The sequence below is a fragment of the Chromobacterium rhizoryzae genome (assembly GCF_020544465.1).
Taxonomy (GTDB): domain Bacteria; phylum Pseudomonadota; class Gammaproteobacteria; order Burkholderiales; family Chromobacteriaceae; genus Chromobacterium.
Genome location: NZ_CP066126.1, coordinates 4314092 through 4764245, shown reverse-complemented (window position 1 = coordinate 4764245; position 450154 = coordinate 4314092). Strand labels below are relative to the sequence as shown.

The window sequence follows — 450154 nt, the reverse complement described above, 5'->3', positions numbered from 1 at the left end:
CAAAGCGCATGAGAATCTCGGCTAGCGGCGCGGCCATGCCGCCGCCGCGACCGGAAGCGACGCCGACGGCGGCGCCCAGCCGGCTGGCGCAGGCCTTCAAGGGCGTCGACAGCGTGGGCGAGCCCGCGCCGCGGCCCTTGGAGCGTTTCCGCGACATCGCCCGTTTCGTCGCCGCGCTGATGCCCAAAGAAGGCGAAACCGGACTGGTGGACGAAGAGTTGCGCGAGGCGCGCGACCCTCGCCATCGCTACCGGGAGTACGCACAGCCGGCGCACCGGCAATGGGTGGCCAGCGGGGACAGCGCCAGGGAAAACTTCTTCGCCTGGATGGACGCCCGCCCGCAGCTGGAAATCAACCTGGCCAAGCCGGGCCAGCCGCCGCGGATGGCGCGCTTGGGCGACGCGCCGCAAGTCAGCTATCTGAGCGACGCCGCCGCGCTCCAGCCCTATCTGGCGGAGGTGGCCGACGGCGTATGGCGGCGGCCGGACGGCACGGCTATCGACACCGCCGGCTCCAAGGGCAAGCTGGGCATGCCCGGCTACGCCATCTTGGTGCTGGACCGGGACGACAGGCTGTTTGTCCACGACGCGGTGCTGGGGCGGCTGCACCATACCAGCGCCAGCGCCGGCAAGCCGGTGCGGGCGGCGGCGATGATAGAGCTGAGCGAGGGCAAGGCCAGGTCGCTGATGCTGTCTTCCGGCCACTATATGAGCGATCTGGACGATCTGGAGCGGCTGCTGGATTTTCTGAACGGCAAGATGGATCTGTCGAAACTGGCGGTGCTGGCTCCGCATGAGGACCGGGCGGAACTGGCCGAGGTGCTGGCGCCCTATCGCCAGGCCCGGCGCTGAAGCCGGGACGGTTTCAGACGCAAGCGGCGCGCCAATTTGGCGCGCCGTTTTTTTATGTCAGCTGGGCGCCCGCGGCTTAGGTGAGCGCTTTTTGGAAGTGCTTGATCTTGGCTTGGATTTAAATACTTCCGACTGTTTTATTTTCTTAATTTTCAGGAGTCGCAGACATGATGCTGAATTCAGTCGGAGTTCGTCTGCTTCAAACCTCGTCCTCCAATACCGGCGTGGAATCGGTGCAGGCCAGCAAGCGTTTTGCTCAGATTTACGATAAGAGCGATTTCAAGGCAGTGTCGTCGGAAATCCATATGGTTTGGCTTGGCTCCAAGCCTGGCGACAGCCAGCAGAAATATCTGCGCGGAGGGTTGGAGAAAAACCCGAACAGCACGGTGAATTTGTGGGTGGATTCGAAACCATTCGGCGCTTACGCGGTGAATAAGGAAGTCCACGAACAAGTGAATACGCTATTCCCGGATGCCAAGCAATATCAGCAGGAAAAACAACTACGCGGCTTGTTCAGTCAATTGAAGGCCGGCTTGCAGTCCGAGGACAAACCACTGGGCCGTGCGGCGCAGAAAAAGGAAATGCCATGAGCGAAAAAATGGATGATCAAACCCACTCCTTGGGCAGGTCGTTGAATTCTGTGACCTACAGTTCATTATCATTCTCTCAAAATATTCATCATGAACTTAGTTCCTTGGTTCGCGATGCACTGACCGAGCTGGGCGTTTCAGACCAATTGTTGCATGGCTTTGACTCACACTCAACCATAGCCATTGATCTAAATGAAGGGCTGTCTATTAATATTTCGCTGGTCGACGATCGCCTCTTCATTTGGTCATTTGTCCCGATTGGTGAGGAGCTGTTGATAGACAATGCCAGGCACATCATGCCTGTTCTCACAACTGTAATGGAATATGTTGAAACGGGTCACTTGACATTGGGTAAGTGCAATGATGGTTTCGAATTAAAAGCATTGATTAGCCCGAGCGCATTGCTTGAGAATAAATTCAGTGAAGTTATTTATGGTTTTTATGGCGCGCTAAAGATTGTGTCTAGCCACCGATGAGGAGGGATGTTTGATGCTGGAAATTAAAGTCAATCACATCGCCCAGGTCGGCAGATGCCAAGCAGAACAGCAGGGTGGACCTCAGTTACTGCCGGTTAAAACAATAAAAAACTCCCCAAGCATGATGCGTTTCAAAGAAGCCGCGCAATTCATTATGGAAATGATGCCAAGAAAAAGCCGTGGGGAAGCAGGTGCTAATCCAAAATACTGGCTGGAAATTAAAGATCCGAAGCATCGCGATAGGGTTTCGTTGAATGGTTTTGATGCCCAGTCTGGTGCATTAAGCGCATGGCAGGAAGACGCTAATAGCAAGGTCGGGCTATTCCAGTGGATTGATCAGCATCCCGATGTTGAAATCAATACGCTCAAGAATAAACCTAAGCATCCTCTGTCGCAGGATGTCGGCTATATCAATTATCTATCCTCAGATCAAGCCGCTAATTATCGGGTAACGCTTTCACAGGGTGAATGGAAAGTAGGGGGTAAATTATTAGATACGACACATCTGCCAGGTAAGGCCGGGATGGAGGGCCACGCTGCCATTGTTGTCCATCGAGATGGAAATATCTTTGTTCATCCATATGAAAAAGGCAAATGGCAGCATACTTCGACGACAGAAGGTAAGCCGGTTTTATCAGCGGGCATGATACTCATTGCACAGGGAAAAGCGAAATCATTTCATCTGGATTCCGGCCACTATATGCCGCAGCGGCCTCAGCTAGAGCATCTTTTAGCTCGATTGGCGGCGCAAGGCGTCAATATTGACGAGCTCGATATCCACGCCAAGTCAATCGCGCAGGCTGATATAAAGGCGCTGGTGAGGAAGTATTCTGGTTGACGGTGTTGTTTGCCAGGTGGGAGTTTAATAATACAAACGCATTCTATTAGGATATAGATAATGATCCAAGTCCAAACGTTGCATCGTTCTACCTCTATTACGCCGACTGAGCAAAGTCATCAGCGCAATCAGTCCCTAAATGTGCGGGCAGTGCACAATACTCAAAACTCGCCGATGCACAGAACGCTGGACATCTACGGTATAGATGATAATCGGAAAGCGTTAAGTCAGCTAAATCAGGATAAATACCATGTGTTGATTAAAAAAGACCAATCAGGTAACTCTGATTTAACCCACGGTGCCTATGTGTCCAAACAGGGTGAGGATGGCTATGGCAATTTTAACTGGTTAAATCCAAAGGGGCTGATGAAATATCAAACCCCAGATGTCGCTGTTATTAGCTTTACGAATAAAGATCAGTTAACACAGCTTGGCGAGACCTATTCGAAGACTCCCTTGCCGGATTTTCTCACCAAGGTACTTAATGCAGAGGCCTGCCTAGATACTGATCTTTATCGCCGGAATGAGAGTCTGGCGCAGTTTGTTTCGCCAATTGACAGCACGCAACATGGATATCTCATTAGTCCCAATACACCGTACTGCGATGCAAAAGTGTTGGATGCCTATGTCAACGCTCCCGAAACACTCAAAAATAGCAAACATGGCATCATCTTGTGCACCTACGCGATTCATCCGGGTATACAGTCCTCATTTCTGGAATCGAGAAATCATCAATCAGGCCCTGAGAGGCTTGAGGCAAGCCAGAAGATGCCACAAAAGATGATTGATGAAAAAACACAGATTGACTCCTTGACCAGCATTCTGAGTTTAAAACAAGAGCATCTTCCGCAGCTCGAAAAATTGCGACAAGAGACAGTGCAACATCTTCGAAATGTATATGCTGTAAATGAACATGACAATACCAGAATGTTTTTCCATTTTCCCGTTGCAGAGAAAACCGCCACGCTTCACTTGCACACCTGGGTAAACAAAGGCGATCACCCGCTGAATGAACCGAGGTCTTTCGATCTCGACGCGATTATTGCGCATCTTAAGTCCGGGAAAGAGATTGGCGATCTTGTTCTTGACCGAAACGGGGGGAATTATTTTTTGCCGACCTCAGATTCCATTAAGGATATTAACGGTATTCCATTTAAAGGCGTGCACGACAATGTTCTAAATCTGCCTTTGTAATATTTATACTTGGCCTTTTGTTCGTTGGAGTGCGATCAGTACGCCTGAGTGACTAAGTGCAGCCAACGCACCTGCAACGTGCAATATGACAATTACAGGAGATAACTCATGATTTCAATTCAAGCGTTGCGGCCTTCTGCTGCGACTTTGCCCGCTGACTCGAGTCGCTTATGCCATGAGACCCTAGATGTACAGGCAGTACGTAACTCTCAGGCCAGCCTGACACAACACGAAAGCTCTGCGATCCGCAGAACATTGGATGCTTACGGCATTGATGACAACCGGAAAATCCTGAGCCAGCTAAATCAAGACAGGTATCAGGTGTTGATTAAGCAAGACAAATCCGGCGCCGCCGATTTAACCCATGGTGTCTATATATCCAAACAATCTGAAGACGACTATGGTAGTTTCAGATGGCTAAACCCAAGAGGTTTGCAAAAGTATCAAACTAAGGACCTGGCTCAGGTAAGGCTGACAACAACAAACCTGGCGCAGCTCCAGGAAACGTACAAAAACGAAAATACTACCCAGTTCCTGGTTGAGCTGCTACGCGGTAACAGCCGGGAACCTGGCGATAAGGTATACAATGAGGTATATAAAAAAAATCCAGATATCTTCCATTACTCTGCCCCGTTGGGGACGGGCAATGGGTTTCTGATTTATCCGAATATTCCCTACATGTCGCAAACCTACACCGCTGGACAAGTCACGGATTTGGCCGCTAGGCCAGAAGGCATCCAGCTGACGGCCTGGGCCGTTCATCCTGCTTTACCCCATGACTTGATTCAGGAAATGAAGGGTGACCCTTCAATAGAAAAAGTAGCGGTGAATCAGAGTGAGGAATTAAATCAATATAACGCCGAGTTAAAATCAGGTGTGAAGTCATTGACTTCTATATTGGATTTGGAGCAAAGCGATGTTGGAATGCTGGAAAAACTAAAGCGGGATAGCCTTCAGTGTTTAGTTGATACCTATGGGGTGTCTGCTGAAAAAGATAAGGTGAAGTTGTTTTTCCATTTTCCGGTGGCGCCTTCAACCGCTACCTTGCATATGCATATTTGGGTGAATAAAGGGGATCATCCTTTAAATGAGTCGCGCGCATTTGGTGTTGATGAGGTCATTCAGCATTTAAAGAGTGGTGGAAATATCAATGAGTTGATATTGTCCCGAAACGATGGGCAATTTATATTGCCGAGCAAAGATATGCTACATAAGATTAAAGGCATGCCTGAAAGTAAAGCACCAATGCCTGCCGACTATAGCGAACTTAGGCTTCCTATCGATGTGGCGCATCAATAAGAACATGGCCTAAGACCCGCTAACAAAACCCCTGATCCTGCGTTGCGCCTCCTTGCCGTACGACTTGTACTGTAGCTTCGCAGAAACTTCGTTTTCTGCGTCGGCGCGCCTTGGCTCAGGTTCTCTGCGAGCTTTTGTTAGCGGCTCTAAGCGCCTGCTCATGATCCAATACGCATAGCGAGACGCCGGACGGCGGACCGGAAACGTTCAGCCTGTTCCCGCTCAGGCGCCGCCGCCGTCCGCCGCCAGCCAACCCGCGCCGTTGCGGTCCAGTTCCCTCACCGCCTGTTCGCCTATGCACAGCCCCAGTTTGCGGTAGCTCTCGAACTGGGATTCGTCGAACCACTGATTGAGCGTGGACTGGTGCGGGAAGGCCGGATGTTCGGCCCGGTATTGCAGCACGTCCACCGGCTCCATGCCCTGGCCTTGCAGGCAGGGCTTCAGGTAGAGCAGGTGGCCGTTGGCGCCGGAGGCGTAGCGGATGTAGCCGACGGCGAAGGCGGACCGGCTGAGGCCGGTGGCCGGATCGCGGCGGATGGCGTCCACGTCGATGTGGATTTCCGCGCCCAGGTCTATCCGGCATTTGCGGATGGCGTTGCCCAGGTCCTCGAAAGTCATTTGTTCGTCCTGACCGGCATCGCTGATCACGATCAGCCGGCATTCCCGCCGCAGCAGTTCATACAGGCCCAGGTTTTCGAAGTGGCCGCCGTCGCTGAGATAGACGAAGTCCGAACGGGCGTTGGTCCGGCCCAGCAATTCATTCAATAGATAGACCCAGCCCTGCGGCGGGGACATCGCCTGCAGCGCGGCGCCGGGCTTGCCCGGATTGGGGCACCAGCGTCCCAGCCGCACATTGAACACCGTCAGCAGAAAAGTCACCGCCGGAGAGCTGTGATAACCCTGGTTGGGGCTGACCGCGGCGCCGGACACCGCCATCAGCGAGCCTAGCATCGGTCCCTGCTCGGCCCCGGTGGCGTCGTCGTGCATATAGGCGCGGGTGGGCACGAAGGCGTCGATGACTTCCGGCGCGCTGTCGGGAAATTTGTAGCCGCAGTACAGCGGGGTGAAGGTGAAGGAGGCGGCCTTGCGCTGCTGCCAGGCCAGGTCGTCGCCGGCCACCAGATTGAGGGCGGTGTTGATCAGGTGGTAGGGCCGCTGCGGCGGGCCGGAAGGCGAGCCGGCCAGCTCGGCCAGCGGCAGGTCGTCGCCGGCGTTGAAGCCGGTGAAGCGGTTGACCGTGTCCGCCCGTTGCGGCGCGCTGGCGCCCAGATAGCCGCGCGTCAGCCGGTTGCGGTAGAAGTTGTGCAGCGAGAACAGATTGATGTCGAAGCGGGAGGAGGCGAACACGGCCAGTCCGACGAAGGCCAGGATCAGCGCCGCGTACAGCCCGCCGCCCATGCCCTGTTGTTCCGAGGCGGCGAAATGCAGCGCGGTCCAATCGCTGAGGCCGCAGCGCTGAAAGCCGCACAACTGCTGGCGCAGCTGCCAGCCGTCGGCGTGGATCTCCAGCGCCGCCAGCAGCCAGCTGAGGCCGGCGCTGAGCAGGATCAGCAAGCCGGCGACGAAGATGTAAGGCCCGATGCGGGCGACCAGGTCGCGCCAGTCGGCGGACTGGCCGCAGCCGGTTTTGGCGGACTGGCCTTGCCAGACCGCGGCCAAGGTGGTCAGCAGCCAGGCCGGCAGGGTCAGCGCGCGCAGCCAGTCGGCGGTCACCGCCAGCAGCGGCAGCGACAGCGCCACCACGAGGAACAGCAGCACCAGCGCCAGATCCAGTGCCAGCAGCAGGCCGCCCAGGCGCGACCACCATTCGCGCTGCAGATCGGAGAAGCTGCGTTTGACCAGGCCGATGTGCAGCGCGGCGCTGAGGGCGAACACCGGCGGCAGCACGGCGAAGGCGCCGGCCACCACATACCAGGCCTGGGCCAGCGGCGCGCGGATGCCCAGGCCGTAATCCAGCGCCTGCAGCAAGAGCCACAGCTTGCCGCCGCCGGCCAGGCCGGCCAGCAGCGCCCACAGCACGCTGCGCAGATAGCCGTTGCCGCGCAGCTGGCTGAAGCCGCGCGCGAGCAAGGCCCAGTAGCCGGCGTAGGCCAGACTGGAGACCAGGGCCACCCGCCACAGCGGCAGCTGGTGCCAGAAATCGGCGCGGTTTTCCAGTTGCTGGAGGGTGAACACCGCCATCGCGTAACAGAAGAGCAGCAATAGCCCTATGCTGCAGGCCGGGGCATTGGGCGAGGCGGCGGTTTTGCCGTCGCGGGTGGTGGCGCGCGCCAGCAGGGCGGACAGCACGGCGGAGGCGGCGGCCACGGCCAGCGCGGCGGAGCCCGCGTAGGGCCAGGCGGCGAGGCTGCGCGCCAGGCCCACCAGGAAATGGGGGCCCAGCAGCAGCGCCAGCAGCAGGCTTTGCAGCACGATCTGGTTGAGGATGAAGTTGCGCCAGTAGGTGATGACGGCGGACAGAGTGTCCAGGCTGAACAGGCCGGTCTTGGGCGTCAGGTAGTTGCTGTAGTCGCGCAGGAACTGGATGGCCGGCTGGCGGCCCTGATGGTCGCGCAGCGTCTGTTCCATGCCGGCGTTGCCGGCGCGGCGCTTGAGCGCGGACAGCCAGCCGCCGAGGTAGCCGCCGCCGGACACGGTGGACAGGTAGTCGAACTCACGCAGCCAGCGGCTGCTGGCCAGCGCCTGCAGCACGCCCAGGTTGAAGGTGGCGCTGCGGATGCCGCCGCCGGAGAAGGCGAGGCCGGTTTGCGGCGCTTCGCCGCCGCCTGGACGTTCCACGCCTTCTTCCGCCCGCGCGGCGGCGAGGCCGGCGCGTTCGTCGGCGTGGACTTGGGAGAAGGGCTGGGTCGGGGTGCTCATCGGGTCCTTTCCGACGGAATGGGTCGAGGTGGCGGCGCGGATGGGGCGGGGAGATGATATGGGTTTGCTTCCCTATCCTCTCCACGCCTAAAGGCCACTCGGCAAGGCCGGTTCGCGCCTGGACGCCATCCCGCAGCGCTTATGAGCGCTTGGCGTCTTCCAAAATCGCCTCCGCCGCCTTCTCCGCGATCATGTAGACCGCGGAGACGATGAAGAAGCCGGGAATGCGCGGAAACACCGAGGCGTCCACCACGCGCAGGCCGCTGACGCCGTGGACGCGGAAACGGCTGTCCAGCACGCCGCCGGTTTCGCGCGCGCCGATCGCGCAGCTGCAGGAGGCATGGTGGCCCCAGGCGTTGTCGCGGACGAACTGACGCAGTTCGTCATCGCTTTGCAGCGCCTCGCCGGGCAGTTCCTCCTCCGCGATCAGGTTCTGCTTTTTCAGATCGGCGGTCAGGCTGCGCACGAACTTGATGCCTTCCACCACCGAGTCCAGATCCTGATCGCCGCCGGCGCTGCCTTCCTCGAAGTAGTGGAAGTTGATGTCCGGCGGGTCGCGCGGGTCGGCGGAGCGCAGCTTCACCGTGCCGGCGCGGTTATTGGTGTGCGCCTTGAGAATGGCCCAGGTCAGGTAGTTCAGGTGTTCGGGGAACAGGCGCGAGTAGCCGGGGAAATAGCCTTTGAACAGGCCCAGCAGCGCGAAGCAGAACAGGTCCGGCAGCGGCCGTTCCTGCGCCGAGCGGCGGATCACCGCCAGCACCGCGCCATTGGTGGTGTAAACGCCCTTGCGGCCTTCCGCCCATTGCTTGTATTGCGGGTCGCCGGGCGCGAATTCCGCGTCTTTCAGCACTTCCCAGTGCTTGAAGTTCATCCGGTTGACCACGCCCACTTCGTAGCGGTCCTGCAGGTTCTGGCCGACGCCGGGCAGGTCCACCCGCGGCGCGATGCCGTGCTCTTGCAAATGGGCGGCCGGACCGATGCCGGACAGCATCAGCAGCTGAGGGCTGTTGAAGGCGCCGCCGGCCAGGATGACTTCGCGGCTGCAGCGGACTTCGCGGCGCTCGCCGGCGGCGTCGCTGACCCGGCCGCTGGCGCGGTAAAGGCCGGCGCCCTTCAGGTATTCCACGCCGACCGCGCGCTGCCCTTCGTCGAACAGCACCCGGGTGGCCAGCGCGTCCAGCTCGACGCGCAGCCGGTCCGGGTGGCGGGCCGCCGCGTCCAGCACCCGTTCGCGGCTGCCGTTGCGTTGATGGTTGCGGGTGGCCAGCGGCGGGTAGCAGACGCCGACGGCGTTGTCGCGCACCAGCCGCCAGTCGTTGGGATCGGCCTGGCCTTGCAGCAGCCAGCGCCAGCTGCGGTGCGGCACGTCCACCTCCTGGAAGACCTTGTCCACCGATACCAGCAGGGTGTCCACCAGGCCGGCGTCGCCCAGCGCGGATTCCGGGATCGCCTTCTCGGTTTGCAGCCAGCCGCGCCAGCCGTGGCGGGTGGGGTTGACGCCGAGCAGGCCCAGCCAGCGGTAGAGCGGGCGGTGGTGGCAGTTCTCCAGCCGTTCGAAATAGCCGCGCATGTGGTCCGCGCGCCAGCTGGGGTCGCCGGTGAGCTGGGCGATGCCGTCCCAGTCCGCGTTGTGCGGGTAGACGGTGATCATGGCGTTGTGGGCGGTGCAGCCGCCCAGCGTGCCGGCGCGCGGATAGAGCACGCCGTCCACGTTCTGGCCGTTCCATTGCGCGCGGTATTTGGGGTCGCGCTTTTGCTGGGCGTCGTCGGCGTAGTGGCGGACGAAGTAGTCCAGTTTCATCGCCTCGTTTTCCGAGGCCAGCGCGTGGAACACCGGCACATCGTAATCGTCGGGCAGCCGTTCCGCCTGGGGCTGCCAGGCGTCGCCGCCCTTGAGCGCGCGCGGGTCGCCGCCGGCCTCCAGCAGCATGACCCGGTGCCCGGCCTCGGCCAGCCGCGCCGCCAGCGTGCCGCCGCCGGCGCCGGAACCCACCACGATGTATTCGTATTCGTCCATGGAGCGCCTTTAGAAGGTTTTCAGGAATTCGATCAGCGCGTACTTGTCGCTGTCGCTGAGGCCGGGTTCCTTGCTTTGGTAGCCGGTGCCGAAGTAATGGCCGCGGTTGACCTCGAAGTCCGGGCAGGTGCTCAGCTCAAGCATCGGCTGCGCCAGGTTGGCGAACACCTTGCGCGCCTCTTCGTCGCTGGCGCCCGGCGGCAGCGCCTTGAGGTCGTGCTTGATCTTGAGCAGCAGGTCCAGCAGCTTCTTGTCGTGCTTGAGCCGTTCGCCCAGCGAGGGGTTGTCCAGCGTCACCTGCAGGTTGGAGATCAGATTGACCGGGGTGCCGGCCGGAATCGGGCCCAGTTCCACGCCGTCCTTGCCGAACAGCCAGGGCAGATAGCGTTGCAGCGGGCCTTGCAGTTCTTGCAGCGCGTCCGGCAGGTAGCCGGTGGGCACGCGCAGATAGCTGCGGGCGGTGGTGCGGTCTATCAGGCCGGGGATTTTGGCGCCCAGCATCGTGTCCTTCTCACGTTTTTCCGGCCACAGCAGTTTCTGGATGGAGTCGTTGAAGGACTCCATGCGCGCGGCCACCGACGGGCTGGGGTTGAATTTGCCCAGGCTGTTGTTGAGCAGGAAGGGCGCGGTGGACCAGACGCTGATCAAGGAGGCGGGACGGGTGTAGCCGCGGCCGCCGGCCGGCATCTTGTATTGCGAGGGCGCGCCGGTGAAGGGGTTGTGCACGGTGATCTCGCCGACCGAGGGCAGGTCTTTATAGGTTTTGGACGAGAAGTTGTCCCAGATATTGCCCTTGAGCGCATTGGTGGCCAGCGGGCTGCAGGCATTGGTCTGCAGCAGGGTTACCGGCACCCGCAGCTCGGTGGACAGGTAGTTGTCCTTCAGGAAGTCGTCGGCCTGGACGATCTGGCGCATTTGCGATTTGAAGTCCTCGGTCTTGGTCCAGTCCCAGTATTTGTTGAAGCAGCCCAGGTAGTCCGGGCCGGCGCAGCCGGCGGTGGGGTCCAGCGGCGGCACTTTGGGCGGCAGCTTGCTGGAGTGGCAGCGCGCGCAGTTTTCCGCGAACACCACCTTGCCGCGGCTGAGCTGGGCGGCGTCGCGGCTCAGGTATTGCTCGCCGCCGGGGGCGTCCTTCAGCTTGTGCGGGTCCGTGCTCTTCAGGAAGAACAGCGCCATGTTCACGGTCTGCTGCTCGGTGGATTGCCAGTACACCGAGTTCTTGCGCGCGTCGGCGATCTGGATCGGGGTGATGGTCTTGCCGCCCACCAGCGGGTTGAAATGCAGCAGCCATTCCTCGCTGAACAGGCCGATGTTCAGATACACGCGGTTCAGCGCGCCCAGCGCGCCCACCGAGTCCGAGCCGTCTTTCAGCACCCGCGGCGTCCATACGGTCTTGGGCGGCTGGAAGAACTGGGTCAGCGGGCCGTCTTTGACGAAGTCGTTGAACTGCTTGTTGTTGAGCCCGCCGCCGGCCAAGGTTTCCTTGCCCCAGCGCTTGGCGATGTCCAGCCGCGGCCCCAGGCCGTACACCGCGTTCATGGTGCGCGGGTTGTTGATGGAGTCGGTGGAGATCAGCGAGGTGTCCAGCGCGCCGGGGCGCGAGGTGTGGAACAGCTGGAAGGGGAAGCTGCTGGGGTCCGCCTGCCAGGAGAAGATGCGGTCCACCCAGAAATACTGGGCGCCGACGTTGGAGCTCAGGTTTTCCCACTTCGGATGTTCCGGGTCCGCCGGCGGTTTCACCGGATTGGGGCCGACGTGGCAGAACGCACAGGACATGCCCACGCGGTAGGGGCGGATCAGGTCCTTGTCGTTGTAATACGTCGGGTCTTCGTAATAGCGCTTGGCGTCCCATTTCTTGGCCGCGGCTTCGTCGAAGGCCGGGTTGGGGAACAGGCGCAGGCCCACCACGCCGGTGGCGTAGCCGTAGAAGGAGCCGGCGGGCAGGTTCTTGCCGCGCGCGCCTATGGCCACGCCCGGATATTTCTGCTCGTTCTCGAACGGGTCTTTCGGGCAATCGGCGCGGCGTTGGTCCAGCCACAGGCCGAAGCGCTTGTCGTCCGGGCCGCCCGCCTTGTCGAAACAGGGCTCGTTGACCAGGCCCAGATAGTTCCAGCGGTTGTCGCGGCTGAACTTGAGGCCGGGATGGGAGGACAGGGTTTTGAGCAGGTCCAGATTGCCCACGCTGACGGTGGCGAGCTTATCCCACAGCCTGTCGTTGCCGCCGGTCCACACCAGCCAGGTGTTGCGGCCTTTGACTTCGGCGGCGTCCAGCGCCACCGCGCTGTCCATGTCCTTGAAGTAGTCCTCGTCGGCGGCGGGGAAGGATTCCACCGTGCGTTGGGCCTGCTTGGCTTCGTCCAGCACGGTGCCGGGCTTGGGCTCGCCGTCCCGGCAGCCGGCCAGGCTCAACAGCAAGAGCAACGCCGCTCCCCGGCGCAGGGTAGGGGTCAACTGGGCCATCGCATTCTCTCCATCGGCAGCACGGCGGTTTTTGATTTTGGTTCGATCATTTATTTGGCATGTCGGGCCTATCTCTGCCTATAGCACGGCGGCGGCGCGGCCGCGCCCGCGTAGTTTTGCTGAGCGTTCTTACGGATGGCGAAAAGCCGGCGCCATGGTCGATAGTTGAAAGTTGCCCGCGGCGGGGAAAGGGATAATCGCGGCGCTGATCCCGGCTCAAGCGGGGCGCGCCTGCGCGCTCGCTGCGGCCTGCGCCGCGCGAGGGCCGTCGCGGCGGGCCTGTTCTTTCTATCTGGCGGGCGCTGGAGCGAAAACTCGGGATCCCATCAGATTTGCATCAGGATTCGCCCGCGGCGCTGGGGGACACTTTCCCGGTCCAAGCACGAGCCCCGCAGGGCGTTTGACCGATGACCGATAACGATGTGTTGCTCCCGCTGGAGACTTTGGAGGCCGCCGCCAAGCGCTGCGCGCCGGCCCAGGACGTCTGGCTGCTGCCGCCGCGCCGGGAAGAGGCGCGGCTGGAATTGAGCTGGGAAGAGGGCGCGGAAACGCTGACCCTGGCGGCGGATTGGCAGGGCCTGCTGCTGCTGGACCGCGTGGATGTGAGCGTGGCCGCCGGCGCGCTGGCCTTCCAGCCGGTCCGGCTGGAGCCCTTGAGCAAGCTGCTGGCTTTTGTCGACGAAGCCAAGACCGACGAGGCCCGCGACGCGGACGCGCCGGCTGGCGAGGCGCGTTGCGCGCAGTTGCCGCTGGCCGATCTGAGCGCCTGGCAGGACCGCAAGCGCTGCGAATACTGGTTCTTGCTGCAGGTGTTGACGCCGTCGCCGGCCTTCGCCGCGCTGCTGTCGCTATTGCGCCGCAGCGAGAGCTATTGGCTGGTGCGCTTCCTGCTGGCCCAGTCCACCTGCGGCGACAAGCTGCAGGCGCTGGGCGAACGCTACGGCGTGTCCTACTCCCACTTCCGCCGCTTGTGCCGCCACGCCTTGGGCAACGCGGCCAAGACCGAGCTGCGCGACTGGCGCATGGCCCGCTCGCTGCTGGACGTGGCGGAGGGACGGGAAAACCTGACCCAGGTGGCGCTCAAGCACGGCTACGCCTCGTCGTCGCATTTTTCCAACGAAATCAAGGGACTGATCGGCGTGTCGCCGCGCGGTCTGTCCAATATCATTCAACTGGCCACCAAATGAATCGAAGCTTTTTATCCGCCGCGCTGCTGGCCGCGACGCTGCTCGCGGCCCTGCCGGCCGCCGCCGCGCCGGAACCGGCGCGCGCCGCCGACTCCGCCGGCTACGTCGCCAAGAAGGAGGGCCTGCGTTCTTTCTTCGACGCGATTTCCTCGCGGCTGAAAAAGCCGGTGATCGTCAGCAAGCAGGCGGCGCGCAAGCAGATCAGCGGCGATTTCGACCTGGCCAATCCGCAGGCGCTGCTGGACAAGATGACCCAGCAGCTGGGCCTGATCTGGTATCACGACGGCCAGGCCATCTACGTCTACGACGCCAGCGAAACCCGCAACGCGGTGGTGTCGCTGCGCAATGTCTCGCTCTCCGCCTTCAACGACTTCCTGCGCAAGTCCGGCCTCTACGACAAGCGCTATCCGCTGCGCGGAGACAACCGCAGCGGCACTTTCTACGTGTCCGGGCCGCCGGTCTTCGTGGATCTGGTGGTCAACGCCGCCGGCTTCATGGACAAGCAGAGCGACGGCATCGAGCTGGGTCGGCAGAAGATAGGCGTGGTGCGGCTCAACAACACCTTCGTCAGCGACCGCAGCTATGAGTTGCGCGACCAGAAAATCGTCATCCCCGGCATGGCCACGGTGATAGAGAAGCTGCTGCAGGGCGAGGACAAGCCCTTGCAGACCGCCGCCAATCCGGCGCGGCCGCCGGCGCGGGGCAGCGACATCCCGGCGATGCCGGACTTTCCCGCCGGCGGGGAGCTCAAGGCGCCGGCCTACCAGGCCGGCCTCAGCCTGCCCGACGCGCTGAAGCAGGACACGGCGGCCGGTGACATCAAGGTGATCGCCTATCCGGACACCAACAGCCTGCTGATCAAGGGCACCACCGAACAGGTGCGCTTCATCGAAAACCTGGCGCTGGCGCTGGACGTGGCCAAGCGCCATGTGGAGCTGTCGCTGTGGATCATCGATCTGGACAAGGGCGATCTGGATCAATTGGGCGTCAACTGGAGCGGCAGCGTCACCGTGGGCAACAAGCTGGGCGTGGCGCTGAACCCCAGCAATTCGATCAGCACGCTGGACGGCACCCGCTTCATCGCCTCGGTGATGGCGCTGTCGCAGAAGAACAAGGCCAATGTGGTGTCGCGCCCGGTGGTGCTGACCCAGGAAAACGTGCCGGCCATCTTCGACAATAACCGCACCTTCTACGCCAAGCTGGTGGGCGAGCGCAATGCCAGCCTGCAGCACGTGACCTACGGCACCCTGGTCAGCGTGCTGCCGCGCTTCTCCGCCGACGGCCAGATCGAGATGTCGCTGAATATCGAGGACGGCCGCGAGGCCAAGAGCCCGGATTACGACAAGGACCCGCAGGACGCCTTGCCCGAGGTGGGCCGCACCCGCATCAGCACCGTGGCCCGGGTGCCGCAGGGCAAGAGCCTGTTGATAGGCGGTTACACCCGCGACGCCAATATCGAGCAGAACAACAAGGTGCCGTTCTTGGGCAGCTTGCCGCTGGTGGGCGGCCTGTTCCGCTACCGCAGCCAGAACCAGAGCAATACCGTGCGCGTGTTCCTGATTCAGCCGCGCGAGATCGACGACCCGCTGACGCCGGACGCCAGCGATCTGTCGGCGGCGGTGGCCAAGGAGGGCGGCATCTCCAGCGATCCGCTGCAGCAATGGGTGCGGGATTATCTGGACCGCGAACAGCGCGCCGAGGGCGCGGCCAAGGGCGCGACGCGTGGACATTAGCGGCCGTCCGCCGCCGGTCTTCGGCGTCCGCTCGCCCAAGCATCAGGGCAAGCTGGACGCCCAGCGCGACGCCCAGCGCCAGGGCGAGGCCCGGCAGGCGGACGCGCAGCAGGTGGAGGACGCCAGCCCGGCGGCCGAGGTGCAGCGCTTCGTCCAGTCCACCGATGAAATGTCGGCGGCGTTGACCCAGTTCCGCAACCGCCGCGATTACGACAAGAAGCTGGGCCATCTGGCCGACAGTTTCGAACGGGTGCTGGACGAGGAAGCCCAGCCCAAGGCGCAGCAGATCGTGAACGTGGCCAAGTCCCACGGGATCAGCGCCGAGGACTTGCTGCGCCAGGCGCGTTCCTTGTTCCCGGACGACAGCGATCTGGTGCTGGTGCTGCGCGAACTGCTGCGCCGCCGTCAGCTGGACGAGGTGGTACGCAAACGCCTGCAGGCCCTGCTCAAGCAGGTGGAGGAGCAAGCCGAGGCCAAGCCTTTGAAAGCCGGCATCAATTGCGCGCTGAAGGCGAGGCTGTTCGGCAAGGCTTTGTCCCTGAGTCCCGGCCTGCTGCGCGCCAGCTACCGCCAGTTTCTGGAGAGCGAGGCGGCGGAAGTGGAGATTTACGCCGACTGGGTGGGCAGCTACGGCTACCAGCGCCGGGCGGTGGTGCTGGATTTCATCGAAGGCGCGCTGCTGGCCGACATCGATTCGCTGGACGCCAGCTGTTCGCGGCTGGAGTTCGGCAATCTGCTGGGCCGGCTGAGCCAGCTCAAGCTGCTGCGTTCGGCCGACGCGCTCTTTGTCGGCCGCATGCTGGCCAACCCGCAGGTATGCGCCTTCAACCCCAGCGAGGCGGACTGGCTGTTGTTCCTGCTGTCGCTGTTGCAACAGCCGCAGCAGCTGGACGGCCTGCTGGCGGAGACGGTGGGCGACACCGCCTTGCTCAGCCGCCACAGCGAGCATTCCACCTTGCTGCAGGCGCTGTACCAGGCCTGCAAGGCGCTGCCGCCGCAGCTCTTCGTCGACGAACGCTGGCTGGACGCCTTGCAGGAGGAATTCCGCCGCCTGGCCGCCATCGCTTACCGCCACGAGCTGGCCGAGCGCCGGCGCGAGGCCGAGGGCGGCGGCGCGGAGTAAACGAGAGCCGCCAGGCAAGGCGGGGGGACACGTCCCGTCTTGCCTGGCTGTTTTTCCCGGCGGGCCGCGGCCCGTCGCCAATATCGAATCGCTTTGGATGACTAACGGTGTTTAATTCCCTGCTCAACGGCGCGCGCTCGCGGCCGGAATTGCTGATCCTGCTGTTGATGGTGATGATCATCGCGATGCTGATCATCCCGCTGCCCACCTATCTGGTGGACTTCCTGATCGGCCTCAACATCGTGATCGCCGTGCTGGTGTTCATGGGCTCCTTCTACATCGACCGCATCCTCAGCTTTTCCACCTTTCCCTCGGTGCTGCTGATCACCACCCTGTTCCGGCTGGCGCTGTCCATCAGCACCAGCCGCCTGATCCTGATCGAGGCGGACGCGGGCGAGATCATCAACACCTTCGGCCAGTTCGTCATCGGCGACAGCCTGGCGGTGGGCTTCGTGGTGTTCTCCATCGTCACCGTGGTGCAGTTCATCGTCATCACCAAGGGCTCGGAGCGGGTGGCCGAGGTGGCGGCGCGCTTCTCGCTGGACGGCATGCCCGGCAAGCAGATGAGCATCGACGCCGACCTCAAGGCCGGCATCGTGGACGCCGACGGCGCGCGCGAACGCCGCAGCGTGCTGGAGCGCGAAAGCCAGCTTTACGGCTCCTTCGACGGCGCGATGAAGTTCATCAAGGGCGACGCCATCGCCGGCATCATCATCATCTTCGTCAACTTCATCGGCGGCATCGCCGTGGGCATGACCCAGCACGGCATGGACCTGTCCACCGCGCTGTCCACCTACACCATGCTCACCATCGGCGACGGCCTGGTGGCGCAGATCCCCGCGCTGCTGATCGCCATCAGCGCCGGCTTCATCGTCACCCGCGTCAACGGCGACAGCGACAATATGGGCCGCAACATCATGAGCCAGTTGCTGGGCAACCCGTTCGTGCTGGTGGTGACCGCGGTGCTGGCTTTGGCGGTGGGCATGCTGCCCGGCTTCCCGCTGATCGTGTTCCTGATCCTGGCCGCGGCGCTGGGCGGCCTGTTCTATTACAAGCGCCGCATGGCCGGCAAAGGCGCGCCGGGCGCGGCCCAGTCTCCGGCGGCGGCCGCGGCCGGCGGGGCGCCGGCGAGCGGCAAGGACAGCTCCCTGGGCCTGATCGGCAATCTGGACAAGGTGGCGGCGGAAACCGTGCCGCTGATCCTGCTGGTGCCCAAGGCGCGCCGCGCCGCGCTGGAGCAGGCGCAACTGGCCGAGCGCCTGCGCAGCCAGTTCTTCATCGATTACGGGGTGAGGCTGCCGGACATGCTGCTGCGCGACGGCGAAGGCCTGCCGGACAACCGGGTGGCGGTGCTGATCAACGAAATCCGCGCCGACGAGTTCGAACTGCATTTCGATCTGCTGCGGGTGATCAATTATTCGGACGAGGCCGCCGCGCTGGTGCAGCCGGTCTTCAGTGCCCAGGGCGCCAGCCAGTGCGCCTGGGTGCGCCCGGCCGACGGCGACAAGCTGGCCAAGCTGGGCTACCAGCTGCGCCCGGCGCTGGACGAGCTCTATCACTGCCTGGCCGCGCTGCTGGCGCGCCACGTCAACGAATACTTCGGCGTCCAGGAAACCAAGCACATGCTGGATCAGTTGGAGGCCAAATACCCTGACCTGCTCAAGGAAGTGCTGCGCCACGCCACGGTGCAGCGCATCGCCGAAGTGCTGCAACGGCTGCTGGCCGAGCGCATCTCGGTGCGCAATATGAAGCTGATCATGGAGGCGCTGGCGCTGTGGGCGCCGCGCGAGAAAGACGTGATCAATCTGGTCGAGCATGTGCGCGGCGCGCTGGCGCGCTACATCTGCCACAAGTTCGCCAGCGGCGGCGAACTGCGCGCGGTGATGATGTCCGCCGAGGTGGAGGACATGGTGCGCAAGGGCATACGCCAGACCTCGGCCGGCGCCTTCCTCAACCTGGAGCCGGCGGCTTCGGACGAGCTGATGGACCTGTTCGCGCTCGGCCTGGACGGCATGGGTATCGCGCACAAGGACCTGGTGCTGCTGGCCTCGGTGGACGTGCGGCGCTTCATCAAGAAACTGGTCGAAACCCGCTTCCGCGACCTGGAAGTGGTGTCCTTCGGCGAAATCGCCGACAGCGTGTCGGTGAACGTGATCAAAACCATTTAAAAAAGGATTCCGCCTATGTTCGCCATGGATATCGCCCAACTGGTCCGCTCCGCCTTGGAAGAGAGCGGCTGCGACCCCGCCCTGCTGGGCGAGCTGGACAGCCATTCCACCATCGCGCTGGATCTGCACGATCTGCCCAGCATCCACGTCAGCGCCCAGGACGGCGAGGTGTGGCTGTGGTCGCGGCTGGGCGAGCACAACGAGGCGGTGCTGGCCCAGCGCGCCGGCCAATTGCTGCAGGACCTGATGCAGGGCTGCCACTTCGCCCGCGGCGGCCAGCTGCAACTGGCCGCCAACGACGGCTATCTGGAGCTGAAGGCGATGGCCCACCCGGATTATCTGGCCGACGGCAAGCGCTTCTCCGAGGCGCTGAACGGCTTCTTCGACGCGCTGGAACGCTTCAGCGAGTCGCTGCTGCGATGAAAGCGCCGCGCCTGCTGCGCCGGCTGGCGTATCCGCAACGCCTGTCCGGCCCCATTCTGGAAGCCGCGCTGCCCGAGGTGGCGATAGGCGAGCTGTGCGACATCCGCCGCAGCTGGCAGGACCGCGAGGTGGTGGCCCGCGCCCAGGTGGTGGGCTTTCAAGGCCCGCGCGCCGTGCTCAGCCTGATCGGCAACGCGCGCGGCCTGTCGCGCGAGGCGGTGCTGCAGCCCACCGGCCGCGCCTTGGCGGCCTGGATAGGCGAGTCGGCGCTGGGCGCGGTGCTGGACCCCACCGGCCGCATCGTCGAGCGCTTCGCGCCCGAGGCCGGCGTCGGCGGCGAGGAGCGCGGCATCGACGCCGATCCGCCGCCGTACTCGCGGCGCGTGGGCATACGCGAGCCGCTGGCCACCGGCGTGCGCGCCATCGACGGCCTGCTGACCTGCGGCGTCGGTCAGCGCGTCGGCATCTTCGCCTCCGCCGGCTGCGGCAAGACCGTGCTGATGCACATGCTGATCGAGCAGAGCGACGCCGACGTTTTCGTCATCGGCCTGATCGGCGAGCGCGGCCGCGAAGTGACCGAATTCGCCGAATCGCTGCGCGCCTCGCCCAAGCGCGAGCGCTGCGCGCTGGTGTTCGCCACCTCGGACTTCTCCTCGGTGGACCGCTGCAACGCGGCGCTGCTGGCCACCACGGTGGCCGAGTACTTCCGCGACCAGGGCAAGAAAGTGGTGCTCTTCGTCGACTCCATGACCCGCTACGCCCGCGCGCTGCGCGACGTGGCGCTGGCCGCCGGCGAACCGCCGGCGCGGCGCGGCTATCCGGCCTCGGTGTTCGACAGCCTGCCGCGGCTGCTGGAGCGCCCCGGCGCCACCCGAGGCGGCAGCATTACCGCCTTCTACACCGTGCTGCTGGAGAGCGACGACGAGCCGGACCCGATGGCGGACGAAATCCGCTCCATCCTGGACGGCCACATCTATCTGAGCCGCAAGCTGGCCGGTCAGGGCCATTACCCGGCCATCGACGTGCTCAAGAGCGCCAGCCGCGTGGCGGGGCAGGTCTGCGACGGCGGCCATCTGCAGGCGGCCTCGGCGCTGCGCGCCTTGATGGCGCGGCTGGAAGAGTTGCAAGTCTTCATCGACCTGGGCGAATACCGCCCCGGCGAGAACCCCGACAACGACCGGGCGATGAATGCGCGCGAGGCGCTGCGCCGCTGGCTGCGCCAACCGGTGGACGAGGGCGCGGGTTTCGCCGACACCCTGCGCAGCCTGCATGAGCTTGTTGCCTAAGCTGGGCGCGCTGCTGCGCCGTTGTCAGGCGGCGCAATCGCGTTGCGAGGCCGAGCTGGCTCAGCTGGCGCGCCAGGACGGCGCGCTGGCGGCGGAGCAAGAGGCGCTGGCCTCGCAGGGCCAGGGCCTGCGCCAATTGCTGCTGGCGCAACGGCCGGCCGGGGCGATGAGCCGCGGCCAGCTGTTCGCCTTGCAGCGCAAGCAGGCGGTACTGCGACGCCAGTTGCAGAACCTGGACCTGCAAAGCGGACAGCTGGAAGAACAGCGCCAGGGCCTGGCCGGCCGGCGCGAGGAACAACAGGTCTTGCGTCGGCAATGGCTGCGCAAGGAAGACAAGTATCAACGCTGGGCCAAGCTGCAGCGCCGCCAGGAACGCATGCGGCGTTTGCGGCTGGACGAGGCCGAGCAGGAAGAGAGGACGATATGGAAGCGATGACGCCTATTCCCGCGCCGAGCATGGACGCCCGGCCGGCGGCCGAAGCCGACGGCGCCGCTGAAGCCTTTGCCCGCGAAGCCCAAAGGCAGCGGCAAGACGCCGCCGATCCGGAACGCGACGGCGAGGACGAGGCCGGCGGACGCGAGCAAGACCGCTCCCGCCTGCCGGCCGGGGCGCTGTGGCAGCCGCCGCTGCCGCCGCACTGGAACGCGGCGCGGCTGAGCGCCGGCGGCCGCCATGCGGCGGAAGCCGCGCTGTCCGCGCCGGGCAAGCGCGGCCGGACGCTGCTGGGCGAGGGCGAAGGACCGGACGCCGGCGCGCGCGGCAAGACCGCGGCCCGGCCGCAAGGCGCGCAGGCCGCCGCCGCGGCGCTGGCGGCCCAGCATGCGGCCAGCCTGGCGCCGACGGCCGACGTGCCGGCCAAGGCCGGCCCCGCCGCGCTGGCGACGATGCCGGCCGCGCCCCGCAAAACCGAGCACGCCTCGGCCAAGGGCGAAGCCTCGCTTCCCGTTGCCGCGTCGCAGACGGCAGCCGCCGCGCCGACGCCCGGACGGACCGTGTCGAAAGCCGAAGCCGCCGCGCCGGTCCCGACGCCGACGCCGGCCGCCGCGCGCGAAGGCGGAGAGACGCGCAAGACCGAATCCGCTCCGGCGGCCGCGGCGGCGCTGACGCCTCCGCCGGCCCAACCGTCCGCGCCGGCGACGCCGCCGCCGCGCGAAGCCGCTCCGCAGGCGCGGCCGCGGCAGGACCCTGCCTTGAGCCAGACGACGCCGTCCGCGCCCAGCGCGCCGGAGCCGGCCCAGCCGGGCCTGACCTACCGCTTTCAGCGCTGGGGCGGCGAACACGCGGTGAACGTGCAAAGCCAGCCCGGCGGCGTGCTCAGCCTGCAGCCCTCGGACAGCCTGGTGCAACAGCGGCTGGGCGAGCAATGGCAGTCCGGCAATCCGCAGCAATGGCAGATGGCCCGCGACGACGGCCGCGAGCAGGGCCGGCAGCAGCCGCAGCGGGATGAGGAGGAGGACGCCTGATGCTGGCGCTCAGACAAATCGACGCGCGTGAACGCGCCTTGAGCCTTGCCGCCGCCGCCTGGCGGCGCCAGGGCTGGGACGCGACGCTGGAAACGCCGCCGCGCGGCGGCTTGTGGCTGTCTGTGGCCGACGCGGACCAGCGTTGGCAGGGCTGGCTGCAAGCGCGCGCCTGGCTGGAGAACGCCGCGCCGGAACTGGCGCGGTTGGCCTTGTCCGCCGGGGTGGAGGCGCAGGCGGCGCAATGGCTGGCGGCGGCGGAACGGCCGCTGACGCCGCCGATGCCGGAGCTGGCCTACCAGCGCTTGAGCCTGGGCGAGGCGGGGCCGGGCGACGCCTTGCCGCGCCAGCCGCTGCTGCGGGTGATGTGCGCCGAGGGGCCGCTGTGGCTGGAGCGCGCGCCGGCGTTCGAGGCCGGAGACGCGCCGGACCCGGCGCCCTTGTTGAGCTGGCCGCTGCGCTTCGTCATCGGCGACAGCCGCATCAGCCTGGGCTTGCTGCGCGGCGTGACGCGCGGCGACGTGCTGCTGATCCGCGAGCCGGCGGCGGCGGTGCGCTGCCACGACCGCGCGCTAGGCACTTATCAAACGTATGAGGAAGGAATCGTCATGGAATGGGATGAATCGCAACAGGCGGCGGAGCAGGAAGCGCCGGCGCGCGACATGGGACAGCTGCCGGTGGAGCTGGAGTTCGTGCTGCATCGCGGGCGGGTGACGCTGGCGGAGTTGCAGGACTTGTGCCGGGGCCAGTTGTTGAACCTGCCGGCGGACGTGGAGCGGCGGGTGGAAGTGCGCGCCAACGGCGCGCTGCTGGGACGCGGCGAACTGGTGCAGCTGGCCGGCCATCTGGGGGTGGAAGTGACGGAGTGGCTGGGCGGAGCCGCCGATGTCGAATGATATTTCGCTGATCGCGCTGCTGGCCTTCGCCACGCTGCTGCCTTTCCTGATCGCTTCCGGCACTTGCTTCATCAAGTTCTCCATCGTGTTCGTGATGGTGCGCAACGCGCTGGGCTTGCAGCAGGTGCCGTCCAATATGACGCTCAACGGCATCGCGCTGATGCTGTCGATGTTCGTGATGCTGCCGATCGCGCAGCAGGCCTACAGTCACTACCAGGAAGAACAGGTCAGCTTCAACAGCGTGGAATCGGTGAGCAACTTCGTCGAAAACGGCCTGGATGGTTATCGCGGCTATTTGCAGAAGTATTCCGATCCGGAACTGGTGAGTTTCTTTGAAAAAGCCCAGGCGCAGCGCACCGAGCGCGAAACCGGCAACGCGGCCGAGGATGAACAGCCGTCCCTCTTCGCCTTGCTGCCGGCCTATGCGCTCAGCGAGATCAAGAGCGCGTTCAAGATCGGCTTTTATCTCTACCTGCCCTTCGTGGTGGTGGATTTGGTGATCTCCAGCATCTTGCTGGCGCTGGGGATGATGATGATGAGCCCGGTGACGATTTCGGTGCCGATCAAGCTGGTGCTGTTCGTGGCGCTGGACGGCTGGACTTTGTTGTCGAAGGGCTTGGTGTTGCAGTACCTGGATTTGGCGACCTAGCCGGGCGGAGCAAACTGTCCCGCCACGGCATGGCGCTGCGCTCGGTTTTGCTGCCCGCGTCCCGGAGCGAATGGCTTTCATGGAGCGGGCGGAGTGCCGCGCTGCCCATGCCGTCCGCCTCAATTTTGGAGTTTTGCTATGAATGATCTGGTGTTCGCCGGCAACAAGGCGCTGTACCTGGTGCTGCTGATGTCGGCCTGGCCCATCATCGTGGCCACCGCCATCGGCCTGCTGGTGGGCCTGTTCCAGACCGTGACCCAGTTGCAGGAACAGACGCTGCCCTTCGGCATCAAGCTGTTCGGCGTCAGCCTGTGCCTGTTCCTGCTGTCCGGCTGGTACGGCGAAACCCTGCTCGGCTTTGGCCGGGAGGTGATGCGCATGGCACTGGCCCGAGGCTGAGACGGATGCAGTTCGGCCTGTTCTTCGAGATCCACGGCTGGGTGGCCTCGGCCGCGCTCGGCTTCGCCCGCGTGGCGCCGGTGTTCTTCATCCTGCCCTTCCTGAACAGCAATGTGCTCAGCGGCGTGGTGCGCACCTCGGCCACCATGCTGGTGGCGCTGGGGCTGTGGCCGCATCCGGTGGAGGCGCTGCCGGCCTTTCAGGCGCTGCCCTTTATCGCGCTGATCGCGCGCGAGGCCGCGGTGGGCCTGCTGCTGGGCTGCCTGCTGGCCTGGCCGTTCTGGGTGTTCCACGCGCTGGGCAGCATCATAGACAACCAGCGCGGCGCGACGCTGAGCAGCAGCATAGACCCGGCCAACGGCGTGGACACTTCGGAATTGGCCAATATGTTCAATCTGTTCGCCGCCGCGGTCTATCTGCAAGGCGGCGGCATGAGCCTGATGCTGGACCTGTTCCGTCAGAGCTATCAGCTGTGCGACCCGCTGGGCGCGTGCGCGCCGGCCTTGCAGCCGACGCTGAGCTTGCTCAATCAGGTGATCAGCAAGGCGGTGGTGCTGGCCAGTCCGGTGGTGGCGGCCTTGCTGCTGTCCGAGGTGGTGCTGGGCCTGCTGTCGCGTTTCGCGCCGCAGATGAACGCCTTCGCGGTGTCGCTGACGGTGAAGAGCGCGGCGGCCTTGCTGATCATGTTGATGTATTTCGGCCCGGTGTTGCCCGACACGGTGATGCGGCTGGCCTTCCCGCCGACGGCGCTGCCCGGCTGGCTGAGCGCGCCGGTGCGCTGAGATGTCGAACAAGACCGAACAACCCACGCGCAAGCGCTTGCAGGACGCGGCCAAGAAAGGCCAGTCCTTCAAGAGCCGCGACCTGGTGGTGGCCTGCCTGACCCTGTGCGGCGTCGCCTATCTGGTGTCCTTCGGCTCGCTGGTGGAGCTGATGGGCGCTTTCCGCCAGGTGATCGCCGGCGGCTTCCAGCAGGACATGCAGGGCTACGCCCAGGCGGTGGTCTGGCTGGGCATCAAGCTCTTGCTGCCCATCTTTCTGCTGTGCATCGTCGCCTCCGCCTTGCCCTCCCTGCTGCAAAGCGGCTTCGTGCTGGCCAGCGAGGCCTTGAAGCTCAATCTGGAGGCCTTGAACCCGGTCAACGGCTTCAAGAAGCTGTTCAGCCTGCGCACGGTGAAGGAGGCGGTGAAGGCCTTGCTTTACCTGGCCAGTTTCGTGGTGGCGGTGCTGGTGCTGTGGCACAAGCACAAGGCCCTGCTGTTCGCCCAGCTCAACGGCGACCCCATAGGCATGGCGGCGATCTGGCGCGAACTGCTGCTGGCGCTGGTGTTGACCTGCCTGGGCTGCATCGTGGCGGTGCTGGTGCTGGACGCCATCGCCGAGTACTTCCTGTTCATGAAGGATATGAAGATGGACAAGCAGGAGGTCAAACGCGAGATGAAGGAGCAGGAGGGCAATCCGGAGATCAAGTCTCGCCGCCGCGAGGCGCATATGGAAATCCTGTCCGAGCAGGTGAAGTCCGACATCGAAAACTCGCGCCTGATCGTGGCCAACCCCACCCATATCGCCGTCGGCATCTATTTCAAGCCCGAGCTGCTGCCCATCCCCTTCATCTCGGTGATGGAGACTAATCAGCGCGCGCTGGCGGTGCGGGCCTATGCGGAAAAAGTGGGCGTGCCGGTGGTGCGCGACATCCCGCTGGCGCGGCGCATTTTCGCCAGCCACCGCCGTTATTCCCTGGTCAGCCTGGACGAGGTGGAGGAAGTGCTGCGCTTGCTGATGTGGCTGGAGCAGGTGGAAAACGCCGGAGCGCAGGCGTCGGAGCCGGAGCCATCGAGGCTAGCGGCGGAGCAACAGGGGAAGGACGCGAACGCCGCCGGGCCGGTTGTGGATAAATCCGCCGCCAAGCCCGCCTCTGTGGATAAACAAAACGACCAGGAAGGCTGAGCGCATAGACGCGGCCCAAGAGCCTTCCCGCCCGCCGGGAAGGTCTGGCAACGCCAATCTTCCCCCGCGCGGCGGCGGCCTCAAAACCCGCAAGGCCATATTGAACACGCCCGGATAGCCGATGCGCCGTCGCCATGAGCGATTCCTGAATGTTTCCCCCCGCCGACCGCTGTTAAATGACAGCGACGACGGTCATTTCACACCCAAGACAACCGTCGTCTCTAGCCAGCTCTGCCGGGTTGGTGACAGCGACTAGGAGAAGTTTGATGAACCCTGAAGACAGTGTCAGCGACGACCGCCTGGCAGAGATGGTCTGGGAAGCGGTAAGCGCGGGCGCCACCCTGAAAGACGTGCACGGCATTCCGCCGGACATGATGGAAGGCCTGTACGCCCACGCTTACGATTTTTACAACAAGGGAAGGCTCGACGAGGCGGAAACCTTCTTCCGCTTTCTGTGCATCTACGACTTCTACAACCCCGACTACATCATGGGGCTGGCCGCCGTGTGCCAGCTCAAGAAACAGTTCCAGAAGGCCGCTGATCTGTACGCGGTGGCCTTCGCCCTGAGCAAGAACGACTACCGGCCGGTGTTCTTCACCGGGCAGTGCCAGCTGTTCATGCGCAAGGCGGCCAAGGCCAGGCAGTGTTTCGAGCTGGTGTGCGAACAAAGCGACGACGAGTCGCTGCGCGCCAAGGCCCAAGTGTATCTGGACAGTTTGCAGGAGACGGAGGCCGAGCAATCCCGTCAGCAGGAAAAGGAGCAAGCATGAGCGGTAACACTATCGGTCAAAGCTTCAATCTTGACAGTGCCAAGCTGGCGAAAGCGCTATCGGGTAACACCCAGGCGAGCGAGAAATTCGTCGACGCCGCGCAGAAGTCGGCGCAAGCGCTGTTCACGATGCGCGTCAGCGACGACGCCGGCGCCGCCAAGCCGCGCAGCGACTTGAACACGCCGCCGCTGACCCAGCCCACGGCCAAGGCCAAGGAAGAGCTGGACGGCGCGGGCAAGCTGACGCTGCTGCTGGGACAGTTGATGTCCTTGCTGGGCAATGTCTCGCTGTCGCAGCTGGAAAGCCGCATCGCCACCTGGCGCGCGATGATGGAAGCGCAAGTGGCGATGGGCGAGAAACTGTCCAAAGAGTTCCAGGACGCGTTCAAGGCGGCGAGCGAAGCCACCGAGGCGTTGAAAGACGCGGTGGGCAACTACGACAGCGCCAAACAGGCCGCGGACGCCGCCCAGAAGAAAGCCGACGCGGCCCTGGCCAAGCTGAACGGCATGTCGCCGGACGATCCGGGTTACGCCGACGCCCAGGCCGCCAGCCAGCAAGCCTCCGGCGAAGCCGCGCAAGCCAAGCAGAAAGCCGACAAGGCGTTCGAGGTGGCGGAAAAGGCCCGCGTGGTGGCGGTGGAAAAGGGCAAGATCGCCGATGATCTGGCCGGCAAGGTGCAAGGCGCCAATGTGGGCGGCGATGTCGCGCGCAAAACCGGCGAGGACAACCTGTCCAATGTGGCCAAGCTGACCATGTTGATGGCGATGTTCGTCGAACTGGTGGGCAAGAACAGCGAAGAAAGTCTGAAAAACGATCTGGCATTGTTCCAGGCCTTGCAGGAAGGCCGCCAGAAGGAAATGGACAAAAAATCCGCCGAGTACCAGGAAGAAGTGCGCAAGGCGGAAGAACTCAATCGCACCATGGGGTGCATTGGCAAGATTCTAGGCGCGTTGCTGACCGTGGTCAGCGTCGTGGCCGCAGCATTCACCGGCGGCGCCAGCCTGGCGCTGGCCGCAGTGGGCGTCGCGCTGATGGTGGCGGACGAGGTGGTCAAGGCCACCACCGGGGTGTCTTTCATGGAAGAGGCGTTGAAGCCCTTGATGGACAAGGTGCTCAAACCCTTGATGGACCTGATAGGCAAAGCCATTACCAAGGCGCTGGAAAGCATGGGGGTGGACAAGAAGACCGCCGAGCTGGCCGGCTCCATCATCGGCGCGGTGCTGGCCGCGGTGGCCATGGTCGCGGTGATGGTGGTGGTGGCCGTGGTGGGCAAGGGCGCCGCCAGCAAGCTGGGCGGCGCGCTCAGCAAGCTGATGGGCGACGCCATCAAGAAGATGGTGCCCAATGTGCTGAAGGAACTGGCCAAGAACGGCAGCAAGATGTTGACCCAGGGCTTCCAGCGCCTGGCCAACAGCCTGGGTCTGCGCACCGATGCCGCCTCCAAACAGCTGATGGCCAACACCCTCAACCGCGTGGTGGTGGGCGGGGAAGTGGCGCAAGCCACCTCTCAGGCCGGCGGCAATGTGGCGCAGGGCGTGTTCATGAAGAACGCCAGCGACGCGCTGGCCGACTTCACCCTGGCGCGCGCCGCGATGGATCAGATCGAGCAATGGCTGAAGCAGGCGGTGGAAGCCTTCGCCAACACTCAGAAAATTACTCAGGAACTGACCACGATGATGTCTTCCGCGCTGCAGCAGAACGCTGAAGCCGGCCGCTTCGTACTGCGTCAGAGCCACGCTTGAGTCAGGAGAAAATAGCATGCTGAACACTATCAACACCACGTCCGTCCATACTCTTTTCCCCGCTACGGCGGAATCCGGCGCGACCGATAAATCGCTGGCGGCCAAGTCGCTGGTGGACATCAAGGACATCCTGCCCATCCTGAACAGCGCCGGCCGCGACGGCAAGGCGCTGGCCGAGGTGATGAGCGGGCCGGAACTGCGTCCGCCGTCCGCCGAAGTGAGCAAGCAGGTGACCGACGGCCTGAAGGCCTATCTGAGCGAAAAAGCCAAGGACCCGGAGTTTGTTCAGGATCTGGGCGCCTTGTACCAGAAGGTCGAATCCGGCGTGAACAAGCTGATGAACGACAAGGTCAAGGAACAGGCAGAACAGGGTAAATCCTTTGACATCAGCGGCATGGCGCCCAGCGGGGTGGCGCTGCTGGTGGCCGCCATCGTCTTGATGTCGGCGCTGCGCACCGCCGACAACGCTTTAAGCACCAAGTTGTCGCTGGTCAGCTTCGACGCCACCAAGGCCACCGCCGCCTCCATGGTGCGCGAAGGCATCGCCAACCTGTCCAGCAGTATTGCTCAGGGTGTGGGCCAGATGGCCATTACCGGCGTCGGAGCCAAGAAGAGCTTGAACGGCCTCAACGCCGAACGCGGCGCATTGAAGAACAACGCGCCCAAGCTGGCCAAGGCCGGCGACGAGAGTCGCAATATCCAAACCACGCTGAACCGTCAGAACACGGTCAAGCTGGGCACGGAGCCCGACAGCCTGAAGCATGTGGGCCTGAAGTCGCAGCCGGGCGCGGCCAAGTTGGGCGCAGGCGAGCCGGGCACGCAGTCCAACGCCGCAGGCAGCGTGGCGGACGGCATGGCCGGTGACAAGATCGGTTTGAAGTCCAGCAACCAGAACCTGGGCAAGCCGCATGAAACCGCCTTGGGCAGCGCCAGCGAGGACTTGTCGGTGAAGAGCTCGATCGAGCAGCAAACGATGGACGACACCAAGCTCAAGGCTCAGGCCAAGCAAACCACCGGCCGGGCCATCATGGACAGCTCGTCCGCGGCCAGCAATATCGCCGGCGGCTCTGGCCGCTACGCCTCCACGCTGGAGCAGTCCGAGCAGCAGATCAGCCAGGCTTCCAGCCGCGTGGCCAATACCGCCTCCGAGGAAACCCGCGAGAGCAGCCGCAAATCCGACAGCTTCATCCAGGAGCTGCTGCGCACCTTGGACAGCATCAGCCAATCCAAGAGCGCGGCCATGGGCGCGGTAGCCGGCAACATCCGCGCCTGATCCGCTAGCCCGGAACCGGGCGGCGCCGTCCCTGGCGCCGCCCGCCGGCCCAGCCATCCCGGTCGGGCCGGCCTTCCACACCATTCATTCCGCCAGCGCCTTGGCGCCTGCCTCGGCGCTGGCCATGCAGGGGAATTCCCATGAACGGCATTCAAACCACATCCTCCTTGCCGCTGACGCTGCCGCAAACGACGGAAACCCCGGCCGCCGCGCCGCGAGCCGATACCGGCGGCGTCGCCGTTGAAACCCGCGCCGCCGCGCCGCAAGGGCCGGAGCTGTCCGCGCTCAATACCGCTCAGAACAAGGCCGACGCGTTGCGCCAGGCCAACGAGGCCGCCCGCCGCACCGTCGAAGGGCAGACCACCTATGAAAGCAAGCTGGCGGACCAGCGCTGGCAGGCGGCGATTGCCGGCGGCGAGCAGCCGGCGGCCGAGCGGCTTAATTTCCAGCGCGGCGCGTTGACGCGGGCGCAGGACCAGGCCCGCGACATGCAGACGCTGAATACTCAGCAACTCAAAAGCAGTCTGGGCGCTTTGGCGCAAAGCGGCTATGTGATGTCCGCCGAGCAAAAGTCGACGCTGCAGGCGGATATCGCCGACGTGTTCGCCGACGCTCCGCCCACAGCGCGGGAATTTGCCGCGCCGATGTTGTACACGGCGCCGGGCGCGGCCAAGGACATGATTTCCGACCGCGAACTGTGGGAAATGATCAGCAAGGCCATCGGCGACATCAAGGACGGCTATCTGGGCGTGTACGAAAACGTGGTGGCCCAGTACACCGAGTTCTACAAGGCGTTCAGCGACATCCTGTCGCAGATGGCGAACTGGATCAAACCCGGCGGCGACGGCAACAAGGTCAAGCTGGACGTCGATGCGCTCAAGGCCGCGCTGCAGAAGCTGAAATCGGATTTCTCCCTGCCCAAGAAAGCGGCGGTGCTTTTCCCCTCGCAGGATAAATCGGCGGATCCGATCAAGGGCGGCAGCGAAGAGGACGCCAGGAAGTGGGCCAAGGAGATGGGTTTGCCGGATTCCTGCGTCCAGAAGTCGGCGGACGGCAAATGGGTGGTGGTGATCGACATGACGCCGGTCGACACCATGATCCGCGACGTTGGCGCCTTGGGCAGTGGCTCGGCGGTGGAAATGGACAACGCCAAATTCCAGGCCTGGCAGTCCGGTTTCAAGGCGCAGGAAGAAAACCTGAAAAACACCCTGCAGACGCTGACCCAGAAATACAGCAACGCCAATTCGCTGTACGACAACCTGGTCAAGGTGCTCAGCAGTACCATCAGCAGCTGCACGGAAACCGCCAAGTCCTTCCTGCAAGGCTAAGCAGCGGTTTGACGCTTGAGGCCGGGCGCGCCGACGCCCCTGTCCTCAGCTTGTCGTTAACCGTCATCAACATTTTAGAACCTGTTCATGAACTGCTGCGCTGTGGCGATACGGCGTTAAAAACAAGCTCAAAATGCTCATGTACACGAGTACATTCCGCTTTTCGCTCGTTTTCGCCTTGTCTCGCTCTTGCTCGCAAGATCGTGAACAGGCTCTTAGGAGAGCAACATGCCGGGACTTTCCGGATTATCACGCGCCCATTCCTGCCCGGACCTGTCCGCGCTGCTGAATGGACCGGCGCGGCCGGCCAGCGCCTTGGCGCGACGGCTGAGCGAGGCGCGCAGCAGCGACGCCGCGCCGCCGCGTCGCCACTCGCTGGCGGATCTGGCCAGCTACAAGGCGGACTACAGCCGCGACAGCGTGGCGGCCTTGTTCGCCGCCTCGTCGCAGTCTCAGCGTCTGGGCGAGCTGTATCAGGAGTCGCCCAACCGCTACGCCAAGCTGGAAATCGCCGAATTCGCCAAGGTCTACAGCCAGTTGAGCCGGCAGGAGGGCCTGAGCGAACAGGCGCGCCAAGCGCTGGACGGGCTGGCGCAGCAGTACACCGACAAGGTATTGAAGGACGGCCTGGGCGAAAAATCCGCTTTTGGCCCGTGGACGCCGAGAACCGACAAGCACTATCAGCAGCGCAGCAAGCTGGAGCACAAGCTGGCCGCCATGATGGAGCGGCAATGTCCGGGCGGCGTGTTGCAGCTGGGCAATGACTTCATGCGTCGCGAGGTGGTGCCTTTCATCCTGTCCCGCGTCGAGTCCCACTTGGGGCGTCAGCTGGACGAGAGCACCTGCCAGCGTTTGACCGAACTGGTGGACAGCGCGGCGATGAAGGCTTTTGAAGAACTGCGGCAGCGGCGCGGCGAGTTGATAGAGCAGCGCGGCGTCAGCGTGGGCACGCTGGCGCGCGACCTCGACACCGTCGCCATCCTGCCGCAATTGTTGCGCAGCCTGCTGGAGGGCTTGGGCCAGGGTCCGAAAGACCCGGAACGGCCGGAGCCGGTCCGCGCCGATCAGCCCGATCCCGGCCCGGGCCCTCAGCCGAACCCGGGCCCGGCGGAGCCGGGTGAAACGCCGCGGCCGCAAGAGGTGCATTACCACTTCAACTTTAACGACAACAGCCAGGACAACCGTCAGGACAACCGGCGTTGGGACAAGCGCGGCGACACCTATCTGGGCGATGTGAACAAGGGCAACCGCCATCATGGCGGAGCGCCCTCGCGCCTGGTGACGTCTTTGCGCATGCCGGCGCCGCAAGTCGCCCGCAGCCAGGACTTGCCCAAGCCGCAGCAGGCTACCTTGTCGGAAACGCGTCATCCCTTGCTGGACGCGGCCAGCCAGGTAACGGGCGCCTTGTCCGAGCTGATGAACACGGCGCTGGGCGAGGAAACGCTGACGGCGCCCACGCCCGGCGCGGCGCAAGCCGGCAAGCTGGAAGCGACCGCGCGTCAGGCGCGGATCAGCCAGCCGGCCGCATCGCAATCCGCAATCCTGGGAGGCGCGCCGTCCGGCGTGGAGCAGGGCACGCAGACCGATGGCGGCCAGACTTTGCATCACGCGGCCAGCCAGGTGATGGAGGCGATGTCCGAGCTGATGGGTACGGCGCTGGGCGAGGAAACGCTGACGGCGCCCACGCCCGGCGCGGCGCAGGCGGGCAAGCTGGAGGCGACGGCGCGTCAGGCGTGGCTCAGCCAGCCGGCCACGCCGCAGTCCGCGACTCTCGGCGGCGTGCCGTCCGGCGTGGAACAGGGCACGCAGACCGATGCCGGCCAAGCTTTGCGCGACGCGGCCAGCCAGGTGTCGACGGCTATGTCCGAGCTGATGAACACGGCGCTGGACGAGGAAACGCTGGCGACCCCCATTCCCGGCGCGGCGCAAGCGGGCAAGCTGGAGGCGACGGCGCGTCAGGCGCGGCTCGACGCGGCAGCCCAGCCGCAAACCGCCAGCCTAGGCGGGGAGTTCGCCGAGCTGGCCTTCCGTGGCGGCCCGCTGCGCAATCTGCCCAGCCAGGCCTATCTGCGCAGCCAGATCTTCCATTCGACCTTGGACGGCCATGCCGCCGGCCGGGAGCTGATCAAGGCGCTGCGCGACGCGCTGGAGCCCGACGCGGCGCAGCCCTTCGCGCAACGGCGCGAGTTCGAAGCCTTGCGCAACCGGATGTTGCCCAGCGGCCGCATGCAGCAAGACGATTTGCTGCGGCAATTCGCCGACGGCGCGCCGGAAACGCTGGCCGCCGACGCGCGCCGGCTGGGCGGGGTGCTGGCCGAGCACCCCGGCCTGGAGCGTCAGCGCCAGGCGCTGGGCGGTTTTGCGCAAACCCTGATCCGGGAAACCAATTTGCTGCCGCCGGGCGGACGCGCCAATCCCTTGTTGGGCGAGTTTCTGAGCGGCTTGGGTCTTCAGCCGCGCAACACGCCGGCGGCGGATGCCGGCTCTCGCCTGCATCAGGCCGCGCGCGAGGTAGCCGACGGCTTGTCCCAGGTGCTGGACACCGCGGCCGGCCGGCGCGTGGAAGGCGAGTTGCGGGCCGAACGCGTCGATATCCGGCAAGCGGCCAGCACGCCGTTGGACCAGGCGGTTCGCTTGTCGGCCGGAGACGCGCCGGCCGCCGATGCCGGCTCGAGTCTGCATCAGGCCGCGCGACAGGTGGCGGATGGCTTATCCCAAGTCTTGAACGCCGCCGCCGGCCAGAGCGCGGCCGGCGAACCGGAGGCCAATGGACCAGCGTCTCAGCTTGGCCGCGCGCCGACGGCGGACGCGGCTCAGGCGGCTGAAGGGGTCGGAGGCGGCTTCGGCGGGCTCAAGTTCCGCGACGGCAATCTGTACACGCTGCCGACCCAGGCTTATCTGCGTAGCCGCGCTTTCGCGCTCGACGCCGGCAGCGAGCTGATCCGCGCGGTGCGCGGCGCCTTGGAGCCCGACGCGACGCAGCCCTTCGCGCAACGACGCGAGTTCGAAGCGCTGCGCAACCGCGTGTTGCCGGGCAACAGCACCCAGCAGAGCGGCGTGTTGAAGGACTTCGCCGACGGCAAGGCGGGCACGCTGGGCGACGATGCCGCGCAGTTGCGGCAAGTGCTGGCCGAGCATCCGGGTTTGGAGCGACAGCGCCAGGCGCTGAGCAGCTTCGCGCGCACCTTGATCCGCGAGGCCAATCTATTGCCGCGCGGTAAGCCGGCCAACCCGCTGGTGACGGCGTTGCTCAGCGGGCTGAGCATAGACGCGGCCGCGGAGGCGCGGCGCGGCGAAGCCTTGAGCTCGTCTTCGGGCGTCACCCTGACCACCGACGGCCTGCATCTCGATCCCAACCGCATCCGGGAGCGCAACCGTGGCAATCAGTCTTGAGCAACAAGTGGTGGCGGTGATGGCTTGCTGTTTATCGGTGGAGGAGTCCAAGCTGCAGCCGCAGGCGCGGCTGGTGGACGAGTTGTACGCGGACTCGATGGAGCTGCTGGACATGGTGCTCTTGCTGAACGATGAGTTCGGCATCGAGATCGGCGTCGACGACATCGTCGACATCAAGACCGTGGCCCATGTCTGCCAGGTGGTGGAGCGGCAGCTGGCGGGTCGCCTCGCTCAGTCGCCGCTCGGCTCCGCTTGCGGCAGCGCCGCCTCCAGCGCCTGAAGCAGGTCTTGCAGCCGGGCGGCGTCCGGCTGCGGCTGGCGCAGCGCGGTCTGCATGTCCGCCGCCAGCGCCGGCAGGCGCGGCAGGCCGGCGCTGAGCGCCACGCCGTGCAGGCGGTGCGCGTAGTGTTCCGCCTGCGGCCAGTCCCGCGCCTGCAAGGCCTGGCGCAAGGCGGCGGCGTCGGCGTCGCAGCTGTGGCTTAGCAACTGCGTCAGCTCGCCGTTGGGCGGGACCGGCGCGGCCGGCGCCGGGCCGGGGCGGTGATCCAGCCACAGCGTCATGATCTGTTCCAGCTGGGCCAGCCGCAAGGGCTTGGTCAGGCAGCTGTCGATGCCGCTGTCCAGGCAACGCTGCTGGTGTTCTATGCCGGTGGTGGCCGAGATGGCGATGATGGGCAGATAGGGCTGCCACTGCAAGGCCGGGTGGCGGCGTAGCCGCAGCGCCAGTTGATAGCCGCTGATGCCGGGCAGATTGCAGTCCAGCAGCGCCATGGCGAAGCGCTGGCCCTGATCCAGCAAGCCCAGCGCGGCGGCGCCGTTGTCCGCCGTCACCGCGCGGTAGCCCAGTTGCAGCAACTGCTGGGCGATGATGAAGCGATTGGCCGGCTGGTCCTCCACCACCAGGATGGGGTCGCAGGCTTCCTTGAGGGCGGCCGGCGGGCTGGCGACGTCCGGCTCGGCGGCCGCTGCCGGCTCGGCCGGCGCATGGCGCACCGGCAGCCACAAGGTCACCGTGGTGCCTTGTTCCGGCTGGCTGTCCAGCGCGATGCGGCCGGACATCAGCTCCACCAGTTGCCGGCAGATCAACAAGCCCAGCCCGGTGCCGCCGTAGCGTTGCTGGGTATGGTCCGCCTGCGCGTATTCGTGAAACAAGCGGGCCTGCTGTTCCGGCGCGATGCCGATGCCGGTGTCGCTGACCTGGACGCAGAGCAGCGCCCGCTCTTCCTCTATTTCCTGTAGTTCCAATCGCAGACACACCTCGCCCTGGCGGGTGAACTTGACCGCGTTGCTGAGCAGATTGCTCAGGATCTGGCGCAGGCGCACCGGGTCCAGCACCAGCAGGCGGCCGCACAGGCCAAGCAGCTCCAGCCGCAGTTCCAGCCCTTTCTTTTCCGCGCAGGCGCGGTAGATCGCCGCCACGCCGCTGGACAGCGCCGCCGCGTCGGTGGCCAGCGGCTCCAGCCGCAGCCGCCTGGCGTTGAGCTTGGACACGTCCAGCACATTGTCCAGCAGCTCCAGCAAATTCACCGCCGAGGCGTTGGCCAGCGCCGCCAGCTCGCGTTCGCGCGGCGGCAGCTCGGCCTGGCGCAGCAGCTCCACCGAGGCCAGCACCGCGTTCATCGGCGTGCGGATTTCATGGCTCATCACCGCCAGAAAGGTGGATTTCTCCGCCTCGCTGCGCTGGGCGGCGCGGCGCGCGGCGTGGGCGCGCTGGGCGAACAGCAGCAGCAAGAGCAGGACCAGGCCGACGCCGGACAGCTCCAGCGCGTAATAACGGGCGATGGAGCGCCAGGACGGCGCGCCGTAGTCGGTGGTCTGCAACCAGTCTTCCAGCATGTGCTGGGTGTCGTCCGCGGTCAGCCGCGCCAGCGAGCCGTTGATGATGGACAGCAGTTGCGGCTGGTCCTTGTTCACCGCCATCGACACCAGTCTGGGCATTTCGCTGACGCTGCCGGCGATGCGCAGCGAGCCGTAATAACGGCGGCGGATCACGGACTGCATCACCGCGTCCAGCCCCACCGCGGCGTAGGCCTTGCCGTCCGCCACCGCGTCCAGCGCCGCCAGCGGCGTGGGCGTGGCCACGATGTCCACCGCGGGAAAGTTTTCGCGCAGGAAGTATTCGTAAGGGTCGCCGCTTTCCACCGCGATGGTCTTGTTGGCCAGCTTGGAGGTGTTGAACACGATGGGCTTGTCCGGCTGGGTGACCAGCACGGTGCTGCCGGAAAAATAGGGGTCGCTGAAGCGGATGCGCCGGCCCACCTCCGGCGGAATCAGGCCGGAGGACAGCGCGGTGAGCAGATCGATGCGGCCGCTCAGCATCATGTCCACCGCCTGTTGGCGGTTGGCCACCGGCACCAGCTCGAAGCGCAGGCCGCTGATCTCGGAAATGCGGTTCAGATAAGCCTGGGTCAGGCCGCGGTGCTCGCCGTCCTCCATGTATTCGATAGGCCAGCCGTGGGGGTCTATCGCGTAGCGCACCACCGGGTGCTTGGCCAGCCAGGCGCGTTCCGCCGGCTTGAAGCCGGCGTGGCTCAGACCGGACAGGCAGAAGGCCGGCAGTAGACAGGAGAGCAGAAAGGAGCGCGCGCGCATGGCTTCAGTGGCTGGCCAGCCGGCTTTGCAGCTGGAACAGCTCGTTGTCGCTGCGCAGGCCCAGCTTTTTCAGCGCGGACTGCTTCTGATTGCTGATGGTCTTGATGCTGCGCGAGAACTTGACGGCGATGTCGCTGACCGTCATGCCGTCCAGGCAGCAGCGCAGCACCTCGCGTTCGCGCGGGGACAGTTCCGGATGGTCCAGCAAGCTGCGCAACATGGCTTTTTGCGGTGCCGGCAGGTTGGCGCAGCTTTCGTTCAGCGCGGCGCTCATGTCCGGGCTCAGATAGCTGTGGCCGTCGGCCAGCAGGCGGATGGCGGCCACCAGTTCGTCCAGGCTCTGCTCCTTGCCGATGAAGCCGTGAGCGCCGCAGCGCAGCGCCAGCGCCACCGTGGCCGGGGTGTAATAGGCCGACATCACCAGGATGCGCACGCGGGCGAAGCGCCGGCGCAGGCCGCGGATCAGGCTGAAGCCGTCGATGTCGCCGGGGCTGAGCGCGTAGTCGGTGACCACGACGTCGACGCCGTCGTGCTGCTTCAGATGCTGAATCAGCGGCGCGCTGCTGGTGAACTGTCCGGTTACGTTCAAGTCGGTTTCATCGGCCAGGAGGCCGGCCAGGCTGTTCAGCACCATCAGGTGATCGTCCAGCAAGGTGATCTGTATCGGCTGGCTCCGCAATGATTTGGCATCAGGCATATGAGTATCCCAACAGATGGCGGCGCGGCTGCGCCTTGCGCCATGGTTATGTCTCTGAACCTGTGTATTCTGTTGCGCGGGCGGCGGCTCCGGTTTCGCTTCGGCCTCAGGCTTGGTATAGGCCATTACGCAAAGGTTTGGCGGCAGGGAGCGCTTGCGCCGCCGGTCTGGCCGGCTGAGGGAACGGAGGGTGGAATGGCGGGACGGGCCAGGCACTGCGGCGCGGCCGGCGTCGCCTGCGGCGGGGCCGGAGGCGAAAGCGTGCGCATTCGTGATCTCGTTCCCCGGATTGTTAAAGACAGCCAGCAGGCCATTATTCCGCGCTGGCTGCGCCTTGTGAAGCGATTTCGGCGACGGACGGCGACGCTTAGCGCGCTGGCATGAGGCCGGCGGCGAGGCGCCGCCGCCGGCGCGATGGCGTGTATCGGTTCTTAGAAGGCGTTTACGCTCTCGCGAGCGAGAGCGGGGCAAGGCGAAAACGAGCGAAAAAGCGGAATGTACTTGTGGTACATGGGCATTTTGAGCTCGTCCTCACCGTGCAACGCTTCACGACGCGCAGCGGATCGCAAACCGGTTCTTAGAAACCCGAGAGCACGATCTTGCCCTTGGCCCGGTTGCTCTCCAGCAAGGCGTGGGCGCGTTTCAGATTGGCGGCGTCGACGCGGCCGAAGCGCTCGGCCACCGTGCTGCGGATCAGGCCGGCGTCCACCAGCTCGGCCAGCCGGTTCAGCAGGCGGTGCTGCTCAATCTGATCATCGGTGCCGAACAGCGAACGGGTGTACATGAACTCCCAGTGCAGCGACACGCTCTTGCGCTTCAGCTCGCGCACGTCCAGGGCCGCCGGATCGTCGATCAGCGCCAGCTTGCCCTGCGGCGCGATGGCGGCGGCGATCTCCTTGAAGTGGGCGTCGGTCTGGTTCAGGCTGGCCACGTAATCGACGCTGGGGTAGCCGATGCGCTTGAGCTCCTCGCTCAGCGGGAGGCGGTGGTCGATCACATGATGAGCGCCCAGCTCCTTGACCCAGGCCTGGGTTTCCGGCCGCGAGGCGGTGGCGATCACGGTCAGGCCGGTCAGCTGGCGCGCTAGCTGCACCAGGATGGAGCCGACGCCGCCGGCCGCGCCCACCACCAGCAGGCTCCGGCCGCTGGGCGCGCGGTTGTCCAGCACTTGCAGCCGGTCGAACAACAGTTCCCAGGCGGTGATGGCGGTCAGCGGCAGGGCGGCGGCCTGTTCGAAGTCCAGGCTGCGCGGCATGCGGCCGACGATGCGCTCGTCCACCGCGTGCAATTCGCTATTGGCGCCGGGGCGGTGCAGCGCGCCGGCGTACCACACCTTGTCGCCGGGTTGGAACAGGCTGACCTTGTCGCCCACCGCGCGCACCACGCCGGCGGCGTCCCAGCCCAGCACCTTGGGCTGGCCGGCTTCCGGCGCCGCGCCGGCGCGCACCTTGGTGTCCACCGGGTTCACTGAAACGGCTTTGACCTCCACCAACAGGTCGTGCTCGCCGATGGCGGGCTCGGGCAGCTGCACGTCCTGCAGCGATTCCGGGTGGTCGATCGGCAGATTCTGGTAATAGGCGACGGCTTTCATTTTGGCATGCTCCATAGCGTGTGGGCCGATAAGAGTCTGTTCAAAGTCTCGCGAGCAAGAGCGAGACAAGGCGAAAACGAGCGAAAAAGCGGAATGTACACGTGGTACATGAGCATTTTGAGCTTGTTTTCAACGCCGTATCGCCGAAGCGCAGCAGACTTTGAACAGGTTCTAAGGCCCGGTCTTGATGGTGCTTATGCTATTCCTATTCGACCCAACGAAAAGCCGGCTAAAATTCGATTCAGTTTCAAAAAAATTTTGACGATCATGGTCCGTTTCGAAGATTTGCAGGTATTCGTCCGCGCCGCCGACAACGGCAGCCTGTCCGCCGCCGCGCGCCAGCTGGATCTGAGCCCGGCGGTGGCCAGCGCGGCGCTGAAGCGGCTGGAAAAAACCGTGGGCGCGCAATTGCTGGCGCGCTCCACCCGCAGCCTGCGGCTGACCCTGGCCGGAGAGCGCTACCTGGCCCATGCGCGCGCCGCGCTGGAGGCGGTGGAGGCCGGCGGCCAGGCGCTGGCCTTGCAGCGTCAGGCTTTGAGCGGGGAGCTGTCGCTGTCCATGCCGTCGGACCTGGGGCGCAGCCGGCTGCGCGGCTGGCTGGACGCCTTTCTGGAGCGGCACGCCGGCCTGCGCCTGCAATTGCGGATCAGCGACCGGGTGGCGGATCTGTACCGGCAGCCGGTGGACGTGGCTCTGCGCTACGGCGTGCCGGAAGACTCCAGCCTGGTGGCCCTGCCGCTGGCGCCGGACAACCGGCGGGTGCTGTGCGCGTCGCCGGACTATCTGGCGCGCCACGGCCGGCCGCAATCGCCGCAGGAACTGCGCCGCCATCAATGCCTGCGGCTGGTGTTGGGCGCGGCCTTGCACGAGCGCTGGAGTTTCAGCCAGGGTCCGCTGCGGGAGCAGGTGACGGTGGACGGCCGCCGCCAGAGCGACGACGGCGAGGTGGTGCGGCGCTGGGCGTTGGAGGGTTTGGGCATCGCCTATAAATCGCGTTTGGACGCGCTGGACGATCTGCGCGCCGGCCGTTTGCTGCCGCTGTTGGAAGATTGGCAGACCGAGGCCACGCCGCTGTGTCTGGTGATCCCGCATCGTCTGATGCTGTCGCCGGCGGTGGCGGCGCTGCGCGAGCATTTGCAGGCATGCCTGCAGGATTACCTGGCCGCGCCTTGAGTGTTGGTTTTCGGTGGGGGAGTGTGGTGGGTATCGCCTGCGGCTCCACCCACCCTACAAGACCATCCGCCGTAGGGTGGGTGGAGCGCAGCGATACCCACGCGGAAACGAGATGGGATTGATGCTTGGGTCTTGGCGGCGGGCTTTGGTGGGTACCGCCTATCGGCTCCTCCCACCCTACAAATACCCCCGACCAAACCTCCTGCCGTAGGGTGGGTGGAGCGCAGCGATACCCACGCGGAAACGTGATGGGATTGATGCTTGGGTCTTGGCGGCGGGTTTTGGTGGGTATCGCCTATCGGCTCCACCCACCCTACAAATACCCCCGACCAAACCATCCGCCGTAGGGTGGGTGGAGCGCAGCGATATCCACCGCAAGGCGCTTAGCGGTTTCGCAGGCGGATGCGGCGGAAGCGCGCTTCCAGGCTGAAGCGCCGTCCCAGCGCCAGGTAGATCTGGTGCTGGCTGTCCACATGGCGGTAGACCCGGACCCGGTCGGCGCCCAGCAGCATCATGATTTCCAGATAGTTGAAGAAACCCATCCACTGGCCGCGTCCGGCGCGGTCGTCAAAATCGATGTCGCGCGCCACGCGGCTGAGCAGGCCTTTGCCGACGTATTCCCGGTTGTCCTTCAGCCATTGCAACAGGTGAGCCGCGCATTCGCGGCCATAGGCGTGGTCGGCGAGGAGATCCTTGCCGGGCGTAGGCATTTGCCAGTAATGCGGGTAGGTGCGGCCGGGGCAGAAGCGGACGAAGGGCAGCAGTGCGCTCTGTTGTTCCAGAGCGTTCAGTTTGTAGCGACGGCGCGGGGGAAAGTTTTGAGGCTGTTGCATGGTGTTTCTCCTGGTGAATAACACAAGATGAAGCACCTGAGCCCAAAAGAGGGAACAGGATTGGCGTCTAATAAATTACGTCGGCTCATGGGCCACCATGCGCCTGCCGAATGGCACTGCCATGGCAAAGCAGCCCACGCAGCACGCTGCGTAGGCCTGGGGGTAATGCTAGCGACGGGACGCCAATCCCGTGTGCCGCTTGTTTTGGCGGCAACGTGGGGATTGTTCCTGAGGGGGCGGGCGGGGTCAAGGTGGGGTGGTTGCTTTGCTTGAGCGTGGCTTACTTGTTGAGTGATCTGGTTTTGAATCCGCTTCGCGGATATTGATTTAGGTGCCGCTTTCCGCGCTGACCGAGCGAGGCAAGCGCAGCGTCGCGAGGGAATAAGACGGGGAGGGGGCGGGCCGCCGCCTCCTTTCATCCCCCCTCGTCCCCCAGGGCGCGAAACCCGGAGCGCGCCCCGAGGGGACACTTGGGCGCTACACGAGGTGGTCTTTTTTGAATTAAGAGGGGTGGTTTAGCGAAGTGGGCCATTCTTGTGGGTAACTTGGCCTATTGCTCTTATCTGTGGATAAGTCTTGTTTCCTAAAAGAAAGCATGTATCCGACGCGCCCCTGGTCCCTTCAAGCCTGCCGTCGGGTGGCAGGCCCGAGGTTTTAAGCGGCTGCTTGTTCGAGCACCGCGACGGTAGCGCGCCATCACTGAGCGAATCAGAGATTCGCACGTAGAGAGTTCAGCCGCGCCTCGGGCCTGGGGGGAACCGGCGGGAAGCCGCAGGCCAGGCTTGCAGGGCGGCCTTTGGGGTGTCTACGTGCGAATCTTTGATTCGCTCAGTGATAGGGAATTTGGCCGAGTTGTTCCCCTTCCTGCCTGCCGGGCAGCCCCGGCAATGAAAATCATCATCCGCGTAGCGGATTCAAATCCCTTACCTAGCCGAAGCAAGCACCCCTCCCGACCTCAGCCGCCAGCGGTACGCGCCTGCCAGGCCGGATCGCTGGCGAAACGCTCCACCAGAAAATCCAGCATCGCCCGCAAGGTGGCCGGCATCTGCCGGCGCGAAGCGTAAATACCGTAAATGCCCAACTCCTGCGGCTGATACTCCGGCAACAAAGCCACCAACTGACCGCTGGCGATCAGCGGCGCGGCGGAATACAAGGGCTGCAAGGCGATGCCCGCGCCGGCCGCGGTGGCGGACAACAAGACCATGGACTCATTGGCGCTCAGATTGCCGCTGACCGGCACCGCCAACTGCTCGCCGTGACGCTGGAAACGCCACAAGCTCTTGCCGAAATAGGAATAGGTCAGACAGTTGTGTAGAGACAAATCCTCCAGCCGCTTGGGCGCGCCGTGGGCGGCCAGATAGGCGGGAGAGGCGCAGATCACCGACGCGCAACTGGCCAGCGGCCGCGCGATCAGACTGGGGTCCAGCGCATTGGTGATGCGGATGGCCAGATCGATTCTTTCTTCCACCAGATTGACCGCGCGGTTGCTGATCTGCAGATCGATGGCGGTTTGCGGATAGCGGCGCAGAAACTCGGTCACCGCCGCCGCCAGCGCGTCCTGAGCCAGAGACTGCGCGCAGCTGATGCGCAGCAGGCCCTGCGGCTGACCGGGGTCCGCGCTGTTGGCCGCCGGCATCTGCCCGGCGATTTCCAACATCTGCCGGCAACGCGCCAGCGTCTCCTCACCGGCCGGAGTCAGGCTCAGCCGCCGGGTGGTGCGGTGCAGCAGCCGGGTGCCGGCCCATTCCTCCATTTCCGCCAGATAGCGGGTGATCATCGCCCGCGACATGTCCAGCGTATCCGCCGCGGCCACCAGGCTGCCGCGTTCGGTAATGGTCACAAACACTTGCGCCGCGGTGATCCTATCCATGATTCGCTCGATTCATGCAACTAACCATTGCTTATTATCCGGTTTTTGATTCGAAAATAGCAATCTATGATTCACATCAGGCTTGCTACCAAGCCGACCGATCTCAAATTCACCAAATGGAAACCATCATGATCCAACACCGCATTTCCGGCAGCTTTGTAGCAGGCGCCCTGTTGATGTCCGCCGCCTTCGCCCAAGCCGACGCTTTGAAAGTCGATGTCTACAACCCCGGCGCCAAGAGCCTGTTCCCGGTGTCCTCGGAATTGGTCACCGGCAAGAGCGAGGCCGTGCTGATCGACGCCCAGTTCCAGCGCAACGACGCCGAGGCCCTGGTGGCCAAGGTCAAGGCCAGCGGCAAGAAGCTGACCACGGTGTTCATCTCCCATCCGGACCCGGACTTCTACTTTGGCCTGGATGTGATCAAGGCCGCTTTCCCGGACGCCAAGGTGCTGGCCACCGCCGCCACCATTGAAGCGATCAAGGCTTCCAAGGACGGCAAGATGGCCTACTGGGGCCCGATCCTGAAGGACAACGCGCCCAAGACCGTGATCGTGCCGGAACCCATCCAGGGCGACACCCTGAAAGTGGACGGCCAGAAACTGCAGGTCATGGGTCTGAAAGGCCCGACTCCGGACCGCACCTATATCTGGGCGCCGTCGATCAAGACCGCGATGGGCGGCGTGCTGACCTACGGCAATATGCATGTCTGGACCGCGGACACCCAAACCCCGAAAGACCGCGCCGACTGGCAGAAGTCGCTGAAAAACCTGCAGGCGCTGAAGCCCAAGGTCGTGGTGCCCGGTCATTTCCTGAACAACGCGCCGCATACCCTGGCTTCGGTGAAGTTCACCAGCGACTACCTGAAAACGCTGGAAGCGGAACTGCCCAAGGCCAAGAACTCGGCCGAGCTGGTGACGGCGATGAAGCAGCGTTATCCGAAGCTGGACGGCGTGGCGGATCTGGAACTGAGCGCCAAGGTGCTCAAGGGCGAGATGAAGTGGCCGCAATAAGGCTCTGAGGGCAGCCAGCGAAAGTCCTGATGCTGCGCGGCGCCGACTTGCCGTACTCCATGTACTGCCGGCGTCGGCGCGCCTTGCCTCAGGATTCGTTTGCCGCCCTTGATGCTTTCTACGTCTGATGATTTGAATGTATGGCCGCCCGCGTTGCGGGCGGCGCAAGAAAGGAAACCGCCATGTCCGGCATTATTTTGCACACTATTTTCGATCCGCTCTGCGGCTGGTGCTACGGCGCCGCGCCCTTGCTGGAAGCCGCGCGCGGCGTGCCGGGCCTGACGGTGGCGCTGCACGGCGGCGGCATGATGGTGGGCGCCAATCGCCGCCGGGTCAGCCCTGAGTGGCGTCAATTCGTGCTGCCGCACGACCGCCGCATCGCGGAAGTCTCCGGCCAGCCTTTCGGCGAAGCGTATTTCGACGGCCTGCTCAAGGACCACGGCGCGGTGATGGATTCCGCGCCGCCCACCACCGCCGTGCTGGCGGCGGAGGAAGCGGCCGGCGGCGGGCTGGAACTGCTGCATCGCATCCAGCGCGCCCACTTCGTGGAAGGCCGCCGTATCGCGGAATTCCCGGTGCTGGCCGAACTGGCCGCCGACATCGGCCTGGACGCGGAGGCTTTCGCCGCGGCTTACCATCGCCTGGAAGGCCCGGCCACCGACGCCCACTTTGAGGAAAGCCGCCGGCTGTTGGCCCAAGTGGGCGGCCAGGGCTTCCCCACGCTGGCGCTGGAGGAAAACGGCCGGCTGACGGTGCTGGACCTGGGCGCTTATCTGGGCCGGCCGGACGCTTGGCGCGCCCGCCTGAGCCAGGCCGCGTCCAGCGCGGCGCCGGCCGCGGCGGAGACGCTGGCTTGCGGGCCGGACAGCTGTGTGTTGCCGCAATGAAGGAAGGGCATGAGCAAACCGATTTTTGGATGGAACACCATGAACGCTAATCAAACCCCGGGCCAGGGCCACCTGAGCAATGTGGACATCGTCCGCGCCACCTATGAAGGCGATTCCGAGGCCAACGGCCGCAATCTCTTGGCCGCGCTGGCGCCGGACGCGGAATGGACCGAAGCCGCCGGCTTCCCTTACGCCGGTACTTATGTCGGCGCGGAGTCCATCGTCAAGAACGTGCACGAGCGGCTGGGCCGCGAGTGGGAAGGCTACCGCGCGGCGGTGGACAGCTTCTACGACGCCGGCGAGCATGTGATCGCCCAGGGCTTCTACCACGGCGTTTACCGCGCCACCGGCAAGGGCTTCGTCGCCTCTTTCGCCCACATCTACACGCTGCGGGACGGCAAGATCGTCAAGTTCGTGCAGATTGTGGACAGCGCCAAGGTGCTGGAAGCGATGTCGGTCTGAGAACCGGTTTACGATCTGCTGCGCGTCGTGAGGCGTCACACGGTGAGTACCGGCTTCGAAATGCTCATGTACCGTGTGTACACTCCGCTTTCTCAGCCGTTTTCGCCTTGTCTCGCCTTAGCTCGCGAGATCATGAACCGGTTCTGAGAACCAGGTCCGCCAATGAAAAAACCGCCAGCCGGCAACGGTTGGCGGTTTTGTTTTGCGTACAGCAGGCGCTCAGGGGCTGATGGCGAAGAACACGAAGGACGCGAAGATCACCAGGTGGACGATGCCCTGCAAAATGGTGGTGCGGCCCACCGCCAGCGACATCGAGCTGACCAGCAGGGTCAGCACCAGGAAGATGGTTTCCTTGTTTTCCAGGCCCAGGATCAGCGGCTCGCCCATCGCCACGAAGATCATCGCCACGGTGGGAATGGTCAGGCCGATGGAGGCCAGCGCCGAGCCCAGCGCCAGGTTGAGGCTGGTCTGCACCCGGTCCGCGCGCGCGGCGTTGGCGGCGGCCAGGCCTTCCGGCAGCAGCACCAGGGCGGCGATGATGATGCCCACCACGGCGGCCGGCGCGCCGGCGGCGGCCACGAAGCCTTCGATCGACGGCGACAGCAGCTTGGCCAGGCTGACCACGCCCACCAGGCAGACCAGCAGCAGCGCCAGGCTGGTCAGCGTGACTTTGACGGACGGCGGCGGCGCGTGCTCGTCCTCGCTGCGGCTGCCTTCCAGCAGGAAGTAGTCGCGGTGGCGTATGGTCTGCACAAAGACGAAGGCGCCGTACAGCACCAGCGACACCACGCCGGTGAAGGCCAGTTGCGAGGAGGACAGCAGCGGGCCGGGCTCGCTGGTGCCGTAATTGGGCAAGACCAGCGCCAGCACGGAGATGGCGGCCAGCACGGTCAGAGCCACCTTGGCGCCGCTGAGCTGGAAGTTCTGTTCGCGATGGCGCAGGCCGCCCAGCAGCAGGCAGATGCCGACGATGCCGTTGCAGGTGATCATGATGGCGGAAAAAATGGTGTCGCGCGCCAGCGCCAGCTTGCTTTCGCCGCCGGCCAGCATGAAGGAGACGATCAGCGCCACTTCGATCACCGTCACCGCCAGCGCCAGGATCAGCGTGCCGAACGGTTCGCCCACCTTGTGCGCCACCACTTCTGCGTGATGGACGGCGGCGAAGACGGTGCCGGCCAGCAAGACGGCCAGCAAGGCGGTGAACAGCGCGGAGGCGGCAAAGGTGGGCGCTGCCACGATTGCGGCCCAGGCGACAAGCGGGGCGGCGACGGTCCAGCGGGGAATGGTGGTCAGAGACATTGTTTTCCTTGTTATTGACGGGTTGGAGTCAAGCCGCGGCGCGGGCGCCGACAGACGGGTGCTATCACTATACGAATCGGCCCGGGATCCCGCGACCCCTAAGAACCTGTTTACGATCTGCTGAGCGTCGTGAGACGTCACACGGCGAGTGCGCCTTCGAAATGCTCGTGTACCCCCTGTACATTCCGCTTTCTCAGCCGCAAGGTCTGGTCTCGCCTTAGCTCGCGAGATCGTAAACACGCCTTAAGACGCTGTTCAACGCCTTGTCTGAGACGTGGAACAGGCTTTAAGCGCGGCGGGGCGCGGCCGGGGGCCGAAGCGGGGGGCAAGAGCAAGGAGGCGCGACGTGCGCGCGAAGGATATAGACAATGGCAATTGGAACCGGTTCGCCAATGTCTAAAAAAAATGGCCGGAAATCCGGCCATTGGTTGAGAACGGAAGCGATCAGGCCGCGGTCGCCGGCTTCTCTTCGCGTTTCAGCCGGCGCAAGGCGCTCCACAAGGCCAGCGCGGCGGCCGTGCCCAGCAGCAGATTGACCAGCGGCATCGCCAGCCAGACGCCGTCCAGCGCCAGCCACAGCGGCAACAGCCACAAGGCCGGCAGCAGCAACAGGGTCTTGCCTATGGTCAGCAGCAGCGCCGCCCGCGTCATCGCCATCGCCTGCAGCGCGAGAATGCCGATGATCACCAGGCCGTCGAAGGGCATGGCCAGCAAGTGCAGGCGCAGCGCGTGGCTGCCGGCGGCGATCAGCGCCAGGTCTTCGCTGTTGTACATCCGCACGATCAAGGTGGGGAACAGCTGCACCGCCGCCAGAGCGGTGAACCCCAGCAGCAGGGTGACGCGCAGGCCGTAGCGCAGCGCTTCGCGGGTGCGTTCCGGCCGGCCGGCGCCGGTGGAGTGGCTGAGCAGCGGCTGCAGGCCCACCGCCAGCCCGTGCACCACCAGGGTGAACAAGGCCTCGCTGTAGCCGGCGGTGGCGTAGGCGGCCACGCTCAGGTCCGTGCCCCAGCGCAGCAGCTGGAAGTTGTGGGCGAACATCAGCAAGGCCAGATTGAACTCCATCAGCAGGCTGGACAGGCCCAGCGCCAGGACGGGGCCGCAGCAGCGCCAGTCCAGCCGCAGGTGCGTCAAGCGCAGGCGCAGCCGCGCGTGGCGGGTGAAGAAATAGCCGAGGCCGCCCAGCATCACCACCGATTCGGACAGCAAGGTGGCCTGGGCCGAGCCGGCCAGGCCCAGCTTGAACACGCCGACGAACAGGTAATTGAACACCACGTTCAACAGCGAGCCTATCACCATCAGCAGCGTGGCCAGCCGCGGGCGGCCGTCGTTGCGCAGCAGATAAGTGGCCACCATCTGGCCCATGGTGAACAGCGCGCCGCCCAGCATCCATTGCAGGTAGTTGCGCGCTTCCGCCATCACGATAGGCTGCTTGTCGGCTTGCAGCCATTGCAGCAGGGTGTCCAAATAAGTAAGGCCCAGCAGCGGGATGGCCAGGCTGATCAGGGCCAGCAGCGCCAGCGCTGCCAGCAGGGTGGAGCGCGCGCGATCATAGTCGCCGCCGCCTTGCAAAATGGCGATGCGGGTGGCCGCGCCCATGCTCAGCATGGCGCCCAGGCCCACTTGCATCATCACCAGCGGGTAGGCCAGCGAGATGGCCGCCAGGCCGTGGCTGCCGACGAAGTGGCCGACGAAGATGCCGTCTATGACCACGTAAAGGCCGGTGGCCAGCATACCGGCGAGGGAGGGAATGGTGTATTGCCAGAACAGTTTGGACACCGGCAACGTGTCCAGATCGCGGTGGTTTGTCGTTGTGTGTGACATGGGTAGTGCCTAAGAAGAGTTTCAAAAGATCGAGGGACGCCAGGCCGGCGCGCCTTGCCTTGAGCGCATCGTGTGTCGTCCGTTTAATTAATCAATCACGCTTGATTAATTAATCCTTTGAGGTAGCATTCGGGGAAAAGTTCAGAGGCGGATATGGCCAGGAAAACCAAGGAAGAATCGCAAAAAACCCGGGACGCGATCCTGGACGGCGCGGAGCGGGTGTTTCTGCGGCAGGGCGTGGCCAACGCCACCATGGCGCAAATCGCCGACGAGGCGGGGGTGTCGCGCGGCGCGGTCTACGGGCATTACGACAACAAGATGGAAGTGTGCCGGGCCATGGTGGACCGTGTGTTCGAACTGGACGCGCTGCGTTTCCCGGCGGAGCGGGCGTCGGCGGGCGAGACCCTGGTGGCGGTGGGCATGTATTACCTGCGCCAGTTCCACGAACCGGGGCCGGCGCAGCGGGTGACGGAGTTTCTGTACCACAAGTGCGAGCGCAACCGGGAGAACCGCGGCATCCTGCGCCGCCGCGAACTGATGGACCGCGCCACCATGCACTATGTGCGCCGCCAGCTGCGGCGCGCCATCGCCCAGGGCGAGCTGCCGCGGGATATCGAGGTGGGCATCGCCGCGGAGTTCCTGGTGCGCTTGTTCGAGGGCATGTACGGGATGCTGGACGGCGGCAAGGCGCCGTTTGCGGCCTGCGAGCGCATTCTGCGCGCGGCCTGGCAGAGCGTGGCGACGGTGGCGGCCTGGCGGGGCGGGGCCTGAGAAGCCGTTCGATGTCTGCTGCGCGTTGGCGGGATGAATAGATAAAGGGCGTTGAAACCGGCCACGAAATGCTCATGCGCCGTATGCGCACTCCGCTCCTTCAGCGGTTTTCGCCTTGTATCGCCTTAGCTCGCGAGACCGTGAACACGTTCCGGGAACCCGTGCGAGGTCCGTCGCGCTACGGCCTGGTCAGGGGCTGGAGGCCCAGGCGGCCGCGCCCATGGTCGCCGCGGCGGGCGGCGTCCGCAGCCGCAATTGGCGCGGACTGAGGCCGAACATTTGCCGGCACAGCCGGTTCAGCGCGCTTTGATCGGAAAAGCCGCAGCTGGCGGCGATGTCGGCCAGCGGCCGGCCGCTGTGCTGGATGGCGTGGCAGGCGGCTTCCATCCGGGTGCGGCGGATGAATTCGCCGACGCTGGCCTGGAACACCCGCTTCATGCGGCGGTCCATCTGGCCGATGCTGAGGCCGGACAGATCGCACAGCTCCTCCAGGTGCAAGGGGCGGTCGAAATGGGTCTGGATGTGATCGACGCAGGCGGCGAAGCGCTCGTCCAGCAGTTTTTCGCGGGTCAGTTCGGTCAGGTCTTTGGAGATGCAGACGAGTCCGAGCAGGCGGCCGTCCGGGTCGTGCAGAGATTGCTTGTTGGTCAGGCACCAGCCGGGCGCGCGGTCGTGGTAGACGGTGAGGTCCAGCCGGTTGCGCACCGGCCGCCGTTCAGAGAACACCTGCAAATCCTGGCTGCGGTAGCGGTTGGCCATGGCGCTGGGAAACAATTCGTGCGCGGTCTTGCCTTCCGCCTGCCATTTGTTGCGCAGCGCGCAACGGCCGACGCAGCCCTCGCTCAAGGCCAGGTAGCGGCTGTCCAGGTCCTTGACCGCGAACACCACGTCGGGCAACTGATCGAACAAGGCCGCCATCGCCTGCATGGCGTTCAGATCGCTGACGATGTAGGGGCGTTGCGGCGGCATGGACATGGCGGGCGGCCTTTTAAGCGGTTTACGGTGTGTTGCGCTCCAAGGAAACAGCCGGCCGCCTGAGGCGGACCGGGCTATCCAATCTTGATGTCATTCATTAAGCATTGTTTGAAAACAAAATGCATTAATTCAACCCATTTTGCAAGTCCGCCGCGGACGGGCCGCGGCGGCTTGGTTTGGCGAGGCGGGCGCCGGGCTTTGAACCGGCCTGGGAGCCTGCTCACGGTCTCGCGAGCGAGGGCGGGGCAAGGCGAGAACCGCCGAGAAAGCGGGATGTGCAAACGGCACATGAGCATTTCAAAGCCGTACTCACCGCGTAAGGCCCCGCGCCGCAGATCGTAAACGGACTCTTAGTCGTAGCTGGCGCTGACCGTGACGTTGGCGAAGGGCTGACGCGCCTGCAGCGTCAGGTAGTACCAGCGGCCGGTTTGCGGCGCGGCGATGGCCACGCTTTCCTCGTTGCCGGCGACGGCGGACGCGTAGTCGTAATTGCCGGGCGTCGGGTAGCGGTCCAGCGCCACGTAGAGATCGACGTCGCCGCTGCCGCCGCTGGTCCACAGCTTGAGGTTGCGCGCGCCGGCCGGCAGCAGGATGGTGGCGTAAGCCGCGCCGGACGCGGAGGCGGAAAGGCCGCCGATGGAGCAGTTCTTGCCCAGATAGCTGGGCGAAGCCTCCTTGCACGGCGGCAGGCCGGGCTCGGACGGCAAGGGCGGCTGGCCGGCGGTGGAGGCGCTTTGCGCCCAGCTGGCGAACTCGGCGTCGTAGCGGCTGCCTATCAGCTGGATCTGACTGCGGTAGCCGTTGTAATCGCCACTGCGGAAGCGGGCGAGGAAGCCGTCCACGTCGCCGCGGTGGCGCTCCATCATGAAGCGGGTGGCCATATAACCCCAGCGATAGGCGCGGGTCACGTAGTCCGTCATGTCGTAGGTGTTGCCGAAGATCTGGCTCAAGGTGTAGTTGCCGCTGCGGGCGGCGTCGATGGCCGGCTGGTTGCCGTTGCCCAGCGACAGGTATTCGGCCAGCCCTTCAATCCACCAGACCGTGGGCAGACGGGTGCTGGCGCCGAAGTCGCCGTACATGTCGAAGCGGCCGTCCAGGTAGTGGATGTATTCGTGTTCCAGGTTCCAGACTTTGAAGGCGGGGCGCAGCCAGGAGGCTTCGTGGGCGATGAAGCGCGCCTGGTTGCCGGCCGCGGCCGGGTCGCCTTCCAGATACATGCCGCCGTTGTCGGTGCTGATGCCGTAGATGATGGAGGCGTATTTGGCGTAGTTGTTGTAGTCGTCGAACACCACCACTTCCAGCGAGCTGTTGTTGTCGTTGGCCACCGGCTGCTTGCGGGTCTGCAGCATCTGATGGAAATAGGACTCTTCTTTTTGCAGCAGCGCGCAGGAGGACTGCAGTTGCTCGGCGCTCATTTCCTGGGCGCGGATGCGGATGCTGGCGCTGCAGGTGTAGCGGTTGACCAGGATGGCGTCGGCGAGCCGGGTTTCGAAATTGCAGGTGCCGTAGTCGGCGCAGTTGGCGGCGTCGTAATACTTGACCGCTTCGGCGGCGGCCAGCCACAGCTCATTGTCGTTGCCGCTCATGCTGCTGCCGGACAGTATGGCCTGGGCTTGCGGCTTGATCGCCGGCTTCAGCGCCGGGTATTGCATGAAGCGCAGCCCTTCGCGGGTGGCGTCGCCCAGCTGGAAGGCGCTTTCGGTGCCGAGCAGGCTGCTCTTGTTGGCCAGGGCGAAGCGGGTCAGCGCCGCCGAATAGCTGCCGTCGTTCTGCAGCAGCGGCGCGGCGTTGGCGCGGCCGTGGGCGTAGAAAAACACGGTCAGCGCGCCGGTGAAGCCCTGGTTGGCGGTGGTTTCGCGCAGGGACTGGGCGGCGTTGGGCTGGCTGGCGCTATTGGTGTAGCGCTGCACGATGGCGCGCATGCTGGGCAGGTAATAGGCCTCGTCCGCCATATTGGTGATCAGCTTCATCACCTCGCCGGCGGTGGTGGAGGCCTGGGCGTTGGCGGAGAACAGCGCGTTGCCGTCGGCCAGTTGCTTGATGCCGGGACGCAGCACGGCGAGCAGATTGGGGTCCAGCGCCGGCAAGGCGCCGCCGCTGGCCAGGTAGTAGCCGGCGCGCAGGTAGAGGGTGAGGTTGACCAGGGCCATGGAGCCGGCGTTGTAGGCGGCGGCCTCCTGAGCGAAGCGGCCGGCGACGGCGTTGAGATTGGCCGCGCTGTAAAGCGTGGCGGCCAGCTTGCTGTCCAGCGAGAACAGGCCGTAGGTGCAGGTGTAGTCGGGCAGGCCGGCCAGGTAGTTGGCCAAGGCCGCGCCGCTGTAGCCGGCCATGGCGCCGACATCCGGGCATTGCGCGACGGCGGCGCGTCGGATCAGCTTGCTTTTGGGCTTGCCGATCACCGTGCGGTCGTCCGGCAACTGGTAGCGGGATTGCGCGTCGCTTGGCGGACGCTGTTGCCATTGCCGCGGCGGCGGCGCTTGTTTCGGCCGGGCTTGCGCCTGGTGCGGTGCTTTTTGCAGCTTGGGCGCGGCCAGCGCCGGCTGCGCCAGCAAGGCGGCGGCCAGGCTCAGGCACAGGGCGGCGAGAGAAAGGGTCTGCATGGCTTGTCTCCGTATGTCGGGGCGTGTCCCCGATGGCGAGATCATGCCAATGGCACGGCGCGCTTTCTTGGCGCGCTTGAGCGTCCGCGCGCGCAGATTTGCCAAATCCGCGGCTGGAGACGGCGCGTCGGCGGAGGGGATTGCGCGCAGGTGATTGACGCCGTCGCCGCGGAGCTATATTATCCGCCTCTCTCTGGAGGGGTTCCCGAGCGGTCAAAGGGATCAGACTGTAAATCTGACGGCTCTGCCTTCGAAGGTTCGAATCCTTCTCCCTCCACCAGATTCAACAAAAAAGCCAGGCTATGCCTGGCTTTTTTGCGTTCCGCCGTCTCACAAGCCGAGGTGGCGCGCGTGGAAGCGCAACTGCTCCTCGATCAGGCTGGCGACGAAGTAATAGCTGTGGTCGTACTCGGCGTGGCGGTGCAGTTCCAGCGGGTAGCCGCAGTCCCGCGCCGCCTTCTCCAGCGCCTCCGGCTGCAATTGCACGTCCAGAAAGCTGTCGGCCAGACCAATGTCCACGCGCAGGGGCAGTTGCCGCGGCGCGTGCTTGAGCAGCAGGCTGGCGTCCCAGGCTTCCCAGGCGGCGCGGTCTTCGCCCAGATAGGCGGCGAAAGCCTTCTGCCCCCAGGGCGCGTTGACCGGGTGGCAGATGGGGCTGAACGCCGATGCCGAGACATAGTCCTGCGGCCGCTTCAGCGCGCAGATCAGCGCGCCGTGGCCGCCCATGGAGTGGCCGGACACCGCGCGCAGTCCGGTGACGGGGAAGTTGGCCTCGATCAGCGCCGGCAGTTCCCGGCTGACGTAGTCGTACATCCGGTAGTGACGGTCCCACGGCGCCTGAGTGGCGTTCAGGTAAAAGCCGGCGCCCTGGCCCAGATCGAACGCTTCGTCGTCCGCCGCCTCCGCGCCGCGCGGGCTGGTGTCCGGCGCGACGATGGCCATTCCCAGTTCCGCGGCCACGCGTTGCGCGCCGGCCTTTTGCATGAAGTTCTCGTCGGTGCAGGTCAGGCCGGACAGCCAGTACAGCACCGGCACGCGCCGGTTGGCGCTGGCCTGCGGCGGCAGGTAGACGGCGAAGCGCATCCGGCAGCCCAGCGTCGTCGAATCATGCAGATACTGCCGATGCCAGCCGCCAAACGATTTGTTGGCGCTGATGTTTTCCAGGTTCACGCGGCTCTCCGGCTCAGTAATGGATCACGGAACGGATGCTCTTGCCCTCGTGCATCAGATCGAAGGCTTCGTTGACGCGCTCCAGCGGCATGGTGTGGGTGATGAAGTCGTCCAGGCGGAATTCGCCCTTCAGATAACGCTCCACGTAGTCCGGCAGCTCGCTGCGGCCGCGCACGCCGCCAAAGGCGGAGCCGCGCCATACCCGGCCGGTGACCAGCTGGAACGGGCGGGTGGAGATTTCCTGCCCGGCGCCGGCCACGCCTATGATCACCGATTCGCCCCAGCCCTTGTGGCAGCACTCCAGCGCCGCGCGCATCACCTTGACGTTGCCTATGCATTCGAAGGAGAAGTCGACGCCGCCGTCGGTCATGTCCACGATCACGTCCTGGATGGGCTTGTCGAAATCGTTGGGGGTGACGCAATCGCTGGCGCCCAGCTTTTTGGCCAGTTCGAACTTGCTCTCGTTGATGTCGATGCCGATGATGCGGCCGGCGCCGGCCATGCGCGCGCCGATGATGGCGGACAGGCCGATGCCGCCCAGGCCGAAGATGGCCACGCTGTCGCCGGCCTTGACCTTGGCGGTGTTGATCACCGCGCCCATGCCGGTGGTGACGCCGCAGCCCAGCAGGCAGACCTCTTCCAGCGGCGCGGCCGGATTGACCTTGGCCAGCGAGATTTCCGGCAGCACCGTGTATTCGGCGAAGGTGGACGTGCCCATATAGTGATAGATGGGTTTGCCGTCCTTGGAGAAGCGGGTGCTGCCGTCCGGCATCAGGCCCTTGCCCTGGGTGGCGCGGATCTTCTGGCACAGATTGGTCTTGCCGGACAGACAGAATTTGCACTCGCGGCATTCCGGGGTGTACAGCGGGATCACGTGATCGCCCACCGCCACGCTGCTGACGCCGGGGCCGACGGATTCGACGATGCCGCCGCCTTCATGGCCCAGGATGCAGGGGAACACGCCTTCCGGGTCTTCGCCGGACAGGGTGAAGGCGTCGGTGTGGCAGACGCCGGTGGCCACCATCTTCACCCGCACCTCGCCGGCGCGCGGCGGCTGCACTTCCACTTCTTCTATGCTCAGCGGCTGGCCGGCGGCCCAGGCCACGGCGGCCTTGCACTTGATGATGTCCTGGCTCATGAGCCCTCCTTGGTATTGGATCGCCGCCGCGGGCCATAGGCCGGGCGACGGCAAAACTTTGATTGTATTTCTCGGGTTTGAATAGATAATCGTGGCAATTGGTAAATGATTTTTTCCGAGGTGGAATAATGCTGGGTTGGGAAGGCATCTGCGAGTTCGTCAGCGTGGCGGAACAGGGCAGTTTCACCAAGGCGGCCCTGGCGCTGGGCATTTCCGTCGCCCAGGTCAGCCGCCAGGTCACGCAGCTGGAGCAGCGCTTGGGCGCCAAATTGCTGTACCGGACCACCCGTCATCAGGCGCTGACCGAGATCGGCGCGTTGTATCTGCGCCACTGCCGGCAGCTGCTGGATTCGCTGGAGGAGGCGGAACAGGCGATCTCGCGCCATCAGGCGCAGCCGCAGGGCAAGCTCAAGCTGACCGCGCCGCTGGCTTACGGCCAAAGCCATATCGCGCCGCTGTTGACCCGTTTCCTGCAACGCCATCCGCAGCTGGAGGCGAGCTTGAACCTGTCCAACCAGGTGCTGGACCTGGTGCAGGACGGTTACGATCTGGCGATCCGCATCGGCCATCTGAGCGACTCCACGCTGATGGCGCGGCGGCTGGCCTCGCGCCGGCACCATGTCTGCGCCGCGCCGGCCTATCTGGAGCGCTGCGGCGCGCCTTTGGAACCGGCGGACCTGGAGCGCCACAACTGCCTGTCTTTGAGCGGCGAACACTGGCATCTGCTGGACGGCGGCCGCAGGCGGCAGGTGCGGATCAAGGGCAGCCTGCGCTGCAACAGCGGCCACGCGCTGGCGCACGCGGCGCGGCTGGGCCTGGGGCTGGCGCAATTGCCGGATTACTACGTCGCCGCCTATTTGAGCAGCGGCGAGCTGATCGAGGTGCTGGCCGATTACCGCGAGCCGGAAGAGGGTATCTGGGCCTTGACGCCGCATAACCGCCAGCTGTCGCCCAAGGTTCGGCTGCTGATGGACTTTCTGGCGGACTCCCTGACCGACGATCCGCTGGCCTTGCCGGAATAGCCGGCCGCTTTCGCGGTTGCCAAGCCCGGGCGCAGTGGCAATAATCGCGCATTCGATTTTTAGGCGGGAGCGCGGAAATGTTGGCGATTGGCGAATGCAGGGTGGAGCGGCTGGTGGTGCACCGGGTGGGCAATGCCGCGCGCGGCGAGGGCGCGCGCCTGTCCGAGCGGGCCAGCTCCGTGGACGAGGAAGTGTCCTCGCTGTTGCTGGGCGGTTATCTGAAGAACATTGTGTCGGACAAGCGCCAGCATCAGTTTTTCCATGAGTCCGACCTGAATCTGAACGAAATCTACCATTACACCCGGCAGTTCTTCCGCGGCGAGCTGGATTTCCTGGCGGTGTCCCAGCGCATCGCCAAGCATTTGTACGCGCGTTCGCAGCACCCCAACATCAACGCCGGCGATTTGCTGGTGATCCTGTTTTCCGGTCTCAACGACGGCGATCGCGAACTGCGCGCGCTGGGGGTGTTCAAGTCCGAAATCCGCGACGACTTCCTCACCGTGGTGGAGTCCGGCGATGTGTTCGACATCAGCCACGCCTCGGGCATCAATCCGCGCTTGATCGACAAGGGCGCGCTGATCCTGGAGCACGGCCCCACGGTCTACGCGGTGGACCGGCTCAGCCGCGAGGCCAAGTTCTGGCTGGACGATTTCCTGAAAGCGATGCGGGTGCCGGACAAGGCGTCCAGCAGCAAGATGATGGCCAGCGTGGTGGAGCAGCTGTCGGAGGAGATAGAGGACCCGCTGCAACAGGCGCGCTTCAAGGATGAATTCCTCAATCTGGTGAGCAGCGAGGAAGACGTGTCGGCCCGCCAACTGGCCAGCGCCGCCGAGAAGTTCGTGCCGCGCGAGCAGGTGGACCAGGCCATGGGCTCCGCCGCCGAATCCTACGGCTTCGCGCTGGACGAGGAGGCGAAGCTGCCGGCCAAGGGCATGGCGCGGCAGCTGGAAAAAACCCTGTCCAAGTACGGCGTCGGCCACGGCATCAGCGTGCTGCTGCCCACGGGCATCACGTTGAAGAATATCCAGTCGCAGAACGACGGCGAGGGCGAGTTGACCCTGACCCTGCGCCTGAACAAGCGCGGCTGACCGCCCGCGGAGTCTTGCCGCGCCGGCTTAGAGGCCCGGCGCGAAACCGTCCGCCAGATTTCAGGCCAGGGGGCGTTGCCGCCTGGTCCTGCTCTAAGCTGTTCAAAGTCCGCTGCGCGGATAAAGCCTTGTACGGCGAGTTCAGCTTAGCCATGCCCATTCTCTCTTTGCGATTCCGCTTGCTGCGCCATAAGGCCTGGTCTCGCGCTCGCTCCCCGGCGCTTATTGTTTCCCTTTCCCAATCCATTGCCGGCCGCGTTTGTCCATGCCGCTTGGAGTCCGCGTGTGTGTTTGACGCTTTCCATTCGTGATGATGCCGGTTTTTAATGTTTAATTGATTCCTGTTTTTATATTGTAAATATATTTAAAAAACAAAAATGACAATTGGATTTGTTTTTAAGATAAATCCTATATTTGATTTCAGCGGATTTTCTTATCATGGCGTCTACAAGCCCTAAATAGAACGGCGTGATTCAGTTTGATTCCACACCCGAGCAGGCGTCTCCGGAACGATGACCATAGGACGCGCGGGTGTGCTGCGCGCTGTGAATTGAACCGATATGGCCGGCTCATTGAATGACGGCTCTTGCTTGGCGATGTCAATTAAGCGGGCAGCGGCAGCGTGGTTTCCCGCCGCTGCCGGGCGAGGGCGGAGAAGCTTGCCGGACCGGATTTTCGGCCTTGAATGATTTTTTTAGATTCATTGACCTTGGCCGCGTCCTTCCGGCAATGTGCCGCCACATTGTCATTATCGAATTAGCTAAAGCAAGTCCGGAAATTAAGCTGATCAATCGTATGCTTTTTGGGATGTTGAAACGTGACAGCGCGCCAACGCGGGCGTGGCGGATATTCAGCTGTCGGTATTCCAAATGGTAGGGAATCCATGGAAAATCTTAATGTCATGGTGGTGTCCGGATCATCGCGGGACAATGAGCGCCTTCAGCGCATGCTGTCGCAGGCCGGCATTCGCAATATTCGCCATTGCGGCCATATTCGTGAGGCGGAACAGCAATTGCTGCGCGAGCCGGTGGATTTGCTGGTGTGCGATATTCAGATGCCGGACGGCGGCGGCGCCGAATTGATCGCCAAGGTGCATGCTGGCGTGCGTCGCGGCGAACTGGCCGACGCGCCCATGCTGTTGTGGCACAGCGCCGCGGGCAAGCTGTTGCAGGAGTCGCACGTCAGGCTGGCGCGCGAGGCCGGCTTCAACTACGTCTGGGCGGCGCATCCGACCATGGACGACGGCGAATGCGCGCAGTTTTTGCGCCAGGTTGAACTGGCGCGCGCGGCCATGGCCGAGGCGGCCAGAGTCAACGGCGTGCCGGGGCGCTTGGGAACCCGGCCTTTCAGCGAGCAGGAGGTGATCGAGGCCTTGTGCTCCAAAGGCAATATCTCGATAGACCTGCAACCGCAGGTGCGCTTGAGCGACGGGGTAGTGGTCGGCGCCGAGGCGCTGGCGCGCTGCATGCACCCGACGCGGGGCAATATCCGGCCATCGGTGTTTCTGCCGGTGGTGAGCAAGCTGGGCCTGGATCTGCTGCTGTTCTTCCATGTGCTCAGCGGGGTGATCTCCACCCAGCAGGCGCTGAACGCGAAGGGCGTGCGCTTGCCGATTTCCATCAACGCGTCGGCGGCCACCCTGGCGTCGCCCAATCTCGTGCGCGAGATCACCATGCGCTGGGACAAGACCAAGCTGGAACGCTCGCTGCTGGTGATCGAGCTGACGGAAAACCTGGAGCCGGAAATCGGACTCGATTTGATGGTGGCGCTGAACCAGCTGCGCGCCAATGGTTTCGACATTGCCTGCGACGATTACGGCATAGGCATCTCCTCGCTGAAGATGTTGTCCGCCATGCCGTTTTCGTCCTTGAAGCTTGATCAATTATTCGTCGCCTCGATGCTGGAGAGCTCGCGGCATTATGAAATCGTCCGCTCCTCCATCCTGCTGGGCAAGGAGTTGAATCTGCAGGTGGTGGCCGAGGGCGTGGAGAGCACGCGCCACGTCAAGGCCTTGCGGGAGATGGGCTGCGAGACCGGCCAGGGCTTCGGCCTGTACCGCCCGATGGCGCCGTCGCGCTATATAGAGCTGGCGCGGCAGGCGCCGGAGGAGTGGAGCGCGCGCGGCGCGGGCGATTAGGCGCGGCCCCAAGGCGTTCCGCCGGGACAGGGGATGCGGCGGGAAGCGAATTGGTCAACTTTAACGAGAACGGCATGAGAAAAAGAATATCGCTGATGATTCTGGATGACCATGACGTGGTCAGGGTGGGGCTGGAGGCCAAGCTCAAGCAATACCCGGAGTTCGAGATTGTCGGCAGTTTCGCGCAGAGCACCCAGTTGCTGGCGGTTTTCCGCAAGCGGCTGCCGGATGTCTTGTTGATGGATTTCTCCCTGGGCAGCAACGAGGTGGACGGACTGAACCTGATTCAGTCCATCAATGTCCGTTATCCGGAGTGCAAAGTCCTGGTGCTGTCGTCGGTGGACCTGGTAGGAACGGTCAATCTGATGCTGCGCGCGGGCGCCAGGGGTTTTTTCAGCAAGTCGCAGCCGGTGGACGCGCTGGCGGGCGCCATCCACAGCGTTTATGCCGGGCGGGTGTATCTGACCGTCAAGATGATGAGCGAGATGAATCTCTTGCTGTCGGGCGACATCAAGCTGGAGGAGGGGCGGACGCTGGACCCGTATGCGCGTTTGTCGCCGCGGGAGCGCGAGGTGGTGCGCTGCTGTCTGGACGGCATGAGCACCAGCCAGATCGCGGAGAAGTTCTCGCGCAGCATCAAGACGGTCAGCACTCAGAAAAAAGCGGCTTTCCAGAAACTGGGCATCAATACGGACAGGGAGTTGTTTTTATTGAACTCCAAATTGGAGTAGCGGTGCGATTTCAACATTTGAGCGGCCTGCTCGTCCTGTGCGGCGTTTTGTCCGCTTGCGCCGACCAGGGCAGCAAGATCCCGCTGAGCCGGGAGGAAGAGGCCTGGGTCAGCCGGAATCCGGTGGTGGACGTGTACGTGCTCAGGTCCAAACCGGCGGCCAAGCGCAAGAACAGCAACGTCCATTACAAGGGGGTCGAGGCTTTTTTCCTGCAGTACGTCAGCGAGAAAAGCGGTTTGCGCTTCAATATCGTGCAAGTGCATTCGGCGCAGGCCCTGATCGAGGCCAGCGGCAATGGGCGGGCGATGATGCTGGCCAGCATCAATCAGGACGCGATCGGCGAACTGAACCTGAACAAGAATTACTACTTCACCCAGCCGTATTCCTCGCAGCCCTTGATGGCGATCACGCGCCGCGACTACCCGGTGGTGTTCGACCACGACAATCTGCACGGGCGCAAGCTCGCCTTCATCTTCAACGACAACTCGCGCTCCTGGCTGTTGGGCGATCACGCCAACCCGGACCTGGTGGCGGCGGAGACGCCCACTCAGGCCTTGCTGGCGATCCAGGACCGGAGGGCGGACATCGGCCTGGTGCCGGAAAGCTATGCGCGCTTCCTGCTGAATTACCGTTTCCCCGATCTGAGCAGCTCCGGCGCGCTGCCCGGCTATTACGCCATTTACCGGATGGGGGTCAGCAAGCACCAGCCCTTGCTCTACGCCATCCTGCGGCGCAGCCTGGACACGATGTCGGCCGACGACGTCGACGCCGCCCGCTCCGCCTGGGAGGAGCAAGTGGCGCCGCGGCCGTCCGTCTCCAGCGTGTTCAGGAGTTACGCCGGCGAAGGCACCCTGCTGGTGCTGCTGTTCTTCGTCCTGCTGCTGGTGATACGCACCACCACCTTGCTGCTGCGCAAGGCGAGGACGGGCGAAGCGGCCAAGAGCGAGTTTCTGGCGGTGGTCAGTCATGAAATCCGCACGCCGATGAACGCCATCATCGCCGCCGGCGAACTGCTGCAGACCATGTCCTTGGGCGAGAAACAGCGGGAGCTGGTGCTGCAATCCAATCTGGCGGCCAGCAGCCTGCTGCAACTGCTCAACAATATTCTCAACGCCTCGCGGCTGGACGCGGGCCAGGAAAGCCTGGACCCGTCCTTCGTCAACGTCGGCTCCATTCTGGAAGACCAGGTCAGGCTGTACGCCTTGGCGGCCAAGATGAAGGGGCTGGAGCTGCGCTACGTCCATGCACTGCCGGAGCGCGCCTTCTGGCTGGACGCTTCGCATTTGCAGCGGGTGCTGCACAATCTGATGTCCAACGCGATCAAGTTCACCGACAAGGGCACGGTCACGTTGAAGGCGGACTTGCGCCGCGGAAAATCAAGCCGCAAGCGCGGCGTGCTGGTGTGCCAGGTGATAGACACCGGCATAGGCGTGCCGCTGGCGGCGCAGAAGAATATTTTCGACGCTTTCGTGCAGGCGGACTCCGTCGCCACCCGCAAGTTCGGCGGTTCGGGGCTGGGGCTGAGCATCTGCAAGCGTTTGGTGGAGTTGATGCAGGGGCGCATCACGCTGGACAGCGACGGCGCGTCCGGGACCATTCTCACCATCAAGCTGCCGGTGCGTTTGGGGCCGGCGCTGGTCAAGGAGGCGGCGGAGGAAGAAGCCTCCGGCCCGCCGCAGGCGGTGGGGCAGGGGCAGCTGGTGCTGGTGGTGGAAGACCATCCGGCCAATCAGCTGATGATTTGCGAGCAGCTGCGCCAATTGGGCTGCCGCGCCACGGTGGCCAGCACCGGCATGAGCAGCTTGTCCATCCTGAAGGAACACCCGGAGGTGCGCTTGATCCTGATGGACTGCAGCCTGCCGGACATCAGCGGTTACGAGGCGACGCGGCGCATCCGCGCATGGGAGCGCGAGGAGGGCGGCGCTTTGCTGCCCATCGTGGCGATTTCCGCGGCCAATGACGATCTGCACCGGGAACGGTGCATGGACAGCGGCATGAACGGCGTGCTGGTCAAGCCCCTGCGGCTCAGGGATTTGCAGCATATCTTGCTCATGTGGCTGCCGGACGCGGCGCCGGTCTCCGAGGCCGTCGAATCTCCGCCCCAGGTCAGCGGTCTATGGCAGATGTTCATCGAGCATAACGAGCGCGATTACCGCCAGGCGGTGCGGGCGGTCCAGCACGCTCACTGGTCCACGGCCAGCCAGCATCTGCACCGGATCTCCGGCGCGGCCTTGACCATGGAGCAGCGCGAGCTGGCGGAATTGGCGCGGGAACTGGAGGGCATGCTGTTGCAGGGCGGCGCGGAAGGCTTGGAGGAGCACATGGACGCTTTGCGCGCGATGCTGGACCAACTGGCCGCGCAGACGCCGCCGGCCGGGAAATGAAACCGGGCGGCGGCTGGGTGGGCTGTCGTTTCAGTCCTAAAAGATAGAACACTGGTTCTTAGAACGTGTTTACGATCTCGCGAGCTAAGGCGAGACAAGGCGTTGCGGCTGAGAAAGCGGAATGTACGCGTGGTACATGAGCATTTCGAAGCCGTACTCACCGTGCCACGTCTCACGACGCGCAGCAGATCGTAACAGGTTCTTAGGCTTGCAGCGCCAGCGTGCCGCTGCGGCCGGGAATCTCTCCCATCACCACGCGGCCGGCGGGCAGCGCGGCCGCGTCCAGGCTGCTGAACAGCTCGATGCAGCTGCACAGCTGATAGCCCTGGGCTTGCCAGCCCACCAGCAGATGCTCGAAGGTATAGCCCAGACGCAGGCCTTCCAGCTCGGCGTGCAGGGTGTACACATGGCCGGTGGCCGGCGCTTCTTCGGTCAGCGCCAGGATATGGTGATGGACGTTGTCGGCGGTGAGGCCGTCCAGGCCTATCAATTCGTCCAGCGTCGGCAGCGTGGTGGGCAGCTGCGGCACGCCCAGGGGCTGGCCGGCGTCGTCCATCGGCTGGAAGGGGTGGCTGCCGCGGCCGTCGGACGCGTAAAGCATGCCCAGTTCGCGCTCATAGGCCAGCGCCGCGTCGTTGATCTGCCAGCCGGCCGCGCCGTGGGTGCGCGCCGGCTCGCCGAAGATCTGTTCGAAGCGCTCGGCCGCCTTGCGCATTTCGGCGCGGGTCCAGGCGGCGTCCTTGCCGGCGACGTAATCCTGCCACTTGATGTGGTCCCAGGTGTGAATGCCGACCTCGAAGCCCTGCGCGCGCACTTCGCGCATCAGTTCCGCCTCGCGCTTGCCGATGTCCGGGCCGGGCAGCACGGTGCCGTAGAGCAGGGTGCGGATGCCGTAGTGCTCCACCACCGAAGTGCGGGACACCTTGGACAGGAAGCCGGGACGGAACACCCGCTTGATCGCGCGGCCGGTATGGTCCGGGCCCAGGCTGAACAAAAACGTGGCCTTGGCATGATGCTGCTGCAGCATGTGCATCAGCCGCGGCACGCCGTCGCGAGTGCCGCGCCAGGTGTCGACGTCGATTTTAAGGGCGAGTTTTTTCATGGGGTATCTCTGAAACCGGCGCCGGGCATTCTATCTCGCCTGGCGCCGGGAGCCGCTTACTCGGACAGGTCGCGGCTGGCGGCTACTTGGTCGCGGTAGTAGTCGTAGATGCCGCGCAGCGCGTCGGCCATAGTCACGCTCGGTTTCCAGTCCAGGTCCGCCATGGTGTTGGCGATCTTGGGCACGCGGTTCTGCACGTCCTGATAGCCTTTGCCGTAGTAAGCGCCGGAGGTGGTTTCCTCGATCTTCACCTTGTCGGCGTTCAGCTGGTATTCCGGGTAGACGCGGGCCAGGTCCAGCATCATCGCGGACAGTTCGCGGATGGAGTAGTTGTTGGCCGGGTTGCCGATATTGTAGATCTGACCGGAAGCCTTGCCGTCCTGGTTTTCGATGATCTTCATCAGCGCGCTGATGCCGTCGTCCACATAGGTGAAGGCGCGCTTTTGATGGCCGCCGTCCACCAGCTTGATGGTCTCGCCGCGCACGATGTGGCCCAGGAACTGGGTGATCACGCGGCTGGAGCCTTCCTTCGGCGTGTTGATGTTGTCCAGGCCGCCGCCGATCCAGTTGAACGGACGGAACAGGGTGTAGTTCAGGCCTTCCTGCATGCCGTAGGCGTGGATCACGCGGTCCATCAGCTGTTTGGAGCAGGAGTAAATCCAGCGCGGCTTGTTGATCGGGCCGCAGATCAGCTCGGAGTTTTCCGGGTCGAACTCTTCGTCATGGCACATGCCGTAGACTTCCGAGGTGGACGGGAACACCAGGTGTTTCTTGTACTGCACGCACTGGCGCACGATGGGCAGGTTGGCTTCGAAGTCCAGCTCGAACACGCGCAGCGGATTGTTCACATAGGTGGACGGGGTGGCGATGGCCACCAGCGGCAGCACCACGTCGCACTTCTTCACGTGGTACTCGATCCACTCCTTGTTGATGGTGATGTCGCCTTCGAAGAAGTGGAAGCGCGGATGGTCTTTCCACTCGGCCACGCGGTCATCGTGCATGTCCATGCCGTAGATGTGCCAGTCGGTGGTTTCGATGATGCGCTTGGTCAGGTGGTGGCCGATGAAGCCGTTGACGCCGAGGATCAGTACTTTTTTCATTGAGATTTCCTTCATCGCCCCCCGGAAGGGAGCTGTGATTTGCATGTGTATTCCGTGAGTCCGCCGCCTCAGGCCAGCGTCAGCGCCACCGCCGTCGCCGGATCCAGCGCCGCGCCGTCCAGCGTGGCGGACAGAACCTTCAGGCGGCCGCCGTCCACGGCGTCCAGCCACAGCGCGCCGTGTTCTGAGTGTAGCCGGGCCGCTTGCAATTGCTGGCCGTGGCCGCCGGCGCGCAGGGTTTTCCAGATCACCAGCCGTCCGCCTTCGGTGTCGGCGAAGGCGCCCGGGAACGGGTGGGTCAGCGCGCGCACGAAGTTGTGCAGCTGGGCGGCGCCGGCCCGCGGATCGATGCGGCCGTCTTCCGGCTTGCGGCCGCCGAAATAGCCGCCCTGGCTCAAGTCCTGCCGGCGGAACTCGGTCTGACCGGCGAGCAGGGCCGGCAGGCTGCGGGCCAGCACCATTTCCGCGGCTACGGTGACCTTGGCGAACACTTCGTCGGCGTTGTCGTCCGGCAGAATGGGCACCGCCATCTGGTCGACGACGGGGCCGTTGTCCGGTTTGACGTTCATCACGTGCAAGCTGGCGCCGGTTTCGGTTTCGCCGTGGATGATGGCCCAGTTGATCGGCACCCGGCCGCGGTATTTGGGCAGCAGCGAGCCGTGCATATTGAAGGCGCCGCGCGCCGCGGATTCCAGCAGCGGGGCCTTCAGCATGTGGCGGTAATAAAAAGAGAACAGGAAGTCCGGCCGCGCGGCCTGCACTTGGGCCAGCGTTTCCGGCGTGTTCGGGTCGTCCGGGGTGATCACCGGAATGCCGTAGTCGCGGGCGACTTGCTCCACGCTGGCGAACCAGATGTTTTCCTTGGGATTGTCGCGGTGGGTGACCACCAGCGCCACTTCCACGCCGCCGCCGATCAGCGCCTTCAGGCAGCGCACGCCGACATTGTGATAAGCGAAGACCACGGCTTTCATGGCTTGTCCTTTTGCTCCAGCACCGCGCCGATCACATAGCGCGGTCTGTCCCGCACTTCTTGGTAGATGCGGCCGATGTATTCGCCAAGCAGGCCGATGCCGAACAGCGCGATGCCGATCAGCAAGAAGGCGATGGCGAACAGGGTGAACAGGCCGCCCACTTCCGGTCCAACGATGAGGCGGCGCAGCACCAGATAGACCACCAGCACGCCGGAGCCGGCGGAAACCAGCATGCCCAGCAGCGAGAACAGCTGCAGCGGCACGATGGAGAAGCCGGTCATCAGGTCGAAGTTCAGGCGGATCAGGCTGTACAGCGAATACTTGGATTCGCCGGCGAAGCGCTCTTCATGGCCGACGGTGACTTCGGTCGGGTTCTGCGCGAACTGATAGGCCAGCGCCGGGATGAAGGTGTGCAGTTCGTTGCACTGATTGATGGTGTCGATGATGCGGCGGCTGTAGGCGCGCATCATGCAGCCCTGGTCGGTCATCTTGATGCGGGTCAGCTTCTCGCGCAGGCGGTTCATCGCGCGGCTGGCCAGATGGCGCCACAGGCTGTCGTTGCGCTGGCGGCGGATGGAGCCGACGTAGTCGTGTCCCTTGTCCATTTCCGCCAGCAGCAGCTTGATGTCCTCCGGCGGGTTCTGCAGGTCGGCGTCCAGCGTCACCACCCGCTCGCCGCGGCTGTATTCGAAGCCGGCCAGGATGGCGCGATGCTGGCCGAAATTGCCGTTGAACAGCACCACCCGGGTCACGTCCGGGCGCAGGTCGAACTGCGCGGCGAGCATGGCCGGACTCTTGTCGCGGCTGCCGTCGTTGACGAAGACGACTTCATAACGCACGCCCAGCGCGTCCAGCGCCGGGTAGAGGCGGTCGAACAGCGCCGGCAGCACGTCCTGCTCGTTGTATACCGGGATGACGACGGAAAGATCGATTACGCTTTTCATAATGTTTTATACGCTCAGCACGGGCTTCAGCACGCCGCTCACGGCGGCGCACACGCGTTCCACGTCCTCGTCGGCCATAGCCGGGAACAGCGGCAGGGTGACGGTGCGGCGGCCGATGTCTTCCGCCACCGGGAAGTCGCCCGGCTGGAAGCCCATCTCGCGGAACAGGGTGAACAAATGCATGGCGGGGTAGTGCACGCCCACGCCTATGCCCAGGTCTTTCATCCGGGCGATGAATTCGCCGCGGTCCATGCTCATCCGGTCCAGCGGCAGCAGCGGCTGGAACATATGCCAGTTGCTCTGGGCCATGTCCTCCAGCGGCAGCTCGCAGCCCAGCTCGCGGTCGAAATGGCGGAAATACAGCGCGGCCAGTTCGCGGCGGCGGGCGTTGAAGCCTTCCAGCCGCGGCAGTTGGCCCAGGCCGATGGCGGCGGCGATGTCGGTCATATTGGACTTGCCGCCCAGCACGTCCACGTCCATGCCGCCGTCGGCGTGGCGGGTCACGCCCTGCAGCCGCAGCTTCTCGAACAGGCGCGCCTCGTTCTCGTCGTTCAGCACCAGGCAGCCGCCTTCGCCGCTGGTCATGTTCTTGTTGGCGTGGAAGCTGAAGGACACCAGATCGCCGTCGCTGCCGATGCGGCGGCCGCGCCAGTTGGCGCCCATGGACTGGGCGGCGTCCTCCACCACGCGCAGACGGTGGCGCTTGGCGATGTCGTACAGGCGGTCGCGATCCACCGGCAGGCCGGCCAGGTCCACCGGGATGATGGCGCGGGTGCGCGGCGTGATCGCCCGTTCCGCCAGGTCCAGATCGATATTGCGGCTGGCGCGGTCGGCGTCGACGAACACCGGCTTGGCGCCCACCTTGAGAATGACGTTGGCGGTGGCCACCCAGCTCAGCGGGCAGGTGATCACCTCGTCGCCGGGGCCGACGCCGGCCACCTGCAAGGCCATTTCCAGCGCGGCGGTGGCGGAGGCCACCACCCGCACCGGGCGGCCGCCGACGTGGGCGGACAACTCGGCTTCCAGTTGGCGGGACTTGGGACCGGTGGTGATCCAGCCGGAGCGCAGCACCTCGCCGACGGCGGCGATGGTGGCTTCGTCGATGTCCGGGCGGGTAAACGGTAGAAAATCCATATTCAAACCCTGAAAATTAGCCACGGAAGCACACGGAGGCACGGACAAAAACAGTCATTCAAATTCGTTTTGCGCCATTGAATCTTGTCGGCTGCTGAGCGGGCGTTTTATTTTCCGTGTCATTCCGTGTGTTTCCGTGGCAAAAATAAGCCTTAACTACGCGCCACCAGCACCACGCCGATGATGATGACGCCGATGCCGATCAGTTTCTGCGCGCTCAAGGCCTCGCCGAACAGCCAATAGGCCAGCAGCGCGTTGACCACGTAGCCGATGGACAGCATGGGATAAGCGATGCTGACCTCTACCCGCGACAGCGCCATGATCCAGACCACCACGCTGACCACGTAGCAGGACAGGCCGCCGACGATGGGCAGATTGGTGGCGAGCGACCAGCCTATCGGCAACACGTTGGCGGCGGAAAAGTCAAAGTGGCCGATTTGGCGCACGCCGGCCTTCAAGCATAGCTGGGCGGCGGCGTTGAGCAGCACGCCGAGCAGAATCAGGCCGAATTCGATCAACTTCATATTAGAAGGGGTCCAAAGGTTGGCGGTTTCACGGCTTGGCCACGACGAGGCGGCGCGGATCTTGGTAGACCACCCGCATCGGCAGGCCCTGGGCTTGCAGTTCCTGATAGGTGGCGGGGTCGGTCATCGCCAGCGCGCGCGGCGCGGCCTTCCAGGCGGCGACGAATTGTTCCAGCCGCGGCATCCAGCGCTGCGGCTCCTGACCCTCGCCGAACTCGAACTCGTCGACGAACTGCACCAGGGTGACCGGGCGGCCCAGGTAGAAGGGGAAGGTCTGATCGTAGTAGCGCACCGAGAACACCGGCGTGTCCGCGCGCAGATAAGGCTGAATCTGGGCCACGATGTCCTTGCTGCCCTTCAGCTTGCCGTAGCTGTCATGGCCGGCGGCGGCGACGCTGACGGCGAGCAGGCTGCCGAAGGCCAGCCAGCACAGCGCGGCCAGTTTGCGCTCGCGGCCCAGCAAACGCCAGGCGACGACGGCGCAGACCAGGAACAGCAGCGCGGCGGCGACGACGAAATGGGCGAAGCCGTGCAGCACGTCGAGCGGGATGTCCTCGGACGCGAAATGGTCGACGAAGGGGTAAAGACCAAGCGCTGCCAGCCACAGCAGCAGCGCCGGCAGCAGGTGCTTCTTCAGCGCGGCGGCCGGCATGCGCTGCAAGGTGGGCGCCAGCAGCAGCGCCAGCGCCGGGAACAGCGGCAGGATGTAGGACGGCAGCTTGGAACTGGACTTGCTGAAAAAGGCGAAGATGAAGACCGACCAGATCAGCAGCAGGCGGCCGGCGCGCAGCCGCGCGCCCGGCTCGCGCCAGCCGTCGCGGCACAGCGCCGGCAGCAGGCTGGTCCAGGGCAGCAGGCCCAGCAGCAGATAGGGCACGAAATACCACGGCGCGCCGGTGCGCTTGTGCTCGGTGGTGAGGAAGCGCTCCAGGTGCTCGCGGATGAAGAAGAAATGCGCGAAGTCGGGATTGCGCTGGGACACCAGGATGAACCAGGGCGCGGTCAGCAGCAGGAACAGCGCCAGGCCGCTCAGCCAGTGCATGCGTTTCCAGAAGCCCCATTGCCAGTTGAGCAGGCTGTACAAGACCAGGGTGGCGCCGGGGATCAGCAGACCTATCAAGCCCTTGCTCAGCGTGGCGGCGGCCATCGCCGCCCAGGTCAGCCACATCCAGTGGCGCGTTTCGCGCGGGCCGGCGTCGTCGCGCTGGGCCAGCAGGAAGCTGCACAGCGCCACGGTCAGGAAAAAGCTGACGCCCATGTCCAGAGACAGGAAATGACTGTTGGCCACGATCCAGGCGCAGCTGCCGGCGGCCAGCGCCGCGTAGCGGCCGGCGTCGACGCCCCACAGCCGGCGCGCGGTGAAGCCGCACATCGCCACCGTCAAGAAGCCGGTCAGGCCGGGCCAGAAGCGGGCGGCGAACTCGTTGACGCCGAAGGCGGCGAAACTCAGCGCGCCCATCCAATATTGCAGCGCCGGTTTTTCGAAATACAGCAGGCCGTTCAGCCGCGGCGTGATCCAGTCGCCGCTGTGCAACATGAACAGCGACAGCGTGGCGTAGCGGCCCTCGTCGGCGTGAATCAGCCCGCGGTAGCCGAGGGAGCCGAACCAGACGACGGCGAACAGCAGCCACAGCGCCGGCTCCAGCCAGGGACGGGCGGCGGGGCCGGAGCGCCCGGCCGAAAAATGGGGTTGATTCATGCGGAACGGATAGTCATTGGATTATTATGGACAGCTGCGCAAGGATACCCGATTTCGCCGTCCTTGTGATTGGCTAAACTCATGTGCGGGCTGGAGAAAGCGGCGGCATCCGGCTTGGCCGCGGCGCTTAGGCCAGCCAGTCGCGCGGGGCCAGAAAGTGCTCGGTCAGCGCCGCTTCCGGGCTGCCCGGCTCCGGCTGATAATCGTACTCCCAGCGCGCCAGCGGCGGCATCGACATCAGGATGGATTCGGTGCGTCCCCCGGACTGCAGACCGAACAGGGTGCCGCGGTCCCAAACCAGATTGAATTCAACATAGCGGCCGCGGCGATAAAGCTGGAACTGACGTTCGCGGTGGCCCCAGCTATCGCCTTTGCGGCGCTCGACGATGGGCAGGTAGGCGTCGGTGAAGCCCTTGCCCACCGCCTGCATGAAGCGGAAACAGGAATCGAAGCCCCAGGCGTTCAGATCGTCGAAGAACAGGCCGCCGATGCCGCGCGCCTCGTTGCGGTGCTTCAGGAAGAAGTACTCGTCGCACCAGCGCTTGTAGTCCGGGTAGACCTGTTCGCCGAAAGGCAGGCACACATCGCGGGCCACGCGGTGCCAGTGCACCACGTCGGCCTCCACCGGGTAGAACGGGGTCAGGTCGAAACCGCCGCCGAACCACCATACCGGCGTTTCCCCTTCTTTTTCCGCGATGAAGAAGCGGACATTGGCGTGGCTGGTGGGAATGTGCGGGTTTTCCGGATGGATCACCAGCGACACGCCCATGGCCTGGAAGCCGCGGCCGGCCAGCTCCGGCCGGTGGGCGGTGGCGGAGGCGGGCAGCGCGTCACCGTGGACATGGGAGAAGTTGACGCCGGCCTGCTCGAACAGCGCGCCCTTGGTCAGGACCCGGCTGCGTCCGCCGCCTCCGCCCGGACGCTGCCAGGCGTCTTCGACGAATTGAGCGCCGCCGTCGGCCTGCTCCAGCGCCGCGCAAATGCGGTCTTGCAGGTCCAAGAGAAAGGCTTTGACATCATTGACGCGCGGCTGGCTCATCGCAGTATCCTGAAGGCTTGAAATGGGCTGCATTGTAGCAGACGGGGCGGCGCGCGCAGGCGCGCCGCCCGGGCTTTGAACATGGGAGACGCGCATCGTGATTGATCTGTATACCTGGGGCACGCCCAATGGGCGCAAGATTTCCATCATGCTGGAAGAACTGGAGCTGCCATACGCCGTGCACTCCGTGGATATCGGCAAAGGGGAGCAGTTCGCCGAGTCCTTTCTGGCCATCAGTCCCAACAACAAGATTCCGGCCATCGTCGACAGCGAGGGGCCGGATGGTCGGCCGCTGGCGATGTTCGAGTCCGGCGCCATTCTGCAATACCTGGCGGAAAAGCACGGCCGCCTGCTGCCGGCGGCGGGCGCGGCGCGCTACGAGGCGCTGCAATGGCTGATGTTCCAGATGGGCGGCTTCGGACCGATGTTGGGGCAGGCCCACCATTTCCTGCGCTATGCGCCGGAAAGCCTTCCCTATGCGCAGAAGCGCTACCACGACGAAGCCTTGCGTCTGTACGGCGTGCTGGACCGGCAGTTGGCCGGGCGGGATTACGTCGCCGGCGAGTACGGCGTCGCCGATATCGCGCTCTATCCGTGGGCGGCGCGCCATGATTGGCATCAGGTGGATCTGGCGGCGTTTCCGCGGGTAAGCGATTGGTTCCAACGCGTCGGCGAGCGGCCGGCGGTGCGGCGCGGCATGGCGGTGCCGGCGGCCTGAAACGCAAAACCAGCCGCGGACACAGGGGCCGCGGCTGGCGATGGAAGGGCGTGGCAAGGCTGAGATTAGAAGTGGTAGCTGATGCCGGCCTTCAGCACGCTGGTGCCGGACGTCTTGACCACGCTTTGGCCCGCCATCTGGAAGTCAGTGCCGGCGATGTATTCGTATTCGCCACGCAAGGACAGGTTTTTGTGCAGCTGATACTGCGCGCCGAAACCAAGACCCAAGCGGGTGTCGTTGAAAGTTTTGTTGGCAACTCGGTCGATCTTGAGCTTGGTGTGCACGTTGTTCAGGCTGGCCTTGCCGAAAACTTCCAAATCCTGGGTCACCGGCAGGATGCCCAGCACGGCGATGCGCTCGGCCTTGGTGGCGACGGAGCCGTTGCCGGTGCGGCCGCTGAAGGAGCCGTTGGCCGTGGATTTGCCGAAGTCAGCGTAAGACAGCTCGGTGGCCAGGTATTGGTTGAAGCGGTAACCGGCGCCCAGTTCCCATACCGTGCCGGCGGCCTTGGCGTCTTTCAGGACGATGTTGCGGTTGCCGGACTCCGGCTTGGAGAAGTTGTAACCGGTGTTGCCGAAGACGTAGAAGCCCGGGTCGGCGGCGTGTGCGGTCAGAGCTGCCAGGCTCAGCACGGAAGCGGTAATCAGTTTTTTCATTTTTGCGACTGTTTGCTTTGTTGATAACTGCAATATTGTGCGAACAGGAACCAAGTCAGTCTGTTGAGCTTGTAAACGCTCTTTGTGTTATCGATGGAGGGCTTGTGTAACGATCTGTAACAAAGCGGGACGGGCAGGGCAAAGAAAAGATGCCCGCCGGAGCCGGCGGGCACGCAAAGTCACACAAAGGGAAAAGAGAACGGAACCGTTGCAAGACCGGCGGGGGGCCGATCCGGCTCGTGCAAACAGTTTGCTTCAGCCGGTCCTCGTCTTCCATTGTCGCTGTGTTCTGGCTTGATGACGGTTGATGACGGGGCGGCCGGGAAGTTTGCGCAGCTGTTAAATTCAATGTTTAGTTGTGATTGCTTGCAACTTTAGTTGAAGAAGGGGCGGGCGCGGCTGGCGCAGGCAAGAAAAAAGGCAAGCCTGAGGCTTGCCCTGATGGCGGCGACGCGGCGCTCAGGCGGCGGCGAAGACGGCCCAGTCGGCGTGTTCAGCGGCGGCGGCCCGGGCTTGGGCGCGCTGGTTGAAAAACTTCAGGCTGCGCTTGAGCACCTCGCCGCGTTCATTGTCCACCATCACCATGTGGTAGCTATTGGACAAGGGCATGAAGTCGACCTTGCCGCCCAGATAGCGCTGCAAGTAGCGGGCCGAGCGCGGGCTGGTGATGTCGTCCTCGTCGGCATGCACGATCAGCGTCGGGCAGGTGATCTCTTCCAGCCGCGACATCAGCTGGCGGCGCAGCCCATCCACCTGGCGGATGCAGGCCAGCGGGATGTAGGCGTAGTGGAAGCGTTCGCCGCGTTCGAAGCGCTGCTGGATGGCCTTGCGGATGCGGGCGTTCTTGATGCCGAAGGGTTCGACTTCCGGCACGCGCATCTTCTTGGCCAGGCCGGGAATGCGGTAGACGATGTGGCGCGCCCAGGTCAGCTTGGGCAGGCTCCAGCCGTCCAGGAACAGCGGCGGCGCGTACAAGGCGAGGCCGTCCTGATGGTTTTCCAGCCGCGCCACTTCCAGCGCCACCAGGCCGCCCAGGCAAACGCCGGCCAGATGCACCACCTTGTGGCGCGTCTTCAGTTCCAGGTATTCCTTGCGTATGGTTTCCACCCAGTCCTGCCAGCGGACGGACAGCAGATCTTCCGGCTCGCCGCCATGTCCCGGCAACAGCGGGGTGTGCGTGACGATGTCCGCCTCCTCCAGCGTGCGTCCAAGCGCGCCAAGGTCGTATGCGCTGCCGCCCAGACCGTGTACCAGCAGGGCGGCCGGTCGTGAAGAAACCATGGGAAATACCCGAATCCAAGTTGAGATGCTGGCATTATCCCGACGCGGCGGCTTGGGGTCTGTTGGCTTCCTGTCCCCGCTTTGTGACGGCGCGTGACCCCATTCAGATTGCTTAACAAACTGCGGCTTTACTTTTCGCCGGCGCCGGCGTTCTTGGCCGCCTCTTCAAAGTCTCGCGGGCAAGAGCGAGACAAGGAAGAAGCGGAGAAGCGGTCGATGCGTATTCTGAAGCCGTGTTCGCCGCGTGAGGCTCCACGGGTCGCAAGCGGGCGCTGAGCCGCTCATAGAGCCGCTAACTAAACCGCGCAGCGCAGGATCAGGGGTTGGTTTAGCGGGTCTTATTGCTGTGGTTGCATGATGCGCAGAGTAAAGCGCGCGCCGCCCAGTTCGCTGGCGCTCACGCTGGCCTGGCCGCCGTGGTGTTCGGTGATCAGCTTGACGAAGGACAGCCCCAGGCCATAGCCGCCGGTGGCGCGGTCGCGGCTGCGGTCCAGCCGCAGGAAGGGTTCGAACACCTTGTCGCGTTCAGCCTCGGGAATGCCGCAGCCGTCGTCGTCGACATGAATCAGCAGCTGGCCGGAAGCGTTGTGACACACGGTCAGCCGGACCTGAGCGTTGGCGTATTTGAAGGCGTTGAGCAGCAGGTTGCGGCTGGCCACATACATCAGCTTGCGGTCGAACGCGCCGTTGCCCAGCGCGCAGTCCAGCTCCAGCGCGATGCCCGGCGGTTTCAGCGGCGTGACCAGATCGACCAGATCGTCGAACCAGTCGTAGAGGTCCACGGTTTCCCAGTGCAGCGGCACTTCGTTGCGGTTGAGCTTGGCGAACTCCATGCTGGTGTTGAACAGCTCCTCCAGCTCCTGCATATCGCGCTCCATGCCTTCGCGGTAGCGCCGCCATTCCTGTTCGTCCTCTTCTTCCTCCAGCATGGTCAGACCGAAGCGCAGCCGCGCGATCGGGGTGCGGATCTCGTGGGCGATGGCGTGGGACAAGGCCTGGCGGGTTTCCATCTGCCGCTCCAGCCGCGCGGCCATGCTGTTGAAGGCCAGGGACAGGGGGGCCAGCAGCCGGCTTTTGGACGGTTGGGCGCGGGCGCTGAAGTCGCCGTCGGCGAACACCTCCGCCTTGCGGCGCACTTCCAGCAAGTCCTTCCACAGCGGGCGCAGGCTGAAGTAGATCAGGGTGCCCAGCGTGGTGCCGGTCAGCAGAATCCACAACAGCAGGATTTCTATGTCTTCGCTGATCCAGCTGCTGTTGCTGGCCGGGGCTTCCAGCGGGCCCAGCAGCAAGAGACGCGGATCATGGGGCAGCGGCATGTAGAGCAACTGGTTGTCGAAATCCAAATAGGGGCGGCCGCCTTGCAGCGCGGCGTGGCCTTCCGGCTCGAAATCGTCGGGAGGATGGGCGATCAGTTTGACCGGATAGCTGAAGGCGCGGGCGATGTCGGCGAGCTTGCGGTCCCAGTCCCGATGCGGCGTCTGAGCCAGCTGCTCGCGGATCAGGCTCACGGTGCCGTTCATGAATTGCAGCTTGCCGTTGCGGTCGCTGTTCTCGTACAGCTTGGTGACCAGGAAGCCGAAGCCGATGATGATGATCAGCTCCACCAGCATGGTGGCGAAGAAATAACGGGCGAACAGAGTGCCCAGCGACGGCTTGAGCCAGCCGCGCAAACGACGAGTGCTCATGCCTTATTCCCAGTCGCTGCGCGAGAACAGATAGCCTTTGCCGCGCACGGTCTTGATTCGGGCCGGCGCGTCGGGATTATCGCCCAGCTTGCGGCGCAGCCGCGAAATGCGCGCGTCGATGGAGCGGTCCAAGCCGTCGAAGCCGATGCCGCGCAGCTCGCTCATGATGTCGTCGCGGGACAGCACCTGGCCGGCGTGGGAGGACAACAGCCACAGCAGGTCGAATTCGGCGGTGGTCAGATCGATCAGCTCCCCGTTCAGCGTGGCTTCGCGCGTGGCCTGGCTGATGCAGAACTGGCCAAAGGTGAAGCTGTCTTCGTCGCCGGCCTCTCCGTCGGCCTGCGCCCCCGGCCCGCCGCGGCGCAGCAGCGCGCGCACCCGCGCCAGCAAGCGGCGCGGCTCCACTGGCTTGGCCAGGTAGTCGTCGGCGCCCAGTTCCAGCCCCAGGATTTCGTCCACGTCCTCGTCGCGCGCCGTCATGATCAGCACCCGGCCGTTATAGCGCGGGCGGATTTCACGGCAGACGTCGAAGCCTTCCTTGCCCGGCAGCATGATGTCCAGGATCACCAGGTCCGGCTTTTCTTCCAGGATGATGGCCGGCGCGGTGTCGCCGCGGCCGTGCTGGGAGATGCGATAGCCGTGCTTGCTCAGATAAGCGCCTATCAATTCGGCTAGTCTCACGTCGTCTTCGACGATGAGAATATGGGGGGTATCGCTGTTCATGTCCGTCGACGGGATTTCGGTGGTTCAAATCAAAATATTAGCACGCGAGGTTTGCCGGCGACTTTAGCATTATCGTGACTGCTATTCGTCATAAACTATCGATAGTTTTTGCAAATGATTTGGCCTGCTTGATTTTCCGGCGCTATCAATCCAGAATCGGTCAGGCACAAAAAGCCGGCCGTGGCCGCCGTTGCCGCCAGGGACCGATGAATTAAAACGGGATAAAGAGAATAGGAACTTGCCATATGCAACAGATAAGAGAATGGGCCGTGTGGCTGGCCGTCGCCCTGGCGGGCGCGGCGGCCTTCGCCGTGGTGGCCCTCAATCGCGGCGAGCCGGTCAACGCGGTCTGGCTGATCGTGGCGGCGGTGTCTGTCTACTCCATCGCCTATCGCTTTTACGGCCGCTTCATCGCCCACAAAGTGCTGGAACTGGACGCTCGCCGGCTGACCCCGGCGGAAAAATACAATGACGGCCTGGACTACGTGCCCACCAATAAATGGGTGTTGTTCGGCCACCACTTCGCCGCCATCGCCGGCGCCGGGCCGCTGGTGGGACCGGTGCTGGCCGCGCAGATGGGTTATCTGCCGGGCACGCTGTGGATTCTGGTCGGCGTGATGCTGGCCGGCGCGGTGCAGGATTTCCTGATCCTGTTCCTGTCGGTGCGCCGCGACGGCAAATCGCTGGGCGAGATCATCCGCACCGAACTGGGCGCCATCCCCGGCGTCATCGCCTCCATCGGCATCCTGATGATCATGGTCATCCTGCTGGCGGTACTGGCGCTGGTAGTGGTCAAGGCGCTGACCGGCAGCCCGTGGGGCACCTTCACCATTGCCGCCACGATACCGATCGCGCTGTTCATGGGCGTTTACACCCGCTACATCCGGCCGGGCAAGATCGGCGAGATCTCCGTCATCGGCTTCATCCTGCTGATGCTGGCCATTGTTTACGGCGGCGACATCGCCAAGAACGAAACCCTGGCGCCCTTGTTCACCCTGAGCGGCACCACGCTGGCCTGGACGCTGATCGGCTACGGCTTCGTCGCCTCGGTGCTGCCGGTATGGCTGTTGCTGGCGCCGAGGGACTACCTGTCCACCTTCCTGAAAATCGGCACCATTGTCGGCCTGGCCATCGGCATCATGATCGTGGCGCCCAATATGCACATGCCTGCGGTGACCAAATTCATCGACGGCAGCGGCCCGGTGTTCGCCGGCAATCTGTTCCCCTTCCTGTTCATCACCATCGCCTGCGGCGCGGTGTCCGGTTTCCACGCGCTGGTGGCTTCGGGCACCACGCCCAAGATGCTGGAGAACGAAACCCACACCCGCATGATAGGCTACGGCTCCATGCTGATGGAAAGCTTCGTCGCCATCATGGCGTTGATCGCCGCCTGCGTGCTGGATCCGGGCGTGTACTTCGCGATGAACAGCCCGGCGGCGGTGATAGGCAAGACCGCGGAAGAAGCCGCCCAGGTGATTTCCAGCTGGGGCTTCCTCATCACGCCGGACATGTTGACCCAGATGGCCAAGGACGTGGGCGAGAGCACCATCCTGTCCCGCGCCGGCGGCGCGCCGACCTTGGCGGTGGGCATGGCGCACATTCTGTCCAATGTGATAGGCGGGCCGGCGATGATGGCCTTCTGGTATCACTTCGCCATTCTGTTCGAAGCCCTGTTCATCCTCACCACCATCGACGCCGGCACCCGCGTGCTGCGCTTCATGATCCAGGATCTGCTGGGCCTGGTGGTCAAGCCTATGGCCAACACGGAGTCCTGGGCGGCCAACTTGATCGCCACCGGCCTGGCGGTGACCGGCTGGGGCTACTTCCTCTACCAGGGCGTGGTGGATCCGCTGGGCGGCATCAACACCTTGTGGCCGCTGTTCGGCATCGCCAACCAGATGCTGGCCGGCATCGCGCTGATTCTGGCCACCGCGGTGCTGATCAAAATGCAGAAAACCCGCTACATCTGGGTCACCGCCGTGCCCACCTTGTGGCTGCTGGTGGTGACGTTGACCGCCGGCTGGCAGAAGCTGTTCCACGCCAGTCCCAAGATCAGCTTCCTGGCCCACGCGGACAAATTCTCCGCCGCCGCGGCCAAGGGCGAGGTGCTGGCGCCGGCCAAGAATATGGCGCAAATGCATCAGATCATCTTCAATGACTATGTGGACGCCACTTTGACGGCGCTGTTCATGGCGGTGGTGATCGCCATGCTGGCGTTTGCGCTGAACGTGATGCGCAAGTCCCTGGCGGTGAAATGGTCCACCGCCAAGGAGGTGCCGGCCATGTTCCGGGAGGAGGGCGCGTGATGGGCAAGCTATGGCAACAATGGGCGAAAACCGCCCGGCTGATGGTGGGGGTCAAGGATTACGACGCTTACGTCGCCAGCCGCCGCCGCTTCGATCCCAAGGCGGAGGTGATGAGCCGCGAGGCTTTCTTCCGCCGTTGTCAGGATGAACGCTATGGCGGCAAGAGCATGAAGAAGTGTCCGTGCTGAGTTCTAACGGTTAGTCATACTTGATAGCGCCCGGCTTGGCCGGGCGTTTTTCATTGCATGCGCGGGCGCGCTCCGTGGAAATTGTGTTTCTATTTTTTTGGCATTTTTTTGTGGATTTTAAATCCAAATTGGCTTGAGTTTTAGGCGTGGGTTATGCTGAGCGCCCTTTCCACTAGCCCGGCTGCGTATGCGAAATGCGCGCCGTTGATGGACGATATGAGCGATTCCACGTTTGCAAGCCCGATTCTTGACCATCTGCTGGCGGGCGGAGTGATTGACCAGGCGATTTACGAAGCCGCGCGCGACAAACTGCGCGAGCAGGACGCGGAGCCCTTCTCCACCTTGGGCGGAGGCCTGGACTGGTTGGAAGAGGAGGAAGTGCTGAGCTTTGAGCAAATGATTGAAATCGAAGCCAAGGCGGATGCGGACGAAGGTTTCACGTCCAATGCGGTGCGCAGGCAGGCGGTGGATGAATACAACCAGGATCTGGAGCTGGAATTGGCGCTGCTCCAGCGACAAAAGGCGACGACATGGCGCGGGAAGCTGGCTTGGGGCTTGGGGAGCGCGGCCTTGCTCGGCGCGGCCGGCTGGTACTTTCTGACACCGCCGCTGGTGCCGAGATGCGAAGCGTCCGTGGTGAAGAAAAGCATACGGGCCTCTTTGATGTCTGAGAAGTTGCACCAGATATCGTCAAAGCTCAGCGCGAGTGCGCCGGAAACCATCAATCTGCGGAATCTCAAGTTGGAGCAGGTCAAGGAGCTGGGATACATCAAGATGGAGCGCGCCCGTGGCTGCGTGGCGGTTCTGGTGGCGGATGAGCAGCAGCGCGCGCCCATCGCCTACGAGGTACAGGGAAAAGACGACGCTATCCATGTAAAGGGAAGCGATGAACGTGTGCTGCGCACACGTTATGCTCAGTTGGACGCGGATGGTATGTTGCCGGAGTTGGGCAAGCCTTTGGGCCGGCTGGGCGTGAGGCAGGCGCTGCAACAAGGCGTGCTCGATTTTCGCAAGCTGGGTGGGCCAGGTGTCGACCCTTTGACCCGTGCGCTGGGGGCGCTGGGGAAGCCGGAATTTGCGCTCGGTGAAGTACTGCCCTTGAGCGACTGCGTGCAAGGCGCAGGCGGCGTCTGGAACTGCAAGTTGATGGTTCAGTATCGCGACCCATTCATGACGATGATCGGCAAGAAGGGCCGTTTGTTATTGGAAGGCGAGTTCAGCTTTGTCCGGGACGGCAAAGGCTGGCGCCCGGCGGACAACTTCAAGAGACAGTTCACGACGGCCTTGGTGAAAAGCCAGCAGAAGGTTATGCAGGGGCAGTCACGCGAGCAGGCATGGGAGTGATAGGGAGTACGTTGGAAGGAGGCTGAACAGGAGCGGAGTTGAGGCCTGGTCGTAATGTAAGCCACTGCCACTGCCACTGCCACCGCCCGCGCGCAAGCCGGGCGGTTTTGTTTTGGCTTGGGACTGGTCCTGACCGCGATTTCATTGTCCTATCCTTTGGCATGCCGCAAAATAATGTCATTATTAACCACATGTGGAAAAGTCATGTCAGAACCTTCCGCTTACACCGCTTACAGCGACAAATGGCAGATGCGCTTTGCCTTCTTCGATCAGCACGGCGCGCCGAATAGTGCCAGTTACAAGGAGGCGTTCAAAGCCTTGTCGTTTGGCGACCGCCTTAAGGTGCAGATGAATTTCATCGCTTTTTTTTTCTGGCCAATCTATTACCTGGTGCTGGGCTTGTGGAAGAACATGCTGTCCTTGTTGGGCGTGGCGCTGCTGATCAATCTGGTCCTCGTCTTGCTGGATGTGCCTGAGTCGATCACCCGCGGGCTTGGTTTCGGCTTTAGCGCGCTGGCCGGCATGTCGGTGAATTATCTGTATTACCAAAAGAAGGTCAAAGGCTATAAGGGGTGGAACCCTTTCCGTGGCTTGTTCTAAACCATGATGGCCGCTCAGTGAAAAAAAACCGCCCGGCGCAAACCGGGCGGTTTTGATTTTGCGCGAGCGGCGTTTAGTGCAGCAGATGGCTGACGCCGAAGTTGATCAGGCCGCCGCCGACGATCAGCCAGCCAAACAGGATGGACGCCAGCAACATCGGTTTGGCGCCGGCCTGGCGGATGGCGGAGAAATGGGTGGTGATGCCCAACGCGCCCATCGCGGCGGCCAGCAGCAGATTGTCCAGGGAGACGATGGCGTTGACCCATGCGGCCGGCAGCAGATTGAAGGAGTTGAAGGCGGCCACGCCCAGGAAGGCGACGGCGAACCAGGGGATGGCGATGCGGCCCTTCTGCTGACGGCTGCCGTGCGGCTTGGCGGCCAGCCAGCTGGACAGGGCGATCAGGAAGGGCGCCAACATCATCACCCGTATCATCTTGGTGATCACCGCGGTGGTCATCGCGGCCTCGCTGACCGATTTGCCGGCGGCAACCGCCTGCGCCACTTCATGGATGGTGGAGCCGGCGAACACGCCGTAGCTGAACTCGGAAATGCCCAGATGGCTGGTCCACTGATACAGCATCGGCCACAGGAACATCGCCACGGTGCCGAACACCACCACGGTGGCGACGGCCACCGCCACTTTTTCCGCGTGGGCCTTGAGCACCGGCTCGGTGGCCAGGATCGCGGCCGCGCCGCAGATGGAGCTGCCGGCGCCGATCAGGATCACGCTTTGCTCGTCCATGCCCAAATACTTGCGGCCGATGCGGAAGGCCAGCAGGAAGGTGGTGCACAGCACCAGGGTGTCGATCAGCACGCCGGCGAAGCCGACGGCGGCGATGTCCTGGAAGGTCAGCTTGAAGCCGAACAGGATGATGCCCAGGCGCAGCAGCTTCTGTTTGGAGAACTGGATGCCGTGGTGGCTGGCGCCGGCGAAGTAGCGGTAGACGGTGTTGCCTATCAGCATGCCGCCCAGAATGGCGAGGGTGAGGGCGGAGAAGCCCAGATGTTTCATCGCCGGCAAATCCGCGGCGTAGAGCGCGGCGACGGCGAGGGCGATGGCCAACGCCAGGCCCGGCATGATTTGGCGAAGGTTTGTCATAAGTAAATGCCTGTTTGGTCTATGGCGGATGAGGCTAACGATACGCCCCTCGTTTTCAGTAGAGAAACGGATAAAATGGATATATGTCAGTAGCAAAATCAATATAAGGAGGGGGTATGGCCTTGAAGCTGACCCTGCGCGAGCTGGAGGTCTTCGTCGCGGTGGCCGAATACGGCACCGTCACTCAGGCGGCCCAACAGGTGGCGCTGACCCAGTCCGCCGCCAGTCAGGCGCTGGACAAGCTGGAAACGGGCCTAGACGTGCGCTTGTTCGACCGCATCGGCAAACGGCTGAGCCTGAACGAGCACGGCCGGCTGCTGTGGCCCAAGGCGCGGGCCATGCTGGACGCGGCCCAGGACATGCAGAGCCTGTTCAACGCCGGGGCGATGTCCTTGAAGATAGGCGCCAGCAGCACGGTGGCCAACTATCTGCTGCCGCAGCAGCTGGCGGCCTTCCGCGCCGCCTGGCCGCTGGCGCGCTTGGAGCTGGACGTGGCCAATACCCGCGACATCGTCGACGCGGTGGCGGCCCTGCGGGTGGACTTCGGTTTCATCGAAGGGCCTTGCCATCACCCGGATCTGGTCGCCCAGCCCTGGAGACAGGATGAGCTGGTGGTGTTCGCCGCCGCGGATCACCCGCTGGCGCGAGGGGCGGCGGCGCGCCAGGACCTGGCGCAAGCGGAATGGATTCTGCGCGAAGCCGGCTCCGGCACGCGCGAGGAGGTGGATCGGCTATTGCTGCCGCACCTGGCCATGCTCAACGTCAGCATGGAGCTGGGCCATTCCGAAGCGATCAAGCACGCGGTGGCCGCCGGCCTGGGGGTCAGCTGCCTGTCGCGGCGGGTGGTGGCCGATCTGTTGCAGACCGGCGCGGTGGTGGAGCTGAACGCCGGCCTGCCGGTGCTGACGCGCACCTTGTACCAGGTGCAGCACCGCGACAAGACGCTGACCCGCGGCATGGCCGCGTTCCAGAACATGACGATGGCGGCGCTGCTGGCCTGAACCCCATCAGGGCTTGGCGCCGGTCCCCAGTCCGGTCAGCGCGCGGATGTATTGCGCCGGGAAGCGGCTGCGTTCCAATTGGCCCTGTGACGAACGATCGCAGATCGACAACAACCAGGCGCAGGCGAAGGCCGCGCTCATGGAGAACAGCGCCGGGTTGGCGTAGGGGAAGATCGGCCGCGGATGGCCCAGGATATCCACCCACACCATGGGCCCCAGCGCCAAGAGCGCGATGGCGGACGCCAGGCCGGCCAGGCTGCCGGCCACCGCGCCGCGGGTGGTGAGCCGGGGCCAGAACATCGCCAGGAACAGCACCGGAAAATTCACCGAGGCGGCAATCGCCAGCACCAGGCCGGACAGGAAGGCGATGTTCTGCTTCTCGAACAACAAGCCCAGCAGAATGGCCAGCAGTCCGATGACCAGCGTGGCCAGCCGCGACACTCGCATTTCCTCGGCGCTGCTCACCTTGCCTTTGCGCAGCGCCACCGCGTACAGATCGTGGGACACCGCCGACGCGGCCGACAGGGCCAGGCCGGCCACCACGGCGAGAATGGTGGCGAAGGCCACCGCCGACACCAGGCCGAGGAACAGATTGCCGCCCACCGCCTGGGCCAGGTGCACCGCCACCATATTGGCGCCGCCGACAATGCCGCCGTCTGCGTCGCGAAAGCCGGCGTCGCCGCCGACGATGAGGATGGCACCAAAGCCCACCAGGATCAGCAGCAGATAGAAATAGCCGATGAAGCCGGTGGCGTAGAACACCGATTGGCGCGCGGCGCGGGCGTCGGCCACGGTGAAGAAGCGCATCAGCACATGCGGCAGGCCGGCGGTGCCGAACATCATGCCCAGCCCCAGGGAGACGGCGTCCACCGGATTGGACACCAGGCCGCCCGGCGCCAGGATGGCCTGGCCGCGGAGCTCGGCGGCGGCGGCGAACACGGCCTCGCTGCTATAGCCGAAGCGTCGCCAGACCATGAAGGCCATGAAGCTGGTGGCGGACAGCAGCAGCACCGCCTTGACGATCTGCACCCAGGTGGTGGCCAGCATGCCGCCGAACATCACGTACAAGACCATCAGCGCGCCGACGATGATCACGGCGCTCAGGTAGCTGGCGCCGAACAGCAGTTCGATCAGCTTGCCGGCGCCCACCATCTGCGCCACCAGATAGAGCAGCGCCACCGTCAGCGTGCCGCAGGCGGCGGTGATGCGCACCGGGGTCTGGCTCAGCCGGTAGGACACCACGTCGGCGAAGGTGAAGCGGCCCAGATTGCGCAAGCGCTCGGCGATCAGGAACATGATGATGGGCCAGCCGGCCAACACCCCCAACGCATAGATCAGGCCGTCGTAGCCCTTGCTGAACATCATCGCGGAGATGCCGAGGAAGGAGGCGGCGGAGATCATGTCGCCGGCGATGGCCAGGCCGTTTTGCAGGGGAGTGACGCCGCCGCCGGCGGTATAGAAGTCCGAGGCGGAACGGGTGCGACGGGCGGCCCAAGCGGTGATGAACAGGGTCAGCGCCACAAACAGCAGGAACATCAGGATGGCGTTCCAGTTCAAGGGCCGTTGCGCGCCGGACTGGGCCCAGGCGGGGCCGGCCAGCGTCAGCGCCAGCATGGCGACAGGGATTCTCATGGCCGGCACTCCTTCAGCACTTGTTCGTTCAGCGGGTCCAGCCGCTTGTTGGCCTGGCGCACATAGATCCCGGTCAGCGCAAACGCGGCCAGGATGATGGCGACGCCCACCGGCATGCCCACGGTGGTGACGCCGGCACCTATGGGCCGGGCCAGCCACTGCGGCGCGAAGGCCAGCACCAGGATGAAGCCGTAATAGAGCAGCAGCATGACGGCGGTCAGGCTCCAGCCCAGCCGCGCTTTGCCGCGGGCCAGTTGTTGAAAGGCGGGATGATTCAGAATCGCTTGCTGTTGTTGCGGGCTCATGGCGCGGCTCCTTAACAAGCGGCTTACGATCAGCTGCGCGGCGTGGAGCGATAGCCGGCGAGCGCCGCGCAAGAACGCCGGCGCATCGCCGGCACATTCCTGTTCTTTCGCGGCAAGGCCTTGTCTCGCTCCGGCTTGCCGGATCGTAAACGCGCTTTTGACGATGGCGGGTGGCGCCCCGGCCGAGACCGGGGCCGGGGCTCAGACGAAGCTGCGGGTTTGCGCCACGCGGAAGCGGTTGGCGACGAAGGCGCTGTCGGACAAGCTGGCGTTGGCCGCCGGATTGCCGCCGCTGCCGTGGAAGTCGCTGAAGGCGGCGGACTGATTGACCATCACCGCGCCGGTGAAATTGAGCGCCAGCGACACGCAGGCGTTTTCCGCCGCCTGCCGGGCCAGCGCCTGCACCTGCTGGTCCGTGCTGTAGATCGAGAAGCTCAGGGCGCCGTGGCGGCGCATGCTGTCTTCCGCCTGGCGCAGCGCGGCGGCGCTGTCCGGCGTCTGAATCAGGAAGCTGATCGGCCCGAAGTGTTCCTGCTCGTAAACGGCGCGGTCCTCCATCGTCAATTGGCGCAACAGCGGGGTGCGCACCTCGGCTTCCGGGTATTGCGGGTGGCTCAGCCTCCGGCTGTCCAGCGCCGGCCGGCCCAGCGCGCGCGCCGCCTCCAGCCTTTGGACCACGCCGGGGTTCTGAAGCGCGCCCAGCAGTTCCACCGCCTTGGCCGGCTCCGCGCACAGTGCTTCCAGCGCCGCGCACAGGCCTTCCACCGTTTGCTGGTAGGACAGCTTGCCTTCGGGCGTGTGGATGCCGTCGGCCGGGATGAAAATATTCTGCGGCGCGGTGCACATCTGGCCGCTGTACAGCGCCAGCGACAGCGCGAGGTTGCGGCACAGGCCGGGGAAATCGGCGGTGGAGTCCAGCACCACGCAGTTGACGCCGGCCTTCTCGGTGTAGACCTGAGCGTGGCGGCACTGGCTTTCCAGCCACTCGCCGTGAGCGCTGCTGCCGGTGAAGTCGATCAGCTTCACCTCCGACCGCTGCGCCAACAGGCTGGCCAGCGGCTCGCCGTGCTGGTTCGCCGCCAGCAGCACGGTATTGGGATCGAAACCGGCCTCGGCCAGCACTTCGCGGGCGATGCGCACCGTCAGGGCCAGCGGCAGCACCGCGCCGGGATGCGGCTTGACGATGACGCTGTTGCCGGTGGCCAGGCTGGCGAACAGCCCCGGATAGCCGTTCCAGGTGGGAAAGGTGCTGCAGCCTATCACCAGGCCGACGCCGCGCGGGATCACCTTCCAGCTTTTCTCCAGCACCAGCGGCTCATGTTTGCCCTGCGGCTTGCTCCAGCGGCAGTGTCCGGGAATGGCCGACATCTCGCGCCAGGCGTAGGTCACGGCCTCCAAGGCGCGGTCCTGCGCATGCGGGCCGCCGGCCTGGAAGGCCATCATGAAGGCCTGGCCGGTGGTGTGCATCACCGCGTGGGCGATCTCGAAGCTGCGGCGGTTCAGCCGCTGAATGATTTCCAGGCAGACGCCCACCCAGGCCTGCGGGCCGGCTTGCCGCCACGATTGCAGCGCCGCGGTGGAGGCGCTCAGCAAGGCGTCGGCGTCATGGCGCGGATAGCGGATGCGCAAAGCGCCGCGATAGGGAGAGCGTTCGCTGCCCACCCAGCCCTGGCCGGCTGGTAGGCCGTCCAGCTGGAAGTCTTGTTGCAATAAAGCCTCAAACGCCGCCTGGCCGTCCGCGGCGGCGGTTTCGCCATAAGTTCTGGGGCTGGGCATTTCCGGGTGCGGGGACCAGTACTGGCGCGCGTTCAAGGCCTGCAGGGCCTGGTCCAAGGTGGCTTGATGCTGCTGGAACAGAGGGTGAGACATGGACGTTCTCCTCGGGCGGAGGGATGAGAGGCCGGCCTGCGCCATGTCAGCGGCAAGCCGGGCACGGTAACAACAGTTTCAGCGCACTGTCATTGATGTGGGTCAGCTTATAATTGATTTTCCGGTCGGTCAATGATAGCGTTTGCCGAAGTGGCGGTTTGGCCAGTGAGCCAAGGCCGCGCCCAAAGGGGAGGCGAGCATGCAGGCAGCGGAAACGAGTATTGAGGTGAATCTGGAGGCCGGAGTGGCGACCGTGACGCTGAATCGGCCGCAAAGGCTGAACAGCTTCAACCCCGCCATGCACCAGGCCTTGGCGGCGGCCTTGGACCGCCTGCGCGACGACGCCGAGGTCCGGGCGCTGGTGCTGACCGGCGCCGGCCGCGCCTTCTGCGCCGGCCAGGATCTGAGCGACCGAGCGCCGGAGCCGGGGCAGCCGCCGGCGGATCTGGGCTTGTCCATCGAGGCTTACTACGCGCCGCTGGTGCGGCGGCTGCGCGATATGCCCAAGCCGGTGATCGCCGCGGTCAACGGCGTAGCGGCCGGGGCCGGAGCGAATATCGCCCTGGCTTGCGATCTGGTGATCGCCGCCCGCTCGGCGAGTTTCATCCAGGCCTTCAGCAAGATCGGTCTACTGCCGGACGCCGGCGGCAGCTACTGGCTGCCGCGTTTGCTGGGCCAGGCGCGGGCGATGGGGCTGGCGCTGCTGGCCGAGCCCTTGCCGGCCGAGCGTGCCGAGCAATGGGGCTTGATCTGGCGCTGCGTAGACGACGAGGATTTTCCCGCCGCGGTGCGGCAGCTTGCCGAGCAACTGGCCAGCGGGCCGACGCTGGCCTACGCGCGGATCAAGCAGGCGCTGCAGGCGGCCGAGGGCAACAGCCTGGAGCGGCAACTGCAATTGGAGCGCGACACGCAGCGGGAGCTGGGCTTCAGCGCCGATTACCGCGAAGGCGTGGCGGCTTTTCTGGGCAAGCGGCCGCCGCGCTTTGGAGGACGATGACCATGAAACCGGACAAGGAACAGCGCGTGGCGGTGATAGGCGCCGGCGCGATGGGGCGCGGCATCGCCGCGGTGGCCGCTGCGGCGGGGCATGAGGTCTATCTCTACGATCAGGACGCGGCCGCGGCGGCGGCGGCGCCGGATGCGATCGCCGCGGACTGGGCCGGCCTGGTCCGGCGCGGCAAATGGAGCCAGTCGCAACTGGACGCCGCGCGCCGCCGGCTGCGGCCGGCCTCCTGTCTGGAGGAGCTGGCCGACGCCGCCTTGGCGATAGAGGCCATCGTCGAACGTCTGGACGCCAAGCAGGCGCTGCTGCGTCAGTTGGACGCCCTGTTGCCGGCCGCCGCCATCCTGGCCAGCAACACCTCCTCTCTGTCCATCACCGCGCTGGCGGCGGGTCTGCGTCATCCCGAGCGGGTGATCGGTCTGCATTTCTTCAATCCGGCCACGCGGATGAAGCTGGTGGAAGTGGTGAGCGGGCTGGAGACCGCGCCGGCTTTGTCGGAGCGTCTGTGCCAGTGGATGCGCGCTTGGGGCAAGACGCCGGCGCCGGCCGCGTCCACTCCCGGCTTTATCGTCAACCGGGTGGCGCGGCCTTTCTACGCCGAGGCCTTGCGGCTGCTGCAAGAAGGCGCTTGCGCGCCATCCACATTGGACGCCTTGCTGCGCGAAGCCGGCGGCTTCGCGATGGGGCCCTTGGAGTTGATGGACCTGATCGGCCATGACGTGAATTTCGCGGTGACGCAGTCGGTGTATCAGGCGATGCAGCAGGACCCGCGTTTCCGGCCGTCGCCGCTGCAGCAGGAGTTGGTCACGGCCGGCCGCCTGGGCCGCAAGAGCGGTCGCGGCTTTTACGATTACGGCCAGGCCTTGCCGGCGCCGGACACCGCGCCGCCGCAAGCGGCGCCCGCGGCGCTGCGCGTGCATGGCGGCTTGGGCGCGGCCGAACCCTTGCTGGCGCGCTTGCGGGCCGGCGGCGTGCGTGTGGAGCGCGAGCCGGGACCGGAGCAGGGCTGGCTGAGTTGGGATGATTTGCGGCTGGCCCTGTCCGACGGCCGCAGCGCCACCCGCCGCGCCGCGGACAGCGGCCACGCCGGCTGGGCGGTGTTCGATCTGGCTCTGGATTACGCCGGCGCGCCGCGGCTGGCGCTGGCCGTGGCGGACCAGGCCGCGCCGGAGGCGGCGGTGCGGGCGGAGGGCGTGTTGCAGGCGGCAGGCCTGCTGGTGTCGCGGATGGACGACGCCGCCGGCATGGCGGTGCTGCGCACCGTGGCGATGCTGGCCAACGAGGCGGCCGACGCGGTGGGGCAGGGCGTGGCCGCGGCGGACAGCGTGGATCAGGCGATGTGCCTGGGCGCCGCCTATCCCCGCGGTCCGCTGGCCTGGGCCGATAAGCTCGGCACGGACTATCTGGCGCAGACATTGGACGCTTTGCACGCGCACTACGGCGACGATCGTTATCGCGTCTCGCCGCTGCTGCGGCGGCTGGCCTTGTCCGGAGGACGCTTCCATGACTGAGACAGAAGCCGCTCGGCAACTTGCCGAGAACAGCGCGCTGGCGATGCTGAGCCAGGATCGGGCGTCGGCCAGCCTGGGCATGGAGCTGCTGGACGTGGCGCCGGGCCGGGCCCGGCTACGCATGCGCGTACGCGACGACATGCTCAACGGCTTCCAGCTATGTCACGGCGGCCTGCTGTGCGCGCTGGCGGACACCGCTTTCGCCGTCGCCTGCAATAGCTGGGGGCCGAGGACGGTCGGCGCGGCCGTCAGCGTGGAGTATCTGCTGCCGGCCCGCGGCGGGGACTGTCTGCTGGCGGAGGCCGAGTGCCTGCATCAGGGGGCTCGGCAAGGTCTTTACGATGTGCGGATCAGCAATCAGCGCGGCGAAACCCTGGCCCTGTTGCGCGGCCGCTCGCACCGGAGCGGAGAGCGGGCCGAGTAAAAGGCCGCATGCTGTTTTTTGTTTCTCAACGCCCGTCCAAGGAGCGCAAGCCCGCCGTCTTGTCCAGCCAGCAGCAATTGGCCGCAGAGCCAGCCCCGAACCCACACAGGAGAAGCACCATGCCCGTCACCCGCCCTATGTCCAGCGAGCTGGACGCGATGGAAACCGCCAGCCGCGACGAACTGTCCGCCTTGCAGCTGCAGCGTCTGCAATGGACGCTGCAACACACTTACGACAATGTCGCGCCCTTTCGCGCCAAGTGCGAGCAAGCCGACGTCCATCCCCGGCAATTGCGGCGGCTGGAGGATCTGAGCCGCTTCCCGTTCACCAGCAAGGCGGATTTGCGCGACAACTACCCGTTTGGCCTGTTCGCGGTGCCGCGAGACCAGGTGTCGCGCATCCACGCCAGCAGCGGCACCACCGGCCAGCCCACGGTGGTGGGATACACCCGCAACGATATCGAGGCCTGGGCCACGGTGGTGGCGCGCTCCATCCGCGCCGCCGGCGGCCGGCGCGGCAGCATGGTGCACATCGCTTACGGTTACGGCCTGTTCACCGGCGGACTGGGCGCGCACTACGGCGCGGAACGCCTGGGGTGCACCGTGGTGCCGATGTCCGGCGGTCAGACCGAGCGCCAGGTGCAGCTGATCCAGGATTTCCGCCCGGACATCATCATGGTCACGCCGTCCTATATGTTGAACATCCTCGATGAAATGGAGCGCCGGGGCATGGATGCGGCGGCCTGCTCCTTGCAGGTGGGCATCTTCGGCGCCGAGCCGTGGACCGGGCAGATGCGGCAGGAGATCGAGCGCCGAGCCGGCATAGACGCGGTGGACATTTACGGCCTGTCCGAGGTGATGGGGCCGGGCGTGGCCAGCGAGTGCGTGGAAAGCAAGGACGGCCCGGTGATCTGGGAGGATTTCTTCTACCCGGAAATCATCGATCCGCACAGCGGCGAAGTGCTGCCGGACGGGGAGGAGGGCGAATTGGTGCTGACCTCGCTGACCAAGGAAGCGATGCCGGTGATCCGCTACCGCACCCGCGACCTGACCCGGCTGCTGCCGCCCAGCAGCCGTTCGATGCGGCGCATCGGCAAGATCGTCGGCCGGTCCGACGATATGCTGATCATCCGCGGCGTCAATGTGTTTCCCACCCAGATCGAGGAAGTGATTCTGCGGCAAACGGGGCTGGCGCCGCATTTCTATCTGGAGGTCGACAAGGACGGTCACCTGGACAGCCTGGCGGTCTTCGTCGAGCGCGAGCCCAGCGGGCCGGCGCGCGACGACGCCAAACAGCTGGCGGCGCGGCAGTTGCAGCACAGCATCAAGAGCCATGTCGGCGTGACGACCACAGTGCAGGTGGTGGAGCCGATGACCATAGAACGCTCGGTGGGCAAGGCGCGGCGGGTGGTGGACAAGCGGCCGCGCGACTAGGCGACGAGGGGCAGGTTGCGTTAATGCTTGTATTTTAATTGAACGACCGGTAAATTAATTAATATGCTGTTTCAGCGCGCCGGACATCCGCTTCCGGCGATGCTCACCTAGGAGGATGCGCCATGTACACCCAAGCTCTGGATCAGCCGGACATCGCCGCGGCGGCGGCCGAGCCGTCGCTTCAGCAGCAGGCCTTCGACGCCAAGCTGCAGGCGGAGGACAAGATAGAAGCGCGCGACTGGATGCCGCTCGCCTACCGCAAAACCTTGTTGCGGCAGATCTCCCAGCATGCGCATTCCGAAGTGGTGGGCATGCTGCCGGAAGGCAACTGGATCGGCCGCGCGCCCACGCTCAAGCGCAAGGCCATTCTGCTGGCCAAGGTGCAGGACGAGGGCGGGCACGGCCTTTATCTGTACGCGGCGGCGGAAACCCTGGGCAGCCCGCGCGACGAAATGGTGGCGACCTTGCTATCCGGCCGCGCCAAGTACTCCAGCATCTTCAATTACCCCACTTTGTCCTGGGCCGACATCGGCACCATAGGCTGGCTGGTGGACGGCGCGGCGATCATGAACCAGATTCCGCTGTGCCGCTGTTCCTACGGCCCGTACGCCCGCGCCATGGTGCGCATCTGCAAGGAAGAAAGCTTTCACCAGCGCCAGGGCTACGATCTGCTGCTGACGATGATGGGCGGCAGCGCGGAGCAGCGGGCCATGGTGCAGGAGTCGGTGAACCGCTGGTGGTGGCCGGTGCTGATGATGTTCGGCCCGCCGGACCGGGATTCGGTGCACAGCGCCAGCAGCATGCAATGGGGCATCAAGCGCATTTCCAACGACGATTTGCGGCAGAAATTCGTCGACGCCATCGTGCCCCAGGCCGAAGTGCTGGGCATCACGCTGCCGGACCCGGCGCTGGTCTGGAACGAGGCGCGCGGTCATTACGACTTCGGCGAGCCGGATTGGACGGAGTTCAAGCGGGTGCTGGCGGGCGACGGCCCCTGCAACCGCGAACGCATGGCCGCGCGCGTCCGCGCGCATGAAGAGGGGGCCTGGGTGCGCGCCGCGGCCCGAGCCTATGCCGACAAACAGGCGGCGCGTGCCGCCGCCTGATCAGGAGCCATCATGTCCGAGCCTAACGCCTGGCCGCGTTTCGAGGTTTTTGTCCTTGGCCGCAACGCCTTGCAATACAAGCACTCCAGCAGCCTGCATGCCGCCGATGCGCGCCATGCGCTGCTGCTGGCCAGAGACATCTATTTCCGCCGCCAAGAGGGCATCAGCCTGTGGGTGGCGCCCAGCGCCCGCCTAAGCGAGAACGGCGAGCCGCCGTCTGCGACAGCGGCCGAGGCGCCGCAACAGTACGAAGTGTTTTTGCAGCTCAAGCCGGGCCTGGATCATCTGCACGTCGCCAGCCTGCTGGCAGCGTCGGCATCGCAGGCCTTGGAGCGGGCGGAGCGGGCCTTCGGCGAGTTCCCGCCCGGCGCGGTCTGGGCGCTGCCCAGCGCGGCGCTGAGCTGCAGCGAGCCGGACGAACGCGAGATGCTGTTCGAACCGATGGCCAGCAAGACTTATCGCTTGCCCACCTTCTTCCAGTTGCCGGAAGCCGTGAACCATATGTGAGGAGTGCGCGATGTCTGTGCAGATAGCTGTGCAAACGCAGCCGCCGGCGACGGCGGACCTGATCGAATACGCGCTGCGGCTGGGCGACAACACCTTGTTGTTGGGCCAGCGCCTGGGTGAATGGTGCGGCCACGCGCCGGAGTTGGAAGACGATATCGCGCTGAGCAATATCGCGCTGGATCTGATAGGCCAGTCGCGCTTGCTGCTGAGCCTGGCAGGCGAATGGGAGGGACGGGGCCGGGACGAGGACGCGCTGGCCTATCTGCGCGACGCGCCGGCGTTCCGCAACCTGACCTTGCTGGAGCTGCCCAACGGCGACTTCGGCCAGACCGTGTTGCGCATCGCCCTGTTCAGCGCCTACCAAGTGGCTGTGTGGCGGGCCTTGCGCGGCGGCGGCGAAGCGCGGCTGGCGGCGATCGCCGGCAAGGCGCTGGCGGAAAGCCGCTACCACCTGCGCTACGCGGCGGAATGGGTGGTGCGGCTGGGCGACGGCACCGACGAATCGCGGCGGCGCATGCAGCGGGCGCTGACGCATTGGTGGCCGTATCTGGCCGAGATGTTCGACGACGACGCGCTGGAGCGGCGCCTGGACGGCGTCGCGCCGCAAGCGGCTCTTCTGCGGAAGGAATGGGAGGCGCTGATGCTGCCGGTGCTGGCAGAGGCCACGCTGCGGCCCCCGGCGGACACCGAATATCGCTCCGGCGGCAAGCGCGGCGAACACAGCGAATCCTTGGGCCATGTGCTGGCGGAGATGCAGTTCCTGCAGCGCGCCTATCCCGGAGGGCGCTGGTGATGCGCGCCGCGCGGCTGAGCGTGGCGCAAGCCTGGCGGGTGCTGGACCAGGTGCCGGACCCCGAGGTGCCGGCGGTGTCGCTGTGCGATCTGGGCATCGTGCGCAAAGTGGCGCGGGTGGGGGAGGATCTGGAGGTGACGCTGACCCCCACTTATTCCGGCTGCCCGGCGACCGAGGCCATCGCCGCCTCGGTGCGGCAGGCCTTGGGTCAGGCGGGCGAAGAGCGGGTGGTGTTGCGCACCCAGCTGAGTCCGGCCTGGAGCAGCGACTGGATCAGCGCCGACGGCCGCGAAAAGCTGCGCCGTTACGGCATTGCGCCGCCGGCCTGCGCAAGGGCGGCCGAGGACGACTGGCAGCCGCTGCGCTTCCAAACGGCGGCGCCGGCCTGCCCGCAATGCGGCTCCGTCCGCAGCCGGCGGCTGAGCCAGTTCGGCTCCACCGCCTGCAAGGCGCTCTACCGCTGCGAGGCCTGTCTGGAGCCATTCGAGTATTTCAAGCCGATCTGAGTCCACTGAGGGACCGGAGTAAGGAGACCGGGATGAGACTAGCTTTCCATCGCCTGCGCGTCGTCGAACGTCGCCAGGAAACCGACGACGCCATTTCGCTGACCTTGGAGCCGCCGGCGGAGTTTAAGGAGCGCTTCCGCTTCACCCAGGGCCAGCACCTGGTGTTTCGCGAACATATCGACGGCGTGGAGCAGCGGCGCACTTATTCGCTGTGCTGCGGCGCGGACGAAGGCATTTTACGGGTGGCGGTGAAGCGGGTGGAGGGCGGCGTATTCTCCAGCCACGTTCATCGGCATTGGCAGCTTGGGCAGGAGGTGGAAGCGATGCCGCCGGAGGGGCGCTTTTTCACGCCGCTGGCGGCGGAGCAGCGCAAGCATTATCTGGGCATCGTCGCCGGCAGCGGCATCACCCCCTTGCTGTCCACCTTGAAAACCACCTTGCGGCGAGAGCCGCACAGCCGTTTCACCTTGCTGTACGGCAATCGGCGGCGCGGCGGCATTCTGTTCGCCGATGAGCTGGCGGCGCTGAAGTCGCGCTATCCGGCGCGCCTGGCGGTGTATCACTTCCTCAGCCGCGAAGCGCAGCAGCCGGAGCTGTTTCACGGCCGTCTCGACGGCGAACGGCTGCACAGGGCGCTGGCCGCGCTGCTGCCGGACGGCGCGGTGGACGAAGCCTTCGTTTGCGGCCCCAACGATATGATTGATCAGGCCTGCGCCTGCCTGGAGCGCGTGGGGCTGGCCGCCGGACGCATCCATTACGAACGTTTCGGCGTACCGGGGCGCGGCGCGGCCAAACCGGCAGCGGCGGCCGAGGACAATCCGGCGGCCAGCGTCACCCTCATCATCGACGGACAGCAGCGCCAACTGGAACTGAGCGCCGGCGAGCGCATCCTGGAAGCGGCCACCGTGGCCGGGGTCGACCTACCTTACTCTTGCCAAGGTGGGGTATGCTGCACCTGCCGAGCCAAGGTGCTGTCCGGCCGCGTGTCCATGGACAAGAATTTCGCCCTGGAAGCGGCCGAGGTGGAACAAGGCTTCGTGCTCGCCTGTCAGGCGCGTCCACGGACCCAGCAAGTGGTGCTCAGTTTTGATGAGCGTTGACGGTTGCTTGTCTAGAACCGCTGGCAAGCCCCGGTTTGACCGGGGTCTGCCTGGCGGCTCGTAGTCATCGGGGAGGTTCGCTGGTGCCGCGTCTGGTCTTTTCATTCAACCGATATGCGGATATGGCCAGAACAAAATCTCCCAATTACGAGGCGCAGCAACAAAACATACTGGAGAACGCTGCCCGCCTGTTTGCCGAGCAGAGTTTTCCCAGTGCTTCGATAGCCCAACTGGCTGAGCTGTGCGGCATGTCCAAGCCGCTGCTGTATCACTACTACCGCGACAAATCGCATCTGCTGTTCGACATCGCCGACACCTATGTGGATAGGTTGGTGGGCATCGTCGATGAGGCGGCGCGGCAAGCGCTGCCGGCGGACGCGCATCTGCGGCTGCTGATCGAGCGCTTCATGGAGGAGTACGCGTTCTCGCGCCATTACCACATGGTCTTGGTGCAGGACGTCAAATTCCTGGGCGAGGCGGACCGGCTGAAGGTGAAGGCCAAGCAGGCCGGCGTGGTGTCCGCCTTTGCCGAACTGATCGCCCGCTTGCGGCCGGAGCTGCCGGCGACGGAGGTCAAACCGGTGACGATGACCTTGTTCGGCATGATGAACTGGACCTTCACCTGGTTCCGCGCGGACGGCGCGGTGGACCGGCAGGGCATGGCGCGGATAGTCAGCCAGTTGTTTCTTCACGGGGTGTACGGATGTGGAGAGGGAACTGACCATGAGCGAGCATCTGAGGGAGCGCCGCGCTGAGCGGATCTGCCACCTGGAAATTCACCGGCCGGCGCAGCTCAATGCGCTGAGCCCCGAGCTGATGCGGGAGCTGGAGTCCGCGCTGGACGCGGCGGACGGCGATCCCGACATCAGCGTCATTCTGCTGTCCGGCACCGAGCAGGCCTTCGCCGCCGGCGCCGACATCGGCCGCATGGCCGAATGGGATTATCAGCAAGTCTTTCTCGACGATTACGTAAGCCGGCACTGGGAGCGCGCGCGCGGCGTGCGCAAGCCGCTGATCGCCGCGGTGCGCGGCCTGGCGATAGGCGGCGGCTGCGAGCTGGCGATGATGTGCGACGTGATCATTGCCGGCGAGTCCGCCCGCTTCGGCCAGCCGGAAGTCAAGCTGGGCACCCTGCCCGGCATGGGCGGTACCCAGCGGCTGCCGCGCGCCATCGGCAAGGCCAAGGCGATGGAATGGTGCTTGAGCGGCCAGCTCTATAGCGCCGACGAAGCCGAGCGCGCCGGCCTGGTGTCGCGGGTGGTGGCGGACGTCGACGTGCTGGCGACGGCGCAGGCGCTGGCCGCGCGGATGGCGGGCTACTCGCTGCCGGCGCTGATGCTGATCAAGGAGTCCTTGAACCGCGCTTTCGAATCCAGCCTGGCCGAAGGCCTGCTGTTCGAACGGCGCGCCTTTCACGCCAGTTTCTCGCTGGCCGACCAGAAGGAAGGCATGCAGGCCTTTCTCGACAAGCGGCCGCCGCAGTTCCAACACCGTTGATCCAGGAGGTTTCCCATGCCCCATGCCTATATCTGTGACGGCATTCGCACCCCGTTCGGCCGTTACGGCGGCGCGCTTTCCGGCGTGCGCGCCGACGATCTGGCGGCGCTGCCGCTCGCCGCGCTGATGCGGCGCCATCCGCTGGACTGGTCCTGCCTGGACGAGGTGATTCTGGGCTGCGCCAATCAGGCCGGCGAGGACAACCGCAATGTGGCACGGATGGCGGCCTTGCTGGCCGGCCTGCCGCAGTCCGCGCCGGCGATCACGGTCAACCGCCTGTGCGCGTCCGGACTGGACGCGGTGGGTCTGGCCGCGCGGGCGATCGCCGCAGGCGAAGCCGAACTGGTGCTGGCCGGCGGCGTGGAGAGCATGTCGCGCGCGCCCTTCGTGCTGGGCAAGGCCGAGAGCCCGTTCGCGCGCAATGCGCGGATAGAGGACAGCACCATAGGCTGGCGCTTCGTCAACCCGGCGTTTCAGCGTCAGTTCGGCATCGACTCCATGCCGGAAACCGCGGAAAACGTCGCGCGCCAGTTCAAGATTTCCCGCGCCGATCAGGACGCCTTCGCGCTGCGCAGCCAGCAGCGTTACGCCGCGGCGCGCGAGCGCGGTTTCTTCGACGCGGAGATCCTGGCCTTGGAGCTGCCGCAGCGCAAGGGCGAGCCGCTGCGGGTGATCCGGGACGAGCACCCGCGGCCGGCCACCACGCTGGCGGAGCTGGCGCGGCTCAAGGGCGTGGTGGCGGACGGCTCGGTCACCGCCGGCAACGCCTCCGGCGTCAACGACGGCGCGGCGGCGCTGCTGCTGGCCAGCGGCGCCGGGCTCAAGCGCCACGGCCTGCGTCCGCGGGCGCGGATTCTGGGCATGTGCTCGGTGGGGCTGGAGCCGCGCATCATGGGCATGGGGCCGGCGCCGGCGGCGGAAAAGCTGTTGCGGCGGCTGGGCCTGAGCGTGGCGGATATGGACGTGATCGAGCTGAACGAGGCATTCGCCTCGCAATCGCTGGCGGTGCTGCGCCAACTGGGCTTGGCCGACGACGACGCCCGGGTCAACCCCAACGGCGGCGCGATCGCGCTGGGCCATCCCCTGGGAGCTTCCGGCGCCAGGCTGGCGCTGACCGCGCTGCGTCAGCTGGAGGCCAGCGGAGATAGGCTGGCGCTGTGCGCGATGTGCGTCGGTGTCGGCCAGGGCGTGGCCCTGGTGCTGGAGCGGGTGGAGGAGGCGTGATGGACGAACTGATCTTGCTGGATTATCCGGCCGACGGCGTGGCGCGGCTGCGTTTGAACCGCCCGCAGGCGCTCAATGCCTTGAATACGGCGCTGCGGCGGGAGTTGGCGCGGCGTTTCCAGGAGCTGGCCGCCGCGGCCGACGTCAGGGCGATTCTGCTGTGCGGCGACCATCGCGCTTTCGCCGCCGGCGCGGACCTGACCGAGCTGGCAGACTGCGGCAGCATAGAACTGATGCAGCGCCAACTGCACAAGCTATGGCAGGCGATTGCCGACTGTCCCAAGCCGGTGATCGCGGCGGTGGCCGGCTATGCCTTGGGCGGCGGCTGCGAGCTGGCGATGCACGCCGACATCGTCGTCGCCGCCGAATCCGCCCAGTTCGGTCAGCCGGAAGTCAAGGTGGGGGTGATGCCGGGCGCCGGCGGCACCCAGCGGCTGCTGCGGGCGGTGGGCAAGTTCCGCGCGATGAAGCTGCTGTTGACCGGCGAGCGCATCGGCGCGGCGGAGGCGCTGGCGATGGGCCTGGTCAGCGAGGTGACGGCGGACGAGGCGCTGGAAACGCGCGCGCTGGAGCTGGCGGCGCAGATCGCCGCGCTGCCGCCGCTGGCGGTGGAGCAGATCAAGGAAGTGGTGCTGGCCGGCGCCGACGCGCCGTTGGCGACGGCGCTGATGCTGGAGCGCAAGGCGTATCAGCTCTTGTTCGCGTCGCGGGATCAGAAGGAGGGCATGCGGGCTTTCCTGGACAAGCGCGCGGCGGTGTTTCGGGGAGAATAGAAAAACCGGGCGACGATACCATCGCCGCCCGGTCCACTGGACTTGTTTAGACCCTGTTTACGATGCGGATCGTAAGCAGGTTCTCAATGCGCGCCGCTGTCGCCGCCAGCAGCGGTGAACGGCGGCTTGGCGAACCACACCAGGCCGATCAGCAGCACGAACAGCACGCCGGACAGCCAGAAAATCTCATTGGCCGCCATGATGTAGCCCTGCTTGGTGATTTGCAGCGAGGTCAGCGCCGCCTGCTGTCCGGAGGACAGGCCAGCCATGTCCAGCAGCCGGAACCAGGCGTTGGACGCCTGATCGTAGAGGCTGACATGCTCGGTCAGGCGCGCGTGGTGCATCGCCTCGCGACGGTCCCACATCGTGGTGGTGATCGAGGTGCCGATGCTGCCGGCCAGAATCCGCAGGAAGTTGGACAGGCTGGACGCGCTGGCGATCTGGCTGGGATGCAGGCCGGACAGGGTGATCGTGGTCAGCGGCATGAAGAAGCAGGCCACGCCTATGCCCTGCACCACCTGCGGCCACACCACGTAGGCGAAGTCCATCTGCGGGTTGAAGGTGCTGCGCCAGAAGAAGCAGATCGCGTACACGCTGAAGCTCACCGTCACCACCCAGCGCATGTCCAGCCGCTGCGCGTACTTGCCGATGATGGGCGACAGCACCACCGGGATCAGCCCGATGGGGGCTGCGGCCAGGCCGGCCCAGGTGGCGGTGTAGCCCATCTGGGTCTGCAGCATCAGGGGCAGCAGCACCACGGTGCCGAAGTAGAGCATGAAGCCCAGGCTGATGGCGACGGTGCCGACGGTGAAGTTGCGCTGCTTGAACAGGCTCAGATCGACGATGGGATGTTTCTCGCCCAGCTCCCAGATCACCAGATAGACCAGCGCCAGCACCGCGATCACCGCCAGGGTGACCACCTCGGTGGAGTTGAACCAGTCCAGCTCTTTGCCGCGGTCCAGCACCATTTGCAGCGCGCCGACGCCGATCACCAACAAGGCGAGGCCGATGCGGTCGATAGGCAGATCGACGGTTTCGGTTTCACGCGGCTTGAGGATGCGCCAGGAAATGAAGGCCGCCGCCAGTCCCACCGGCACGTTGATGAAGAAGATCCAGCCCCAGTGCCAGTTGTCGCTGATCACGCCGCCCAGAATCGGGCCGAACACCGGCGCGACGATCACCGTCATCGCCCATAGCGCCAGCGCCATGCCTTTCTTCTCCGGCGGGTAGCAGGACAAGAGCAGGCTCTGCGACAGCGGAATCATCGGGCCGGCCACCGCGCCTTGCAGCACGCGGAAGAAAATCAGCATTTCCAGGCTGCTGGACATGCCGCACAGCCAGGAGGTGAGCACGAAGAGCAGGGTGGAGGCGGTGAACAGCTTCACTTCGCCCAGGCGCTTGGCCAGCCAGCCGGTCAGCGGCACCGCGATGGCGTTGGCCACCCCGAAGGAGGTGATCACCCAGGTGCCCTGGCTGGTGGCCGCGCCGAGGTTGCCCGAGATGGTGGGCAAGGCCACGTTGGCGATGGTAGTGTCCAGCACTTGCATGAACACCGACATCGACAGCGCCAGCGTGATCCAGACCAGCTTGGAGCCGGTCAGTGGTGGATGATTCATGGTCCGGACCCCTTATTCGGCCTTGCCTTCACCCGCGTTGGCCGCCAGCAGCGTCCGCACCAGTTCGTCGGCCTGTTTCAGGTCCGGCAGCTGGCCGGAGACGTCCTGGTGGGCGACGAAGGGCTGGGCTTCGGCCACGGCCTTGCCGTCCGTGCTGGAGGTGTCCACCACGGCGTCCATGGACAGGCCGACGCGCAGCGGGTGCGATTGCAGGTCTTTCGGGTCCAGCTGGATGCGCACCGGCACACGTTGAACCACCTTGATCCAGTTGCCGGTGGCGTTCTGCGCCGGCAGCAGCGAGAAGGCGCTGCCGGTGCCGGCGGACAGGCCCACCACTTTGCCGTGGTAGACGATCTTGCCGCCGTAGAGATCGGACTTCAGTTCCACCGGCTGGCCGATGCGGATCTTGGCCAGCTGGCCTTCCTTGAAGTTGGCGTCCACCCACAGGTTTTGCAGCGGGATCACCGACATCAGCGGGGTGCCGGCGGCCAGGCGCTGGCCAACCTGCACATTGCGGCGGGCGACGGCGCCGTCCAGCGGGGCCTTGATCTCGGTGCGCTGCAGCGCGAGCCAGGCTTCCTTCAGCCGGCTGGCGGCGGCTTTGACCGCAGGCTGCTGCGCCAGCGCGTCCTTGCCCAGCAGCGCGGCGCTGGCTTTTTGCTGTTCGCGCGCGGCGTCCAGCGCTGCCTTGGCGGCGGCGGCGGCGTCGTTGGCGTGGCCCAGTTCTTCCGCCGACAGCGCGTCGGTGCCGGCCAACTGTTTGCGGCGTTTCAGGTCGGCGTCGGCGCGGGCCAGCTCGGTTTCGCGCAGGGTGACCTGGGCCGCCAGCTGCTGGGTGTTGCTCATCAATTGGCGGGTCTGACGCACGGCTTGGGCGAACTCATTGCGGGCGCGGTCGAAGTTCAGCTGCGCGTCGTTCTTGTCCAGGCTGACCAGCAATTGGCCGGCCTTGACGTGCTGGGTGTCGTCCACCAGCACCTTGGCGACGGTGCCGCCCACTTCCGGGGTGACTTGCACCAGGTGGCCGCTGACATAGGCGTCGTCGGTGCTTTCCTGATGGCTGAGCACCAGCGCCCAGTAGGCGCCGTAGCCGATGGCGATGGCGGCGAACAGGGTGGTGGCGACGATCAGATTGCGTTTGCGCCCTTGCGCGGTTTTGGTTTTCTTGTCCATGGATGCGTTCTCAGTGGGTGGCGGGCGCAGCGTTGAAGCCGCCGCCCAATGCGGTGTTCAGGGAGACCCAAGCCAGTTTGCGGCCGGCTTCGGCGTCGATGCGCGCTGACTGTTGCGCCAGCGCGCTGTCCTGGGCGTCCAGCAGGTTCAGCTTGTTGATGATGCCGGCCTTGAAGCGGGCGGCGGCGGAGTCGGCGGCGCGGCCGCTGCTGTCCTGCGCCTGGCGCGCCTGTTCCAGTTGCTTGCCGCTTTGCTGCCAGCCGCTGACGGCGTCGGCGGCGTCGCGCATCGCGTCCAACACGGTCTGGTTGTAGCTGTGCACAGCCAGGTCGTAGCCGGCCTTTTGCTTGCCCAGATTGGCCTGGATCGCGCCGGAGTGGAAAATGGGCAGGCTGATCGCCGGCATGAAGCCCCAGAAGGTGGAGTTGCCGTTCATCAGCTTGTTCAGTTCCAGCGAGGTTTGGCCGGCGAAGGCGGTCAGCTTGATATTGGGGTAGAACTCGGCGCGCGCGGCTTTGACCGCGCCGGCCATGGCTTCCACCCGCGCGCGTTGGGCGGCGATGTCAGGGCGTTTGCCCAGCAGTTCCGCGTGCAGGCTGTCCGCGTCCAGCGGCGGCAGCGCCGCGCTCTTGGCGGCTTGCAGCGCGTTCAAGGCGTCCGGTCCCTGGCCGGTCAGCGCCGCCAGCGCGTGGCGGGCGCGGTCGCTGTCCTGGGCCAAGGCGCTTTGCTGTTGGCGCAGACGGTGCAGCGAGACTTCGTTGCCCCGCTGGTTGTCGCCCGGCAGCAGGCCGGCGTTGATGCGGGCCTGGGTCAGCGTTTGACGGCTCTCCGCCAGCTGGATGCGCTTGGCCAGCACCGCGCTTTGCGCCTGCAGCCGCTGCAACTGGGTGTATTGGGCGATGACGGCCTGAGTCAGCGTCAGCCGGGTCTGAGCGCCTTCGAAGGCGATGGCTTGCTGTTGGCCGACGGCTTCGTCGATCTGGCCGCGGTGCTTGCCCCAGAAGTCGAACTCCCAGCTGCCCATCAGCATGGCGGTGTAGGCGTTGACGTAGTCGCGCGAGATCGGCGCCGGAAACTCGTAATTCAGCTGGGTCATATTGGCGCTGAAATCGAGTTTGGGGCCGCTATTGCCTTCGACGATGCCGACGGCGGCGCGCGCCTGGCGCAGCCGGGCTTCGGCCAGCTTCAAGGACGGCGCTTCTTGCAGGGCGCGCGCCACCAACTGGTTCAGCGTCGCGTCGTTCAGCTGGGTCCACCAGTCGCTGGCGATCTGCCCGCCTTGGCCGTCGCTCAGCCGCAATTGCCCGGCATCGAGCTGCGTGGCCGGCGCGCTGTCCGGGCCGAAGCTCGCGCAGCCGCCCAACAGGGCGCTGAGCAGCAGGGCGCTGACGCCGTGCTGCCATTGAGTCTTTTTCACCTTGTGGGACTCCCCGTGTTCACTTGCTGTATTAGCAATTGATGAAGTGATTGATGATGTGATAGTCACGCAAGTTATTATAAGGACGAAAAAAAGCCGGTTCCCCAGCTTCAGCCGCCCAGGCTGCAGAGCAGTTTGCGCAATAAGCGTTCGAACTCCTGCTTTTCCGCGGCGTCGAAATCCGACCACAGCTCCCGGTGACATTCGCGGGAGACGGGCAGCAGCGATTCGACGAGTTGCACGCCCCCCGGCGTCAACTCCAGCAGGATCTTGCGTCGGTCTTCCGCGCTGGGCGAGCGGGCCGCCCAGCCGTTTTTGACCAGTTCGTCGGCGATGCGCGTGGCGTTGGTGCGCGATGAATCCAGCGTATCGCTGATTTCAGACGGGTAGAGCGCCTGTTGCGGACAGGCGTACAGCGCCAGCAGGGCCATCCACACCGTCTCGTTGAGGCCGTGATGCTTCAGCTTGTCGCACAGGTGGGCGGACAGCCGCGGCAGGATGTGGTACAGCAAGCGCGCCAGAATGACTTCCTGGCGCGGCACGCCGGGAAAACGCGCTTCGATCCGATTGACGGCCTGCTCAAGCGTTTGAAATGACTTGGTTGGATTCATAGCCGTTATTTTAGTAACGGAAGTTACTATTCCGCAAGTGATAATTTTGAAGGCAATGGGCTGGGCAGGGGCGGCCGCATGCAAAAACGCCCAAGGCCAAAGCCCTGGGCGCTGATGGGCGATGCCGGCTAAGGCTAGCCCAGCAGCTGCAGCACCCGCTCCGGCGGACGTCCCACCACGGCGCGATCGCCGCAAACGGCGATAGGGCGTTCAATCAACTTGGGATTGTCTATCATGGCGGTAATCAGGTGTCTGGGTTCCAGCGTGATGTCGTCCAGATAGAGTTCTGCGTACTCCTCCTCTTTCTGGCGGATCAGATCGCGCGGCTCCATATTCAGCAGCGTCAACAGGCGCTCCAGCTCTTCATAGCTGGGCGGGTGCTTCAAATACTCGACGATTTCGATTTCCGCGCCGGCGTTCTCCAGCAGGCTCAGCGCCTCCCTGGATTTGGAACAGCGCGGGTTGTGGTACAGGCGAATCATGCTGGTCTCTCCTTGTTATGGCCGGCGTGGAGTGGATTGATCGTGGCACGAAATTGAAGCCGGCGCCAGCGGCGCGCGCCTGAGCGCAGCGATATCCGGCTATGACGTTTTATTTACATCAGTCCGGTTTGGCAAGTTCCGGCCCAACCGTTACCATGCATTGACTCTCATTGTTATTTATCCGCCATGCATCCCACCACACGCAGCCACTTCGGGCTGGCAATCCTGTTGGCGGCCCTGTCCACGCTGGGGCCGTTTTCGATCGACACCTTCTTGCCGGCGATGAGCGCGATCGGGCAAAGCCTGGCGGTCTCGCCCTTGCAGATGCAGCAGGCGTTGACGGTATATCTATTGTCTTACGCGGTGATGATGTTGTGGCACGGCTCCATCTCGGACGCGGTGGGCCGCCGTCCGGTGGTGCTGGTCACCACCTTGCTGTTCAGCCTGGCGTCGATAGGCTGCGCGTTGTCGGACAGCCTGGGGCAATTGCTGTTGTTCCGCGCGCTGCAGGGCTTTTGCGGCGGCGCCGGCCTGGTGGTGGGGCGGGCCATCATCCGCGACAAGCTGGACGGCGCCGACGCTCAGCGGCTGATGTCGCAGGTGACCATGTTGTTCTCGCTGTCGCCGGCGATTGCGCCGGTGGTGGGCGGCTGGCTGTTCGGCGCCTTCGGCTGGCATTCCATCTTCGTCTTCATGGCGCTGATCGGCCTGGCGCTGTTCCTGATGAGCTGGTTCGCCTTGCCGGAAACCCATCACGAGTCCGCGCGCCAGCCCTTGAAGGTTAAATACCTGTTGGCCAATTACTGGCAGGTGGGACGCAAGCGCGAGTTCCAGTTGCTGACCGCGGCGGTGTCCTTTAATTTCGCCGGCTTCTTCCTTTACATACCGTCGGCGCCGGTGTTTCTGATGCAGCATCTGCACCTGGGGCCGGAACAGTTTCTATGGATGTTCGGCCCGGCCGTGTCCGGCATCATGCTGGGCGCCTATCTGTCCGGCAAGATGGCCGGACGGGTGGCGCAGAAGGACATCGTGTCGCGCGGCTACGCGGTGATGTTCGTCGCCGCCGGCTGGAATCTGCTGTACAACCTGCTGGCGCCGGAGGCCGCGATGCCGTGGGCGGTATTGCCGTTGGCGCTGTACACCACCGGCATGTCGATCGCCGCGCCGTCCATCACCCTAAACCTGATGGACCAGTTTCCATCGCTGCGCGGCACCGCTTCCTCGCTGCAGGGCTTCTTCCAGACCATGATGTCTAGCGTGGTGGCCGGCCTGATCGCGCCGCTGGTCTGGTCCAGCCCGCTGAGCCTGGCGGCCAGCATGATGGTGATGCTGGTCCTGGGCTTCGTGTTCCGGATGGGGTATAGGCGGCGGGTGACGCGCTAGCGCTCTTTCAGCGCCCAGTTCAATTCATGCAAGCGGCCGGACTGTTGCGCGATCTGGAAACGTTCGCGCAGTAGGGCCAGCGCGATGCCGAGCACCAAGCCGCTGAGTAGCCCCGCGGCGGTGATCAAAGAGCGGATGGGTTTGCTCTTGAGTTCGGGTATTGCCGCGCTGTCCAGTATCTGGATTTGGGACGAATCCTTGGCTTCGTCGATTCTGGCCAGTTCATATTGTTTGGCCAGCAGCTCGAAAATCGTCTCCTGGTACTTTACCTCGCGCAGCCGTCTCAGGTATTCCAAGCCGGATTGCGGCATTTTGCCAGTGGGCACCATGACGTCGCCGGCGATTGCAGCGCCGTTTTCCAGTTTGGCCAATTGCGTTTTCAAACCGGCCAGTTCTTGCCGGCTGCGTTGATAGAGCGGGTTCTGTTCGGTGGCGTAGCTGCGCAGGGACTCTAATTGCACTTCCTTGGCGGCAATGCTGGCTTTCAGTTGGGTAACGGTGTTCATAATGGCCTGAACCTGGCCATCCGGCTGAATCATGCCGGTGCGCTCCTGGGTCTGGCGCAGCGCGGTTTCCGCGGCGGTCAATTGCTCCTTAGTCTGCTTTAGCTGGGTCTCGAAAAACAGCCGGCGTTTGGCTGCGTCGGTGACCGCTAGGGATTGATTGAGCCGGATCAATTGGGTGATATAGCCGTTGGCCAGAGCAGCGGCGAATTGGGGGTCCTTGTCTTCCACGTTGATGCTGATCAAGCCGTCCTTGCCGCTGTTGAAGGTGCTGGCGCTTTGCAATGCCTTTCTGGTTTCGTCCATCGTTTCCGTGGCGTAGCGCTGTTTCAATTTGAACTGTTGAATTAAATTGTCCGCTACCGTGCGGCTTTGCAACAGGCCGATATAGAGTTCGCCCGGGTTTTTCAGGCCGGCAATGCCACCGGCCGCGCCGGCCAGTCCACCCAGTTGGCCCAGCAGCAAATTCATGCTCGAACTTTGTTGCTGGGGCGGCAGGATCTTGGCTGTGGAGGTATATAGCGGCGGCAGCGTCAGGCTCAGGATCAAGGCGCCGCTGCCCAGTGCGATAACGCTGCCGATGATCCAGCGCCGGTGTTTCAGCAAGGTTTTTAATATGGTGAAGAGGTCGATGTCATCCGCCGTGGCGAGCTGAATTTCTGTCTTGTCATGGGTGGACATGTCTGAATCCCGAGTTAAGTGATGGAGCTTCGCCTTATTTCAAGACTTTCAAGCCGGCGGCGCCCAGCCCGAACTGATAGAGAATTGAGGTCCATTCCTTCAGCGACTGGGTCCAGCTGCTGACAACGAGCTCGTCGGGAACGACGATGGTGTCGCCCGGATTGATGCGTTTGCCGCCCAGGCTGTTGAACCAGCCCGCATTATTATTGCTGGCCACGGTGCCATCGGCGCGGATCACGTAGGTCGCGGACTTGTCGCCGGTCTGGCTGATGCCGCCGGCCAGGTCCAGATAGTCTTTCACCGAGCGTTGCGGCCTGTAGATGAAGGCATTACTTTGGTAAACCGATCCCAGGACATTGACGGTGCCGGGCCGGCGCGGGATGGTGATGGAGTCGCCGTTCTGCAGGGGCAGATCGGGCAGGTCCTTGACTTGGGCGCCGCTGCCGCTCAGTTCCAGTACGACGCGCCCTTCCGCTTTGATGGCGCGCATTTTTTCCGCCAGTTTGCGCTGACGCTCGACTTCCGCTGTAATGGCCGTGACATTGTCTTTATCGGTCTGTTTGGACAGGCGCGCGGCGGAGGCCTGCTCCAATTCCTTTTCAAAGCGATTGGCCACCTCATCCAGCTTGGCCTGTTGTTCTTTCTTGATGTTCTCGCGCTGTAAATTGGTGGCGAAGACATAGCCGTTTTCCGTGGCGCCGCCTAGGCGCATGACCAGATCGCGCAAGGTCTCGCCTTTTTGCAGCAGGAAGGTGCCGGTTTGCCTCACTTCTCCGTTGACGCGGACGTATTCGGTGTCTTGCTGGATGTTTACCGGCAACGCATTGGGCGCGAACACTCGGAAAATATCGCTGGCCGCCAGCTTGAGTTGTCTTAGGGCGACGTTATCAAGACCGCTTTTCCCATTGGGCGTCTGCCATTGCGATTCGAAGCGATTGTCTACGCTTTTCTCCAATTGCCAGGCCTTGCCTTCCGCTGCCGACTCCAGTCCGCCGGCCCAATGTAATAGGTCGGCGACGCTGTCGCCGTCGGCAAACTCATAGATGGCGGGGTGTTTGACGTCGCCCTGCAAGGCAACTCGTTTGCCCGTCGGCCGGATTTGAATCACGTCGCCGTCGCGCAGGGTTAGATCGCTGGACTTGTCCCCATCCACCAGAATCTTGTAAAGATCCAGCTGACCGACGGCCTTGCCGTCGCGCATCAATTGGATATGACGCATCGATCCATTGTCGCTGGGGCCGCCGGCGGCGAACAGCGCGTTCAGCAAGGTGCTCATCCCGCCCAGGGTATAGCTGCCGGGCGCGCGCGCATTGCCGACGACGTATACCTGCACGGCGCGGGTTTGCAGCAGGCTGGCGCTCAGATCGAAGTTGTGGAATACGCGCGAGACGCTTTTTTTCAGCGTGTCTTGCAAATCTCTGAATTTCACGCCGGCCACCGCGATGGCGCCGACTCTGGGCAGATAGACTGTACCATTGCGTTCCACGGTCAGGGTCAGGTCGATATCGACCATGCCCCAACCCTTGACCTGGATCTGGTCGCCGGCACCGATCACATAGTCCGGGTTGACCTGGGTGGCGCCGCTGGGGGCAAAGGTTGACGGAGGGTTGTCGAACAGGTCCGCGCCAAAGACCGGCAGGATGTTGCCGGTGGCGACTTTCACGTATTCGACGAAGGGTGGCAGTTTCTCTTCTTGCTGCCCAGTTTGCAGCGGGTCGCGTTTGTCTTGTTTTGTGCTAGAGGACGGAGACAATCTGCGTTGCTGCTGCCATTGCGGTTGCGGCGTTTGCTGTGGCCACGCTTGCGGTTGAGCAAGCGGGGCCTGATTGTTGATGCTGGGTTGACCGTACATCATCACGTCCGGCTCATAGCTGGGCATCATGGTGCTGGAGAAATTGCCGGCGGCGTTTGCGGCTGTGGAGATGGGGCTGACGACGCACAAGGCGATAAGCAGCGGGATCATCTGGCGGCGGAGGCTTGGATAAGCAGTCATGGTCGCGAGCGGATGGGTCATGGGTGGTCGTTTCAATCCAGTGATTTCGAAACTTGGATGCCGGCCTGCTTGGGCCCTAGCATCAGCGAGGTGCGGTAACGGGACTCGTCCCGCTGGGCATGCCAGAGCCAGGAGCCGGAGGCGTAGCCGAGCAGGCTGCCGGCGGCGATGTCGGACAACCAGTGATCCTTGCCGGCGACGCGGCCGAGCGCGCCGACGGCGGCCAGACCATACAGCCAGGGCTGGTCGTACTCCTTGGCAAACGGCGTCAGCGCGCCGAACAGCACTGCGGCGTGATTGGAGGTGAAGCTGCTTTGGAAGCGGGAGCTGCCCGCCGGCTGCTGTTGCCAAGGGTTATCGCTGGCGTTTGGCCGTGCTCGGTTGCCCAAGCCTTTCAGCGCGATGCTGCCGGCGGCGGACAGCGCCGAGGATTCCAGCGCGATCAAGCCGGTGTTGCTCAGCCTGTCGTCGCCCAGCGCGAAAGCGCCGCCCGCCAGACCTAGTGCGGCAACTGGGAGGGTCTTGCCAATTTGCTTCCAGCCCTTGAGCAGGCGGTTGTCCTGATGCCGGCCCACCGCCTGGTTCACCGGCTTGTCCAGGGCTATCGCCGCCAGGGTCATGCCGGCGGCAATGGCCACGGCGCCTGGCTTGTCCTCCGTGGATGCGAATTGCTTGGAGGAGTCGCTCAGCCGCAGCCGCACCGATGGCCAGGGATGGAAAGACGGAGCGGGCGGGTTGACTTGAGGCAGGTCTTGCTCATCCGGCCGTTCGGCGAAATTGCCTAGGCCGTCGTAGGCGTTCACATCGCTGCGCGGGTCGTTGAGCTGGTCGTAGAGGTCTCCGGGTGACAACACCATTTGGCCGACATCTCGCGTCCATGGGGACAGGGCGAAATTGCCCACCGCCTGGGTGTCCAGCGTCAACATGCTGTTCAGCGGGATGGAAATGAACAGACCCTTGTCCTTATAGGGCGAGCTGGGCGTGCCGGGCGAGGTGATGTCGTTGCCGTTGGTGCTGGTGTACCAGGCGCCGATCTCGATGCCGGAACGAAAGCGGCGTTTCAGCTCCAGACGGGCGCCGCTGTCTTTGGCGAGAAAGCGGCCCGCCCGCACCGTGGCGGTGACGTTCATCGGCAATTTATAGTGCAGCGAGGCCAGCGCGGTGACGGTCTGGTAATCGCGCTTGCCGAGCCAGCCCTTGAAGTCGCGCTGTTGCAAGGCGTCCACGGCGAGGTCTATCGCCCAGTGGCGGGTTTCGGGGTAATAGATGACCTGGCCGCCGGCGCCGCGGAACATTTCCTCGTAAATGCCGGCGGAGGCGCGGGCATAGGTATTCGGCCCCAGGGTCAGATACTGGTTCAGCAGCAGGCGGTCCAGCTTGGGAGAATTGGTTTTCTTGTATTCGGCCACGTCGGAGCGAACATGAGGCAGCAGGCTGTTGGACGTCTGTTTGACACCGGAGACCGTGTTGTAGAGATTGGCGCTGAGCGCGCTATTCAGAAACAAGCCGGTTCCCATACGCCGCGTATAGGTGGCGGCGGCGGCGATTTCATAGCGGAAGGCGCCGCTGGGGTCATTGAAGTAAACCCCGGTCTTGGGCACCAGCCGGAAGCGATTGGCCTCGTTGTCCTCGGCGTTAAGCTGGACGATGTCGCCGTCCTTGCCCGCCAAAATCTCCAGGTTGACGCTGTCTTTGATGCTGGCGCTAAGCTGCTGTGCGTCGACTTCCTCCAACTCCAAATTCTTGCCCGGCGTGATGCTGACGCTTTCCAGAAAGCGTTGGCGATCGATCTTGCCCAGCAGGTAGTCGTTCAAGGTGGGTAGCTTGAAAAAGCTATAGGTCGCGATCGGCTGTTCCAGCTTGGTGTAGACCACGCGGATGCTGCGCGTTTCAATCGGGGTAAAGTACAGCGCGGTGCGAACCGCGCGGCCCACCGCGCGGCCCACATTGGAAATTCGGCTATTGCTCAGTTCCAGCACGAACTCGTCGCCACGCATGCTGATGCGGATGTTTTTGAAATCCTGTTTGCTCAGCGCGCTGACCAGGCCGTGGCCATAGGCGCTATCGGCATGCCATTGTCGCAAGGTGGGACGGAGCGGTACTTCGGGGCCGCCGCTGAAATAAGCGGGCTCGCTGATTTTGGGAACGAATTCGCGCTCATTCAAGGGGATTTCGATAGAGGCGTTCAGGCTGGCATGGTTTTTTTGCTTGGCCAATTGCAGGCCCAGCCAGCCCCATCGATATTCAAGGCCGGCCGCAGGCCCTTTTTCCCTTTGCGCGGCGGAAGTGTCTTTGGCGCGGAAATCCGATGCGTAGTGATTGGTGTCGTATTCCGCGACCAGCGACCAGCGGGGGAAGCGTTCCGGCGTCCAGCGCAGGCCGCCGAAAGGGCCCTCGATCCGGCCGGAGCCGACGCCCGCGGAAACTTCCAGATTCGGCCGGAGCTGTTTGCTGGCTACCAGATAATTGCCGCGCCACAGGGCGGTGCCGAAAATATCCGTTCGGCCATAGGAGAGCGCGGGCCAAAAGTCGGACTCTTCGAGCAGACGCCATTTGGTGTCGATGGCTTTGTCTTTATAACTGCCGTAGCCGCCGCCGTATTGCTGATCGTCAAAGCCGGCAATGCCGGAAATAGAGATATAACGCCCCGAAATCTGCAGAAAGGGAAGCGCCGTCGCCGAGACCCATAAGGTGTTGTATGGCTTGTCGAAGCTGAATCCAAAGCTTAAGGAGCCATCGCGGCCAGGATACGCCGAAGGCATATTGATGTAGCCGGATTGGCCATTGAGCGACGGTTGCGCGTAAACCGGCAACAGCAGGCCGCAACTACCCCCGAAAAAGATCCCTTTTATCAGAATGCCACGCATGGATTGCTTTATTTAGAGTTATTGATTTGGTCTTGCAAACAACAAATGAATATCAATAAAGAACGCTAAGGTTACGCAGCGCCTGTGTCAGACGCAGACAGGAACACAGGCAGCCTGTTGCGGGTGCAGGCAGGCTGCCTGTTCGGGACGAACGCCAGTTGTCCAGTCAAGCCGCAGTGCATAGGCACGGCGGTTTAATGGTGGGTGGTGGCGGAGTGGGAGGTAGAGGAGTCGCTGTTGCTGGAAACTGCAACCGCTGCGGCAACCGCTGCGCCGATGGCGGCGATGGTGCCTACGCTCAGGCCGGCAATGCCGGCGGTGGTGCCGGCGGCGCCAGCGGCTGCCGCGGAGGTGGTGCCGGCGGCGCTGCTGCCCGCCGCCGAGGTCGCTGCGGCTTCCTCTGCGGCAAACACCGGAGCAGAGAGCAGGCCAGCCAAGGCAAGAATAAAGACTTTCTTCAACATGATAGTGTGCCCTTGTGTATTTGTGCTTCGAAGTTAATCTAAGTGCAACATTTAAAACAGGAAAACTATCAACTTCATAAAATCAATACTACTTGCCATCAGCATAGTGCAAGACTGTAAGTCTGCAAAGTGACAACTGGGGATTTGTCAACGCGACGGGAATGAGTGTGCCATTAATGTCGCAGCCAGCAGTCGCTGCGCGAGCGATGCGCTTCCAGCACGGTTTGGAAGACTTTGGGATCCTTGGTGTAGGTCATCTCGCCCGCCGTCGGGAAATGCAGATCCTGCAACCGCGACACCCAGAAGCGCAGCGCGGCGGCGCGCAGCATCAGCGGCCAGGCTTTTTTCTCTTCCGCGGTGAGTTCGCGTTCCGACTGATAACCGGAGAGCAGCGCGGCGGCGCGCTCGTCGTCTATGCCGTGGTCCGCCTTGCGGGCCCAGTCGTTGACCGCGATGGCCAGGTCGTAGAGCAGCACGTCGTTGCAGGCGTAGTAAAAGTCGATGAAGCCGGCGATGCGGTCGCCGTCCAGCAGCACATTGTCGCGGAATAGATCCGCGTGGATCACGCCGGAGGGCAGGTGATCGAAGCGGTGGCTGTCCTGGAGTTGCACCTCTTCGCGCAGCAAGGCGGCGGCGTCTTCGTCCATGCGGGGGTAGACCTGGCGCGCGGTTTCGCTCCACCAGCGCGGACCCCGCGGATTGGCCATTTTGCCGGGGAAGGTGGCGCCGGCGATATGCATTTGCGCCAGCATTTCTCCTACGGCGCGACATTGCGCCGGGGTGGGCTGCGCGACGTCGGCGCCGTCCAGGCAACTGACCAGGCAGGCCGGCTTGCCGGCCAGCATCGAGGCGAACTGGTCGGTGTTGTCGGCCACCGGCGCCGGGCAGGCCACGCCGTGGCGCGCCAGGTGGCTCATCAGCGTCAGGTAATAAGGCAGTTCCTGCAGCTTCAGCGCTTCGAACAGCGTCAGCACATAGCGGCCGTGCGTGGTGGTGAGGAAGTAATTGGTATTGGTGATGCCGGAGGCAATGCCCTTCAAGTCCAGCAACTGGCCCAAGGTGTAGCGCTTGAGCCATTCCTGCATCTGGTCATGGCTGACCGTGGTGTAAACCGACATAGTGGCCCTCTCAGAACCGGATCAGCACCCAGCGCGGGATGATGATGCGGTTGGCGGGGTCGATCTGCTTCATGGTGCCGGAGCCGTTGTCGTCCATCAGGTAATAGGGCACGCCGTGCGACGGCGTCACCTTGACCATATAGAGGTGGCCGTTGAGCCGGTATTCTTCGATCTTCTCCTCGCCCTTCTGGATGATGCGTACCTCCGGTTCCGCGGTGGCGGCGTTTTGTTCGCTGATCGTCGGCGGCGGCGGCACCGGGGTCTTGGCGGGAGGGGGCGTATCGGCCCAGGCGGCTGTCAATGGCAGCAGGGCGAGGGCGGAGAGCAGGCGGCGCATGGCGTGGTCCTTGATTGTCATCAGTTTTAAAGGTGTAGCAGTTGTTCGCGCTCTTCCGGCAGCGCTTCAAAACCGCGGGTTTCGTAATGTTTGAAGATAGTTTCGACGATTTGCCGCGGATCGTCGATCAGTTGGATCAGATTCATGTCTTCGGGATTGATCATGCCTTCGCTGATCAGCCTGTCCTTGACCCAGTCCAGCAGGCCCTCCCAGAACTCGCGGCAGCACAGGATGATGGGGATCTTGCGGCTTTTGCCGGTCTGTATCAGCGTCAGGGCCTCGAACATTTCGTCCAGGGTGCCGAAGCCGCCCGGCATCACCACGTAGGCGATAGCGTGCTTGACGAACATGACCTTGCGGCTGAAGAAGTGGTTGAACTTGATGCTCAGGTCTTGGTATTCATTGGGTTTTTGTTCGTGCGGCAGCACGATATTCAGCGCCACCGACGGGCTTCTGCCGTAGAATGCCCCTTTATTGGCGGCCTCCATGATGCCGGGGCCGCCCCCGGAAACAACGGAGAAGCCGGAGTCCGACAGCAGACGCGCGACTTCTTCGGTCAATTTGTAATACTTGTGGTCGCGCGGCGTGCGCGCGCTGCCAAAGATGCTCACCGCCGGCATGATGCCTTGCAAGGCTTCCGCCGAATCGACAAACTCCGACATGATCTTCATCACATGCCAGGCTTCGCGGGAACGGAAACGCTGCATCATCGCGTGACGATCGCTGGTTTGCGGTAATTTATCGGACAAGCTCATATTCTGCCTCTTTTTATGAAAACACTGTTATTGATCGACGGCTCTTCTTATTTGTACCGCGCCTTTCACGCGATGCCCGATTTGCGTTCTCCGGATGGCCGCCCGGTGGGGGCTGTCTATGGCATGGTGAACATGCTCAGGCGGCTGGAGAAGGAAGTGCAGTTCGATTATAGCGCCTGCGTTTTCGACGCCAAAGGCAAGACATTTCGCGACGACCTTTACCCCGAGTACAAGGCCAATCGCCCGTCGATGCCGGAGGAACTCGCCTCCCAGATTACGGCGGTCCATGAGGTGGTGCAAGCCTCGGGCTGGCCGATGCTGGTGGTGCCGGGCGTGGAGGCTGACGATGTGATCGGCACGCTGGCGCGCGCCGGCGCGGCCGCCGGCATGCGGGTGGTTATCTCCACCGGCGACAAGGATATGGCGCAGTTGGTGGACGGACAGGTGTCCATCGTCAACACCATGACCAATGAAACCTTCGACCGCGACGGGGTCAAGGACAAGTTCGGCGTGCCGCCGGAATTGATCGTCGACTATCTGACCCTGATCGGCGACAAGGTGGACAATGTGCCGGGCGTGGACAAGTGCGGGCCCAAGACCGCGGTCAAGTGGCTGGAGCAGTACGGCAATCTGGACGCCGTCATCGCCCAGGCGGCGGAAGTGGGCGGCAAGGTGGGCGAGAACCTGCGCGCGGCGCTGGATTGGCTGCCCAAGGGCCGCGAGCTGATCACCATCAAGTGCGATGTGGATCTGAACGCGGACATGCCCTATGGCCTGGACAGTCTGCAGCATGGCCTCAAGGACAAGCCGCGTCTGGCCGAGCTGTATCAGGGCTTGGGTTTCCGCACCTTTTACCGCGAGGTGACCGAGGGCGAGGAGATGCCGGCGGTGGCGCAGACCGCGGCCGGAGCCCAGGGCGACGATCTGTTCGCCATCGAGGCCGCGCAGGACAGCCCGGCCTTGCCGGAAACGGCGGCGGAGCGGCGCTATGAAACCATTCTGGAGGCCGCGCAGTTGGACGCCTGGCTGGCCAAGCTGGCCGCGGCGGATGTGGTGTCGCTGGACACGGAAACCACCAGCCTGGACCAGATGCAGGCGCGCATCATCGGCGTCAGCTTCTCGGTGCGCTCCGGCGAAGCCGCCTATCTGCCGCTGGGCCATCATTACGCCGGCGCGCCCGAGCAGTTGGACCTGGAGCGGAGCCTGGCCAAACTCAAGCCTTGGCTGGAAGACGCCGGCAAGAAAAAGTGCGGCCAGAACCTGAAGTACGACCGCCATGTGTTCGCCAACCACGGCATCCGCTTGGCCGGCGTGGTCGACGATTCCCTGCTGGCGTCCTATGTGGTGGAAAGCCATGAACGCCACAATATGGACGATCTGGCGCGCCGCCATCTGGGCGAATCCACGGTCAGCTACGAGGAGATCTGCGGCAAGGGCGCCAAGCAGATCGGCTTCGGCGAGGTGGACATCGACACTGCCGCCAATTACGCGGCGGAGGACGCCGACATCACGCTGCGCTTGAATCAATATTTCTCCGGCCTGCTGAACGGCCGCTTGCGCGAGGTCTACCGGGATATCGAGCTGCCGGTGGCCGAGGTGCTGTTCGCGATGGAGCGCCATGGGGTGCTGATAGACCGCGAACGTCTGGCGACGCAGAGCCATCAGTTGGGCACCGAAATGCTGAAGCTGGAAAACCAGGCTTACGATCTGGCCCGCCAGCCTTTCAATCTGAATTCGCCCAAGCAGTTGCAGGAAATCCTGTTCGGCAAGCTGGGCATTCCCACCAAGGGCGTGAAGAAGACCCCGTCCGGCGGCTACTCCACCGATGAATCGGTGCTGGAGACGCTGGCGCTGGAGCACCCGCTGCCCAAATGCATTCTGGCGTACCGCGGCCTGGCCAAGCTCAAGTCCACCTACACCGACAAATTGCCGCAGCTGATCAATGCGGCCACCGGTCGCGTGCACACCAATTACGCGCAGGCGGTGGCGATCACCGGGCGCTTGGCCAGCTCGGATCCCAACCTGCAGAACATTCCGGTGCGCACCTCGGAAGGGCGTCGCGTGCGCGAGGCCTTCATCGCGCCACCGGGGCATGTGATCGTCAGCGCCGATTATTCGCAGATTGAGCTGCGCATCATGGCGCATCTGTCCGACGACGCCGGCATGCTGCGGGCTTTCGCCAGCGGCGAGGATATCCATCGCGCCACCGCCGCCGAGGTGTTCGGCGTCGAGCTGTCCCAGGTCAGCGCCGATCAGCGCCGCGCCGCCAAGGCGATCAACTTCGGCCTGATCTACGGCATGAGCGCCTTCGGTCTGGCCGCGCAGCTGGACATCGAGCGCAGCGCCGCCCAGCAATACATCGACCGTTATTTCATGCGCTACCCGGGCGTGGCCGAGTATATGCAGACCACGCGCGAGACCGCGCGCGAGCAAGGCTATGTCGAAACCGTGTTCGGCCGTCGCCTGTATCTGCCGGAAATCAAGCTGTCCAATCCGGCGCGCCGCGCCGGCGCCGAGCGCGCGGCGATCAACGCGCCGATGCAGGGCACGGCGGCGGATCTGATCAAGCTGGCGATGATTGCGACGCAGGACTGGCTGCAGGGCGAGGGCCTGGGCAGCAAGCTGATCATGCAGGTGCATGACGAACTGGTGCTGGAAGTGCCGGACGCCGAGCTGGAGCTGGTCAAACGCCGCTTGCCCGAGATTATGGCCGGCGTGGCCAAGCTCAAGGTGCCCTTGCTGGCGGAAGTGGGCGCGGGGGAAAGCTGGGAAAGCGCGCACTGAGCCAGCTTTGCGTCGCCATCTGAAAGCCAGCCGCTCAGGCTGGCTTTTTTCATGCCTGTGTCGTTTTCCTGGTCCTGGTCTAAATGCTTGGCCAGACGGGCGTCGGCGGGAACAAGATCGGTTCCGTCCGCCTCGCTTTGCTTAATATATTAGCCAGGTACCCAATGAGACGGGGAGCCTGCGATGCGAACTCAGACCGGTTTCACCCTGATTGAGGCCATGACGGTTCTGGCGATCATGCTGCTCTGTTTGGCGATCGCCGCGCCGGGACTGGGCCGTTTATTGTCGACGCAGCAATTGCGCAGCCATGCCCAGGCAATGGCCAATCTATTGCACTTCGCCCGTAGCGAGGCGCTGAGGAGCAAGCGGCCGGTATACGTGTGCGCGGCCAATCTGAAGCGCAATCTGCAATTGCAAGGCTGCGCCAAGCAGCGGCAGGTGTGGGACCGCGGCGCGTTGGTGTATGCGGATAAAGGGGGCGGCGCCCAGGCCGGCTACGACAGCCAGGAGCGTTTGCATCTGCTGGTGTTCGCCGTGGGCAAGGTCAGGATGCGCGCGGAACGGGATCAGCTGCAATTCATGCCGAACGGACGGCTGGCCCGCGGCCAGAGCGCGCGCCTGTTGTTGGAAAGCCCGCGCGCCGGCGTGTGCTTGACGCTGACGGTCAGCGTTCATGGCCGAGCGGAAGTCGGAAGGGCGGATCATGACTGCCCGGCCTGAGCCCGCCGTGTGCGGTGGCGCCTTGCTGGAAACCATGCTGGCCTTGTTCTTGGTCATGGTATCGATGCTGGCGCTGTCCTCGGTGCAATTGCGCGCTCTGCTGCATGGCCGCGACGCCTTGTTGCGGGCGGAGGCGATCGCGGCGGCGCTCGAACTGGGGGAGGCGGCGTTGCTGTGGCCGGAGACGGCGGCGGAGCAAGCGTCGGCGCAAGCTCAGGCGGATTGGGCGCGTTTGCGGCAGCGGCTGGAAGGCTTGGAAGGGGCGATTGAGGCGAGCTCATGCCGCGGCGCGCTGGACGCGATGACGGCGCTTTGCGAGCAGCAGGGCGCCGTTGCCTATGTGAGGCTGACTTGGACCGGCATGTCGGCCGGAGACGGCGCCGGTCGTTTTGAGCGTCGTTACGCGCTGGCCTTGGACGAGCCTTGACCGTGGCGGCCCGCGCGCGCGTCCAGGGCTTCTCCCTGGTGGAAATGATGGTGGCGATGAGCATGGGGCTGCTGGTGTTGGCGCTGGCCTTGCAGGGGGCGTTGACGATGCAGGGCAGCTTGCGCGTGTTGGAGAACGGTTTGCGTCAACATCAGGATGGACAGTTCGCGCTTGCGCAATTGGCGGAAAGCTGGCGCAAGCATGGACGTTTCGCTTGCGCGCAGGCAATGGAGTCGCCGGGGCGAGGGTTCGAGGCGCCGGAAGGCATGCGCTTTCGCTACGGGGTTGGCGCGGCGGCGGCCTTGCTGGCGGAGGACGCGACGCGGACCACGCTGAGTTGGCAAGGCGAGGCGGATTGGGAAGAGGCGGCGCTGGCCAGTTGTTCCAGCCTGAGGCTGTTGAAGCGGGGCGAGCCGGGGCTGGAATGGCGACGGGAGGCCGGCGCGCATGTGCTGACCTGGCCGGGGGCGGCGAAGGCCGGGCTCTTGAGCGGCGCGGATATCGCCTCCTTGGAGGTCTTGGCCATCGCCTCGCAGCGTTACATTCTGCGTCGCGAGGATGACGATGGCGACGCGCTGTGGTTGGAGGAAAGCCTGCCCGGCAGAGCGGCGGAGCCGCCGCAATTGCTGGCGACGGGCGTGGCGGCGTTGAGGCAGCGCCTTGGCGTTCGCAGCGGGTGTCGACCATTGGCGCTGGCCTGGAGGGAGGGGCCGGAGCAATTGGCCGCGGAGGATTGGAAGCGGCTGTCGCGGGTGGAACTGGCGCTTGAGTTGCAAGCGGGCGGTCGCCGGCGGAGCTGGACCACGGTGGTGGCGCTGACGCCGGCCCTGCCGTGCGCGCTGGAGCCGGGTGGATGAGGGCCCGGCGGCGCGGAGCGGTGTTGTGGCTGATTCTGCCGCTGCTCAGTCTGCTGACGGTGTTGGCCATGGGCAGCGCGCGCTCGGTGGCGGTGGAGCAGCGCGCTACGCGCAATCTGGCGGAGGAGCGCGCATTGAGGCTGGCGGCCTTGCAGGCTTTGCGGGCGGCGGAACAGCGGACCTTGGATTTGAACCTCCGTTTCGAGGACGCTCTGACGAGCGAAGCCGGCATTCCCTGGCAAGGAGACGCCCGCGGCCTGGGCTGGTTCATGCCGGATTGCCTGTCCGCCGTCGCCGGCATCGGATACGGCTTGTGCGCGACCGAGCCCGATGTATGGAGGCGCAGCGTCCAGATCAACGGGGCGAGATGGCCGCTCTTGCATCCTTGCGGCCCCAGCCGCGGCTTGGAGGCGACGCCCGGCCGTCCGCCGGCGTCCTGCTTGCCGGCGCGGCCGCGCGCAGGGCAGCGCTGGAGTTCGCCGCGTTATGTGCTGGAATTGCTCAATCCGGCGTTCCGTATCGCCGGCGTGGACGGCCGCTTGTATCGAGTCAGCGTGAGGGTCTGGGGCGAGAGCGAGCGCGACATGCTGACCGTGCAGAGTTGGTTCTGGGCCGGGGCGGGCGCGCAGGCCGGCCGCGGCGGGCGTTTGAATTGGCGTTTGCCGGAGGAGGCGCAATGAGGACGCAAGCGGGCATGAGCTTGCTGGAATTGCTGACGGCGATGGCGGTGGCGGCCATTCTGGCCGCGATGGCCTGGCCGGCCTATCAGCAGCAGATATTGCGCGGGCAGTTGGCGGAGGCGCGCGCGGCGCTATTGGAGAATCTGCATTTCATCCAGCGCTGGCACCTGGAAAACCGCTCGGGATCCACGGCATGGCCGCCTCTGCCGCGACCCGCCACCCGCGATTTCGACATTCGGCTGGGCAGCGTCAGCCTGGGCTCGGACAGCGCCGGACAAGCCAGTTTCCGTCTGCTGGCCAAGCCCAGGGCCGGCCACCGTTTGGCCGGCCGCTTGCAGCTGAGCCTGGATCAGGACGGCAATCTGGCGCAATGCGGGCCGGAGGAGTCCGGCCCGCAGTCGTGCCGGGCCTGGGGAGATTAAGCGCCGTCGGCCGTTGCCGGCAGCTGGATCTTGCGGCAGCCTTGCGCCAGCACGCGGCCGCCGCGAGTGGTCAGGCGCGCTTGCTCGTCCAGCAGCGACCAGATCAGTTGTTGGCTGACGTAACGCTCGCCCTGGGCGACCTTGGCCGGCGTCAGCCGGTAGCGGTGATGGTTCCAGTTCAGCTGGATGGCGGCGTCGCTTTGCTGCTGCGGATACTCCACCACCACCATTTTGCTGCCGTTGCAGCGGTATTTGACGGTTTGCATGGCCGTGTCGGCGGAGGCCGACGCGGCGCAGGACGCGCTCAGCAGCGTTGCGCAGAGCAACGCTGGTTTCCATGCCTTCATGCTCCCTCCTTTTCCCTCCATGGGGCGACTTTCAGCAACAACACCATGCCGGGCAGCGCCAGCGCGGTGCACAACAGGAAAAAACTGGTCCAGCCTATGGCGTCGATAATGTAGCCGGTGGAGGCGTTGGCCAGGGTGCGCGGCACGGCCGCCAAACTGGTGAACAAGGCGAACTGGGTGGCGGTGTAGGCCGGGTGGGTACTCTTGGCGATGAAGGCGACGAAGGCCGCGGTGCCAAGACCCACGCCCAGCGCCTCGAAGCCGATGACCACGGCCAGCATGCTCAGTTCATGCGCGCCGATGGAGGCGAAGCGGCCGTAGCTGGCCAGCCAGGCGAAGCCCAGGATGGACAGCACCTGCACCACGCCGAAGGCCCACAGCGCCCGGTTGATGCCCAGCTTGATCATCCACAGGCCGCCGAGCAGGCCGCCTATTACCGCCGGCCACAGCGCCGCGTGCTTGGCCACCAGGCCGATCTGGGATTTGGCGTAACCCATGTCCATGTAGAAGGGGGTGGCCAGCGAGGTGGCCATGCTGTCGCCCAGCTTGTACAGGAAGATGAAGCCCAGAATCCAGGCCGCGCCCTGCCAGCCCTGGCGGGTGATGAATTCATGGAAGGGTTCGACCACGGCTTCGCGCAGGGTCTTGGGCGCTTGGCCGGCGAGCTTGGGCTCGCTGACTCGCAGCGTCATCAGCAGGCCGGGGATCATGAACAGCGCGGTGATTAGGAAGACCTGATCCCAGGAGATGTGATCGGCCAGGATCAGCGACAGCGAACCTGGAACCAGGCCGGCCAAGCGGTAGGCGTTGATGTGCACGGTATTGCCGAGGCCCAGTTCGTTGTCGCTGAGGATCTCGCGGCGATAGGCGTCCAGCACGATGTCCTGGCTGGCGGAGAAGAAGGCCACGCCCACCGCCAGCGCGGCGATGCTCCAGATGTGCTGGGTCGGGTTGAACAGGCCGAAGCCGGCCATAGTGACGATCAGCGCCAGCTGGGTCAGCAGCATCCAGCCGCGACGGCGGCCCAGCAGCGGCGGCACGTAGCGGTCCATCAAGGGGGACCACAGGAATTTCCAGGTATAGGGCAGGCCGATCAGCGCGAACAGACCGATGGCCTTGAGGTCGACGCCTTCGCTGCGCAGCCAGGCGGGAAGCAGATTGATCAGGGTGTACAGCGGAAGACCGGAGGCGAAGCCGGTGAAGACGCAGATCAGCATCGTGCGCGAAAAGACGTCGCGCCGCCAGTCTATGGTTGTGTTGCTCATGGGCAGGCCAGTTTCTACGGATCGCGCGGCGAGACGAGCCCGCCGCTTGTTGTTATTGGCGCGCCACCCGGTAGAAGGCCAGGCTGCCGCGCAGATTGGGCATGAAAGTCACCCGTTTGACCCCGTTCATCACCACGCGTTCCACCACGCGCAGCCGATTCTTGGCGCACAGCGCTTCGAAGTCGCCGAGCATGCACCAGTGAATGTTGGGCGTATCGTACCACTGGTAGGGAATGGTGTCGGAGACCGGCATGTGGCCTTGCAGGATCTGCCAGCGGTTTTCCCAGTAGCCGAAGTTGGGAAACGTGACGATGGCTTCGCGGCCGACGCGCAGCATCTCGTTCAGGATCTGCTCGGTCTCGCGCATCGCCTGTATGGTTTGCGACAGCACCACGTGGTCGAAGGCGTCGCTGTCGAATTCGGCCAGGCCGGTTTCCAGATCGCCTTGCAGCGCGTTTACGCCGGCGTTTACGCATTTGACGACATTGCCGACATCCAGGTCCACGCCGTAGCCGACCACCTGTTTGTTGCGGCCCAGCCAGGACAGCAGCGCGCCGTCGCCGCAGCCCAGGTCCAGCACGCGGCTGTCGGGCGCGATCCAGTCGGCGATCAGGCGCAGGTCGGCGCGCAAGGGCGCCGTGGTTTGCGGAGCGTTCATGCTTGCACCTCCCGCGCCACGCGGTCGAGGTAGGCGCGCATCAATTGGACATAGGGCTCGTCGGTCATCAAGAAGGCGTCGTGGCCGTGGACGGATTCGATCTCGGCGTAGGACACAGGCCGGTTGGCGGCCACCAGCGCCTTGACGGTTTCGCGCGAGCGCTCAGGGGAGAAGCGCCAGTCGCTGGTGAAGCTGGCCACCAGAAAGCGGGCGCTGGCCTTTTTCAGCGCGGCGACGAGATCGCCGCCGAAGTCCTTGGCCGGATCGAAGTAGTCCAGCGCCTTGGTCATCAGCAGATAGGTGTTGGCGTCGAAGGCGTCGGAGAACTTGTCGCCCTGATAGCGCAGATAGGATTCGATCTCGAACTCCACGTCGTAGCCGAAGCGGTACTCGCCGGAGCGCAGCATGCGGCCGAATTTCTCGCCCATGCCGTCGTCGGACAGATAGGTGATGTGGCCGAGCATGCGCGCCAGCCGCAGGCCGCGCCGCGGCAGCGCGTCGTGGGCGTAGAAATCGCCGCCGTGGAATTCGGGGTCGGTGAGGATGGCCTGGCGCGCCACATCATTGAAGGCGATGTTCTGCGCCGACAATTTGGGCGCGGAGGCGATCAGCAACGCGTGGGCGATGCGCTCCGGGTAGTCGATGCTCCACTGCATGGCCTGCATGCCGCCCAGGCTGCCGCCTATCACTGCCGCCCAGCGTTCCACGCCCAGCCGGTCCGCCAGCCGCGCCTGGCTGGTGACCCAGTCTGACACGGTGACGACGGGAAAGCCGGAACCCCAGGGCCGGCCGGTGGCCGGATTGACGCTGGACGGGCCGGTGCTGCCGTGGCAGCCACCCAGATTGTTGACGCCCACCACGAAGAAGCGGCGGGTGTCTATGGGCTTGCCGGGGCCCACCATATTGTCCCACCAGCCGGCGGCCTTGTCGTCCGCCTGGTGCCGGCCGGCCACGTGATGATGGCCGGACAAGGCGTGACAGATCAGGATGGCGTTGCTTTTGGCGGCGTTGAGTTCGCCGTAGGTTTCGAAGCGCAGCTGATAGCCGGGCAGGACGGCGCCGCTGTTCAGCGGCAAGGGGGTATCGAACACGGCGGTTTGGGCCGTGACGATGCCGACGGAGTCGTGGAGGTCGGACATGGTGACTTGAGTGCCTCTTTTGCTATTTTCGGCATGCGCGGCGAGCCGGAGCCGGCTGCGCGCATGCTGTCGCTCCGCCGGCGGGCGGTCTATGCCGGCCATTCTCTGTCGCGGAGCCTCCTGTAGGCTACAGCCAGGACTTTAGCATGTCTTTCGCCGCCGGCGACAGCCGTCTTGCCAGCCGGGGCGGCGCGCCGGATAATCGGGCGACTTTCTTCCGCTGGCCCGCCATGTTCGGTCGTCTCTTCAAGTTTTTCGTATTGTGCGGCGTTTTGCTGATGCTGGCGCGCTGGCTGCTCAACCGGCGCCAGCGGCAGAGCCTGCACGAGCTGTTCAGCACCTTGGCGCTGGCGCTGCTGCTCAGCGCCGGGCTGTTTTCGCTGCTGTATCTATTGGGCTGGCATCGTCTTTAAGAGCGGTGCCGCCGCGTCCATCCTTGATCCCGCTCAGCGCTTCCGGGCGGCCTGCTTGCTAGACTGCCCGGCTTTGGGCTTTGTTTGGCGATGGATCTGACCCGGCATCTGCATACCTTTGGCTATTATCTGAAACGCCGCTTCGGCGAGCCGGTGCACAAATTGTCGCTGGCCGGCGATTTCACCTGTCCCAACCGCGACGGCACGCTGGGGCGCGGCGGCTGCACCTTTTGCAATGTGCGCAGTTTCGGCCGCGACCCGGCCGCCTTGTCTATCAGCGAGCAGTTGGCGCGGGAGAAGGAGAAGACCGACCGCGCGCGGCGCTACCTCGCCTATTTCCAGGCTTATACCAGCACTTATGCCGAAACCGAGCAGCTGCGCCGGCTGTACGACGAGGCGCTGGCAGGCGCCGATGTGGTGGGGCTGTGCGTCGGCACCCGGCCGGATTGCGTGCCGGACGCCGCGCTGGCCCTGCTGGCGGAATATCAGGACCAAGGCGGCGAGGTGTGGCTGGAACTGGGCTTGCAGACCGCGCATGACCAGACCCAGGCCTTGATCCGGCGCGGCCACGGCCTGGCCGAATATCGCGACGCGGTGCGACGCGCACGCCGGCACGGGCTCAAGATTTGCACCCATCTGATCGCCGGACTGCCCGGCGAGGACGCCGCCGCCGTCCACGCCTCGCTGGACACGGTATTGGATATCGGCGTGGAAGGGCTGAAGCTGCATCCGCTGATGGTGGTGCGCGGCTCGCGGATGGCGGCGCAATACCGGCGCGGCGAAGTGACGCCGTGGAGTCTGAACGACTACGCCGAGCTGGCGGCCAGCCTGATCCGCCGCACGCCGCCGCAGGTGGTCTACCATCGGGTGTCGGCCACCGCGCAAGCGCCCACCTTGATCGCGCCGGACTGGTGCGGGCCGCGCTGGACCGCCTTGCAGGCCATAGGCCGGCGCCTGGCGCGCGACGGCGGCCAGGGCAGCGCCTTGGGTCAGGCTTGGCGGGCGGGTGCGGAGCCGCTTGCGTAAATTATCGGCGTGGTCGATTGTCAGATTCAGGAGCCGCTCCCGACTCATGGGGGTAAAGACTGGAGACACCGCCATGCTGATCAAGAAACCCGCCGATATTCCCTCGTCGGACATCACGCCGGAAGGCGTGTACCTGAACCGCCGCCACTTCATGTTGGGCAGCGCCGGCCTGCTGTTGTCCGCCGAGACGCTGGCGGCGCTGGCCGCCAAGAAAAGCCCCTTGTCGACGCTGGCCGGCAACGACAAGGCCAATAGCCTGAAAGAGATTGCCGGCTACAATAATTTCTACGAGTTCGGCACCGACAAGTCGGACCCGGCGGCGAATGCCGGCAGCCTGAAAACCCGTCCCTGGAACGTGCTGGTGGACGGCGAGGTAGCCAAGCCGCGCAGCTTCGGCATCGAGCAATTGCTGAAAATGCCGCTGGAGGAGCGCGTTTACCGGCTGCGCTGCGTTGAGGGCTGGAGCATGGTGATTCCATGGGTGGGTTTTCCGCTGGCCAGTCTGCTCAAGCAGATGAACCCGACCTCGCGCGCCAAGTACGTGGCCTTCGAAACCCTGCAGCGGCCGGCGGAAATGCCCGGCCAGCGCGGCCGGGTGCTGGACTGGCCCTACCGCGAGGGCCTGCGCATGGACGAAGCGATGCACCCGCTGACCATTTTGGCCGTCGGCCTGTACAACGATGTGCTGCCCAATCAGAACGGCGCGCCGATCCGCCTGGTGGTGCCGTGGAAATACGGCTTCAAGAGCATCAAGTCCATCGTGCGCATCCATCTGCAGGAAACCATGCCGGCCACCAGTTGGAATAGGGCCAATGCGCGCGAGTACGGCTTCTATTCCAATGTGAATCCGGAAGTGGACCATCCGCGCTGGAGCCAGGCCAGCGAGCGCCGCATCGGCGAATTCTTCAAGCGCAAGACGCTGATGTTCAACGGCTATGCCGATCAGGTGGCGGGTTTGTACCGCGGCCTGGATCTGCGCAAGAATTATTGATGGAGCGGGGATGACGACATTGCGCCTTAAATCTGTTACCGCTCGTCCGGCAGACCGCGCCTTGGCCTGGTTCAAATGCCTGCTGTTTGCGGTCTGTCTGTTGCCGCTGGCGCGCGCCGCCTGGATTGTGCTGTCCGGCGAGGCGGTGAACCCGGTGGAATTCATCACCCGTTCCACCGGCACCTGGACCCTGGTGTGGCTGCTGGCGACGCTGGCGATGACGCCCTTGCGGCGTTTGGGGGTTAGCGGCTGGCCGCTCAAGTGCCGGCGCATGCTGGGCTTGTTCGCCTTTTTCTACCTGAGCCTGCATTTCCTCACTTATTTGTGGCTGGACCAGTTCTTCGATTGGGCCGGCATCGTCAGGGACATCTACAAGCGGCCCTTCATCACCGTCGGTTTCGCCGCGCTCTTGCTGATGACGCCGTTGGCGCTGACCTCCACCCAGGCCTGGATGCGCCGGCTCAAGCGCAACTGGGGCCGGCTGCATCGGCTGGTCTATCCGACGGCCTTGCTGGCGGTCATCCATTACTGGTGGCTGGTGAAGAAGGACCTGAGCCAGCCCTTGATCTACGCGGCGGTGTTGGCTGTGCTGCTGGGGCTGCGGCTGTGGTGGCGGCTGCGCCGGCCCGGCGGCGCTTGAGCTGGGACAAATCCCCCCGCACTGGAGCGGCTAAGCGGCGGCTTGGGGTTTGCCAGCCGGCGCTCAAACTTCTACAGTGGCGTTTTGTTTTTCACCGTGAAGATCATGTCCAAGGAGAAAGCCCCGGTCACTCAGGCGATCCGGGTATTGCGCGAGCATCAGGTCGCTTATAGCGAGCATCTGTACAAGTACGAGGAAAAGGGCGGCACCACGGTGTCGGCGCGGGAGTTGGGCGTGGACGAGCACTGCGTGATCAAGACCTTGATCATGGAGGACGAGAACAAGCGGCCCTTGATCGTGCTGATGCACGGGGACCGCGAAGTGGGCACCGGCATGCTGGCCAAGCAGATCGGCGTCAAGAAGGTCCATCCCTGCGATCCCAAGACCGCGGACAAGCACAGCGGCTACCAGGTGGGCGGCACCAGTCCTTTCGGCGCCCGCCATCCGATGCCGGTGTATATGGAGGCCAGCATCGTCGAACTGGAGCGCATCTACATCAACGGCGGCAAGCGCGGTTTTCTGATCGGGATGTCGCCCAAGGACGCGCAGCGGGTGCTGCAGCCGGTTCTGGTCAGCGCCGCGGCTTGAGTTCGGGAAAATTACGCTGGTATATGGCTTGCAGGCTGCCGTCGGCCTGCATCGCTTGCAGGGTCTGATCGATTGCTCGCCGTAGTTTGACGATGTTCGGATAAGTGCGCGAGTACATCAGCGACAGCGAAGTGGCCTTGTCCAGCGGCGTGGGAATGTAGGCGAAGTCGCGCTCCTGACCGGCGGCCTGGGTGCGGATCAGGAACAGGCCGCGTTCCAGCGTCAGCGGCGCCAGGTCCAGGTGGCCGGCGCGCAGCAGCCTGATCGCGTTTTCCTCGTCGTTGGTGTTCAGCGTGTTCAGGCGGTATTGCTTGAACAACGGCTGGTACCAATAGCCCAGCTGCACGCCGATGCGGTAGGCGCGCAAGTCGGCCAGGCTGTGAAAGTCGTAGGGGGGATTGGCGAGCCGGGGCTTGTAGTAGAAGAAGTAGCTGCTGCTGTGGATCAGCGGCGGGGAGAAATCGAAACTGAGCGCGCGTTCCGGCGTTGGCCGGTAGGGAAAGGCCGCCGCGGCGCGGCCCGCTTTGACTTCGGCTTCCGCGCGGGGCCAGCTCATATAGTGAAAACGCGCGGTATAGCCGGCGCGTCGGCAGATTTGTCGCACCATGTCGGCGAACACGCCGTCGGCGGTGAAGCTGCGCGACACATAGGGCGGCCACTCGCCGGTGGCGAAGTCTATCGCCGGCGTTTCGGCGCGCGCGGTCGCGGCCAGGCAATAGAGGGCAAGCAGCAGCGGACGCCACATGGCGCGACTCCAGGATCAGGGTGGGAGCATGCTTTGTTATCGCACAGCGCCCACCCCGTCGCCAGCGGGACGGCTACCACCACCAGAACATGAAGCCCCAGGCGGCGTCCACCAGGGCCAGCGCCGCCAGCAAGGGAAGCAAGGCCAGCGCCTGACGCCAGCCGGAACTCCAACGCGCGAGGATGGCGCGTCCCAGCCACAGCGACCACAGATTGGCGCCGGCCAGCAAGGCCAGCCGCGCGTCGTTGGCCCAGAACATCGGCACCCCTTCGGCTTTTAACAGCGTCACCGTCAGCGCGGACAGACCCAGGAATACGCCGCAGCCGGCCAGCGGGATCAGGCTCTGCGCCAGGTGGTGCAGGCGTTGCAGCCGCCAGGGGCCGGCGATGCGCACGCCGGCCGCCAGGCAGAGCAGCAGGCCGCTGCCCAGCGCCAGCGCGGTGATCAGCACATAGCTGATCAGCGCAGCGCCGTCCAGCCAGGAAAATACGTCGTTATGCTGCGGGTAGTGGGTCAGCAGCCACCACGGCGCCTCGGTGTCCAGCGGCCACAGGATGTCGCGGTCCACCAGCCATTCCGCCGCCGCCTGCTTCATGGCCACGAACCAGGGGCTCATGGTCCAGTGGAAGGCGCCCATCGCCACGCCCAGAAGGCCGTAGACGATCAGCGCGGTTTGCCAGCCGTCGGCTTCCTTGGCGGCGATTTTGACCACTTCTTCAGTGGGCGAGCGCAGGCTCAGTTCGATGGCGTCGCGATGGCCGCTGCAGCGGCCGCACATATGGCAGCCGCTGCCGCCTTGCATATGGCGCAGCGGTTGCAGCGGCGCGCAATCCACCGCCTGTATCGGGATGGTTTTGCCTTGCTGCGAGGCTTTCCAGGCTGCCTCGTCCACCCGGTAATACATCGGCGCCAGTTTGGACAGCAGGCCGAACACGCCGTTGACCGGGCACAGGTGGCGGCACCAGGCGCGTTTGCCGCGGGTGTAGATGAAGCCGACGATCACCGCGGCCACGGTGGAGCCGCCCAGCACCAGCAGCGCGGCCTTGGGGTATTGGTAAACGCTGACCAGTTGGCCGTAGATGGTGGTCAGCGCGAAGGCGACGAAGGGCCAGCCGCCCCAGCGCATCCAGCGCGGGATGGGCAGGCCCAGGCCTTTCTTGGCCGCCCATTCGGACAGCGCGCCTTCCGGGCACAACACGCCGCACCACAGCCGGCCGAAGAGCACCATGGACAAGAGCACGAAGGGCCACCAGATGCCCCAGAACACAAATTGGGCGAAGATGGTCAGATTGTTCCAGATCCGGGCGGTGTCTCCGGGCAGGTCCAGGCAGGCCGGCACGATCAGCAGCGCGGCGTAGACCAGCACCACTCCCCATTGCAGCGCGCGCAGCAGGCCGGCGTGATCGCGCAGCCACAAGCCGACGGCGGCCATGAAACCGGGGGCCGTCGGCTGACTACAGGAAGCGCCGGCGCAAGCGTCGGCGGAATGGGGAAGGGGCGGGCGGGCGGATTTCATACGGCCAGCGCGTGTTTGCGGTTGCGCCACTGAAACAGCGCCCAGATCGTCGCCCAGAACAGCGCGTAGGCGATCAGGCTCATCAGGGCGGGGTGGGCGCGATAGCCGGTGAGCGAGGCGACGACGCCGCCGGCAGGGCTCATATCGTCAAGCAGCGCGGAGCTGTCCCACAGCGGGTCGATCAGCGCCGGCAGAATGTCCATCGAGATCAGCTTTTCCACACCGCTGAGGAAGAGCGAGGCGCCGAGCAGCAGCAGCATGATTTCGGTGATGCGGAAGAACAAGCGCCAGGACAGGTATTTGCCGCCCAGCTGCAAGAGATAGAAGGTCAGGAAGGCCAGGCCCAGGCCGATCAAGGCGGCGAAGCTCATGCTGGCCAGCGTGGAGCCGTCGGCCTCGGCCAGCATGCCGTAGAGGAAGACCACGGTTTCGCTGCCTTCTCGGGCGATGGCGATGGCGGCCAGCAAGGTGACGCCCCACCAGTTGGCGCTGCTGGCGTTCTCGCGGAGGCCGGCCTCCAGTTCTTTCTTCAGCGTGCGGCCATGCTCGCGCATCCACAGCACCATATGCACGATCAGCGCGGCGGCGGTGAACACCATCACCGTTTGGAACACGTCTTGCGCGCCGGCCATCAGGCTGCTGGCGGCGAACAGGGCCACGGCCAGGCCGACGGCGGCGAACAGGCCCAGCGCCACGCCGGCCCACAGATAACGTTTGCCGGCGGCGCCGGCCGGGTTCTGGTTCATCCAGGCATTCAGGATGCCGACGACCAGCAAGGCTTCGACGCTTTCACGCCAAACAATGAATAGGACTTGTCCCATGAGGTGCACTCCTGAATACGGCCTTAAACGGCGGACGGGCCGCGTTTACTTGGCGACGATGACGCCTTGGCCGGTCTTCATGTGAAATTCGTCAAAAAACTTGTACTCGCCGGGGGACAGCGGCTGGAACACCAGGAAGGATTCCGCGCCGGGGCCCAGCACCTTTTCCTTGCGCAGCGGCGTGCTTTCGAATTCGGCCGGCGTTTTGCCGGCGTTGATCACTTCAACCTTGAACTTCTTGCCGGCCGGCACCACCAGGCGGGCGGGCGTGAACACGCCGTCCTTCATCACCAGCTTGAACACCGGCATCTCGTCGGCGAGGACGGACATTGACACTAGGCAGGCCGCGAGGGCGGCCAGGAGCATGCGCGCGAACTTCATCGGAAAGGGTCTCCGGATTGAAAACAGCGCAGGCGAGGGCATGCGCTGTCTTATTTTAACGCATTGAGAATGACTGGCGTTTACATTCTCATTCGCATTAATCCTGTTTTTACAAGAACAACGGGATTAATAGCCGCCTTTTTTGCCGATGCCGGCATAAGTGAACTCATAGTTCAGTTCGAAAGGCTTGAACCACGGGCCCACGCCGGTTTCCTTGTCGATGTGACGGCCGAAGTGGGCGTGTTGATTGGCCGACGGCGGCAGGATGGTGTATTTCAGCTTGTATTTGCCCGGGCCTTGCAGCTTGATGTTGTCGCCGTAGTGCGGGCCGTCGTTGGCCACCATCGGCATCAGGTCGCCCTTGAGCACTTCCTTGCCGCCGACTTTGCTCAACTCGTACTTGACCACCAGATAGGGCATCCATGCGCCTTCTTCGAAGCCGTTCGGATTGTTCTTGGTGGCGTGGATGTCGGCCTCCAGGTGGATGTCGGACTCCTCGGCCTTGCGCATCATGCCTTCCGGTTCCATCTTGGTCGGCTGCAGGTAGACCGCGCCGATCTCCATGCCGTTTTTCAGGGCCGGCTTGCCGATCGGGTATTCCTTGGCCATGGCGGCGGCGGAAGCGGTCAGTGCTGCGGTGGCGATAGCCAGTTGAACAAAGCGACGCATAGTGTTTCCTTTTGGTTTCAATTGAGTAGGGCACTGCTTGGCCCGAGCGGGCCGCTTGGCGCTTGAAGGCGCCAGCCTGGCGGGTAAGCGCTTTATTTTTGTTTGCTTGGCTTGCCTAAAAATACTAATGCTAATCATTATCGTTTTCAAACGAAAATGTGTTGTCGAATGTAGCAGATGCGACGCCGGGCGGCGCTGGCCATAGGTATGGCATGCGTCGCGGCGTCGCTCAGCGCCAGCCCGTAGTGCTAGCGCGCGTTGGCGAGGCGGCCTTGAAAGCGTCGTCAACTCCTTGAGCATTCGGCTTTCTCCGCGGGCTTGGATTCCGGGCGACTCTCAGTCCTGCGCCGCCAGCCGGCTGAGCTGCGCCAGGCTTTCGTCCAGGATCAGCAATTGCAGCATCTGCTCGGCCAGGTGCTCCGCGCCGTCGCGGTAGGCGGCGGCGAAGGCGTCCACTGCGGCGGCGTCCAGCTGGCCGCCGCTCAAGCGGGCCAGGCGCTCGCCCAGGCCGTCCATGCGCGGGGCCAGGCTGGTTTTCAGCCAGCCGGACAGCGGCGGATTGAAGCCGCGCTTCTTGCGCAGGAAGAAGTCCGCCGGCAGCGCCGGGTGGATGGCGCGGCGGAAGATCAGCTTGGCCGGCTGGGTGAAGCGCTGCTTGCCGTCCACCGCCAGCAAAGCCTGGTAGAAGCGGTGATCCACCAGAGGGGCGCGGCCTTCCAGGCCATGGGCCATGGTGCACAGGTCGGACTTTTGCAGGATGTAGTCCGGCAGATAGTTGGCGAAGTCTATCGCCAGCAAATGGTGCAGGCCGGCCGACGCGTTGGCCGGCGGCGGGCCGATGTCGTCCGGCGCGCGCCAGTGGCAGAGCCGCGACAGCGGCCGCTGGCCTTGCAGGAACAGGCGCTGGCCGGGGGTGAAACCGGAGAAGCGCAGCGAATAGGCGTCCTGCCAGCTCATCGCCAGCTCGGTGGCGAGCTTGCCGGCGCCCTTGCCGTCCAGCGACGGTTTGATCGCCAGCGGCAGCTTGATCAGGCTGCGCCAGCGGGTGCGCAAATGCTTGTTGATCCGCTTGTAGCCGGCCAGCAGTTCATCGCCGCCGTCGCCCACCAGCACCACTTTGACGTGGCGGCTGACTTCGCGCGACAGATACCAGGTGGGGAAGCTGGACGGATCGGCGAAGGGTTGGTCGAGGTCGGCGACGATGCGTTCGAAATCCGCCGCCAGATTGTCCGGCATCTGCACCGCCAGGTTGGCGAGGCCCATTCTGCGCGCGGAGTCGGCGGCGTCGGCGGCCTCGTCCAGCTTGGAGCCGGGGAAGGCGGCGGTGAAGCTGCTGAATTGCGTCAGTTGCTGCGTGGCCAGCCGGCTGGCGATCACGGTGGAGTCTATGCCGCCGGACAAGAGCACGCCCAGCGGGCGGTCGGCGACGGTGCGCATCGCCACCGCGCGGTCCAGTTCCTGAAGCCAGTCGCCACCGTCCTTGGCCGGCTGCCAGTAGCGCAGCTTGCGCAAGGAACGGGTGTCCAGATCGAACTCCAGCCGGTGGCCGTTCTCCAGACGCTGGATATGGCTGAACAGGGTGGCGGGCGACGGAATGTAGCGGTGAGCCAGATAGGCGTCGATGGCGTCGGCGGAGAAGCCTCGCCGCTGCGGCGGCAAGAAGGGCAGCACCGAGCGCACCAGCGAGCCGAAGGCGAAATCGCCGTCCAGCAGCGAATAGACCAGCGGCTTCTCGCCCATGCGGTCGCGCGCCAGGTGCACCTTGCGCTGCTTCAGATCCAGGATGGCGAAGGCGAACATGCCGCGCAGCCGTTGCAGCAGGGCCTCAATGCCCCAGGCCTGGTAGCCGCGCAGGATGAGTTCGGTATCGGAGTGGGTGGCGAAGCGCGCGCCGCCGGCTTCCAGTTCGGCCTTGTCGGCGGCCCAGTCGTAGACTTCGCCGTTGTAGCAGATCCAGACCTGGCCGTCGTCGCTGGCCATGGGCTGATTGGCGATGGGCCGCGGGTCGATGATGGACAGCCGCGCGTGCAGCAGCGCGTTGTGGATGTCGCCGTCCGCCGCAGGCTGCCAGTCCGCGTTCAGCAATAATTGATTGGCGGCGTCGGGTCCGCGCCGGCCCAGCTCCGTCAACATGGCCTGGGCGGTGGCCGCGGCGGCGGGGCGTTGAGAGAAGAAGCCGGCGATTCCACACATGATTTTCTGTCCGAATGGGCAACGCGCCCGGTAAGCCGCCGAGCGCTCGGACGGCGCCGCAGGCGCGTTGGAAAAATTGAATGGCGGAAGTATCCGGGCAGGGCGGCGCCAGTGTCAAACCTTGTCGCCGCGCAGATCCGGCAACAGGGCGGCCACCAGGCCCAGCAGCGGCAAGAAGGCGCACAAGCGATAGACGAATTCGATGCCGTGGCTGTCGGCCAGCTGGCCCAGCACCGCGGCCCCTATGCCGCCAATGCCGAAGGCGAAGCCGTAGAACATGCCGGACACCATGCCCACCCGGCCCGGCAACAATTCCTGCGCGTAAATGATGATGGCGGGAAAGGCGGAGGCCAGCACAAAGCCTATGCCCAGCGACAGCACGCTGGTCCAGAACAGATTGACGTAGGGCAGTATCAGGGTCAGCGGCGCGATGCCGAGGATGGAGAACCAGATCACCCGCTTGCGGCCGATGGCGTCGCCTATCGGCCCGCCGAAGATGGTGCCCAGCGCGACCGCGAGCAGGAACAGGAATAAATGCAGCTGCGCGGCTTGCACGCCCAGGCCGAAATGCTGAATCAGATAGAAGGTGAAGTAGCTGGTGATGCTGGCGGTGTAGAAGTATTTGGAGAACAGCAGCACCAGCAAGGCGAACAGCGTCAGCTTCACGCGCGCCGGCGACAGCGGCGGCGGCGTAACGGCGGCGGCGGCTTTGGCCTTGCGCTGTTGATGGCTGTACCACTGGCCGATCTTGAACAAGACCGCCATCGCCAGCAAGGCGGCGAGACCGAACCAGGCGATGCTGCCCTGGCCCAGGGGAATGACGATCAAGGCCGCCAGCAGCGGCCCGCTGGCGCTGCCGGCGTTGCCGCCCACCTGAAAGATGGATTGCGCCAGACCGGGACGGCCGCCGGAGGCCATGCGCGCCACCCGCGACGATTCCGGATGGAACACCGAGGAGCCGGTGCCCACCAGCGCCGCGGCCAGCAGCAATAGCGGGAAGCTGCCGGCGCTGGACAGCAGCAGCAGGCCGCACAGGGTGGCGCCCATGCCCAGCACCAGCGAATACGGCATCGGCTTCTTGTCGGTATAGAGCCCGACCAGCGGCTGCAGCAGCGAGGCGGTGCACTGATAGGTCAAGGTCATCAGGCCGATCTCGGCGAAGCTGAGCTGGTAATTGCCCTTGAGCAGCGGGTAGGTCGCCAACAACAGCGATTGCAGCATGTCGTTGAGAAAATGGGAGAAACTGATGGCGCCCAGCACGCGGAAACGGGTGCGGTCTTGATCTGGCGCGGAGGCGGCGGCGGTAGTCATGGGCTTGAGAATCATTCAGCTAGTGGGTGAAGTCATACTAGCGAGCAAAGCAACGCCCGTCCTGCGAAAATAGGGCAGGCATCTTTGCAAAAGAGGCGTTATGACGGATTTTGATCATTTGCATGACTACGACGGCGGCGCGGCGCCGGTGGTGGGCAAGGCGCGCGATTACGCGGCCGGCGGCGTATCGCCGCGGCACGCCCATCCCACCGCCCAACTGTTGTACGCGGTGGAGGGCGTGATGATGGTCACCACCGATCAGGGGCGCTGGATCGTGCCGCCGACGCGCGGCATCTGGCTGCCCATCGCCACCTGGCATCAGGTGAACATGCTGAGCCGGGTGCGGATGCGCACGGTGTACGTGCGCGGCGACGCCTTGAACGGCTTGCCTGAGACGTGCTGCGTGCTGGCGGTGTCGCCCTTGTTGCGCGAGCTGATCCAGGCGGCGACCGGCATTGCCGTGCCTTATCCGCCGGATAGCCGCGCGGAGCGGGTGATGGGCTTGATTCTGGATGAGATCCGCAGCCTGCCCAGCCTGGCTTTGTCCTTGCCGCAGCCGGCGTCGCCGGCGCTGGACCAGCTGTGCCGGCAACTGCTCGGTCAGCCCGGCGACGCGCGCGGCGTCGCCGAGTGGGCGGCGCAGGCGGCGATGGACCCGCGCACTTTGCAGCGCCGTTTTCAGCGCGAGACCGGGCTCAGCTTCGGACAGTGGCGGCGGCAGGCGCGGCTGATCGCGGCCTTGGAACGTCTGGCGCGCGGCGCCAGCGTGCTGGAGGTGGCGCTGGATCTGGGCTACGCCAGTCCCAGCGCCTTCGCGACAATGTTCAAGCGCGAGCTGGGCGCGTCGCCCAGCGCTTTCTTCGATGCGCCGGAGGTTTAAATCGGAGCGGCCAGCTTCAGCGCAATCTCCGCCAGCCGGCGGCCCTGGGCCAGCGCCAGTTGTTTTTCATCGTCGCTGATCGGCTGCTCATTGCGCACGCCGGCGACATGGCTGACGCCGTAGGGGGTGCCGCCGGTGCGGGTCTGGCTCAGCGCGGTTTCGGTATAGGGCAGACCCACCATCACCATGCCGTGGTGCAGCAAGGGCACCATCATGGTCAGCAGCGTGGATTCCTGGCCGCCGTGCAGCGAGGCGCTGCTGGTGAACACGCAGGCGGGCTTGCCGGCCAGCGCGCCCTGCATCCATTCCGGGCTGGTGCCGTCCAGGAAATATTTCACCGCCGCCGCCATATTGCCGAAGCGGGTGGGGCTGCCCAGCGCCAGACCGATGCACTCGGCGAGGTCCGCGGCTTCGACATAGGGCGCGCCGGACTCGGGGACGGCGGCCTCGGTGGCCTCGCAGACCGCGGACACCTTGGGCACGGTGCGCAGCCGGGCCTGGCAGCCGGGCACGCTCTCTATGCCGCGGGCGATCAGGCGGGCCAGTTCGCGGGTGGCGCCGTGCTGGCTGTAATAGAGCACCAGGAGGTCTTGCATGGGTTTGGAATCTTCCGTCTGAGGTCAAAAAAACGATAAGGCGCGCGCCGTTGCGCGAGCCGGTGCATGATAAAGCAAGTCTTCGCGGCTTGCCTGATCCGCGCTTTGCCATTATTTTGCCGGGATGCAAATGAGTCGAATCGAACCGTATCTGGGCTTCGCCCGCTTTCTGGCCCGGCGCATGGGCAGCCATCGCGTCGCGCAAGTGTCCGGCAGCCTGACCTTCACCACGCTGCTGGCGCTGGTGCCCTTGTTCACCATCGCTTTGACGGTGATTTCCGCGTTTCCGGTGTTCTCCGATCTGAGCACCCGTTTCAAGATCATGCTGCTGTCCACGCTGGTGCCGGAGTTCGCCGGCAAGGTGATCACCGTCTACATGCGCCAGTTCGCCGACAATGCGGAAAAGCTGACCGCCGCCGGCATCGTGATGCTGGGCGTGACCGCGTTAATGCTGATGTCCACCATAGACCGGACTTTCAACGCCATTTGGGGCGTGCGCCGCGGGCGGCCGCTGTTGCAGCAGAGCATGGTGTACTGGACGGTGCTGACCCTGGGGCCGCTGGTGCTGGGCGGCAGCCTGCTGGCCTGGCGCAGCCTGTTCAAGATCAGCAAGTTCGACCACGCGCTGCCGGTGCTGGCCAATGTGGTCGAGGCCGGCGGCTCCATCCTGCTGACCGCTTTGGTGCTGTCGCTGTTGTACCGCATCGTGCCCAATCGCTTCGTGCCGATCAAGCACGCCAGCGTCGGCGCCTTGCTGACCGCGATCCTGCTGGAGGCCACCCGCGCCTTGTTCGGCTTTTACATTGGTCAGGTGGCCAATTATCAGCTGGTCTACGGCGCTTTCGCCAGCATCCCCATCTTTCTGCTGTGGGTGTATTGCTTGTGGATGGTGGTGCTCAGCGGCGCGGTGTTCACCGCCTCGCTGTCCTATTGGGAAGGCGACGCCTGGCGGCGGCGCTTCGAGCCCAGGCGGCGCTTTCTCGATGCGGTGGAAGTGCTGCTGTTGCTGGACGAGGCGCAGAACCGCGGCGAATTGTTGAGCCCGGTGAAATTGCGCAGCCAGGTGAAGGTGGGCTACGACGAGCTGGGCTGGGTGCTGGACATGTTGAGCTCCCGCGGCTTTGTGCAGAAAAGCCAGCGCGACGGCTGGGTGCTGGGCAAGAAGTTGTCGGCCATCTGCATGGTGGAGCTGTTCGAACTATTCGTCTATCGCAGCGACAACTACCGCGACGACGATGTCGGCGCCGGGGTGGAAAGCCTGCTGGGGCCGATGACGGCCGAGCTTCAGTCGGTGACGTTGGAGGACTTCGCCCGCCGCGTCGGCCGGAAATAATCGCGATTATCGTAAAAGGCTGGGTCTTCGTTGTCCGGCCACCAGCCGGGAATGCCCAACAGCGGCAGCGGCCACAGCGCGCGCGGCGCCGGCATGAAGGCGTCGTCGTCCAGCCGGCGCGCCAGCGCCTCGTCCAAGTGCGCCAGACGGCGCGCCTCTTCCCAAGCAAAGAATTCCGCCGGCACCTGCAGTGGCAAGGCCTTGCCGCACCAGCCGATATGCGGCCGCAGGCCGACTTCGAACAGCGCGTGGCCGATGGCGTGGACGCCGATGCGCCGGCCCCAGTCCTGGCGGTGTTTCAGAAACAGGCGCTGCCACTCCATATCGTCCAGCATCCGGCTGAAGTCGGGATCGGAGACGGCGACGACGATGCCGCATTCGTCCAATAGCGTGGCGGCGTCGCGCAGCGGTCCGCGCTTGGTTTCGCCGCGGGCGATGGCGCGCAGGTGGCGGCGGTTCAGCGCCAGCTTGCTCAGCGGCCAGGCCAGCCAGGCCAGCGCGTTGAACCAGTCGTGCCAATTGCCGGTGCGCGTGGGAATCTCGCCGGTATGGCCGATATGCATCTCGTAATAGGCTTCCGGCTCCAGATCGCAGGCGAAGCGCAGCTCGGGCGGCAGCGCGTCCGGGCGCTGCCGGCGATAGCGCCGCAGCAACTGGTCGTAATCCGCCTGCTCCGGCCAGGAAGCGGGGGCGATCAGCGCGGCGGCGTCGCGGACGGGCAGATACAGCGGATGGGAGAGGTAATCGGTTTGCCAGGCGCTCACGGTGGACATCTTGGGAGAGAGATTCAAGCCGGCATTTTAGCGCAATAGCAGCAATTCCTCGCCGCTGATGCAGTTGCGGCCGTTGTGTTTGGCCTGGTACAGCTGTTTGTCCGCGCGGCCCAATACTTCGTCGATGTCGGTCTCGTCGGCGCGCAGCACGGCGACGCCGATGCTGACCGTGTATTGCAGAGGGCCGGCCTCGCCGCCCGGCAGGCGGGCCTCCGCCACGACGCGGCGCAGGCGTTCCGCCGCCAGCAGCGCGTCTTCCATCCGCGTGTCAGGCAGCACCGCGGCGAACTCCTCGCCGCCCAGGCGGCCGCAGATGTCGGTGCTGCGCAACACATTGCGGCAGCTTTGGGCAAAGTGGACGATCACCTCGTCGCCCTTGGCGTGGCCGTAACGGTCGTTGATGTTCTTAAAGTGGTCCAGGTCCATCATCAACACGGTCAAGGACAATTGATAACGCCGGTTGCGCTCGATCTCGCGGCTGGACAGCGCGATGAACTGGCGGCGGTTGCACAGGCCGGTCAGCTCGTCCAGGGTGGCGAGCTGATAGAGCTTTTTCTCATGGGCGTCGCGTTGCAGAGCGATGGCGATCAGGTGGGTGCTGCGCTGCGCCAGCTGCAGTTCTTCCGGCTCGGGCTGGCGCGGCTCAGGATGGTAGATGGCGAAGGCGCCGAGCAGGCGGCGGTCGCTGGAGAAGATGGGGGTGGACCAGCAGGCGCTGAGGCCGAAGGGCGCCACCTGCTCGCGGTAGCCGGCCCACAGCGGGCTGCTGGCGATGTCTTCGACGATGACCAGGCTTTTACGGTGGACGGCGGTGCCGCAGGAGCCGGCCTCCGGGCCCACCGGCACCTGTTCCAGCAGCTTGCGATAACCGGCCGGCAGGCTTTGGCCGGCGGCCAGCCTCAGCGTTTCCCCCGCGGGGTCCAGCAGCATGATGGAGCAGACGCCGCGATTCAGCTGCGACTCCATCATCCGACAGATCTGATTCAAGGTGTCTTGCAGCGGCGCATTGCCGGCGATCATCTCCATCACCGCGTTTTCCTCCGCCAGCAAACGTTCGCTCTGGCGGCTGTGAGTGATTTCCCGCTCCACCGCCAAAATGCTGCGGAGTTCGCCGCCCAGCCCGAATTCGGGAAACAGCCTCACTTCGAAAATGCAGCGCCGAGGGCCAAGGCTCAGCTCCAGCTCGAAGCGGCGCGCCTCGCCGCCGGCGATCAGTTGTTCGCACTCCTCGGCGAAGCGCGCGCGCGCGGCTTCTGGCCAAGCTTTGTCGTGGACGCTGCGGCCGAGGTGTTCCTCGCGTGTCAGCGTCGAATAGCGGCTGACGCTGCGGTTGATGAATTGGCAGCGCAGCTCCAGGTCGTAGCGGGCGATGACGTCTTCCGAGTTCTCCACCAAGGTGCGGAATTCCTGTTCGCGCCGCAGCATCGCGGACTCGGCCAGCTTGCGCGCGGTGACGATCTGGCACAGCGCGTGGATATGGCTGATACGGCCCGTCTCGTCCTTGTGGAACTGGGTGCGCTGCTCCAGCCATTCCCAGTGGCCGTGGGCGTGACGCACGCGGAACTCCATGCCGCTGGCGCTTTCCTGCCTTTGTTCCGGATGGCTGAGCAGGGCGGTGAACAGCGAGCGGTCCTCCGGGTGCAGCAGTTCCAGCCAGCGCGAGAACGCCAGGCGTTCGGCGTCGGCCGGCAGGCCCAGCAGGGCGTGCAGGGTTTGCGGCGCGCCGCGCACCGCTTGGCCGGCCAGGTCGAATTCCAGCAAGCCCAGCCGCGCGTCCTGCAGCGCCAGCCGCCAGCCGCCCCAATCGCCGCCGGGGCCGTGAATGGCGGGCGGCGGCTGCAGGCGCAGCAAGAGATGGCCGGGGAGCGGGCAGGGCAGCGGAAAAGCGAGCAAATCGGCGTGGGCGGCCAGCAGGCCGTCGCGATGGCCGGGATGAGCCGGGTCCAGCAGCAAAGCGAGATCGTGCGGGCTGAAGCCGTAGCCGCTCAGGCCGCCGTCCTGGCGCGTGGGCGCGGGCGCATGGCCGGAGACGGCGAGCAGGCGGCCGGCGGCGTCGCACAGCGCCAGCGCTTGCCGGCTGTCCCTGACCTGGCGGCGGAGCGCGGCCAGCTGCCGCCGGCGCCGCCAGAGCGGCAGACCCAGCAACGCCAGCATGGGGACGAGCAAGGGCCAGCCGGCGAGCCAGTCCGAGGCCGCGGCGTACGCGTAGTCGGCCTCGAACAGGCATAGCGAAGCCGCAGCGGCGAACAGGCGGCGACGCGGGCTGGCCCGGCGGCGTAAGGCTGGGTTCAAACAGATCTCCGGAGGCGCGATGGCGCGCAAAGCTGCCATGATGGCACCAGGCGCAAAACAGGGCGCTTTTCGTAATATTGATAGCATTCGCCAGCGTCGTTTTTATGCAACAAATGCAGTATGCTGCAAACATTGTTGCGGAGCTGGCCATATGGATTACTTCCCGATCTTCCTTAAATTGCAAGGCGCTTCCTGTTTGCTGGTGGGCGGCGGCGAGGTGGCGCTGCGCAAGGCGAGGCTTTTGCTGTCCGCCGGCGCGGAGCTGACGGTGGCGGCGCCGGAGTTGACGCCGGAGCTGGCCGAGATGGCGCGGCAGGGGCAGTTGACGCATTTGAGCGCCTGTTTCGAGCCGGCCCAAGTACGGGGCCGGCGCCTGGTGGTGGCCGCCACCAACGACCGCGAGATCAACCGCCAAGTGTCGATGTCCTGCCAGGCCTTGAATATCCCGGTCAATGTGGTGGACGACCCGGAATTGTCCAGCTACATCACCCCGGCCATCGTGGATCGTTCCCCCCTGCTGATCGCCGTCTCCTCCGGCGGCGGCGTGCCAGTGTTGGCGCGCTTGATTCGCGGCCGGCTGGAAAGCCTGATTCCCAGCGGCTTCGGCCGTCTGGCGCGCTTTGCCGCCGGGTTTCGCGACCGGGTCAAGGCCGGCATTCCCGACGTCGAGCGGCGGCGGGTGTTTTGGGAGTCGGTGCTGGAGGGGCCGCTGGCCGAGGCGGTGATCAACGGCGACGAAGCCGCCGCCGAGCAGGCGATGGAGCGCCGCTTGGAGAACGCCGACGCGCAGACGGCGCAGGGCGCGGTCTATCTGGTGGGCGCGGGACCGGGCAATCCGGACTTGCTGACCTTCCGCGCGTTGCGCTTGATGCAGCAGGCCGACGTGGTCTTGCACGACAATCTGGTGGCGCCGGAACTGCTGGAACTGGTGCGGCGCGACGCCGAGCGCATTTACGTGGGCAAGGCCAGGGCCAACCATGCGTTGCCGCAAGGCGACATCAATCTTTTAATGGTAGAACTGGCGCAACAAGGCAAGCGGGTGCTGCGGCTCAAGGGCGGCGATCCGTTCACCTTCGGCCGCGGCGGCGAGGAGATCGAGACGCTGGCGGCGCACGGCGTCGCCTTCGAAGTGGTGCCCGGCATCACCTCCGCCAGCGGGGCGGCGGCGTACGCCGGCATCCCGCTGACTCATCGCGACTACGCGCAGTCGGTGACCTTCGTCACCGGCCACAAGCAGGATGGCAGCATTCACCTTGACTGGCCGGCGTTGACTCGGCCGGCCCAGACCGTAGTAGTCTACATGGGGGTTTCCACCGCCCAGGAGTTGTGCCGGGCCTTCATCGAACACGGCAAGCCGGCGACGACGCCGGCCGCCGCGGTGGAGTGGGCCACCACCGAGCGTCAGCGCACGGTGGCGGGCACGCTGGAAGACCTGCCGGAACTGATGTCCAAACATCATATCGCGTCGCCCGCCCTGATCATCGTCGGCGAGGTGGTGGGCTTGGCGGATAAGCTGGGCTGGTACCGGAGCCGGGTGTGCTGACGTTTTTTTGCCGTTGCGCTGGCCGAGAAAAGCGCGCTATACAAGGCGGAGGGCCGCGGTTTAAAGCTGACGCCGGCCGCCTCTGGCGGAATACTGCTGATACAATGGCGGACTGACGTGTTGATCAACCTTTTTGCTTCAGCGTCCCGGCTCTGCGCCGACGACGCTGCCAACATGAAGAATCAGGCATGGTAGGTGTATTGATAATCGCGCATGGCGACCTGGGGCGCAGTCTGGCGGATTGCGCCAGGCATATCCTGGGCCGAGAGCCGGAAAATCTGGCGGTGATGGCGGTCGACAAGACCGATGACCCGGAAAGCAAGCAAGCCGAAGCCCAGTTGTTGGTGGACAGGCTGGACGCGGGCGACGGGGTGGTGATCCTGACCGATATGTATGGCGGCACGCCGTCCAATATCGCCAGCCGGCTGATCCGGCCGGGGCGGGTGGAGGCGGTGGCCGGGGCGAGCTTGCCCATGGTGGTCCGAGCCTTGTGCTATAGCAGCCAGCCGTTGGAGATCGTCGTCAGCAAGGCGATCACCGGCGGCCTGGAGGGCGTGCTTTATATTATTCCGGGGGAAGGCAATGCTGCGAATTGAAGTCGAAATCATCAACAAGCTCGGCCTGCATGCACGCGCTTCCAGCAAGTTCACCCAATTGGCCAGCCGCTATAAAAGCGATATCTTCATCGCGCGCAACAATCGCCGGGTCAACGGCAAGAGCATCATGGGCGTGATGATGCTGGCGGCGGCCAAGGGCGCGACCGTGGAACTGGAAGTGAGCGGGGAGGATGAGCAAGTGGCGTTGGACGCCCTGGTGGCCCTGATCAACAACCGGTTCGACGAGGCCGAATAAGCCGGAGTCTGAGGATGGGACGATGAGCATCATCCTGCACGGGGTGGCCATAGGCGGCGGCATTGCCATTGGCCGCGCCCATTTGATTTCGCGCAGCATGGACGATGTCGCGCATTATCTGCTGGACGACGAGGAAGTCCCGGCGGAATTGGCGCGTTTCGACGAAGCGATTCGCGACACCCGCAAAGAGCTGGAAATGCTGTGGGGCAGCATTCCTGAGAACGCGCCGGCGGAGTTGGGCGCCTTCCTGTCTTTGCACATCATGCTGTTGGGCGACGTCACCATCTCGCGCGAGCCGCGCGAAATCATAGAGAAACAGCGCTGCAACGCCGAGTGGGCGTTGAAGCTGCAATGCGAGTCCTTGGTCGAGCAATTCGACGCGATCGAGGAAGACTATCTGCGCGAACGCAAGAACGATGTGCTGCAAGTGGTGGAGCGCATCTTCAAGAACCTGGACGGCGACGTGCCGCAGCTGCCGGCGCCGGAGGATCTGGTCGACGACCACATTCTGGTGGCGCACGATCTGTCGCCGGCCGACATGGTTTATTTCAAGGATTCCAACTTCGCCGCCTTCATCACCGACGTGGGCGGCGCCACTTCGCATACCGCGATTCTGGGGCGCAGCCTGGACCTGCCGTCGGTGATCGCCCTGCATCATTCGCGCGAACTGATCCGCGAAGACGAACTGATCGTCGTCGACGGTTTGCAAGGCGTGGTGATCATCAATCCGGACGATTTGGTGCTGGCGGAGTATCGACGCCGGCTGCGCGCCTGGCGCGACGCAAGGCGCAAGCTGTCGTCCATCCGCAAATCCAACGCCAAGACCCAGGACGGCACCGCGATCGAACTGCTGGCCAATATCGAGCTGCCGCAGGACGTGGAAGACGTGCGCAAGTCCGGCGCGGTGGGCGTGGGCCTGTTCCGCAGCGAATTCCTGTTTCTGGGGCGCGACACCTTGCCGGACGAGGACGAGCAGTACGAGGCCTACCGGCACGTGGCGGAAACCCTGAAGGGTTTGCCGGTGACCATACGCACCATGGATCTGGGCGCGGACAAGAATCCGAAATGGCTGAACCACGCGGTGGCGGACAATCCGGCGCTGGGCCTGACCGGCATCCGTCTATGCCTGGCCGAGCCGCTGATGTTCCGCGCGCAGCTGCGGGCGCTGCTGCGCGCCTCGGTGCACGGCAAGATCAAGGTTCTGTTCCCCATGGTCAATTCCTTGCCGGAGCTGAAGCAGGCGCTGGCGCAGTTCGAATACGCGAAGCAGGAGCTGCGCGAGGAAAACATCGCCTACGCCGAGGACATCGAAGTGGGCGCGATGATTGAAATCCCGTCGGCGGCGCTGGTGGTGGGCAGCTTTCTCAAGCACATCGATTTTCTCTCGGTGGGCACCAACGATTTGATCCAGTACACGCTGGCGATCGACCGCAACGACGACTCGGTCAGCCATTTGTACGACCCCATCCATCCGGCGGTGCTGAAACTGATCCTGCACACCATCAAGGCCGGCATCAAGGGCGGGGTGCCGGTGTCGGTGTGCGGCGAGATGGCCGGCGACGCCCGGCTGACGCGTTTGCTGCTGGGCATGGGCCTGCGCAAGTTCTCCATGCATCCGGCCAACCTGCTGGCGGTCAAGCAACAGGTGCTCAATACCCACCTGGATCAGATCGCGCCGATTACGGCGCGCATGCTTAGAAGCGAAGACCCTGATAAAATCGCCGATCTTTTGCAACAATTGAATGCCGAGCCGGGTGTCTGATCCGGCTTTTTCCTTTCTTATGCTGAACGATCCCATCGACCTGAACGCCGTGCGGCGGGTGCTGGTCATCAAGCTGCGCCACCACGGCGACGTGCTGCTGACTTCTCCGCTGTTTTCCGCGCTGCAACAGCAGGCGCCGCATCTGGAGATCGACGCGCTGGTTTACCACGACACCCGGGAAATGCTGAGTCTGCATCCGGCTATCGCGCAACTGCACACCATAGATCGCGGCTGGAAAAAACGGGGGCCGCTGGGCCAGGCCCGGGCCGAACTGGCCCTGCTGAGCCAGTTGCGCGCCCGCGGCTACGATCTGGTGATCACGCTGACCGAGCATAATCGCGGCGCCTGGCTGGCGCGCCTGCTTGCGCCGCGCTGGTCTGTGGGCCCGCAGGGCCCTTACGGCCGCTTCTTCAAAAAGAGCTTCACCCACCGTTATTTGCAGGTGCCGGGCAATCGCCGCCACACGATTGAAATTCATCTGGACGCCTTGCGGCGCATCGGCGTGTATCCGGACGCAAGCCAGCGCGAGCTGGTTCTGGTGCCGGGGCACAATGCCGAGGCCACGCTGGCGGCCAAGCTGGCCGAGCGCGGTCTGCGGCCAGGCGCTTACATCCTGGTGCATCCGACCTCGCGCTGGTCGTTCAAGAGCTGGCCGGCGGAGAAAATGAGCGCCTTGATCGACGCCTTGAGCGCGCGCGGCGAACAACTGGTCTTGTCGGCCGCGCCGGGCGCGGAAGAAATGGCGATGATCGCCGACATCGAAGCGCGGCTGGAACGGCCGGTGGCCAGCCTGGCCGGCGCGCTGAGCTTGAAGGAGTTGGCGGCGGCGATAGACCAGGCGCGTTTGTACATCGGCGTGGATTCGGTGCCCATGCATATCGCCTCGGCGATGAAAACGCCGTGCGTGGCCTTGTTCGGCCCGTCGGGGGATGTCGAATGGGGGCCGTGGCAGGTGCCGCACCGCGTGGTGTCCGAGCCCATGCCCTGTCGCCCCTGCGGCAACGCCGGTTGCGGCGGAGGCTGGCAAAGCGAATGTCTGCAGCGCATCGATGTGGACACGGTGCTGGCGGCGGTGGACGCGGTCTTGAAGGAAAGCGCATGAAGCGGCTGGCGATTATCCGGCAGAAGTACAATCCGGCGGGCGGCGCGGAACGCATCGTCAGCGCCATCGTCAAGCAATTGCAGACCGGCGGGGAGTTCCGTCCGCTATTGATCAGCCGCAATTGGGAGAGCCTGCCGGGCGTGGAAACGCTGCGGGTCAAGCCGTTTTATCTGGGCAGCGTCTGGCGCGACTGGAGCTTCGCCCGCGCCGCGCGCGCCGCATGGACGCAGGCCGGCGCCGATCTGGTTCAGTCGCACGAGCGCATTCCCGGCTGCCATGTGTTCCGCGCCGGCGACGGCGTGCACGCGGCCTGGCTGGACGCGCGGCTGGAAGGCCGGCCCTGGTGGCGGCGGCTGAGCACCTTTTGCAATCCTTACCACCATTTCATGCTGCGCACCGAGCGCGCGATGTTCCGGCATCCGGCTTTGCGCGCGGTGATTTGCAATTCGGCCTTGGTGCGCGACGATGTGGTTGGCCGTTTCGGCGTGGATCCGAAGCGCTGCGCGGTGATCCACAACGGCGTGGACAGCGGGTTTTTCAATCCGGCGGCGGCGCGCGAGCAGAGGGCGGCGCTGCGCGAGCGTTACGGCATTCCGCCGGAGGCGCCGACGCTGGTCTACGTGGGGTCCGGTTTCGAGCGCAAAGGCGTGGCGCAGGCGCTGCGCGCCGTCGCGCCGCACGCCGCCGTTCATCTGGTGGTGGTGGGCGGAGACAAGAAACTGGCGCGCTATCAGCGGCTGGCGGCCCGGCTGGGCCTGTCCGAGCGCGTACACTTCACCGGTCCGCAGCGCGATGTGCGCAGCCATTACGGGCTGGCGGACGGCTTCATCCTGCCGACGCTGTACGAGCCGTTTGGGTCGGTGGTGATCGAGGCGATGGCCTGCGGTTTGCCGGTGCTGACCAGCACGCGTTGCGGCGGCGCGGAGCTGCTGGAGCCGGGCGTCACCGGCTGGTTGGCTGCGGCGGGAGACGTCGCCGCCTGGCAAGACAATGTGGCGGCCTGGCTGGCCGCGCGCGCGGACTGGCCGCGCAGCGGCGAGCTTGCGCGCGCGCGGGTGGCGGGTTTGAGCGAGGGCACGATGGTGGCGCAGATGCTGGCTTTGTACCGGGAGCTGTCGCTTGGCGACGGCGAAGGCGGGGCCGGAGAATGAGGCCGGGACGCTTTCCCGGGCGCTTGCTGATTTTCACGGCGCTGTTGCTGAGGCTGCCCTGGCAATGGCTGCGCCGCAAGCCGGATCCCGAGCGCACGCGCCGGGTATTGATCCTGCATCAGTTTCTGCTGGGCGACGCCTTGATGGCGACCAGTCTGTTGGCCAAGGCGCGCGAGCGCTTTCCCAAGGCGGAGATCGTGCTGGCCTGTCCGCCGGGACAAGCGCCGTTGTATGCGTCGCGGCCGTACGGCATTCGGGCGCTGCCCTGGCAGCCGCGCGATTTTGCCTCGATTCGGCGCTTGTTCGCCGAGGCGCGTTTCGATATCGCCTACCTGATGGGCGAAAACCGGCTCAGCTTTCTCGCCCGCGCGATAGGCGCCCGCTGGATCGTGGGCTTTGCCGGCGAAACGCCACGCTATAAAAACTGGCTGCTGGACGAGGCGGTGGCGTACGCCGGGCAGCCGGAAGCCTGGACCGATACCGCCGCGCGCTTGATCGACGGACCCGAGCCCCAGCCGTTTCGTTTGCGGGATTGGCCGGTAGCGGCTGAAGGGCTGCCGCCCTTGCCGCCGCGTTTCGTCGTACTGCACGTGGGCGCGAGTTCGGCGACCCGCTTCTGGCCCGCGGCCAGTTGGAATCAGGTCGCGGCCACGGCTCGGGCTTGCCGTTGCGTGGTGTTGTGGTCGTGCGGGCCGGGGGAGCAGCATCTGCTATCGGCCGTCGAGCTGGGGCCGGACGATATCGTCATGGCCGGCACGCTGAGCCTGGCGCAATTGCGCGCCGTCTTGAGCCGCGCCCGCGCCTGCGTGTGTCCGGACACCGGCATCGCACATCTGGCCAAAGTGGCGGGCGCGCCCTTGCTGATGTTGTTCGGGCCGGGCAGCGAGACCTTGTTCGGCGCGAGCCGGTTTTTCTCCGGCTTCACCTGCGTCGGCGTCGGCCCGGCATGGTTTCCCTGCCGCAATCAGCGCAGCGTGCATTATCGCGATGTCGATTGGGCCTTGCGTTGTTTCAGAAAATTTGGCGATCAGGCCGGCGAATGCCGCCAGGCGCAGTGTATGGCGGCGCTGCCTGCCGGGCAGGTGGCCGAAACTTTGGAAAAACTTCTGCATGAATGATCATCTGAGCATAGAGCCGCGCTGGCATAGCCGTTTGGCTATTGGCCTGTCCTTGTTGTTTCTGACCTTGGCCAGCGTGTCTCATACGATTGCGCTGCGTTATGTGATCCTGTTGTTGATGCTGGTTCTGGTGGCGAAAGACTATCCCGAACTCAAACGCCACTGGCGCGAGCAGCGCGGGCCTGTCGCGACCCTAGGCGCGTTCCTGTTGTTCGCCTTGTTGCATAGCGTATCGCTCTCGATGTGGCCGGAGGCCTCCGCAGGCGAGTTCCGCAGTCAGCTATTGATGGGAGGCTTGTGGTTTGTGGCGGGCCTGGCTTTGTTCCGCCCCCCTCGGCGCTGGACGATTTCGGACTTGGTCATCCTCGCCGGTTGCGTCTTGGCCTTGACCGAGTTTAGCCATGGCGCTTATGTCTATCTGACTACGGGCTTGTGGCCGTATAACGAGGTGTACACCACCGCCACCAAGCTGGAATTCACCTTCTTCATGAACTTTGTGCTGGCCTTCGTCGTGGCCGCGTTTTGCTTTGGACAACGCGGGACCCATCCGCTCACGCGCTTTCCCCGCTGGGCGCTATGCTTGGCTGCGGCTTTGATTCTGTTTGTCAGCCTCAAGGCGGGCGCGCGCAACGGCATGATCGGTCTTGTCTATCTGATGTTGTCCATGCTGCTGGTGTACTCCGTGTTTGAAGGGCTGAAGATAGGCTGGGGCAAGACTTTGCTTATCGCCGGCGTGGTCCTGGCCGCGGCGGGCAGCATCGCCGCGTATACGATCAAGCAGGATAGCCGGAATCAAGTATTTGTAGAGTCGGCGGCTGCCGGATGGCACTATGCCGACACCAAGGCCTGGCTGCGGATGGAGCCCTATCCTAAGTTGTCAAATGGCATGCCGGTAGATGATTCTGCTTATGAGCGAGTGGCCTGGATTCACAGTGGCCTGGACCTCATCGCGGCCAAGCCCATGGGTTATGGCTATAGCCGCAACGCCTTCACCAATGCGTTGACGGCGACGGGGCACCCCAATCAGGTGGGCCACAGCCACAGCGGCTTCATCGACCTTGGCGTGGGCCTGGGCGTGATCGGCGTCGCGCTGTGGCTGGCGTTTTGCGGCGTGCTGATCTGGACCGGCTATCGGGCCTTCCGTCTGCGCCGCGACACCTTGGGTCTGGTCTTGATGTTGGTGACCTGCGGCTTTCTCGGACGCATGTTGCTGGAAAGCGTGAACAAGGATCATATGCTGCATCTCTTCTTGTTCACCGCCGCCGCCTTGCTGGCGGAGTTGAGACAGCGGGAGAAAGGCGCTGCGCATGCGTGATTGGGTGCTGTTCACCGAGTCTTCCCCCAATGTCGGCGGGCAGGAGTTGCAGTTGATGCAGCAGATGCGCCTGCTGGGAGAGCGCGGTTTTCGTACGGTGCTGGCCTGCCGGCCGCAGACGCGAGTGATGGAGGTGGCTTGTCAACGCGGGCTGGAGGTGCTGCCGCTGCGCTTTCGCAACAGCCTCCACATGCCGTCCATCTTGGCCTTGAGCGCTTGGATGCGCCGTCATCGTCCGCGGCTGGCCATTTGCCACAGCGGCCACGACAGCAATAATCTGGCCATTGCCGCGCGGCTAATGGGGCGCGGCCGGCCCTTTCTGCTGCGCTCGCGCACTTATCAGCCGGGTCAGGCGTCGGCCTGGAGCTATAACCAGCTGATGGACGCGACCATGTTGCCCAGCGCTTATCTGAAGCGTTGTTTGCTGGAGAATCCGGCCATCCGCCCTGAAAAGCTGCATGTGGTCTATCCCGGCATCGATTTCTCCGCCTTGGATCAGGCCGCCGCGCAGCCCTTGCCGGCGGAGCTGGAGCAATGGCTGTCCCGTTCCTCCGGCCCTCTGCTGGTGCAGGCGGCGATGTTGCGCGGAGAGAAGGGGCACAGGACGGTGTTGGCGGCCTTGGACTTGCTGAGAGACAAGTGGTCGGACGCGCGTTATCTGATTGCCGGAGAAGGGCCGGAGCAGCAGGCGATCGCCGGGCTGGCGCGGCAGTTGGGTTTGCAGGATAGAGTGTTGTTGGCCGGGGTGGTGAGCCCGGTGGCCGCCTTGTTGGCGCGCGCCGACCTGGTGTTGATGCCGTCCAGCTACGAGCCGCTGGGCATGTCGCAGATCGAGGCGCTGGGCCTGGGCGTGCCGGTGATCGCCAGCGACACCGGCGGCATTCCCGAGACCATGCGCAATGGCGAAACCGGCGTGTTGGCGCCGCCGGAGGACAGCGCCGCCTGGGCCGCGGCGATCGACCAGGCGCTGAGCCGGCCGGAGATGATGAAAGCCTGGGCGCAAGCCGGGCGCGTCGATGTGCGCGCCCGCTTCGCGCCGGAGCGGAACGTGCGGCGGATCCTGGAACTCAGCGGCCTGGACGCGCCGGGGATTTGACGCTCGGATTGATGACCGCCCGCGGACGCGGGCGTTGGATGATAGGAACGAATGAAGAATTCTTTGCAAAGCAACTGGGCGATTTATCGCCGTTTGCTGGGATATTTGGGCCGTTACTGGAAGGTCTTCCTGATCTCGCTGGTGTCGATGACGGTGGCGGCCTTGACCGAGCCGGCCTTCGCCCGCCTGATGAAGCCCTTGATCGACAGCGGTTTCGTCAACCGCGATCCGCATGCGATCGCCTGGGTGCCCTTGGCCATCATTGGCGTGTTCGCGGTGCGCGGCGTCACCAGCTTTATCAATGAATACACCTCCAGCTGGCTGACCGGCCACTTGGTGCAGACGCTGCGCGAACAGATGTTCGCCAAGATGCTGCGTCTGCCGGTGCAATACTATGCCGACAACCAGTCCGGCCGTCTGGTGTCGCGGATTTCCTACGACGTCAACCAGGTGACCGAAGCCGGCTTCAGCGTGATCACGGTCACGGTCAAGGACGGCGTCACCGCGGTCAGCCTGCTGGCCTGGCTGCTGTATATAGACTGGCAGCTGACCTTGATCTGCTTGCTGGTGCTGCCGATTGTGTCCCTGTGCATGCGGGTGGTGGGCAAGCGCCTGCGCAATCTATCGCGTGAGAACCAGCAGAATATGGCCATGTTGACCCAGGTGCTGGGCGAGGGCATCAGCTGTCAGCGCGTGATCAAGGTCTATGGCGGCGAAGCGCGCGAGAGCGAGCGTTTTCAGCAGGCGGCGGCGGCCATCCGCCGCAACGCGGTCAAGCAGAGCGCGGCCACGTCCGCCAACACCGGCATCACGCAGTTGATGATTGCCTGCGCGCTGGCCGCCATCCTGTATTTCGCCACGCTGCGCGCCCAGAGCGGCGCTTTCACCGCCGGCGATTTCATGTCTTTTCTGACCGCGATGATGTTGTTGTTCGCGCCGGTCAAGCGCATCACCGGCATTGCCCAGGCGATGCAACGCGGCTTGGCGGCGGCGGAATCGGTCTTCGATTTTCTCGATCTGCCGGAAGAGCCCGATCACGGCCGCACCGCCTTGCCGCGCACGCGCGGCAAGCTGCAGCTCTCGGGAGTGAACTTCCGCTATCCGACGGCGGAGCGGCAGGTGCTGCGCGACATCAATTTGCAGGTCCATCCCGGCGAGACCGTCGCCCTGGTGGGCTCGTCCGGCAGCGGCAAAACCACCTTGGTCAGCTTGATTCCGCGGTTTTACGATCCGGACGGCGGCGAGATCCGTCTGGACGATGTGCGCCTGCAGGACATGCCCTTGAGCGATCTACGCCGGCATATCGCCATGGTCAGCCAGGACGTGGTGCTGTTCAACGACAGCGTGGCGGCCAATATCGCTTACGGCGAAGCCTCGTTCAGTCGCGAGGCGGTGGAGGAGGCCGCGCGCGCGGCCAATGCGCTGGAGTTCATCGAGGCGATGCCGGAAGGTTTCGACACCCTGATCGGTGAAAACGGCGTGCGTCTGTCCGGCGGACAGCGTCAGCGGCTGGCGATTGCCCGCGCTTTGTTGAAGAACGCGCCCTTGCTGATTCTGGACGAGGCGACTTCGGCGCTGGACACCCAGTCCGAACGGTTGGTGCAGAGCGCGCTGGAAAACCTGATGAAGAACCGCACCACCATTGTGATCGCCCATCGGCTGTCGACGATAGAGAACGCCGACCGCATCGTGGTGATGCATCAGGGGGAGATCGCCGAAGAGGGCTCGCACGCGCAGTTGCTCGCGCGCGACGGGCTCTACGCCAAGCTGCACAGCCTGCAGTTCAAGGACGAGGACGCCGCCGCGGATTGAGCGGGCGCTGCGACGAAATCAAGCCGGCCAGGGCGGAAGCCATGGTCGGCTTGACTGCATCGAGGACTCAGAACGCGTTTACGACTCGCAAGCTAAGACGTCAGAGTTTGATTTCGAACAGCGGATCTTGCGGCGCCAGCCGACGACCGTTTTCCTGAATGGTGTGCCAGACCGGCTGGCCTTGCACTTGGGATTGAACGTCGCGCGCCAGCGAGCAATAGGCTTCGCGATTACATTCGCTGGAATAGGCCCGCAACAAGGTGACCTTGGCCGGCAGATCATCCGGATTGTCTCGCAGCGAATCTTTCAGCACCCGCACCGCGTCGCGGGTGCGGCCGTAGGCGAGAAAAACCTCCGCCTCGCCCACCGGATCGATGCCGCGTTGGCACGGCTTGGTGTAACGTACTTTCTTCCATAAGAATCGCAGGGCGTAATATCCCGCCATCAGTCCAAAACTGGCGGCAAACGCGCTCAACGCTACCATGTGGCTTCTCCCCTTCCGCTTTGCAACGACTTGGCCTCGCCGGCGGCTCCCCGACATTGTGCGCTCTGGCTTCAAGCTTTGCGCGGGGTGTCCCTGCCGGCCTTCTCCATCTCCAGTAGATTCATTATTCTGATGAAGCGGCGCAAGCGGCAATCCGTAGAAATCCTTATTGAATCTGTACCGATGCCGTTTGAGCGCTAACTATTATTGTTCAGTATTTTCTCGAGTATCGCAGAGGGCAGGCCGGCCTGAATAGTGGCTTGGCCCAGTTGTTGCAATAGCACGAACCGGATGGTGCCGGCTTCCACCTTCTTGTCGTGGCTCATCAGCTCCAGCCAGCGCGCCAGCGGCATCTGTGGGCTCTTGACCGGCAGGCCGGCGGCGGCCACCAGGCTGCGCACGCGTTCGACGTCGGCGGCGGACAGCCAGCCTAATTCGGCGGACGCGGCGGCGGCCAGCACCATGCCGGCGCCTATGGCTTCGCCATGCAGCCAGACGCCGTAGCCCAGGCCGGCCTCGATGGCGTGGCCGAAGGTGTGGCCCAGGTTGAGTAGCGCGCGCACGCCGTGCTCTTTTTCATCCTGGCCGACGATGTCCGCCTTCATCTCGCAGCTGCGCTTGACCGCGTGTTGCAGCGCGTCGGGATCGCGCGCGCGCAGGCGCGGCATATTGTCCTCCAGCCAGCCGAGGAAGGCGGCGTCGCCCAGCAGGCCGTACTTGATCACCTCGGCGAGGCCGGCGGACAGCTCGCGTTCCGGCAGCGTATCCAGCAGCGACATATCGGCGATCACCGCCTTGGGCTGGTAGAACGCGCCTACCATGTTCTTGCCCTGCGGATGGTTGATCGCGGTCTTGCCGCCGACCGAGGAGTCGACCTGCGCCAGCAAGGTGGTGGGGATCTGGATGAAGGGCGCGCCGCGTTGATAGCAGGCGGCAGCGAAGCCGGTCATGTCGCCGATGACGCCGCCGCCCAGCGCGATCAGGGTGGTCTTGCGTTCGGCGTTGCGCGACAGCAGCGCGTCGAAAATCAGGTTGAGCGTGTTCCAGTCCTTGTGCCGCTCGCCATCCGGCAAGACGACGCTGAAGGAGTCAATCCGGTGTTTGGCCAGCGCCTGTTGCAGCCGGGCCAGGTACAGCGGCGCCACCGTCTCGTTGCTGACGATGGCGACCTTGGGCAGGGGCAGATGGGGAAGCAGCAACTCGACCTGTTCCAGCAAGTCCCGGCCAATGTGAATCGGGTAACGGGTGTCGGGCAGGATCAGGTCGAGGGTAATCACAATCAGCTTCCTTGTTCGGGGCGGTGTTTGGGGGGGAGGCCGGCCAATTGCTCCATCAGGCGGGCAACCAGCAGGCTGACATTCTGCTGCGTGGTATCGACGACGATGTCGGCCACCTCGCGATATAAGGGGTCTCGCTCCTGGAACAGGCTTTCCAGCTTGGCCCTGGGGTCGGCGATCTGCAGCAGGGGACGGTTCTTGTCGTGCAGAGTGCGGGCCAGCAAATCGTCTATCGTGGCGCGCAGATAGATGACGGTGCCGTGCGCCGCCAGGCAGGCGCGGTTTTGCGGACGGATGATGGCGCCGCCGCCGGTGGCCAGCACGATGTTGTCCAGGCGGGCGAGGTCGGCGATGACCGAGGTTTCCCGGTCGCGGAAGCGCAACTCGCCTTCGATATCGAAGATGGTCGCGACGCGTACGCCGGTCCTGGCCTCGATCTCGTGGTCAGAGTCGTAAAAGGTTTTGTCGGTGCGCCGCGCCAAAGCTCGGCCTACCGTGGTCTTGCCCGCGCCCATCAAGCCGACCAGAAAAAAATTGCCTGCCGGTTTCTCCATGGCAGGCATTGTAGCCGAGCTTGGCCGCGCTGTCTTTCGGCGTTGCAGCAGCGCCGGGGGCGCTGCGCAGCCGGGGTTTTATTGATTATTGCCGCTCAGGTCTTCCACCACGCGCGGCGTGATGAAGACCAGCAATTCAGTGCGGTTATCGTACTTTTGCGAGCTGCGGAACAGCGCGCCCAAGATGGGAATGTCGCCGAGCAGCGGTACTTTGTTGACGACATCGCTGATTTGCTGCTGGTAGATGCCGCCTATCACCACCGTGCCGCCGTTCTCCACCAGTACCTGGGTGTTGACCTTCTTGGTGTCTAAGGCCGGGGTGCCGCCCACGCTTAAGGTGGGGCTGACGCTGTCCTTGTTCACCTTGATGTCCAGCATCACGTGATTGTCCGGCGTGATCTGCGGCTTGACGTTCAGGCTGAGCACCGCCTTCTTGAACGAGGTGGCGGTGGCGCCGCTGGACGAGGCTTCTTGGTAGGGAATCTCGGTACCCTGCTCGATGGTGGCTTCCTGCCGGTCCGCGGTCATGATGCGCGGGCTGGAAATCACCCGGCCTTTGTTCTCGGTCTGCAGCGCCTGCAATTCCAGGCCGATGATGGCGGATTTGCCCACGCTATAGAGCGCGGTCAGTGAGCCTGCCGGATTTGGGATAGGCAAGTTGACGCCGGGGGAAATGACATAGGGTGCTTGAGTGGCATTACCCACGATGCCTAGGCGGCCATTGGCGTTGGTGATGGCGTTGGTCAAGCCGCCGCCGGAAATGATGCCGGTGCTACCGACGCGGTCGAAAGACAGCTTAACGCCTAGGTTGCGGCTCCAGTTGTCGGTGGCCTCGACGATGCGCGCCTCGATCAGCACCTGTTTCACCGGCACATCGGTCTTGCCGATGATGTCGCGGATCTTGTCTATGGTGCTGCCGGTGTCGTTGATGATCAGGGTATTGGTCTTGGGATCGATCAGCGCGCTGCCGCGCTCGGTCAGGATGCTTTCCTTCTTGCCGGTGGTGTTCGTGCCGTCCAGCACCTTCTTGAAGTCCTCCGCCGAGCGGTAGCGCAGCACGAAGGTTTCCGAGCGCACCGGCTCCAGCGTGGCCAGTTGCTGCCTGGCCTCCTGCACCTGCTTGTCGCGTGCCAGCAGTTCTTCGCGCGGCGCGATCTGGATGATGTTGCCGGCGCGGCGCTGGTCCAGGCCCTTGGTCTGCAGGATCAGGTCCAGCGCCTGGTCCCAGGGCACGTCTTTCAGCCGCAGCGTGATATTGCCGTTGACGGAATCGCTGGTGACGATATTGAGGCCGGTGAATTCGGCGATCACCTGCAGGACGGTGCGCACTTCGATGTTTTGGAAGTTCAGCGACAGCTTGTCGCCCTTGTACTGCGGTTTCTGGTTGGCGTCGGCGCTGGCCGCCGACTCCGGCGCCGGCCGGCGGATTTCAACGACCAGCTGCCCGTCGGTCTGGTAGGAGGAGAAGTCCCAGTCTCCCTGCGGCTGAATCTGGATGCGGCTGTTGCCGCCCTGGTTGCGGGCGTCGATCTTGGATACCGGGGTGCCGAAGTCGGCAACGTCCAGCCGGCGCTGGTTCTGCCTGTCCAGCTGAGTGCCCAGCACGTCCACCAGCAATTGCTTGCCTTCGCGGCGGATGTCGACCGGGGTGTTGGCGGACGGCAGTTTGATCTCCACCCGGCCTTCGCCGTTCTTGCCGCGGCGGAAGTCCAGCGCCAGCGGCTGGGCGCCGGCGATCTGGGCCGGGCTTGGGCGCGCGGCGCTTTGCGCGCTGGCGGCGGGGCGCTCCACCGGCGTGGCGGCCTGAGCGGCGCTGCCGAGATTCGGGTTCAGCGTGACCCGCAGCGTGTTGCCGGACACGCTGCTGCTGTACAGCGCGTTGCGGCTCAGGCTCAGCACCAGCCGGGAGCGGCCGTTGGCCTCCACCGCCACCGCGGATTTGACCAGCGGGCCGCCGAAGTCCTGCTGCGGCTTGGCCAGCTTGACGCTGGCGCCGGCGAAGTCGAAGGCGATGCGCGGCGGGTTGGCGATGGCGAAGCTGTTGGGCTGGACGGCGGGGCCGTCAAAGCTGACCTGCAGCACCTGCTGGTCGCCGTCGCCGTTGGCCAGCTGGATCGCGGTGATCGCCGGACCGGCGTAGGCGAAACCGAACAGCAGGGACAGGCCCAGTCCCGACAACAGTTTGATGGAGTGCTTGCTCATTTGTTTTGCCCTTGTTCGTCCAGGTACATGCTGGTGTTGCGCTGCACCCATTCTCCGTTCAAATCTTCCACGGTCTCAGTCAACTGGATGTCCGTGTCGCCGACTTTCTTGATCTGGCCGAAATTGGGGCCGACGAAATTGCCGGCCTGAACGCGGTAAATCGAGCCTTCGGGCGTGCGCACCAGGCCGTAGTTGGCACCGCCGCGGCGGATGACGCCGACAATCTTCAACTTGTCCAGATCGTAGTTTTCCAGCGCCTCGCGCGGCCGTTTCATATCCGGCGCGTTCGCCAGGTTCTGATTCTTGGCCGCGGCGAGCTTCTGCGCGTTGAAGGGGTCGAGCAGGTCGAAGGCCTGGTAGGCGAACGGCTGGTAGGACTGCGCCTGGGGCAGCGGTTCGATCTGGCCGCGCAGGCCCTGGGTGCTGGTTTGCATCCACTGGCGCAGATCGTCGGTGTCGCCGCTGCCGCAGGCGGCAAGCAGCAAGGGCAGTAAGCAAGCGAGAGTTCTTGTCATGGGCTGTGCGGCTCACTTGTTGGGAGGGGCCGGCTGCGCGGTCCGCTCCTCGGGCTCCAGCGCGCGGAAAGTCTTGGCGGTGGCGTCCATGGTCAGGCGCGCGCCCTTGGGATCCGGCGTCAGGCTGATGTCGGCTATGGTGACGATGCGGGACAACTGCGCCACATCGCTGACGAAGGCGGCCAGGTCGTTATAGCTGCCGGTCAGGCGAATGGTGATCGGCACTTCCGCCATCTCGGCCGTCTTGATTTCCGGGTTGGGCCGGAACAGCTCGAACTGTAGCCCGCGGCCGATGCCGGCCTGGTTGATCTCGGTCAACAGCGTGTCCATGTTCGACTTGGTCGGCAGCTGCTTGAGCAGGGCGCCGAAGGAGGCGTCGATTTCCTTCAACTGTTGTTGCAGCGCGTCCAGGTTGACCGCCTGGCGCTTCTTGTCGACATAAGTCTGCTTGAGCTGCTCTTCCTGTTGCTTGGCGGCGTTGAGGCGGTCCAGTTCCTCGCTGAGCACGAAGAAATAACCGAGGCCGACGAAACAGGCGACCAGCAGCGCCAGCGCGATGGCCTGGCCTTGCAACGGCCAGTTGGTGATGTCCTTGGGGTCCAGCGTGCGCAATTCGTCCAGCGTCATGGCTTGGCTCCGGGTGAGGCGGGCTTGCCGGCTTTGGGCGGGGCGGCTTCGCGCAGGCTGCAGTTCAGGGTGAATTCGTTGGCGCGCTGGCCGTTGATGTTGGAGGCCTTCACTTCGACCAGCACCGGCGCGTCAAAGACGTTGGATTGGGCCAGGCTGCGCATATAGTTGGAGACCCGCGCGCCGGACAAGGCGTAGCCGGACAGCGTGAACTGGTTGCCGGCCTGCTTGAAGCTTCTCAGATAGACGCCGTCCGGGGTTTGGCGCACCAGTTGGTCGAAGACGTGGACGCCTTCGTTGCGGCCCTGTTCCAGCCGTTCCACCAGCTGTTTGCGCGACAGCAGATCGTCGCGCTGCTTCTTCAAGGTGCCGATATTCTTGATCTGGTTGTCCAGCTTGGCGATTTCGCCCTGCAGAAAATCATTGCGCTGCTGCTGATGGGACAGGCGGCCGCCGATGATCAGATAGCTGAGCACCACCAGGGCCAGCGAGGCCACCAGCGTCAGGCCCAACATCACCTGGAAGCGCAGCCGGTGCGCGGCTTTTTTCTGTTCGCGGTGGGGGAGGAGGTTGATGCGTATCATCAGTCGAACCTCCGCATGGCCAGGCCGCAGGCCACCAGCAAGGCCGGCGCGTCCATCAGCAATTCCTTGAGGCGGATGTGGCTGGACTGCACCATGGTGCTGAACGGGTTGGCGATCATGGTGCTGATCTGGGTGCGGCCGGCCACCGCGTCGTCCAGGCCCGGCAGCATGCTGCAGCCGCCGGCCAGCAGGATGTAGTCGACGCGCAGGTATTGCGACACGCTGACCGTGGTGTAGAAGAACTGCAGCGCGCGCTGTATCTCCTGGGCCAGAGAATCGACGAAGGGATGCATCAGTTCGGATTCATAGCCGTCCGGCAGGCTCATCCCGCGTTTGCCGCTTTCCGCCTCTTCATAGCTGATGCCGTAGCGGCGCTGGATATCGCGCGTTAGTTGCTGGCCGCCGAACACTTGTTCGCGATAATAGACTTGCTGGTTGTTGCGGATGACGTTGCAGTGGATGCGGGTGGCGCCGATGTCGAACAGGGCGAAGGTCTGGTTCATGCCCTGTTCCGGCAATTGCTGTTCGACCTGCTCGAAGGCCGTCATCATGGCGAAGGATTCGACGTCCACCACCTGGGCGCGCAGGCCGGCCATCTCCACCACCGCCACGCGCTCCTCCACCTTCTCTTTGCGGGCGGCGCAGAGCAGCACTTCCAGATCGTCGATGCTGGACGGCGCCGGGCCCAGCACCTGATGGTCCAGATTCACCTCTTCCAGCGGGAAGGGAATGCTCTGATTGGCTTCGGATTCGATCAATTCCGCCAGGTTGTCGGTCTGGCTGACCGGCACCAGCAGCTTCTTGTAAATCGCCATCGCCGTGGGGATGGCGATGGCGACGTGGCGGGTGGGGCTGCCCAGCCGTTTCCAGGCGCGGCGCAGGGTTTCCGCGATGCCCTCGATATCCACCAGATTGCCGTCGCTGATCGCGTCCTTGGGCAAGGCTTCGATCACATAGCGTTCGACCTGGCAGTTTTTCCCCGAGCGTGAAAGCTCCACCAGTTTGACGGCGGTGCTGCTGATATCCAGTCCCAACATTGGAACATTTTTAGCCTTAGCCAATCCAAGTTGTTCTAGCCAGGGAGGGGCGGCTTTGAGTTTGTCGATGAGCATCAGGTGCCTCGATTGGTCCTATGCGACAGTTTTTTGGCCTGTCGCTGCCATTGTTTGTCTTGCGTGCTTTCACAAGACGTTATAATCCGGTTTCCAGTGAAAGCCCATTGTAAATATGCTAAGACGAATCCTTGCAATACTTGCAGGTCTGTTTCTAGGTGGAGCCGTATTGGTTGCTGGCGCAGGCGCCATTGCAATCATCATAACCTACCCGCGCTTGCCGAGTCTTGATGTACTGACGGACTATCGTCCGAAAATTCCCCTTCGCGTATATTCCGCCGACAATCAACTGATAGGCGAATTCGGCGAAGAGCGTCGTTCCTTCTCCCGCATCCACGAAGTGCCGCAGCTGATGAAACAGGCGGTGATGGCGGCCGAAGACGAACGTTTCTACCAGCACAGCGGCGTCGATTACGTCGGCGTGGTGCGCGCCGCGGTCGGCAATCTGGTGTCCGGACACGCCCGTTCCGGCGCCAGCACCATCACCATGCAGGTGGCCAAGAACTTCTTCCTGTCCAGCGAGAAAACCTTTACCCGCAAGTTCAACGAAGCGCTGCTGGCCTTCAAGATCGAACACACGCTGAGCAAGGACCAGATCCTGGAGCTGTACTTCAACCAGATCTATCTGGGCCAGCGCGCCTACGGCTTCTCCGCCGCGGCCCAGGCCTATTACGGCAAGCCGCTGGCGGATCTGTCCGTGGCGGAAATGGCGATGCTGGCCGGCCTGCCCAAGGCCCCGTCCGCCTACAACCCCATCGTCAATCCGGACCGCGCCCGTCTGCGTCAGCAATACGTGTTGCGCCGGATGCGCGAGCTTAATTTCATCACCCAGGAGCAATACGACGCCGCCTTGGCCGAGCCGATGAAGCTGGCCAGCCAGAGCGCCGACAGCAGCAGCCAGCCGGCGCAGTATGTGGCGGAAATGGTGCGCCAGGCGATGTACGAGCGCTACCGCGAATCGGCGTATACCGAAGGCTTCAAGGTCTACACCACCCTGGACAGCCGCCATCAGAAATGGGCGTACGACGCCCTGCGCGCCGGCCTGGTGGATTACGACCGCAAAATGGGCTATCGCGGCCCGGAAAGCACGGTGGAACTGTCCGGCGTCGAAGGCGAGCAGCAGACCGAAGCGCTGGACGACGCCATCAGCGAACTGCGCGACAGCGGCGACATGCTGCCGGCCATCGTGCTGTCCGCCAGTCCGTCGGAAGTGCGTGCCTATATGCGCGGCGGCAAGGTGGCGGTGATCAAGGGCAACGGGCTGGACTTCGCGCGCCGCGCGCTGGGCGGCAAGGTCAGCGCCGCGCAGCAGATCCGCCGCGGTTCGGTGATCCGCATCCGCGCGCATGAAAAAGGCTATTGGGAAATCGTGCAGATGCCGGAAGTGGAAGGCGCCTTCGTGTCCATGGACACCCGCAGCGGCGCGATCCGCGCGCTGGTGGGCGGCTTCGACTTCAACCGCCGCAGCTTCAACCATGTGACCCAGGCCTGGCGTCAGCCCGGTTCCACCTTCAAGCCCTTCATCTACTCAGCCGGCATCGAGCGCGGCCTGACGCCGTCTACGATGATCAACGACGCGCCGCTGTCGGTGGTGGGCGCGGACGGTCAGCGCTGGGAGCCCAAGAACGACAACGGCAAATTCGCCGGCATGATCACCATGCGCACCGGCCTGACCCAGTCCAAAAACCTGGTGTCGGTGCGGGTGCTGATGGCCACCGGCACCGATTACGCCCAGCAGTACATCCAGCGTTTCGGCTTCGCCGCCAAGCAGCATCCGGCCTATCTGACCATGGCGCTGGGCGCCGGCGCGGTGACGCCGCTGCAAATGGTGGAGGGCTACTCGGTGTTCGCCAACGGCGGTTACCGCAGCAAAGGCTATTTCATCGACCGCATCGAAGATCAGTCCGGCCGCGTGCTGGCCAAGACCGTGCCCACCGTCGCCGGTCAGAACGCGCCGCAGGCGATAGACCCGCGCAACGCCTTCATCATGAGCTCCATGCTCAAGGACGTGGTGCGCTACGGCACCGGCTACCGCGCGATGAGCCTGGGCCGCACCGATCTGGCCGGCAAGACCGGCACCACCTCGGATTGGAAGGATGCCTGGTTCGTCGGCTACAACCCCAATCTGGTGGCCGCGGCCTGGGTGGGCTTCGATCAGCCGCGCTCGCTGGGCCGTTACGGCTACGGCGGCACCGCGGCGCTGCCGGTATGGATCAACTACATGGCCAACGCGCTCAAGGGCCAGCCGGAAGTGGACATGCCGGTGCCGGAAGGCCTCGTGGTCAAGGCCGGCGCCGGCCAGCGCGGCGGCGACGAGTACTACTACGAAGAGTTCCAGAAGACCAATCCGGAGCTGAAAGTGGACAACCACGGCGCGGTGCCGGGCGCAGGCGGCGACGCCAGCGGCGGCGCCAGCGAGACGCCGGACAAGCCGGCTGCTCAGGATGCGGTGGAGAACGTCAAAGACCAGCTGTTCTAAGAACGTATTTACGATCTCGCGAGCTAAGGCGAGACAAGGCGAAAACGGCTGAGAAAGCGGAATGTACAGGTGGTACATGAGCATTTCGAAGATGGTTTCAACGCCGTATCGCCGACGCGCAGCAGATCGTAAACAGGTTCTAAAAACGTGTTCCATTCAACGCTGCATAGCCCCGCCTTCCGGCGGGGCTTTTTCTTGGCGTCGGCTCAGATCACGCCTTGCGCCAGCATCGCCGCGGCCACCTTGCCGAAGGCCGCCACATTGGCGCCGCGGGCGTAGTCGACCGCGCCGTCCGGCTGGCCGCCATGCCGCACGCAGGCCTCGTGAATCTCCTCCATGATCCGGCGCAGCCGGGCGTCCACCTCCTGAGCGCTCCAGGGCAGGTGGGTGGCGTTCTGGCTCATTTCCAGGCCGGACACCGCCACGCCGCCGGCGTTGGACGCCTTGCCGGGCGCGTACAGCGCGCCGGCCCGCTGGAAGCGCTGCGCCGCCTGGGCGGTGCAAGGCATATTGGCCCCTTCCGCCACGCAGCAGCAGCCATTGGCCAGCAAGGCCTCCGCGTCGTCGGCGTCCAGCTCGTTTTGCGTGGCGCAGGGCAGGGCGATGTCGCAGCGCAGACCCCATGGCCGCTGCCCAACGAGAAAGTCCAGGCCGTGGTCGGCGGCGAAGGCGGCCAGCCGGCCGCGGCGCTGATGCTTATGCTCGATCAAGGCCGCCAGCAAGTCCGGGCTCAGGCCGTCCGGCAGGCTGAGCGCGCCTTCCGAATCCGACAAGCTGACCACCCGGACGCCCAGCGCCAGCAGTTTTTCCGCCGCGTACAGCGCGACGTTGCCGGAGCCGGACAAGGCCGCGCGTTTGCCGGCCAGCGCCTGCCCGCGCGTGGCCAGCATGCGTTCGACGAAATACGCCAAGCCGTAGCCGGTGGCCTCCGGCCGCATCAGGCTGCCGCCGTAGCTGGGGCCTTTGCCGGTGAAGACGCCGGAAAACTGATTGCTCAGCCGCTTGTGCTGCCCGAACAGATAGCCGATCTCGCGCGCGCCGACGCCGATGTCGCCGGCCGGCACATCAGTCTCGGCGCCGATGTGGCGGAACAGCTCGCTGGCGAAAGCCTGGCAAAACCGCATCACCTCGCCCTCGCTCTTGCCCTTGGGGTCGAAGTCCGCGCCGCCCTTGGCTCCGCCCAGCGGCAGGCCGGTCAAGGCGTTCTTGAAGGTTTGTTCGAAAGCCAGGAATTTCAGCGTGCCCAGCGTCACCGAGGGATGAAAGCGCAGACCGCCCTTGTACGGCCCCAGCGCGCTGTTCATCTGCACCCGGTAGCCGCGGTTGACCTGGACGCGGCCGTGATCGTCCACCCAGGACACGCGGAACAGAATGACGCGCTCCGGCTCCAGCAGCCGTTCCAGCAGGCCATGGTCGAAGTGGTGCGGATGACGGCTGAGGAAATCGTCCAGGCTGTGCAGCACTTCCGCCGCGGCCTGATGGAATTCGAACTGTTCCGGGTCGCGCAGGCGGACCCGGTCCAATAAAGTTTGCAGAGCATGATGCATGGACAAGACCTTTGGTCTGGCGGGCCGCGCAGGCGTCGGCGGCCCTGTGTTGTCATGGGTCGGGTAAAGAGCGGTCCGCAGCGCCGAAGCTTGATATGAGTTGTGAGCGAGGTGTCCGGCGAAGCGGCGGTATGTTTGCCTGGCCGCGGGTAGCGGGCAGGTTGCCGCATGGCGGCGAAGGCGGGAGCGTCCGATCGGAGGCGGGGCCGGGAGCCGCGCCGTTCGGGGTGGCCGGGCGGGCGGGAAAGGCCAGTGTAACCGATATCCGCGCAAGCGCCTCCCGCGCCTGGTCGTCATGACAGCCCGCTTTCCAACGGTATATTTCCCTCAAGGTGCAAACTTGGCGCTTGGCGGAGGTCTATCTCATTTTCCAAACCATCCGGAGGAGTAGGCCCCATGCTGCAGAATTACTTTCCCATCCTGTTATTCATCGTCGTCGGACTGCTGGTGGGCGTGGTGCCGCTGCTGATGGGCAAGTTGCTGGGGCCAAACCGGCCGGATCCGGAAAAGCTGTCGCCGTACGAGTGCGGCTTCGAGGCCTTCGAAGACGCGCGCATGCGCTTCGACGTCCGCTACTACCTGGTGGCCATCCTGTTCATCCTCTTCGATCTGGAAGTCGCTTTCATGATTCCCTGGGCGGTGACGCTGAAGGAGCTGGGTGGCTTCGGCCTGGGCGCGATGGCGGTGTTCCTGGGCGTGCTGGTCGTCGGCTTCATCTATGAATGGAAGAAGGGCGCTTTGCAGTGGGACTGACGATAGGCTGAGCCATCGCCCTCACCCGCGCCCGCTTTGCCGGCGCGGGTTTGTTTTTGGGGCGCGGCTCCGGAACCTGTTCAACGCCGTATCGCCGAAGCGCGGCAGACTTTGAACAGGCTCTCAGAGCTTGTTTACGATCTCGCGAGCTAAGGCGAGACAAGGCGAAAACGGCTGAGAAAGCGGAATGTACGCGTGGTACATGAGCATTTCGAAACTGTTTTCAACGCCGTATCGCCGACGCGCAGCAGATCGTAAACAGGTTCTCAGGCCAAGGCGCGCCGGCCGGCGAGATAGCGACGCAACAAGGCCGCCGCCAGCCAGGCCCAGTAAAGCCCCAGTCCCAGCGCGGCGGCGAACAGCGGCAGGCGATAGCCGCCGACGATCCAGGCCAGGCCGCAGCCGACCCAGACGCCGTGCAGGCCCAGCAGCCGGCGGTGGGAGGCCTCGCCCAGCAATTCATGGGTGGCCGGCAATTGCCGCCTGGGCAGGCCGCGCTGTTTCAGGTCCAGCCAGGCGAGGAAGGGCAGGATCTTGCCCTGCATGGAAAGCACCGCGCCCAGGCCGAAGCCGCCCAGCCAGAGCCAGCCGGCCAGCATGGGCGGCGCTTCCGACAGCGGCAGCAGGCGCGCGGCGAGCGCGCAGGGCGCGGCCGCCGTCATCCAGATCAGGCTGGCCCGCCAGCCGCGGCGCAGGGGGTCGGCGCGGCGCTGGCTGCGCCGCAGCGCGTCCAATTGCCGCAGGCCCTGCCACAGCACGAACAGCGCCAAGGCGGCCAGCAGGCTGGAGACGACGGCGGGCGCGTCCCAGATCAGCGCGACGCCGCTCAGACACAGCAGGCCGAACAACAAGGTCTCCCGCGGCAGCCGCCCCGTCGCCGGCGGCGGCGTGACCAGAAACATTGGGATCACCGTGCGCGCCACCGACAGCACCAGCAGCCACAACCAACCCAGCGCCGCCCACAGCACATGGTTGTCCAGCAAGGGACCCAAGGGCAGCGCGACGCGGCCGCCCAGCAACAAGACCAGGGCCGCGCCAAGACAGGCGGCGACGGCCAGCGCGCACAGCGCCAGCCGCAGGCCCCGGCTGCCGGCGTCCCGCGCCGGGCTGCGCAGCAAGCCGCGCAGGCCGAACAGCGCCGGCGTCAGCAAGGCCGGCGTCAGCAGCGCGGCGCCTGCCTGCAGCCACAGCGGCGACAGACCCAGCTGGAAACCGGCCACCAGAAGCGCGCAGCCGGCCTGCAAGGGCAGAAAACAAGCCAGCAGCAGCCGGCGCGGATGCGGAATCGGCACCCCCGCCGTCACCGCCAACAACTGCCACAGGGACCCCAGCATCGCATTGCCCAGCACGCCCAGCGCCAGCGCGTGGGTCAGCGCCAGCACCTCGGGCAGAAAGCGCGAGGGCGCGCCGTCCGGCAGCGCCGCCAACAAGGTCGCCGTCGCCAGCAGCCAGCAGGGCGCGGCCAGCATATGGGCCAGCGGCAGCCACAGCGGCGGCGCCTGTTGGTAGTCCAGCCAGGCCTGGCTCATGGCCGGCTCAGAATCAGCACGACGCCGCCGTCCCCCGACAGTTCAAAGCGATACAGCAGGCCGGCTTTTTCCAGCATGGGCAGCAGCGGAGTGGGATGGTGGGGCAGCACCCAGGCGCGGCTGTCGCCGGGCCGCATTTGTTCGGCGGCGTCCAGAATGATCTCCATCGGCTCGGGCGGCGCCAGGTGGCGCAGGTCTTGCGGGGTCATGGCTGCGCGCCCTCCGCAATCAACTCCGCCATTTCCGGCAGCGCTTGCGCGCACATGGGGTAGAGCACGTTTTCTTCCTTCATATTGTGTTGCTGCATCAGGATGAGCAGGGTGTCGTTCAGGCCCAGGAAAGCTTGCAGATGCTGCGCGGCCAGCGCCTCGTCCATGTCCTCCAGCAAATCCCGCATGTCCTGATGCTCCATGCGCATGATGCGGGTCGGCCCCATGCTGCTGCCGCTGGCGGCTTCGAAAGCCGGGAACAGCGCGTCTTCTTCAACGGCGAAATGCGCTTCCATCTCCCGGCGGAAAGCCTGGAAATGGCTCAGGGCCAAGGCCCAGTCCTGCGCGCGGGCCGCGGTTTCGCAATCGGCGAAGCGCGCGTCGCAGGCGCGGTGTTGCTCAACAAGGGTGTCGATGGCGCTCATGGCGTGTACTCGTGGGATGGAGCGCGCAGTATGGCCGCGGCGGCGGGGGCGGCAGAATGACCGGGATCAAGGAATCCCAAACCATGGCCCAGCGCCGCGCGCAGCGCGGCCAGCTCCTGATGCAGACGCACCACGCCGCCTATGATCAACAGCGCCGGCGCGCGCAGCCGGTATTGCTCCGCCAGCCGGCCCAGCTCGGACAAGCGGCCGCAGACGCAGCGCTCGCCCGGCATACAGGCCTGCTCGACGATGGCCACCGGCGTGTCCGGCGCGCGGCCGTGGCTCAGCAGCTGTTCGGCGATATGGGCGGCCTCGCCCAAGCCCATATAGACCACCACGGTTTCGTCCGGCCCGCTGTCCGCGGTCCAGGCCAGCGCCGACGCGCCTTCGCGGCGGTGGCCGGTGACGAAGCGGCAGCCCTGGGCGTAGTCGCGGTGGGTCAGCGGCAGCGCCAGGCTGGCCGCCGCGCCCAGCGCGGCGCTGACGCCCGGCACCGCCTCGCAGCGGATGCCGGCCGCCAGCAGCGCGCGCATCTCCTCGCCGCCGCGGCCGAACATGAAGGGATCGCCGCCCTTCAGCCGCGCCACGCGCAGGCCCTGGCGCGCCAGCGCGATCATCAACTGGTTGATTTCGGCCTGCGGCAAGGTGTGGCGGCTGGCGCGCTTGCCGACGCAGACGCGCCGGGCGGAGGGCGGCGCCAATTGCAGGATCTCGGCGTCTATCAGGTGGTCGTACAGCACCGCGTCGGCCTGGGCCAGGCGCTGCGCGGCGCGCACGGTGAGCAGATCGGCGCAGCCGGGGCCGGCGCCCAAGAGCGCGACGCTGCCGGGCGGAAAGGGCGGGGCGGCGGCGCTCAGTCCGGCGCGGGGAAGAGGGGTGACGGGGCGGATCATGGCGGCCTCCTTGCGGTTGGCGATGACGGATGGCGCCAGTGTAGGAAGGCGGACGGCCGGAAATCGTTGATTCGAATCAATGCTCCCGGGATGCCCGAATCCGTACAGTTCGGCCCGAGTACCGCGCCGGCGGTGCAAGCATTCGAGGAGGACATGATGAGCGCGAGCTTCACCAAATCGACCGCCCGCAATATTTTTTACGGCGGCTCGGTTTTCTTTTTCCTGTTGTTCCTGGGGCTGACCCTGGACACCACCCTGGCCCTGCCCAGCCATAACGCCAAGGCCCAGCTCACCGAGCAGGCGGTGCGCGGCAAGAAGATCTGGGAGACGCGCAGTTGCGGCGGCTGCCACACCTTGCTGGGCGAGGGCGCTTACTTCGGGCCGGAGCTGGGCAACGTCTACGTGCGCCGCGGCCCGGAATTCATCAAGGGCTGGATGCAGGCGATGCCGACCAACGCGCCGGGCCGCCGCCAGATGCCGCAGTTCCATCTGAACCCGGCCGAGCTGGACGACCTGGTGGCCTTCCTGAAGTACGCGTCGCAGATCAACACCAATAACTGGCCGCCCAATATCGAGGGCTGATCCCGTCCCATCCCTTTATCTTTGGAGAACACAATGAGCAACGCTACCGTGGCCACGCCGCCGCGCGGCGCGACCGCAGCCGTCGCGCAGGTGCGCTACCGCTCGCAGGCCGTGGCCAAACCCTATTTCATCGCCGCCATCGGCCTGTTCATCGGCCAGATCGTGTTTGGCCTGATCATCGGCCTGCAATACGTGATCGGCGATTTCCTGTTTCCCGCCGTGCCCTTCGGCACCGCCCGCATGGTGCACACCAACCTGCTGATCGTCTGGCTGCTGTTCGGCTTCATGGGCGCCGGCTACTACCTGATCCCGGAGGAGAGCGAGCGCGAACTGCACAGCCCGCGGCTGGCCATCATCACCTTCTGGGTGTTCCTTGTGGCCGGCGCGCTGACCATACTCGGCTACCTGGGCCTGCCCTACCATGAACTGGCCCGGCTCACCGGCAACGATCTGCTGCCCACCATGGGCCGCGGCTATCTGGAACAGCCGCTGATCACCAAGGTGGGCATCGTGCTGGTGGCGCTGTCCTTTCTCTACAACCTGTCCATGACCCTGCTGGCCGGCCGCAAGACCAGCATCAGCATCGTGATGATGCTGGGCCTGTGGGGCCTGGCCGTGTTCTTCCTGTTCTCCTTCGTCAACCCGGACAACCTGGTGCTGGACAAGTACTACTGGTGGTGGGTGGTGCACCTGTGGGTGGAAGGCGTGTGGGAACTGATCATGGGCGCGATGCTGGCCTTCGTGCTGGTGAAAGTGACCGGGGTGGACCGCGAGGTGATCGAAAAATGGCTGTACCTGATCATCGCCATGACCCTGATCACCGGCATCATCGGCACCGGCCACCATTATTTCTGGATAGGCGTGCCGGCCTACTGGCAGCTGTGGGGCTCCATCTTCTCCGCGCTGGAGCCGGTGCCCTTCTTCATGATGACCCTGTTCGCCTTCAATATGGTCAAACGCCGCCGCCGCGAACACCCCAACCAGGCCGCCACCTTGTGGGCGCTGGGCACCGGAGTGATGTCCTTCCTCGGCGCCGGGGTGTGGGGCTTCATCGGCACGCTGTCGGTGGTCAACTACTACACCCACGGCACCCAGGTGACCGCCTCCCACGGCCACATGGCCTTCTACGGCGCTTACGTGATGGTGGTGCTGACCATGATCTCCTACACCATGCCGCTGCTGCGCGGGCGCGAGGCCAATTGCGCGCAGGCGCAGAAGGTGGAAAAAACCGCGTTCTGGGTGATGACCCTGTCCATCGTGGCCATCACCTTGTGCCTGACCGCCGCCGGCGCGGTCCAGGTGTGGTTGCAGCGCATGTCCGCCACGCCGTTGTCCTTCATGGAGACGCAGGAACGGATCATGCCCATCTACTGGGGGCGCTGGGTGTTCGGCATCAGCTTCTTCTGCGGGCTGGTGTTGTACGTGATCAGCTTCTTCGTCACCGGCAAGCGCGAGGATTGAGGGTGGCTCAAGCAAGGACGGCGACGCGGGAGGCCTTGGCATGGAGCTGAGCGCGCCGCCGGAGCGCCGCGTGCCGGGCGATCTGGCGATGTGGTGTTTCATCCTGGCCGAGCTGGCGGTGTTCGGCGTGTTCTTCCTGGCCTACGCCTGGGCCCGCCGGCAACAGCCGGCGTTGTTCGCGGCAGGGCAGGGCGAACTGGAGCTGGGCCTGCCCACGCTCAACACCCTGCTGCTGCTGGCCGGCAGCGCCGCCATGCTGGCCGCGCTCAGCGCCTTTTCCGCCGACCGGCAGCGCGCCGGACGGCGCTGGCTGGCGCTGACCTTGCTGGCCGGCAGCGGCTTTCTTGGTTTGAAAGGCTATGAGCTGGTGGGCAAGGCCTTGCAAGGGATTACCATGTCCAGCAACGACTTCTGGATGTTCTACCTGTCGTTGACGGTGTTTCACTTCCTGCACGTGGTGTTGGGCATGGTAATCGTGGCGGCGGTGTGGCGGCTGGCCCGAGACGGCCGTTACAAGCCGGGATCGATGGACGAGGTGGAAACCGCCGCCGCCTACTGGCATATGGTGGACTTGGTGTGGTTGCTGTTGTTCGCCCTGGTCTACGTGGCGAGATAGAACGCCCGCGCAAAGCCTTATTTCGCATCAAGGCGGCCGCCGCGCCGCATCGGCATCATGCCCGCATGACTCATCCCACTCCTCTTGCGCAAACCGGCCTGTGGCTGTTGTTGTCCGGGCTGACCCTGCTGGCCGCCTGGCTGGCCGAAGGCGGCCGGCCGCCGCATCTGGCGCTGATCGCGCTGGGCCTGGCCTGGCTCAAGGGCGTGTTGCTGGTGGAGCGCTATATGGGCTTGCGCGACGCGCCTTGCTGGCTGCGCGCGCTGGTGCAGGGCTGGCTGGCGCTGGTGTCGGCCGCGCTGCTGCTCAGCTTTATCTGAAGGAACGCCGATGAACGCGCCTGAACTCCTGACTATCCCCGTCCCCTTCTATCAGCCGCAAGGCGCCGAGTGCGAGCTGTTCGAAGCCGCCTGGCGCCAGCAACTGCCGGTGCTGATCAAGGGGCCCACCGGCTGCGGCAAGACCCGCTTCGTCGCCCATATGGCGGCGCGGCTCGGCCTGCCGTTGATCACCGTCTCCTGCCACGACGACCTGAGCGCCGCCGATCTGGTGGGCCGCCACCTGATCGCCGACGGCGCCACCGTCTGGTGCGACGGCCCGCTGACCCGCGCGGTGCGGATAGGAGGCATCTGCTACCTGGACGAAGTGGTGGAAGCGCGCAAAGACACCACCGTGGTGTTGCACCCGCTGACCGACGACCGCCGCATCCTGCCGGTGGAACGCACCGGCGAAGTGCTGCAAGCGCCGCCGGGCTTCATGCTGGTGGTGTCCTACAACCCCGGCTACCAACACGTGTTGAAAACGCTGAAGCCCAGCACTCGCCAGCGTTTTGTCGCCATGAGCTTCGATTTTCCGCCGCCAGAAGTGGAAATCGGCGTGCTGATGCTGGAAAGCGGGATAGGCGAAGCGCTGGCGCGCCAACTGGTGACGCTGGCCGGCCAGCTGCGGCGCTTGTCCGGCTACGACCTGGAAGAAGCCGCCAGCACGCGGCTGTTGGTGTACGCCGCCAAGTTGATCCAGGCCGGCCTGCCGCCCTGGCAAGCCTGCCGCACCGCGCTGGCGGAACCGCTGAGTGACGACGCCGACACCGTGGCGGCGCTGCTGGCGGTGATCCAGACCCAATTCCCCGGCTGAGCGGCATGGAAGACATTGTCGGCGGCTGGTGGGACAAACTGGCGCGGCGCGCGGCGCGGCGCGGTTTTCCGGAATACGCGGCGGAGCTGGCGCAGGTGACGGCGCAAGCGCCGCTGTTCTTCCGCGCCATGGGCGGCGACCCGGCGCTGGCGCTGCGCACCACCGTGGGCACCGAACACGGCGCGCGCCGCGGCTGGCTGCAACGGCTGGCCGGCACCGGCGCGCGGATGGAGCTGGCCTGGCGGGACAGCCAGGCGCTCTATCTGCCCGAGCGCATCGATTGTTTTCCCAGCGCCGCCCTCAACCGCGACTGCTACTTCTGGCTGCTGGCCCAGGCCGCCTACGCGGCCGACAGCGACGGAGACTGGCTGAGCCGCAACCGCCTGGCCGCGGCGCGCGCCTTGGCGGACATGCCGGGCCTGGCCGCCGTTTACCGCCGGCTGGCGGCGGCCGCGCTGGCGCAGCGGCCGAAGCCCTCCGGCCTGCCACCTGCGGAAGCCGCGGTGGAGCGCGCGATCCAGGCGGCGCTGAGCCGGCCGGAGCAGGCGGTGACGCTGCCGCCGTTGAGCCGGCCGCCGCAGCCGGTGCCGCTGTGGTTGCACCCGGAACCGCCGCTGACGGAGGCCGAAGGGCAGGGCAGCCGCCACGCCGACGGCGAACGCGGCGGCGGCAAGGACGCCCAGCGCCAGCGCCGCCGCTACCGCGCGCGGCGCATGGAACAGGACCAGCGCAAGAACGGCATGCTGATGGTGTTCCGCGCGGAAAGCCTGTTCACCTGGGACGAATACGTCAAGGTCAACCGCCACAACGACGACGACGATGACGGCAACGGCGAAATCGCCGCCGAAGACATGAACCGGCTGACCCTGGGCCAGGACGCCCATACCCGCGGCAGCCGGCTGCGTTTCGATCTGGACCTGCCGGCCGCCGCCTACGACGACACCCCGCTGGGGCCGGGCATCAAGCTGCCGGAATGGCACTGGAAGCGGCAATGCCTGGTGGAGGACCACTGCCTGCTGCGGCCGATGCTGCCGCGCGACGCCGCGCCGGCGCCGCTGCCGGAGCGCTTGCAGCCGCTGGCGCGCCGGCTGCGACGGCAATTCCAGGCGCTGGCGCCGGAGCGCCGCCGGCGCAGCGGCGAAACCGCCGGGCCGGACATCGACCTGGACCGGCTGATCCGCTTCCTTGCGGAACGGCGCGGCGGCGCGGCGCTAAGCGAGCCGGCGCTGTACCAGGACTGGCCGCCGAGCGAACGCAGCCTGGCCTGCCTGACCCTGGCCGACCTGTCGCTGTCCACCGAAAGCTGGCTGGGCGAAACCGGCCGGGTGATCGACGTGATCCGCGACAGCCTGCTGCTGTTCGCCGAGGCGCTGGCCGCCAGCGGCGACGACTTCGGCCTGTACGGTTTTTCCTCGCTGCGGCGGCAGGAAGTGCGCTTGCAGATCCTCAAAGACTTTGCCGACCGTTACGACGACGCCGCCCGCGGCCGCATCCTCGCCATCCGGCCCGGCTACTACACCCGGATGGGCGCGGCCATCCGCCAGTGCACCCGCATCCTGAGCGAGCGGCCGGCGCAGCGCCGTTTGTTGTTGCTGATCTCGGACGGCAAGCCCAACGATCTGGACCACTACGAAGGCCGCTACGGCATAGAAGACACGCGCCAGGCGGTGCTGGAAGCCCGCCGCGCCGGCCTGACCCCGTTCTGCGTGACCATAGACCGCGAGGCGGGCGATTATCTGCCGCATTTGTTCGGCCGCAATGGTTATGCGCTGGTGAGGCAGGCGGAGAGGTTGCCGCAGGCGTTGACCAGGCTGTATGCCAGTCTGACGACGTGAGATTGGGGCGAATCAACTTTTTGTATCCGCTGCGCGGATGATGATTTTCATTGCCGGGGCTGCCCGGCGGGCAGGAAGGGGAATTTGCGCGGCCAAATTCCCCTATCACTGAGCGAATCAAAGATTCGCACGTAGTCCCCCAAAGGCCGCCCTGCAAGCCTGGCCTACGGCTTCCCGCCGGTTCCCGTCAGGCCCGAGGCGCGGCTGAACTCGCGATTTGCTAACGTCAAATCGCTCAAACAGGGCAGCCGCTTAAGACCTCGGGCCTGCCACCCGACGGCAGGCTTGAAGGGAGCGGGGGTAGCGTCGCATACCGGCTTGCTTCGTTGATGACACGCAAAGTCCTAAAAGTGGCGAACTGGCATAGTTGAACAAGTAATCAAGGAGTTCCATGGCCAAAAATTCCCGCTGCACCCCGCCCACCCCGAACGCATCTGCTGGGGCTGCGACCTCTATTGCCCCGCCCACTCCCTGCAATGCGGCAACGGCTCCAGCCGCACGCAACATCCGGCGGAAGTGCTGGGCGACGACTGGTATCAATACGGCGACTGGGGCCTGGAGGATTCCCCGGTCACGGGACAGGACGGCTCCGGCAAGCGTTGATTCGAATCAAGGCTGTCCATATGCGTCCGGGATGATCATGCCGTCAATAAGAGCCTGTTCAAAGTCTCGCGAGCTAGAGCGAGACAAGGCGAAAACGGCTGAGAAAGCGGAATGTACAGGCGGTACATGAGCATTTTGAAGACGGTTTCAACGCCCTTGTCTAACTATCCCGCCGACGCGCAGCAGACCTTGAACAGGTTCTGAGGGTTATTCCTAACGCTGGAGCGCTACCATGAAGTCTCCGAAGCAGTCCCTGTTCACCAAGAGCGTCTTGCTCGCCCTGTTGCCGCTGGCCGCGGCCCCCGTCTGGGCGGACACCGCCGCCCCGCCCGTCGGCGAGGCGATGCACCAGAACGCCAACGCCAAAGCCCCGCCGATGACCGAGGCGGAATTCACCCGCGGCAAGCAAATCTACTTCGAACGCTGCGCCGGCTGTCACGGCGTGCTGCGCAAAGGCGCCACCGGCAAGGCGCTGACGCCGGACATCACCCTGGCGCGCGGCACTGAATACCTGAAAACCTTCATCAAATACGGCTCCCCGGCCGGCATGCCCAACTGGGGCACCTCCGGCGAATTCAACGATCAGCAAGTGGACCTGATGGCGCGCTATGTGCAGCAAGAGCCGCCCACCCCGCCGGAATTCGGCATGCAGGACATGCTGGCCACCTGGAAAGTGCAAGTGCCGGTGGACAAGCGTCCGCGGCGCAAGGAAAACCAGCTGGACATCTCCAACCTGTTCTCCGTCACCCTGCGCGACGCCGGCGAAATCGCGCTGATCGACGGCCACAGCAAACAGATCGTCAGCGTGATCAAGACCGGCTACGCCGTGCACATCTCCCGGCTGTCCAAATCCGGCCGCTACCTGTACGTGATCGGCCGCGACGGCAAGATCAATCTGGTGGACCTGTGGATGGCCAAGCCGGACAGCGTGGCGGAAATCCGCATCGGCCTGGAAGCGCGTTCGGTGGAAACCTCCAAATACCGCGGCTACGACGACAAGCTGGCCGTGGCCGGCGCTTACTGGCCGCCGCAATACGTGATCATGGACGGCGCCAGCCTCAAGCCGCTGAAAATCGTCGGCACCCGCGGCATGACGGTGGACAACGAATACCACCCGGAGCCGCGCGTGGCCTCCATCGTGGCCAGCCATTACAAACCGGAGTTCGTGGTCAACGCCAAGGAAACCGGCAAGATCATGATGGTGGACTACTCGGACCTGGCCAACCTCAAGACCACCACCATAGACGCCGCCAAATTCCTGCACGACGGCGGCTTCGACGCCAGCGGCCGCTACTTCATGGTGGCCGCCAACGCCTCCAATAAAGTGGCGGTGGTGGACACCAAGCTGGACAAGCTGGCGGCGCTGGTGGACGTGGGCAAAACCCCGCACCCCGGCCGCGGCGCCAACTTCACCGATCCGCAATACGGGCCGGTCTGGGCCACCAGCCACCTGGGCGACGACAGCATCAGCCTGGTGGGCACCGATCCGGAAAAACACAAGACCCAGGCCTGGAAAGTGGTGCGCACGCTCAAAGGGCAGGGCGGCGGCTCGCTCTTCATCAAGACCCATCCGCAATCCGCCAATCTGTGGGTGGACACCGTGTTCAACCCGGACGCCAAGCTCAGCCAGAGCGTGGCGGTGTTCGACATCAAGCACCTGGACAAGGGCTTCTCCATGCTGCCGATAGGCGAATGGTCCGGCCTGAGCGACGGCGCCAAACGCGTGTTGCAGCCGGAATTCAACAAGGCCGGCGATGAAGTCTGGTTCTCGGTCTGGAGCGCCAAGGACAAGCAATCCGCCATCGTGGTGGTGGACGACAAAACCCGCAAGCTCAAGGCCGTGATCAAGGACCCGCGCCTGGTCACCCCCACCGGCAAATTCAACGTCTACAACACCCAGCACGACATCTACTGACCCCGCCAGCACGCCTGCCGGGCCAGCCCCGGCGGGCGGAGGAGAACGCAATGAAAACAAGCCTGATCCTGGCCTGCGCCGCCCTGGCGCTGCACGCGCTGCCGGCCGCGGCCGCCGCGCCGGAAGCGCTGCTCAAGCAGCACAACTGCCTGGCCTGCCACGCGCTGGACGCCAAGCTGGTGGGGCCGTCCTACCAGCAGGTGGCCGCCAAGTACAAGGGGCAGGACGCCGCCCTCAAGCTGATGGACAAGGTGAAAAAGGGCGGCTCCGGCAGCTTCGGCCCGGTGCCGATGTCGCCCAACCCGCAAGTGCCGGACGCCGAACTCAAGGCCATGGTGCAATGGATCCTGAACCGCTGATCCGCGGCGCGGCGGCGGCCTTGCTGCTGCTCTGCGGCGCCGCCGTCGCCGCGCCGGCGGCCCCCGCGCCGGAGCGGGCGGCCCAGCTGCGCCACCTGGCGCGTCAGGACTGCGGCGCCTGCCACGGCCTGAGCCTGCGCGGCGGCCTGGGCAGCCCGCTGACGCCGGAGGCGCTCAAGGACAAACCGGACGCCGGCCTGGCCGCCGTGATCCTGGCCGGCCGGCCCGGCACCCCGATGCCGCCTTGGCGGCCTTTTCTGACGGAAGAAGAAGCGATATGGCTGGTTTACTGGTTAAAGCAGGGCGCGCCGCCCTGATCCCGGCCTTGGCCGCGCTGCTGGGCGGCTGCGCCGCGCCGCGCGGCACCGGCGACCTGGGCGTGGTGATAGAGCGCGCCAGCGGCAGCGTGCAAGTGGTGGACAACACCCGCGCGGAAAGCCTGGGCCGGGTGGAAGGGCTGGGCGATCTGTCCCACGCCTCGGTGGTGTTCTCGCGCGACGCGCGCTACGCCTACGTGTTTGGCCGCGACGGCGCCATCAGCAAGGTGGACCTGCTGCGCCGGCGGCTGGAACGGCGGGTGGTGCAGGCCGGCAACAGCATAGGCGGCGCCATCTCCTCGGACGGCCGCGTGCTGGCCGCGCAAAACTACCAGCCGGGCGGCGTGCGCCTGTTCGACGCCGTCACGCTGGCGCCGCTGGCCTCGGTGCCCGCCGCGCCGGGCGCGGACGGCAAACCCTCGCGCGTGGTGGGCCTGGCGGACCTGCCGGGCCGGCGCTTCGTTTACGCGCTGTTCGACGCCGACGAAATCAATGTGCTGGACGCCGCGGACCCGGCCCAGCCGACACTGACCCGCTACCGCGACGCCGGCAAGCGCCCCTACGACGGCCTGGCCAGCATGGACGGCCGCTACTTTGTGGCCGGGCTGTACGGCGAAGACGGCCTGTCCCTGCTGGACACCTGGCGGCCGGAACAAGGCGTGCGCCGCATCCTGGCCGGCTACGGCCGCGGCCAGCAGCCGCTGCCGGTGTACAAGATGCCGCATCTGCGCGGCTGGGCGCTGGCCGGCGATTACGCCTTCCTGCCCGCCATCGGCCGCCACGAAGTGCTGCTGGCGGACAACCGCAGCTGGACGCAACAGGCCGCCATACCGGTGCTGGGCCAGCCGGTGTTCGTGATGGCGGAACCGTCCGGCCGGCGGGTCTGGGTCAATTTCGCCTTCCCGGACAACGATAAGGTGCAAGTCATCGACGTGCCCACGCGCAGCGTGATCGCCACCCTGAAGCCGGGCAAGGCCATCCTGCACATGGAGTTCACCCCGCGCGGCGACGCGGTGTGGTTGTCCAGCCGCGACGAGGACAAGCTGGTGGTGGTGGACACCGCCAGCCTCAAAGTGCTGCGCGAACTGCCGGCGCAGAGCCCGTCCGGCATCTTCTTCAGCTGGCGCGCCAGCCGCATTGGGATGTAGCCATGGTTATTTCAGACGCCGATCCGGCCCTGTTGCGGCTGATCAACGGCAGCCAGCGCGGCTTTCCGCTGCTGCCGCGCCCCTTCGCCGCGCTCGCCGCCGGCATGGAACCGGGCTGGAGCGAAGCCCGGCTGCTGGCCGCGCTGCAAGACGCCCAGGCGGCCGGCCTGCTGGCCCGCGTCGGCGCGGTGTTCGCGCCCAACACCGTGGGCAACAGCACCCTGGCCGCGATGGCAGCGCCGGCGGAGCGGCTGGAAGAAGTGGCCGCCTTCGTCAGCCGCCAGCGCGAGGTCAACCACAACTACCGGCGGAACCATCATTACAATCTGTGGTTCGTCGTGGCCGCCGCCTCATCAGCCGGCGTGGCCGCGGCGCTGAGCCGCATCCGCCTGGCCACCGGCATCCCGCCGCTGGACCTGCCGCTGCTGCGGGAATACCACATCGACCTGGGCTTTTCCTTCCTGGCGGAGTCCGCCGCGGCGGCGGAAGCGCCGGCGGCGGCGGACGACCCCGGCCTGTCCGCCGGCCAGCGCCAGCGGCTGCTGGCGGCGTTGTCGCCGGGCCTGCCGCTGACCCCGCGGCCTTATCAAGTGCTGGGCGCGCAATGCGCGCTGAGCGAGGCCCAGACCCTGGCGCAAATCGCCCACTGGCGGCAGCAAGGCGTCATCCGCCGCTTCGGCATGGTGGTGCGCCACCAGGAACTGGGCTACCGCGCCAACGCCATGTGGGTGTGGCGGATAGACGACGACGCCGAACGCGAGCGCGTGGCGCTGGCGCTGGCGGCGGAGCCGGCCGTCACCCTGTGCTACGAACGTCCGCCGCGTCCGCCGGACTGGCCCTACCAACTGTTCACCATGATCCACGCCCGCGACGCGCAGAGCCTGGACGCCGCGCTGGCGGACATCCGCCGCCGGCACGGGCTGGAACGGCTGCCGCAGGCGGTGCTGCGCTCCACCCGGCGCTACAAACAAACCGGAGCCTGTTATGGATACGCCTGAAGCGCTGGCAATGCTGGACACGCTGGACGCCTTGGACGCGCGGCTGATAGACCGGCTGCAAGGCGGTTTCCCGCTGGTGTCGCGCCCCTACGCGGCGGCCGGGCGCAGCCTGGGCCTGGGCGAAGACGGCCTGATCCGGCGCTTGCGCCAACTGCTGCACGCCGGCGTGCTCAGCCGTTTTGGGCCGATGTACCAGATAGAACGCCTGGGCGGCCGCTTTGTGCTGGCCGCCTTGGCCGCGCCGGAAGCGCGCTTCGACGAAGTGGCCGCCGCCGTCAACGCGCTGCCGGCGGTGGCGCACAACTACCGCCGCGAACACCGGCTCAATATGTGGTTTGTGCTGGCCGCGGACAGCGCCGCCGCCATCGACGCCGCCCGGCGCGGCATCGAACTGGTGACCGGCCTGGAAGTGAACCTGTTTCCCAAAGAGCGGGAATACTTCGTGGGCATGCGTTTTCAGGTGGGCGGCGCGGCCCCGGTGGGCGCGGCCGCCGGCGCGCGGCGTACGGGCGAGCCGGCCGCGTTGAGCGAAGACGACCGGCTGCTGATCCGCGCCACCCAGGCCGGCCTGCCGCTGTGCCGGCAGCCCTACCGCGACATTGCGCGGCGGCTGGGCTGGGCGGAGGCCGAAGTGACGGCGCGGCTGGCGCGCTGGCTGGAGCAGGGCGTGGTGCGCCGCATCGGCGCGGTGCCCAACCATTACGCCATCGGCTACCGGGCCAACGGCATGGCGGTGTTCGACGTGGCCGACGAGCAAGTGGACGCGCTGGGCGCGCAACTGGGCGGCCTGGACGCGGTCAGCCATTGCTACCGCCGTCCGCGCCGGCCGGGCTGGCCGTACAACCTGTTCGCCATGTTGCACGGCAGCGAGCGGCCGGCGGTGCTGGCCGCGGTGGACGACGCGCGCGCCTTGCTGGGCGAAGCCTGCCGCGGCCACGAGGTGCTGTTTTCCAGCCGGATTTTGAAGAAAACGGGCTTGAGGCTTTGAGAACGTATTTACGATCTCGCGAGCTAGGGCGAGACAAGGCGAAAACGGCTGAGAAAGCGGAATGTACGCGTGGTACATGAGCATTTCGAAGCCGGTTTCAACGCTGTATCGCCGACGCGTAGCAGATCGTAAACAGGTTCTGAGGCGCTGCGGATTCCATTGACCCGCATCAAGGAGCCGCCGCCGCCCCCGGCCGCACACTGAGCCATCTTCCCGCGACGGAGCCGGCCATGTTGCGACTGACCCAATACCTGCGCCTGCTGCGCGAACCGGCGGCGGTCCCGCCGCCAGGGCGCGCCATGCCCGCCGGACCGCAAGCCCCGGTGGTGATCTGGAACCTGATCCGCCGCTGCAACCTCACCTGCCAGCACTGCTACTCCACCTCCGCCAACCGCGACTTCGCCGGCGAACTGAGCACCGACGAAGCCTATGCGGTGCTGGACGATCTCCACGCCTACGGCGTGCGCGTGCTGATCCTGTCCGGCGGCGAACCGCTGCTGCGGCCGGACCTGCCGGCCATCGCCCGGCGCGCCAAGGCGCTGGGCTTCTATATCGGCCTGTCCAGCAACGGCACCCTGATGGACCCAGACCAGGTCGCCGTCTTGGCCGACATCGGCTTCGACTACGTGGGCGTCAGCCTGGACGGCATCGGCGCCACCCACGACCGCTTCCGGCGGCTGGACGGCGGCTTTGAACTGGCGCTGCGCGGCCTGCGGCTGGCGCGCGACGCCGGCCTGAAAGTGGGCATCCGCTACACCATGACCGAAGACAACGCCGCGGACCTGCCGGCGCTGCTGCAACTGATGGCGGACGAAGACATCGACAAGTTCTACTTCTCCCACCTCAACTACGCCGGACGCGGCAACAAGCACCGCGCGGACGACGCCCGCCACGCCCGCAGCCGCTGGGCGCTGGAGCTGCTGATCCAGCAAGCGCTGGCCCAGCTGGACGCCGGCCGGCCGCGGGACTTCGTCACCGGCAACAACGACGCGGACGGCGTCTACCTGCTGCACTGGGCGCGCCGGCATTACCCGGAGCGCGCCGACACCCTGCTGCGAGCGCTGCGGCGCTGGGGCGGCAACGCCAGCGGCGTCCATGTCGCCAATATCGACAACCTGGGCAACGTCCACCCGGACACCATGTGGTGGAAAGTGACGCTGGGCAATGTGCGGGAACGGCCGTTTTCCGCGATATGGCAACAGCCGCAACACCCGCTGATGAGCGGCCTGCGCCAATCCCCGCGCCCGGTGGCCGGCCGCTGCGGCGCTTGCGGCCACCTGGACATCTGCAACGGCAACACCCGGGTGCGCGCCTGGGAACTGAGCGGAGATTTTTGGGCGGCGGACCCGGCCTGTTATCTGAGCGATGCGGAAATCGGCGTGGAGCCGGGCCGCCACGCGCGGCCGGAGCTGACGCCGTGGAGCCGGGCGGCCCAACATTGAGGCGAGCGCCGTAGAGCCTGTTTACGATCTCTTTGAGAGGGGGGATGGTTCAAAACGTCGAATACGCGGTTTCCCACCTATCCATGCAACGCTTCAACATATTGAAGCTGCCGGCGAGATTTTTTCTAAGAACGTGTTTACGATCTCGCGAGCAAGAGCGAGACAAGGCGAAAACGATCGAAAAAGCGGAATGTACGAGTGGTACATGAGCATTTTGAGGGCGTACTCACCGTGTAACGCTCCACGACGCGCAGCAGATCGTAAACAGGTTCTAATCACATCGAACTAGGCCGCTGCTGCCAATGGCCCATGGCCCTTGGCGGAGCGCGCTTTTATAGTGTAAGCCTCCGCCATTATCGAGCCACACCGTCATGAGCCATCTGGACATCCCATCCTTCCTGCGCCACCAGCCGCTGTTCCAGCAATTGTCCCCGGAACAGATCCAGGCGCTGGTGCCGCACACCCAAGAACTGCGCGGCCTCAAGGGCCAGGTGATTTTCCAGAAGGGCGACCCCTGCGACGGCATGTTCCTGGTGGTGTACGGCCGGGTGAAGCTGGCGCTGTCCTCGGCGCAGGGCAGTGAAAAAGTGATGGAAATCATCCACCCCGGCCAAAGCTTTGCCGAGGCGGTGATGTTCCTGGGCCGGCCCTGCCCGGTGATGGCCCAGTTCCTGGAAGACGGCATGCTGCTCAAGGTGGAAGCGGCCGGCATCCTGCAAGCGATAGACCACGACCCGGCCTTCGCCCGGCGCTTGCTGGCCGGCCTGTCGCTGCGCCTGCACGGCCTGGTGCGGGACGTGGAGCGCTACTCCATAGAAAGCTCCTTGCAGCGGGTGATTGGCTATCTGCTGCAACATATCCCGGAAGACGGCGGCAGCCTTACGCCGCAGGTCTCGCTGCCGGTGAATAAAAGCCTGATCGCCTCCCGGCTGAACCTGACCCCGGAAACCTTCTCGCGCATGCTGCACCAGTTGATCGAGGCGGAACTGATCAAGGTGGACGGACGCGATATCACGCTGGTGGATGTGGACAAGCTGAAGGCCTTTGGCAGCTGCGCCTAAAACGCCCCATGCCCCCATCGTAGGGTGGGTGGAGCGTAGCGATACCCACGCGGCAACGGGTGCGACGCCACAGGCCGCCGGATAGCCGCCGATTTGGTGGGTATCGCCTGACGGCTCCACCCACCCTACCCAAGCGCGGCTCCAACGCGGCTCCAACCGTAGGGTGGGAGGAGCGCAGCGATACCCACGCGGAAACGGGTGCGATGCCACAGGCTGCCGGATAGCCGCCTGTTTGGTGGGTATCGCCTGACGGCTCCACCCACCCTACCCAGACGCGGCCCCAAACACGGCTCCAACCATAGGGTGGGAGGAGCGCAGCGATACCCACGCGGCAACAGGTGCAACGCCACGGGCCGCCGGACAGCCGCCTGTTTGGTGGGTATCGCCTGGCGGTCCCACCCACCCTACCCAAACGCGGCTCCAAACACGGCTCCAACCGTAGGGTGGGAGGAGCGCAGCGATACCCACGCGGAAACGGGTGCAACGCCACGGGCCGCCGGACAGCCGCCTGTTTGGTGGGTATCGCCTGGCGGTCCCACCCACCCTACCCAAACGCGGCTCCAAACACGGCTCCAACCGTAGGGTGGGAGGAGCGCAGCGATACCCACGCGGAAACGGGTGCAACGCCACAGGCCGCCGGACAGCCGCCTGTTTGGTGGGTATCGCCTGACGGCTCCACCCACCCTACCCAAACGCGGCTCCAAACACGGCTCCAACCGTAGGGTGGGAGGAGCGTAGCGATACCCGCGCGGAAACGGGTGCGACGCCACAGGCCGCCGGACAGCCGCCTGTTTGGTGGGTATCGCCTGACGGCTCCACCCACCCTACCCAAACGCGGCCCCAACGCGGCTCCAACCGTAGGGTGGGTGGAGCGCAGCGATACCCACGCGGAAACGGATTCAACGCCACAGGCCGCCGGACAGCCGCCTGTTTGGTGGGTATCGCCTAACGGCTCCACCCACCCTACCCAAACGGGACCCAAACGCGACCCAAACACGGCTCCAACCGTAGGGTGGGAGGAGCGCAGCGATACCCACACGGAAACGGTTTGACGCCACAGGCCGCCGGACAGCCGCCGATTTGGTGGGTATCGCCTGACGGCTCCACCCACCCTACCCAAACGCGACCCAAACACGGCTCCAACCGTAGGGTGGGTGGAGCGTAGCGATACCCACGCGGAAACGGGTGCAACGCCACAGGCCGCCGGACAGCCGGTTACGGCATCCCCCACATGGTGCGTTGCCTTTGGACGGCCAAAGGCTCCGGCATTGGCGCGCCTACCAAGGCCTGGCGGGCGGTGACCATATTGCTGAAGCCCGCCAGCCGATAACACTGCCGCACACAGGTGTCGCGGTTGGTCCACTTCCCGGACGCCCACATCCGCAACAAGGCGGTACGGGCTGGCTCGTGCTCGCCGCGCCATTGGTCCCAAAGCTCAAAACCCACCTGCGCCCGCCGGATCTCCAGATGAATGCTGGCGGTGTCGGCCGGATGGTCCGGGTGCTCGTCCGTCAACGCAATGGCCCCGATGCGCTCTTCATAGGCGGAGATCAAACTGGCGGCGCGTTTGAGGACGTCGTGGTGCTGGATCAGCAGCCTCATCATGACAATGCTCTCCTTGGCCGCCATCACAACACTCCGTTGACGTGCTCCAGACCGCGTTGCAAACGCTGCTGTATCGGCTCCAGCAAGGCCAGCGCTTCCTCGCTGCTGAACAGCAAGGGCTCGTCGCGGCGTTCCAGCAAGGTCAGCAGCGCCAACAGCCCGGTGTGGGCGGCGCGGATGTCCATCACCCCGCTCAACAGGGCGGAGTCCAGCTGGATATAGCAATCGTTCAATTGGCGGCCCAGATCGCCCAGCAGCAGCACATCGCCGACGGCGGCGGGCAAACGCTGGGAACAAAGGTGCAACTGCGCCATCACCGGCACAGCGGCGGGTGTGGGGTGTTGGCCTGCGCAATGAGGACAGGCGGGCGGCGGCATGGCGGGGGGAAAAGTAGAGAAGGTCATCACGGTCTCCATGTCATCTTTGGAAACCTGCCCAGGCGAGGCTGGGGCAGGCACATGACAAGGTTGCAAAACCGGCTGACTTTCCAGTGACCGGCAATCCTCTCGGATTCCCTGCCACGGCCCGCCCCGAATGGGTACGGCGTGGCAGCAGACGTAACAGTGCCAAAGCGGACTGTTGTGTCTGCGGGAAAGTCAGTTTTGGGTTTGCAAGCCCTGCGCCGTGTGATTGAGCACGACGCGGGATCAAGCCTAAACAGGCTGGGAGGGGGCGTCAAGGGTGGGGGAGGTGAGGCAGGGGATGGCTCTTCGGCTGAAGTGAGCCGCTTAGTTATAGTCAGGGTATATCCCAGAGCAGAAGCCCCCAATTCTGGTGTGCAAAGCTGGAGAGGATATTTGTCATAAATGGTATTGGAGAGCAGAGGGGTACATTTTCAATGCCCATGTGTTATAGCCTTGAAAGGCTATTTCCCTTGGTTAAGTTTTGCATTGCTCTCCATTAAGAGTTCTGATTGTTTAATGATAGCAGCAGCCTTCTCGAGAGAGTCCGAGTCGGTGTCGTCACCTTTTAATATTTTTTGTAATTCTACGAGTAAGTTATTTTCAAGTTCATCTAGTAAATGGTGGAATATGCTATGGCCGAATCTTTCGATTTTTTCTATTCGGTGTGGGAGTGCTATCTTTATGAGATTTTTGACATTGTTTGTGTTGATGATTTCTTTTAAATTTATGCCGTCCTTAAGCATGTGGAGTCGTATTAATGCATCGGCAATTATGGCCTGGTACGCAGTGTAGTAGGCCCATGCTAATGGTGATATAAATGGCCTAGCTTGTTGAGCTTGATTGATCGGAAGATTGTTTAAATCTATTTTGCTAAATGCTGAAAATATTTCACGAAATTTTGGGTTTTTTTCTGCTTCCTCTAGTGCCTCTTCAAATTTTATTGTTGCTATCCATGTTGATGCTGATTTTGCTGGTTCAAGTGAAATGATTGCGCCCCATACTTGTTCTATTGCTGCTAACTGTCGTTGAAAAATTGCTGTCTGGCGAGTTGTAATGCCAGATAGAGTTCCGTTCCGTAGAGCATCAATTTGAGAGGATTTGCTCTGGATGTCTGCCTTTAGGTTTTCTAATTTTTTATCGTACTCATGTTTTACGGAGTTAGTCAGTCTTGTGATGATTAGGCTGCGTGAAAGCCATAAAATAATGGCGAAAAATATGTTTGTTGATATGGCTGCTATCCATTCCATGTTGAATTTCCCATTTATTTAAAGTGTGTAAAATTTGCTTGATAGTGAATGTTGATATTTTATAATGAGTTGGTTTCTGCTTGTGGAGCGATGAGGGGAGTATAAACAACGTCTATGATAAGTGCTTCAGAAGATGGTTGTGCAAAATAGCTTGTTAGTGGCTGGTTGTGACCGAGATCTGTCATATGTCAATGATGAGTTTTTAACGCTGAAAATGACTGCATAATAGTTGATGGAATTATGCTTAAAAGACGAGGCTAATTGTTTTGAGCGGTAGACTCCCTGTGTCCTTGGTTCTCATGCATGACTATGTAGTGATATGTTTTATTTGAATGGGTGTTGTGTAAATATTAAGCTCTGTCAATGAAGTAGGCGTGAAATAGCTCCAGTCGCTCAGAGTCACATTCTATGTATGCGTGGTCCCATATTTTAATTTTTTCTATGCTTTTACCAAATATTTCTGCTACAGGAATTATGCCAGAGATGCCTTTGTCTAGCCAGGTTTTAAGGGCTGTAACATGCTCCTCGGTGTACTCAATAAATCCATTGTTATCAACCCAGAAGCAGCTATTTATTTTTATCCCACTTTTTTGAGAAATATTGTCAAATTGTTCTTTTGAAACATTGAAAAATCCGGCAGTTTTAGTGGCCCTTGCAAGTTCTACTCTATTGATGTCTGAGCGTCGGTGTAGCTGACTATGGTTTCTTAAGCACGCTAAGAAGTCGTCATTGGTTAAGCCAAAGTCGATAAGTGACCAGTACGTTAGTAATAAAGCAATTTTGCTAACGATGGTGTCAATTTTTTCATTGCCTGTTTCAATCAGCTCTGGAGGATTTCCATGGGCGATAGCATCTCTGATTTTTTTTATTCTTCTGAAATCATCATTAGATAGGTTTATGATCGAGAGAATGTTTGGTTCTATAGTTTTTAATACGTGATCATACTTTTCCTGAAAGGATAGTTTTTTGCTGCTCATAAAAAAATCTGTAATTACGGTAAAAACAGAATTTTCTTGCTCAGCAGTTAACGGTGGGGAAATAGCTTGCAGTGCGGTGTAAAATTTTGTGTTCTTGATGTCCTCAGATTTGGCTTTTTTCTTTTTTACCTCAGTTGTGCACTGGTGAACATATTTATCTAGTAGGCTGACATATCCGAGTGCTTTGTACTCCCAAAAACCCTCATAGTGCTGCATTCCTGCAAGGCGAACCCACAATATTTCTCTAAACTCTGATTTGTAATAATTCTCAATAATAGTTTGCCAGCGTCCATCGAGAAGTGACTTGGGGGTGAAGTATTCAAGCCGGGTTCTTTCTAGAGTGCTCTGTTCTTTTTTTTGGATTGATGGGAAAAAAACATGGCGCTTGTTGTTGTCGTTGTCGACCACTTGAATGCTAACCAAATATATTGGAATGGCTGCTAATATGGAGAGGAGTGTCGCTAGTTCATGAGATTTTTTTTTGATGTCTTTGATGGAAAAAAATTCATCAATTAGTTCAAAAGTAAAAACTATGTGCTCGTGTATGATGTGGTCTTCGCCAGACTTTTTAACTCGTACAACAGGTTCGCTGAATAAATTATAAGTATGTTCATCTGAAGTTATGGTTGCCGATATGTTTTGATTGCAGTCTATGTCCTGTAAGTTTGATTTGATTTTCTCTTCGATACTACGAAGTGGAGTAAACCATTCACTGATATCGTTAAATCTAATACCTATGCTCTTAAACTTCGCTTTCACATCACCCGCAATGACATAGTCAATGGACATGTGGTGCCCAACAACGGAGCAGTCAAAAAGAGTAAACTTTTCACCAATTTTTGAGATGGCTTGCAAGCGATCAAATTTCTTCCCGTCACCTAGCTGACTATAGGTCTGCCAATTTTCGAAACGAAGCTGTGGCCAATGATTCGCTCCAAACAGCAAGGTGGCCTCGCCTAGATCCCCCATGTCGCTACTGAAAACCTGCACCACGTAACTATATTGTTCTGAAAAAATTATTTCGAGAGCCATGGAATTAAATGTGAGTAAGAGTTTATTAATGTGGGGTTGGTTGGTGTTTTGGTGATTTTAGCGAGCCATAATAAACTTTATGTATCTAGCTCCTAAATATTACCTTTAATACGTGGCTCAGTTCCTTGATCTGATTACGTGCCCAAGCTGAAAGTAGCCTACATCCGTGATAACAAATATCAGGCCCCATTATTTTAGCGCAATGGCATTGCGTTTCTTTGTGGTCACTATGCGCTTGCGCTAAGAACTACTCCCCCTCACCCCGCCCCCTCCACCCGATTCCGCCCATTCGCCTTGGCCCGATACAAGGCCTCGTCCGCACGCTGGACGATGGTTTCGTGGGTGGCGTCGTCGTCGCGCGCGGTGGCCGCGCCTATGCTGACGGTGACGACGCCGGCCACGGTGTCGGAGGCGGCGGACACCGCGGCGCGCACCCGTTCGGCCAGCACCAGCGCGCCTTCGGCGTCGGTGTCCGGCAGCAGAAGCAGAAACTCCTCGCCGCCGTAGCGGGCGGTGAAGTCCGTGGCGCGGGCCGCGCCGTTCAGGGCGGCGGCGATCTGTTGCAGCACCTGGTCGCCCACCGCGTGGCCGTGGTTGTCGTTGACGCGTTTGAAGTGGTCGGCGTCCAGCAGCAGCACGGAGTAGGGCGCGCGGCTGCGGTGATAGCGCTGGTATTCCGCCGTCAGCCATTCCGTGGCGGCCATGCGGTTGCCCAGGCCGGTCAGCGCGTCGTGGCGCGCCATCTGCTCCAGTTGCGCCGCTCTTTCCTCCAATTGGCGTTTGGCTTGGCTCAGCGCTTCCGTGCGTTCCTCCACTTTTTGTTCCAGGCCGGCGTTGGCGGCGGCCAGCTCGCCGCGGCGCGCCAGCAGGGCGGCGGTCATCTGCCGCATGGCCTGGGCCAGTTGTTGCAGTTCGCGGGCGCCGCTGCGCAAGCTCCAGTCCGCTTCTTCGTCGCCGGCGCTGACGCGCTGGGCGGTGCGGGCCAGGGTTTCCAGCGGGCGGCTGAAGGCGGCGGCCAGCCGGTAGACCACGATCATCAGCAGCAGGGTGATGATCAAGCCGGGCAGGGTCAGCGCGGAGCGCAGCCGGCTGAGGGCGGCGAAGGCTTGCGGCGGCGGCTGGCGGACGATGACGCGCCAGCCGGGGCCGGGGGCGTCGTCTATCGCGGCGTCGGCGTAGAGGTAGGTTTCGCCATCCGCCCAGTCGCCTTGTTGGTAGCCGGGGCCGCTCAGCGGCGCGGGCATGTCCGCCTGGTCCGGCGCGCCGGGCGGGAACAGCGGGGCGTTGTTCTGGTTGACGATGAAGACTTGGGGCGCGTCCCCGGCGCTGCCGCGCGGCAGGCGGTCGGCGATCAGCGTCGCCACCCAGGCCCAGGCGCTTTGGGCGGCCAGCGCGCCGCGCAGCTTGCCGGCTTCGTCATGCAGCGGGGCGGCGAATTCAATGCGGGGAGACGGCGCCTTGCCGCTGGCGGAGACGATGCGGCCGTCCGGCGCGATCACGCCCAGCCAGGCGTAGTCCGGGTTGTGCAGCCTGATGTGTTCCAGGCCGCCGCGCAGCGCCGGGCTGTCCAGCGGGGCGCTGAGGAAGACCGGGGTTTGGGTGTGCAGGGCGAGTTCTCGACGCCTTTGGCTGAGGCCGGCGGCCAGGGATTTGGCGATGCCGCGCGCGGTGGCCTGCAAGGCTTCGCCCTTGTCTTGCAGCAGGCCCTGGTTCAGTTGCGGCTCCAGCGCGGTGTCCAGCAGGGAGGCGAGCAGGAACAGGCCGCCGAACAGCAGGCTGAGCCGCAGCCGGAAACTGCGCGGCGAGAGCTGGGAGAGAAGCTTCATCTTGGTGCGGCCAATGGGGTGGTACAGCTTTATGTTTGTATCCACGGGCGCGGGATTGCAAGGCGGGAGGCGGGGTAAAAAGAGCGCGGCCAGCGTGGGCCGCGCGAAAGGAGGGGATGGGGGTGTGCGGTAAGCGGCGCTGAGAACCTGTTTACGATCTGCTGCGCGTCGTGGAGCGTTACACGGTGAGTACAGCTTCGAAATGCTGATGTACCCCGCGTACATTCCGCTTTCTCAGCGGTTTTCGCCTAGCTCGCGAGATCGCAAACACGTTCTGAGAGCGGCCAACAAAATCCCTGAGGCAAGGCGCGCCGACGCAGCATCAGGGGTTTTTCGCCGTTCTTACTTTTCGGTGAGGCCGCCGCCCAGCGCCTTGTACAGCGCAATGGCGTTGCTCAGTTCGCCGCGGCGCAGGTCCAGCAGCCCTTGTTGGGCGGCGTAGAGTTGGCGTTGGGCGTCCAGCAGTTCCAGCCGGCCGTCCACGCCGGCGCGGTAGCGCTGGCCGGAGAGGTCGGCGCGGCGCTCGGCGCTGGCCACCGCGCGCGCCTGGGCGTCTATCTGGCGGCTGAAGGTTTCGCGGCCGGCCAGGCCGTCGGCCACTTCGCGGAAGGCGATCTGGATGGCGCGTTCGTATTCGGCCACGGCGCTGGATTTGCGCACTTCCGCCAGCCGCAGTTCGGCGCGCAGCCGGCCGCCCTGGAACAGCGGGATGTTGATTTGCGGCGCAAAGCTCCATACGTGTTGGCCGCCGTCGAACAGATTGCGCAGGCCGGGGCTGAGGAAGCCGGCGGAGGTGCTCAGCGACAGCCGCGGGAAGAAGGCGGCGCGCGCGGCGCCGATGTCGGCGTTGGCGGCTTCCAGTTGTTGTTCGGCTTGCAGGATGTCCGGGCGGCGGAACAGCAGTTCCGAGGGCAGGCCGGCGGCCAGCCGGGTCACCACCGGCTGGCGGTCCAGCGGCAGCGGCTCGGGCAGGTCTTCTGGCGGTTCCGCGCCCAGCAGCAGGCGCAGCGCGTTGCGCGCCTGGTCCGCGGCGCGGGCGCGGGCTTCCAGGTCGGCGTCGGCGCTGGCCACTTGGCCTTCGGCCTGGGCCACGTCCAGGCCGCCGGCCTGTTGCGCGTCCTTGAGCCGGCGCGCCAGCGCCAGCGATTGCCGCCAGTCTGCCTGGGTGCGTTCCGCCAGCGCCAGTTGTTCGCGCGCCAGCCGTTCCGCGAAGTAGGCGTCCGCCACCGCGCCCACCAGGGCGATCTGGGCGGCGCGGCGGCCGTGATCGGTGGCCAGGTAGCGGGCGAAGGCGGCGTCGGACAGCGCGCGCACGCGGCCGAACAGGTCAATCTCAAACGCGCTGACGCCCACGTTGACGCCGTACTGGTTTTGCACGGCGGCCGGGGTGAACGGATCGGTTTCGCGGTTGGCCGGGCTGCGCTGGCGGTTGAGGCCGGCGCCGGCGTCCACGGACGGCAGCCGCGCGGCGCGCTGGATGCCGTATTGGGCTTCGGCGGCTTCCACGTTGAGAGCGGCCAGGCGCAGGTCGCGGTTATTGCGCAGCGCCAGGTCTATCAGGCTTTGCAGCCGGCGGTCGCCGAACATGGCGCGCCAGCCCAGGTCGGCGGCGTTGGCGTTGGCATCGTCCGCGGCCGCCGTGGCGTAACGGGCCGGCACCGGCGGCTCCGGCTTGCGCAGCGGCTGGGTCAGCGAGCAGGCGGAGACGCTTAGGGCCAGGGCCAGAGGGAGGAGCGCTTTCATGATTCAACTTTCTGTTCCGCGGCCGGACGCGGCTTGCGCCAGTTGGCGATGCGCGCTTGCGCGCTCATCACGACCACGAAGAATACGGGTACGAAGAAGATGGCCAGCACGGTGGCGGTGACCATGCCGCCGAACACGCCGGTGCCGATGGCGTTCTGGGTTTCGGCGCTGGCGCCGGTGGCCAGCATCAGCGGCAGCACGCCCAGGCCGAAGGCCAGCGAGGTCATCAGGATGGGGCGCAGCCGCAGCCGGGAGGCTTGCACCGCGGCGTCCACCAGGCTCTTGCCTTCTTCATGCAGTTGTTTGGCGAACTCGATGATCAGGATGGCGTTCTTGGCGGACAGGCCAATCACGGTGATCAGGCCCACTTTGAAGAACACGTCGTTGGGCATGCCGCGCAGCATGACCGCGCCGATGGCGCCGATCAGGCCCAGCGGCACCACCAGCATCACGGACAGCGGGATGGCCCAGCTTTCGTACAGCGCGGCCAGCACCAGGAACACCACGATCATGGACAGCGCCATCAGCATGGGGGCCTGGGCCGCGGATTGGCGTTCCTGTAGCGATTGGCCGGTCCAGGCCAGGGCGAAGCCGGGCGGCAGTTGTGTGGCCAGCCGTTCCATCTCGGCCATGGCCGCGCCGCTGGAGTAGCCGGGCGCGGCGCCGCCGGAGAGGCGGGCGGACGGGTAGCCCTGGAAGCGCACCAGTTGCAGCGGGGTTTCGGACCAGGCCGGGCGCACCACTTCGGACAGCGGCACCATGCCGCCGCTGGCGTTGCGCACGTAGAGCTTGAGCACATTGTCCAGCTGCATGCGCGCCGGCGCGTCGGCCTGGATGATGACTTGCTGCATGCGGCCGGCGTGCGGGAAGTCGTTGACGTAGGTGGAGCCCATGGCGGTGGACAGGGTGTCGCTGACGCTGTTGAAGGACACGCCCAGCGCCTCGGCCTTTTGCCGGTCTATGTCCAGGCGCACGCTGGTGCCGGCCGGCAGGCTGTCCGGGTAGACGCCCTGGACGATCTTGCTGCGGGAGGCCAGTTCCAGCAATTGGGCTTCGGCCGCTTTGAGCGCGGCGTGGCCCTGGTTGGCGCGGTCTTGCAGCCGCAGGCTGAAGCCGGAGCTGGTGCCCAGTTCGTCGATGGCCGGCGGCAGCAGGCTCATCGCCGCGCCTTCCGTGGCGGCGGACAGGCGATGTTGGGCGCGCATGGCTTCTTCCACGGTGCTGCTGTCGCCGCGTTGTTTCCAGTCTTTGAGCACGGCGAAGTTCAGCGCCGCGTTGGGGCCGGAGCCGGAGAAGCCGTAGCCGATGATGGAGATGCTGGACTGGAGCGCAGGGCGCGTCGCCAGATGGTCATCGAGCGTTTTAACCACGTCGCGGGTGCGCTCGACGGTGGCGTCCGCGGGCAAGAGAAAGCTGGTCATGAAATAGCCCTGGTCTTCTTCCGGCAGGAAGGAGGAGGGCAGCGCCTTGAAGCCGGCGGCCAGCGCGCCGGAGATGGCCAGGAACAGCAGCATCACGCGGCCGGCGCGGCCTATCAGCCGGCCTACGCGGGTTTCATACCAGGCGGTGAGTTGGGCGAAGCGGCGGTTGAACCAGCCGAAGAAGCCGCGCTTTTCATGGTGTCCCTGCGGGATGGGCTTGAGCATGGTGGCGCACAGCGCCGGGGTCAGCGTCAGCGCCAGCAGCGCGGAGAACAGGATGGCCACGGCCATGGACAGGGAAAACTGTTGGTAGATCACGCCCACGGAGCCGCTGGACAGGGCCATGGGGATGAAGACGGCGGTGAGCACCAGGGTGATGCCGACGATGGCGCCGGTGATTTCCTTCATGGCTTTGGAGGTGGCGTCCCGCGGGGACAGGCCTTCTTCCGCCATCAGCCGTTCCACGTTTTCCACCACCACGATGGCGTCGTCCACGATGATGCCGATGGCCAGCACCATGCCGAACATGGTCAGCACATTGATGGAGAAGCCGGTGGCCAGCATCACGGCGAAGGTGCCCAGCATGGCCACCGGGGCGACGATGGCCGGAATCAGGGTGTAACGCGCGTTTTGCAGGAACAGATACATCACCAGGAAGACCAGCACCATGGCTTCCAGCAGGGTGTGGATCACTTTTTCGATGGAGATCTTGACGAAGGGCGCGGTGTCGAAGGGCACGGAGTAGCTGATGCCGGCCGGCATGGAGGTGCTCAGCTCGGCCAGCCGCGCCCGCACCGCTTCCGCGGTTTTGACCGCGTTGGCGCCCGGCGCCAGTTGCACGCCGGCGAAGGAGGCGGGCTTGCCGTTTTCGCGGCTGACGAAGCTATAGCCCTGGGAGCCTATCTCCACCCGCGCCACGTCGCCCAGCACCACTTTGGAGCCGTTGGCGTTGGCGCGCAGCACGATGGCGGCGAACTCTTCCGGCGCGGTCAGTTGGCCTTGCACGGTGAGCGGCACGGTGACGCGCTGGCCGGGCAGGGCGGGCGCGGCGCCCAGGCTGCCGGGGGCGATCTGGACGTTTTGCTGGGCGATGGCGGCGGTGAGCTCGCTCATGGACAGGCCGTAGGTGATCAGTTTGGCCGGGTCCACCCAGACGCGCATCGCTTGTTCCGTGCCGAACTGTTGGACGCGGCCCACGCCTTCGATGCGGCGCAGTTCTTCGGCGATATTGCGCGACAGGTAGTCGCTGAGCGCGCCTTCGTCGAAGCGGCCGCTGTCCGAGCGCAGGCCGATCAGCATCAGGAAGCCGGAGGAGGCGGATTCCACCATCACGCCGTTCTGGCGCACCGGGGCGGGCAGCCGCGGCTCCACCGCCTTGAGTTTGTTCTGCACGTCCACCTGGGCCAGCTCCGGGTCCGTGCCCGGCTTGAAGGTGACGGTGATCTGGGCGATGCCGGAGGTATCGGCCGAGGATTCGAAATACAGCAGGTTCTTGACGCCGGACAGCTCGCGCTCGATCAGGCTGAGCACGCCGTCGCTCATGGTCTGCGGCGTGGCGCCGGGGTAGCTGGCGGTGATGGTGACCGAGGGCGGCGCCACCGAGGGGTAACGCGCGATCGGCAGCTGTGGGATGGCGATCACCCCCAGCAGAATGATGAACAGGGCGATCACCCAGGCGAACACCGGGCGGCGGATGAAGAATTGAGACATGGCGGCTTCCTTCGATCAGCGCTTGGCCGCGGGCGCGGCTTCGCTGGCGGCCACCACGGCGCCGTCGGCGAGGCGTTCCATGCCCTCGACCACGACTTTCTGCCCGGCGCGCAGGCCGGAGCGGATGCGGTATTGGCGGTTGGCCAGTTCGCCCAGCTCCACCACGTTCAGCCGGGCCTGGTTCTTGGCGTCCACGGTCCACAGCTGGGTTTTGCCGCCGATGCGCACCACGGCCTGCTGCGGCACGGTCAGCGCCGCCGCGTAGCTGGCGCGCGGCACGCGGGCGCGGACGAACATGCCGGGCAGCAGCCGCCGCTCGGGGTTGTCCACCAGTACGCGCAAGAGCACGTCGCCGGTGCCGGCGTCCACGTTGACGCCGGAGAACAGGATGCGGCCGTTGAGGCCGTAGGGCGCGCCGTCGTCGCGCAGGATGGACACCGGCAGGCCGCCGCCGGCGCTGTCCGGCTGGGCGGCCAGGCTTTGGCGCACGGCTTCCAGCGCCGCCGCCGGCTGGCGCACGTCCACGTACACCTGGTCTATCTGTTGGATGCGGGCCATCGGGGCGCCGTCGGCGCCGCCCACCAGCGCGCCCTCGGTGACCAGGGCCTGGTCGATGCGGCCGGAGATGGGCGCTTCCACGCGGGAGAATTTCAGGTCCAGCTGGCGGCGGGCCAGCGCGGCGCGCGCCTGGGCCACGTCCGCGGCGGCCTGATCGCGCTGGGACGCGGCGTCGTCGTAAACCTGGCGGCTGACGGCGTCGGTTTCCACCAGCGGCTTGAGGCGGGCGGTTTGCACCCGCGCGCGCGCCAGCGCGGCCTCGGCGCGTTGCAGCGCGGCGGCGGCGGTGTCCACTTCCGCCTTGAACGGCGCCGGGTTGATCTGGAACAGCGGCTGGCCGGCGCGCACCTCGGTGCCTTGCTCAAATTGCCGGCGCAGCACAATGCCGCTGACCTGGGGGCGGATTTCCGCCACCCGCACCGCGGCCACGCGGCCGGGCAGGTCTTCGCTCAGCTTGAGCGGGGCCGGGGCCGCGCTGAGGGTGCGCACCGGGATCGCCGGCGGCGGCGCTTGGGTCTCGGCTTGTCCGCAGGCGCTCAGCAGCGCCGCCGCCAGCAGGCAGCAGCCGCCGTAGAGGCTGGCTCGTTTACTCTTCATTTCCACTCCAATCAGGCTTGGGCGGCGGGCCGCCCGTAAAAAATATGCGGCAGTATGCCGGGGCCGGATGGGGTTTTTCGTGTGGTAGCATGGAGATTCGATGGAGATGCAAACAGGATGCGAAATCGGCGCCATGACTCAGACAATGCGACCGTCCGGCGGGGCTCAAGACCGTCAGGCCTTGATCCTCGTCGCTGAAGACGAACCCGAGATCGCGGAGATTCTCACCGCCTATCTGACCCGCAGCGGCATGCGCTGCGCGCACGCGGCGGACGGCCGGCAGGCGCTGGAGCTGCATCTGTCGCTGAAGCCGGATCTGGTCTTGCTGGACGTGCAGATGCCGCGGGCCGACGGCTGGCAGGTGTTGGCGGAAATCCGCCACCGCGGCGACACGCCGGTGATCATGCTGACGGCGCTGGACCAGGACATCGACAAGCTGATGGGCTTGCGCATCGGCGCGGACGACTACGTGGTCAAACCCTTCAATCCCGCCGAGGTGGTGGCGCGCACGCAGGCGGTGCTGCGCCGCTCCATGTCCGGCGCGCGTCAGGCGGAGCCGCGCGTGCTGCGCGCGGAGCCGTTCGAGATCGATCTGGAAAACCACGAAGTGGCGGTGCAGGCCGGCAAGCAGCGCCATGTGCTGACGCTGACGCTGACCGAATTCAAACTGTTGGCGCAACTGGCGCGCGCGCCGCGGCGGGTGTTCAGCCGCGCGGAGCTGCTGGCCGCCTGCCTGCCGGAAGGCGACGCCTTGGAGCGCACCGTGGACAGCCACATCAGCAAGCTGCGCAAGAAGCTGGAGGAGTGCGGCGTGGACGGCGTGCCGGTGGGCGTGCGCGGCGTGGGTTACAAGCTGTGGGGCGCGGAATGAGGCTGGAGGGGCTGAGCCGGCAGATCGCGCTGTCGATGGCGACGATGGCCTTCTGCGTGACGGTGCTGGTGGTGGTGACCGGCTTCACTTTCTACTATGTGGCGATGACTTACTGGCCGGTGCATTTTGAGACGCCGGGCTGGAAGATGACGATGCCGGAGTGGGTGTGGCTGCTGTCCAGCACCGTGGCGGGCCTGGCGCTGTCGGTGGTGATGGGCCTGCGTCTGGCGCGCCGCATCCTGGTGCCGCTCAACTCGGTGGCGGAGGGCATACGCCGCGTGGCTCAGGGCGATCTGGACGCGCGCGCGGCGGCCGGGGACCGTTCGCTGCGCGAGGCGGCGGCGCTGGCCGACGATTTCAACGCGCTGGCGGACCAGTTGCAGCGCATGACCAAGGAGCAGGCGTTCTGGAACGCCGCCATCGCCCATGAGCTGCGCACCCCGGTCACGGTGCTGCGCGGACGGCTGCAAGGGCTGGCGGAAGGGGTGTTCACCCCGGACGAGAACCAGTTCCGCCGGCTGCTGGCCCAGGTGGAGAGCCTGGCGCATCTGATCGAGGATTTGCGCGTGATCAGTCTGGCGGAAAGCGGGCATCTGGACATAGAGATGCGAGACACCGATCTGGCCGCCGAAGTGCGCGCGGTGGTGGAGGTGTTCGAGGACGCCTTGTTGGCGGCCGGCTTGCAGGCTGTGCTGGATCTGGACGAGCGTCCGGCGCATTGCGATCCGGTGCGCATCCGCCAGGCGCTGCTGGCCTTGCTGGACAATGCGCGCCGCTACGCCCAACCCGGCCTGGTGCGGGTGCGGCTGCGCATGGAGGACGGCCTGTGCAGCTTGCGGGTGGAGGACGAGGGGCCGGGCATTCCAGACGATTTCGCGCCGCACGCCTTCGAGGCCTTCCGCCGCGCGGACGCGGCGCGGCAAAGCGGCAAGGGCGGCAGCGGCCTGGGGCTGGCGGTGGTGGCCGCCATCGCGCTGGCTCACGGCGGCGAGGCCCGTTGCAGCCGCGTGGGCGGCGGCAGCCGCTTTGAGCTGAGCTGGCCGCAGCCGGCGTCTTAACCGGCTGGGCGCGCAGCCCGCTTCATGAACACAAGCTCCGGGTCGCCGTCGTCCAGATTGTCGATGCGTCCGCTTTCCCGGAAGCCCAGCTTGTCCAGCAAGCGCCGCATCGGCAGATTGGATTCATTGGCGGAGGTGAACAGCTTGTCGCCCGCGCATCGCCGTTCAAACTCCGCCATCAAGGCGCTGGCCACGCCGCGGCCTCTGGCGGTTTCCGTCACCATCAGCAGCGGGATGAAGCGCTGCTGAAAGAAGGAGCGGTCCAGAATGCCGTAGCCCAGCGCCTCCTCGGCCTCGGCCAGCCAGCAGCTTTGCGCGGCGATGGCCTCGCCCAGCATCCTGCGTCGGGCGGGGTCCCGCTGCGCGATGGCGTCGACGCCGATCAGGGCCGGCAGGTCCGCCGCTTGCGCGGCTCGTATCTTGATATCCAGTTTGAGCATGGCTTGCATGTGGTCATCCCGCGCCCGCTTTCAAGGCCGCGTTGATGGTTTTCCACTGCCGGGCGGCGCCGGCGATGAAGAGCAGCAGCAGGACGCCGGTGGCGATCTGGAGGGCGGGCGCGTCGGGGCTGGACAAGAGGGGATGGCCCAAGGGCAGCCGGGTGGAGGTTTCCGTGACGGCCGGAATCCAATGGAACAGGAAGGTGGCGGACAAGCCGACGGCGGACGCATGGGCGGCCTTGCCGCCGAAAAGGCCCTTGAACTCCGCCAGCAGCGCCAGCAGCAGGACGACCAGCGTGATCAGGGCCAAGGCGTGCGGCTTGCCGAAGCCGCCGTGCTGAAAAATGCCCAGGGCGGTGACGCAGCTGATCACGGTGCCGATCACATAAGCCTGGCCCAGGCGATTGCGCGGGCTGATCCTGCCGTCGCGCCACAGCGCGATGGCGCCGAAAGCGACCGCCAGCAGGCTGACGGCGGTATGAAAGATCCCCAGCGGGGTGAGTCCATATAGCATTTGGATCTCCTTGCTCATAAAGGCTTGGATGCGGCCGGGCCGGAGTCTTGCCGGCCCAGGCTTTGCTGCCACAGCACTATCACTATAAGACCTATGGCCATCACGCATTCCAGCCGGAAGAAATCCAGGCAGGACAGCAATTGCGATTGCTGCGTCAGTTGCCCCGCCAGCACGGCCATTCTTTGTTTGGCGCTCAGCTCCGGCAAGGCTTGCTGCAATTGGTCCAGCGCGGCGTTGAACGCCGGGTTGAGCACGCTGAAGCCCTCGGACAGGCGCTGGTAGTGCAAGGCGTTGCGCGCTTGCAGAAACACTGTACTGGCGGCCACCCCCATGGACAGCGACAGCTGACGGACGATGTTCTTGGTCTGGTAGGCGCGGGCGAAGTCGGGTTGATCGATATGGCTGAAGGTGGCCTGCGCCACCGCCATGATGAACAGGGACATGAAGCCGCCGTTGCAGATCAGGATGCTTACGATCAGGCTGGCCGGCGCGTTTTGATTGAGGCCGGACATCAACACGCCGTAGAGCAGCAGCAGGCAGCAGGCCGCCGCCATCATGGCGCGCACGCCGCGCGCCCGGCGCTTGAGCAATAAAAAGGCGTAGAGCGTGGAAAACAGGATGCCGGCGACAAAGCTCACCGACAGCAAGCGCCCGGTCGTCGGCAGGTCAAAGCCCAGCGCCTGCTGCGCCATCACCGGCAGGATGTAGCTGTTGGCGGAAACCAGCAGATAGCAGCAGCTGTAAAAGCCCAGGCCGGCCAGGTAGCGCAGCTGGAGCAGGGCTTTCTTGCGCAGCGGGCGCCGCTGGCGGTGGTATTGCCAGCCCCAGCCGGCCAGCAAGGCCAGCGCGAGGATGGCCAGCAGCCATTCGGGCCGGGAGAAGAAATCGTAGGGCAGCTGTTGAATCAGCCATTGCAGCGCCAGCACGCCGACAATCATGCATAGGAAGGCGCGCGAGCCCTGGGTATGCGGATGGGCCGGTTCCGCCCGCTGGCTCAGCAGCCGGGTGGCCGGCCAGGCCAGCGCCAGCGCCGGCAGCACGGCGAAGAAAATCCAGCGCCAGTCCTGGCGGCTGATCAGTTCCGCGCCCAGCAGCGGGCCGCTGGCGGAGCCCAGCATCAGCGCATAGCCGAAACAGAGCAGGCCCAGCATCTTGCTCTTGTCCGTCAGCGCGTTCACCTCCACCCGCGCCGCGGTGAAGAAGGCTGCTCCGCCCAGGCCTTGCAGCGCCCGGCCCAGTATCAGCTGGCTGGGACCATTGGCGAAACCGCAGGTCAGCGCGCCAACGCCGAACACGATGATGGACAGGCGGATATAACGCCGCATGCCCAGACGGCGGCTCAGCCATTCGTGCTGCAACAGCACCAGAACGGCGGCGCTGGCGTAAGCCATGGCCGCATAGCTGAACTCCTCCGGCGCGGCGCCCACGCCGCCCATCACCTGGCTGGAGGCGAAGTTGAGCAGGCCGTTCTGGAAGAACTCCAGACAGGCGATCAGCATGATGGAAATCAGATACCAGGGCGTGGCTTGCGTGCGTTCGGCGTTCATGGGCTCGGGACTCGGGAGGGTGTCCCCATTATCGGAGCCGGCTATAATTCAATAAAATCGATTGTTTACATGGCATTTATCGAAATGACTGATATAGATGCGGTCTGGCTGCGCCGCCTGGATCTCAACAATATGGTGGCCTTGCACACGCTGCTGAGCACGCGCAGCGTCAGCCAGAGCGCGCGGCTGCTGTGCCTGGGGCAGCCGGCGGTCAGCCATCTGCTCAAGCAGCTGCGGGAGCAGTTGCAGGACGCCTTGCTGTACCGGCACGGCCAGCGCATGATGCCCACCCCGTTCGCCGAGGCCTTGCTGCCTGAATTGGAAGCCTGGCTGGGCGCCGGCGAGCGCCTGTTCCGGCAGCGGCCCGTGGACCTGGAAACAGTGGAAAGAACGGTGCGGCTGGCCTTGCCGGACGCGCTGGAAGCCGCCTTGCTGCCCGGTTTGCTCGGGGCTTGCCGCGAGCGGGCGCCGGGCCTGAGCGTGGATGTGGCGGCCTTGTCCGCCGCTCAGGCGCTGGCGGCGCTGGAGTCGGCGCAGATTGATTACGCCGTCGGCTACTTTCCCTTCCCCACGCCCCGGCTGGAACGCCAGACCCTGCTGCGCAGCGGCTTCGCCTGCCTCTATCACCGCGAACAGCTGCAATTGCCGGCCGTGGTGGGCGCGGAGGAAGTGGCGGCCTGGCCGCATGTCTACACCTCTTACATCGGCGAAGCGCTCAGCCTGATAGACCATTACCTGCAACTGCGCGGCTTGCAGCGCCGCGTCCTGGCGCGCGCCGCCAGCCTGCTGGCCATCCCGCCGATACTGGTGGCGGTGCCGGCGGTGGCGGTGCTGCCCTCCGTGGTCTGCGCCATCGTCGGCCGGCATCAGGCGGGCATGGCGCGCGCGCAGATAGACGAGCCGAGCTTGCGGATCGATGTGGAGTTGTTATGGCATCCCAGGGTGAACGACGATCCGGTGCACCAATTCGTGAGGACCGAACTGGCCGGGCTGTGCGCGGGCGGCCGGATCGCGCCGGACGGCGCTGAGGGGGAGGACATGGCGTAAAAAATGCCGCACCGTTGGCCGGTCGCGGCTTTTTTTGATCTGCGGCGCTTGCTGCTTTGCAAGCAGAGGTGGCGCCCCGACAGGGATTGAGTTTACATTTTAACAATCTGTTTTTATTTGATATTTATTGTTGGTTTTTTTAGTGGTGCCCCCGTATGTGCCCCCTGGAAAGAATTTTGCATGGTTGAGTGACGACTTCTGGCCCAAAGAGCCATTCGATACCAGTGTGGCTAGGGCTCCTTTTCGGCCGAAGCGGACACTGAGGGCACTTGGCTGGGCAGTCCGCTCCTGACCCTAAGCAGTCGGTGCCCTCATGAAAAAGCGGACACTAACGTTGGAGTTCAGCGGCTGGTGAAAAGCGCAGCTTTTTACCAGCCCGCTGGAACGACTTGTTATGCCATTTTCGCTGGCAAGGTGGGTGTTTTATATGAGCCCCTTTGCTGCTAAGCGTCGGTAGTGCTCTCCAAGCGCGGTTAGACGAATAGTCTTGCTTTCCATCGCAACGTGCCACATATGCGGCGCGTTTTCAGGAACCGCAAGCCCCACGCGGTTGTACCTCTGAAGGATTTTGAAAATCGCGTTGTGATCAGGGTTCGGAGCGGGAATACCTTGCGGATTTGTGGCCCAAGACTCATGCCTCTCAGGCTCATAGCTTGGGTCAAGTTGGAATTGAAAGCCGGAAGCCGGGAAAAACTCTGAAATCCGACGAAGCTCCGCGAGCTCTAATGGCGGCTGAACTTTCCTCAAGGAGACAAATCGTGTGACATTTGTTTTGAAGACTGGTCTTTGTGCCCACGGCCCAAGCGACTGATCAACATGCGCATAGACACCGCCAGGTGTTACGTCTCCTACAAGGTTTGCGGCAGCGCCGCCGAGCGCATCTACCAGTAAGCTGGTAAAGACGCCGGCACCATTTTCCTCTGTTGCATATTGTTCCGCGGTAGAGGCAGTAAGAATGGTCACCCCATCGCTGATCTCGGCAACCTTTTGCTGCAACGCGTTGCCTCCAGCTACACCGCTGTAACAGCTATCAAGAATGATCACCCGGTTTTGAATCTTCGATTGATTTGCCATGGTCATGATTTCGGCCAATGGCACGCCATCGTTTCCAGTCTTCACGTCCGAAGAGCAAAGGTAGCCTCCTGTTGTTTCGATGTGGCCATGGCCTGCGAAATACAGTAGTGAAACTTCACCATCCCCTGCAAAAAGGGTTTCGATGGCCTGTCGAAGTTCGTCACGTCCAACTGGGTCAGTTGGGCCTGTGGCAGTCAGATGCTTCACACCAAAATTCACCGAGCCATCCGCGTGCCGATCAAGCATGGCTTTGACAGCGAATGAATCATTTACGCAGCCATAGAGCGGCGAAACATTTGTGTAGTAGTCAATTCCGACAACGAGTGCTTTTCTCACTTTTTATTCTTCTCTTCCGTCATCATTTGATCGACAGCGGAAGCGATTTTTTCCCAGTCCCAGCTGATAGTTATAATGCGCTGAAGTCCATCAGGTAAGTTGCTAGAAGTATTTGCGCCATCAACATAAACACCAAAGACGGGAACATCTTGGTCTTTTGCCATTTTTATTTCCTTGGCAACGCCAGTAGCGCTCGCCATGGTTTTTCCGACCAAGACGATCAGCATGTTGCATTTGTTGATCTTGTCTTTAACTATAGATTCCCACTGTGACTGGGGCATTGCCGATTTTGCCGACCAGTCCTGAATTGAGAACGGGGTCTTTGAATTCTTTGCTTGGCCTACGAATAAATTTTTCTCGGTTTCATTGTGGTCAAAGTCGAAGCTAATGAATGCTCTTGGGTCTGCCATTTCTCTCTCCTTGCTCTATGTAGATGAATGTTGATTGCAGAAGGCATAACGTAGAGCTAACCGGCGCTGCTCGGCTTTATCGCGCAGCGTCCTGCGACCAAAGGGAACGGGGTTGAGCGCCATGTTAGATTTTAATAACGCTCGCGTTTTGGTAGTTTTAGAACCGCTGCCGCGAGATCCTCCACTGTGCATTCGCCCTTGAGAATTCCGTTCAGAATCTCTACTCGAACTCTATCAAAACGGTTGTTGTTTATTGGCGAATCGAACGGAGCAATTATAAGGTTGTAAGGAGTTAAGTACTTGACCACCAGCTCGGCCTCGCCGTTAAGGTCGACAACCTTTCCTTCAATAACTGCCGCATCGTCATCATATTCGGAACGAGTAATTGGTGTTCCATGAAACACGGCAAATTCCTCGCGTGCATACCCCCAATAATTAACCTGTTTTTCAATGATGGAATGATCATAAAGACCAGATGGCGCAGAGGGGGTTGTCTTGATGTATACAAACTGTTGGTAGTAGTCGCCTGCATTAACGGCTGCAATTTCTTCAATTACAAGCTCTTGGTAATCTAGCTGAACAGTATCTGAGGCGATAGCCGTAAACGAATCAATTTGTAAATCCCCTGTTCGCCACCACCATATCGGCTGACCATCTGAAAAAACAATGGGTTCTCGCATCAATAAACAAAGTCGCTCCACTGCCTCTTCCGGTTTTTTAAACCATTGGATTCCGCGAATTCCTGGGAACGCGCTACTGAAGCGACGACTAAAGAATACAGTGCTACTTTCGCCGCGCAGCGAAGGAGCCTTCACTTCCTCGGAGGATGGAATTAGTGGGTTTTTCCCTAGGGTGGGCTTCGGCTTTAAGGGTATGCCATAAAGCTCATGGAGCAAGTTTTTGAAATTTTCTTCAAATTTTTCTTCGTCCGAAAAATCTATATATGTTCGACCGCCTAAGCAAATTGGTGTTTTAACTTTCTCTGATACGTTCTTGATGCATGGAATAAATTTCGTGGTGTCTTGGTCGGCAAACAGCTCCGCGGTAAGAATGTTTTTTTCATAACCAACGCCGCCTAAACCTCCGTTGGACTTTTTGTTGTAGTTGTCGGTGCAAATAACTAGGACTCTGTCTGAGTTTGTTAGGCCAGCCTCCATGAATCGCATGAGGTTGGAACCTAGTTGCAAATCCCATTGATCAAGAAGTGTTTCAACACCACTTTCGATTAGTTTGCATGCGATTTTATATACCCATTCTTTATGCTCATCACTGTCATGGGAATACGAAATAAATACTTGCGGGCTTGTTGTCATGGCGGAGCAACCATAGAGATTCGAAAAATCTAACGTGGAGCTAACCGGCCTGCGCGGCTTTTTGCGCAGGTCCGGTTGAGCGCAGGGCTAAATGCCATATGTATTGAACTCTACCAGCGCACCAATTCTTCTTAGGTAGTCTTCACCGAGAAGCATTGGATGGTAGCGAAGCCCATGATTGAGTTCGTCCGCGTGGGCGGCTATTACTCCACCAAGCCCATCTTTCATCTTATTTACCACCGCAAAGCTGGTTGGCAAGGACAAATCAATAATCTCTGCGCTTGGCAGAGTAAGCCACGCATGTATGTTTAGCTGTGGCCCCTGGATTCCCGTTTGAAGAAGCCGCAAAAGATCGGATTCCGATTGCCTGAACATATAGCTTGGCGGGGTGTGCACATATCCGATGGTGTATAGGATTGGCACGCCAAAGAATTCTTCCAGTGGTTCCTTGAGACGCCAATGAAGGGATAAGCATTGGGCTACAACGGCTTCCAGGCCAAGATCTCCAACGGCATCACGAACCGCGTAGGGAAATTGTTCGTGGCGTTCCGGCGTGAGAAGGCGCTCGCACGTGGATGAGATTTCTGGGCATGTGAGGCCGAAACGGATGGTTCGCTGCTGGGCTTCTAGGATTTCGGCGGAGTATGATTTGGTCATGGAGTCTAGCGTGAAATATACACCTTTGCAGGTGTATATTTGGTTTGTCTATGTGTATAACTAGGTATGATATGTGCATTTCTCATTGTTTTACAAGCCACTGGGGTTGCCAATGCCTGAAAGTACACAGCCAGATGGGACCGCCTCGCCACGTTTGCTCGATGTGTTGCGCGAGACGCTGCGAGTCAGACATTACAGCCTGCGCACCGAGCAGCAATACGTCAATTGAGTACGGCGCTTTTTGCGCTTTCACCATCATCAGCACCCTCGCGAGATGGGGGGCTGCGGAGGTCAGTAGCTTTCTCACCCATCTGGCCGTTGAAGGTCAGGTGTCTGCATCCACGCAAAATTAGGCATTGGCTGCGCTTCTGTTTCTCGATCGTGATGTGCTGATGCTGAACTTGCCCTGACTAGATGAAGTTGTTTGGGCCTGGCCGTCCAGGCATCTGCCAGTCGTTCTGACGTGACAGGAGGTCGCGGCACTGTTGGCGCAGGTCGATGGGCTGTACGCGCTGCAGCTGCGTTTGCTATACGGCACCTGCATGCGGCTGATGGAGTGCATGCGCCTGCGGGTCAAAGACATCGACTTCGGGCGTGGCGAAATTCTGATCCGCGATGGCAAGGGGGCGAAAGACAGAGTGACAATGTTGTCCCAGAGCCTGGTGGCACCACTACAGACCTATCTGCAGCGGCGGCGCGCCATCCATGAGGCAGACTTGCAGGCCGGCATGGCTGATGTGTTTTTACCCGATGCGCTGGCATGAAAATACCCGCATGCCGGGCAGGAATGGGGTTGGCAATATGTGTTTGTCACCACTGGCTATGTGAGCGACCCGCGCGCTGGCGCACAACGGCGGCACCATCAGGATGAAAAGCTACTGCAGCGAGCGATGAAGCGGGCGGTAACTGCTGCCGGGATTGCCAAGCTGGCCACACCGCATACGCTACGCCACAGCTTTGCCTTCCATCTGCTTGAATCTGGCTACGATATTCGCACGGTGCAGGAGCTACTGGGCCACGCGGATGTCAGCACCACGATGATTTATACCCATGTATTGGACAAGGGAGGCCGGGGAGTAGGCGGTCCGCTGGATAGCCTGTGAGCGCATTATGTGTCGTGCCGGAAAGCACGCGACGATATTCTTTAATGTCGGCTTTGCTGCAACTAGCTGCCAATGATATCGATGCTATCGACAGGCAGCTTTGGCCGAATAGCAGTCACACATCATTCATCGACAATGATCACAGCCCGCAGCCGTTGGCCAAGTGATACCCCTATTTTTGCCGAGTCTCAGCCAGGCACACACACCTAAATTCCCCCCGAAACCGTGGATCAGCCCCTAAATCTTTGTCCTGTAACGGCTTTTCATCCACGGTGTTGTCCACGGTCTATCCCCCCGATTCCGTAGATGCCGCATAAACTTCAATAAAATCAATGCCATGAAGGGAAGGGCGAATCCACCATTTCCACGACTTCCGCTGGCAAACCCGTGGATTAATTTTTAAGCAGCGCTCCGAAACCGTGGATGGCCCCTGTCTTCCTTTTTCATGGCTTTTTATCTCTATCTCTTTGTTTTTTAAATAAGAAGAAGTACTTAGAGGCCGTAAAGGGGTAAAACCCCGATGTGGAAGAAATGGGGCAAACCGTGGAAGTGTGAGGGGAAACCGTAGATTTTGGAGGGTAAACAGTGGATGGGTTCTGCTAAACAATCAATGACTTAGCTCATGAATCGGGGGCAATCCACGGAATTTTTTTACCTACTCCCCTACCCAATGGCGCGGAAACCGGCGATTTCCGGCCGTTTTAGCTGGACTTGGTTTGTCGATGTTATGTCTGGTGTGTAAAAGGACTCTACTGTTTTGCAGTTTGAGCGGTGGAATGGGGGACCGCCCATACCAGGCAGGCTGTCGAGGGGAGGAACGGGTGGTTTAGGGCTGGATGTCCGGTGCGGCGTAGAGGCCGAGCTTTTCCAGTCGCGGCAGGATGATGGCGGTTAGGTGGCCCTGGCGGCGGCCGTGGATGGTCTTCTCGACGCCATCGGCCAGCACACCGTACTTTGCCGCAGCGGGTTCTTGAAGATGCGGCCGGTCTTCACCGGGTGAAGCCGGCGTGGCAATGACTAAGCCGGTTAGGGCGCTGAATAGGGCGCAAAAAAGCCGCGCCGTTTGCCGGTCGCGGCTTTTTTGATCTGCGGCGCTTGCTGCTTTGCAAGCAGAGGTGGCGCCCCCGACAGGAATCGAACCTGTAACTGCCCCTTAGGAGGGGGCCGTTATATCCATTTAACTATCGGGTTTCCGGGTTTCTTGCTAAGGCTTTATTTTGCTGGATTGCTTGGTTTTGTAAGGCTTTTTGAGGCTTCGGCAACTGCGATATTGCCGTGCTTTTTTGGGGTTTTCTGTGCGTTTTTGGCTGTCAGGTGATACGCTAGTGCTACGAAAAGCACTCAAGTGATACTCGGTGTAGCACCATGGCAACGATTATACCCGTCAACGGGAAGTGGCGCGCTACTGTTCGCAAGAAGGTAGACGGCAAGCTGATCCTCAATAAATCCCGGACATTCGCTTCCAAAAAGTTGGCTGAGGACTGGGCGAAAAGGCTGGAGGTCGACGTCCAGGACGACGCAGGTCTGTTGCGGTTCAAGGAACGCGATTCGTTGCGGGGGGTATTGGTAAGCGATCTGATCGAGCGATATTTCCAGTACGTTGAGCCGGTGAAACCGCTGGGGGCGACCAAGCGCAATGTGCTGGAAACTCTCCGCGACTCGAAGCTAGGCAAGCGCCCGGCCGGCGAGTTGTCGGCTCAAGACGTGTTGGAATACTGCCGCGAGCGCCAGCAGCTCTATGGCAACGGCCCTGCCACGCTCACTCAGTATGTGGGCTACCTGCGCCAAGTGCTGGAGCTGGCGCGCACGGCCTGGGGTGTGATGGTGTCGACGGTCGCCGTCGATGATGCTAAGCCGATGCTGCGCCATCTTGGCCTTGTTGGGCAGGGCGGTTCGCGCGATCGTCGTTTGGTTGGGGGCGAATATCAGCGGCTGCTCGCTTGGTTCCAGGCATATGATGCGAGCCGGGCTAAGGCGATCAGGATGGCGCCGGTGTTCCGGTTTGCCGTGGCCATTGCCATGCGCCGCGAGGAGATTTGCCGGATCCGCCGCGCCGATGTTGACCATGAGGCTAGGACCGTCATCGTTCGTGATCGGAAGGACCCGCGAAACAAGGCAGGTAATGACCAGGTGATCCCACTTCTGGGTGAGTCCTGGGCGATTGTCTTGGAGCAGCTCGAGTCTCATTCTGATGATCTTATTTTTCCGTATGATCCGATTACGGTGAGTGCGGTATTTCAGCGCGGGGCGGAAGCGCTCGGCCTCGGGGACTTGCGCTTCCATGACCTTCGCCACGAGGGCGCGTCGCTGCTTTTTGAGGCTGGGTACAGCATTGAAGAGGTGGCCTTGGTTACTGGGCACAAGAACTGGAACATGCTGCGCCGGTACACCCAACTTCGCCCGGCTTCACTTCATCACAAGCCGGCCGCCGCCAATCTGGCGGGGGCTGACGTTATGCCAAAGCAGGAGTCTCGGAAAGCGTCTACGGTTAAGCGAAAGCTCTGGGTCGTCAAAACGCCTGATGGCTACCTGCATCCTCTGGAGGATGGTATGGGGTATGTTGAGGCGGAGAGCGATGCATGGGGCTGGCCGACCGCGGCTGAGGCGCAAGACGCGCTGGAAGAGGAAGGTGGTGCCGGTCAGCTCTTACGGGTGCTGAGGCCGGTCAGCTGAATTCTGTGGTGAGTGTGCGGTAAGATCGACCATGAATTTTGCACTGCAATTTCGGCATCAAAAAAAACACATCCAATAAAAATGCTGCTTTACTAACCGCAAAAATTTGGTGTACAAAACAATCACTCCCTGCGGTGCAGGGAACTACAAGAACAATCATTGGTTCTCACTCTCATGACTTTTAGCTCCAGCCACTTGGCTGGATTTCTTGTCGCCCTATGATATGTAGAGTAGAATCGTTCGATTTTTCGTAACGGACAGGATCATGAAACCGTTTGTGAAACACAACTTCACCCGAGATCAGGTGTTGCGTGCGAACGAAGCCATGAACCGCGGTGACACAAGCACCCTCCAAAAAAGCGCGCCTGTTGTCAGCCGTGTCCTTGGTGATACCCGTTCGACTGCCGCAGAACTCAACCAGGCGTTCGATGCCGCTCAACGTAGTCTGGCTAAGGCCATCTAGATGCATTGTTCCATGCTGCATGCTATTCTCGCAGCATGGCCAGTCAATATAACCACATCTTCCGTCAGCTAGTCCCCCCGGATTCTTCGGACTTCGTGGGGATGGTTGCGTATGCTTTATACAAAAAGCAAAAAATCGAGTGGGTTGAGCATTTTCAGAAAGAAAATGACGGCCGCGAGCCCACGCCGGAAGAGCTGAAACAATTTCATTGTGTCAGTAATATGGCGTCACAGGTTGCGGCTTATCGCGAGCAGGCAATCGCACTGTTGGATGAGTTTCTGGACTACGCTCTCAGCGACAAAGTTGAGCAGCTCAGGCAGAACATGCAGCAGGATGCACTGGTTCAAGCGGTCTTGGCGTCGGAAGGAAAGGTTCTTCAAGGTCAGCAGAATCACCAGAGTGATGTCCTGCAGGCCATAAAGAAACCTTTCTATAAGGTTGTTTGGGAAAATGTCGCCGCAGGAATTGTCGCCTCGCTCGTAACCCTGGCTGGTACCGGTCTGATCTGGCTTGCTGCAAAGGGGCCGGAAAAGTTGATGCGTGAAGCAATTCAGAACATGACTCAAACACAGGCAGCCGATGCGAGTGCCCCCTTGGCACAGTCTAAGTCTGCTAAGCAGTGAAAAAGCCGGCCATGTGGCCGGCTTCTTACTTTAGGCGCCCTCGCCGTATTTCATCCACAGCCCCATACCAAACACCGCCCCGAACACTGCGCCGACCAGGCGGGTTTTCACAATCGAGGCCAGGAGCTCTTCCTTCGCGCCGCTGGCCAGCAGCGCGATCTGCTTTTCATCGCTGAGCGCAGCCCACAGCAGATCGCCGCCCTCCTTGAGTAGTAGCAAGCCGGCGAGCACAACGCCGGCAGCCAGGAAAGCGTAGAGGATGCTGCGCCCCATCATATCGGCCACCAGTGCCCCGAAGGCGATGATAAAGGCGATCAAGAAACCGGTGCCGAAGAAGGCCCAGATATAAGCCGAGAGCTGGTCAAAAAATCCCATCTTGTTCTCCTGTGGTGACAGATCAAAGCTGCGGAATCAGCGGCTGGTCAAGCCGGCGCACAGACTCGGCGCCGTCGAGCACGCGGAGCCGGCGTGCCATCTCATTCAGCAGGTCGGCCGCGGCCTGGGAGTCCCTGCAGACCAGCTCAACGACGTTCGCGTCCACCACATTGCAGCTTTCAATGTTCTGCGCGCCAATCAGCTTGCCGTCCCGGCCGACCACTACCAGGTAGCGCCCCTCGGGCAGGTTGGCCAGCCGCTCGGATTGGGTCGGCGTGGCCGGCAGGCAGTCCCCTTGCCGGGCTAACTGGGTTCGCTTGCTTTCGAGCCGGGCCTCCACGCGGCGCGAAAGTTCGTTGGTGCCGATGCGGCTGACCCACTCGAGCGCTCGCTTGCCCTGTCCTTCGGTCATTTCGTCCAGCGATGCCGCGCTGAACTCGCGGCATACTTCTTCCTCAAGCAGGGTCCAGAATTCGCTGCGATATTGACCGGCCAGCACGTCATGTACAAAGCCGAGGCGTTTGACGATAGCCTCGCGGGTGGCGGTGAACATCCGCGAGCTGTCGGCTGGCGCCGCCTGCGCCAAGTCGTGGCTGACTTGGTCGAGTACATCGAGCACCCAGCGCCGGAACGCTTTGGCGACCGGCGTGCGTGCAAACATGGCGATGAGGTGGGTGCCGCGCAGCGAGAAAATGCGGACCTCTTTCTCGGATTCGCCGTTGCCGAAACCCTTGACCGTCAAATTGACGGTCAAGGTCATGTTGTCGGTGAATTCGTCCTTGTTGCGTTCGTAGATACGGGCAACAGAGTCCTCGCGGGCATAGCCGAGGGCGCGTGCAATGTCGCCCGAGCGGAGCCACGGTTGGCCGCTTCGGCAGACAACATCAAACGGGGTGTCTTGGAAGGTAAGAGAGTTGGAAGTGGTCATGTGACCTCCATGGAATTTAGAGTCGGTGACCACCAAAAATGGTGGCCGGGGGCACTCTCGGATCCATGGGAACCGCGTCACGCCTTCCCCTTTCGGGTCTTCTATAGCGTGTCTCTGGCCCGGCCATTGAGGCGTAGGCGCCCGACGCGCAGGTGCGCGCAGGCACAAAAAAAGCGCCAAATTACGGGGGCGTGAGGACCGCCATGGATTTTGAGAGGTCTCCAGTATCCCGCGTCTGGCCAAGACAGTCAAATCGTAGCGCATTCGAGCTCGGGGTAAAGCTTTTCCGCCTCGCGGTTGAGCTGATGCACCCGCTCTTTCCAGATCGGGTCGGTGGGTGGGGTGAAGTTATATGTGCGCCCAACTCGATGTGAAAACTCAATCGCCTCCAGCATTATCAGGTCAGGATGGGCTGCGAGTTTGCCTGGCAGGACGACTGAGGCGTGCTGCCCAAGCTCTCCCACCAGATCCTCGTAGAAGATCGACTCCACGAAGCGCGCCAGCTTGCCGTCAAAGCTGGCGAACCACACCGTGTAGGCTCCGCCGCCGATGTCGAGCGTTTCGCTTCTGAGCACCATGTTGAGGAAGCTGATGTCGCAGGCGCCGTTGTGCGCCAGGCGCTGCAGCTCTCGTCCCGAAACGCTGATCTTGTCTCGGACGAACGGGGCAAAATTGTCGATCAGGCGGTTGCAGTAGGCTCGTTCCTGGGCGTTGAGTCGCCAGCCGCTTCTCTTTGCCCGGGCCTCCAGATCGCCGAGCACAATCCTGGCAATCAGCATTTCCTTGGCGCTGAAGCAGTCTACCCACTTGCGCATCAACGATAAAAACCGGTTGTACCGCTCCATGGGCGTGGTCAGCGCCTGGTCGTTGGCGGCGATCAACATGCATAGCAGCAGTAGGTAGGGCATGCGCCGGACCATGGCTTCGTCTTCTGGCATGCATTCGATGCAACCGATGGTAGGGGTGCGTTCGCGGCGCTCGCCATTTGGGTCGTGCGGATCGTCGATTAGGCCCGGGGCATACATGGTCCAGAATTCATGGTACTGCCTGACGATATTGTCGAATGCAGCCGGTTCCAGTTCTGGCAGCACAAAGCCTGGGCTGATCGAGATGGGGATATGGTTGGCGGTGGCCTGACTCACTAGTTTGACCAGTTCGCCGAGGCCACTCTTTGCCAGGAGTTGCTGATTTGGCGCGCCTTTAGTTACTTTGACGTGCCGTGCGATGTCGAGCACTACATTGGTGTCCAGCACAAGACTGGTTCCCTTGCGCCGCGATAAGTCCCGCTGCATCTGTTCGAGATTGCACTCGGGGGTCTCATTGCGGCGGCGGGCTATTTTGATGAAATTCAGTACGGACATCGGCTCTCTCGTCAGTTGATCAGCATATTGCATATGCCGTCACCCCGGAGCCGATTCAAGAGGTGGTTAGAGTTGGCTTCGTTCCCAGCTTTCTTTGGCCGACTGCCTCTGCTTGTCTATGAACTGGGCCAGATCGTCAATATGGACCATGACTGGTGCTTTCTGGCTTTCGGCCAGCCGCATGGTAGGCACCGGCAGGGTATTCAAGTTGGCGCGCCGGCGCGCTTCTGCCGGACTGAGCCCGAAATACTCCTCGCAGATATCATCCAGCTTCAGAACGGGCCGTTCGTATTGGGCCATGAGCAAGAATGCAGTTTTCATTGTTAATCCCTTATCTCACATGCGCCCAGCTTTCGCGGCGCAGCATCTTCTCGACAGTTCTCACGTGGAGCCCAAAACGGCGGGCCAGGCCGGCGGCGCTGTAGTCGCGGTTGAGCCGCTCTATCAGCCTCTGCTTGCGGGCGTGAAGACGGCGAATTCTGGCCACCACCGCTTCGTCCGCCTTCGCCTGCGGCAGCTCGGTGCCGTGCTTGGCATAGAGCCGGGCGCCGGTGGACTGCCATTCGCGCCGATCCATGTTGTGTTTGCTGCCTCTCATCAAAAGACCCTCTCTTTTTCTCCCCAGTCGCCCAGCTTCCATTCGTGCTGTCCGGGTATCCATTTCTGTCGAGTGCAAGTGGCGCCTGGGCTCTGTGCCGGCCGGCGCGGGCCGACGTAGACCTCTTTTCCATTGAGCCATAGTGAGTAGCGGTAGATTGGCTCCATTAGAACTGGCCAAGAATGAACTTGGACATGCAGTCCAGGCAAATCCTGTACTCTCCCCAGAAACTCCCGTCGATGCGTGCCCGCTCATGTCTGTAGCGCTGTCCAGCCGAGATGAAATGGTCCTGCTTTCCTGTCAGGCCGTAGCACAGATGCTGTTTCCGTGCTGTGCGGATCTTAACGTTTCGGCAGGCAATCTCTGCTTCGTCGCCTTGAAATGGATCGGCGTTAAGGTAGTCGGCGTCGGAGTGGTTCATGCCGCCGCCCTTTCCCTTTGTTTCAGCTCTGCCAGCGTCCACGCCGCCAGGTCCATGCAATTGGCAGCGATCAGCGCCTCGGCCGGGCCGGGGCTCACGCTGTTGCCCACCATGCGCACCTGCGCCGTCTTCGTGAACTTCCGTCCATCATGGCCGCGGTCGATGATGTAGTTCGGTGGGAAGCCTTGGCACAGATACAGCTCGCGCGGCGTGAGCATGCGCAGGCAGATATCCACGATCACATAAGGCTCGCCCTTCACCCACACGGTGACCAGCGCCAGCCGGTCGCGCGTGGTGGCTGTCGGCATGGGCTGATCCAGGCCGCTCACGTTGTCGGTGCCGTAGTAGCTGATCAGGAAACTGGCACAGCGCAGGGCAGCATCCTCGTGCTCCTTGCTCAGCAGGTATGACGCGACGGCGTGATGCTCGGCGCCGGCGGTGAGCGTGGACATCGGCACGTCGAACTCCCGGCCGAAGCAGTTGCGGCGCAGGGTTACTAGGTGCGCGGCCACCAGTTGCTGCTGGCTGCCGGTGGTTGTGATCGTGGTTGCCGGTTCGTCCAGGCCCCGTCCAGCCGTCTGATTGAATCCGCCGTTGGCTTGCATCATGTAAGCAGTGGCCAGGTGGCGGTGATTTTCAGTCAGCACGGTGCCGAGTGGCTGCTCTACGCTGGCCGGCTTGCCGCTGTAGCTCGGGCCACCGGCGCCAACCAACACGGCACTGGCGAGCGCCTGGCCGCCGCAGCCAGATGCGGTAATGGTGTTCACCGGGCCGGTAATGGGCTTGCTGCCGTCGCCCCAGCGCTGCGCCCGCCCGGGCTTGCCTTCTCCGTGGGCCGCCTGCACAAGCAAGGCGCTGGCTAGCGCGTGCTTGCGCCCGCCGGCAACGACCGTGCCCAGTGGCGCCTCAATATCCAGCGCACGGGGCGCCTGTCCTGGGCGTTCGCCATAGCCAGCCTGCACCAGCACTGGGGTAGCAACAGCGATTTCTCCACGATGGGCCGCAGTGATCGTGCGCATGGGTTCCATTGAGTCGTGCACGCGGTCGCCGCCCTGATGTGTCAGCGGCACCAGCGAGGGTTGCGCCACAGCGAAGCTGCCGCCCTTTGGATGGGCGGTGATGGTATTAAGCGGCTGCTCAATGTCGTGCACGCCGTTGCGGTTGCTCCAGTTGGCCAGCTCCACGATGAACGGTTTGGGGTTGTTCAGCACGAACTTGTGCATACCCTTGGCGATCCTGCGCAGCGTAGCATCGGCCAGCGGTTTCTTGCGGGTGAAGATGGATTCGCCCAGATTGCTGAAATCGATGTGCTCGGCGGTGGCGCGGTAGGCTTTCTGGCCGCGCAGAGGCTGCTTGAAGTGGGTGGCATCTGGCCAGACGATTGGCCGGCCGTCGCGACGGGCGAACATGAACAGGCGGTCGCGGGTCGTGGCCTTGCCGTAATTGGCCGCCACCATGCCGCTGGTTTCAAACTGGTAGCCCATCTGCTTGAAAATGCGCTCGAAGCGGCGCCACGTCCGGCCGATGTGCTTCGGGTCTGGCACCAGGAACTGCTCCTGCACCGGCACGCGCTCACCCGGGGCGGCGACGGTGCCATCCAGCCGCATCACGCGGCCGGTCTGCTTGCAGCGCTTAGCGATCAGCGGCCCCCACTGCTTCATCTGGTGCACGTTTTCCATGCTGATGCTGCGCGGCTTCACCTGTCCGGCCCAGCGCACCATCACCCAGCCGAGGCCGCGTATTTTCTTGCTGCGCGGCTGGCCGCCGATGGCCTGGCTGAAATGCGTGCAGTCCGGGCTGCCGTGCAGGTGGCCAACTGGTCGCCCGCGGGTGGCTTCGTGCGGGCAGACTTCAAACACGTCGGCGCAGTAGTGTTCTGTCTGAGGGTGGTTCGCCATGTGCATCGAGATGGCGTCTTCGTCGTGGTTGATGGCGATATCGACGTGCCGGCCGAGGGCTTGTTCGATGGCAGTGGACATGCCGCCGCCGCCGGCGAACAGGTCGACGATGATCTCGTTGTCCATGCCGAGCAGGAATTGGTCGCGGATCATGCGGCACCGCCTTCTTGCTTGGGGGCCTCGGCGAGCATGGCATTGAACATGGCGATCACAGCGCGGCGGTCGCCAGTGCTGATGCCTGGCCAGCGCAGCCACACGCGGATGCCGGCGTCGATGGCCTTTTCCCATTCCGGCGCACTGGCGAAGTTGGCCGTGACCGGGATAAACGGCAAGCCCTGTGCCGCCGGTTGCCGCTCCTGTCCAGCAATTGCCGCGCAGATATGTCCCCAATGCTCCGGCGAAATTCCGCTCGCTTCGCCTTCGCACTCGTAGCCGGTGGACGCCACCAGCTTGTAGGTAAGCATGGCGGTGTCGCCATCCTGCATGGTGGGTTGCTTGAGCTGGCTGGCGAGGGCGGCTTGCCAGATTGCACCGGCAATCGCCGGCGTGATGGCGTCGCCCCAGTTCACTCCATCGGGAAGTGCCTCGCATAGCTCCTCAAACGCTGACCGCTTTTGGTCGGCCGGTTCGCCTGTGGAAAGCCCTGCTGTATGAACAGTTTGCTTGTCGGTGTTCATACTTCACCCCCATCGCTTTCAACCAGGTCAGCCGGGTAGCGCGAATCGCAGCAACCCGGGCAGCCGCATTCCGCGCGCGGCAGGCGCATGGTTTCGCACTCGTCCGCCGGCGGTGCCGAGCGCAGGGTGACGTGGTGGCCGGTATAGGCTTGGTATTGGCTCATGCGACACCGCCTTTCGCGGCGATGATGGCGGCACGCGCCTTCTCCATTGCCTCAACCTGCTCTGCGGTGAATTCCTCGCCGTCAAACACGGTCCACAGATACGACAGCGCCGCCAGCAGGAGGTCGCGCTGTTGCACGGCCTTGAGGTGATCCTGCAGCCCGGCCTCTTCCAGCGCCTCGTCGATGCCGGCGCCGGTCTCGTAGTAACGCTCGAGGTCTTCGGTGGCAACCGATTTGCATGCATTCCACGCGGCGGCAACCCGCCGCGCTCTTGCGTAGTTTTCTTCCGGGGTGAATTGCTTTTCGTGGCCTCCGCCGAGTGTGGCTATGACAGGTCGGCCGTCATCCTGCAGGATGCGGTTTGGAAACTGGGTGCACACTCGCCATTTCCCTGATTTGGCATGGTCGGTTTGCTGTTCGCCCAGGACGAACTCATCGGCGGCTGCGGTCCAGATTTCCTTGATGGTGCTCCAGGAGACCATGACTTTCTGCTCGTACGTCACTTCCCCGTCGCAGATTTCGCAGTCGGCATCGGGATCATTGGCGCAGCAGTCCGGGCAGGTCTGGGTGATGGTTTCGTAGAACACACCCGACAGCAGAGCCTTGGCGCCGTTTTCTGCCGTGAGTCGGTACGGCAGGAGGACGAGGCGGTTGTTTTCGTTGCTCACGCTGCGGCCCTTTCCCCGGTCAGGTGCTCGAAGGTGGTCAGGAACATGTCCTTGGCGCGGTGGTTGCTAGCCGCTTCAATGGTGTTCGGCAGGGGACTCAAGCCGGCAAGGCATGGCCACGGTGCGTGGTGGGCCGGCATCAGGTCGCGCTTCTCGGTAGCCAAGGCAACCAGATCGGCTCGCTTGATTTCGGGGTGGCGGAACAGAGCCGGCTCAATGGCAAACGCCTTGGCGACGGCGAGCATGATGCGGTGCTCAATGCAGGCGTAGCCTTCCAGGTGCGGCTTGACCGGGCTTGCTACGTCGCAGATGAACGCCTCGCTCGCGTCGTGGAGCAGGGCGGCCAGCGCCAGCTCGGCGGGCACGATATTGCTGACGATGACGCAGTGCTGCGCCACGCTGTAGAAATCGCGGGTGTGCCCGTTGAAGCGGCAGATGTTCGAGAGCGCGTGCGCGATGTCGTTGATGTTGATGGCCGCTGGGGCCGGGTTGATCGGATCGAAGGCGATGCCGCTGTAGGTGAGAATCCAGCTCATGATTGTGCTCCTATGGGGATGAGTGTTCCGGCGCCAAACGGGGCCAGTGCCATCAGCTCTTCCACCTGGTCGGCGGTCAGGCTGAGTTCAATCAGTGGTGCGGGGATATGGATGTGGGTTTCGACGACCGGCGCGCGCGTTATTGCCTCAAGCAGCGCGGCCAGCAGATACGCTTCGTGCTCCGCGTCGTCGATCGCCACGTGCGGGGTCAGGTGCTCGGGGAATTCCGGCAGCTTCACGTCGGGCGCTAGCTGCTGCACTAGGCCCTTGGTGCTGCGCAGGCAGCGGTTGCGCCAGTACGGCCAGCGCAGGCCGCACTGCTTGAAAGCGTCCTGCAGGGTGGCGTTGTCGAAGTCGCTGCCGTTGCCCCAGATCGGATAGGGGTGGATTTCCAGCCAGGCAGCCAGCGAGTGCATGGCGAGCCAGAGCGACAGGCGCGGCCGTTGCTCAAATGCTTGCCAGATGGCCGGGTCTGATTGCTTGCCCCACCACTCCCAAGTGTTCTCGCTCTGGGTGCGGCCCGGCTGGTCTTGCTGGAAGAAAAATTCGAGGTGACGGTACCAGCGCGACAGCACTGTCACGCCGGCGTCGCTGATTTCTACCGCGATCAGGCCGGCTGTCAGGATGACGGCGGACGGCTGGGTGTCGAGCGTTTCCAGGTCGGCGACGATGTGACGGGTCGGCTTCATGCTGCGAACCCCCAGAAATGAAAAATAATGTTGTCCACGTAGATCAGTGCGGCACGGTCGGCTCTATCGACGTACCAGCCCCTGCCGTGCTGTTTGCAGATCAGACCCAGAGTGATTTCGCTGGGGGCGTTGTTGAGGTGGATGGAAAACGAGACGGTCACATCGCCGTTTGCGTGGGCGCTCAGGCGGCAGCAGGGTTCTTTTACCTTGAACTCAATGCCGGCGGCCTCTAGGTCCGCCAGCAGGTTGGTGGCCTTCTCGAGGTTATTTTTCAGGTCGGCCAGCTTGGTGGTGATGCTGGCCTCGATTTGCTCAAAAATGGGGGTGAGCGTTGCCATGGTTGTCTCCGGTGGTCACTTCCCGAAACCGCCGCACCGCAGCGGCTTGAGGAAGCCGGCCCTGGTGGGCTGGGCTGGGTTACGCCGCCTGATTCAGGCGCGGATTGCCCTGCAGGATGATCAGCCCGGTGGCCTCGGCGATCTTGCCGATCTCCTCCTCGGCCGCCGCCTGCAGCACCTTGTCCTCGCGGATCAACTCAAACCAGAACGACAGCTTGCCGTCGCGCACGCGGTAGCGCAGGCGGGCATCAATGCGGAAGCTGCTGCCATTGAAGAACGGCGGGATGCCGATGCTGAAGCGCTCGAACAATTTCATTCTTTCGAGGGTGGCATCGTCCTCTTTCTGGACGAAGGTCAGTTCGGCGCCGCCGGATTGCAGGCGGATATTCGATTTGAAGCGGCTGTCCTGGTTGGCTTCCAGATTCATCGCCATTTCCAGCATTTGGGTGCCGTTAGGCATGCCTTCCACGCTGGCGATGTCTTGCAGGTTGTCTTCGATGAACGTGGCGAATTCAACCTGGCTGAAGGGCTTGCGGTTCATGCCGATCCAGCGTTTCCATTCGACAGACTGCAGCGGGCTGTACGCCGCGGTGTGATCGCGCCAGCCGGTTCTGTCGGTGCCCTGGTCGTTGAAGATGGCAACCAGGTCCACCTTGCTGGCCTGGTAATCGGCGTCGCAGTAGATGCTGGTGACGCCCTCGGCCTTGTGCTGGTTGATGTAGTGGATGAAGCTGGCGGCGTCATGCAGCACAACGCGCCCGCGCTTGCGCAGCGGTGCATCCAGATGCTTTTCCAGATCCTGCAGTTTCAGGTCGGTCAGCACCTTGGCCTGATAGCCGTTCGGGATCATCAGCACCGGCAGCTCGCCGTCGGCCAGGGTTTTGATGGCCACCGATCCGAGGTGCGGCTTGGCAGCGGCATCGAGGATGGTCTGGATGTTGTCGAAGGCTTTCAGGGCTTCGCCTTGGATCATTTCGCTCATGGGTAGGTCCTTGCAGGGTTAGGGGTTGCTTCAAGCGGTTTTGAGGGCGCCGCGATCTTCCGCGACGGTTTTGAGGGTGGTGCTGGAATCGGCGGTGGCAGTCGGCACGGTGCGCAATTCGAGCTGCTGCTGGCGCGGGTCCTCCGTCACCAGGTTCCCTTCCGGGGTGGCAAACAGCATCGTTTCGCGCGAGTCCGGTTTCGGCAGCGAGAGCTTGATCTCGTCTTGCACGACCATGGCGCCGCTGCCGCGGGTAGCTTTCTTGAGGGACAGGGTCAGCGTCAGCTTGCCGGCACGGCCGGTTTCGTCGACGGCGGTGACCAGCTTGTTGAGGGCGTCGCTGGCGTCGTCGATGAAAGTGCCGTGCCCAAGGCTGCGCAGGGTGTCGGTAATGGGGCGAATCGACATCGTGGGTTCTCCGGGTTGGTGCTGGGTTAGCTGGCTGCCAGGCAGGCGTCGACCGCCTCGCGGATGGCAAAGGTGACTGCCTTGCCGCGTGGAAAGCGGGCAAAGCGATCGAGATTGATGACGCGGAAGGCGCGCACGTTCTGGTGCAGGCCCGACTTCTTCACCACCACCACCAGCTGCTTGCCGAGCCCCGGGGCCGGTGTCAGTAGGCCGGGAACGGCTGCGGCCGGATCGAGGCCGTGAACCTTGGTGGCGGCGTGGTGGTGCTGCTCGGCGATCTGCTTGGCGACATTCGCCACGCGGGCTTTGTCGCTCGCATGGCCGCCGGTGATCAGCAGGACTTTGGGCATGGACTTCTCCTTGTGAGGGTCGGGGTGGGGCGCCGAGCTAGGCGCTGGCCACGTAATCAGCGAGCTTGCACGCCGCGAAAAACAGCCCGGTCGCAATGGCGCCGCGAAGGATGCCGACGATGAGTGCGCAGGCCAGATTCCAGGTGGAGTGCAAGGTGCGGGTCACTGGAGCGCCTCGCGCTCGATCCGGCGGTCTTCGATCGCGCGGCGAGCTGCGGCACGGCGCTTGTCCGCTTGGGTGAGCGCAGGTGGCAGCGGGCCGCCAAGCTCTTTGCTGCGCTGAATGGCGCGGCGTTCCAGATAGTCGGGTTGGGGGTAGTGACGGGTCGCCATGGTTAGCCCTTCTTGATCGCAGGGAACACAGCGTTGCCATTTACGAAAAATGGGCTTTTGATGACCCAACCATCAGCGCGCAGTTGGCGCGCGCACTCGTCCGTTAGGAACTGAGAGGGGATATCCAAGGCTGCCATACCATCTCCTAAACATCACGATTTGTGATGTATGAATAATCACGCAATGTGATTTACGGGTCAACCGTTTTTGTGATGTGAATTCGTATTTGTGATTTTTGTGGCGGGCGGGCAACAAAAAACCGGCTGCGGGCCGGTTTTTTGTGATGTTGAGCTTGCTGGGCGTGAGGGGGTGGACGCAATTAGAGCGCGTCAATTAGGTGATGCCGCTGAGCGCGCGGCACTCGGCCTGCGCTTCGCATGGGTAGCTTATTGTGTGGAATTGTTGGGCGGGCTGACTTGAACGGGCGGTTTGGTGAGGAAGGGTGCTGCGGGCGCTTGCGCGCTAGATTAACCGCCGCGCCACACCACGCGCCCAAATATCCTAATGAACTCGGCCTGTTCGGCGGAAATTTCGATGTCGCGGTACCGTTCGTTGTCCGAGTGCAGGATTATGGTGCCGCCGGGCTGCTTGAAAATACGCTTGATGAACCACTCGTCATCGAAGCACACAGCGTACACCTCGCCGTCTTTCGGGGCGGTGTCGCCAGTGTCGATCATGACCGTGTCCCCATCCGCCAGGTAGGGCTGCATTGAGTCCCCGCGCACGTATAAAGCCTTGAGGCTCTTGGGGTCCAGGCGCCGGGCGTTAATGAATCTGCGGCGGAAGGCCAGGGGGTCTTTCTCGTGAACGACCCAGGCAAGATTGCCGCAGCCTGCCGACAGCCTAAGGTCATGCCGCTCGACAAAGATATAGTCCTCAGCATCCAGTTCATCCGTCGCTTCGTATGACACGATGAGGCCGGTTGCGGTGGGAGACTCTTCCTCGCCGAATAGGATTTCCTTGACGCTGACGCGCAGAGCCTGAGCGATCGCTTCCAGATCGCTCAGGCTGGGCTCGCGCTTATCGTTCTCGTACTGGCTGATGCGCGACTGGCTGCCCCACCCGCACAGCTCAGCAAGTTCCGGCTGTTTAAGCCCGGCTTTCTCGCGCAGTTCTTTCAGACGTTTGCCGATGTGTAGCACTTTGTTTTCCTCCTGCCTCGAAAGTTATCACATCCTGTGATTAATTGAAATCACATGTCGTGCTGCAAAATAATCTCAATTTGTGATTTTCGCGTTTACTGAATAACAAAACGTGATTATCATCGGCGCATGAATACAGAACTCATCAAGGACATCATCCAAGACGCCGGGGGTACCAAGGCGGTCGCGATCGACCGCGGCATCAATGAGTCTGCGGTCTACAACTGGATCGCCCGCGGCCAGATCCCCGCAGACCATTGCCCCAGCCTGGAGCGCCTTTCCGGTGGTAAGCGCCGCTGCGAACAAATGCGTTCTGATGTCGAGTGGTCTGTGCTCCGCGGCTCGTCTGCCGCGCCGATTTCCTCCTCTGCTGCTTCTTCTAACCCTTGAGCGGCAGTTTGCCGGTGTAGCCGGCTTTTTTTATTCATGGCTTCAGCCAGTCGGCTGGGGCGGGCGGTAAGCCGCCGCGCGCCGGAAGGTGCGGAATGCACAGCGGGGTATGCAAATGCAACACGCGACTGGTGCTCTGGCTGGACTGGAATACGGCCCCGCCATTTGGTTGATGGATGTGTGATGTTGACGCCCCGCCCTTTCCATCTGCGAAGGCTGAAAGTGCGAGCGTGGCAGATTCGAAAGTTGCCGCCTGATCAGCGGCAGCAAGCCGGCAAGAGCCTGCTGAGCGAGATCAAGAATTACCTGGACAAGTTGAGCGATGGCACAAACGTATCGCGATCCAACGTTTGATGAAGTAGCAGCCCGGGAGGCGAGCTCGCAGCGTGCCGAAGCGTTGGCTGCTGAGCGAGCTGCCCGAGCGGCTGAGCGGCGCGCCGATCCGGCTTATACAGCGATGCGGCGCCGCAAGATCGCCCGCATTTTGAAGCGGGTGAAGCTTGGGCTGTTGAAGTGACCTGGCGCACGGTGGGCCTGGCTGGTCAGGTGTTCGACGGGCCGTCTTGCTATGTGAATGCGTGGGACATCGGTTTTCAGAAGGAGCTGCGCCGGATCGCCGGCATTCGTAGCCTCACTGAGCGCCGCAGGGCATTGAAAGATATCGAGGCGCAGAGCGACGCGCCAGCGCGGAAACGGATGGAAGCAGCGCTGGCAAGGCTTTGGGCCGGAAGGGGTACTCAATGAAAAGCAAATTGGCAGAGCTGCTGGTGACCCAGTATGGCAAACCGGGCGAGAAGCACCGCAAGACGGTGGTGCGCGAAGAAACGCTGGCGCGGCCGTTTGGGCCGCATAAGGCTGCGTTCTATGGGGTGCTGGTGCCGGTTATAGCTCCTCGTCGCTGAGCAGCATGTCGAGCGTAGTAGTGCACCAATGATCGAGGTAGGCCAGTGTTTCATCCGACAGAACCGACTCCGCGTTCATCGTGGCGAGCATCCTGGCCGACTCCTCACGGAAGTGATTGGCGATTTCAGCGCGCCGAGCGCTGGTGGCAATGACTGATAGCAGCAGTGTTTGTACGCCCATCAGGTTGCCGGTGAGCTGGTTTAGACGGGATTCGAGTTCGTTATTGTCCATGGCGTCATTCCGTGTGATGCCAGTAGTGTAAAGCAGAAACAAATCGGAGGCGAAATGGCGGCTACGCTGGAGGGAGTGCTCAACCAGTTCCGCGACCGGGGTATGCCCGATATCGGGATTACTGACTTGCGGGCGGATGGCAAAAAGCATGTCTATGGGCCGAAGAAAAAGGCGTTCTATCGTCTATTCGAGTACGTGGCGCCCAGTACCGGAAAGGTGTGGGTGGCCGGTGCGTTCGGCTATAAGGACGAGCACTGGAAGGTCGAGAAAGAAGAATTCTCGGACACGTTGACGCCGGAAGAGCGTGCCCAGGCGCAGGCGGAATGGGAGCGAAAGCAGCGCGAGCAGCGTGAGCGCGAAAAGCGGGTGCACCAGTTGGCGGCCAACCGCGCGCGGGCGCAATGGGATCGGTCGGTCAAGGATGGCGAGTCTGCCTACTGCGTCCGGAAGCAAATTGCACGTGCCGAGAGCTCGCGCTATATGACCGACCATGGCTGGGAAAACTGGCTGATCATTCCGCTGGTCCGTTACGACGAGGCGCGGATGGTCGGCGTGCAGAAGATTGCGCCGGCAACGCCGGCTGACGGGATCGGCAAGCGATTCACCAGGGGATTCGACAAGATTGGCTCCGCCTGCAGGCTGGGTGATGAGCCGATGGACGGTGACCTGATCCTGGTGGCTGAGGGCTACGCTACGGCGGCCAGCGGGCGCGAGGCGGTCGAGTATGCGCACCCGGTGTTCATGGCGCTCGATAGCGGCAACCTGCCGCCGGTAGCACGTATCCTGCGTGCACGCTACCCGAATAGCCCGCTTCTGTTCCTGGCCGATGACGACTACCTGCCGAAGAAGAACGGCGACCCAAATCACGCCGGCCAGAAAAAAGCCGCGCAGGCGGTGCAGTCGGTAGGCCACGCTGCCTTGGTGCTGCCTCGTTTTACCGCGGCCAGGCGATCCGCTCGCGATGATGAATCCCTTCCTGAACTGACCGACTTCAACGACCTGCACGTGGCCGAAGGCATTGAACCGGCGCGCGAGCAGATCCGGGCAGCGATTGAAGCGCTACTCTCCCCGCCCCCACTTGAGGAGGTGCCGAACGGCGATTCGGCGGCGACTGTCGTCGACAACCCAGAGGGGGGTGAGGGGCCGGCGGCGGCTGATATTGAAGCCGAGCTCTATAAGCACTTCGCCCTGGTTGAGGGCAAGACGCGCGCGATCGACAAACGAAACGGGGTGGAATACAGCAAGGCGGCGCTCAAAGATCGCTATGGCAAAGATGCCGTGGAGGCGTGGTTGGCTCGTGACAATAAGCTGCTGATGACGCAGGCCGAAGTATCGGCCATGAAACGGATGCGCGAGCAAAAGGAGCGGCGCACGGATATCGAGCTGATTGAGAACCTGAAGCGATATATCTACCTCGATGGATCAAGCAACATCTGGGATGAGCAGCTGCGCAGGGTAATCGATCAGGCGTCGGCCAAGCTGGCGATGGGGAGCTATTTCAAGGTGTGGCTTGATGACCCGAATCGGAGAAAGCTGCCGTTTGACGCCATCCGCTTCGAGCCCGGTCGCGATCTCGGGCCGGACTACATCAACTTGTATCGTGGTCTTCCGCTCGTTCCGGAGCGGCCAGCTGGAGAGTTGCCGCGGGATTTGTGGGCGCTGGTGCCGCTGTTCCCCGCCTGCGAAAACATCATTGTGCTGCTGCATCACCTGTGCAACTGGCGCTCCGAAGTGGTCGAGTGGATGATCAACTGGATCGCCTACCCCCTCCAGAATATCGGCGCCAAGATGGACTCGGCGATTCTGATGCATGGAGATATCCATGGCTCTGGCAAGTCCATGTTCTGGGAGCTCTGCGTCAAGCCGTTGTACGGTGAATACGGCACCACGCTCGGTCAGCATCAGCTCGAAAGCCAGTACACCTCCAGCCGCAGCCGGCGCCTGTTCATTCTGTTCGAGGAGGTGTTTGCCTCGAACCAGAAGTACAGCCACACCGGGGTGCTCAAGCACATGATCACCGGCAAGACCCAGACGATCGAGAAGAAGTTCGTCGATTCCTGGGAGGAGGAGAACCACCTCAATGCGGTATTCCTATCCAATGCCATCCAGCCGTTCCATGTGGAAGCACACGACCGGCGCTATATGGTGCTGTGGCCAGGCGAGAAGTTGCCGGACGAGTTGAAAACAGCGGTGAGCTACGAACTTGGCAATGGTGGGCTCGAGGCGTTCTATGGCTTCCTGATGTCGGTGCCGCTGACGTTGGCGGCCGGGCGTGATCCGGACGGGATTGAGAAGTTTGATCCGCACACACAGCCGATGATGACGCCGGAGAAGTCGCGGTTGATCCGCTATGGGCTGTCTGGCTGGGAGCTGTTCTATAGTGAGTGGCTGCGTGGCGATCTTCCCGTGCCCTTCTTGAGTTGTATGGCCGACGACCTGGTGGCGGTTTATCACGTCTGGTGCGCAAGGTCTGGTGAGAAAGAAATGTCGCGCAACAAGTTCGTCAATGCCATGGCCACCAAGGTGTCGAAGGCGCGGCGGCGCTGGCGGTGGAAGGGCATGGCTGACTCTAAGCAGGATCAGATATTCAAAGTTGGTCGAGAGGGCATGGGGCTTGCCGAGATGGATTATCTGGGCGACCATATATCCCAGTTCCGCCATGCCATGCGCGATGCCGAAATCAGCCTGCCCGACGACCTCTAAATGTGCACGATGTGCAATTAATGGGCAGGTTGTTGTGCAGGTTTGAAACTCAATAACGACGCGGGTTTGTGCAGGATGTGCAGGGAAAATGGTCATGCGCGCAGGCGCGTGGCCTTTTTTGTTTTTCCCTCTCCCCATTTAAATGTTTTTGGCGGTGAAAATAATATCTCGTGTGCGCGTAAAAACAGCCTGCACAGGCTGCACAACCTGCACAAAGCCCCGTTGTTATTAGCTTTGCGGATTGGCGATATTTGCACATGGCCATGCACAGGGGGTGCACGGGTATTTTTGCAACCCTGCTGGCATTGAACTTGGCCTGTAGTAAAATACTGATTAATAAAAGAAAGCCTGGCTTGACTGGGCTAAGGAGTCTCCAAGGGTCTTCACGGAGGCGAACTGTGAACCGTAACCAAAATATCGACGTTGTATCTATCGTCCGGAAGGCGATTGAAGTTTTATCCGCAGCAGGTGGCGCCAAGGCCATCGATTACGGGCGTGGTCCTGGCGGCCGGGAGTTTGTCGGCGCGCTGGTGATGGATGTGGAGGCGGCTTCGGCCATCAACGAGGCCATGATTCTGCTGCCGCCCGAGCACAACCTGGCGCTGATGTGGAAGGTGCTCAACAATGACCCGCGTGATGGCTGGGCGGTTTGCCAGGATCTGGCATGCTTTGCCTCCCATCACCTCGGGCCAGCCGGTGATAAGTTCGGGCGGGAAGGTCTGCTGTACTGGGTTCGCCATTGGGCGCGCCGCGACGGAAGCTGCCGCGAGGCCGCCTGGCGATTTGGCTCCTCCTATGACACCCATAACCGTTACTACCGCGAGGTTGTCCAGCCGTTGCTCAACGGTTGGTTCGTTGCCGCCAGGGGCGCTCTTGAGCCTGTCATCGAAAATTATTACCTATCCGTTCGGGATGCTGCTTGACAGGGTAAAAATCTGACAATAATATGCAATCTGCAGCGACCCAAATTGCGTCTAAAGCCCGGAGAACCCCTCCGGGCTTTTTGCATTTCGGGCACCAGAAAGGCGGCGACCACGGCCAGCAACCGAGCAAAGGAAGCGGATGGGTGGAGTTGGCGAAAGGCGAGTTACCCAGCCAAGGATGGCGCACCAAGCGCATGGGGTACTGACCGGGTGGCGACCGGATAACGCATCAGCAGCCCTACTTACGACGACATCGCAACGCAATCAGCCGGACGAGTCATGCCAAACCGGACCCGGACGCTGTAACCGGGATCGAGTACCTCTAGATCGCCTCCGCTTGGGCTTCTTGCCTGGGCGCGCCACCCTTCGGGGTGGCACCCTTCCAGCCCCGCGCATCGTCGCGGGGCTTCTGCTTTCCAAGGAGCATCACATGTCGAAGCCGTCTCAGCCGTTTGCCCGCGCGCTCGCGTTCAGCCAGGCGCTGAGCGCCATCATCAACCTGCCGCTGGCGCTGCGGATTGCCAAGCTCGCCGAGCTGGGCAGCTACCAGTCGCAGGGCAAGGGTAAGGGGCGCTTCACGGGCAAGTTCAGTGCCAAACGCATGCGCAACTCCAACAAGGCGTTTGAGCATGCCAGCGGCTGCGGCCCGCGTGAGGTTGCCCGCCGGCGTCGCCAGATCGAGCGCGGCATGCTCCAAGCCTCTCCAGCTTAAGCCCTGCCAGATCGCAGGGTTTTTTGTTTCCGCGCGCGGTTGGCATAGGAGCCATAGAACCTACGGGTGATCCGCGCGCCCCCATTCGAAAGTCCGCCCATGGCTGCCAGCATTTCGGTATTGACCAATGCCCGGGAGCTTCAGCGCAAGCTGGGCGCCGTTGCCCGCAAGCAACTGCCATTTGCCACAGCCCAAGCGCTCACCGCGGTGGCGGGGCTCGTCCAAGAGGGCGAGACCAGGCTGCTGGTAGAAAAGCTCAAGAACCCGTCGCCCTTCACTCGGAAGTCGGTGGGGATGCGCGGAGCGCGCAAGAGCAACCTGGAGGCGCTGGTCTTCATCAAGGACAGGGCCGCCCGCTACCTGGAGCCGTTCGAGGATGGTGGTGTGCACCGGCTGGCCGGTCGTGCGCTGCTCAACCCGAAGGACATCAAGCTGAACGCTTACGGGCAGCTTTCGCGCGGCACGCTGGCCAAGCTTAAGGCGCGGCCCGACATCTTCATCGGCCCGGTGAAGACCAAGAGGGGCGTGATCAACGGCGTGTGGCAGCGGCCTACCGATACTCGCCGCGTCACGCTGCTGAACTCCAAGGGCAAGCGGCTGGGCAGGCTCAACAAGGCCGCCGAGCAGCGCGGCCATCTGAAACTGCTGATCCGCTTCGGCGATGCACTGCCGGTCAAGACTCACCTCGGCTACCGAGAGCGCGCGCAGCAGATCGTCGCCCGCAACTTCAATCCCGAATTCGACAAGGCGCTGGCCAAGGCGTTGGCCACCGCGAAATGACCCGGAGTCCATATGAAAGCCTTTGCTGCGCTGTTTGCACTGATTGGGCTGTTTGCCACGTCCTATTTCTCCATGGTGTATGCGTGGGGGCTTGAGGTAAAGAGCTGGCCAGCTTTGATAGCTGGGTACGTTGCCCTCTTTGGTTTCCAGGTCATCGCCAGCGCTTTGGGAAAAGGTGACTAGGTGATCGCCACGGGTCCTTCCTAGGGGGTCAAGTCCCGAGGGCATTGCGCGCCGCGTTTCCTTTCTAGTCACGAGGTTTTCCATAGGGGGTTATATGGTGCACGGCCTTGCCCGACCCGGCACTCAAGCCGAGTTCGGCCACCTGGTTGGCATCAGCCAGCCCGCCGTCAGCGACTTGGTCGCGCGCGGCGTGCTGCCCCCCGGTGCCAACCTGATCGACTGGCTGCAGGCGTACTGCGCGAACCTGCGCGAGCAAGCAGCGGGCCGGGCGGCCGAGGGCAATGGCCCGAGCCTTGTCCAGGAGCGTGCCCGGCTGGCCAAAGAACAGGCTGACTTGGTGGCGATGAAGAACGCCCGCGAGCGCCGCGAGCTGGCACCGGTCTGGATGCTCGAGGTGGTGCTGGCCGGCGTATCGCGCCAGATCGCCGGCATCCTCGAGGCGATCCCCATCAACTTGAAGCGGAACTCCGGTTCGATCACCACCAAGGACCTGGAGTACATCACCCGCGAAATCACGACTGCCCGAAATCTGGCCGCGTCGGTAGAGTTTGACTGGAGCGAACTGGATGGACAGGAGCGAGATCCAGAAGGCCATTCAGCGGGGCCTGACCCCGATGGGGGCACCTGATCCGCTGACGCTGTCTGAGTGGGCCGCCGAGCATTTCTACTTATCGGCCGAGTCCTCATACGTCGAGCAGAAATGGGAAGCCTACCCGCCCCAGGTGGCGGTGATGAACGCCATCAGCAACGACGACATCCGGGAGGTGGACTGGATCAAGTCCGCCCGGGTGGGGTACACCAAGATCATCCTGGCGGCCATGCTCTACATGGCCGAGCACAAGCGGCGCAACCAGGCCATATGGCAGCCGACCGACGACGACTCAGACGACTTCGTGAAAACCGAGCTGGAGCCGGCGTTGCGCGACGTGACCGCCATGCGCAAGGTGTTTCCGCAGTATCTGGCCCGGCACAAGAGCAACACGCTCAAGCAAAAGAAGTTCGTCGACTCAATCCTGTTCACCAAGGGCGGCAAGGCCGCCAAGAACTTCCGTCGAATCTCGATCGACACCGGCTTCCTCGATGAGGCCGATGCTTTCGACCGAGACGTAGAGAAAGAGGGCGACCCGTTCACCCTGGCCAAGAAGCGGACCGAAGGCGCCACTTTCCCCAAGATGGTGGTGGGCAGCACGCCCAAGCTCAAAGGCTTTTCGCTGATCGAAGACCGGGCGGCGCTGGCCGATGTCCTGCTGCGTTTCCACATCCGCTGCCCGCATTGCGGCGAGTGGATCACGCTGCAGTGGGGCGGCAAGGACAAGCCGTTCGGCTTCAAGTGGGTCAATGGCGACCCAGAGACGGTCGCCCACCTCTGCGGCGAATGCAGTGCCCTGTTCACCCAGGCCGATTATCTAACCGTCTGGGGTTCCGGGCGCTGGATCAGCGATTCCGGCATCTGGACCGCTGATGGTATCCGCTTCTACAACGCAGCGGATGAGGAGGTGCCGGTACCGGTCCACGTCGCATTCCACATCTGGACCGCCTACAGCCCGCAGGCCACATGGGCCGACATCGTGCGCGAGTTCCTGGCCGCCGCCGAAAAGGCCAAGGCCGGCGACATGTCGAAGATGAAAACCTTCGTCAACACCACGCGCGGCGAGGTATGGGAAGAGGATGTCGAGAAAACCGACTCTGACGCCCTGGCGGAACGAGCTGAGTCCTTCCCGCTGCGCGTGGTGCCGATGGGCGGCCTGGTATTGGTGGCCGGCGTCGACGTGCAGGCCGACCGCTTCGAAGTGATGGTCTGGGCACTCGGCCGCGGCGAGGAGTCCTGGACGGTCGATTATGTCCAGCTGCATGCCAACCCCGCCGACGAAACCGAGTGGGACAAGCTCGACGCCTACCTGCAGACGGCCTTTCCGCACGCTGCCGGCAGCATGCTGACCATCGAGGCGGCTGCAGTGGATACCGGCGGCCACTACACCCACCAGGCTTACAACTTCTGCCGCCAGCGCGCGCGCCGCAAGATTTTCGCGGTCAAGGGCGATAGCCAGCAGGGCAAGCCGATCAAGGGCCGCAGTTCGTCGCAAGACGTGAACTGGCGCGGCAAGGTGATCAAGCGCGGCGTCAAGCTGTGGCTGGTCGGTACCGACACGGCCAAGGACTTGCTGCACGGCCGGCTGCAGATCGTCGGAGCCGGCCCAGGTGCGGTGCATTTCAGCAAGGAGTTGCCGGAGACGTTCTACAAGCAGCTCACGTCGGAATACCGGGTGCTGGCGAAAACCCAATCGGGCGATCAATACCGCTGGGTGAAGCCGTCCGGCAAGCGCAACGAGGTGCTGGACTGCACGGTGTATTCGATGTTCTGCGCCCAGCAGCTGGACCTGCACCGCTTTACCGACAAGATGTGGGAGAAGCTCGAAGCCGCAGTGCAGCCGCCGAATCACGATCTGTTTGCCGCTGCCCCGGCCCCGGCCCCGCTTCCTGAAAAGCCGCTGGAACGACCGGTGGACGCGCCGGCGCCGCGCCATGATCCCGCCCCGCGCCGATCCCGGATTTCCCGGTTTGCATAGCCAGCCCGCTTCGGTGGGCTTTTTCTTTGGAGACAGTCTTGTTCAACCCGAACACGAGCCTATTGGCCGGCATGTCGACGGCGGCCCTGCAGCAGGCGCTGCAGGATGCCCAGCAAGCCTATATCGATCTGTCTACCGGAGCCAAAGGCGAATCCTTCTCCTACACGCAGGGGGATGGGGCTAAGTCGGTGACTTACACCCGCGCCAATATCGGCCAGCTGCAAATGCTGATCAGGCAGCTTCAGCAGCAGCTCGGCATCATCCCGCGCGCCCGGCGCGCTATCCGTCCCATCTTTTAAGAATGGTCGCTCCCATGATCCTTGACTCTACAGGTAATCCGATAGCGCCCGCTGCGCCGACGGGAGCGGCGTATGGCCGGGCTAGGGCCGATTTAGGCCCCGGTGCCGCCCAGGCGCCGTATTCCAGCGTGTTCCCTTACGAGGCTTCAAGCTGGCAGACGCAGGAAATGGGCGACTGGCTGCCGTGGATTCGCTCTCCCGATGCTGAAATCAACCAGTTCCGCGACCGCATGGTTGCCCGGAGCCGGGATCTCGCTCGAAACGATGGCTGGGCCGCCGGCGGCATCACCCGGATACTCGACAACACGGTGGGCGCCTCCATGCGCCTGGCGGCTAACCCTGACTACCGGGCCTTGGCCGCTTTGACCGGCAACAGCAAGTTCGATGCGGTCTGGGCCGAGGAATTCCGGCGCGCGGCCGAAGGGCTGTGGCGAGGGTATGCCGACGATATCGGCCGCTATAACGATGTGTCGCGCCAGTTGACTGTGTCGCAGCAGTTGCGCTTGGCGCTGCGGCACAAGCTGATCGACGGTGATTCGCTGGTGGTCGCCTACTGGCTGCCTGAGCGGATCGGGCGCGGTGGTGCGCGCTATGCAACCTCGTTCATGGTGGTCGATCCTGATCGCCTGTCTAATCCGTACCAGATGGTGGACACCAAATACCTGCGCGGCGGCGTCGAGATCGACGACTATGGCGTGCCGGTGGCCTACCACATCCGCAAGGCGCACCAGAACGACTGGTACAACTCGGTCGAAAGCATGCAGTGGGAGCGCGTCGAGCGCGAGGACGAGGACGGCTGGCTGCGTGTTATCCACGATTTCGAGCGTGACCGTGCCGGCCAGAATCGCGGCATTGGCGTGTTCATCCCGGTGCTGGCGCGCTTCAAGATGCTGGCGCGGTACTACGGGGTAGAGCTGCAAGCCGCCACGATCGCCGCGACGTTTGGCACCTACGTCACCAGCCCGTATGACCCTGAGCAGGTCGACGACGCGCTCAGCGATGGCGAGTTATCGAACTACCAGCAGTTGCGCTCCGACTGGGCGAGTGAGCGGCCGGCGATGCTTAACGGAGCGCGCATCCCGACGCTTGCACCGGGTGAGACGATCACCTCGGTGGGTGCCGCGCATCCGCACAACGGCTTCGGAGAGTTTGCGCACGAAATGCTGCGCACCTTCGCGGCGGCATCCGGCGTGTCAGCCGAGCAGATAACTCAGGATTGGTCGAAGACCAATTACTCGAGCGCGCGCGCCGCCTTGCTGGAAAGTTGGAAGACGCTGACCCGGCGCAATACGGAGTTCAAGATCGGCACGGCCACCCCGATGTATGCGTGCTGGCTACATGAGGCGATGGACCGGCGCGATCTCCCCTTGCCGAGCAATGCTCCGGACTTCCTCGATGCGCGCACCCAATATTCGCGCTGCGACTGGCTGGGGGTGGCCCGTGGTTGGGTCGATCCGGTCAAGGAAAAGCAAGGCGCCATCTTGGGCATGGATGGTTGTCTTTCCACCCTCAAGCGCGAGTGTGCCGAGCAGAGCCTCGATTACGAAGAGGTTATCCAGCAGCGTGGCGCCGAGAAAAGGCTGTTCGAAGAGGCCGGACTGCCTCCGCCCAAGTGGTTCGGTGATGGTGCCGCCGATGCCGCTCAACCCCCAGATGAGCCCCAACCGCAATGATCAACTATCCCCATCTTGCCCAGCGCCTGTTCAACGTACCGATCGCGATCACCCCGCAAAAGGCCGAGGTCGTGATGGCCGCGCTGGCCGACCGCTTCGGCATTGCCAGGCTGTTCCGCGCCAACGGCGATGCCGTCGCACTCGATGGCTTTGGCTACGACAGCGAGCCTGCCCAGGACCGCGCCTATGAGGTGGTCGCGGGAGTGGCCATCATCCCTGTGACGGGGACGCTGGTACAGAAGCTCGGCACCATGCGCCCGTACTCGGGCATGACCGGCTATGACGGCATTCGCGCCAACCTCAGCATGGCCTTGGAAGACAAGGATGTGCGCGCAATCGTGCTTGATATCGACAGCCCCGGCGGCGAAGTTGCCGGGTGCTTCGACCTGGCCGATGCGATCTTCAAGGCGCGCGGCACCAAGCCCATCTGGGCAATCCTGACCGAGTCGGCCTTTTCCGCGGCTTATGCCCTGGCCAGCGCCTGCGACCGCATCATTGTGCCGCGCACGGGCGGCACTGGCAGTGTCGGCGTGATCTGTATGCACGTCGACATGTCGAAGGCGCTCGGCGCCGCCGGCATCACGGTGACGCTGATCCACTACGGCGCTCGCAAGGCCGATGGCAGCGACATGCAGCCGCTTTCGAAAGAAGCGCTGGCACGCTTCCAGGCGGATGTCGACGCCATGGGGGAACTGTTCGTCAAAACGGTCGCCCGCAACCGCAAGCTGTCTGCTGCCGTCGTGCGCGGTACGCAGGCCACCACCTTCCTTGGCGCCGAGGGCGTCGAGATTGGCTTCGCCGATGCAGTAATGGCACCGGATGAAGCGTTCCGCTCCCTGCTCGCCGAGCTGGGTTGAAGTGCTCCTGTAACTCCTACCAAGAGGTTTCTATGACTAAGCTTTCCCGCGTGGCGAGCGCGCTCTCGTTCGCCCATCTCGCTGGCATCGGTTCGTTCAAGGGTAAGCGCGCCCGTGCCGACGATGACCAGGATGACCGCCGTCCGGACGATGAGGCCGACGACGAGAGCCTGGACGAGCGCGAGCAGGACCGCGACAACGGCGACAGCCGCAAGAGCAAGAAAGGCCGCCGTGCCGACGACGACCGCGACGACGAAGAGGCGGACGACGATCAACTCGATGATGGTGAAGACGACGACAACAAAGGCAAAGGTGCCAAGCGCGCCCGTGCCGACGATGACGACGAATCGGCGGAGGACGACGAGCGCGACGACGACGAAGACGAGCTGCGCGGCAAGAGTTCCGCCGCCTCTGCCCGTCGTCGTGAGCGTGCCCGCTGCGCCGCCATCATGGGGTCCAAGTACGCGGCCGGCAACCCGGTGCTGGCTGCCAATCTCGCCTTCAACACCTCGATGACGCGCAAGCAAGCCGTCGCCGTGCTGCGCGACACTCCGGCGGCCTCCAGCCCCGGTCAAGGTCGCTCGGCTCGTAATCCGGCCCTCGGTGCCGGCGGCGAGCGTTCGGGCAATTCCAGGGCGGCTGCTGCATCCAGCTGGGACACCTCGATGCAGCGCGCGCGGCCCGGCAAGTAACCCCTTTCACCATTAAGGACCCAACAGCATGACTTATGTTGCGCAAACCCCGCTGCAGGAGCAATGGCACGCTGGCGGCTTTCTCGTTTCCGAAGCCCATGGCCGCCGCTCGCGAGACCGCGGCACCTTTGCCAGCGGCACCAAGGCGCTGCCCGGCGCAGTCCTTGGCAAGCAAACGGTCGGCACTACCGCGGCGGCTGCCGCGCTCGGTACCAATACCGGCAATGGCACCTTCGGTGCGATTACCCTCTCGGCCGGCGCCATTGCCGGTGCGTATGCGGTCGAGTTTGACGACGCCACCCACTTTGTCGTTTCGGACCCGACCGGCAAACAAATCGGCCATGGCACGGTAGGTGTAGCCTTCGCCGCCGCCGGCATCGGTTTCACCATCACCGCTGGCGGCACGGCTTTCGTCGCTGCGGATAGCTTCGCGGTGACCGTGGCCGCCGGCTCCAGTAAGTGGGTGCCCTGCACGTCCACCGCGACCGATGGTTCTCAGATCGCTGCGGGCATCAGCTTCGGCTATGTTGATGCGACGCTGCTCGACACGCCGGGAACGGTTGTCACTCGCTCTTGCGAAGTCAACGCCTCCGAACTGGTCTGGGATGCCTCGATGAGCCAGGGCAACATCACCGCTGCTCTCGCGCAGCTCACGGCTCTCGGCATCATCGCCCGCTAAGCCCCTCCCTCCCTTTCGAATCCCATAAGCCGCCTTCGGGCGGCTTTTCTATTGTTGGAGCACATAGATGGCCAGTTTGGACATTTTCCACCAGGATGCCTTTTCGACGATTCAACTGACCACCGCAGTTGAACGTCACCCGTTCTTGCCCTCCGGTCTGGGCGAGTTGAACATTTTCGAGCCGGACCCGATCCGCACCACCGCGCTGGCAGTGGAAGAGCGCCAGGGCAAGCTGACGGTGATTCCGTTCTCGGAGCGTGGTCAGTCCGGCACCCAGCGCCAAACCGAGAAGCGTAAGGCGCGCTACTTCGATGTGCCGCGCCTTCGCCATGAGGACACCATTTACGCGAACGAGCTGCAAAACATCCGCGCGTTCGGTACCGAGTCCGAGCTGATGCAGGTGCAGGACGAAGTCGCCCGCCGCCTGAATGGCCCGACTGGCTTGACCAGCAACATCGAATACACCTGGGAATACCACCGTCTCGCCGCCGTTCAGGGCCTCTGCCTGGATGCCGATGGCTCGGTGCGCTACGACTGGTTCCAGGAGTTCGGTATCACGCCGGCGCAGGAGGTCGCTTTCAACCTTCCGGCTGCTGCACAGAATACGCTGCGCCCGCTCATCAACGGCATTGTCCGTAACATGGCGCGCAAGGCCCAGGGCGCGTTTACCCAAGCCACCAAGATAGTGGCGTTGTGCGGCGACGCGTTCTTCGACGAGTTCGTCAACCACCCGGACGTGATCCGCACCTTCCTGAACTGGAGCGCCGCCGCCGAGCTGCGCGACGGTAGCCAAGGCGCGGCCTTTAGCGCGTTTCCGTTTGCCGGGGTTCTGTGGGTGAACTACCGCGGTTCGGACGACAACACCACGCTCAAGATCCCGGATGACAAGGTGAAATTCTTCCCGGTCAATGCCCCCGGCATCTTCAAGGTGGCCTATGCACCGGGCGAATCGTTCGAATGGGTGAACACCCCGGGCAAGCCGATCTATGTGGTGCCGATCTTTGACCGCGACCGCAACGAGTGGTGGAAGATGGAAGTGTCCAGCTATCCGCTGCACATCTGCACCCGTCCGGAGGTGTTGCAGACCGGTCGAGCCGGTTCCTAATCGTGGCCATCGACTGGGAAAAGATGGTCATCGGCCCAGCGATGAGAGTGTTCGGCGAGCCGGTAACGTATACACCCGCAACCGGCCAGCCGCTCACAATCTACGGGGTGTTCGATGAGGCTTACCACTCCGTCGATGGTCTGGGCGATACCGTGCATACCTCTACCACAATGCCGGTGCTTGGCGTGCGCGCTGCCGACTTCCCGCAGCCGCCGCAGCAGATCGATCAGCTGACTATCCAGCGCACCGGCATCACCTATGCTGTGGCGGATGTCCATCCGGATGGACATGGGCACATCAAGCTGCTGCTCAACTACGTCTCAGGGGGCTGACCATGCTTTACCGCGCGCAACTGCGGCAGGCGGTGGTCAACGCCCTGCTGCAGGCAAACACCTTGGCGGGCCAGAAAGTCTATGCGCCGCGTGATCTACCAACGACGCCGGCATCAATGCCGCTGATCCTGGTGCAGACCCCGCTTGAACGCAAAGTCAGCCTGGGGCGTCATGCGCCGCTGTTCACCACCACGGCCACCGTAGCAGTGAATGCCCGGGTGCAAGGTGCGACCGTCCAGCAGGTGGAGGCCGACCTTGAAACGCTGTGCGAGCAGATCGAAGAGGCGGTGCTCACCGATTACACCGTGCTGAAAATGGTGCAGCAGGTGGCGGCGGTGGATACCGAGATCGATGTGACCTCGGAGTCGCGCAGCCACCTCGGCGAGGCATGGATTCGCTTTGACATGGAATTCCCGCAGGCGTACCGCCCGACCATCACGCAGCCTCTGACCGACATGGAATTGACCGCCACGGTCGCCAGCGAGGGAGGCCCCCCGTCGCCACCGACCACCATCGGCATCCCCCTTACATAGGAACGAACCATGTACGTGTATCCCGCCCCCGGGCTCGTGATTCGCGACCCGGACTTGCATGACCTGTTGCCTGCGGCTGGGCGCGAGGTTCCCGACACCGACTACTGGCATCGCCGTGTGCGCGATAAGGATGTCGTTCTGGAGCCGCCGGCGTTGACCGACCCTGGCGAGTAAGCCCCACACCCCTACAGAACCCCGCTTCGGCGGGGTTTTGTTTTTGGAGCGTCGTGAATGACCATTCCGTTCAAAAACATCCCGGCCAATATCCGGGTGCCGCTGTTCTATGCCGAGGTCGACAACTCGCGCGCGAACACGGCGCAGGCCAACCAGCGTGCGCTGATCATTGGCCAGATTACCGCCGCCGGCACTGGCGTGGCCAACGTGCCGGTGATCAGCCAGGGCGTCAGCGATGCGCAAACCGTTGGCGGGCAAAACTCGATGCTGGCCCTGATGACGGCGAAGTACCGCCAGAACGACCAGTTCGGCGAGGTGTGGTATCTGCCCTTGGCAGATAACGCCGGCGCCCTGGCTGCCACGGGCACCATCACCATCGGTGGTGCGCCGACCGCGAACGGCACACTGTACCTGTACGTTGGTGGCGTGCGCTACGCGATCCCGGTGCTGACCACCCAGACCGCAGCGCAGATCGCCACCAGCATCGCCAACATTATCGGCGCCGATGCGGCATGCCCGGTGACCGCTGCTGCTGCTGGCAGCGTGGTAACGCTGACTGCCGTCAACAAGGGGCCGTGCGGCAACGATATCGACCTGCGCATGAACTACCAGGGGCCGATCGGTGGCGAGCAATTGCCCGCTGGCGTGTCGGTGACCATCGCCCAGATGAGCGGCGGCGCCACGGCGCCAGACATGACCACGGCGCTCGCTAACCTGGGCGACATGCCGTTCGATTTCATCGTCTGCCCGTACAACGATGCAACCAGCCTGAATGCGCTGCAGTCGCTGCTCAACGACCAGACCGGTCGCTGGAGCTACTCCAAGCAGCTCTACGGCCATGTGTTCGCCGCCTATCGCGGCACGTTGGGCGCCCAGACCACGCTTGGCACCACGCGCAACAACCAGCACGAAACCATCATCGGTTTCAACGACAGCCCGACGCCGAACTGGCTCTGGGCCGCCGCGCTGGCCGGCGCTGCTGCGGTCAGTCTGCGCGCTGACCCGGCCACCCCGCTGCAGACAGTGGCGATTCAGGGTGTGCTGGCGCCGCCGCTGCAGAGCCGCTTCGTCCTGTCGGACCGCAACACCCTGCTGTTCGACGGCATCAGCACCTTTATGGTCGGCCAGGACGGCACGGTCTACATCGAGAACCTGATCACCTCCTACCAGAAAAACGCGTTCGGCAACCCGGACAACAGCTATCTGGAGGTGGAGACCCTGTTCACGCTGATGTACGTGCTGCGCTTCATGCGGACGATCGTGACCAGTAAGTACGCACGGATGAAGCTGGCCGCAAACGGCACCCGCTTTGCCGCCGGCTCGAACATCGTCACGCCGGACATCATCCGCGGCGACCTCATCGCAGCCTACCGCGAGCTGGAATACCAGGGGCTGGTACAGAACGGCGACGCGTTCAAGCAGGGGCTGATCGTCCAGCAGGACAGCAACAACCCCAACCGCGTCAACGTGCTGTGGCCGGGCATCCTGATCAACCAGCTGCGCATCTTCGCGCTGCTGGCCCAGTTCCGCCTGCAGTAACCAAACCAACCAAGCAGAGCCGCCTCCGGGCGGCTTTTGCTCTTTATGGGAGCCGTAAATGGCTGATACCACCAACCTGCTGGCCGGTACCGCAACGCTGACCGTCGACGGCACCGCGTACATGCTGGAAGGCGACCTGTCGTTCAGCGTGTCCAAGGTCTCGCGCGAGACCATGAAAGGCATGGACGGCGTGCACGGCTACAAAGAAACGCCGAACGCGCCGTTCATCGCCGGTACCTTCCGCGACTCCAGCGGCCTGACCGTGGCGGATTTCAACAAGATGACCAACGTGACCGTGACCGCCAAGCTGGCAAACGGGAAAACGATCATCGGTCGCAACATGTGGACGGTTGAAACCCAGGAAGTAGAAGCTGCCGAGGGTACTGTCAAGGTGCGCTGGGAAGGCATGAGCGTCGAGGAGGCGTGATGGCTGAAGAAAACAAAACCGAAGTGCCGGACGAGCTGACCATCGAGCTGCGCAAGCCGGTGGAGTTGGCCGGCGAGACGACTTTCGTGCTCGAGCTGCGCGAGCCGACCGTCGACGAATTGGACCGCTTCCTGAAAGCCATGGATAAGCACGGGCCGGTCGAGGCCACCAAGTTGCTGATCTCGGCGGTGTCCGGTGTCACCGTGGCGGTGCTGGGCAAGGTTGGCGCGCGCGACTTCAAGGCTGCTGAAAGCTACCTGTCCAATTTTTTCTGATCGCCCCGAACGGCATGCTGCCCCCGGACTGGAAGGACATCCTGGCCGAAGTAACCAAGTTCTACGGCTGGGGGCCGCATGATGCGTGGGGGCTTACTTGGTCGAAAGTGGAATGGTGGCGCGGCCATATGATGAGGATGAGCAATGGCGGCTGAAAATCAGTTTCGGTTGACGATCACGGCGGTGGACAAAGCCACGGCCGTTTTCAATCGCATTCAGGGCAAGCTCGGCTCATTTGGCAAGCGCCTGGACCTGAGCAAGCGCCTGGGGTCGCTAGACGGCAAGCTTGCCAGTCTGCGGTTCGATACCCTGTCCAAGAAGGCTGCCGGCTTCGGCAGCACCCTAGCCAAGGCCGCAGAGCCGATGAACGTGGTGGTCGGCGCCGCGACTATTGGCGGTCTGGCCGCTGCGGCATCCAATTGGGCCAGCCTGGGCAGCAACGTGCTGAAGACCTCGCAGATCATCGGGGTGTCCACGCAGGATCTGCAATCGCTGCGCGGCGCCGCCAAGTTGGCTGGCGTATCCGCCGAGCAGCTGGATGGTGGTCTGGCTCAGTTGGGCACCACGCTCAACGATGCGTTCTATGGCCGCAACATGCAGGCGCTGGCATTGCTCAACAAGCTCGGCATCGGCATCCACCGCACCAAAGACGGTGCCATCGACACCACGCGGGCGTTGAAGGACCTGGCCGATGCACTAGCCAATCCGAAGATGAACGCTCAGACCAAGTCAATGCTGGCCGGGCAGTTCGGCCTGCAGGGGCTGTTGCCGATGTTGCTGGGTGGCAGCAAGAACTTGGCCGCCAATCAGGGGCGCGCAACGCAGCTTGGGGCGGTGCAGTCCGATGCCGAGCTCCGGAAGGCAGCAGAGACCGAGCAGAAAAAACGCGAAGCGGCGCTGGCTGGCCAGCACGCTGAGAACTGGCTCGGCAGCACGATCAGCCCGCTATACAACAAGATCATGGAGACGGCCACTAAATGGTTGTCCGAATCCCCAGGCATGACCATCGCCGGCAGCGCGGCGATGGGCGTGGCGGGAACCTGGATGGCCAAGAAGGCGCTGCAGGCGGTGGGGTCCAAGCTGTTGAATGCTGCTGCCAAATCCGCCGCTGCTGCTGTGACCGAAACGGGGGGCGCAGCGGCTGCCGCTACCGGTGCCGAGGTAACCGGTGCGCTCGGCGGCCTGGGCTCGGCCATCATGGCGTGGGTTTCCCGGCTGTGCGCACCGGCCTACCTGCTGCTGCATTCCGATTCGCTCAACGCTGGTGAGAACGAATGGGTCAAAAAGCGCATGCAGGATGGCGGTCTTGGCTCCAAGACCTGGCACGGCCTGGATATCAACGGTCGCGAGTACGCCGCGCTGCGGGACAAGGCGCGCGGTGCCTATCAGCCGTGGTATGAGTTCGGCGACGAGAACGACCTCGGCTACATGAAGCGCTACGTCAAGGAACACCCGGGCGAGGCTCCAAAGGGCTGGATTGCGCAAGCCGCAACGCCGGCCGCGCCAGCGGCTAATGGTGGCTCCAGCCCGGGGACAAAGCGTTTGTTCGATCGCCTGGAGACCCAATACCAGCTGCCGAGCGGCCTACTGGATAGTGTCTGGGCTGCCGAGTCCGGCCGTGGCAAGAACATGCGCTCCCAGAAAGGCGCGCTGGGGCATTTCCAGTTCATGCCATCCACGGCGGCACAATATGGGCTTAAAAACCCAGATAACTTGGGCGAGTCGGCGGATGCTGCCGGGCGCTTGCTGCGCGATCTGCTGCGACAGAATCGCGGCGATTTGCCGCGCGCGCTGGCCGCTTACAACTGGGGCCAAGGCAATCTGAACAGCAAGGGGCTGGCCAACGCGCCGACGGAAACCCGCAACTATATCGCCAAGGTCTCCACCGGAATGGGGATGGCTCCTGCCGCGTTGCCGACAGCTCAGAGCACGCCGTCGCCGGCGGTGCAGGGCGATAGCAATCGACAGGTTGCCGCGCTGCTGGCCCAGCTGAACGATAGCGTCGCCAAGCTGGGGCAGCTCAAGGTCAACGTGCAAACGCATGTTACCGGGCTTCCGGCTGGTGCTGCCGCTCAATCCCGGGTGGTCGATGATTCGCTGCGATACAACTACCCGATGCCGCAGATGGTCACGCCGTGACGCTTAACGCATCTTGCACGTGACCTGGGTTTGACTATTCATCTCCTCGATTGAGGCTATGGAGTTTTTCAGGAACTGCTCGGCATTTGGAGAAGCATCAAGCATGCCGGCCTGAACTGATGCCAGTGCGGCCCTCGAGCTGTAGAGGTTGAAGCAGCGATCTTTGGCTGTCATGCCTTGGGCCACGCTTACCAACTGGTCATAGCTGGGCGTTTGTTCCTGGAAAGCGCTGGTCATGGCAATTGCTGCGTTTCGCAGTTCTGACGGCTTGACCTTTCTAGCCCCTACCAACTGACCATTCTTGAAAGTTGAGATGGTATAGACGGTGGGTGCTGCCATCGCCTGCACGACTAAAGCACTCAGTATGAGAGCTGCCGAAAGTGACAGTGCTCGAGGCATGTTTGCTCCTTGTTATTTGATTTTCGCTCATTTTAGCTCGATGGCATGACGGAAGTGCCATCAGATCAAGGAAAGTTATATGAGCTTTCAGGACGTTCTCAACGGCGTACAGCAGGCAGCTGGCACCGTCAGCGGCGTGATGTCGGCCGCTGGCCGGCTGCTCGATGCGCTCGGCTTGGGCGCGCCCAGCTACCAGGATCAGGTGCGGCCGGCATCGTTTCGCGGCATTCCATTCGCCGTGTTGGCTGGCGAGGGCAGCTTCGGCCGGCGTAACGCCATCCACGAATATCCCAACCGCGATACCGTCTGGGTCGAAGACATGGGCCGGGCGGCACGCAAAATCAGCCTGATCGGCTTCCTGGTTGGTGATGACGTGATCCAGCAGCGCGACCAGCTGATCGCCGCGGCTGAGACCGAGGATATGGGCGAGCTGGTGCACCCTACACTCGGCACCATGTTCGTCAGTCTGATCACGCTGCGCGTCACCGAGAAATGGGACTCCGGCCGGGTCTTCGAAATTGCATTGTCGTTCGTAGAGTCCGGACTGAAGGAATTCCCGTCCGATACTACCGACACCGCTTCCGATGTGCTGGGTGCTGTGGGTGATGCCAACCTGGCCACGGCCGCCGATTTCCTGCACCAGGTCGCGGATGCGGTCAAACAGGGCATCGCGATTGTGCAACAGGTGGTGAACACGGTGACGAAGTGGGTCGGCATCGTCAAAAACGTCATCAACGCAGCGCGCAACCTGTACAACGCGGTGCGCAGCATCCCGGGCACCTTTGGTCGTTTCCATGGCTTGCTCGACACGGGCTCCAGCTCCGTGGCGGCACCGCGCAATGCCACGGCGACTGCCGTTGCGGTGCGGCTGGCTATCGCGCAGGGCACCCAGGCACGGGCGACCGTGGCCAACAACCTAAGCAGCATGTCGTCGGCGGCTGGCGCACTGAGCAGCAGCTCGAGCACGATCAACGCTTTCTCTTCATCCGTACAGACGGTGGTTTCCAGCGTGCTATCCGCATGCACTAGCCCGCTGGACGGCATCAACGCGCTTACGCAACTGGCGCAGTTCACGCCGCCCGTGCTGGCGCAGGACAGCTCGCCGATCGGGCAGGCCATGACCACCGCCCAGAATGCCTCCGCCGCGCTGTTGAGGCGTAGCGCTGTCATCGGAGTTTGCCAAGCTTCGGCCAGCTATCAGCCGAGCAGCTATGAAGGTGCCGCCGCGATGCGATCTCGGGTCACTACGTTGTTGGACGTGGAAATTCAATCGGCTGCCGACCAGGGGCTTGATGCTACCTATCTGGCGTTGCGGCGGTTGCGGGCGGCGGTGGTGGCCGATTTGACCGCACGTGGCGGGAAGCTGTCGCGCATGGCCACGGTGAGCACGCCCGCACCGGTGCCGGCCCTGCTGCTGGCGCAGCGTCTTTACCGCGATTCAACCCGGGCCGACGAGCTGGTGCAACAAGCCGACCCGATCCATCCGGCGTTCATGCCGGTCAGCTTCAAGGCATTGGCGCAGTAGCTTACGGCGTCACGATCTCTGGCATCGGGTATCGCTTCATCAGTTCGGCCTGCTCGGCGCTGGAGATCGGCTTGACCGGGCCGCGCTTGGTTTTCTGGCAATAGAAGGTGGTCGGGTGGCCCTGCTGGTGGTAGCGGGTTGATATGACCGGCCCCTGCTGCTGGCACTCGGCCTTGGTCTTGTATTCGGCGTAAGCGATTTGGCCGCCCTGATGGCCATCGGCGAATACCAGGGTCAGAACGAAAACGGTGATCATCGCGGTCTCTCTTCTCGGACCTATTTATTTTGAATCAATCCACCGCCCTCGTGGCGGCTTTTTTATGGCCGACGCATGGACGATCTCACCATTCTCACCGGCAACAGCCGGATTTCCGGCTGGACTGGCATCCGCGTTACGCGCGGCATCGAGCGCTTTCCGTCCGGCTTCTCGGTGACTATGACCGAGCGCTTTGCCGACGATACGCGCGATGTGGTCGTCAAGCCTGGCGATCCGCTGCAGGTGCTGCTGGGCCAGGACGTGGTGGTCACGGGCTACGCCGACCGCTTTGCCCCCAGTATCACTGCCGGGCAGCACAGCATCTCCCTGTCCGGACGTGGCAAGTGCCAAGACCTGGTGGACTGCTCGCACGCGTGGAATGGTTGCCAGATGTCCAACGTGACCGTGTTGGCGATCGCCCAAGGGCTGTGTGCGCCATATGGGATCTCGGTGACAGCGCTGGCCGACGTGGGGGCGCCCATCCCGCAGGTCAACCTGCCATGGGGCGACACCCCTTACAGCGTGATCGAGCAGCACGCCCGCTATCGGCAACTGCTGGTCTACGAGGATGAAAAGGGAAACCTGGTGCTGGCGCGCGCCACCATGCCGGACAAGGGCGGCGGCAATTACCCGGTGATCGAGGAAGGAAAAATCATCGAGTCCGGTGACTCGATGTTCTCGATGGATCAGCGCTTCAGCGAGTACGTGGTGCGCCGGCTGGCGGTCGACATGATGTCGGATGTCGGCGGCGGCCCGGATGTGCTGGTCAGCTTCTCTGACCCTGGGGTGCCACGCTTCCGGCGCCGCAGCATCATCGCCGAGACCGGCGACGGTGCCGATTTCGCGGTGTCGAAGGCGCGCGGAGCATGGGAAGCCGCCAGGCGGGCCGGCCGCAGCCTGCAAGTCAATCTCACCGTGGACAGTTGGCGGGATGGCTTCGGGCGGCTGTGGACGCCCAACACGCTGGTCACCGTCAAGGCGCCGTCGCTGCGGCTGCAGAGCGTGACCTGGCTGGTGGCTGAGGTGACCTACCGCCGCGATGCGACCGGCACGCACGCCGACCTGGTGCTGATGCCCCCGCAAGCGTTTTTCCCGCAACCCATCCTGCTATTCCCCGGGATGCAGGATGTGGTGGCCGCCAATGGAGCTGCACCGAAATGATCCAGCAATTCGAGCGAATGATGCAGCGGCTTTGGATGTTGGTGGGCCGCGGCAAAACCACCACCGTCAACGACGCCGGCCCGATCCAGATGGTGCAGGTACAACTGGGGGCCAACGAGGTGCGCGACAACACACGCCGCGCCGCCGAGTATGGCTTCACCAGCAGCCCGCCAGCGGGCAGCGACGCAGTGCTGGTATTTGTCGGCGGGGACCGCTCCAACGGCGTGATCATCGCCACCAACCACCAGGCCTCGCGCCTGAAGAACCTGCAGCCGGGCGAGGTGGCGATCTTCGACAACCAGGGCCAGTCGGTCTATCTGACGCGCGTCGGCATCGTGGTCAATGGCGCCGGGCTGCCGCTGACGGTCAACAGCACGCCGGTGGTGACCGTTAACGCTGCCACCAAGATTTCCCTGAACACCCCGGAGCTCGACGTAACCGGCCAGATCAAGGCCGGCGGCGACATCACTGACAACAGCGCGAGCAGCGGCAAATCAATGGCGCAGATGCGCAGCATCTACAACGGCCACGGCCACCCGGTACCGGGCGTCCAGGCCGGCAGCTCGACTGTGAATACCAATCCGCCCACCCAGCAGGAATAACCATGGCAGACATCTCGACGGTCTGGTCGCCGCTGATCGGCGCCGCCGACTGGCAGCAGCAGGGGCCGCTGCTGGCCAGCGGCAACGATCTGGAGACGGCCATTCTCATCAGCCTGTTTACCGATCGCATTGCCGGCCAGGCCGATGCGATTCCGGACGGCACCGGCGATCCGCGCGGTTGGTGCTGTGACGATCCAGCTAGGCCGATCGGCTCCCGGCTGTGGCTATTGCGGCGCGCCAAGCAGACCACGGAAACCGCCAATCGCGCGCGCGACTACATCATCGAGGCGCTGCAATGGCTGATCGATGACGGTGCGGTGATCAAGTTCGACGTGCGCGTGCAATGGATCGGCGCCGGCCAGCTCGGTGCCTGGGTCGTGGTTCATCGAGCGGATGGAACAAAGGCCGCCCTGCAATACGACTGGGCATGGAAGGGGATGAACTGATATGCCGTATATCCGGCCAACACTATCCGACCTACAGAATCAGGTCGCTCAGGACATCGGCGAGGCGCTACCCGGCAGCGATGGTCTGCTGCGCTTCAGCAATCTTAGTGTGCTGGGCAAGGTGCAAGCCGCGCTGGCCTACCTGCATTACGGCTATTTGGACTGGGTCGCCAAACAGTCGGTGCCGTTCACCGCTACAGGTGAATACCTGCAGGGCTGGGGCGCGCTGAAAAAGACCACCATCAAGCCGGCCACCCAGGCCACCGGCCAAGTGACCTTTCCCGGCGTGGTTGGCACGCCGTTGCCCAATGGTTCCGCCATCAACCGCGGCGACGGCGTCGGTTATACCACCACGGCCGATGCCACGGTGGCCAGCAACGGCTATGTGACCGCGCCGGTCATTGCCAATGCCGATCCGCAGGGGTTGACCGGTGCATTCGGCAACACTGCCGCTGGCACCGCGATGACGCTGTCCACTGCAGTGGGTGGCATTACCTCGAGCGGCACGGCCACCACCGCGTTTACCGGTGGCGCCGACCTCGAGGCCGACGACGCGTTCCGCCAGCGTGTGCTGATGGCCTACCAGACCACCCCGCAGGGCGGGGCCAACAACGACTACGTGACCTGGTCGCTGCAGGTGCCCGGCGTTACCCGGGCCTGGGTCGCCAACAACGGTTTTGGCGTAGGCACCGTGGTGGTCTATGTGATGCTAGACAACGCAGAGGCCGCCACCGGCGGTTTCCCTGTTGGCACTAATGGCGTGTCGCAGTACGACCAGGGGCCGGGCGGCGTGCCACGCGGCACGGTCGCCGCCGGCGACCAGCTGACGGTGGCCAATTACATCTGCCCGCTGCAGCCAGTCACCGCGCTGGTCTACGTGGTGGCGCCGACCGCGAACCCGATCAATTTCACCATTAAGGGTATCTCCGCCGGCTCTCAAGCAGCGGCCAAGACGGCAATATCCAACGTCTTGCTGCGGCAGGGAGCGCCGGGTGGCCAGATCAACCTGGCCAACGTCTGGATAGCGATCGCGTCGGTGTCGGGCGTCAACGACTTCCTGATCCTATCGCCCTCCGGCGCGGACATCACCAACCCGACCGGCGCACTGCCGACCTTGGGTACGGTCACCTTCCAATAACGAGGTCACATGCCCGCCCCCAACTACTCCGCCGCCGACTACCTGGCCGCGATGCAGAACCTGTTGCCGCAAGGCAAGGCGTGGCCGCGTGAGCCCGGCGCGGCCCAGACGCAGGCACTCTCCGGGCTGGCGCCGGTTTACGCGCGCCAGCATGCCCGGGCCAACAACCTGCTGGCGGATGCCTTTCCGGCGACCGCTTACGAGTTGCTGCCGGAATGGGAGTCCACGCTCGGGCTGCCCGATCCTGTGCTCGGCATGGCTTCGACCGTGCAGGGGCGGCGGCAGCAGGTGGTGGCCAAGCTGACGGCGGTGGGTGGCCAGTCTGCCGCCTACTACCAGTCGCTGGCCGCTGCGCTGGGCTACAGCATCACCGTCACCAACTACGCGCCGTTTCGCTGCGGGCAAAGCAGCGCCGGGCAGCCGGTCGGTTCGCAAGACTGGTGCCACACCTGGTCGGTCAATTCTGCGCTCAACACCATTATCCGTTTCTCCGCTGGCCAGTCTGGCGCCGGCGAGCCGCTCGCAAGCTGGGGTAATGCGCCGCTGCAGAGCCAGATTCAGGCCGCGGCCCCGGCGCATACCGTGGTCCAGTTCCACTATTCATGAGGTAGCGCATGTTTCAAATCGATAACTCGACCGCTGCGACCGCGCAGCCAGCTTCGACAAGCCCGGGAACCCCGGGCTTTTTTACTGATGGCAACCCGGTCAACGGCACGGCGCCGACGGTGGTGCCGGCCGAGTGGCTGAATGCGGTGATGATGGAGTTGGTCAACGTTGTGACCGGCGCCGGTCTCACTCTCAACAAGGCGGCATTCAACCAGGTGCTGACCGCGGTTAAGCGGCTGGGGCAGAAAACGGTGGTGCTGACCGATACCGGTGCCGCCAACGCCTATACCGCGACCAATTCGCCGGCGCTGGCGGCTGGTGACTTGGTTGGCGGTCTGGTGCAACAGGTCAGTATCGCGCACGCGAATACTGGCGCATCGACCTATTCGCCGGATGGTCAGGCTGCGGCACCGATCTATGGCTTGGCCCTACAGCCGCTGCAGGGCGGCGAGTTGCCCGTGGGTGGTGTCGCGGTGCTGATGCGCGCGACTATTGCGGGTGTCAACAGCGGCAACCCGATCTGGATTCTGATGGAGTGCGCCGGTGGCGCGCAGCAGGTACCGAATGCCACCCAGAGCCAGCATGCGGTGGCGCTGGGGCAGATCGCTCAAGCCATCGGCACGACCGCGCCGCAGTTCGATAGCACCTTGAAGCTGGCGACTACTGCATTCGTGCAGCGGGCCATGGGCAACCACAACAGCGTGGTGGGCCTGACGGGTAGCGCCACGCTGACGCAGGCCCAGCTGGGCTCATTCGTTGAGGTGACGGCCGGTACCGGCGTGGTGATCACCCTTTGTAGTGCCACTGGCGCCGGTGGTGGGGCGTTCCGCCTCTATAACAACACTGCAAACAGTGTGACGGTATCGGCCGCCACCGGGCAAAACATCAACGTCAACCGCACCAACGTGTCCAGCTTCACGCTATTGGCTGGAGAGGCGTGCGACATCGTGACCGATGGGGTTAGCTGGTCGGTTATCAACGGCATCGGTGCTTCCTCGCTCGCGGCCAACGGTTACCAGAAGTTGCCGAGCGGGCTGATTATCCAGTGGGGCGCGTTCACGGCAAACAATGGCACGTCGAACACAATCACGTTGCCAATTACATTTCCTACCGCAATGGTGTCCGTTTCAGCAATGACTGGTGCCAATGCTGGCACTGACTTCAATGTTCGCAGCGTTACATTTGTTTCGAAGAGCAACTCTCAATTCGTTGTGAACGTTGTGCCGGCATCTATATATGCCGGCTACTGGATGGCAATTGGCTACTGATGAGGGCTATTTATGGGTAAGTATTTCGCTGAATCAACCGGCGGTTTCTACGACTCCTCCATTCACGGAGCTCTCGCGCTGACCGTGGTCGATCCATCCTGGGTGCGTCCGACCATCAAAGAAACAGACCCGAACTGGGTGCAGCCTGCAGATGATCCCAAGGCCACCGCGCCGATGATCGATGTGCCGGATATGTCGGTGGCTGCACCGACCATCACCACCTCCAACCCGGCATGCCAGATTCCAGCCGATGCTGTGGAAATCACCGCAGAGCAGCACGCTGAGTTAATGGCTGCTCAGTCCGCGGGCAAAATCATCACCTCAGGTGCGAACGGCAACCCCATTGCCATCGACCCGCCGCCGCCATCGGCAGACCAGCTTGCTGACCAGGTGCGGGCGCAACGTGACCAGCTGCTTGGTAATACTCAGTGGCTGGTGCAGCGCCACCGCGATCAGCTGGAAATCGGCGGTGCCACTACGCTGAGCGCAGACCAGCTCAAGGAGCTGCAGACCTACCGCCAGGCGCTGCGCGATGTTCCGGCGCAAAAAGGCTTCCCGGCATCTGTCACCTGGCCGACCGTGCCGGCATTCGCGCTGGAGGTTGAATAATGCGCTGGCTCATTCTTGCTGTAATCAGCCTGTTGCTGACCGTTGTAGCGGTGATCGCCGCGCCGGTACTGATCTTCCTCGCGGACTCCGGCGGCAACCTTCCGCGCTGGCTGTCCTGGCTGCAAACCTCCGACGCCACGCTCGACGGTGACCAGTATTGGCGCGACCCGGCGGCGCACCCGACCATCAACCGGCTGCCGCGATACCTGCGCCGGTTGATCTGGATCTGGCGCAACCCCGGTGGCGGCTTCGATGAGCGGGTCGCCGGCGTCACCGTCGACCGCACCATGGCGCGCCGAGTGCGGGGCAATCCGTTGATCAGCAACCAGCCCTATGCCCCCGGCTGGTGCTGGGCGCGCGTCGGCCCGGCCTGGATGCTGTATGTGGTCTGGCCGACCCTGCCTGGCCGCTGCCTGCGCCTGTATCTCGGCTGGAAGCTGATGGGTGCCGTCCAGCACCCCGGCGAGCCCGACCGGGTGCCGATCGTGCTCACATTCAACCCCATCATGCCTCGCAACTAGGGCCGCATCTCGCGGCCCTTCGCCTTTATATCGCCCGCCGCTCGCGGGCGATTTCATTTCTGGAGGTTCCCAAATGTTCAAACGCCTGCACGACTACCGCGTCTATCTGCTGATCCTGCCGTTCACCCTCGCGCTGTTCGCAATCGACCGCGTGATTGCCGAAACCTGGCTGCAGCTGGGCCTGGCCCTGCCGGTGCTGGTCGGCGTCGCCCTGGTGCTGCGCAAGTCGCTGTTCCACGTCGATGTTTCCCAAGCTGGCGACATCGCGCTGCATTCTCCGGTCGGTGCCGCGCTCGTGGTGCTGGCCGACCGGCTGTTCATGGCGGCGGTGCTGATCGGCGGTGTGCTGTGGCTGCGGGGCTGAGCGCCGGCGCGCTGGCCCTGCTGCCGCTGCTGGCGGCGTCCATCGGGCAATACTGGCCGGACATGCCGGCGCGCTCGGTGCTGGCGGCGCAGGTCGAGCAGGAAAGCGGCTGGCGCGTCAATGCCAAGCTGCACACCTCCCGCGAGCTAGGCGCCGGACTGGGGCAGTTCACCAAGGCATTCAACAAGGATGGCAGCGTTCGCTTCGATGCCATCGGCGAGATGACTGCCGCCCACCCGGAAGCGCTGCGCGGCTGGTCCTGGGCAAATGCCTACGCTCCGCACTACCAGCTGCCGGCCGTAGTGCTGAAAAACCGCGATGCCTACCGCCTGATCAAGTGGGCGTCTACCGACTACGACCGGCTGGCGATGATGGACGCCTCGCACAACTCGGGGCTGGGTTCCGTGATTAAGCGCCGGCGCAAGTGCGCCAATACGCGTGGCTGCGACCCGGGCCGCTGGTTCGGCCACCTCGAGCGCAGCAGCACGCAGTCGAAGGTGCGCCACGCCGGCTACGGTCAGTCGTTCGCCGACATCACCAACACCCACGTGCGCAACGTAATGATCGTGCGCCGACCGAAGTACCAAGCCTATTTCAGGGAAAAATAATGACTGCACCGAAATGCGCTGCAGACGACCGCGTCATCCTGCCGCTCGATGAGTTCAAAGAGCTTATGCGTTCGGCAGCCGAGGAAGGGGCAAACCAGGCGCTCGCCAAGCTCGGACTGGGAGACAAGGACGCCGCCGAAGAACTGCGCGAAGCGCGCAACCTGGTAAGAACGCTCGCCGGCGTGCGCAAGCAGATGCTGACCACGGCCACCATCGCAATCACGATGCTCGTGATTGGTATTTTTGGTGGCGGCCTGTTGGAGTGGGCCAAGAAGGCGCTGACGGGAGGGCATTGATGGCGACCAAAATTGAAACAGCAGATTTTGTGGCAGCCTGGGTTGAGCTCGGCAGCCCCTCTAAAGTGGCCAAGCGCCTCAGCATTACCGAGCGCGCCGTGCACGACCGTGCAGCCCGGCTGCGCGCCAAGGGCTACGAGCTGAATTGCGACGATCCGCGTTCGCCGAATCGGGGTGCCGCAGCTGCGGCCAAGCCGCCCAGTCACACAGTCGAGCAGTCCACCCAATTGCCTGACCCTGAGGTCAAGGCGCTTCGGGCGCAGTTGGCGGCCATGAAGGGCAACGAACTCGACGCCGAGTATGTGAAGCGCAAGATCATCGGGCTGTCGCGGGCGCCAGTTGAGCCGCCTGATTGGCTGGTGCGGCGTGGGTTCGATGGCAAGGTGCTCGGGGTTCCTACGCTGTTCGCCTCCGATTGGCACTGGGCCGAGGTAGTCGATCCGCAGCAGATCAACGGCGTGAACGAGTACAACCTCGCGATCGCGCACCGGCGCGCCCGTCGCATGATCGAGAAGACCGTGATGCTGTTGCGCGATTGTTTTGCTGGGGCCAAGTACCCGGGGATCGTGTTCGCGCTCGGCGGCGACATGGTATCGGGCGACATCCACGACGAACTCGCCGTCAGCAACGAGGTCGACATCATGCCCTGCGTGATTGACCTGATCGGCGTGCTCGCCTGGTGCATCCGCGCTCTGGCCGATGAGTTCGGGCAGGTATTCGTGCCGTGTGTGTCCGGCAACCACGGCCGCAACACGCAAAAAATCCGCGCCAAGGGCCGAAACCATACCTCGTTCGACTGGCTCGCCTACTGCATGCTGGCGCGCGAGTTCGACGGTGACCCGCGCGTTCACTTCTTGATCCCTGATGGCCCGGACGCCTACTACCGCGTTTACGGCACCCGCTATCTCCTGACGCACGGCGACCAGTTCCGCGGCGGCGACGGCATGATCGGTGCGCTCGGCCCGATCATCCGTGGCGACCACAAGAAGCGCTCTCGCGCTGGCCAGGTCGACATGGCCTACGACGTGCTGCTACTCGGCCACTGGCACCAGTTGATCCAGTTGCAGCGGTTGATCGTCAACGGCTCGCTCAAGGGCTACGACGAGTACGCCTACAGCAACAACTTCGGCTTTGAGCGCGCGCGCCAGGCGTTGTGGATCACCCATCCCGAGCATGGCATCACGTTTTCCATGGCAGTGAACGTCGACGACGACAGTGAGCGTGGCGGCGGTGCCGCTTCCGAATGGGTGAGCTTGCAGAAAGCCGCTTGATTGGATCGCGTTATAACCCAGCCCCGCTTCGGCGGGGCTTTTCTATGGAGCTGCGTATGCCGCAACTTCCCAATCTCCTGGCGCTCTGTGGTGCGGCCGGCGCCGGCAAGTCCACCATCGCCGCCGAACTGGTCGAGCGCCACGGTTACACCGTGATCAAGTTCGCCGGCCCGCTTAAATCCATGATGCGTGCCCTCGGCCTGTCTGAGGACGAGATCGAAGGGCGCCTCAAGGAGGTGCCGTGCGAGTTGCTGGGCGGCGCCACGCCGCGGCATGCGATGCAGACGCTCGGTACCGAATGGGGCCGCCAGCTGATCCACGCCGACTTGTGGGTGAGCGCGTGGCGGCGCGCCGTTCAGCGGGTGCTTGAATCCGGTGGGCGCGTGGTGGTCGATGACTGCCGGTTTATCAACGAGCTGGGCGCGGTTCTGGAAATGAATGGCGCGGTCGTGCGCTTGGAGCGTGCCGGCTCTGGCACGGCCAGCGTACACAGTTCCGAAACCGGCCTGTCTGGCATCGAGTTGCCGACCGTGACCAACGACGCCGTGCCGGCTCTGGTGGCGGCGCGCGTCCTATCGGTGAAGCGCTGGGGCGTGCCGGGAGGGGCGAAATGATCGATCTGCTCAAGCCGTACTTGGCGCTTATCCGTGCAACCTTGATCGTTGCGGCGCTGGTGGTGGCCTTCGCGGGTGGTTGGCATTTTTCTAGCCTGGAGAGCGAGGCCGGCCGGCTGAAACTGCAAAACGCGGCCGTCGCCGAAGCGCTGCAGCTCGAGCGGCGCGCAGCTTCCCTCGGTGCCGTGCTGGCGCAGGGAGAGCAGCACCGCGCCGTCGCGCGCGAGGTGAGAACCCAAACCGTTACCAAGGAGATCGTGCGATATGTTGAAAGGGAAAAAGCCCGCGCTGCTGCTGGCCAGCCTGTCGTTGTGCTCGATGCTGACTGGGTGCGCGGGCACGACCTCGCTGCCGCCCCGCCCGATCTTGTCGACGCCGGCGCCGTTCCTGCTGGAGGAGCCGGGACAGCTACTGCCGGTGAAGCGCTCGAAGCCGTCAGCGACAACTACGACCAGTGCTACCGCTGGCGCGACCAAGTGATCGGCTGGCAGAGCTGGTGGCGCGTGCAGCCGCATGATCAAGAGGTGCCGGTACTAACGAAGAACTGAGAGAAGGACGCGACCGGCCCGGGTGTTAGCGCACCTGGGCCGGTCATCTCCGCCCGCAGATGTGCCCTGCGAGCCTTGACCAAGGCTTCCCCACCTGTCGACAGGCATGGGGAGACTATCACAAAACGTGAAAGGCTCGACAGATGACCGAAATACGCTGCGGCTGTTGCCGCAAGAAACTGGCCGAGGGCGAATACATCGCCCTGTCCATTAAATGCCCGCGCTGCAGGACGCTGAACCATTACGGCCAGCGGCAGCCTGGGTAATCCCCTTGAAGGCCATGAGCCTCCGAACCTGAGCCCCGCGAGGGCCATCTGGAGAACCTCATGGCTTCGCCCATCATCCCCTGGATCGGCGGCAAGCGTCGACTTGCCGATCGCATCCTGCCCCTGTTCCCTCCCCATGACTGCTACGTCGAAGTGTTCGCCGGCGGCGCCGCGCTGTTTTTCTTGCGCCAAGTGCCCGCCAAGTGCGAGGTGATCAACGACATCAACGGCGAGCTCGTCAATCTCTATCGCGTTGTGCAGCACCACCTCGAAGAGTTCGTGAGGCAGTTCAAATGGGCGCTATCGAGCCGGCAGGTGTTCGAGTGGATGCAATGCACTCGCCCGGAAACCCTCACTGACATTCAGCGCGCAGCCAGATTTTTCTACCTGCAGCACCATGCGTTCGGCGGCAAAGTGGAGGGCCAGAGCTTCGGCACCGCCACCACCACGCCCACCGTCAACCTGCTGCGCCTGGAGGAGAATCTATCCGCGGCTCACCTGCGCCTTACCGGCGTCACGATCGAGCACGAAAGTTGGAGCGACTGCATTCAGCGTTATGACCGGCCGCACACGTTTTTCTATTGCGATCCACCGTACTGGCAGACCGAGGGTTACGGCGTTCCATTCCCGTTTGAGGAGTACGAGCGCATGGCCGCCATTATGCGTGCCAGCCAAGGCCGGATCATGGTCAGCATCAACGACCATCCGGACATCCGGCGTGCGTTCGATGGCCTGGACATGCTTGAGCTCGATATCAAGTACACGGTGGGCAACCAGCGCAATGGCGGCGCGGCTGCAGCTGGCGAGTTGGTGATTGCAAACTGGGAGATTGGCGCGTGTGGTGGTTTGTTCTGATCTTGTCGTGGTTGATCCGCTGGCGGCCATGAGTTTGGCTGCATCGGAAAAGGGCGTGCAAACGTATTGATCTCAAAAAGAAGTCCCCCGGCGCGATGCCGGGGGACTTTGCTGTCTTTCCATGAACTCTCGACCGGTTAGGTTATGCACCTGACTGGATGTGCCATGTCGGATTCAAACCGGATCGCCCCGCCGACTACTTGTAGGAAGTAGAGCGTTAATTCTCCGTTCAGAGTGGCGCCGGTAGTTCTGTCGGCGATCAGCGCACACTGCCCGTCGAGCACGCTAATGAGGTTCTGCATTGTTTCGCTGGTTGATCCGCCGATCAGCGGATTCAGGCTATTGGCGACGTTTCGGGGTAATTGAGATAGCGGCATTTTTGTTCGTCTTTTGCTGTATGACGGATACAGCTTAGCGCGCTGGACAAGATGCCGCACAAGTGCCGGCCTAAAGTTTTACTGGCCTTTTTTGGCGAATTCCTTGGCCGTCATTAGCAAAACAGTGAGCTGGTAGTTGGAAAGCTGTGGCACGAGTGTGCGCAGTTCTTGGACGATTTCGTCGCGAGTTTCGGAGCGATCACCGTGCACCAGGTGATCGACAGTCACATCTAAAAATGTCGCTAAGCTTGCCAAGTGATTGTTTCTAGGCATTGTAGTTTTGAGCCAACCGTAGACAGTCGGTTCCGTCACCGTGCAAGCAATTGCTATTTCTTCTACGGTGACGCCGCGCCTTTCTTTTAGGCGCCGTACCCGTTCTGCAAACGTCTCCACCGGTGAAGGGTAAGAAAGAATGTCGGTGCAGGCAAGGCGCAAACTATAGGTTCTACTAAAGTTTTCTTTATATGCCGATGTAACGTGGTTACAACACTAGCATTAATGACAATTGACAGTCATTTAGGATTTCTAAATGACAAAATCAAACGGAAAATCTCCGCGATCTCTTCGTCGCTTTTGTCAGCAAGCTGGCGTGCAAGGTCTTCCTTGGACTCTGCTGCTATGTAGGTGTTCTCAGGGGCCGGCACGGGCTCTCTGGGGCCTGTGCCGGTTTCGAGCCATTGGGGATTCACGGAGAGAGCTCTGGCGATATCGACGAGCTTCGTTGTAGCACGACTCCGGCCCGTTTCGATGTCGGTGATGGTGGTGGCTCCCACGCCGGCTTTGCGTGCCAGGACTTCTTGCGTCCAGCCGCGTTTTTCCCGCTCGGCCTTTATTCTGGTCCCTAAGGTGCGCATGGCCGGATTGTGCGGGATTGGTTGCTCGGAAGGGCGAGGCTTGAGCTGTGCATTCCGTGTGTTAGGCAACAAAAAACCGCCCGAAGGCGGTTGAAGGATTGCATATCAAGTGGCGCTCCCGACAGGAATCGAACCTGTATCTGCCGCTTAGGAGGCGGCCGTTCTATCCGTTGAACTACGGTAGCGGTGCTATAGAAGTGCTACTTGATTTTTTATGCCAATCATAACGGCATGTATTTACTACAAAATCTTATCCAGTCAATCCCTTTAACTACGGAGACGCTTAGAAAAACTGCTGGGTCAGGCGCTGCGGTCCACCGACAGGCGGGCCAATTCCACCAAGGCCTGACGGGTGTCCGATTCCGGAATCGGCGCCAGCGCGGCCACGGCCTGTTCGGCCACCTTGACCGCTTCCGCCCGGGCGTAGTCCAGCGCGCCGCAGGATTGTACCGCAGCCAGCACGTCCTGGAAACGATCGCGGCTGGCGTGTTCCAGCGCGTCGCGCACGGTGGCGGAGGCTTCCGGGCCGCCGTTGCGCATGGTGTAGATCAAGGGCAGGGTCGGCTTGCCTTCGGCCAGATCGTCGCCCAGGCTCTTGCCTATGGTGTCGGCGTCGCCGCTGTAATCCAGCACGTCGTCGATGATCTGGAAAGCGGTGCCCAGGTACATGCCGTATTCGGCCATCGCCTGCGCCTGTTCGGCGCTGGCGCCGGCGCTGAGCGCGCCCACGCGGGCGGAGGCTTCAAACAGCTTGGCGGTCTTGTACTTGATCACGCGCAGGTATTCGTCTTCGGTGACGTCGGTGTTGCCGATATTGAGCAGCTGCAGCACCTCGCCCTCGGCGATGATGTTGGTGGCTTCCGCCATCACCGCCAGGATGTCCATATTGCGGGTGGTCACCATCATCTGGAAGGCGCGGGTGTAGAGGAAGTCCCCCACCAGCACGCTGGCGGCGTTGCCGAACAGCGCATTGGCGGTTTCGCGGCCGCGGCGCAGGTCGGATTCGTCCACCACGTCGTCGTGCAGCAAGGTGGCGGTGTGGATGAATTCGATCATCGCCGCCAGCTCGTGCAATTGTTCGCCGTTGTGACCCAGCGCGCGGCCGGACAGCAGCGTCAACACCGGGCGCAGGCGTTTGCCGCCGGCGGAAATGATGTATTCCGCTACCTGGCGGATCAGGACGACGTCGGAGTGCAGCCGGGCGCGGATGACGCGGTCTACGGCCTGCATGTCGTCGGCTATCAGTGTACGGAAAAGCGGGGTGGACACGATTTCAACCAGTTATTTGAGATGGGTACGCCAAAGGCTGGAATGTTACCAGAAAAGCCCCTCCAGCCGCCACGGGGCGTACTCCTTAGGACTAAGTCGATGAAATCATTGACAAGTTGACGGGGTGTCCGTATAGTTTCGCGTTCTCCCGCAATAGGCGGCGAGATTTTTATATTCAGGAGCTCATGCGAATGTATGCGGTCATAAAAACCGGCGGCAAGCAGTACAAAGTTGTCGTTGGTGAAAAACTCAAAGTAGAACAGATACCTGCAGACGTCGACAGCCAGATCGTACTTGAAGAAGTGCTGATGATTGCTGACGGTGAACAGGTTGTTGTAGGCGCCCCGATGATTGCCGGCGCCACTGTTAAGGCCACCGTTGTTTCCCACGGTCGTGGCGACAAGATCCGCATCTTCAAGATGCGTCGTCGCAAGCACTACCAGAAACATCAGGGTCATCGTCAAAACTTCACCGAAATCCGCATCGACGCGATTTCGAAGTAAGGATAAACAGTCATGGCACACAAAAAAGCAGGCGGTAGCTCCCGCAACGGTCGTGACTCCGAAGCCAAACGCCTGGGCGTTAAGGTTTACGGCAGCGAACTGATTCCGGCAGGTTCCATTATCGTGCGTCAGCGCGGCACCCGCTTCCACGCAGGTGAAAACGTTGGTCAGGGCAAGGATCACACCTTGTTCGCCAAGGTTGACGGTTACGTTGAATTCACCATTAAAGGTGCAATGAAGCGCAAGATCGTTAATGTGGTTCCGTACACCGGCGTAGACGGCGAATAATTTTTCGCTTTCTAGTGACCGAGAAAGCCCTATCCTGCGATAGGGCTTTTTTCATACCCTGAGGGGCAAGGCGTGAGGGTGGCCGCGAGTCCATCCTGACCCCTGACTCCTCGCAAGACAGAGGTTGAAAACATGAAATTTATCGATGAAGCCCGCATTGAAGTATTCGCGGGACGCGGCGGCAACGGCGTGGCCAGTTTCCGTCGCGAGAAGTTCGTGCCCTTCGGCGGCCCGGACGGCGGCGACGGCGGCAAGGGCGGCAGCGTGTACGCGGTGGCGGACGAGAACGTCAACACCCTGGTGGAGTTCCGCTTCGTCAAGAAATACCTGGCCGAACACGGCGAGCGCGGCCGCGGCGCCGATTGCTACGGCAAGGGCGGCGACGACATCGACCTGAAAATGCCGGTGGGCACGGTGATCACCGACCACGACACCGGCGAGCTGGTGGCGGACCTGACCCATCACGGCCAGCGCATCATGATTGCGCGCGGCGGCAAGGGCGGCCTGGGCAACATCCATTTCAAATCCTCCACCAACCGCGCGCCGCGTCAATGCACGCCGGGCGAGCAGGGCGAGCAGCGCACGCTGAAGCTGGAGCTGAAAGTACTGGCCGACGTGGGCCTGCTGGGCATGCCCAACGCCGGCAAGTCCACCTTCATCCGCGCGGTGTCGGCGGCGCGTCCCAAGGTGGCGGATTATCCGTTCACCACGCTGCACCCCAATCTGGGCGTGGTGCGCATGGACGATACCCGCAGTTTCGTGATCGCCGATATTCCCGGCCTGATCGAAGGCGCGGCGGAAGGCGCCGGCCTGGGCCACCGCTTCCTCAAGCATTTGCAGCGCACCGGCTTGTTGCTGCACGTGGTGGACGTGGCGCCGTTCGATCCCGACGTGGATCCGGTGCGCGAGGCGCGCGCCATCGTCGAGGAACTGAAGAAGTACGACGACGAACTGCACGGCAAGCCGCGCTGGCTGGTGTTGAACAAGGTGGACATGCTGCCGCCGGACGAACGCGAGCTGACGGTGTCCGCCTTCCTCAAGGCCTACGGCTGGCCGGAAGAGCAGCCGGACGACCGTTTCGGCTTCGATCTCAAGGCGCCGCGCGTGTTCAGCATTTCCGCGCTGAACCATGAAGGCACCCGCGAGCTGACCTTCGCCATCATGTCCTATCTGGACGTGGTGCGCGCCGAACAGCGCAAGCAGGTGGAAGAGGCGCAGCAGCAAGCCGCCGCCGCGCGTCAGACCATGATTACTCCGGATGCGGCGATGCATCAGGACACGACGGAAGAATAAGCGCCTGTTTACGATCTGCTGGGCGTCGAGAGATGTGACGCGGTGAGTGCGTTTTCGCCTTGTCTCGTTCTAACCCGCTAGACTTTGGGTGGGTTCTTTCATCCAGGCGCCGGCATCCACGGCAAGCAAGAAGGCCAGTCTCGCGACTGGCCTTTTTCATTTCAGTCCGCCGCCGCGGGGGTGACGCCGCGCGTCGCCCACCAGAACAGCAGGGCCAGCAGGCTGACGGCGGCGCCCAGCAAACACACGGCTTGCCAGCCGGCATGGGCGTAGGCCGCCGTTGCGCCGATGGCGCCCAGCCCGCTGCCAACGGCGTAGAACAGCATGTAAAGGCCCACCAGCCGGCTATGGGCTGCTGGCCGGGCGCGGAAAATCAGGCTCTGGTTGGTGACGTGCAGCGCCTGGCCGCCCAGGTCCAGCAGCACGATGCCGATCAGCAGCGCGCCCAGCGACTGCCGCATCAGCGACAGCGGCCACCAGGCCAGCAGCAATAAAGCCAGCGCCGCCGCGCTGGTGCGCTGGCCATGCCCGCCGTCGGCCCAGCGTCCGGCGCGGGCGGCGGCCAGCGCGCCTATCGCGCCCGCCAGGCCGAAGGCGCCGATGGCGGTGCGGGAGTAGCCGTGGGGCGGCGCGCTCAAAGGCAGCGCCAGCGCGCTCCAGAAGACGTTGAAGGCGGCGAACATCAGCAGCGCCAGCATGCCGCGCGCTTGCAGCGTTTTTTCCCGCCGCAGCAAGTCCAGCATGGAGGCCAGCAGCGCCGGGTAGCGCATCGCGTTCGCGACGACGGGGAGAGGCGGCAAGCGCCGCCACAGCGGCAGCGCAATCGCCAGCATCAGCCCGGCGGCGGCGAGGTAGACGCCGCGCCAGCCGGCCAGGTCGCTGACGGCGCCGGAGAACGCCCGCGCCAGCAGCAGGCCGATGAAGACGCCGCTTTGCGCCGCGCCGACGACGCGCCCTTGCTCATGCGGCGCGGCGGCGCTGGCCGCGTAGGCGATCAGCCCCTGCGTCATCGCCGTGCCCAGCAGTCCGACCGCGAGCATGCCGGCCAGCAGCGCCGGGGTGGAGCGCGCCATGGCCACCGCCGTCAGCGCGGCGGCCAGCGCCAGCAGTTGCGCCGCCATCAGGCGGCGGCGCTCCAGCAGATCGCCCAGCGGCACCAGCAGCAGCAGGGCCAGCGCGCAGCCTATCTGGGTGGAGGTGATCACGCCGCCCACCGCCGCCTGGCGGATGGAAAAGTCCCGGGCCAGCGCGTCCAGCAGGGGTTGAGCGTAATAGACGTTGGCCACGCTCAGGCCGCTGGCGACGGCGAACAGCCATACCAGGCCGGCGGGCGTGTTCGCTGGCTTGTGTTTCATGAGGGGCGATGGGGCGTGCCTGGCGTTCATGGTTCCGAGTCCGTTCAATCTGGTTGCAAAATGAAACCGATTGAATGCTAGGGCAGGTAGTTTTAAAATGCAACTGATTGATCCCGCCGCCGCAGAACCCAAGGAGAGCCCATGACGCGCCACAACACCATGAATCAGGAGCCATGTCCGGTGGCGCGCAGCGTCGACGTGATCGGGGATCGCTGGTCCTTGTTGATCGTGCGCGACGCCTTCGACGGCGTGCGCCGCTTCGGCGATTTCCAGCGCGGCCTGGGCATGGCCCGCAACATCCTGTCCGACCGGCTGCGCAAGCTGGTGGACGCCGAGGTGCTCGCCACCCAGGCGGCCTCGGACGGCTCCGCTTACCAGGAGTATGTGTTGACGGCCAAGGGGGAAAGCCTGTTCGCGGTGGTGCTGGCCTTGCGCCAGTGGGGCGAAGGGCATTTGTTCGAGGCGGGCGAAGGCCATTCGCTGTTGATAGACAAGCGGACCGGCCAGCCCGTGCCCTTGATGTCGCCCAGGGACGCGGACGGCGTCGAACTGGCGCCCGAGGCCACCGAGGTGCGCAAGCTGGCCTGAGCCGATCAGCCGAGACAAAGACGGAGCCGCCGGGCAGCCATGCGCTGAGCCGGCGCTTGTTCCTTCCCGCATTCTTCAGGGCTGCGGCCCATTACCCTTCCCGCGTTCTTCCCGGTCCGCCTTGTCCTTGTCTGCCATTTGAACAGCCCCTTCGGCGAAGGGAAGTAGATTGTTCATATGAAGACTTTTTCATTTGCAGGTACACCCATTCCGATACCAAGCGTTACTTGAGTGGGTGTCTGGATGTTGTATTTTGTCCTCAACAAGCCGCAAATTCGCCCTGGCGCTGAAATACCAAGTCATTAATTTTCCATGACGGCATGACGTAAGCTTAGATAAGAGCGGCGTGGGCGGCGGGCGGCGGAGACGGTATAGACAAATTGCTCTATTTATATAACATGAAGCGCTCAGCCCCCACGGGGGCGATGCCGGATCAGAGGGCGAAAAGCCCCGTGCGCTTTAACTTGTGAAATGCATATGCCCGGCTGTCGGCTCGGGATTTTCACCGTTGGCTGTAGATGAAGTCTATGAGGAGAAGCAAATGAAGAAAGCATTGGCTGTGATGGCTTTGGGTCTGATGACCGCGTCTATCGGCGCATGGGCCAAGGATTGGAAGGAAGTCCGCTTCGGGGTGGACGCCAGTTACGCGCCGTTTGAATCCAAGGCGCCCAACGGCCAGCTGGTGGGCTTCGACATCGATCTGGGCAATGAAATCTGTAAACGCCTGAAAGCCAAGTGCGTGTGGGTGGAAAACGATTTCGACGGCATGATCCCGGCTTTGAAAGCCAAGAAGTTCGACGGCGTGCTGTCCTCGATGTCGGTGACCGAAGCCCGGATGAAGGAAATCAGCTTCTCCGCCAAATTGTTCAACACGCCTACCCGCATGGTGGCCAAGACCGGTTCCGGCCTGATGCCGACTCCGGCTTCGCTGAAGGGCAAGCGCGTGGGCGTGGAGCAAGGCACCATCCAGGAAGCCTACGCCAAGAAACACTGGGCGCCGGCCGGCGTGGAAGTGGTGCCTTATCAGAACCAGACCCAAGTGCTGTCCGACCTGGGGGCCGGCCGTCTGGACGCCTCGTTGCAAGACGCGGTGCAGGCGGACGAAGGCTTCCTGAAGAAGCCGGAAGGCAAGGGCTTCGCCTTTGCCGGCAAAGAGCTGGTTGACCCGCAGACCCTGGGCGAAGGCGCCGCCATCGGCTTGCGCAAGGAAGACAAGGAACTGAAGGCCGATATCGACAAGGCCATCGCCGGCATGCTCAAAGACGGCACCTACAAGAAGCTTGAAAAGAAATACTTCAACTTCGACGTTTACGGCAAGTAAACGGCAAGGGCCCGTTCAAGCATGCAAGGCCGTCGCGCGGCAGGCTTTGAACGGGCCCTAAGAGTGTGTTTACGATCTTGCGAGCCAGAGTCCTCATCGCCTAAGGCGTCCACGACGCGCCGCGGATCGTAAACATGTTCTAAGCCGCAAGCCGCCGACAAAACCGCTGCATTGGAACCCGCAGCGCCTCCGTGGCCGGAGTGGGCCATCCGTTTTGTCGGCGGCTCGTCTTTTGCGCAAGTCAGGGCCGGTTCGGCGCGCGCCGCCGCCCTGAAAGGGGAAGAGCATGTTTTTGCATGGATTCGGTTCCATTATCTGGGACGGCACGCTGGTGACGCTGGAGTTGGCGGTGTTGTCATTGTTGCTGGCCTTCCTCATCGGCCTTATCGGGGCCGGGGCCAAGCTGTCCAGCAATCCCTTGCTGAGCGGCGTGTCCACCTTGTACACCACGCTGATTCGCGGCGTGCCGGATCTGGTGCTGATGCTGCTGATTTTTTACAGCCTGCAGATCGGCATCAATCATCTGACCGAATGGCAGGGCATGGAACGGATTGACCTCAATCCCTTCGTGTCCGGCGTGGTGACCCTGGGCTTCATCTACGGCGCTTATTTCACCGAAACGCTGCGCGGCGCCTTCATCTCCGTGCCCAAGGGCCAGCTGGAAGCCGGCACCGCTTACGGCATGAGCCATTGGCAGGTGTTTTCCCGCGTCCAGTTCCCGCAGATGATGCGTTTCGCGCTGCCGGGCATTTCCAATAACTGGCAGGTGATGCTGAAAGCCACCGCCCTGGTGTCCATCATCGGCCTGACCGACGTGGTCAAAGTGTCGATAGACGCCGGCAAGAGCACTTACAAAGTGTTCTTCTTCACTCTGGTGGCCGGGACGATCTATCTGCTGCTCACCACGGTGTCCAACTTCGTGTTGATGTGGCTGGAACGCCGTTATTCCATGGGCGTGCGGGAGGCCGAGCTATGATAGACATCATTCAGCAATACTGGCGTCCCTTCCTGTGGTCGGACGGCTACCATTTGTCCGGCCTCGCCGTCACCATGTGGCTGCTGGTGCTGTCCATCGCCTTCGGCTTCATCGTGTCCATCCCGCTGGCGGTGGCGCGGGTGTCCAAGGTCAAATGGCTGGCGCGCAGCGTCTGGTTTTACACCTATGTGTTCCGCGGCACGCCGCTCTACGTGCAGCTGCTGTTCTTCTACACCGGCATGTACAGCCTGGACGTGGTGCGGGAAGTGGGCTTCCTCAACCACTTTTTCCGGGAAGGCTACAACTGCACCATCCTGGCGTTCGCGCTCAACACCTGCGCTTACACCACCGAGATCTTCGCCGGCGCGATCAAGGCCACCCCTTACGGCGAAATCGAGGCCGGGCGCGCCTACGGCATGAGCAAGTTCACTCTTTACCGAAGAGTGATCATCCCGTCTGCGCTGCGCCGCGCGCTGCCGGCGTACAGCAATGAAGTGATCCTGATGCTGCACGCCACCACCGTGGCCTTCACCGCCACCGTGCCGGACATTCTGAAAGTGGCGCGCGACGTCAACGCCGCCACCTATGACTCCTTCAACGCCTTCGGCCTGGCCGCCTTGATCTATCTGGGCGTCACCTTCATCCTGGTGGGCCTGTTCCGCAAGGCCGAGACCAGATGGCTGGCTTATTTGCAGCCGGCGAAAACCTGAGAAACGGACTAGAAGATGGACAAGCTGAATATCCAGAACATCTACAAGAGCTACGGCAGCCACGAAGTGCTCAAGGGCGTTTCGCTGACCGCCAAGGCCGGCGACGTGATCAGCATCATCGGCTCATCCGGCTCCGGCAAAAGCACCTTTCTGCGTTGCATCAACTTTCTGGAAAAACCGAACCAGGGCAGCATCAGCCTCAATGGCGAGCCCATCCGCCTGGCCGCCACCAAGAACGGCGAACTGACGCCGGCGGACCAGAAGCAATTGCAGGGCATGCGCACCAAGCTGGCCATGGTGTTCCAGCACTTCAATCTGTGGGCGCACATGACGGTGCTGGAAAACGTCATCGAGGCGCCGGTGCACGTGCTGGGGATTTCCAAGGAGGAGGCCACCCAGCGCGCGGTCAAATACCTGCGCAAAGTGGGCCTGGACGAACGCGCGCAGGACAAGTACCCGGCGCATTTGTCCGGCGGCCAGCAACAGCGGGTGGCGATTGCGCGCGCGCTGGCGATGGAGCCGGAAGTGATGCTGTTCGACGAACCCACCTCGGCGCTGGACCCGGAGCTGGTGGGCGAGGTGCTGAAAGTGATGCAGGCCTTGGCCGAGGAGGGCCGCACCATGATCGTGGTCACCCACGAGATGGGCTTTGCCCGCAATGTGTCCAATCACGTGATGTTCCTGCACCAGGGACGGGTGGAGGAGGAGGGCTGCCCGGACGAGGTGTTCGGCAACACCAAGAGCGAGCGCTTGAAGGCCTTCCTGTCGGGCAGCCTGAAGTAAGCCTAGCCCCGCCCCGCTGAAGAAAGAGCAAACCCGCCGGCGCGCGATGGCCGGCGGGTTTGATTTTTGTGGATAAGTTTGAGTTTGGCCGTTGGCTGTGGATAAGCGGGTTTATTGGGGATGATCGGCGCGGAACAGCGTCCATTCCTCCACCGTGCGGCCGTCCGGCAGCTGGCACAGCGCGTACTCATTGCCCTGGGCGTCTTTTTGCGGCAACAGCTTGCCGCCCTTTTCCCCGCAATACACGGAGGCCGGATTGGCCATGCCCACCGCGGGGCGCTCCGGCGGCTTGGTCTGGCTGCAGGCGCTCAGGCCCAAGAGCGCGGCGGCGCATATCAAGATTCTCATGCGGTTTTCCTTTCAGTATCAGGCCGACAACAGCTTGCCGGATTTGAAGGCCTCGCGGCTGGCCACCTTGGCCAGCGACAGGCCGGTGGTGGTGTAGGTGCGGGCGCTGGTGGCGTACAACATGCCGGGGCGGTTGGCGCGGATCTCGCTGCAGCGGTCGCCTATCGGGTCTATCACCTCGGCCAGCAGTTCGCCGCTGGCCACCTCGCTGCCCGGTTGGGCGTGGTAGACCACCACGCCGGCGTGCGGCGCGTACAGGTTTTCCGAACCGGCCAGCGGGGTGGCCGGGAAGGGCAGTTCCGGCTGCGGCGGTGCGGCTTCGGCGATCACGCCGCGGTGGCGCAGGAAGTTGAGGATGCCTTCCGCGTCCCGGCGTGCGTAATCGTGATGGACGTCGATTTCGCCGCGCAGTTCCACCGTCACCGCCAGGCAGGCCATGTCGATCTGGACGTCCAGGCCCTCGGCCGCCGCCAGGTCGCGCAGCTGCCACCACAGCTGGCCGCAGGCTTCGTCGAAGGGATGGTCGCCGGAATCGGTGGCCAGCAAGGTGGCGCAAGCGCCCAGATAGCGCGACAGCGGCTCGCACTGTTCCCACAGCGGGGTGCCGGTGTACAGGTGCAGGCCGGCGCGGCAGTCGCAATGCAGATCCAGCACCACGTCGGCGTCGAAAGCCAGCTTCATCAGCGTGTGGCGCAGCGATTGCAGCTCGCTGTCGGCGCGCAGCGCGCCCAATTGCTGGCGCGCCTCCGCGCGGATCAAGGCGGTGTTGGCCTTGCCGTCGCGGCCCAACTGCGCTTTCACCGCCTCGAAAATGGGCTCGGACAGCACCGGGTAATAGCGGTTGAAGTTCTGACCGCTTTGCAGGTCGAAACGCCCCAGCGGCTTCTCGCTCTGGTTCTGGTTCAGGCCTATGGGGTTGGCCACCGGCACCAGGATCACCTCGCCGCGCAGCAGGCCGGCGGCGTCCAGCCGCTGCAAGCCTTGCTTCAAATGCCAGGCGGTCAGCATGCCGGGCAGCTCGTCGGCGTGCAGGCTGGCCTGGATATAGATTTTCTGGCCGCTTTGCGGCACGCCGAAATGGAAGCTGGTCAGGTCGCGCTGGCTGCCCAGGCTGGGCGACAGCAAGGGCTGGCGGTGGGTGTACATGGATTCTCCTCTTGCGGTGTGCGGCTCTGTCGTCGAATCTTATGCCAAACCGGCCCGGGCAAGATAGGGCCGCCGAGCGGACATGCGTTGACGAACGAGCATGCCCCCCGGACAATCATGGCTTTTGCCATTCCACGCCCGCGCGCGTGGTGGAGTGCCTTTGGATTCTCTCTCCGACTTCTTCCAGCCCGGCATCGAGCCCGCCTCCTTGCAGGCGGTGTCGCGCCTGACCGGTGCCTGGCCTTATCTCGCCGTCTTCGTCACGCTGTTCCGCGGCGGCGACGAAGAAGTGCTGATGCGGCTGCTGGTGTTGCGGGAACTGGGCGGCCGCGCCGAAGCGCCGCTATGGACGCCGCAGGAAATCGCCCAGCGTTTCGCCTATCTGAACGACACCAAGCTGGCCACCATCCTGGGCCGGCTGCGCGAGGGCGGCCTGCTGGTCTACGACAGCGACGGCGGCGTCTACCAGCTGTCCGAAGGCGCGCGCGTCGCGTTGGCGGCGCTGGCCACCATGGTGGATTTCGCCGGCGACGACGTGGAGCTGGGCTATCTGACCAGCCAGGTGGCCGCCGGCCAGGCGGTGGGCCAGGTCTCCGACGAAGCGCTCAAACACCTGCTGGCGCGCCTGAACGAGCTGTACGCGGAATTTGAAGAAGCGCTGGAATCGCAGTCGGAATTCCGCATCCGCGCCGCCCAGCACCGCCTGGAAGCGGTATGGCGCTGGGTGGCCAAGTCCACCGAGGTGGTCAAGAGCCTGACCCAGGACGACACGCTGAGCCTGCTGGTGCTCAACCAGGCCCAGGCCATCGCGCTGGCGCAAAGCCGCATGCTGGCGCTGGCCGGCACGTTTGAGCGCCGGCTGGCGCAACTGGCCGCGCAGCGCGTGCATCTGGGCGGCTCCGGCCTGACCTCCACCGACATCGCCGACTGGCTGCGCCGCATGGCGGCCGGCCAGCTGGCGCACAAGCTGGACGCTTGTCTGTCCATCGCCCCCGAGCCCGCCTTCCTGTCCACGCCGGAGCTGGCCGACGTGGCCGAATTCGAACTGCTGGCGCGCGAGCGCGCCAAGGCCGGCTCCATGACGCTGCCGGGCGGAGAAGCCGCGCCGCTGGCCGACGCGCCGGAAATGGAGCGCCTGCTGGAGGCCGAGGCCATGTACGACGCCTTGCTGGAACTGGGCATGTCCGGCGCGGCCGACGCCCACATCAGCCAGGCGGTGCTGGCCGACAGCTACAACGAAACCGCCTATCGGCTGTCGCTGCTGTCCCTGATCGGGGATCCGGAAACCAGCAACGACCAAAGCATCGTCGCCGCGCTGGCCAAGCTGCCGTTCAGTCTGCAAGGCGGCGAGAGCGTGATCGAGCCGGACCACCCGGAAGTGGCGTCGCTGTCCGACGCGCGACTGGTGGCCGCGGCCCAAAAAGGTTCTTAATGGAAACAGAAATCAAAACCCTGACCGCCCGTCTGCTGGCGCACCGGGTGGTGCCGCGCGGCGACGCGCTGGCGAAGAAGGCGCTGCTGGACGACAGCTTCCGCCTGGAATTGGACAAGAGCCTGGCGGCCGTCGGCCTGCGCCTGGTGGAGAACCCCTACGCCGAACACCTCGCCGTGGCCTTGCTGCCGGAAATGACCGAACCGGTGTTCGGCTCCGGCGACGCCTGGCTCAACAATAATCTGGGCCTGCCGCGCGACGGCGTGGCGCTGCTGGTCATCCTGTGGTCCTTGATCATCCTGCCCAAGCGCGAACGCCAGATCGCCCGCGTGGAAGCCGGCAAGGAAAACCAGAGCGATATGTTCGGCGCGCAAAAGCCGCTGGAAACCGGCGAGGCCGTGTCCACCGGCGTGTCCGAGGACGCGCTCTACGCGGACTTCGGCAAGGCGCTGGGCGGCCGCACCCGCTTCAACGCCAATCTAGGCCGCCTGGTCAACCTGGGCTTCATCGTGCGCCGCAACCGCTGGCTGGACGAAGGGCCGATGCTGGACCTGATGATCGACTACGCCCAGCTGGCGCCGCGCATCATCGAAGGCGCGCTGGCCGACGTGCTGCTGCGCCGCGAAGGCCGCGACGCGCTGGCCGACAAGCGCGCGGAAGCGGCCGAGGACGGCCTGGACGCCGCCGCGGAGGCGGACGACTCCGCCGGCCCGTTGTTTGACCTGCCGCCGGACGAGGACGCGGCCCACGAGGAGACGCGCTGATGTTCCAGATGAAATCGGTGGAAATGGTGCACTGGGACTTTTGGCAGCGGCTGACCGTGCCGCTGGACGCGCAGATCGTCACCATCATCGGCCCCAACGGCTCCGGCAAGACCACCTTGCTGGACGCGATGCGCACCCTGCTGGCGATCAAATGCTCGGGCAAGCGCGATTACAAGCGCTACGTTCGCAACAATAAGGAACCCTTCGCCTACCTGCGCGGCGTGGTGGACAATCCGCGCCGCCCCAGCGGCGGCCTGTATCCGACGCCCTTCTTCCCCATCGTCGCGGACGCCGTCACCCTGCTGTGCCGGGTCAAGAAACAGGGCGGGGACTGGGTGCGCCACTACGCCATCCTGGACGGCGACGTGCCGCTGGAGCTGGCCGAAGGCCAGGCCCAATGGATGGGCGTGCAGGAATACCGCCGCCGGCTGGAAATGGCCGGCCTGACCCCGGCGGTGGCCGAAGTGCTGGCGTTGGAACAGGGCGATACCGACAAGCTCACCGAATACAGCCCGCGCCAGCTGCTGGACCTGGTGTTCCAGGTCTTCGGCGACAAGGACGTGTTGGACAACTACCAGCGCGCCCGCGACGAGCAGCGCGCCACCGAGCTGGAGCTGGAATCGCTGAGCCGTCAGGAAGAAGCGCTGCAGACGCGGGTGGAAACCATGAAGACCCGCGCCAACCGCTATCTGGAATGGCGGCAGTTGCAAACCGGCATCGCCCGGCTGCGCGACGAGGCGCTGCCGGTGCTGGCCTATCTGGACGCCAAGTCCGCGCTCGGCAATGTCTGGAAAAACTACCGCGGCAACTTCCACACGCTGAACCAGGCCCAGGGCGAGCACGCCGACACCCTGCAACTGGTGGCCAAACTCAAGGCGGCGGAAGTGGCCGCCGACGCCTCGCGCAAGGCGGCCGAAACCGCCCGCGTCGGCGCGCAGGAAGCCTTTATGGCGGCCAAGGGCGAACACGCCGGCGTGGCCGGCCAGCTCAAGGAACGCGACCGGCTGCAAGCCTTGGCCAGCAAGGAATACGGCGCCGACGCCGCCCAACTGGCCGACAAGCTCTCCGCCTTGCGCGGCGAAGCCGAGCAACTGAAAGACGGCCTGCGCGAACTGAAAAAGCAGCGCCAGGACAGCTCCCAGCACCTGGAGGCGCTGGAGATAGGCCGCGGCCGCGCGCCGGAAGACGTGCGCCAGTTCAAGGCCGCGCTGGACGAGGCCGGCATCGGCCACCTGATGTTGTCCGACATCGTGGAAGTGCTGGACCCCAACTGGCAGGCGGCGGTGGAAGCGCTGTTGCGCGGCTATCGCCACGTGGTGCTGCTGGAGCGCGAATCCGACCGGCGCGAAGCCTGGCGCATCGGCGAGAAACTGCGCTACCGCCACTTCGTGGTGCCGGAGCGCAGCAGCCCGCCGCGCGCCAACGCCGGCAGCCTGATGGAAGTGGTGCGCTTCTCCGCCGACGCGCCGGAATGGCTGTATCGGCAATTGAACAGCGTCAGCCGCGTCGACGACGCCGAGCAGGGCGCCGACGTCAGCGGCGACTGGATCACCCGCGACGGCTATTTCCGCGAACGCCGCGGCGCGCGCCACATCGGCGTGCCGGCGCATGAGTTCGCCTTCGGCGAAGCCGCCCGCCAATCGCGGCTGCTGGCGGTGCGCGAGGCATTGAAAGCGCTGAACACCCGCATCCTGGCCGATGAAGAACGCTTGGTGGCCGCCACGCGCGAAGCCGCCGGCCTGGCCGAATACCTGGGCGGCATGGACGCCATCCGCCAGCTGGACAGCCGCGCCGAAGAGTTCGCCGCGCTGGAAACGCGCAAGCAGGGGCTGGAAAGCGAAATCGCCCGCCTGGGCGCGGCGCTGGGTCTCGTCAGCGCGGAGAAGGAAGCCGCCGACCAACGCTACAGCGACGCAAGGCTGGCGCACGACCGCGTCTGCCAGCGCGAACAGGACAGCCTGGCCGCCTTCCGCCAAAAACAGCAGGAAGTGGAGCAGGCGCGCCGCCAGGTGCGCCGCCTGCTGTCCGAGCTGCGCGAATGGGCGGAGCGCTTGCCCGATGCGGCGCTGGCGGCGGATAACGTCGCGGCGCTCGAAAGCGAGTTCGACACCGCCGCCGACGCCAAGCACCAGCTCAATTACTTGGAAGAGCGGCTGCAAAGCGGAGACTGGGAGCAGGACGAAGCCGTGTTGGCCCTGAAGGACAAACTGGTGGAAGACCTGACCGGCCTGGACCGCGAGCGTCAGCGCCGCCAGAGCGAAGTGGACCGCTCGCGCGAACTCACCGACGAAGCGCGCGCCGCCTATATGGGCAAGCTGCGCGCCACCGTCCGCGTCTACGGTCAGAACGTCAAGCGCCTGGGCGAACTGGCCGGCATCCAGGTGGAAGTGGAACTGCCGCAGCTGTCCAACGACGACGCGGCGCTGGCCCAGGCCGGCCTGGTGCTCAAGTTCAACTTCGACCAGAAGGGCCTGATGGGCATGAACGACGGCGAAGCCTCCGGCGGCCAGCAGGTGATGAAGTCGCTGATCCTGCTGATCGGCCTGATGATGGACGAGTCCAACCCGTCCGGCTTCGTCTTCATCGACGAGCCGTTCGCCCACCTGGACATCTTCAACATCGACCGCGTCGCCGGCTTCCTCAAAGCCACCGAGGCGCAGTACCTGATCACCACGCCCAACACCCACAACATCAATATCTTCGCGCCGTCGGAGCTGACGCTGGCCACCCGCAAGAAGCGGCCGGGAGAGCAATGGGCGCCGCCCATTCTGCAAACCCGCCGCCGCGCGGACGGCGGCGAACCGGCTTGAGCAGACTGCGCAGCCGCCCCTAGGGGCGGCTGTTTTCTATTGGGCGGGCCGCTGTCGCTCACGGCTGGTTGTAGCTGTACTCGATGCCGTTGATCGTGGACTTGAAGCCGTAGCGCGGGAAGGCCGGGTTCGGCTTCTTGGCGAGGTAGGCGTCCGCCAGCGCCTCGGCCGCTTGCCGGTAGAACTTGATCTGGTTCTTGTTGTACCAGGGATCGTCGTGGGGATTGGGGCTGAACTTATAGCTCTGGTCGCGGCCGCCGGCGATGTAAATGCGAATGCCGCGCGCGCCGGGGCCGGAGCCGCCGCTTTTTTGCTCCACATAGTTGAAGGTGATGCCGCTGTCCTTGTAATTGGGCAGGCTGCCGCTGATATTGGCTGCCAGCGCTCCGCCGGCGGTCAGCGACAGCGCGCTGACGGCGAGCAAGGCCGCGACGCGGCGGAACAGGAAGTTGAGTGGGGGATGCATGGCGCTCCTTTGGGTGATGGTTGAGAACCGTCGGCAAGCGAGCGGCCTTGCCGGCGAGGCGTTAGCGTCGTGAAATGGCGCTTAAATGTCGCCTATTTATACAAATGGCAATTATCTTTCGTCTTTAAATGCCATTTGGATTGTGAAGATAGGCGAGCGCGAGGCTATCAGCAAGCGCCGCATGCCAGTCCTTAAGGCCGGGCGGCGAGAAAGCGCTGATGAGGCGTTTGCGCGGCGGGTCGCGCTTGGACGGCGGATGGCGTCCCGCCGCCTCTGGCCTATGCTGAGAGGGAGGCATGAGCGTTGTGGGAAAGCGGGTTTGAAATGGAAGAACGCGATTTGGTGAGCAGCGCCATCCCCATGGCGCAACTCAAGCTGGAACTGCGCCCGAACGGCGTTTTGCGGATTGCGGTGTACGAGCTTGACGATGAGGAGCCGTTTTTCGTTTACGAGGCCAGCGATGACTTCGATCCCGAGGCGGTGCTGGGCGTCGCGGAAAGGCGGCTGGACCCGGTGCGGCTGGCCGTCTTCAAGCATGTGTTCTTCCCGGCTCAGGACGATGTCGAGGATGGACGGGAAGAGGGCGACGGGTAAAGGACTCCCGCGCCCCTTCGTCCATTGCAGGCCAACACCCCGCCCAGGCGGGGTGTTATTTTTACGCTGATCGCCATGGCTTTGGCCCTGATGAACCGGCAAGTACAATCTTGGTCGTGTCGTTCAATTGGCGGAACCGGATTTGGCGCCCTAAATGTATTGATTCCTTTGTCGAGAGTGGTTTTCTCGCATCTATTTAAAGCAACGTAGTTGTGTTTCCTATGGCAGGCAGTGGCAGGGAGACCTTGATGGTCTGCCGGTTCTCAGTGCGCCGGTTCGCTAACCCTGTCACGTGCCTGTTTTTCCCCATGTGTGGTGGAGTTCTCGCTGCTTAGCCGGGAACAGTGGCCGCCATGGCCTTGACCCTGATGGACAGGCAAGCAACAATCCTTGCCGTGCTGCCGCCATAGCAGCACCGGGAGTGGAAACCCGTATTGCTGTTAAGAAGGCAGACGCGTTGTATGCGCGCGTCTGAGCCATTCCACGTCTGTAAGGCGGGGGGTGGCAGGGAGGCCTAGCGCCTGCCGATTGCCTTCTTGTCGGTTTTCCACCCCTGCCGCCTGCCCGCCACCCGAGTGGAAACGGGTGCCGGGCCGATCTTTTCGAAGAAGGAGGCCCCATGCTCATCCGCTATTTGTCTCATTTCTTATTACCGTCCCCCTTGCCGTCTCCGCACTCTGAGGAGGCCCGGCCATGACTGCGCTGCCGCTTGCCGCTTCTTCCCTGAGTCCGCGTCAAGACGCCCAAAGCCCGCCTGGGGGCGGGCTTCGGGTACTGATGGATGGCCCGGCCATGGGCCGGGCGCATGCGCTTAGCGCAGGTTCAACGCTTTGATCGCGTTGTTGATTTCATCCGCCAGGCGCACTTCCTGACCCAGCTGCTCGTGCCATTGCTGGTTCTGGAAGAAGGCGTAGCGCGCCTTGGAGTTGTTGCCGGCTTGCCAGCCGTCTTTCAGTTGGCCGTCGAAGAAGAACTGTTCCAGCAGCGCGTGGCCGGCCGCGTGGGCCTGGTTTTGCGCGTGCTGCTCGTGCAGGCGCGGCGCGCCCACCAGATGCAGTTCGATATCGCGGCCCTGCTCTTCGTAGCGGCCCTGGATCGGGTGCTCGAACACCAGCGGCTGCAGCGTGGCGTGGGTGATGGTGGCGCGGCCGGTGATATGGCGCGACGGGGTGTACACGGTCAGATCCAGCCGCAGGTTCAGGCCGCCCGCCTGGCCGGGTTTGTTGACGTTGTAGCTGACGATGAACAGGCCGGATTTTTGATCGCGATCGATAGTCATGTTTGGACTCCTTGAGATCAATAACATCAGAGAAGTTGGAGCGCCCGGTGGGACGCCCAGGCCCAATGGCGATGTGCGAGCCGCGGCGGTAACCGCTGCTGCCCTGTAGTTATATAACCTTTGATTTTATTTTCTGCCGTACTTAATGGCAGTTGGAAATAAAGAGGAGATGGGGCTTGCGCGCGGGCTTAGGGAGGGAAGGGGCAGGAAAGCGCGCCGCCGGGGCCGGCGGCGCGAGGGAAAATCAGGCTTGTTGCTCAAAGCGCACAGGCTGTTTGCCCAGGCGCTTGGCCCGCACCACCACGGTGCCGGCGATCTTGTCGTGCCAGCCCTGTTTGCGCGCGTCCAGGCCCACCCAGATCAGGCCCAGCAAGAAGGGGAAGCAGGATACGAAGTAGCCGAGATAGCGCAGCGCCGCCTGCATCGGCGTCATCGGCGCGCCGGTTTTGGCGTCCACGATGCGCGCGCCCAGCAGCATCTTGCCCGGCGTGCTGCTCTTGAACCACCAGAAAGCCAGCACCGCCGCCGCCGGCAGCACCCAGTTGACCATCAGGCCGGCCAGCGGGCTCAATTCGAAGCCGCCTTGCATCATGAAGGCCTGCATCATCCAGCCGTCGCCGCTTTCCGCCACGCGGCGGGTTTCGCCGCCGCCGCCGGCCAGCAGCCAGATCGCCGGCGCCAGCGCCAGGCACAGCAGCAGGGTGTCGATCAGGCTGGCCAGCACCCGCAGCCAGAAGCCGACGTATTCCAGTTCTTCCGCGCCGTCTTGCATCTTCAATCCTCCAGATTGGGTTTGTGCTTGGCCGCCACGCGCAGATAGTGTTCGGCGGAGTATTGGAAATAGGCCAGCTCTTTGTCGGTCAGCGGCCGCGCCTGCTTGACCGGGTTGCCCAGATAAAGATAGCCGGACTCCAGCCGCTTGCCCGGCGGCACCAGGCTGCCGGCCCCGATCAGCACTCGCGGTTCTATCACCGCGCGGTCCAGCACGATGCTGCCGATGCCGACCAGCACTTCGTCGCCTATGGTGCAGCCGTGCAGGGTGACGTGGTGGCCGATGGTGACGTTGCGGCCTATCACCAGCGGCGCGCCGACGGGGTCCGCTGCGCTTCTGTGGCTGACGTGCAGCATGGCGAAGTCCTGGATGTTGGAGTTCTCGCCTATGCTGATGGCGTTGACGTCGCCGCGTATCACCGCACAGGGCCAGACCGACGCGCCCTCCGCCAACGAGACTTCGCCGATGACCACGGCAGCCGGGTCGATGTAGCAGCTGTCGTGGATCTGCGGCTGATGCCCGTCATAAGGGCGGATATTGCTTTTCATCGGTCTGTCCTCATCTGAAATCGGGTAAAGTTCCTATCATACCCCCACAGGATGCCAATATGAGCCAGAACCCCTTGCTGGACTTTTCCGGATTGACCCGTTTCGCGGAGATCAAGCCGGAGCACATTTCCCCCGCCATCGACGAATTGCTGTCCGCCGCGCGCGCCGCGGTGGCGCGGCTGACCGCGGAGCAGGGCGCGCCCAGCTGGGAAAGCTTCGTCGATCCGCTGACCGACGCCACCGAGCATCTGGGCCGCGCCTGGGGCGTGGTGGGCCATCTGAACGCGGTGGTGAACACGCCGGAGCTGCGCGAGGCCTACAACAGCAATATCCCGAGAATTTCCGAGTTCTGGACCGAGATGGGCCAGAACCTGGAGCTGTTCGCCCGCTTCAAGGCGCTGGCGGCCAGCCCTGAGCACGCCGGCTATAGCGCGGCGCGCAAGAAGATCGTATCCAACGATCTGCGCGATTTCCGCCTGTCCGGCGCGGAATTGCCGCAGGCGGAAAAAGAGCGCTTCGCCGCCATCCAGACGCGGCTGGCGGAGCTGTCCGCCAAGTTCGAGCAGAACGTGCTGGACGCCACCGACGCCTTCAGCCTGTATATCGAGGACAAGGCCGAGCTGTCCGGCGTGCCCGAGGATTCGCTGGAACTGTTCGCCGCCGCCGCGGCCGGCGACGACAAGAGCGGCTACAAGATCACGCTGCAATTCCCGTTCTACTTCCCGGTGCTGCAGTACGCGGACAACCGCGCGCTGCGCGAAAAGCTGTACCAGGCCAATGTGCAGCGCGCGTCGGAGTTCGGCCCGGCCGAACGCGACAACAGCCCCATCATCCGCGAAAAGCTGAAACTGGCGCGCGAGGAGGCCCAGCTGCTGGGCTTCGCCAACTTCGCCGAACTGTCTCTGTTCACCAAGATGGCGGAAAGCCCGGAACAGGTGATCGCCTTCCTGCGCGATCTGGCCGCGCGCGCCAAGCCGTTCGCGGTCAAGGACCGCCAGGAACTGGAGGCCTTCGCCGCCACCGAGCTGGGCCTGGCCAAGCTGGAAGCCTGGGATCTGGCCTACGCCGCGGAAAAGCTGCGGGTGGCGCGCTACGCCTTCTCCGAGCAAGAAGTGAAGCAGTACTTCCCGGAAAGCAAGGTGCTGCCCGGCCTATTCGGCGTGGTGTCCACGCTGTTCGGCATCGAGGTGCGGCCTAGCAGCGCGCCGGTCTGGCATCAGGACGTGCGCTTCTTCGACATCCACAAGGACGGCCAACTGGTCGGCAGCTTTTATTTCGACCTGTACGCCCGCGACGGCAAGCGCTCCGGCGCCTGGATGGACGACGCGCGCGGCCGCCGCCGCAAGAGCGGCCAGGTGCAGACCCCGATCGCCTATCTGACCTGCAACTTCACCCGCCCGGTGGGCGACAAGCCGGCGCTGTTCACCCACGACGAAGTGATCACCTTGTTCCACGAGTTCGGCCATGGCCTGCATCATATGCTGACCCGCGTCGACGAACTGGGCGTGGCCGGCATCAACGGCGTGGAATGGGACGCGGTGGAGCTGCCCAGCCAGTTCCTGGAGAACTTCGCCTGGGAATGGGACGTGGTGCAGGGCATGACCCGCCATGTGGACAGCGGCGCGACCTTGCCGCGCGAGCTGTTCGACAAGATGCTGGCGGCCAAGAACTTCCAGAGCGGCATGGCCACGGTGCGCCAGCTGGAGTTCGCGCTGTTCGACCTGCAGCTGTACAGCGTCTTCGACGCCGACAAGGGCGATTGGCTGGCCCTGTTGGAAGAGGTGCGCGGCGAGGTGGCGGTGAACTTCCCGCCGGCCTACAACCGCTTCCCCAACAGCTTCAGCCACATTTTCGCCGGCGGCTATTCGGCCGGCTATTACAGCTACAAGTGGGCGGAAGTGCTGTCCGCGGACGCCTACGCGGCCTTCGAGGAGGCCGGCGGCGCCAATGCGGACACCGGCAAGCGCTTCTGGGACGAGATCCTGGCGGTGGGCGGCAGCCGTCCGGCGCTGGAATCCTTCCGCGCCTTCCGCGGCCGCGATCCGCAGATCGACGCCTTGCTGCGCCATTCCGGCATGGTGGAAACAGTTTGAAACGGCCGTTTTATGCTGAGGGAAAAATATTCCGGGCTTTGTCGGAACTCTTGTGAAGCGCCGCGGCTCTAATTTTTTGCTCAGTGGGTTATCTCCAGAGCAGCAAGCGAGCCAGACGCATATCAGGGTAGATTGATATAGTGTCTATTGCGCGCCTCCGTGTAGACGGAGGCGCCTTTTTTTTGCCGCGGATCGCGCGGCTAAAAAGATTCAGTCGTCCCGCTCTGGTTTGGCGGGCGGCGTCAGCGGCTGCAGGGTGTGGCGGTGCTGGAAGGTAGGGGTCCGCATCGAGAACGGCGGGGTCAACGGCGCCAGACGAGGGCGGTTGGGGTTGCGCGTCGGGCATAATGCCTGTTGCGCGTCGTGCTGCTTGTGCTTGATAGTCAAGAACTTGCTCCGGTTACGACGACGCTTTCGATCATAGGCCGGGGTTCCGGGCCTTGGCAAATTCCCGTCGTCCGGCTGTTGTTTATTTGTTTAAACACTTTTGTTTAATCAAGCATCAAATAATCGACGCCATCGACTGTCGCCGCCCAAAGCTTGGCAGTGCCGCGCGCTGCGGTTATGGTGTCGGCCTTTGCATGAAAAACATTTGGAGAGCCCGCCGATGCGTTTTGCCACCTGGAACGTCAATTCCCTCAAGGTCCGCCTGCCGCAGGTGATCCAATGGCTGTCGGACAGCCCGGTGGACGTGCTCTGCCTGCAAGAGCTGAAAATGGATCAGGACGTGTTTCCCTTGGCCGAGATCGAAGCGGCCGGCTACCGCGCGGCCTGGTTCGGCCAGAAAACCTACAACGGCGTGGCCATTCTGGTGCGCGCGCCGCTGGAGCTGGAAGACGTGGTGCTCGGCATCCCCGATTACGGCGACGAGCAGCGCCGGGTGATCGCCGCCACGGTGAACGGCATCCGCGTGATCTGCGGCTATTTCGTCAACGGCGAGGCGGTGGATTCGCCCAAGTATCCGTACAAGCTGGAGTGGCTGGCCAATCTGGAGCGCTATGTCGCCGCGGAGCTGCAACGCCACCCGCGGCTGCTGTTGCTGGGCGATTACAATATCGCGCCGGAAGACCGTGATGTGTACGACCCGGAAAGCTGGCACGAACAAGTGTTGTGCAGCACGCCGGAACGCGAATCCTTCCGCCGCTTGATCGCGCTGGGCCTGAGCGACAGCTTCCGCCTGTTCAATCAGGAGGAGAAGCAGTACAGCTGGTGGGATTACCGCGCGATGATGTTCCGTCGCAACAAGGGCGTGCGCATCGACCACATCCTGGTCAGCGACGCCTTGAAGCCGCGCGCGCTGGAATGTGTGATCGACAAGGCACCGCGCAAATGGGAGCGTCCGTCCGACCACACTCCGGTGGTGCTGACCCTGGCCGATTGAGCCTAAAGGCCGGCCGCGGCCGGCCTATCCGCCAGCTTTCTTGGCTTGCCTCAAAAATATCGCCGGCCGGTTTTGCTAGTCTGGAGCTTTCTTGCTTTCAGATGGCTGCGCGATGACCCAAAACCACCCCAAACTGCCGGTAGACCCGTATTACGAGGGCGTGCCGGAATACATGACCCAGGTGTACGACTGGGCTTACGTCAACCCGCGCAAGGCCGGCTGGCTGGATCGCAACCTGGTGGTGCGCGTCTTGTTGTTCTTCAACGATCAAAGGCTGATGCGCGCCTATCTGGAGCAGATCCGCCCCGGCGACAAGGTGTGGCAGGTGGCCCATGTCTACGGCGACCTGGTGCAGCGCGCGGCGGACCGGGTGGGCGGGGACGGGCGCTTCGTGCTCACCGACATCACGCCGGTGCAGATAGAGCACGCCGAGCGCAAGCTGCGCGATCGCCCCCAAGCCGCGGTGGTGCGCGCCAACGCCGGCAATCACCGGCTGGAGTCCGACGATTTCAACTTGATCTGCAGTTTCTTCCTGCTGCATGAGGTGCCGGATCATCTGAAGCGCGCCATCGTCGACAATATGCTGTCCCAGGTGCCGCCCGGCGGCCGCGCGGTCTTCGTCGACTACCATAGGCCCAAGCCGTGGCAGCCGATAGGCTGGCTGCTCAAATGGGTGAACCGCGTGCTGGAGCCGTTCGCCGAGGCCTTGTGGAACCATGAGATTCGCGACTACGCGCAAGAGGCGGACGGCTTCGACTGGAGCAAGCGCACCCTGTTCGGCGGGGTGTACCAGGTGACGACGGCGAAGAGGAAGCCTTGAGGGCGCGCCGTACTTGACGTTACACGGGCTTACAAGCGACTAACAGACCCGGGACGGGGGCAGGGCTAGGATACGTCTCAAGGAAGCGCCGAATCCGGCGCGATGTGATCGGTGAACGGGAGCCCAAGGCTCCCAAGCCTGAAACTGGAGATGCATCATGAACAAACTGACTCTGCTTGCCCTGACCGCCGCTTTCGGCCTGAGCTCCGCCGCTGGTTTCGCCGCCGAAACCGCCAAACCGGCCGCTTCCGCTCCGGCAGCCAAAATGGCTCCGGCCGCCAAGAAAGCTGAAAAGCACCCGGCCAAGATCCACCACGCCAAGAAAGGCGAAAAGGTAGCCGCTTCCGCTCCGGCGCAAAAAGCCCAGGCCGCCAAGGCCGAAGCGTCCGCTCCGGCCAAGGCCAAGCACGCCGCCAAGAAGCCGCACGCCAAGCATGCGAAGAAGGCCGCTTCCGCCGCCGCCCAGAAAGCCCAGGCCGCCAAGGCTGAAGCTTCCGCTCCGGCCAAGAAGCACGCCGCTAAAAAGCCGCACGCCAAGCACGCTAAAAAAGCCGCTTCCGCTCCGGCGCAGAAAGCCCAGGCCGCCAAGGCCGAGGCCTCCGCTCCGGCCAAGAAAGTAGAGAAAAAGGCCGCTCAACACAAGAAGCACGCCGGCAAGGCCAAGAAGGCCGCTGCATCGGCTGCCAAATAAACCGGACCTCGCGTCTGGCTCGCTAAAAAAAACAGGCCCCTCAGGGAGGCCAAGACTCAAAGGAGGCCGCGGCCTCCTTTTTCTTTTTGAACGGGACCGCCGGCAGGACAGGCGCGCCCGGCGGCCTTATGCTGTTACACTCAAACGCTTCGATGCCGGCCGCATGCCCGGCTTGAAACCGCTTTCGTCCATTGATTTCGCGCTTAAGGAGCTTCCATGCTAGCCGCCCCGCAAGTTTCCGCCTTCCTGCCGCCGCGCCGCATTCTGATGGGGCCGGGCCCGTCCGACGTTTATCCGGAAGTGCTGGCCGCCCAGGCCCGCCCCACCGTCGGCCATCTGGACCCGCTGTTCGTCGGGATGATGGACGAGGTGAAAAGCCTGCTGCAATACGCGTTCCAGACCGCAAACCCGATGACGGTGGCGCTGTCGGCGCCGGGTTCGGCCGGCATGGAGGCCTGCTTCGTCAACCTGGTGGAGCCGGGCGAGAAGGTCATCGTCTGCCGCAACGGCGTGTTCGGCGAGCGCATGCGCCAGAACGTGGTGCGGCTGGGCGCGGTGCCGGTGCTGGTGGACAGCCCCTGGGGCCAGCCGGTGGATCCGGACGCGGTGGAGAGCGCCTTGAAAGCCAATCCGGACGCGCGCTTCCTGGCCTTCGTTCACGCCGAGACCTCCACCGGCGCGCTGTCCGACGCCAAGACGCTGTGCGCGCTGGCCAAACGCCACGGCTGCCTGAGCATCGTCGACGCGGTGACCTCGCTGGGCGGGGTGGAGCTGCGCGTGGACGAATGGGGCGTGGACGCGGTGTATTCCGGCAGCCAGAAGTGTCTGTCCTGCGTGCCCGGCTTGTCGCCCTTGTCTTTTTCACCGGCGGCGGTGGACAAGCTGCAGGCGCGGCAAAGCCCGGTGCCCAGCTGGTTCCTGGACCAGACCCTGGTGATGGCCTACTGGGGCGGCGGCAAGCGCAGCTACCATCACACCGCGCCGGTGAACGCCTTGTACGCGCTGCACGAATCGCTGCGCCAGCTGGCCGGCGAGGGCCTGGAAGCGGCTTGGCGGCGTCACCGCGACATGCATCTGATCCTGCGCGACGGCCTGGAGAAGCTGGGGCTGAGGTTCGTGGTGGACGCCGCGGCGCGCTTGCCGCAGCTGAACGCGGTTTATATTCCCGAGGGCATAGACGACGCGGCCACGCGCAATCGTCTGTTGCAGGAGTACAACCTGGAGATAGGCGGCGGCCTGGGCGATCTGGCCGGCAAGGCCTGGCGCATCGGCCTGATGGGCTACGGCGCGCGCCGCGAGAACGTGGCGCTGTGCCTGAAGGCGCTGGAGAGCGTGTTGAAGTAAGCGCGGCCTGTGTCCGGCGGGCGCGCGTCAGCGCGCGCCGCGCCGCCGGGAGATGAAAAACGCCATCCGCGAAGGATGGCGTTTTTGCTGCCGCGGGAGGCGGATCGGCTTATTTTTCGACGAAGGCGCGTTCGATCGCGTAGTCGGCCGGTTCGCCCATGCGCGGGGATTCCTTGAAGCCCATGCCGTTCAGGATCTCGCACAGATCGTGCAGCATGGACGGGCTGCCGCAGATCAGCGCGCGGTCGTGTTCCGGGTTCATTTGCGGCAGGCCGATGTCGGCGCACAGCTTGCCGCTGGTGATCAGGTCGGTCAGCCGGCCCTGATTGCGGAAGGGTTCGCGGGTCACGGTCGGGTAGTAGATCAGTTTCTCGCGCACCATCTCGCCGAAGAATTCGTTTTCCGGCAGTTCTTTGGTGATGTAGTCGTGGTAGCCCAGCTCGCTGACCCAGCGCACGCCGTGGGTCAGGATCACTTTGTCGTAGCGCTCGTACACGTCCGGGTCTTTGATGATGGACATGAAGGGGGCGAGGCCGGTGCCGGTGGACAGCAGGTAGAGGTTTTTGCCGGGCAGCAGATTGTCCTGCACCAGGGTGCCGGTGGGCTTCTTGCTGATCATCACGGTGTCGCCCACCTTCAGGTGCTGCAGGCGGGAGGTCAGCGGACCGTCCTGCACCTTGATGCTGTAGAACTCCATGTGTTCTTCGTAGTTGGAGCTGACGATGGAGTAGGCGCGCATCAGCGGCTTGCCGTTGACTTCCAGACCTATCATCACGAACTGGCCGTTGATGAAGCGCAGGCCGGCGTCGCGGGTGCAGGTGAAGCTGAACAGGGTGTCGTTCCAGTGATGGACGGACAGGACCTTTTCGGAGGTCAGGTTGGGAGAGGACATAAGGTTTGCTGCTCGCTAATTTATGAAGTAGAAGCTCGAAAAGTATGGGGCCGATTTTAACCGGTTTGTCGCTTCGCCGCTTGTTCTTACTGGGCAAGGCCGGCGATATCGACGTTAAATTCAATTGGAACAGCATGTTAACCGACATTGCCGTCGCCGCCGAACGATTGTTTTCTGATGTGTTTATCGCTGCGCGTTATTTGTCCGCGACGCAATGAAAGAGGGCGTCACCGTGGCGGGACGCCCTCTCGGACAACTTACAGAGAAAGACTATGCGCTTTACCCTTGCAGAACCGCACGACCACCGCTTTACCGCAAGGCCGTTACCAAAGAGCGGGCTGTACAAGACAGCGCTACGACGATGCCGTGTCGTGGCGGCGCCGCCATCATGGCAGCTTGCCGCGCACCGTGTCCTTGATGGACATCACAGAAAGACCAACCGCTTCTTTCTTAATGGGCAAATCGACAAACGGTAATCACAAGTTTATTGACTCTGGATTTGGCGGACCGGCCTGGCCGGTGTTGCATGCGCTCCGTCTTGGAGGCTGGCTTGGCGTTGCGGACTGTGCCGATTTGGCTGGCCGTGTTTATTGGCCAATGCTCAACGCGTGGAAAACTGGATGGCCGCCGGCATACTGCCATGAAAGCATTCGGAACCCTCCCTGTCGTGTTGACCATTCCACTATAGACGCTGCCGTTCCCAATGCAAGCCGGCGGGCGGCGGTCTCAACTGGCCTTAGGGTCGGCCAGCGGCGCATCCAGCGCCAGCCGAGCGGGCCGCAGATGTTGTTCGAACTGGCGGCTGGCGGCCTGCCAGGAGTAGCGTTCGGCGACGGCGCGCACATGGCCGCGGTCCAGTTCCAGCGCCTTCAGGCAGGCGGCGCGCAGGTCGGCGTCCAGCACGCCGGCGCCGCTGTCGCCCACCACGTCCAGCGGCCCGGCCACCGGGTAGGCGGCCACCGGCGTGCCGCAGGCCATCGCCTCCAGCAGCACCAGGCCGAAGGTGTCGGTCAGGCTGGGAAACACGAAGACGTCGGCGGCGCGGTAGAAGCGCGCCAGCTCGTGCTGGGGAAAGATGCCGGCGAAGTGGACGTCCTGATAGTGCTGCTTCAGCCGCGCCAGCTGCGGGCCGTCGCCCACCACCCATTTGCTGCCCGGCAACTCCAGCTTGAGAAAGGCCTCGATGTTCTTTTCCACCGCCACCCGGCCGATGTAGACGAAGCGCGGCGGCGCGGTGCCGTCCAGCCGCTCGCGCGGGCCGGGGCTGAACAGCGCGGTGTCCACGCCGCGGCTCCACAGCTTGACGTTGTGAAAGCCGCGGGCGCTCAAATCGTCGGCGATGGACTGGGTGGGCACCATCACGCAATGGGCGGCGTTGTGGAAGCGGCGCATCCAGGCGTAGCTGAGCGCCAGCGGCAGCCGGCAGCGGGCGTGCACGTATTCCGGAAAGCGGGTGTGGTAGGCGGTGGAGAAAGCCAGGCCGTGGCGCAGGCAATAGCGGCGCGCGGCCAGGCCCAGCGGCCCTTCGGTGGCGATGTGGATGGCGTCCGGCGCGAAGGCGGCGATGCGGTCGGCCACTTTGCGGTAGGGAAACAGCGACAGGCGGATGTCGGGGTAGGTGGGGCAGGGCAGGGTGCGGAAGGCCTGCGGGGTGATCATTTCCACCTGGTGTCCGAAGCCGGCCAGTTCGCGCGCGGTTTCGGTCAGCGAACGGACCACGCCGTTGACCTGGGGCAGCCAGGCGTCGGTGACAATCAGGATGCGCATGTCGTCTCCTTGTGGTCGGCTTGCGCCGTTTGGGCTTGCAAGGCGGCGGCCGGCTGTCCCATTTGGGTCCAGTACAGCACTTCCAGCCGGCCGTCGGCGTGTTCCACCAGCGCGGACAGGCTTTCCACCCAGTCGCCGCTGTTGCCGTAGAGAATGCCGTCGATGTCGCGCACCTCGGCCTTGTGGATGTGGCCGCAGATCACGCCGTCGTAGCCGCGCCGGCGCGCTTCGCCGGCGAGAATGGTTTCGAAATTGCTGATGAAGTTGACCGCGTTTTTGACCTTGTGTTTCAGGTACTGCGACAGCGACCAGTACGGCAGGCCCAGTTTCAGCCGCGCCCAGTTGAAGCCGCGGTTCAGTTCCAGGATCAGGGTGTAGAGGGTGTCGCCGACATAGGCCAGCCATTTGGCGTACTGGATCACGCCGTCGAATTCGTCGCCGTGCAGGATCAGCAGCCGCTTGCCGTCGGCGGTGCGGTGCTCGGCCTCCTGACGGATGGCGATGCCGCCGAAGTCCAGCCCGGCGTACTGGCGCGCCGCCTCGTCGTGGTTGCCGGGCACGTAGATCACCTTGGTGCCCTTGCGCGCCTTGCGCAGCACTTTTTGCACCACGTCGTTGTGGCTCTGCTTCCAGTACCAGGATTTTTTCAGCTGCCAGCCGTCGACGATGTCGCCGACCAGGTACAGGTATTCGGATTCGTGGCAGCGCAGGAAGTCCAACAGGTGGTCGGCGCGGCAGCCGGAGGTGCCGAGGTGGACGTCGGAAATCCAGATCGCGCGCAGTTGTCGGGCGCTGTCGGGGGCGGGGTCTGGCTGCATGGCGGCTCCGTCGGCCTGTGGACTGCTGGCGATGCTGACAGCGGCAGGTGACAGTCGCGTGAGATTTCGGTGACGACGCGATGAAATTTCTTGAGCGGGGCCTTTAAGATTGTCTTAAGCGCGCTCTGTTGCAATCGGGCTTTGCGGCGGCGCTTGTGACGGCGGCGAGAGCGCGCTAGGCTGCCGAGACCTTGAACGCCCGGCGACGGGGAGACGGATATGCGGGTTTTGGTGGTGGAGGACGACGCTCAGATCGGCGACGGGTTGAAAATCGGCCTGGAGCAGCTGGGCTTTGTCGCGGACTGGTTTCGCGACGGCAAGCAGGGGCTGGCGGCGCTGAGCGCCGCGCCCTACGACGCGGTGGTGCTGGACCTGGGGCTGCCGGGCATGGACGGCATGGACATCCTGTCCGCCTGGCGGCGCGGCGGCCAGGATGTGCCGGTGCTGGTGTTGACCGCGCGCGACGCGCTGGCGGACCGCGTCGGCGGCCTGGACGCCGGCGCCGACGATTATCTGGTCAAACCGTTCGCGCTGAGCGAGGTGGCGGCGCGGCTGCGCGCGCTGCATAGGCGTCGACACGGCCAGAGCCACCCGGAATGGCGGCATGGCCGCCTCTGTCTGGATCCGGTGGCGCGCGCGGCCACGCTGGACGGCGCGCCGCTGGAGCTGACCGCGCGCGAACTGGCGCTGCTTGAGTTGCTGCTCAGCCACAAGGGGCGGGTGCTGCCGCGCGAGCTGATCGAGGACAAGCTCTACGGCTGGGGCCAGGAGCTGGAAAGCAATGCGGTGGAAGTGCATGTGCACCATTTGCGCAAGAAGCTGGGCAGCGCCTTCATCCGCACCCTGCGCGGCGTGGGCTACACCCTGGGAGATCCGGCATGAGGGGGCCGCGCAGCCTGCAGGCGCGGCTATTGCTGCTGCTGTTGCTGATCGTGCCGGCCATCTGGCTGGTGGCTTCCGCCACCGCGGCCTGGCTGGCGCACGAGGAGGTGGACGAGCTGTTCGACACTCAGATGGGGCAGTTCGCCCGCCAGCTGTTGCTGGTGGAGGTCAGCGAGAATTCGCTGATCGAGCTGCCCAAGCTCAAGCACCTGCTCAAGCACGCCGACAAGGGGCAGCTGGAAAACGACGATTTCGGCCTGGCGGTCTGGGACCGTCGCGGCAATCTCTTGCTTAGCGACGGCCGCGGCCGTCGCTTCGACTTCGAGCCGGAGCGGCGCGGCTTCTACGATTACCGCGGCAAGGACAGCGATCACAACTGGCGGCTGATCTATCTGGCCGCGCCGGACGGTTCGCGGCTGGTGGCGGTGGGACAGAAACAGGGCTTGCGCCACGAGATGGTGTTGAAGGTGGTGTCCGCCCAACTGCTGCCGTGGCTGGTGGGCCTGCCGGTGATGCTGCTGCTGATCCTGCTGGCGGTGCGCCGCGAGCTGGGGCCGCTCAAGCGCCTGGCCGCCGGCATCGCCCAGCGCGCGCCGGACGACAGCGAGCCGGTGTCGCGGGAGGTGCCGCGGGAGGTGCTGCCGCTGGTGGACGCGCTGAACGCCTTGTTCGCCCGCATCGCGGCCACGCTGGAACACGAGCGCCGCTTCACCGCCGACGCCGCGCACGAGCTGCGCACGCCGCTGGCGGCGCTGAAGGTGCAGGCCGAGGTGCTGGAGCTGCTGCCGGACGAGGGCCGCCGCCGGCACGCCATGCGGCAATTGATGTTGGGCATAGACCGCGCCACGCGCTTGGTGGAGCAGTTGCTGGCCCTGTCGCGCCTGGACCCCTTGAACGCGCCGCGCCAGGGCGAGCCCATCGCCTGGGCGGCCTTGACCGAGCGGGTGTTGGCGGAGATGGCGGCCGAGGCGGCGCTCAAGGGGGTGAGGCTGGAAACCGAATGGCGCTGCGTGCCGGAACGGGTCTTGCCCTTGAACGGAGACGAAACCCTGGTGGGCCTGATGCTGCGCAATCTGCTGGAAAACGCCGTCCGCTACGGCGCCGAGGGCGGCGAGGCGCGGCTGGTGCTGGCCGAGGACTCGGTCAGCGTGCTGGACCGCGGTCCGGGCGTGGCGGCGGAATGGCTGGAACGGATACGCGAGCGCTTCTTCCGGCCGCCGGGCCAGGACGTGGTCGGCAGCGGGCTGGGCTTGTCCATCGTCGAGCGGGTGGCGGAGCTGCACGGCCTGCGGCTGATTCTGGCCAAGCGAGACGGCGGCGGGCTGGAGGCCGGCTTGCGGCGGCGCTGAGAAGCGGTGCAAAGTCCGCTGCGCTTCGTGAGACGTGGCGCGGCGAGCGCAGCATTCGAAACGCTCATGCGGCATTCGTGCGTTCCGCTTTCTCAGCCGTTTTCGTCTTGCAGGCGAGGCTTGGAGCAGGCTCTGGGACTGCGGCAATTCGCCGCATGGGAGCAGAGGGGGAATCCGGCTATGCTGGCGACGCTGGCCCTGACGCAGCCAGCGTTCTACATTTGGTTGCGGCCCGCCGGTTTCGGCGGGCTTTCTTTTTGTCTAGCTCGGGCGTTTAGGCGCGCCGAAGCGCATCAGCCAGAACAGCGCGTTGCAGACGCCGCCGGCCATCGCGCCCAGATAGAGGTTCATCAGGTCGTTGTACAGCAGCGGCTCGGCCAGCCGGGCGTAGACGAAGGTGACCACGCTGCCGCTGAAGGCGCCGGGCAGGAAGGCGACCAGGGCCAGCAGCCAGCGCGGCCAGCCTTGCTGCCAGCAGGCGATGGGCCGGGCCAGCAGCATGCGCAGCAGGCAGAGCAGCAGGCCGAAGCCCAGCGCCGGAATCGCGCCCATCAAATAAGCCATCATCGGCACCACGCCGCTGGCCAGCAAGGCCACCAGCGGACCCAGCAGGATGAACAGGGTCAGGCCGCAGGCGAGTATTTTCAGATAGGGCGTTTTCATCCGGCGGTGAGGTTTGGGCGGTGGCAAAAGGCCTCCAGCCTAGCAGACTGGAGGCATGGCGGCGAGAGGCCGCGCGCTCAGAGCCTGTTTACGATCTGCTGCGCGTCGTGAGACGTAGCGCGGCGAGCACAACGTCGAAATGCTCATATACCGTGTGTACACCCCGCTTTCTCAGCGGTTTTCGCCTTGTCCCGCCTTCGCTCGCAAGATCGTAAACACGTTCTCAGAACTGAAGTTGCACGCGGCCCCACACTGTGCGGCCCGGCTCGTTGACCTGCAGGGTGCGGTCGTAGCCGGCCACCATCGCGCCGCCTTTGCTGACGCTTTCGGCGTAGGCCTTGTTGAACAGGTTGTCGACGCCGAACAAGAGCTTGGCGTGCTTGTTCAGCTTCATGCCGCCATCCAGCGACACCACGCCGAAGCCCGGGGTCGCGCCGATGTCGGTGCCGACGATATTGCCCTGGCCGGGGGCCACGCGGTCCTGGCGCTGCACGCCGCGCACGGTCAGGCCGGCCGCGTATTTGCCGTTGTCCCATTTCAGCGCCGCCTTGGCGTCCAGCGGCGGAGTCTGGCCCAGCGGACGGTTTTCATCGAGATTGGCGGCCCAGACCCAGGCCAGGCTGCCGGACAGCGTCCATTCCGGCGCGAAACGCCAGCTGAGGTCGCCTTCGAAGCCGTAGCGGCGCGCGTCGATATTGCGGGCCTTGTTGCCGACGGCGCCGGCGCTGCCTTCCACCAGGATGAAGTTCTGCACGCGGCTGGCGTAGGCGGACAAGGAGCCTTGCAGCTTATCGCCGCGGTAGAGCAGGCCGGCGTCCAGCTGGCGGTTGGTTTCGCTGTTCAGGCTGTCGTTCTTGTTGCGCTCCCAGAAGTCCGGCGCGCGTTCCGCCTGGCCAAAGCCGAGGTAGCGGGTCCAGTTGCCGGCGCTGTGTTCATAGCGCAGGAAGCCGGCGTTGAGCTGGTATTGGGTTTCCCGGCGCGGCTGGGCCGGCTGGCCCATGGCCGCGGCCTTGGGTTCGAACACCGCCTGGGTCTGGTCGCGGCGCAGGCCGGCGATCAGCTTGCCGCCGTCGCCCAGCGGGCGGCTGGCTTCGGCGTAGACGCCGCGGTTGTCGAAGCTCTGATTGGGCGTGCGCGGCTGATCCACGTATTGGCCGACGTTGGGGCCTTTGCCCATGCGGCTGCGGTGGCGGTCGCGCAGCCAGTCGAAGCCGGCGCTGACTTCCCAATCGCCGAAGGCCATGTCGGCGGCCAGGCGGCCGGTGTCGGCGCTGCGGTCGGGATTCATCGCCGCGCGGTCCGCCGGCGCGGTCTGCGGGCGCAGCGAGTAGTTGTCCATCACGTGGTCCACTTCGCTATGGCCCAGTTGCAGGCGCACGGCGTCCAGCCAGCCACTGAGATTGCGGCGCTCGGCCTTGAAGCTCCAGGCGTCGCGGTCGAACTTGCTGCCGTCCATGCCGCGGTCGGCGTAGGCGGCTTGGCCGCGGCTGCGGTCCAGCGCCAGTTCCAGCGTGGTGTCCTGGTCCGGTGTCAGGCCGGCGATCAGGGTCTGGCTGTCGCGGTCGAAGCTGGAGTGGACCTTATTGCCCTTGCCGTCCTTGTAATCGCCGCCATGGTTGCGGCTGGCGATGGCGCGCACATAGCCCAGGCTGGAACCGAAGGCGGCGTCGGCGTAGGCGTCGTTGCGGTCGGCGTTGCCGCCGGTCAGGCTGCCGTTGAAGCGCACGCCGGCCTCGTCGAAGCGCTTGGTCTTGCGTTCGAAGTTGACGCCGCCGCTGATCAGGCCGGGTCCGAGCTTGACGCTTTGCGGGCCCTTGACCACGTTCACCTCGTCATAGGCGTCCGGATAGAGATAGGCGGTGGGCGGGTCCATGCGGCCGCCGCAGCCGCCGAACACGAAGTTGCCGTCGGCGAGAATGGCCAGGCGGGAGCCGCCCAGGCCGCGCAGCAGCGGGTCGCCGGAGGCGCCGCCTTTGCGGATCACGTTGAAGCCGGGCAGGCCCTTGAGCAGGCCGGCGCCGTCGGCGGAGGGCAGCGGCTGGCGCGGCGCGCGCGGGTCCACCGACATTTTCAGCGGCTGTTCCGCCTTGGTGGCGGTGACCAGCACTTCCTCGCCGCGGAATTCCGGCAGTTCCTGAGCAAAGGCGTGGCCGACGGCGAGCGCCAGGGGAATCGGCAGCAAATACGGTTTTTTAGTCATTTTTTAGAAACTAACGTTAACAAATTTAGAGGTGACAATTCTAAGTTGCGAGGTGCGGCGGCCCAATGCGGCAAAGTGTCGCAGCGCCCCTGTTCGGCGCATGGTGATAAAGTGTCGGCCATGATTGCCGGATTCCCCGTTTCCTCCCCCCGCCTGGGCCTGACCGCTGACATCGCGCGCTCGGCGCGGCTGATAGGCTGGCTGCGCTGGCTGATGCTGCTGCTGGGCTCCACCGTGGCCTTGGTCTGCTGGTGGCAGCACGTTTACCTGCCCTGGCCTTTGCTGTCCCAGGCGCTGCTGACGCTGGCCGCGGTCAACGTCTGCCTGCCGTGGTGGTTGCGCCGCGGCGGCGACCCCTTGCTGGCCTTGCGTTTGGGCTTGTCCGCCGATGTGCTGGTGCTGACCGAGTTGCTGGCCTTCACCGGCGGCGCGGCCAATCCGCTGGCTTCGCTGTTTTTGCCGCCGGTGCTGTTCGCCGCGCTGTTGTCGCCGGGCCTGTTCGCCTGGGCGCTGGCGCTGGCCAGCGTCGCCGCCTACGGCCTGCTGTTCGAGTGGCATCTGAGCTGGCCGGTGGACCACGGCAACGCGCTGCACATTTTCTCCATGCATCTGACCGGGATGTGGTTGAGCTTCGCGCTGTCGGCGCTGTTGATCGCCGGCTTCGTGTCCTGGCTGGCGCGGCAGCTGGCCCTGCGCGAGGCGGCGCTGGCGACGGCGCGGGAAACTCAGCTGCGCGACGAGCAATTGCTGGCGGTGGGCATGCAGGCGGCCGGCGCCGCCCACTCGTTGTCCACGCCCTTGAACACCATGACGCTGCTGGTGGACGAGTTGCTGGCCACGCGGCAGCGGGACGCAGAGCTGATGGAAGACTTGCTGCTGATGAAGGCGCAGCTGGCCAACTGCGGCAGCGCGCTGGCGCGCTTGAAGCTGGGTTCGGAGTCCGCGCCGGGGGAGACCGCGCTGTTCGCGGCCTTGGCCGAGCGCCTGGCCGGCTGGCGCTCGCTGCGGCCGGACGTGAGGCTGGACTGGCAGACGCCGCGCGGGCCGGACCCGCTGGCGACGCTGGACCCGGCGTTCTGGCCGGCGTTTTTCAATCTGATCAACAACGCGGCCGAAGCCGGCGGCGGCGAACTGACGGTGGCGGCGCGGCTGGAGCAGGGGGCCTTGCTGCTGGACATCGTCAATCATCAGGGCTGTTTGACCGAGCAGCAGCTGGAGCGCGCCGGCCTGACCCCGCTGCCGTCCGACAAGCCGGTGGGCATGGGCCTGGGCGTGATGCTGAGCCATGCGACGCTGGCGCGGCTGGGCGGTTCGCTGCGTTTGCTGAACCGGCCGGAGGGCGGCGTGCACGCGCAGGTGCGCCTGCCCTTGCTGGCGGACGATAAGGAAGGAGCCTGATGCTGGATTTTCTCTTGGTGGACGATGACGAGGCCTTCGTCGCCATTCTGGCGCGCTCCCTGAGCCGGCGCGGTTTTGAAGTGGCGGCGGCCCAAACCGCCGCGCAGGCCTTGGAATTGGCCGGCGACGCGCCGGCGCGCATCGTGCTGGATTTGAACCTGGACGGCGACAGCGGGCTGCGTCTGCTGCCGGCCTTGCTCGCCGCCTGCCCGCGCAGCGCCATTTTGATTCTGACCGGCTACGCCAGCATCGCCACCGCAGTGGAGGCCACCAAGCTGGGCGCGGTGCAGTATCTGGCCAAGCCGGCGACGGTGGACGAAATCCTGGCCGCTTTCGAACAGCAGCAGGCCAATCCCGAGCTGCCGCTGACGCCGCAGCCGATGTCGCTGCGGCGGGTGACCTGGGAGCATCTGCAACGGGTGCTCAGCGAAAACGACGGCAACATCTCCGCCACCGCCCGCGCCTTGAACATGCACAGGCGCACTTTGCAGCGAATGCTGGCGAAGAAGCCGGTGAAGAGTTGAAGCCAGGCCTGTTGCATTGCTACAGCACGGCGGCCCGGCGCCAATGGGCTGGATGCGGATTGTAGCGGTCTTTGTTCTTCAATTACCGGGTCATGACGGGGGTATAAATCCGGCTTGGCCGCGCCATCAGAAAAATTGATTGGAGCGTCCACTCTAGCCGCCGTATGGTGAATGTCCATAACCATGCCAATGGAGGGGACTACCATGCTTCGCGGACAGATGATGGACCGGCCTTTGCTGATTTCCGACTTGCTGCGCCACGCCGAAACCTACCATGGCGACACGCCCATCGTGTCGCGCACCGTGGAGGGGCCCATCCATCGCTACACCTACCGCGAGGCGGCGCGGCGCGCGCGCCAACTGGCCAATGCGCTGGCGGCGCTGGGCGTGCGCCAGGGCGACTGCGTCGGCACCCTGGCCTGGAACGGCTACCGCCATTACGAGACCTACTTCGCCGTGTCCGGCTACGGCGCGGTGTGCCACACGGTGAACCCGCGGCTGTTCGCCGAACAGATCGCCTGGATCGTCCAGCACGCGGAAGACCGGGTGCTGATGTTCGACCTGAGCTTCCTGCCGCTGGTGGAGCAGATCGCGCCGCAACTGGACACGGTGGAAGCCTTCGTGCTGATGACGGACAAGGCGCATATGCCGGCGCAGACGCCGCTGTCCAATCTCTTGTGCTACGAAGACCTGGTCAACAGCCACAGCGACCAGTACCAGTGGCCGTTGCTGGACGAAAACGCCGCGTCCAGCCTGTGCTACACCTCCGGCACCACCGGCAACCCCAAGGGCGTGCTGTTCTCGCATCGCTCCACCGTGCTGCACGCCTACGGCAGCGCCTTGCCGGACAGTTTCGACATCTCGGCCCGCGCCTGCGTGATGCCGGTGGTGCCCATGTTCCACGTCAACGCCTGGGGTCTGCCCTACAGTTGCACCATGAACGGCAGTAAGCTGGTGCTGCCCGGACCCAAGCTGGACGGCGTCAATCTGTACGAGCTGATCGAGAGCGAGCAGGTGACCGTCACCGCCGGGGTGCCGACGGTGTGGATGATGCTGTTGCAGCATTGCCAGAAGAACCATCTGAAGCTGCATTCCCTGAAGCGGGTGATCGCCGGCGGATCGGCGGTACCGGAAAGCATGATCGAACAACTGGCCGAGCACGGCGTGGAAATGCGCCAGCTCTGGGGCATGACCGAGCTGTCGCCCTGCGGTACCACCGGCACGCCCAAGCTCAAGCACGAGGGCCTGGAGCCGTCCCGGCTGCACGCGCTGCTGTCCAAGCAGGGGCGGCCGATCTACGGCGTCGAACTCCGCATCGTGGACGACGCCGGCAAGCCGCTGCCGCACGACGGCGTGGCCTTCGGCAACTTGCAGGTGCGCGGCCTGTGGGTGTTGTCGCAATACTTCCGCCGCGAACTGGATGCCAGCCACAGCGCCGACGGCTGGTTCAACACCGGCGACGTGGTGACCATAGACGCCGACGGCTTCATGCGCATCACCGACCGCACCAAGGACGTGATCAAGTCCGGCGGCGAGTGGATCAGCTCCATCGAGCTGGAAAACATCCTGGTGGGCCACCCGGCGGTGGCGGAGGCGGCGGCCATCGGCATTCCGCATCCCAAGTGGGACGAGCGGCCGCTGATGGTGGTGGTGCTCAAGCCCGGCGTCAGCGCCACGGCGGAAGAGCTGCTGGGCTTTTACGAAGGCAAGATCGCCAAATGGTGGACGCCGGACGATGTGGCCTTCGTCGAGGAGCTGCCGCACACCGCCACCGGCAAATTGCAGAAGGTGCGGCTGCGCGAGCAGTTCCGCGATTTTCGCTGGCGTTCCTGACGTCGGTCGCGGAATGGACTGGACTGAATAGAGTAATTACGCTACAGTGGCGGCTGCACTGAAAACCGTATGGTTTTGAGGTGTTAGCCCCTCGAAATGTCGGCCGGTCCGCCGGACGACGTTTCTTCCTCGTGTTGGCCCCTGCCGTTGTCAAACCGCAGGGGGTTTTTTTTTGCCCGCCGTCCGGCGCGCGTCTTCCCTTGCTCCTGTGTTTGATCAAACAAAATCATAATCTGTCACAACTGTACCCATATTTGATATTTAAAACGGGTTACATCCGTTAAACTGGCCGAAGATAAACCAACAATAACAATTGGCTGCCAACGGTAAGGGGAGTGTCGCGCGGCAAGGCGGGGCATCAAAACCATGGTTGTCAATCACGCGAGAAAAAGGACTGTTATGAAATCGCTCCGTAGCCGGCTGATCGCCCTGAACGCGCTATTGATGGCGCTGTTTGGTTTGGTGCTGGTGGTCATCGTCTTCGTGCAGATGCGCACGGAAATATTGCAGGGCCTGGACCAGGAGTTCGAGGCCAGCCTGATGGGACAAAGCGCGGTGGTGACCACCTGGCTGGGCGAGAAGAAACAGCAGATTGTCGCGCAGAGTACGATGGCGTCCGAGCCCGACGCCCTCCGATTCCTCAAGACCGGCGCCAAGGCCGGCGGTTTCAACGTCAACTACGCCGGCTACGCCGACGGCCGCTCGCTGTTTTCCGATGATTGGACGGCGCCGGCCGACTACAAGGTGGCCGACCGCGACTGGTACAAGCGCGCCAAGGACAGCGGCCAGGCGGTGGTGACCGACCCCTATCTGGACGAAGCCACCAAGAAACTGACGGTGACCATTTCCGCGCCCTTCAACCACAACGGCGCTTTCGCCGGCGTGGTGGGCGGCGACGTGATGGTGGACACGCTGGTGAAATCGGTGCTGGGCCTGAAAGTGCGCGGCAACGGCTACGCCTTCATCATGGACAAGAAGGGCACGGTGATCGCCCATCCGCAAACCGATCTGGCGCTGAAGCCCATCACCAGCGTGGCGCCGGAACTGACGCCGGAACGGCTGGCGGACATCGTCAGCCACGACCAGGCGTCGGAAGTGCAGATCGGCGGCCAGGCCATGCTGTTGTCGGCGCAGGAAATCCCCGGCACCAACTGGGTGATGGCCTTGGCGGCGGACCGCGCCACCGTGCTGGCGCCGTTGACCACGCTGCTGTACACCATCGCCGGCCTGACCGCGCTGGTGTTCGTGCTGATGATCCCGCTGGCGAGCCTGGTGATAGGCCGCATGCTGGCCGGCCTGGTGCGGCTGAAGAACGCGATGGAGGACATTTCCCACGGCGAGGGCGACTTGACCTTGCGGCTGAAGGACGACGGCCAGGATGAAATCGCCGCCACCGCGCGCGCCTTCAACACCTTCGTCGCCCAATTGGCCCAGCTGTTCCGCGGCCTGAAGCAGGACGCCGCCGGCGTGGTCAACGGGGTGCAGGACGCCAGCCAGCTGGTGGCCGGCGTGGCGGACAGCTCGCGCCATATTTCCGACGTGTCCTCGTCCAACGCGGCCACGCTGGAGCAGATCACGGTGTCCATCTCCCACATCGCCGACAGCGCGCGCCAGGCCGACGAGCTGACCAGCCTGACCGGCGCCAGCCTGGAGGCCAGCGCCAGCAATATGCAAAGGCTGTCCAGCGGCATGGAGGGCACGGTGCAGTCGGTGCGCGGCCTGGAAACCATGTTGTCCTCGCTGGACAAGCGCTCTCAGGAAATTTCCGGCATCACCAATGTGATCCGCGACATCGCCGACCAGACCAATCTGCTGGCCTTGAACGCGGCGATCGAGGCCGCGCGCGCCGGCGAACAGGGCCGCGGTTTCGCGGTGGTGGCGGACGAGGTGCGCAAGCTGGCCGAGCGCACCGCCCAGGCCACGCTGGAAATCTCCAATATGGTCAGCGCCATCCGCGACGAAACCGGCCGCGCGGTCAACGACGTCAACCAGACCGTGGCCGCGGTGGACGAGGGCGTGGAGCTGACCCGCGAAGCCGTGGCCAAGATCGAGGAAATCCGCGCGTCCATGTTGGACGTGGTGGCCAAGATGAACGAGATTTCGGATTCCACCAGCGAGCAGCACAAGGCGACCACCTTGATCGCGCAAAGCTCGGAGGCGATCAACGGCCATGTGCTGGAAAACGACGACTCCTTGCAGAACGTCAGCAGCACGCTGACCGGCTTGTCGCTCAATGCCGGCAAGATGAACGCCGAGTTCGACAAATTCCGTTTGTAAAACGGCGAGAGCAAGAACACACGGCCGGGGAGCTTGCTCCCCGGCCGTTTTCATAGGCGGCGGCTCAGCCGGCCCCAGCATCCAGCCGGCAGGCAGCGTTCTTGCCGCCCCCCCAGTGAAAAGGCCGCCGCGCGTGGAAGAAATTCAGGCGGGGCACGGCAAAGGGCGTTTTCATCAAGGAGAGATGCTGGTTACTATGCGGGAGACGATATTCCGCTGATTTCAAAAAGCGCTTAATCGGAACGGAGCCGGGGCGCTTGCGTTCCGGGCGCTGAAAACTTATGACCGAACCGACTTCCCACGCCTTGCGCGCCGGCGCCTTATTGGCCGCCGGCGATCTGAACGGCGCTTTGCTGGCCGCGCAAAGCGGCTTGCAGGCCCAGGCCGACAACGCCGAATTGTGGAACCTGCTGGGCGTATGCGCGGCGCGGCTGGAGCAACTGGCCATGGCCGAGCAGTGCTGGCGTCAGGCGCTGCAATGCGATCCGCGGACGCCGGACGCCCATTACAATCTGGGCCGCTGCCTGATGGCGCAAGGCCAGTTGGCGCAGGCGGAGGCGCATTACCGCGCGGAACTGGCGCAGCATCCGGAGCACGCGGCCTGCCAAGGCAATCTGGGCGTCTTGCTGGAGGAGGCGGGACGGCTGGACGAAGCCGAAGCCCAGTATCGGCTGGCCCTGCGGCTGCGGCCGCAGTCCGCCGTTCATTGCTTCAATCTGGGCCGTTTATTGTATCGGCTGCGGCCGGAGGAGGCTGAGGACTGCTTGCGCCGGGCGCTGGCCTGCGCGCCGGACGACGTGGACGCGCTCAATCTGCTGGGACAAAGACTGGCGGAGCGCGGGGAGCGGGCCGAGGCGGAAACGCTGTTGCGTCGGGCGCTGGCGCTGGAGGCGAGCCATGCGGGCGCGCTGAGCAATCTGGGCTTGTTGTTGCAGGCGCAGCGGCGTTGGGCCGAGGCCGAGGCCTGCTTGCGCGCGGCGGCGGAGCGCGCGCCGGAACAGGCGCAGGTGCTGGGCAATCTGGCCCTGTGTTTGTGGCGGCAGGGGCGCAGCGAGGAGGCGGAGCCGCTGGCGCGCCGCGCCTTGGCGCTGGAGCCGTCGGACGCGGACGCTCATCAGCAATTGGCGCTGGCTCTGGCGCAGCAAGGCGGCTGGGAAGAGGCCGAAACTACGCTGCGCGCGGGGCTGGACGCTCAGCCGCTGCACGCCGGGCTGCGTCGCAATCTGGGCTATTTGCTGCTGACCCAGGGGCGTTGGGGCGAGGGCTGGCCCTTGCACGAGGCGCGGCTGGAAACCGCGCCGTCGCCGGCCTTGAGCTCACCGCGCTGGCGCGGCGAGGCCTTGGCCGGCCGCCGTCTGCTGCTGTGGTTCGAGCAGGGTTACGGCGACGCCTTGCAGACGGCGCGTTACCTGCCGCTGCTGCTGGGGCGCGGGCCGGCGCGCGTGATCATCGCCTGCCGGCCTGTCCTGCTGCCCTTGCTGCAAGCGCAGGGCTGGCCGGTGGAGTGGCTGCCGATAAGCGATCTGGCCGGTCCGTGGCCGGCACACGATTGCCATGTGTTTTCCATGAGTTTGCCCGGCCTCTTGCAGCCGGAGCCCGCGCCAGCGCCGGCCTATCTGCGCGCCGACGACGCCGGCCGCGCCGCCTGGCGCGCGCGCTTGCCGGCCGGCGGCCGCAAGCTGGGCCTGGTGTGGCGCGGCCGGCCGGAGCACGAGTTCGACCATTGCCGCTCCTTGCCGGATTTGGAGATGCTGCTTCCCCTGCTGGCCTTGCCCGGTGTTCAGTGGCTGGCCTTGCAGCCGGAGCTGAATCAGGCCGAGCGCGATTGGCTGCGCGCGCGCGGCGTGCCGGCCCTGGGCGATGAGTTGGCGGATTTCGCCGCCAGCGCCGCCTTGCTGGCGGAGCTGGACGGACTGGTGACGGTGGACACCGCCTTCGGCCATCTGGCCGGCGCTTTGGGATTGCCTTGCGCCTTGCTGCTGTCGGCGCGGCACGCCGACTGGCGCTGGGGGCTGGAGAGCGAAACCACGCCCTGGTATCCGCGCCATCGTCTGTTCCGCCAAAGCGAGGCCGGGGACTGGACGGCGCCGCTGGCGCGCTTGGCGAGCGCCTTGCCGGGCGATCCGGACCTTAAGGGTTGAGCGGGGCGGGGCAATCCATCACAGCCACTTGCCCGGATTCATCAGCCGCTCCGGGTCCAGCGCGGCCTTGAGCGCGCGCATCAGCTCCAGCGCCAGCGGGTCCTTGTAGCGCTCCAGCCACTGGGGCTTGAGCTGGCCTATGCCGTGTTCGGCCGCCAGCGTGCCGCCCAGGCGGTAGACGTGGTCGTAGACGATGGCGTTGACCGCCGCCTCGTCGTCGAACAGATCGACGTTGCCGGGCCGGGTGTAGCTGATGTTGTAGTGCAGATTGCCGTCGCCGGCGTGGCCGAAGGCGACGATGCGCACGCCGGGATAAGCGCGGCGCAGCGCGGCGCCGCAGTCGCGCACCAATTGCGGCAGCGCCGAGGTGGGCACGGCGATGTCGTGCTTGATGCTGGGGCCGTCCTGTTTCTGGATTTCCGAAATCTCCTCGCGCAGCAGCCACAGCTTGCGGCGCTCGGCCTCGCTTTGCGCCACCACGCCGTCGCGCGGGGTTTGCCCGGCCAGCCAGTCCAGCAGCGCCTCGTTCAGCGCGGCGTCGTCGCCGCCGTCGGACAGCTCGATCAAGAGCAGCCACGGCGCGGTGAACGGCAATTGGCCGGGGCGGTGGCGTTCGATTGCCTGTTGGCAGTCGGCCTCGATCACCTCGAAGGCGGTGAGGCGGTCGTCGAAGCGTTGGCGCAGGCCGTTGAGCCAGACGATGGCGGTTTCGATGTCGTTCACGCCGATCAGCGCGGTGGCGCGGGCGCTGGGCAGCGGAAACAGCTTCAGCGTGGCGGCGGTGATCAGGCCCAGCTGTCCCTCGGCGCCGATGAACCATTGCTTGAGGTCCAGGCCGGTGGTGTCCTTGCGCAGGCCGGCCAGCGCGTCCAGCACCCGGCCGTCCGGCAGCACCACTTCCAGGCCCAGCGTCAGTTCGCGCATGGTGCCGTAGCGCAGCACCGCGACGCCGCCGGCGTTGGTGGACAGATTGCCGCCGATCTGACAGCTGCCTTCCGAGGCCAGCGACAGCGGAAACAGCCGTCCGGCCTGTTCCGCCGCCAGCTGCACCTCGCGCAGCGTGGCGCCGGCCTCCACGGTGACGGCGTTGTTGTCCGCGTCCAGCTTGCGCACGGCGCGCAGCCGCCGCATCGCCACCACCAGTTGGCGGCCGCTGGCGTCCGGCGTGGCCGCGCCGCAGGTGGAGGTGTTGCCGCCCTGCGGCACGATGGCCACCTGATGGCGGTGGCAGAGCTTGACCAGCTCGGCCGCCTCGGCGGTGCTGCCGGGCAAGGCCACCGCCAGCGGCCGGCCCTGGTAGCGGCGGCGCCAGTCCAGCGTGTAGGGCGCGGTGTCGGCGGCTTCGGTCAGCAGATGGGCGGGGCCGATCAGGGACGCGGCGGCTTGGAGAAAATCGTGCATGTCAGAAAGGGCCTCCGGCCGCGCGCAGCAGATCGGGCAGGCCGTCGTGATCGCCCTGCGGGCGCTCGGGCGCGTCGCTCCAGTGCTGCGGGCCGATGGCGGCGTTGCGCGCCGGGTGCAGCGGGTAGTGCACCTGATTGTCGTCGCGGTTGACATCGCCGACGCAGAGCAGGCGCACCGGCTTATCGCTATTGTTGATGAAGGTGTGGGCGAGGCCGGTGCCGGCCTTGAAGCCGACCGAGTCGCCGGGCCGCAGCCGGTACAGCGCGCCGTCCAGCCAGACGTCGGGCTCGCCCTCCAGCACGTGGACGAATTCGTCCTCGGTTTTTTCCGCGTGCGGCCAGCTGGTGCGTTGGCCCGGCTCCAGCAGTTCGTGATGGATGCCGAGGCGGGCGAAGCCGTAATGCTTGCCCAGCGCCGCGCCGCGCGCCAGCGGCTCCCGGCTGTCGGGATAGCTTTGCGAGCGGGCTTCGATCAGCTCGCTCCAGTGTCGGATGCAATCGGGACGGGACGACATGGCGGGGCTCCGTGGGGGCTTAGTCGGGAATGTCCGGCGCCATCAGCACATCGGGGTGCTGCCAGCCCGGCTGCTGGGCGATGCGTTCCAGCCAGGCCCGGACTTGAGGCCAAGCGGCGATGTCCAGGCCGGCGTCGGCCAGCCACCACAGATAGGCGCTGGCGGACAGATCGGCGATGCTCAGCCGCTGGCCGGCCAGATAGGGCTGTTCGGCCAGGGCGGCGTCCAGGGCGTCCAGATCGGCGCGCGCGCGTTGTTCCAGCCAGGCTTCCACCTCCGGCTGAGGCAGCCGGTTCATCCGCGACCAGCGCAGATTGGGCACCGACAGGCCGACGCGGTTGGCTTCCCAACTCAGCCATTCGCGCACGGTCTCGCGGCTGCCGTGCTCGCCGCTGAGCTGGCCGAAATTATTGGCCAGCCATTGCAGGATGGCGTTGGACTGGCACAGCGCGGTGCCGTCGGCCACCAGCACCGGCACTTCGCCGAAACGGCTGGCGGCGCGGAAATCCTCCGGCCGCTGTTCGCGCGGCAGCTCCAGGTCCACATGGACGTAATCATGGGAAACATCGGCCAGCATCAGCGCCAGGCGCACCTTGTAGCTGTGGCCGGACAGTCGGTTGCCGTAAAGAGTCAGTGTGGTCATGAGTGTCAGGGTCGGTGAGAAGTATCGCTAGCCGATGATACCGCCGTTGCGCCGCGGCGCGAACCCAGCCAAGCCAGCGCAAAGGCCAGCGGCACAGAGAACAGCGCCGGGTTGGCGTAGGGAAACAGCGGCTTGGCGTGGCCCAGCGCGCCCACCCATACCGCCGGGCCGGTCACGATCAGCGCCGCCGCCGCGGCTAGCCCGCCCAGGCTGCCCCACAGCGCGCCGCGCGCGCTGAGGCCGGGCCAGTGCAGGGCCAGCAGCAGCACCGGAAAATTGGCCGAGGCGGCGATGGCGAAGGCCAGGCCCATCAGGAAGGCGATGTTTTGCTGCTGGAACAGCGTGGACAGCAGCAGGGCCAGCAGGCCCAGGCCGACGGTGGCCCAGCGCGACACCCGCAATTCGGCGTGGGCGTCGACGCGGCCGCGCCGCCACCAGACCGCGTAGAGATCGTGGCTGATGGCGCTGGCGCCGGCCATGGCCAGGCCGGACACCACCGCCAGGATGGTGGCGAAGGCCACCGCCGCCACCAGGCCCTGCCAGGCCGGCCCGCCCAGCAAGGTGGCCAGGTGGATGGCGGCCATATTGCCGCCGCCCAGCAGTTTGCCGGCGGCGTCGTGGAAGCCGGGTTCCGGCCCCACCAAGGCCAGCGCGCCGTAGCCGATGACGATGTTGACGGCGAAGAACAGCGCGATCAGGCCGGTGGCGAAGCAGGCGGACTGGCGCGCGGCGCGGCGGTCAGGCACGGTGAAGAAGCGCATCAGCACATGGGGCAGGCCCAGCAGGCCCAGGCAAAGGCCCAGGCCCAGCGACAGCACTTCCAGCGGATCGCTCAGCGCCGGACTGGGCAGGAAGGCCTGCGGCCCGCGCAAGGCCTCCACGGCGGCGAACAGCCGCGCAGGATCGCCGCCGAAGCGCGCCAGCACGCCGCCGGCCAGCAACAGCGCGCAGCCGAACATCAGCACCGCCTTGACCATCTGCACCCAGGTGGTGGCCAACATCCCGCCCAGCGCCACGTAGAGCACCATCAGCGCGCCCACCAGGCTCACCGCGGCCAGATAGGGCAGGCCGAACAGCAGCTCGATCAGTTTGCCGGCGCCCACCATCTGCACGATCAGGTAGAACAGCGTCACCGTCAGCGAGTTGACGCTGGCGGCCAGCCGCACCGCGTCGTGGTCGAAGCGCCGGCCCAGCACCGCGGCGGCGGTGTAGCAGCCGCTGCCGCGCAGCTTTTCCGCCAACAGCAGCAGCAAGAGCGGCCAGCCGGCCAGGGTGCCGACGGCGTAGGCCAGGGAGTCGTAGCCCTGGGACAGATACAGGCCGGCGGCGCCGAGGAAGGCCGCCGCGGACAGGTAGTCGCCGGCCAGCGCCAGCCCGTTCTGCCAGCCGCGGATGCGGCCGCCGGCGGTGTAGAAATCGCCGGCCGAGGCGGTGCGCCGCGCGGCGGCGGCGGTGATGGCCAGGGTCAGCAGCACGAACAATAGGAAAAAGGCGGACGCGTGGTTCATGCGCGCTCCGAGTCGTCGGCGCGGCCGGCGGCCAGCGCGTAGCCGGCGGCCAGCAGGAAGAACAGCAGGAACATGGCCAGCGCCAGCAGGACGGACGCCGGCCAGCCGACGAGTTTGGCTTCCAGCCAGGCCGGACGCAGCGCCAGCAGCAGATAGTAGCCAAGGCAGCCGGCGGCGGCGATCCAGGCCAGCCGGCGGGAGAGGGGGGGAGTGGCAGTGGGCTGGCCCATGAGGGATTACGCAAGAAGTCTAAACCGAATAGTTTAGCGCATCGGCGGGCCGGGCAGGGAGATCGGACCCTGCCCGGCGGCGGGCCAGGTGAATCAGCCTGCGAGCGGACGATACAAGTGATAACGGCCGCTTTGTCGTTCCACTAGCAACAGCAACGGCGGCAGTGACGGGACTGGGGCATCAATGGAGCGGCGGTTGCGGCTCACCGGCACGCCTTCCGGCAGGCGTTGCTGAAAATGGTCAGAGCGGTCGGCGGCGGCCTTCAGCGTTTGGTAGTCGCGCTCGAAACCAGCAGGGTCGCTGTCCGCCTTGCCCAGGAAGGAGACGAACTGGGCGATGGAGTCGGCGTTCTTGAGCCCTTTGAACGCAATATTGATGTTATCGATCTGCGGCAGGTCGGCGCCGCCGTAGCGGCTATCCTTCTCGATATGCTTATTGGCGAGGTTGATCAGTTCAAATACATCGACATCGCCGACGCGGGCCTGCTTTTGCGTACCGACATAAGCGAAGTCCAGTGTGTTGGGGCCGCCATGCGACAGCTCATGGATCAGCACATCGGCGACCGCGCTCGGGTTTTTGCCCATCCGTTCGTAATAGGCGTAGAAGCCATCGCGGCCAACATTGATGATTTTTGATTTGGGCTTGCGGCCCAGCATCTGGTATTGCTCCCTGGAGAGTTCCGCCACCGTGGTGGGAGAGCCGACCCGGCTGTCGAAATTGAAGTTGGCGGTGTCGATGCGCGCCAGATCGCCCTGGATCTGGTCCAGATATTTGCCCAGCTGCGCCAAGCGTTTCGGGTCCTGATGGAAGGTTTTGCCGAAATAGGCCTCTTCCGCCAACTGGACCTGGGGGCGAAGGTCGGAGCGGTTCAAGGCCTGGATCGCATTGGCGATTTTGGTTTGCGCGATTGGCAGCGCCTTGCCTATGGCCTTGCGCGCGGCGCGGATTTTCAGCGGCTTGCCGATGATAGGCATGTCAACCAGTTTGAATGCGGGATTGTCCCGGCTGGCTGGTTTGGCCAATCCCACCTCGACGCGCTTGCCGTGGGCGCTCAGCTCGATCTGCAGATTGCGGGCGTCCCCAAGCTGCACTTGCTTGCCGTGCCGTTGAACGGGGTAGTACTGCTGGTCGATGGCCAGGACGTATTGGCCATCGCCGGTGCGCTGGATGCCGAAGTGATTGGGCGTGGAAAGCTGGCGCTCGTCCAGGGCCAGCGGCGCGATGTCGTGCTTGGCGATGGCCGCGCGCAGTTCGGGTGCGGCCTGTCGCGTGAGCTCGTGCTTGAGATGCCATTCGCCCAGACGATTTTCCACTTCCAGGGGCGCGGCGTCAGGCCGGCGGGCATCGTAGATGTATTCCTTGCCGGTGGCGAGTTCATGACGGTAAGGCACCAGGCGGCCAAACAGCTCGATGGCTTCAAGCCGTGCCGGTTGCGCTGTGAAGGAATTGTGAACGCTGTAGACATGAGGCGTGTTCGCGCTGCTGGAGCGATGCAAGTGATGCGGACCCAGCGCCAGTTTATGGGCGGCCAATTGTTCCTGCTTGCTGAAATGCCGGAATTTGCCATCGCCCAGCAAGCGCCATTCCTGTGCGAGATGGTTGAAATAGACTTCGCGGTTAGCGAACTTTCCCTGCTGCTTGGCCGGGATTTGCGCAAAACTGCGGCCATCCTTCTCCAACAAGGCGACGTCATGGTGTTTGCCGTTGGCTTTGAGTTTGATGTGGTTACGACCGTTTTTGAGATGGAATGCCGGCAGGTCTATTCCTGAAGCCTTGCCGCCAGGCTGGGGCGCGGTTTGCAAGCGCTGCCGCTCGGCATGGCTCATCCCATCAATGCTGAAGCGGGCTTGTTGGGTCACTTGCTGCAACAGGTTGAGTTCTTCTTCCCGCGAGGTGGGTTTGCCTTCCAGATCATTGGCTGCATGCTCCAGCAGAGGGCCGACGATGTATTGCGCGATGGCCAAGGGCTGGCTGCCTGGCAGCAGCGTCAGGACTTGCGAGGTGATGGCGTCGACTTTCTCGGTGATGTCGGTGATGGCCGAGATCTCCTCGGACGTGGCGCAGCCGCGGCCCTGTCTCCAGCTGTCGACATGCTTGCTTTCCGTGGCCAGTGCGGTGATGGGGTTGCGCAAGGTTTTGCCGATTTGGCGCAGCACTTGGGCGAAGGACAGATTCTCGCCTTCGTTCATGCAGGAAAAATCAAACATCTTAACGATCTTGACGTCGTCAGGCGCAGCGGTCGTGGTCGTGGTCTTGGGTTTGGGAACGACGTGGCGCGCTTGGCGGAGCAGGGGCGTTTCCGGCTGTGGAGGCGCGGAGCGGGAATAGGGCTGGCTGTGGATCTGGAGCAGCGCCGAGGGGAGGGCGGATGGCGCGGAAGACGCCGGAAGCAACGGCGATTCGCGGTTGAGAAGCGGCTGGACCCCGGCCTGGACATACAGGCCGCTCAGCAGAACGTTTTTCAAGGTGAGGGGAAAGGCGGGGGGCGAAAGCGTGGATGCCGACGAATCGGGTGCATTGCGTATTTGTTTCACCTGAGCAAACAGATTTTCCGTTTCACGGCGTTCTGCCGGGGTTTTTGCGTTGGCGAGCAGTTGCGCTTCAATCGGGCTGGGCTGCTGGGAGGGGCGACTTGAGAAAAAGGGAATGGAAGGCATATGGCGGTCCTGTGCGGTGAGGGCGATCTCGGGCATCGCGACAGGGGGCAATACTAGAGACAGGCTTGGAGCCTGCCTCTCAAAAAGTGTCCATACGCCGTCTTGGTCTTGTTTCGTTGCAGCAGTCATGGACTGCGTATAAGCATCTGGAGACCTTGCTGGAAGTCGCGCTGGCGCAGCAGGGGGCCAAGCCGGCGCGGCTCAAGCGCATCGGCCGGTAGCCCGAGGCCGAGGCCATCGACGAGCGAGTGTCACCCCAGCAGCAGCGCGACGTAGAGCCGGAAACGGTCCTCGTGGCGCTGCAGGTCCAGTCCGGTGATGTCGGCGATGCGGCCCAGCCGGTAGTCCAGCGTGTTGCGGTGGATGTGCAGCGCCCGCGCGGTGGCGCCGGGGTGGGACTGGTGGGCGAACCAGGCCTCGGCGGTGCGGCGCAGCCCGCTTTTGCCGGCCTGCTCCAGCCTTTGCAGCGGCTGCCGCAATTGCTGGGCCTGCCAGCCGTGATCCAGGCCGGACAGCAGCACCGGCAGCGCCAGTTCGTAATAGCTGTGCGCCCGCCGCTTGGGCTGCCGTTGCCGGCCGATGCGCGCGGCGGCGCGGGCGCTGAGACAGGATTGGGCCGCGCCGTCCCGCCCCGGCAGCGCAATGCCCATGCCCAAGCGGAAGCCGGGCGCCGCCGTTTCTTCCAGCCAGGCGGCCAGCGCGCGCAGCCGGCGTTGCAGCAGCGCTTCGCGTTCGGCTTCGCCTTCCTCCTCGCAAGCCTCCACCAGCACCAGCTCGTAAGGGCCGGTGGCCGCGCTCAGCAAGCGCGGCCAGCGCGCCGCCAGCGCCGATTGCAGCTGTTGCAGCGCCGCCTGGGCCTGATCGGCGGCCAAGCCCTCTTCATCCAGTTGCAGGCTCAGCGCCACATGATGCTGTTCCAAGCGCAGCCCCAGGCGCTGCGCCCAGGCGTCCAGCGCCGCGCCGGGCTCGCCGCGTATCCATTCCAGCACAAAGGCTTCGCGTTGGCGCGCGTCGTGTTGCAGCGCCCGCTGCAACTGCGCTTGCTCCAGAATCATCTCGGCGGTCAGCCGCACCAGTTCGCCGAACTGGCGAACCTGCTCCGGCTGGCCGGTCAGGCCGACCACGCCCGCGATGCGGCCGTTCACGTGCAGGGGCAGGTTGATGCCGGGACGGGAGCCGTGCAGCTTGCCGGCGGTGGCCTCGTCTATTTCCACCGTGCGTCGCTGCGCCAGCGCCAGCAGCGCGCCGTCGTGCAACTGCCCCAGCCGGCCGGCGTCGCCGCTGCCCAGAATCGCGCCTTGGGCGTCCATCACGTTCACGTTGAACGGAATGATGCGCATGGTGCGGCTGACGATGTCCTGCGCGAGTTCGGCGGTCAGAATGGGCATGGCGCGTCCAGGGTTTGTGCGTTTGCATAATATATTCCGGCAATTCCCGCGCATAAACCAGACGTCTGCACGAAGTATTTTCCGTTGGCGCTGACCAGAATGAGCGACGCGATACAAAAACAATATTCATCAGAACCAAGGAGACGCGCCGGAGGGAGAGCCCCCCGCGCGCAGAGGAGATGGATGTGAACCCTAGCGATACCCTGAGCGCGCCGCGGCAGGACATTCTGGCCGGCGCTTACAAGAAAGCCGTTTGGCGGCTGATTCCCTTCATTTTCGTTTGTTATCTGTTCAACTATCTGGACCGCGTCAACGTCGGCTTCGCCAAGCTGGAGATGCTGGACGCGCTGGGCTTGAGCGAAACCGTCTACGGCCTGGGCGCCGGCATTTTCTTCATCGGCTATGTGCTGTGCGGCGTGCCCAGCAATCTGATGCTGCACAAGGTGGGCGCGCGGCGCTGGATCGCCTTGCTGATGCTGGTGTGGGGCACGCTGTCCGCTTGTCTGATGTTCGTGTCCACGCCGCAGTCCTTCTACACGCTGCGCTTTTTCACCGGCGTGGCCGAGGCCGGCTTCTTTCCCGGCATCGTGCTGTACTTCACCCGCTGGTTCCCGGCCGACAAGCGCGGCCAGGTGATGGCGCTGTTCATGTCGGCCATCCCGGTGTCCGGCGTGCTGGGCGGGCCGCTGTCCGGCTGGATGCTGCAGCATTTCGCCGCCGGACAAGGCGGTCTGGCCGGCTGGCAGTGGCTGTTCCTGCTGCAAGGCCTGCCCACGGTGTTGCTGGGTCTGGGCGTGTATTTCTATCTGAACGACGGCATCGCCGAGGCGCGCTGGCTGAGCGCGGAAGAGAAAGCGGCGATGCGGCAGGCGCTGATCGACGACGAGGCGCGGCGCTCGGCGCAGCGGCCGGTGGAGCAGTCCTTCGCCAGCGTGCTGCGCAACGTCAATGTGTGGATGTTGGGCGCGATCTATTTCGCCATCCAGATGGGGGTGTACGCGATCAACTTCTGGCTGCCGTCCATCATCAAGGGCCTGGGGTTCCAGAGCGCCGGCGTCATCGGCTGGCTCAGCGCGCTGCCTTATCTGGCCGCCTGCTTCTTCATGGTCTGGGTCGGCCGTTCCGGCGACCGGCGCGGAGAACGCCGCTGGCACGTGGTGCTGCCGCTGCTGATGGGCGTGCTGGGCTTGCTGATGGCGGCCAATAGCGGCGGCGCGGTCTGGCTGTCCATGCTGGGGCTGAGCCTGGCCACCATGGGCGCGCTGGCCGGCCTGTCCATGTTCTGGCCGCTGCCCACCGCCTTTCTCGGCAGCGCGGCCGCCGCCGGCGGGCTGGCCTTGATCAATTCGCTGGGCCAGGTGGCCGGCTTCGTCAGCCCCTTCCTGGTGGGCTGGATCAAGGACCTGACTCACAGCACGGATCCGGCGCTGTACATTCTGTCCGGCGTGATGCTGGCCGGCGCGCTGCTGGTGCTGCGGATTCCGCCGCGGCTGGTCAATCGCTAATATCTTGCCATCGTCGTCTCTTGTGATTGAAAACCGCATGAAAATCGTGATTGCCCCGGACTCCTACAAGGAAAGCCTGAGCGCGCTGCAGGTGGCCCAGGCGATAGAGGACGGCTTCCGCCAGGTGTTTCCCGCCGCCCGCTACCACAAGCTGCCGATGGCGGACGGCGGCGAGGGCACGGTGCAGGCGATGCTGGACGCCCTGGGCGGCCAGTGGCGCGAGGCGTCGGCGCGAGGCCCGCTGGGCGAGACCTTGTCCGCGCGCTACGGGCTGACCGCGGACGGCGTGGCGGTGATAGAAATGGCCGCCGCCAGCGGCCTGGCCTTATTGCCGCCGGAACGGCGCAACCCCTTGCTGACCGGCAGCCACGGCACCGGAGATCTGATCCGCGACGCGCTGGACGCCGGCGCGCGCCGCTTTGTGCTGGGCATAGGCGGCAGCGCCACCAACGACGGCGGCGCCGGCATGTTGCAGGCGCTGGGCGCCAGGCTGCTGGACGCGGACGGAGGCGAGCTGCCGGCCGGCGGCGCGGCCTTGGCGAGCCTGGCGCGGCTGGACCTGTCCGGGCTGGACCCGCGGCTGGCGGCCTGCCGCATCGACGTGGCCTGTGACGTGGATAATCCCCTGACCGGCCCGCGCGGCGCGTCGGCGGTGTTCGGGCCGCAGAAGGGCGCGACGCCGGCGATGGTGGCGGCGCTGGATGCGGCTTTGGCGCATTTCGCGGTCTTGATGGAGGGCGAGTCGGGCGTGGCCGCGGCCGAGGCGGCCGGGGCCGGCGCGGCCGGCGGCATGGGCGCCGCGCTGCTGGCCTGCCTGGGCGGCCGGCTGCGTTCCGGCAGCGCCATCGTCGCCGAGGCCGTCGGCCTGGACGCGGCGTTGGCCGACGCCGATCTGGCGGTGACTGGCGAAGGCCGCATCGATAGCCAGAGCGTGCAAGGCAAGACGCCGATAGGCGTCGCCCGCGTCGCTCGGCGTCATGGGGTGCCGGTGCTGGCGATAGGCGGTTGTCTGGGCGCGGGCAGCGAACTGACCCACGCGCACGGGCTGGACGCGGTGTTCGCCGCGGTCAGCCGGCCGTGCAGCCAGGAACAGGCCTTGGCCGAGGCCGCGGACAATGTCAGCCGCGCCGCGCGCAACGCGGCGGCGGCGCTGGCGCTGGGCATGAAGCTAGGTTCTCAGAAACGCTCGAAGTCCGGCACATAACGCCACTGCCCGGCCGCCAACTGGCCTATCGCCAGCCGGCCAATGCGGATGCAGCGCAGCGCCAGCGGGCTGACGCCCAGGCCGGCGCAGATATCGTCCAGCCAGCGCGCGTCGCGCGCCGCGAGCACCAGGCGCAGTTGTCGGTCGCTCTGGCGCGAGACTTTGAGTTCGCGCGGCTGCTTGCCGCCGGGGCGCAGGCCGCTCTGTCTTTGTTGCAGTTCGGCGGCGGCGGGCGCGGCGTCGACATTGATCAGGAATTCCAGCTGGCAATCGGCCAGCCGCTGCGCCAGCTTGCGGTCCTGGGTCAGCGCCACCAGGCCGTGGGCGCGGTCGGCGACGGCGCCGACACCTTGCAGATGCTGGCGATGGCGCGGCAGCCAGCTCAGCCCGCTGACGTCGCCTGGCATCTGGCTGTCCGGGCCCAGCAGGGACAGCGGCTCGGCGCCGGCCGGCTTGTGCAGCAGCAGGGTGACCGCCGCGTCGCGCTGCGCGTCGGGCCGGCCCAGGAGTTCGACGCGCTGCTGCGGCTCCACCCGGCTGCCCAGCGCGGTGACGACCTGGCCGTCCACTTTCACCAGACCCTGCTCGATGCAGGCGTCGGCTTCGCGCCGCGTGCACAGGCCCAGTTCCACCATGCGTTTTGAAAGTCGGATTGCGGCGTCGCTCATTGTGTCAGGCCTTGAATGCGGGGTTCGGGCGGCGATTATCCCCTTTGCCGGCGTGGCCGACAAATTTGACGAATCAGGTATCCTTCTCGTCTGTCACTGCCGCGGAACCGCCGCGCAGATTCATTTTGGAGACGCCGTGAATATACTGATCATTGGAGCGAGCCGGGGCCTTGGCAAGGCTTTTGTGGAAGGATTGGGGCGGGAGGGCGACCGCGTGATAGGCGTTTCCAGGAGCCGGCCGGAAGACCTGAAGCCGCCGGCCGGCGTTGCGCTGGACTGGATAGAGGCCGATTTGTCCAAGCCGGCGCTGGCCGTGGAGCAAGTGATGAGCGCGCTGCCGGAACGGCTGGACGTGGTGATGTGCAATGTGGGGATCTGGGAGCGGGAGGCGTTTGAGTCCTCCTATGCGTTTTCCCGCTGTTCGGATCTGGAGCTGATGGAAGTGGTCCAGGTCAATATCGCTTCGACGATTCTGCTGCTCAAACATCTGCTGCCGCGGATGTCGGGCGCGGCCAAGCCGCAGCTCATCCTGACGGGGTCGACTTCGGGCCTGCCGCGCAGCGGCCGTCCCGAAGTGGCTTTCGCCGCCAGCAAGTTCGCCTTGAGCGGCATGGCCGACGCGCTGCGGGAGGAGTACCGCGCGCAGCGCCTGGCCGTGACCTGCCTGCAATTGGGCTACCTCAATACAGAGGACGATTTGTCCGTGCCCCGCGAACACGCCGCCGAGCGCGGCGCCGGCCAGCTGATCCCGCTGCACGACGTGGTGAGCCTGACGCGCGCCTTGCTGAATTTGTCCGACGCCTCCTTCGCGCGGGAAATCGTCCTGCCCGCTATCCTGGACGAGCGCTTCTGAATGCGGACAAGCGATGCTGGCCCCGATGACGGGTCGTTTAAATGGCCAAATCGCATTAAAGTGTCGCCATCATGAGCCTGCTTCCCCAAGCGCTGGACGCGCTGAACTGCCCGCTGAGCGGCATCAACCTGATCGAAGCCTCGGCCGGCACCGGCAAAACCTGGACCATTGCGGCCCTGTTCGCCCGGCTATTGCTGGAAGAGCGCGACGGTCAGCCGCCGCCCACCGTCGATCAAGTGCTGGTGGTGACCTATACCAAGGCCGCCACCGCGGAGCTGCGCGAACGGCTGCGCCGGCGCTTGAGCGAGCTGGCGCAGACGCTGGCCGGAGAAGGCGAGGCCGGCGGCGATCCCTTTCTGTCGGCGCTGGCGGCGCGTTTTCCGCCCGGCGCGGCGCGGGAGCAGGCCTCGCAGCGGCTCAAGGCCGCGATCACCGGCTTCGACGCCGCCGCCATCTACACCATCCACGGCTTCTGCCAGCGGGTGCTGACCGACGCCGCCTTTGAAAGCAGCCAGACCTTCGAAGCCGAACTGGTCAGCGACGACGAGGAGCGCTTGATCGAGATCGTCGACGACTTCTGGCGGAGGCGGGTGGTGGACGATCCCTTGCTCGCCCAAGTGCTGGTGGACAACGGCGAAACGCCGGACGGCTGGCTGGCGGACATCCGGCCCTATCTGTCCAAGCCCTATCTGCGCATGCGCGCGCCGCACGTGGCCGGCCTGGAGCGCGCCTTGCTCGCGGTGGAGCGGGGCTGGCGGGCGCTGGCGGCGCGGCCGGAAGGCGCGGCGGAGGCCGCCGATCTGCTGCGCGCCGCCGTCGGCTTCAACGCGCGCAGCTACAGCCCGGCCATTATCGAACGCGCCATCGGCGCCCTGGACGGCCTGCTGGCCACACCGGAGACCACCCCGGTGCTGGACAAGGAGAGCCGCCGCCAGCTGGACAAGCTGCTGCCGGCCTCGCTGGCCAAGGGCATGAAGAAAGGCCACGCCGCGCCGGAGCACCCCTTGTTCGCCTTGACGGAGGCCTGGCTGGGCGCCTGGGACGCTTATATGGAAGAGGTGGCGCTGTCGGTGGCGCAACTCAAGCTGGAACTGATCGCCTGGACCAATGAACAATTGAGCGCGCGCCGCGTGGGGGAGCGCAGCCGCAGTTTCGACGACCTGTTGACCGATCTGGGCGCGGCGCTGGCCGACCCGATCAGCGGTCCGCTGCTGGCGGCCCACGTGGCGCGCAGCTTCCAGGTGGCCTTGATCGACGAATTCCAGGACACGGACCCCATTCAGTATTCCATCTTCCGACATTGCTTCGTCGCGCAGCGGCGGCCGGTCTTCCTGGTGGGGGATCCGAAGCAGGCGATCTACAGTTTCCGCGGCGCCGACATCTTCGCCTACCTGGCGGCGCGTAACGACGCGCAACATCATTACACGCTGGACACCAACCGCCGCTCCGAGGCCCCGCTGGTCAGCACCGTCAACGCGCTGTTCGCGCGGGAACTGCCGTTTCTGATCGAGGGCATCGCCTATCAGCCGGTGGCGGCGCAACCGGCCTCCGGCGGCCGGCTGGACATCGACGACGACAGGCCGCCGTTCTGCTTTCAATGGCTGAGACCGGAGACCGAGGGCAAGGCCGCCAGCGGAGAAGCCGCCGCCGAAGGGGCCGCCGAGGCCTGCGCCGACGAGATCGCGCGTCTGCTGGCGCTGGCCGCGGTCGATCGCGCCGCCATCGTCGCCGGCGAGGCGCGCCGGCCCTTGGCCGGCGGCGACATCGCCGTGCTGGTGTCCACCCATCGTCAGGGAGACCGGGTGCGTCAGTCCTTGGCCGAACGCGGCGTGGCCAGCGTGGCGCTGACCCAGGAGAGCGTGTTCGCCAGCCGCGAGGCCGGCGAGATGCTGGCCTTGCTGCGCGCCTGGGCGGAGCCGGCCAGCGAGGCGCGGCTGCGCGCGGCGCTGGTGACCGAACTGGCCGGGGTCGACGCCGGAGAGTTGCTGGCCCGGGTGGAGGACGAGGCGCGCTGGGAAGCGCAGCTGCAGGCCAACGCCGCCGACCACCTGCTATGGCGGGAGCGCGGCTTCATGGCCGCCTGGCGGCATTTCTTCGCACGGGAACGGGTGGCCGAACGCCTGCTGCCGATGCCGGACGGCGAACGCAGGCTGACCAATCTGTCTCATCTGGCCGAACTGCTTCAGCAAGAGAGCGATCAGCGCCAGGGCATGGCGCCGCTGCTGGGCTGGCTGGAAACGCGGGTGGCGCAGCCGCCGGGCGGAGAGGAGGCGGTGCTGCGGCTGGAGAGCGACGCGGCCCTGGTCAAAATCGTCACCATCCACACCGCCAAGGGCCTGCAATACCCGGTGGCCTTCTGCCCTTTTTTGTGGGGAGGCGCGCTGGAGCGACGCGACGCCGCGTTCTGGCGCTACCACGCTCAGGATCAATCCTGGCTGGCGCCGGACGCCGCGGCCGACGCCGAGGTGAAACTGGCGGCGCGCAGCGAACTGTTGGCGGAGAAACTGCGTCTGCTCTACGTGGCGCTGACCCGGGCGCAATATCGCCAATACCTGTGCTGGGGCTGGGTGCGCGGCATGGAGACGGCGGCGCTGAGCTGGCTGCTGCACGGCCGCGACGCGCGCGCCTTGCCGGAGCTGGAAACGCTGGAACTGGACGACGCCGTGCTCAGGCGCGAGCTGGAGGCGTTCGCGGCGACGGCCAACGCCGCCGCGGCAGGCGCTTGCGCGGTGCTGGAGGAGGACGGCGCGCGGCCGGCCTTGGCCGCGCGGCGCGAAACGGGGCGGGATTATCAGGCTCAAGCGTTCACGCGCCGGCTGGCCGCGCCGTGGCGGGTGGCCAGCTTCACCTCGCTGACCCACGCGCAGGCGGCCGGCAAATGGCAGGAGAGCCCGGACCACGACGCGGGGCAGCCCGCGGCGGCGGCGGAAGCGCCGGAGCCGCCGGCCCTGGATCGTTTCGGTTTTCCGCGCGGGGCCAAGGCCGGCACCTGCCTGCACGAGATTTTTGAAACCATCAGCTTCGGCGTGGACGACGCCGGCCTGCGGCAGGCGGTGGAGCGGGCCTTGGCCAAGCACGGCTTCGCGCCGGAGTGGGCCGACGCCGGCTGCGAGATGGTGGCGGCCACGCTGAACGCGGAACTGGATCCGGGGGTGAGACTGGCCGAGGTGCCGGACGGCAAGCGGCTGGTGGAGATGGAGTTCATGCTGCCGGCGCCCAGGCTGGAGGTGGCTAAGCTGGCCGCCATCCTGTCCGCGCCGGAACACGGCCTGGCTGCGCCCTTGCGCGCGGCGGCGGCGCAACTGGACTTTTCCACCGTGCGCGGTTTTCTCAAGGGTTTCATGGACCTGGTGTTCGAGTCCGACGGGCGCATTTATCTGGTGGACTATAAATCCAACCACCTGGGCGGGCGGCGCGAAGACTATCGCGCCGAGCGGCTGGCGGAATCCATCGCCCAAGAACATTATTATCTGCAATACCTGATTTACTGCGTGGCCCTGCGGCGCTATTTCAGCGCGCGCGGCGTGGACTTCGCCGCCCGCTTCGGCGGCGTGCGTTATCTCTATCTGCGCGGCGTCGGCGCCGACGCTTGCGGGATCTGGAGCGATCAGCCCGCGCCGGCCTTGCTGGAGGCGCTGGACCAATGGTTCGCCGGGCATGCGTAGGAATGCGGAGTGCGCAAGCCGCGGTCATGGGACTAAGCTGAACTATCTGAAGTGGAACGCGGCCGGAAGGGGAGAGTGGCGCCGGGCGCGGGCCGACAATAACAAGGACGCATCATGTTCGAATCCGCCGAAATCGGCCATAGCATCGATAAAAAGACATTCCGGGAAGCCATGCCCAAATTGCGCGAGGCCTTGCTGGACCTGCAATACGATTTGAAGGAGAAAGCCGATTTTCCGGTGCTGATCCTGATTCACGGCTTCGACGGCGCCGGCCGCGGCGAAACCATGAATCTGATCAATGAATGGCTGGACCCGCGCCTGATCGACACCGTGGCCTTCGCCGAAGCCAACGACGACGCCCGCGCCCGGCCCTGGATGTGGCGTTACTGGATGCAGCTGCCGGCCAAGGGCCGCATCGGCATGTTCTTCGGCTCCTATTACTCCGACGCCCTGTTCGACCGGGTGTTCGCCCGCAGCGACCGCGACGCGCTGGACAAGCAGATATTCGACATCCTGCGCTTCGAACGCATGCTGACCATGGACGGCGCGCTGGTGCTGAAGTTCTGGTTCCACTTGACCCGGGAGCAGCAGCACAAGCGGCTCAAGCAGATGGAAAAAGATCCGGCCAGCAGTTGGCGCGTGACCAAGACCGACTGGGAGCATTACGAGCGCTACGACAAGATACGCAAATCCGCCGAGCACATCCTGCGGCTGACCAATACCGCCGCCGCGCCCTGGGTGGTGGTGGACGGCGAGGACGCCAATTACCGCAGCCTGACCGTGGGCAACACCCTGCTCAACGCCATCCGCAACCGGCTGGCGCAGGCGCAGGGGTCGCAGGCCGAATTGATAGACGCGCCGCCGCTGCTGGCGCCGATAGACAACAAGCTGTTGCTGGACACCCTGCAACTGGACCAGCCCATGGACAAGGGCGAATACAAGGCCGAGCTGGAAAAACTGCAAGGCCGGCTGCACCGGCTGACCCGTCACCCGCGCTTCGCCCAGCATTCGCTGGTGCTGGCTTTCGAAGGCAACGACGCCGCCGGCAAGGGCGGCAGCATACGCCGCATCACCCAGGCGCTGGACGCGCGGCGCTACCGGGTGGTGCCCATCGCCGCGCCCACCCAGGAAGAAAAGGCCAAACCCTGGCTGTGGCGCTTCTGGCGCCATATGCCGGGCAAGGGCGGCATCACCATTTTCGACCGCACCTGGTACGGCCGGGTGCTGGTGGAGCGGGTGGAGGGCTTCGCCAAGGAGGCGGACTGGATGCGCGCCTATTACGAAATCAACGATTTCGAGCATCAGCTGAGCGAAAACGGCGCCGTCATCGTCAAGTTCTGGCTGGCCATCAGCAAGGACGAACAGATGGCGCGTTTCAAGGGCCGCGAGGAAACCGGCTTCAAGCGCTTCAAGATCACCGAGGAAGACTGGCGCAACCGCGACAAATGGGACGCCTACAAGCTGGCCGTCAGCGATATGGTGGACCGCACCAGCACCAGCAAGGTGCCGTGGACGCTGGTGGAGGCCAATAATAAATACTATGCCCGCATCAAAATTCTTAAAACCATTTGCGATGCGCTGGAAGCCCGGCTTGCTTGAGCGCGGCGTCCGGCTGATCGCCTTGCTGCTGGCGATGCCGGCCGCGGCCGCGCCCGGCTTGCGCGCCGGCGTGGCCAACGACAGCTTCGGCCCTTTGTACAGCGCCCAGGACGGCGCGCTGGCCACCCAGTACCGCGCCGCGCTGGAGCTGATCGGCCGGCACAGCGGCGTCCGCTTCGAGCTGGAGTACTATCCGTCGTCGCGGCTGCAGCAATTGTTCGAGGTGGGCAAGGTGGACGTGGAAGTGGGCGTCAATCCGTCCTGGCGCGCGCTGTCGCCGGTGGCCGGCTTCTACACCCGGCCCATCGACGTGCAGACGCTGCGGCTGTGCTTCGCCCCCGGCAAGCGGCGCAAGGGCGCGGCGCCGGCCAGCCTCAGCGGCCTGAGTCTGGGTGTGCTGCAGGGGCGCAGCTACCCCGTGCTGGAAGCCGGTTTCGCCAGCGGGCAATTCAAGCGGGTGGAGGCCGCCAGCGAAAGCGATCTGATCAGCGGTCTGCGCCAGGGCAGCATGCAGGCCATCGTCTTGAGCCAGCGTCAGCTGGACTTGCTGCTGAACCGCGCGCCGGAGGCGCAGCCCTGCGCGGCGGGCGACGCCGTGGGCAGCGTGTCGGTGATGCTGCGCCTGCATCCGCAATACCGGCAACTGTTGCCGCAATTGGACAAGGCGATTCAGCAGCTGCAAGATAGCGGCAAATTGCGCTGAAGCGCTTCGAGTCTCCCCATTCCGGCTCCGCGTCGCGGAGCGCAAAGCATCCGGATTCCAAGCCATGTCTGTCCAGCAAGCCCTGTTGCCCGCCGAACTCGCCCACTTGTTCGCCCGTCTCGATCCCGGCGTGGACGAGGCCGCGTTGGCGTTGATCCACGAGCTGGCCAGCGCCAATCAGGCCGGCCACGTCTGCCTGCCGCTGGCGCAGCGTCCGGAGCGCAAGGCCTTGCAGGCCAGCGCGCTGGTCGGCCGCCCCGGCGACTACGCGCCCCTGATCCTGGACGCCGCCGGCCGGCTGTATTTCGCCCGCCACTGGTTCGACGAAGCGCGGCTGGCCGAGCGCCTGGCCGCGTTGGCCGAGCCGGGACCGGCGCCGGACGGCGCGCGCTTGCGCCCTTTGCTGGAGGCTTTGTTCGGCGCGGCGTCCGCGGCGGGTCCGGACCGGCAGAAGCTGGCGGCGGCCCTGGCGGCGCGTCAGCGCCTGATGATCATTTCCGGCGGTCCGGGCACCGGCAAGACCACCACCGTGCTCAAGCTGCTGGCCTTGCTCGCCGGCCTGTCGCCGCGGCCGCTGGTGATGGCGATGGCGGCGCCCACCGGCAAGGCCGCCGCGCGGCTGTCGGAGTCGGTGCGCGGCGCGCGCGCGCGGCTGGACCTGGCCGAGGATACGCTGCGGCAATTGCCGCAGCAGGCGCAGACGCTGCACCGCTTGCTGGGCTTGCGCCCGGGCGCGGCGGCGCCGCGCCATCACGCCGGCAATCCTTTGCCGCTGGACGTGCTGGTGGTGGACGAGGCGTCGATGATAGACCTGTCCTTGATGGCGCGCATGGTGGAGGCCTTGCCGTCGCAGGCGCGGCTGATTCTGCTGGGCGACCGCGATCAACTGGCCTCGGTGGACGCCGGCGCGGTGCTGGGCGATTTGTGCGCCGACATCCATTACCGTCCGGATACTCTGGACTGGCTGCGGGCGAACTGCGGTGAAACCCTGCCGTCGACGCCGGGCGCGGGCGGCAAGCTCACCGATTGCGTGGCGCTGCTGACCCACAGCCATCGTTTCGGCGCCGATTCCGGCATCGGCGAACTGGCGCGGCGGGTGAACGCGGGCGACGGCGTGGGTAGTTGGGCGGTGCTGCAGGACCCGGAGTGGGGCGATGTGGAAGCGGTGCCGGCCTTGGAGGCGGCGGAGGTGCTGGCGCGCTGGCGGCCGTATTGGCGGGCGGTGCGCGCGGACGCGCCGCTGGCCGAGCGGCAGCAGGCTTTCGCCGGCTTCATGCTGCTGGCGGCGGAACGGCGGCAGGTGGAGGCCTTCAATCTGCGCGTGGAGCGGCAACTGGAGGCCGACGGCGACAAGCCGGCCGGCCGCGACTGGTATCCGGGGCGGCCGGTGATGATCAGCGAGAACGATTACGGCCTGGGCCTGTTCAACGGCGACATCGGCTTCACGGTGCAGCGCGAGGCCGGCTTGCGCGTAGCCTTTCCCGGCGACGACGGCGGCTGGCGCGAATTCGCCCCCGGCCGGCTGCCGCAGCACGACACCGTGTACGCGATGACGGTGCACAAAAGCCAGGGGTCCGAGTTCGGCGAGGTCTGTCTGCAGCTGCCGGAAGCGGCGGGGCCCTTGCTAAACCGGGCGCTGGTGTATACCGCGATCACCCGGGCGCGGGAGCGCTTCCTCGTGTCCGGCGCGCAGCCGGTGTGGGAACAGGCGGCCGTCGCGGCGCCGCAGCGTTACTCGGGGCTGGCCGATAAATTGAAATGACAAAGTCGTTAAATTGTCTGGGCGGAGGGTTTGCCGAAGCGGCCGCCGAGACAATTCCGCAACATCCCAACGCAAAATAATCTGTTTATTTGCCGGCTGTTACGCCAGATATAGTCAAAGCCCAAGAAGCATCCTAAGATGCAGCCTTCCCGAAACACATCGCAGCGGAGTCGGCAATGCAAGTGGATGCGGTTCTGGCCTATCTCGACAAGATCACCCGTTTTGATCGTCAGCAATTCACGCCTTTGTATATCGGCAAAGAGCGCTTGGGCTGGGTCAACGCGGCGTGGAAGGAACGCTTGCTGAACAGCGAATCGCAGCTGTTCGAGGAGCAATACCAGAAACTGCATTGCCGTCTCGACGGCAGCTACCGCAGCATCAGCCACGCGCTGGCGCAGGCGGCGCGGCGCTGGCAGCAAGCCGGCTGGCTCAATGGCTGGCGCAATGAAAACTTCACCGCTTTCCGTCACGACGGCTCCCCTTATTTCGAACTGGAACGCGCCGCTTTCCGCCCGCTGGGCCTGACCAGCCGCGCCGTGCACCTGAACGGGCTGACCCGTTTGCCGTCCGGCGAAGTGCGGATGTGGGTGGGGCGCCGCAGCCCGCACAAGGCGGTGGACCCCAATCGCATGGACAACCTGGTCGGCGGCGGCGTCGCCGCCGGCGAAACCATAGAACTGGCGCTGGAGCGCGAGGGGTGGGAAGAAGCCGGCGTGCGCCGCGAGCAGGTGCGGGATTTGCCGCAATCCAGCTTGCTGCTGGCCGAGCGCCCGGTGCAGCGCGGCCTGCACCGCGAATGGATTTACGCTTTCGATCTGTGGCTGGACGCGGGGGAGACGCCCTGTAACCAGGACGGCGAGGTGGCCGAGCACATCCTGACGCCGTTCGCCGAAGTGGAACGCCTGCTGTTGGAAGAGCGCTTCATGATAGACGCGGCCTTGGTCGCCAGCGATTGTCTGGCGCGCCACGGCTACTGGGGAGAGCACACCCCGACGATAGACGCCGCCTTGGCGCGCATCCGCCACCCTCAGCGCAGCGATGTGCACGCCTTGACCTCCTGCTGATTCCCTTGCCGCGCCGGGACGCTCTTCACTGTGGCCGGCGCGGCTCTCCTGCTATTGTTCTATCCGTTTATATTACATCTGCGTGAATTAATTCAGGAATCTTTGCCTGATGCCACCGGTAATGGGTAGAATCATTCTCAAGAGCGGAAAAATCCGTCAATAAATGCCAAGGGCCCTTGGCCCGCGCTGTTTCCCGCGCCAAATACTCGTGTCGTTAAGCGCCGCCGTCCGCGAAACGGCGCTTGCTCCGCGTAAAATTATGCCAATGGTTTGTTTTTGGCGAAATCAAGGAAACATCGGCATGGCGAGTTTCTCACTTTTTGCCGGCGGTGAAAGCGGACGCCGCGGCCTTGGGGGGCGCAAGGGGGATGTATCGTTTGAAACTGATCTCGGAGCAGTTCGGCGTTGACGACAGCGGGCCGCTGCATCCCAGCCAGGAACAAGCGCGGCGGGCCGCGCTGGTGATGTGGAACGTTTATCGCGGCCAGCTGCGCATCGAGATTCACCGCGTGGTGGACCTGCGCAGCCGCAAGACGGAAAAGCTCGAGGAGTTGTGCTGACTGTCGCGTTTTAGCCAATGTAGTTGCCTACAAATCAACCCTGTTCGCGTTTATTGGCTGAATATGACAAATGCGGGCATGGTCGACGCCAACTTTCCATTGCGCGATTTTCAGCGCTTGGCTATTGTCCTACTTCCTATTAAACCCAAAGCAGGCGCGGCTCAAGAGGCGGCCTCTGCACTGGAGCGATCTTTGTTCAACTGGTTCGAAAAGCGGATCCATCCGTATCCCGACACGTCCCCGGCCCAACCTCCCAAGGGCTTTTTCCCATTTTTGTGGTTCTGTACCCGCGGCCTGCGCGGCCTGATTGCGGCCGTCATTTTGCTGACCGCCGGCATCGGCGCCTTCGAGGCCTTGCTGTTCTCCATGCTCGGTTCCGTCGTGGACTGGCTGAGCGCGGTCAAGCCCGCGCTGTTGTGGGACGCGCAACGCCATAATCTCTTGCTGCTGGCGGGCATCCTGCTGGCCAGTCCCTTGCTGATCGCCGTGCAGGCGCTGATCAAATACCAGGGCCTGTCCGCCAACTTCCCCATGCTGCTGCGCTGGAATTTCCACCGCCACCTGCTGCGGCAGAGCATGAATTTCTATCAGGACGAATTCGCCGGGCGGGTCTCCGCCAAGGTGATGCAGACCGCGATCGCGGTGCGGGAAACGGTGATGATCGTCGCCGACATCCTGGTGTTCGTGGTGATTTACTTCGTCACCATGATCGCCGTGGTCGGCAGTTTCGACAGCCGTCTGCTGTGGCCCTTCCTGGCCTGGCTGGCCTTGTACGTGGCCACGCTGTACTTCTTCGTGCCGCGTCTGGGCCAGGCCGCCACCGCCCAGGCCGACGCGCGCAGCCTGATGACCGGCCGCATCACCGACGCCTACACCAATATCGCCACGGTGAAGCTGTTCTCGCACGCCCAGCGCGAGGCCGGCTTCGCCCGCGGCGCGATGCAGGAATTCCTGGCCACCGCCTATCGCCAGATGCGTTTGATCAGCGGCTTCGAAATCATCAACCACAGCCTGAGCATGTTGTTGATCGCCAGCACCGCCGGCGCCACCTTGTGGCTGTGGAGCATGGGCGAAGTCGGCGTCGGCGCGGTGGCGGCGGCCACCGCGATGGCGCTGCGCCTGAACGGCATCTCGCACTGGATCATGTGGGAGATGGCTTCGCTGTTCGAACAAGTGGGCACGGTGCAGGACGGCATCGCCACCCTGTCGCGCCCGGTGCTGGTCAATGACAGCGCCGACGCCAAGCCCTTGGCGGTGAAGCAGGGCGAGATCCGCTTCGATCAGGTGGATTTCAGCTACGGCGGCAGCAAGAGCGTGATTGAACAGCTGTCGCTGACGATACGCCCGGGCGAGAAGATCGGCCTGGTCGGCCGCTCCGGCGCGGGCAAATCCACCATCGTCAATCTCTTGCTGCGCTTTTACGATCTGGACGGCGGCCGCATTCTGATCGACGGCCAGGATATCGCGCGGGTGACGCAGGACAGCCTGCGCGCCCAGGTGGGCATGGTGACGCAGGACACCTCGCTGCTGCACCGCTCGGTGCGCGACAACCTGCTTTACGGCAGGCCGGACGCCGACGACGCCGCGATGGAAGCCGCCGCGCGCCGCGCGGAGGCGCACGACTTCATCCTGACCTTGACCGATCCCAAGGGACGCGTCAGCTACGACGCTCATGTCGGCGAACGCGGGGTCAAGCTGTCCGGCGGCCAGCGCCAGCGCATCGCCATCGCCAGGGTGATGTTGAAGGACGCGCCCATCCTGCTGCTGGACGAAGCCACCAGCGCGCTGGATTCGGAAGTGGAAGCGGCGATTCAGCGCAGTCTGTATCGGCTGATGGAGGGCAAGACCGTGGTGGCCATCGCCCACCGGCTGTCCACCATCGCGGCGATGGACCGCTTGATCGTGCTGGACAAGGGGCGCATCGTGGAAGAGGGCGACCACCGCAGCCTGCTGGCCAAGGGCGGCCTGTACTCGCGGCTGTGGGCGCATCAGAGCGGGGGCTTCCTCGGCGAAGAGGACGACGACGCAGCGGAGCCGGTGGCGACGCTGGCCTGAGGCCGAGCCAAGGCCAAGGCGAGAGAGCGGGACGCGCAAGCGGCCCGCTTTTTTCATTGCGGAGACGGGAAGACGGCTGCGGCGACCCAGGACGCGTTTAGACGAAAACGCGGTTTCGGCGCGCGTCGCGGAAAAATAATGGGAAAAAGCGGAAAAACGGAAAATACTGAGATGTTGTGGCGCACCCGACAGGGATCGAACCTGTGACCTTCAGCTTCGGAAACTGACACTCTATCCAACTGAGCTACGGGTGCGCTGTGCTTGCTTTGAGGCAGGCCCGCATCATAGCGCAACTTCCTTACCCGAGTCCAGTGTATGGTTTTGCCTTGCCTTCAGGCTTACCGTATAATTATCCTATTTTAAATGTCATTAATTCCAGGCGAGGCTCGTAATGAGTAATGAGAACGGAATGGCTCCCGGCCAGGTCATCAAAGTGCTGGTTGGCGTCGTTGTCTTTCTTGTAGTGGCAATCTGGCTTTTGGCCAAGTTGGCTACCAGCGGTTACAACGTGGATGCCGAAGTAATGACCAAGGAGGCCATTGCGTCTCGCCTGAAACCGGTCGGCGAAGCCAAGGCCAGCGACGCGCCTCCGGGAATGCGCACTGGCGAACAGGTATATAAAGGCATCTGTATTTCCTGTCACGGCACCGGCCTGGCCGGCGCGCCCAAGTTCGGCGACACCGCCACCTGGGGTTCGCGCATCGCCAAGGGCTGGGACACGCTGACCCAGCACGCGCTGCAGGGCTTCAACGCGATGCCGGCCAAGGGCGGCGCCACCGACCTGAGCGATGACGAAGTGAAGCGCGCGGTAGCCTATATGGGCAACTCCGCGGGCGGAAAGTTCACCGAACCGCCGGTGGGCGGCGCAGGCGGCGCGGCCGCGGCGGCGGACCCGGCCGTGGTGGGCAAGAAAATCTACGACAGCGTGTGCATGGCCTGCCACGCTGCCGGCATCGCCGGCGCGCCGAAGTTCGGCGACAAGGCGGCCTGGGCCGAACGTCTGAAGCCGGGTCTGGACGAAGTGGTTAAGATCGGCATCAAGGGCTTGAACGCGATGCCGGCCAAAGGCGGTTATACCGGCAGCGACGCCGAGTTCCGCTCCGCCGTCGAGTACATGGTGAATAATTCCAAATAAGCCGCGGATCAACGCAGCAAAAAACGCCTTGCACGGTTGCAAGGCGTTTTTTATCGCCCAAAAGCGGGGGTTTCTATGTTTTTGGGAAAATTTTGACCGGATGAAATGGCAATGTGCTATGTCAACAAAACCCCGCTGTAACAAGGGACAGGTGCCCTGGCGGGGCGCATGGTGCATGATGAGTCCATCTGTTTAGGTCGTGAAGCGTCAGGCGCTTCGCGGCTTGGTGTGGGGATTCAGTGGCTTTCCACTTTCGCTTCACCCAGAGATGTTCCTCATTCTTCATATGGCGCCGCTGGCGCCATTTTCTTTTGCGCGTCGCGCCAGCCAGGATGGACCGGCGTCGCAGGCGAAAGTTCTCGCGCCTTGGTGTGGGTGCTCAGCGCCTGTTCAAAGCCTGGCGAGCCTGCGCGCGACAAGGCAAGCGACTGAGAGCGCGAGATGGCCATGGTCATCTGGGCATGCCGAAGCGGCGGACGCCGCGCGCTATTCTCCACGCGGGCAGGGCTTGCTCGGCTTTTCAGGATTCGGCCGGCTTTTCCTTATTGGCCAGCATCGCGCTGAGGCTGGCCAGCCGCGATTTGCCCTCGGTCTTGCTGACGATGGGCTCGGCGCCGGGTTTGCCGAAGTGGCGAAGATCGTCGCCGTTGATCTCGCTGATGAAGCGGGACGGTTCGACGAACTGCCATTCGCCGGCGCGCTTGCGTTTGACGCAATAGGTCAGCGTCAGCATGCGCTGGGCGCGGGTGATGCCGACGTACATCAGCCGGCGTTCTTCCTCCACCATGCCGTTGTCGACGGATTCGCTGTGCGGCAGGATGCCTTCCTCGGTGCCGACCAGGAAGACATACGGGTACTCCAGACCCTTGGACGCGTGTAGCGTGGACATTTTAACCGCGTCCACCTCGCCTTCCTCGCGTCCTTCCAGCATGGTGATCAGCGCGATGGTCTGGGTCAGCTCCACCAGGTTCTTGCCGCTGTCCTCGCCCTTGCGGCTGAGCCAGCTCACCATTTCCAGGATGTTTTTCCACTTGGTTTCGGCGATGCGCGGGCTGTCCTCGCTATCGTAAAGCCAGGCCTCGTAGCCTATGGCCTGCATCATCTCCATGGCCAGCGGGCCGCCGTCCTCGCGGGTGGCGCGGTATTGCAGATTGGCGATGAAGTCGCAGAACTGCTCCAGCGGTTCCAGCTGGGCCTTTTGCACTTGCAGGCGGAAGCCTTCCTCATGGGCGCTGGCGAACAGGCTTTTACCGCGTTCGCCGGCCCAGGCGCCCAGCCGTTCCAGCGTGGCGGCGCCGACGCCGCGCTTGGGCGTGGTCAGCGCGCGAATGAAGGCCGGATCGTCGTCGGGATTGGCGATCAAGCGCATATAGGCCAGCATGTCCTTGATTTCCGGCTTGTCGAAAAAGCTTTGGCCGCCGGCCATCTGGTAGGGGATGCGCTGATTGCGCAAGGCTTGTTCGAAGATGCGCGCCTGATAGTTGCCGCGATAGAGGATGGCGTAGTCCTTGAACTCGGTGCGGTATTCGAACTTGTGCGCCAGCAGTCTTTGCACCACGGTTTCCGCCTCGTGCTCTTCATCCTTGCACTGAACCACGTGGATGGGTTCGCCCAGGCCCAGTTCGCTCCACAGCTGTTTCTCGAACAGCTTGGGATTGTTGGAGATCACCGAGTTGGCCGCGCGCAGGATGCGGGCGGTGGAGCGGTAGTTTTGCTCCAGCTTGATGATCTTGAGCTTGGGGAAGTCGCTTTGCAGCAAGCGCAGGTTTTCCATATTGGCGCCGCGCCAGGCGTAGATGGACTGGTCGTCGTCGCCCACCGCGGTGAACATGCCGCGCAAGCCGGTCAGCAGTTTGACCAGCTGGTACTGGCAGGTATTGGTGTCCTGGTATTCGTCTATCAGCAGGTAGCGCAGCTTGTTCTGCCACTTCTGCAGCACGTCTTCATTGCTTTGGAACAGCTGCACCGGCAGGCGGATCAGGTCGTCGAAGTCCATCGCCTGGTAGGCGCTCAAGGTGTCCTGATAGGCGACGTAAGTGGAGGCGCAGACGCTTTCCCACGCGCCCTGGGCTTCCAGCAGCATCTGGTCTGGCGTTTTCAGGTCGTTTTTCCACAGTGAGATCTGGCTCTGCACCTTGCGCACCTCATCCTTGGAGGTGGTCTTCAGGATGTCGGAGATGATCTTGCCGGCGTCGAAGGCGTCCAGGATGGAGAACTGAGGCTTATAGCCGAGGTGCGGCGCTTCCTGACGCAAGATCTGCATGCCCAGCGAATGGAAGGTGGAGACGGTGATGCCGCGGATCTCCGCCGGCGTCATCAGCTTGCCCACTCGTTCCAGCATCTCGCGCGCGGCCTTGTTGGTGAAGGTGATGGCGGCGATATTACGCGCATTGATGCCGCCTTCGCGGATCAGGTGCGAAATCTTGAAGGTGATGACCCGGGTTTTGCCGGAGCCGGCGCCGGCAAGCACCAGCAAGGGGCCGTCAAGATACTGGATCGCCGCGCGCTGCGGCGGATTGAGCAAGGGAGCGGACATGGCGGTATGGGGGAAGGGGCCCGGCGGGGCGCAGTAAATCGGTAACTCAGCCAGTGCATTGTAGCATGCGGTATCATGGCGCTATCCGCGGATGACGTCTCAGATCGATCCGCCACTTATGAGGTGCATATGGCCATCTACGCTATTGGCGACATTCAAGGGTGTTTCCAGCCGTTTCAGCAGTTGCTGCGGCAAATCGATTTCAATCCCGGCAAGGATACCCTGTGGCTGACGGGAGACTTGGTCAATCGCGGGCCGCAATCGCTGGAAGTGCTGCGCTGGGTGTTCCAGCATCAGGATCAGGTGGAGATCGTGCTGGGCAACCACGATCTGCATTTGCTGGCGGTGGCGGAGGGTTTCGGCAAGCTGCATCGCAGCGACACGGTGCTGGACATTCTCAACGCCGCCGACGGCAAGGTGCTGCTGGACTGGTTGCGCTGCCAGCCTATGATGATAGCCGGCCACGGCTACGCGATGGTGCACGCCGGCCTGTTGCCGGAGTGGAGCATAGACCGCGCGCTGGATCTGGCGGAGGAAGTGGAGGCCGGCTTGTCCGGCCCCAAGCACCGCGAATTCCTGTCTCGACTGTACGGCAACCGGCCGACGCGCTGGAACGAGGAGCTGCGCGGCTCCGACCGTCTGCGCGTGATCGTCAACGCGATGACCCGGATGCGTTTCTTGAACCGCGACGGCGAGATGGATCTGAATTACAAGGGCGAGCTGGAGAACGCGCCGGCCGGGCTGACGCCCTGGTTCGAGGCGCCGGGGCGCTGGCAAGGCGAGATGCCGATTATCTGCGGCCATTGGTCGGCGCTGGGCGTGCATATCACCGACGACGTGGTGGCGATTGATTCCGGTTGTTTGTGGGGCGGCAGCCTGACCGCGATGCGTTTGGGGGACCAGGCCTTATTCTCCCTGCCGTGTTCGGCTTATCGCGAAATCACCGCCTAAAGAGTATGGGCGGCTGCGCCGCCGTAAATAAAATATCGACAAGCCATAGTCAGCCAGGCCCTATGGCTGTCATAATCGCGGCTCTTGCCAGAGCCGTTTTTTTATTTGTATGAGTTACCTTTCCATTGAGTTCGCGCTGGCATTCCTCGCCTTTTTCGCCCTGTATTGGCTGTGCCGCAAGCGCACGGATTGGCAGAATGGTTTGCTGTTATTGGGCAGTTACGCCTTTTATGCCAAGCTTGATTGGCGATTTGCGCTGATTCTTGCCGTTTATACCCTGTTATTGACCCTGATATCGTCGCGGATGCTTGATTCCGTCCGGCCCAAGCGTTGGTTGCGCGCGGGTTTGCTGATGGCGGTGGGCAATCTGGCGATATTCAAATACTTCGATTTCTTCCGCGAAAGCGCGCAAGCGGGGCTGCATGCGTTGGGTATCGCCGCGATATTGCCGGCGGTGGATTTCCTGATGCCGGTGGGCATCTCCTTTTACACCTTTCAATCGGTCAGTTATCTGGTGTCCCTGTATCGCGGCGAATTGCGTTTCGCCCGGGCCAGGGAGCTGGGTTTGTTCCTGGCGTTCTTTCCCACCTTGTTGGCCGGGCCGATTTGTCGCGCCACCGGTCTGCTGGAGCAGCTGCGCAGCGGCGCGCGTCGCCACATCCTGCAACTGGATCGCGCACTGGGTCTGATTGTGCTGGCCCTGGCCAAGAAACTGTGGCTGGCCGGCTGGCTGGCCAGCGCCTGGGTGGACCCGGTGTTCAGCGCGCCGGAAACCTATCACGCGCTGGAGGTCTGGGCGGCTTTCTACGCCTACGCCTTCCAGATCTATCTGGATTTCTCCGGCTACACCGATCTGGTCACCGCCCTGGCCTTATTGCTGGGCATCCAGTTGCCGCGCAATTTCGACGCGCCCTACCTGGCGCACAATCTACGCGATTTCTGGCGGCGCTGGCATATGTCGCTATCCAGCTGGATTCGCGATTACATCTATATTCCCTTGGGCGGCAACCGGCTGGGTTTTGCCCGCGCCCAGCTCAATTTGCTGGCCGCGATGCTGCTGTCCGGCCTGTGGCACGGCGCCAGCCTGAAATACCTGGTGTGGGGCGGCATGCACGGCCTGGGCGTGGTGGGCTTGAACCTGGGGGACCGGCTGTTGGGCAAGGAAGCGCTGACGCGGCGCTGGGCCTGGCTGGCGCGGCTGCTGACCTTCCATTACGTTTGCCTGGCCTGGGTGTTTTTCCGCGCCGCGTCGCTGGAGGACGCCTGGAGCTTTTTGGAGGCCATGGCCGGCACCGGCCAGGAATTGACGCTGAACGCGCCGGGCTTTCTGGCGCTGAGCGCGGCGGCGTTTGTCGCGCTGCCTCATCTGGGCGCGGTTTGCGAACGCGGGATCGCCCAATTGGGCCGCCTGCCGTGGTGGGGCAAGCCCAGCTTGCTGGCCGGCTGCGCCTTGCTGATCATCGTGGTGTCGCCGCCGGGCATTCCGGGTTTTATCTATTACCAGTTTTAACCGTGTTTTAGTCGTGCTGGCGCGGCTGCGCATCCGCCGCCGCGCGTTTCATTCCTTATCGCATTGAGGCAAGCGTCAAATGATCGCCCGTTCCGCCATCCGCCAGGCCCTGGCCATCCTAGGCAGCAGCATGCTGCTGCTGTGCTGGATCGAGCAGAGCTCGATCAACGCCTATTGGCGGCAGACCTTTCACCGTCCCAGCCAGCTGGAAGCCTTGTCCGAGCTGAGCGTCTGGCGTTTGGGCGCGGAACTGGGGCGGGAGTTTCGCGATCAGAGCCGAGGGCTGCTGAGCCGGCTGGATCGTTGGGACGACGAGATGATCGCCTATTTCAACGCCTGCTGCCTGAGGCCGGCATTGCCGCCGGTAAGCGCGCCGGCGGAGCCGGCGGCGGCGCAGACAACGGCAACGGCGGCCTTGCCGAACGCGGGGCCGACGCCGCGGCCGCCGTCGGCCCCGCCGCAGCAAGCGGCGCCCAAGGACGCCCGCATCTTGCTGCGTCCGGGGCAGAAGGTGTTGCTGGCCGGGGACTCCATGATGCAGGGCGTGGCGCCGCATTTGCTGCGTCCCTTGTTCAAGCTGCACCAGATCAAGGCGCTGGATCTCAGCAAGCAGAGCACCGGTCTGACCTATCCGGATTTCTTCAACTGGCCGGATACGATAGAACGGCAGTTGGCGGCGAATCCCGACACCGGTCTGGTGGTGGTCTTCCTGGGTGCCAACGATACTTGGGACATGGTGGGCGGCAGCCGCTACATCCGTTTCGCCTCCGAGGAGTGGGAACAGCGCTACCGCGAACGCATCCGCGCCATCCTGGCTTCGGCCCGCAAGCATGGGACGCAATTGCTGTGGCTGGGCGCGCCGAATATGGGCAAGGACAAGCTCAATCGCGGCGTGCAGTACATTAACGGCGTCTTCCGCGAGGAAGTGGAAGGCGCGGGTCAGCGCTATCTGTCCACCCGCGAGGCCTTGGGCAGCGAGGACGAGACGTTCACCAAGTTCATGACCTTGCCCGATCAGGGCGAAGTGGCGGTGCGCACCGCCGATGGCATTCATTTCACCCGTCAGGGCCAGGTCTTGCTGGCGCGGCGCGTGTTGGCAGAATTGAGGTTTGAATGAAGTTGAGAATCAGCGGGGCATTGGCCTGCTGGCTGGCGGCGGCATCGGCGCTGGCCGCGCCGGTGCAGGATTTCGGCGAGATCAATCTGGCGAGGCTGGCGTCGCGGCTGAAGGCGATTTCCACCGCCGTGCAGCCGGTGCGCGTCACCCAGCTGGGGGATTCGCATACCGCGGCAGACTATCTGACCGGCACGCTGCGGGAGCGCTTCCAGGCCAAGTTCGGCGACGCCGGCATCGGCTGGACGCCGCCGATGGCGGTGCCGGGCCAGCGCCACGCGCTGGTGATGGCGCGCAGCGAGGGCTGGACGCTGATCAATAGCCGCAAAGACGGTGATGCGGACTTCCCGCTGGGCGGTTATATCGCTCAGGCGCAGCGGCCGGGCGCCGCTATCAGCGTACTGCCGCGCAATCCGCTGGACGGCCTGTGGCGCGCGCGCTTCCGCGTGCGGGCGGCTCAGGACGGCGCCGGCGCGCTGGAAGTGGATGACGGCCACGGCAGCCGCAAACTGAATCCGCCGGAGGCGGGCAGGGGCTGGCAGACGGTGGAGCAGAAGCTGTACTTCCCCTTTGTGGTGCGCGCCGGCGCGCTGCCGGCGGTGGAGCTGGGCGGCGTCGAGCTGGAGCGGCTGGCGCCCGGCGTGGTGCTGGACAGCATAGGCAGCAACGGCGCCCAGCTGTCGATCTGGCAGCGCTGGGGCAAGAGCTGGAGCGCTCAGCTGGCGGAGCGCAACAGCGACCTGGTGATCCTGGCCTACGGCGTCAACGAGGCCTTTGACGACAGGCTGGACCTGATCGAGTACCAGCTCAATCTGCAGGCGGCGATCAACACCGTGCGCCGCGATCTGCCGCAGGCGGCCATCCTGATGCTGGGTGCGCAGGACGCCGCGCGCAAGCGCGGCGCGGCCAGCAAGGAGTGCTCGCCGGGCCGTCCGCTGCAATTGGCGGCGGTCAAGCGCATCCAGCAGAAAGTCGCGCGCGACAGCCATGTGCTGTATTGGGATTGGGAGCAGGCGATGGGCGGGCCTTGCAGCATGAAGCGCTGGCAGGCTCAGCAGCTGGCGCGGCCGGACATGGTGCATTTCTCGCAGCAGGGCTATGCCAAGCTGGCCGACGATTTGTTCGATAATCTGATGGCGCGGCTCAACCTGTGAGCGTAGTCGGCGCTGGATGAGAAAAGCCCCCGGTATCGGGGGCTTTTGCATTGGCGAGGCTTCGCAGCAGGTGCTCAGTGTTGCCGAGCCGGTTCCTGCGCCGCTTCCGCGGCCGGAGGCGGGCTCAGGCGCAGCGCGCGCGCCACTTCCTGCTGCGCCTGCTGCGCCAGCGCGAAGCGGGTATCCAGGCCGTTTTCCCAGGCTTTCAGCGGTTGGCCGTAGCTGACCTCCACCTCCATCGCCGGCATCGCCAGCACCTTGCGCACGCTTTGCAAGAAGGTCAGGTCGCCGATGAAGGCCGGCTCCAGCGTCTGTTCGCCGTCTGCGCCGTAATAGCGCAGGCCGACCGGCTGAACGGTGCCGCGCGAAAGCAAGGCGGCTTCGAACAGCGAGGCCTTGAACGGCAGCAAGGCCAGGCCGTCCGAGGTGGTGGACTCGGGGAAGACCGCCATGCAGGCGCCGTTTTCCATGGCGTGGGCCAGCGCCTTGTAAACGCGGCTGGCGTCCTTGCGTTTGCTGCGATCGATAAACAGGGTGCCGCCCAGATGCGCCAGCCAGCCCAGCACAGGCCAGGAGCGGAGCTCGCGCTTGGCGACGAAGCGGGACACCGTGCAGCTATTGAGCACGAAGATGTCCAGCCAGGAAATGTGGTTGGCCACCAGCAGGGTGTTGGGCGGGTAAAAGCCGGGGTTGACGCCGTGGATCCGCACGCTGATGCCGAGGATCTTCAGCGCGTGAGCGGCCCAGCGCCGGGTGACGACGGCGCGCTCGGCGTGGGCCAGCCGAGAATAACGGGTGGCCAGGATGAAAACACCGACGGCCAGGTGGCCGAACAGGCGCGCGACGCGTCCTATCCGGGTGAGCAAAGAGGTTGTGGCGATTGACTTCAAGATGCTTTGAGGCTCGGTGCGCAAGGTTGAGGCCGTAACTCTAGCATGGCTGGCATAGCGGACAATAGTAGGAACTGCGCTGGCCCTGGCGCAAATGCCGGATCGGCGTGCCGCATTGGCGGCAGGGCTGGTCCTGACGGCCGTACACCATATAAGTCTGTTGGAAATAACCCGGCTTGCCGTCGCTGTGCACAAAGTCGCGCAAGGTGCTGCCGCCGGCCTGGATGGCGCGGTTCAGCACGCTGCGGATTTCCTCGGCCAGCCGGCGGTATTCTCCGTCGCGCACCGCGTTGGCGGCGCGGGCGGGATGGATGCCTGCGTGGAACAGCGCCTCGTTGGCGTAGATATTGCCGACGCCCACCACCACGTGATTGTCCATCAGCATCAGCTTGACCGCGCTGCCGCGGCGTTGCGCGGCCCGGATCAGGGTGTCGCCGTCGAAGCCGTCGGACAGCGGTTCGGGTCCCAGCGCTTGCAGCAGGGGGTGGTGCTCGATGGCGCCGACATGCCACAACACCGCGCCGAAGCGGCGGGGATCGCGGTAACGCAGCACATTGGGGCCCAGCAGCAGATCGATGTGGTCGTGCTTCTCCGGCGGGGTGTCGGCCGGCAAGAAACGCAGGCTGCCGGACATGCCCAGGTGGATGATCAGGGTGCCGGCGTCGGTGCCCAGCAGCAGATATTTGGCGCGGCGATCGACGGAACGTATCGTCAGGCCGCGCAAGGCGGCGTGAAGTTCCGGCGGCACCGGCCAGCGCAGGCCGGCGTGGCGGACCACGGCGCCCTCCAGCGTGGCGTTCAATAAATGGGGCAGAATCCCGCGGCGGGTGGTTTCGACTTCTGGCAGTTCAGGCATGGGTAGAATGGCGCGAAGATAAAAACAGGTCATGCTATTCTACGCATTCAACAGGTTTATAAGCAGGTCTCTGACTCCATGCGAATGCAACGGCTGAAAAAAACACTCCCTTTGCTGATGGTCGCGCTGCTGTCGGCATGCGCCAATTTCAAGCACCCGGGCGCGGCGAAGTCGGTCGATGCCGGCAAACCGGCCGGCGACGAGGCCGCGATCACGCAGAAAGAAGACGAAACCCTACTGCCCAAGGCGGAGCTGACGCCGGAAATCCTCTATGGCGTGGTGGCCGGCGAAATCGCCGCCCAGCGCGGCTCGGTGGGCGCCTCCGCCGTGACCTATCTGGAACTGGCGCGTCAGACGCGGGATCCGCGGCTGGCGCAGCGCGCGGCCGAATTCTCCATGTTCGCCGGCCTGCTGAAGGAAACCTCGGAAGCCCTGACCCTGTGGATGGAGCTGGCGCCGGACTCGGTGCCGGCGAGAGAACAGCTGTTTATCACTCTGCTGCGCGCCGGCAAGCTGGCGGAAAGCAAGCCGCTGATCGAGGCGCTGCTGCAAAAAGAGCCGGAGCGGGCGCCGGCCATCTTCGTTCAACTGGCGCGGCTGACCTCGCGCCAGAGCGACAAACAAGCCGCTTACGAACTGGTGAAGCAATTCGCCGTCCGCTATCCAGACCTGGCCGAGGCGCGTTTCGCGCTCCTGGCCGTGGCCGCCGAGGCCGGCGATCAGGCCACGATGAACCGCGAATTCGACAGGCTGGCGCAGATCGCGCCGGCCTGGGACTTGCCGGTGGCCTGGCAGGTGGACAGGCTTCGCCGCGAGCAGCCGGAGCAGGCTATCGATTTTCTGCAGCGTGAACTGGCGCGGCGGCCGAACGCCGGCCTGGAGCTGAAGCTGGCCAAGCCGCGGCTGCTGGTGGGCGCCAAGCGCTTCGCCGAGGCGCGCCTGGCTTTCGACCAGCTGCTGCCGAGCAATCCCAATAATCCCGATTTGCTCTACGCGTCCGGTCTGATGGCTTATCAGATGCGCGACCTGCCGGCGGCGGAGCGGCATCTGCGCCAGGCGCTGGCGGCCGGCCATCCGGAGGCCAATTTCATTCGCTACACCCTGGGCCAGATCGCCGAGGAGCGTCAGGACGCCGCCGGGGCCAGGGGCTGGTATGAAATGGTGGGCGCCGGGCCGCAATTCCTGCCGGCGCAAGGCCGGCTGGCGATCATGGACGCCGGCGACGGCAAGCTGGATCTGGCCCTGACGCGTCTGGCGCCCTTGGGCGGCAACGATCAAGAGAAGATCACCCTGGCTTTGCTGCAGTCCCAGTTGGCGCGAGAGGGCAAGCAGCCCGGCAAGGCCCATGACTTGTTGAGCAAGGCGCTGCTGCGCATGCCCAAGGCGCCGGAGTTGTTGTACGAGCGGGCGCTGGTGTCGGACAGCCTGGGCAATGTCGGCAACGCCGAACGCGATCTCAAGCAAGTGCTGAAGGAAAAGCCCGGCGACGCTCAGGCGCTTAACGCGCTGGGCTACACCCTGACCAATCGCACCAGCCGCCATCAGGAAGCGCTCGGCTATATCGAAAAGGCGCTGAAGAGCGAGCCGGACAATCCCACCATTCTGGACAGCCTGGGCTGGGCGCAATACAAGCTGGGCCGCCTGGACGCCGCCTTGAAAACGCTGCAGAAGGCCTATGCGCTGTTGCCGGACGCGGAACTGGCCGCGCATCTGGGCGAGGTGTTGTGGAAGCTGGGCAAGAAGGACGAGGCGTTGGCGGTGTGGAACAAGGCTCTGGAGGCGAGTCCGGAACATGATGTGCTGCGCGAAACCATGCGCCGTCTGGGGGCCCATTGATGAAGTGGAGCGGTCTGATCCTGGCCCTGTCTCTTGCGCTCACCGGCTGCGCGACGCGCGAGGCGGTGTTCATGCCCGCCGCGACGCAGTCCGCGGACCAGCCCTTCGCGGTCAGCGGACGTTTGTCGGTGAATCTGGACGGCAAGGGGCATGTCGCCAACTTCGATTGGCGGCACCAGCCTGAGCGCGATCAGTTGGCGATCAACTCGCCGCTGGGCAATACCGTGGCCGAAGTGATCCGCGACGCCGGCGGCGTCACCCTGCTGGCGGACGGCAAGGCCTGGCAGGCTGCGGATGTGGAAAGCCTGACCGAGAAAACCCTGGGCTGGCCGCTGCCGCTGTCCGGCCTGGCCTGGTGGATCCGTGGCATGCCCGTGCCGGGCGAGGCGAGCGAAGTCCGTCCCGACGGCGAATTGCTGCAGCAGGGTTGGCGCATCCGCTTCGTGCGCGAGGCCGAGTCCGGCGAGCGCTATCCCAAGCGCGTGGATCTGGCCCGAGACGGTTTGACGGTCAGAGTGGTGACCCGCGACTGGCGCTGACGCGCGTCGCGTCCTCCGTATTATTTCTATTGATTGCCATGGTGTTCTGTTGATGAGTTCCCCCGTATTCCAAGACTTTCCGGCCCCGGCCAAGCTCAATCTCTTATTGCACGTCGTCGGCAAGCGCCCGGACGGCTATCATTTGCTGGAGACGGTGTTCCGCTTTGTCGACTTCAGCGACACCGTGTCGCTGGCCTTGCGCGACGACGGCCGCATCGTGCTGGAGACGCCGATCGCCGGCGTGGACCCGGAGCAGGACCTGACGGTGCGCGCGGCGCGTCTATTGCAGGCCCATGCCCAGTGCGGGCTGGGCGTGGCCATTCGTCTGGACAAAAAGATACCGATGGGCGGCGGTTTGGGCGGCGGAAGCTCCGACGCCGCCACCGTTTTGCTGGCCTTGAATCGTATGTGGGGACTGAATCTGCCGCGGGCGACTTTGCAGGAACTGGGCTTGAAGCTGGGCGCGGACGTTCCGGTGTTTATTTTCGGGCGCAGCGCGCTGGCCACCGGCGTTGGCGAAAAACTGAATGAAATCAAATTGAAGCCGGCATGGTATGTGGTAATTCACCCTCAGGTGCAGGTGCCCACCGGCAAAGTATTTCAAAATTTTTCGCAAGAGGTGTTGACAGAGGTAGGGGTCGTCGGCATAATGCGAATCCTCGAAACAACGCAGCAGCGACGAAACGATCTGCAAAACGTTGTTTCGAATATGTACCCAGCGGTGAATGAAGTGCTGACCGAATTAAGAAAATATGGTTCGCCGCTGATGACTGGTTCCGGTTCCTGCGTGTTTCTGGAGTGCCAGTCTAAAGACGAAGCCGATAAAGTTTATCAGGCGGTGTCGATAAAATATAAGGGGTTTTTAGCAAAAGGACTCGATGTCCATCCCTTAATCGACAGCGCTGAATAAAGGTTACTGGGGAGTCGCCAAGTGGTAAGGCACCGGATTTTGATTCCGGCATTCGTAGGTTCGATCCCTACCTCCCCAGCCAAGACTTTCTCTCAATAAGAGAGAGCATGAAAAAAGCGTGTAAGAATCCCTTACACGCTTTTTCTTTATCTAGCTAAGGCACACGAATCATGGCGGCATACGACAGTTTGATGGTATTCACCGGGACCGCGAACCCGGAACTGGCCCAAAACGTAGTCAAACATCTGGATATCTCGTTGGGACGCGCCGACGTCGGCAAGTTCAGCGACGGCGAAGTGGCGGTGGAGCTGCTGGAAAACGTACGCGGACGCGACGTGTTCATTCTGCAGTCGACCTGTGCGCCGACCAATGACAATCTGATGGAAATCCTGACTATGGCCGACGCGCTCAAACGCGCTTCGGCCGGTCGTATTACCGCGGCGATTCCATACTTCGGCTATGCGCGCCAGGACCGCCGTCCGCGTTCCGCCCGCGTGCCGATCTCCGCCAAGCTGGTGGCCAATATGCTGACCAGCGCCGGCATCGACCGGGTGCTGACCGTCGATCTGCACGCCGACCAGATTCAGGGCTTCTTCGACATCCCGGTGGACAACGTCTACGCGACGCCGGTGCTGCTGAAGGACATCCGCTCGCAGCGCATCGAAGATCTGATCGTGGTCAGCCCCGACGTGGGCGGCGTGGTGCGCGCCCGCGCGATGGCCAAGGCCTTGAACACCGATCTGGCCATTATCGACAAGCGTCGTCCCAAGGCCAATGTGGCCGAGGTGATGAACATCATCGGCGACGTGTCCGGCCGTACCTGCCTGATCGTCGACGATATGATCGACACCGCCAACACCCTGTGCAAGGCGGCCAGCGCTCTGAAAGAGCGCGGTGCCCAGCGCGTGCTGGCCTATGCGACTCACCCGATCTTCTCCGGTCAGGCGATTGATCGCATCAAGAATTCCGACATCGATATGGTGGTGGTGACCGACACCATCCCGTTGACCGCCGAGGCCAAAGCCTGCCCGAACATCCGGGTGGCCTCCATCGCCGGCCTGCTGGCCGAGACGCTGCGCCGGATCAACAACGAAGAATCGGTGTCCTACCTCTTCAATGAGGAACTGGTTGCGGCGGGCGCCTGCCTGCCGTGAACATCGGGCCCGCTGGTCGCGGCGGGCCGGGTGCTTTTAATCTGAAACTGGAGTTTTGCCATGTCTTTTGAATATACCGCCAGCAAGCGTGAAGAGTCGGGTACGAGTGCGAGCCGCCGCCTGCGTCACGCCGGCCAGGTTCCGGCCGTTGTTTACGGCGCTTCCAAAGAAGCCGTATCCATCGTTCTGGACCACAACACCATGTACTACGCGCTGAAGAACGAAGCGTTCCACACTTCCGTTCTGGATCTGGTGATCGACGGCCAGAAAGAACAAGTTAAAGTGGCTGCGTTCCAAATGCACCCGTACAAACAGCAAGTAATGCACATCGACTTCGCTCGCGTGTAATCTAGCTGCCGTGCCGTCTGACGGTAACGGTTGAAAAGCTCGTTGCTAGCCGTCGGCCCGCAACGAGCTTTTTCATTTGGAACAGAGAATATGTCCGGCATTCGCCTGATAGTCGGCCTGGGCAACCCCGGCGCCGAATACGATAGAACGCGCCATAACGCCGGTTTCTGGCTGGTGGACGAGTTGTGCTGGCGCTATAAGGGCAGCTGGCGCACGGAAGGCAAGTTTCAAGGCGACGTCGCCCGCGTGGACATCGAGGGACAGGACGTCTGGCTGCTCAAGCCGATGACCTATATGAATCTGTCCGGACAGGCGGTGTTGGCGCTGGCCCATTTTTACAAGATTCTGCCGGACCAGATCCTCGTGGTGCACGATGAGCTGGACCTGCCGCCCGGCGCGGCCCGCTTCAAGCAGGGCGGCGGTCACGGCGGCCACAATGGTTTGAAGGACATCGCCGCGCGGCTGAGCTCGCCGGCCTTCTGGCGTTTGCGCCTGGGGATCGGCCATCCGGGAGACCGCAACGAAGTCGCCAATTTCGTGCTGAAGAAGCCGCGCGCCGAGGAACAGCAGGCGCTGGACGAGGCGATTGAGCAGGCTTTGCGGCAATTGCCGGCGGCCATCGGCGGCAAGATGGCGGCGGCGATGAAGGAATTGCACACCGCGGCCAAATGAGCCGCTGGGCAAATCGCCGGCTTGCCGCTATGCTGCGGCAGAACAAGATTTTTCAAGAATTCGAAGGAATGCGGACATGAGTCTGAAATGCGGTATCGTCGGCCTGCCCAATGTGGGCAAGTCCACCCTGTTCAATGCGCTGACCAAGGCCGGCATCGAAGCCGCCAACTATCCCTTCTGCACCATCGAGCCCAATGTCGGCATCGTGGAAGTGCCGGATCAGCGGCTGGCCGAACTGGCCAAGATCATCAATCCGCAACGCATCCAGCCGGCCATCGTCGAATTCGTCGACATCGCCGGCCTGGTGGCAGGCGCCTCCAAGGGCGAGGGCCTGGGCAACCAGTTCCTGGCCAATATCCGGGAGACCGACGCCATCGTCAACGTGGTGCGTTGCTTCGAAGACGAGAACATCGTTCACGTCGCCGGCAAGGTGGATCCGATCGCCGACATCGAAACCATCGGCACCGAGCTGGCGCTGGCCGACCTGTCCGCGGTGGAAAAGGCGATGACGCGCGAAGGCAAGAAGGCCAAGTCCGGCGACAAGGACGCGCGCGCGCTGATCGCGGTGCTGGAGAAGCTGGTGCCGCATCTGGATCAGGGCCTGCCGGCGCGCTCGCTGGACTTGAGCCCGGAAGAAATGGTCTTGGTCAAGCCGCTGTGTCTGCTGACGATCAAGCCGGCGATGTATGTGGCCAACGTGGCTGAAGACGGCTTCAGCAACAATCCCTTGCTGGAGCGGGTGCAGCAACTGGCCGACAAGGAAGGCGCGCCGGTGGTGGCCTTGTGCGCGGCGATCGAGTCCGAAATCGCCGAGCTGGACGACGCCGACAAGGCCGAATTCCTGGAGACGCTGGGTCTGGAAGAGCCTGGTCTGGATCGTCTGATCCGCGCGGGTTACAAGCTGCTGGGCTTGCAGACCTACTTCACCGCAGGCGTTAAGGAAGTGCGAGCTTGGACGATTCATATCGGCGACACCGCGCCGCAGGCGGCCGGCGTGATCCACACCGATTTCGAACGCGGCTTCATCCGCGCGCAGACCATCGCCTATACTGACTTTATCGCGCTGGGCGGCGAAGCCAAGGCCAAGGAGGCCGGCAAGATGCGGGCCGAGGGCAAGGACTACGTGGTCCAGGACGGCGATGTGATGAACTTCTTATTTAATGTGTGATCTTATCGGATCGAAATAAAGGCATGCAGCTCTGGCTCATGCCTTTATTTTTGTAAGTCTACTGAGATGCGGCAAAATAGTGCCGACTGGATGTAAATAAAAGGGAACACGTTTTGGAACGCCAAGCTGAAGTCGCTGATGAGATTAGTCTGATTGATATTATTCGTTTCTGTAAAGAACAATGGCGTTTGATGGTTTTCCTTCCCATCATCGCCGCGCTGGCGGCGGTGGCCGTAGTGTTGAATATGGAAGACAGGTATGCGGCGACATCTCTGCTCCTCGTGCCCGCGCCGCTGGGTCCTCAGGGCGGCGCCAGCGTGTTGAAGGATAATGTGATGCTGGGCGAGGCGGCGGCTCATTTTGAGCTGGCCAAGCATTACGGCGTGACTGGCGCGGACAAGGCCAAGCTCAGCTTGTTGGACAATCTCAAAGTTTCCGCGGGAAAAGACGGTTTGCTTGAAGTCTCGGTCCAGGATGTGGACGCGGCATTTGCCGCCCGGCTCGCCAACTACCTGGTGGAGCAGACCCGGCAGCGGATTCTGGGCTTGCACGTGACGGAACAGAGCAAGAAATACCTGGTGTTGCAGGAGCGGATCAAGGTGGTGCAAGGTCAGGTGTCGGGAGCGAAGCGCGAGCAGAAGCAGCTGGGCGCGGTAGCCGAGACCTTCCTGAACAGCGAATCGGCGCGTGTGATCGAGAGTTTCGCGCGCTTGGAAGCGCAAATGAACGCTCAGCAAATGGAAGGGAATAGCCCGGTACAGTCGTCTTTATTGCAACTGCGCGCGGAATTGGAGCGCAGCAATCCGCAGGTCAAGTCCATCTCTCCGAGGCAGTTGGCTACGATGCGTGATTTGTTCTTCTATCAGGCCACGTTGGAGGAGCTGCAGAAGCAGGCTTCGGTGGCCAGAGCGTTGATGTCGCAGGATGTGCAGGTGGTGTTGCCGGCAAGCCCCCCTTTGGAAAAGGCGGGACCAAAACGGACTATGATCGTGTTGCTGGCCGGTCTGGGGGGCTTTGTCTTGGCGGTATTGATTGGCTTGGGGTGTAAGTTGGGGGTAACGCTGCGCCAGCGCTTGCAAGCAGAGTAAGATGAATTGACATCATGGCCGCTTTTCGCGGCCATTGTTCTATCTAGAACTTGGCAGCGCCAACGGCTAGTGATATTCTCGCTTTTGACTATTTTGTTTTTCAAAATTACCAAAGGTTATATTGATATGTGCAAGCTGATGACGCTTCTCGTAATGGCGGGCCTGGCTGGCCAGGTGTTCGCGGCGGACTTGCTGGATACGGTCAAGCAGCGCGGCAGCCTGAAAATCGCGTTGGAAGGCACTTACCCGCCGTTCAACTTCAAGGACGCCAAACAGCAGCTGACGGGTTTCGATGTCGAGATCGCCACTGAAATCGCCAAGCGTCTGAAAGTGAAGCCGGCATTCACCACGGCGGAGTGGAGCGGCCTGCTGGCGGGCTTGCAGGCCGGCAAGTTCGACATCGTGGTCAATCAGGTGGGCGTGACCGACAAACGCAAGGACGTGTTCGACTTCTCGCAGCCCTACACCTACTCCAGCGCGCAGTTGATCGTGCGCAAGAACGAGAGCCGCGTTTTCAAGAGCCTGGCGGACCTGAAAGGCAAGAAGCTGGGCGTGGGCCAGGGCAGCAATTACGCCGATATGGCCAAGGCCGTGGCCGGCATCGAGGTGAAAACCTATCCCGGCGCGCCCGAATACCTACAGGATCTGGCCAGCGGCCGCGTGGACGCGGCGCTGAACGACAGCTTGCTGATTCCCTTCGCCATCAAGCAGGCCAAGTTGCCCTTGAAGGCAGGCGCACCGGTGGGCGAGGTGGCGACGATGGCTATCCCGTTCGCCAAGAACAATCCGCAGTTCAAGGCGGCGATAGACAAGGCGCTGGGCGAGATGAAGGCCGACGGCAGCTTCAAGAAGATCTCGGTCAAATGGTTCGGCATCGACGTGTCGAAAGCGCCGGCGGCGGCCAAGAAATAAGCGGCAGTTGATTTCAGAGTGGATAGGGCTAGACGCCCCTGCTTGCGCGGGGGCGTCGGTTTTTTTTGGAAAAACGTGAATGACTGACTGGATCGTCCTGTTCGAATCGGCGCTGCCGGTGCTATTGCAAGGCGCGGGCTATACCTTGATGTTCGCGGTGGTTTCCATGATCCTGGGGCTGGCGCTGGGTTTCGTCGTGGCCTTGCTGCGAGTGGCGCAAGTGCCGGTCCTGGCGCAACTGGCCGCCTTCTATGTCAGCGCGATGCGCGGCACTCCGCTCTTGGTGCAGATTTTCGTCATCTATTACGGCTTGCCCGGCGCGGGCATCGAGTTGGGGCCGGTGACGGCGGGCATTCTGGCCTTGACGCTGAATGTGGCCGCCTATTTGTCGGAAAGCCTGCGCGGCGGCATCGCCGGCGTGCACCGCGGCCAGTGGGACGCCGGCCTGTCCTTGGGCCTGAGCTGGTGGCAGACCATGCGCCACATCATCGCTCCGCAGGCTTTGCGCTTGTCGGTGCCCAGCCTGTCCAATTCGCTGATCAGCCTGATCAAGGATACTTCGCTGGTATCGGTGATCACCGTGACCGAATTGATGCTGGCGACCAAGGAAGTGATCGCCCAGACCTTTCAGCCCTTGCCGCTCTATCTGGCGGCGGCGGCGATCTACTGGGTGCTGAGCGCCAGCTTCGAGCGGGTGCAGGGTTATGTGGAGCGGCGGCTGGAATTGGCCCATAAGCGTTGACCGCCGTCTCCAAGCAAAAAGCCCCGCGTTGCGGGGCTTTGTCGCATCCGGCTCAGGCCGGGGCGTAGAGGTTTTCTATCATTGCGCGGCAGCGTTCGGCGATCACCTTGCGGCGCAGCTTCAGCGTGGGCGCCAATTCGCCGGCGTCGACGCACCAGGGCTTGTCGATCAGGGTGAATTTCTTGATGTGCTCCCAGTTGCCGAAGTAGCGGTTGAAGCGCTTGATCTCGCGGTCAATCAACTCGACGATCTTGGGGTGGCTGCTCATCTCGCTGTCGGTGGTGTAGGCGATGCCGTGTTCGGCGCACCATTCCTTCAGTTTCTCGAAGAGCGGGACAATCAGCGCCGCCGCGTACTTCTGACCGTCGCCCACCACCATGATCTGGTCGATGAAGGCGGATTCCTTCAGCTTGTTCTCCAGCGCTTGCGGCGCAATGTATTTGCCGTTGCTGGTCTTGAACATTTCCTTTTTGCGGTCGGTGATGCGCAGATAGCCGTGTTCCAGCACGCCGATGTCGCCGGTGTGCAGCCAGCCGTTGTTCAGCGCTTCGGCGGTGAGTCCCGGCTCCTTGTAATAGCCGAGCATCACATTGTCGCCGCGCACCAGGATTTCGCCGTCGTCGGCCAGGCGCACTTCCACGCCGGGCAAGGGCAGGCCCACGCTGCCGATCCGAGTGTCCCGGGCGTTGAACGGGTTGGCGGAGATCACCGGCGCGGATTCGGTCATGCCGTAGCCCTCCGCCACCGACACGCCGCAGGCCCAGAACAGGCGCGCCAGTCGCGGCTGCAGCGCGGCGGAACCGACATTGATCCATTTGAGCTCGCCGCCCATCGCGGCGCGCCACTTGCGGTAAACCAGCTTGTCGGCCAGCGCGTGCTTGGCGGCTTCCAGCGGCGAGCGGCGGGCGTTGGGGTCGAAGCGCTCGGCGCGCTCCACGGCCCACAGATAAAGACGGCGTTTGAAGCCGCTGAGTTCGCGCGCCTTGCCCACCAGTTTGTCGTGCACTTTCTCCAGCACGCGCGGCACCGCGCTGAAGGTGTGCGGACGGATGTCGGCGAGCGCGGAAGACAGGCATTCCACGCTGGAGAAGTAAACGCCGGCGCTGCTGTACATATAGTAGAAGACCCCGGCGCGCTCGAAGATGTGCGACAGCGGCAAAAAGCTCAGCGCGCGGCATTCTCCGTGCGGCAGGCGGGTGAATTCCGCGGTGGCGACCACGGTGCTGAGCACGTTGCGGTGCGACAGCATCACGCCTTTGGAGCGTCCGGTGGTGCCGGAGGTGTAAATGATGGTGTAGACGTCGTCCGGCTGGATCGCGTCGCGGCGGCGTTCCAGCTCGGCCTGCCGCTCCGGTTTGGCCAGGGCCAGGATTTCGGTCCAGGACGGGCAGCCGTCGATCTGGCTCAGGCCGTAGATCGGGCAGCTGAATTTGCCCAGCGCCTCATGCAATTTGCGTTGCAATGCGGCATTGCCGACGAAAGCGAGCTTGACCTCGGCATGAGTCAGGATATAGCGTGCATCATCAAGGGTCATGGTGGGATAGAGCGGCACGCTGACGGCGCCGATTTGCTGCAGCGCCAGATCGGCCAGCACCCATTCTATGGAGTTGTCGGCGGCGAGGGCGACTTTGTCGCCGTTGGCGATGCCCAACTCCAGCAGACCCAGGCTGAAGCGGTTGACGCTGTCCGCGACTTCCTCGGTGGACAACCTGCGCCATTCCTTGCCGGTTTTGGCGGCGAGGCAGTCGGTGCGCGGGTGGCGTTCGAGTTGGCGGGGCAGGATGTCAAATACGCGTTCTAGCTTCATTCGTACAATTGTTTGAATGCGAAACGCTGCAAAATAGTCCTAAAGAGCGTGGATGTAAAGCCAAAGCTGCTAAAAATTTAGTCAAGATCAAGGGAGTAGTCGCCGTTTTAACGGCGGTTTCCTTGAAGTTTTCGAAAAATGATGAAAGAGTCATGGCTGCGGCGCGCTAGAAGCTTGATTGCGGTCGGTTTGTCCGACAAGGCGGACAAGTGAATGATTTTTTGAGGAAAAGTCGTGAAATTTGCAACCAGATCCATTCATGCCGGCTATGACAACGCAGAGCATGGCAAGGCGGTGATGCCGCCGGTGTACCAGACTTCGGTGTTCGAATACGGCCATGTCGGCGAATCCATGCCCTTTGTGTACGCCCGTACCGGCAATCCCACGCGGGCGGCGCTGGAGGCCTGCCTGGCCAGCCTGGAGAACGCCCGCCACGGCCTGGCCTTTGCCAGCGGCATGGCGGCCATCGACGCGGTGCTGCGCGCCTGCCTGAAGCCGGGCGACGAGGTGATCGCGGTGGCGGACCTTTATGGCGGCGCTTACCGGCTGCTGAGCAAGGTGATGGAGCCGGCGGGCGTCAAGGTCACTTTCGCGGATTTGAGCGATAGCCGGAACCTGACGGCGCTGATCAGCGCGCGGACCAAGCTGCTGTGGCTGGAGTCGCCCACCAACCCCTTGCTGGGCATGGTGGACATCGCGGAACTGGCCCGGATCGCGCACGCGCACGGCGCCCGAGTGGCGGTGGACAGCACTTTCGCCACGCCTTATCTGCAGAACCCGCTGGATCTGGGGGCAGATGTCGTTGTGCATTCCGCCACCAAGTATCTGGCCGGCCACTCCGACGTGTTGCTGGGCCTGGCGGCCGTCAACGACGAGGCGCTGCACCGCGAGATCAAATTCATTCAGAACGCGGCGGGAGCGGTGCCGGGGCCTCAGGATTGCTTCCTGACCCTGCGCGGCATCAAGACCCTGCATCTGCGCATGGATCGCCATTGCGACAACGCGGAGCGGGTGGCGGATTACCTGCGATCTCATCCCAAGGTGGAGCGGGTGTTCTTTCCGGGGCTGCCGGAGCATCCGGGCCATGAACTGGCCCGCCGGCAGATGCGTCGCTTCGGCGGCATCGTCAGCATCTGGCTGAAGGACGACAGCCGCGCGGCGGCCAGCCGCTTGGCCGAGCGGTTGAAGCTGTTCGCGCTGGCCGAATCGCTGGGCGGGGTCGAATCGCTGATCAACCACAGCTACACCATGTCGCACGGCGGCATGCCGCCGGAGCAGAAGGCTCAATTGGGCATCCGCGAAGGCGGGGTGAGGCTGTCGATAGGCATAGAGGATATCGACGATATCCTGGCCGATCTGGAGCAGGCTCTGGCGGACTGAGCTGACTGCGCTATTCTTTCAACCGACGCCCGCGCGGGCGTAATCGAGGAAATATATGGCTTCCGCTTTGTGCCGTCGCTGGCAGTTGCGCACCCCTTTGATTCAGGCGCCGATGGCGGGCGGCGCCACCTCTCCGGCCTTGGTGGCCGCGGTCAGTCAGGCCGGCGGCCTGGGGTTTCTGGCGGCGGCGCTGCTGCCGCCCGAACGCCTGCTCAGCGAAGCCGCCGCGGTGCGGCGCCTCACCGACAAGCCATTCGGCATCAATCTATTCGTACAGGACGATCCCGCTCCCAGCGAGGAGGCCTTGCGGCAGGCGCTGGAATGGCTGGCGCCGCTGCACCGGGAGCTGGGGCTGCCGGCGCCGCAGATCCCTGATCGCTTCTGCGAGCCGTTCGCGCGCCAGTTCGAAGCGCTGCTGGAGGCCAAGCCGGCGGCGGCCAGCTTCACCTTCGGTATTCTCAATCGCCATCAGCTCAAGCTCTTGAAACAGGCCAAGATAGATGTGATCGGCACCGCCACCAATATGGCGGAAGGGCTGGCCTGGGCCGAACTGGGCGCGGACGCGATCTGCGCCCAAGGCAGGGAAGCCGGCGGCCATCGCGGCACCTTCATCGGACGGCCCCAGGACAGCCTGCGGCCCACTTTGTCGCTGGTCTATGAATTGGCGCAGAACCAGCCGCTGCCGGTGATCGCCGCAGGCGGCATCATGCATGGACGCGACATCGCCGCAGCGATGCGCCACGGCGCCCAAGCCTGCCAGTTGGGCACCGCGTTTTTGCGTTGCCCGGAGTCCGGCATTTCCGCCTTGTGGAAAAGCGAGCTGGCCAAGGCCGCGCCCGGCGGCACCCGTTTGACTCGAGCGTTTTCCGGCCGTTACGCGCGCGGCCTGAACAACCGTTATATGCAGTTGATGGCCGACAAGGAAGACCTGGTGCCGGCGTATCCGGTGATGAACGCCTTGACCGGGCCCTTGCGCGCCGCGGCGGCCAAGGCCGGGCTGAGCGATTTTCTGTCCTTGTGGGCCGGGGAAAACGTGGCGGCCGGCCGCGAGCTGGCGGCGGGGCAACTGGTCGCCACGCTGCACGAGGAATGGCTGGCCGCTTATCGTTGAGCGCCGCCGCGGTGCAGGCTTGAAGCCGGCGTCGATCTGGAGCACAATACTTGAGTAATTTACTTGGGTATTGGCGAGCAATGGATACAGCGATCGAAGAAAAGTACACGGTTCAACCCATCTTGTGGCTGCGGCGCTGGGCGGACAATCTGCTCAGCTTCCGCTTGCGGCGGCCGGACGCCTATCGTTTTGAGCCGGGGCAGTTCGCGAGGCTGGGCCTGCCGTTGGGCGAACACGGCGGTCAGGTGTGGCGGGCGTATTCGATGTGTTCGGCAGTGACCGACGAGTATCTGGAGTTCTATTCCATCGTGGTGCCGGACGGCCAGTTCAGTTCGCGTCTGGCGCAGCTGCAGGTAGGCGCGGAAGTGATGTTGGACAAGAAGGCGATGGGCTTCTTCCTGGCGGACCGCTTGCCGGCGGGCAAGGATTTGTGGTTGTTGGCCACCGGCACAGGTTTGGCGCCGTATTTGTCGATTCTGCAAGACCCCGCTCAGTGGCAACGTTTTGATCGCATCGTGCTGGCGCACTGCGTGCGGCACGCCGCTGAGCTCAGTTATCAGGATTTCATCGCCGAGCTGAGCGAACACCCCTTGTGGGACGAGCACGGCCACAAGTTGCAATACTTGCCCATCGTCACGCGCGACGCGCCGGAGGGCGTGTTGAACGAGCGCATCCCAGCCTTGCTGGCCAATGGCGGTTTGGAGCGGGCGGTGGGGCTGGCGATGTCGCCGGAAAACTCGCGCTTCATGATTTGCGGCAACCCGGCCATGGTGGAGGATACCCACCGGCAATTGATGAAGATGGGCTACCGGATGAGCCGGCAGAGCGCGCCGGGTCATCTGGTGTTGGAAAACGGTTGGTAGCCGACGCGCCCAGGGCGGCCTATAAGTCCTTGCTCATGAACAGGCTGAGCGGGTCGGGCTGGTAGGCGCCGAAGGGCGGGCAGGGCTTGAAACCGGCGCGCTGGTACAGGCCGATCGCCTCAGGCTGGGACACGCCGGTCTCCAGTTTCAGCGCGGACAGGCCGGCGGAGCGCGCTTCCCACTCCAGGCGCGCCAGCAGCGCCTGGGCCACGCCCTTGCCGCGTTGGGACGGCGCCACGAACATGCGTTTGATCTCGCCGTAATCCTCATGCGGCACCAGCGCGGCGCAGCCGACCGCCGCGAGCTTCTCGTCGCGCGCGACGATGAAATGCGCCCGTGGCGGTTCCAGCGCCGCCGGGTCCATCAGATGATTGCTTTCCGCCGGATAGAGCGCGGCCTGGTATGCGTCCAGCTGGCTTATCAAGGCCAGCACATCGGCTTGTCGCGGCGACTCCAGCTGCAGACGCATGGCGTTTACCTGTTGGAGTTGGCGAGCAGGGCGCCGAACAGCAGGAAGGTCGCGCCGCCGGCCTTGTTCACCCATTTGCCGCCGCGGTCGCTGGCCAGCCAGCGGCGCGCGCGTTGCGCGGTGAGCGCGTACACGGTGTGGATCAGGATGATCAGGCCGCTGAAGGTGCCGACCAACAGCAGGAATTGCGGCGCGTAGGCCCCCTGAGTGTCGATGAACTGCGGAAAGATGGACAGAAAGAAGAAGATGGACTTGGGGTTGGTCAGCTGTACCGCCATGCCTTCTCCAAAGCGCCTGGCAAAGCCGCGCGGCTGGCTTGGGATTTCATCGAAGCGAAAAGCCGGCGCGCGCAGCAGTTTGACGCCCAGATAAAACAGGTAAGCGGCGCCTATCCATTTCATCACAGTGAAGGCCAGCGCCGACGCGGCCAGCAACAGGCCGAGGCTGGTGGCCGACACGCCGGCGACGATGAAGGAACCGCAGGCGGTGCCGAGAATGCCGCCAAGGGTGCCGCGCAGGCCGAAGCGCAGCGAATTGGTCAGGGTCATCAAAATGCCGGGGCCGGGGCTGAGCACGGTGGCCGCGGCCATCAGCAGATAAAGCGAATAGTGTTGCATGAGGATTGTTCGCGTAGGGGGCGGGCCCTTAGTCTACGCAGGCTTGGCCATCGATGACAATGTTGTTGCGCGCGGCGCATGGGCCGCGCCGTTTTGGAGAACGAGCGATGACGATACGCGTGGTGCAATTGGGCAGTCCGCGTCACCCGCAGGAGGGTACGCGCATCGGCACGGTGCGGCGGCCGCCGCGCGGCGTGCCCAAGGAGGCCTTCGCCAGCGGCGATTGGTACGATGTGTGGTTTCCCAACCTGGCGCCCAGCGCGGAACTGGTGAAACAGGCGCAGGCGGCGCAGAGCGCAGCCGAATGGCAGACGTTCGAGCGGGCGTATCGCGCGGAGATGAAGGCGCCGGAGCAAAGCCGCGAGCTGGACTTGCTGGCGGCTTTGTCGCACGGCAGCCACTTTTCCATAGGCTGTTACTGCCAGGACGAGGCGCACTGTCACCGCTCGGTGTTGCGGGCCTTGTTGCGGGAGCGCGGCGCGGCGCTGGTGGAGTGAGGCTTTGATTCCGCCGGGCCGGCTTGTATCATATCGCTTTGTATTCGTCCGGAATGTCCGCCATGCCTGATTTGTCCACGCTATTACTGTTCAGTCTCGCCTGCGTCGCGCTGGCGGCGACGCCGGGGCCGGATATGTTGCTGATCGCCAGCCGCAGCGCCAGTCAGGGACGCAAGGCCGGCTTCGCCACCCTGGCGGGCATTCAACTGGGCACGTATTGCCACGCGCTGGCGGCGGCCTTCGGTTTGGCGCAGTTGTTCGTGCACGCGCCGCTGGCCTACGATGCGGTCCGCATCGCCGGCGCCGCCTATCTGTTCTATCTGGCCTGGACGACGCTGCGCAGCCGCAGCGTGTTGAGCGTGCCGGGCGCCGCGGGCGCTCAGTCTATGCCGCGCATCGTGGCCCAGGGCCTGCTCACCAATCTGCTCAATCCCAAGATGGCGCTCTTCGTGCTGGCTTTGTTTCCCCAGTTCGTGCATCCGTCAGCGGGGCTGGTCTCGCTGCAGATCATGGTGTTGGCGACCTTGTTGAACGCGATCGGCCTGCTGATCAATGGGGCGATCATCCTGGCGGCCAGCCGTTTCGGACGCGCGCTTGGCGACAGGCTGGGGAGCAGCCGGCTGCCGCAATGGCTGCTGGCTTCGGTGTTCGGCGGGCTGGCTTTGCGGCTGGCGCTGGCGAGCAAGAACTGAGAGCCTGTTCAAAAGCTTGAGGGCAGGGGCGAGGCGAAGAGAACACAAGCGAAATGTACGAGCGCTCATGAGCATTGTGAGCTTGTTTTTAACGGCCGGCTCCATCCATCTCACCGAAGCACAGCAGATTTTTGAACGGGTTTGACGCGCGCCGCCTCAGGCGCCGCGTTTGGCCCAGGGCAGTATCAGTTGGGCGATGACGCCGCCGTTGGCGGCGTTTTGCACGTGCAGCTTGCCGCCTTGGGCCCGCGCCAAGGTCTCGCAGAGCGGCAGCCCCAGGCCCATGCCGCGCGAGCGGGTGGTGAAGAAGGGCAGGAAGATCTTGGGCAGGATGGCTTCGGGAATGCCCGGGCCGTTGTCTATGACCTTGAAACGGTAGTTGTGGCCGTCGCTTTCGCCGCTGATCACAATGCGGCCGCCTTGTTCCTGCAGCGCGTCGCAGGCGTTCTGCACCAGGTTGTGCAGAATCTGTTCCAGCGCGGTGCGTTCCGCGCGCGGCCATTCGTCCGGGCTTAAATTATTCCATTCCAGGGTGATGTTCTGGTTCGCCAATTCCGCCTGGCGCAGAAACAGCAATGAGTTCACCAGCGCGTCGGGATCCAGCGGCGTGGTGTCCGTCGCTTTGGGATGGGCCAGCAGGCGGCTGAGCCGGCTGATCAGGGCCGCGGCGCGGCGCGCTTGCGCGCCGGTGGCGAGCAGGGTGTCGCGCGCGGCTTCGCGTTGCGAGGGCTCGTCCAGCGTCCGTTCCAGCTGGCGGGTATTGGCGATGATGGCGGTCAGCGGCGGATTCAATTCCTGCGCCAGCCCGGCCATCATTTCATTCAGGGTATTGAGCCGGGCTTGAGCGGCCAGACGGTCCTGCTGTTGCTGGCGCTGTTGAGAGGCGCGTTGCCTATGCCTGGCGTACAGGGCGACGGCGACGGCGGCGAGCAGCGCGTTCCACAGCAGGATTTCCATCCAGGGCAAGCTGTCCCAACTCAAGGCGGTGCGGCTGGACAGGCGGAAGGGTTGGCTGGCGCTGGGCAGCTTGCGGTCCAGGCTCAGATCCCAATCATTGGCAGACGCGCCGGCCTTGCGTTGCAGCAGTTCGATGCGGTGGCCGCGCAATTGCAGCGAGATGTTTTCCAGCGGCTCGGGCAGTTCGGCCTGGACCAGCATGCGCAACGGGTCGATCAACAGCGCCCAGCCGTCCGGGCTTTGCAGCCAGTAGCGTTGTTGCGCGTCGAAGCTGAGCAGGGTCTGGCCTTGTTGCTGGGCTTGCCACAGCAAGGCCAGCGGCGGACGCAGGCCGCTAGGATCGCCATGCCATTGCTGTTGTCGCCAAAAACCGATGGCGCTCAGCTGAGGCATGGCGGTTTGTAGGCGCTTGAGCATGTCGGCGGGCAAACGGCTTTGTTCCGAAGCGGCCAGGGTGGCCAGCACCGCATCGTGTTGCGAAGCTTTCTGGCTCAGCAGGCGCAGGGTAATGAAGGATTCCTGGCGGAAGCGCTGTTCCAATGCGCCAAACTGGCGCCAGCCCAGCCATAGGCAACCCGCCAGGCTGAGCAAGAGCCAGGCGGTGAGGGCGTAGCGGCGGTCCAATGACATCATGGCGGCGATTATCGCACGCCGCCGCGAGCGCGCCAGCCTGGTGTGTTAAGGATTATTGTGTAGAAATTGTGCGGCGGCGCGCCGGCGGAGCGCCGCCGCCCTTTCTCATTTCACGCAGTCGACGCAGTAGACCCTGCGGCCGTCCAGTTCCGTCGCCACCAGCCCGTGCACATCGGTTTCGAAGCCGGGCAGCTCGCGGTTGAAGTCTTGGGCGAAGCGCAGGTAGTCGACGATGGTCTTGTTGAAGCGCTCGCCGGGAATCAGCAGCGGGATGCCCGGCGGGTAGGGCGTCAACAGCACCGCGGTGACGCGGCCTTCCAGTTGCTCCACCGGCACGCGTTCGATCTCGCGGTGGGCCATCTTGGCGAAGGCGTCGGCCGGACGCATCGCCGGCTCCATTTCCGACAGATAGATCTCGGTGGTGATGCGGGCCACATCGTGCTTGCTGTAGAGCTGATGGATGCGCTGGCACAGATCGCGCAGGCCGACGCGCTCGTATTGCGGGTGCTGGGCGATGAATTCCGGCATCACCCGCCACATCGGCTGGTTTTTGTCGAAGTCGTCCTTGAATTGCTGCAGCAGGGAGATCAGCGTGTTCCAGCGGCCCTTGGTGATGCCGATGGTGAACATGATGAAGAAGCTGTACAGCCCGGTCTTTTCCACCACCACGCCGTGTTCGGTCAGATACTTGGTGACGATGGCGGCGGGAATGCCCATCTCTTCGAAACTGCCGTCCACATCCAGGCCCGGAGTCAGCACCGTGGCCTTGATCGGGTCCAGCATATTGAAGCCGTCCTCAATGCCGACGAAGCCGTGCCAGCGCTCGTTCGGGCGCAGTTGCCATTCGGCCGGGTCGCAGATGCCGTCGTCGGACAGATCGTCAGGTCCCCAGACGCTGAACCACCAGTCGCGGCCGTATTCCTCGTCCACCTTGCGCATGGCGCGGCGGAAGTCCAGCGCCTCCACCAGCGATTCTTCCACCAGCGCCTGTCCGCCCGGCTGTTCCATCATCGCCGCCGCCACATCGCAGCTGGCGATGATGGAGTACTGCGGGCTGGTGGACGTGTGCATCAGATAGGCTTCGTTGAACCAAGCGGTGTCCAACTGGCGTTGCTCCGGGTCCTGTACCAGGATCTGCGAGGCCTGGCTGATGCCGGCCAGCAGTTTGTGGGTGGACTGGGTGGAGAAGATCAGGCTGTCCTTGCAGCGCGGGCGGCCTTCGCCGATGGCGTGGAAGTCGCCGTAGAAGTCATGGAAGCCGGCGTGCGGCAGCCAGGCTTCGTCGAAGTGCAGGGTATCGACCTCGCCGTCCAGCAGATGCTTGATGTCCTCCACGTTGTAGATAATGCCGTCGTAGGTGGACTGGGTCAGAGTCAGGATGCGGGGCTTGGCTTGCGGGTTTTTGGCCAGCGCTTCGCGGGCGAAGGGGTTGGCCTGGATTTTCTTCTTGATATTGTCGAGCTGGAATTCGGACTTAGGAATCGGGCCGATGATGCCGTAGTGGTTGCGCGTCGGCATCAGGAACACCGGGATGGCGCCGGTCATCATGATGGCGTGCAGATTGGATTTGTGGCAGTTGCGGTCCACCAGCACGATGTCGCCGGCCGCCACGCAGCTGTGCCAGACGATTTTGTTGGAAGTGGAGGTGCCGTTGGTGACGAAGAACAGGTGGTCGGCGTTGAAGATGCGCGCGGCATTGCGTTCCGAAGCGGCGATGGGGCCGGTGTGGTCCAGCAGCTGGCCCAGTTCGTCCACCGCGTTGCAGACGTCGGCGCGCAGCATGTTTTCGCCGAAGAACTGGTGGAACATCTGGCCCACCGGGCTCTTCAGGAAGGCGACGCCGCCGGAATGGCCGGGGCAGTGCCAGGAGTAGGAACCGTCGTGGGCGTAATCCACCAGCGCGCGGAAAAACGGCGGCGCCAGGCTGTCCAGATAGCTTTTGGCCTCGCGGATGATGTGGCGGGCGACGAACTCCGGCGTGTCCTCGTGCATGTGAATGAAGCCGTGCAACTCGCGCAGGATGTCGTTGGGAATGTGGCGCGCGGTGCGGGTTTCGCCGTATAGATAGACCGGGATGTCCGGATTGCGGCGGCGGATTTCCGCGACGAAGCCGTAGAGCTTGCCCAGCGCTTCCTGCGCCGCGTCCTCGGTGTGGAATTCCTCGTCGTCTATCGACAGGATGAAGCCGGCGGCGCGGCTTTGCTGCTGGGCGAAGGAAGTCAGGTCGCCGTAGCTGGTGTAGCCGATCACGCTCATGCCTTCCGCCTCCATGGCGGCGGCGAGTTCGCGGATGCCGGAGCCGCTGGTGTTTTCCGAGCGGAAGTCCTCGTCGATGATCACGATGGGGAAATGAAAACGCATACCTGAGTCCTTGTTGCTGTTAACTCGGACACGCGCGGGGGCGGGACGCGGATGGGCCGTCGGCTCGCCGTGGGCGAGGGCCGAAGCCGCGGGCACCTGTAACCCTTTGCGGTGTCACTCGGTGCGCGTTGGGGCGCAGTTCTGTACGCACGGGCAGACCGGGGTCCGCCGCCGCCATGGAGGCTGGCCTTGAGGCGCGAATAAAAACAGGGCGCTTTGCGCCGCGGTCCGTAGTCGGCTCGCGCTGTGCTGTCTGCGCGGGCGGCACGTCTGCCGGCCTGGAGAACATCCCAAGAAAGCGCGCATTTTAGACCTTTTGCTTGTCATGTTGTTGCGCAGCAAAATTTTTTCCGCGAAAAAAACGCCTGACGGCGGCCAGGCGCGATGCGGCGGCGATGTCTTGGGGACATCAGCCCAAGTCAACGGATTGTTTTTAATCGCATTTGTCCTGGGGCGAGCCATCTTGCTCGCCAGCCGGCGCGGCCGGCGGAGGCTGTTGTTTTTTGCCACGCCTGGCCCAGTACAAGCCCAGAGCCTTGGCGACGATGGCGCCGCCGCTGAGCAGCAGTAAAAAGAGCAAGGGCGCGGCCACCAGCCAGGGGAAGAAGGCGATCAGTCCGGCGAAGATCAGCAGCGCCATGCCTATGGTCAGGAAGGCGGACGCCTCGCTGGCGTCGACATTGCGGGTGCCGCGCACCACCACGCCCAGCGCGTCGCCGATCCGCGCTGCTTGCCGCGCGGCGGCGCTGGCGCCGCTGAGGGCGGCGGTATGCGGCGGCAGCAGCAGGCCGTGATAGTCCTTGGGCCGCGGCTTGGTCAGCGTCGGGCGGCGGCGCTGGCCGGCCAGGATCACTTCGGTGGCGTGGTCCAGATCCTGAAGGAACCGCTCGGCCAGCTTTTCCGCCAAGGCCTGGTCCTCCACCGCCACGTCCAGTTCGCGGTTGGCCAGCCAGCTCGACAGATTGAGGTTGGTGGAGCCGATGCGCGCCCAGCGGCCGTCCGCCACCGCGGTTTTGGCGTGGATCATCGGGCCGTCCCATTCGAAGACGCGCACGCCGGCCTCCAGCAGCGGGCGGTACTGGGTACGCGACACCGTGGCGATCCAGCCGATGTCGCTGGAGCGCGGCACCAGCAAGCGGACGTCGACGCCGTCTCGCGCGGCCTGTTTCAGCGCGGTCAGATACATGCTGGTGCCCATGAAGTAGGCGTCGGTCAGCCACAGGGTGCGTCGGGCGAAGCAGGCGATCAGCAAGTCCAGCCGCATCATTTGCGCGGTGGCGGGCGTGGTGGCGATCAGGCGCGCCGCCACCGCGCCGCAGTTTTCCAATGGCGGCGGCGTCAGCCATTCCGCGGACAGCGGGCCGCCGCAGCTGGCCCAGCTGTCGGCGAAGGCCGCCAGCGCGTCGGCCGCCAGCGGTCCGCTGAATTTGACGCCGGTATCGCGCCAGGGCTCTTGGCCGCGCTCCGGACGGCCTTCCCAGCTGGAGCTGATGCACAGGCCGGACACGAAGACGGTCCGGCGGTCGATCACGATCAGCTTGCGATGATTGCGCCCCAGCATGCTGAGGCCGGCGGTCAGAGACGGCGGGTTGTAGGCGCGCAATTCCGCTCCCGCGGCCTGCAAGGGCTTGAAGAAACTGCCCAGATGCGTTTTCCAGCTGCCCAGCCAATCGTAAAGCAGGCAGACCTTCACTCCGGCGCGCGCGCGTTCAATCAGCAGATCCCGTATGCGCAGGCCAAACGCGTCCTTGGCGAAGATATACATCTCGATGAAGATCGATTCCCGGCTGTCGGCGATGGCCTGTTCCCAAGCCGGGAAGTTCTCCACGCTGTCGTAGAGCAGTTCCAGCTGATTGCCGCCCACCAGCGGGGCGCCGGCGGAGCGGGAAAACGCCTGCTCGGCCAGGTGTCGGATCAGCTCCTGATTGGCGGGGTGGGGGGACAGAATGGGCATTATATTTGGCTATTGTTTGACAATATACTGAATTTGGTTGAAATCGCCATTTTGGATGTCCTTGACAAGGCGGCTTGACAGTCGTTTTATTGAACGTTCGCGTCACAAAATCACAATTAATCCGCCGTGAAAACACGATTTTTCGACATCGAAAAATCAAAAAAATCAACGTAACATGATGATTTTTATCGTCTAATGCGGTGCACAAAAACCGGTTGCAGGGTCAAGCTCCTTGCCCTTAGAATCGAAACATTCGTTTCACATTATAAGCAGGACAAAGCTATGGACAGACAACGCTGGCTACAGGGCACCCTGTACCATCCGGACTTCGAGCAGGATAGCTGCGGTTTTGGCTTGATCGCCCAGCTTGACGACAAACCCAGTCACTGGCTGGTGGATACCGCCATCTCCTCGCTGGCCAAATTGACCCACCGCGGCGCGGTGGCCGCCGACGGCAAATCCGGCGACGGCTGCGGCCTGTTGTTTCGCAAGCCGGACGGTTTTTTGCGCGAAGTCGCCGCTGCGGCCGGATTGACGCTGAAGCCAGTGTACGCCGCCGGGCTGGTGTTCCACCATCCCGATCCGGAACAGGGAGAGCGCAGTTTGCGCCGCCTGCGCGAGTTTCTGGAGTCCCAGGGTTTGGAGGTGTCCGGTTTCCGACAGGTTCCCACCGACGACAGCGCCTGTGGGGAGGCGGCCTTGGCCTCGCTTCCCGCCATGGTCCAGGTCTTTGTTAACTGTCCATTCGGCATGGATGAATTAATGTTCCAGCGCCGTTTGTACATGGGTCGTCGCCAGGCTGAGAAAGCCAATAAGGCGGACGACCCGTTTTTTTATCTGCCGACCTTGTCGCCGCATACTCTGTCCTACAAAGGCCTGGTGACGCCGGAGAACCTGTCCAAGTTCTTCCTGGATTTGAACGATCCCCGCTTCGAGTCCAGCCTGGCCGTATTCCACCAGCGCTTCTCCACCAATACCTGGCCGCAATGGAAGCTGGCGCAGCCTTTCCGTTTCCTTGCCCACAACGGCGAAATCAACACCGTGCAGGGCAACCGCCATTGGGCGCGCGCGCGCGAGCGCATCATGGCGTCACCGCATCTGGACATGGACGCGGTGCGTCCCATCGTGCAGACCGACGGCTCCGACTCGATGTCGCTGGACAATATGCTGGAAGGCCTGCTGATGGGCGGTATTCCGCTGTTCCGCGCCCTGCGTCTGCTGGTGCCGCCGGCCTGGCAGAACGTCGACTCCACCGACAAGGACTTGCGCGCCTTTTATGAATTCAACTCCATGCATATGGAGCCGTGGGACGGCCCGGCCGGCATCGTGCTCACCGACGGCCGCTACGCCGCCTGCATGTTGGACCGCAACGGCCTGCGGCCGGCCCGCTGGGTGCTGACCCGGGACAATGTGCTGACCATTGCCTCCGAAGTGGGGGTGTGGGACTACCAGCCCGAAAATGTGGTGCGCAAGGGCCGGGTCAAGCCGGGTCAGCTGTTCGCCGCGGATTTGGCCACCGGCGAGCTCTTGTTGCCGGAGGAAATCGACGCCCAATTGAAGAGCGCCAAGCCGTATCGGCAATGGATCAAGGACAGCGCCAAATACCTGGAGCTGTCGATCGAGGACGACGCCGGTGTCGAGCCTTTATCCAAGGACGAACTGGCGCGTTTGCAGAAGCTATTCAATATCAGCTTTGAAGAGCGAGACCAAATCCTGCGCGTGCTGGCCGAGGACGGCCAAGAGGCGGTGGGTTCGATGGGGGACGATACGCCGATGGCGGTGCTGAGCCGGAAAGTGCGCTCGCCCTTCGACTATCTGCGCCAGCAATTCGCCCAGGTGACCAACCCGCCTATCGACCCGATCCGCGAAGCGGTGGTGATGTCGCTGAACACGGTGTTCGGGCCGGAACGCAATATGTTTGAAGAGAGCGCCGAGCACGCCAAGCGGCTGGAAGTGCGCTCCCCGGTGCTGTCGCACGAGAAATTCACCCGCGTCACCACGCGGCCGGAGCCTTATCTGAAGGCGACGACCTTCGACCTGTGCTACGACCCCAGCGAAACCGACTTGCGCCAGGCGCTGGAGACGCTGACCCGACATGTCGTGGACGCGGTCAAGGAGGGCACGGTCATCGTGGTGCTGTCCGATCGCCATGTGACGCCTCAGCGCCTGCCCATCCCGGCGCTGTTCGCCACCGGCGCGGTGCACCACGCGCTGATAGACAGCGGCTTGCGCTGCAAGACCAATATCCTGGTGGAAACCGGCACGGTGCGCGACGCGCACCAGATGGCCTGCATCATCGGCTACGGCGCCACCGCGGTATACCCCTATCTGGCTTATCAAAGCATCATCGAGCTGGTGCAGAGCGGCGAGGTCAAACTCAAGCTCAACGAAGCCTTGCAGCACTATCGCAAGGGCATCAACAAGGGTTTGCTCAAAGTGTTGTCCAAGATGGGCATTTCCACCATCGCCTCCTATCGCGGCGCGCAGCTGTTCGAAGCGGTGGGCATCCACGAGGAAGTGGTGGAGTTGTGCCTGAAGGGCACGGTGTCGCGGGTATCCGGCGCGGGTTTCGCCGACTTCGAGGACGATCAGCGCAAGCTGGCGCGTTTCGCCTTCAACCCGATGCGGCCGATCTCCCAGGGCGGCTTGCTCAAGTACGTGCACGGCGAGGAATACCACGCCTATAACCCCGATGTGGTGACCCTGCTGCAAAAAGCGGTGCAGAACGACGATTACCAGGCCTATCAGCAATACGCCGAGGCGGTGAACCAGCGCCCGGTGGCGATGTTGCGCGACCTGATGCAGGTGCAGCCGCTGGGCGAGCCTATCTCCATCGACGAAGTGGAGCCGGTAGAAGCCATCCTCAAGCGCTTCGATTCCGCGGGGATGTCGCTCGGCGCCTTGTCGCCTGAGGCGCATGAAGCGCTGGCGATCGCGATGAACCGCCTGGGCGGCCGTTCCAACTCCGGCGAGGGCGGCGAAGACGCCGCGCGCTACGGCACCGAGAAGATGTCCAAGATCAAGCAGGTGGCCTCGGGGCGCTTCGGCGTCACGCCGCATTACCTGGTCAATGCCGAAGTGCTGCAGATCAAGGTGGCGCAAGGCGCCAAGCCGGGCGAGGGCGGCCAGCTGCCAGGGGACAAGGTGTCCGGCCTGATTGCGCGGCTGCGCCACGCCAAGGAAGGCATCAGCCTGATCTCGCCGCCGCCGCATCATGACATTTACTCGATTGAAGACCTGGCGCAGCTGATTTTCGACCTCAAGCAGGTCAACCCGTCCGCGCTGGTGTCGGTCAAGCTGGTGGCCGAACCCGGTGTCGGCACCATCGCCGCCGGCGTGGCCAAGGCCTACGCCGACCTGATCACCATCTCCGGCTACGACGGCGGCACCGGCGCCTCGCCGCTGACCTCGGTCAAATACGCCGGCTCCCCATGGGAGCTGGGCCTGTCCGAAGCCCAGCAGGTGCTGCGCGCCAACGGCCTGCGCGGCCGGGTGCGGGTGCAGACCGACGGCGGTTTGAAGACCGGCCTGGACGTGATCAAGGCGGCGATGATGGGCGCGGAGAGCTTTGGCTTCGGCACCGGCCCCATGGTGGCGTTGGGTTGCAAATACCTGCGCATCTGCCATCTGAACAACTGCGCCACCGGCGTGGCCACTCAGGAAATCAAGCTGCGCTCCAAGTACTTCACCGGCTTGCCGGAAATGGTGATGAACTACTTCCTGTTCATCGCGCGCGAAACCCGCGAGTGGATGGCCAAGCTGGGGGTGCGCAATATGGAGCAACTGATCGGCCGGATGGACCTGCTGAGCCTGACGGCTGGCGACACCGACAAGCAGCAGAGGCTGGACCTGTCGCCGCTGCTGTCGCAAGGCCGGGTGCCGGATAGCGAGCCGCGTTTCTGCGTCAGCGCCAGCAATCCCTCCTTCGACAAGGGCGAGCTGGCGGAAGCCATTCTGCAGGACGCCTTGTCCGCCATCCACAATAAACAGATGTTGGAGCTGAGCTATCCGATCGAGAATACCTACCGCTCCATCGGCGCACGCCTGTCCGGCGAGATCGCCCGCGTGCACGGCGCGGCGGGCCTGCCATTCGGCTGTCTTAAGATCAAGTTCAGCGGCAGCGCCGGGCAAAGTTTCGGCGTATGGAACGCGTCCGGTCTGCATCTGGAACTGGAAGGCGACGCCAACGACTATGTGGGCAAGGGCATGGCCGGCGGCCGGGTGACCATCTATCCGCCCAAGAACGCGGGATACCGGGCGGGCGAGTCCATCATCATCGGCAATACCTGTCTGTATGGGGCTACCGGCGGCCAGTTGTTCGCCGCGGGCGTGGCGGGCGAGCGTTTCGGCGTGCGCAACTCCGGCGCGCTGGCCGTCATCGAAGGCGCCGGCGACCATTGCTGCGAATACATGACCGGCGGCAGCGTCATCGTGCTGGGCGAAACCGGCTACAACTTCGGCGCCGGCATGACCGGCGGCTTCGCCTTCGTCTACGACCCGAATGAGAAATTCGCTTATCGCTACAACAACGAGCTGATCGACATCCACCTGATCAACGGCGAAGCCATGGGCATGTATCGCGCCTATCTATTGGAGAAAATCGCCAAGCACGTTGAGTTGACCGGTTCCGAGACGGCCAAAGCGATGCTGGAGAACTTCGACGATTACGTCGATTACTTCTGGCTGGTCAAACCCAAGGCGGCCAAGCTCGACAGCCTGCTCAAGGACTAAGACGCGCAAGGCGGGCGGCCCTGGTGCCGTTCCGCCGATACCTCATTCAAAACCCGGGCGCCAGCGGGCGACGGGCCCAGCAAGACAGGAAACAACCATGAGCGATGTTTTCCAATTCATGAAGCTTTCGCGCAACCCCGGCGACAAGGTGGACGCCTCGGTGCGCAAGATCGAATTCAAAGAAATCTATCAGCCGTTGCACAGCGTGGACGCGGCCGACCAGGCCGGCCGCTGCTTGTCCTGTGGCAACCCGTACTGCGAATGGGAGTGCCCGGTGCACAACTACATCCCCAACTGGCTGAAGTTGGTGGAAGAGGGGCGTCTGTTCGAGGCGGCGGAAATGTCGCACAAAACCAATAGCCTGCCGGAAATCTGCGGCCGGGTCTGCCCGCAGGACCGTCTGTGCGAAGGCGCGTGCACCCTGAACCAGGGCGGCTTCGGCGCGGTTTCCATCGGCAGCATCGAGAAATACATTACCGACGAGGCCTTCAAAGCTGGTTGGCGGCCGGATATGTCCAAGGTGGTGTGGACGGACAAGAAAGTCGCAGTAATCGGCGCCGGCCCGGCCGGCCTGGCCTGTGCCGACGTGCTGGTGCGCAATGGCGTCAAGGCGGTGGTGTTTGACCGCTACGAGGAGATTGGCGGCCTGCTGACCTTTGGTATTCCGGAGTTCAAGCTGGAAAAATCCGTGATCAAGCGCCGCCGCGAGATCATGGAGGGCATGGGGGTGGAGTTTGTGCTCAACACCGAGATCGGCAAGGATGTCCCGATAGAAGAGTTGCTGGAACAATACGACGCCATCTTCATGGGCATGGGCGCATACAAGTATATGAAGGGCGGCTTTCCTGGAGAGGATTTGCCCGGAGTGTTGGAAGCCCTGCCTTACTTGATCAATAATGTGCGCCAAGGACTGGGCACGCTGCCGGATGGCGAAGAGCCGATCACGATGCATGGCAAGCGCGTTGTGGTATTGGGCGGAGGAGATACCGCGATGGACTGCAATCGCACCGCGATACGCCAGGGCGCGAAAAGCGTGATTTGCGCCTATAGGCGCGATGAGGCGAATATGCCAGGCTCCAAGCGCGAGGTGGCGAATGCGAAGGAAGAGGGCGTTGAGTTCAGTTGGAATCGGCAACCCACTGCCATTTTACAGTGCTCGACGGATGCTCTAGTCGTGAATTTAATGGCCACTCGTTTAGGAGAGCCAGATAGTAAGGGGCGCCGGACAGTGGAGCTCATTCCGGGAAGTGAAGAGAGTTTGGAGTGTGATTGCGTGATTATAGCTTTTGGCTTTCAGGTAGAGGCTGCGGCTTGGTTTACCGCTCAGGGGATTGGGGTTACTAGCAACAACCGAGTCATAGTTTCAGAACAGGATAGATATCCATATCAGACTAGCAGCCCTAAGGTCTTCTCTGGGGGGGATATGGTACGTGGGGCTGACTTAGTGGTGAGAGCGGTATTTGAAGGAAGGCAGGCAGCCGACAGTATTCTAAATTATCTCAGCCTTTGAAGAATTAGAAGCAACAACCGCAGATATTATTATCTGCGGTTGGCTGAAATTAGGAAAAGTAAGCTTGGGTGTTTTTATGTACGCTAGGGTCTGTGCAAATATCTGATGCAGTTGCCCATTTATATTGAGTGTGTTGACTATAAGGCAAACGCTCTAAGCCAAAACTAGTTGAAAATTTTATTTTGTAAGCCAAAACAATATAGTGTGTGCTGAATTCATCTCCGCAGTATGCATTAGTGTCGTAGAAGTGTTCCCAAACCCCAAAGGCTTCTGCGTCACTTCGATTAAAGGAAAAACCTAGTTCTTCTTGAAATAATCGATAAAAGGCATTGTCAAGAGACTCATTTTTTCGAACACGCCCTCCAGGCACAAACCAAAATCCAGCTGCAGGTTGGTTCTTCCTTAAACCTAAAAGTAAGTTGCCATTATTATTCTCAATAATAAAATCAATTGAAATTAAGGGGGCAAATTTCACAATCTGCATAAAATCGCAGACAGGAAGAAAACTGCTTTCATGTGAAGTAAGGTTAGCAGCGACCATACCTATCCTCAAAACGGACGATATCATCTTCCCCAAGATAGCTACCAGATTGGACTTCAATCAATTCAAGAGGAACTTTTCCTGGGTTCTCAAGAGCATGTACAACTCCAACGGGAATATAAACAGATTGATTTTCTGTCAGCAGAGTCTCTTTATCACCATTCAACACTCTAGCTGTCCCTGACACGACAACCCAGTGTTCTGCACGATGGTGATGCATTTGGACAGACAACTTTGCTCCTGGATTTACGGTAATACGCTTCACCTGATAACGATGGCCAGAGTCGATACTGTCATAATGCCCCCATGGTCGATAAATCATACGATGCTGATGCGCTTCTGGCCGCTGCTCAGATTTTAGTTTTTCTACAATATCTTTTACATTCTGTACTTGATCTTTTTTTGCCACGAGAACCGCATCTGCGGTATCGATTACAATCAAGTCATCAATGCCTACTGTAGCAATCAGGCGGTTGGCGGCACTATTCAAATAGCAGTTCTTACTATCAACTGTGATGGTGTCACCGATATTTACATTGTTTGAGTCATCTTGCTCTGAAACCTCCCACAGAGCACTCCATGATCCAACGTCGCTCCAGCCAGCATCCAAAGGTACGACAACTGCCAACTCTGTTTTTTCCATAACGGCATAATCAATAGAGTTTGGCGGGCAGTTTGAAAAGGCAACTGGGTCAGGTCGTAAAAAATCAAAATCCTGTTGTGGATTTTCCATTGACAATCGGCAAGCTGCGAGAATATCACCAGAGTATTTATTCAGCTCATCAATAAAAACAGATGCGCGGAACATAAACATTCCGCTATTCCATAGGTAATTTCCATTATCAATATATTGCTGAGCCCTTTCTTTGTTAGGCTTTTCAATGAACTCTTCAATTGGAAAAATGGAAGTTACGGTGTGGTCGTTAGATGGGCGGCGATGTGTTTTCGAAAATTTAATATAACCATAGCCAATTTCCGGCTTATTAGGAACAATACCGAAGGTAACAAGTTTCCCTGCTTCGACGGCTGGCTGGGCAATTGAAATAGCATGGTGAAAAGCCGCAGTGTCGGCGATGACATGATCAGCGGGTAAAACTAGTAAAATGGGGTCATCATATAGCTGCAGGGCATTTAAAGCAGCAATAGCAATCGCTGGGGCTGTATTACGACCAACAGGCTCTAATATTATAGAACTTGGCTCAACATTTATCTGTCTCAATTGCTCCGCAACAATAAAGCGATGTTCTTCATTACAAACAACAATAGGCTTCATACATTGCGAAACGCCTGACAGACGAGAATGGGTTGCTTGAAGCATCGATTGCGAGCTGGTCAGGGAAAGGAACTGTTTCGGAAAGCTAGCACGAGAAAGTGGCCACAAGCGTGTTCCATAACCACCAGCAAGAATAACGGGTATCATGATAAAGATTTCCTAAAATCGGGCATCAAGACATTATGCTTACGTTGTATATTTCTTTAAAAGAGCTATATACTGATTTATAATATGCACTTCGCTAAACGAAGCTGCCATAAAGTCTCTTCCTGCTTGGCCCATTGCCGATCTCTCCCCATCACTCAGCTCTAGCATGTTAACACAACACTTTACAAGCGAGTCAACGTCTTTAATTTTGCAAAGAAACCCAGTTTTTCCTTCAATTACTAGATCACGACAGCCTACGTTGTCTGTTGTGATCAAAGGCTTTCCCATTGCGGCTGCTTCCATCAGAGTTCTTGGAATCCCTTCTCGATAAAAGGACGGCAGCACAATGCAATCAGCTTGCGAAATAAATGGTCGCACATCGTCAGTTATGCCTAGATATTCGATAGAGCCCTCTTGTGCCCATTCAGAAATAAGTGACTTTGGGATAGCACTTGGGTTTTGTACATCGCAAGGGCCTAAAAGCTGAAATTGTGCATGCGGATATAATTTAGTTAGCGCTTTAGCCGTTTGAACAAATTCACCTACTCCTTTGTCCCAAAGCATGCGAGAGATTAATAAAAACCGAATTTTTTTGTCAGTTGCAGTTTTCGGTTGAGGGGCAAAAAAATTCATATTAACCCCCTCGCCATGGAGCAATACAGCCTGTTCTTTCTTAACTAAATTATGTGACAAAAAAACGTGCTTGTCATCCTCGTTTAAAAACCACACTTCTTTGGGCCAACGAAATGCTATTTTATATAAACACTTGGCAATAAAAGCGATCCAGTTTTTTTCGACGAAAGTGTAACCAAGACCCGTAGTAATTGCAATACAAGGCTTTTGGGAAAAAAATGATGCAATGGACCCATATATATTGGGCTTGATTGTGTAATGAATAATAAAATCAGGAGCAATATTTTTGTAAAGACGGTAAAGGGAGTAAATCAGTTTTCCATCTGAAATCGGATTGACACCCTTTGCCGATAAGGTGACATCGATCATGGTGCAACCCATCATTTTCAATTTTTCAGAGTAATTGTCGTGGGGGGCAATAATAAAAATGCTATGGCCGTCAAGAATTAGCCGTTGGATAAGACCATGACGGAAATTAAAAAGGGACCATGAGGTATTGGAAACTAAGCAGATTTTCATTTTAAGAAATAATCCTTCAAAAGAAGGGGTGCTAGGTTAGAATAATATTCCCTCAACGCTAGAATGAGATAGTTCTGGCAATAGCTATGAGGTTTTAAAAAGTCTACTAAAATAAACAATAACTATTCGTCTAGTAAACTTCAAAAGAGAAAAAAACTGGAAAAAAATAGATGTGATATTTTTTGTACCGAGTGCTTTTCTTAGTGCGAGTAGTTCGCCCTTTTGCATCAACAGTAAATTGGCGCTAAGTCCAGAGTGACCATATGATGGCTTATTTAAAAATATCAAGGGGGTTGATATATAGCCCATTTTGACACCTTGTTTTGCTAGTTCAAGCCATGCGGAATAGTCCTCCGCATAACGCATGGTAGGGTCAAAAGTCAGAGAGATATCTTTAGATAAGACAACAGAGGGGGTTGGAAAGTAATTTTTATAAAGTAAATTTCCCAAGAATATTTGTTTGACATGGCAAGAGTGTATGGGGGCAGTATGTTTATTATAGCTGAATGACCCGCCAATAAAATCTAGTGAATGCTTAGTTAAAGCGGAGATTTGTATTTCCAGCTTTTGTGGGTGCCATTCGTCATCTGCATCGATAAATGCAATCCACTTGCCATGGGCCTCGGAAATTCCGATATTTCTTGAAATAGATGGACCTAAATTTGTTTTGTTCTCGTGCAGTTTTATTTTTATTTTAAGAGAGCACATTTGCAATGCACTAATAATAGAAGAGGTTTTATCATTGGAACAATCATTAATGCAGATGATCTCTTCTGGTGGAAGTGTCTGATTAAGAACTGACTTTATTGTATTTTCAATTGTTTTTTCAGAGTTAAAACAAGGGATGATGACGCTAATTTTATTCATTCAAAATGCCCAGTAAATAATAAAAACATTAACCTAAAAGTAGGTATGGTAGATAATGCCAGTAAGAGAATGGAGTTTCTATTACTTCTTTGTGTTGCTAAAACTAAGCAAGGAGCAATTATTTCGACAGGGGCATGAATGCGCCATGAAAGTTGGTAGTTTGAAGATGCAAAGACTGATAATATAGATAAAATAGCGCAAAATTTAAATAAATGAATATGCTTGAAGTTGCTACTATTCCAATCACAAAGCAAAATAACAAATAAAAGATAAAGTCCTATAAATATTCTTTTCCATTGGTCATTATTGGCCTCAGTATAAATTTCTGCGCTTTGCGCACTCATTACAAAATCAAAACTTTGAAGGATAGACTCAGTGAAAAAGAAAGAGAGCGAAAGAAAAATGGCAAATAAAACGGTAAGAGTTTTTTTGTTAGGTAGAAAAGTGGATAGTAGATAAATAGAGACAAAAATAATTGCTGAGTAATGGAAGGAAAAGGCAATAGCCAAAAAAAGTATGCTTAATAATTTTGAATTGCTTTTAATCGATAGGACTAAAAAATAAACGGATATTATAGTCCTCCATACATACATGGCATTGCTGAAGGAGAAATAGCAAAAAAATAGAATAAAAGCTTTTTTGAATGTAATACTAGATGTTTCAGAGAGTTTTATATAAAGTTGAAAAAATAATATATTAGATATAAGGCAATTAATAAAAATAAATATAAATTCAGAATTGGCAATGTATTGTTCTAAATATAGTACGATTAGAAAGCCAATTTCGACTTTACCGGTTCGGAAAAATATATACTCAATGCCATCGCGAAGGCCCATAGTCCACAATAGCTGAGATTGAGAGTAATATATATCGGAGTCAGCAAAAACTCCATTGAATGCCATTGGAAGTGAAACGATGGCAACAAGAAAAATAACTAAAAGAAAGTTGCTTTGGTGTAAGCGGTTAGGATCAATAACGAAGTTATTTTTCATAGGGTAATGGGCTAGAAATTAATGAATGGAATGGCATGCTGTGACGAAGAAATAAAATTATATAAAATAAACTAATAAGACCACACAAGACAATATTTAATACATGTGCAAATGATGAGGTAGGACTTAAAATGTAGTTAATGATGATAGGTGTCAAGCCAAGTAAAGCAGATACTAACCATGTGATATATTTAGGTGAAGGAGGGGATATTTGATAAAGGGAGTATGTTGAAAACATGCATGCAACTGAAAAAGATAACATTATAATGACGGGGGCAAATTTGAAGTCTGCTTGTGTTATTTTTAATATGTAAAAGCAAACTAATAAAACGATGGAAGCAGTAAAAAACGAAATTAAATTACGTGCAGGTTTCTTGTCAATTTGAGAGGATTGATTTAATAAACTACCTATAACTCTGAAAAATTCGCTTAGCATGCCAACTTGGCAAAAAAACAATGCGGAGTGATAACGGTTATCTATGAGTAAGCTGATGAGACTTGCGCAAGTACCTAAGCCTAAACCTAGCATAATAAGGTAAATAGGAATAACCGAGTTAAGCATGTCATTAAATAATGATATGCTGTGAGATTTGTTATCCAAACTTAGATGGCTATAGAATTTTGGTAGTATTACTTGTGAAGAGATCGCTTCAACAATGGACCAAAATTGATTGGCAATGCCAAACCCAAGAATCAATATCCCTAAATTGTGTGGACCCCAGAAAGTATCAATTAAAAATCGATACCCCCCTGTAAGTATCCAAAGTAGTCCTGCGCTAATAGAAAGTGGCAGGCAGTACGTTAGCACCATTTGTGTGTCAATAAATCGTGCATAGATAGCTTGGGTATTAGGTTTACAAGCTTTATAAATAATTTTGAGTGCAAGTAAGCCTCCAACTAAAAAACCTATTGCTTGTCCAATAAACCATAGGAGAGATTCATTTTTTAACTGCACCAATGCCATTGAGCAAAGCAAGCCAATAGCAGTGGTCACGAATGCTAAACCGATTGAGGAGAGTCGTAGGCCTAGCATATTCAGCAATGGAATTAATGTATTATTCCAAGTACCCAACCACAAGCTAATGCAGAGTGCTATAGAATAGGGAACAATATTGTATAAAGGATAAGGGCTGTCTCTAAATGTTGAGGATAGCCATAGCAAAGCTATTAAAAATGAAAGCAAAGAAAGACTAGAAATATAAATGTTATATTTTTTTAGATAGCCTACAAGAAGTCCTAAAGAGTACCATTCGTGAGTATGTCGGTTAATGTATTGACCAACGGGATTGATTAAAAACAAACCGAAAAAACTTGTAAAAGCGGTCATTAGACCCAAGCGAGCAAACTGCTCAACAGAAAGCCAATGAGTAACTAACTTAAGCGCCAACAAACCAATTAAGGCTTGGCTAAGCCGTGCAAGTGATATCCACAGTATATTCATAGGGCTAAAATTGAGCTGCTATTTCTAGGTCATGTGCAATTTCTTCTGAAATGGTGTTTGCAAAACACTCAGAAGAAAATGAATACGCCAAATCACTTGATAAGAATGAAGCAATGTTCGTCTGGTAGTCCAAAAATTCACGCTCTGGCATATTTTTAATATACTGATAGAGCTCAGGGTAACTATTGAATTGGGTTCGATCTATGTAACAGGTTGAGGGAATAAAGCTCGCTATATCAGGAGCTCCATGATAAATAGGAACGCAGCCAGAAAAAAAACTATCAAATATTTTTTCAGTAATATACCCATTAAAGCCAGTGACGTTTTCATAGCATATACTGAATTTAGAATTCAGTAGCACAGTTGACTTGCTTTCAATGCGCCCTTTATATGCTGGAAAATATACAGCATTAAAATAGCTGCCAAGCATGCCCTGTAGCTTAGTGTAAATACGGCCTAGTTTTCCATGACGCATTGCTGGTAAGTTCCAACCAGTGCCATAGAGTCTAAAATCTAAAGGAGCATTACATTGAAACCATCTAATTGCTTTGATTCTTTCAGGGTATAGACTTCTAGCATCTGGCCTTTGTGTTGTTTTATTACCAGCTATCATACAGCATAAGTTGTTGCGATTTTTGAAACCATTTATATCAGGTAGTTGTAAGTTCTGGCTATAATTTATTTTTTTAAAATTTCTGGCATGAGTATGATTTTGCCAGCAAAAGACGATATTAAACTGATTTATAAGTTCGATTGAGCTGTTGTTCCTGTCAATCAAAGGTGTTTCCATGTTAAGTAAATAGTGTCTTGCATTTTTACTCCGGGATATTTTTCTTGCATTTATGTGAATTTCTATGAAAAATTTATATTTTTGAGGAGTGTCCCAGGTATTTAAATCAATGCCAAATTTTAAAAGCTTTTCTTTTAACAAAAAGAAAGGGTGGTTGCAATTGTCTCTATTAAGGTGGGACGAAGGGGAAAATACATCATTATTTTCCCCGGCACCATAAAGGAGTGCTGAAATCATGAGCTAATAACACTCTTTAGATAATCAATTTTTTCATGCAAGCAGAAATGATGATTGCCAACAAAAAAGCCATTTTTATCAATGTAGTCAGCGTTTTCTAGCGAGCCGTGGATTTCATAGTTAAACCAATTGAGCACTTCATTTTTTGCAAAATTGCCGGCGACGATTGGACGTACATCAATGTTTGCAACGGATAACTTGTTCACAATGGCTTCACGAGATATTGGGGCGTTTTCTTTTAGAACTAGGGAAAATCCAAACCAACTACTATCACCGATTTCCTTTTGAATTGAAATCCAAGGATGATTGGAGAAAGCTTTTTGAAAATAATTGGCATTCTTACGACGTTCACTAATAAGTGCAGGGAGTTTTTTCACCTGCTCTTGCCCAATTGCCCCACTCATTTCAAGTGGCCTTAGATTGTAGCCTGGAAGGACAAATCTGAAAGACTCTTCAAAAGGATTGCTACTTTTTTCTCCGCAGACATGATTGAATTTCGGTAGATTCCTGGTCCAACCATGAGCTCGGAGACATAGCAGAATATGATACAACTCCTCATCATTAGTCATGATACCGCCACCTTCCATGGTAGCAATATGATGGCTAAAAAAGGTGCTAAAGGTTCCCATTAAGCCAAATGTGCCAGCCTGTTTGCCATTAATCTTGGCACCCATAGACTCACAATTATCTTCTAGTAAGATAATATTACGGTTAGCTATCATTTTTTGAATGTGCTGGAAGTCATTAGGATTTCCAAGCAAATTGACTGCCAAAATTACTTTGGTTTTATCTGTAATAGCAAGTTCTAACTGATTTAAATCGAAATTCAGACTATCTATATCGATATCTACAAATTTTAATTTGAGACCATATTGCTGCAATGGATAATAGGTTGTGCTCCAAGAAACGGCAGGTACAATTACTTCGTCACCGGCTTTTAATGGCCTCTCCTTCCTGAAAAATAAAGCACCAATCATTGCTAAATTAGCGGAAGAACCAGAGTTGACCATTACGACGTGCTTGCAGCCTACCCACTCTGCAAAATCTTTTTCAAATGCAGCAACTTCTTTGCCCATAGAGAACATGCCAGAATCAATGACTCTTTGAATAGCTGCATATTCATCTTGGTCCCAGGTGGTGCTAGCTAGTGGGTAGTGCATTTAATGACTCACTTTCAATGTACGTAGATAGTACTCATATGTTTTCATTAGACCATTGGTTAGGCTCGTTTCCGCGTGCCATCCCCATTGATTGGCTAGACCGGTATCTGTTAGTTTTCTACTCATCCCGACAGGCTTGCTGAGGTCGTGAGTGAAAGATCCTGAGTAACCGATTACTTCTGCCGCAGCCTGATAGTATTCATTCACAGAATAATCATGTCCAAGACCAATATTCATGCAGTTAGGGATCCCTGCGATGTCATCCACTGCCATTAATAGAGCTTGTGCCAAATCTTCTGCAAATAAAAATTCACGCCGTGCTTCACCAGACCCCCAAATGTCTACTTCACTTTGCTTCAAGATCTTCGCTTGATGTAATTTATGAATGATGGCAGGTATAAGATGAGACCATCTCGGGTCAAACTTATCATGTTTTCCATAAAGATTGCAGGGTATTATTGTTTTATAATTATACTCAGGATTTTCTCGACAGATATATTCGGCTAGTTTTGCGACCGTAATTTTTGCTAGAGCATAACCCTCATTGGTAGGCTCCAAACCACCAGATAGAACGTCGCTTTCCTTTAATGCTATCTGTCGATCTCGCGGGTACATGCAGGAACTGCCAATATTTATTAATTTTGAGATGCCAGAGACAGAGGCGGCTAAAAGCACATTGCGACCCATATCGAGATTATCGATTAGGAATTTGACGGGTTCTCGTATATTAGCTTGAATGCCGCCTACTTTTCCCGCTGCGTGTATGATGCAATCAGGTTTTGCTTTCTCGATATACTGTAACGTTGCAGAAAAATTGGAAAGATCTAACTCTGCATGTGAGGGCGTTATCCACTGAAATTTATCTGCAGCTGGGTGTTCCAGCAGATTTCGGCCAAGCATGCCTGAAGCGCCGGTTAAAAGTACTCTCATGCAAGACTCCTTGTCCTTATCGTTCAACGCTTACAGAAACATAGTGCCCATGCCTTTTCAGCAATGCATGCTGTTTAGCTTGCTCCAGATCATTTTGTACCATTTCAGCGCACATCTGTTGAACTGTAATCTCTGGGGTCCAACCAAGTAAGTTTTTGGCTTTACTAGGATCCCCTAAAAGGGTTTCTACTTCAGCAGGCCGAAAATAGCGGGGGTCAATTCTGACAATAATATCTCCAACTTTTAGTGCAGGAGCATCCGCACCTGAAATTTTTGTCACAACGGCATATTCATTGATCCCAGAGCCAATAAAATCTAGTTCAATTCCTAGATGTGCAGCGGACCAGATAATAAATTGACGGACACTATATTGCACGCCTGTCGCAATTACAAAATCAGCAGCTTGGCTTTGCTGCAACATTAACCATTGCATCTTGACATAGTCTTTAGCATGTCCCCAATCACGTAGAGCATCCATGTTACCCATGTACAAGCAAGACTCAAGGCCTTGGGCTATATTGGCAAGGCCCCGGGTAATTTTCCGTGTAACAAAAGTTTCCCCACGCCGCGGTGATTCATGATTGAACAAAATACCATTACATGCGTACATGCCATATGACTCCCTGTAGTTTACTGTTATCCAGTAAGCGTAGAGTTTGGCTGCTGCATAAGGACTTCTAGGATAAAAAGGTGTTGTTTCTTTTTGAGGTGTTTCTTGTACCAAACCATATAATTCTGAGGTGGAGGCTTGATAAAATCGGCACTTATTTTCAAGCTTCAAAAAACGAATTGCTTCAAGTAAACGCAAAGTGCCTAACGCATCGACATCGGCCGTATATTCAGGTGATTCAAAGCTGACCGCAACATGTGATTGTGCACCTAAATTGTATACTTCATCAGGCTGCACTTCGGCGATAATTCTTGTCAGATTTGAAGAGTCACTTAAGTCCCCATAGTGTAATTTTATTTTTGCATTTTCAGTATGGGGATCTTGAAAAATGTGATCTATGCGCTGAGTATTAAAAGATGAAGCTCTACGCTTAATGCCATGAACCTCATAGCCCTTTTCTAACAAAAACTCTGCAAGGTAAGAGCCATCTTGGCCAGTGATGCCGGTAATTAAAGCTTTTTTCATTTTCATTCCGATGCAATAGAATGGGGGTTTATCGAAGCCATGTATGAAAAGAGTGATTGAAAACGCTGGGCAAAGCTGTGCGAATTATTTGTTCGCATATACCCGTTATGAGCAATTTCATTGCGAAGCGGTTCATCCTCAAGGTACATTTGTACTTTTTCAACAAAATCATCAGGATCCGAATAAATAGCAATTTCTTTGCCAATCTCGTAATAGTGTTCAAGCCCTTCCACATAGTATGAAAGTTGAAAACTACCCGTTGAGTTAATTTCGAAATGTCGTGCTTTAAGCTGTTCTATGGTTTTGGGTGATCGAAAACGAGATACTAAAGCTCTAGGCGAAGAACACAGGTATCTGGCATCCCAATTGCTAGAGTTAGACAGATTTAAATTTATTTTACTTGTGTTGAAAATATCGATCATTCTTTCAAGTGATACCATGCCATTTGGCCAGCCTGAACCATACGCCTGTACATTGATGCCTACCTTTTTGAGACGATTAATTAGCCAAGAGCGATAAGGGTGAAAGGCTCCAACAAAAGAAACGTCTAAAATTTTATCTGAATCTTTCTTTTTATACAAATCAAGATTAGCTCCAAAAGGAAAGTGGAAGGCATGCTGCAGGCCAAGCTTTTGATATTTTCTTATGCCATAAATATCTGGAGTAGTAAACACATTAAAATGTTTTGCCCAGTAGCGGGAAAAATCTTTACGCCAAGTATCATCATGGAAAAAACAGATAGTTCGAGTATGGTTCTGCAATGACAAAATAATGTTTGGATCAAATTGATCAGTGTATAACGAAAATAAAATAATGTTTGGGCTTTGTGATTTTGCTTTTTCTAACAATAGCTGATTCATGCCAGCTTTGCCATGCTTTTGTAATAGAGACATATAGTCAAATATCTCTACATCAACTCCCATTTCTTTTAGGGATGCATAGAAGTTGTAATACTCATATGACTGCCCTCTTTTCGGATCTCCGTAGTCATATTCCATGATCGCTAAAATTATTTTCATATTGCTCATCTTGGTTGATTGTAAAACTTTCTTGCCAATTGGGAAATCTTGGAGGCGAGAATGTGTGGGCGACATAGATATGCTGAAATTAGTCTGAGAGTGATTGCCTTTAAAATGATTCGTTTGGCAAAAACCTTATTCTTGGAATTCTTGTTGCATCGCCACCAATGAAGCAAATACTTTAGCTTATAAATTTTAATGGCATGATCTTTTTTTTGGATTTTTGTGTTTTGATATACAAATCCAAGTAAGCTTGCTTGCTGCTTTATATGGATAGTTGAGCTATCATTGCTGCCATGAATACGATATTGAATCAACGGTGCGTATGACCAGATGATCTTACCTCTTTGTGCAACTTGCATTAAAAAAGAAACATCGGAGTGCTTTCCTCCGTATTCCGAATTTAAATATAGTCCTTTAATTTTTGAGGATCTATACATGTAGCCAGGAAATGGAGCAACATGGTCGATAGGACTACAGTATTGTAAAAATAATTCGCCCCCACTATTTATAATCTTTATGCCGTCTGTCTTTTGTAGGAGAATGGTTTTTGTTAATCTGCTGTTTTGTAAAATCTGCCCATTACACCCGACTGCAGCAATGTCATTGTCTGAGGTGATGATGCCCAATAATGTTTCAAGGTAGCGTGGCATCATGACGTCATCGTCGTGAAACATGACTAAGAATTCTGCGGTGCTTTCTTCAATAATGGTTTTGAAATGGGCTAATGCACTTAACGAGTTTGACCTACGGATATATATAACGTCCCCATACTGTTGCCGTATGATGCGCTCTACATCATCGGTTGTAGAGTTATCTGAAATGTATAAATTGTATTCTTGCAGGGTTTGTTTTTTGACGGAGTCAATGGCTTCGGCGATAAAATTTGGCCTATTATGGCTGAGTATATAAATATCGACTGTTTTTAAGTTTTTTGTTTTGTCAATAATATTTCCGGAACTGTCAAGCGAAAATGGCTGCATATTTTATCGGGTGGATATATTGTGGACTTTTAATTGACGCTGTTATAAAAACTAGGCGTCTTGCCAAACCTCAAGTCTTAATTGATTTAATTAAATCTATGTATTTTGAAAAAAAGCCATGCTAACAAAGCATTATTTGCAATGAATAACAAGGGCTGATTAGGCTTATTTTTGATAAATATGTCGATTGGCTGTTCTTTCAATAATAGATGAAATGCTAAAGTGATTTTCTACACCAAGAGCTTGGATTTTTTTTGTTGATGGTATGTAGGTGGATTCTATTGCAGAAGAATTGGACTGCACAATAATCTTTTTGCCAGGAGATATGGTTTTAGCTACAAGCTGAGCTAAGGTTTTTATTCGAACTCTATCTTCAGATCCAACGTTGTAGGCTTCACCAGGTGTGCCTATAGCGAGTAAGTTTAGTAACCAGTTTGCCATATCATCACCATCTAAATAGCTTCTCACGGCAGTCCCATTGCCCTTGATTAAAATGGCGTCTCCAAATAACGCATCCCTTATAAAGTTACCAATTGCATATGGTCCATCTAGTGGGATATGTTCCCCTGCAAAGGCAAAACATCGAGCAATAACAGTTTCCAGGCCATGCATTTGGAGGTAAGCTGTACATAACTGCTCAGCAATTCGTTTGCCTTGGCCATAAATACTGCTAATCAATGTGGTTGGAGGTGCCCCTAGATAGTTTTCTGAGATGTGGCTTAGCTCTCTGGGTTGTGGGCCATATACCGCTCCCGAGCTTATAAAGAGAAATCTTGTGGCCTCTGCCTTTAGGCTGAAATCAAGAACGGCTTGAGTCCCTATGATAAGCTGTTTTAACCATTCATCAGGGGGGCCTTCTTTGTGAGTGTCTGCCGCCGCATGAATGATATCAGTAAATTTTAAATGGTTGTATTTGGTGAGATCGAAAAGATCGCCTTTAATAAAGCCAAGCCATTTATAACTAGCGTAACCGGGGTGGTTTTTTAAAAAAACTTCCGGAGATCGGCTTAGTATGGTGACTGTGATATTGCAGTCAGTGGTTTTTTTTGTTTTGATCAAATGATCAAGAATATGTCTGCCAACAAATCCTGTTCCTCCGGTAATAAGGATTTTCTTATTGTTTAATTGTGGAGTCATTGGGGGGGACTTTTTAGAAAAGTAGTAATTTTTTTCTGTATAGATGTAATGTCTAAGCCTTGCTCTTGTAGCAAATAACTATAGCTACCACATAACTTTGTAAAGCAGTCCTCAACACCAACTCGTAGTATTTTTATTGGGGCATAAGTTGTAGATATCTCTGCGATCATTGACCCCAGCCCCCCTTGAGTTGAATGCTCTTCAAACGTCACAATAATATTGCTGGATTTGCAAATGGTAACTAATTGATCAACGTCTAGCGGTTTGATTTTGGGCGCGCTCCAGACGGTTGCATTTGGAAAAAATGACTCTGCAATTTTTATAGCCGTTTTTGTCATTGCTCCTGTTGCGATAAAAGATATTTCACCGGGTGTGCCATTTCGAACGGCGAAGAAGCTAGCTAGGGTACCTGATAGAGGGGCGTGGTGCACGTCACCTAAATCTGATTTTCCAATTCTTAAATAGGTCGTGGCTTTTGATCTATAAGCGTGCTCCATGCACAAAGTTAATTCATGGCGGTCTGAGGGAGAGTAAATATTTAAATTTGGAATCGCTCGAGTTGCGGCAATATCTTCTGTTGACTGATGGCTGGTTCCTAGGTGGCTGTAAACAAACCCGGCACCATCGCCAATAATAATCGCATGTAAATTATCGTGAGATAAGTCTAACTTAATTTGCTCTAAAACTCGAATTGGAACAAATGAGCTAAGCCCATAAACAACAGGGATATAACCGGCTTTAGATAGGCCTGCGGCCATGCCGATCATATTCTGCTCAGCAATGCCTGCATTAATATATTGCTGAGGGCATCTGTTTCTGAAATCATCAAAAAGTGCGTAGCCATGGTCGCCCGTTAAGAGTAAGACCCGTTTGTCACTCTCGGCTAATTGGAGCAATGAGCTAGAGAATGCATTTCTCATTAAGCACCATCCTCTATCTCGGATATGGCTTTTTTGTAAGTGTTTTCATCTAGGCGTGTATAGTGCCAAATATTATTGTTTTCCATAAATGAAACCCCTTTCCCTTTTGTTGTTTTTGCAATAATTGCTTTTGGTGTGGGCGATGTACTCATCCATAGTTTTTCAATCGTGTCATGAATGGCGGACTCGTCATGGCCATCGATCGTGATGGTTTCAAAGCCAAAGCTGGAAAATTTATTTTCTAAGTTTCCTAGATTCAAAACTTCATCAGTAGATCCCATCGCTTGAAATTTATTTTCATCAACAATGACCATGAAATTATCTAATTTATGATGGGCTGCGAATAAGGCACCTTCCCAGATCGGTCCCTCATTTAGCTCGCCATCTCCAACGATAACATAAACTTTCTGTGAACTATTTTTGAGGCTAGAGGCTAAAGCCAAACCTACTCCTATGGAAAAACCATGGCCTAATGAGCCTGACGTAACTTCTAAACCTGGAACGCTGGAGTCAGAAAGTCCTTTTAATCTGCTCCCATCAGCAAAGTAATTTTTGAGATCGTTACTATTGATCCAGCCTTTCTCGTAGATGCAGGCATATTGGGCCATTACGCCATGCCCTTTGCTGAGTACTAAATAGTCTCTGTTGAGGGAGGCTGGATCATTGTCTGGGTAGCGAAGGCAGTTTCGATAAAGTACTGCGAGAACTTCAATAATTGAAAAGGCGCAGCCGATATGCACTGTATTACCGGCGTAGGCCATATCCAGTACCCGCTTGCGGAGTACTTTTGAATTAAAGTTGCTAGATATTTTATCGTTCATTTTATTTCTTCAAAAATTAATTCCGAAAAATTCTTCTAACTTCTCCACGACGAAATCAAGGTGTTTGATGCTTAGACCAGGGTATACCCCAAGCCAAAAAGTTTGATTCATGACAATGTCGGTATTTGTCAAGTCACCACTGATACGATAGTTTTTGCCTATCATATAGGGTTGGCGTGTCAAATTGCCCGCAAATAATAACCGTGTTCCAATTTTCTGTTGATCTAGGTAATTGAGAAGATCAACTCGTTTGAAGCCTGTATTTTCTTTCAGAATAACTGGAAAGCCGAACCAAGAAGGGTCCGAGTTGGGGGTGGCTTCGGGCAAGTGGAGAAATTCTAGGCAATTTTGTAGACGATCTTTCAGGTAAGAAAAATTTCGCCTTCTAGCGGCGATGAAGTCGTCAAGTTTATCCATCTGTGCAAGTGCGCAAGCGGCCTGCATATCAGAAATCTTGAGGTTGTAACCTAGGTGACTATATGTATATTTGTGATCGTAGCCATATGGAAGGCTACCTTGTTGACAGCAGAAGCGTTGTCCACATGTGTTGTCTTTTCCTGGCTTGCAATAGCAATCTCGGCCCCAATCTCGGAAGGATTCGGCTATTAGTTTGAGTTCCGCATCGTTTGTAAAAACAGCGCCACCTTCTCCCATTGTTATATGATGAGCAGGGTAGAAGCTTAGCGTGGCGATATCTCCAAATGTGCCAACCATTTGACCATTGTATGTGGCGCCAAGCGCATCACAACAATCCTCTACCAGCCAGAGGCCATATTTTTTGCAGATGCCAGTTACCGCTTCTAGATTGAATGGGTTTCCCAAAGAGTGTGCAAGCATAATGGCTTTAGTCTTTGGACTAATGGCGGCTTCGATTTTACTTGCATCGATATTATGACTTGCAAGATCGACATCTACAAAGACAGGAACCGCGCCAAATTGTAGTATTGGATTGACTGTGGTTGGAAAACCTGCTGCAACGCCAATTACCTCATCACCAGGTCTGATTGCTCGTTCCCCTAACCTTGGAGAAGTCAGGGTGGAGAAAGCTACCAAGTTGGCGGATGAACCGGAATTGACGGTGATTAGGTACTTAACACCTAGGTAGTCAGCCAAGCGTTGCTCAAATTGGTCATTAAAGCGACCAGTCGTGAGCCATCCATCAAGGCTGGCGTCTACCATGTTTTTCAGCTCGCTGGCATCTATGACTTTTCCAGAAACCGGGACACTGCTTATGCCGGGTTGGAAGGGCTTGGGAGCATGTACAATGTCTGCGTACTGTTGAACTAGTTCGGCAATCTGTGCGCGCAAATTTTCAGGGGTAGCTGCTTGAGTCATGGTGACTATTCTTTCAATGCTTCAATGTATTGGGTGATCTGTTGTTGGCAGAGGTTGTGTGCGTTCACTCCATTCAGCCACTCGCTATGCCAATGGATTATTTTCTGAAGGGCTTGTGTCAAATCCCAGCGGGGGCGCCAGCCTAGTTTTGCTTTGGCCTTTGCAATATCAAGCTTTAGATAATTGGCTTCGTGGGGGTGATGTCCTAAATTATGTTCCCAGCGTGCTTTTCTGCCCCATTCTTGCACCATTTTCTCGACAATCCATTGTACAGGCTGGGCTCCATCATCATCTGGGCCAAAGTTCCACCCTTCTGCGTAGCTTTGGCCCTCATCATACAGATGCTGAGCAAGGGTGAGGTAGCCAGCTAGTGGTTCTAGCACATGCTGCCACGGACGGGTGGCATGTGGGTTGCGAATTATAACAGGACGATCATTTTCAAAAGCTTGCAGTGTATCGGGTATGAGCCGGTCACTGGACCAATCCCCCCCTCCGATGACATTGCCGGCGCGGACTGAGGCCAGTGCGGTAGATGTCTGTTGAAAATAGGAGAGTCGATAGGCACTTGTTGCCAACTCAGCACAAGCTTTACTGCTGCTGTAAGGATCATGGCCCCCCATCGGTTCAGATTCGCGGTATCCCCAAAGCCATTCTTTGTTTTCGTAGCATTTATCGGTGGTTACATTGATGATGGCCTTGATGCCCGCTAATTGACGTGCTGCCTCAAGAACATGAATGGTGCCCATTACGTTTGTAGAGTAGGTTGTAACTGGGTCTGAGTAGGAGAGGCGAACGAGCGGTTGTGCCGCCATGTGGATGACGATTTCTGGCTGGGCGGCTTGCATCGCCTCAAGCACGGCTTGATAGTCCCGGACATCACCAAGAACGCTTACCATGTTGGCGGCGACTTGGGCTTCGCTAAACAGGTTGGGAGTTGTCGCCGGGGCTAGGGCGAAGCCATATACCTTGGCCCCCATCATTTGCAGCCATAGGCTGAGCCAAGAACCCTTGAAACCGGTGTGGCCTGTTAAGAAAACTTTCTTCCCATGCCAAAAATCGGTATTAACTGTCATTTTACCAGCTCTTCCATGGAGCGTTGCCAGAATTCCAAAGGCTTTCTAGATAGTGCTTGTCTCGTAAAGTGTCCATCGGCTGCCAGAAACCATTATGAGTATAAGCCATGAGCTCCCCGTCTTGCGCCAGCTGCATCAATGGCTCCTGCTCCCATATGGTACTGTCATCCTTGAGGTAGCTAAGTACCTTTGGCGAGAGCACAAAGAAGCCGCCATTGATCATGGCGCCATCTCCTTTAGGCTTTTCCATAAAACTCTGGACCTGCCCTTCTTTAATATCCAGTGCTCCAAAGCGGCCTGGAGGATAGGTGGCTGTCAGCGTAGCGGCTTTGCCATGGCTTTTATGGAAGGCGATAACGGATTCAAGATTGACATCGCTGACTCCATCACCGTAGGTGAGGCAGAAAGTTTCGTCTTTTTCAACATAATTAGCAATGCGCTTTAGCCGTCCGCCGGTCATTGAGCTATCGCCAGTGTCAACTAATGTTACGGTCCAAGGCTCGGCCCGTTTGCTATGTACTTCCATCTTATTGCTTCGCATGTCGAATGTCACATCCGACATGTGTAGGAAGTAATTGGCAAAATATTCTTTTATTAAATAGCCCTTGTAGCCGCAGCAAATAATAAAGTCATTAATCCCATGCTGAGAGTACATTTTCATTATATGCCAAAGAATGGGCTTGCCGCCCACCTCTACCATCGGCTTAGGCTTGATTGTGGTTTCTTCGCTAATTCTAGTCCCAAGCCCGCCTGCAAGAATAACTGCTTTCACTATGTTTCCTTTGCATTACTCTGTTGTGGCTGAGCAAACAAATGCATCAGCCATAAAATTGTGCTTTTCTAAGCCGGATGACAATAAAAGCTTTTCTGCGGCGTGAATCATTGCCTCAGAGCCACATGCGTATAATTGTGTTGTTTTCAAATTGGGGGAGGATAAAAGATATACGTCCTGAATGTGGCCTTTTGCCCCATCCCAATTAGGATTGTTTTTCGAAAGAACTGGGGTGTATTTGATATTGAGAGGCAGCTCTTTGGGGTTCCAATAAAAATCAGAAACGTCCCTGTTTCCCCAGTATAGTGATACTGATCTGGGTTTTTCTATACCTGTTCTAGTTGCAAGATCTTCTAGCATGGACTTAATAGGGGCAATGCCTGTCCCTGTGGCAAAGAAGACCAAGTCCATATCTATATATTCTCGTAAAAAGAAAGTGCCGAGAGGGCCGTTTATCCTTATTAGATCGTTCTCGGACGCTAGATTAAACCAGTATTGACTCATTTCGCCATCGGGGAAGTTTTTAATATGTAACTCAATGAGTTTGCTGGTTTTGAATGTGTTCGCTATTGAATAGCTTCTCTTGACGCCTTGATTATTGGTGATGTCTATGTATTGACCCGGAAGGTACTCAAAACTGGCCGTTGGAGGTAGTCTAAGCAAAACTTGTGCAATGTCAGTCGTAAGTTTTTTTATGGTTTGAATGCGGCTCGGAAGTGTTTTCTTTGTGGGGAGTTTGACATGAAGATCTTCTATGTCGAGCTCAATGGTCTCAAGCGGTGTGCGAATGCAAGTGAGAACCCAACCGTCATCTTTCTCTTGTTGCGTTAAGCCAGATTCGTCGTGGAGGGCGAAAGTTTCTCCGCTGATGACTTTTCCTTTGCAAGTGCTGCAGCGGCCTGTTTTGCAACTGTGTGGCAGAAAAATATCTGCCTGAAGAGCGGCATCAAGTATGCTGACCCCTGATGGGGCAGTAAAACATTTGGTATTTTTAAGTTTGATTTCAAACATTTTGTTTTTGCACTGAAAATTTTAATTTTCGATTGGCCATGATTGTTTAATTTCTCAATATGCTTTTTGCTAAAGATAGCTTGTGTTGACGCTTCAATTTTACACCTTTGTGAGTGGCTAGGGTATTAATGCCGGAACGATGTCTTGTGTGGGCTTCTTGTGCTGTAGTTGTAGGGTTGCAATAGTCGTGGACTCCTGGGGCTGTAGCGTTTTGGCCTTTGCTAGGTGCTCATCGGATGGGTAACGCTAACAGGGAACCTGTCATCTGTGCAATGTACAGGCGCTGTAGTCTTGGCTCTGCCAGGATCAGATGTCTTGCCGTGAGCATGGTCGGGCCAGCTGGTTATGGTCTGGATGCAATATCCTTTTGGCATGGATGGGCTCGACGACCCTAAAGTTTGAAGCCCCAGATTCGACAAATATGCTTTTGTCATTGATCTGGTCATTCTATGAGATTAAAACATGAAGGGTGGCTTTGTCAGACGCAATATGTGGAGAGGTGCTCATGGAGAGCTTTCAAGCGACTTTTGGAATATATCAAAGTGTGGAGGCGGGGAGCAAAGGCCGTGCTTGCCATGATGGGCGATTGCCTCAATCAAGGCTAGAATTCGGCACAAAATTTGGGGATGTGTCCACAAGGATCAAACGAACAAAAAATGTCATGATTGAGTCTCGGGCATGCTCCGGCCTAGAGTGGCTGCCATTATAGCTAGTGTTCACTAGTATTCAAGGAGGCAAGCAGCTTAATCATTGCTTATGGATAAGAGTGTTGAACTGGTAATGCTGGGTGGGATTGTGATGGGCAATCGTTGCTGTAGGTGGGGCCACACAGATTGTACTTTAATTCTTCGGGAGGTCATCGGCTACTTCGAGAGCTAAGTTTCCGGGCTCCATATGAGGGGGCGTTTCACGAGCTCAGGACTCTGCGGAAGGTGTCTGCCTACTCTTCCTGTCCTGGGCTATGGAAGAGGTGGGTTTGGGTTGGATTTGTGCGAAAATGCCCTGAAGTGTGTGGTGTTGCAGTTGGGCCTATTTATGTGTCTGCTTGCTTGAGCGGTCACGCCAACCCGCTCATTCTTGGATTCGTCCCATTTGTGTAGATGGTGCAAATCAGTAGCCGTTAGGATTTTGCTCCTGCCAGCGCCAGCTGTCTTTGCACATAGCGTCCAGTCCTTTTTCTGCTTTCCAGTTCAATAAGCGCTGGGCTTCGGTTGGATCTGCCCAGCAAGCAGCGATGTCGCCGGGGCGGCGAGAGACTATTTCATAAGGGATGGGACGACAACTGTGCGTTTCGAAGGCTTGCACCATTTCCAGTACGGAATAGCCGTGCCCAGTTCCAAGGTTGACGGTGATTAGGCCGCCTTTGGTCCGAAGTGTGTCCAGCGCTTTGAGGTGGCCATTTGCGAGATCTTCAATGTGAATATAGTCACGGACCCCAGTGCCATCTTGGGTGGGATAGTCGTTTCCGAAAATTTGTAGGGTCTTGCGCTTGCCAACAGCAACCTGGCTGATGTACGGCATTAAGTTGTTAGGGGGACCATTCGGATCTTCGCCAATTTGCCCGCTTTCATGGGCACCGACTGGATTGAAGTAGCGGAGTAGCCCAATATTCCAATTTGGCTCTGCTTTACTCAGATCACGAAGTATGTCCTCAATCATTAGCTTGCTGCGGCCATAGGGGTTGGTGGTGGACAAGGGGAAGTCTTCACGGATTGGTACCGTGGCGGGATTGCCGTAGACTGTGGCTGATGAGCTGAAAACGAGAGTGTGGACTTGGTGCTGTTGCATGGCATGCAATAGCTGGAGTGTGCCATTAACATTGTTGTCATAATACTCAATTGGCTTTTCAGTGGATTCGCCAACGGCTTTGAGACCCGCAAAGTGTACAACGGCTTCGATTGAGTGAGTAAAAGCGGTCGACAGCGCTGCTGTGTCGCGAACGTCCCCTTGGATGAAGGTAAGTGATTTGCCGGTTAGGGCTTGTACCCGTTTGAGAGACTCGACCTTGCTGTTGCATAGGTTGTCTAGCACGACAACTTGATTGCCGGCTTCGAGTAGTTGCAAGCATGTGTGGGAGCCTATGTAGCCTGCGCCGCCGGTAACTAAAATAGTCATTTTAAATTAAAACCTAAAATCAATTGCATGCTTTGCAAGGTGGAGGGATGCGAAACGTCTAGTCGATCATTGTTGCATGAAAACGGTAGCTTGAGAATGGTGAGCCGCTTACAATGATAAGCTCAATTTTGGTACTGTTGGGGTGATGCTAAGTGGTGTCATCTCCACGTTTTAAAGAGGCGTGTAATGCTGCAAATCTTATTGTTGGCTACGTTTTTGTCGCTAGTAGTAGGGATGTGCTTGATCCATTTCGCCCACCTGCATGAGAGTTTCTCGGCTGATCATGATTTGGGGGGAGTGCAGAAATTTCATGCTAGGCCAGTTCCACGCATTGGTGGGGTACCGATAGCGCTAGGCTTGACTGCCGGAAGCTGTTTGTTGGCTTGGCTTCTAGGTGATGTACAGGTGTTACTAGTGCTGCTGGTCGCCTTGCCTGCATTTGTGGCTGGTCTCCTTGAGGATATCACTAAGCGAGTGGGGCCAATGCCTCGTTTACTGGCCACGTTCGTTTCGGCGGGGCTAGGGTATTTTTTGTTAAGGGCAGGGCTCCAGAGGCTGGACATCCCTTGGCTGGATAGTCTTTTGGTGCACTTCTGGGTGCTTTCGTTGTTGCTTACTGTTGTTGCTGTTGGTGGTGTTGCGCATGCTGTTAACATTATTGATGGCTACAATGGTCTCTCCGGTATGGTGTCTATTTTTATTTTCTTGGCCATAGCCTATGTGTCTTTCAAGGTGCAGGATGCAATGTTGATGGGGATTTGTTTTGCGATGGTTGGCGCAATTGCGGGATTTCTGTTTTGGAACTTTCCCCGTGGGCTGATCTTTGCCGGAGATGGTGGGGCCTATTTGGTGGGGTTCATGATTGCGGAGGTGGCGGTCTTGTTGGTGGCAAGGCATCAACAGGTGTCTCCTTGGTTTCCCTTGTTGTGTGTTATCTATCCTGTGTTTGAAACCTTGTACTCCATATACAGGAAGAAGTTCTTGCGCGGGATGTCGCCAGGAATGCCGGATGGGCTGCATTTGCATATGCTGATATATAAACGGCTGGTGCGGTGGATGGTAGGTTCTCGGGATGCGGTTCATCTGACCCAGCGCAATAGTTTGACCTCCCCATATCTGTGGGCGCTATCGTCGTTCTCAGTGGTGCCTGCAATGCTTTTCTGGAACAACACCCCTGTACTGATTGGCTTTGTGTTGGTCTTCATCGCCAGTTACATCTATCTGTATCGTATGATTGTCCGTTTCCGCACTCCTCGCTGGATGTTGCTGCGTAAGTCGACTCGTCTCTGACGCTATCTTGGGCCTGCCGAAAATTGCTACGGCAGGCTCTTGAAAACCCTCCCGCTCGTCCCTATCATTAGCACTCGCAGCAGGTGAGTGCTAACGCTCGCCTCAACTCAAACAGGTTTCAACTCTCAACAGCCACTGTAACAGGAGAGATCCATGGCAATTCGTCCTTTGCACGACCGTGTTGTTATCAAGCGCCTCGAGGCTGAAGAAAAAACCGCTTCCGGCATCGTTCTGCCGGGCGCAGCCGCAGAGAAGCCGGACATGGGCCAGGTGCTGGCCGTAGGCAACGGCAAGATCTTGGAAAACGGCGAGCGTCGTGCGCTGGAGCTGAAGGTTGGCGACAAAGTCATCTTCGGCAAGTACTCCGGTCAGACCGTCAAGGTTGACGGCGATGAAGTCCTCGTGATGCGCGAGGAAGATGTAATGGGCATCGTTGAGTAATCCGACCCACATCTGAACTTCCCCAACTCAGAATTCTGGAGATTTAAAGAATGGCTGCTAAAGACGTAAAGTTTGGTGATTCCGCTCGCGCCAAGATGGTAACCGGCGTCAACATTCTGGCTGATGCCGTTAAAGTGACCCTGGGCCCGAAAGGCCGCAACGTGGTGCTGGACCGCTCCTTCGGCGCGCCGACCATCACCAAGGACGGCGTATCCGTCGCCAAGGAAATCGAACTGAAGGACAAGTTCGAGAACATGGGCGCGCAGATGGTGAAAGAAGTCGCTTCCAAGACTTCCGACGTGGCTGGCGACGGCACCACCACCGCCACCGTGCTGGCTCAAGCCATCGTGTTGGAAGGCATGAAGTACGTTGCCGCCGGGATGAACCCGATGGACCTGAAGCGCGGCATCGACAAGGCCGTTGCCTCGCTGGTGGGTGAGATCGCCAAGATCGCCAAGCCGTGCGCCACCACCAAGGAAATCGCTCAGGTTGGCTCCATCTCCGCCAACTCCGATTCCGACATCGGCGACATCATCGCCAATGCCATGGAAAAAGTGGGCAAGGAAGGCGTGATCACCGTTGAAGACGGCAAGAGCCTGAACAACGAACTGGACGTGGTGGAAGGCATGCAGTTCGACCGCGGCTACCTGTCCCCGTACTTCATCAACAACCAGGACAAACAGATTGCCGCTCTGGACAATCCCTTCATCCTGCTGTTCGATAAGAAAATCTCCAATATCCGCGATCTGCTGCCGGTTCTGGAGCAAGTGGCCAAGTCCGGCCGCCCGCTGCTGATCATCGCAGAAGACGTGGAAGGCGAAGCGCTGGCCACTCTGGTGGTCAACACCATCCGCGGCATCCTGAAAGTGGTAGCCGTTAAAGCCCCGGGTTTTGGCGATCGTCGCAAAGCCATGTTGCAGGATATCGCCTTCCTGACCGGCGGCACCGTGATTGCCGAAGAAGTGGGCCTGACCCTGGAAAAAGCTTCGCTGGAAATGCTGGGCCAAGCCAAGCGCGTTGAAGTGGGCAAGGAAAACACCACCATCATCGACGGCGCCGGCCAAGCGGCCGAGATCCAGTCGCGCGTGGGCGAGATCCGCAAGCAGATGGAAGAAGCCACTTCCGATTACGATCGCGAGAAACTGCAAGAGCGCGTGGCCAAGCTGGCCGGCGGTGTTGCGGTGATCAAGGTTGGCGCTGCCACCGAAGTGGAAATGAAAGAGAAAAAGGCTCGCGTTGAAGACGCCTTGCACGCTACCCGCGCCGCTGTGGAAGAAGGCGTTGTGGCTGGCGGCGGCGTTGCTCTGCTGCGCGCCCGCTCCACTCTGGACAGCCTGAAAACCGACAATGCCGATCAAGACGCGGGTGTTAAGATCGTGCTGAAGGCCATCGAAGCGCCGCTGCGCCAGATCGTCAAGAACGCTGGCGAAGAGCCGTCGGTCGTGGTGAACAAGGTGCTGGAAGGCAAGGGCAACTTCGGTTACAACGCGGCTAGCGGCGAGTACGGCGATATGCTGGAAATGGGCGTGCTGGATCCGGCCAAGGTAACCCGCTCCGCTCTGCAGCACGCGGCTTCGGTTGCTGGCCTGATGCTGACCACCGACTGCATGATCGCTGAATTGCCGGAAGACAAGCCGGCGGCCGGCATGCCGGATATGGGCGGCATGGGCGGCATGGGCGGCATGATGTAAGCCAACGCCTCCTTAGGCTTTGAAAAACCCCGCTACGGCGGGGTTTTTCTTTTGCGGGCTTAAAATGCGTTGGCTTCTGGCAAAATAAGGCCGGGGCATATATTAAGTTAAGGAGTGCGTGATGGAATTGAAGGCCTTGCTGAGCAGTCTGGACACGATTTTGGAGCCCTGGCGCTTCAAAGACTATGCGCCTAACGGCTTGCAGGTGGAAGGGCGGCAGGCGGTGCGCAAGCTGGTGACAGGCGTCACCGCTTCGCAAGCTTTGATCGATGCCGCGGCGTCGCGCGGAGCGGACGCCGTACTGGTGCACCACGGTTATTTCTGGAAGGGGGAAGACGCCCGGATTTGCGGAATGAAGCGCCAGCGGGTCAAGACGCTGCTGGAGCATGATCTTAACTTGCTGGCTTACCACCTGCCTTTGGACGCGCATCCGGAGCTGGGCAATAACGCGATGTTGGGCAAGGTGCTGGATTTGGAGGCCCAGGGGCAGGGCGGTGAACAGGGTTTGCTGTGGCATGGGGCGTGGTGGCGAGGCGGCAGTGCGAGTGATTTCCGTGAACACGTTTCCGCTCGTCTGGGGCGCGAGGCTTTGTTGTTGGGCAGGGCGGACAAACCGATTTCGCGCATAGCCTGGTGCACCGGCGGCGCGCAGAGTTTTTTCGCCGAAGCCATCGATCTGGGCGTGGACGCCTTCATCACCGGCGAAGCGTCCGAGCAAAATCATCATATGGCAATGGAGTGTGATGTGGCTTTCATCGCTGCGGGGCATCATGCCACGGAGCGTTTTGGCATCAAGGCTTTGGGCGAGCGCCTGGCTCAGCTTCATGGCATAAGTGTTGAATTTGTAGACATTTCCAACCCGGTTTAGGCGGCTAGGCAGGGCTTCGGCCAATTTATTTGCATAGAAGCTTCAAGTCCCTACTCGGAATCGGGTAAAATCAGGCAGTTTTGGGCTCGGTTTCCACGTTTGAGGATGACTGTAATGAGTGAACAACAAGTCGATGCGGGGCGCCGTCGCTTTCTGACGGTTGCAACCAGCGCTGTTGGTGGTGTGGCGGCGGCCGGAGTGGCGACGCCGTTTCTGATGAGTTTCTTCCCGTCCGAGAGGGCGAAGGCCGCCGGCGCTCCCGTCGAGGTGGATATCGGCAAGATCGAGCCGGGCCAGAAGATCAACGTCGAGTGGCGCGGCAAGCCGGTATGGGTGCTGAACCGCACGCCGGAGCAATTGAAAAACCTGCCGAAGCTGGACGAGAAGCTGGTGGATCCCAAGTCCGAAATGGATCAGCAGCCGACGTATTGCCAGAACGAGCACCGTTCGATCAAGCCTGAGCTGCTGATCGCCGTCGGCATCTGCACGCATTTGGGCTGTTCGCCGACCCACCGTCCGGACATCGCGCCCGCCGATCTGGGCCCGGACTGGGTGGGAGGCTTCTATTGCCCCTGTCATGGTTCCAAGTTCGACTTGGCCGCGCGCGTCTATAAAGGCGTGCCGGCTCCGAAGAACCTGGAAATTCCGCCGCACAAATATCTGTCCGACACCCGCCTGCTGATTGGCGAAGACAAATAAGCTGAGGGGGCTACATGACTAAAGGACAAAAGCTGCTCAACTGGGTGGACGAACGTTTTCCGTTATCGTCGATGCTCAAAGAGCACGTCACCGAGTATTACGCGCCGAAGAACTTCAACTTCTGGTACTTCTTCGGTTCGCTGGCCATGCTGGTGCTGGTGATCCAGATCGTTACCGGCATCTTCCTGACCATGAACTACAAACCGGACGGCACCTTGAATGGCGCCGGCATTCCGGTCGCCTTCGCCTCGGTCGAATACATCATGCGCGATGTGGCCGGCGGCTGGATCATCCGCTACATGCACTCCACCGGCGCCTCGATGTTCTTCGTGGTGGTCTATCTGCACATGTTCCGCGGCCTGATCTATGGTTCCTACAAGCAACCGCGCGAACTGGTGTGGGTGTTCGGCACGCTGATCTTCCTGTGCCTGATGGCGGAAGCCTTCATGGGTTATCTGCTGCCTTGGGGCCAGATGTCGTTCTGGGGCGCGCAGGTGATCGTCAACCTGTTCGGCTCCATCCCGGTAATCGGTCCGGACCTGTCGGTGTGGATCCGCGGCGACTACGTGGTGTCCGACGCCACGCTGAACCGCTTCTTCGCGCTGCACGTGATCGCGGTGCCGCTGGTGCTGCTGGCGCTGGTGGTGGCTCACCTGATCGCCTTGCACGAAGTGGGCTCCAACAACCCGGACGGAGTTGAGATCAAGAAGCTGAAGGACGACAAGGGCATTCCCCTGGATGGCATTCCCTTCCACCCGTATTACACCGTCAAGGATGTGCTGGGCGTGGTGGTGTTCCTAATCGTGTTCTCGGCCATTGTCTTCTTCATGCCGGAAATGGGCGGTTACTTCCTGGAGAAGCCCAACTTCGACCAGGCCGACCCGCTGAAGACCCCGCCGCATATCGCGCCGGTATGGTACTTCACGCCGTTCTACGCCATCTTGCGCGCCATCCCGTCCTTCCTGGGCACCCAGGTGTGGGGCGTGATCGCGATGGGCGCGGCGGTGGTGTTGATCGCCTTCCTGCCGTGGCTGGATCGCTCGCCGGTGAAATCCATCCGCTACCGTGGCCCCAAGTTCAAGTTCATGCTGGTCCTGTTCATCGTGTCCTTCATCGGTCTTGGCATTCTGGGCGCTTTGCCGTCCACCAATGCCCGCACCGTGATCGCGCAGGTGCTCTCGTTCGTCTACTTCGTCTTCTTCCTGGGCATGCCGTTCTACACCAAGAACGATGTAGGCAGCATCCCGGTGCCGACGCGGGTGACGGATACCAACGCCAAGCGTCAGATCCGGTTTGCGGTGCTGGTGGTGGTGACCGTGGTGGCCGCCGCCGTATTCGCCATGAACGTGTAAAAAGGGGAGAGGACTCATGAAAAGCAAAATCCGCCACCTGATCGCGGCCATGGCGCTGGCGCTGCCGTTCAGCGCTACGGCCCTGGCTTCCGGCGAAGGCCCCAAGCTGCCCAAGGCGCCGATCAATATTCAAGATACGGAAAGCCTGCAACGCGGCGCGCAGATCTTCACCAACTACTGCTTGTCCTGCCATTCGGCCAGCGCGATGCGTTACAACCGCCTGACTGATATCGGCCTGACCGAAGAGCAGATCAAGGCGAATCTGCTGCCGGTGGGCGCCAAAATCGGCGATCCGATGAATATCGCGATGAACAAGAAGGATGCTCAAGCCTGGTTCGGCGCCACGCCGCCGGACTTGTCGCTGATCGCGCGTTCCCGCGGCGCAGATTACCTGTATGGTTATCTGCGTGGCTTCTACCGGGACCCGAGCCGGCCGACTGGCTGGAACAACGCGGTGTTCGACAAGGTGGGCATGCCGCACATCTTCTGGGAGTGGCAAGGCGAGCAGGTGCTGAAGACCGAGAAGAACGCGGAAGGCCACGAAGAGCACAAGCTGGAGCTGATCAAGGCCGGCACCCTGACCAAGCTGGAGAACGGCAAAGCCAATACCGTGGAGTTCGACAAGCGGATGGCGGACCTGACCAACTTCCTGGTCTATGTGGGCGAACCTGCTCAGGTGAAGCGTCAGCAGATCGGTTATGTCGTGTTGATGTTCCTGTCGCTGTTGCTGTTGCCGCTGGCGTATTTCCTGAAGAAAGAGTACTGGCGCGACGTGCATTAAGCCCGGTTGCTTGATTTGATCAAGGCGGAGAAATCCGCCTTTTTTCTTTTTAATCATTGGCTTATGATGCGGTGCTGGAAATTGGTGGACGGAAAGTGCTAGAATGCCCAGCTGAATCAACCCATTGTTAGTTAAGGATTTCCTCCTGCCATGATGACTCTTTACTCCGGAATTACCTGCCCGTTCAGCCAGCGTTGCCGCATCGTGCTTTTTGAAAAGGGAATGGATTTCGAAATCATTGATGTGGACATCCATAACAAGCCGGAAGATCTGGCGGTGATGAACCCCTACAATGAGGTGCCGGTATTGGTCGAGCGCGATTTGATCCTGCACGAATCCAATATCATCAACGAGTACATCGACGAGCGCTTCCCGCACCCGCAGCTGATGCCGGCTGACCCGGTAATGCGCGCGCGCGCCCGTCTGTTCCTCTACCGGTTTGAAAACGAGCTCTTCATCCATGTGAAGGCGCTGGAAGCCGGCGCCACCGGCAAGGAAGCGAACAAGGCTCGCGAAGCCATTCGCGACGGCCTGACCACGATCGCACCGATTTTCGCCAAGCAGAAGTTCATGTTGGGTGACGATTTCTCCATGATCGACGTGGCGATCGCGCCCTTGATGTGGCGTCTGGAGCATTACAATATCGATCTGGGCAAAAACTCCGCGCCTATCCTCAAGTACGCCGAGCGTATTTTCCAGCGCCAGTCCTTCATCGACTCGCTGACGCCGTCCGAAAAGGCCATGCGCAAATAAGGATTGCCAATGAGCTCCAGCACCAAGCCCTACATGATCCGAGCGCTGCACGAGTGGTGCGGCGACAACGGCTTCACGCCCTATGTGGTGGTATGGGTCAACGAGCGTGCCGATGTGCCGCGCGAGTACGTGAAAAACAACGAGATCGTGCTGAATATCGGTCTGTCGGCCACCAAGAATCTGCGTATCGACAATGACTGGTTGTCGTTTTCCGCCCGCTTCGGCGGCGTGTCCCGCGACATCTGGGTGCCGATAGGCAATGTGATGTCGATTTTTGCCCGGGAAACCGGCGAAGGCATGGGATTCGAGGTGGAGCTGGGCGAGGCGGAAGCGCCTGCGCCGACGCTGAAACCGGTGGCGGCCGACGAGGAGGCCAAGCCGGCGGAAGCGCCGTCCGAGCCGGATGCGCCGGCCAAGCCGACGGGCCGCCCCAGCCTGCGCATCGTCAAATAGCGGTTTCAACTCCGCAAGCGAAAGCCGGTCCGTCAGGGCCGGCTTTTTCATGGGCGGCTTTCCAAAAAAAGGGCGCCAGCGGCGCCCCAAGTCCCTTACCACAACAAGAAAATCCGGATTTATTCGACGCGCTCCCCGTGCAGGATCACGTCCAGCCCTTCGCGCTCTTCGTCTTCCGCGACGCGCAGTCCGATCGCGATATCGATCAGCTTCAGCAAGATGAAGGTGACGACGGCGCAATAAGCCGCGGTGACGCCGACGCCGAGCGCTTGCGCGGCCAGGCTGCCTTCCGCGCCGCCGATTTCCTTGACGGCGAAGACGCCGGTAAGCAGCGCGCCCAGGATGCCGCCGATGCCATGCACGCCGAAGGCGTCCAGGGAGTCGTCATAACCCAGCATGTGCTTGAGCCCGGTGGCGCCCCAGAAGCACACCACGCCGGCCGCCAGGCCGATGATCAGCGCGCCCTTGACGTCCACGAAGCCGGCGGCGGGCGTGATGGCGACCAAGCCGGCGACCGCGCCCGAGGCAATGCCCAGCACCGAAGGCTTTTTCTTGGTGAGCCATTCGGCGAACATCCAGGCCAGCGCGGCGGCGGCGGTGGCGAGCTGAGTGGTGACCATCGCCATGCCGGCGCGGCCGTCCGCCGCGGCGGCGGAGCCGGCGTTGAAGCCGAACCAGCCCACCCACAACATGGACGCGCCCACCAGGGTCAGCACCAGGTTATGCGGCGGCATCGCCTCCTTGCCGAAGCCGACGCGCTTGCCCAGCACCAAGGCGGTCACCAGGCCGGCGATACCGGCGTTGATGTGCACCACGGTGCCGCCGGCGAAGTCCAGCACGCCCTTGTCCGCCATCCAGCCGCCCGGCGCCCAGACCCAGTGAGCCACTGGCACGTAGACCAGCAAGGACCACAAGGCCATGAAGACCAGCATGGCGGAAAACTTCATCCGCTCGGCGAAGGCCCCGGTGATCAGCGCCGGAGTGATGATGGCGAAGGTCATCTGGAAGGTCATGAACACTGATTCAGGAATGGTGCCGGCCAGCGGGTGCACGGCCAGTTTGCCGGCCTCTTTGAGGTAAACCATGCCGTCCAGCATCACGCGGCTCAAATCGCCCAGATAGGGGCTGCCGACGGTGAAGGCCAGGCTGTAGCCGATGACCGCCCATAGCACCGTGATCAGCGCGGTGATGGCGAAGCTTTGCATCAGCGTCGCCAGCACGTTCTTTTTGCGCACCATGCCGCCATAGAACAGCGCCAGGCCGGGAATGGTCATGAACAGCACCAGGGCGGTGGAGATCAGCATCCAGGCGGTGTCGCCGGCGCTGATGCTCTTGGCGTCGGCAATCGCCGGACCCGCCGGTGCGGCGGCCAAGGCCAGCGGAGCCGCCAGGCTCAAGCCGGCGAGCTGAATGGTTGCGAGCAGTTTTTTCATTGTCGTTTCCCCTGTGTCTCTATCGCGGTTCAGACCGCGTCGGCGTCGGTTTCGCCGGTGCGGATACGCACCACTTGTTCCAAGTCGTAGACGAAGATCTTGCCGTCGCCGATCTTGCCGGTGCGGGCGGACTTTTCGATGGCTTCCACCACCTGATCCAGCAAAGCGTCGTCTATGGCGATCTCCAGCTTGACCTTGGGCAGGAAGTCCACCACGTATTCGGCGCCGCGATAGAGTTCGGTGTGTCCTTTTTGACGGCCGAAGCCTTTGACTTCGGTAACCGTGACCCCTTGCACGCCGATGGCGGACAAGGCTTCGCGGACTTCATCCAGCTTGAAGGGCTTGATGATGGCGGAAACGAGTTTCATGACTGCTCCTTAGGGTCTGATGATCCGGTGGCTTGAGATGAGCGCTGCTGTAGCGTCGATACGCATGAATCGTGCCAGGCCTGATTGGCGCAAAAGAAAACCCTAAGATCATGTTGCAACGCAAAAAAGGCCTGTACTGGCCGTTTTGGCACTTTCCCGGTGCATGGGGTCGTGGCGGGCCGCACTGATTTGGTGCCGCAAGCACTGTGGCGTCAGGGGAGGGGCCTGGCCGGATCGCTCTAGGCCGGGTGCGCGCCGGCGGGTGGCGGACTTGGCTTTTTGCTACACTCTGCACTGTTATCACTTACTCATAAGGAGCCGCGTCATGTTGAGCCAAAAGCTGTTTGAGGAAATCGGCAACAAGATCAGCGAAACCATCGCCGCCAGCCCGGCCAAGGACATCGAGAAAAACGTCAAAGCGATGATGGCCTCCACCTTTAGCAAGATGGATCTGGTGACGCGCGAGGAGTTCGACGTGCAGCAGGAGGTGCTGGTGCGCACCCGGGAGAAGCTGGCGCAGCTGGAGCTGAAGCTGGGGCGCCTGGAGGCGCAGGTATTCCCGGAGGAAACGCAGGCCGCGGTAGAAGCGCAATCAGAACTCGGCCACTCCTAGCGATATGACGCTGGCCGTGGTGGCAAGCCGGGCGCTGGCAGGGTTGGAAGCGCCCGAGGTCGCGGTGGAAGTGCATCTGGCCAACGGTTTGCCCGCATTCACCATTGTCGGCCTGCCTGACCTTGAGGTGAAGGAAAGCCGGGAGCGTGTGCGCGCGGCGATTTTAACCTCGGGTTTTGAGTTTCCGGCCCGGCGCATCACCGTCAACCTGGCTCCGGCCGATCTGCCCAAGGACTCCGGCCGTTTCGATCTGCCCATCGCCATCGGCATTCTGGCGGCCAGCGGACAGGTGCGTTGCCCCCGTTTGGCGGAGTATGAGATCGCGGGAGAACTGGCTTTGACCGGGGCCTTGCGGCCGGTCCGCGGCGCCTTGGCGATGGCGTGCCGGACGCGGGAAGCGGGGCGGGCCTTCATCTTGCCGATAGCCAGCGCCAAAGAGGCCGCGGTGCTGGAAGGCATGCCCTTGTACGGCGTGAGCACTCTGGTGGAAGCCTGCGCCTTTCTCAACGGCCTCTCCGAGCTGGTACCGTATCGACCAGAAGGCGGTTTGCCTCATTCGGCCCCGGACTACCCCGATCTACAAGACATCAAAGGCCAGCCGCTGGCGCGCCACGCGCTGGAAGTGGCCGCGGCCGGACGGCATAGTCTTTTGATGATGGGGCCGCCCGGCACCGGCAAATCCATGTTGGCCGCGCGTCTGCCCGGCATCTTGCCCGGCATGCCGGACGAAGAGGCGCTGGAGAGCGCCGCCGTGCGCTCCTTGGGGACCGACGGCTTCGCGCTGGACGATTGGGGCGTAAGGCCGTTCCGCTCACCGCACCATACCGCGTCCGCGGTGGCGCTGGTGGGCGGCGGCAGCGATCCGCGGCCGGGAGAAATCAGCCTGGCGCATCACGGCGTCTTGTTCCTGGACGAATTGCCCGAGTTCGATCGCAAGGTGCTGGAAGTGCTGCGCGAGCCCCTGGAGGCCGGGGTGATCCACATCTCGCGCGCCGCGCGCCAAGCCAGTTTTCCCGCGCGCTTCCAGCTGATTGCGGCCATGAATCCCTGTCCGTGTGGTTATCTTGGGCATTTCAGCGGAAAATGCAGCTGCACGCCCGAGCAAGTGGGGCGCTATCGAGGTAAAATCTCCGGTCCCTTATTGGATCGCATCGATTTGCACGTTGAAGTGCAGTCCTTGCCGGCGGAGCAGTTGGTGGGCGGGGCTGTCGGCGAGTCCAGCGCTTTGGTGCGCGAACGGGTGGAGACGGCGTATCGTCTGCAATTGGCCCGGCAGGGCAAGGCGAATGCCGGCTTGAGCGGGGCCGAACTGGAGGCGATTGGCGATTTTCACGCCGAGGCGCTGGCATTATTGCGGCAAGTTTTGGACAAGATCGGCTTGTCTGCGCGCAGTTATCATCGGATACTTCGAGTTTCCAGAACCATTGCCGATTTACAGGGTCAGGCAATGGTCATGCGGGAGCATGTGTTGCAGGCGATTCAATTACGACGCGCCGCAATGCCTAATGGCTAACAATAAATAAAGAATTGATCAATCCAGATAGTTTGTTGAACTATTTGATTAGTTAAAAGCGTAAGTGCTGCATGGCAAATCGAGATTTAAAAAATTCCTCCCGTGGTTCCCGCGGTCGCTCATCCAGCTCCAAAAGCGGAGGCGGCGGCATGGTGGCGGGCATCGTCATCGGTCTGATCGTCGGCATTGCCGTTGCGGTTGGCCTCGCCATGTATCTGAATAAGTCCTCTACGCCGTTCAGCAACTTGGAGAAGTTGGATCGCAAGGCGGCCGGCGCTTCCGCGCCGCCGACGGAGCTGCTGGCGCCGGGCACCCGCATTGCCGACGCCGCCTCGGAAACCGCCGCCGCTCCGGCGCCGGCGGTCAAGCCGGCTCAGGAGCCGCCTTCCGCTCCGCCGCCGATGCCGACGGAAACCCCGGCCAAGCCGGCCCCGGCCGCGCCGGCGGCCAAGGAAGCCGGCAAGGACGAGCAACGCTTTGATTTCTATAAGATCCTGCCAGGACAGGTGGATGCGGTGCCCGGCAAGAACGGCAAAGCGACGGAACCTTCTGCGCAGCAGCCGGCCAAAAAGGTCTACTTGCAGCTGGGATCCTTCCAGAATCAGGACGAGGCGGACAACCTCAAGGCCAAGCTGGCCTTGCTGGGCGTGGAAGCCAAAATCCAGTCGGTGACTGTGCCGGAAAAGGGGCTGGTGCATCGCGTCAGGGTGGGGCCGTACAACCGCCAGGACGAGGTGGATCGGGTGAAGGCTCAGTTGAAGCAGGACGGCATTGGCGCAACGGTCGTCAAGGCGGAATAAACTCTTCCTCTATTTAGGAAATCGATAATGAAAAAGTGGTTATTGCTTTCGTTGATGCTGTTCAGCGGCTTGGCAAACGCGGCGATTGAGCTGGGCAAGGATTACACCATGCTGGCGACGCCGCAGCCGGTGGCGGATCCGAAAAAAGTCGAGGTGATCGAGTTCTTCTCCTACCATTGCATTCACTGCCTGGAACTTGAGCCGGCGATGAGCGCCTGGGAGAAGAGCAAGCCCGCCGACGTGGCCTTCTCCAAGGAACAGATCGTGTGGCAGAAGTCGATGGAAGGCTTTGTGCGCATGTTCTCCGCCTTCAAGACCTCCGGCACTTACGACAAACTGCATCGCCCGGCTTTCGAGGCCGTGGTGAAGTCGCGCGTCAACCTGTCGGACGAGGGCGTGTTCGCCAACTGGCTGAAGCAGCAGAAGGGCGTTGACGCCGCCAAGGTGATGCAGGCGTACAAATCCTTCGGCGTGAACGCGCAGGTGGCCAAGGCGGCCAAGATGACCCGCGATTACGCGATCCAGGGCACCCCGACGGTGATCGTCAACGGCAAGTACGTGGTGACGCCGGTGGCGCCGGAGCGCATGGTGCAGGTGATCAACGAGCTGGTGGCCAAAGCCCGAGCCGAGAAAAAATAAGAATCGAGCAAGACGCTTGGTGAAGAAGGCAGCCCTGGGGCTGCCTTTTGTGCGTATTAATCCTTGATGGGGGATGGGTGGACATGGATGTGATGCTGTTGGCCAAGGCTTTATTGCTGGGCATTGTCGAAGGGGTGACGGAGTTTTTCCCGATTTCCAGCACCGGGCACTTGATCGTGGTCGGGGATCTGATCGACTTTCAGAACAATGCCGACGTGTTCGAGGTGGTGATACAGCTGGGCGCGATCCTGGCGGTGGTTTGGGAGTACCGGCAGCGCTTTCTGGGCGTGGCGCAGGGGGCTTTGCGGCGGGAGGCCCAGTCGCTGCGCTTCATCAGTAATTTGCTGGTGGCTTTCCTGCCGGCGGCGGTCATCGGTTTTTTCGCGATCAAGGCGATCAAGCACTATTTGTTCAATCCGGTGACGGTGGCGCTGGCCCTGGTGGTGGGCGGCGTCATCATTCTGCTGGTTGAGCGCAAACAGCGCGTGCCGCGGGTGAGCAGCGTGGACGCAATGAGCTGGCAGGACGCGTTGAAAGTGGGGTGTGCCCAAGTGTTCGCCATGGTGCCCGGCACGTCGCGTTCGGGCTCCACCATTATCGGCGGCATGCTGTTTGGCCTGGATCGCAAGGTCGCCACCGAGTTTTCCTTTTTCCTGGCGGTGCCGACCATGTTCGCGGCCACCTTCTACGATGTGTACAAGCATTGGCACCAATTCACCGCCGCCGATGTGCCGGTGATAGGCGTTGGCTTTGTCGCGGCCTTCATCAGTGCCTTCTTCGCCGTGCGTGGTTTGATCCGCTATGTGTCCAGCCATAATTTCAATGCGTTCGCCTGGTACCGCATCGTCTTTGGCTTGGTGATCTTGGCGACATGGCAGCTGGGCTGGGTGAATTGGAGCGCCTGAACTGGCTCAAGGTAGAAATATCTTGACAGTCAAAGCGGGCTTGTATAATATGCAACCTCTCTGACGCGGGGTGGAGCAGTCTGGTAGCTCGTCGGGCTCATAACCCGAAGGTCGTAGGTTCAAATCCTGCCCCCGCAACCAAATTCAAAAACCCAGCTTTCTTTTGAAAGCTGGGTTTTTTGTTTTTCGCGGCTATCCATTTTTTAAATGGTCGTTGAATAAAAAAACCGCCGGGTGAGGGCGGTTTTTTTATTGCTCGCGCAGGCGAGATTAAATGCGCTTGGCCAGTTCCGCGGCCTTGCCGATATAGCTGGCCGGGGTCAATTCCAGCAGGCGGGCTTTCTCCGCTTCGGGCAACTCCAGGTTCTTGATGAAGGCATGCAGGGTTTCACGGGTAATGCCGCCCTTGCCGCGCGTCAGCTCTTTCAGTTGCTCGTAGGGGTTGGGCACGCCATGGCGACGCATTACGGTTTGCACCGGCTCCGCCAGCAGCTCCCAGCTATTGTCCAGCTCGGATGCGATTGCCTGCGGATTGATTTCCAGCTTGTTCAGGCCTTTCAGGCAGGCTTTGAGGCCCAGAATGGTGTAGCCGAAGCCCACGCCCATATTGCGCAGCACAGTGGAGTCGGTCAGGTCGCGCTGCCAGCGCGATACCGGCAGCTTTTCCGCCAAGTGGCCCAGGATGGCGTTGGCCATGCCCAGATTGCCTTCGGCGTTTTCGAAGTCGATCGGATTGACCTTGTGCGGCATGGTGGAGCTGCCGACTTCGTCTTTCTTCACTTTTTGCTTGAAATAGCCCAGCGAGATATAGCCCCAGATGTCGCGGTTCAGGTCGATCAGGATGGTGTTGACCCGCGCCAGGACCTGATACAGCTCGGCCATGTAATCGTGCGGTTCGATCTGGATGGTGTAGGGGTTGAAGGTCAGGCCCAGGCCGGTGACGAAGCGGCCGCAGAAGCTTTCCCAGTCGATGTCGGGGTAAGCGACCAGATGGGCGTTGTAATTACCCACCGCGCCGTTGATCTTGCCAAGGATTTCCTGATGAACCAGTTGTTCGCGCTGACGTTTCAGGCGGTAGACCGTATTGGCCAACTCCTTGCCCATCGTGGACGGGGTCGCAGGCTGGCCATGGGTGCGGCACATCATCGCGGTGTCGGCCAGTTCGTGGGCCAGTTTTTGCAGCTTGTGGATGACTTCGTCGATCGCGGGCAGCACCACGGTGTTGCGCGCGGTTTTCAGCATCAGCGCGTGCGACAGATTGTTGATGTCTTCGGAGGTGCAGGCGAAGTGGATGAACTCGCTGGCCGCCATCACTTCCGGATTGCCGGACAGGCGTTCCTTCAGCCAGTATTCGATGGCTTTCACGTCGTGATTGGTGCGCGCCTCGATGGCTTTGACTTCTTCGCCGTGTTGCACGTTGAAGTTGGCGATCACGTCGTCGATTTCACGGATGGTGGCCTCCGAGAAGGAAGGCACTTCCTCGATGCCCGGCTCGGCGGCCAGCATCTTCAGCCATTCCAGCTCCACTTTGATGCGGAACTTCATCAGGCCGTACTCGGAAAACAGATTGCGCAAGGCCTCGACTTGGCCGGCGTAGCGGCCATCCAGGGGGCTTAGGGCGGTCAGCGTGGTCAGGTTCATGCTGGGTAGTTCCAAACGTGGGTTGCCGGTGTTCTGGCGGGTTGCGGTACAAAATCGCTCATTGCTCAGCGCAGACGGCGCGCGAGCGCCGCGGCCAACTCCTCCGCGGCTTGCGGTCGGAAGCGGAAAAACAGCTCCGGTTCAATCATTTCCAGCTCCATGACCGCCAGGCGGTCATGGTTGTCGCGAATCATGTCGACGCGCGCGTACAGCACGTCGAAAGGGACCGCCCGCACGGCGGCTTCGGCGAAGGCGATCTCTTGCGCGTCGGCCTGATGCTGGTGGACCTGGCCGCCGTGATCGTCTTGCACGCGGAAGTCGCCGGACTTCGGCGTTTTGCGGATGGCGTGGCTGAAGCGGCCGTCGATGACGATCAGGGACAATTCTCCCTGGCTCAGCACATTGTGTTGCATGGGCTGCAGCAGCATGGCCTCCTGCTGGATCAGCTCGGCGTATACGCATTCCAGCGATTCCGCGTTTGTCGGGGCGACGCGATACGTGTGCCGGGCGGCTCCGGAGACGGCCGGTTTCAAGATGGCGTCGTCCCAGTTCCGCTCTTCCAGCAACTGGCGCAGCGTTTGCGGCGCGCCTTTCTCAATGTAGCGCGTGTCCACCGTATGAACAGCGTTTTGTTGCAGCTCGGACAGGTAATGCTTGTCCAGATTCCAGTGAATCAGCTCAATCTCGTTGAAGAGGCGGGTTTGAGCGGCCGCGCGCGCCAGCCAGTCGGAAAACGCGGGCAGGCGCTCGAAGTAATCCCAGGTGGTGCGGAACAGAGCGCAAGCAGAGTCGGCCCAGTCCATGTCCGGATCGTCCCAGGCCAGGCGGCGGACACGCAAGCCCTGGCGCTGCAGCGCCGCCAGCACCAGGCCGTCTTCATGATGAACCTGGCGGCGGTACCAGTCGCCGTCGTCAGGCGGCAGCAGGCGCGAATCGGTCAGAACGGCAACATCGAGCGACATCGAAATCCTTTTACATCAAGAAAAACGGGTGCTAGGCACCCGTTTCAGCTTACATGCCGGGCATCATGCCCTTCATGCCGCGAAGCATTTTCATCATGCCTCCCTTGGAGGAGAACTGCTTCATCATTTTCTGAGTCTGTTCGAATTGGTTCAGCAGCTTGTTGACCTCCTGCACCGTCACGCCGGCGCCGGCGGCGATGCGTCGTTTGCGGCTGGCCTTGAGCAATTCCGGCTTATGGCGCTCTTGCGGCGTCATCGAGTTGATGATGCCTTCGATGCGGCGCATGGCTTTCTCCGCCTCCGCGCCCTGCACGCCCTTGGCCATCTGGCCCAGTTGCCCCGGCATTTTCTCCAGCAGATTGCTCATGCCGCCCATTTTCTTCATCTGCTGCATCTGGGCCTTGAAGTCTTCAAGGTCGAAGCCCTTGCCGGACTTCAACTTCTTGGCCATGGCGGCGGCTTCGTCCTGATCGATGCCTTTTTGCACTTCCTCGATCAGCGACAGCACATCGCCCATGCCCAAAATCCGGCTGGCGATCCGGTCCGGGTGGAAGGGTTCCAGGCCGGACACTTTTTCGCCGACGCCGATGAATTTGATCGGCTTGCCGGTGATGTGGCGGACCGACAGCGCGGCGCCGCCGCGCGAGTCGCCGTCCATCTTGGTGAGGATGACGCCGGTCAGCGGCAGCGCTTCATTGAAAGCCTGGGCGGTGTTGACCGCATCCTGGCCCTGCATCGCGTCGACGACAAACAAGGTCTCCACCGGATTCAGAGTCGCGTGCAGCGCCTTGATCTCGGCCATCATCGCCTCGTCGATGGCCAGACGGCCGGCGGTATCCACCATCAGCACATCGAAGAAGTGGCGCTTGGCGTGATCCACCGCGGCGCGGGCGATATCGACCGGATTCTGGTCGCCGGAGGACGGGAACCATTCGACGCCGACCTGCTGGGCCAGCAGTTTCAACTGCTCGATGGCGGCGGGGCGGTAAACGTCGGCGGAGACGACCAGCACTTTTTTCTTCTGGGTCTCTTTCAATAGCTTGGCGAGCTTGCCTACCGTGGTGGTTTTGCCGGCGCCCTGCAGGCCGGCCATCAGCACGATGGCGGGCGGCACGGCGGCCAGATTGAGGGCGTCGTTCTTCTCGCCCATCAATTTGGTCAATTCCTCATTGACCACGCCCACCAGGGCTTGGCCCGGCGTCAGGCTGCCGGCCACGTCCTGGCCGAGCGCGCGCTCCTTGACCTGGGCGATAAAGGTTTTGACCACGGGCAGGGCGACGTCGGCCTCCAGCAGGGCCATGCGCACTTCGCGCATCGCGTCCTGGATATTGGCCTCGGTCAAGCGCGCATTGCCGCGCAGATTTTTCATCACGCCGGACAGGCGGCTGGTCAGGTTGTCTAGCATGGTGCGTCCTTACTTCTGCCAACGGCTTGCCGGTTGGTGTAGACTCTCAAACTATCGATTTTACCACGAGCCGCCGGGGCTGCGCCCGGTTTTGATAAAACACCCGACATGACCCGTTTCCTGCTCGTACTTTCTATTGCGCTGATCCTCTCTTACGGGGTTTTCAGCTGGCACTACTTCGCCAACTGGCGCGGCCTGGCGTGCTGGCCGCGCAAGCCGCGGCTGGAACACAGCCTATTGGGCGTGCTGCTGCTGCTGCAGGCGATTGCGGTGTTGTTGCCGCTGACTCAGGGCGCTTTACTGTCCCTGGGGGTTGGCCGCGCGCTGTCGGTGATGGTGTGGATCATGCTGCTGATTTATTGGACTTGCAGCTTCTTCTATCGCGTGGAAGGCCTGCAGCTGTTCATGATGCCGCTGGCGATGGCCGCGCTGGGTTTCGCCCTGCTGTTCCCCGGCCAGCACGTAGTGCAAGACCTGAGCAATCCGGCTTTTGTGCTGCATATCCTGGTCTCCCTGTTTGCTTACAGCCTGTTCGCCATCGGCGCGCTGATCGCCATTTTGATGCTGTTTTTGGAGAAAGCCCTGCACGATAAGCGGGCCTCTCCGCTGGTCAAGCAATTGCCGCCCTTGCTGTCCCTGGAAAAAATGATGTTCCAGGTGATAGGCGTCGGCTTCTTGCTGCTGACGGTTTCCTTGCTGACCGGCGTAGTGTTCTCCGAAGAAGTGTTGGGACATGCCGCGGCGCTGACGCACAAGACCATCTTCGCCGTGTTGTCCTGGCTATTGTTCGGCGGCCTGTTGATCGGCCGCAAGTTGCAAGGCTGGCGCGGCCGGGTGGCGATTCGCTGGACTTTGGCCGGTTTCCTGTCCTTGGCGCTAGCTTACATTGGCAGCAAGGTCGTCATAGAATTGATCCTGCAACGCGGTTGAGGTTGCCAGTCCTGTCTCACAAGGAGATCAATGATGAAAAAATTGTTAGCCCTGTTTGCCGCCCTGATGCTGATTTGCGGTACCGCTTTCGCCGCCGTCAACATTAATACCGCCAACCAGCAGGAGTTGGAGGCGTTGAACGGAATCGGCCCGGTCAAGGCCAAGGCCATTGTGGATTACCGCGCCAAGAACGGACCGTTCAAGAGCGTTGACGATCTGAAAAACGTCAGCGGGATTGGCGACAAGACCTTGGAAAAACTGCGCAGCGAGATCGCGGTCAGCGGCGCTTCCAGCGCCGCGCCGAAAGCCGCGGCCAAACCCGCCGCCGCCGCCAAGCCCGCCGCCGCTGCGGCCAAACCGGTGGCCGGCGTCAAGAAAGAAGCCTCCAAACCGGCGGCCAAGAAAAAGCCCTGACGTTTACCCGTCAATGGTTTGCTGGAAACAACGCCCGCGGATGCGGGCGTTTTTCATTGCTTGCCGAACAGAGCCAGCGCCAATTGCCTTTGCTCAGCGTGGTCGACGATGGGGCGTGGATAGTCCCGGCCCAGCACGAAGCCTTCCGGCAGCGCCTTGGCTTGCCAGGGGGCGTGGATCGCCTGATCGCTGAGCGCGGCCAACTCCGGCACGTAGCGACGGATGAAGCGGCCGTCCGGATCGAATTTCTGCGATTGCGTCACCGGGTTGAAGATGCGGAAATAGGGTTGCGCGTCGCAACCGGTGGAGGCCGCCCATTGCCAGCCGCCGTTGTTCGAGGCCAGATCGAAGTCCAGCAGCTTCTCCGCGAAATAGCGTTCGCCCAGACGCCAGTCAATCAGCAAATCCTTGACCAGAAAACTGGCGGCGATCATGCGCAGCCGGTTGTGCATATAGCCGGTTTGGTTCAGTTGTCGCATGGCCGCATCAATCAATGGATAACCACTTAGTCCTTTTTGCCAGCTTTCCAGCCAGTCCTGGCGGTTGGGAAAGGGAAGGTCTCGGTATTGCGGCTTGAAGCTGTGAGCGGCGATATTGGGGAAGTGCCATAGCAGCTGCTGATAAAACTCTCGCCAGATCAACTCCTTCAGCCAGCACATCGCGCCCTCTCCGCCGTCGAAACTGGCGAATTGCACCAGTTGGCGAATCGAGATGGTGCCGAAGCGCAAATGGGTGGACAGATAGGACACGCCCTTTACGCCGGGGTAGTCCCTTTGTTGATGGTAGCGTTGGATGCGTTGCTGACAGAAATCGGCGAACCGCTCTTGGGCGCCGGAGGCCCCGGGCGTCAGCAAGCAGGGTTCTGCCTGGGCGAAGCCCAATTCCGCCAAGTCGGGCATAGCCGGCGTGCCCGCTGGCGGGCGCAAGCGGCCCGCCAGCGAAGGCATGGTCAGCGATTGGCTGTGCTGTGGGCTCAGTCTTTTGAGCCAGGCATTGCAGTAGGGGGTAAACACGGTGAAGGGTTTGCCGCTGGAGGTGAGCAGCTCGTCCCTGGCGAAAATGACCTGGTCCTTGTATGAGAGCAAGCTCTTGCCCATTGTTGCCAGAGTCTGGGCAACCACCTGGTCTCGCTGGCGCGCATAGGGCTCGTAATCCTCGTTCACGTAAACGGCCTCGGCGTCTAGCTGCGCCGCCAGCCTCGGGATGATGTCTTGCGCTGGCCCTGTCGCACACCATAGGTCCCCGCCCGCTGCGCGCAGGGACGTCTGAACTTCCTGCAAGGATTGCCAGATGAAGCCGATACGTCTGTCGGCGGGGGAGAGCGTGTCGAGAATATTGCTGTCGAAAACAAAGACGCACTGCACCGGGCGGCCCGAAGCCAGCGCTTGCTGCAAAGCGTGGTTGTCCTCCAGGCGCAAGTCGCGCCTGAGCCAGTAAAGTGAAACCTTGCTCATGGGTAAGCTAGTCATGGTTTGATTGTCTGACAGTAGATGGTCCATTTTATGCTTTGTGGTTTGTTGCTTTTTTGCACTAAGTTGCTGCTTATGTTGCGTAATTGCATCTCACGGCTGGTGGCGCTTCAGTCTGGTGTTCATGTAAAACAAGGGTTTGTGATGCATGTGTTGTTTTTTTGAGTGCTTTTTTGTTGGAAGTGCATGCTGTTTTTGTTTTTTCGCAACGCCGGTCTTATATTGAGCCTAGCGATCACCGAAGCATATCGGCGACACATAAATGTCCGGGTTCTCTGGCCTTAGAACTAGCGAAATCAACAGGACAATATCAACTGACTTGAAAGGAACTGCAATGAACAAGACGCATATCGCTCTTGCAATCGCCGCCCTGATGCCGGCCGCCGCCGCAATGGCCGACGTCACCATCTACGGTGAAATCCGCGGTGGTTACGAGTACAACAAGACCTACCGCTCGAATACCAGCCTCGACTCCAACGGCAAGCCCCAGGGTAACTCCCAGATCAACGACTGGACCTCGCGCATCGGCTTCAAGGGCAACGAAGATCTGGGCAATGGCCTGAAAGCCATCTGGCAGGTTGAGAATCGCGTGAATATCGACGGCTCCGAATCCTCTGGCTTTAATACCCGCGACAGTTTCATCGGCTTGGCCGGCGACAGCTGGGGTAAGTTCCGTCTGGGGCGTCTGTCCAACTACGCTAACGATTCGATGGAGCAGGTGGACCCGGGCTATTACAGTTCGCAAAGCGTAGGTGGTCTGGCTTACTTCACCCGCCTTGATGACCGCGTCAACAACGCCATTCGCTACGACAGCCCGAACTGGGCCGGCTTCAGCTTCGCGTTCCTGTATGGCACCGACGAAGCTCGCGGGGCAAGCACTGATGGCAGCCGCACCAATCGCCAGACTTGGAACCTGGGCCTGAGCTATGAAAACTCCGGTTTCTTCGGCAAGTACAACTACCAGAACTGGGGTGACGCCGATAAGGCGCTTGTGTCTGGCGGGCGTAGCTCGAATAAAGATTGGCACCGCTTTGAAGGCGGCTACATGGCCAACAATATCTATGCGGTCTTGGGCTATCAACAAATTCGTGGCTATATCGATGGCACTGCCGGCGTTTATGCCGATACCAAGGGCGTGTTGTATAACAAAGCCGCCTTTAACGCTTTGACCGCTGGCTCTAGCAATCTGGATGTGAGCAAAGAAGTGAAAACCCGCGAACTGGCCCTGACTCTGGGTTATACCTTCGGTTCGTTGACCCCGTACTTCTCCTACGTCAAGGGTTACGACATCAGCGTTGGTGGTAGCGATGTCAACAACTCTGGTTACGACCAATATGTATTGGCTCTGGACTACGCTTTGTCCAAGCGTACCGAGGTTTACACTTCCTACGGTCACGTGAAGTGGAAGGGCAATAATGTGGAGAAGGAAAACTCCTTCGGCCTGGGTCTGGTGCACCGCTTCTAAGTGCACTTGAGTACCACCTTGAAAGGACTGCTTCGGCAGTCCTTTTTGTTTTGGCGCTAAGCCGGACCTATCCAGCCGCGCCGGGATTTAAGTCAAAGCAGCATCCGCATTTTGCATATAATGTTGTAACGGTAGTGCGGCTGTCTTGAAGGCGGCGGGCTCTGGCACGGGAGCGTCGCGCGGTGTCCTCAAATCTGTTTACTGGTGAGTTGCAAGCGTATGGAAGCTTCGGCTGGCATTTCCGGCTTGGGTCGGGCCTTGGTGCAAAACAATATGCTGTTGCAGCAGGATGCGGACGCCATTCTGCGTCAGTCTCAGGCATCGCATATCAGCTTTGTCGAGCAGCTGATTCAGAGCAAGAAGATGACGGCGCAGGATGTCGCGATGTTCGCGTCCAAGACCTTTGGCTATCCCTTATTGGACATGTCGGCCATTGATCTCGATCAGTTGCCCAAGGGCGTGGTGGATGACGAATTGATCGCCAGCCGGCGCTTGCTGCCCCTGCTCAAGCGCGGCAACAAGCTGTATGTCGGCACCTCGGACCCGACTCAGACCTCGGCCTATCACGCCATCACCTTCAAGACCGGGATGACGGTGGAAGTGGTGGTGGTGGAGGACGACAAGCTGGGCAAGATGCTCGGCAAGTACGGCGAGGACGCCACCGCCGCGATCAAGGCCCTGGAAAACGAGGATTTTGGCGATCTCGAATTCGCCGATCCGGACGCGCCGGCGGATACCGGCGCGCAGCCGGACGTCGACGACGCGCCGGTGGTCAAATTCATCCACAAGGTGTTGCTGGACGCGATCAATGGCGGCGCGTCCGATATCCATTTCGAACCCTATGAGAAGTTCTACCGCATCCGTTACCGGGTGGATGGGGTGTTGAAGGAGATCTCGCAGCCGCCCTTGGTGTTGAAGGAAAAGATCGCCTCCCGGATCAAGGTGATTTCCAAGCTGGATATTTCGGAAAAGCGGGTGCCGCAGGATGGCCGGATGAAGCTGGTCATTTCCAAGGCGCGGGCGATCGATTTCCGGGTCAGCACCTTACCCACTTTGTACGGCGAAAAGATTGTGATGCGTATTCTGGACTCGTCGGCCGCGAATCTGGATATCGAGCAGCTCGGCTTCGAGCCGGAGCAGAAACGTTTGTTGCTGGACGCGATCGGGCGTCCCTACGGCATGGTGCTGGTGACCGGCCCCACCGGCAGCGGTAAAACGGTGTCGCTGTATACCTGTCTTAATTTGCTGAACAAGCCGGACATCAATATCGCCACGGCCGAGGATCCGGTGGAAATCAATTTGCCGGGCATCAATCAGGTCAACGTCAACGAGCGCGCCGGGTTGACCTTCGCCTCGGCCTTGAAGGCTTTTCTGCGCCAGGATCCGGATGTGATCATGGTGGGCGAGATCCGGGATTTCGAAACGGCGGACATCGCGATCAAGGCGGCGCAGACCGGTCACATGGTGTTCTCCACCCTGCATACCAATAACGCGCCGGCGACTTTGACCCGGATGCTGAACATGGGGGTGGCGCCGTTCAATATCGCCAGCTCGGTGTTGCTGATCATGGCGCAGCGTCTGGCGCGCCGTTTGTGCGCGCATTGCAAGAAGCCGGCGGACATTCCCGAAGAGGCGCTGTTGCGGGCGGGTTTCAAGAAAGAGGAATTGGACGGCAGCTGGAAGCCCTATGCGCCGGTGGGCTGTGAGGAGTGCCGCAATACCGGCTACCGCGGCCGTACCGGCATTTACGAAGTGATGCCCATCACCGACGCGATGACGCGTTTGATCATGCAGAACGGCACCGCCATCGATATCGCCGATCTGGCGCGCAAGGAGGGCATGGTGGATTTGCGCCACGCCGGCCTGCTGAAGGTCAAGGCGGGCTTGACCTCGTTGACCGAGATCGAGGCGGTGACCAACGAATAAAAGCGGTTTCGCGCCTCCGGCAGCCGCCGGAAAGCTGACTTAACGGCTTGGAATAAGAAAGAGGCCATGGAATGGCAGTCACGGTAGCGAAAAAAGCGACGCCGGGCTTTGTCTGGGAGTGGGAAGGCAAGGACAAGGCGGGCAAGGCGATACGCGGGGAATTGAGAGCGGAGTCCGAGGCGGTGGCCAAGACTCAGCTGCGGCGTCAAGGCATCAATGTCGTCAAGATCAAGCGCCGGCGCGCCGGGTTCGGCAAGCGCATCACCGAGCGGGACATCACCTTGTTCACCCGGCAGCTGGCGACCATGATGCGCGCCGGCGTACCGCTGTTGCAGGCTTTCGACATCGCGGCCAAGGGCCACGGCAACCCCGCCGTGACCAAGATGCTGCTGGAAGTGCGCGCGGATGTGGAAACCGGTCTGTCGCTGGCGGAGGCCTTCCGCAAGCGGCCCTTGTACTTCGACAAGCTGTTCTGCAACATCATCGCCGCGGGCGAAACCGGCGGCGTGCTGGACTCCTTGCTGGACAAGCTGGCCACCTACAAGGAAAAGGTGATGGCGATCAAGGGCAAGATCAAGTCGGCGCTGATCTATCCGTCGGCTATCGTCGGCACCGCCTTCATCATTACCGCCGTCATCATGATTTACGTGATTCCGGCGTTCAAGGATTTGTTCTCCAGCTTCGGCGCCAATTTGCCGGCGCCGACCTTGTTCGTGATCTGGCTGTCGGATGGCTTCGTCCATTACTGGTGGCTGATCTTCGGCGTGGTCTTCGGCAGCCTGTTCGGCTTTCTCTACGCCTTCAAGCGCACGCCCAAGCTGCAAGAGCGGATGGACCGCATTCTGCTGCGCATGCCGGTGATCGGCGACATCATCCGCAAAGCCACCATCGCGCGCTGGGCGCGCACCTTGTCCACCTTGTTCGCCGCCGGGGTGCCGCTGGTGGAAGCGCTGGATTCGGTGGGCGGCGCCTCCGGCAATCAGGTGTATGCGGATGCCACCAAGCGGATTCAGAACGACGTCAGCACCGGCTCCAGCCTCAATTATTCGATGCAACGCACCGACTTGTTCCCTAATATGGTGCTGCAAATGACCTCGATCGGCGAGGAGTCCGGCTCGCTGGACCAGATGCTGGACAAGGTGGCGGATTTTTACGAAGAAGAAGTCGATAATGCGGTGGCCGCGCTGTCCAGCTTGCTGGAGCCGGCCATCATGGTGATTCTGGGGATCTTGATCGGCGGTTTGATCATTGCGATGTATATGCCGATTTTCAAAATGGGGCAGGTGGTTGGATGATGGAGGAGTGGCGCTGGATCGCCGGCTCGTACCCGCTGGCTTTCGCCGGCGCGGCGCTGGTGCTGGGTTTGTTGCTTGGCAGTTTTCTGAATGTGCTCATCCATCGTTTGCCCAAGATGCTGGAAGCCGAATGGCGGCGGAATTGCGTTGATTGTCTGCAGCTGGAGGAGAGCGAGGCGGTCGAGCCCTATAATTTAATGCGGCCGGCCTCGCACTGCCCGCAATGCCGGGCCGTGGTGCGTCCGTGGCAGAACATTCCGCTGTTGAGCTTCCTGTTGCTGCGCGGCCGCTGCGCGAGCTGCCGAGTCAACATCCCTTGGCGTTATCCGGCGGTGGAGCTGTCGGCCGGCGTATTGTTCGCTTTCCTGGCCTGGCGTTATGGGTGGTCGGCGCAATTGCCGGCCTATATGGCCTTGACCGCGGTGCTCTTGGCGCTGACTTTCATCGATGCGGACACGCAGCTGCTGCCGGACAACCTGACCTTGCCCTTGCTGTGGGGCGGCTTGCTGTTCAACCTGCTGACCGGAACCGTGCCCTTGGCCGACGCGGTGATAGGCGCGATGGCCGGCTATCTGAGCTTGTGGCTGTTGTTTCACGGTTTCAAGCTGGTCACCGGCAAGGAGGGCATGGGCTATGGCGACTTCAAGCTGCTGGCCGCCTTGGGCGCCTGGCTGGGATGGACCTTGCTGCCTTTGGTGATCCTGCTGTCCTCGCTGGTGGGCGCGGTGGTGGGCGTGGTCTTGATTTTGCTGGCCAAGCACGGTCGTGGCCAGCCCTTGCCGTTTGGCCCTTATCTAGCGGCCGCCGGCTGGATTGCCCTGATCTGGGGGCAAGACATCGTGTATTGGTATTTGCATGGCTATTAAAGTGGTGGGGCTGACCGGCGGCATTGGTTCCGGTAAGAGCGCGGCGGCCGATCGCTTCGCCGAATTGGGCGTGCCGGTGGTCGACACCGACGCCATCGCGCACGAGCTGACCGGGCCGCATGGCGCGGCGATGCCGGCCTTGGCGGCGGCTTTCGGCGCGGGCGCGGTGCGAGCGGACGGCGCTTTGGATCGCGGCTGGATGCGCGAGCGCGTGTTCGCCGACGCCGGCAGCCGTCAGCGGCTGGAGAGCGTGCTGCATCCGCTGATCCGGCAGCAGAGCGAGGCCAGGGTGGCCGAGGCGCGCGGGCCGTATTGCGTGTTGGTGGTGCCCTTATTGTTTGAAACCGGGCATTATCTGCCGATGCTGGCGCGCACCTTGTTGGTGGATTGCGAGGAGTCGGCGCAACTGGAGCGGGTGATGCGGCGCAACGGCATGGACGAAAACGCCGTGCGCGCGATCATGGCGGCGCAATGTTCGAGAGCGCAGCGACGCGAACGCGCCGACGATATAATTTGTAATAATGACAGCTTGGCTGCGTTGAGGCTTCAAGTCGACGCCAAACACGATTATTATCTTGCCAGCCTAGCCGATAGATCATAACCGGGCTCTCGCGAGCCAAGCAGAAGGGCCGATGCGCCGTGATCAGTTTTGAGTTTCCCGTCACCGAGCGAACCCGCATCCTGCTCCGCCTGGAGCATCTCTACGCACGTCTTGGGTATTTCATCGGCAAGGACCATCCGTATGATCATCATGCGGCCCTGCTGGTGTTGTTCGAGCTGATGGAAACCGCCTCGCGCGCGGACTTGAAGGCGGATCTGCTGCAGGAGTTGGAACGGCAGAAACAGATGCTGGAAGCGCTGCGCGAGAATCCGCAAGTGGCGGAAGAGACCCTGGAGGGCGTGCTGGAGGACATCGAGCACGCGTCCAGCCGGCTGCTGGCGCTGACCGGCAAGTTCGGCCAGCATCTGCGCGAAAACGAGTGGCTGATGGCGATCAAGCAGCGCGCCGGCATCCCCGGCGGCACCTGCCAGTTCGATTTGCCGTCTTATCACCAGTGGCAGCAGAAGTCGGCCGAGGTGCGGCGTCAGGACATCAAGCGCTGGGCGTCGCCGCTGATGCCCACCGCCGAGGCGGCGGGCATTCTGCTGACCCTGTTGCGCGACAGCGGCAAGACCCATCATTACGTGGCGCGCCGCGGCGTGTTCCAGCAGATGTCCGGCGGCAAGGTGGTGCAGCTGATCCGGGTGGCCTACGATGGCGGCCTGGAGCTGTTGCCCGAGCTGTCCGCCAATAAATACGCGCTCAATATCCGCTTCGTCAGCGCGGTGACCGGGGAATCCCGGCCGCGGCAGACCGAGCAGGATGTCGAGTTTCACCTGACCAATTGCAAGTTCTGACCGGCGCGCGCGCCGGTCCTTGCCCCGTTTTGAGAAGCCATGTCTGATTCTGTTCGCGTTGTCGCCTGTCCCACTTGTCGCGCGCCGGTGCGCTGGGAGCCGCAAAGCCAGTTCCGCCCGTTTTGCAGCAAGCGCTGCCGTCTGATCGATTTGGGCGAGTGGGCGACGGAAAGCTATCGGGTGCCGGCGCAGGAAGAGTCGCCGAGCGAGGCGAGCCGCGGAGAGTGAGCGCCCGGCCGCAATGAAAAACAGGTCCCTGAGCGGGACCTGTTTTGTTTTGGCCGCGGGACGGACTCAGGCCCTGGCCGCCAGCGCCGCGCCCTGCGAGAAATAGCCTTTCATGCCGGTGAAGATGGCATTGGCCATTTGCTGCTGGAAATCGCTGCTGAGCAGACGCTGCTCTTCCTCCGGGTTGGAGATGAAGGCGGTTTCCACCAGGATGGACGGGATGTCCGGCGCTTTCAGCACCGCGAAGCCGGCCTGTTCCACCGCGCTCTTGTGCAGCTTGTTGAGGCCGCCCAGATGGCCCAGCACGGTCTTGCCCAGTTTCAGGCTGTCGTTGATGGTGGCGGTCTGGGTCAGGTCCAGCAGGGTGTGGGCCAGGTATTTGTCCTTGCTGCCTATCTTGACGCCGCCGACCAGGTCGGCGTCGTTCTGGCTTTGCGCCAGCGCCTTGGCGAAGGCGCTGGTGGCGCCTTTTTCAGACAGCGCGAACACCGAGGAGCCGCGCGCGGCGCGGTTGGGCGCGGCGTCGGCGTGGATGGACACGAACAGGTCGGCGTTCAGCTTGCGCGCCTTGGCCACGCGCACGCCCAGCGGGATGAACACGTCTTCGTCACGGGTCATATAGGCCTTCATATTGCTTTCCGCGTCTATCATGCGCTTCAATTGTTTGCCGATGCTCAGCACCACGTCCTTCTCGCGCGTGCCGTTCAGACCGACGGCGCCGGGATCGATGCCGCCGTGGCCGGGGTCCAGCATCACGATGATGGGGCGATTGCTGTCTTTTTTCTTGGGCTTGATCTGCGGCGCAGGCTGTTCCAGCTTGCCCTTGTTGTAGTCCTGAAGCAGGGCGAGCAAGGGATCGTCCTGCTTGCCGGCCGGGTAGAGGTCCACCACCAGCCGGTGTTTGTACTCGGCCACCGGCGTCATGGTGAAGGCCTGCGGTGTGATGTCCGCTTTCAACTCCAGCACCAGGCGCACCGTGTCCGGATCGAACTGGCCGGCGCGGGCGGTCTTGATATAGGGGTCGGCGGCGGAAATCTGGCCGCCGATGTCTTTGAGCACGCTGTTGAGCTGCACGCCTTGCAGGTCGATCACCAGCCGGTTGGGGTTGGCGATGGTGAACTGCTTGTATTGGATGGCCTCGCTGGCCTCCAGCGTGATGCGGGTGTAAAGCGACGCCGGCCAGATGCGCAGGGCGACGATCTGACTGTTGGCGGCGAAGCCGACGCGGCTCACCGACAGCATGAAGGTGGCGGCCGCAGCGCCGATCAAGCGGCGGCGGAGGGGATCGAAAGTCGAATCAGGCATGACTGTCCGGTTTCTGAGTGGGCAAGTAAACGATAATTGCGACCATTTCCGGCCACGGCTAGTTCCAGCACGATGTCGGCGCGCGGCAAGAGCTCTGCTGCCTTGTCCGGCCACTCGACCAGGCACAGGCTGTCCGGGCCGAAGTATTCGCGGAAGCCGGCATCCTCCCATTCCTCGGGGTCGGCGAAACGGTACAGGTCGAAATGGTGCACGCTATAGTGAGGAAAAGGATAGCTCTCCACCAGAGTATAGGTGGGGCTTTTGACCTTGCCGGCATGGCCGAGCGCGGTCAGCAGGCCGCGCGTGAACGTGGTCTTGCCCGCGCCCAGATCGCCCAATAGATAGACGACGAGGCCGGCTTGCGCCGCTTCGGCGAAGGCTTTGCCCAGCGCCAGGGTGGCGGTTTCATCTTCCAGGTAGCCGCAGCGAACGCTGGTATCATCCATGGCCATGACCGAAAACTCTTTACAAAAACCGGATTATCCCGAATTGGCGCGCCAAATCAAAGCCTGGGCGCGCGAATTGGGTTTTGCCGACGCCAGAATCGGTCGCGCCGGCCTGCCGCCGGAGGCGGAACAGAAGTTGAACGCCTGGCTGGCCGCCGGCCATCACGGCGAGATGGACTATATGGCCCGCCACGGCGCTTTGCGGGTCAAGCCGGCGGATCTGGTGCCTGGCACCCTGTCCGTTATTTCCCTGCGCATGCATTACTGGCCGCAGGCGCGCGCGTCGGCCGAGGTGCTGGCCGACGGCGGCAAAGCCTATTTATCGCGCTACGCGCTGGGGCGCGACTATCACAAGGTCTTGCGCAACCGGCTGCAGGCGCTGGCGGATCGGATCAAGCGGGAGATAGGTGAGTTCGGCTACCGGGTGTTCACCGACAGCGCGCCGGTGGCCGAGGTGGCGCTGGCGGCGCAGGCCGGCCTGGGCTGGCGCGGCAAACACACTCTGTTGCTGACCAAGAACGAGGGCTCGCTGTTTTTCCTGGGAGAGGTCTTCACCGACCTGCCCCTGCCGGAGGACGAGGCGGAGGACGGCCATTGCGGCCGCTGCACTCGTTGCATCGATGTCTGTCCCACCGCGGCCATCGTCGCGCCCTATACCGTGGACGCGCGGCGCTGCATTTCTTATCTGACGATAGAGCTGAAGCGGGCGATTCCGGAGGAGATGCGGCCCTTGATCGGCAACCGCGTCTACGGCTGCGACGATTGCCAGCTGTTCTGTCCTTGGAACCGTTTCGCGGTCGACACCCGGGAGACCGATTTTGCGGTGCGTCATGGTTTGGACGACGTGAGCTTGCTAGAGTTGTTCGCCTGGAGCGAGGCCGAGTTCAAGGAGAAGATGGCCGGCAGCCCGATTTACCGCATCGGCTACCTCAAGTGGCTGTCCAATCTGGCGGTGGGGCTGGGCAACGCGCCCACCGCGCCGGAGGTGGTGGCGGGCTTGCGCGCGCGTCTGGATTTTCCCGACGAGATGGTGGCCGAGCCGGTGCGTTGGGCGCTGGGCCGGCACGGCGTCATCGTTTGAAGCTCAGGGTTTGCTGGGCGCCTTGACCAGGGATTCGCCTTCCAGCACCACCTTGCCGCGGACCGAGCACTGGGTCGCCAGTTTGACGAAGTGTTTGTCCGGATTCAGTTCGATCACGGTGGCGCGGGCGGTCACGGTGTCGCCGATGCGCACCGGCGCTTTGAAACGGGTGGATTGCGATAGATAAATGGTGCCGTGGCCGGGCAACTGGGTGCCCACTACGGTGGAAATCAGGCTGGCGGTCAGCATGCCGTGCGCGATGCGCGTTTCGAACGGCGTCTGTTCCGCGTACTCCTGATTGATGTGCACCGGATTGTTGTCGCCGGACACGGCGGCGAACATCAGCACGTCGGCTTCGGTGATGGTCTTGCTGAATTCGGCGAAATCGCCGAGGCCAAGATCTTCAAACCAAACAGTCATGACCGCTCCTGACTTGATATGACGGGGAAATGTTGCAGTGCATTGTGACAGCTTTTGGCCGGAATGCAAATTACCGAGAAATCACGTACTATCGGCGATAAGTTGCGTTTTTGCCACGCTGTATGCAATACAAATCAACCAAACGCTCGTTTGAATTTGTGCTTGGGGCATAATCAGGCTTGCTTCGGCAATTGCTGCTTCCGCGTTCGATCAATCCAGACGGCGGCATTTCTGAAACGGCCGCGCTTGGCGCGGCGGCGGCGACGGTCCGCTCCAGGTTTCTTTTTAGAGATGTCCAGAGGTTTGTTGGAGGAATATGAAAGTTCTAGTCGCTGTGAAACGCGTTGTGGATTACAACGTGAAGGTTCGGGTCAAGGCCGACGGCACTGACGTGGATATCGCCAACGTCAAGATGTCGATGAACCCGTTTGACGAAATCGCGGTGGAAGAGGCGGTGCGTCTCAAGGAAGCCGGCAAGGTCAGCGAAATCGTCGTGGTGTCGCTGGGCGTCAAGCAATGCGAGGAAACGCTGCGCACCGCGCTGGCGATGGGCGCCGACCGCGCCATCCTGGTGGAAACCGATGCGGAGCTGCAGCCGCTGGCGGTGGCCAAGCTGCTGAAGGCGGTGGCGGACAAGGAACAGCCGCAGCTCTTGATCGTGGGCAAGCAGGCGATCGACGACGACGCCAACCAGACCGGCCAGATGGTGTCGGCGCTGCTGGGCTGGGGCCAGGGCACGTTCGCCTCCAAGGTGGACTTGTCGGCCGAGACCGTGGACGTTACCCGCGAGATCGACGGCGGCTTGGAAACCGTCAAGCTGCGTTTGCCGGCGGTGGTCACCTCCGACCTGCGCCTGAACGAGCCGCGCTTCATCAAGCTGCCCAACATCATGGCCGCCAAGAAAAAGCCGCTGGACAAGACCACGCCGGCGGAACTGGGCGTGGACGCCGCTCCGCGTCTGAAGACGCTGAAGGTGGCCGAGCCTTCCAAGCGCAGCGCCGGCATCAAGGTGGCCAACGCCGCCGAGCTGGTCGCCAAACTGAAAACCGAAGCAAAGGTGCTGTAAGCCATGGCCATTCTCGTTATCGCTGAACACGACAACCAGAGCCTGAAAGCAGGCACCCTGAACACCATCACCGCCGCTGGCAAGCTGGGCGAAGTGCATGTGCTGGTGGCCGGCCACAACGCCGCCGCCGCCGCCGAGGCCGCCAAAGGCGTGGCCGGCGTCGCCAAAGTGCTGCTGGCCGACGCCGCTCACTACGCGCATGGCCTGGCCGAGAACCTGGGCGCGCTGGTGTCCGGCCTGGCCAAGAGCTACAGCCACGTGCTGGCGCCGGCGTCCTCCTTCGGCAAGAACCTGCTGCCGCGCGTAGCCGCTTTGCTGGACGTGGCGCAGATCTCCGAGATCGTCGCCATCGAATCCGCCGATACCTTCGTGCGGCCCATTTACGCCGGCAACGTGCTGGCCACCGTGCAGTCCGCCGACCCGATCAAGGTCATCACCGTGCGCACCACCGCCTTCGACGCGGCGGGCCAGGGCGGTTCCGCCGCGGTGGAAACCGTGGCCGCGGCAGCGGACGCGCAGCTGTCCAGCTTCGTCGGCCAGGAACTGACCAAGTCCGACCGTCCGGAACTGGGCTCGGCCAAGGTCATCGTTTCCGGCGGCCGCGCGCTGGGTTCGGAGGAGCAGTTCAAGGCGGTGATCGATCCGCTGGCGGACAAGCTCTCCGCCGCCGTGGGCGCTTCCCGCGCCGCGGTGGACGCCGGCTACGCGCCGAACGACTACCAGGTGGGCCAGACCGGCAAGGTGGTGGCGCCGCAGCTGTACTTCGCGGTTGGCATTTCCGGCGCGATCCAGCACCTGGCCGGCATGAAGGACTCCAAGGTGATCGTCGCCATCAACAAGGACGAGGAAGCGCCCATCTTCCAGGTGGCGGATTACGGCATCGTCGGCGATCTGTTCACCGTAGTGCCGGAGTTGATGGCCGAGTTGTCCAAATAATCCCGGATCCGCGCCGCGAGTCTCTCGCCGGCGCGGACAGCGGGCCGGGCGAGCCGCCCGGAACAATAATATTCAGCCGGCAACGCCCGCGCGCAGTCATCGGCCCGATGCGGGCCGGACCCGCCGCGGCGCTTGCCGGCTTTTTCATGTCTGCGAATAGAAACCGATTGCCGGCCGAACCGGCGGTCCCAGCCATCCAAACACGAGGAGAAGGCGATGATTTATCAAGCACCGATTAAGGACATTCAATTCGCGCTCAATGAGCTGGCCGAGCTGCCGGCCGTCTGCGGCCTGCCGGGCTACGGCGAATGCTCGGTGGAGCTGGTGGACGCCATTCTGGAGGAGGGCGCCAAGTTTGCCGAAGGCGTGCTGGCGCCGATCAACAAGCAGGGCGATCAGGGCGCCAAATGGCGCGACGGCGAGGTCAGCGCCGCGCCCGGCTTCAAGGACGCCTGGCGTCAGTACGTCGAATCCGGCTGGGTGGGCCTGCGCGCGCCGGAAGCCTACGGCGGCCAGGGCATGCCGGCCTTGGTGGCCACCGCGGCCGAGGAAATGTGGTGTTCCGCCAATCTGGCTTTCTCGCTGGCGCCGCTGTTGACGCTGGGCGCGATCGAGGCCATTCATCATCACGCCTCGGAAGAACTCAAGAAGGTCTATCTGCCGCCAATGTCCAGCGGCGCCTGGACCGGCACCATGAATTTGACCGAGCCGCAGGCCGGTTCCGACCTCGCCCAGGTGCGCAGCAAGGCCTTGCCGCAGGCTGACGGCAGTTATCGCATCAGCGGCCAGAAAATCTTCATTACCTGGGGCGAGCACGATATGGCGGACAACATCGTCCACCTGGTGCTGGCCCGCCTGCCGGACGCGCCGGCCGGGGTGAAGGGCATTTCCTTGTTCATCGTGCCCAAATTCCTGGTCAACGCCGATGGCAGCCTGGGCGCGCGCAACGATGTGCGCTGCGTGTCGCTGGAGCACAAGCTGGGCATCCACGGCAGCCCCACCGCGGTGATGAGCTTCGGCGACCAGGACGGCGCGATCGGCTATCTGGTCGGCGAAGCCAACAAGGGCCTGAACTATATGTTCACGATGATGAACCACGCGCGTCTGGGCGTGGGCATCGAAGGCCTGGCGGTGTCGGAGCGCGCCTACCAGAAGGCGGTGGAGTACGCGCGCGAACGGGTACAGAGCCGCGCGGTGGGTTCGCCCGATCCGTCCGGCGTGGCCATCATCCAGCATCCGGACGTGCGCCGCATGCTGCTGACCATGCGCGCCCAGGTGGAGGCGCAGCGCGCGCTGGCCCTGTATACCGCGGCGGCGCTGGACCGCGCGGCGCGCCATCCGGTGGCGAGCGAAAAAGCGCGCAACCAGGCGCTGGCCAATTTCCTGATCCCCATCGTCAAGGGCTGGAACACCGAGCAGGCCAACGAAATCACCAGCCTGGCGCTGCAGGTGCACGGCGGCATGGGATATATCGAGGAAACCGGCGTGGCGCAGTACTATCGCGATGCGCGCATCACCGCCATCTACGAAGGCACCACCGGCATCCAGGCCCTGGATTTGATTGGCCGCAAGACCGCGGGCGAGGGCGGCGTCACCGCACGCGCCTTGCTGGAAGAGGCCGCCGGCTGCGTGGCCAAGCTGCGCGCCGCCGGGCTGGCCAGCCTGGCGGACAATCTGGACGAAGCGGTCAAGCAGGCGCGCCGCAGCGTCGACTTCATCCTGGATACCTTCGCCGGACAGCCGCAACGGGCGGCGGCCGGGTCCGTGCCCTTCCTCAAGCTGATGGGCATTGTGCTGGGCGGCTGGCAGATGGCGCGCGCGGCCCTGATCGCCAAGGAAAAGCAGAGCGACGGCGAGTCCGATCAGGACTTCATGCGCGCCAAACTGGCCACCGCGCGTTTCTACGGCGAACATCTGTTGCCGCAGGCGGGCGGTTTGGCGGCCGCCATCGTTGACGGCGCGGACAGCGTGCTGGAGATGGATGAAGCCTGGTTCTGAGGTGGTTCTAGGAAGATGCGCAACAGACGCCGCGGGATGCCGCGGCGTTTTTTGTTGCCTGGCCGATGCAAGAGCGATTATTGCATGAGCGTGTAATCAGGCTTTGAGATAATGGAAAAGACCTTGTTGCGGGTTGCTGCGGCGCGGCATCAAAAACCGTTTGTCATTAAAAATATTTTGCCGCATAGTGTTTGCTCCGCCCCTAGCTACGGGCGGTGTGCGAAATCAGGCGGAAAAATAGTTCTTAATAGAAGAATTAATCGCATGGCGCGCTGATATTCGCTTGAATATTGCCTGGCTATGCAATTCGGTCTTTTTTTGGATTGACCGTATCCTGATGGCGTGCAAATAATCCGCTGCATGACTCACAGCCAAGCTCGAGCCAAGTCCCGGCCGATCCCATCGCGGCGCGAGGCGCCCGCTTGAACTTGGCCGCAAGGTCCGCGCTTAGATTTCAAGAATGAATACAGAAGCCAGGATGCAATGAAGCAAGTGGTCCATTGGAGTGAAAAGGGGAAGCGGTTGTTGCCGTCGGCGGCGACGCTGGGGCGTCTGGTCGCCGCTTTGCCTTGGCTGGCGCTGGCAGGCGCCGCCGTGTGGCTGGGCATGACCGTGGCGCCGATTTTGGGTCCCGCGGCCAAGCAATGGCGAGGCTTAAGCGAGCCGGCGCCGCAGTCCGCCGCCGCCAATGTGGCGATGGCGCACTGGTTCGGCGAGCCGGTGGCGCAGCAGGCGGCGGCCTTGCCGCCGGTCAAGCTGATCGGCGTCTACGCGCCTCAGGCTTCCGGCGCGCCCGGTTTCGCGGTGATAGACGACAATGGCCGCTCCGTCGCCCTGTTGCTGGGCAAGACTACGCCCGACGGCTGGGAACTGGCCCAGATCACCGCCTCCGGCGTGTTGATGCGTTCCGGCGGCAGCGAGCAGTTCGTGCCGCTGGTCGAGCGCGTGCCCGGTGCGGGCGGCGCGGTCGGCGGCAGTGCGCCGCCGCCGATGCCGCCTCCGATTTCTCCTCCTTCCCAGGCTCCCGTTTCGCCCCCCGCCGTGGTTCCTGTGAATCCTGAAACCCCGCCGCAACCTGGGCTGGATTCCGCCAGCATGGTTCGCCAATAAGAAGACTGAATATGCGTATCCACAAACTTGTCGCCATCCTGGCCCTGGTCTACGGTTGCAACGCCGCATTGGCCGCCACCCCGCAGAACGACGGAGTGATGCTCAACTTCGTCAACGCCGACATCGAAACCGTGGTCAAGGCGATAGGCGAAATCACCGGCAAGAACTTCATCATCGACCCGCGGGTGAAGGGCACGGTCAACATCGTGTCCAGCAAGCCGGTGCCGCGCGCGCTGTCTTACCAAATCCTGTTGTCTTCCTTGCGTTTGCAGGGCTTCTCCGCGGTGGAGGGCGGCGGCGTGGTCAAGATCGTGCCGGAGGCCGACGCCAAGCTGCACGCCAAGGCCAGCAAGGGCATCCCGCGCGGGGACGGCGACCGCCTGATCACCAAGGTGTTCACGCTTAAATACGGCAACGCCAATCAGCTGGTGCCGGTGATCCGGCCCATCGTGTCGCCCAACAACACCATCGCCGCCTACCCGCAGTCCAATGCGCTGATCGTCACCGACTACGCGGACAATATTCAGCGCATCGAGTCCATCATCGATTCGATCGAGAGCGCGGCCGCCGGCGACACCGTGGTGGTGCCGGTGCTGTTCGGCTCCGCGGTGGAACTGGCCGGCAGCCTGAACAAGTTGTTGCAGGACAGCGGCGCCGGCGCCGACGGCGGCAAGACCACCATCATCCCGGACGCGCGCGCCAATGTGCTGATGGTGCGCGCCGACACCCCGGGCAAGATCGGCAAGATCAAAAGCCTGCTCAAGCTTCTGGATCAGCCCAGCCAGGCCGGCGCCAATGTGCGCGTGGTCTATCTGAAGAACGCCGAGGCCGGCAAGGTGGCGCAGACGCTGCGAGCCTTGATGACCGGCGACGCGGGGCCCTTGCAGGGCCGCACCGCGGTGAGCACCAACGGCGGCTCCAGTACCAGCCTGCTGAACCAGAGCGGTTCGGGCAGCGGTTCCGGCGCCTCGTCCAGCGGCTCCGCCAGCGCCGCGCAGGCGGCCAGCCCGGTGGGCGGCGACAGCGCGTCCAGCGGCGGCGGCAGCGGGGCCGGTGGCGGCGGATCCATGATCCAGGCCGACCCCACCAACAACGCGCTGATTCTGAACGTGCCGGATTCCATGTACCAGAATCTGCGCAACGTCATCGACCTGCTGGACAAGCGCCGCGCCCAAGTGCTGGTGGAGGCGCTGGTGGTGGAAGTGGCCGCGCAAAGGGCGATGGAATTGGGTGTGCAATGGCAGGCGCTGGGCGCGCTCAACGGCAACGGCGCCGGCGTATTCGGCGGCACCAACTTCCCCGGCAACAGCGGCCCCGGCATCATCGGCTTGTCCGGCGGCGCGCTGGCCGGCGGCACCGCCGCCACGCCGCTTGGCACCCTGGCGGGCTCCGGCGGCCTGAACGTGGGCTGGGTCAAGGGCACGGTCAATATTCCCGGCATCGGCACCGTGCTGAACATGGGAGCGCTGGCCAAGGCGATGGAGACCGAGGTAGGCGGCAACATCGTGTCCAGTCCGTCCCTGATGGCGATGGACAATGAAAAGGCCAAGATCCAGATTGGCCAGGAAGTGCCTATCCTGACCGGCCAGTACAGCAATACCGGCAGCAGCAGCAGCGGCTCGGTCAATCCCTTCCAGACCTACGACCGCAAGACCATAGGCTTCAACCTGGAGATCACGCCGCAGATTTCCGAGGGCGGTTCCATCCGCATGAAGATTTTGCAGGAAGCGTCCACCATCGTGCCGGGCACCGAGAAAAACCCGCAAGGTCCAACCACCAACAAGCGGACGATAGAGACCATCGCCAATGTGGACGACAGCGGCATCATCGCCATCGGCGGCCTGCTGCAGGAAACGGTCAGCGACAATGAGAGCAAGGTGCCGCTGCTGGGCGACATCCCGTGGCTGGGCGCCTTGTTCCGCTACAGCAACAAGCAGCGCAACAAGACCAATCTGATGATCTTCATCAAGCCCACCATCATCCGCGACGATCTGGGCGCGCGTTCCATCGCCACCGATCGCTACAACTACATCATCGGCGAAGGCCATAAGGCGGAGAGGGAAAAGCTGCAGATGAATCTGGATTCAGCGCTGAAGTCCCTGCCGGAGGGCGGCATCCGCTCGACGCTGGAACAGAGCCTGAAGGCGCAGCCGAAATGAACAAGCCCAAGCTGTCGCCGGCGCTGGGCTTTCCGTTCGCGCGCGCCAACGGCGTGATCCTGCTGGACGGGGAAAGCGGCCGCCATTTGCTGCTGCGCGAAGACAGCCGGCCGGAGGCCTGGGCCGAAGTGTTGCGCCTGCACGGCCAGGGGCTGGCCAGCGTCGAGACGCTGGAGGCGGCCTTGTTCGACAAGCGTCTGTCCGAGCATTACGCCAATCGCGACGGCGCGGCGGCCGAGGTGGTGGACGATATCGGCCAGGACCTGGATCTGACCCAGATGGTGGAGTCCTTGCCAACGGTGGAGGACTTGCTGGAGAGTGAGGGCGACGCGCCCATCATCCGCATGATCAACGCTTTGCTGACCCAGGCGCTGCGCGACGGCGCCTCGGACATCCACATCGAAGCCTTTGAAGACCGCTCGGTGGTGCGTTTCCGCCTGGACGGTTCGCTGCGCGACGTGGTCAGCCCGCACCGCGCGCTGCACGCGGCCATGGTGTCGCGGATCAAGATCATGGCCAATCTCGACATCGCCGAAAAACGCATTCCGCAAGACGGCCGCATCTCGTTGCGTCTGGGCGGCCGCCCGGTGGACGTGCGGGTCTCCACACTGCCCACCAGCCACGGCGAGCGCGTGGTGCTGCGTCTGCTGGACAAGGAAAACGCCCGCCTGGATCTGGCCACGCTGGGCATGGCGGCGGACACGCTGCAGGCGGTGGACAAGGTGATCCGCCAGCCGCACGGCATCCTGCTGGTCACCGGCCCCACCGGCTCGGGCAAGACCACCACGCTGTACGCGGCCTTGTCGCGGCTGGACGCGCGCCACACCAATATCATGACGGTGGAAGACCCGGTGGAATACCACCTGGACGGCGTCGGCCAGACCCAGGTCAATCCGCGCATCGACATGAGTTTCGCCAAGGCGCTGCGCGCGATTCTGCGCCAGGATCCGGACGTGGTGATGATAGGCGAGATCCGGGATCTGGAAACCGCGCAGATCGCGGTGCAGGCCTCGCTGACCGGCCACCTGGTGCTGGCCACGCTGCACACCAACGACGCCGCCTCGGCGGTGACGCGGCTGGTGGACATGGGGGTCGAGCCCTTCCTGCTGGCCTCCAGCCTGCTGGGCGTGATGGCGCAACGGCTGGTGCGCCGGCTGTGCCCGCACTGCAAGGCGCCGCATCCGGTGCCGCTGGAAGGGGAGGCGGACGCTCCGCACTACCGGCCGGCGGGCTGCCCGAGCTGCGGCCATTCCGGTTACAAGGGGCGCTACGGCGTTTATGAACTGCTCTTGGTCGACGATCAATTGCAGCGCTTGATCCACGATCGCGCTTCCGAACAGAAAATGCGCGATTACGCCGCCCGCCACGGCATGCGTTCGCTGCGCGACGACGGCTTGCGTTGGGTGAAGGCCGGCGAAACCTCGCTGGAAGAAATCATGCGGGTGACGAGGAACTGATGGCCGCCTTCCGTTTTACCGCTTTCGACCCCGCCGGCAAGGAGCAGAAAGGCTTGCTGGAGGCGGACTCCGCGCGCGCCGCGCGCAGCCAGCTGCGCGAGCGCGGCCTGCTGCCGCTGGAGGTGGAAAGCGTCAGCGCCAAGAACGGCGACGCCGGCAGCTCGGCGCTGCGCCGCGGCCTGCCGCGCGCGGAACTGGTGATGATCACCGAACAGCTGTCCACTCTGCTCAACGCGGGCCTGCCGTTGGAAAAGGCGCTGACCGCGGTGACCGAGCAGTGCGAACACCCGCGCAGCCGCACCGTGCTGGCGGCCTTGCGCAGCGACATCCTGGAAGGCAAGAGCTTCGCCCAGGCGCTGGCTTCGGCGCCGGGCGTGTTTTTTCCGCTGTATCGCTCGCTGGTGCAGGCGGGCGAACAGTCCGGCCATCTCGACACCGTGATGGCGCGCTTGGCCGAATACCTGGACAAGCGCCAGAACACCCAACAAAAAGTGATGCTGGCGATGGCCTATCCGGCCGTGGTCACCGTGGTGGCCATCCTGGTGGTGGCCGGCCTGATGAGCTATGTGGTGCCGCAGGTGGTCAGCGTGTTCGCGCAGACCAAGCAGACCCTGCCTTTTCTGACCCGGGCGCTGGTGGCCGCCAGCGATTTCCTGCGGCAATGGGGCGTCGCGCTGCTGGCCGGCATCGTCGCCGCGCTGTTCCTGACCGTGCGCGCCTTGCGCGCGCCGGCGCTGAAACGGCGCTTCCACGCCCGGCTGTTGAAGCTGCCGGTGTTCGGCCGCCTGCTGCGCGCGCTCAACACCGCGCGCATGGCCAGCACCCTGTCCATTCTGGTGGGCAGCGGCGTGCCCCTGCTGACCGCGCTGGAAACCGCGCGCGGCCTGATGACCCTGCTGCCGATGCAGGACGCGGTCAGCGAGGCGATGGCCAAGGTGCGCGAAGGCGTGGCGCTGTCGCGCGCGCTGCACGCCACTCGTCAATTCCCGCCGGTGCTGATCCATCTGATCGGCAGCGGCGAATCCAGCGGCACGCTGGCCCATATGCTGGACCGCGCCGCCCAGCAGCAGGAGCAGGAGGTGGAGCGCAAGCTCGCCACCTTCACCACGCTGATGGAGCCGCTGCTGATCCTGTTCATGGGCGGCATGGTCTTGCTGATCGTGCTGGCCATCATGATGCCCATCATCGACATGAACCAGATGGTGCATTGATTTTCGCGGAAAGAAGCACGGAATGTCTCACAAGGCAGTTTTACAGCAATGGGTGTTGGAGGCGCTGGCCGCGCACGGCGGCAAGGCGGACCGGCTGACGGTGGCCAAACACATCTGGCATGCGCGCGCTCGCGAGCTGGAAGGCACCGAGTTGTTCTACACCTGGCAATACGATATGAGCTGGGCGGCGAGCGAGTTGAGAAAGCTGGGCCAGCTCAAGCCGGCCAATGCCGGACCCACCGGCGTCTGGGAGTTGTCCGGCGACGGCCCCTCCCTGTTTTGACCCTTTGAAACCTCGGTAGTAGGAGTAGATATGCGACACCTTTCCAAAGCGGCCCAGCGAGGCTTCACCCTGATCGAAATCATGGTGGTGATCGTGATTCTCGGCGTACTCGCGGCGCTGGTGGTGCCCAAGGTGATGAGCCGTCCGGACGAGGCGCGCGCCGTCGCCGCCAAGCAGGATCTGGGCGCTTTGAGCCAGGCCCTGAAACTGTATCGTCTGGACAACGGACGCTACCCCAGCAGCGAGCAGGGCCTGCAGGCGCTGGTGCAGAAACCGACCTCGGCGCCGGAGCCGAAGAACTGGAAGCCGGGCGGCTACCTGGAGCGCCTGCCCAAGGACCCGTGGGGCAATCCCTACCAGTACGCCAACCCGGGCACGCACGGCGAGATCGACATCTGGAGCTTCGGTGCCGACGGCGAGCCGGGCGGCGAGGGCGTGGACGCCGACATCGGCAACTGGGACGCGGTCAAGTAAGACCGGAGTCGTTGATGGGCTCTTCCGTTCCGGCGCGCGGCTTCACCCTGATCGAGGTGATGGTGGTGATGCTGATCATCGGCGTGCTGGCCACCACGGTGACGCTCAGCATGCGGCCGGACACGCATCGCCAGGCCTCGGACGAGGCCTACCGCTTGGCGCGGGTGCTGGAGCAGGCGGCGGACGCCGCCGAAATGGGGGATCCGCTGGCCCTGATGTGGGACGCCAAGGGTTACGGCTTCCGGCGCCGCGGCGACAACGGCGAATGGGGCGGCGCCAACGACGAGCTGCTGGCCGACCGGCTGTGGCCGGAGGGCGTGCACGGGGGGGCGCTGTTGCTGGACGGCCAGCCCTGGCCGGCGGGACGGCCGCTGCCCTTGTGGCAGGACGGGCGCGCCAACGCGCTGGCCCTGCAGATCAAGACCGAGACGCGCGGCCTGGCCGTGACCCTGTCGCCGCTGGGCCGCAGTCAGGTGGACGAAGGCTCATGAAGCGCGAGCGCGGCTTTACCTTGTTTGAAGTGCTGGTGGCGCTGGCCATCATCGCGGTGGCGCTGGGCGCGCTGTTGCGCGCCACCGGCCTGGCCGCCGACAACGGCGAAGGCATGAAGCGCCGGATGCAGGCCGCTTGGGAAGCGCAGAACATGATCGCGCTGATGCAGGCGCGCCGCGAATGGCCGGACGTGGGCGAACAGGCGGGAGAGCTGGACGACGACGGCGCGCGCTGGCGTTGGCAGCGCGTGATCAGCCAGACGCCCAATCCCAATTTCCGCAAGGTGGTGGTGCGCGTGCTGGCGCAGGGCGACGGCCGTTACGTGCTGGCCGAGATGACCGGCTATCTGCGGATGAACGCCGGAGGCGGTTCGTGATGCGCGGCCGGCAGGACGGCATGACCTTGATCGAGATCCTGGTGGCGATGAGCTTGCTCGCCATCTTGTCGGTGCTGGGCTACAAGGCTTTCGGCTCCTTGCTGATTTCGCGCGAGCGGCTGATGCAGACCAGCGAGCAATGGGTGGACGCCGCGCGCGCCTTCCGGCGGCTGGAAGGCGATCTGACCGGCCAGATGCCGGCGCCGACGCAAGGGCAAGGGCCCAGTCTGGGCGGCAGCCAGCTATTGCTGCAAAGCGACGGCGACGGCCAGACGCTGACCTTGCAGAGTTTTTCCGCCCGCTATCCCGGCGGCCAGGAGCGCATCAGCTACCATGCCGGCGCTCAGGGCCTCAGCTGGGCGGCGGGCGACGCCCAGGGCGCGGCGCCGACCGCCTACGTGCTCTTGGGCAAGGACGCCGCGGTGCGCTGGCGCGTGCTGCTGGACGACGGCAATTGGCTGGACAACTGGCCGCCGCGCGAGGCCAGCCCGGCGCACAGCCCGCGCGCGCTGGAAATGCGCATCCGCATGCCGGGCAATGAATGGGCGAAACGGATATGGGCGCTGCCATGAGGACGCCGGGAAGCCGGAAGCAGCGCGGCATGGCGGTGATCATGGCCTTGCTGATCGTGGCGCTGGCCACCACCGCCGCCTCGCTGGTGCTGTGGCAGCAAGGCCTGTGGTGGCACCAGCTCGACAACGACCGCAATCGCGCCCAGCTGCGCCTGGTGGCCGACGCCGGTCTGGGCTGGGCGATGGAAATCCTGCGCTTCAACAACGGCGCGGCCGGCAACGGCGTGGTGGCCCTGTCGCAGCTGTGGGCCCAGCCCTTGCCGCAGACCGAGGCCCAGGGCGTGACCGTGTCCGGCCGGCTGAGCGATCTGCAAGGGCGCTTCAATCTGAATTCGCTGGTGCAGAACGGTCAGACCAATGCGCGCCAGCTGGTGTTCTACAAGCGGCTATTGACCACGCTGGGCCTGCCCACGCGCTTGTCCGAACCGCTGGTCAAGCAACTGCGCGGCGGCAAGGATCCGGAGGACGCCAGCCAGCCGGCGGGAGAGGGCCGGCCGCCGGAGCCGGGCGCGGCCCTGCCCGGCTACCCCTTGCTGCGGGTGGAGATGCTGCGCTGGCTGCCGGGTTACACCCCGGAGGTCTTGGACAAGCTGCTGCCGCATGTGGCCGCCTTGCCGGCCGACGTCAGCCAGATCAACATCAACACCGCCACGCCGGCGGTGATGAAGACGCTGCTGCCGGGCGTGGGCGAAGGCAATCTGCTGGTGCTGCTCAATCAGCGCAAGGTCAATTACTACAAGGACGCCAACGATTTCAAGGCGCGGCTGCCGGCGCCGGGCATCATCGCTGACACCGATATCGCGGCGGCGTCCAATTACTTCATGCTGGACAGCTCGGCCCGGCTGGAGCGGGCGCGGCTGGAAATGCGGGCGCTGATCTACAGCAATATGAACGTGGTGAAGACGCTGTGGCGGCAAGACGGCGCGGGACGTCCGCCGCCGGCCAGGGGAAACGGAAACCAGAATGACAACGCTTAGACTGTATCTGCGGGCCGGTTGGCCCGATAGCGAACCGGGGCTGCCCTGGGCCCTATTGGGCACGCGCGGCGAACCCAGCGCTCAGGGCGACAGCGCGCCGGCCGGCTGGCCGCGCGCCGATCGCTGCGAATTGATCCTGCCCGCCGGCCGCACCCTGTTCACCCAGGCGCGGTTGCCGGCCTCGGTCAAGCAGCCGACGGCGGCGATGATGGGCTTCGCCCTGGAAGAAGGCTTGATCAACGATCCCTCCGCCAATCTTTACGCCATCGGCGGGGAGTTGCCGGACGGCAGCCGAGCGGTGGCGGTGACCGAGGCTTTTCCGGTGCGCCGCGCCGTGGCCATGCTCAAGAGCGCCGGGCGGCTGTGCGACCGCATCCTGCCGGAAGAAAGCCTGTTGCCGCCGCCTGCGCGCGACGGCTGGAGCGTGGCGCGCGGCGGCGAGGGCTGGCTGCTGCGCTTGAGCGCCACGCGCGCGGCCTGGCTGCCCTACTGCGGCGAAACGACGGAACAACTGCTGTTCGCGCGGCTGGCGGCGCAGCTGCCGCCGGCCAGCCTGACCGTGTGCGGCGCCGAAGCGGCCGGCCTGATCGGCTCGCGCCTGCCGGCGTGGCAAGGCGAGCCCAAGCAATTGGCCGCTCATGATTGGCGGCAGGGCCAGGCGCAACAGGCTTTCGACTTCGCCAACGGCGAACTGGCGGCCAATCGGCGCTGGCGCGACTGGGGGCCGGCGCTGCGGCGGACCGGCTTGGTGCTGGGCGGCTTGCTGGCGGTGCAGCTGGCGCTGACCCTGGGCCAGGCCGCTTGGTACGCCTGGCAGAAACAAAGCCTGTCGGCGGACATCCGTGCCGCGGCCAAGCCCTGGATCGGCGGTCAGGCGATGCCGGGCAGCAGCGCGCTGGCGATGACGCGCGCGGTGGACAAGCTGCGATTGAGTCACGGCCAGCCGGCGCGCGACGACGCCTTGGAACTGATGGGCGCGCTGGCCGCGCTCAGCGGCCGCGATCTGCAGACCCGCTCCCTCAGCTACGACGGCGGCCGGCTCAAGCTGCAAGTGGCGGACGTGCCGGCGGAAACCCTGCAACGCTGGCGCGGGCAACTGGCGGCCAAGCAGATCCGCCTGGACGTGACCGCCACCCAGCAGGGGACCAAAGAACTCAGCCTGTCCCGGGAGCCGTGAAATGAAGCAATACCGTGAACAATTCGCCGCCTACTGGCGGCAGCGCAGCCGTCGCGAACAAGGGCTGCTGCTGGCGATGGCCGCGGTGCTCGGCGTCGGCGTGCTCTACGCCGGGGTCTGGGAGCCGGCGGGCAAATCGGTGGAGCGCAACCGCGCCGCCGCGTCCCGGCTGCAAGCCGAGCTGAGCTATGTGCAGTCTCTGGCGCGGGAGGCCGAGCAACTGAAGCGCCAGCCGGCGCAGGCGGCGCTGCCGGCCAAGGAACTCTTGCCGGTGATCCGTCAGGTGGCGCAGAGCCAAGGCTTGTCCGAGGCCGGCTGGCAGCTGAGCCCGGAGGGCGAGTCCGGCGTGGCGATGGAGGGGACGATGGCGTTCGACGCCTGGGTCAAGCTGGCCGGCGTGCTGGCGGCTCAGCACCAGGTGCGGGTGCTCAGCGTGAGGGCGGAGGCGCAGCCGATGCCGGGCCAAGTGCATATCAAGGCGTTGCTGGCGCACGCCGGAGGCGGCGCATGAAACGTAAAATGCTGATTGGCGCGCTATTGGGCGCGCTGTTCCTGGCCGGCCTGATCGCCGCCTTGCCGGCGAGTTTGCTGTCGCTGCCCTTGTTGCGCGCCACCGGCGAGCGCTGGCAGTTCAGCGGCGCGCAAGGCACGGTGTGGCAGGGCAAGACGCAGCTGGTCTATGTCGGCGACAAGGGCGAGGTGTTGCCGATGAGCCGGATAGGCTGGCGCTTTCAGCCCAAGGCCTTGTTGTCGGGGCGGGCGATCTGGCTGCTGGAGAGCGACGGTCAGGACGGCAAGCTGGAGTGGAGTTGGGGCGGCGTGGAAGTGAACGGCGTCAACCTGACGGTGCCGGTGGCGGCTTTGGCGAATCTGTCCAAGACCTGGCAGGCGGCGCGCTTGGGCGGCGATCTGCAGCTCAAGGTCGGCCAGTTCAGCCGCAAGGGCGGGCAACTGGCCGGCAATCTGCAGCTCAGCTGGCTGGGCGCGGCCTCGCCCTTGAGCCCGTTGTCGCCGTTCGGCTCCTACCAAATGGACGTCAACGGCGCCGGCGCGGGCGTGGCCTTGAACGTGGCGACGCTGGACGGCCCCTTGAATCTGAGCGGCCAGGGCCAGTGGCTGCCGGGGGCGGCGTTCTCGCTGGCCGGCAGCGCCGACAGCCCGCCGGAAAAATACGACGCCTTGAAACCGCTGATGCTGATGCTGGGCAAACCGAGCGGACCGACCAGCGTGCAATGGCAGATTCGTCCAGGGGCTTGAGGACGGTTCATTTGTCATGTTATCGAATTTTCTTGTGATTTTTCCGGTGCGGCGTTACTATAGAAAGGTTTAACCAAACGGGACTGATGCGCCAGGCATCGAGTCCCGTTCTTCACATAAAGCAATTCGAAAACTTAGGGTAGGGACAGATCCCATCTGTCGCGGCGGAGGCCTTGCGCGAGCGAGGCGGCCGGGCCGGCGGAGGGGGCCAACAAAAACCGGCGCAGCCGGTTTTTCCTTACCCGCCGCAAACGCAATAGGAGCAGCTTGTGTCAACCGTACCCGCAATCCTTGTCTTGGCCGATGGCACCGTGTTCAAGGGCAGTGCTATCGGGGCCGCCGGACATACGGTGGGCGAGGTGGTTTTCAATACCGCCATCACCGGCTATCAGGAGATTTTGACCGACCCCTCCTATACCAAACAGATCGTCACCCTGACTTATCCCCATATCGGCAACGTCGGCGCGAATTCGGAAGACACCGAATCTCGCGCCGTTTTTGCATCCGGCCTGATCATTCGCGATCTGCCGCTGCTGCACAGCAACTTCCGCGCCGAAGACTCCTTGTCCGCTTATCTGAAGCGGCACAATGTCGTCGCCATCGCCGACATCGACACCCGCCGTCTGACTCGCATCCTGCGCGAGAAGGGCGCTCAGGCCGGCTGCGTGATGGCCGGGGATGTCGATGAGGCGCGCGCGCTGGAACTGGCGCGCGGCTTCGGCTCCATGGCAGGGCAGGATCTGGCCCAGGTGGTCAGCTGCGACAAGCCTTACGCCTGGACCGAGCGCGAATGGAAATTGGGCGCCGGCTATCAGGTGCAGGCATCCACCCGTTTCCATGTGGTCGCCTACGACTTCGGCGTCAAGCACAACATCTTGCGCATGCTGGCCGAGCGCGGCTGCCAGCTGACCGTGGTGCCGGCCAAGACCCCGGCCGCCGACGTGCTGGCGCTGAATCCGCACGGCGTCTTCCTGTCCAACGGCCCCGGCGATCCGGAGCCCTGCGATTACGCGATCGCCGCCATCCGCGACATCCTGGACGCCAAGCTGCCGGTGTTCGGCATCTGCCTCGGCCATCAACTGCTGGGCCTGGCCAGCGGCGGCAAGACGTCCAAGATGAAGTTCGGCCACCACGGCGCTAACCACCCGGTGCAGGACTTGGACAGCAGCCGGGTGATGATCACCAGCCAGAACCACGGTTTCCAAGTGGACGAAACCAGCTTGCCGGCCAATGTGCGTGTCACCCACCGTTCGCTGTTCGACGGCACGGTGCAGGGCATCGCGCTGACCGACCGTCCGGCCTTCTCCTTCCAGGGCCATCCGGAAGCCAGTCCGGGCCCGGAAGACGTCGCCTATCTGTTCGATCGCTTCATCGCCTCGATGGCGGAACGCGTTTAAGCCGGGGGAGCGGGAACATGCTGGGGATTACCGATCTCACCACCTATCTGCTGGGCGCCGTGCTCATCGTACTGCTGCCGGGGCCCAACTCCATGTACGTGCTGTCGGTGGCGGCGCAGCGCGGCACCCGCGCCGGCTTTGCCGGCGCCGGCGGCATCATCATCGGGGACTTCATCCTGATGACGCTGGCGGCCACCGGCGCGGCCGGCCTGCTGAAGGCCAATCCGGCGCTGTTCGCCGTGGTCAAGTACCTGGGCGGCGGCTACCTGGCCTGGCTGGGCTTCAATATGCTGCGCGGCGCGCTGACGGCCTGGCGCCGCGCCGCCCGCGGCGAAGCCGCCGAGGCTAAGTCGGTGTTGGTGGGCGAGGAGAATCCCTTCGTCAAGGCCCTGCTGATCAGCCTGATGAATCCGAAGGCCATCCTGTTTTTCGTGTCCTTCTTCGTCCAGTTCGTCGATCCCGCCTACCCGCATCCGGCGCTGACCTTCGTCGCGCTGGGGCTGATCGTGGAAGTGTGCAGCACGCTGTATCTGACCGCGCTGATCGTCGCCGGCCACCGGCTGGCCCAGGCTTTCCGCCGCCGGCGCAAGCTGAGCGCGGCGCTGGGCGGCTCGGTGGGCGCGCTGTTCGTCGGCTTCGGCGCCAAACTGGCCGCGGCCAGCCTGTAAGGCAGAGATTTAATATTCGCCGCGAAGCGGCCGGGCGTCCCAGGCGTCCGGGCTTCGCGGCACACAAAATGCAATCATAAAGAGTAGAACCATGCCAAAGCGTAGCGACCTCAAAAGCATTCTGATCATCGGAGCCGGCCCCATCGTCATCGGCCAGGCCTGCGAATTCGACTACTCCGGCGCGCAAGCGTGCAAGGCCCTGCGCGAAGAGGGCTACAAAGTCATTCTGGTGAACTCCAACCCGGCCACCATCATGACCGACCCGGACATGGCCGATGTCACCTACATCGAACCCATCACCTGGAAGGTGGTGGAAAAAATCATCGCCAAGGAGCGTCCGGACGCCATCCTGCCGACCATGGGCGGGCAGACCGCGCTCAACTGCGCGCTGGACCTGGCCAAGAACGGGGTGCTGGAAAAATACAAGGTGGAGCTGATCGGCGCCACCGAGGACGCCATCGACAAGGCCGAAGACCGCGGCCGCTTCAAGGAGGCCATGGCCAAGATCGGCCTGTCCTGCCCGCTGTCCTTTGTTTGCCACACCATGGAAGCGTCGCTGGAAGCGCAGGCCAAGGTGGGTTTCCCGACGCTGATCCGCCCGTCCTTCACCATGGGCGGCTCCGGCGGCGGCATCGCCTACAACCGCGAAGAATTCCTGGCCATCTGCGAGCGCGGCTTCGAAGCCTCGCCCACCCATGAGCTGCTGATCGAGCAATCGGTGCTGGGCTGGAAAGAGTACGAGATGGAGGTGGTGCGCGACAAGAACGACAACTGCATCATCATCTGCTCCATCGAAAACTTCGATCCGATGGGCGTGCACACCGGCGACTCCATCACCGTGGCGCCGGCGCAGACGCTGACCGACAAGGAATACCAGATCATGCGCAACGCCAGCCTGGCGGTGCTGCGCGAGATCGGCGTGGACACCGGCGGCTCCAATGTGCAGTTCGCCACCAATCCGGCCACCGGCGAGATGATCGTCATCGAAATGAACCCGCGCGTGTCGCGTTCCTCGGCGCTGGCGTCCAAGGCCACCGGTTTCCCCATCGCCAAGATCGCCGCCAAACTGGCGGTGGGCTTCACGCTGGACGAACTGAAGAACGACATCACCGGCGGCGCCACTCCGGCCTCCTTCGAGCCGTCCATCGACTACGTGGTCACCAAGATTCCGCGTTTCGCCTTTGAGAAATTCCCGCAGGCCGACGACCGCCTGACCACCCAGATGAAGTCGGTGGGCGAGGTGATGGCGATGGGCCGCACCTTGCAGGAGTCGATGCAGAAAGCGTTGCGCGGCCTGGAAACCGGCCTGGCCGGCTTCGACCCGGTGACCAGCGACGAAGCGGCGATCCGCCACGAACTGGGCACGCCGGGACCGGAACGCATCTTGTACGTGGCCGACGCCTTCCGCATCGGCATGAGCCGCGACGACATCCACGCGGTCAGCAAGATCGATCCCTGGTTCCTGGCCCAGATCGAAGACCTGATCGGCGAAGAACAAGCACTGGCCGGCCGCAAGGTGGAAGAACTGGACTACGCCGAATTGCGTCGTCTGAAGCGCAAGGGTTTCTCCGACCGCCGTCTGGGCGAGCTGCTGGGCTCGGATCAGGCCGCGGTGCGCGCCAAGCGCTGGAGCTTGAGCCTGCACCCGGTGTACAAGCGCGTGGACACCTGCGCCGCCGAGTTCGCCACCAATACCGCCTATATGTACTCGACCTATGAGGAAGAGTGCGAATCCAATCCGTCCGACCGCAAGAAGGTGATGGTGCTGGGCGGCGGGCCCAACCGCATCGGCCAGGGCATCGAGTTCGACTACTGCTGCGTGCACGCGGCGCTGGCGCTGCGCGAATCCGGTTTCGAGACCATCATGGTCAACTGCAACCCGGAAACCGTGTCCACCGACTACGACACCTCGGACCGCCTGTATTTCGAGCCGCTGACGCTGGAAGACGTGCTGGAAATCTGCCGCATCGAAAAACCGTTCGGCGTCATCGTCCAGTACGGCGGCCAGACTCCGTTGAAACTGGCGCGCGCGCTGGAAGCCAACGGCGTGCCCATCATCGGCACCACGCCGGACATGATAGACGCCGCCGAGGACCGCGAGCGCTTCCAGAAGCTGCTGAACGAGCTGGGCCTGAAGCAGCCGCCCAACCGCACCGCGCGCGCGCCGGCCGAAGCGATGAAGCTGGCCGAGGAAATCGGCTACCCGCTGGTGGTGCGCCCGTCCTACGTGCTGGGCGGCCGCGCGATGGAAATCGTCCACGAGCCGGCCGACCTGGAGCGCTATATGCGCGAGGCGGTGAAGGTGTCCAACGACAGCCCGGTGCTGTTGGACCGCTTCCTCAACGACGCCATCGAAGTCGACGTGGACTGCGTGTCCGACGGCGAGAACGTGGTGATCGGCGGCATCATGCAGCACGTGGAGCAGGCCGGCGTTCACTCCGGCGACTCCGCCTGCTCGCTGCCGCCGTACAGCCTGTTCCCGGCGGTGCAGGATGAAATCCGCCGCCAGACCGTGGCCATGGCCCGCGCGCTGAACGTGATCGGCCTGATGAACGTGCAGTTCGCCATCCAGGGCGACACCATCTACGTGCTGGAAGTGAATCCGCGCGCCAGCCGCACCGTGCCCTTCGTCTCCAAAGTGACTTCCGCGCCGCTGGCCAAGATCGCCGCGCGGGCGATGGCGGGCATCGGCCTCAACGAGCAGGGCTTCACCAAGGAAGTGATTCCGCCGTTCTACGCGGTCAAGGAAGCGGTCTTCCCCTTCATCAAGTTCCCCGGCGTGGATACCATCCTGGGGCCGGAAATGAAGTCCACCGGCGAGGTGATGGGCGTGGGCAAGACCTTCGCCGAAGCCTACGTCAAGGGCCAGCTGGGCGCCGGCGACCGTCTGCCCAAGACCGGCAAGGTCTTCCTGTCCGTCCGCGACAGCGACAAGAACGGCGCGGTGGAAGTGGCGCGCGAACTGCAGCGCCTGGGCTTCGGCGTCTGCGCGACGCGCGGCACCGCCAAGCATCTGTCCGCCGCCGGCATCGTGGTGCAGGTGGTCAACAAGGTCAATGAAGGCCGCCCGCACATCGTCGACATGATCAAGAACTCGGAAATCGATCTGCTGATCAATACCGTGGACGAGAAGCGCCAGGCGATTCAGGACAGCCATTCCATCCGCCGTTCGGCGCTGCAGGCGCGGATTCCGCAATACACCACCCTGGCCGGCGCCAAGGCGGTGTGCGTGGGCATGGCCCACGCCGAGGAGTTCGATGTCTACAGCGTGCAGGAACTGCACAGCCAGATTCAGGGCTGAGTCCTGACGCGGGGGCTTGGAAGCGGGAGGGGTTTGCCGTTACAATCCCTCCCATAACCCGCTACTTCAAGCCGCCGTCCAGTACGGCGGCTTGTGCTTTTGATGAAGGCGGATGCCGCCTCTGGAGAGAATTCTGAAATGATCAAAGTCCCGTTGACCGTGCGCGGTGCAGAGCTGCTGAAAGAAGAGCTGCAGCGCCTCAAGAGCGTGGAACGTCCGGCCGTGATCGAGGCGATTGCCGAGGCTCGCTCGCATGGCGACCTGTCCGAGAACGCCGAATACGACGCCGCCAAGGAGCGTCAGGGCTTTGTCGAAGGCCGTATCGCCGAACTGGAAGGCAAGATTTCCAACGCGCTGATCGTGAACCCGGCCGAGCTGGACGCCGACGGCCGCGTGGTGTTCGGCGCCACCGTCGAACTGATGGATCTGGAGAGCGAGGAAAACGTCACCTACCAGATCGTCGGCGACGACGAGGCCGACATCAAGGTGTGCAAGGTGTCGGTGAACTCCCCGATCGCGCGCGCGCTGATCGGCAAGGAAGCCGGCGACGTGGCCGAAGTGGTGGCCCCGGGCGGTATTCGCGAATACGAAGTGCTCGACGTCAAATACATCTGAATCCCGCCGGCGCGCGGGCTTGGCGGTCCGCGCGCGGCGCGGCGCGGGAGAGGGGCTGAGACATGGATGGGTTGCGTTCCATTGCCAAGACGTTCTGGATTGGCGGCTTGTGGGTGATAGGCATCATCGTGGCGCCGGTGCTGTTCGCCATGCTGGATCGGGTCACCGCCGGCATGGTGGCGGGCAAGCTGTTCGCCAGCATCGCCTGGGTGGGGCTGGTGTGCGGGGCTATCCTGCTGGTCGACCATATCCGCCGCAATGGCGCGGCCGGGGTCAAGGAAAGCGGTTTCTGGCTGGTGATGGGCATGCTGGCCTGCACGCTGATCAATCACTTCGCCGTCACCCCCATCATCGCCAATCTCAAGGCGCAGATGAATCATGCGGCCGAAGGCCTGTTCGGCGGCGGCTTCGCCACCTGGCACGCGATTTCCAGCCTGATCTATCTGGTGCAGAGCCTGATGGGCTTGGTCTACGTCTGGCGCAACGATTAAGCGACTGTTCGCCGTAGCGCTCCCTTGGGAGCGGACAAAACAAAAGCGGTGGCATGCCACCGCTTTTCTACGAAGCGCGATCGCCGCGAACGGCGTTCAGCCCTTCAGCGCCTGCTTGTTCTTGGGCAGAACGATGCGCTCTTTATCGCTGGGGCGCCACAGCACCAGCAGCTTGCCGATGTGCTGGACCGGGGCGGCGCCCAGGTCTTCGCAGATCTGCTCGAACATGGCGACGCGCGCTTCGCGGTCGTCGCCCAGCACGCGAACCTTGATCAGTTCGTGGGCGTCCAGATTGATGGCGACTTCGCGGATCACCGCTTCGGTCAGGCCGTTGTTGCCTATCATCACCACCGGGTTGAGGCCGTGCGCCAGTCCCTGCAGATACTTGCGCTGGAACGGCTTGAGTTCAATTTTCATGAGAAATACGGATTTACAAAGCAAAAGCCGATTCTACTCGAGTTGGGCGCTTTCCCAAAGTCCGGACCTAAAATAAATGAAAAACAACAGGATAGCGCGGCTGGCCTGTTGCCCACCTTTGAGAGCATAGCGCAATGGCTAGAAGCAAGAGCAGCAATGGCTGGCTGCAGGAACACGTCAACGATCCCTACGTCAACCAGGCGCAGAAAGACGGTTACCGCGCGCGGGCCGCTTACAAGCTGCTGGAAATCAACGACAAGGACAAGCTGATCCGCCCCGGCACGGTGCTGGCCGATCTGGGCTCCACGCCCGGCAGCTGGTCGCAGGTGGCGGCGCGCATCGTCGGCGACGGCGGCAAGGTGTTCGCGCTCGACATCCTGGACATGGACCCGGTGCCCGGCGTCGACTTCATCCAGGGAGACTTCCGCGAGGAAGAGGTGCTGGCGCAATTCGTGCAATTGCTCGGCGGCCGCGAATTGGACCTTGTAATTTCCGATATGGCGCCCAATATGTCAGGCATGAGCGCCATCGACCAGGCCAGGAGTTTCCTGCTGTGCGAGCTGGCGCTGGAATTTGCGCGAGATCATTTGAAACCTGGCGGCCATTTTCTCGTCAAAGTGTTCCAGGGCAGCGATTTCCAAGCCTATCTCAAGTCCATGCGCGAGCTGTTCGACGAGGTAGTCACCCGCAAGCCGAAAGCGTCGCGCGACCGTTCCAGCGAAATTTACCTGCTGGGCAAAGGCCGACGCTGACATAAAGTGGCTCGCGGCGTACAATCAAAGCAAATATCTAGACAAGCAACCAAAAAGTCAGGGCACAGAGGAGTCCGCTACTCGTGAACAATATCGGCAAAAACATCGCGATATGGGTCATCATCGGTTTGGTACTGATGACGGTATTCAATCAGTTCAACAAGCGTCAGGATACCCAGAATCAGCTTGAGTATTCGCAGTTCATCAGCGATGTCGAATCCGGCAAGGTCCAGTCCCTGACCATAGAAGGCCACCCGCTGCGCGGGCAATGGCTGAAAGGCAAGCTGACCGACGGCTCCGCGTTCAGCACCTACGCGCCTTACGACCCGCAGCTGGTCGACGACCTGATCAAAAACAACGTCCGCTTCTCCGCCAAGCCGGAAGAAGAGCCGTCCATGCTGATGAATATTTTCATCAGCTGGTTCCCGATGCTGTTGCTGATCGGCGTCTGGGTGTTCTTCATGCGCCAGATGCAGGGCGGCGGCAAGGGTGGTGCGTTCTCCTTCGGTAAGAGCAAGGCCAGAATGCTGGACCAGGACGCCAACACCGTCACCTTCGCCGACGTCGCAGGTTGCGACGAGGCCAAGGAGGAGGTGAAGGAGATCGTCGATTACCTGCGCGATCCTTCCCGCTACCAGAGCCTGGGCGGCCGCATTCCGCGCGGCATCTTGCTGGCCGGCTCGCCCGGTACCGGCAAGACCTTGCTGGCCAAGGCCATCGCCGGCGAAGCCAAGGTGCCGTTCTTCAGCATCTCCGGTTCCGACTTCGTTGAAATGTTCGTCGGCGTGGGCGCGGCCCGCGTGCGCGACATGTTCGAGCAGGCCAAGAAGAACTCGCCGTGCATCATCTTCATCGACGAGATCGACGCGGTCGGCCGTCAGCGCGGCGCCGGACTCGGCGGCGGCAACGACGAACGCGAGCAGACCTTGAACCAACTGCTGGTGGAGATGGACGGTTTCGACACCAATTCCACCGTGATCGTGATCGCCGCGACCAACCGTCCGGACGTGCTGGACCCGGCGCTGCAGCGTCCGGGCCGTTTCGACCGCCAGGTGGTGGTGCCGCTGCCGGACATCCGCGGCCGCGAACAGATCCTGGGCGTGCACATGCGCAAGGTGCCGATCGCCGCCGACGTCAACGCCGAGGTGATCGCGCGCGGCACGCCGGGTTTCTCCGGCGCCGACCTCGCCAACCTGATCAACGAAGCCGCCCTGTTCGCCGCGCGCCGCAACAAGCGTCTGGTGGACATGGAGGATCTGGAGTCCGCCAAGGACAAGATCATGATGGGCGCCGAACGCCGCAGCATGGTGATGACCGACGAGGAAAAGCGCAACACCGCTTATCACGAGTCCGGCCATGCCGTCGTCGCCAAGCTGCTGCCCAAGGCGGACCCGGTGCACAAGGTCACCATCATCCCGCGCGGCCGCGCGCTGGGCGTGACCATGCAGCTGCCGGAGCAGGACCGCTTCGCCTACGACCGCGGTTATCTGCTGGATCGCGTCGCCATTCTGTTCGGCGGCCGCATCGCGGAAGAGCTGTTCATGAATCAGATGACCACCGGCGCTTCCAACGACTTCGAGCGCGCTACGCAAATGGCGCGCGACATGGTGACCCGCTACGGCATGAGCGACAAGCTGGGCCCGATGGTGTACGGCGAGAACGAGGGCGAAGTCTTCCTCGGCCGTTCCATCACCACCCACAAGAATCTGTCCGAAGCCACCATGCAGCAGGTGGACGCTGAAATCCGCCGCATCATCGACGAGCAGTACGCGCTGGCGCGCCGTCTGCTGGAAGAGAACCGCGACAAGGTGGAGGCGATGACCGCCGCGCTGCTGGAATGGGAAACCATAGACGCCGATCAGATCAACGATCTGATGGACGGCAAGCCGCCGCGTCCGCCCAAGCCGGGCGCCGGTTTCGCGGCCAAGCCGCAGGAAGACAAACCGACTCCGCCGGCCGCCGAGCCGACCGCCGATCCGGCGCAGGAAGTCTGAGTCCTTAAGCGACGAAGCCGGGCAAGCCTAGACAGGCTTGCCCGGTTTTTTTGCGACATCCTCCCCCCATCCATGAGCGCAGTCAGATCATGAAACCCTCTTTGCAATGCGGGCGCTTCACGCTCGATCTGTCCCGTCCCTTGGTGATGGGCATTCTGAACGTCACGCCGGACTCCTTCTCCGACGGCGGCCGCTTCAACGCGCTGGACCAGGCTTTGCGCCACGCCGAGCGGATGCTGGCCGAAGGCGCGGCCATTCTAGACATCGGCGGCGAATCGACGCGGCCCAACGCGCCCCATGTCAGCCCGGAGCAGGAGATGGAGCGGGTGCTGCCGGTGCTGGAGCGTCTGCGCGACATCGGCGCGCCGCTGTCGCTGGACACCCGCCGCGCGGCGGTGATGCGCGAGGGCTTGGCCTTGGGCGCGGTGGACCTGGTCAACGACGTGTCGGCGCTGGAAGACGCGGGCGCGCTGGAATTGGTGGCGGGCGCGGACGCGGCGATCTGCCTGATGCACAAACAGGGCAATCCGGACACCATGCAGGACCGTCCGGAATACGCGGACGTGGTGGCCGAAGTGGCCGACTACCTGGCGCGGCGCGTCCGGCTGTGTCTGGACGCCGGCGTGGCCCGCGAGCGTTTGCTGGTGGACCCCGGCTTCGGTTTTGGCAAGACGCTGGAGCACAATCTGGCCCTGTTGCGGGGCCTGCCCGGGATCGAGCGCGCCGCCGGCGCGCCGCTGCTGGTGGGCTTGAGCCGTAAATCCATGCTGGGCGCAATCACCGGCGAAGCGGTGCCGGCGGAGCGCCTGGGCGCCAGCGTGGCCGTGGCGCTGGAGTCGGCGCGGCGCGGCGCGCGCATCATCCGCGTGCACGACGTCAAGGCCACGCATCAGGCCTTGCAAGTGCTGGATGCTCTGGAAAGTTTGAACTGAGCGCGGTGTCTGGCGCACAATAGCCGGCGTAGCGATTACCGCGGTTGGCCTGAAGCCGGCCGGATTCGAGAGAAAAACATGAGCCGTAAATACTTTGGCACCGATGGCGTGCGCGGCGAGGTCGGTCAATTCCCGATCACGCCGGAATTCGTGATGAAACTGGGCTATGCCGCCGGCCGCGTACTGGTCGACCACGACAAGGCGCATCGCCCCACGGTCTTGATCGGCAAGGACACCCGGATTTCCGGCTATATGCTGGAAGCGGCGCTGCAAGCCGGTTTTTCCGCGGCCGGCGTCAATGTGCTGCTGACCGGCCCGTTGCCGACGCCGGGCATCGCCTACCTGACCCGCGCGCTGCGCCTGGAGGCCGGGGTGATGATCTCCGCCTCGCACAATCCCTTCCAGGATAACGGCATCAAGTTCTTCGCCGAAGGCGGCAAGAAACTGGACGACGCCGTCGAACTGGAAATCGAGGCGATGCTGGAGCAGCCGATGGCGACCAATCCGTCCGAAGAGCTGGGCCGGGTGCGCCGCATCGAAGGCGCGGTGGAACGCTACATTGAATTCTGCAAGAGCAGCTTCCCCAACGACCGCGACCTCAAGGGCTTGAAACTGGTGGTGGATTGCGCCCACGGCGCCACCTACCACGTGGCGCCCAAGGTGTTCCACGAACTGGGCGCCGAGGTGGTGACCATAGGCGGAGAGCCGGACGGCTACAACATCAACGAGAAGGTGGGCGCCACCTATCCCAAGACCTTGCAGGTGGCGGTGCTGGAGCATCACGCCGATTACGGCATCGCGCTGGACGGCGACGGCGACCGCCTGATCATGGTGGACCGCGAGGGCACGGTGTACGACGGCGATCAGCTGATCTACGTGATCGCCAAGGCGCGCGCGGCCAAGGGCGAGCTCAAGGGCGGCGTGGTGGGCACGGTGATGACCAATCTGGCGATGGAACTGGCGCTGAACAAGCAGGGCGTGGCCTTCGGCCGCGCCAAGGTGGGCGACCGCTACGTATTGGAAATGCTGCACGGCCAGGGCTGGCAGGTGGGGGGCGAAGCTTCCGGCCACATCCTGTGCCTGGATTGCCATTCCACCGGCGACGGCATCATCTCCAGCCTGCAAGTGCTGGCCAGCCTGACCGATCTGGGCATGAGCCTGGCCGACGCCTGCAGCGACTGGCAGCCCTATCCGCAGACGCTGATCAATGTCCGTCACAACGGCTGCGACTGGAAGGGCGCGTCCGCGGAAGCGCTGGCCGCCGCCGAACAGGCGCTGCAAGGCCGCGGCCGCGTGGTGTTGCGCCCGTCCGGCACCGAGCCGGTGGTGCGGGTGATGGTGGAGGCCGACGATAAGGCGCTGGCCGATCAGTGGGCGCAATCCATCGCGGCGGCCATCCAGAGAGTCGCCTGATCGCGACAGCCGGCTTGCGCCGGCGTCAGCACGAAAACGCCAGACATTATTTGTTTGGCGTTTTTTTATTGCCTGAATGGGGAAAGAAACGGCGCTTACTGTTTTCAGATGAAACATACAGATAGTGACTTTGCGTGCAACTGTATCTAATGACATCTTTTTGTCATTGCGCACTGGTTAGAATCAGCGCTCCTTACGCTCGTGATGATCCATACCATGAAAACAGCAAACGCATTGAAGGCCTTGAGCCCCATCGCCATGGCAGTGGCGCTGGCGATTCCGGCCCTGGCCCAGGCCGCTTGCGGCGCCGCCGGCGCCACCTTGATCCATGATGTGCAGGGCCGCGTCGTCGGCAGCCCGCTGCAAGGCAAGACCGTCACCGTAGAGGGCGTGGTCAGCGGCGCCTTCACCGGCGCCGGCCAGCTGCGCGGCTTTTATCTGCAGGAAGAGGCGCGGGATCAGGACGCCGATCCGGCCACCTCGGAAGGCGTGTTCGTCTTCCTCGGCAACCTGGCCGCGCCGACGCTCAAGCCCGGCGACGTGGTGCGCGTCACCGGCAAGGTGTCCGAGTACAGCCGCAAGGGCGATGTCGCCAGCGAAACCCAGATCACCCCGGCCAATCTCGCCGCGGTGGAGCAGTGCGCTTACAGCGAGCCGCTGACTTACGCCAGCCTGCGGCTGCCCTTGCAGTCCAGCGCCCAGCTGGAGGCGTTGGCCGGCATGGCCGTGCGCCTGGAAGGCCCGGTCCACGTCGTCGCCAATTACGACTACGGTCGTTACGGCGAACTGACCTTGTCCAGCCGGCCCAGGTTATGGACCGCCACCCAACGCTTCCTGCCCGGCAGCGCCGAGGCCAAGGCGTTGAGCGAGGCCAATCAGCTGGACAAGCTGACCCTGGACGACGGCTTGCAGATCCAGAACGCCGACGCCTGGCTGCCGGCGCCCGGCGGCCTCTCCGCCAGCCGCACCCTGCGCAGCGGCGACCGTCTGGACGGCGTGACCGGCGTGGTCAGCTACGCCTTCGGCAAATACCGGCTGCAACCGCTGGCCGCGCCGCGCGTCGCGGCCGGCAATCCGCGCCCGGGCGCGCCCAAGCGCCAGCCGGAGAGCGTGCGCTTCGCCAGCTTCAATGTGCTCAACTTCTTCAACGGCGACGGTCAGGGCAAGGGCTTCCCAGCCCCGCGCGGCGCCAAGACCCCGCAGGATTTCGAGCGCCAGCGCGCCAAGATCGTGGCCGCGATCCGTCAACTGGACGCCGACGTGGTGGGCCTGATGGAAATCGAGAACGACGGTTTCGACCGCTATTCGGCGATCCAGGATCTGGTCAACGCCTTGAATCAGGGCCAGCCGCAGCCCAAGCAATACCAGTTCGCCAATCCCGGCCTGCCGCAGGTGGGCAGCGACGCGATCACCACCGGCCTGATCTACCGTCCGGCCGCGGTGACGGCGCAAGGCAAGGCCGAGGTCAGGACGATAGGCAATCCGCAGAAGAACCGGCCGGCGCTGCTGCAGACCTTTGTGCTGGACGCCAAGAGCAAGACCCGGGTCACCGTGGCGGTCAATCATCTGAAGTCCAAGGGCAGCAGCTGCGCCGACGTGGTGGTGGACGGCCAGGCCGATGTGGATAAGGGCGACGGCCAGGGCAATTGCAATCTGACCCGGGTGCAGGCGGTGCGCGATCTGATGGCCTGGTACGCCACCCGCCCGCAGCCCGGCCCCAACGACGGCATGTTGTTGCTGGGCGATATGAACTCCTACGCCAAGGAAGATCCGATCCGCGCGTTTGAAAGCGCCGGCTTCAACAACCTGCTAGCGCGCTGGAGCCGCGACGCCTACTCCTATGTGTTCAACGGCGAATCCGGCAATCTGGACCACGCCTTGGCCGACAAGCCGCTGAGCGCCATGGTGCTGGCCGCGGGCGAGTGGCACATCAACGCCGACGAGCCGACGGCGCTGGAGTACAGCAGCGAGTTCAAGAGCGCGGAACAGCAGCAGAAGTACTACGCGGCGGACGCCTATCGTTCTTCGGACCATGATCCCCTGTACGTCGACGTGGCGCGCCGCGGCAACGCGGTGGCGGCGGCGGACGAAGGCGGTCTGGCCCTGTTGCTGGGCTTGGGGGCGCTGGGAGCGACGGCGCTGTGGCGCCGCAAGCGCTAAGGTCCATGGCCGGCGGCCGGTCGTTATGGCTGGCCCTGGCCGCGCTGCTGCCGCTGGCCGCGCCCTGGGGCGCGGCGGCTTTGGCCTGGCGCTTCGAGCCGTGGAACGCCGCGGAATGGTGGAGGATGCTGAGCGGAGGCTGGGTGCACGCCGACGCGCGCCACGCCTGCCTCAACAGCGCCGCGCTGGCGGCGCTGGCGTGGCTGGGGCGGGATAGGGCGCCCTTGTTGCTGACGCTGGCCTTGGCGGCGCCTCCGGCCATCGCCGCGATGCAATGGCTGTGGCCGACGCCGCAAGCCTTCGTCGGCGCCTCCGGTTTGGTGTATTGCTGGTGGGCGGCGCTGGCGCTGACGCAGCCGAACTGGCGCGGTCTGTGGCTGGCCGCCTTGTTGGGCCGGCTGGCTTGGCAGAGCCTGTCGCCGGGTAGTTGGAGCGGCGGCGAGCCGGTATTGGTATCGGCGCACTGGAGCGGCGCCGCCTTGGGTTTGCTGGCCGCTTGCTGCTGGCTTCAGTTATGGACGAGGCGCGGCACTCGCGGCGCCACCGCGCACATCAGCTCATAGCCCAGGGTGTCGGCGCCGGCCGCGACGCGTTCTATCGGCACTTGCGGGCCCCATAGTTCGACCCGGCTGCCGACGCCGGCTTGCGGCAGCTTGCTCAAATCCACCGCCAGCATGTCCATGGACACCCGGCCGACCGTACCCGTCGGCTGGCCGTCCACCGCGACCGGCGTGCCGTTGTCGGCGATGCGCGGATAGCCGTCGGCATAGCCGCAGGCGACGATGCCGACGCGCATTTCGCCTTCGGCCACCAGACGGCGGCCGTAGCCTACGGCGTCGCCGGCTGGCACCTTTTGCACCGCGATGACGCGGCTGCTCAGCGTCATCGCCGCTTGCAGGCCCAGGCCGGCGCCGTCTACGTCGGCGAAGGGCGAACAGCCGTAGAGCACGATGCCGGGGCGCACGACGGCGCCGTGGGTATGCGGGTGGCGGAACAAGGCGGCGGAGTTGGCGGCGCTGACCGGCAAGGCGCTGGGGGCGATCAAAGGCTGGAAGCGTCCCCATTGCTCGGCGACGCCGTAGTCGTCGTCGGCGGTGGCGAAGTGGGTCATCAAGGCGTCGAGGCGCGCGCCGGGCAAGGCGCGCAATTGAGCGAGCGCGGGCGCGGCTTCCGCCGGCGTGAAACCCAGCCGGTTCATGCCGCTATTGATCTTGAGCCAGCAGGAAACCGGCTGTTTGGCGGAACCTTTGGCCAGCCAGCTTATCTGTTGTTGGGAATGTATCGCGCCGCCCAACCGGTAATGCGCCATCGCCGCGGCCTCTTCGGCGTCGAAGGCGCCTTCCAGCAGCACGATATCCTGCTGGACGCCGGCTTCGCGCAAGCGGACGGCGTCCTCGATATTGAGCAGGGCGAAGCCGTCGGCGACATCGGCCAGCGCCTGGACCGCGTCGAGCAGGCCATGGCCGTAAGCATTGGCCTTGAGCACGGCGTAGGCCTTGGATTGCGGGGCTTGGGCGCGGGACAGCAGGTAGTTGTGGCGGATGGCGGCGCGGTGGATTTCCACCTGGATAGGGCGAGTCATGTCAAGAAAGTCTGCGTTGGAGGTGTGCTATTATAAGCCCCTGGTGATGTACCCCGATAACGCAGCCGCGCCAGGATCGTCCTGAACGGAGACATGGCGGCAAGCGGAACAAAATGGACACTCTGCAAATACTTCTCGATTTTTTCACTGGCTACGGCTACATCGCCGTATTCACCGTGTTGCTGGTATGCGGTTTCGGCGTGCCGATTCCCGAGGACATCACCTTGGTGGCCGGAGGCATCATTTCCGGCCTCGGCTACACCAATGTGCATTGGATGTTTTTCGTCGGCATGGCCGGGGTGCTGGCCGGCGACGGCATCATGTTCACCGCCGGGCGAGTGTTCGGCAACAGGGTGCTGAAATTCCGGCCGATCGCGCGCATCCTGACCCAGGAGCGTTTCGAGGCGGTGCAGGAAAAGTTCGAAAAATACGGCAATTGGGTGCTGTTCGTCGCCCGTTTCCTGCCTGGGCTGCGTTCCCCCATCTTCATCACCGCCGGCATGACCCGCCGCATTTCCTACTGGCGTTTCCTGGTGATGGACGGCTTCGCCGCGCTGATTTCGGTGCCGGTCTGGGTGTATCTAGGCTATTACGGCGCGGCTAATCGCGAGTGGCTGATGACCATGGTGCACCGCGGTCAGGCCGGCATTCTGGCGGTGGTGGCGGCCTTGCTGCTGGGCGTGGCCTTCGTCTGGATGCGCCGTCGTCGTCAGCATCAGTGCGTGAAGAAATAAGCCCGCGTCGTCCCATAAAAAAAGCTTCCCTGAGGAAGCTTTTTTTACGTCCTTGCGCCGCTGGGGTTCAACCCACTTGCAAGAGCTCCACTTCGAACACCAGGGTGGCGTTGGGCGGGATCACGCCGCCGGCGCCGCGCGCGCCGTAGCCGAGCTCGGCCGGGATGGTCAGCTTGCGCTTGCCGCCCACTTTCATGCCGACCACGCCCTGGTCCCAGCCCTTGATCACATAACCGTCGCCCAGCGGGAAGCTGAACGGCTGGAAGCGGTCCTTGCTGGAATCGAACTTGGTGCCGTCGGTCAGCCAGCCGGTGTAATGCACGGTGACTTCCTGGCCGATGACGGCTTCGGCGCCGTCGCCTATCGCCAGTTCTTCGATAATCAGTTCGCTCATGATATGTCCTTGTCGCGCAAGCGCTGAATGAGGCCCGGCCCGGCGGCGCGGAAGGCGGCGCTCGCCAAGGGCCGTGGCAATCGCGGGATTATAGCAGCCGGACGGCCGGCTTGTGTTTTACGACGCGTGGCGTATAACGGTAAGGATGCGGGGCTGCCTCGCATCGTATCCTTGAGGGGGACTTGTCATGGACGCGACTCACGATATCCCGCGCGACCGCCCGGTTGCGCGCAGGGTGGAAACCTCCCGGCCGTTGCAATGGCTGAAAAAAGGCTTCCGCGACTTTCAAAAAGCCCCGGCCGACTGCCTGTTTTACGGCGCGGTTTTCGTGTTGATGGGGTATTTGCTGACCTTGTACTCCGAGCACTCTCCTGAACTGATCATCACCTTCGCCACCATCTTCCTGTTGGCCGGCCCCTTCCTGGCGATAGGCCTGTACGACATCGCCAAGCAGATGGAGGCTTTCGACGGCCATGGCAGGGTCAAGCTAGCGCACAGCATGGCGGCCTGGCGCGTCAATCTGCCTGCCTTCACCTTGTACGCGGCCTTGCTGGCGGTGCTGGTGTTCGGCTGGTTCCGGGTGTCCTTGCTGATGTTCGCGCTGTTCTACGACACCGCGGCCTTGCCGTCCTTGAACGACATCGTGGCCAACGCCTTCAACCCGGACAATGTCGTCTTCCTGGTGGCCTATTTCGCGGTGGGCTTTGTGTTCGCTCAGGTGGTGTTCTCGGTCAGCGTGGTCTCCATTCCCTTGATGCTGGATAAGGAAGTGGACACGGTCACCGCGATGATCGCCAGTGTGCAGGCGGTGCTGAAGAATGTGCTGACGATGGGGATATGGGCGGCTATCATTGTGGCCTTGAGCGCGGTGGGCTTTGTGACCTATTTCCTGGGCCTGATCATCATCATGCCGGTGCTGGCGCTGGCCAGTTGGCATGCTTACCGCGATTTGATCACCTTTGAGAGATGACTGAATAGCTGATGACCCACTCCGTCGTGTTTCTTGACCGGGACAGCTTGCCTGTCCCGGTTCCGCTTTTGCCGTTCCCGTCCGAATATCACGAGTTCCCCTCCACCAGCGTCGAAGACGCGGCGATGAACTGTTCGGGGGCTGACATTGTTATCACCAACAAGGTGCCCTTGCGGCGGGAAACCCTGGAGCAACTGCCCGGCCTGAAGCTGGTGGCGATCGCCGCCACCGGTTACAACCACGTCGATCTGGACGCCTGTCGCGACTTGGGCATCGCGGTGTGCAATATTCGCCATTACGGCGACGACACCGTGGCCGAACACGCCTTGACCCTGATGCTGGCCCTGGCCAAGAACTTGCCGGCTTACCAGCGCGACGTCGCCGCGGGGGTGTGGCAGCAGTCGCGGCAGTTCTGCCATTTCGGCGCGCCGATCCGAGATTTGCGCGGCGCGACCCTGGGCATCGTCGGCGCGGGCGGCATCGGCCTGCGCTTAGCGGAGCTAGCCGGCGCGCTTGGCATGCAGGTGATGTTCGTCGAACGCAAAGGCGCCAAGGAAGTGCGTTCCGGGCATGTGGCTTTTGCCGAGGCCCTGGCGCAGGCCGATGTGATTTCGCTGCATTGCCCGTTGACCGAGGACACCCGGGACCTGATCGCCCAGCCGGAATTGATCGTGATGAAGCCGGGCGCCTTGTTGATCAATACCGCGCGCGGCGGCCTGGTCAACGAGGAAGATCTGGTGGCCGCGCTCAAGTATGGGCAGTTGGGCGGCGCCGGTTTCGACGTTCTGAGCGAAGAGCCGCCGGTTCACGGCAATCCCTTGCTGAAAACCCGCTTGCCCAATCTGATCGTCACCCCTCATATCGGCTGGGCCAGCCGGCAGGCGATGGAGCGTTTGGCCGCGCAGCTGGTGGACAATATCGCCGCTTTCGTAGCGGGCATCGAGCGCAATCGTTTGTTGTGAGTTTGGGGCGTCAAGCCGGCGTAGGCCGGCTTTTTTGGCGGCACATTTTAAATTATATATTCATATAAATGATTGGATATTTTATTTATTGTTAACTGTTAAAAAACTATTTGCATTTTGTTTATTGTGAGAATAGCATGAGGAGGCTCTTCTGGCTTTGCCAGTACGAGCTGCCCCGCTTGATCGCCGTGGAGGGTTTCCCCCCACGGCTCTTTTTTTGCCTGTCTTGCGGCCATGCAAAACGCCCGGCGGAACCGGGCGTTGGGCTTGAGTCGGCGTCTGTCGGCCGTGCGGCGTCAGTCCGGGACGTCGTTGGGGTTGATGCGAGGCTGTTCCTCCGCCCCCATGCCCAGCTTGCCGCGAATACAGCCGATGTAGCGGTTCACGTCCGGACCGCCGCCATGGCGCTGAGCGTGCCAGATCATTTCGCCCAGACAGTCCATCATCGCGTGTTGCGCCTGGTGCTCGCTGCCCAGGCGCAGCGCCAGCTGCGCGTACAGCGAGCGGATGCCGAAGGGTTGGTCTATGGAGCGCTGTTCCTCAATCGCCACATGCAGGCCCAGATGCAGGAAGGGATTGCTCTGGCCCATTTCCGGCGTCCACTCCTGTTCCATATACTGTTCCGGCCGATCCAGAATGGCGTGATACTCCGGGTGGTCTATAAGAATGGGGAGCACCAGTTTTTCCAGGTCGGACAAGTCCGTTCCGGATTTGGATTTCTGCCAGGTGTCGAAGAAGAAGCGCCGGGCGTCCTGCCGGCTGGGATTGAACAACATCGGATAGTGCCTGAGTGGATTCTCGGGAGCGCTCATTATACGAGACGGAGGTGGCCATGACCACGCTTTACGACTTCTCCGCCGCGCGCATAGACGGCAGCGAACAGCCGCTGTCGGCGTACGCCGGCCAAGTGGCGCTAGTGGTGAATACCGCCAGCGAGTGCGGCTACACCCGGCAATACGCCGGCTTGCAGGACTTGCAGCATAGTCTGGGCGGCCGCGGTCTGGCGGTACTGGGTTTCCCCTGCAATCAGTTCGGCGGCCAGGAGCCGGGCGACGAGGCCGAGATCGAGCGTTTTTGCCGGACGCGTTTCGAGGTGGATTTCCCTCTGTTCGCCAAGGTGGAAGTCAACGGGCCGCGCGCCCATCCGCTGTGGCGCTGGCTGACCCAGGCGGATTCCACCCACCCGCACCCGGTGAAGTGGAACTTCACCAAATTCCTGATCGACGCCAGGGGC

Annotated in this window: 426 protein-coding genes, 6 tRNA genes and 1 pseudogene (1 of these 433 only partly in view); 258 read left to right on the top strand and 175 right to left on the bottom strand. The window is 62.7% G+C overall.

The features are described from left to right. The first annotated feature begins 8 nt into the window (after positions 1–8). From JC616_RS21740 to JC616_RS21715, 6 genes are all read left to right on the top strand, one after another. Complete coding sequence (locus JC616_RS21740; RefSeq protein ID WP_227105404.1) at positions 9–851, top strand: hypothetical protein; 843 nt, start codon at positions 9–11, stop codon at positions 849–851. A gap of 167 nt (positions 852–1018) precedes the next feature. Then, positions 1019–1441, top strand: coding sequence for a TcdA/TcdB catalytic glycosyltransferase domain-containing protein (locus JC616_RS21735; protein ID WP_227105402.1), 423 nt, complete (start codon positions 1019–1021; stop codon positions 1439–1441). Further along, complete coding sequence (locus JC616_RS21730; RefSeq protein ID WP_227105400.1) at positions 1438–1917, top strand: InvB/SpaK family type III secretion system chaperone; 480 nt, start codon at positions 1438–1440, stop codon at positions 1915–1917. The genes JC616_RS21735 and JC616_RS21730 overlap by 4 nt, the downstream gene beginning before the upstream one ends. A gap of 13 nt (positions 1918–1930) precedes the next feature. After that, the gene (locus JC616_RS21725) at positions 1931–2755 is read left to right on the top strand and encodes a hypothetical protein (RefSeq protein WP_227105397.1); all 825 of its coding nucleotides are present in this window, start codon (positions 1931–1933) and stop codon (positions 2753–2755) included. A 60-nt stretch (positions 2756–2815) separates the two neighbouring features. Beyond that, positions 2816–3949: a hypothetical protein gene (locus JC616_RS21720; protein WP_227105395.1), complete on the top strand. Its 1134-nt coding sequence runs from the start codon at positions 2816–2818 to the stop codon at positions 3947–3949. A gap of 108 nt (positions 3950–4057) precedes the next feature. Next, positions 4058–5248, top strand: coding sequence for a m7GpppX diphosphatase (locus JC616_RS21715; RefSeq protein WP_227105393.1), 1191 nt, complete (start codon positions 4058–4060; stop codon positions 5246–5248). 222 nt (positions 5249–5470) lie between these two features. Here JC616_RS21715 and JC616_RS21710 read toward each other — a convergent pair whose 3' ends face one another. The 3 genes from JC616_RS21710 to JC616_RS21700 all read right to left on the bottom strand — a co-directional run bounded on the left by JC616_RS21710 (position 5471) and on the right by JC616_RS21700 (position 12584). Then, a complete protein-coding gene (locus JC616_RS21710; protein WP_227105391.1) occupies positions 5471–8107 on the bottom strand; it encodes a patatin-like phospholipase domain-containing protein in 2637 nt (878 codons plus the stop codon). 139 nt (positions 8108–8246) lie between these two features. Then, positions 8247–10124: a GMC family oxidoreductase gene (locus tag JC616_RS21705; protein WP_227105389.1), complete on the bottom strand. Its 1878-nt coding sequence runs from the start codon at positions 10122–10124 to the stop codon at positions 8247–8249. 9 nt (positions 10125–10133) lie between these two features. Further along, a complete protein-coding gene (locus JC616_RS21700) occupies positions 10134–12584 on the bottom strand; it encodes a c-type cytochrome (RefSeq protein ID WP_107800832.1) in 2451 nt (816 codons plus the stop codon). Positions 12585–12991: 407 nt separating this feature from the next. Here JC616_RS21700 and invF point away from each other — a divergent pair, with 407 nt between their 5' ends. The 19 genes from invF to JC616_RS21605 all read left to right on the top strand — a co-directional run bounded on the left by invF (position 12992) and on the right by JC616_RS21605 (position 34642). Next, on the top strand, positions 12992–13771 hold the full coding sequence (gene invF, locus JC616_RS21695; RefSeq protein ID WP_107800831.1) for an AraC family transcriptional regulator InvF: 780 nt from the start codon (positions 12992–12994) through the stop codon (positions 13769–13771). Continuing rightward, positions 13768–15504, top strand: coding sequence for a type III secretion system outer membrane ring subunit SctC (gene sctC / locus JC616_RS21690; RefSeq protein ID WP_305883571.1), 1737 nt, complete (start codon positions 13768–13770; stop codon positions 15502–15504). Before invF ends, sctC begins: the two co-directional genes overlap by 4 nt. After that, positions 15494–16627: a YopN/LcrE/InvE/MxiC type III secretion system gatekeeper gene (locus tag JC616_RS21685; RefSeq protein WP_304502826.1), complete on the top strand. Its 1134-nt coding sequence runs from the start codon at positions 15494–15496 to the stop codon at positions 16625–16627. Before sctC ends, JC616_RS21685 begins: the two co-directional genes overlap by 11 nt. A 107-nt stretch (positions 16628–16734) precedes the next feature. Beyond that, a complete protein-coding gene (locus tag JC616_RS21680) occupies positions 16735–18795 on the top strand; it encodes an EscV/YscV/HrcV family type III secretion system export apparatus protein (protein WP_107800829.1) in 2061 nt (686 codons plus the stop codon). A gap of 15 nt (positions 18796–18810) precedes the next feature. Beyond that, positions 18811–19218, top strand: coding sequence for an SPI-1 type III secretion system chaperone SpaK (gene spaK, locus JC616_RS21675; RefSeq protein ID WP_107800828.1), 408 nt, complete (start codon positions 18811–18813; stop codon positions 19216–19218). Continuing rightward, positions 19215–20504, top strand: a complete 1290-nt coding sequence (gene sctN / locus JC616_RS21670; RefSeq protein WP_227105388.1) for a type III secretion system ATPase SctN — start codon at positions 19215–19217, stop codon at positions 20502–20504. Before spaK ends, sctN begins: the two co-directional genes overlap by 4 nt. Next, a complete protein-coding gene (locus tag JC616_RS21665) occupies positions 20488–20940 on the top strand; it encodes a hypothetical protein (RefSeq protein WP_019103510.1) in 453 nt (150 codons plus the stop codon). The genes sctN and JC616_RS21665 overlap by 17 nt, the downstream gene beginning before the upstream one ends. Beyond that, a complete protein-coding gene (locus JC616_RS21660; RefSeq protein ID WP_227105386.1) occupies positions 20937–21968 on the top strand; it encodes a SpaN/EivJ family type III secretion system needle length determinant in 1032 nt (343 codons plus the stop codon). Before JC616_RS21665 ends, JC616_RS21660 begins: the two co-directional genes overlap by 4 nt. Continuing rightward, positions 21968–22861: a YscQ/HrcQ family type III secretion apparatus protein gene (locus JC616_RS21655; protein WP_227105384.1), complete on the top strand. Its 894-nt coding sequence runs from the start codon at positions 21968–21970 to the stop codon at positions 22859–22861. The genes JC616_RS21660 and JC616_RS21655 overlap by 1 nt, the downstream gene beginning before the upstream one ends. Further along, a complete protein-coding gene (locus JC616_RS21650; protein WP_107798946.1) occupies positions 22851–23510 on the top strand; it encodes an EscR/YscR/HrcR family type III secretion system export apparatus protein in 660 nt (219 codons plus the stop codon). The genes JC616_RS21655 and JC616_RS21650 overlap by 11 nt, the downstream gene beginning before the upstream one ends. Positions 23511–23648: 138 nt before the next feature. After that, positions 23649–23909, top strand: coding sequence for an EscS/YscS/HrcS family type III secretion system export apparatus protein (locus tag JC616_RS21645; protein ID WP_019104573.1), 261 nt, complete (start codon positions 23649–23651; stop codon positions 23907–23909). 5 nt (positions 23910–23914) lie between these two features. Continuing rightward, positions 23915–24691, top strand: a complete 777-nt coding sequence (gene sctT / locus JC616_RS21640) for a type III secretion system export apparatus subunit SctT (protein ID WP_227105383.1) — start codon at positions 23915–23917, stop codon at positions 24689–24691. A gap of 1 nt (position 24692) precedes the next feature. Further along, positions 24693–25856 (top strand): EscU/YscU/HrcU family type III secretion system export apparatus switch protein, encoded by a 1164-nt coding sequence (locus tag JC616_RS21635; RefSeq protein WP_264372990.1) that lies wholly within the window; start codon positions 24693–24695, stop codon positions 25854–25856. Positions 25857–26122: 266 nt separating this feature from the next. Then, positions 26123–26626: a type III secretion system translocator chaperone SicA gene (sicA, locus tag JC616_RS21630; RefSeq protein ID WP_019103389.1), complete on the top strand. Its 504-nt coding sequence runs from the start codon at positions 26123–26125 to the stop codon at positions 26624–26626. Further along, positions 26623–28368 carry a type III secretion system needle tip complex protein gene (locus tag JC616_RS21625; RefSeq protein WP_227105382.1) on the top strand — a complete coding sequence of 582 codons (1746 nt, stop codon included), beginning with the start codon at positions 26623–26625 and terminating at the stop codon, positions 28366–28368. The genes sicA and JC616_RS21625 overlap by 4 nt, the downstream gene beginning before the upstream one ends. Positions 28369–28384: 16 nt before the next feature. After that, positions 28385–29641: an IpaC/SipC family type III secretion system effector gene (locus JC616_RS21620; protein ID WP_227105381.1), complete on the top strand. Its 1257-nt coding sequence runs from the start codon at positions 28385–28387 to the stop codon at positions 29639–29641. A gap of 140 nt (positions 29642–29781) precedes the next feature. Continuing rightward, positions 29782–30969 carry a type III secretion system needle tip protein SctA gene (sctA, locus tag JC616_RS21615; RefSeq protein ID WP_227105380.1) on the top strand — a complete coding sequence of 396 codons (1188 nt, stop codon included), beginning with the start codon at positions 29782–29784 and terminating at the stop codon, positions 30967–30969. 228 nt (positions 30970–31197) lie between these two features. Further along, positions 31198–34362 carry a hypothetical protein gene (locus JC616_RS21610; protein ID WP_227105379.1) on the top strand — a complete coding sequence of 1055 codons (3165 nt, stop codon included), beginning with the start codon at positions 31198–31200 and terminating at the stop codon, positions 34360–34362. Beyond that, positions 34346–34642: an acyl carrier protein gene (locus tag JC616_RS21605; RefSeq protein ID WP_227105378.1), complete on the top strand. Its 297-nt coding sequence runs from the start codon at positions 34346–34348 to the stop codon at positions 34640–34642. Before JC616_RS21610 ends, JC616_RS21605 begins: the two co-directional genes overlap by 17 nt. Here the strand turns inward: JC616_RS21605 and JC616_RS21600 are convergent. The 3 genes from JC616_RS21600 to JC616_RS21590 form a co-directional block, all read right to left on the bottom strand. Further along, complete coding sequence (locus tag JC616_RS21600) at positions 34594–36954, bottom strand: ATP-binding protein (RefSeq protein ID WP_227105376.1); 2361 nt, start codon at positions 36952–36954, stop codon at positions 34594–34596. The genes JC616_RS21605 and JC616_RS21600 overlap by 49 nt on opposite strands. Positions 36955–36958: 4 nt before the next feature. Continuing rightward, complete coding sequence (locus tag JC616_RS21595; protein WP_227105374.1) at positions 36959–37651, bottom strand: response regulator transcription factor; 693 nt, start codon at positions 37649–37651, stop codon at positions 36959–36961. Between the two features lie 577 nt (positions 37652–38228). Further along, positions 38229–39242, bottom strand: coding sequence for a zinc-binding alcohol dehydrogenase family protein (locus tag JC616_RS21590; RefSeq protein ID WP_227105373.1), 1014 nt, complete (start codon positions 39240–39242; stop codon positions 38229–38231). A gap of 267 nt (positions 39243–39509) precedes the next feature. Here JC616_RS21590 and JC616_RS21585 point away from each other — a divergent pair, with 267 nt between their 5' ends. After that, the gene (locus tag JC616_RS21585) at positions 39510–40415 is read left to right on the top strand and encodes a LysR family transcriptional regulator (RefSeq protein WP_107801872.1); all 906 of its coding nucleotides are present in this window, start codon (positions 39510–39512) and stop codon (positions 40413–40415) included. 383 nt (positions 40416–40798) lie between these two features. Here the strand turns inward: JC616_RS21585 and JC616_RS21580 are convergent, their stop codons facing one another. Beyond that, positions 40799–41248: a hypothetical protein gene (locus tag JC616_RS21580; protein WP_227105371.1), complete on the bottom strand. Its 450-nt coding sequence runs from the start codon at positions 41246–41248 to the stop codon at positions 40799–40801. 955 nt (positions 41249–42203) lie between these two features. Beyond that, a complete protein-coding gene (locus JC616_RS21575; protein WP_107800809.1) occupies positions 42204–43118 on the bottom strand; it encodes a LysR family transcriptional regulator in 915 nt (304 codons plus the stop codon). Between the two features lie 128 nt (positions 43119–43246). Between JC616_RS21575 and JC616_RS21570 the strand changes: the two genes are divergently transcribed. From JC616_RS21570 to JC616_RS21560, 3 genes are all read left to right on the top strand, one after another. Beyond that, positions 43247–44128, top strand: a complete 882-nt coding sequence (locus JC616_RS21570) for an MBL fold metallo-hydrolase (RefSeq protein ID WP_107802004.1) — start codon at positions 43247–43249, stop codon at positions 44126–44128. 182 nt (positions 44129–44310) lie between these two features. Further along, positions 44311–45015, top strand: a complete 705-nt coding sequence (locus JC616_RS21565; RefSeq protein WP_319792911.1) for a DsbA family protein — start codon at positions 44311–44313, stop codon at positions 45013–45015. A 39-nt stretch (positions 45016–45054) separates the two neighbouring features. Then, a complete protein-coding gene (locus JC616_RS21560) occupies positions 45055–45477 on the top strand; it encodes a nuclear transport factor 2 family protein (RefSeq protein ID WP_227105369.1) in 423 nt (140 codons plus the stop codon). A gap of 219 nt (positions 45478–45696) precedes the next feature. Here JC616_RS21560 and JC616_RS21555 read toward each other — a convergent pair whose 3' ends face one another. Both JC616_RS21555 and JC616_RS21550 read right to left on the bottom strand, forming a co-directional pair. Further along, the gene (locus tag JC616_RS21555) at positions 45697–46776 is read right to left on the bottom strand and encodes a calcium:proton antiporter (protein WP_107800807.1); all 1080 of its coding nucleotides are present in this window, start codon (positions 46774–46776) and stop codon (positions 45697–45699) included. 444 nt (positions 46777–47220) lie between these two features. Continuing rightward, the gene (locus JC616_RS21550) at positions 47221–48597 is read right to left on the bottom strand and encodes an MATE family efflux transporter (RefSeq protein WP_227105367.1); all 1377 of its coding nucleotides are present in this window, start codon (positions 48595–48597) and stop codon (positions 47221–47223) included. Between the two features lie 153 nt (positions 48598–48750). Here JC616_RS21550 and JC616_RS21545 point away from each other — a divergent pair, with 153 nt between their 5' ends. After that, positions 48751–49368 (top strand): TetR family transcriptional regulator, encoded by a 618-nt coding sequence (locus JC616_RS21545; RefSeq protein WP_107800805.1) that lies wholly within the window; start codon positions 48751–48753, stop codon positions 49366–49368. Between the two features lie 189 nt (positions 49369–49557). On the opposite strand, the gene JC616_RS21540 is transcribed toward JC616_RS21545, so the two are convergent. Together JC616_RS21540 and JC616_RS21535 are read right to left on the bottom strand one after the other, a co-directional pair. Next, the gene (locus JC616_RS21540; RefSeq protein WP_227105365.1) at positions 49558–50343 is read right to left on the bottom strand and encodes an AraC family transcriptional regulator; all 786 of its coding nucleotides are present in this window, start codon (positions 50341–50343) and stop codon (positions 49558–49560) included. Between the two features lie 350 nt (positions 50344–50693). Continuing rightward, positions 50694–52943, bottom strand: a complete 2250-nt coding sequence (locus JC616_RS21535; protein WP_227105363.1) for a M9 family metallopeptidase — start codon at positions 52941–52943, stop codon at positions 50694–50696. Between the two features lie 195 nt (positions 52944–53138). On the opposite strand from JC616_RS21535, the gene JC616_RS21530 reads away from it, so the two are divergent. After that, positions 53139–53223: transfer RNA gene (locus JC616_RS21530), tRNA-Tyr, on the top strand. A 50-nt stretch (positions 53224–53273) separates the two neighbouring features. Here JC616_RS21530 and fghA read toward each other — a convergent pair. Both fghA and JC616_RS21520 read right to left on the bottom strand, forming a co-directional pair. Next, positions 53274–54107 carry an S-formylglutathione hydrolase gene (gene fghA / locus JC616_RS21525; RefSeq protein WP_227108615.1) on the bottom strand — a complete coding sequence of 278 codons (834 nt, stop codon included), beginning with the start codon at positions 54105–54107 and terminating at the stop codon, positions 53274–53276. 19 nt (positions 54108–54126) lie between these two features. Beyond that, the gene (locus JC616_RS21520; protein ID WP_227105361.1) at positions 54127–55251 is read right to left on the bottom strand and encodes an S-(hydroxymethyl)glutathione dehydrogenase/class III alcohol dehydrogenase; all 1125 of its coding nucleotides are present in this window, start codon (positions 55249–55251) and stop codon (positions 54127–54129) included. Between the two features lie 128 nt (positions 55252–55379). Here JC616_RS21520 and JC616_RS21515 point away from each other — a divergent pair, with 128 nt between their 5' ends. From JC616_RS21515 to JC616_RS21495, 5 genes are all read left to right on the top strand, one after another. Then, positions 55380–56273, top strand: coding sequence for a LysR substrate-binding domain-containing protein (locus JC616_RS21515; protein WP_107800801.1), 894 nt, complete (start codon positions 55380–55382; stop codon positions 56271–56273). A 77-nt stretch (positions 56274–56350) separates the two neighbouring features. Further along, entirely contained in the window at positions 56351–57361 is a 1011-nt protein-coding gene (locus tag JC616_RS21510) for a nucleoid-associated protein (protein ID WP_227105359.1), read from the top strand. 883 nt (positions 57362–58244) lie between these two features. Further along, the gene (locus tag JC616_RS21505) at positions 58245–59498 is read left to right on the top strand and encodes an EAL domain-containing response regulator (RefSeq protein ID WP_227105357.1); all 1254 of its coding nucleotides are present in this window, start codon (positions 58245–58247) and stop codon (positions 59496–59498) included. A 74-nt stretch (positions 59499–59572) separates the two neighbouring features. Beyond that, a complete protein-coding gene (locus JC616_RS21500; protein ID WP_146176722.1) occupies positions 59573–60229 on the top strand; it encodes a response regulator transcription factor in 657 nt (218 codons plus the stop codon). A 2-nt stretch (positions 60230–60231) separates the two neighbouring features. Continuing rightward, on the top strand, positions 60232–62613 hold the full coding sequence (locus tag JC616_RS21495) for an ATP-binding protein (protein ID WP_227105355.1): 2382 nt from the start codon (positions 60232–60234) through the stop codon (positions 62611–62613). A 202-nt stretch (positions 62614–62815) separates the two neighbouring features. Here JC616_RS21495 and JC616_RS21490 read toward each other — a convergent pair whose 3' ends face one another. From JC616_RS21490 to hemF, 8 genes are all read right to left on the bottom strand, one after another. Beyond that, positions 62816–63715, bottom strand: coding sequence for a 4-deoxy-4-formamido-L-arabinose-phosphoundecaprenol deformylase (locus JC616_RS21490; protein ID WP_227105353.1), 900 nt, complete (start codon positions 63713–63715; stop codon positions 62816–62818). A 56-nt stretch (positions 63716–63771) separates the two neighbouring features. Continuing rightward, positions 63772–64815, bottom strand: coding sequence for a bifunctional UDP-4-keto-pentose/UDP-xylose synthase (locus tag JC616_RS21485; protein WP_107800796.1), 1044 nt, complete (start codon positions 64813–64815; stop codon positions 63772–63774). A gap of 68 nt (positions 64816–64883) precedes the next feature. Continuing rightward, on the bottom strand, positions 64884–65786 hold the full coding sequence (locus tag JC616_RS21480) for a formyltransferase (protein WP_227105351.1): 903 nt from the start codon (positions 65784–65786) through the stop codon (positions 64884–64886). Then, positions 65783–66730 (bottom strand): glycosyltransferase, encoded by a 948-nt coding sequence (locus JC616_RS21475; RefSeq protein ID WP_107800794.1) that lies wholly within the window; start codon positions 66728–66730, stop codon positions 65783–65785. The genes JC616_RS21480 and JC616_RS21475 overlap by 4 nt, the downstream gene beginning before the upstream one ends. Positions 66731–66736: 6 nt before the next feature. After that, complete coding sequence (locus tag JC616_RS21470; protein ID WP_227105349.1) at positions 66737–67864, bottom strand: DegT/DnrJ/EryC1/StrS family aminotransferase; 1128 nt, start codon at positions 67862–67864, stop codon at positions 66737–66739. Between the two features lie 152 nt (positions 67865–68016). Continuing rightward, positions 68017–68388, bottom strand: a complete 372-nt coding sequence (locus JC616_RS21465; protein WP_107800792.1) for an SMR family transporter — start codon at positions 68386–68388, stop codon at positions 68017–68019. Between the two features lie 28 nt (positions 68389–68416). Next, positions 68417–70087 carry a glycosyltransferase family 39 protein gene (locus JC616_RS21460; protein ID WP_227105347.1) on the bottom strand — a complete coding sequence of 557 codons (1671 nt, stop codon included), beginning with the start codon at positions 70085–70087 and terminating at the stop codon, positions 68417–68419. A gap of 127 nt (positions 70088–70214) precedes the next feature. Continuing rightward, positions 70215–71126, bottom strand: coding sequence for an oxygen-dependent coproporphyrinogen oxidase (gene hemF / locus JC616_RS21455; RefSeq protein ID WP_227105345.1), 912 nt, complete (start codon positions 71124–71126; stop codon positions 70215–70217). Positions 71127–71223: 97 nt separating this feature from the next. Between hemF and JC616_RS21450 the strand changes: the two genes are divergently transcribed. Further along, on the top strand, positions 71224–71844 hold the full coding sequence (locus JC616_RS21450; protein ID WP_227105343.1) for a glutathione S-transferase family protein: 621 nt from the start codon (positions 71224–71226) through the stop codon (positions 71842–71844). Positions 71845–71909: 65 nt separating this feature from the next. On the opposite strand, the gene JC616_RS21445 is transcribed toward JC616_RS21450, so the two are convergent. From JC616_RS21445 to JC616_RS21430, 4 genes are all read right to left on the bottom strand, one after another. Continuing rightward, positions 71910–72500: a porin family protein gene (locus JC616_RS21445; protein WP_227105341.1), complete on the bottom strand. Its 591-nt coding sequence runs from the start codon at positions 72498–72500 to the stop codon at positions 71910–71912. 459 nt (positions 72501–72959) lie between these two features. Then, a complete protein-coding gene (locus tag JC616_RS21440; protein WP_107800787.1) occupies positions 72960–73781 on the bottom strand; it encodes an alpha/beta hydrolase in 822 nt (273 codons plus the stop codon). Positions 73782–74119: 338 nt separating this feature from the next. Continuing rightward, entirely contained in the window at positions 74120–75466 is a 1347-nt protein-coding gene (locus JC616_RS21435) for an ATP-binding protein (RefSeq protein ID WP_227105339.1), read from the bottom strand. A gap of 3 nt (positions 75467–75469) precedes the next feature. After that, complete coding sequence (locus JC616_RS21430; protein WP_081549203.1) at positions 75470–76189, bottom strand: response regulator; 720 nt, start codon at positions 76187–76189, stop codon at positions 75470–75472. Positions 76190–76434: 245 nt separating this feature from the next. On the opposite strand from JC616_RS21430, the gene JC616_RS21425 reads away from it, so the two are divergent. From JC616_RS21425 to JC616_RS21410, 4 genes are all read left to right on the top strand, one after another. Beyond that, positions 76435–78495 carry a carbon starvation CstA family protein gene (locus JC616_RS21425; RefSeq protein ID WP_227105337.1) on the top strand — a complete coding sequence of 687 codons (2061 nt, stop codon included), beginning with the start codon at positions 76435–76437 and terminating at the stop codon, positions 78493–78495. Beyond that, positions 78495–78683 carry a YbdD/YjiX family protein gene (locus JC616_RS21420; RefSeq protein WP_107800784.1) on the top strand — a complete coding sequence of 63 codons (189 nt, stop codon included), beginning with the start codon at positions 78495–78497 and terminating at the stop codon, positions 78681–78683. Before JC616_RS21425 ends, JC616_RS21420 begins: the two co-directional genes overlap by 1 nt. A 153-nt stretch (positions 78684–78836) precedes the next feature. Next, the gene (locus JC616_RS21415; RefSeq protein ID WP_227105335.1) at positions 78837–80027 is read left to right on the top strand and encodes a hypothetical protein; all 1191 of its coding nucleotides are present in this window, start codon (positions 78837–78839) and stop codon (positions 80025–80027) included. A gap of 204 nt (positions 80028–80231) precedes the next feature. After that, a complete protein-coding gene (locus JC616_RS21410; RefSeq protein ID WP_227105333.1) occupies positions 80232–80627 on the top strand; it encodes a DUF2628 domain-containing protein in 396 nt (131 codons plus the stop codon). A 73-nt stretch (positions 80628–80700) separates the two neighbouring features. On the opposite strand, the gene JC616_RS21405 is transcribed toward JC616_RS21410, so the two are convergent. Further along, a complete protein-coding gene (locus JC616_RS21405; protein WP_107800781.1) occupies positions 80701–81726 on the bottom strand; it encodes a YeiH family putative sulfate export transporter in 1026 nt (341 codons plus the stop codon). A 116-nt stretch (positions 81727–81842) separates the two neighbouring features. On the opposite strand from JC616_RS21405, the gene JC616_RS21400 reads away from it, so the two are divergent. Further along, the gene (locus JC616_RS21400; protein ID WP_227105331.1) at positions 81843–82727 is read left to right on the top strand and encodes a LysR family transcriptional regulator; all 885 of its coding nucleotides are present in this window, start codon (positions 81843–81845) and stop codon (positions 82725–82727) included. Between the two features lie 6 nt (positions 82728–82733). On the opposite strand, the gene JC616_RS21395 is transcribed toward JC616_RS21400, so the two are convergent. The 3 genes from JC616_RS21395 to paaN form a co-directional block, all read right to left on the bottom strand. Next, a complete protein-coding gene (locus JC616_RS21395) occupies positions 82734–84359 on the bottom strand; it encodes a cation/acetate symporter (RefSeq protein WP_404990258.1) in 1626 nt (541 codons plus the stop codon). Next, positions 84356–84664, bottom strand: a complete 309-nt coding sequence (locus tag JC616_RS21390) for a DUF485 domain-containing protein (protein WP_227105329.1) — start codon at positions 84662–84664, stop codon at positions 84356–84358. Before JC616_RS21390 ends, JC616_RS21395 begins: the two co-directional genes overlap by 4 nt. A gap of 201 nt (positions 84665–84865) precedes the next feature. Next, positions 84866–86533: a phenylacetic acid degradation protein PaaN gene (gene paaN / locus JC616_RS21385; protein ID WP_227105328.1), complete on the bottom strand. Its 1668-nt coding sequence runs from the start codon at positions 86531–86533 to the stop codon at positions 84866–84868. Between the two features lie 199 nt (positions 86534–86732). On the opposite strand from paaN, the gene paaG reads away from it, so the two are divergent. The 13 genes from paaG (at position 86733) to JC616_RS21320 (ending at position 98410) form a co-directional block, all read left to right on the top strand. After that, positions 86733–87530 carry a 2-(1,2-epoxy-1,2-dihydrophenyl)acetyl-CoA isomerase PaaG gene (gene paaG, locus JC616_RS21380; RefSeq protein ID WP_107800776.1) on the top strand — a complete coding sequence of 266 codons (798 nt, stop codon included), beginning with the start codon at positions 86733–86735 and terminating at the stop codon, positions 87528–87530. 2 nt (positions 87531–87532) lie between these two features. Next, positions 87533–89047 carry a 3-hydroxyacyl-CoA dehydrogenase gene (locus JC616_RS21375; RefSeq protein WP_227105327.1) on the top strand — a complete coding sequence of 505 codons (1515 nt, stop codon included), beginning with the start codon at positions 87533–87535 and terminating at the stop codon, positions 89045–89047. Next, positions 89040–89471: a hydroxyphenylacetyl-CoA thioesterase PaaI gene (gene paaI / locus JC616_RS21370; RefSeq protein WP_107800774.1), complete on the top strand. Its 432-nt coding sequence runs from the start codon at positions 89040–89042 to the stop codon at positions 89469–89471. Before JC616_RS21375 ends, paaI begins: the two co-directional genes overlap by 8 nt. A gap of 119 nt (positions 89472–89590) precedes the next feature. Next, on the top strand, positions 89591–90904 hold the full coding sequence (paaK, locus tag JC616_RS21365; RefSeq protein WP_107800773.1) for a phenylacetate--CoA ligase PaaK: 1314 nt from the start codon (positions 89591–89593) through the stop codon (positions 90902–90904). Positions 90905–91026: 122 nt separating this feature from the next. After that, positions 91027–92010, top strand: a complete 984-nt coding sequence (paaA, locus tag JC616_RS21360; RefSeq protein ID WP_227105326.1) for a 1,2-phenylacetyl-CoA epoxidase subunit PaaA — start codon at positions 91027–91029, stop codon at positions 92008–92010. A gap of 12 nt (positions 92011–92022) precedes the next feature. After that, positions 92023–92517, top strand: coding sequence for a hypothetical protein (locus JC616_RS21355; RefSeq protein WP_227105325.1), 495 nt, complete (start codon positions 92023–92025; stop codon positions 92515–92517). A 10-nt stretch (positions 92518–92527) separates the two neighbouring features. Next, positions 92528–93310, top strand: coding sequence for a 1,2-phenylacetyl-CoA epoxidase subunit PaaC (paaC, locus tag JC616_RS21350; RefSeq protein ID WP_227105324.1), 783 nt, complete (start codon positions 92528–92530; stop codon positions 93308–93310). Next, complete coding sequence (gene paaD / locus JC616_RS21345) at positions 93310–93816, top strand: 1,2-phenylacetyl-CoA epoxidase subunit PaaD (RefSeq protein WP_107800771.1); 507 nt, start codon at positions 93310–93312, stop codon at positions 93814–93816. The genes paaC and paaD overlap by 1 nt, the downstream gene beginning before the upstream one ends. Before the next feature lie 32 nt (positions 93817–93848). Further along, a complete protein-coding gene (gene paaE / locus JC616_RS21340; protein ID WP_227105323.1) occupies positions 93849–94916 on the top strand; it encodes a 1,2-phenylacetyl-CoA epoxidase subunit PaaE in 1068 nt (355 codons plus the stop codon). Between the two features lie 122 nt (positions 94917–95038). Beyond that, on the top strand, positions 95039–95671 hold the full coding sequence (locus JC616_RS21335) for a TetR/AcrR family transcriptional regulator (RefSeq protein ID WP_107800769.1): 633 nt from the start codon (positions 95039–95041) through the stop codon (positions 95669–95671). After that, on the top strand, positions 95640–96413 hold the full coding sequence (locus JC616_RS21330) for an enoyl-CoA hydratase-related protein (RefSeq protein ID WP_227105321.1): 774 nt from the start codon (positions 95640–95642) through the stop codon (positions 96411–96413). The genes JC616_RS21335 and JC616_RS21330 overlap by 32 nt, the downstream gene beginning before the upstream one ends. Before the next feature lie 15 nt (positions 96414–96428). Further along, positions 96429–97637, top strand: a complete 1209-nt coding sequence (gene pcaF, locus JC616_RS21325; RefSeq protein ID WP_227105319.1) for a 3-oxoadipyl-CoA thiolase — start codon at positions 96429–96431, stop codon at positions 97635–97637. Continuing rightward, positions 97637–98410 (top strand): enoyl-CoA hydratase-related protein, encoded by a 774-nt coding sequence (locus JC616_RS21320; protein WP_227105317.1) that lies wholly within the window; start codon positions 97637–97639, stop codon positions 98408–98410. Before pcaF ends, JC616_RS21320 begins: the two co-directional genes overlap by 1 nt. 83 nt (positions 98411–98493) lie before the next feature. On the opposite strand, the gene JC616_RS21315 is transcribed toward JC616_RS21320, so the two are convergent. The 5 genes from JC616_RS21315 to arsC all read right to left on the bottom strand — a co-directional run bounded on the left by JC616_RS21315 (position 98494) and on the right by arsC (position 103709). Next, on the bottom strand, positions 98494–100026 hold the full coding sequence (locus tag JC616_RS21315) for a DHA2 family efflux MFS transporter permease subunit (protein WP_107800765.1): 1533 nt from the start codon (positions 100024–100026) through the stop codon (positions 98494–98496). Between the two features lie 12 nt (positions 100027–100038). Next, positions 100039–101199: an EmrA/EmrK family multidrug efflux transporter periplasmic adaptor subunit gene (locus JC616_RS21310; protein WP_227105315.1), complete on the bottom strand. Its 1161-nt coding sequence runs from the start codon at positions 101197–101199 to the stop codon at positions 100039–100041. A gap of 10 nt (positions 101200–101209) precedes the next feature. Continuing rightward, a complete protein-coding gene (locus JC616_RS21305) occupies positions 101210–102616 on the bottom strand; it encodes an efflux transporter outer membrane subunit (RefSeq protein ID WP_227105313.1) in 1407 nt (468 codons plus the stop codon). 110 nt (positions 102617–102726) lie between these two features. After that, positions 102727–103227, bottom strand: coding sequence for a MarR family transcriptional regulator (locus tag JC616_RS21300; RefSeq protein ID WP_043635397.1), 501 nt, complete (start codon positions 103225–103227; stop codon positions 102727–102729). Between the two features lie 134 nt (positions 103228–103361). Beyond that, on the bottom strand, positions 103362–103709 hold the full coding sequence (gene arsC, locus JC616_RS21295) for an arsenate reductase (glutaredoxin) (RefSeq protein WP_227105311.1): 348 nt from the start codon (positions 103707–103709) through the stop codon (positions 103362–103364). Positions 103710–103895: 186 nt separating this feature from the next. Here arsC and JC616_RS21290 point away from each other — a divergent pair, with 186 nt between their 5' ends. Beyond that, the gene (locus tag JC616_RS21290; protein WP_107800761.1) at positions 103896–105092 is read left to right on the top strand and encodes a multidrug effflux MFS transporter; all 1197 of its coding nucleotides are present in this window, start codon (positions 103896–103898) and stop codon (positions 105090–105092) included. Here the strand turns inward: JC616_RS21290 and JC616_RS21285 are convergent. The 7 genes from JC616_RS21285 to JC616_RS21255 all read right to left on the bottom strand — a co-directional run bounded on the left by JC616_RS21285 (position 105089) and on the right by JC616_RS21255 (position 113810). Beyond that, the gene (locus JC616_RS21285) at positions 105089–106276 is read right to left on the bottom strand and encodes a GumC family protein (protein ID WP_227105309.1); all 1188 of its coding nucleotides are present in this window, start codon (positions 106274–106276) and stop codon (positions 105089–105091) included. The genes JC616_RS21290 and JC616_RS21285 overlap by 4 nt on opposite strands. Before the next feature lie 34 nt (positions 106277–106310). Further along, positions 106311–108239 (bottom strand): SLBB domain-containing protein, encoded by a 1929-nt coding sequence (locus tag JC616_RS21280; protein ID WP_227105307.1) that lies wholly within the window; start codon positions 108237–108239, stop codon positions 106311–106313. Between the two features lie 62 nt (positions 108240–108301). Further along, a complete protein-coding gene (locus tag JC616_RS21275) occupies positions 108302–111136 on the bottom strand; it encodes a YjbH domain-containing protein (protein WP_227105305.1) in 2835 nt (944 codons plus the stop codon). Between the two features lie 194 nt (positions 111137–111330). Continuing rightward, complete coding sequence (locus JC616_RS21270; RefSeq protein ID WP_019101144.1) at positions 111331–111600, bottom strand: hypothetical protein; 270 nt, start codon at positions 111598–111600, stop codon at positions 111331–111333. A gap of 173 nt (positions 111601–111773) precedes the next feature. Continuing rightward, entirely contained in the window at positions 111774–112718 is a 945-nt protein-coding gene (gene thrB, locus JC616_RS21265; RefSeq protein WP_107800758.1) for a homoserine kinase, read from the bottom strand. Between the two features lie 10 nt (positions 112719–112728). After that, on the bottom strand, positions 112729–113076 hold the full coding sequence (locus JC616_RS21260; protein WP_227105304.1) for a DUF2782 domain-containing protein: 348 nt from the start codon (positions 113074–113076) through the stop codon (positions 112729–112731). Between the two features lie 5 nt (positions 113077–113081). Continuing rightward, positions 113082–113810: an LOG family protein gene (locus JC616_RS21255; RefSeq protein WP_048413174.1), complete on the bottom strand. Its 729-nt coding sequence runs from the start codon at positions 113808–113810 to the stop codon at positions 113082–113084. 15 nt (positions 113811–113825) lie between these two features. Here JC616_RS21255 and polA point away from each other — a divergent pair, with 15 nt between their 5' ends. The 6 genes from polA to JC616_RS21225 all read left to right on the top strand — a co-directional run bounded on the left by polA (position 113826) and on the right by JC616_RS21225 (position 119700). After that, on the top strand, positions 113826–116594 hold the full coding sequence (gene polA / locus JC616_RS21250; protein ID WP_107800756.1) for a DNA polymerase I: 2769 nt from the start codon (positions 113826–113828) through the stop codon (positions 116592–116594). A 183-nt stretch (positions 116595–116777) separates the two neighbouring features. Then, the gene (locus JC616_RS21245) at positions 116778–117314 is read left to right on the top strand and encodes a GspH/FimT family pseudopilin (RefSeq protein WP_107800755.1); all 537 of its coding nucleotides are present in this window, start codon (positions 116778–116780) and stop codon (positions 117312–117314) included. Beyond that, positions 117298–117741: a hypothetical protein gene (locus tag JC616_RS21240; RefSeq protein ID WP_146176721.1), complete on the top strand. Its 444-nt coding sequence runs from the start codon at positions 117298–117300 to the stop codon at positions 117739–117741. The genes JC616_RS21245 and JC616_RS21240 overlap by 17 nt, the downstream gene beginning before the upstream one ends. Before the next feature lie 2 nt (positions 117742–117743). Next, positions 117744–118598 (top strand): PilW family protein, encoded by an 855-nt coding sequence (locus JC616_RS21235; protein WP_227105303.1) that lies wholly within the window; start codon positions 117744–117746, stop codon positions 118596–118598. After that, positions 118595–119278 carry a hypothetical protein gene (locus tag JC616_RS21230; protein ID WP_227105302.1) on the top strand — a complete coding sequence of 228 codons (684 nt, stop codon included), beginning with the start codon at positions 118595–118597 and terminating at the stop codon, positions 119276–119278. Before JC616_RS21235 ends, JC616_RS21230 begins: the two co-directional genes overlap by 4 nt. Continuing rightward, a complete protein-coding gene (locus tag JC616_RS21225) occupies positions 119275–119700 on the top strand; it encodes a type IV pilin protein (RefSeq protein WP_158274413.1) in 426 nt (141 codons plus the stop codon). Before JC616_RS21230 ends, JC616_RS21225 begins: the two co-directional genes overlap by 4 nt. On the opposite strand, the gene JC616_RS21220 is transcribed toward JC616_RS21225, so the two are convergent. Genes JC616_RS21220 through metX form a run of 4 tightly spaced genes read right to left on the bottom strand, consistent with a single transcriptional unit; the run spans position 119697 to position 123109 of the window. Further along, positions 119697–120047 (bottom strand): MliC family protein, encoded by a 351-nt coding sequence (locus JC616_RS21220; RefSeq protein WP_158274352.1) that lies wholly within the window; start codon positions 120045–120047, stop codon positions 119697–119699. The two genes, JC616_RS21225 and JC616_RS21220, sit on opposite strands and share 4 nt — an antisense overlap. Next, positions 120044–121312 carry an AmpG family muropeptide MFS transporter gene (locus tag JC616_RS21215; protein ID WP_227105301.1) on the bottom strand — a complete coding sequence of 423 codons (1269 nt, stop codon included), beginning with the start codon at positions 121310–121312 and terminating at the stop codon, positions 120044–120046. Before JC616_RS21215 ends, JC616_RS21220 begins: the two co-directional genes overlap by 4 nt. Positions 121313–121364: 52 nt before the next feature. Then, complete coding sequence (gene metW / locus JC616_RS21210) at positions 121365–121970, bottom strand: methionine biosynthesis protein MetW (protein ID WP_227105300.1); 606 nt, start codon at positions 121968–121970, stop codon at positions 121365–121367. Beyond that, the gene (metX, locus tag JC616_RS21205; RefSeq protein ID WP_107801990.1) at positions 121967–123109 is read right to left on the bottom strand and encodes a homoserine O-succinyltransferase MetX; all 1143 of its coding nucleotides are present in this window, start codon (positions 123107–123109) and stop codon (positions 121967–121969) included. The genes metW and metX overlap by 4 nt, the downstream gene beginning before the upstream one ends. Before the next feature lie 230 nt (positions 123110–123339). On the opposite strand from metX, the gene JC616_RS21200 reads away from it, so the two are divergent. From JC616_RS21200 to ybaK, 5 genes are all read left to right on the top strand, one after another. Continuing rightward, positions 123340–123522, top strand: a complete 183-nt coding sequence (locus tag JC616_RS21200; protein ID WP_048413183.1) for a protein MIGRI — start codon at positions 123340–123342, stop codon at positions 123520–123522. A gap of 90 nt (positions 123523–123612) precedes the next feature. Next, positions 123613–124548 carry a TIGR01212 family radical SAM protein gene (locus JC616_RS21195; RefSeq protein WP_227105296.1) on the top strand — a complete coding sequence of 312 codons (936 nt, stop codon included), beginning with the start codon at positions 123613–123615 and terminating at the stop codon, positions 124546–124548. 73 nt (positions 124549–124621) lie between these two features. Continuing rightward, positions 124622–125539, top strand: a complete 918-nt coding sequence (gene msrP / locus JC616_RS21190; RefSeq protein WP_107800747.1) for a protein-methionine-sulfoxide reductase catalytic subunit MsrP — start codon at positions 124622–124624, stop codon at positions 125537–125539. Positions 125540–125549: 10 nt separating this feature from the next. Further along, positions 125550–126179 (top strand): protein-methionine-sulfoxide reductase heme-binding subunit MsrQ, encoded by a 630-nt coding sequence (locus JC616_RS21185; RefSeq protein ID WP_227105294.1) that lies wholly within the window; start codon positions 125550–125552, stop codon positions 126177–126179. A 105-nt stretch (positions 126180–126284) separates the two neighbouring features. Next, a complete protein-coding gene (gene ybaK / locus JC616_RS21180; RefSeq protein ID WP_107801986.1) occupies positions 126285–126767 on the top strand; it encodes a Cys-tRNA(Pro) deacylase in 483 nt (160 codons plus the stop codon). On the opposite strand, the gene JC616_RS21175 is transcribed toward ybaK, so the two are convergent. The 7 genes from JC616_RS21175 to JC616_RS21145 all read right to left on the bottom strand — a co-directional run bounded on the left by JC616_RS21175 (position 126751) and on the right by JC616_RS21145 (position 134403). Continuing rightward, the gene (locus JC616_RS21175; RefSeq protein WP_107800745.1) at positions 126751–127512 is read right to left on the bottom strand and encodes a substrate-binding periplasmic protein; all 762 of its coding nucleotides are present in this window, start codon (positions 127510–127512) and stop codon (positions 126751–126753) included. The two genes, ybaK and JC616_RS21175, sit on opposite strands and share 17 nt — an antisense overlap. Before the next feature lie 73 nt (positions 127513–127585). Continuing rightward, positions 127586–129028 carry a 4Fe-4S binding protein gene (locus JC616_RS21170; RefSeq protein ID WP_227105292.1) on the bottom strand — a complete coding sequence of 481 codons (1443 nt, stop codon included), beginning with the start codon at positions 129026–129028 and terminating at the stop codon, positions 127586–127588. Continuing rightward, entirely contained in the window at positions 129025–129849 is an 825-nt protein-coding gene (locus JC616_RS21165; RefSeq protein ID WP_227105290.1) for an FTR1 family iron permease, read from the bottom strand. The genes JC616_RS21170 and JC616_RS21165 overlap by 4 nt, the downstream gene beginning before the upstream one ends. Before the next feature lie 45 nt (positions 129850–129894). After that, entirely contained in the window at positions 129895–130230 is a 336-nt protein-coding gene (locus JC616_RS21160; protein WP_107800742.1) for a cupredoxin domain-containing protein, read from the bottom strand. A gap of 126 nt (positions 130231–130356) precedes the next feature. Continuing rightward, positions 130357–130899 carry an iron transporter gene (locus tag JC616_RS21155; RefSeq protein ID WP_019100457.1) on the bottom strand — a complete coding sequence of 181 codons (543 nt, stop codon included), beginning with the start codon at positions 130897–130899 and terminating at the stop codon, positions 130357–130359. Between the two features lie 336 nt (positions 130900–131235). Continuing rightward, positions 131236–133092 (bottom strand): asparagine synthase (glutamine-hydrolyzing), encoded by a 1857-nt coding sequence (gene asnB / locus JC616_RS21150; RefSeq protein ID WP_227105288.1) that lies wholly within the window; start codon positions 133090–133092, stop codon positions 131236–131238. 114 nt (positions 133093–133206) lie between these two features. After that, the gene (locus tag JC616_RS21145) at positions 133207–134403 is read right to left on the bottom strand and encodes an MFS transporter (RefSeq protein ID WP_319792910.1); all 1197 of its coding nucleotides are present in this window, start codon (positions 134401–134403) and stop codon (positions 133207–133209) included. A 100-nt stretch (positions 134404–134503) separates the two neighbouring features. Between JC616_RS21145 and JC616_RS21140 the strand changes: the two genes are divergently transcribed. Beyond that, positions 134504–135283: an AraC family transcriptional regulator gene (locus JC616_RS21140; RefSeq protein ID WP_227105284.1), complete on the top strand. Its 780-nt coding sequence runs from the start codon at positions 134504–134506 to the stop codon at positions 135281–135283. Here JC616_RS21140 and wrbA read toward each other — a convergent pair. Next, the gene (gene wrbA / locus JC616_RS21135) at positions 135280–135879 is read right to left on the bottom strand and encodes an NAD(P)H:quinone oxidoreductase (protein ID WP_227105282.1); all 600 of its coding nucleotides are present in this window, start codon (positions 135877–135879) and stop codon (positions 135280–135282) included. The genes JC616_RS21140 and wrbA overlap by 4 nt on opposite strands. Before the next feature lie 130 nt (positions 135880–136009). Here wrbA and JC616_RS21130 point away from each other — a divergent pair, with 130 nt between their 5' ends. Further along, positions 136010–137212, top strand: a complete 1203-nt coding sequence (locus tag JC616_RS21130; protein ID WP_082158910.1) for a YihY family inner membrane protein — start codon at positions 136010–136012, stop codon at positions 137210–137212. Here the strand turns inward: JC616_RS21130 and JC616_RS21125 are convergent. Further along, positions 137164–137985: a DUF3025 domain-containing protein gene (locus tag JC616_RS21125; protein WP_404990257.1), complete on the bottom strand. Its 822-nt coding sequence runs from the start codon at positions 137983–137985 to the stop codon at positions 137164–137166. The genes JC616_RS21130 and JC616_RS21125 overlap by 49 nt on opposite strands. 27 nt (positions 137986–138012) lie before the next feature. After that, positions 138013–140277: a sensor domain-containing diguanylate cyclase gene (locus tag JC616_RS21120; RefSeq protein WP_227105280.1), complete on the bottom strand. Its 2265-nt coding sequence runs from the start codon at positions 140275–140277 to the stop codon at positions 138013–138015. Positions 140278–140428: 151 nt separating this feature from the next. On the opposite strand from JC616_RS21120, the gene cysG reads away from it, so the two are divergent. From cysG to msbA, 10 genes are all read left to right on the top strand, one after another. Next, on the top strand, positions 140429–141820 hold the full coding sequence (gene cysG / locus JC616_RS21115) for a siroheme synthase CysG (protein WP_227105279.1): 1392 nt from the start codon (positions 140429–140431) through the stop codon (positions 141818–141820). A 188-nt stretch (positions 141821–142008) separates the two neighbouring features. Beyond that, the gene (locus JC616_RS21110; protein ID WP_048414043.1) at positions 142009–142416 is read left to right on the top strand and encodes a PTS sugar transporter subunit IIA; all 408 of its coding nucleotides are present in this window, start codon (positions 142009–142011) and stop codon (positions 142414–142416) included. Beyond that, positions 142403–142672 (top strand): HPr family phosphocarrier protein, encoded by a 270-nt coding sequence (locus tag JC616_RS21105; RefSeq protein ID WP_019100446.1) that lies wholly within the window; start codon positions 142403–142405, stop codon positions 142670–142672. Before JC616_RS21110 ends, JC616_RS21105 begins: the two co-directional genes overlap by 14 nt. Before the next feature lie 22 nt (positions 142673–142694). Beyond that, complete coding sequence (ptsP, locus tag JC616_RS21100; RefSeq protein WP_107800734.1) at positions 142695–144434, top strand: phosphoenolpyruvate--protein phosphotransferase; 1740 nt, start codon at positions 142695–142697, stop codon at positions 144432–144434. A gap of 19 nt (positions 144435–144453) precedes the next feature. Next, the gene (gene rfaQ / locus JC616_RS21095; protein WP_227105278.1) at positions 144454–145536 is read left to right on the top strand and encodes a putative lipopolysaccharide heptosyltransferase III; all 1083 of its coding nucleotides are present in this window, start codon (positions 144454–144456) and stop codon (positions 145534–145536) included. After that, the gene (locus JC616_RS21090; protein ID WP_227105277.1) at positions 145533–146687 is read left to right on the top strand and encodes a glycosyltransferase family 4 protein; all 1155 of its coding nucleotides are present in this window, start codon (positions 145533–145535) and stop codon (positions 146685–146687) included. Before rfaQ ends, JC616_RS21090 begins: the two co-directional genes overlap by 4 nt. Further along, positions 146684–147805 (top strand): glycosyltransferase family 9 protein, encoded by a 1122-nt coding sequence (locus JC616_RS21085; protein WP_227105276.1) that lies wholly within the window; start codon positions 146684–146686, stop codon positions 147803–147805. The genes JC616_RS21090 and JC616_RS21085 overlap by 4 nt, the downstream gene beginning before the upstream one ends. Then, positions 147798–149120: an O-antigen ligase family protein gene (locus JC616_RS21080; protein ID WP_227105275.1), complete on the top strand. Its 1323-nt coding sequence runs from the start codon at positions 147798–147800 to the stop codon at positions 149118–149120. Before JC616_RS21085 ends, JC616_RS21080 begins: the two co-directional genes overlap by 8 nt. After that, positions 149113–150216: a glycosyltransferase family 4 protein gene (locus JC616_RS21075; RefSeq protein WP_227105274.1), complete on the top strand. Its 1104-nt coding sequence runs from the start codon at positions 149113–149115 to the stop codon at positions 150214–150216. The genes JC616_RS21080 and JC616_RS21075 overlap by 8 nt, the downstream gene beginning before the upstream one ends. Positions 150217–150267: 51 nt before the next feature. Next, positions 150268–152028: a lipid A export permease/ATP-binding protein MsbA gene (gene msbA / locus JC616_RS21070; RefSeq protein ID WP_227105273.1), complete on the top strand. Its 1761-nt coding sequence runs from the start codon at positions 150268–150270 to the stop codon at positions 152026–152028. Positions 152029–152128: 100 nt separating this feature from the next. Here the strand turns inward: msbA and JC616_RS21065 are convergent, their stop codons facing one another. The 8 genes from JC616_RS21065 to JC616_RS21030 all read right to left on the bottom strand — a co-directional run bounded on the left by JC616_RS21065 (position 152129) and on the right by JC616_RS21030 (position 159308). Beyond that, complete coding sequence (locus JC616_RS21065; RefSeq protein WP_227105271.1) at positions 152129–152512, bottom strand: type IV pilus assembly protein FimV; 384 nt, start codon at positions 152510–152512, stop codon at positions 152129–152131. Between the two features lie 197 nt (positions 152513–152709). Then, the gene (gene aroB, locus JC616_RS21060; protein WP_227105269.1) at positions 152710–153789 is read right to left on the bottom strand and encodes a 3-dehydroquinate synthase; all 1080 of its coding nucleotides are present in this window, start codon (positions 153787–153789) and stop codon (positions 152710–152712) included. Between the two features lie 2 nt (positions 153790–153791). Further along, a complete protein-coding gene (gene aroK / locus JC616_RS21055) occupies positions 153792–154352 on the bottom strand; it encodes a shikimate kinase AroK (protein ID WP_227105266.1) in 561 nt (186 codons plus the stop codon). Positions 154353–154421: 69 nt separating this feature from the next. Further along, positions 154422–156545: a type IV pilus secretin PilQ gene (pilQ, locus tag JC616_RS21050; RefSeq protein WP_227105264.1), complete on the bottom strand. Its 2124-nt coding sequence runs from the start codon at positions 156543–156545 to the stop codon at positions 154422–154424. Further along, positions 156542–157060, bottom strand: coding sequence for a pilus assembly protein PilP (locus tag JC616_RS21045; protein WP_107800725.1), 519 nt, complete (start codon positions 157058–157060; stop codon positions 156542–156544). Before JC616_RS21045 ends, pilQ begins: the two co-directional genes overlap by 4 nt. 12 nt (positions 157061–157072) lie before the next feature. After that, positions 157073–157687 (bottom strand): type IV pilus inner membrane component PilO, encoded by a 615-nt coding sequence (gene pilO, locus JC616_RS21040; RefSeq protein WP_227105262.1) that lies wholly within the window; start codon positions 157685–157687, stop codon positions 157073–157075. Continuing rightward, positions 157684–158271, bottom strand: coding sequence for a PilN domain-containing protein (locus JC616_RS21035; protein WP_107800723.1), 588 nt, complete (start codon positions 158269–158271; stop codon positions 157684–157686). The genes pilO and JC616_RS21035 overlap by 4 nt, the downstream gene beginning before the upstream one ends. Further along, positions 158271–159308, bottom strand: coding sequence for a pilus assembly protein PilM (locus JC616_RS21030; protein WP_227105261.1), 1038 nt, complete (start codon positions 159306–159308; stop codon positions 158271–158273). Before JC616_RS21030 ends, JC616_RS21035 begins: the two co-directional genes overlap by 1 nt. A gap of 190 nt (positions 159309–159498) precedes the next feature. Here JC616_RS21030 and JC616_RS21025 point away from each other — a divergent pair, with 190 nt between their 5' ends. Next, on the top strand, positions 159499–161862 hold the full coding sequence (locus JC616_RS21025; RefSeq protein WP_107800721.1) for a penicillin-binding protein 1A: 2364 nt from the start codon (positions 159499–159501) through the stop codon (positions 161860–161862). 206 nt (positions 161863–162068) lie between these two features. Here JC616_RS21025 and gdhA read toward each other — a convergent pair whose 3' ends face one another. Further along, positions 162069–163409 carry an NADP-specific glutamate dehydrogenase gene (gene gdhA, locus JC616_RS21020; protein ID WP_227105258.1) on the bottom strand — a complete coding sequence of 447 codons (1341 nt, stop codon included), beginning with the start codon at positions 163407–163409 and terminating at the stop codon, positions 162069–162071. Between the two features lie 396 nt (positions 163410–163805). Here gdhA and JC616_RS21015 point away from each other — a divergent pair, with 396 nt between their 5' ends. Further along, positions 163806–164162: an NADH-quinone oxidoreductase subunit A gene (locus JC616_RS21015; protein ID WP_019103334.1), complete on the top strand. Its 357-nt coding sequence runs from the start codon at positions 163806–163808 to the stop codon at positions 164160–164162. A 266-nt stretch (positions 164163–164428) separates the two neighbouring features. Here JC616_RS21015 and JC616_RS21010 read toward each other — a convergent pair whose 3' ends face one another. From JC616_RS21010 to cobA, 4 genes are read right to left on the bottom strand one after another with little or no spacing between them, the layout of a single operon-like run. After that, positions 164429–165691 carry a hypothetical protein gene (locus tag JC616_RS21010; RefSeq protein WP_227105257.1) on the bottom strand — a complete coding sequence of 421 codons (1263 nt, stop codon included), beginning with the start codon at positions 165689–165691 and terminating at the stop codon, positions 164429–164431. After that, the gene (locus JC616_RS21005) at positions 165688–165900 is read right to left on the bottom strand and encodes a DUF2249 domain-containing protein (protein ID WP_048414059.1); all 213 of its coding nucleotides are present in this window, start codon (positions 165898–165900) and stop codon (positions 165688–165690) included. Before JC616_RS21005 ends, JC616_RS21010 begins: the two co-directional genes overlap by 4 nt. After that, positions 165897–166325, bottom strand: coding sequence for a hemerythrin domain-containing protein (locus JC616_RS21000; protein ID WP_048409437.1), 429 nt, complete (start codon positions 166323–166325; stop codon positions 165897–165899). The genes JC616_RS21005 and JC616_RS21000 overlap by 4 nt, the downstream gene beginning before the upstream one ends. Beyond that, entirely contained in the window at positions 166322–167218 is an 897-nt protein-coding gene (gene cobA, locus JC616_RS20995) for a uroporphyrinogen-III C-methyltransferase (protein ID WP_227105256.1), read from the bottom strand. Before cobA ends, JC616_RS21000 begins: the two co-directional genes overlap by 4 nt. 90 nt (positions 167219–167308) lie before the next feature. On the opposite strand from cobA, the gene JC616_RS20990 reads away from it, so the two are divergent. The 15 genes from JC616_RS20990 to JC616_RS20920 all read left to right on the top strand — a co-directional run bounded on the left by JC616_RS20990 (position 167309) and on the right by JC616_RS20920 (position 181677). Beyond that, positions 167309–167800, top strand: a complete 492-nt coding sequence (locus tag JC616_RS20990) for a c-type cytochrome (protein WP_269473792.1) — start codon at positions 167309–167311, stop codon at positions 167798–167800. 33 nt (positions 167801–167833) lie between these two features. Continuing rightward, a complete protein-coding gene (locus JC616_RS20985) occupies positions 167834–169261 on the top strand; it encodes a cbb3-type cytochrome c oxidase subunit I (protein ID WP_227105255.1) in 1428 nt (475 codons plus the stop codon). 40 nt (positions 169262–169301) lie between these two features. Then, positions 169302–169877, top strand: coding sequence for a cytochrome c oxidase subunit 3 (locus JC616_RS20980; protein ID WP_227105254.1), 576 nt, complete (start codon positions 169302–169304; stop codon positions 169875–169877). A gap of 65 nt (positions 169878–169942) precedes the next feature. Beyond that, positions 169943–170197: a cytochrome C oxidase subunit IV family protein gene (locus JC616_RS20975; protein ID WP_227105253.1), complete on the top strand. Its 255-nt coding sequence runs from the start codon at positions 169943–169945 to the stop codon at positions 170195–170197. A 10-nt stretch (positions 170198–170207) separates the two neighbouring features. Next, positions 170208–171011: a CbbQ/NirQ/NorQ/GpvN family protein gene (locus tag JC616_RS20970; RefSeq protein WP_107800714.1), complete on the top strand. Its 804-nt coding sequence runs from the start codon at positions 170208–170210 to the stop codon at positions 171009–171011. Between the two features lie 5 nt (positions 171012–171016). Then, the gene (locus JC616_RS20965) at positions 171017–172846 is read left to right on the top strand and encodes a nitric oxide reductase activation protein NorD (RefSeq protein ID WP_227105252.1); all 1830 of its coding nucleotides are present in this window, start codon (positions 171017–171019) and stop codon (positions 172844–172846) included. Positions 172847–173209: 363 nt separating this feature from the next. Continuing rightward, on the top strand, positions 173210–173449 hold the full coding sequence (locus JC616_RS20960; protein ID WP_404990273.1) for a DUF3079 domain-containing protein: 240 nt from the start codon (positions 173210–173212) through the stop codon (positions 173447–173449). 232 nt (positions 173450–173681) lie between these two features. Beyond that, on the top strand, positions 173682–175364 hold the full coding sequence (locus JC616_RS20955; RefSeq protein ID WP_319792909.1) for a cytochrome D1 domain-containing protein: 1683 nt from the start codon (positions 173682–173684) through the stop codon (positions 175362–175364). Between the two features lie 50 nt (positions 175365–175414). Further along, entirely contained in the window at positions 175415–175723 is a 309-nt protein-coding gene (locus tag JC616_RS20950; RefSeq protein WP_227105249.1) for a c-type cytochrome, read from the top strand. Further along, positions 175705–176040, top strand: coding sequence for a c-type cytochrome (locus JC616_RS20945; protein WP_227105248.1), 336 nt, complete (start codon positions 175705–175707; stop codon positions 176038–176040). The genes JC616_RS20950 and JC616_RS20945 overlap by 19 nt, the downstream gene beginning before the upstream one ends. After that, on the top strand, positions 176001–177188 hold the full coding sequence (locus JC616_RS20940) for a cytochrome D1 domain-containing protein (protein WP_227105246.1): 1188 nt from the start codon (positions 176001–176003) through the stop codon (positions 177186–177188). Before JC616_RS20945 ends, JC616_RS20940 begins: the two co-directional genes overlap by 40 nt. A gap of 2 nt (positions 177189–177190) precedes the next feature. Beyond that, entirely contained in the window at positions 177191–178186 is a 996-nt protein-coding gene (gene ahbB / locus JC616_RS20935; RefSeq protein ID WP_227105244.1) for a siroheme decarboxylase subunit beta, read from the top strand. Further along, positions 178173–179174, top strand: a complete 1002-nt coding sequence (gene ahbB, locus JC616_RS20930) for a siroheme decarboxylase subunit beta (protein WP_227105242.1) — start codon at positions 178173–178175, stop codon at positions 179172–179174. The genes ahbB (JC616_RS20935) and ahbB (JC616_RS20930) overlap by 14 nt, the downstream gene beginning before the upstream one ends. Positions 179175–179404: 230 nt before the next feature. Further along, positions 179405–180616, top strand: a complete 1212-nt coding sequence (gene nirJ / locus JC616_RS20925) for a heme d1 biosynthesis radical SAM protein NirJ (protein WP_227105240.1) — start codon at positions 179405–179407, stop codon at positions 180614–180616. 371 nt (positions 180617–180987) lie between these two features. Next, positions 180988–181677: a Crp/Fnr family transcriptional regulator gene (locus JC616_RS20920; RefSeq protein WP_166454319.1), complete on the top strand. Its 690-nt coding sequence runs from the start codon at positions 180988–180990 to the stop codon at positions 181675–181677. Positions 181678–182892: 1215 nt separating this feature from the next. On the opposite strand, the gene JC616_RS20915 is transcribed toward JC616_RS20920, so the two are convergent. The 8 genes from JC616_RS20915 to JC616_RS20880 form a co-directional block, all read right to left on the bottom strand. Next, entirely contained in the window at positions 182893–183282 is a 390-nt protein-coding gene (locus JC616_RS20915) for a hypothetical protein (protein ID WP_227105238.1), read from the bottom strand. Between the two features lie 23 nt (positions 183283–183305). Beyond that, positions 183306–183686 carry a hypothetical protein gene (locus JC616_RS20910; RefSeq protein WP_227105235.1) on the bottom strand — a complete coding sequence of 127 codons (381 nt, stop codon included), beginning with the start codon at positions 183684–183686 and terminating at the stop codon, positions 183306–183308. A 461-nt stretch (positions 183687–184147) separates the two neighbouring features. Next, positions 184148–184933 (bottom strand): hypothetical protein, encoded by a 786-nt coding sequence (locus JC616_RS20905; protein ID WP_227105234.1) that lies wholly within the window; start codon positions 184931–184933, stop codon positions 184148–184150. Positions 184934–185283: 350 nt separating this feature from the next. Continuing rightward, positions 185284–186942, bottom strand: a complete 1659-nt coding sequence (locus JC616_RS20900) for a HEPN domain-containing protein (RefSeq protein ID WP_227105233.1) — start codon at positions 186940–186942, stop codon at positions 185284–185286. Positions 186943–187199: 257 nt separating this feature from the next. Beyond that, complete coding sequence (locus tag JC616_RS20895) at positions 187200–188813, bottom strand: GGDEF domain-containing protein (RefSeq protein ID WP_227105232.1); 1614 nt, start codon at positions 188811–188813, stop codon at positions 187200–187202. A gap of 297 nt (positions 188814–189110) precedes the next feature. Continuing rightward, the gene (locus JC616_RS20890) at positions 189111–190511 is read right to left on the bottom strand and encodes an efflux transporter outer membrane subunit (RefSeq protein ID WP_227105231.1); all 1401 of its coding nucleotides are present in this window, start codon (positions 190509–190511) and stop codon (positions 189111–189113) included. Next, complete coding sequence (locus JC616_RS20885) at positions 190508–193642, bottom strand: efflux RND transporter permease subunit (RefSeq protein WP_227105229.1); 3135 nt, start codon at positions 193640–193642, stop codon at positions 190508–190510. Before JC616_RS20885 ends, JC616_RS20890 begins: the two co-directional genes overlap by 4 nt. A 15-nt stretch (positions 193643–193657) precedes the next feature. Continuing rightward, positions 193658–194797 (bottom strand): efflux RND transporter periplasmic adaptor subunit, encoded by a 1140-nt coding sequence (locus JC616_RS20880; protein WP_227105227.1) that lies wholly within the window; start codon positions 194795–194797, stop codon positions 193658–193660. Positions 194798–194930: 133 nt separating this feature from the next. Between JC616_RS20880 and JC616_RS20875 the strand changes: the two genes are divergently transcribed. Then, the gene (locus JC616_RS20875; protein ID WP_107801976.1) at positions 194931–195668 is read left to right on the top strand and encodes a response regulator; all 738 of its coding nucleotides are present in this window, start codon (positions 194931–194933) and stop codon (positions 195666–195668) included. Then, positions 195665–196726, top strand: a complete 1062-nt coding sequence (locus JC616_RS20870; protein ID WP_107800698.1) for an ATP-binding protein — start codon at positions 195665–195667, stop codon at positions 196724–196726. Before JC616_RS20875 ends, JC616_RS20870 begins: the two co-directional genes overlap by 4 nt. Here the strand turns inward: JC616_RS20870 and JC616_RS20865 are convergent. From JC616_RS20865 to JC616_RS20855, 3 genes are read right to left on the bottom strand one after another with little or no spacing between them, the layout of a single operon-like run. Then, entirely contained in the window at positions 196723–197175 is a 453-nt protein-coding gene (locus tag JC616_RS20865) for a GNAT family N-acetyltransferase (protein WP_227105225.1), read from the bottom strand. The genes JC616_RS20870 and JC616_RS20865 overlap by 4 nt on opposite strands. 4 nt (positions 197176–197179) lie before the next feature. Beyond that, complete coding sequence (locus JC616_RS20860) at positions 197180–197680, bottom strand: hypothetical protein (RefSeq protein ID WP_107801972.1); 501 nt, start codon at positions 197678–197680, stop codon at positions 197180–197182. A gap of 14 nt (positions 197681–197694) precedes the next feature. Further along, positions 197695–199227 carry an MFS transporter gene (locus tag JC616_RS20855; RefSeq protein WP_227105223.1) on the bottom strand — a complete coding sequence of 511 codons (1533 nt, stop codon included), beginning with the start codon at positions 199225–199227 and terminating at the stop codon, positions 197695–197697. Positions 199228–199311: 84 nt separating this feature from the next. Here JC616_RS20855 and JC616_RS20850 point away from each other — a divergent pair, with 84 nt between their 5' ends. Continuing rightward, positions 199312–200274 carry a LysR family transcriptional regulator gene (locus JC616_RS20850; RefSeq protein WP_227105221.1) on the top strand — a complete coding sequence of 321 codons (963 nt, stop codon included), beginning with the start codon at positions 199312–199314 and terminating at the stop codon, positions 200272–200274. Between the two features lie 423 nt (positions 200275–200697). Here JC616_RS20850 and JC616_RS20845 read toward each other — a convergent pair whose 3' ends face one another. From JC616_RS20845 to JC616_RS20830, 4 genes are all read right to left on the bottom strand, one after another. Continuing rightward, on the bottom strand, positions 200698–201684 hold the full coding sequence (locus tag JC616_RS20845) for a caspase family protein (protein WP_227105219.1): 987 nt from the start codon (positions 201682–201684) through the stop codon (positions 200698–200700). Next, on the bottom strand, positions 201681–202094 hold the full coding sequence (locus tag JC616_RS20840; protein ID WP_227105217.1) for a TIR domain-containing protein: 414 nt from the start codon (positions 202092–202094) through the stop codon (positions 201681–201683). Before JC616_RS20840 ends, JC616_RS20845 begins: the two co-directional genes overlap by 4 nt. 131 nt (positions 202095–202225) lie before the next feature. After that, positions 202226–203407 carry a toll/interleukin-1 receptor domain-containing protein gene (locus JC616_RS20835; protein ID WP_227105215.1) on the bottom strand — a complete coding sequence of 394 codons (1182 nt, stop codon included), beginning with the start codon at positions 203405–203407 and terminating at the stop codon, positions 202226–202228. 87 nt (positions 203408–203494) lie between these two features. Then, a complete protein-coding gene (locus tag JC616_RS20830; RefSeq protein WP_227105214.1) occupies positions 203495–204064 on the bottom strand; it encodes a hypothetical protein in 570 nt (189 codons plus the stop codon). Between the two features lie 485 nt (positions 204065–204549). Here JC616_RS20830 and JC616_RS24635 point away from each other — a divergent pair. Beyond that, positions 204550–205167, top strand: a pseudogene (locus tag JC616_RS24635) (integron integrase). Positions 205168–206283: 1116 nt separating this feature from the next. Here the strand turns inward: JC616_RS24635 and JC616_RS20820 are convergent. Then, positions 206284–206350, bottom strand: a tRNA-Arg gene (locus JC616_RS20820). Positions 206351–206532: 182 nt separating this feature from the next. On the opposite strand from JC616_RS20820, the gene JC616_RS20815 reads away from it, so the two are divergent. The 3 genes from JC616_RS20815 (at position 206533) to JC616_RS20805 (ending at position 208926) form a co-directional block, all read left to right on the top strand. After that, positions 206533–207840, top strand: a complete 1308-nt coding sequence (locus tag JC616_RS20815; RefSeq protein ID WP_227105212.1) for a tyrosine-type recombinase/integrase — start codon at positions 206533–206535, stop codon at positions 207838–207840. Between the two features lie 265 nt (positions 207841–208105). Next, positions 208106–208303 (top strand): hypothetical protein, encoded by a 198-nt coding sequence (locus JC616_RS20810; protein WP_166454032.1) that lies wholly within the window; start codon positions 208106–208108, stop codon positions 208301–208303. 35 nt (positions 208304–208338) lie between these two features. After that, positions 208339–208926 carry a hypothetical protein gene (locus tag JC616_RS20805; protein WP_166454033.1) on the top strand — a complete coding sequence of 196 codons (588 nt, stop codon included), beginning with the start codon at positions 208339–208341 and terminating at the stop codon, positions 208924–208926. A gap of 30 nt (positions 208927–208956) precedes the next feature. On the opposite strand, the gene JC616_RS20800 is transcribed toward JC616_RS20805, so the two are convergent. From JC616_RS20800 to JC616_RS20715, 19 genes are all read right to left on the bottom strand, one after another. Further along, a complete protein-coding gene (locus JC616_RS20800) occupies positions 208957–209301 on the bottom strand; it encodes a hypothetical protein (RefSeq protein ID WP_227105210.1) in 345 nt (114 codons plus the stop codon). A 22-nt stretch (positions 209302–209323) separates the two neighbouring features. Then, positions 209324–210229 carry a BRO-N domain-containing protein gene (locus tag JC616_RS20795; protein WP_227105208.1) on the bottom strand — a complete coding sequence of 302 codons (906 nt, stop codon included), beginning with the start codon at positions 210227–210229 and terminating at the stop codon, positions 209324–209326. 248 nt (positions 210230–210477) lie between these two features. Further along, on the bottom strand, positions 210478–211590 hold the full coding sequence (locus tag JC616_RS20790) for a hypothetical protein (protein ID WP_227105206.1): 1113 nt from the start codon (positions 211588–211590) through the stop codon (positions 210478–210480). A 66-nt stretch (positions 211591–211656) separates the two neighbouring features. Continuing rightward, on the bottom strand, positions 211657–211911 hold the full coding sequence (locus tag JC616_RS20785; protein ID WP_166454037.1) for a pyocin activator PrtN family protein: 255 nt from the start codon (positions 211909–211911) through the stop codon (positions 211657–211659). 10 nt (positions 211912–211921) lie between these two features. After that, entirely contained in the window at positions 211922–212167 is a 246-nt protein-coding gene (locus tag JC616_RS20780) for a hypothetical protein (protein ID WP_227105204.1), read from the bottom strand. Between the two features lie 187 nt (positions 212168–212354). Beyond that, a complete protein-coding gene (locus JC616_RS20775) occupies positions 212355–212609 on the bottom strand; it encodes a hypothetical protein (RefSeq protein WP_227105202.1) in 255 nt (84 codons plus the stop codon). Further along, complete coding sequence (locus JC616_RS20770; RefSeq protein WP_227105200.1) at positions 212606–214660, bottom strand: DNA cytosine methyltransferase; 2055 nt, start codon at positions 214658–214660, stop codon at positions 212606–212608. The genes JC616_RS20775 and JC616_RS20770 overlap by 4 nt, the downstream gene beginning before the upstream one ends. Further along, positions 214657–215184, bottom strand: a complete 528-nt coding sequence (locus JC616_RS20765; protein WP_227105198.1) for a hypothetical protein — start codon at positions 215182–215184, stop codon at positions 214657–214659. Before JC616_RS20765 ends, JC616_RS20770 begins: the two co-directional genes overlap by 4 nt. After that, entirely contained in the window at positions 215181–215348 is a 168-nt protein-coding gene (locus tag JC616_RS20760; protein ID WP_227105197.1) for a hypothetical protein, read from the bottom strand. Before JC616_RS20760 ends, JC616_RS20765 begins: the two co-directional genes overlap by 4 nt. After that, positions 215345–216016 carry a hypothetical protein gene (locus tag JC616_RS20755; protein WP_227105194.1) on the bottom strand — a complete coding sequence of 224 codons (672 nt, stop codon included), beginning with the start codon at positions 216014–216016 and terminating at the stop codon, positions 215345–215347. Before JC616_RS20755 ends, JC616_RS20760 begins: the two co-directional genes overlap by 4 nt. Further along, a complete protein-coding gene (locus tag JC616_RS20750; protein WP_227105192.1) occupies positions 216013–216552 on the bottom strand; it encodes a phosphohydrolase in 540 nt (179 codons plus the stop codon). Before JC616_RS20750 ends, JC616_RS20755 begins: the two co-directional genes overlap by 4 nt. After that, a complete protein-coding gene (locus JC616_RS20745; protein WP_227105190.1) occupies positions 216549–217241 on the bottom strand; it encodes a 3'-5' exonuclease in 693 nt (230 codons plus the stop codon). The genes JC616_RS20750 and JC616_RS20745 overlap by 4 nt, the downstream gene beginning before the upstream one ends. Continuing rightward, positions 217238–217579, bottom strand: a complete 342-nt coding sequence (locus JC616_RS20740) for a hypothetical protein (RefSeq protein ID WP_227105188.1) — start codon at positions 217577–217579, stop codon at positions 217238–217240. Before JC616_RS20740 ends, JC616_RS20745 begins: the two co-directional genes overlap by 4 nt. A 79-nt stretch (positions 217580–217658) precedes the next feature. Beyond that, entirely contained in the window at positions 217659–218561 is a 903-nt protein-coding gene (locus tag JC616_RS20735) for a DUF2303 family protein (RefSeq protein ID WP_227105186.1), read from the bottom strand. Between the two features lie 30 nt (positions 218562–218591). Next, positions 218592–218969 (bottom strand): hypothetical protein, encoded by a 378-nt coding sequence (locus JC616_RS20730; protein WP_191185916.1) that lies wholly within the window; start codon positions 218967–218969, stop codon positions 218592–218594. A gap of 26 nt (positions 218970–218995) precedes the next feature. Beyond that, positions 218996–219319, bottom strand: coding sequence for a hypothetical protein (locus tag JC616_RS20725; RefSeq protein ID WP_227105185.1), 324 nt, complete (start codon positions 219317–219319; stop codon positions 218996–218998). 162 nt (positions 219320–219481) lie between these two features. Next, the gene (locus JC616_RS20720; protein ID WP_166454049.1) at positions 219482–219652 is read right to left on the bottom strand and encodes a hypothetical protein; all 171 of its coding nucleotides are present in this window, start codon (positions 219650–219652) and stop codon (positions 219482–219484) included. Between the two features lie 2 nt (positions 219653–219654). Further along, on the bottom strand, positions 219655–219789 hold the full coding sequence (locus JC616_RS24545) for a hypothetical protein (protein ID WP_256477428.1): 135 nt from the start codon (positions 219787–219789) through the stop codon (positions 219655–219657). A 330-nt stretch (positions 219790–220119) separates the two neighbouring features. Beyond that, positions 220120–220794 carry an XRE family transcriptional regulator gene (locus tag JC616_RS20715; protein WP_227105183.1) on the bottom strand — a complete coding sequence of 225 codons (675 nt, stop codon included), beginning with the start codon at positions 220792–220794 and terminating at the stop codon, positions 220120–220122. A gap of 129 nt (positions 220795–220923) precedes the next feature. Here JC616_RS20715 and JC616_RS20710 point away from each other — a divergent pair, with 129 nt between their 5' ends. The 4 genes from JC616_RS20710 (at position 220924) to JC616_RS20695 (ending at position 222086) form a co-directional block, all read left to right on the top strand. Continuing rightward, positions 220924–221184 (top strand): YdaS family helix-turn-helix protein, encoded by a 261-nt coding sequence (locus JC616_RS20710; RefSeq protein WP_227105181.1) that lies wholly within the window; start codon positions 220924–220926, stop codon positions 221182–221184. A 322-nt stretch (positions 221185–221506) separates the two neighbouring features. Beyond that, entirely contained in the window at positions 221507–221701 is a 195-nt protein-coding gene (locus tag JC616_RS20705) for a hypothetical protein (RefSeq protein WP_227105179.1), read from the top strand. Beyond that, positions 221698–221928, top strand: a complete 231-nt coding sequence (locus tag JC616_RS20700; protein ID WP_227105177.1) for a hypothetical protein — start codon at positions 221698–221700, stop codon at positions 221926–221928. The genes JC616_RS20705 and JC616_RS20700 overlap by 4 nt, the downstream gene beginning before the upstream one ends. Then, positions 221925–222086, top strand: coding sequence for a hypothetical protein (locus tag JC616_RS20695; protein ID WP_227105175.1), 162 nt, complete (start codon positions 221925–221927; stop codon positions 222084–222086). Before JC616_RS20700 ends, JC616_RS20695 begins: the two co-directional genes overlap by 4 nt. Here the strand turns inward: JC616_RS20695 and JC616_RS20690 are convergent. Beyond that, complete coding sequence (locus tag JC616_RS20690; RefSeq protein ID WP_227105173.1) at positions 222067–222318, bottom strand: hypothetical protein; 252 nt, start codon at positions 222316–222318, stop codon at positions 222067–222069. The two genes, JC616_RS20695 and JC616_RS20690, sit on opposite strands and share 20 nt — an antisense overlap. A 54-nt stretch (positions 222319–222372) precedes the next feature. Between JC616_RS20690 and JC616_RS20685 the strand changes: the two genes are divergently transcribed. The 20 genes from JC616_RS20685 (at position 222373) to JC616_RS20590 (ending at position 240910) form a co-directional block, all read left to right on the top strand. Further along, entirely contained in the window at positions 222373–225021 is a 2649-nt protein-coding gene (locus tag JC616_RS20685) for a DUF5906 domain-containing protein (protein WP_227105171.1), read from the top strand. Between the two features lie 398 nt (positions 225022–225419). Beyond that, the gene (locus tag JC616_RS20680) at positions 225420–225944 is read left to right on the top strand and encodes a hypothetical protein (protein WP_227105169.1); all 525 of its coding nucleotides are present in this window, start codon (positions 225420–225422) and stop codon (positions 225942–225944) included. A 430-nt stretch (positions 225945–226374) separates the two neighbouring features. Next, a complete protein-coding gene (locus JC616_RS20675; protein WP_227105168.1) occupies positions 226375–226656 on the top strand; it encodes a hypothetical protein in 282 nt (93 codons plus the stop codon). Positions 226657–226755: 99 nt separating this feature from the next. Beyond that, positions 226756–227436 (top strand): hypothetical protein, encoded by a 681-nt coding sequence (locus tag JC616_RS20670; RefSeq protein WP_227105167.1) that lies wholly within the window; start codon positions 226756–226758, stop codon positions 227434–227436. 12 nt (positions 227437–227448) lie between these two features. Next, a complete protein-coding gene (locus JC616_RS20665; RefSeq protein ID WP_227105166.1) occupies positions 227449–227619 on the top strand; it encodes a hypothetical protein in 171 nt (56 codons plus the stop codon). A gap of 94 nt (positions 227620–227713) precedes the next feature. After that, positions 227714–228247 carry a terminase small subunit gene (locus tag JC616_RS20660; protein WP_166453428.1) on the top strand — a complete coding sequence of 178 codons (534 nt, stop codon included), beginning with the start codon at positions 227714–227716 and terminating at the stop codon, positions 228245–228247. Then, positions 228186–230186 (top strand): phage terminase large subunit family protein, encoded by a 2001-nt coding sequence (locus JC616_RS20655; RefSeq protein WP_227105165.1) that lies wholly within the window; start codon positions 228186–228188, stop codon positions 230184–230186. Before JC616_RS20660 ends, JC616_RS20655 begins: the two co-directional genes overlap by 62 nt. A 38-nt stretch (positions 230187–230224) precedes the next feature. Next, on the top strand, positions 230225–230485 hold the full coding sequence (gene gpW, locus JC616_RS20650; RefSeq protein ID WP_227105164.1) for a gpW family protein: 261 nt from the start codon (positions 230225–230227) through the stop codon (positions 230483–230485). A gap of 167 nt (positions 230486–230652) precedes the next feature. After that, positions 230653–232158: a phage portal protein gene (locus tag JC616_RS20645; protein ID WP_264372988.1), complete on the top strand. Its 1506-nt coding sequence runs from the start codon at positions 230653–230655 to the stop codon at positions 232156–232158. After that, positions 232155–233015: a S49 family peptidase gene (locus JC616_RS20640; RefSeq protein WP_227105159.1), complete on the top strand. Its 861-nt coding sequence runs from the start codon at positions 232155–232157 to the stop codon at positions 233013–233015. Before JC616_RS20645 ends, JC616_RS20640 begins: the two co-directional genes overlap by 4 nt. 32 nt (positions 233016–233047) lie before the next feature. Beyond that, positions 233048–233707, top strand: coding sequence for a hypothetical protein (locus JC616_RS20635; RefSeq protein ID WP_227105157.1), 660 nt, complete (start codon positions 233048–233050; stop codon positions 233705–233707). A 28-nt stretch (positions 233708–233735) separates the two neighbouring features. Then, positions 233736–234386, top strand: a complete 651-nt coding sequence (locus JC616_RS20630) for a head decoration protein (protein ID WP_227105155.1) — start codon at positions 233736–233738, stop codon at positions 234384–234386. A 67-nt stretch (positions 234387–234453) separates the two neighbouring features. Beyond that, a complete protein-coding gene (locus tag JC616_RS20625; protein WP_227105153.1) occupies positions 234454–235491 on the top strand; it encodes a major capsid protein in 1038 nt (345 codons plus the stop codon). A gap of 2 nt (positions 235492–235493) precedes the next feature. Then, positions 235494–235823, top strand: a complete 330-nt coding sequence (locus tag JC616_RS20620) for a head-tail joining protein (RefSeq protein WP_227105151.1) — start codon at positions 235494–235496, stop codon at positions 235821–235823. Positions 235824–235825: 2 nt separating this feature from the next. Next, positions 235826–236356: a hypothetical protein gene (locus JC616_RS20615; protein ID WP_227105149.1), complete on the top strand. Its 531-nt coding sequence runs from the start codon at positions 235826–235828 to the stop codon at positions 236354–236356. Between the two features lie 9 nt (positions 236357–236365). Beyond that, a complete protein-coding gene (locus tag JC616_RS20610; RefSeq protein ID WP_227105147.1) occupies positions 236366–236530 on the top strand; it encodes a DUF2635 domain-containing protein in 165 nt (54 codons plus the stop codon). Positions 236531–236587: 57 nt separating this feature from the next. Beyond that, a complete protein-coding gene (locus JC616_RS20605) occupies positions 236588–238069 on the top strand; it encodes a phage tail sheath subtilisin-like domain-containing protein (protein ID WP_227105145.1) in 1482 nt (493 codons plus the stop codon). A 58-nt stretch (positions 238070–238127) separates the two neighbouring features. Further along, positions 238128–238496: a phage tail tube protein gene (locus JC616_RS20600; RefSeq protein ID WP_227105143.1), complete on the top strand. Its 369-nt coding sequence runs from the start codon at positions 238128–238130 to the stop codon at positions 238494–238496. Continuing rightward, positions 238496–238771 carry a phage tail assembly protein gene (locus tag JC616_RS20595; RefSeq protein ID WP_227105141.1) on the top strand — a complete coding sequence of 92 codons (276 nt, stop codon included), beginning with the start codon at positions 238496–238498 and terminating at the stop codon, positions 238769–238771. Before JC616_RS20600 ends, JC616_RS20595 begins: the two co-directional genes overlap by 1 nt. 144 nt (positions 238772–238915) lie before the next feature. Beyond that, positions 238916–240910 (top strand): lytic transglycosylase domain-containing protein, encoded by a 1995-nt coding sequence (locus JC616_RS20590; protein WP_227105139.1) that lies wholly within the window; start codon positions 238916–238918, stop codon positions 240908–240910. Between the two features lie 3 nt (positions 240911–240913). Here the strand turns inward: JC616_RS20590 and JC616_RS20585 are convergent, their stop codons facing one another. Beyond that, positions 240914–241309 (bottom strand): hypothetical protein, encoded by a 396-nt coding sequence (locus tag JC616_RS20585; protein WP_227105137.1) that lies wholly within the window; start codon positions 241307–241309, stop codon positions 240914–240916. 79 nt (positions 241310–241388) lie between these two features. Between JC616_RS20585 and JC616_RS20580 the strand changes: the two genes are divergently transcribed. Then, positions 241389–242834: a DNA circularization protein gene (locus JC616_RS20580; protein WP_227105135.1), complete on the top strand. Its 1446-nt coding sequence runs from the start codon at positions 241389–241391 to the stop codon at positions 242832–242834. 1 nt (position 242835) lies between these two features. Here JC616_RS20580 and JC616_RS20575 read toward each other — a convergent pair whose 3' ends face one another. Continuing rightward, entirely contained in the window at positions 242836–243090 is a 255-nt protein-coding gene (locus tag JC616_RS20575; RefSeq protein ID WP_227105133.1) for a hypothetical protein, read from the bottom strand. A gap of 75 nt (positions 243091–243165) precedes the next feature. Here JC616_RS20575 and JC616_RS20570 point away from each other — a divergent pair, with 75 nt between their 5' ends. From JC616_RS20570 to JC616_RS20495, 16 genes are all read left to right on the top strand, one after another. Beyond that, positions 243166–244251: a phage baseplate assembly protein gene (locus JC616_RS20570; protein WP_227105131.1), complete on the top strand. Its 1086-nt coding sequence runs from the start codon at positions 243166–243168 to the stop codon at positions 244249–244251. Between the two features lie 17 nt (positions 244252–244268). Further along, entirely contained in the window at positions 244269–244853 is a 585-nt protein-coding gene (locus JC616_RS20565; RefSeq protein WP_227105129.1) for a phage baseplate assembly protein V, read from the top strand. A gap of 2 nt (positions 244854–244855) precedes the next feature. Further along, on the top strand, positions 244856–245299 hold the full coding sequence (locus JC616_RS20560; protein WP_227105127.1) for a phage GP46 family protein: 444 nt from the start codon (positions 244856–244858) through the stop codon (positions 245297–245299). 1 nt (position 245300) lies between these two features. Beyond that, positions 245301–246437, top strand: a complete 1137-nt coding sequence (locus tag JC616_RS20555; protein WP_227105125.1) for a baseplate J/gp47 family protein — start codon at positions 245301–245303, stop codon at positions 246435–246437. A gap of 9 nt (positions 246438–246446) precedes the next feature. Continuing rightward, positions 246447–247043, top strand: coding sequence for a YmfQ family protein (locus JC616_RS20550; protein ID WP_227105123.1), 597 nt, complete (start codon positions 246447–246449; stop codon positions 247041–247043). Between the two features lie 8 nt (positions 247044–247051). Further along, the gene (locus JC616_RS20545) at positions 247052–248311 is read left to right on the top strand and encodes a gp53-like domain-containing protein (RefSeq protein WP_227105121.1); all 1260 of its coding nucleotides are present in this window, start codon (positions 247052–247054) and stop codon (positions 248309–248311) included. Between the two features lie 12 nt (positions 248312–248323). Further along, on the top strand, positions 248324–248920 hold the full coding sequence (locus JC616_RS20540; RefSeq protein ID WP_227105119.1) for a phage tail assembly chaperone: 597 nt from the start codon (positions 248324–248326) through the stop codon (positions 248918–248920). Next, positions 248920–249441: a DUF7338 family protein gene (locus JC616_RS20535; protein ID WP_227105117.1), complete on the top strand. Its 522-nt coding sequence runs from the start codon at positions 248920–248922 to the stop codon at positions 249439–249441. Before JC616_RS20540 ends, JC616_RS20535 begins: the two co-directional genes overlap by 1 nt. A gap of 73 nt (positions 249442–249514) precedes the next feature. Then, positions 249515–249805: a hypothetical protein gene (locus JC616_RS20530; protein WP_227105115.1), complete on the top strand. Its 291-nt coding sequence runs from the start codon at positions 249515–249517 to the stop codon at positions 249803–249805. Further along, complete coding sequence (locus JC616_RS20525) at positions 249790–250413, top strand: transglycosylase SLT domain-containing protein (RefSeq protein WP_227105113.1); 624 nt, start codon at positions 249790–249792, stop codon at positions 250411–250413. Before JC616_RS20530 ends, JC616_RS20525 begins: the two co-directional genes overlap by 16 nt. After that, the gene (locus tag JC616_RS20520) at positions 250413–250709 is read left to right on the top strand and encodes a DUF6127 family protein (RefSeq protein ID WP_227105111.1); all 297 of its coding nucleotides are present in this window, start codon (positions 250413–250415) and stop codon (positions 250707–250709) included. Before JC616_RS20525 ends, JC616_RS20520 begins: the two co-directional genes overlap by 1 nt. Next, positions 250709–251980 (top strand): hypothetical protein, encoded by a 1272-nt coding sequence (locus tag JC616_RS20515; protein ID WP_227105109.1) that lies wholly within the window; start codon positions 250709–250711, stop codon positions 251978–251980. Before JC616_RS20520 ends, JC616_RS20515 begins: the two co-directional genes overlap by 1 nt. Before the next feature lie 56 nt (positions 251981–252036). Beyond that, positions 252037–252594 (top strand): deoxynucleotide monophosphate kinase family protein, encoded by a 558-nt coding sequence (locus JC616_RS20510; protein ID WP_227105108.1) that lies wholly within the window; start codon positions 252037–252039, stop codon positions 252592–252594. Further along, positions 252591–253142, top strand: coding sequence for a hypothetical protein (locus JC616_RS20505; protein ID WP_227105106.1), 552 nt, complete (start codon positions 252591–252593; stop codon positions 253140–253142). Before JC616_RS20510 ends, JC616_RS20505 begins: the two co-directional genes overlap by 4 nt. A 143-nt stretch (positions 253143–253285) precedes the next feature. Continuing rightward, complete coding sequence (locus JC616_RS20500) at positions 253286–253408, top strand: Com family DNA-binding transcriptional regulator (protein ID WP_227105104.1); 123 nt, start codon at positions 253286–253288, stop codon at positions 253406–253408. A gap of 60 nt (positions 253409–253468) precedes the next feature. Further along, a complete protein-coding gene (locus tag JC616_RS20495; protein ID WP_227105102.1) occupies positions 253469–254263 on the top strand; it encodes a DNA adenine methylase in 795 nt (264 codons plus the stop codon). Between the two features lie 455 nt (positions 254264–254718). Here the strand turns inward: JC616_RS20495 and JC616_RS20490 are convergent, their stop codons facing one another. The 4 genes from JC616_RS20490 to ispB all read right to left on the bottom strand — a co-directional run bounded on the left by JC616_RS20490 (position 254719) and on the right by ispB (position 256763). After that, positions 254719–255075, bottom strand: coding sequence for a helix-turn-helix domain-containing protein (locus JC616_RS20490; RefSeq protein WP_227105100.1), 357 nt, complete (start codon positions 255073–255075; stop codon positions 254719–254721). Between the two features lie 77 nt (positions 255076–255152). Then, complete coding sequence (locus tag JC616_RS20485) at positions 255153–255494, bottom strand: helix-turn-helix domain-containing protein (protein ID WP_227105098.1); 342 nt, start codon at positions 255492–255494, stop codon at positions 255153–255155. A gap of 110 nt (positions 255495–255604) precedes the next feature. After that, positions 255605–255679, bottom strand: a tRNA-Arg gene (locus tag JC616_RS20480). A gap of 115 nt (positions 255680–255794) precedes the next feature. Continuing rightward, positions 255795–256763: an octaprenyl diphosphate synthase gene (gene ispB / locus JC616_RS20475; protein ID WP_227105096.1), complete on the bottom strand. Its 969-nt coding sequence runs from the start codon at positions 256761–256763 to the stop codon at positions 255795–255797. A 191-nt stretch (positions 256764–256954) separates the two neighbouring features. Here ispB and rplU point away from each other — a divergent pair, with 191 nt between their 5' ends. The 3 genes from rplU to obgE all read left to right on the top strand — a co-directional run bounded on the left by rplU (position 256955) and on the right by obgE (position 258847). Next, positions 256955–257266: a 50S ribosomal protein L21 gene (gene rplU, locus JC616_RS20470; protein WP_039753142.1), complete on the top strand. Its 312-nt coding sequence runs from the start codon at positions 256955–256957 to the stop codon at positions 257264–257266. Positions 257267–257278: 12 nt separating this feature from the next. Beyond that, positions 257279–257554 carry a 50S ribosomal protein L27 gene (gene rpmA / locus JC616_RS20465; protein WP_019099926.1) on the top strand — a complete coding sequence of 92 codons (276 nt, stop codon included), beginning with the start codon at positions 257279–257281 and terminating at the stop codon, positions 257552–257554. Positions 257555–257686: 132 nt separating this feature from the next. Next, on the top strand, positions 257687–258847 hold the full coding sequence (obgE, locus tag JC616_RS20460; protein ID WP_107800692.1) for a GTPase ObgE: 1161 nt from the start codon (positions 257687–257689) through the stop codon (positions 258845–258847). A 161-nt stretch (positions 258848–259008) separates the two neighbouring features. Here the strand turns inward: obgE and JC616_RS20455 are convergent, their stop codons facing one another. Continuing rightward, positions 259009–260202 carry an MFS transporter gene (locus JC616_RS20455; protein WP_227105094.1) on the bottom strand — a complete coding sequence of 398 codons (1194 nt, stop codon included), beginning with the start codon at positions 260200–260202 and terminating at the stop codon, positions 259009–259011. Positions 260203–260343: 141 nt separating this feature from the next. Between JC616_RS20455 and JC616_RS20450 the strand changes: the two genes are divergently transcribed. The 5 genes from JC616_RS20450 to JC616_RS20430 all read left to right on the top strand — a co-directional run bounded on the left by JC616_RS20450 (position 260344) and on the right by JC616_RS20430 (position 264580). After that, positions 260344–260790 (top strand): winged helix-turn-helix transcriptional regulator, encoded by a 447-nt coding sequence (locus JC616_RS20450; RefSeq protein WP_227105092.1) that lies wholly within the window; start codon positions 260344–260346, stop codon positions 260788–260790. Positions 260791–261331: 541 nt separating this feature from the next. Continuing rightward, positions 261332–262111 (top strand): ABC transporter substrate-binding protein, encoded by a 780-nt coding sequence (locus JC616_RS20445; protein WP_107800689.1) that lies wholly within the window; start codon positions 261332–261334, stop codon positions 262109–262111. A gap of 286 nt (positions 262112–262397) precedes the next feature. Next, complete coding sequence (locus tag JC616_RS20440; RefSeq protein WP_227105090.1) at positions 262398–263087, top strand: ABC transporter permease; 690 nt, start codon at positions 262398–262400, stop codon at positions 263085–263087. Continuing rightward, a complete protein-coding gene (locus tag JC616_RS20435) occupies positions 263084–263797 on the top strand; it encodes an ABC transporter permease (RefSeq protein ID WP_107800687.1) in 714 nt (237 codons plus the stop codon). Before JC616_RS20440 ends, JC616_RS20435 begins: the two co-directional genes overlap by 4 nt. A 15-nt stretch (positions 263798–263812) precedes the next feature. After that, positions 263813–264580, top strand: coding sequence for an ABC transporter ATP-binding protein (locus JC616_RS20430; RefSeq protein ID WP_107800686.1), 768 nt, complete (start codon positions 263813–263815; stop codon positions 264578–264580). Between the two features lie 111 nt (positions 264581–264691). Here the strand turns inward: JC616_RS20430 and JC616_RS20425 are convergent, their stop codons facing one another. Beyond that, entirely contained in the window at positions 264692–264928 is a 237-nt protein-coding gene (locus JC616_RS20425) for a putative hemolysin (protein ID WP_166453390.1), read from the bottom strand. A gap of 18 nt (positions 264929–264946) precedes the next feature. Beyond that, positions 264947–266074 carry a succinylglutamate desuccinylase/aspartoacylase family protein gene (locus JC616_RS20420; protein WP_107800684.1) on the bottom strand — a complete coding sequence of 376 codons (1128 nt, stop codon included), beginning with the start codon at positions 266072–266074 and terminating at the stop codon, positions 264947–264949. A 154-nt stretch (positions 266075–266228) separates the two neighbouring features. Between JC616_RS20420 and JC616_RS20415 the strand changes: the two genes are divergently transcribed. The 3 genes from JC616_RS20415 to JC616_RS20405 are packed head-to-tail and all read left to right on the top strand — an operon-like array spanning position 266229 to position 271080. Further along, on the top strand, positions 266229–267506 hold the full coding sequence (locus JC616_RS20415) for a hypothetical protein (RefSeq protein WP_227105088.1): 1278 nt from the start codon (positions 266229–266231) through the stop codon (positions 267504–267506). Continuing rightward, on the top strand, positions 267506–268270 hold the full coding sequence (locus JC616_RS20410; RefSeq protein WP_107800682.1) for a hypothetical protein: 765 nt from the start codon (positions 267506–267508) through the stop codon (positions 268268–268270). Before JC616_RS20415 ends, JC616_RS20410 begins: the two co-directional genes overlap by 1 nt. Beyond that, positions 268270–271080, top strand: coding sequence for an ATP-binding protein (locus JC616_RS20405; RefSeq protein ID WP_107800681.1), 2811 nt, complete (start codon positions 268270–268272; stop codon positions 271078–271080). Before JC616_RS20410 ends, JC616_RS20405 begins: the two co-directional genes overlap by 1 nt. A gap of 58 nt (positions 271081–271138) precedes the next feature. Here the strand turns inward: JC616_RS20405 and JC616_RS20400 are convergent, their stop codons facing one another. Next, entirely contained in the window at positions 271139–271546 is a 408-nt protein-coding gene (locus tag JC616_RS20400) for a hypothetical protein (protein WP_107800679.1), read from the bottom strand. Between the two features lie 324 nt (positions 271547–271870). Between JC616_RS20400 and JC616_RS20395 the strand changes: the two genes are divergently transcribed. Continuing rightward, a complete protein-coding gene (locus tag JC616_RS20395) occupies positions 271871–272140 on the top strand; it encodes a hypothetical protein (protein WP_227105086.1) in 270 nt (89 codons plus the stop codon). 811 nt (positions 272141–272951) lie between these two features. Here JC616_RS20395 and JC616_RS20390 read toward each other — a convergent pair. The 3 genes from JC616_RS20390 to JC616_RS20380 form a co-directional block, all read right to left on the bottom strand. Beyond that, a complete protein-coding gene (locus tag JC616_RS20390) occupies positions 272952–273419 on the bottom strand; it encodes a DUF1842 domain-containing protein (protein ID WP_043589836.1) in 468 nt (155 codons plus the stop codon). Positions 273420–273663: 244 nt separating this feature from the next. Further along, on the bottom strand, positions 273664–274191 hold the full coding sequence (locus tag JC616_RS20385) for an RDD family protein (protein ID WP_227105085.1): 528 nt from the start codon (positions 274189–274191) through the stop codon (positions 273664–273666). Between the two features lie 2 nt (positions 274192–274193). Next, positions 274194–274739, bottom strand: coding sequence for a gamma carbonic anhydrase family protein (locus JC616_RS20380; protein WP_107800675.1), 546 nt, complete (start codon positions 274737–274739; stop codon positions 274194–274196). A gap of 59 nt (positions 274740–274798) precedes the next feature. Between JC616_RS20380 and JC616_RS20375 the strand changes: the two genes are divergently transcribed. Then, entirely contained in the window at positions 274799–276832 is a 2034-nt protein-coding gene (locus JC616_RS20375) for a M3 family metallopeptidase (RefSeq protein ID WP_227105083.1), read from the top strand. A gap of 210 nt (positions 276833–277042) precedes the next feature. On the opposite strand, the gene JC616_RS20370 is transcribed toward JC616_RS20375, so the two are convergent. Further along, entirely contained in the window at positions 277043–277219 is a 177-nt protein-coding gene (locus tag JC616_RS20370) for a hypothetical protein (RefSeq protein ID WP_158274345.1), read from the bottom strand. 220 nt (positions 277220–277439) lie between these two features. On the opposite strand from JC616_RS20370, the gene xth reads away from it, so the two are divergent. From xth to JC616_RS20350, 4 genes are all read left to right on the top strand, one after another. Continuing rightward, a complete protein-coding gene (xth, locus tag JC616_RS20365; protein ID WP_227105081.1) occupies positions 277440–278213 on the top strand; it encodes an exodeoxyribonuclease III in 774 nt (257 codons plus the stop codon). Positions 278214–278325: 112 nt separating this feature from the next. Beyond that, a complete protein-coding gene (rquA, locus tag JC616_RS20360; RefSeq protein ID WP_107800673.1) occupies positions 278326–279033 on the top strand; it encodes a rhodoquinone biosynthesis methyltransferase RquA in 708 nt (235 codons plus the stop codon). Between the two features lie 157 nt (positions 279034–279190). Further along, positions 279191–279724: an acid-shock protein gene (locus JC616_RS20355; protein WP_107800672.1), complete on the top strand. Its 534-nt coding sequence runs from the start codon at positions 279191–279193 to the stop codon at positions 279722–279724. 216 nt (positions 279725–279940) lie between these two features. Continuing rightward, positions 279941–281068 (top strand): pyridoxal-phosphate-dependent aminotransferase family protein, encoded by a 1128-nt coding sequence (locus JC616_RS20350; protein ID WP_227105079.1) that lies wholly within the window; start codon positions 279941–279943, stop codon positions 281066–281068. Between the two features lie 109 nt (positions 281069–281177). On the opposite strand, the gene JC616_RS20345 is transcribed toward JC616_RS20350, so the two are convergent. Then, the gene (locus JC616_RS20345) at positions 281178–281960 is read right to left on the bottom strand and encodes a ferredoxin--NADP reductase (protein ID WP_019104206.1); all 783 of its coding nucleotides are present in this window, start codon (positions 281958–281960) and stop codon (positions 281178–281180) included. Between the two features lie 44 nt (positions 281961–282004). Here JC616_RS20345 and JC616_RS20340 point away from each other — a divergent pair, with 44 nt between their 5' ends. Further along, positions 282005–282178, top strand: a complete 174-nt coding sequence (locus JC616_RS20340; protein WP_158274344.1) for a hypothetical protein — start codon at positions 282005–282007, stop codon at positions 282176–282178. 508 nt (positions 282179–282686) lie between these two features. Here JC616_RS20340 and JC616_RS20335 read toward each other — a convergent pair. Both JC616_RS20335 and JC616_RS20330 read right to left on the bottom strand, forming a co-directional pair. Continuing rightward, a complete protein-coding gene (locus tag JC616_RS20335) occupies positions 282687–283727 on the bottom strand; it encodes a glycosyltransferase family 4 protein (RefSeq protein WP_107800670.1) in 1041 nt (346 codons plus the stop codon). Beyond that, positions 283715–284545: a UDP-2,3-diacylglucosamine diphosphatase gene (locus tag JC616_RS20330; protein WP_107800669.1), complete on the bottom strand. Its 831-nt coding sequence runs from the start codon at positions 284543–284545 to the stop codon at positions 283715–283717. Before JC616_RS20330 ends, JC616_RS20335 begins: the two co-directional genes overlap by 13 nt. A 219-nt stretch (positions 284546–284764) precedes the next feature. Between JC616_RS20330 and JC616_RS20325 the strand changes: the two genes are divergently transcribed. Next, positions 284765–285427 (top strand): response regulator, encoded by a 663-nt coding sequence (locus tag JC616_RS20325; protein WP_107800668.1) that lies wholly within the window; start codon positions 284765–284767, stop codon positions 285425–285427. Beyond that, a complete protein-coding gene (locus tag JC616_RS20320) occupies positions 285424–286776 on the top strand; it encodes an ATP-binding protein (RefSeq protein WP_227105077.1) in 1353 nt (450 codons plus the stop codon). The genes JC616_RS20325 and JC616_RS20320 overlap by 4 nt, the downstream gene beginning before the upstream one ends. 261 nt (positions 286777–287037) lie before the next feature. Here the strand turns inward: JC616_RS20320 and JC616_RS20315 are convergent, their stop codons facing one another. Together JC616_RS20315 and JC616_RS20310 are read right to left on the bottom strand one after the other, a co-directional pair. Beyond that, positions 287038–287466 carry a hypothetical protein gene (locus tag JC616_RS20315; RefSeq protein ID WP_227105075.1) on the bottom strand — a complete coding sequence of 143 codons (429 nt, stop codon included), beginning with the start codon at positions 287464–287466 and terminating at the stop codon, positions 287038–287040. Between the two features lie 196 nt (positions 287467–287662). Beyond that, positions 287663–289639, bottom strand: a complete 1977-nt coding sequence (locus JC616_RS20310; RefSeq protein WP_227105072.1) for a TonB-dependent copper receptor — start codon at positions 289637–289639, stop codon at positions 287663–287665. A 120-nt stretch (positions 289640–289759) separates the two neighbouring features. Here JC616_RS20310 and JC616_RS20305 point away from each other — a divergent pair, with 120 nt between their 5' ends. From JC616_RS20305 to JC616_RS20285, 5 genes are all read left to right on the top strand, one after another. Further along, positions 289760–291037, top strand: coding sequence for an ATP-binding protein (locus tag JC616_RS20305; RefSeq protein WP_227105070.1), 1278 nt, complete (start codon positions 289760–289762; stop codon positions 291035–291037). Beyond that, the gene (locus JC616_RS20300; RefSeq protein WP_107800663.1) at positions 291037–291561 is read left to right on the top strand and encodes a response regulator transcription factor; all 525 of its coding nucleotides are present in this window, start codon (positions 291037–291039) and stop codon (positions 291559–291561) included. The genes JC616_RS20305 and JC616_RS20300 overlap by 1 nt, the downstream gene beginning before the upstream one ends. Before the next feature lie 204 nt (positions 291562–291765). Continuing rightward, the gene (locus JC616_RS20295) at positions 291766–293394 is read left to right on the top strand and encodes a 3-(methylthio)propionyl-CoA ligase (RefSeq protein ID WP_264372987.1); all 1629 of its coding nucleotides are present in this window, start codon (positions 291766–291768) and stop codon (positions 293392–293394) included. 399 nt (positions 293395–293793) lie between these two features. Next, positions 293794–295671: a methyl-accepting chemotaxis protein gene (locus JC616_RS20290; RefSeq protein WP_227105066.1), complete on the top strand. Its 1878-nt coding sequence runs from the start codon at positions 293794–293796 to the stop codon at positions 295669–295671. 281 nt (positions 295672–295952) lie between these two features. After that, entirely contained in the window at positions 295953–297812 is a 1860-nt protein-coding gene (locus tag JC616_RS20285; protein ID WP_227105064.1) for a tetratricopeptide repeat protein, read from the top strand. Between the two features lie 18 nt (positions 297813–297830). On the opposite strand, the gene JC616_RS20280 is transcribed toward JC616_RS20285, so the two are convergent. The 7 genes from JC616_RS20280 to JC616_RS20250 form a co-directional block, all read right to left on the bottom strand. Continuing rightward, positions 297831–299213, bottom strand: a complete 1383-nt coding sequence (locus JC616_RS20280; protein WP_227105062.1) for an FAD-binding oxidoreductase — start codon at positions 299211–299213, stop codon at positions 297831–297833. 1 nt (position 299214) lies between these two features. Next, on the bottom strand, positions 299215–299730 hold the full coding sequence (locus tag JC616_RS20275; RefSeq protein ID WP_227105060.1) for a cupin domain-containing protein: 516 nt from the start codon (positions 299728–299730) through the stop codon (positions 299215–299217). A 19-nt stretch (positions 299731–299749) separates the two neighbouring features. Then, positions 299750–300373 (bottom strand): glutathione S-transferase family protein, encoded by a 624-nt coding sequence (locus tag JC616_RS20270; protein ID WP_227105058.1) that lies wholly within the window; start codon positions 300371–300373, stop codon positions 299750–299752. A gap of 5 nt (positions 300374–300378) precedes the next feature. Then, the gene (locus JC616_RS20265) at positions 300379–301881 is read right to left on the bottom strand and encodes a sodium:solute symporter family transporter (protein ID WP_227105056.1); all 1503 of its coding nucleotides are present in this window, start codon (positions 301879–301881) and stop codon (positions 300379–300381) included. Next, on the bottom strand, positions 301878–302111 hold the full coding sequence (locus JC616_RS20260) for a DUF485 domain-containing protein (protein WP_227105054.1): 234 nt from the start codon (positions 302109–302111) through the stop codon (positions 301878–301880). Before JC616_RS20260 ends, JC616_RS20265 begins: the two co-directional genes overlap by 4 nt. A 93-nt stretch (positions 302112–302204) precedes the next feature. Beyond that, entirely contained in the window at positions 302205–304769 is a 2565-nt protein-coding gene (locus tag JC616_RS20255; RefSeq protein WP_227105052.1) for a hypothetical protein, read from the bottom strand. A gap of 251 nt (positions 304770–305020) precedes the next feature. Next, a complete protein-coding gene (locus JC616_RS20250; protein WP_107800650.1) occupies positions 305021–306157 on the bottom strand; it encodes a sugar diacid recognition domain-containing protein in 1137 nt (378 codons plus the stop codon). Between the two features lie 185 nt (positions 306158–306342). Between JC616_RS20250 and JC616_RS20245 the strand changes: the two genes are divergently transcribed. Further along, on the top strand, positions 306343–307662 hold the full coding sequence (locus JC616_RS20245) for an MFS transporter (RefSeq protein WP_227105050.1): 1320 nt from the start codon (positions 306343–306345) through the stop codon (positions 307660–307662). Positions 307663–307699: 37 nt separating this feature from the next. Further along, complete coding sequence (locus JC616_RS20240) at positions 307700–308866, top strand: glycerate kinase (protein WP_227105048.1); 1167 nt, start codon at positions 307700–307702, stop codon at positions 308864–308866. On the opposite strand, the gene JC616_RS20235 is transcribed toward JC616_RS20240, so the two are convergent. Continuing rightward, positions 308839–309534, bottom strand: a complete 696-nt coding sequence (locus JC616_RS20235) for a S4 domain-containing protein (RefSeq protein WP_227105047.1) — start codon at positions 309532–309534, stop codon at positions 308839–308841. The two genes, JC616_RS20240 and JC616_RS20235, sit on opposite strands and share 28 nt — an antisense overlap. A 136-nt stretch (positions 309535–309670) precedes the next feature. Here JC616_RS20235 and JC616_RS20230 point away from each other — a divergent pair, with 136 nt between their 5' ends. The 8 genes from JC616_RS20230 to JC616_RS20195 all read left to right on the top strand — a co-directional run bounded on the left by JC616_RS20230 (position 309671) and on the right by JC616_RS20195 (position 321795). Further along, on the top strand, positions 309671–310387 hold the full coding sequence (locus JC616_RS20230) for an SDR family NAD(P)-dependent oxidoreductase (RefSeq protein WP_227105045.1): 717 nt from the start codon (positions 309671–309673) through the stop codon (positions 310385–310387). A 71-nt stretch (positions 310388–310458) separates the two neighbouring features. Next, a complete protein-coding gene (recB, locus tag JC616_RS20225; RefSeq protein ID WP_227105042.1) occupies positions 310459–314052 on the top strand; it encodes an exodeoxyribonuclease V subunit beta in 3594 nt (1197 codons plus the stop codon). 114 nt (positions 314053–314166) lie between these two features. Continuing rightward, positions 314167–315651 (top strand): polyphosphate:AMP phosphotransferase, encoded by a 1485-nt coding sequence (pap, locus tag JC616_RS20220; protein ID WP_227105040.1) that lies wholly within the window; start codon positions 314167–314169, stop codon positions 315649–315651. Further along, complete coding sequence (locus JC616_RS20215; RefSeq protein WP_227105038.1) at positions 315626–316354, top strand: substrate-binding periplasmic protein; 729 nt, start codon at positions 315626–315628, stop codon at positions 316352–316354. Before pap ends, JC616_RS20215 begins: the two co-directional genes overlap by 26 nt. A 64-nt stretch (positions 316355–316418) precedes the next feature. Continuing rightward, positions 316419–318116, top strand: coding sequence for an exodeoxyribonuclease V subunit alpha (gene recD / locus JC616_RS20210; protein ID WP_227105036.1), 1698 nt, complete (start codon positions 316419–316421; stop codon positions 318114–318116). Positions 318117–318292: 176 nt separating this feature from the next. Beyond that, the gene (locus JC616_RS20205; protein ID WP_227105034.1) at positions 318293–319180 is read left to right on the top strand and encodes an NUDIX hydrolase; all 888 of its coding nucleotides are present in this window, start codon (positions 318293–318295) and stop codon (positions 319178–319180) included. Between the two features lie 368 nt (positions 319181–319548). Continuing rightward, entirely contained in the window at positions 319549–319740 is a 192-nt protein-coding gene (locus JC616_RS20200; RefSeq protein WP_048409471.1) for a hypothetical protein, read from the top strand. A gap of 192 nt (positions 319741–319932) precedes the next feature. Then, positions 319933–321795: an ABC transporter ATP-binding protein gene (locus JC616_RS20195; protein ID WP_107800640.1), complete on the top strand. Its 1863-nt coding sequence runs from the start codon at positions 319933–319935 to the stop codon at positions 321793–321795. A gap of 177 nt (positions 321796–321972) precedes the next feature. Here JC616_RS20195 and JC616_RS20190 read toward each other — a convergent pair. Next, positions 321973–322049: transfer RNA gene (locus JC616_RS20190), tRNA-Arg, on the bottom strand. Between the two features lie 269 nt (positions 322050–322318). On the opposite strand from JC616_RS20190, the gene JC616_RS20185 reads away from it, so the two are divergent. Then, positions 322319–322930 (top strand): c-type cytochrome, encoded by a 612-nt coding sequence (locus JC616_RS20185; protein WP_227105032.1) that lies wholly within the window; start codon positions 322319–322321, stop codon positions 322928–322930. A 520-nt stretch (positions 322931–323450) separates the two neighbouring features. On the opposite strand, the gene JC616_RS20180 is transcribed toward JC616_RS20185, so the two are convergent. After that, positions 323451–325466: a UvrD-helicase domain-containing protein gene (locus JC616_RS20180; protein ID WP_227105030.1), complete on the bottom strand. Its 2016-nt coding sequence runs from the start codon at positions 325464–325466 to the stop codon at positions 323451–323453. A gap of 129 nt (positions 325467–325595) precedes the next feature. Between JC616_RS20180 and JC616_RS20175 the strand changes: the two genes are divergently transcribed. From JC616_RS20175 to JC616_RS20160, 4 genes are all read left to right on the top strand, one after another. Then, positions 325596–326417, top strand: coding sequence for a symmetrical bis(5'-nucleosyl)-tetraphosphatase (locus JC616_RS20175; protein WP_107800637.1), 822 nt, complete (start codon positions 325596–325598; stop codon positions 326415–326417). 304 nt (positions 326418–326721) lie between these two features. Beyond that, positions 326722–327927 carry an MBOAT family O-acyltransferase gene (locus JC616_RS20170; protein ID WP_227105028.1) on the top strand — a complete coding sequence of 402 codons (1206 nt, stop codon included), beginning with the start codon at positions 326722–326724 and terminating at the stop codon, positions 327925–327927. 79 nt (positions 327928–328006) lie between these two features. Continuing rightward, positions 328007–329044 (top strand): SGNH/GDSL hydrolase family protein, encoded by a 1038-nt coding sequence (locus JC616_RS20165; protein WP_227105026.1) that lies wholly within the window; start codon positions 328007–328009, stop codon positions 329042–329044. After that, positions 329041–330195: an SGNH/GDSL hydrolase family protein gene (locus tag JC616_RS20160; protein WP_227105024.1), complete on the top strand. Its 1155-nt coding sequence runs from the start codon at positions 329041–329043 to the stop codon at positions 330193–330195. Before JC616_RS20165 ends, JC616_RS20160 begins: the two co-directional genes overlap by 4 nt. Before the next feature lie 74 nt (positions 330196–330269). On the opposite strand, the gene JC616_RS20155 is transcribed toward JC616_RS20160, so the two are convergent. Both JC616_RS20155 and mutM read right to left on the bottom strand, forming a co-directional pair. Further along, entirely contained in the window at positions 330270–331085 is an 816-nt protein-coding gene (locus JC616_RS20155; protein WP_107800633.1) for a lysophospholipid acyltransferase family protein, read from the bottom strand. A gap of 40 nt (positions 331086–331125) precedes the next feature. Then, positions 331126–331941 (bottom strand): bifunctional DNA-formamidopyrimidine glycosylase/DNA-(apurinic or apyrimidinic site) lyase, encoded by an 816-nt coding sequence (gene mutM, locus JC616_RS20150; protein WP_107801968.1) that lies wholly within the window; start codon positions 331939–331941, stop codon positions 331126–331128. A gap of 78 nt (positions 331942–332019) precedes the next feature. Between mutM and JC616_RS20145 the strand changes: the two genes are divergently transcribed. The 11 genes from JC616_RS20145 (at position 332020) to JC616_RS20095 (ending at position 341310) form a co-directional block, all read left to right on the top strand. Then, positions 332020–333777: a tetratricopeptide repeat protein gene (locus tag JC616_RS20145; protein WP_227105022.1), complete on the top strand. Its 1758-nt coding sequence runs from the start codon at positions 332020–332022 to the stop codon at positions 333775–333777. Then, on the top strand, positions 333777–334316 hold the full coding sequence (lolB, locus tag JC616_RS20140; protein ID WP_227105020.1) for a lipoprotein insertase outer membrane protein LolB: 540 nt from the start codon (positions 333777–333779) through the stop codon (positions 334314–334316). The genes JC616_RS20145 and lolB overlap by 1 nt, the downstream gene beginning before the upstream one ends. Before the next feature lie 52 nt (positions 334317–334368). Then, entirely contained in the window at positions 334369–335226 is an 858-nt protein-coding gene (gene ispE / locus JC616_RS20135; RefSeq protein WP_107800630.1) for a 4-(cytidine 5'-diphospho)-2-C-methyl-D-erythritol kinase, read from the top strand. Positions 335227–335233: 7 nt separating this feature from the next. Beyond that, a tRNA-Gln gene (locus tag JC616_RS20130) sits at positions 335234–335308 on the top strand. An 88-nt stretch (positions 335309–335396) separates the two neighbouring features. Continuing rightward, complete coding sequence (locus JC616_RS20125) at positions 335397–336380, top strand: ribose-phosphate pyrophosphokinase (RefSeq protein WP_043589892.1); 984 nt, start codon at positions 335397–335399, stop codon at positions 336378–336380. Positions 336381–336440: 60 nt separating this feature from the next. Further along, complete coding sequence (rplY, locus tag JC616_RS20120) at positions 336441–336728, top strand: 50S ribosomal protein L25 (protein ID WP_043589895.1); 288 nt, start codon at positions 336441–336443, stop codon at positions 336726–336728. 90 nt (positions 336729–336818) lie between these two features. Continuing rightward, on the top strand, positions 336819–337400 hold the full coding sequence (gene pth / locus JC616_RS20115) for an aminoacyl-tRNA hydrolase (RefSeq protein ID WP_227105019.1): 582 nt from the start codon (positions 336819–336821) through the stop codon (positions 337398–337400). A 76-nt stretch (positions 337401–337476) separates the two neighbouring features. Continuing rightward, positions 337477–338568, top strand: coding sequence for a redox-regulated ATPase YchF (ychF, locus tag JC616_RS20110; RefSeq protein ID WP_227105018.1), 1092 nt, complete (start codon positions 337477–337479; stop codon positions 338566–338568). Between the two features lie 113 nt (positions 338569–338681). Further along, positions 338682–339656, top strand: coding sequence for a GumC domain-containing protein (locus JC616_RS20105; protein WP_227105017.1), 975 nt, complete (start codon positions 338682–338684; stop codon positions 339654–339656). A gap of 138 nt (positions 339657–339794) precedes the next feature. Further along, complete coding sequence (locus tag JC616_RS20100) at positions 339795–340568, top strand: transporter substrate-binding domain-containing protein (protein ID WP_264372986.1); 774 nt, start codon at positions 339795–339797, stop codon at positions 340566–340568. 79 nt (positions 340569–340647) lie between these two features. Then, positions 340648–341310 carry an amino acid ABC transporter permease gene (locus JC616_RS20095; protein ID WP_118268338.1) on the top strand — a complete coding sequence of 221 codons (663 nt, stop codon included), beginning with the start codon at positions 340648–340650 and terminating at the stop codon, positions 341308–341310. Between the two features lie 52 nt (positions 341311–341362). On the opposite strand, the gene JC616_RS20090 is transcribed toward JC616_RS20095, so the two are convergent. Next, a complete protein-coding gene (locus tag JC616_RS20090) occupies positions 341363–343117 on the bottom strand; it encodes an AMP-dependent synthetase/ligase (RefSeq protein WP_227105015.1) in 1755 nt (584 codons plus the stop codon). 234 nt (positions 343118–343351) lie between these two features. Between JC616_RS20090 and JC616_RS20085 the strand changes: the two genes are divergently transcribed. The 3 genes from JC616_RS20085 (at position 343352) to JC616_RS20075 (ending at position 346471) form a co-directional block, all read left to right on the top strand. Then, positions 343352–344497, top strand: coding sequence for a trans-sulfuration enzyme family protein (locus JC616_RS20085; protein ID WP_227105014.1), 1146 nt, complete (start codon positions 343352–343354; stop codon positions 344495–344497). Between the two features lie 55 nt (positions 344498–344552). After that, positions 344553–345608 (top strand): NAD(P)H-dependent flavin oxidoreductase, encoded by a 1056-nt coding sequence (locus JC616_RS20080; RefSeq protein ID WP_227105012.1) that lies wholly within the window; start codon positions 344553–344555, stop codon positions 345606–345608. Between the two features lie 80 nt (positions 345609–345688). After that, positions 345689–346471 carry a ferredoxin--NADP reductase gene (locus JC616_RS20075; RefSeq protein ID WP_227105009.1) on the top strand — a complete coding sequence of 261 codons (783 nt, stop codon included), beginning with the start codon at positions 345689–345691 and terminating at the stop codon, positions 346469–346471. Between the two features lie 19 nt (positions 346472–346490). Here JC616_RS20075 and JC616_RS20070 read toward each other — a convergent pair whose 3' ends face one another. Beyond that, a complete protein-coding gene (locus tag JC616_RS20070; protein ID WP_227105008.1) occupies positions 346491–346940 on the bottom strand; it encodes a GNAT family N-acetyltransferase in 450 nt (149 codons plus the stop codon). A gap of 5 nt (positions 346941–346945) precedes the next feature. Next, positions 346946–347557, bottom strand: a complete 612-nt coding sequence (locus JC616_RS20065; RefSeq protein ID WP_107800620.1) for a LysE family translocator — start codon at positions 347555–347557, stop codon at positions 346946–346948. 107 nt (positions 347558–347664) lie between these two features. Between JC616_RS20065 and JC616_RS20060 the strand changes: the two genes are divergently transcribed. Both JC616_RS20060 and JC616_RS20055 read left to right on the top strand, forming a co-directional pair. After that, positions 347665–348054, top strand: coding sequence for a DUF488 domain-containing protein (locus JC616_RS20060; RefSeq protein ID WP_227105006.1), 390 nt, complete (start codon positions 347665–347667; stop codon positions 348052–348054). 62 nt (positions 348055–348116) lie between these two features. After that, positions 348117–348746, top strand: a complete 630-nt coding sequence (locus JC616_RS20055; protein WP_227105004.1) for a LysE family translocator — start codon at positions 348117–348119, stop codon at positions 348744–348746. A 156-nt stretch (positions 348747–348902) separates the two neighbouring features. Here the strand turns inward: JC616_RS20055 and JC616_RS20050 are convergent, their stop codons facing one another. From JC616_RS20050 to JC616_RS20040, 3 genes are all read right to left on the bottom strand, one after another. Then, positions 348903–350336, bottom strand: coding sequence for a sensor histidine kinase (locus JC616_RS20050; protein WP_227105002.1), 1434 nt, complete (start codon positions 350334–350336; stop codon positions 348903–348905). 105 nt (positions 350337–350441) lie between these two features. Beyond that, on the bottom strand, positions 350442–352697 hold the full coding sequence (locus JC616_RS20045; RefSeq protein ID WP_107800617.1) for an arginine/lysine/ornithine decarboxylase: 2256 nt from the start codon (positions 352695–352697) through the stop codon (positions 350442–350444). Between the two features lie 433 nt (positions 352698–353130). After that, positions 353131–354651 (bottom strand): phospholipase D-like domain-containing protein, encoded by a 1521-nt coding sequence (locus JC616_RS20040; protein WP_107800616.1) that lies wholly within the window; start codon positions 354649–354651, stop codon positions 353131–353133. A gap of 282 nt (positions 354652–354933) precedes the next feature. Here JC616_RS20040 and gltB point away from each other — a divergent pair, with 282 nt between their 5' ends. Together gltB and JC616_RS20030 are read left to right on the top strand one after the other, a co-directional pair. Further along, positions 354934–359382, top strand: a complete 4449-nt coding sequence (gene gltB / locus JC616_RS20035; RefSeq protein WP_227105000.1) for a glutamate synthase large subunit — start codon at positions 354934–354936, stop codon at positions 359380–359382. Positions 359383–359479: 97 nt separating this feature from the next. After that, positions 359480–360892 (top strand): FAD-dependent oxidoreductase, encoded by a 1413-nt coding sequence (locus JC616_RS20030; RefSeq protein WP_319792908.1) that lies wholly within the window; start codon positions 359480–359482, stop codon positions 360890–360892. A gap of 49 nt (positions 360893–360941) precedes the next feature. Here JC616_RS20030 and JC616_RS20025 read toward each other — a convergent pair whose 3' ends face one another. The 20 genes from JC616_RS20025 to galE form a co-directional block, all read right to left on the bottom strand. Further along, on the bottom strand, positions 360942–361433 hold the full coding sequence (locus JC616_RS20025; RefSeq protein ID WP_227104998.1) for a GDP-mannose mannosyl hydrolase: 492 nt from the start codon (positions 361431–361433) through the stop codon (positions 360942–360944). Beyond that, complete coding sequence (locus tag JC616_RS20020) at positions 361420–362853, bottom strand: mannose-1-phosphate guanylyltransferase/mannose-6-phosphate isomerase (protein ID WP_227104996.1); 1434 nt, start codon at positions 362851–362853, stop codon at positions 361420–361422. The genes JC616_RS20025 and JC616_RS20020 overlap by 14 nt, the downstream gene beginning before the upstream one ends. Before the next feature lie 39 nt (positions 362854–362892). Next, a complete protein-coding gene (locus tag JC616_RS20015; RefSeq protein WP_227104994.1) occupies positions 362893–364005 on the bottom strand; it encodes a glycosyltransferase family 4 protein in 1113 nt (370 codons plus the stop codon). Between the two features lie 84 nt (positions 364006–364089). Then, positions 364090–364872: a glycosyltransferase family 2 protein gene (locus JC616_RS20010; RefSeq protein WP_227104992.1), complete on the bottom strand. Its 783-nt coding sequence runs from the start codon at positions 364870–364872 to the stop codon at positions 364090–364092. After that, the gene (locus tag JC616_RS20005; RefSeq protein ID WP_227104990.1) at positions 364869–365864 is read right to left on the bottom strand and encodes an EpsG family protein; all 996 of its coding nucleotides are present in this window, start codon (positions 365862–365864) and stop codon (positions 364869–364871) included. Before JC616_RS20005 ends, JC616_RS20010 begins: the two co-directional genes overlap by 4 nt. After that, entirely contained in the window at positions 365854–367305 is a 1452-nt protein-coding gene (locus tag JC616_RS20000) for a lipopolysaccharide biosynthesis protein (RefSeq protein WP_227104988.1), read from the bottom strand. The genes JC616_RS20005 and JC616_RS20000 overlap by 11 nt, the downstream gene beginning before the upstream one ends. Positions 367306–367309: 4 nt before the next feature. Continuing rightward, positions 367310–368332 (bottom strand): glycosyltransferase family 10 domain-containing protein, encoded by a 1023-nt coding sequence (locus JC616_RS19995; RefSeq protein WP_227104986.1) that lies wholly within the window; start codon positions 368330–368332, stop codon positions 367310–367312. Then, positions 368329–369492, bottom strand: coding sequence for a DegT/DnrJ/EryC1/StrS family aminotransferase (locus tag JC616_RS19990; RefSeq protein ID WP_227104984.1), 1164 nt, complete (start codon positions 369490–369492; stop codon positions 368329–368331). Before JC616_RS19990 ends, JC616_RS19995 begins: the two co-directional genes overlap by 4 nt. After that, positions 369493–370422 (bottom strand): GDP-L-fucose synthase family protein, encoded by a 930-nt coding sequence (locus JC616_RS19985; RefSeq protein WP_227104982.1) that lies wholly within the window; start codon positions 370420–370422, stop codon positions 369493–369495. A gap of 16 nt (positions 370423–370438) precedes the next feature. Continuing rightward, positions 370439–371557, bottom strand: a complete 1119-nt coding sequence (gene gmd / locus JC616_RS19980) for a GDP-mannose 4,6-dehydratase (RefSeq protein ID WP_227104980.1) — start codon at positions 371555–371557, stop codon at positions 370439–370441. A gap of 2 nt (positions 371558–371559) precedes the next feature. Next, complete coding sequence (locus JC616_RS19975; protein ID WP_227104978.1) at positions 371560–372576, bottom strand: CgeB family protein; 1017 nt, start codon at positions 372574–372576, stop codon at positions 371560–371562. A gap of 5 nt (positions 372577–372581) precedes the next feature. Beyond that, positions 372582–373559, bottom strand: coding sequence for a glycosyltransferase (locus tag JC616_RS19970; protein ID WP_227104976.1), 978 nt, complete (start codon positions 373557–373559; stop codon positions 372582–372584). 165 nt (positions 373560–373724) lie between these two features. Beyond that, positions 373725–374696, bottom strand: coding sequence for an NAD-dependent epimerase/dehydratase family protein (locus JC616_RS19965; protein WP_227104974.1), 972 nt, complete (start codon positions 374694–374696; stop codon positions 373725–373727). Then, on the bottom strand, positions 374693–375616 hold the full coding sequence (locus JC616_RS19960; RefSeq protein ID WP_227104972.1) for a transketolase family protein: 924 nt from the start codon (positions 375614–375616) through the stop codon (positions 374693–374695). The genes JC616_RS19965 and JC616_RS19960 overlap by 4 nt, the downstream gene beginning before the upstream one ends. Next, the gene (locus JC616_RS19955; RefSeq protein WP_227104971.1) at positions 375616–376437 is read right to left on the bottom strand and encodes a transketolase; all 822 of its coding nucleotides are present in this window, start codon (positions 376435–376437) and stop codon (positions 375616–375618) included. The genes JC616_RS19960 and JC616_RS19955 overlap by 1 nt, the downstream gene beginning before the upstream one ends. A 9-nt stretch (positions 376438–376446) precedes the next feature. After that, positions 376447–377772 (bottom strand): lipopolysaccharide biosynthesis protein RfbH, encoded by a 1326-nt coding sequence (rfbH, locus tag JC616_RS19950; RefSeq protein WP_227104969.1) that lies wholly within the window; start codon positions 377770–377772, stop codon positions 376447–376449. 5 nt (positions 377773–377777) lie between these two features. Next, positions 377778–378845, bottom strand: coding sequence for a CDP-glucose 4,6-dehydratase (gene rfbG / locus JC616_RS19945; protein WP_227104967.1), 1068 nt, complete (start codon positions 378843–378845; stop codon positions 377778–377780). A gap of 1 nt (position 378846) precedes the next feature. After that, entirely contained in the window at positions 378847–379617 is a 771-nt protein-coding gene (gene rfbF, locus JC616_RS19940) for a glucose-1-phosphate cytidylyltransferase (RefSeq protein ID WP_227104965.1), read from the bottom strand. 15 nt (positions 379618–379632) lie between these two features. Then, entirely contained in the window at positions 379633–380628 is a 996-nt protein-coding gene (locus JC616_RS19935) for a 2Fe-2S iron-sulfur cluster-binding protein (RefSeq protein ID WP_227104962.1), read from the bottom strand. 1110 nt (positions 380629–381738) lie between these two features. Then, entirely contained in the window at positions 381739–382743 is a 1005-nt protein-coding gene (gene galE / locus JC616_RS19930) for a UDP-glucose 4-epimerase GalE (protein ID WP_227104960.1), read from the bottom strand. A gap of 186 nt (positions 382744–382929) precedes the next feature. Here galE and JC616_RS19925 point away from each other — a divergent pair, with 186 nt between their 5' ends. The 9 genes from JC616_RS19925 to JC616_RS19885 all read left to right on the top strand — a co-directional run bounded on the left by JC616_RS19925 (position 382930) and on the right by JC616_RS19885 (position 391071). Next, a complete protein-coding gene (locus JC616_RS19925) occupies positions 382930–384033 on the top strand; it encodes an MraY family glycosyltransferase (RefSeq protein WP_227104958.1) in 1104 nt (367 codons plus the stop codon). A 153-nt stretch (positions 384034–384186) separates the two neighbouring features. Next, entirely contained in the window at positions 384187–384474 is a 288-nt protein-coding gene (gene groES, locus JC616_RS19920; protein ID WP_048409518.1) for a co-chaperone GroES, read from the top strand. A gap of 50 nt (positions 384475–384524) precedes the next feature. Next, the gene (groL, locus tag JC616_RS19915) at positions 384525–386165 is read left to right on the top strand and encodes a chaperonin GroEL (RefSeq protein WP_048414165.1); all 1641 of its coding nucleotides are present in this window, start codon (positions 384525–384527) and stop codon (positions 386163–386165) included. A gap of 121 nt (positions 386166–386286) precedes the next feature. Then, positions 386287–387033 (top strand): Nif3-like dinuclear metal center hexameric protein, encoded by a 747-nt coding sequence (locus JC616_RS19910; RefSeq protein WP_227104956.1) that lies wholly within the window; start codon positions 386287–386289, stop codon positions 387031–387033. Positions 387034–387147: 114 nt separating this feature from the next. Then, entirely contained in the window at positions 387148–387732 is a 585-nt protein-coding gene (petA, locus tag JC616_RS19905) for a ubiquinol-cytochrome c reductase iron-sulfur subunit (RefSeq protein WP_107800600.1), read from the top strand. A 14-nt stretch (positions 387733–387746) separates the two neighbouring features. Beyond that, entirely contained in the window at positions 387747–389084 is a 1338-nt protein-coding gene (locus JC616_RS19900) for a cytochrome b (RefSeq protein WP_107800599.1), read from the top strand. Between the two features lie 16 nt (positions 389085–389100). Then, the gene (locus JC616_RS19895; protein WP_107800598.1) at positions 389101–389865 is read left to right on the top strand and encodes a cytochrome c1; all 765 of its coding nucleotides are present in this window, start codon (positions 389101–389103) and stop codon (positions 389863–389865) included. Between the two features lie 150 nt (positions 389866–390015). Beyond that, positions 390016–390618 (top strand): glutathione S-transferase N-terminal domain-containing protein, encoded by a 603-nt coding sequence (locus JC616_RS19890; RefSeq protein ID WP_039756141.1) that lies wholly within the window; start codon positions 390016–390018, stop codon positions 390616–390618. Between the two features lie 9 nt (positions 390619–390627). Then, the gene (locus JC616_RS19885; RefSeq protein ID WP_227104953.1) at positions 390628–391071 is read left to right on the top strand and encodes a ClpXP protease specificity-enhancing factor; all 444 of its coding nucleotides are present in this window, start codon (positions 390628–390630) and stop codon (positions 391069–391071) included. 119 nt (positions 391072–391190) lie between these two features. Here JC616_RS19885 and JC616_RS19880 read toward each other — a convergent pair whose 3' ends face one another. Both JC616_RS19880 and glnK read right to left on the bottom strand, forming a co-directional pair. After that, complete coding sequence (locus JC616_RS19880; protein WP_107800596.1) at positions 391191–392504, bottom strand: ammonium transporter; 1314 nt, start codon at positions 392502–392504, stop codon at positions 391191–391193. 29 nt (positions 392505–392533) lie between these two features. Next, positions 392534–392872: a P-II family nitrogen regulator gene (gene glnK, locus JC616_RS19875; protein WP_227104951.1), complete on the bottom strand. Its 339-nt coding sequence runs from the start codon at positions 392870–392872 to the stop codon at positions 392534–392536. A gap of 325 nt (positions 392873–393197) precedes the next feature. On the opposite strand from glnK, the gene JC616_RS19870 reads away from it, so the two are divergent. The 6 genes from JC616_RS19870 to JC616_RS19845 all read left to right on the top strand — a co-directional run bounded on the left by JC616_RS19870 (position 393198) and on the right by JC616_RS19845 (position 397483). Next, positions 393198–393485, top strand: coding sequence for an accessory factor UbiK family protein (locus JC616_RS19870; protein ID WP_227104949.1), 288 nt, complete (start codon positions 393198–393200; stop codon positions 393483–393485). Positions 393486–393489: 4 nt separating this feature from the next. Beyond that, positions 393490–394998, top strand: coding sequence for a YifB family Mg chelatase-like AAA ATPase (locus tag JC616_RS19865; RefSeq protein WP_227104947.1), 1509 nt, complete (start codon positions 393490–393492; stop codon positions 394996–394998). A 149-nt stretch (positions 394999–395147) separates the two neighbouring features. Then, complete coding sequence (locus JC616_RS19860; RefSeq protein ID WP_227104945.1) at positions 395148–395798, top strand: SPOR domain-containing protein; 651 nt, start codon at positions 395148–395150, stop codon at positions 395796–395798. A gap of 27 nt (positions 395799–395825) precedes the next feature. Then, a complete protein-coding gene (locus tag JC616_RS19855) occupies positions 395826–396437 on the top strand; it encodes a thiol:disulfide interchange protein DsbA/DsbL (protein WP_107800592.1) in 612 nt (203 codons plus the stop codon). Between the two features lie 83 nt (positions 396438–396520). Further along, complete coding sequence (locus JC616_RS19850) at positions 396521–397342, top strand: undecaprenyl-diphosphate phosphatase (RefSeq protein WP_107800591.1); 822 nt, start codon at positions 396521–396523, stop codon at positions 397340–397342. 64 nt (positions 397343–397406) lie between these two features. Continuing rightward, positions 397407–397483: transfer RNA gene (locus JC616_RS19845), tRNA-Met, on the top strand. A gap of 129 nt (positions 397484–397612) precedes the next feature. Here the strand turns inward: JC616_RS19845 and purB are convergent. From purB to ffh, 3 genes are all read right to left on the bottom strand, one after another. After that, positions 397613–398983 (bottom strand): adenylosuccinate lyase, encoded by a 1371-nt coding sequence (gene purB, locus JC616_RS19840; RefSeq protein WP_107800590.1) that lies wholly within the window; start codon positions 398981–398983, stop codon positions 397613–397615. Between the two features lie 65 nt (positions 398984–399048). Further along, positions 399049–399945 (bottom strand): ATP-grasp domain-containing protein, encoded by an 897-nt coding sequence (locus JC616_RS19835; RefSeq protein WP_227104943.1) that lies wholly within the window; start codon positions 399943–399945, stop codon positions 399049–399051. Between the two features lie 49 nt (positions 399946–399994). Further along, a complete protein-coding gene (gene ffh / locus JC616_RS19830; RefSeq protein WP_227104941.1) occupies positions 399995–401350 on the bottom strand; it encodes a signal recognition particle protein in 1356 nt (451 codons plus the stop codon). Positions 401351–401458: 108 nt separating this feature from the next. Between ffh and JC616_RS19825 the strand changes: the two genes are divergently transcribed. Together JC616_RS19825 and JC616_RS19820 are read left to right on the top strand one after the other, a co-directional pair. Continuing rightward, positions 401459–402280 (top strand): cytochrome C assembly family protein, encoded by an 822-nt coding sequence (locus tag JC616_RS19825; protein WP_107800587.1) that lies wholly within the window; start codon positions 401459–401461, stop codon positions 402278–402280. A 33-nt stretch (positions 402281–402313) separates the two neighbouring features. Further along, entirely contained in the window at positions 402314–402694 is a 381-nt protein-coding gene (locus tag JC616_RS19820; RefSeq protein ID WP_107800586.1) for a ComEA family DNA-binding protein, read from the top strand. Positions 402695–402747: 53 nt separating this feature from the next. On the opposite strand, the gene JC616_RS19815 is transcribed toward JC616_RS19820, so the two are convergent. After that, entirely contained in the window at positions 402748–404163 is a 1416-nt protein-coding gene (locus JC616_RS19815) for a cryptochrome/photolyase family protein (protein ID WP_227104939.1), read from the bottom strand. Between the two features lie 334 nt (positions 404164–404497). Here JC616_RS19815 and JC616_RS19810 point away from each other — a divergent pair, with 334 nt between their 5' ends. The 7 genes from JC616_RS19810 to yacG all read left to right on the top strand — a co-directional run bounded on the left by JC616_RS19810 (position 404498) and on the right by yacG (position 411341). Further along, complete coding sequence (locus JC616_RS19810) at positions 404498–405628, top strand: porin (RefSeq protein WP_158274338.1); 1131 nt, start codon at positions 404498–404500, stop codon at positions 405626–405628. A gap of 219 nt (positions 405629–405847) precedes the next feature. Continuing rightward, positions 405848–407554, top strand: coding sequence for a type IV-A pilus assembly ATPase PilB (pilB, locus tag JC616_RS19805; protein ID WP_107800583.1), 1707 nt, complete (start codon positions 405848–405850; stop codon positions 407552–407554). Positions 407555–407625: 71 nt separating this feature from the next. Next, a complete protein-coding gene (locus JC616_RS19800) occupies positions 407626–408849 on the top strand; it encodes a type II secretion system F family protein (protein ID WP_227104937.1) in 1224 nt (407 codons plus the stop codon). Beyond that, entirely contained in the window at positions 408846–409715 is an 870-nt protein-coding gene (locus JC616_RS19795) for a prepilin peptidase (protein WP_404990255.1), read from the top strand. Before JC616_RS19800 ends, JC616_RS19795 begins: the two co-directional genes overlap by 4 nt. After that, positions 409705–410316 carry a dephospho-CoA kinase gene (coaE, locus tag JC616_RS19790; RefSeq protein WP_107800580.1) on the top strand — a complete coding sequence of 204 codons (612 nt, stop codon included), beginning with the start codon at positions 409705–409707 and terminating at the stop codon, positions 410314–410316. Before JC616_RS19795 ends, coaE begins: the two co-directional genes overlap by 11 nt. A 38-nt stretch (positions 410317–410354) precedes the next feature. Continuing rightward, a complete protein-coding gene (gene zapD / locus JC616_RS19785) occupies positions 410355–411113 on the top strand; it encodes a cell division protein ZapD (protein WP_019100891.1) in 759 nt (252 codons plus the stop codon). A gap of 39 nt (positions 411114–411152) precedes the next feature. Further along, a complete protein-coding gene (gene yacG, locus JC616_RS19780; protein ID WP_048409544.1) occupies positions 411153–411341 on the top strand; it encodes a DNA gyrase inhibitor YacG in 189 nt (62 codons plus the stop codon). A gap of 66 nt (positions 411342–411407) precedes the next feature. Here yacG and JC616_RS19775 read toward each other — a convergent pair whose 3' ends face one another. Further along, positions 411408–412646: an N-acetylmuramoyl-L-alanine amidase gene (locus JC616_RS19775; protein WP_107800579.1), complete on the bottom strand. Its 1239-nt coding sequence runs from the start codon at positions 412644–412646 to the stop codon at positions 411408–411410. Continuing rightward, positions 412607–413092: a tRNA (adenosine(37)-N6)-threonylcarbamoyltransferase complex ATPase subunit type 1 TsaE gene (tsaE, locus tag JC616_RS19770; protein WP_370445205.1), complete on the bottom strand. Its 486-nt coding sequence runs from the start codon at positions 413090–413092 to the stop codon at positions 412607–412609. Before tsaE ends, JC616_RS19775 begins: the two co-directional genes overlap by 40 nt. Between tsaE and queG the strand changes: the two genes are divergently transcribed. Beyond that, positions 413091–414173, top strand: coding sequence for a tRNA epoxyqueuosine(34) reductase QueG (gene queG / locus JC616_RS19765; RefSeq protein WP_370445204.1), 1083 nt, complete (start codon positions 413091–413093; stop codon positions 414171–414173). The two genes, tsaE and queG, sit on opposite strands and share 2 nt — an antisense overlap. 3 nt (positions 414174–414176) lie before the next feature. Here the strand turns inward: queG and JC616_RS19760 are convergent, their stop codons facing one another. Further along, positions 414177–414593 (bottom strand): MaoC family dehydratase, encoded by a 417-nt coding sequence (locus JC616_RS19760; RefSeq protein WP_107800577.1) that lies wholly within the window; start codon positions 414591–414593, stop codon positions 414177–414179. A 316-nt stretch (positions 414594–414909) separates the two neighbouring features. Here JC616_RS19760 and JC616_RS19755 point away from each other — a divergent pair, with 316 nt between their 5' ends. From JC616_RS19755 to JC616_RS19655, 21 genes are all read left to right on the top strand, one after another. After that, the gene (locus JC616_RS19755; protein ID WP_227104935.1) at positions 414910–415659 is read left to right on the top strand and encodes an electron transfer flavoprotein subunit beta/FixA family protein; all 750 of its coding nucleotides are present in this window, start codon (positions 414910–414912) and stop codon (positions 415657–415659) included. Positions 415660–415662: 3 nt separating this feature from the next. Then, complete coding sequence (locus tag JC616_RS19750) at positions 415663–416595, top strand: electron transfer flavoprotein subunit alpha/FixB family protein (RefSeq protein WP_227104933.1); 933 nt, start codon at positions 415663–415665, stop codon at positions 416593–416595. 216 nt (positions 416596–416811) lie between these two features. Then, complete coding sequence (locus JC616_RS19745; protein ID WP_227104931.1) at positions 416812–418593, top strand: acyl-CoA dehydrogenase C-terminal domain-containing protein; 1782 nt, start codon at positions 416812–416814, stop codon at positions 418591–418593. Positions 418594–419076: 483 nt separating this feature from the next. Continuing rightward, positions 419077–419703, top strand: coding sequence for a hypothetical protein (locus JC616_RS19740; protein WP_146176710.1), 627 nt, complete (start codon positions 419077–419079; stop codon positions 419701–419703). 11 nt (positions 419704–419714) lie between these two features. Further along, positions 419715–421862 (top strand): type II secretion system secretin GspD, encoded by a 2148-nt coding sequence (gene gspD / locus JC616_RS19735; protein ID WP_227104929.1) that lies wholly within the window; start codon positions 419715–419717, stop codon positions 421860–421862. Then, complete coding sequence (gspE, locus tag JC616_RS19730) at positions 421859–423319, top strand: type II secretion system ATPase GspE (RefSeq protein WP_107800571.1); 1461 nt, start codon at positions 421859–421861, stop codon at positions 423317–423319. Before gspD ends, gspE begins: the two co-directional genes overlap by 4 nt. Further along, positions 423319–424530, top strand: a complete 1212-nt coding sequence (gene gspF, locus JC616_RS19725) for a type II secretion system inner membrane protein GspF (RefSeq protein WP_227104926.1) — start codon at positions 423319–423321, stop codon at positions 424528–424530. Before gspE ends, gspF begins: the two co-directional genes overlap by 1 nt. A 22-nt stretch (positions 424531–424552) precedes the next feature. Then, positions 424553–424813, top strand: coding sequence for a hypothetical protein (locus JC616_RS19720; protein WP_227104925.1), 261 nt, complete (start codon positions 424553–424555; stop codon positions 424811–424813). A gap of 30 nt (positions 424814–424843) precedes the next feature. Further along, on the top strand, positions 424844–425287 hold the full coding sequence (gene gspG / locus JC616_RS19715) for a type II secretion system major pseudopilin GspG (protein ID WP_019100905.1): 444 nt from the start codon (positions 424844–424846) through the stop codon (positions 425285–425287). Positions 425288–425301: 14 nt separating this feature from the next. After that, complete coding sequence (locus tag JC616_RS19710) at positions 425302–425778, top strand: prepilin-type N-terminal cleavage/methylation domain-containing protein (RefSeq protein WP_227104924.1); 477 nt, start codon at positions 425302–425304, stop codon at positions 425776–425778. Further along, positions 425775–426155: a type II secretion system minor pseudopilin GspI gene (gene gspI, locus JC616_RS19705; RefSeq protein ID WP_107800567.1), complete on the top strand. Its 381-nt coding sequence runs from the start codon at positions 425775–425777 to the stop codon at positions 426153–426155. Before JC616_RS19710 ends, gspI begins: the two co-directional genes overlap by 4 nt. Continuing rightward, the gene (locus JC616_RS19700; protein WP_227104923.1) at positions 426155–426727 is read left to right on the top strand and encodes a type II secretion system protein GspJ; all 573 of its coding nucleotides are present in this window, start codon (positions 426155–426157) and stop codon (positions 426725–426727) included. The genes gspI and JC616_RS19700 overlap by 1 nt, the downstream gene beginning before the upstream one ends. Before the next feature lie 29 nt (positions 426728–426756). Beyond that, positions 426757–427704 carry a type II secretion system minor pseudopilin GspK gene (gspK, locus tag JC616_RS19695; protein ID WP_158274337.1) on the top strand — a complete coding sequence of 316 codons (948 nt, stop codon included), beginning with the start codon at positions 426757–426759 and terminating at the stop codon, positions 427702–427704. Further along, a complete protein-coding gene (gene gspL / locus JC616_RS19690; RefSeq protein WP_227104921.1) occupies positions 427691–428881 on the top strand; it encodes a type II secretion system protein GspL in 1191 nt (396 codons plus the stop codon). Before gspK ends, gspL begins: the two co-directional genes overlap by 14 nt. Position 428882: 1 nt before the next feature. Continuing rightward, positions 428883–429392: a type II secretion system protein GspM gene (gene gspM, locus JC616_RS19685; protein WP_107800563.1), complete on the top strand. Its 510-nt coding sequence runs from the start codon at positions 428883–428885 to the stop codon at positions 429390–429392. Further along, positions 429389–430138, top strand: coding sequence for a type II secretion system protein N (locus tag JC616_RS19680; RefSeq protein WP_227104920.1), 750 nt, complete (start codon positions 429389–429391; stop codon positions 430136–430138). The genes gspM and JC616_RS19680 overlap by 4 nt, the downstream gene beginning before the upstream one ends. Positions 430139–430407: 269 nt before the next feature. Further along, positions 430408–431535: a glutamine-hydrolyzing carbamoyl-phosphate synthase small subunit gene (carA, locus tag JC616_RS19675; RefSeq protein WP_227104919.1), complete on the top strand. Its 1128-nt coding sequence runs from the start codon at positions 430408–430410 to the stop codon at positions 431533–431535. Between the two features lie 17 nt (positions 431536–431552). Next, positions 431553–432203 carry a leucine efflux protein LeuE gene (leuE, locus tag JC616_RS19670; RefSeq protein ID WP_107800560.1) on the top strand — a complete coding sequence of 217 codons (651 nt, stop codon included), beginning with the start codon at positions 431553–431555 and terminating at the stop codon, positions 432201–432203. Between the two features lie 91 nt (positions 432204–432294). Next, entirely contained in the window at positions 432295–435504 is a 3210-nt protein-coding gene (gene carB, locus JC616_RS19665; protein WP_107800559.1) for a carbamoyl-phosphate synthase large subunit, read from the top strand. Between the two features lie 138 nt (positions 435505–435642). Further along, positions 435643–436119 carry a transcription elongation factor GreA gene (greA, locus tag JC616_RS19660; RefSeq protein ID WP_048414210.1) on the top strand — a complete coding sequence of 159 codons (477 nt, stop codon included), beginning with the start codon at positions 435643–435645 and terminating at the stop codon, positions 436117–436119. Between the two features lie 62 nt (positions 436120–436181). Beyond that, positions 436182–436610 (top strand): DUF4149 domain-containing protein, encoded by a 429-nt coding sequence (locus JC616_RS19655; RefSeq protein ID WP_043591328.1) that lies wholly within the window; start codon positions 436182–436184, stop codon positions 436608–436610. A gap of 96 nt (positions 436611–436706) precedes the next feature. Here the strand turns inward: JC616_RS19655 and yhbY are convergent, their stop codons facing one another. Further along, positions 436707–437027 (bottom strand): ribosome assembly RNA-binding protein YhbY, encoded by a 321-nt coding sequence (gene yhbY / locus JC616_RS19650; protein WP_107800558.1) that lies wholly within the window; start codon positions 437025–437027, stop codon positions 436707–436709. Between the two features lie 134 nt (positions 437028–437161). Here yhbY and rlmE point away from each other — a divergent pair, with 134 nt between their 5' ends. The 6 genes from rlmE to JC616_RS19620 all read left to right on the top strand — a co-directional run bounded on the left by rlmE (position 437162) and on the right by JC616_RS19620 (position 444841). Then, on the top strand, positions 437162–437779 hold the full coding sequence (rlmE, locus tag JC616_RS19645) for a 23S rRNA (uridine(2552)-2'-O)-methyltransferase RlmE (protein WP_227104917.1): 618 nt from the start codon (positions 437162–437164) through the stop codon (positions 437777–437779). A gap of 83 nt (positions 437780–437862) precedes the next feature. Next, on the top strand, positions 437863–439773 hold the full coding sequence (ftsH, locus tag JC616_RS19640; RefSeq protein WP_107800556.1) for an ATP-dependent zinc metalloprotease FtsH: 1911 nt from the start codon (positions 437863–437865) through the stop codon (positions 439771–439773). 89 nt (positions 439774–439862) lie between these two features. Further along, positions 439863–440705 (top strand): dihydropteroate synthase, encoded by an 843-nt coding sequence (folP, locus tag JC616_RS19635; protein ID WP_227104915.1) that lies wholly within the window; start codon positions 439863–439865, stop codon positions 440703–440705. Positions 440706–440783: 78 nt separating this feature from the next. Then, a complete protein-coding gene (glmM, locus tag JC616_RS19630) occupies positions 440784–442118 on the top strand; it encodes a phosphoglucosamine mutase (protein ID WP_107800554.1) in 1335 nt (444 codons plus the stop codon). Positions 442119–442334: 216 nt separating this feature from the next. After that, positions 442335–444278: an ExeM/NucH family extracellular endonuclease gene (locus tag JC616_RS19625; RefSeq protein WP_227104912.1), complete on the top strand. Its 1944-nt coding sequence runs from the start codon at positions 442335–442337 to the stop codon at positions 444276–444278. Positions 444279–444283: 5 nt separating this feature from the next. Further along, a complete protein-coding gene (locus tag JC616_RS19620; RefSeq protein ID WP_227104910.1) occupies positions 444284–444841 on the top strand; it encodes a rhomboid family intramembrane serine protease in 558 nt (185 codons plus the stop codon). Here the strand turns inward: JC616_RS19620 and alr are convergent. After that, on the bottom strand, positions 444787–445860 hold the full coding sequence (gene alr / locus JC616_RS19615; protein WP_227104908.1) for an alanine racemase: 1074 nt from the start codon (positions 445858–445860) through the stop codon (positions 444787–444789). The genes JC616_RS19620 and alr overlap by 55 nt on opposite strands. Before the next feature lie 113 nt (positions 445861–445973). Between alr and JC616_RS19610 the strand changes: the two genes are divergently transcribed. Next, positions 445974–446594, top strand: a complete 621-nt coding sequence (locus JC616_RS19610) for a DedA family protein (RefSeq protein ID WP_107800550.1) — start codon at positions 445974–445976, stop codon at positions 446592–446594. A gap of 67 nt (positions 446595–446661) precedes the next feature. Here JC616_RS19610 and JC616_RS19605 read toward each other — a convergent pair whose 3' ends face one another. Further along, positions 446662–446988, bottom strand: coding sequence for an FKBP-type peptidyl-prolyl cis-trans isomerase (locus JC616_RS19605; protein ID WP_199225927.1), 327 nt, complete (start codon positions 446986–446988; stop codon positions 446662–446664). 187 nt (positions 446989–447175) lie between these two features. Here JC616_RS19605 and JC616_RS19600 point away from each other — a divergent pair, with 187 nt between their 5' ends. Together JC616_RS19600 and JC616_RS19595 are read left to right on the top strand one after the other, a co-directional pair. After that, positions 447176–447958, top strand: a complete 783-nt coding sequence (locus tag JC616_RS19600; RefSeq protein ID WP_107800548.1) for a DUF2189 domain-containing protein — start codon at positions 447176–447178, stop codon at positions 447956–447958. A gap of 11 nt (positions 447959–447969) precedes the next feature. Next, entirely contained in the window at positions 447970–448920 is a 951-nt protein-coding gene (locus JC616_RS19595; protein WP_227104906.1) for a D-2-hydroxyacid dehydrogenase, read from the top strand. Between the two features lie 296 nt (positions 448921–449216). Here the strand turns inward: JC616_RS19595 and JC616_RS19590 are convergent, their stop codons facing one another. Beyond that, positions 449217–449696: a DUF1841 family protein gene (locus tag JC616_RS19590; protein ID WP_199225926.1), complete on the bottom strand. Its 480-nt coding sequence runs from the start codon at positions 449694–449696 to the stop codon at positions 449217–449219. 56 nt (positions 449697–449752) lie between these two features. On the opposite strand from JC616_RS19590, the gene JC616_RS19585 reads away from it, so the two are divergent. After that, positions 449753–450154, top strand: partial view of a glutathione peroxidase gene (locus JC616_RS19585; RefSeq protein ID WP_227104904.1) — the 5' portion only. Its footprint extends 84 nt past the window's final position; the window shows 402 of its 486 coding nt (coding positions 1–402); it begins with the start codon at positions 449753–449755; the stop codon falls past the right edge of the window.

What these genes read in the sequence shown, in the direction of transcription:
- JC616_RS20235 (WP_227105047.1), bottom strand. Translation starts at nt 309,534, where the DNA reads ATGAGCGACGCCGCAATCCGACTTTCAAAACGCATGGTGGAACTGGGC.
- JC616_RS21430 (WP_081549203.1), bottom strand. Translation starts at nt 76,189, where the DNA reads ATGAACAGCGATACCCCCCATATTCTCATCGTCGAAGACGACGTGAGA.
- JC616_RS20185 (WP_227105032.1), top strand. Translation starts at nt 322,319, where the DNA reads ATGACCAAGGAGGCCATTGCGTCTCGCCTGAAACCGGTCGGCGAAGCC.
- JC616_RS21330 (WP_227105321.1), top strand. Translation starts at nt 95,640, where the DNA reads ATGAGCGAGCATCTGAGGGAGCGCCGCGCTGAGCGGATCTGCCACCTG.
- JC616_RS19590 (WP_199225926.1), bottom strand. Translation starts at nt 449,696, where the DNA reads ATGTTGTTCAATCCCAGCCGGCAGGACGCCCGGCGCTTCTTCTTCGAC.
- rlmE (WP_227104917.1), top strand. Translation starts at nt 437,162, where the DNA reads ATGGCTAGAAGCAAGAGCAGCAATGGCTGGCTGCAGGAACACGTCAAC.
- JC616_RS20970 (WP_107800714.1), top strand. Translation starts at nt 170,208, where the DNA reads ATGAACGCGCCTGAACTCCTGACTATCCCCGTCCCCTTCTATCAGCCG.
- JC616_RS21175 (WP_107800745.1), bottom strand. Translation starts at nt 127,512, where the DNA reads ATGTGGCGTCCGCTGCTGCTTGCCCTCTATTGCCTGGCCGCGACCGCG.
- JC616_RS19835 (WP_227104943.1), bottom strand. Translation starts at nt 399,945, where the DNA reads ATGTCGCTCGATGTTGCCGTTCTGACCGATTCGCGCCTGCTGCCGCCT.
- JC616_RS20215 (WP_227105038.1), top strand. Translation starts at nt 315,626, where the DNA reads ATGCGCTGGAAGCCCGGCTTGCTTGAGCGCGGCGTCCGGCTGATCGCC.
- JC616_RS20205 (WP_227105034.1), top strand. Translation starts at nt 318,293, where the DNA reads ATGCAAGTGGATGCGGTTCTGGCCTATCTCGACAAGATCACCCGTTTT.
- JC616_RS20505 (WP_227105106.1), top strand. Translation starts at nt 252,591, where the DNA reads ATGATCGATCTGCTCAAGCCGTACTTGGCGCTTATCCGTGCAACCTTG.
- ptsP (WP_107800734.1), top strand. Translation starts at nt 142,695, where the DNA reads ATGAGCATCATCCTGCACGGGGTGGCCATAGGCGGCGGCATTGCCATT.
- JC616_RS21440 (WP_107800787.1), bottom strand. Translation starts at nt 73,781, where the DNA reads ATGGTTTCTTCACGACCGGCCGCCCTGCTGGTACACGGTCTGGGCGGC.
- JC616_RS21085 (WP_227105276.1), top strand. Translation starts at nt 146,684, where the DNA reads ATGAGGCCGGGACGCTTTCCCGGGCGCTTGCTGATTTTCACGGCGCTG.
- JC616_RS21130 (WP_082158910.1), top strand. Translation starts at nt 136,010, where the DNA reads ATGAGTCGAATCGAACCGTATCTGGGCTTCGCCCGCTTTCTGGCCCGG.
- JC616_RS20165 (WP_227105026.1), top strand. Translation starts at nt 328,007, where the DNA reads ATGATCGCCCGTTCCGCCATCCGCCAGGCCCTGGCCATCCTAGGCAGC.
- JC616_RS20355 (WP_107800672.1), top strand. Translation starts at nt 279,191, where the DNA reads ATGAACAAACTGACTCTGCTTGCCCTGACCGCCGCTTTCGGCCTGAGC.
- msrP (WP_107800747.1), top strand. Translation starts at nt 124,622, where the DNA reads ATGCTGATCAAGAAACCCGCCGATATTCCCTCGTCGGACATCACGCCG.
- JC616_RS21480 (WP_227105351.1), bottom strand. Translation starts at nt 65,786, where the DNA reads ATGAAAGCCGTGGTCTTCGCTTATCACAATGTCGGCGTGCGCTGCCTG.
- JC616_RS20275 (WP_227105060.1), bottom strand. Translation starts at nt 299,730, where the DNA reads ATGTCGTCCCGTCCCGATTGCATCCGACACTGGAGCGAGCTGATCGAA.
- rplU (WP_039753142.1), top strand. Translation starts at nt 256,955, where the DNA reads ATGTATGCGGTCATAAAAACCGGCGGCAAGCAGTACAAAGTTGTCGTT.
- JC616_RS20730 (WP_191185916.1), bottom strand. Translation starts at nt 218,969, where the DNA reads ATGTCGATTCGCCCCATTACCGACACCCTGCGCAGCCTTGGGCACGGC.
- gspG (WP_019100905.1), top strand. Translation starts at nt 424,844, where the DNA reads ATGCGACACCTTTCCAAAGCGGCCCAGCGAGGCTTCACCCTGATCGAA.
- JC616_RS21650 (WP_107798946.1), top strand. Translation starts at nt 22,851, where the DNA reads ATGTCGAATGATATTTCGCTGATCGCGCTGCTGGCCTTCGCCACGCTG.
- JC616_RS20330 (WP_107800669.1), bottom strand. Translation starts at nt 284,545, where the DNA reads ATGCAGCCAGACCCCGCCCCCGACAGCGCCCGACAACTGCGCGCGATC.
- JC616_RS20040 (WP_107800616.1), bottom strand. Translation starts at nt 354,651, where the DNA reads ATGCCCATTCTGTCCCCCCACCCCGCCAATCAGGAGCTGATCCGACAC.
- JC616_RS21300 (WP_043635397.1), bottom strand. Translation starts at nt 103,227, where the DNA reads ATGAATCCAACCAAGTCATTTCAAACGCTTGAGCAGGCCGTCAATCGG.
- JC616_RS20515 (WP_227105109.1), top strand. Translation starts at nt 250,709, where the DNA reads ATGGCGACCAAAATTGAAACAGCAGATTTTGTGGCAGCCTGGGTTGAG.
- JC616_RS21165 (WP_227105290.1), bottom strand. Translation starts at nt 129,849, where the DNA reads ATGGGACAAGTCCTATTCATTGTTTGGCGTGAAAGCGTCGAAGCCTTG.
- JC616_RS20170 (WP_227105028.1), top strand. Translation starts at nt 326,722, where the DNA reads ATGCTTGATTCCGTCCGGCCCAAGCGTTGGTTGCGCGCGGGTTTGCTG.
- JC616_RS21075 (WP_227105274.1), top strand. Translation starts at nt 149,113, where the DNA reads ATGCGTGATTGGGTGCTGTTCACCGAGTCTTCCCCCAATGTCGGCGGG.
- JC616_RS21015 (WP_019103334.1), top strand. Translation starts at nt 163,806, where the DNA reads ATGCTGCAGAATTACTTTCCCATCCTGTTATTCATCGTCGTCGGACTG.
- JC616_RS19810 (WP_158274338.1), top strand. Translation starts at nt 404,498, where the DNA reads ATGAACAAGACGCATATCGCTCTTGCAATCGCCGCCCTGATGCCGGCC.
- JC616_RS21225 (WP_158274413.1), top strand. Translation starts at nt 119,275, where the DNA reads ATGAGGACGCAAGCGGGCATGAGCTTGCTGGAATTGCTGACGGCGATG.
- JC616_RS19990 (WP_227104984.1), bottom strand. Translation starts at nt 369,492, where the DNA reads ATGCACTACCCACTAGCTAGCACCACCTGGGACCAAGATGAATATGCA.
- pap (WP_227105040.1), top strand. Translation starts at nt 314,167, where the DNA reads ATGTTCGAATCCGCCGAAATCGGCCATAGCATCGATAAAAAGACATTC.
- JC616_RS21460 (WP_227105347.1), bottom strand. Translation starts at nt 70,087, where the DNA reads ATGAATCAACCCCATTTTTCGGCCGGGCGCTCCGGCCCCGCCGCCCGT.
- JC616_RS20780 (WP_227105204.1), bottom strand. Translation starts at nt 212,167, where the DNA reads ATGGATCGGCGCGAATGGCAGTCCACCGGCGCCCGGCTCTATGCCAAG.
- JC616_RS20160 (WP_227105024.1), top strand. Translation starts at nt 329,041, where the DNA reads ATGAAGTTGAGAATCAGCGGGGCATTGGCCTGCTGGCTGGCGGCGGCA.
- JC616_RS19800 (WP_227104937.1), top strand. Translation starts at nt 407,626, where the DNA reads ATGGCAGTCACGGTAGCGAAAAAAGCGACGCCGGGCTTTGTCTGGGAG.
- JC616_RS20540 (WP_227105119.1), top strand. Translation starts at nt 248,324, where the DNA reads ATGGGTAAGTATTTCGCTGAATCAACCGGCGGTTTCTACGACTCCTCC.
- sctT (WP_227105383.1), top strand. Translation starts at nt 23,915, where the DNA reads ATGCAGTTCGGCCTGTTCTTCGAGATCCACGGCTGGGTGGCCTCGGCC.
- JC616_RS20340 (WP_158274344.1), top strand. Translation starts at nt 282,005, where the DNA reads ATGGGGCCGATTTTAACCGGTTTGTCGCTTCGCCGCTTGTTCTTACTG.
- JC616_RS21090 (WP_227105277.1), top strand. Translation starts at nt 145,533, where the DNA reads ATGAAGCGGCTGGCGATTATCCGGCAGAAGTACAATCCGGCGGGCGGC.
- JC616_RS21025 (WP_107800721.1), top strand. Translation starts at nt 159,499, where the DNA reads ATGCTAAGACGAATCCTTGCAATACTTGCAGGTCTGTTTCTAGGTGGA.
- gmd (WP_227104980.1), bottom strand. Translation starts at nt 371,557, where the DNA reads ATGAAAAAAGCTTTAATTACCGGCATCACTGGCCAAGATGGCTCTTAC.
- JC616_RS19925 (WP_227104958.1), top strand. Translation starts at nt 382,930, where the DNA reads ATGCTGCAAATCTTATTGTTGGCTACGTTTTTGTCGCTAGTAGTAGGG.
- JC616_RS19820 (WP_107800586.1), top strand. Translation starts at nt 402,314, where the DNA reads ATGAAAAAATTGTTAGCCCTGTTTGCCGCCCTGATGCTGATTTGCGGT.
- JC616_RS21550 (WP_227105367.1), bottom strand. Translation starts at nt 48,597, where the DNA reads ATGTCACACACAACGACAAACCACCGCGATCTGGACACGTTGCCGGTG.
- JC616_RS21700 (WP_107800832.1), bottom strand. Translation starts at nt 12,584, where the DNA reads ATGGCCCAGTTGACCCCTACCCTGCGCCGGGGAGCGGCGTTGCTCTTG.
- sctN (WP_227105388.1), top strand. Translation starts at nt 19,215, where the DNA reads ATGAAAGCGCCGCGCCTGCTGCGCCGGCTGGCGTATCCGCAACGCCTG.
- JC616_RS19910 (WP_227104956.1), top strand. Translation starts at nt 386,287, where the DNA reads ATGGAATTGAAGGCCTTGCTGAGCAGTCTGGACACGATTTTGGAGCCC.
- pilB (WP_107800583.1), top strand. Translation starts at nt 405,848, where the DNA reads ATGGAAGCTTCGGCTGGCATTTCCGGCTTGGGTCGGGCCTTGGTGCAA.
- JC616_RS20100 (WP_264372986.1), top strand. Translation starts at nt 339,795, where the DNA reads ATGACGCTTCTCGTAATGGCGGGCCTGGCTGGCCAGGTGTTCGCGGCG.
- JC616_RS20745 (WP_227105190.1), bottom strand. Translation starts at nt 217,241, where the DNA reads ATGAAGCCGACCCGTCACATCGTCGCCGACCTGGAAACGCTCGACACC.
- JC616_RS21720 (WP_227105395.1), top strand. Translation starts at nt 2,816, where the DNA reads ATGATCCAAGTCCAAACGTTGCATCGTTCTACCTCTATTACGCCGACT.
- JC616_RS21000 (WP_048409437.1), bottom strand. Translation starts at nt 166,325, where the DNA reads ATGAGCGCCATCGACACCCTTGTTGAGCAACACCGCGCCTGCGACGCG.
- JC616_RS21600 (WP_227105376.1), bottom strand. Translation starts at nt 36,954, where the DNA reads ATGCGCGCGCGCTCCTTTCTGCTCTCCTGTCTACTGCCGGCCTTCTGC.
- JC616_RS20335 (WP_107800670.1), bottom strand. Translation starts at nt 283,727, where the DNA reads ATGCGCATCCTGATTGTCACCGACGCCTGGCTGCCCCAGGTCAACGGC.
- JC616_RS20405 (WP_107800681.1), top strand. Translation starts at nt 268,270, where the DNA reads ATGTTCCAGATGAAATCGGTGGAAATGGTGCACTGGGACTTTTGGCAG.
- paaG (WP_107800776.1), top strand. Translation starts at nt 86,733, where the DNA reads ATGCAGGCAGCGGAAACGAGTATTGAGGTGAATCTGGAGGCCGGAGTG.
- JC616_RS20250 (WP_107800650.1), bottom strand. Translation starts at nt 306,157, where the DNA reads ATGCCCATTCTGACCGCCGAACTCGCGCAGGACATCGTCAGCCGCACC.
- JC616_RS20070 (WP_227105008.1), bottom strand. Translation starts at nt 346,940, where the DNA reads ATGCGTCTGCAGCTGGAGTCGCCGCGACAAGCCGATGTGCTGGCCTTG.
- JC616_RS21125 (WP_404990257.1), bottom strand. Translation starts at nt 137,985, where the DNA reads ATGTCCACCGTGAGCGCCTGGCAAACCGATTACCTCTCCCATCCGCTG.
- ahbB (WP_227105242.1), top strand. Translation starts at nt 178,173, where the DNA reads ATGGATACGCCTGAAGCGCTGGCAATGCTGGACACGCTGGACGCCTTG.
- JC616_RS20050 (WP_227105002.1), bottom strand. Translation starts at nt 350,336, where the DNA reads ATGATGTCATTGGACCGCCGCTACGCCCTCACCGCCTGGCTCTTGCTC.
- ffh (WP_227104941.1), bottom strand. Translation starts at nt 401,350, where the DNA reads ATGCTAGACAACCTGACCAGCCGCCTGTCCGGCGTGATGAAAAATCTG.
- JC616_RS20615 (WP_227105149.1), top strand. Translation starts at nt 235,826, where the DNA reads ATGCTTTACCGCGCGCAACTGCGGCAGGCGGTGGTCAACGCCCTGCTG.
- JC616_RS20280 (WP_227105062.1), bottom strand. Translation starts at nt 299,213, where the DNA reads ATGCACGATTTTCTCCAAGCCGCCGCGTCCCTGATCGGCCCCGCCCAT.
- sctA (WP_227105380.1), top strand. Translation starts at nt 29,782, where the DNA reads ATGAACGGCATTCAAACCACATCCTCCTTGCCGCTGACGCTGCCGCAA.
- JC616_RS20760 (WP_227105197.1), bottom strand. Translation starts at nt 215,348, where the DNA reads ATGAGCCAATACCAAGCCTATACCGGCCACCACGTCACCCTGCGCTCG.
- JC616_RS20530 (WP_227105115.1), top strand. Translation starts at nt 249,515, where the DNA reads ATGTTCAAACGCCTGCACGACTACCGCGTCTATCTGCTGATCCTGCCG.
- JC616_RS21170 (WP_227105292.1), bottom strand. Translation starts at nt 129,028, where the DNA reads ATGAAATCCGCCCGCCCGCCCCTTCCCCATTCCGCCGACGCTTGCGCC.
- coaE (WP_107800580.1), top strand. Translation starts at nt 409,705, where the DNA reads ATGGCTATTAAAGTGGTGGGGCTGACCGGCGGCATTGGTTCCGGTAAG.
- JC616_RS21535 (WP_227105363.1), bottom strand. Translation starts at nt 52,943, where the DNA reads ATGCAGACCCTTTCTCTCGCCGCCCTGTGCCTGAGCCTGGCCGCCGCC.
- galE (WP_227104960.1), bottom strand. Translation starts at nt 382,743, where the DNA reads ATGACTATTTTAGTTACCGGCGGCGCAGGCTACATAGGCTCCCACACA.
- tsaE (WP_370445205.1), bottom strand. Translation starts at nt 413,092, where the DNA reads ATGGATGATACCAGCGTTCGCTGCGGCTACCTGGAAGATGAAACCGCC.
- JC616_RS19775 (WP_107800579.1), bottom strand. Translation starts at nt 412,646, where the DNA reads ATGCCTGATTCGACTTTCGATCCCCTCCGCCGCCGCTTGATCGGCGCT.
- JC616_RS20670 (WP_227105167.1), top strand. Translation starts at nt 226,756, where the DNA reads ATGGCTGCCAGCATTTCGGTATTGACCAATGCCCGGGAGCTTCAGCGC.
- aroK (WP_227105266.1), bottom strand. Translation starts at nt 154,352, where the DNA reads ATGCCTGCCATGGAGAAACCGGCAGGCAATTTTTTTCTGGTCGGCTTG.
- JC616_RS20950 (WP_227105249.1), top strand. Translation starts at nt 175,415, where the DNA reads ATGAAAACAAGCCTGATCCTGGCCTGCGCCGCCCTGGCGCTGCACGCG.
- JC616_RS21390 (WP_227105329.1), bottom strand. Translation starts at nt 84,664, where the DNA reads ATGAGCCCGCAACAACAGCAAGCGATTCTGAATCATCCCGCCTTTCAA.
- JC616_RS20010 (WP_227104992.1), bottom strand. Translation starts at nt 364,872, where the DNA reads ATGAATAAAATTAGCGTCATCATCCCTTGTTTTAACTCTGAAAAAACA.
- JC616_RS21160 (WP_107800742.1), bottom strand. Translation starts at nt 130,230, where the DNA reads ATGAAGTTCGCGCGCATGCTCCTGGCCGCCCTCGCGGCCTGCCTAGTG.
- JC616_RS21080 (WP_227105275.1), top strand. Translation starts at nt 147,798, where the DNA reads ATGAATGATCATCTGAGCATAGAGCCGCGCTGGCATAGCCGTTTGGCT.
- pcaF (WP_227105319.1), top strand. Translation starts at nt 96,429, where the DNA reads ATGCCCCATGCCTATATCTGTGACGGCATTCGCACCCCGTTCGGCCGT.
- gltB (WP_227105000.1), top strand. Translation starts at nt 354,934, where the DNA reads ATGGACAGACAACGCTGGCTACAGGGCACCCTGTACCATCCGGACTTC.
- JC616_RS19655 (WP_043591328.1), top strand. Translation starts at nt 436,182, where the DNA reads ATGGATGGGTTGCGTTCCATTGCCAAGACGTTCTGGATTGGCGGCTTG.
- JC616_RS20805 (WP_166454033.1), top strand. Translation starts at nt 208,339, where the DNA reads ATGGCCAGTCAATATAACCACATCTTCCGTCAGCTAGTCCCCCCGGAT.
- JC616_RS21445 (WP_227105341.1), bottom strand. Translation starts at nt 72,500, where the DNA reads ATGAAAAAACTGATTACCGCTTCCGTGCTGAGCCTGGCAGCTCTGACC.
- JC616_RS19870 (WP_227104949.1), top strand. Translation starts at nt 393,198, where the DNA reads ATGTTGAGCCAAAAGCTGTTTGAGGAAATCGGCAACAAGATCAGCGAA.
- JC616_RS20655 (WP_227105165.1), top strand. Translation starts at nt 228,186, where the DNA reads ATGGACAGGAGCGAGATCCAGAAGGCCATTCAGCGGGGCCTGACCCCG.
- wrbA (WP_227105282.1), bottom strand. Translation starts at nt 135,879, where the DNA reads ATGCAAGACCTCCTGGTGCTCTATTACAGCCAGCACGGCGCCACCCGC.
- JC616_RS21515 (WP_107800801.1), top strand. Translation starts at nt 55,380, where the DNA reads ATGCTGGGTTGGGAAGGCATCTGCGAGTTCGTCAGCGTGGCGGAACAG.
- JC616_RS20905 (WP_227105234.1), bottom strand. Translation starts at nt 184,933, where the DNA reads ATGGAATGGATAGCAGCCATATCAACAAACATATTTTTCGCCATTATT.
- JC616_RS20570 (WP_227105131.1), top strand. Translation starts at nt 243,166, where the DNA reads ATGGACGATCTCACCATTCTCACCGGCAACAGCCGGATTTCCGGCTGG.
- JC616_RS20025 (WP_227104998.1), bottom strand. Translation starts at nt 361,433, where the DNA reads ATGGTCGCTGCTAACCTTACTTCACATGAAAGCAGTTTTCTTCCTGTC.
- JC616_RS20000 (WP_227104988.1), bottom strand. Translation starts at nt 367,305, where the DNA reads ATGAATATACTGTGGATATCACTTGCACGGCTTAGCCAAGCCTTAATT.
- JC616_RS20005 (WP_227104990.1), bottom strand. Translation starts at nt 365,864, where the DNA reads ATGAAAAATAACTTCGTTATTGATCCTAACCGCTTACACCAAAGCAAC.
- JC616_RS20685 (WP_227105171.1), top strand. Translation starts at nt 222,373, where the DNA reads ATGGCGGCTACGCTGGAGGGAGTGCTCAACCAGTTCCGCGACCGGGGT.
- JC616_RS19755 (WP_227104935.1), top strand. Translation starts at nt 414,910, where the DNA reads ATGAAAGTTCTAGTCGCTGTGAAACGCGTTGTGGATTACAACGTGAAG.
- JC616_RS21705 (WP_227105389.1), bottom strand. Translation starts at nt 10,124, where the DNA reads ATGGACGAATACGAATACATCGTGGTGGGTTCCGGCGCCGGCGGCGGC.
- JC616_RS19865 (WP_227104947.1), top strand. Translation starts at nt 393,490, where the DNA reads ATGACGCTGGCCGTGGTGGCAAGCCGGGCGCTGGCAGGGTTGGAAGCG.
- paaN (WP_227105328.1), bottom strand. Translation starts at nt 86,533, where the DNA reads ATGTCTCACCCTCTGTTCCAGCAGCATCAAGCCACCTTGGACCAGGCC.
- paaD (WP_107800771.1), top strand. Translation starts at nt 93,310, where the DNA reads ATGCGCGCCGCGCGGCTGAGCGTGGCGCAAGCCTGGCGGGTGCTGGAC.
- JC616_RS20865 (WP_227105225.1), bottom strand. Translation starts at nt 197,175, where the DNA reads ATGCAAGCCATGCTCAAACTGGATATCAAGATACGAGCCGCGCAAGCG.
- JC616_RS20795 (WP_227105208.1), bottom strand. Translation starts at nt 210,229, where the DNA reads ATGACCACTTCCAACTCTCTTACCTTCCAAGACACCCCGTTTGATGTT.
- JC616_RS20740 (WP_227105188.1), bottom strand. Translation starts at nt 217,579, where the DNA reads ATGGCAACGCTCACCCCCATTTTTGAGCAAATCGAGGCCAGCATCACC.
- JC616_RS20420 (WP_107800684.1), bottom strand. Translation starts at nt 266,074, where the DNA reads ATGTACACCCACCGCCAGCCCTTGCTGTCGCCCAGCCTGGGCAGCCAG.
- JC616_RS20375 (WP_227105083.1), top strand. Translation starts at nt 274,799, where the DNA reads ATGAGCCAGAACCCCTTGCTGGACTTTTCCGGATTGACCCGTTTCGCG.
- yhbY (WP_107800558.1), bottom strand. Translation starts at nt 437,027, where the DNA reads ATGAAAATTGAACTCAAGCCGTTCCAGCGCAAGTATCTGCAGGGACTG.
- JC616_RS19625 (WP_227104912.1), top strand. Translation starts at nt 442,335, where the DNA reads ATGAAAACAGCAAACGCATTGAAGGCCTTGAGCCCCATCGCCATGGCA.
- JC616_RS21410 (WP_227105333.1), top strand. Translation starts at nt 80,232, where the DNA reads ATGTCAGAACCTTCCGCTTACACCGCTTACAGCGACAAATGGCAGATG.
- JC616_RS19880 (WP_107800596.1), bottom strand. Translation starts at nt 392,504, where the DNA reads ATGAAAAAACTGCTCGCAACCATTCAGCTCGCCGGCTTGAGCCTGGCG.
- asnB (WP_227105288.1), bottom strand. Translation starts at nt 133,092, where the DNA reads ATGTGTGGAATCGCCGGCTTCTTCTCTCAACGCCCCGCCGCCGCGGCC.
- JC616_RS21730 (WP_227105400.1), top strand. Translation starts at nt 1,438, where the DNA reads ATGAGCGAAAAAATGGATGATCAAACCCACTCCTTGGGCAGGTCGTTG.
- rpmA (WP_019099926.1), top strand. Translation starts at nt 257,279, where the DNA reads ATGGCACACAAAAAAGCAGGCGGTAGCTCCCGCAACGGTCGTGACTCC.
- JC616_RS19795 (WP_404990255.1), top strand. Translation starts at nt 408,846, where the DNA reads ATGATGGAGGAGTGGCGCTGGATCGCCGGCTCGTACCCGCTGGCTTTC.
- JC616_RS19745 (WP_227104931.1), top strand. Translation starts at nt 416,812, where the DNA reads ATGATTTATCAAGCACCGATTAAGGACATTCAATTCGCGCTCAATGAG.
- JC616_RS20265 (WP_227105056.1), bottom strand. Translation starts at nt 301,881, where the DNA reads ATGAACCACGCGTCCGCCTTTTTCCTATTGTTCGTGCTGCTGACCCTG.
- JC616_RS20485 (WP_227105098.1), bottom strand. Translation starts at nt 255,494, where the DNA reads ATGCGCACCTTAGGGACCAGAATAAAGGCCGAGCGGGAAAAACGCGGC.
- JC616_RS20435 (WP_107800687.1), top strand. Translation starts at nt 263,084, where the DNA reads ATGATAGACATCATTCAGCAATACTGGCGTCCCTTCCTGTGGTCGGAC.
- JC616_RS19610 (WP_107800550.1), top strand. Translation starts at nt 445,974, where the DNA reads ATGGACACTCTGCAAATACTTCTCGATTTTTTCACTGGCTACGGCTAC.
- JC616_RS21565 (WP_319792911.1), top strand. Translation starts at nt 44,311, where the DNA reads ATGTCCGGCATTATTTTGCACACTATTTTCGATCCGCTCTGCGGCTGG.
- JC616_RS20985 (WP_227105255.1), top strand. Translation starts at nt 167,834, where the DNA reads ATGAGCAACGCTACCGTGGCCACGCCGCCGCGCGGCGCGACCGCAGCC.
- JC616_RS21280 (WP_227105307.1), bottom strand. Translation starts at nt 108,239, where the DNA reads ATGATCCCGCTGCTTATCGCCTTGTGCGTCGTCAGCCCCATCTCCACA.
- JC616_RS20770 (WP_227105200.1), bottom strand. Translation starts at nt 214,660, where the DNA reads ATGATCCGCGACCAATTCCTGCTCGGCATGGACAACGAGATCATCGTC.
- JC616_RS21105 (WP_019100446.1), top strand. Translation starts at nt 142,403, where the DNA reads ATGCTGCGAATTGAAGTCGAAATCATCAACAAGCTCGGCCTGCATGCA.
- JC616_RS19890 (WP_039756141.1), top strand. Translation starts at nt 390,016, where the DNA reads ATGATGACTCTTTACTCCGGAATTACCTGCCCGTTCAGCCAGCGTTGC.
- JC616_RS21510 (WP_227105359.1), top strand. Translation starts at nt 56,351, where the DNA reads ATGTTGGCGATTGGCGAATGCAGGGTGGAGCGGCTGGTGGTGCACCGG.
- JC616_RS19740 (WP_146176710.1), top strand. Translation starts at nt 419,077, where the DNA reads ATGAAGCAAGTGGTCCATTGGAGTGAAAAGGGGAAGCGGTTGTTGCCG.
- JC616_RS19620 (WP_227104910.1), top strand. Translation starts at nt 444,284, where the DNA reads ATGGCCGGCGGCCGGTCGTTATGGCTGGCCCTGGCCGCGCTGCTGCCG.
- JC616_RS21215 (WP_227105301.1), bottom strand. Translation starts at nt 121,312, where the DNA reads ATGAGCAACACAACCATAGACTGGCGGCGCGACGTCTTTTCGCGCACG.
- JC616_RS20980 (WP_227105254.1), top strand. Translation starts at nt 169,302, where the DNA reads ATGGAGCTGAGCGCGCCGCCGGAGCGCCGCGTGCCGGGCGATCTGGCG.
- JC616_RS21030 (WP_227105261.1), bottom strand. Translation starts at nt 159,308, where the DNA reads ATGTTGGGACTGGATATCAGCAGCACCGCCGTCAAACTGGTGGAGCTT.
- JC616_RS21490 (WP_227105353.1), bottom strand. Translation starts at nt 63,715, where the DNA reads ATGAAAAAACTCGCCCTTAAAATCGACGTCGACACCTGGCGCGGCACT.
- JC616_RS19885 (WP_227104953.1), top strand. Translation starts at nt 390,628, where the DNA reads ATGAGCTCCAGCACCAAGCCCTACATGATCCGAGCGCTGCACGAGTGG.
- pilO (WP_227105262.1), bottom strand. Translation starts at nt 157,687, where the DNA reads ATGACGCTGGACGAATTGCGCACGCTGGACCCCAAGGACATCACCAAC.
- JC616_RS20295 (WP_264372987.1), top strand. Translation starts at nt 291,766, where the DNA reads ATGCTTCGCGGACAGATGATGGACCGGCCTTTGCTGATTTCCGACTTG.
- JC616_RS21735 (WP_227105402.1), top strand. Translation starts at nt 1,019, where the DNA reads ATGATGCTGAATTCAGTCGGAGTTCGTCTGCTTCAAACCTCGTCCTCC.
- rfbG (WP_227104967.1), bottom strand. Translation starts at nt 378,845, where the DNA reads ATGACAGTTAATACCGATTTTTGGCATGGGAAGAAAGTTTTCTTAACA.
- JC616_RS20385 (WP_227105085.1), bottom strand. Translation starts at nt 274,191, where the DNA reads ATGCAAGACGGCGCGGAAGAACTGGAATACGTCGGCTTCTGGCTGCGG.
- leuE (WP_107800560.1), top strand. Translation starts at nt 431,553, where the DNA reads ATGCTGGGGATTACCGATCTCACCACCTATCTGCTGGGCGCCGTGCTC.
- JC616_RS20840 (WP_227105217.1), bottom strand. Translation starts at nt 202,094, where the DNA reads ATGGCAGACCCAAGAGCATTCATTAGCTTCGACTTTGACCACAATGAA.
- JC616_RS21665 (WP_019103510.1), top strand. Translation starts at nt 20,488, where the DNA reads ATGAGCTTGTTGCCTAAGCTGGGCGCGCTGCTGCGCCGTTGTCAGGCG.
- JC616_RS21420 (WP_107800784.1), top strand. Translation starts at nt 78,495, where the DNA reads ATGGGCAAGCTATGGCAACAATGGGCGAAAACCGCCCGGCTGATGGTG.
- JC616_RS20510 (WP_227105108.1), top strand. Translation starts at nt 252,037, where the DNA reads ATGCCGCAACTTCCCAATCTCCTGGCGCTCTGTGGTGCGGCCGGCGCC.
- JC616_RS21725 (WP_227105397.1), top strand. Translation starts at nt 1,931, where the DNA reads ATGCTGGAAATTAAAGTCAATCACATCGCCCAGGTCGGCAGATGCCAA.
- JC616_RS19595 (WP_227104906.1), top strand. Translation starts at nt 447,970, where the DNA reads ATGACCCACTCCGTCGTGTTTCTTGACCGGGACAGCTTGCCTGTCCCG.
- rplY (WP_043589895.1), top strand. Translation starts at nt 336,441, where the DNA reads ATGTCTTTTGAATATACCGCCAGCAAGCGTGAAGAGTCGGGTACGAGT.
- JC616_RS21335 (WP_107800769.1), top strand. Translation starts at nt 95,039, where the DNA reads ATGGCCAGAACAAAATCTCCCAATTACGAGGCGCAGCAACAAAACATA.
- JC616_RS21140 (WP_227105284.1), top strand. Translation starts at nt 134,504, where the DNA reads ATGACGGATTTTGATCATTTGCATGACTACGACGGCGGCGCGGCGCCG.
- JC616_RS19995 (WP_227104986.1), bottom strand. Translation starts at nt 368,332, where the DNA reads ATGATTTCAGCACTCCTTTATGGTGCCGGGGAAAATAATGATGTATTT.
- JC616_RS20520 (WP_227105111.1), top strand. Translation starts at nt 250,413, where the DNA reads ATGACTGCACCGAAATGCGCTGCAGACGACCGCGTCATCCTGCCGCTC.
- JC616_RS21560 (WP_227105369.1), top strand. Translation starts at nt 45,055, where the DNA reads ATGAACGCTAATCAAACCCCGGGCCAGGGCCACCTGAGCAATGTGGAC.
- JC616_RS21195 (WP_227105296.1), top strand. Translation starts at nt 123,613, where the DNA reads ATGGATCTGACCCGGCATCTGCATACCTTTGGCTATTATCTGAAACGC.
- JC616_RS20555 (WP_227105125.1), top strand. Translation starts at nt 245,301, where the DNA reads ATGCCGTATATCCGGCCAACACTATCCGACCTACAGAATCAGGTCGCT.
- rquA (WP_107800673.1), top strand. Translation starts at nt 278,326, where the DNA reads ATGACCCAAAACCACCCCAAACTGCCGGTAGACCCGTATTACGAGGGC.
- glnK (WP_227104951.1), bottom strand. Translation starts at nt 392,872, where the DNA reads ATGAAACTCGTTTCCGCCATCATCAAGCCCTTCAAGCTGGATGAAGTC.
- JC616_RS21610 (WP_227105379.1), top strand. Translation starts at nt 31,198, where the DNA reads ATGCCGGGACTTTCCGGATTATCACGCGCCCATTCCTGCCCGGACCTG.
- JC616_RS20815 (WP_227105212.1), top strand. Translation starts at nt 206,533, where the DNA reads ATGGCAACGATTATACCCGTCAACGGGAAGTGGCGCGCTACTGTTCGC.
- ybaK (WP_107801986.1), top strand. Translation starts at nt 126,285, where the DNA reads ATGTCCAAGGAGAAAGCCCCGGTCACTCAGGCGATCCGGGTATTGCGC.
- msbA (WP_227105273.1), top strand. Translation starts at nt 150,268, where the DNA reads ATGAAGAATTCTTTGCAAAGCAACTGGGCGATTTATCGCCGTTTGCTG.
- JC616_RS20945 (WP_227105248.1), top strand. Translation starts at nt 175,705, where the DNA reads ATGGATCCTGAACCGCTGATCCGCGGCGCGGCGGCGGCCTTGCTGCTG.
- JC616_RS20860 (WP_107801972.1), bottom strand. Translation starts at nt 197,680, where the DNA reads ATGCTATATGGACTCACCCCGCTGGGGATCTTTCATACCGCCGTCAGC.
- ahbB (WP_227105244.1), top strand. Translation starts at nt 177,191, where the DNA reads ATGGTTATTTCAGACGCCGATCCGGCCCTGTTGCGGCTGATCAACGGC.
- JC616_RS20800 (WP_227105210.1), bottom strand. Translation starts at nt 209,301, where the DNA reads ATGGGATTTTTTGACCAGCTCTCGGCTTATATCTGGGCCTTCTTCGGC.
- JC616_RS20595 (WP_227105141.1), top strand. Translation starts at nt 238,496, where the DNA reads ATGGCTGAAGAAAACAAAACCGAAGTGCCGGACGAGCTGACCATCGAG.
- JC616_RS21405 (WP_107800781.1), bottom strand. Translation starts at nt 81,726, where the DNA reads ATGACAAACCTTCGCCAAATCATGCCGGGCCTGGCGTTGGCCATCGCC.
- JC616_RS19700 (WP_227104923.1), top strand. Translation starts at nt 426,155, where the DNA reads ATGCGCGGCCGGCAGGACGGCATGACCTTGATCGAGATCCTGGTGGCG.
- JC616_RS20145 (WP_227105022.1), top strand. Translation starts at nt 332,020, where the DNA reads ATGCGAATGCAACGGCTGAAAAAAACACTCCCTTTGCTGATGGTCGCG.
- JC616_RS21285 (WP_227105309.1), bottom strand. Translation starts at nt 106,276, where the DNA reads ATGTCCACCCATGACAAGACAGAAATTCAGCTCGCCACGGCGGATGAC.
- JC616_RS20585 (WP_227105137.1), bottom strand. Translation starts at nt 241,309, where the DNA reads ATGCCTCGAGCACTGTCACTTTCGGCAGCTCTCATACTGAGTGCTTTA.
- paaA (WP_227105326.1), top strand. Translation starts at nt 91,027, where the DNA reads ATGTACACCCAAGCTCTGGATCAGCCGGACATCGCCGCGGCGGCGGCC.
- JC616_RS20045 (WP_107800617.1), bottom strand. Translation starts at nt 352,697, where the DNA reads ATGCGTTTTCATTTCCCCATCGTGATCATCGACGAGGACTTCCGCTCG.
- JC616_RS21715 (WP_227105393.1), top strand. Translation starts at nt 4,058, where the DNA reads ATGATTTCAATTCAAGCGTTGCGGCCTTCTGCTGCGACTTTGCCCGCT.
- JC616_RS20645 (WP_264372988.1), top strand. Translation starts at nt 230,653, where the DNA reads ATGGGCGACTGGCTGCCGTGGATTCGCTCTCCCGATGCTGAAATCAAC.
- JC616_RS21270 (WP_019101144.1), bottom strand. Translation starts at nt 111,600, where the DNA reads ATGTTGAAGAAAGTCTTTATTCTTGCCTTGGCTGGCCTGCTCTCTGCT.
- gspI (WP_107800567.1), top strand. Translation starts at nt 425,775, where the DNA reads ATGAAGCGCGAGCGCGGCTTTACCTTGTTTGAAGTGCTGGTGGCGCTG.
- JC616_RS20610 (WP_227105147.1), top strand. Translation starts at nt 236,366, where the DNA reads ATGTACGTGTATCCCGCCCCCGGGCTCGTGATTCGCGACCCGGACTTG.
- JC616_RS21065 (WP_227105271.1), bottom strand. Translation starts at nt 152,512, where the DNA reads ATGGTAGCGTTGAGCGCGTTTGCCGCCAGTTTTGGACTGATGGCGGGA.
- JC616_RS21230 (WP_227105302.1), top strand. Translation starts at nt 118,595, where the DNA reads ATGAGGGCCCGGCGGCGCGGAGCGGTGTTGTGGCTGATTCTGCCGCTG.
- sicA (WP_019103389.1), top strand. Translation starts at nt 26,123, where the DNA reads ATGAACCCTGAAGACAGTGTCAGCGACGACCGCCTGGCAGAGATGGTC.
- JC616_RS19855 (WP_107800592.1), top strand. Translation starts at nt 395,826, where the DNA reads ATGAAAAAGTGGTTATTGCTTTCGTTGATGCTGTTCAGCGGCTTGGCA.
- JC616_RS21580 (WP_227105371.1), bottom strand. Translation starts at nt 41,248, where the DNA reads ATGCAACAGCCTCAAAACTTTCCCCCGCGCCGTCGCTACAAACTGAAC.
- JC616_RS20850 (WP_227105221.1), top strand. Translation starts at nt 199,312, where the DNA reads ATGACTGATATAGATGCGGTCTGGCTGCGCCGCCTGGATCTCAACAAT.
- metX (WP_107801990.1), bottom strand. Translation starts at nt 123,109, where the DNA reads ATGTCCGACCTCCACGACTCCGTCGGCATCGTCACGGCCCAAACCGCC.
- JC616_RS20725 (WP_227105185.1), bottom strand. Translation starts at nt 219,319, where the DNA reads ATGCCCAAAGTCCTGCTGATCACCGGCGGCCATGCGAGCGACAAAGCC.
- JC616_RS21545 (WP_107800805.1), top strand. Translation starts at nt 48,751, where the DNA reads ATGGCCAGGAAAACCAAGGAAGAATCGCAAAAAACCCGGGACGCGATC.
- JC616_RS19965 (WP_227104974.1), bottom strand. Translation starts at nt 374,696, where the DNA reads ATGACTCCACAATTAAACAATAAGAAAATCCTTATTACCGGAGGAACA.
- recD (WP_227105036.1), top strand. Translation starts at nt 316,419, where the DNA reads ATGTCTGTCCAGCAAGCCCTGTTGCCCGCCGAACTCGCCCACTTGTTC.
- JC616_RS20080 (WP_227105012.1), top strand. Translation starts at nt 344,553, where the DNA reads ATGGCTTCCGCTTTGTGCCGTCGCTGGCAGTTGCGCACCCCTTTGATT.
- JC616_RS21660 (WP_227105386.1), top strand. Translation starts at nt 20,937, where the DNA reads ATGACGCCTATTCCCGCGCCGAGCATGGACGCCCGGCCGGCGGCCGAA.
- JC616_RS21290 (WP_107800761.1), top strand. Translation starts at nt 103,896, where the DNA reads ATGCATCCCACCACACGCAGCCACTTCGGGCTGGCAATCCTGTTGGCG.
- JC616_RS21200 (WP_048413183.1), top strand. Translation starts at nt 123,340, where the DNA reads ATGTTCGGTCGTCTCTTCAAGTTTTTCGTATTGTGCGGCGTTTTGCTG.
- JC616_RS21255 (WP_048413174.1), bottom strand. Translation starts at nt 113,810, where the DNA reads ATGAGCTTGTCCGATAAATTACCGCAAACCAGCGATCGTCACGCGATG.
- thrB (WP_107800758.1), bottom strand. Translation starts at nt 112,718, where the DNA reads ATGTCGGTTTACACCACGGTCAGCCATGACCAGATGCAGGAATGGCTC.
- JC616_RS21245 (WP_107800755.1), top strand. Translation starts at nt 116,778, where the DNA reads ATGCGAACTCAGACCGGTTTCACCCTGATTGAGGCCATGACGGTTCTG.
- JC616_RS19955 (WP_227104971.1), bottom strand. Translation starts at nt 376,437, where the DNA reads ATGAACGATAAAATATCTAGCAACTTTAATTCAAAAGTACTCCGCAAG.
- JC616_RS20890 (WP_227105231.1), bottom strand. Translation starts at nt 190,511, where the DNA reads ATGAAAGCGCTCCTCCCTCTGGCCCTGGCCCTAAGCGTCTCCGCCTGC.
- JC616_RS20200 (WP_048409471.1), top strand. Translation starts at nt 319,549, where the DNA reads ATGTATCGTTTGAAACTGATCTCGGAGCAGTTCGGCGTTGACGACAGC.
- petA (WP_107800600.1), top strand. Translation starts at nt 387,148, where the DNA reads ATGAGTGAACAACAAGTCGATGCGGGGCGCCGTCGCTTTCTGACGGTT.
- JC616_RS20030 (WP_319792908.1), top strand. Translation starts at nt 359,480, where the DNA reads ATGAGCGATGTTTTCCAATTCATGAAGCTTTCGCGCAACCCCGGCGAC.
- JC616_RS21260 (WP_227105304.1), bottom strand. Translation starts at nt 113,076, where the DNA reads ATGACAATCAAGGACCACGCCATGCGCCGCCTGCTCTCCGCCCTCGCC.
- JC616_RS20830 (WP_227105214.1), bottom strand. Translation starts at nt 204,064, where the DNA reads ATGACCAAATCATACTCCGCCGAAATCCTAGAAGCCCAGCAGCGAACC.
- JC616_RS19710 (WP_227104924.1), top strand. Translation starts at nt 425,302, where the DNA reads ATGGGCTCTTCCGTTCCGGCGCGCGGCTTCACCCTGATCGAGGTGATG.
- JC616_RS20990 (WP_269473792.1), top strand. Translation starts at nt 167,309, where the DNA reads ATGCCCGAATCCGTACAGTTCGGCCCGAGTACCGCGCCGGCGGTGCAA.
- JC616_RS21110 (WP_048414043.1), top strand. Translation starts at nt 142,009, where the DNA reads ATGGTAGGTGTATTGATAATCGCGCATGGCGACCTGGGGCGCAGTCTG.
- JC616_RS21465 (WP_107800792.1), bottom strand. Translation starts at nt 68,388, where the DNA reads ATGAAGTTGATCGAATTCGGCCTGATTCTGCTCGGCGTGCTGCTCAAC.
- glmM (WP_107800554.1), top strand. Translation starts at nt 440,784, where the DNA reads ATGAGCCGTAAATACTTTGGCACCGATGGCGTGCGCGGCGAGGTCGGT.
- JC616_RS21145 (WP_319792910.1), bottom strand. Translation starts at nt 134,403, where the DNA reads ATGACTACCGCCGCCGCCTCCGCGCCAGATCAAGACCGCACCCGTTTC.
- paaK (WP_107800773.1), top strand. Translation starts at nt 89,591, where the DNA reads ATGCCCGTCACCCGCCCTATGTCCAGCGAGCTGGACGCGATGGAAACC.
- JC616_RS20765 (WP_227105198.1), bottom strand. Translation starts at nt 215,184, where the DNA reads ATGAACACCGACAAGCAAACTGTTCATACAGCAGGGCTTTCCACAGGC.
- JC616_RS21395 (WP_404990258.1), bottom strand. Translation starts at nt 84,359, where the DNA reads ATGAGAATCCCTGTCGCCATGCTGGCGCTGACGCTGGCCGGCCCCGCC.
- JC616_RS20885 (WP_227105229.1), bottom strand. Translation starts at nt 193,642, where the DNA reads ATGTCTCAATTCTTCATCCGCCGCCCGGTGTTCGCCTGGGTGATCGCC.
- JC616_RS20430 (WP_107800686.1), top strand. Translation starts at nt 263,813, where the DNA reads ATGGACAAGCTGAATATCCAGAACATCTACAAGAGCTACGGCAGCCAC.
- JC616_RS20855 (WP_227105223.1), bottom strand. Translation starts at nt 199,227, where the DNA reads ATGAACGCCGAACGCACGCAAGCCACGCCCTGGTATCTGATTTCCATC.
- gspK (WP_158274337.1), top strand. Translation starts at nt 426,757, where the DNA reads ATGGCGGTGATCATGGCCTTGCTGATCGTGGCGCTGGCCACCACCGCC.
- JC616_RS21400 (WP_227105331.1), top strand. Translation starts at nt 81,843, where the DNA reads ATGGCCTTGAAGCTGACCCTGCGCGAGCTGGAGGTCTTCGTCGCGGTG.
- JC616_RS20900 (WP_227105233.1), bottom strand. Translation starts at nt 186,942, where the DNA reads ATGGCTCTCGAAATAATTTTTTCAGAACAATATAGTTACGTGGTGCAG.
- gspF (WP_227104926.1), top strand. Translation starts at nt 423,319, where the DNA reads ATGGCCGCCTTCCGTTTTACCGCTTTCGACCCCGCCGGCAAGGAGCAG.
- JC616_RS21310 (WP_227105315.1), bottom strand. Translation starts at nt 101,199, where the DNA reads ATGGACAAGAAAACCAAAACCGCGCAAGGGCGCAAACGCAATCTGATC.
- rfaQ (WP_227105278.1), top strand. Translation starts at nt 144,454, where the DNA reads ATGCTGAACGATCCCATCGACCTGAACGCCGTGCGGCGGGTGCTGGTC.
- JC616_RS20665 (WP_227105166.1), top strand. Translation starts at nt 227,449, where the DNA reads ATGAAAGCCTTTGCTGCGCTGTTTGCACTGATTGGGCTGTTTGCCACG.
- JC616_RS20790 (WP_227105206.1), bottom strand. Translation starts at nt 211,590, where the DNA reads ATGTCCGTACTGAATTTCATCAAAATAGCCCGCCGCCGCAATGAGACC.
- JC616_RS20320 (WP_227105077.1), top strand. Translation starts at nt 285,424, where the DNA reads ATGAGGGGGCCGCGCAGCCTGCAGGCGCGGCTATTGCTGCTGCTGTTG.
- JC616_RS20750 (WP_227105192.1), bottom strand. Translation starts at nt 216,552, where the DNA reads ATGAGCTGGATTCTCACCTACAGCGGCATCGCCTTCGATCCGATCAAC.
- JC616_RS21555 (WP_107800807.1), bottom strand. Translation starts at nt 46,776, where the DNA reads ATGTCTCTGACCACCATTCCCCGCTGGACCGTCGCCGCCCCGCTTGTC.
- mutM (WP_107801968.1), bottom strand. Translation starts at nt 331,941, where the DNA reads ATGCCTGAACTGCCAGAAGTCGAAACCACCCGCCGCGGGATTCTGCCC.
- JC616_RS20550 (WP_227105123.1), top strand. Translation starts at nt 246,447, where the DNA reads ATGCCCGCCCCCAACTACTCCGCCGCCGACTACCTGGCCGCGATGCAG.
- paaI (WP_107800774.1), top strand. Translation starts at nt 89,040, where the DNA reads ATGACTGAGACAGAAGCCGCTCGGCAACTTGCCGAGAACAGCGCGCTG.
- JC616_RS19760 (WP_107800577.1), bottom strand. Translation starts at nt 414,593, where the DNA reads ATGACTGTTTGGTTTGAAGATCTTGGCCTCGGCGATTTCGCCGAATTC.
- JC616_RS21635 (WP_264372990.1), top strand. Translation starts at nt 24,693, where the DNA reads ATGTCGAACAAGACCGAACAACCCACGCGCAAGCGCTTGCAGGACGCG.
- JC616_RS20695 (WP_227105175.1), top strand. Translation starts at nt 221,925, where the DNA reads ATGAAAAGCAAATTGGCAGAGCTGCTGGTGACCCAGTATGGCAAACCG.
- JC616_RS20835 (WP_227105215.1), bottom strand. Translation starts at nt 203,407, where the DNA reads ATGACAACAAGCCCGCAAGTATTTATTTCGTATTCCCATGACAGTGAT.
- JC616_RS20630 (WP_227105155.1), top strand. Translation starts at nt 233,736, where the DNA reads ATGACTTATGTTGCGCAAACCCCGCTGCAGGAGCAATGGCACGCTGGC.
- JC616_RS21620 (WP_227105381.1), top strand. Translation starts at nt 28,385, where the DNA reads ATGCTGAACACTATCAACACCACGTCCGTCCATACTCTTTTCCCCGCT.
- JC616_RS20975 (WP_227105253.1), top strand. Translation starts at nt 169,943, where the DNA reads ATGACTCATCCCACTCCTCTTGCGCAAACCGGCCTGTGGCTGTTGTTG.
- JC616_RS24545 (WP_256477428.1), bottom strand. Translation starts at nt 219,789, where the DNA reads ATGGCAGCCTTGGATATCCCCTCTCAGTTCCTAACGGACGAGTGCGCG.
- JC616_RS21240 (WP_146176721.1), top strand. Translation starts at nt 117,298, where the DNA reads ATGACTGCCCGGCCTGAGCCCGCCGTGTGCGGTGGCGCCTTGCTGGAA.
- JC616_RS20240 (WP_227105048.1), top strand. Translation starts at nt 307,700, where the DNA reads ATGAAAATCGTGATTGCCCCGGACTCCTACAAGGAAAGCCTGAGCGCG.
- JC616_RS20810 (WP_166454032.1), top strand. Translation starts at nt 208,106, where the DNA reads ATGAAACCGTTTGTGAAACACAACTTCACCCGAGATCAGGTGTTGCGT.
- alr (WP_227104908.1), bottom strand. Translation starts at nt 445,860, where the DNA reads ATGACTCGCCCTATCCAGGTGGAAATCCACCGCGCCGCCATCCGCCAC.
- paaE (WP_227105323.1), top strand. Translation starts at nt 93,849, where the DNA reads ATGAGACTAGCTTTCCATCGCCTGCGCGTCGTCGAACGTCGCCAGGAA.
- gdhA (WP_227105258.1), bottom strand. Translation starts at nt 163,409, where the DNA reads ATGCATCATGCTCTGCAAACTTTATTGGACCGGGTCCGCCTGCGCGAC.
- JC616_RS20495 (WP_227105102.1), top strand. Translation starts at nt 253,469, where the DNA reads ATGGCTTCGCCCATCATCCCCTGGATCGGCGGCAAGCGTCGACTTGCC.
- metW (WP_227105300.1), bottom strand. Translation starts at nt 121,970, where the DNA reads ATGAACGCTCCGCAAACCACGGCGCCCTTGCGCGCCGACCTGCGCCTG.
- JC616_RS20920 (WP_166454319.1), top strand. Translation starts at nt 180,988, where the DNA reads ATGAGCCATCTGGACATCCCATCCTTCCTGCGCCACCAGCCGCTGTTC.
- JC616_RS20400 (WP_107800679.1), bottom strand. Translation starts at nt 271,546, where the DNA reads ATGCATCCCCCACTCAACTTCCTGTTCCGCCGCGTCGCGGCCTTGCTC.
- JC616_RS20075 (WP_227105009.1), top strand. Translation starts at nt 345,689, where the DNA reads ATGGATACAGCGATCGAAGAAAAGTACACGGTTCAACCCATCTTGTGG.
- obgE (WP_107800692.1), top strand. Translation starts at nt 257,687, where the DNA reads ATGAAATTTATCGATGAAGCCCGCATTGAAGTATTCGCGGGACGCGGC.
- JC616_RS19850 (WP_107800591.1), top strand. Translation starts at nt 396,521, where the DNA reads ATGGATGTGATGCTGTTGGCCAAGGCTTTATTGCTGGGCATTGTCGAA.
- JC616_RS20350 (WP_227105079.1), top strand. Translation starts at nt 279,941, where the DNA reads ATGCTAGCCGCCCCGCAAGTTTCCGCCTTCCTGCCGCCGCGCCGCATT.
- JC616_RS20065 (WP_107800620.1), bottom strand. Translation starts at nt 347,557, where the DNA reads ATGCAACACTATTCGCTTTATCTGCTGATGGCCGCGGCCACCGTGCTC.
- queG (WP_370445204.1), top strand. Translation starts at nt 413,091, where the DNA reads ATGGCCATGACCGAAAACTCTTTACAAAAACCGGATTATCCCGAATTG.
- JC616_RS20785 (WP_166454037.1), bottom strand. Translation starts at nt 211,911, where the DNA reads ATGAAAACTGCATTCTTGCTCATGGCCCAATACGAACGGCCCGTTCTG.
- JC616_RS20125 (WP_043589892.1), top strand. Translation starts at nt 335,397, where the DNA reads ATGGCGGCATACGACAGTTTGATGGTATTCACCGGGACCGCGAACCCG.
- JC616_RS19860 (WP_227104945.1), top strand. Translation starts at nt 395,148, where the DNA reads ATGGTGGCGGGCATCGTCATCGGTCTGATCGTCGGCATTGCCGTTGCG.
- JC616_RS21415 (WP_227105335.1), top strand. Translation starts at nt 78,837, where the DNA reads ATGCTGAGCGCCCTTTCCACTAGCCCGGCTGCGTATGCGAAATGCGCG.
- spaK (WP_107800828.1), top strand. Translation starts at nt 18,811, where the DNA reads ATGTTCGCCATGGATATCGCCCAACTGGTCCGCTCCGCCTTGGAAGAG.
- JC616_RS20290 (WP_227105066.1), top strand. Translation starts at nt 293,794, where the DNA reads ATGAAATCGCTCCGTAGCCGGCTGATCGCCCTGAACGCGCTATTGATG.
- JC616_RS21475 (WP_107800794.1), bottom strand. Translation starts at nt 66,730, where the DNA reads ATGAAAAGCGTAATCGATCTTTCCGTCGTCATCCCGGTATACAACGAG.
- paaC (WP_227105324.1), top strand. Translation starts at nt 92,528, where the DNA reads ATGTCTGTGCAGATAGCTGTGCAAACGCAGCCGCCGGCGACGGCGGAC.
- JC616_RS20260 (WP_227105054.1), bottom strand. Translation starts at nt 302,111, where the DNA reads ATGGGCCAGCCCACTGCCACTCCCCCCCTCTCCCGCCGGCTGGCCTGG.
- JC616_RS21575 (WP_107800809.1), bottom strand. Translation starts at nt 43,118, where the DNA reads ATGGATAGGATCACCGCGGCGCAAGTGTTTGTGACCATTACCGAACGC.
- JC616_RS20440 (WP_227105090.1), top strand. Translation starts at nt 262,398, where the DNA reads ATGTTTTTGCATGGATTCGGTTCCATTATCTGGGACGGCACGCTGGTG.
- JC616_RS20270 (WP_227105058.1), bottom strand. Translation starts at nt 300,373, where the DNA reads ATGACCACACTGACTCTTTACGGCAACCGACTGTCCGGCCACAGCTAC.
- JC616_RS19720 (WP_227104925.1), top strand. Translation starts at nt 424,553, where the DNA reads ATGTCTCACAAGGCAGTTTTACAGCAATGGGTGTTGGAGGCGCTGGCC.
- JC616_RS20690 (WP_227105173.1), bottom strand. Translation starts at nt 222,318, where the DNA reads ATGGACAATAACGAACTCGAATCCCGTCTAAACCAGCTCACCGGCAAC.
- pth (WP_227105019.1), top strand. Translation starts at nt 336,819, where the DNA reads ATGTCCGGCATTCGCCTGATAGTCGGCCTGGGCAACCCCGGCGCCGAA.
- JC616_RS20180 (WP_227105030.1), bottom strand. Translation starts at nt 325,466, where the DNA reads ATGTCCGCTCCCTTGCTCAATCCGCCGCAGCGCGCGGCGATCCAGTAT.
- JC616_RS20660 (WP_166453428.1), top strand. Translation starts at nt 227,714, where the DNA reads ATGGTGCACGGCCTTGCCCGACCCGGCACTCAAGCCGAGTTCGGCCAC.
- groES (WP_048409518.1), top strand. Translation starts at nt 384,187, where the DNA reads ATGGCAATTCGTCCTTTGCACGACCGTGTTGTTATCAAGCGCCTCGAG.
- JC616_RS21045 (WP_107800725.1), bottom strand. Translation starts at nt 157,060, where the DNA reads ATGACAAGAACTCTCGCTTGCTTACTGCCCTTGCTGCTTGCCGCCTGC.
- JC616_RS19900 (WP_107800599.1), top strand. Translation starts at nt 387,747, where the DNA reads ATGACTAAAGGACAAAAGCTGCTCAACTGGGTGGACGAACGTTTTCCG.
- gspE (WP_107800571.1), top strand. Translation starts at nt 421,859, where the DNA reads ATGAACAAGCCCAAGCTGTCGCCGGCGCTGGGCTTTCCGTTCGCGCGC.
- JC616_RS21220 (WP_158274352.1), bottom strand. Translation starts at nt 120,047, where the DNA reads ATGAAGGCATGGAAACCAGCGTTGCTCTGCGCAACGCTGCTGAGCGCG.
- JC616_RS20545 (WP_227105121.1), top strand. Translation starts at nt 247,052, where the DNA reads ATGTTTCAAATCGATAACTCGACCGCTGCGACCGCGCAGCCAGCTTCG.
- ispE (WP_107800630.1), top strand. Translation starts at nt 334,369, where the DNA reads ATGAGTTCCCCCGTATTCCAAGACTTTCCGGCCCCGGCCAAGCTCAAT.
- JC616_RS19825 (WP_107800587.1), top strand. Translation starts at nt 401,459, where the DNA reads ATGACCCGTTTCCTGCTCGTACTTTCTATTGCGCTGATCCTCTCTTAC.
- JC616_RS20635 (WP_227105157.1), top strand. Translation starts at nt 233,048, where the DNA reads ATGACTAAGCTTTCCCGCGTGGCGAGCGCGCTCTCGTTCGCCCATCTC.
- JC616_RS21585 (WP_107801872.1), top strand. Translation starts at nt 39,510, where the DNA reads ATGGTCCGTTTCGAAGATTTGCAGGTATTCGTCCGCGCCGCCGACAAC.
- JC616_RS21520 (WP_227105361.1), bottom strand. Translation starts at nt 55,251, where the DNA reads ATGAGCCAGGACATCATCAAGTGCAAGGCCGCCGTGGCCTGGGCCGCC.
- JC616_RS20255 (WP_227105052.1), bottom strand. Translation starts at nt 304,769, where the DNA reads ATGCCTTCCATTCCCTTTTTCTCAAGTCGCCCCTCCCAGCAGCCCAGC.
- JC616_RS20775 (WP_227105202.1), bottom strand. Translation starts at nt 212,609, where the DNA reads ATGAACCACTCCGACGCCGACTACCTTAACGCCGATCCATTTCAAGGC.
- JC616_RS20915 (WP_227105238.1), bottom strand. Translation starts at nt 183,282, where the DNA reads ATGATGAGGCTGCTGATCCAGCACCACGACGTCCTCAAACGCGCCGCC.
- JC616_RS20395 (WP_227105086.1), top strand. Translation starts at nt 271,871, where the DNA reads ATGGAAGAACGCGATTTGGTGAGCAGCGCCATCCCCATGGCGCAACTC.
- JC616_RS20720 (WP_166454049.1), bottom strand. Translation starts at nt 219,652, where the DNA reads ATGGCGACCCGTCACTACCCCCAACCCGACTATCTGGAACGCCGCGCC.
- sctC (WP_305883571.1), top strand. Translation starts at nt 13,768, where the DNA reads ATGAATCGAAGCTTTTTATCCGCCGCGCTGCTGGCCGCGACGCTGCTC.
- JC616_RS20575 (WP_227105133.1), bottom strand. Translation starts at nt 243,090, where the DNA reads ATGATCACCGTTTTCGTTCTGACCCTGGTATTCGCCGATGGCCATCAG.
- JC616_RS21595 (WP_227105374.1), bottom strand. Translation starts at nt 37,651, where the DNA reads ATGCCTGATGCCAAATCATTGCGGAGCCAGCCGATACAGATCACCTTG.
- JC616_RS20445 (WP_107800689.1), top strand. Translation starts at nt 261,332, where the DNA reads ATGAAGAAAGCATTGGCTGTGATGGCTTTGGGTCTGATGACCGCGTCT.
- JC616_RS21505 (WP_227105357.1), top strand. Translation starts at nt 58,245, where the DNA reads ATGGAAAATCTTAATGTCATGGTGGTGTCCGGATCATCGCGGGACAAT.
- JC616_RS20955 (WP_319792909.1), top strand. Translation starts at nt 173,682, where the DNA reads ATGAAGTCTCCGAAGCAGTCCCTGTTCACCAAGAGCGTCTTGCTCGCC.
- JC616_RS20095 (WP_118268338.1), top strand. Translation starts at nt 340,648, where the DNA reads ATGACTGACTGGATCGTCCTGTTCGAATCGGCGCTGCCGGTGCTATTG.
- JC616_RS20640 (WP_227105159.1), top strand. Translation starts at nt 232,155, where the DNA reads ATGATCAACTATCCCCATCTTGCCCAGCGCCTGTTCAACGTACCGATC.
- ychF (WP_227105018.1), top strand. Translation starts at nt 337,477, where the DNA reads ATGAGTCTGAAATGCGGTATCGTCGGCCTGCCCAATGTGGGCAAGTCC.
- JC616_RS20450 (WP_227105092.1), top strand. Translation starts at nt 260,344, where the DNA reads ATGACGCGCCACAACACCATGAATCAGGAGCCATGTCCGGTGGCGCGC.
- JC616_RS20455 (WP_227105094.1), bottom strand. Translation starts at nt 260,202, where the DNA reads ATGAAACACAAGCCAGCGAACACGCCCGCCGGCCTGGTATGGCTGTTC.
- cysG (WP_227105279.1), top strand. Translation starts at nt 140,429, where the DNA reads ATGGATTACTTCCCGATCTTCCTTAAATTGCAAGGCGCTTCCTGTTTG.
- yacG (WP_048409544.1), top strand. Translation starts at nt 411,153, where the DNA reads ATGTCTGATTCTGTTCGCGTTGTCGCCTGTCCCACTTGTCGCGCGCCG.
- JC616_RS20940 (WP_227105246.1), top strand. Translation starts at nt 176,001, where the DNA reads ATGGCTGGTTTACTGGTTAAAGCAGGGCGCGCCGCCCTGATCCCGGCC.
- JC616_RS20410 (WP_107800682.1), top strand. Translation starts at nt 267,506, where the DNA reads ATGGAAACAGAAATCAAAACCCTGACCGCCCGTCTGCTGGCGCACCGG.
- JC616_RS20910 (WP_227105235.1), bottom strand. Translation starts at nt 183,686, where the DNA reads ATGACCTTCTCTACTTTTCCCCCCGCCATGCCGCCGCCCGCCTGTCCT.
- JC616_RS21275 (WP_227105305.1), bottom strand. Translation starts at nt 111,136, where the DNA reads ATGCGTGGCATTCTGATAAAAGGGATCTTTTTCGGGGGTAGTTGCGGC.
- JC616_RS20870 (WP_107800698.1), top strand. Translation starts at nt 195,665, where the DNA reads ATGAGGCTGGAGGGGCTGAGCCGGCAGATCGCGCTGTCGATGGCGACG.
- JC616_RS20015 (WP_227104994.1), bottom strand. Translation starts at nt 364,005, where the DNA reads ATGAAAATCTGCTTAGTTTCCAATACCTCATGGTCCCTTTTTAATTTC.
- JC616_RS20055 (WP_227105004.1), top strand. Translation starts at nt 348,117, where the DNA reads ATGCCTGATTTGTCCACGCTATTACTGTTCAGTCTCGCCTGCGTCGCG.
- JC616_RS21590 (WP_227105373.1), bottom strand. Translation starts at nt 39,242, where the DNA reads ATGAAAGCCGTCGCCTATTACCAGAATCTGCCGATCGACCACCCGGAA.
- JC616_RS20605 (WP_227105145.1), top strand. Translation starts at nt 236,588, where the DNA reads ATGACCATTCCGTTCAAAAACATCCCGGCCAATATCCGGGTGCCGCTG.
- gspM (WP_107800563.1), top strand. Translation starts at nt 428,883, where the DNA reads ATGAAGCAATACCGTGAACAATTCGCCGCCTACTGGCGGCAGCGCAGC.
- JC616_RS20710 (WP_227105181.1), top strand. Translation starts at nt 220,924, where the DNA reads ATGAATACAGAACTCATCAAGGACATCATCCAAGACGCCGGGGGTACC.
- carB (WP_107800559.1), top strand. Translation starts at nt 432,295, where the DNA reads ATGCCAAAGCGTAGCGACCTCAAAAGCATTCTGATCATCGGAGCCGGC.
- JC616_RS20305 (WP_227105070.1), top strand. Translation starts at nt 289,760, where the DNA reads ATGATTGCCGGATTCCCCGTTTCCTCCCCCCGCCTGGGCCTGACCGCT.
- JC616_RS20390 (WP_043589836.1), bottom strand. Translation starts at nt 273,419, where the DNA reads ATGACTATCGATCGCGATCAAAAATCCGGCCTGTTCATCGTCAGCTAC.
- JC616_RS19975 (WP_227104978.1), bottom strand. Translation starts at nt 372,576, where the DNA reads ATGAAAATAATTTTAGCGATCATGGAATATGACTACGGAGATCCGAAA.
- JC616_RS21470 (WP_227105349.1), bottom strand. Translation starts at nt 67,864, where the DNA reads ATGGATTTTCTACCGTTTACCCGCCCGGACATCGACGAAGCCACCATC.
- folP (WP_227104915.1), top strand. Translation starts at nt 439,863, where the DNA reads ATGAAACCCTCTTTGCAATGCGGGCGCTTCACGCTCGATCTGTCCCGT.
- JC616_RS21710 (WP_227105391.1), bottom strand. Translation starts at nt 8,107, where the DNA reads ATGAGCACCCCGACCCAGCCCTTCTCCCAAGTCCACGCCGACGAACGC.
- JC616_RS21005 (WP_048414059.1), bottom strand. Translation starts at nt 165,900, where the DNA reads ATGACCCCGCAAGACCTGCGCCACCTGGCGCCGCCCGAGCCGATGGAG.
- JC616_RS20285 (WP_227105064.1), top strand. Translation starts at nt 295,953, where the DNA reads ATGACCGAACCGACTTCCCACGCCTTGCGCGCCGGCGCCTTATTGGCC.
- JC616_RS20345 (WP_019104206.1), bottom strand. Translation starts at nt 281,960, where the DNA reads ATGTCCTCTCCCAACCTGACCTCCGAAAAGGTCCTGTCCGTCCATCAC.
- JC616_RS19960 (WP_227104972.1), bottom strand. Translation starts at nt 375,616, where the DNA reads ATGAGAAATGCATTCTCTAGCTCATTGCTCCAATTAGCCGAGAGTGAC.
- JC616_RS19895 (WP_107800598.1), top strand. Translation starts at nt 389,101, where the DNA reads ATGAAAAGCAAAATCCGCCACCTGATCGCGGCCATGGCGCTGGCGCTG.
- JC616_RS19605 (WP_199225927.1), bottom strand. Translation starts at nt 446,988, where the DNA reads ATGAGCGAACTGATTATCGAAGAACTGGCGATAGGCGACGGCGCCGAA.
- JC616_RS21485 (WP_107800796.1), bottom strand. Translation starts at nt 64,815, where the DNA reads ATGAAAAAAGTACTGATCCTCGGCGTCAACGGCTTCATCGGCCACCAC.
- JC616_RS21655 (WP_227105384.1), top strand. Translation starts at nt 21,968, where the DNA reads ATGCTGGCGCTCAGACAAATCGACGCGCGTGAACGCGCCTTGAGCCTT.
- JC616_RS21185 (WP_227105294.1), top strand. Translation starts at nt 125,550, where the DNA reads ATGACGACATTGCGCCTTAAATCTGTTACCGCTCGTCCGGCAGACCGC.
- gspL (WP_227104921.1), top strand. Translation starts at nt 427,691, where the DNA reads ATGACAACGCTTAGACTGTATCTGCGGGCCGGTTGGCCCGATAGCGAA.
- JC616_RS20580 (WP_227105135.1), top strand. Translation starts at nt 241,389, where the DNA reads ATGAGCTTTCAGGACGTTCTCAACGGCGTACAGCAGGCAGCTGGCACC.
- JC616_RS20965 (WP_227105252.1), top strand. Translation starts at nt 171,017, where the DNA reads ATGGAAGACATTGTCGGCGGCTGGTGGGACAAACTGGCGCGGCGCGCG.
- JC616_RS21155 (WP_019100457.1), bottom strand. Translation starts at nt 130,899, where the DNA reads ATGCGTCGCTTTGTTCAACTGGCTATCGCCACCGCAGCACTGACCGCT.
- JC616_RS21435 (WP_227105339.1), bottom strand. Translation starts at nt 75,466, where the DNA reads ATGAGCACTCGTCGTTTGCGCGGCTGGCTCAAGCCGTCGCTGGGCACT.
- JC616_RS21315 (WP_107800765.1), bottom strand. Translation starts at nt 100,026, where the DNA reads ATGAATCATCCACCACTGACCGGCTCCAAGCTGGTCTGGATCACGCTG.
- JC616_RS21375 (WP_227105327.1), top strand. Translation starts at nt 87,533, where the DNA reads ATGAAACCGGACAAGGAACAGCGCGTGGCGGTGATAGGCGCCGGCGCG.
- JC616_RS20060 (WP_227105006.1), top strand. Translation starts at nt 347,665, where the DNA reads ATGACGATACGCGTGGTGCAATTGGGCAGTCCGCGTCACCCGCAGGAG.
- JC616_RS20590 (WP_227105139.1), top strand. Translation starts at nt 238,916, where the DNA reads ATGGCGGCTGAAAATCAGTTTCGGTTGACGATCACGGCGGTGGACAAA.
- JC616_RS21035 (WP_107800723.1), bottom strand. Translation starts at nt 158,271, where the DNA reads ATGATACGCATCAACCTCCTCCCCCACCGCGAACAGAAAAAAGCCGCG.
- JC616_RS21500 (WP_146176722.1), top strand. Translation starts at nt 59,573, where the DNA reads ATGAGAAAAAGAATATCGCTGATGATTCTGGATGACCATGACGTGGTC.
- invF (WP_107800831.1), top strand. Translation starts at nt 12,992, where the DNA reads ATGACCGATAACGATGTGTTGCTCCCGCTGGAGACTTTGGAGGCCGCC.
- JC616_RS19935 (WP_227104962.1), bottom strand. Translation starts at nt 380,628, where the DNA reads ATGTTTGAAATCAAACTTAAAAATACCAAATGTTTTACTGCCCCATCA.
- JC616_RS20380 (WP_107800675.1), bottom strand. Translation starts at nt 274,739, where the DNA reads ATGAAAAGCAATATCCGCCCTTATGACGGGCATCAGCCGCAGATCCAC.
- JC616_RS20175 (WP_107800637.1), top strand. Translation starts at nt 325,596, where the DNA reads ATGGCCATCTACGCTATTGGCGACATTCAAGGGTGTTTCCAGCCGTTT.
- JC616_RS21740 (WP_227105404.1), top strand. Translation starts at nt 9, where the DNA reads ATGAGAATCTCGGCTAGCGGCGCGGCCATGCCGCCGCCGCGACCGGAA.
- purB (WP_107800590.1), bottom strand. Translation starts at nt 398,983, where the DNA reads ATGAACCTGACCACGCTGACCGCCCTAAGCCCCCTGGATGGCCGCTAC.
- JC616_RS19970 (WP_227104976.1), bottom strand. Translation starts at nt 373,559, where the DNA reads ATGCAGCCATTTTCGCTTGACAGTTCCGGAAATATTATTGACAAAACA.
- JC616_RS20535 (WP_227105117.1), top strand. Translation starts at nt 248,920, where the DNA reads ATGCGCTGGCTCATTCTTGCTGTAATCAGCCTGTTGCTGACCGTTGTA.
- JC616_RS21355 (WP_227105325.1), top strand. Translation starts at nt 92,023, where the DNA reads ATGTCCGAGCCTAACGCCTGGCCGCGTTTCGAGGTTTTTGTCCTTGGC.
- JC616_RS21425 (WP_227105337.1), top strand. Translation starts at nt 76,435, where the DNA reads ATGCAACAGATAAGAGAATGGGCCGTGTGGCTGGCCGTCGCCCTGGCG.
- JC616_RS20325 (WP_107800668.1), top strand. Translation starts at nt 284,765, where the DNA reads ATGCGGGTTTTGGTGGTGGAGGACGACGCTCAGATCGGCGACGGGTTG.
- groL (WP_048414165.1), top strand. Translation starts at nt 384,525, where the DNA reads ATGGCTGCTAAAGACGTAAAGTTTGGTGATTCCGCTCGCGCCAAGATG.
- JC616_RS21625 (WP_227105382.1), top strand. Translation starts at nt 26,623, where the DNA reads ATGAGCGGTAACACTATCGGTCAAAGCTTCAATCTTGACAGTGCCAAG.
- JC616_RS20880 (WP_227105227.1), bottom strand. Translation starts at nt 194,797, where the DNA reads ATGAAGAGTAAACGAGCCAGCCTCTACGGCGGCTGCTGCCTGCTGGCG.
- nirJ (WP_227105240.1), top strand. Translation starts at nt 179,405, where the DNA reads ATGTTGCGACTGACCCAATACCTGCGCCTGCTGCGCGAACCGGCGGCG.
- JC616_RS21570 (WP_107802004.1), top strand. Translation starts at nt 43,247, where the DNA reads ATGATCCAACACCGCATTTCCGGCAGCTTTGTAGCAGGCGCCCTGTTG.
- arsC (WP_227105311.1), bottom strand. Translation starts at nt 103,709, where the DNA reads ATGATTCGCCTGTACCACAACCCGCGCTGTTCCAAATCCAGGGAGGCG.
- JC616_RS19750 (WP_227104933.1), top strand. Translation starts at nt 415,663, where the DNA reads ATGGCCATTCTCGTTATCGCTGAACACGACAACCAGAGCCTGAAAGCA.
- JC616_RS20500 (WP_227105104.1), top strand. Translation starts at nt 253,286, where the DNA reads ATGACCGAAATACGCTGCGGCTGTTGCCGCAAGAAACTGGCCGAGGGC.
- gspD (WP_227104929.1), top strand. Translation starts at nt 419,715, where the DNA reads ATGCGTATCCACAAACTTGTCGCCATCCTGGCCCTGGTCTACGGTTGC.
- JC616_RS21320 (WP_227105317.1), top strand. Translation starts at nt 97,637, where the DNA reads ATGGACGAACTGATCTTGCTGGATTATCCGGCCGACGGCGTGGCGCGG.
- greA (WP_048414210.1), top strand. Translation starts at nt 435,643, where the DNA reads ATGATCAAAGTCCCGTTGACCGTGCGCGGTGCAGAGCTGCTGAAAGAA.
- polA (WP_107800756.1), top strand. Translation starts at nt 113,826, where the DNA reads ATGAAAACACTGTTATTGATCGACGGCTCTTCTTATTTGTACCGCGCC.
- JC616_RS20300 (WP_107800663.1), top strand. Translation starts at nt 291,037, where the DNA reads ATGCTGGATTTTCTCTTGGTGGACGATGACGAGGCCTTCGTCGCCATT.
- xth (WP_227105081.1), top strand. Translation starts at nt 277,440, where the DNA reads ATGCGTTTTGCCACCTGGAACGTCAATTCCCTCAAGGTCCGCCTGCCG.
- JC616_RS21645 (WP_019104573.1), top strand. Translation starts at nt 23,649, where the DNA reads ATGAATGATCTGGTGTTCGCCGGCAACAAGGCGCTGTACCTGGTGCTG.
- JC616_RS20020 (WP_227104996.1), bottom strand. Translation starts at nt 362,853, where the DNA reads ATGATACCCGTTATTCTTGCTGGTGGTTATGGAACACGCTTGTGGCCA.
- JC616_RS20705 (WP_227105179.1), top strand. Translation starts at nt 221,507, where the DNA reads ATGGCACAAACGTATCGCGATCCAACGTTTGATGAAGTAGCAGCCCGG.
- JC616_RS21010 (WP_227105257.1), bottom strand. Translation starts at nt 165,691, where the DNA reads ATGAGCCAGGCCTGGCTGGACTACCAACAGGCGCCGCCGCTGTGGCTG.
- rfbH (WP_227104969.1), bottom strand. Translation starts at nt 377,772, where the DNA reads ATGACTCAAGCAGCTACCCCTGAAAATTTGCGCGCACAGATTGCCGAA.
- cobA (WP_227105256.1), bottom strand. Translation starts at nt 167,218, where the DNA reads ATGATCCGCCCCGTCACCCCTCTTCCCCGCGCCGGACTGAGCGCCGCC.
- JC616_RS19815 (WP_227104939.1), bottom strand. Translation starts at nt 404,163, where the DNA reads ATGACTAGCTTACCCATGAGCAAGGTTTCACTTTACTGGCTCAGGCGC.
- hemF (WP_227105345.1), bottom strand. Translation starts at nt 71,126, where the DNA reads ATGAGCCAGCCGCGCGTCAATGATGTCAAAGCCTTTCTCTTGGACCTG.
- recB (WP_227105042.1), top strand. Translation starts at nt 310,459, where the DNA reads ATGAGCCTGCTTCCCCAAGCGCTGGACGCGCTGAACTGCCCGCTGAGC.
- JC616_RS20675 (WP_227105168.1), top strand. Translation starts at nt 226,375, where the DNA reads ATGTCGAAGCCGTCTCAGCCGTTTGCCCGCGCGCTCGCGTTCAGCCAG.
- JC616_RS20425 (WP_166453390.1), bottom strand. Translation starts at nt 264,928, where the DNA reads ATGAGAATCTTGATATGCGCCGCCGCGCTCTTGGGCCTGAGCGCCTGC.
- JC616_RS20565 (WP_227105129.1), top strand. Translation starts at nt 244,269, where the DNA reads ATGATGCAGCGGCTTTGGATGTTGGTGGGCCGCGGCAAAACCACCACC.
- JC616_RS19680 (WP_227104920.1), top strand. Translation starts at nt 429,389, where the DNA reads ATGAAACGTAAAATGCTGATTGGCGCGCTATTGGGCGCGCTGTTCCTG.
- JC616_RS20600 (WP_227105143.1), top strand. Translation starts at nt 238,128, where the DNA reads ATGGCTGATACCACCAACCTGCTGGCCGGTACCGCAACGCTGACCGTC.
- pilQ (WP_227105264.1), bottom strand. Translation starts at nt 156,545, where the DNA reads ATGAGCAAGCACTCCATCAAACTGTTGTCGGGACTGGGCCTGTCCCTG.
- JC616_RS20875 (WP_107801976.1), top strand. Translation starts at nt 194,931, where the DNA reads ATGACTCAGACAATGCGACCGTCCGGCGGGGCTCAAGACCGTCAGGCC.
- JC616_RS21540 (WP_227105365.1), bottom strand. Translation starts at nt 50,343, where the DNA reads ATGTCCATGCCGCCGCAACGCCCCTACATCGTCAGCGATCTGAACGCC.
- JC616_RS20310 (WP_227105072.1), bottom strand. Translation starts at nt 289,639, where the DNA reads ATGACTAAAAAACCGTATTTGCTGCCGATTCCCCTGGCGCTCGCCGTC.
- JC616_RS20625 (WP_227105153.1), top strand. Translation starts at nt 234,454, where the DNA reads ATGGCCAGTTTGGACATTTTCCACCAGGATGCCTTTTCGACGATTCAA.
- JC616_RS20560 (WP_227105127.1), top strand. Translation starts at nt 244,856, where the DNA reads ATGGCAGACATCTCGACGGTCTGGTCGCCGCTGATCGGCGCCGCCGAC.
- JC616_RS19985 (WP_227104982.1), bottom strand. Translation starts at nt 370,422, where the DNA reads ATGAGAGTACTTTTAACCGGCGCTTCAGGCATGCTTGGCCGAAATCTG.
- JC616_RS20735 (WP_227105186.1), bottom strand. Translation starts at nt 218,561, where the DNA reads ATGAGCGAAATGATCCAAGGCGAAGCCCTGAAAGCCTTCGACAACATC.
- JC616_RS19600 (WP_107800548.1), top strand. Translation starts at nt 447,176, where the DNA reads ATGGACGCGACTCACGATATCCCGCGCGACCGCCCGGTTGCGCGCAGG.
- lolB (WP_227105020.1), top strand. Translation starts at nt 333,777, where the DNA reads ATGAAGTGGAGCGGTCTGATCCTGGCCCTGTCTCTTGCGCTCACCGGC.
- JC616_RS20090 (WP_227105015.1), bottom strand. Translation starts at nt 343,117, where the DNA reads ATGAAGCTAGAACGCGTATTTGACATCCTGCCCCGCCAACTCGAACGC.